The organism is Streptomyces sp. NPDC085931, assembly GCF_044540565.1.
GTDB lineage: Bacteria > Actinomycetota > Actinomycetes > Streptomycetales > Streptomycetaceae > Streptomyces.
Map to the genome: position 1 here is coordinate 56,630 of NZ_JBITSK010000005.1, position 457,206 is coordinate 513,835.

Annotated in this window: 397 protein-coding genes, 8 tRNA genes, 7 pseudogenes and 3 riboswitches (2 of these 415 only partly in view); of the genes and pseudogenes, 260 read left to right on the plus strand and 152 right to left on the minus strand. The window is 71.9% G+C overall.

Translation table 11 applies throughout. From position 1 onward, the window contains the following. The 3 genes from ACIGAN_RS11440 to nudC all read left to right on the plus strand — a co-directional run. A protein-coding gene (locus tag ACIGAN_RS11440; RefSeq protein WP_399856873.1) for a UvrD-helicase domain-containing protein crosses the window boundary here: on the plus strand, positions 1-3,226 show its 3' portion. It extends 503 nt beyond the left edge of the window; the window shows 3,226 of its 3,729 coding nt (coding positions 504-3,729); its start codon lies off the left edge, out of view; it ends in the stop codon at positions 3,224-3,226. A 10-nt stretch (positions 3,227-3,236) separates the two neighbouring features. Further along, positions 3,237-4,646, plus strand: a complete 1,410-nt coding sequence (locus ACIGAN_RS11445; protein WP_399856875.1) for a dipeptidase — start codon at positions 3,237-3,239, stop codon at positions 4,644-4,646. Positions 4,647-4,802: 156 nt separating this feature from the next. Further along, positions 4,803-5,747 carry an NAD(+) diphosphatase gene (nudC, locus tag ACIGAN_RS11450; protein WP_365738832.1) on the plus strand — a complete coding sequence of 315 codons (945 nt, stop codon included), beginning with the start codon at positions 4,803-4,805 and terminating at the stop codon, positions 5,745-5,747. 139 nt (positions 5,748-5,886) lie between these two features. Here the strand turns inward: nudC and ACIGAN_RS11455 are convergent, their stop codons facing one another. Beyond that, a complete protein-coding gene (locus tag ACIGAN_RS11455) occupies positions 5,887-6,129 on the minus strand; it encodes a mycoredoxin (RefSeq protein WP_399856877.1) in 243 nt (80 codons plus the stop codon). A 183-nt stretch (positions 6,130-6,312) separates the two neighbouring features. Between ACIGAN_RS11455 and ACIGAN_RS11460 the strand changes: the two genes are divergently transcribed. From ACIGAN_RS11460 to ACIGAN_RS11475, 4 genes are all read left to right on the plus strand, one after another. Beyond that, positions 6,313-8,508 (plus strand): ATP-dependent DNA helicase UvrD2, encoded by a 2,196-nt coding sequence (locus ACIGAN_RS11460; RefSeq protein WP_399856879.1) that lies wholly within the window; start codon positions 6,313-6,315, stop codon positions 8,506-8,508. A 164-nt stretch (positions 8,509-8,672) separates the two neighbouring features. Beyond that, the gene (locus ACIGAN_RS11465) at positions 8,673-8,999 is read left to right on the plus strand and encodes a hypothetical protein (RefSeq protein ID WP_311679526.1); all 327 of its coding nucleotides are present in this window, start codon (positions 8,673-8,675) and stop codon (positions 8,997-8,999) included. Positions 9,000-9,167: 168 nt separating this feature from the next. Beyond that, positions 9,168-9,536 (plus strand): WhiB family transcriptional regulator, encoded by a 369-nt coding sequence (locus ACIGAN_RS11470; protein ID WP_351358429.1) that lies wholly within the window; start codon positions 9,168-9,170, stop codon positions 9,534-9,536. Continuing rightward, a complete protein-coding gene (locus tag ACIGAN_RS11475) occupies positions 9,533-9,856 on the plus strand; it encodes a hypothetical protein (protein ID WP_365087684.1) in 324 nt (107 codons plus the stop codon). The genes ACIGAN_RS11470 and ACIGAN_RS11475 overlap by 4 nt, the downstream gene beginning before the upstream one ends. Positions 9,857-10,051: 195 nt before the next feature. Here the strand turns inward: ACIGAN_RS11475 and ACIGAN_RS11480 are convergent, their stop codons facing one another. Together ACIGAN_RS11480 and ACIGAN_RS11485 are read right to left on the minus strand one after the other, a co-directional pair. Continuing rightward, the gene (locus ACIGAN_RS11480) at positions 10,052-11,422 is read right to left on the minus strand and encodes an ABC1 kinase family protein (protein WP_399856881.1); all 1,371 of its coding nucleotides are present in this window, start codon (positions 11,420-11,422) and stop codon (positions 10,052-10,054) included. Continuing rightward, a complete protein-coding gene (locus ACIGAN_RS11485; protein WP_399856883.1) occupies positions 11,415-12,629 on the minus strand; it encodes a TOMM precursor leader peptide-binding protein in 1,215 nt (404 codons plus the stop codon). Before ACIGAN_RS11485 ends, ACIGAN_RS11480 begins: the two co-directional genes overlap by 8 nt. Positions 12,630-12,980: 351 nt before the next feature. Here ACIGAN_RS11485 and ACIGAN_RS11490 point away from each other — a divergent pair, with 351 nt between their 5' ends. The 4 genes from ACIGAN_RS11490 to ACIGAN_RS11505 all read left to right on the plus strand — a co-directional run bounded on the left by ACIGAN_RS11490 (position 12,981) and on the right by ACIGAN_RS11505 (position 16,992). Then, positions 12,981-13,592: a M48 metallopeptidase family protein gene (locus ACIGAN_RS11490; RefSeq protein WP_365738825.1), complete on the plus strand. Its 612-nt coding sequence runs from the start codon at positions 12,981-12,983 to the stop codon at positions 13,590-13,592. A gap of 138 nt (positions 13,593-13,730) precedes the next feature. Further along, positions 13,731-15,527 (plus strand): TerD family protein, encoded by a 1,797-nt coding sequence (locus ACIGAN_RS11495; protein WP_399856885.1) that lies wholly within the window; start codon positions 13,731-13,733, stop codon positions 15,525-15,527. A gap of 11 nt (positions 15,528-15,538) precedes the next feature. Further along, positions 15,539-16,219: an AIM24 family protein gene (locus ACIGAN_RS11500; RefSeq protein WP_365087679.1), complete on the plus strand. Its 681-nt coding sequence runs from the start codon at positions 15,539-15,541 to the stop codon at positions 16,217-16,219. Between the two features lie 17 nt (positions 16,220-16,236). Further along, complete coding sequence (locus ACIGAN_RS11505) at positions 16,237-16,992, plus strand: AIM24 family protein (RefSeq protein ID WP_365087678.1); 756 nt, start codon at positions 16,237-16,239, stop codon at positions 16,990-16,992. 131 nt (positions 16,993-17,123) lie between these two features. Here ACIGAN_RS11505 and ACIGAN_RS11510 read toward each other — a convergent pair whose 3' ends face one another. After that, a complete protein-coding gene (locus ACIGAN_RS11510) occupies positions 17,124-17,651 on the minus strand; it encodes an NUDIX hydrolase (protein ID WP_399856887.1) in 528 nt (175 codons plus the stop codon). Further along, positions 17,648-19,099 (minus strand): zinc-dependent metalloprotease, encoded by a 1,452-nt coding sequence (locus tag ACIGAN_RS11515; protein ID WP_399856889.1) that lies wholly within the window; start codon positions 19,097-19,099, stop codon positions 17,648-17,650. The genes ACIGAN_RS11510 and ACIGAN_RS11515 overlap by 4 nt, the downstream gene beginning before the upstream one ends. Before the next feature lie 192 nt (positions 19,100-19,291). Here ACIGAN_RS11515 and ACIGAN_RS11520 point away from each other — a divergent pair, with 192 nt between their 5' ends. From ACIGAN_RS11520 to ACIGAN_RS11535, 4 genes are all read left to right on the plus strand, one after another. Continuing rightward, on the plus strand, positions 19,292-20,413 hold the full coding sequence (locus ACIGAN_RS11520) for an SDR family oxidoreductase (protein ID WP_365738817.1): 1,122 nt from the start codon (positions 19,292-19,294) through the stop codon (positions 20,411-20,413). 129 nt (positions 20,414-20,542) lie between these two features. Beyond that, positions 20,543-21,004, plus strand: a complete 462-nt coding sequence (locus ACIGAN_RS11525; RefSeq protein ID WP_094057152.1) for a molybdenum cofactor biosynthesis protein MoaE — start codon at positions 20,543-20,545, stop codon at positions 21,002-21,004. A 116-nt stretch (positions 21,005-21,120) separates the two neighbouring features. After that, on the plus strand, positions 21,121-21,285 hold the full coding sequence (locus ACIGAN_RS11530; protein WP_365087675.1) for a hypothetical protein: 165 nt from the start codon (positions 21,121-21,123) through the stop codon (positions 21,283-21,285). 101 nt (positions 21,286-21,386) lie between these two features. Continuing rightward, the gene (locus ACIGAN_RS11535) at positions 21,387-22,478 is read left to right on the plus strand and encodes a YlbL family protein (protein ID WP_365087674.1); all 1,092 of its coding nucleotides are present in this window, start codon (positions 21,387-21,389) and stop codon (positions 22,476-22,478) included. 134 nt (positions 22,479-22,612) lie between these two features. Here ACIGAN_RS11535 and ACIGAN_RS11540 read toward each other — a convergent pair whose 3' ends face one another. Beyond that, a complete protein-coding gene (locus ACIGAN_RS11540) occupies positions 22,613-23,155 on the minus strand; it encodes a PPA1309 family protein (RefSeq protein WP_365087673.1) in 543 nt (180 codons plus the stop codon). 163 nt (positions 23,156-23,318) lie between these two features. On the opposite strand from ACIGAN_RS11540, the gene ACIGAN_RS11545 reads away from it, so the two are divergent. The 4 genes from ACIGAN_RS11545 (at position 23,319) to ACIGAN_RS11560 (ending at position 29,313) form a co-directional block, all read left to right on the plus strand. Beyond that, positions 23,319-26,261 (plus strand): UPF0182 family membrane protein, encoded by a 2,943-nt coding sequence (locus ACIGAN_RS11545; RefSeq protein WP_365087709.1) that lies wholly within the window; start codon positions 23,319-23,321, stop codon positions 26,259-26,261. 56 nt (positions 26,262-26,317) lie between these two features. After that, positions 26,318-26,391 (plus strand) — tRNA-Met (locus ACIGAN_RS11550). A 234-nt stretch (positions 26,392-26,625) separates the two neighbouring features. Next, positions 26,626-28,449, plus strand: coding sequence for a tetratricopeptide repeat protein (locus tag ACIGAN_RS11555; RefSeq protein ID WP_399856891.1), 1,824 nt, complete (start codon positions 26,626-26,628; stop codon positions 28,447-28,449). 790 nt (positions 28,450-29,239) lie between these two features. Beyond that, a tRNA-Met gene (locus ACIGAN_RS11560) sits at positions 29,240-29,313 on the plus strand. Positions 29,314-29,437: 124 nt separating this feature from the next. Here the strand turns inward: ACIGAN_RS11560 and ACIGAN_RS11565 are convergent. Continuing rightward, on the minus strand, positions 29,438-29,854 hold the full coding sequence (locus tag ACIGAN_RS11565) for a Fur family transcriptional regulator (RefSeq protein WP_309095379.1): 417 nt from the start codon (positions 29,852-29,854) through the stop codon (positions 29,438-29,440). Positions 29,855-29,999: 145 nt separating this feature from the next. Between ACIGAN_RS11565 and ACIGAN_RS11570 the strand changes: the two genes are divergently transcribed. Further along, positions 30,000-31,451 (plus strand): catalase, encoded by a 1,452-nt coding sequence (locus tag ACIGAN_RS11570; protein WP_365087671.1) that lies wholly within the window; start codon positions 30,000-30,002, stop codon positions 31,449-31,451. An 85-nt stretch (positions 31,452-31,536) separates the two neighbouring features. Here the strand turns inward: ACIGAN_RS11570 and ACIGAN_RS11575 are convergent, their stop codons facing one another. Both ACIGAN_RS11575 and hisN read right to left on the minus strand, forming a co-directional pair. Beyond that, entirely contained in the window at positions 31,537-31,929 is a 393-nt protein-coding gene (locus tag ACIGAN_RS11575; protein ID WP_365087670.1) for a CBS domain-containing protein, read from the minus strand. A 110-nt stretch (positions 31,930-32,039) separates the two neighbouring features. Then, the gene (gene hisN, locus ACIGAN_RS11580; RefSeq protein ID WP_365087669.1) at positions 32,040-32,840 is read right to left on the minus strand and encodes a histidinol-phosphatase; all 801 of its coding nucleotides are present in this window, start codon (positions 32,838-32,840) and stop codon (positions 32,040-32,042) included. Positions 32,841-33,067: 227 nt separating this feature from the next. Here hisN and ACIGAN_RS11585 point away from each other — a divergent pair, with 227 nt between their 5' ends. After that, a complete protein-coding gene (locus ACIGAN_RS11585; RefSeq protein WP_365738811.1) occupies positions 33,068-33,676 on the plus strand; it encodes a TetR/AcrR family transcriptional regulator in 609 nt (202 codons plus the stop codon). Between the two features lie 7 nt (positions 33,677-33,683). Here ACIGAN_RS11585 and ACIGAN_RS11590 read toward each other — a convergent pair whose 3' ends face one another. From ACIGAN_RS11590 to ACIGAN_RS11605, 4 genes are all read right to left on the minus strand, one after another. After that, a complete protein-coding gene (locus tag ACIGAN_RS11590; RefSeq protein ID WP_030232322.1) occupies positions 33,684-34,007 on the minus strand; it encodes a DMT family transporter in 324 nt (107 codons plus the stop codon). Positions 34,008-34,126: 119 nt separating this feature from the next. Next, positions 34,127-35,137, minus strand: coding sequence for a ribosome small subunit-dependent GTPase A (gene rsgA / locus ACIGAN_RS11595; protein WP_365087667.1), 1,011 nt, complete (start codon positions 35,135-35,137; stop codon positions 34,127-34,129). 17 nt (positions 35,138-35,154) lie between these two features. After that, the gene (gene aroA, locus ACIGAN_RS11600; protein WP_365087666.1) at positions 35,155-36,471 is read right to left on the minus strand and encodes a 3-phosphoshikimate 1-carboxyvinyltransferase; all 1,317 of its coding nucleotides are present in this window, start codon (positions 36,469-36,471) and stop codon (positions 35,155-35,157) included. A 72-nt stretch (positions 36,472-36,543) separates the two neighbouring features. Next, on the minus strand, positions 36,544-37,266 hold the full coding sequence (locus tag ACIGAN_RS11605; protein ID WP_365087665.1) for a M50 family metallopeptidase: 723 nt from the start codon (positions 37,264-37,266) through the stop codon (positions 36,544-36,546). A gap of 50 nt (positions 37,267-37,316) precedes the next feature. On the opposite strand from ACIGAN_RS11605, the gene ACIGAN_RS11610 reads away from it, so the two are divergent. From ACIGAN_RS11610 to ACIGAN_RS11655, 10 genes are all read left to right on the plus strand, one after another. Further along, the gene (locus tag ACIGAN_RS11610; protein WP_365087664.1) at positions 37,317-38,132 is read left to right on the plus strand and encodes an SOS response-associated peptidase; all 816 of its coding nucleotides are present in this window, start codon (positions 37,317-37,319) and stop codon (positions 38,130-38,132) included. 1 nt (position 38,133) lies between these two features. Then, the gene (locus ACIGAN_RS11615; protein WP_399856896.1) at positions 38,134-38,799 is read left to right on the plus strand and encodes an alpha/beta hydrolase family protein; all 666 of its coding nucleotides are present in this window, start codon (positions 38,134-38,136) and stop codon (positions 38,797-38,799) included. A gap of 256 nt (positions 38,800-39,055) precedes the next feature. Continuing rightward, positions 39,056-39,742: an RNA polymerase sigma factor SigR gene (gene sigR, locus ACIGAN_RS11620; RefSeq protein WP_309095368.1), complete on the plus strand. Its 687-nt coding sequence runs from the start codon at positions 39,056-39,058 to the stop codon at positions 39,740-39,742. Next, positions 39,739-40,050, plus strand: coding sequence for a mycothiol system anti-sigma-R factor (gene rsrA, locus ACIGAN_RS11625; RefSeq protein WP_365087662.1), 312 nt, complete (start codon positions 39,739-39,741; stop codon positions 40,048-40,050). Before sigR ends, rsrA begins: the two co-directional genes overlap by 4 nt. A gap of 120 nt (positions 40,051-40,170) precedes the next feature. Further along, positions 40,171-41,652, plus strand: coding sequence for an HD-GYP domain-containing protein (locus ACIGAN_RS11630; protein WP_399856898.1), 1,482 nt, complete (start codon positions 40,171-40,173; stop codon positions 41,650-41,652). Continuing rightward, positions 41,649-42,896: an HD-GYP domain-containing protein gene (locus ACIGAN_RS11635; protein ID WP_399856900.1), complete on the plus strand. Its 1,248-nt coding sequence runs from the start codon at positions 41,649-41,651 to the stop codon at positions 42,894-42,896. Before ACIGAN_RS11630 ends, ACIGAN_RS11635 begins: the two co-directional genes overlap by 4 nt. 117 nt (positions 42,897-43,013) lie before the next feature. Next, on the plus strand, positions 43,014-43,994 hold the full coding sequence (locus ACIGAN_RS11640) for a tetratricopeptide repeat protein (RefSeq protein WP_365087659.1): 981 nt from the start codon (positions 43,014-43,016) through the stop codon (positions 43,992-43,994). A gap of 131 nt (positions 43,995-44,125) precedes the next feature. Next, complete coding sequence (gene def / locus ACIGAN_RS11645) at positions 44,126-44,776, plus strand: peptide deformylase (protein WP_365087658.1); 651 nt, start codon at positions 44,126-44,128, stop codon at positions 44,774-44,776. Positions 44,777-45,070: 294 nt separating this feature from the next. Next, complete coding sequence (cyc1, locus tag ACIGAN_RS11650; protein WP_399856902.1) at positions 45,071-46,156, plus strand: epi-isozizaene synthase; 1,086 nt, start codon at positions 45,071-45,073, stop codon at positions 46,154-46,156. Continuing rightward, positions 46,153-47,523, plus strand: coding sequence for a bifunctional albaflavenone monooxygenase/terpene synthase (locus tag ACIGAN_RS11655; protein WP_399856904.1), 1,371 nt, complete (start codon positions 46,153-46,155; stop codon positions 47,521-47,523). Before cyc1 ends, ACIGAN_RS11655 begins: the two co-directional genes overlap by 4 nt. A 12-nt stretch (positions 47,524-47,535) precedes the next feature. Here the strand turns inward: ACIGAN_RS11655 and ACIGAN_RS11660 are convergent, their stop codons facing one another. Then, positions 47,536-48,498, minus strand: coding sequence for a GlxA family transcriptional regulator (locus tag ACIGAN_RS11660; RefSeq protein WP_365738795.1), 963 nt, complete (start codon positions 48,496-48,498; stop codon positions 47,536-47,538). Between the two features lie 93 nt (positions 48,499-48,591). Between ACIGAN_RS11660 and ACIGAN_RS11665 the strand changes: the two genes are divergently transcribed. Next, positions 48,592-48,834: a hypothetical protein gene (locus tag ACIGAN_RS11665; protein ID WP_365738793.1), complete on the plus strand. Its 243-nt coding sequence runs from the start codon at positions 48,592-48,594 to the stop codon at positions 48,832-48,834. Here ACIGAN_RS11665 and ACIGAN_RS11670 read toward each other — a convergent pair. The 5 genes from ACIGAN_RS11670 to ACIGAN_RS11690 form a co-directional block, all read right to left on the minus strand. Then, the gene (locus ACIGAN_RS11670) at positions 48,747-49,754 is read right to left on the minus strand and encodes a ribonucleotide-diphosphate reductase subunit beta (protein WP_399856907.1); all 1,008 of its coding nucleotides are present in this window, start codon (positions 49,752-49,754) and stop codon (positions 48,747-48,749) included. The genes ACIGAN_RS11665 and ACIGAN_RS11670 overlap by 88 nt on opposite strands. After that, entirely contained in the window at positions 49,754-52,117 is a 2,364-nt protein-coding gene (locus tag ACIGAN_RS11675; RefSeq protein ID WP_399856909.1) for a ribonucleoside-diphosphate reductase subunit alpha, read from the minus strand. Before ACIGAN_RS11675 ends, ACIGAN_RS11670 begins: the two co-directional genes overlap by 1 nt. 121 nt (positions 52,118-52,238) lie before the next feature. Beyond that, positions 52,239-52,409, minus strand: a riboswitch (cobalamin riboswitch). 185 nt (positions 52,410-52,594) lie between these two features. Then, positions 52,595-54,223: a monocarboxylate uptake permease MctP gene (gene mctP / locus ACIGAN_RS11680; RefSeq protein WP_365738788.1), complete on the minus strand. Its 1,629-nt coding sequence runs from the start codon at positions 54,221-54,223 to the stop codon at positions 52,595-52,597. After that, a complete protein-coding gene (locus ACIGAN_RS11685) occupies positions 54,220-54,486 on the minus strand; it encodes a DUF3311 domain-containing protein (protein ID WP_365087651.1) in 267 nt (88 codons plus the stop codon). The genes mctP and ACIGAN_RS11685 overlap by 4 nt, the downstream gene beginning before the upstream one ends. A 145-nt stretch (positions 54,487-54,631) precedes the next feature. Beyond that, complete coding sequence (locus tag ACIGAN_RS11690) at positions 54,632-55,396, minus strand: GntR family transcriptional regulator (RefSeq protein ID WP_309097218.1); 765 nt, start codon at positions 55,394-55,396, stop codon at positions 54,632-54,634. A gap of 312 nt (positions 55,397-55,708) precedes the next feature. Here ACIGAN_RS11690 and ACIGAN_RS11695 point away from each other — a divergent pair, with 312 nt between their 5' ends. From ACIGAN_RS11695 to ACIGAN_RS11720, 6 genes are all read left to right on the plus strand, one after another. Further along, positions 55,709-56,989, plus strand: a complete 1,281-nt coding sequence (locus ACIGAN_RS11695; protein WP_365087650.1) for an extracellular solute-binding protein — start codon at positions 55,709-55,711, stop codon at positions 56,987-56,989. 69 nt (positions 56,990-57,058) lie between these two features. After that, entirely contained in the window at positions 57,059-58,048 is a 990-nt protein-coding gene (locus ACIGAN_RS11700; RefSeq protein WP_399856912.1) for a carbohydrate ABC transporter permease, read from the plus strand. Further along, a complete protein-coding gene (locus ACIGAN_RS11705) occupies positions 58,045-58,884 on the plus strand; it encodes a carbohydrate ABC transporter permease (protein WP_399856914.1) in 840 nt (279 codons plus the stop codon). The genes ACIGAN_RS11700 and ACIGAN_RS11705 overlap by 4 nt, the downstream gene beginning before the upstream one ends. A 9-nt stretch (positions 58,885-58,893) precedes the next feature. Further along, a complete protein-coding gene (locus ACIGAN_RS11710) occupies positions 58,894-60,432 on the plus strand; it encodes a glycoside hydrolase family 3 protein (RefSeq protein ID WP_399856916.1) in 1,539 nt (512 codons plus the stop codon). Between the two features lie 57 nt (positions 60,433-60,489). After that, complete coding sequence (locus tag ACIGAN_RS11715) at positions 60,490-60,738, plus strand: helix-turn-helix transcriptional regulator (protein ID WP_309097223.1); 249 nt, start codon at positions 60,490-60,492, stop codon at positions 60,736-60,738. Next, positions 60,735-61,280 (plus strand): hypothetical protein, encoded by a 546-nt coding sequence (locus ACIGAN_RS11720; RefSeq protein ID WP_399856918.1) that lies wholly within the window; start codon positions 60,735-60,737, stop codon positions 61,278-61,280. Before ACIGAN_RS11715 ends, ACIGAN_RS11720 begins: the two co-directional genes overlap by 4 nt. Positions 61,281-61,432: 152 nt before the next feature. On the opposite strand, the gene nagB is transcribed toward ACIGAN_RS11720, so the two are convergent. Together nagB and ACIGAN_RS11730 are read right to left on the minus strand one after the other, a co-directional pair. Then, a complete protein-coding gene (nagB, locus tag ACIGAN_RS11725) occupies positions 61,433-62,218 on the minus strand; it encodes a glucosamine-6-phosphate deaminase (RefSeq protein ID WP_365738781.1) in 786 nt (261 codons plus the stop codon). 554 nt (positions 62,219-62,772) lie between these two features. Further along, a complete protein-coding gene (locus tag ACIGAN_RS11730; RefSeq protein ID WP_399856920.1) occupies positions 62,773-63,525 on the minus strand; it encodes an SDR family oxidoreductase in 753 nt (250 codons plus the stop codon). A gap of 95 nt (positions 63,526-63,620) precedes the next feature. On the opposite strand from ACIGAN_RS11730, the gene ACIGAN_RS11735 reads away from it, so the two are divergent. Continuing rightward, on the plus strand, positions 63,621-64,271 hold the full coding sequence (locus ACIGAN_RS11735) for a TetR/AcrR family transcriptional regulator (RefSeq protein ID WP_365738775.1): 651 nt from the start codon (positions 63,621-63,623) through the stop codon (positions 64,269-64,271). Between the two features lie 369 nt (positions 64,272-64,640). After that, on the plus strand, positions 64,641-66,107 hold the full coding sequence (locus ACIGAN_RS11740; RefSeq protein WP_311680478.1) for a sensor histidine kinase: 1,467 nt from the start codon (positions 64,641-64,643) through the stop codon (positions 66,105-66,107). A 328-nt stretch (positions 66,108-66,435) separates the two neighbouring features. Here the strand turns inward: ACIGAN_RS11740 and ACIGAN_RS11745 are convergent, their stop codons facing one another. Together ACIGAN_RS11745 and ACIGAN_RS11750 are read right to left on the minus strand one after the other, a co-directional pair. Then, complete coding sequence (locus ACIGAN_RS11745) at positions 66,436-66,693, minus strand: WhiB family transcriptional regulator (RefSeq protein WP_003992873.1); 258 nt, start codon at positions 66,691-66,693, stop codon at positions 66,436-66,438. 319 nt (positions 66,694-67,012) lie between these two features. Further along, positions 67,013-67,981: a diacylglycerol/lipid kinase family protein gene (locus ACIGAN_RS11750; RefSeq protein ID WP_365087641.1), complete on the minus strand. Its 969-nt coding sequence runs from the start codon at positions 67,979-67,981 to the stop codon at positions 67,013-67,015. Positions 67,982-68,096: 115 nt separating this feature from the next. Between ACIGAN_RS11750 and ACIGAN_RS11755 the strand changes: the two genes are divergently transcribed. Further along, positions 68,097-68,546: a hypothetical protein gene (locus ACIGAN_RS11755; RefSeq protein WP_399856922.1), complete on the plus strand. Its 450-nt coding sequence runs from the start codon at positions 68,097-68,099 to the stop codon at positions 68,544-68,546. Positions 68,547-68,582: 36 nt separating this feature from the next. On the opposite strand, the gene ACIGAN_RS11760 is transcribed toward ACIGAN_RS11755, so the two are convergent. The 3 genes from ACIGAN_RS11760 to ACIGAN_RS11770 all read right to left on the minus strand — a co-directional run bounded on the left by ACIGAN_RS11760 (position 68,583) and on the right by ACIGAN_RS11770 (position 70,684). Then, positions 68,583-69,719, minus strand: a complete 1,137-nt coding sequence (locus tag ACIGAN_RS11760; protein ID WP_399856924.1) for an RNA polymerase sigma factor SigF — start codon at positions 69,717-69,719, stop codon at positions 68,583-68,585. Positions 69,720-69,736: 17 nt separating this feature from the next. After that, positions 69,737-70,150: a hypothetical protein gene (locus ACIGAN_RS11765; protein ID WP_003992877.1), complete on the minus strand. Its 414-nt coding sequence runs from the start codon at positions 70,148-70,150 to the stop codon at positions 69,737-69,739. Between the two features lie 273 nt (positions 70,151-70,423). Beyond that, a complete protein-coding gene (locus ACIGAN_RS11770; protein WP_309098150.1) occupies positions 70,424-70,684 on the minus strand; it encodes a UBP-type zinc finger domain-containing protein in 261 nt (86 codons plus the stop codon). Between the two features lie 62 nt (positions 70,685-70,746). Between ACIGAN_RS11770 and ACIGAN_RS11775 the strand changes: the two genes are divergently transcribed. Beyond that, entirely contained in the window at positions 70,747-72,345 is a 1,599-nt protein-coding gene (locus ACIGAN_RS11775) for a Na+/H+ antiporter (protein WP_399856926.1), read from the plus strand. Between the two features lie 67 nt (positions 72,346-72,412). On the opposite strand, the gene ACIGAN_RS11780 is transcribed toward ACIGAN_RS11775, so the two are convergent. Beyond that, positions 72,413-73,324 (minus strand): 1-aminocyclopropane-1-carboxylate deaminase/D-cysteine desulfhydrase, encoded by a 912-nt coding sequence (locus tag ACIGAN_RS11780; protein WP_365738768.1) that lies wholly within the window; start codon positions 73,322-73,324, stop codon positions 72,413-72,415. Positions 73,325-73,472: 148 nt separating this feature from the next. Further along, positions 73,473-73,880, minus strand: a pseudogene (locus ACIGAN_RS11785) (DUF6010 family protein); the annotation flags it as partial. A gap of 313 nt (positions 73,881-74,193) precedes the next feature. Here ACIGAN_RS11785 and ACIGAN_RS11790 point away from each other — a divergent pair. The 5 genes from ACIGAN_RS11790 (at position 74,194) to ACIGAN_RS11810 (ending at position 79,425) form a co-directional block, all read left to right on the plus strand. Further along, complete coding sequence (locus ACIGAN_RS11790; protein WP_399856928.1) at positions 74,194-75,600, plus strand: family 2B encapsulin nanocompartment shell protein; 1,407 nt, start codon at positions 74,194-74,196, stop codon at positions 75,598-75,600. A 111-nt stretch (positions 75,601-75,711) separates the two neighbouring features. Next, positions 75,712-76,878: a family 2 encapsulin nanocompartment cargo protein polyprenyl transferase gene (locus tag ACIGAN_RS11795; protein ID WP_399856930.1), complete on the plus strand. Its 1,167-nt coding sequence runs from the start codon at positions 75,712-75,714 to the stop codon at positions 76,876-76,878. Between the two features lie 498 nt (positions 76,879-77,376). Then, positions 77,377-78,006, plus strand: coding sequence for a GNAT family N-acetyltransferase (locus ACIGAN_RS11800; protein WP_399856932.1), 630 nt, complete (start codon positions 77,377-77,379; stop codon positions 78,004-78,006). 168 nt (positions 78,007-78,174) lie between these two features. Continuing rightward, entirely contained in the window at positions 78,175-78,759 is a 585-nt protein-coding gene (locus tag ACIGAN_RS11805; protein ID WP_399856934.1) for a dihydrofolate reductase family protein, read from the plus strand. Between the two features lie 441 nt (positions 78,760-79,200). Next, positions 79,201-79,425: a hypothetical protein gene (locus ACIGAN_RS11810; RefSeq protein ID WP_399856936.1), complete on the plus strand. Its 225-nt coding sequence runs from the start codon at positions 79,201-79,203 to the stop codon at positions 79,423-79,425. 59 nt (positions 79,426-79,484) lie between these two features. On the opposite strand, the gene ACIGAN_RS11815 is transcribed toward ACIGAN_RS11810, so the two are convergent. Further along, a complete protein-coding gene (locus ACIGAN_RS11815) occupies positions 79,485-80,219 on the minus strand; it encodes a VOC family protein (protein ID WP_399856938.1) in 735 nt (244 codons plus the stop codon). Positions 80,220-80,323: 104 nt separating this feature from the next. On the opposite strand from ACIGAN_RS11815, the gene ACIGAN_RS11820 reads away from it, so the two are divergent. Further along, positions 80,324-81,478, plus strand: coding sequence for an anion permease (locus ACIGAN_RS11820; RefSeq protein WP_399856940.1), 1,155 nt, complete (start codon positions 80,324-80,326; stop codon positions 81,476-81,478). 98 nt (positions 81,479-81,576) lie between these two features. Here ACIGAN_RS11820 and sodN read toward each other — a convergent pair whose 3' ends face one another. Continuing rightward, positions 81,577-81,972 carry a superoxide dismutase, Ni gene (gene sodN, locus ACIGAN_RS11825; protein WP_004983535.1) on the minus strand — a complete coding sequence of 132 codons (396 nt, stop codon included), beginning with the start codon at positions 81,970-81,972 and terminating at the stop codon, positions 81,577-81,579. Positions 81,973-82,196: 224 nt separating this feature from the next. Here sodN and ACIGAN_RS11830 point away from each other — a divergent pair. Next, positions 82,197-82,370: pseudogene (locus ACIGAN_RS11830) on the plus strand (S24 family peptidase); the annotation flags it as partial. A 65-nt stretch (positions 82,371-82,435) separates the two neighbouring features. Here the strand turns inward: ACIGAN_RS11830 and ACIGAN_RS11835 are convergent. After that, positions 82,436-83,095: a CGNR zinc finger domain-containing protein gene (locus tag ACIGAN_RS11835; RefSeq protein ID WP_399856942.1), complete on the minus strand. Its 660-nt coding sequence runs from the start codon at positions 83,093-83,095 to the stop codon at positions 82,436-82,438. Positions 83,096-83,184: 89 nt separating this feature from the next. Here ACIGAN_RS11835 and ACIGAN_RS11840 point away from each other — a divergent pair, with 89 nt between their 5' ends. Further along, positions 83,185-83,955 (plus strand): class I SAM-dependent methyltransferase, encoded by a 771-nt coding sequence (locus ACIGAN_RS11840; protein ID WP_399856944.1) that lies wholly within the window; start codon positions 83,185-83,187, stop codon positions 83,953-83,955. A 65-nt stretch (positions 83,956-84,020) separates the two neighbouring features. Here the strand turns inward: ACIGAN_RS11840 and ACIGAN_RS11845 are convergent, their stop codons facing one another. The 3 genes from ACIGAN_RS11845 to ACIGAN_RS11855 are packed head-to-tail and all read right to left on the minus strand — an operon-like array spanning position 84,021 to position 86,709. Further along, complete coding sequence (locus ACIGAN_RS11845) at positions 84,021-84,782, minus strand: amino acid ABC transporter ATP-binding protein (protein WP_399856946.1); 762 nt, start codon at positions 84,780-84,782, stop codon at positions 84,021-84,023. Continuing rightward, on the minus strand, positions 84,779-85,720 hold the full coding sequence (locus ACIGAN_RS11850; RefSeq protein ID WP_399856948.1) for an amino acid ABC transporter permease: 942 nt from the start codon (positions 85,718-85,720) through the stop codon (positions 84,779-84,781). Before ACIGAN_RS11850 ends, ACIGAN_RS11845 begins: the two co-directional genes overlap by 4 nt. Before the next feature lie 32 nt (positions 85,721-85,752). Further along, positions 85,753-86,709: an ABC transporter substrate-binding protein gene (locus ACIGAN_RS11855; RefSeq protein ID WP_365738749.1), complete on the minus strand. Its 957-nt coding sequence runs from the start codon at positions 86,707-86,709 to the stop codon at positions 85,753-85,755. A gap of 625 nt (positions 86,710-87,334) precedes the next feature. Between ACIGAN_RS11855 and ACIGAN_RS11860 the strand changes: the two genes are divergently transcribed. From ACIGAN_RS11860 to ACIGAN_RS11875, 4 genes are all read left to right on the plus strand, one after another. Then, positions 87,335-88,567, plus strand: a complete 1,233-nt coding sequence (locus tag ACIGAN_RS11860) for an NAD(P)-dependent malic enzyme (RefSeq protein WP_365087624.1) — start codon at positions 87,335-87,337, stop codon at positions 88,565-88,567. A 257-nt stretch (positions 88,568-88,824) separates the two neighbouring features. Continuing rightward, a complete protein-coding gene (locus ACIGAN_RS11865) occupies positions 88,825-89,790 on the plus strand; it encodes a zinc-binding dehydrogenase (protein WP_365738745.1) in 966 nt (321 codons plus the stop codon). A 104-nt stretch (positions 89,791-89,894) separates the two neighbouring features. Further along, entirely contained in the window at positions 89,895-90,104 is a 210-nt protein-coding gene (locus ACIGAN_RS11870; RefSeq protein WP_003992902.1) for an HTH domain-containing protein, read from the plus strand. Next, the gene (locus ACIGAN_RS11875) at positions 90,104-90,676 is read left to right on the plus strand and encodes a Clp protease N-terminal domain-containing protein (RefSeq protein ID WP_365087622.1); all 573 of its coding nucleotides are present in this window, start codon (positions 90,104-90,106) and stop codon (positions 90,674-90,676) included. Before ACIGAN_RS11870 ends, ACIGAN_RS11875 begins: the two co-directional genes overlap by 1 nt. 10 nt (positions 90,677-90,686) lie before the next feature. Here the strand turns inward: ACIGAN_RS11875 and ACIGAN_RS11880 are convergent, their stop codons facing one another. Both ACIGAN_RS11880 and ACIGAN_RS11885 read right to left on the minus strand, forming a co-directional pair. Then, a complete protein-coding gene (locus ACIGAN_RS11880; protein ID WP_399856951.1) occupies positions 90,687-91,751 on the minus strand; it encodes a PadR family transcriptional regulator in 1,065 nt (354 codons plus the stop codon). 1 nt (position 91,752) lies between these two features. Beyond that, complete coding sequence (locus ACIGAN_RS11885) at positions 91,753-92,721, minus strand: DUF4097 family beta strand repeat-containing protein (RefSeq protein WP_399856953.1); 969 nt, start codon at positions 92,719-92,721, stop codon at positions 91,753-91,755. Between the two features lie 146 nt (positions 92,722-92,867). Here ACIGAN_RS11885 and ACIGAN_RS11890 point away from each other — a divergent pair, with 146 nt between their 5' ends. After that, entirely contained in the window at positions 92,868-93,710 is an 843-nt protein-coding gene (locus ACIGAN_RS11890; RefSeq protein WP_399856955.1) for a hypothetical protein, read from the plus strand. 373 nt (positions 93,711-94,083) lie between these two features. On the opposite strand, the gene ACIGAN_RS11895 is transcribed toward ACIGAN_RS11890, so the two are convergent. From ACIGAN_RS11895 to ACIGAN_RS11915, 5 genes are all read right to left on the minus strand, one after another. Then, positions 94,084-94,263, minus strand: coding sequence for a DUF6104 family protein (locus ACIGAN_RS11895; RefSeq protein WP_003992906.1), 180 nt, complete (start codon positions 94,261-94,263; stop codon positions 94,084-94,086). Between the two features lie 74 nt (positions 94,264-94,337). Further along, positions 94,338-98,174: a multifunctional oxoglutarate decarboxylase/oxoglutarate dehydrogenase thiamine pyrophosphate-binding subunit/dihydrolipoyllysine-residue succinyltransferase subunit gene (locus ACIGAN_RS11900; RefSeq protein WP_399856957.1), complete on the minus strand. Its 3,837-nt coding sequence runs from the start codon at positions 98,172-98,174 to the stop codon at positions 94,338-94,340. A gap of 281 nt (positions 98,175-98,455) precedes the next feature. Beyond that, positions 98,456-99,568, minus strand: coding sequence for a HAMP domain-containing sensor histidine kinase (locus ACIGAN_RS11905; protein ID WP_094055972.1), 1,113 nt, complete (start codon positions 99,566-99,568; stop codon positions 98,456-98,458). Beyond that, on the minus strand, positions 99,565-100,305 hold the full coding sequence (locus ACIGAN_RS11910; protein WP_309097915.1) for a response regulator transcription factor: 741 nt from the start codon (positions 100,303-100,305) through the stop codon (positions 99,565-99,567). The genes ACIGAN_RS11905 and ACIGAN_RS11910 overlap by 4 nt, the downstream gene beginning before the upstream one ends. A gap of 135 nt (positions 100,306-100,440) precedes the next feature. Next, positions 100,441-101,118 carry a spermidine synthase gene (locus ACIGAN_RS11915; protein WP_399856959.1) on the minus strand — a complete coding sequence of 226 codons (678 nt, stop codon included), beginning with the start codon at positions 101,116-101,118 and terminating at the stop codon, positions 100,441-100,443. Positions 101,119-101,291: 173 nt separating this feature from the next. Here ACIGAN_RS11915 and ACIGAN_RS11920 point away from each other — a divergent pair, with 173 nt between their 5' ends. Continuing rightward, positions 101,292-102,128 (plus strand): rhomboid-like protein, encoded by an 837-nt coding sequence (locus ACIGAN_RS11920; protein ID WP_399857228.1) that lies wholly within the window; start codon positions 101,292-101,294, stop codon positions 102,126-102,128. 1,283 nt (positions 102,129-103,411) lie between these two features. Here the strand turns inward: ACIGAN_RS11920 and ACIGAN_RS11925 are convergent. Continuing rightward, a complete protein-coding gene (locus ACIGAN_RS11925; RefSeq protein WP_399856961.1) occupies positions 103,412-104,071 on the minus strand; it encodes a GNAT family N-acetyltransferase in 660 nt (219 codons plus the stop codon). 173 nt (positions 104,072-104,244) lie between these two features. Here ACIGAN_RS11925 and lon point away from each other — a divergent pair, with 173 nt between their 5' ends. Continuing rightward, complete coding sequence (lon, locus tag ACIGAN_RS11930; RefSeq protein WP_365087614.1) at positions 104,245-106,659, plus strand: endopeptidase La; 2,415 nt, start codon at positions 104,245-104,247, stop codon at positions 106,657-106,659. A 164-nt stretch (positions 106,660-106,823) separates the two neighbouring features. Further along, positions 106,824-107,303, plus strand: a complete 480-nt coding sequence (locus tag ACIGAN_RS11935; RefSeq protein ID WP_365087613.1) for a MarR family winged helix-turn-helix transcriptional regulator — start codon at positions 106,824-106,826, stop codon at positions 107,301-107,303. A 35-nt stretch (positions 107,304-107,338) separates the two neighbouring features. Here the strand turns inward: ACIGAN_RS11935 and ACIGAN_RS11940 are convergent, their stop codons facing one another. After that, positions 107,339-108,124: a protein phosphatase 2C domain-containing protein gene (locus ACIGAN_RS11940; protein WP_365738729.1), complete on the minus strand. Its 786-nt coding sequence runs from the start codon at positions 108,122-108,124 to the stop codon at positions 107,339-107,341. A gap of 356 nt (positions 108,125-108,480) precedes the next feature. Between ACIGAN_RS11940 and ACIGAN_RS11945 the strand changes: the two genes are divergently transcribed. Genes ACIGAN_RS11945 through ACIGAN_RS11965 form a run of 5 tightly spaced genes read left to right on the plus strand, consistent with a single transcriptional unit; the run spans position 108,481 to position 114,164 of the window. Continuing rightward, positions 108,481-111,321, plus strand: coding sequence for a nitrate- and nitrite sensing domain-containing protein (locus ACIGAN_RS11945; RefSeq protein WP_399856964.1), 2,841 nt, complete (start codon positions 108,481-108,483; stop codon positions 111,319-111,321). Continuing rightward, complete coding sequence (locus ACIGAN_RS11950) at positions 111,318-111,842, plus strand: roadblock/LC7 domain-containing protein (protein WP_365087610.1); 525 nt, start codon at positions 111,318-111,320, stop codon at positions 111,840-111,842. Before ACIGAN_RS11945 ends, ACIGAN_RS11950 begins: the two co-directional genes overlap by 4 nt. Next, positions 111,839-112,261, plus strand: a complete 423-nt coding sequence (locus ACIGAN_RS11955; RefSeq protein WP_309097786.1) for a DUF742 domain-containing protein — start codon at positions 111,839-111,841, stop codon at positions 112,259-112,261. The genes ACIGAN_RS11950 and ACIGAN_RS11955 overlap by 4 nt, the downstream gene beginning before the upstream one ends. Beyond that, on the plus strand, positions 112,242-112,889 hold the full coding sequence (locus ACIGAN_RS11960) for a GTP-binding protein (RefSeq protein WP_365087609.1): 648 nt from the start codon (positions 112,242-112,244) through the stop codon (positions 112,887-112,889). Before ACIGAN_RS11955 ends, ACIGAN_RS11960 begins: the two co-directional genes overlap by 20 nt. Positions 112,890-112,901: 12 nt before the next feature. Beyond that, on the plus strand, positions 112,902-114,164 hold the full coding sequence (locus ACIGAN_RS11965) for a styrene monooxygenase/indole monooxygenase family protein (protein WP_365738724.1): 1,263 nt from the start codon (positions 112,902-112,904) through the stop codon (positions 114,162-114,164). On the opposite strand, the gene ACIGAN_RS11970 is transcribed toward ACIGAN_RS11965, so the two are convergent. The 10 genes and pseudogenes from ACIGAN_RS11970 to ACIGAN_RS12015 form a co-directional block, all read right to left on the minus strand. Then, positions 114,161-115,324, minus strand: a complete 1,164-nt coding sequence (locus ACIGAN_RS11970) for a C40 family peptidase (RefSeq protein WP_399856967.1) — start codon at positions 115,322-115,324, stop codon at positions 114,161-114,163. The two genes, ACIGAN_RS11965 and ACIGAN_RS11970, sit on opposite strands and share 4 nt — an antisense overlap. A 106-nt stretch (positions 115,325-115,430) precedes the next feature. Further along, complete coding sequence (locus ACIGAN_RS11975; RefSeq protein WP_365087606.1) at positions 115,431-115,730, minus strand: hypothetical protein; 300 nt, start codon at positions 115,728-115,730, stop codon at positions 115,431-115,433. Between the two features lie 10 nt (positions 115,731-115,740). Then, complete coding sequence (locus tag ACIGAN_RS11980; protein ID WP_399856969.1) at positions 115,741-116,397, minus strand: TetR/AcrR family transcriptional regulator; 657 nt, start codon at positions 116,395-116,397, stop codon at positions 115,741-115,743. Between the two features lie 242 nt (positions 116,398-116,639). Beyond that, positions 116,640-117,578, minus strand: a complete 939-nt coding sequence (locus ACIGAN_RS11985; protein ID WP_365087604.1) for an AurF N-oxygenase family protein — start codon at positions 117,576-117,578, stop codon at positions 116,640-116,642. 154 nt (positions 117,579-117,732) lie between these two features. Next, positions 117,733-119,211 (minus strand): penicillin-binding transpeptidase domain-containing protein, encoded by a 1,479-nt coding sequence (locus tag ACIGAN_RS11990; RefSeq protein WP_399856971.1) that lies wholly within the window; start codon positions 119,209-119,211, stop codon positions 117,733-117,735. Next, positions 119,208-120,572: an FtsW/RodA/SpoVE family cell cycle protein gene (locus ACIGAN_RS11995; protein ID WP_365087602.1), complete on the minus strand. Its 1,365-nt coding sequence runs from the start codon at positions 120,570-120,572 to the stop codon at positions 119,208-119,210. The genes ACIGAN_RS11990 and ACIGAN_RS11995 overlap by 4 nt, the downstream gene beginning before the upstream one ends. 52 nt (positions 120,573-120,624) lie before the next feature. Next, positions 120,625-121,029: an SH3 domain-containing protein gene (locus ACIGAN_RS12000; protein WP_399856973.1), complete on the minus strand. Its 405-nt coding sequence runs from the start codon at positions 121,027-121,029 to the stop codon at positions 120,625-120,627. 110 nt (positions 121,030-121,139) lie between these two features. Continuing rightward, positions 121,140-121,808, minus strand: a pseudogene (locus tag ACIGAN_RS12005) (ATP-binding protein); the annotation flags it as partial. A gap of 233 nt (positions 121,809-122,041) precedes the next feature. Further along, positions 122,042-122,674, minus strand: a pseudogene (locus tag ACIGAN_RS12010) (two-component sensor histidine kinase); the annotation flags it as partial. Next, positions 122,671-123,498 carry a hypothetical protein gene (locus tag ACIGAN_RS12015; RefSeq protein WP_399856975.1) on the minus strand — a complete coding sequence of 276 codons (828 nt, stop codon included), beginning with the start codon at positions 123,496-123,498 and terminating at the stop codon, positions 122,671-122,673. The pseudogene ACIGAN_RS12010 and the gene ACIGAN_RS12015, both read right to left, overlap by 4 nt. Positions 123,499-123,993: 495 nt before the next feature. Here ACIGAN_RS12015 and ACIGAN_RS12020 point away from each other — a divergent pair, with 495 nt between their 5' ends. Next, on the plus strand, positions 123,994-124,797 hold the full coding sequence (locus ACIGAN_RS12020) for a nuclease-related domain-containing protein (RefSeq protein WP_365087599.1): 804 nt from the start codon (positions 123,994-123,996) through the stop codon (positions 124,795-124,797). A gap of 181 nt (positions 124,798-124,978) precedes the next feature. Here ACIGAN_RS12020 and ligD read toward each other — a convergent pair whose 3' ends face one another. Beyond that, complete coding sequence (ligD, locus tag ACIGAN_RS12025) at positions 124,979-125,860, minus strand: non-homologous end-joining DNA ligase (RefSeq protein WP_365738707.1); 882 nt, start codon at positions 125,858-125,860, stop codon at positions 124,979-124,981. A 54-nt stretch (positions 125,861-125,914) separates the two neighbouring features. Between ligD and ACIGAN_RS12030 the strand changes: the two genes are divergently transcribed. Beyond that, positions 125,915-126,958, plus strand: coding sequence for a non-homologous end joining protein Ku (locus tag ACIGAN_RS12030; protein ID WP_365087706.1), 1,044 nt, complete (start codon positions 125,915-125,917; stop codon positions 126,956-126,958). Positions 126,959-127,006: 48 nt separating this feature from the next. Then, the gene (locus tag ACIGAN_RS12035) at positions 127,007-127,870 is read left to right on the plus strand and encodes an MBL fold metallo-hydrolase (RefSeq protein ID WP_365738705.1); all 864 of its coding nucleotides are present in this window, start codon (positions 127,007-127,009) and stop codon (positions 127,868-127,870) included. Between the two features lie 11 nt (positions 127,871-127,881). Here the strand turns inward: ACIGAN_RS12035 and ACIGAN_RS12040 are convergent, their stop codons facing one another. From ACIGAN_RS12040 to ACIGAN_RS12065, 6 genes are all read right to left on the minus strand, one after another. Beyond that, positions 127,882-128,364: an Asp23/Gls24 family envelope stress response protein gene (locus ACIGAN_RS12040; protein WP_365738703.1), complete on the minus strand. Its 483-nt coding sequence runs from the start codon at positions 128,362-128,364 to the stop codon at positions 127,882-127,884. A gap of 264 nt (positions 128,365-128,628) precedes the next feature. Beyond that, on the minus strand, positions 128,629-129,225 hold the full coding sequence (locus tag ACIGAN_RS12045; protein ID WP_399856978.1) for a hypothetical protein: 597 nt from the start codon (positions 129,223-129,225) through the stop codon (positions 128,629-128,631). A gap of 781 nt (positions 129,226-130,006) precedes the next feature. Then, positions 130,007-130,825, minus strand: a complete 819-nt coding sequence (locus ACIGAN_RS12050; protein WP_399856980.1) for a hypothetical protein — start codon at positions 130,823-130,825, stop codon at positions 130,007-130,009. Then, positions 130,822-132,123: a DNA cytosine methyltransferase gene (locus ACIGAN_RS12055; RefSeq protein WP_399856982.1), complete on the minus strand. Its 1,302-nt coding sequence runs from the start codon at positions 132,121-132,123 to the stop codon at positions 130,822-130,824. Before ACIGAN_RS12055 ends, ACIGAN_RS12050 begins: the two co-directional genes overlap by 4 nt. A gap of 219 nt (positions 132,124-132,342) precedes the next feature. After that, the gene (locus ACIGAN_RS12060; protein WP_399856984.1) at positions 132,343-132,906 is read right to left on the minus strand and encodes a GNAT family N-acetyltransferase; all 564 of its coding nucleotides are present in this window, start codon (positions 132,904-132,906) and stop codon (positions 132,343-132,345) included. Between the two features lie 142 nt (positions 132,907-133,048). After that, entirely contained in the window at positions 133,049-133,522 is a 474-nt protein-coding gene (locus ACIGAN_RS12065) for a very short patch repair endonuclease (protein WP_399856986.1), read from the minus strand. Positions 133,523-133,935: 413 nt separating this feature from the next. Here ACIGAN_RS12065 and ACIGAN_RS12070 point away from each other — a divergent pair. From ACIGAN_RS12070 to ACIGAN_RS12085, 4 genes and pseudogenes are all read left to right on the plus strand, one after another. Next, positions 133,936-134,886: pseudogene (locus ACIGAN_RS12070) on the plus strand (replication initiator); the annotation flags it as partial. Next, entirely contained in the window at positions 134,862-135,056 is a 195-nt protein-coding gene (locus ACIGAN_RS12075) for a helix-turn-helix transcriptional regulator (protein WP_361118168.1), read from the plus strand. The pseudogene ACIGAN_RS12070 and the gene ACIGAN_RS12075, both read left to right, overlap by 25 nt. Further along, positions 135,053-136,426: a tyrosine-type recombinase/integrase gene (locus ACIGAN_RS12080; RefSeq protein ID WP_399856988.1), complete on the plus strand. Its 1,374-nt coding sequence runs from the start codon at positions 135,053-135,055 to the stop codon at positions 136,424-136,426. Before ACIGAN_RS12075 ends, ACIGAN_RS12080 begins: the two co-directional genes overlap by 4 nt. Before the next feature lie 73 nt (positions 136,427-136,499). Then, positions 136,500-137,386, plus strand: a pseudogene (locus tag ACIGAN_RS12085) (nuclease-related domain-containing protein). A 219-nt stretch (positions 137,387-137,605) separates the two neighbouring features. Here ACIGAN_RS12085 and ACIGAN_RS12090 read toward each other — a convergent pair. Next, positions 137,606-137,677, minus strand: a tRNA-Arg gene (locus tag ACIGAN_RS12090). Between the two features lie 166 nt (positions 137,678-137,843). On the opposite strand from ACIGAN_RS12090, the pseudogene ACIGAN_RS12095 reads away from it, so the two are divergent. From ACIGAN_RS12095 to ACIGAN_RS12220, 26 genes and pseudogenes are all read left to right on the plus strand, one after another. After that, positions 137,844-138,222: pseudogene (locus tag ACIGAN_RS12095) on the plus strand (response regulator); the annotation flags it as partial. 508 nt (positions 138,223-138,730) lie between these two features. After that, positions 138,731-139,960 carry an ArgS-related anticodon-binding protein NrtL gene (gene nrtL, locus ACIGAN_RS12100; protein ID WP_399856990.1) on the plus strand — a complete coding sequence of 410 codons (1,230 nt, stop codon included), beginning with the start codon at positions 138,731-138,733 and terminating at the stop codon, positions 139,958-139,960. A gap of 25 nt (positions 139,961-139,985) precedes the next feature. After that, positions 139,986-141,377, plus strand: a complete 1,392-nt coding sequence (gene lysA, locus ACIGAN_RS12105; protein WP_365738668.1) for a diaminopimelate decarboxylase — start codon at positions 139,986-139,988, stop codon at positions 141,375-141,377. A 147-nt stretch (positions 141,378-141,524) separates the two neighbouring features. After that, positions 141,525-142,817 (plus strand): homoserine dehydrogenase, encoded by a 1,293-nt coding sequence (locus tag ACIGAN_RS12110; RefSeq protein WP_365087543.1) that lies wholly within the window; start codon positions 141,525-141,527, stop codon positions 142,815-142,817. A 6-nt stretch (positions 142,818-142,823) separates the two neighbouring features. Continuing rightward, complete coding sequence (gene thrC, locus ACIGAN_RS12115) at positions 142,824-143,882, plus strand: threonine synthase (protein ID WP_365738666.1); 1,059 nt, start codon at positions 142,824-142,826, stop codon at positions 143,880-143,882. A gap of 362 nt (positions 143,883-144,244) precedes the next feature. Further along, positions 144,245-145,174: a homoserine kinase gene (thrB, locus tag ACIGAN_RS12120; RefSeq protein ID WP_365738664.1), complete on the plus strand. Its 930-nt coding sequence runs from the start codon at positions 144,245-144,247 to the stop codon at positions 145,172-145,174. A 402-nt stretch (positions 145,175-145,576) separates the two neighbouring features. Continuing rightward, positions 145,577-147,610, plus strand: coding sequence for a transcription termination factor Rho (gene rho, locus ACIGAN_RS12125; RefSeq protein WP_399856993.1), 2,034 nt, complete (start codon positions 145,577-145,579; stop codon positions 147,608-147,610). A 125-nt stretch (positions 147,611-147,735) separates the two neighbouring features. Beyond that, positions 147,736-149,547: a trypsin-like serine protease gene (locus tag ACIGAN_RS12130; RefSeq protein ID WP_365738905.1), complete on the plus strand. Its 1,812-nt coding sequence runs from the start codon at positions 147,736-147,738 to the stop codon at positions 149,545-149,547. 208 nt (positions 149,548-149,755) lie between these two features. Next, the gene (locus tag ACIGAN_RS12135) at positions 149,756-150,892 is read left to right on the plus strand and encodes an LCP family protein (RefSeq protein WP_399856995.1); all 1,137 of its coding nucleotides are present in this window, start codon (positions 149,756-149,758) and stop codon (positions 150,890-150,892) included. Positions 150,893-151,087: 195 nt separating this feature from the next. Then, a complete protein-coding gene (gene rpmE, locus ACIGAN_RS12140; RefSeq protein WP_365087534.1) occupies positions 151,088-151,309 on the plus strand; it encodes a 50S ribosomal protein L31 in 222 nt (73 codons plus the stop codon). A gap of 108 nt (positions 151,310-151,417) precedes the next feature. Next, positions 151,418-152,494 (plus strand): peptide chain release factor 1, encoded by a 1,077-nt coding sequence (prfA, locus tag ACIGAN_RS12145; RefSeq protein WP_365087532.1) that lies wholly within the window; start codon positions 151,418-151,420, stop codon positions 152,492-152,494. Positions 152,495-152,523: 29 nt separating this feature from the next. Continuing rightward, a complete protein-coding gene (gene prmC, locus ACIGAN_RS12150) occupies positions 152,524-153,369 on the plus strand; it encodes a peptide chain release factor N(5)-glutamine methyltransferase (RefSeq protein WP_309097140.1) in 846 nt (281 codons plus the stop codon). An 88-nt stretch (positions 153,370-153,457) separates the two neighbouring features. Then, positions 153,458-154,105 (plus strand): L-threonylcarbamoyladenylate synthase, encoded by a 648-nt coding sequence (locus ACIGAN_RS12155; protein ID WP_365087529.1) that lies wholly within the window; start codon positions 153,458-153,460, stop codon positions 154,103-154,105. Further along, positions 154,102-154,779, plus strand: coding sequence for an arsenate reductase/protein-tyrosine-phosphatase family protein (locus tag ACIGAN_RS12160; protein ID WP_365087527.1), 678 nt, complete (start codon positions 154,102-154,104; stop codon positions 154,777-154,779). The genes ACIGAN_RS12155 and ACIGAN_RS12160 overlap by 4 nt, the downstream gene beginning before the upstream one ends. Before the next feature lie 68 nt (positions 154,780-154,847). Beyond that, positions 154,848-156,086: a serine hydroxymethyltransferase gene (gene glyA, locus ACIGAN_RS12165; RefSeq protein WP_365087525.1), complete on the plus strand. Its 1,239-nt coding sequence runs from the start codon at positions 154,848-154,850 to the stop codon at positions 156,084-156,086. Positions 156,087-156,214: 128 nt separating this feature from the next. Continuing rightward, on the plus strand, positions 156,215-157,561 hold the full coding sequence (locus ACIGAN_RS12170; RefSeq protein ID WP_399856999.1) for an MraY family glycosyltransferase: 1,347 nt from the start codon (positions 156,215-156,217) through the stop codon (positions 157,559-157,561). A 297-nt stretch (positions 157,562-157,858) separates the two neighbouring features. Further along, positions 157,859-158,296: a hypothetical protein gene (locus ACIGAN_RS12175; protein ID WP_365087521.1), complete on the plus strand. Its 438-nt coding sequence runs from the start codon at positions 157,859-157,861 to the stop codon at positions 158,294-158,296. Between the two features lie 273 nt (positions 158,297-158,569). Continuing rightward, on the plus strand, positions 158,570-159,337 hold the full coding sequence (atpB, locus tag ACIGAN_RS12180; RefSeq protein ID WP_094055975.1) for a F0F1 ATP synthase subunit A: 768 nt from the start codon (positions 158,570-158,572) through the stop codon (positions 159,335-159,337). Between the two features lie 78 nt (positions 159,338-159,415). Then, positions 159,416-159,652, plus strand: coding sequence for an ATP synthase subunit C (locus ACIGAN_RS12185; RefSeq protein ID WP_010040161.1), 237 nt, complete (start codon positions 159,416-159,418; stop codon positions 159,650-159,652). 39 nt (positions 159,653-159,691) lie between these two features. Next, the gene (locus ACIGAN_RS12190; protein WP_031117488.1) at positions 159,692-160,240 is read left to right on the plus strand and encodes a F0F1 ATP synthase subunit B; all 549 of its coding nucleotides are present in this window, start codon (positions 159,692-159,694) and stop codon (positions 160,238-160,240) included. Then, positions 160,237-161,052, plus strand: a complete 816-nt coding sequence (locus tag ACIGAN_RS12195) for a F0F1 ATP synthase subunit delta (RefSeq protein WP_365087518.1) — start codon at positions 160,237-160,239, stop codon at positions 161,050-161,052. Before ACIGAN_RS12190 ends, ACIGAN_RS12195 begins: the two co-directional genes overlap by 4 nt. Positions 161,053-161,176: 124 nt before the next feature. Continuing rightward, positions 161,177-162,766 (plus strand): F0F1 ATP synthase subunit alpha, encoded by a 1,590-nt coding sequence (gene atpA / locus ACIGAN_RS12200; RefSeq protein WP_365087516.1) that lies wholly within the window; start codon positions 161,177-161,179, stop codon positions 162,764-162,766. A 20-nt stretch (positions 162,767-162,786) separates the two neighbouring features. After that, positions 162,787-163,701 (plus strand): F0F1 ATP synthase subunit gamma, encoded by a 915-nt coding sequence (locus ACIGAN_RS12205; protein WP_365087514.1) that lies wholly within the window; start codon positions 162,787-162,789, stop codon positions 163,699-163,701. A 3-nt stretch (positions 163,702-163,704) separates the two neighbouring features. Then, positions 163,705-165,153 carry a F0F1 ATP synthase subunit beta gene (atpD, locus tag ACIGAN_RS12210; RefSeq protein ID WP_365087512.1) on the plus strand — a complete coding sequence of 483 codons (1,449 nt, stop codon included), beginning with the start codon at positions 163,705-163,707 and terminating at the stop codon, positions 165,151-165,153. A gap of 131 nt (positions 165,154-165,284) precedes the next feature. Next, positions 165,285-165,662, plus strand: a complete 378-nt coding sequence (locus ACIGAN_RS12215) for a F0F1 ATP synthase subunit epsilon (RefSeq protein ID WP_399857003.1) — start codon at positions 165,285-165,287, stop codon at positions 165,660-165,662. Positions 165,663-165,791: 129 nt separating this feature from the next. Continuing rightward, positions 165,792-166,238, plus strand: a complete 447-nt coding sequence (locus ACIGAN_RS12220; RefSeq protein ID WP_365087510.1) for a DUF2550 domain-containing protein — start codon at positions 165,792-165,794, stop codon at positions 166,236-166,238. Between the two features lie 101 nt (positions 166,239-166,339). Here ACIGAN_RS12220 and ACIGAN_RS12225 read toward each other — a convergent pair whose 3' ends face one another. The 3 genes from ACIGAN_RS12225 to ACIGAN_RS12235 all read right to left on the minus strand — a co-directional run bounded on the left by ACIGAN_RS12225 (position 166,340) and on the right by ACIGAN_RS12235 (position 170,144). Beyond that, positions 166,340-168,166, minus strand: coding sequence for a glycoside hydrolase family 18 chitinase (locus ACIGAN_RS12225; protein WP_365738649.1), 1,827 nt, complete (start codon positions 168,164-168,166; stop codon positions 166,340-166,342). Positions 168,167-168,300: 134 nt separating this feature from the next. Beyond that, entirely contained in the window at positions 168,301-168,942 is a 642-nt protein-coding gene (locus tag ACIGAN_RS12230; protein ID WP_399857005.1) for a response regulator, read from the minus strand. After that, positions 168,939-170,144: a sensor histidine kinase gene (locus tag ACIGAN_RS12235; RefSeq protein WP_399857007.1), complete on the minus strand. Its 1,206-nt coding sequence runs from the start codon at positions 170,142-170,144 to the stop codon at positions 168,939-168,941. Before ACIGAN_RS12235 ends, ACIGAN_RS12230 begins: the two co-directional genes overlap by 4 nt. 152 nt (positions 170,145-170,296) lie before the next feature. Here ACIGAN_RS12235 and ACIGAN_RS12240 point away from each other — a divergent pair, with 152 nt between their 5' ends. Next, positions 170,297-170,878 carry a hypothetical protein gene (locus tag ACIGAN_RS12240; RefSeq protein ID WP_399857009.1) on the plus strand — a complete coding sequence of 194 codons (582 nt, stop codon included), beginning with the start codon at positions 170,297-170,299 and terminating at the stop codon, positions 170,876-170,878. A gap of 39 nt (positions 170,879-170,917) precedes the next feature. Here ACIGAN_RS12240 and ACIGAN_RS12245 read toward each other — a convergent pair whose 3' ends face one another. Genes ACIGAN_RS12245 through ACIGAN_RS12255 form a run of 3 tightly spaced genes read right to left on the minus strand, consistent with a single transcriptional unit; the run spans position 170,918 to position 173,046 of the window. Continuing rightward, positions 170,918-171,490 (minus strand): cob(I)yrinic acid a,c-diamide adenosyltransferase, encoded by a 573-nt coding sequence (locus ACIGAN_RS12245; RefSeq protein ID WP_399857011.1) that lies wholly within the window; start codon positions 171,488-171,490, stop codon positions 170,918-170,920. A 13-nt stretch (positions 171,491-171,503) separates the two neighbouring features. Next, on the minus strand, positions 171,504-172,253 hold the full coding sequence (locus ACIGAN_RS12250) for an ABC transporter permease (protein WP_365745160.1): 750 nt from the start codon (positions 172,251-172,253) through the stop codon (positions 171,504-171,506). Between the two features lie 10 nt (positions 172,254-172,263). Beyond that, a complete protein-coding gene (locus ACIGAN_RS12255; protein ID WP_399857013.1) occupies positions 172,264-173,046 on the minus strand; it encodes an ABC transporter ATP-binding protein in 783 nt (260 codons plus the stop codon). Between the two features lie 81 nt (positions 173,047-173,127). Between ACIGAN_RS12255 and ACIGAN_RS12260 the strand changes: the two genes are divergently transcribed. The 4 genes from ACIGAN_RS12260 to ACIGAN_RS12275 all read left to right on the plus strand — a co-directional run bounded on the left by ACIGAN_RS12260 (position 173,128) and on the right by ACIGAN_RS12275 (position 177,989). Beyond that, entirely contained in the window at positions 173,128-173,769 is a 642-nt protein-coding gene (locus ACIGAN_RS12260; RefSeq protein WP_365087494.1) for a TetR/AcrR family transcriptional regulator, read from the plus strand. Between the two features lie 126 nt (positions 173,770-173,895). Further along, the gene (locus ACIGAN_RS12265; RefSeq protein WP_365087492.1) at positions 173,896-174,744 is read left to right on the plus strand and encodes a 3-hydroxyacyl-CoA dehydrogenase family protein; all 849 of its coding nucleotides are present in this window, start codon (positions 173,896-173,898) and stop codon (positions 174,742-174,744) included. A gap of 150 nt (positions 174,745-174,894) precedes the next feature. Beyond that, entirely contained in the window at positions 174,895-175,218 is a 324-nt protein-coding gene (locus ACIGAN_RS12270) for an STAS domain-containing protein (RefSeq protein WP_003993003.1), read from the plus strand. Positions 175,219-175,484: 266 nt separating this feature from the next. Further along, a complete protein-coding gene (locus ACIGAN_RS12275) occupies positions 175,485-177,989 on the plus strand; it encodes an ATP-binding protein (RefSeq protein WP_399857016.1) in 2,505 nt (834 codons plus the stop codon). A 66-nt stretch (positions 177,990-178,055) separates the two neighbouring features. Here ACIGAN_RS12275 and nucS read toward each other — a convergent pair whose 3' ends face one another. Beyond that, positions 178,056-178,727, minus strand: coding sequence for an endonuclease NucS (gene nucS, locus ACIGAN_RS12280; protein WP_365099908.1), 672 nt, complete (start codon positions 178,725-178,727; stop codon positions 178,056-178,058). 252 nt (positions 178,728-178,979) lie between these two features. Between nucS and ACIGAN_RS12285 the strand changes: the two genes are divergently transcribed. Then, positions 178,980-179,372, plus strand: a complete 393-nt coding sequence (locus ACIGAN_RS12285) for an SCO5389 family protein (protein ID WP_311679350.1) — start codon at positions 178,980-178,982, stop codon at positions 179,370-179,372. 84 nt (positions 179,373-179,456) lie between these two features. On the opposite strand, the gene ACIGAN_RS12290 is transcribed toward ACIGAN_RS12285, so the two are convergent. Further along, the gene (locus tag ACIGAN_RS12290; protein WP_399857018.1) at positions 179,457-180,485 is read right to left on the minus strand and encodes an LLM class flavin-dependent oxidoreductase; all 1,029 of its coding nucleotides are present in this window, start codon (positions 180,483-180,485) and stop codon (positions 179,457-179,459) included. 284 nt (positions 180,486-180,769) lie between these two features. On the opposite strand from ACIGAN_RS12290, the gene ACIGAN_RS12295 reads away from it, so the two are divergent. Then, positions 180,770-181,099 (plus strand): ATP/GTP-binding protein, encoded by a 330-nt coding sequence (locus ACIGAN_RS12295; protein ID WP_365745172.1) that lies wholly within the window; start codon positions 180,770-180,772, stop codon positions 181,097-181,099. A gap of 6 nt (positions 181,100-181,105) precedes the next feature. Here the strand turns inward: ACIGAN_RS12295 and ACIGAN_RS12300 are convergent, their stop codons facing one another. From ACIGAN_RS12300 to mce, 7 genes are all read right to left on the minus strand, one after another. Beyond that, the gene (locus ACIGAN_RS12300) at positions 181,106-181,978 is read right to left on the minus strand and encodes an ABC transporter permease subunit (protein ID WP_365745174.1); all 873 of its coding nucleotides are present in this window, start codon (positions 181,976-181,978) and stop codon (positions 181,106-181,108) included. Continuing rightward, positions 181,975-183,378, minus strand: coding sequence for an ABC transporter ATP-binding protein (locus ACIGAN_RS12305; protein WP_399857021.1), 1,404 nt, complete (start codon positions 183,376-183,378; stop codon positions 181,975-181,977). The genes ACIGAN_RS12300 and ACIGAN_RS12305 overlap by 4 nt, the downstream gene beginning before the upstream one ends. 121 nt (positions 183,379-183,499) lie before the next feature. After that, positions 183,500-184,270 (minus strand): ABC transporter permease, encoded by a 771-nt coding sequence (locus ACIGAN_RS12310; RefSeq protein ID WP_399857023.1) that lies wholly within the window; start codon positions 184,268-184,270, stop codon positions 183,500-183,502. A gap of 2 nt (positions 184,271-184,272) precedes the next feature. Next, entirely contained in the window at positions 184,273-185,241 is a 969-nt protein-coding gene (locus ACIGAN_RS12315) for an ABC transporter ATP-binding protein (protein WP_399857025.1), read from the minus strand. An 86-nt stretch (positions 185,242-185,327) separates the two neighbouring features. Continuing rightward, the gene (locus tag ACIGAN_RS12320; protein WP_309094258.1) at positions 185,328-186,263 is read right to left on the minus strand and encodes a cellulose-binding protein; all 936 of its coding nucleotides are present in this window, start codon (positions 186,261-186,263) and stop codon (positions 185,328-185,330) included. 184 nt (positions 186,264-186,447) lie between these two features. Then, positions 186,448-190,395, minus strand: coding sequence for a polarized growth protein Scy (gene scy / locus ACIGAN_RS12325; RefSeq protein WP_399857027.1), 3,948 nt, complete (start codon positions 190,393-190,395; stop codon positions 186,448-186,450). Between the two features lie 232 nt (positions 190,396-190,627). Then, positions 190,628-191,068: a methylmalonyl-CoA epimerase gene (mce, locus tag ACIGAN_RS12330; protein WP_094055890.1), complete on the minus strand. Its 441-nt coding sequence runs from the start codon at positions 191,066-191,068 to the stop codon at positions 190,628-190,630. 148 nt (positions 191,069-191,216) lie between these two features. Between mce and ACIGAN_RS12335 the strand changes: the two genes are divergently transcribed. Together ACIGAN_RS12335 and meaB are read left to right on the plus strand one after the other, a co-directional pair. Beyond that, positions 191,217-192,416: an acetyl-CoA C-acetyltransferase gene (locus ACIGAN_RS12335; protein ID WP_309094255.1), complete on the plus strand. Its 1,200-nt coding sequence runs from the start codon at positions 191,217-191,219 to the stop codon at positions 192,414-192,416. Positions 192,417-192,455: 39 nt separating this feature from the next. After that, complete coding sequence (gene meaB, locus ACIGAN_RS12340) at positions 192,456-193,412, plus strand: methylmalonyl Co-A mutase-associated GTPase MeaB (protein ID WP_365097685.1); 957 nt, start codon at positions 192,456-192,458, stop codon at positions 193,410-193,412. Positions 193,413-193,699: 287 nt separating this feature from the next. Here the strand turns inward: meaB and ACIGAN_RS12345 are convergent, their stop codons facing one another. Beyond that, on the minus strand, positions 193,700-194,353 hold the full coding sequence (locus ACIGAN_RS12345; protein ID WP_399857030.1) for a PepSY domain-containing protein: 654 nt from the start codon (positions 194,351-194,353) through the stop codon (positions 193,700-193,702). 116 nt (positions 194,354-194,469) lie between these two features. Between ACIGAN_RS12345 and ACIGAN_RS12350 the strand changes: the two genes are divergently transcribed. Together ACIGAN_RS12350 and ACIGAN_RS12355 are read left to right on the plus strand one after the other, a co-directional pair. Then, the gene (locus tag ACIGAN_RS12350; RefSeq protein WP_365097689.1) at positions 194,470-195,138 is read left to right on the plus strand and encodes a response regulator transcription factor; all 669 of its coding nucleotides are present in this window, start codon (positions 194,470-194,472) and stop codon (positions 195,136-195,138) included. Continuing rightward, on the plus strand, positions 195,135-196,535 hold the full coding sequence (locus ACIGAN_RS12355; protein WP_365097691.1) for a sensor histidine kinase: 1,401 nt from the start codon (positions 195,135-195,137) through the stop codon (positions 196,533-196,535). The genes ACIGAN_RS12350 and ACIGAN_RS12355 overlap by 4 nt, the downstream gene beginning before the upstream one ends. Before the next feature lie 10 nt (positions 196,536-196,545). Here the strand turns inward: ACIGAN_RS12355 and ACIGAN_RS12360 are convergent, their stop codons facing one another. The 4 genes from ACIGAN_RS12360 to ACIGAN_RS12375 form a co-directional block, all read right to left on the minus strand. Next, positions 196,546-197,022, minus strand: coding sequence for a MarR family winged helix-turn-helix transcriptional regulator (locus ACIGAN_RS12360; RefSeq protein WP_351364635.1), 477 nt, complete (start codon positions 197,020-197,022; stop codon positions 196,546-196,548). 116 nt (positions 197,023-197,138) lie between these two features. Then, positions 197,139-197,939 carry an AIM24 family protein gene (locus ACIGAN_RS12365; protein WP_365097692.1) on the minus strand — a complete coding sequence of 267 codons (801 nt, stop codon included), beginning with the start codon at positions 197,937-197,939 and terminating at the stop codon, positions 197,139-197,141. Next, a complete protein-coding gene (locus ACIGAN_RS12370) occupies positions 197,936-198,586 on the minus strand; it encodes an AIM24 family protein (RefSeq protein WP_365097693.1) in 651 nt (216 codons plus the stop codon). The genes ACIGAN_RS12365 and ACIGAN_RS12370 overlap by 4 nt, the downstream gene beginning before the upstream one ends. Position 198,587: 1 nt before the next feature. After that, positions 198,588-199,220 carry an AIM24 family protein gene (locus tag ACIGAN_RS12375; RefSeq protein WP_094055881.1) on the minus strand — a complete coding sequence of 211 codons (633 nt, stop codon included), beginning with the start codon at positions 199,218-199,220 and terminating at the stop codon, positions 198,588-198,590. A 168-nt stretch (positions 199,221-199,388) separates the two neighbouring features. Between ACIGAN_RS12375 and ACIGAN_RS12380 the strand changes: the two genes are divergently transcribed. From ACIGAN_RS12380 to ACIGAN_RS12395, 4 genes are all read left to right on the plus strand, one after another. After that, the gene (locus ACIGAN_RS12380; protein ID WP_365097694.1) at positions 199,389-199,733 is read left to right on the plus strand and encodes a DUF3817 domain-containing protein; all 345 of its coding nucleotides are present in this window, start codon (positions 199,389-199,391) and stop codon (positions 199,731-199,733) included. Continuing rightward, positions 199,730-200,023: an MTH1187 family thiamine-binding protein gene (locus tag ACIGAN_RS12385; protein WP_399857034.1), complete on the plus strand. Its 294-nt coding sequence runs from the start codon at positions 199,730-199,732 to the stop codon at positions 200,021-200,023. Before ACIGAN_RS12380 ends, ACIGAN_RS12385 begins: the two co-directional genes overlap by 4 nt. Positions 200,024-200,255: 232 nt before the next feature. Beyond that, complete coding sequence (locus ACIGAN_RS12390; RefSeq protein ID WP_399857036.1) at positions 200,256-202,091, plus strand: glycosyltransferase family 2 protein; 1,836 nt, start codon at positions 200,256-200,258, stop codon at positions 202,089-202,091. 3 nt (positions 202,092-202,094) lie between these two features. After that, positions 202,095-204,050, plus strand: a complete 1,956-nt coding sequence (locus ACIGAN_RS12395; RefSeq protein ID WP_399857038.1) for a galactose oxidase-like domain-containing protein — start codon at positions 202,095-202,097, stop codon at positions 204,048-204,050. 9 nt (positions 204,051-204,059) lie between these two features. Here the strand turns inward: ACIGAN_RS12395 and ACIGAN_RS12400 are convergent, their stop codons facing one another. Next, a complete protein-coding gene (locus tag ACIGAN_RS12400) occupies positions 204,060-205,049 on the minus strand; it encodes a glycoside hydrolase family 6 protein (RefSeq protein WP_399857040.1) in 990 nt (329 codons plus the stop codon). Positions 205,050-205,216: 167 nt separating this feature from the next. On the opposite strand from ACIGAN_RS12400, the gene ACIGAN_RS12405 reads away from it, so the two are divergent. The 3 genes from ACIGAN_RS12405 (at position 205,217) to ACIGAN_RS12415 (ending at position 207,884) form a co-directional block, all read left to right on the plus strand. Next, on the plus strand, positions 205,217-205,726 hold the full coding sequence (locus tag ACIGAN_RS12405; RefSeq protein WP_365097701.1) for a MarR family winged helix-turn-helix transcriptional regulator: 510 nt from the start codon (positions 205,217-205,219) through the stop codon (positions 205,724-205,726). 43 nt (positions 205,727-205,769) lie between these two features. Beyond that, entirely contained in the window at positions 205,770-206,108 is a 339-nt protein-coding gene (locus tag ACIGAN_RS12410) for a DUF3817 domain-containing protein (RefSeq protein ID WP_365097703.1), read from the plus strand. A 75-nt stretch (positions 206,109-206,183) separates the two neighbouring features. Further along, complete coding sequence (locus ACIGAN_RS12415; protein ID WP_365097705.1) at positions 206,184-207,884, plus strand: acyl-CoA mutase large subunit family protein; 1,701 nt, start codon at positions 206,184-206,186, stop codon at positions 207,882-207,884. A 25-nt stretch (positions 207,885-207,909) separates the two neighbouring features. Here the strand turns inward: ACIGAN_RS12415 and ACIGAN_RS12420 are convergent, their stop codons facing one another. Further along, positions 207,910-211,203 (minus strand): NACHT domain-containing protein, encoded by a 3,294-nt coding sequence (locus ACIGAN_RS12420; protein ID WP_399857043.1) that lies wholly within the window; start codon positions 211,201-211,203, stop codon positions 207,910-207,912. Between the two features lie 72 nt (positions 211,204-211,275). On the opposite strand from ACIGAN_RS12420, the gene ACIGAN_RS12425 reads away from it, so the two are divergent. Further along, the gene (locus tag ACIGAN_RS12425) at positions 211,276-211,653 is read left to right on the plus strand and encodes a hypothetical protein (RefSeq protein WP_365735898.1); all 378 of its coding nucleotides are present in this window, start codon (positions 211,276-211,278) and stop codon (positions 211,651-211,653) included. A gap of 36 nt (positions 211,654-211,689) precedes the next feature. On the opposite strand, the gene ACIGAN_RS12430 is transcribed toward ACIGAN_RS12425, so the two are convergent. Continuing rightward, entirely contained in the window at positions 211,690-212,325 is a 636-nt protein-coding gene (locus ACIGAN_RS12430; protein ID WP_365735896.1) for a TetR/AcrR family transcriptional regulator, read from the minus strand. 235 nt (positions 212,326-212,560) lie between these two features. On the opposite strand from ACIGAN_RS12430, the gene ACIGAN_RS12435 reads away from it, so the two are divergent. From ACIGAN_RS12435 to ACIGAN_RS12450, 4 genes are all read left to right on the plus strand, one after another. Next, complete coding sequence (locus ACIGAN_RS12435; RefSeq protein WP_399857046.1) at positions 212,561-213,532, plus strand: tetratricopeptide repeat protein; 972 nt, start codon at positions 212,561-212,563, stop codon at positions 213,530-213,532. A 621-nt stretch (positions 213,533-214,153) separates the two neighbouring features. Continuing rightward, the gene (locus tag ACIGAN_RS12440; RefSeq protein ID WP_311679326.1) at positions 214,154-214,786 is read left to right on the plus strand and encodes a DUF6230 family protein; all 633 of its coding nucleotides are present in this window, start codon (positions 214,154-214,156) and stop codon (positions 214,784-214,786) included. 118 nt (positions 214,787-214,904) lie between these two features. Continuing rightward, complete coding sequence (locus ACIGAN_RS12445) at positions 214,905-215,468, plus strand: DUF6114 domain-containing protein (protein ID WP_365097709.1); 564 nt, start codon at positions 214,905-214,907, stop codon at positions 215,466-215,468. Then, positions 215,458-216,849, plus strand: coding sequence for a hypothetical protein (locus ACIGAN_RS12450; RefSeq protein WP_399857049.1), 1,392 nt, complete (start codon positions 215,458-215,460; stop codon positions 216,847-216,849). Before ACIGAN_RS12445 ends, ACIGAN_RS12450 begins: the two co-directional genes overlap by 11 nt. 104 nt (positions 216,850-216,953) lie before the next feature. On the opposite strand, the gene pyk is transcribed toward ACIGAN_RS12450, so the two are convergent. The 3 genes from pyk to pta all read right to left on the minus strand — a co-directional run bounded on the left by pyk (position 216,954) and on the right by pta (position 221,754). Then, positions 216,954-218,378 carry a pyruvate kinase gene (gene pyk, locus ACIGAN_RS12455; protein WP_365097713.1) on the minus strand — a complete coding sequence of 475 codons (1,425 nt, stop codon included), beginning with the start codon at positions 218,376-218,378 and terminating at the stop codon, positions 216,954-216,956. A 74-nt stretch (positions 218,379-218,452) separates the two neighbouring features. Continuing rightward, positions 218,453-219,667, minus strand: coding sequence for an acetate kinase (locus tag ACIGAN_RS12460; protein ID WP_365735888.1), 1,215 nt, complete (start codon positions 219,665-219,667; stop codon positions 218,453-218,455). Then, entirely contained in the window at positions 219,664-221,754 is a 2,091-nt protein-coding gene (gene pta, locus ACIGAN_RS12465) for a phosphate acetyltransferase (protein WP_365097717.1), read from the minus strand. The genes ACIGAN_RS12460 and pta overlap by 4 nt, the downstream gene beginning before the upstream one ends. Positions 221,755-221,974: 220 nt before the next feature. Here pta and ACIGAN_RS12470 point away from each other — a divergent pair, with 220 nt between their 5' ends. Continuing rightward, on the plus strand, positions 221,975-223,000 hold the full coding sequence (locus ACIGAN_RS12470) for an ATP-dependent 6-phosphofructokinase (RefSeq protein WP_365735884.1): 1,026 nt from the start codon (positions 221,975-221,977) through the stop codon (positions 222,998-223,000). Here the strand turns inward: ACIGAN_RS12470 and ACIGAN_RS12475 are convergent. Then, entirely contained in the window at positions 222,997-223,734 is a 738-nt protein-coding gene (locus ACIGAN_RS12475) for a helix-turn-helix domain-containing protein (RefSeq protein WP_399857052.1), read from the minus strand. The two genes, ACIGAN_RS12470 and ACIGAN_RS12475, sit on opposite strands and share 4 nt — an antisense overlap. A 491-nt stretch (positions 223,735-224,225) precedes the next feature. On the opposite strand from ACIGAN_RS12475, the gene ACIGAN_RS12480 reads away from it, so the two are divergent. Together ACIGAN_RS12480 and ACIGAN_RS12485 are read left to right on the plus strand one after the other, a co-directional pair. After that, complete coding sequence (locus ACIGAN_RS12480; RefSeq protein WP_399857054.1) at positions 224,226-225,563, plus strand: gluconate:H+ symporter; 1,338 nt, start codon at positions 224,226-224,228, stop codon at positions 225,561-225,563. Positions 225,564-225,594: 31 nt separating this feature from the next. Further along, positions 225,595-226,932 carry an enolase C-terminal domain-like protein gene (locus ACIGAN_RS12485; RefSeq protein ID WP_399857056.1) on the plus strand — a complete coding sequence of 446 codons (1,338 nt, stop codon included), beginning with the start codon at positions 225,595-225,597 and terminating at the stop codon, positions 226,930-226,932. Positions 226,933-226,957: 25 nt separating this feature from the next. Here the strand turns inward: ACIGAN_RS12485 and ACIGAN_RS12490 are convergent, their stop codons facing one another. The 5 genes from ACIGAN_RS12490 to ACIGAN_RS12510 all read right to left on the minus strand — a co-directional run bounded on the left by ACIGAN_RS12490 (position 226,958) and on the right by ACIGAN_RS12510 (position 232,661). Next, positions 226,958-227,794 (minus strand): carbohydrate ABC transporter permease, encoded by an 837-nt coding sequence (locus ACIGAN_RS12490; RefSeq protein ID WP_365097727.1) that lies wholly within the window; start codon positions 227,792-227,794, stop codon positions 226,958-226,960. 5 nt (positions 227,795-227,799) lie between these two features. After that, positions 227,800-228,720, minus strand: a complete 921-nt coding sequence (locus ACIGAN_RS12495; protein ID WP_399857058.1) for a carbohydrate ABC transporter permease — start codon at positions 228,718-228,720, stop codon at positions 227,800-227,802. A 16-nt stretch (positions 228,721-228,736) separates the two neighbouring features. Next, positions 228,737-230,104, minus strand: coding sequence for an extracellular solute-binding protein (locus tag ACIGAN_RS12500; protein WP_399857060.1), 1,368 nt, complete (start codon positions 230,102-230,104; stop codon positions 228,737-228,739). Positions 230,105-230,223: 119 nt separating this feature from the next. Next, positions 230,224-230,922 carry a response regulator gene (locus ACIGAN_RS12505; protein WP_365097733.1) on the minus strand — a complete coding sequence of 233 codons (699 nt, stop codon included), beginning with the start codon at positions 230,920-230,922 and terminating at the stop codon, positions 230,224-230,226. Then, positions 230,919-232,661 (minus strand): sensor histidine kinase, encoded by a 1,743-nt coding sequence (locus ACIGAN_RS12510; protein WP_399857062.1) that lies wholly within the window; start codon positions 232,659-232,661, stop codon positions 230,919-230,921. Before ACIGAN_RS12510 ends, ACIGAN_RS12505 begins: the two co-directional genes overlap by 4 nt. 198 nt (positions 232,662-232,859) lie before the next feature. On the opposite strand from ACIGAN_RS12510, the gene ACIGAN_RS12515 reads away from it, so the two are divergent. Next, positions 232,860-234,254, plus strand: a complete 1,395-nt coding sequence (locus ACIGAN_RS12515) for a cation:dicarboxylate symporter family transporter (RefSeq protein ID WP_365735874.1) — start codon at positions 232,860-232,862, stop codon at positions 234,252-234,254. Between the two features lie 92 nt (positions 234,255-234,346). Here ACIGAN_RS12515 and ACIGAN_RS12520 read toward each other — a convergent pair whose 3' ends face one another. After that, positions 234,347-234,964, minus strand: a complete 618-nt coding sequence (locus ACIGAN_RS12520; RefSeq protein WP_399857064.1) for a TetR/AcrR family transcriptional regulator — start codon at positions 234,962-234,964, stop codon at positions 234,347-234,349. A 107-nt stretch (positions 234,965-235,071) separates the two neighbouring features. Between ACIGAN_RS12520 and ACIGAN_RS12525 the strand changes: the two genes are divergently transcribed. From ACIGAN_RS12525 to ACIGAN_RS12540, 4 genes are all read left to right on the plus strand, one after another. After that, the gene (locus ACIGAN_RS12525) at positions 235,072-236,745 is read left to right on the plus strand and encodes an MFS transporter (protein ID WP_399857066.1); all 1,674 of its coding nucleotides are present in this window, start codon (positions 235,072-235,074) and stop codon (positions 236,743-236,745) included. Positions 236,746-236,787: 42 nt separating this feature from the next. Beyond that, positions 236,788-237,201, plus strand: coding sequence for a MerR family transcriptional regulator (locus tag ACIGAN_RS12530; RefSeq protein ID WP_399857068.1), 414 nt, complete (start codon positions 236,788-236,790; stop codon positions 237,199-237,201). Next, a complete protein-coding gene (locus tag ACIGAN_RS12535; protein ID WP_365097744.1) occupies positions 237,195-237,512 on the plus strand; it encodes a thioredoxin family protein in 318 nt (105 codons plus the stop codon). Before ACIGAN_RS12530 ends, ACIGAN_RS12535 begins: the two co-directional genes overlap by 7 nt. A 173-nt stretch (positions 237,513-237,685) precedes the next feature. After that, positions 237,686-239,917, plus strand: coding sequence for a HelD family protein (locus tag ACIGAN_RS12540; RefSeq protein ID WP_399857070.1), 2,232 nt, complete (start codon positions 237,686-237,688; stop codon positions 239,915-239,917). Between the two features lie 16 nt (positions 239,918-239,933). On the opposite strand, the gene ACIGAN_RS12545 is transcribed toward ACIGAN_RS12540, so the two are convergent. From ACIGAN_RS12545 to ACIGAN_RS12575, 7 genes are all read right to left on the minus strand, one after another. After that, positions 239,934-240,344 carry a hypothetical protein gene (locus ACIGAN_RS12545; RefSeq protein ID WP_365735863.1) on the minus strand — a complete coding sequence of 137 codons (411 nt, stop codon included), beginning with the start codon at positions 240,342-240,344 and terminating at the stop codon, positions 239,934-239,936. Beyond that, on the minus strand, positions 240,341-240,811 hold the full coding sequence (locus ACIGAN_RS12550) for a hypothetical protein (protein ID WP_399857072.1): 471 nt from the start codon (positions 240,809-240,811) through the stop codon (positions 240,341-240,343). Before ACIGAN_RS12550 ends, ACIGAN_RS12545 begins: the two co-directional genes overlap by 4 nt. A 125-nt stretch (positions 240,812-240,936) precedes the next feature. Further along, complete coding sequence (gene glgB / locus ACIGAN_RS12555) at positions 240,937-243,852, minus strand: 1,4-alpha-glucan branching enzyme (protein ID WP_399857074.1); 2,916 nt, start codon at positions 243,850-243,852, stop codon at positions 240,937-240,939. Positions 243,853-243,882: 30 nt separating this feature from the next. After that, positions 243,883-245,325: a maltokinase N-terminal cap-like domain-containing protein gene (locus ACIGAN_RS12560; protein ID WP_365097752.1), complete on the minus strand. Its 1,443-nt coding sequence runs from the start codon at positions 245,323-245,325 to the stop codon at positions 243,883-243,885. Positions 245,326-245,517: 192 nt separating this feature from the next. Then, positions 245,518-247,218 (minus strand): maltose alpha-D-glucosyltransferase, encoded by a 1,701-nt coding sequence (treS, locus tag ACIGAN_RS12565; protein ID WP_399857076.1) that lies wholly within the window; start codon positions 247,216-247,218, stop codon positions 245,518-245,520. Then, positions 247,215-249,338 carry an alpha-1,4-glucan--maltose-1-phosphate maltosyltransferase gene (locus ACIGAN_RS12570; RefSeq protein ID WP_399857078.1) on the minus strand — a complete coding sequence of 708 codons (2,124 nt, stop codon included), beginning with the start codon at positions 249,336-249,338 and terminating at the stop codon, positions 247,215-247,217. Before ACIGAN_RS12570 ends, treS begins: the two co-directional genes overlap by 4 nt. A gap of 215 nt (positions 249,339-249,553) precedes the next feature. Then, complete coding sequence (locus ACIGAN_RS12575; protein WP_399857080.1) at positions 249,554-250,756, minus strand: S8 family peptidase; 1,203 nt, start codon at positions 250,754-250,756, stop codon at positions 249,554-249,556. A gap of 275 nt (positions 250,757-251,031) precedes the next feature. Here ACIGAN_RS12575 and ACIGAN_RS12580 point away from each other — a divergent pair, with 275 nt between their 5' ends. Beyond that, positions 251,032-253,650, plus strand: a complete 2,619-nt coding sequence (locus ACIGAN_RS12580; RefSeq protein WP_365735855.1) for a glycosyltransferase family 1 protein — start codon at positions 251,032-251,034, stop codon at positions 253,648-253,650. A 6-nt stretch (positions 253,651-253,656) separates the two neighbouring features. Here ACIGAN_RS12580 and ACIGAN_RS12585 read toward each other — a convergent pair whose 3' ends face one another. The 6 genes from ACIGAN_RS12585 to glgX all read right to left on the minus strand — a co-directional run bounded on the left by ACIGAN_RS12585 (position 253,657) and on the right by glgX (position 264,471). Beyond that, complete coding sequence (locus tag ACIGAN_RS12585; protein ID WP_365096605.1) at positions 253,657-254,178, minus strand: DUF1990 family protein; 522 nt, start codon at positions 254,176-254,178, stop codon at positions 253,657-253,659. A 68-nt stretch (positions 254,179-254,246) separates the two neighbouring features. Then, positions 254,247-255,890, minus strand: coding sequence for a M4 family metallopeptidase (locus ACIGAN_RS12590; RefSeq protein WP_399857230.1), 1,644 nt, complete (start codon positions 255,888-255,890; stop codon positions 254,247-254,249). Positions 255,891-256,098: 208 nt separating this feature from the next. Further along, a complete protein-coding gene (locus ACIGAN_RS12595) occupies positions 256,099-258,159 on the minus strand; it encodes a M4 family metallopeptidase (protein ID WP_399857082.1) in 2,061 nt (686 codons plus the stop codon). 283 nt (positions 258,160-258,442) lie between these two features. Beyond that, complete coding sequence (locus ACIGAN_RS12600) at positions 258,443-260,293, minus strand: ABC transporter ATP-binding protein (RefSeq protein ID WP_399857084.1); 1,851 nt, start codon at positions 260,291-260,293, stop codon at positions 258,443-258,445. Further along, a complete protein-coding gene (locus tag ACIGAN_RS12605; protein ID WP_399857086.1) occupies positions 260,290-262,083 on the minus strand; it encodes an ABC transporter ATP-binding protein in 1,794 nt (597 codons plus the stop codon). Before ACIGAN_RS12605 ends, ACIGAN_RS12600 begins: the two co-directional genes overlap by 4 nt. A gap of 135 nt (positions 262,084-262,218) precedes the next feature. Further along, positions 262,219-264,471: a glycogen debranching protein GlgX gene (gene glgX / locus ACIGAN_RS12610; RefSeq protein ID WP_399857088.1), complete on the minus strand. Its 2,253-nt coding sequence runs from the start codon at positions 264,469-264,471 to the stop codon at positions 262,219-262,221. 189 nt (positions 264,472-264,660) lie between these two features. On the opposite strand from glgX, the gene ACIGAN_RS12615 reads away from it, so the two are divergent. The 8 genes from ACIGAN_RS12615 to ACIGAN_RS12650 all read left to right on the plus strand — a co-directional run bounded on the left by ACIGAN_RS12615 (position 264,661) and on the right by ACIGAN_RS12650 (position 272,311). Further along, positions 264,661-265,905, plus strand: a complete 1,245-nt coding sequence (locus ACIGAN_RS12615; protein WP_399857090.1) for a L,D-transpeptidase — start codon at positions 264,661-264,663, stop codon at positions 265,903-265,905. Between the two features lie 156 nt (positions 265,906-266,061). Beyond that, positions 266,062-267,294 (plus strand): L,D-transpeptidase, encoded by a 1,233-nt coding sequence (locus ACIGAN_RS12620; RefSeq protein ID WP_399857092.1) that lies wholly within the window; start codon positions 266,062-266,064, stop codon positions 267,292-267,294. An 81-nt stretch (positions 267,295-267,375) separates the two neighbouring features. Continuing rightward, on the plus strand, positions 267,376-268,143 hold the full coding sequence (locus ACIGAN_RS12625; protein WP_365096585.1) for an enoyl-CoA hydratase/isomerase family protein: 768 nt from the start codon (positions 267,376-267,378) through the stop codon (positions 268,141-268,143). A gap of 168 nt (positions 268,144-268,311) precedes the next feature. Continuing rightward, positions 268,312-268,920, plus strand: coding sequence for an ATP-binding protein (locus ACIGAN_RS12630; protein ID WP_399857232.1), 609 nt, complete (start codon positions 268,312-268,314; stop codon positions 268,918-268,920). 141 nt (positions 268,921-269,061) lie between these two features. Then, a complete protein-coding gene (locus tag ACIGAN_RS12635; protein ID WP_399857094.1) occupies positions 269,062-270,237 on the plus strand; it encodes a YncE family protein in 1,176 nt (391 codons plus the stop codon). Positions 270,238-270,313: 76 nt separating this feature from the next. Continuing rightward, positions 270,314-271,228 (plus strand): helix-turn-helix domain-containing protein, encoded by a 915-nt coding sequence (locus ACIGAN_RS12640; protein ID WP_399857096.1) that lies wholly within the window; start codon positions 270,314-270,316, stop codon positions 271,226-271,228. 47 nt (positions 271,229-271,275) lie between these two features. Then, a complete protein-coding gene (locus ACIGAN_RS12645; RefSeq protein ID WP_309094424.1) occupies positions 271,276-271,488 on the plus strand; it encodes an EF-hand domain-containing protein in 213 nt (70 codons plus the stop codon). Positions 271,489-271,648: 160 nt separating this feature from the next. Then, entirely contained in the window at positions 271,649-272,311 is a 663-nt protein-coding gene (locus ACIGAN_RS12650; RefSeq protein ID WP_365735837.1) for an NADPH-dependent F420 reductase, read from the plus strand. Between the two features lie 197 nt (positions 272,312-272,508). On the opposite strand, the gene ACIGAN_RS12655 is transcribed toward ACIGAN_RS12650, so the two are convergent. From ACIGAN_RS12655 to gcvT, 6 genes are all read right to left on the minus strand, one after another. After that, positions 272,509-273,066: a glycoside hydrolase family 25 protein gene (locus ACIGAN_RS12655; protein WP_365096572.1), complete on the minus strand. Its 558-nt coding sequence runs from the start codon at positions 273,064-273,066 to the stop codon at positions 272,509-272,511. Positions 273,067-273,151: 85 nt separating this feature from the next. Beyond that, a complete protein-coding gene (locus ACIGAN_RS12660; protein ID WP_399857099.1) occupies positions 273,152-274,558 on the minus strand; it encodes an MFS transporter in 1,407 nt (468 codons plus the stop codon). Between the two features lie 103 nt (positions 274,559-274,661). After that, positions 274,662-276,029 carry an L-serine ammonia-lyase gene (locus ACIGAN_RS12665; RefSeq protein ID WP_365735833.1) on the minus strand — a complete coding sequence of 456 codons (1,368 nt, stop codon included), beginning with the start codon at positions 276,027-276,029 and terminating at the stop codon, positions 274,662-274,664. Positions 276,030-276,137: 108 nt separating this feature from the next. Beyond that, positions 276,138-277,400 carry a serine hydroxymethyltransferase gene (glyA, locus tag ACIGAN_RS12670; RefSeq protein ID WP_399857101.1) on the minus strand — a complete coding sequence of 421 codons (1,263 nt, stop codon included), beginning with the start codon at positions 277,398-277,400 and terminating at the stop codon, positions 276,138-276,140. A gap of 14 nt (positions 277,401-277,414) precedes the next feature. After that, positions 277,415-277,792, minus strand: a complete 378-nt coding sequence (gene gcvH, locus ACIGAN_RS12675) for a glycine cleavage system protein GcvH (RefSeq protein ID WP_086562694.1) — start codon at positions 277,790-277,792, stop codon at positions 277,415-277,417. Positions 277,793-277,906: 114 nt separating this feature from the next. Next, positions 277,907-279,028 carry a glycine cleavage system aminomethyltransferase GcvT gene (gene gcvT, locus ACIGAN_RS12680; RefSeq protein WP_399857103.1) on the minus strand — a complete coding sequence of 374 codons (1,122 nt, stop codon included), beginning with the start codon at positions 279,026-279,028 and terminating at the stop codon, positions 277,907-277,909. A gap of 155 nt (positions 279,029-279,183) precedes the next feature. After that, a riboswitch (glycine riboswitch) is annotated at positions 279,184-279,283 on the minus strand. 224 nt (positions 279,284-279,507) lie between these two features. Between gcvT and ACIGAN_RS12685 the strand changes: the two genes are divergently transcribed. The 9 genes from ACIGAN_RS12685 to ACIGAN_RS12725 all read left to right on the plus strand — a co-directional run bounded on the left by ACIGAN_RS12685 (position 279,508) and on the right by ACIGAN_RS12725 (position 290,183). After that, the gene (locus ACIGAN_RS12685; protein WP_365096559.1) at positions 279,508-280,164 is read left to right on the plus strand and encodes an AAA family ATPase; all 657 of its coding nucleotides are present in this window, start codon (positions 279,508-279,510) and stop codon (positions 280,162-280,164) included. Between the two features lie 1,080 nt (positions 280,165-281,244). After that, on the plus strand, positions 281,245-282,033 hold the full coding sequence (locus tag ACIGAN_RS12690) for an enhanced serine sensitivity protein SseB (protein ID WP_365096556.1): 789 nt from the start codon (positions 281,245-281,247) through the stop codon (positions 282,031-282,033). A gap of 126 nt (positions 282,034-282,159) precedes the next feature. After that, positions 282,160-282,960: an enhanced serine sensitivity protein SseB C-terminal domain-containing protein gene (locus ACIGAN_RS12695; protein WP_365096553.1), complete on the plus strand. Its 801-nt coding sequence runs from the start codon at positions 282,160-282,162 to the stop codon at positions 282,958-282,960. 342 nt (positions 282,961-283,302) lie between these two features. Further along, complete coding sequence (locus ACIGAN_RS12700) at positions 283,303-284,301, plus strand: ABC transporter permease (protein WP_365735826.1); 999 nt, start codon at positions 283,303-283,305, stop codon at positions 284,299-284,301. 8 nt (positions 284,302-284,309) lie between these two features. Then, on the plus strand, positions 284,310-286,076 hold the full coding sequence (locus ACIGAN_RS12705; RefSeq protein WP_365096548.1) for an ABC transporter substrate-binding protein: 1,767 nt from the start codon (positions 284,310-284,312) through the stop codon (positions 286,074-286,076). Positions 286,077-286,218: 142 nt separating this feature from the next. After that, complete coding sequence (locus tag ACIGAN_RS12710; RefSeq protein ID WP_365096545.1) at positions 286,219-287,229, plus strand: ABC transporter permease; 1,011 nt, start codon at positions 286,219-286,221, stop codon at positions 287,227-287,229. Next, positions 287,226-288,308 (plus strand): ABC transporter ATP-binding protein, encoded by a 1,083-nt coding sequence (locus ACIGAN_RS12715; protein WP_365096542.1) that lies wholly within the window; start codon positions 287,226-287,228, stop codon positions 288,306-288,308. The genes ACIGAN_RS12710 and ACIGAN_RS12715 overlap by 4 nt, the downstream gene beginning before the upstream one ends. Beyond that, positions 288,305-289,444 (plus strand): ABC transporter ATP-binding protein, encoded by a 1,140-nt coding sequence (locus ACIGAN_RS12720; protein WP_399857107.1) that lies wholly within the window; start codon positions 288,305-288,307, stop codon positions 289,442-289,444. Before ACIGAN_RS12715 ends, ACIGAN_RS12720 begins: the two co-directional genes overlap by 4 nt. 64 nt (positions 289,445-289,508) lie before the next feature. Beyond that, positions 289,509-290,183, plus strand: a complete 675-nt coding sequence (locus ACIGAN_RS12725) for a trimeric intracellular cation channel family protein (protein ID WP_094056288.1) — start codon at positions 289,509-289,511, stop codon at positions 290,181-290,183. Here ACIGAN_RS12725 and ACIGAN_RS12730 read toward each other — a convergent pair. Continuing rightward, positions 290,074-291,309, minus strand: coding sequence for an alpha/beta hydrolase (locus tag ACIGAN_RS12730; protein WP_399857109.1), 1,236 nt, complete (start codon positions 291,307-291,309; stop codon positions 290,074-290,076). The two genes, ACIGAN_RS12725 and ACIGAN_RS12730, sit on opposite strands and share 110 nt — an antisense overlap. Before the next feature lie 143 nt (positions 291,310-291,452). Between ACIGAN_RS12730 and ACIGAN_RS12735 the strand changes: the two genes are divergently transcribed. Beyond that, positions 291,453-292,313: a thioesterase family protein gene (locus ACIGAN_RS12735; RefSeq protein ID WP_399857111.1), complete on the plus strand. Its 861-nt coding sequence runs from the start codon at positions 291,453-291,455 to the stop codon at positions 292,311-292,313. A 163-nt stretch (positions 292,314-292,476) separates the two neighbouring features. On the opposite strand, the gene ACIGAN_RS12740 is transcribed toward ACIGAN_RS12735, so the two are convergent. Beyond that, positions 292,477-293,115: a TetR family transcriptional regulator gene (locus tag ACIGAN_RS12740; RefSeq protein WP_399857113.1), complete on the minus strand. Its 639-nt coding sequence runs from the start codon at positions 293,113-293,115 to the stop codon at positions 292,477-292,479. Positions 293,116-293,232: 117 nt separating this feature from the next. Between ACIGAN_RS12740 and ACIGAN_RS12745 the strand changes: the two genes are divergently transcribed. The 3 genes from ACIGAN_RS12745 (at position 293,233) to ACIGAN_RS12755 (ending at position 295,007) form a co-directional block, all read left to right on the plus strand. Next, the gene (locus ACIGAN_RS12745; protein ID WP_365096529.1) at positions 293,233-293,397 is read left to right on the plus strand and encodes a hypothetical protein; all 165 of its coding nucleotides are present in this window, start codon (positions 293,233-293,235) and stop codon (positions 293,395-293,397) included. A 33-nt stretch (positions 293,398-293,430) separates the two neighbouring features. Beyond that, positions 293,431-293,697 (plus strand): DUF4190 domain-containing protein, encoded by a 267-nt coding sequence (locus ACIGAN_RS12750; protein WP_365735815.1) that lies wholly within the window; start codon positions 293,431-293,433, stop codon positions 293,695-293,697. A 140-nt stretch (positions 293,698-293,837) separates the two neighbouring features. Further along, on the plus strand, positions 293,838-295,007 hold the full coding sequence (locus ACIGAN_RS12755; protein ID WP_365735814.1) for a cysteine desulfurase family protein: 1,170 nt from the start codon (positions 293,838-293,840) through the stop codon (positions 295,005-295,007). Positions 295,008-295,100: 93 nt separating this feature from the next. Here ACIGAN_RS12755 and ACIGAN_RS12760 read toward each other — a convergent pair whose 3' ends face one another. Next, complete coding sequence (locus ACIGAN_RS12760) at positions 295,101-295,766, minus strand: N-acetylmuramoyl-L-alanine amidase (RefSeq protein WP_399857116.1); 666 nt, start codon at positions 295,764-295,766, stop codon at positions 295,101-295,103. 60 nt (positions 295,767-295,826) lie between these two features. On the opposite strand from ACIGAN_RS12760, the gene mnmA reads away from it, so the two are divergent. After that, the gene (gene mnmA, locus ACIGAN_RS12765) at positions 295,827-296,957 is read left to right on the plus strand and encodes a tRNA 2-thiouridine(34) synthase MnmA (RefSeq protein WP_399857118.1); all 1,131 of its coding nucleotides are present in this window, start codon (positions 295,827-295,829) and stop codon (positions 296,955-296,957) included. Positions 296,958-297,018: 61 nt separating this feature from the next. Here mnmA and ACIGAN_RS12770 read toward each other — a convergent pair whose 3' ends face one another. Together ACIGAN_RS12770 and ACIGAN_RS12775 are read right to left on the minus strand one after the other, a co-directional pair. Further along, positions 297,019-297,801, minus strand: a complete 783-nt coding sequence (locus ACIGAN_RS12770) for an alpha/beta fold hydrolase (RefSeq protein ID WP_365735809.1) — start codon at positions 297,799-297,801, stop codon at positions 297,019-297,021. Positions 297,802-297,862: 61 nt separating this feature from the next. Next, positions 297,863-298,186 carry a DUF427 domain-containing protein gene (locus ACIGAN_RS12775; RefSeq protein ID WP_399857120.1) on the minus strand — a complete coding sequence of 108 codons (324 nt, stop codon included), beginning with the start codon at positions 298,184-298,186 and terminating at the stop codon, positions 297,863-297,865. 80 nt (positions 298,187-298,266) lie between these two features. Here ACIGAN_RS12775 and ACIGAN_RS12780 point away from each other — a divergent pair, with 80 nt between their 5' ends. The 6 genes from ACIGAN_RS12780 to ACIGAN_RS12805 all read left to right on the plus strand — a co-directional run bounded on the left by ACIGAN_RS12780 (position 298,267) and on the right by ACIGAN_RS12805 (position 306,143). Then, positions 298,267-299,070, plus strand: a complete 804-nt coding sequence (locus ACIGAN_RS12780) for a class I SAM-dependent DNA methyltransferase (protein ID WP_365735805.1) — start codon at positions 298,267-298,269, stop codon at positions 299,068-299,070. Beyond that, positions 299,067-299,606: an LOG family protein gene (locus tag ACIGAN_RS12785; protein ID WP_399857122.1), complete on the plus strand. Its 540-nt coding sequence runs from the start codon at positions 299,067-299,069 to the stop codon at positions 299,604-299,606. The genes ACIGAN_RS12780 and ACIGAN_RS12785 overlap by 4 nt, the downstream gene beginning before the upstream one ends. A 26-nt stretch (positions 299,607-299,632) precedes the next feature. Then, the gene (locus tag ACIGAN_RS12790; RefSeq protein ID WP_365096503.1) at positions 299,633-300,322 is read left to right on the plus strand and encodes an SDR family oxidoreductase; all 690 of its coding nucleotides are present in this window, start codon (positions 299,633-299,635) and stop codon (positions 300,320-300,322) included. Positions 300,323-300,372: 50 nt separating this feature from the next. Beyond that, positions 300,373-301,380, plus strand: coding sequence for a methionine synthase (locus tag ACIGAN_RS12795; RefSeq protein WP_365735801.1), 1,008 nt, complete (start codon positions 300,373-300,375; stop codon positions 301,378-301,380). A 15-nt stretch (positions 301,381-301,395) separates the two neighbouring features. Then, a complete protein-coding gene (gene ligA, locus ACIGAN_RS12800) occupies positions 301,396-303,591 on the plus strand; it encodes an NAD-dependent DNA ligase LigA (RefSeq protein WP_399857124.1) in 2,196 nt (731 codons plus the stop codon). 257 nt (positions 303,592-303,848) lie between these two features. Then, positions 303,849-306,143, plus strand: coding sequence for a putative bifunctional diguanylate cyclase/phosphodiesterase (locus ACIGAN_RS12805; RefSeq protein ID WP_399857126.1), 2,295 nt, complete (start codon positions 303,849-303,851; stop codon positions 306,141-306,143). A 74-nt stretch (positions 306,144-306,217) separates the two neighbouring features. Here ACIGAN_RS12805 and ACIGAN_RS12810 read toward each other — a convergent pair whose 3' ends face one another. Continuing rightward, a complete protein-coding gene (locus ACIGAN_RS12810; protein ID WP_365735795.1) occupies positions 306,218-306,805 on the minus strand; it encodes a TetR/AcrR family transcriptional regulator in 588 nt (195 codons plus the stop codon). Positions 306,806-306,889: 84 nt separating this feature from the next. Between ACIGAN_RS12810 and ACIGAN_RS12815 the strand changes: the two genes are divergently transcribed. The 5 genes from ACIGAN_RS12815 to gatB all read left to right on the plus strand — a co-directional run bounded on the left by ACIGAN_RS12815 (position 306,890) and on the right by gatB (position 310,935). Further along, a complete protein-coding gene (locus ACIGAN_RS12815) occupies positions 306,890-307,261 on the plus strand; it encodes a DUF4267 domain-containing protein (RefSeq protein WP_365096489.1) in 372 nt (123 codons plus the stop codon). 114 nt (positions 307,262-307,375) lie between these two features. Next, complete coding sequence (gene gatC / locus ACIGAN_RS12820; RefSeq protein WP_031117542.1) at positions 307,376-307,672, plus strand: Asp-tRNA(Asn)/Glu-tRNA(Gln) amidotransferase subunit GatC; 297 nt, start codon at positions 307,376-307,378, stop codon at positions 307,670-307,672. A gap of 4 nt (positions 307,673-307,676) precedes the next feature. Then, complete coding sequence (gene gatA / locus ACIGAN_RS12825; protein WP_399857128.1) at positions 307,677-309,170, plus strand: Asp-tRNA(Asn)/Glu-tRNA(Gln) amidotransferase subunit GatA; 1,494 nt, start codon at positions 307,677-307,679, stop codon at positions 309,168-309,170. Next, complete coding sequence (locus tag ACIGAN_RS12830) at positions 309,167-309,406, plus strand: hypothetical protein (RefSeq protein WP_030851407.1); 240 nt, start codon at positions 309,167-309,169, stop codon at positions 309,404-309,406. The genes gatA and ACIGAN_RS12830 overlap by 4 nt, the downstream gene beginning before the upstream one ends. Positions 309,407-309,420: 14 nt before the next feature. Continuing rightward, positions 309,421-310,935 carry an Asp-tRNA(Asn)/Glu-tRNA(Gln) amidotransferase subunit GatB gene (gene gatB / locus ACIGAN_RS12835; protein WP_365735789.1) on the plus strand — a complete coding sequence of 505 codons (1,515 nt, stop codon included), beginning with the start codon at positions 309,421-309,423 and terminating at the stop codon, positions 310,933-310,935. Positions 310,936-310,995: 60 nt separating this feature from the next. Here the strand turns inward: gatB and ACIGAN_RS12840 are convergent, their stop codons facing one another. Further along, on the minus strand, positions 310,996-311,799 hold the full coding sequence (locus ACIGAN_RS12840; RefSeq protein ID WP_399857131.1) for an SAM-dependent methyltransferase: 804 nt from the start codon (positions 311,797-311,799) through the stop codon (positions 310,996-310,998). A 188-nt stretch (positions 311,800-311,987) separates the two neighbouring features. Between ACIGAN_RS12840 and ACIGAN_RS12845 the strand changes: the two genes are divergently transcribed. The 7 genes from ACIGAN_RS12845 to ACIGAN_RS12875 all read left to right on the plus strand — a co-directional run bounded on the left by ACIGAN_RS12845 (position 311,988) and on the right by ACIGAN_RS12875 (position 320,013). Further along, positions 311,988-312,401 (plus strand): hypothetical protein, encoded by a 414-nt coding sequence (locus ACIGAN_RS12845; RefSeq protein WP_399857133.1) that lies wholly within the window; start codon positions 311,988-311,990, stop codon positions 312,399-312,401. 157 nt (positions 312,402-312,558) lie between these two features. After that, on the plus strand, positions 312,559-314,805 hold the full coding sequence (locus tag ACIGAN_RS12850; RefSeq protein ID WP_365735783.1) for an MMPL family transporter: 2,247 nt from the start codon (positions 312,559-312,561) through the stop codon (positions 314,803-314,805). Next, a complete protein-coding gene (locus ACIGAN_RS12855; RefSeq protein WP_365735781.1) occupies positions 314,783-315,355 on the plus strand; it encodes a GNAT family N-acetyltransferase in 573 nt (190 codons plus the stop codon). The genes ACIGAN_RS12850 and ACIGAN_RS12855 overlap by 23 nt, the downstream gene beginning before the upstream one ends. A gap of 35 nt (positions 315,356-315,390) precedes the next feature. Further along, a complete protein-coding gene (locus ACIGAN_RS12860) occupies positions 315,391-315,921 on the plus strand; it encodes a hypothetical protein (protein ID WP_399857136.1) in 531 nt (176 codons plus the stop codon). 197 nt (positions 315,922-316,118) lie between these two features. After that, positions 316,119-316,292: a hypothetical protein gene (locus tag ACIGAN_RS12865; RefSeq protein ID WP_365096470.1), complete on the plus strand. Its 174-nt coding sequence runs from the start codon at positions 316,119-316,121 to the stop codon at positions 316,290-316,292. 440 nt (positions 316,293-316,732) lie between these two features. Next, positions 316,733-319,777 carry a helix-turn-helix transcriptional regulator gene (locus ACIGAN_RS12870; protein WP_399857234.1) on the plus strand — a complete coding sequence of 1,015 codons (3,045 nt, stop codon included), beginning with the start codon at positions 316,733-316,735 and terminating at the stop codon, positions 319,775-319,777. Between the two features lie 59 nt (positions 319,778-319,836). Next, a complete protein-coding gene (locus ACIGAN_RS12875) occupies positions 319,837-320,013 on the plus strand; it encodes a DUF6191 domain-containing protein (RefSeq protein WP_399857236.1) in 177 nt (58 codons plus the stop codon). Positions 320,014-320,042: 29 nt separating this feature from the next. Here ACIGAN_RS12875 and ACIGAN_RS12880 read toward each other — a convergent pair whose 3' ends face one another. Beyond that, the gene (locus ACIGAN_RS12880) at positions 320,043-321,215 is read right to left on the minus strand and encodes a PQQ-dependent sugar dehydrogenase (RefSeq protein WP_365098104.1); all 1,173 of its coding nucleotides are present in this window, start codon (positions 321,213-321,215) and stop codon (positions 320,043-320,045) included. 113 nt (positions 321,216-321,328) lie between these two features. Then, on the minus strand, positions 321,329-322,327 hold the full coding sequence (locus ACIGAN_RS12885) for an aldo/keto reductase (protein ID WP_365098106.1): 999 nt from the start codon (positions 322,325-322,327) through the stop codon (positions 321,329-321,331). Positions 322,328-322,405: 78 nt separating this feature from the next. Between ACIGAN_RS12885 and ACIGAN_RS12890 the strand changes: the two genes are divergently transcribed. The 6 genes from ACIGAN_RS12890 to serA all read left to right on the plus strand — a co-directional run bounded on the left by ACIGAN_RS12890 (position 322,406) and on the right by serA (position 332,369). Beyond that, complete coding sequence (locus tag ACIGAN_RS12890; protein WP_365098108.1) at positions 322,406-323,356, plus strand: 2-hydroxyacid dehydrogenase; 951 nt, start codon at positions 322,406-322,408, stop codon at positions 323,354-323,356. Positions 323,357-323,790: 434 nt separating this feature from the next. After that, a complete protein-coding gene (locus ACIGAN_RS12895; RefSeq protein ID WP_399857139.1) occupies positions 323,791-326,805 on the plus strand; it encodes a putative bifunctional diguanylate cyclase/phosphodiesterase in 3,015 nt (1,004 codons plus the stop codon). Between the two features lie 230 nt (positions 326,806-327,035). Next, positions 327,036-328,880: an acetolactate synthase large subunit gene (locus ACIGAN_RS12900; protein ID WP_399857141.1), complete on the plus strand. Its 1,845-nt coding sequence runs from the start codon at positions 327,036-327,038 to the stop codon at positions 328,878-328,880. 35 nt (positions 328,881-328,915) lie between these two features. After that, on the plus strand, positions 328,916-329,440 hold the full coding sequence (gene ilvN, locus ACIGAN_RS12905; RefSeq protein WP_010048631.1) for an acetolactate synthase small subunit: 525 nt from the start codon (positions 328,916-328,918) through the stop codon (positions 329,438-329,440). Positions 329,441-329,561: 121 nt separating this feature from the next. Beyond that, positions 329,562-330,560: a ketol-acid reductoisomerase gene (gene ilvC / locus ACIGAN_RS12910; RefSeq protein WP_365098114.1), complete on the plus strand. Its 999-nt coding sequence runs from the start codon at positions 329,562-329,564 to the stop codon at positions 330,558-330,560. Between the two features lie 219 nt (positions 330,561-330,779). Further along, positions 330,780-332,369, plus strand: a complete 1,590-nt coding sequence (gene serA, locus ACIGAN_RS12915; RefSeq protein WP_365098116.1) for a phosphoglycerate dehydrogenase — start codon at positions 330,780-330,782, stop codon at positions 332,367-332,369. A 38-nt stretch (positions 332,370-332,407) separates the two neighbouring features. Here the strand turns inward: serA and ACIGAN_RS12920 are convergent, their stop codons facing one another. Next, positions 332,408-333,964: an MFS transporter gene (locus tag ACIGAN_RS12920; RefSeq protein WP_399857144.1), complete on the minus strand. Its 1,557-nt coding sequence runs from the start codon at positions 333,962-333,964 to the stop codon at positions 332,408-332,410. A gap of 86 nt (positions 333,965-334,050) precedes the next feature. Between ACIGAN_RS12920 and ACIGAN_RS12925 the strand changes: the two genes are divergently transcribed. Further along, on the plus strand, positions 334,051-334,632 hold the full coding sequence (locus tag ACIGAN_RS12925) for a TetR/AcrR family transcriptional regulator (protein WP_365735769.1): 582 nt from the start codon (positions 334,051-334,053) through the stop codon (positions 334,630-334,632). Between the two features lie 70 nt (positions 334,633-334,702). On the opposite strand, the gene ACIGAN_RS12930 is transcribed toward ACIGAN_RS12925, so the two are convergent. Both ACIGAN_RS12930 and ACIGAN_RS12935 read right to left on the minus strand, forming a co-directional pair. After that, a complete protein-coding gene (locus ACIGAN_RS12930; protein WP_399857146.1) occupies positions 334,703-336,004 on the minus strand; it encodes a vanadium-dependent haloperoxidase in 1,302 nt (433 codons plus the stop codon). A 102-nt stretch (positions 336,005-336,106) separates the two neighbouring features. Then, on the minus strand, positions 336,107-337,570 hold the full coding sequence (locus ACIGAN_RS12935; protein ID WP_399857238.1) for a PucR family transcriptional regulator: 1,464 nt from the start codon (positions 337,568-337,570) through the stop codon (positions 336,107-336,109). A gap of 173 nt (positions 337,571-337,743) precedes the next feature. Between ACIGAN_RS12935 and ACIGAN_RS12940 the strand changes: the two genes are divergently transcribed. From ACIGAN_RS12940 to ACIGAN_RS12955, 4 genes are all read left to right on the plus strand, one after another. Then, entirely contained in the window at positions 337,744-338,670 is a 927-nt protein-coding gene (locus ACIGAN_RS12940) for a proline dehydrogenase family protein (protein WP_365735763.1), read from the plus strand. 37 nt (positions 338,671-338,707) lie between these two features. Next, complete coding sequence (pruA, locus tag ACIGAN_RS12945; protein WP_365098127.1) at positions 338,708-340,339, plus strand: L-glutamate gamma-semialdehyde dehydrogenase; 1,632 nt, start codon at positions 338,708-338,710, stop codon at positions 340,337-340,339. A 300-nt stretch (positions 340,340-340,639) separates the two neighbouring features. Beyond that, positions 340,640-341,173 carry a GNAT family N-acetyltransferase gene (locus ACIGAN_RS12950; protein WP_365744310.1) on the plus strand — a complete coding sequence of 178 codons (534 nt, stop codon included), beginning with the start codon at positions 340,640-340,642 and terminating at the stop codon, positions 341,171-341,173. A 248-nt stretch (positions 341,174-341,421) separates the two neighbouring features. Next, positions 341,422-341,553: a hypothetical protein gene (locus ACIGAN_RS12955; RefSeq protein WP_365098131.1), complete on the plus strand. Its 132-nt coding sequence runs from the start codon at positions 341,422-341,424 to the stop codon at positions 341,551-341,553. A gap of 82 nt (positions 341,554-341,635) precedes the next feature. On the opposite strand, the gene ACIGAN_RS12960 is transcribed toward ACIGAN_RS12955, so the two are convergent. Then, positions 341,636-343,213 (minus strand): purple acid phosphatase family protein, encoded by a 1,578-nt coding sequence (locus tag ACIGAN_RS12960; RefSeq protein WP_399857149.1) that lies wholly within the window; start codon positions 343,211-343,213, stop codon positions 341,636-341,638. Positions 343,214-343,356: 143 nt separating this feature from the next. On the opposite strand from ACIGAN_RS12960, the gene ACIGAN_RS12965 reads away from it, so the two are divergent. Together ACIGAN_RS12965 and ACIGAN_RS12970 are read left to right on the plus strand one after the other, a co-directional pair. Continuing rightward, on the plus strand, positions 343,357-344,400 hold the full coding sequence (locus ACIGAN_RS12965; protein WP_399857151.1) for a 3-isopropylmalate dehydrogenase: 1,044 nt from the start codon (positions 343,357-343,359) through the stop codon (positions 344,398-344,400). A gap of 243 nt (positions 344,401-344,643) precedes the next feature. Continuing rightward, positions 344,644-345,732 carry a branched-chain amino acid aminotransferase gene (locus ACIGAN_RS12970; protein ID WP_399857153.1) on the plus strand — a complete coding sequence of 363 codons (1,089 nt, stop codon included), beginning with the start codon at positions 344,644-344,646 and terminating at the stop codon, positions 345,730-345,732. A 352-nt stretch (positions 345,733-346,084) separates the two neighbouring features. On the opposite strand, the gene ACIGAN_RS12975 is transcribed toward ACIGAN_RS12970, so the two are convergent. Continuing rightward, the gene (locus tag ACIGAN_RS12975) at positions 346,085-347,539 is read right to left on the minus strand and encodes a cytosine permease (RefSeq protein ID WP_399857155.1); all 1,455 of its coding nucleotides are present in this window, start codon (positions 347,537-347,539) and stop codon (positions 346,085-346,087) included. Positions 347,540-347,654: 115 nt separating this feature from the next. Here ACIGAN_RS12975 and ureA point away from each other — a divergent pair, with 115 nt between their 5' ends. The 5 genes from ureA (at position 347,655) to cimA (ending at position 353,931) form a co-directional block, all read left to right on the plus strand. Then, on the plus strand, positions 347,655-348,359 hold the full coding sequence (ureA, locus tag ACIGAN_RS12980) for an urease subunit gamma (protein WP_365744302.1): 705 nt from the start codon (positions 347,655-347,657) through the stop codon (positions 348,357-348,359). Beyond that, on the plus strand, positions 348,356-350,068 hold the full coding sequence (locus ACIGAN_RS12985; protein ID WP_399857158.1) for an urease subunit alpha: 1,713 nt from the start codon (positions 348,356-348,358) through the stop codon (positions 350,066-350,068). The genes ureA and ACIGAN_RS12985 overlap by 4 nt, the downstream gene beginning before the upstream one ends. 8 nt (positions 350,069-350,076) lie before the next feature. Beyond that, positions 350,077-351,123 carry an agmatine/peptidylarginine deiminase gene (locus tag ACIGAN_RS12990; protein WP_399857160.1) on the plus strand — a complete coding sequence of 349 codons (1,047 nt, stop codon included), beginning with the start codon at positions 350,077-350,079 and terminating at the stop codon, positions 351,121-351,123. 296 nt (positions 351,124-351,419) lie between these two features. Then, positions 351,420-351,965, plus strand: a complete 546-nt coding sequence (locus ACIGAN_RS12995) for a TetR/AcrR family transcriptional regulator (RefSeq protein WP_365098173.1) — start codon at positions 351,420-351,422, stop codon at positions 351,963-351,965. A 361-nt stretch (positions 351,966-352,326) separates the two neighbouring features. Then, entirely contained in the window at positions 352,327-353,931 is a 1,605-nt protein-coding gene (gene cimA, locus ACIGAN_RS13000) for a citramalate synthase (RefSeq protein WP_365744298.1), read from the plus strand. Positions 353,932-353,992: 61 nt separating this feature from the next. Here cimA and ACIGAN_RS13005 read toward each other — a convergent pair whose 3' ends face one another. Next, positions 353,993-354,652 (minus strand): SLATT domain-containing protein, encoded by a 660-nt coding sequence (locus ACIGAN_RS13005; RefSeq protein ID WP_365098148.1) that lies wholly within the window; start codon positions 354,650-354,652, stop codon positions 353,993-353,995. Between the two features lie 183 nt (positions 354,653-354,835). Between ACIGAN_RS13005 and ACIGAN_RS13010 the strand changes: the two genes are divergently transcribed. Beyond that, positions 354,836-356,179 (plus strand): hypothetical protein, encoded by a 1,344-nt coding sequence (locus tag ACIGAN_RS13010; RefSeq protein WP_399857162.1) that lies wholly within the window; start codon positions 354,836-354,838, stop codon positions 356,177-356,179. A gap of 42 nt (positions 356,180-356,221) precedes the next feature. Here the strand turns inward: ACIGAN_RS13010 and ACIGAN_RS13015 are convergent, their stop codons facing one another. Next, positions 356,222-357,382, minus strand: a complete 1,161-nt coding sequence (locus ACIGAN_RS13015; RefSeq protein WP_399857164.1) for a Cmx/CmrA family chloramphenicol efflux MFS transporter — start codon at positions 357,380-357,382, stop codon at positions 356,222-356,224. 166 nt (positions 357,383-357,548) lie between these two features. After that, positions 357,549-358,487 carry a DMT family transporter gene (locus tag ACIGAN_RS13020; RefSeq protein WP_399857166.1) on the minus strand — a complete coding sequence of 313 codons (939 nt, stop codon included), beginning with the start codon at positions 358,485-358,487 and terminating at the stop codon, positions 357,549-357,551. Between the two features lie 78 nt (positions 358,488-358,565). Here ACIGAN_RS13020 and ACIGAN_RS13025 point away from each other — a divergent pair, with 78 nt between their 5' ends. Together ACIGAN_RS13025 and ACIGAN_RS13030 are read left to right on the plus strand one after the other, a co-directional pair. Further along, complete coding sequence (locus ACIGAN_RS13025; protein WP_365744290.1) at positions 358,566-359,150, plus strand: TetR/AcrR family transcriptional regulator; 585 nt, start codon at positions 358,566-358,568, stop codon at positions 359,148-359,150. Positions 359,151-359,189: 39 nt separating this feature from the next. Further along, entirely contained in the window at positions 359,190-359,771 is a 582-nt protein-coding gene (locus ACIGAN_RS13030; RefSeq protein ID WP_399857168.1) for a YdeI family protein, read from the plus strand. A gap of 86 nt (positions 359,772-359,857) precedes the next feature. On the opposite strand, the gene ACIGAN_RS13035 is transcribed toward ACIGAN_RS13030, so the two are convergent. Next, a complete protein-coding gene (locus ACIGAN_RS13035; RefSeq protein WP_399857170.1) occupies positions 359,858-360,643 on the minus strand; it encodes a S1 family peptidase in 786 nt (261 codons plus the stop codon). A 218-nt stretch (positions 360,644-360,861) separates the two neighbouring features. Next, positions 360,862-361,467, minus strand: a complete 606-nt coding sequence (locus tag ACIGAN_RS13040; RefSeq protein ID WP_365098159.1) for a YceI family protein — start codon at positions 361,465-361,467, stop codon at positions 360,862-360,864. A 351-nt stretch (positions 361,468-361,818) separates the two neighbouring features. Here ACIGAN_RS13040 and ACIGAN_RS13045 point away from each other — a divergent pair, with 351 nt between their 5' ends. From ACIGAN_RS13045 to ACIGAN_RS13060, 4 genes are all read left to right on the plus strand, one after another. Continuing rightward, entirely contained in the window at positions 361,819-362,658 is an 840-nt protein-coding gene (locus ACIGAN_RS13045; RefSeq protein WP_365744284.1) for an SDR family NAD(P)-dependent oxidoreductase, read from the plus strand. Positions 362,659-362,797: 139 nt separating this feature from the next. After that, positions 362,798-365,167, plus strand: a complete 2,370-nt coding sequence (locus tag ACIGAN_RS13050; RefSeq protein ID WP_399857171.1) for a polysaccharide lyase 8 family protein — start codon at positions 362,798-362,800, stop codon at positions 365,165-365,167. Between the two features lie 154 nt (positions 365,168-365,321). Then, positions 365,322-366,905, plus strand: coding sequence for an acyl-CoA carboxylase subunit beta (locus tag ACIGAN_RS13055; RefSeq protein WP_365744280.1), 1,584 nt, complete (start codon positions 365,322-365,324; stop codon positions 366,903-366,905). A 35-nt stretch (positions 366,906-366,940) separates the two neighbouring features. Next, complete coding sequence (locus tag ACIGAN_RS13060) at positions 366,941-367,135, plus strand: acyl-CoA carboxylase subunit epsilon (protein ID WP_184988591.1); 195 nt, start codon at positions 366,941-366,943, stop codon at positions 367,133-367,135. A 149-nt stretch (positions 367,136-367,284) separates the two neighbouring features. Here the strand turns inward: ACIGAN_RS13060 and ACIGAN_RS13065 are convergent, their stop codons facing one another. The 8 genes from ACIGAN_RS13065 to ACIGAN_RS13100 form a co-directional block, all read right to left on the minus strand. Continuing rightward, entirely contained in the window at positions 367,285-367,866 is a 582-nt protein-coding gene (locus ACIGAN_RS13065; protein ID WP_014675207.1) for a GTP-binding protein, read from the minus strand. After that, entirely contained in the window at positions 367,847-368,428 is a 582-nt protein-coding gene (locus tag ACIGAN_RS13070; protein ID WP_365098167.1) for a DUF742 domain-containing protein, read from the minus strand. The genes ACIGAN_RS13065 and ACIGAN_RS13070 overlap by 20 nt, the downstream gene beginning before the upstream one ends. 94 nt (positions 368,429-368,522) lie before the next feature. Next, complete coding sequence (locus ACIGAN_RS13075; protein ID WP_004983065.1) at positions 368,523-368,936, minus strand: roadblock/LC7 domain-containing protein; 414 nt, start codon at positions 368,934-368,936, stop codon at positions 368,523-368,525. Between the two features lie 10 nt (positions 368,937-368,946). After that, positions 368,947-372,276, minus strand: a complete 3,330-nt coding sequence (locus ACIGAN_RS13080; protein ID WP_399857172.1) for a sensor histidine kinase — start codon at positions 372,274-372,276, stop codon at positions 368,947-368,949. Between the two features lie 377 nt (positions 372,277-372,653). Continuing rightward, on the minus strand, positions 372,654-373,229 hold the full coding sequence (locus ACIGAN_RS13085) for a GTP-binding protein (RefSeq protein WP_020271455.1): 576 nt from the start codon (positions 373,227-373,229) through the stop codon (positions 372,654-372,656). Next, the gene (locus ACIGAN_RS13090) at positions 373,210-373,605 is read right to left on the minus strand and encodes a DUF742 domain-containing protein (protein WP_031121441.1); all 396 of its coding nucleotides are present in this window, start codon (positions 373,603-373,605) and stop codon (positions 373,210-373,212) included. Before ACIGAN_RS13090 ends, ACIGAN_RS13085 begins: the two co-directional genes overlap by 20 nt. A 112-nt stretch (positions 373,606-373,717) precedes the next feature. Beyond that, positions 373,718-374,131 carry a roadblock/LC7 domain-containing protein gene (locus tag ACIGAN_RS13095; RefSeq protein ID WP_005479910.1) on the minus strand — a complete coding sequence of 138 codons (414 nt, stop codon included), beginning with the start codon at positions 374,129-374,131 and terminating at the stop codon, positions 373,718-373,720. Positions 374,132-374,140: 9 nt separating this feature from the next. Beyond that, positions 374,141-377,962 carry a sensor histidine kinase gene (locus ACIGAN_RS13100; RefSeq protein ID WP_399857173.1) on the minus strand — a complete coding sequence of 1,274 codons (3,822 nt, stop codon included), beginning with the start codon at positions 377,960-377,962 and terminating at the stop codon, positions 374,141-374,143. A 604-nt stretch (positions 377,963-378,566) separates the two neighbouring features. On the opposite strand from ACIGAN_RS13100, the gene ACIGAN_RS13105 reads away from it, so the two are divergent. The 10 genes from ACIGAN_RS13105 to ACIGAN_RS13150 all read left to right on the plus strand — a co-directional run bounded on the left by ACIGAN_RS13105 (position 378,567) and on the right by ACIGAN_RS13150 (position 384,910). Further along, the gene (locus ACIGAN_RS13105) at positions 378,567-378,758 is read left to right on the plus strand and encodes a hypothetical protein (RefSeq protein ID WP_365094506.1); all 192 of its coding nucleotides are present in this window, start codon (positions 378,567-378,569) and stop codon (positions 378,756-378,758) included. Between the two features lie 173 nt (positions 378,759-378,931). Beyond that, positions 378,932-379,708 (plus strand): fumarylacetoacetate hydrolase family protein, encoded by a 777-nt coding sequence (locus tag ACIGAN_RS13110; RefSeq protein WP_365094490.1) that lies wholly within the window; start codon positions 378,932-378,934, stop codon positions 379,706-379,708. Beyond that, the gene (gene gltX / locus ACIGAN_RS13115) at positions 379,701-381,185 is read left to right on the plus strand and encodes a glutamate--tRNA ligase (RefSeq protein ID WP_399857174.1); all 1,485 of its coding nucleotides are present in this window, start codon (positions 379,701-379,703) and stop codon (positions 381,183-381,185) included. The genes ACIGAN_RS13110 and gltX overlap by 8 nt, the downstream gene beginning before the upstream one ends. 170 nt (positions 381,186-381,355) lie before the next feature. Continuing rightward, entirely contained in the window at positions 381,356-383,569 is a 2,214-nt protein-coding gene (locus tag ACIGAN_RS13120; protein ID WP_399857175.1) for a hypothetical protein, read from the plus strand. A 29-nt stretch (positions 383,570-383,598) separates the two neighbouring features. After that, positions 383,599-384,330: an HAD family hydrolase gene (locus ACIGAN_RS13125; RefSeq protein WP_365094481.1), complete on the plus strand. Its 732-nt coding sequence runs from the start codon at positions 383,599-383,601 to the stop codon at positions 384,328-384,330. A 90-nt stretch (positions 384,331-384,420) separates the two neighbouring features. After that, a tRNA-Gln gene (locus ACIGAN_RS13130) sits at positions 384,421-384,492 on the plus strand. Between the two features lie 40 nt (positions 384,493-384,532). Continuing rightward, positions 384,533-384,605: transfer RNA gene (locus ACIGAN_RS13135), tRNA-Glu, on the plus strand. A 39-nt stretch (positions 384,606-384,644) separates the two neighbouring features. Continuing rightward, positions 384,645-384,717 (plus strand) — tRNA-Glu (locus ACIGAN_RS13140). A gap of 20 nt (positions 384,718-384,737) precedes the next feature. Further along, a tRNA-Gln gene (locus ACIGAN_RS13145) sits at positions 384,738-384,809 on the plus strand. 28 nt (positions 384,810-384,837) lie between these two features. Continuing rightward, a tRNA-Glu gene (locus tag ACIGAN_RS13150) sits at positions 384,838-384,910 on the plus strand. A 178-nt stretch (positions 384,911-385,088) separates the two neighbouring features. On the opposite strand, the gene ndgR is transcribed toward ACIGAN_RS13150, so the two are convergent. Then, a complete protein-coding gene (ndgR, locus tag ACIGAN_RS13155; RefSeq protein WP_094055732.1) occupies positions 385,089-385,802 on the minus strand; it encodes an IclR family transcriptional regulator NdgR in 714 nt (237 codons plus the stop codon). 194 nt (positions 385,803-385,996) lie between these two features. Here ndgR and leuC point away from each other — a divergent pair, with 194 nt between their 5' ends. The 4 genes from leuC (at position 385,997) to ACIGAN_RS13175 (ending at position 389,319) form a co-directional block, all read left to right on the plus strand. Next, entirely contained in the window at positions 385,997-387,427 is a 1,431-nt protein-coding gene (gene leuC / locus ACIGAN_RS13160; protein WP_365094478.1) for a 3-isopropylmalate dehydratase large subunit, read from the plus strand. A 6-nt stretch (positions 387,428-387,433) separates the two neighbouring features. Then, positions 387,434-388,027, plus strand: coding sequence for a 3-isopropylmalate dehydratase small subunit (leuD, locus tag ACIGAN_RS13165; RefSeq protein ID WP_365094475.1), 594 nt, complete (start codon positions 387,434-387,436; stop codon positions 388,025-388,027). Between the two features lie 277 nt (positions 388,028-388,304). Continuing rightward, on the plus strand, positions 388,305-388,535 hold the full coding sequence (locus ACIGAN_RS13170; protein ID WP_094055842.1) for a hypothetical protein: 231 nt from the start codon (positions 388,305-388,307) through the stop codon (positions 388,533-388,535). A gap of 136 nt (positions 388,536-388,671) precedes the next feature. Then, positions 388,672-389,319, plus strand: a complete 648-nt coding sequence (locus ACIGAN_RS13175) for an HU family DNA-binding protein (RefSeq protein WP_365094472.1) — start codon at positions 388,672-388,674, stop codon at positions 389,317-389,319. 81 nt (positions 389,320-389,400) lie between these two features. Here ACIGAN_RS13175 and ACIGAN_RS13180 read toward each other — a convergent pair whose 3' ends face one another. Together ACIGAN_RS13180 and cofC are read right to left on the minus strand one after the other, a co-directional pair. Then, complete coding sequence (locus tag ACIGAN_RS13180) at positions 389,401-389,604, minus strand: hypothetical protein (protein ID WP_365094470.1); 204 nt, start codon at positions 389,602-389,604, stop codon at positions 389,401-389,403. A 9-nt stretch (positions 389,605-389,613) separates the two neighbouring features. Continuing rightward, a complete protein-coding gene (cofC, locus tag ACIGAN_RS13185) occupies positions 389,614-390,252 on the minus strand; it encodes a 2-phospho-L-lactate guanylyltransferase (RefSeq protein ID WP_365094468.1) in 639 nt (212 codons plus the stop codon). Between the two features lie 157 nt (positions 390,253-390,409). Here cofC and ACIGAN_RS13190 point away from each other — a divergent pair, with 157 nt between their 5' ends. From ACIGAN_RS13190 to ACIGAN_RS13200, 3 genes are read left to right on the plus strand one after another with little or no spacing between them, the layout of a single operon-like run. Next, on the plus strand, positions 390,410-391,231 hold the full coding sequence (locus tag ACIGAN_RS13190) for a lysophospholipid acyltransferase family protein (RefSeq protein WP_365739341.1): 822 nt from the start codon (positions 390,410-390,412) through the stop codon (positions 391,229-391,231). Beyond that, entirely contained in the window at positions 391,228-392,238 is a 1,011-nt protein-coding gene (locus ACIGAN_RS13195; protein ID WP_365739339.1) for an NAD(P)H-dependent glycerol-3-phosphate dehydrogenase, read from the plus strand. Before ACIGAN_RS13190 ends, ACIGAN_RS13195 begins: the two co-directional genes overlap by 4 nt. Before the next feature lie 59 nt (positions 392,239-392,297). Beyond that, positions 392,298-393,455 (plus strand): D-alanine--D-alanine ligase family protein, encoded by a 1,158-nt coding sequence (locus ACIGAN_RS13200; RefSeq protein WP_399857176.1) that lies wholly within the window; start codon positions 392,298-392,300, stop codon positions 393,453-393,455. 22 nt (positions 393,456-393,477) lie between these two features. Here ACIGAN_RS13200 and ACIGAN_RS13205 read toward each other — a convergent pair whose 3' ends face one another. Then, the gene (locus ACIGAN_RS13205; protein ID WP_365094456.1) at positions 393,478-393,993 is read right to left on the minus strand and encodes a DUF3515 domain-containing protein; all 516 of its coding nucleotides are present in this window, start codon (positions 393,991-393,993) and stop codon (positions 393,478-393,480) included. A gap of 20 nt (positions 393,994-394,013) precedes the next feature. Continuing rightward, positions 394,014-394,247 (minus strand): Lrp/AsnC family transcriptional regulator, encoded by a 234-nt coding sequence (locus tag ACIGAN_RS13210; protein WP_003997603.1) that lies wholly within the window; start codon positions 394,245-394,247, stop codon positions 394,014-394,016. Between the two features lie 206 nt (positions 394,248-394,453). Between ACIGAN_RS13210 and ACIGAN_RS13215 the strand changes: the two genes are divergently transcribed. Continuing rightward, positions 394,454-395,419 carry a thiamine-phosphate kinase gene (locus ACIGAN_RS13215; RefSeq protein WP_309095148.1) on the plus strand — a complete coding sequence of 322 codons (966 nt, stop codon included), beginning with the start codon at positions 394,454-394,456 and terminating at the stop codon, positions 395,417-395,419. After that, positions 395,416-396,207, plus strand: coding sequence for a bifunctional hydroxymethylpyrimidine kinase/phosphomethylpyrimidine kinase (thiD, locus tag ACIGAN_RS13220; RefSeq protein ID WP_365739334.1), 792 nt, complete (start codon positions 395,416-395,418; stop codon positions 396,205-396,207). Before ACIGAN_RS13215 ends, thiD begins: the two co-directional genes overlap by 4 nt. Positions 396,208-396,341: 134 nt before the next feature. On the opposite strand, the gene rpmB is transcribed toward thiD, so the two are convergent. Continuing rightward, complete coding sequence (gene rpmB / locus ACIGAN_RS13225; RefSeq protein ID WP_003993230.1) at positions 396,342-396,527, minus strand: 50S ribosomal protein L28; 186 nt, start codon at positions 396,525-396,527, stop codon at positions 396,342-396,344. A 262-nt stretch (positions 396,528-396,789) separates the two neighbouring features. Here rpmB and ACIGAN_RS13230 point away from each other — a divergent pair, with 262 nt between their 5' ends. Beyond that, entirely contained in the window at positions 396,790-398,838 is a 2,049-nt protein-coding gene (locus tag ACIGAN_RS13230; protein ID WP_399857177.1) for a DAK2 domain-containing protein, read from the plus strand. Between the two features lie 98 nt (positions 398,839-398,936). Here the strand turns inward: ACIGAN_RS13230 and ACIGAN_RS13235 are convergent, their stop codons facing one another. Beyond that, the gene (locus tag ACIGAN_RS13235) at positions 398,937-402,026 is read right to left on the minus strand and encodes a tetratricopeptide repeat protein (protein WP_399857178.1); all 3,090 of its coding nucleotides are present in this window, start codon (positions 402,024-402,026) and stop codon (positions 398,937-398,939) included. A gap of 269 nt (positions 402,027-402,295) precedes the next feature. Here ACIGAN_RS13235 and ACIGAN_RS13240 point away from each other — a divergent pair, with 269 nt between their 5' ends. From ACIGAN_RS13240 to mutM, 8 genes are all read left to right on the plus strand, one after another. Next, the gene (locus tag ACIGAN_RS13240; RefSeq protein ID WP_399857179.1) at positions 402,296-405,553 is read left to right on the plus strand and encodes a helicase-related protein; all 3,258 of its coding nucleotides are present in this window, start codon (positions 402,296-402,298) and stop codon (positions 405,551-405,553) included. Between the two features lie 87 nt (positions 405,554-405,640). After that, a complete protein-coding gene (rsmD, locus tag ACIGAN_RS13245) occupies positions 405,641-406,228 on the plus strand; it encodes a 16S rRNA (guanine(966)-N(2))-methyltransferase RsmD (protein ID WP_399857181.1) in 588 nt (195 codons plus the stop codon). Positions 406,229-406,254: 26 nt separating this feature from the next. Next, the gene (coaD, locus tag ACIGAN_RS13250; RefSeq protein WP_365094503.1) at positions 406,255-406,734 is read left to right on the plus strand and encodes a pantetheine-phosphate adenylyltransferase; all 480 of its coding nucleotides are present in this window, start codon (positions 406,255-406,257) and stop codon (positions 406,732-406,734) included. Between the two features lie 121 nt (positions 406,735-406,855). Next, entirely contained in the window at positions 406,856-407,908 is a 1,053-nt protein-coding gene (locus ACIGAN_RS13255) for a cell division initiation protein (protein WP_399857183.1), read from the plus strand. A gap of 128 nt (positions 407,909-408,036) precedes the next feature. Further along, positions 408,037-408,681: a YceD family protein gene (locus ACIGAN_RS13260; protein WP_365094435.1), complete on the plus strand. Its 645-nt coding sequence runs from the start codon at positions 408,037-408,039 to the stop codon at positions 408,679-408,681. Positions 408,682-408,683: 2 nt separating this feature from the next. Then, positions 408,684-408,857, plus strand: coding sequence for a 50S ribosomal protein L32 (gene rpmF, locus ACIGAN_RS13265; protein ID WP_007493396.1), 174 nt, complete (start codon positions 408,684-408,686; stop codon positions 408,855-408,857). A 7-nt stretch (positions 408,858-408,864) separates the two neighbouring features. After that, a complete protein-coding gene (rnc, locus tag ACIGAN_RS13270; protein WP_365739323.1) occupies positions 408,865-409,719 on the plus strand; it encodes a ribonuclease III in 855 nt (284 codons plus the stop codon). A gap of 117 nt (positions 409,720-409,836) precedes the next feature. After that, on the plus strand, positions 409,837-410,697 hold the full coding sequence (gene mutM / locus ACIGAN_RS13275; RefSeq protein WP_365739321.1) for a bifunctional DNA-formamidopyrimidine glycosylase/DNA-(apurinic or apyrimidinic site) lyase: 861 nt from the start codon (positions 409,837-409,839) through the stop codon (positions 410,695-410,697). On the opposite strand, the gene ACIGAN_RS13280 is transcribed toward mutM, so the two are convergent. Continuing rightward, positions 410,670-411,074, minus strand: coding sequence for a winged helix-turn-helix transcriptional regulator (locus ACIGAN_RS13280; protein ID WP_351366039.1), 405 nt, complete (start codon positions 411,072-411,074; stop codon positions 410,670-410,672). The two genes, mutM and ACIGAN_RS13280, sit on opposite strands and share 28 nt — an antisense overlap. 107 nt (positions 411,075-411,181) lie before the next feature. Between ACIGAN_RS13280 and ACIGAN_RS13285 the strand changes: the two genes are divergently transcribed. Then, positions 411,182-411,766: a flavodoxin family protein gene (locus ACIGAN_RS13285; RefSeq protein ID WP_365739319.1), complete on the plus strand. Its 585-nt coding sequence runs from the start codon at positions 411,182-411,184 to the stop codon at positions 411,764-411,766. Between the two features lie 108 nt (positions 411,767-411,874). Here ACIGAN_RS13285 and ACIGAN_RS13290 read toward each other — a convergent pair whose 3' ends face one another. Further along, the gene (locus tag ACIGAN_RS13290; RefSeq protein ID WP_399857187.1) at positions 411,875-413,074 is read right to left on the minus strand and encodes a CAP domain-containing protein; all 1,200 of its coding nucleotides are present in this window, start codon (positions 413,072-413,074) and stop codon (positions 411,875-411,877) included. Positions 413,075-413,235: 161 nt separating this feature from the next. Here ACIGAN_RS13290 and ACIGAN_RS13295 point away from each other — a divergent pair, with 161 nt between their 5' ends. The 5 genes from ACIGAN_RS13295 (at position 413,236) to ftsY (ending at position 421,044) form a co-directional block, all read left to right on the plus strand. After that, positions 413,236-413,517 carry an acylphosphatase gene (locus ACIGAN_RS13295; protein ID WP_311685402.1) on the plus strand — a complete coding sequence of 94 codons (282 nt, stop codon included), beginning with the start codon at positions 413,236-413,238 and terminating at the stop codon, positions 413,515-413,517. A gap of 378 nt (positions 413,518-413,895) precedes the next feature. Then, complete coding sequence (locus ACIGAN_RS13300) at positions 413,896-414,099, plus strand: hypothetical protein (RefSeq protein WP_003993245.1); 204 nt, start codon at positions 413,896-413,898, stop codon at positions 414,097-414,099. A 212-nt stretch (positions 414,100-414,311) separates the two neighbouring features. Continuing rightward, positions 414,312-417,890 carry a chromosome segregation protein SMC gene (smc, locus tag ACIGAN_RS13305; RefSeq protein ID WP_399857189.1) on the plus strand — a complete coding sequence of 1,193 codons (3,579 nt, stop codon included), beginning with the start codon at positions 414,312-414,314 and terminating at the stop codon, positions 417,888-417,890. A 223-nt stretch (positions 417,891-418,113) separates the two neighbouring features. Beyond that, complete coding sequence (locus ACIGAN_RS13310) at positions 418,114-419,532, plus strand: sugar porter family MFS transporter (RefSeq protein WP_309097682.1); 1,419 nt, start codon at positions 418,114-418,116, stop codon at positions 419,530-419,532. Positions 419,533-419,844: 312 nt separating this feature from the next. Then, the gene (gene ftsY / locus ACIGAN_RS13315) at positions 419,845-421,044 is read left to right on the plus strand and encodes a signal recognition particle-docking protein FtsY (RefSeq protein ID WP_365739307.1); all 1,200 of its coding nucleotides are present in this window, start codon (positions 419,845-419,847) and stop codon (positions 421,042-421,044) included. Between the two features lie 109 nt (positions 421,045-421,153). On the opposite strand, the gene ACIGAN_RS13320 is transcribed toward ftsY, so the two are convergent. Further along, positions 421,154-421,819 carry a bifunctional DNA primase/polymerase gene (locus ACIGAN_RS13320; RefSeq protein WP_365094410.1) on the minus strand — a complete coding sequence of 222 codons (666 nt, stop codon included), beginning with the start codon at positions 421,817-421,819 and terminating at the stop codon, positions 421,154-421,156. A gap of 445 nt (positions 421,820-422,264) precedes the next feature. On the opposite strand from ACIGAN_RS13320, the gene ACIGAN_RS13325 reads away from it, so the two are divergent. The 5 genes from ACIGAN_RS13325 to ffh all read left to right on the plus strand — a co-directional run bounded on the left by ACIGAN_RS13325 (position 422,265) and on the right by ffh (position 429,895). After that, complete coding sequence (locus ACIGAN_RS13325; RefSeq protein WP_365739305.1) at positions 422,265-423,761, plus strand: transcriptional repressor NsdA; 1,497 nt, start codon at positions 422,265-422,267, stop codon at positions 423,759-423,761. A gap of 351 nt (positions 423,762-424,112) precedes the next feature. Next, complete coding sequence (locus tag ACIGAN_RS13330; RefSeq protein WP_365094405.1) at positions 424,113-425,456, plus strand: ammonium transporter; 1,344 nt, start codon at positions 424,113-424,115, stop codon at positions 425,454-425,456. Further along, a complete protein-coding gene (locus ACIGAN_RS13335; protein ID WP_030231663.1) occupies positions 425,453-425,791 on the plus strand; it encodes a P-II family nitrogen regulator in 339 nt (112 codons plus the stop codon). Before ACIGAN_RS13330 ends, ACIGAN_RS13335 begins: the two co-directional genes overlap by 4 nt. Positions 425,792-425,819: 28 nt before the next feature. Then, positions 425,820-428,267, plus strand: a complete 2,448-nt coding sequence (locus ACIGAN_RS13340; RefSeq protein ID WP_399857192.1) for a [protein-PII] uridylyltransferase — start codon at positions 425,820-425,822, stop codon at positions 428,265-428,267. 83 nt (positions 428,268-428,350) lie between these two features. Continuing rightward, positions 428,351-429,895 (plus strand): signal recognition particle protein, encoded by a 1,545-nt coding sequence (ffh, locus tag ACIGAN_RS13345; RefSeq protein WP_365094399.1) that lies wholly within the window; start codon positions 428,351-428,353, stop codon positions 429,893-429,895. 75 nt (positions 429,896-429,970) lie between these two features. Here the strand turns inward: ffh and ACIGAN_RS13350 are convergent, their stop codons facing one another. Beyond that, positions 429,971-430,825: a methyltransferase domain-containing protein gene (locus ACIGAN_RS13350; RefSeq protein ID WP_399857195.1), complete on the minus strand. Its 855-nt coding sequence runs from the start codon at positions 430,823-430,825 to the stop codon at positions 429,971-429,973. Positions 430,826-431,023: 198 nt separating this feature from the next. On the opposite strand from ACIGAN_RS13350, the gene proS reads away from it, so the two are divergent. The 18 genes from proS to ACIGAN_RS13440 all read left to right on the plus strand — a co-directional run bounded on the left by proS (position 431,024) and on the right by ACIGAN_RS13440 (position 445,693). Continuing rightward, positions 431,024-432,439: a proline--tRNA ligase gene (gene proS / locus ACIGAN_RS13355; RefSeq protein WP_399857197.1), complete on the plus strand. Its 1,416-nt coding sequence runs from the start codon at positions 431,024-431,026 to the stop codon at positions 432,437-432,439. Positions 432,440-432,708: 269 nt separating this feature from the next. Then, positions 432,709-433,311 (plus strand): hypothetical protein, encoded by a 603-nt coding sequence (locus ACIGAN_RS13360; RefSeq protein WP_094055768.1) that lies wholly within the window; start codon positions 432,709-432,711, stop codon positions 433,309-433,311. 287 nt (positions 433,312-433,598) lie between these two features. Continuing rightward, positions 433,599-434,018: a 30S ribosomal protein S16 gene (gene rpsP, locus ACIGAN_RS13365; protein ID WP_365094391.1), complete on the plus strand. Its 420-nt coding sequence runs from the start codon at positions 433,599-433,601 to the stop codon at positions 434,016-434,018. A 2-nt stretch (positions 434,019-434,020) separates the two neighbouring features. Next, on the plus strand, positions 434,021-434,260 hold the full coding sequence (locus ACIGAN_RS13370) for an RNA-binding protein (RefSeq protein ID WP_003973401.1): 240 nt from the start codon (positions 434,021-434,023) through the stop codon (positions 434,258-434,260). An 85-nt stretch (positions 434,261-434,345) separates the two neighbouring features. Further along, positions 434,346-434,888, plus strand: coding sequence for a ribosome maturation factor RimM (gene rimM, locus ACIGAN_RS13375; RefSeq protein ID WP_365739295.1), 543 nt, complete (start codon positions 434,346-434,348; stop codon positions 434,886-434,888). Beyond that, positions 434,888-435,721 (plus strand): tRNA (guanosine(37)-N1)-methyltransferase TrmD, encoded by an 834-nt coding sequence (gene trmD, locus ACIGAN_RS13380; protein ID WP_399857199.1) that lies wholly within the window; start codon positions 434,888-434,890, stop codon positions 435,719-435,721. Before rimM ends, trmD begins: the two co-directional genes overlap by 1 nt. A 136-nt stretch (positions 435,722-435,857) precedes the next feature. Then, positions 435,858-436,208, plus strand: coding sequence for a 50S ribosomal protein L19 (gene rplS, locus ACIGAN_RS13385; RefSeq protein WP_030852073.1), 351 nt, complete (start codon positions 435,858-435,860; stop codon positions 436,206-436,208). A gap of 45 nt (positions 436,209-436,253) precedes the next feature. Next, entirely contained in the window at positions 436,254-436,982 is a 729-nt protein-coding gene (lepB, locus tag ACIGAN_RS13390) for a signal peptidase I (RefSeq protein ID WP_399857201.1), read from the plus strand. Continuing rightward, positions 436,975-438,066, plus strand: a complete 1,092-nt coding sequence (lepB, locus tag ACIGAN_RS13395; protein WP_365739290.1) for a signal peptidase I — start codon at positions 436,975-436,977, stop codon at positions 438,064-438,066. Before lepB (ACIGAN_RS13390) ends, lepB (ACIGAN_RS13395) begins: the two co-directional genes overlap by 8 nt. Beyond that, a complete protein-coding gene (lepB, locus tag ACIGAN_RS13400) occupies positions 437,954-438,916 on the plus strand; it encodes a signal peptidase I (protein ID WP_365739288.1) in 963 nt (320 codons plus the stop codon). The genes lepB (ACIGAN_RS13395) and lepB (ACIGAN_RS13400) overlap by 113 nt, the downstream gene beginning before the upstream one ends. A 90-nt stretch (positions 438,917-439,006) precedes the next feature. After that, complete coding sequence (lepB, locus tag ACIGAN_RS13405; protein ID WP_399857204.1) at positions 439,007-439,786, plus strand: signal peptidase I; 780 nt, start codon at positions 439,007-439,009, stop codon at positions 439,784-439,786. Beyond that, on the plus strand, positions 439,776-440,300 hold the full coding sequence (locus tag ACIGAN_RS13410) for an NUDIX hydrolase (protein ID WP_365094372.1): 525 nt from the start codon (positions 439,776-439,778) through the stop codon (positions 440,298-440,300). Before lepB (ACIGAN_RS13405) ends, ACIGAN_RS13410 begins: the two co-directional genes overlap by 11 nt. A 56-nt stretch (positions 440,301-440,356) precedes the next feature. Next, positions 440,357-440,665 (plus strand): DUF2469 domain-containing protein, encoded by a 309-nt coding sequence (locus ACIGAN_RS13415; RefSeq protein WP_003993268.1) that lies wholly within the window; start codon positions 440,357-440,359, stop codon positions 440,663-440,665. Positions 440,666-440,749: 84 nt separating this feature from the next. Then, positions 440,750-441,142 (plus strand): YraN family protein, encoded by a 393-nt coding sequence (locus ACIGAN_RS13420; RefSeq protein ID WP_365094369.1) that lies wholly within the window; start codon positions 440,750-440,752, stop codon positions 441,140-441,142. Continuing rightward, positions 441,142-442,767: a YifB family Mg chelatase-like AAA ATPase gene (locus tag ACIGAN_RS13425; protein WP_399857206.1), complete on the plus strand. Its 1,626-nt coding sequence runs from the start codon at positions 441,142-441,144 to the stop codon at positions 442,765-442,767. Before ACIGAN_RS13420 ends, ACIGAN_RS13425 begins: the two co-directional genes overlap by 1 nt. After that, positions 442,764-443,924, plus strand: a complete 1,161-nt coding sequence (dprA, locus tag ACIGAN_RS13430; RefSeq protein ID WP_399857208.1) for a DNA-processing protein DprA — start codon at positions 442,764-442,766, stop codon at positions 443,922-443,924. The genes ACIGAN_RS13425 and dprA overlap by 4 nt, the downstream gene beginning before the upstream one ends. A 272-nt stretch (positions 443,925-444,196) precedes the next feature. Continuing rightward, a complete protein-coding gene (whiG, locus tag ACIGAN_RS13435; protein ID WP_365739280.1) occupies positions 444,197-445,039 on the plus strand; it encodes an RNA polymerase sigma factor WhiG in 843 nt (280 codons plus the stop codon). Between the two features lie 96 nt (positions 445,040-445,135). Next, entirely contained in the window at positions 445,136-445,693 is a 558-nt protein-coding gene (locus tag ACIGAN_RS13440) for a TetR/AcrR family transcriptional regulator (protein WP_309097633.1), read from the plus strand. A 125-nt stretch (positions 445,694-445,818) separates the two neighbouring features. Here the strand turns inward: ACIGAN_RS13440 and ACIGAN_RS13445 are convergent, their stop codons facing one another. Further along, a complete protein-coding gene (locus ACIGAN_RS13445) occupies positions 445,819-446,469 on the minus strand; it encodes a peptidoglycan DD-metalloendopeptidase family protein (protein WP_399857210.1) in 651 nt (216 codons plus the stop codon). Between the two features lie 273 nt (positions 446,470-446,742). Between ACIGAN_RS13445 and rpsB the strand changes: the two genes are divergently transcribed. The 10 genes from rpsB to ACIGAN_RS13495 form a co-directional block, all read left to right on the plus strand. Continuing rightward, positions 446,743-447,651 (plus strand): 30S ribosomal protein S2, encoded by a 909-nt coding sequence (rpsB, locus tag ACIGAN_RS13450; protein WP_365094360.1) that lies wholly within the window; start codon positions 446,743-446,745, stop codon positions 447,649-447,651. A 176-nt stretch (positions 447,652-447,827) separates the two neighbouring features. Then, entirely contained in the window at positions 447,828-448,664 is an 837-nt protein-coding gene (tsf, locus tag ACIGAN_RS13455) for a translation elongation factor Ts (protein WP_365094358.1), read from the plus strand. 184 nt (positions 448,665-448,848) lie between these two features. Further along, positions 448,849-449,607, plus strand: a complete 759-nt coding sequence (gene pyrH / locus ACIGAN_RS13460) for a UMP kinase (RefSeq protein WP_003993277.1) — start codon at positions 448,849-448,851, stop codon at positions 449,605-449,607. A 165-nt stretch (positions 449,608-449,772) separates the two neighbouring features. After that, positions 449,773-450,330 carry a ribosome recycling factor gene (gene frr, locus ACIGAN_RS13465; protein WP_006136598.1) on the plus strand — a complete coding sequence of 186 codons (558 nt, stop codon included), beginning with the start codon at positions 449,773-449,775 and terminating at the stop codon, positions 450,328-450,330. Further along, positions 450,330-451,553 (plus strand): phosphatidate cytidylyltransferase, encoded by a 1,224-nt coding sequence (locus ACIGAN_RS13470; protein WP_399857213.1) that lies wholly within the window; start codon positions 450,330-450,332, stop codon positions 451,551-451,553. Before frr ends, ACIGAN_RS13470 begins: the two co-directional genes overlap by 1 nt. 135 nt (positions 451,554-451,688) lie before the next feature. Continuing rightward, positions 451,689-452,795, plus strand: coding sequence for a 23S rRNA (adenine(2503)-C(2))-methyltransferase RlmN (gene rlmN / locus ACIGAN_RS13475; RefSeq protein ID WP_365094352.1), 1,107 nt, complete (start codon positions 451,689-451,691; stop codon positions 452,793-452,795). Positions 452,796-452,819: 24 nt separating this feature from the next. Beyond that, positions 452,820-452,925, plus strand: a riboswitch (TPP riboswitch). A 124-nt stretch (positions 452,926-453,049) separates the two neighbouring features. Then, positions 453,050-454,087 (plus strand): thiamine ABC transporter substrate-binding protein, encoded by a 1,038-nt coding sequence (locus tag ACIGAN_RS13480; protein WP_399857241.1) that lies wholly within the window; start codon positions 453,050-453,052, stop codon positions 454,085-454,087. Then, positions 454,063-455,727, plus strand: a complete 1,665-nt coding sequence (locus ACIGAN_RS13485; protein ID WP_365739269.1) for an ABC transporter permease — start codon at positions 454,063-454,065, stop codon at positions 455,725-455,727. The genes ACIGAN_RS13480 and ACIGAN_RS13485 overlap by 25 nt, the downstream gene beginning before the upstream one ends. Next, on the plus strand, positions 455,727-456,746 hold the full coding sequence (locus tag ACIGAN_RS13490) for an ABC transporter ATP-binding protein (protein ID WP_399857216.1): 1,020 nt from the start codon (positions 455,727-455,729) through the stop codon (positions 456,744-456,746). The genes ACIGAN_RS13485 and ACIGAN_RS13490 overlap by 1 nt, the downstream gene beginning before the upstream one ends. Before the next feature lie 24 nt (positions 456,747-456,770). Beyond that, on the plus strand, positions 456,771-457,206 hold the 5' portion of the coding sequence (locus tag ACIGAN_RS13495) for a maleylpyruvate isomerase family mycothiol-dependent enzyme (RefSeq protein WP_399857218.1). It continues 362 nt past the right edge of the window; 436 of the gene's 798 nt are visible here — the first part of the coding sequence; its start codon is at positions 456,771-456,773; its stop codon lies off the right edge, out of view.

The following is a 457,206-nucleotide window of genomic DNA, read 5'->3' on the forward strand; positions in this document are numbered from 1 at the left end:
CGACCTCCTCGCCCTGGACGCCGAGCTCTCCGAGCACCTCGTACGCCCCGAGGCGCTGCGCGCGTACGACGCCGAGCTGCTGCTGTCGCTGCGGGGCGCCAAGCTCACCAACGCCGATCTGCGCAAGGTGCCCGAGGCCGCCGCCGCGCGCCGGGAGCTGGCCGAGCTGGTCACCCGGTACCGGGCCGCCAAACGCGAGCGGGACCTGCTCGACTTCGGCGACCAGATCGCCCTGTCGGCCCGGCTCGCGCAGATCCCCGAGGTGGGCCGCCTCCTGCGCGACGAGTTCCGGGTGGTCCTCCTCGACGAGTACCAGGACACCTCGGTCGCCCAACGCGTCCTCCTCGCGGGCCTGTTCGGCGAGGGCACCGGTCACCCCGTCACCGCGGTCGGCGATCCCTGCCAGGCCATCTACGGGTGGCGTGGCGCCTCCGTCGCCAACCTCGACGACTTCCCCGAGCACTTCGCCCACGCCGACGGCCGCCCCGCGACCCGGCAGGCGCTCAGCGAGAACCGCCGCAGCGGCGGCCGCCTCCTGGACCTCGCCAACGGCCTCGCCGAGCCCCTGCGCGCCCTGCACGCGGGCGTGGAGGCGCTGCGCCCGGCCCCCGGCGCCGAACGCGACGGCGTGGTCCGCTGCGCCCTGCTGGACACCCACGCCGAGGAGATCGACTGGGCCGCCGACTCCATCGCCCACCTCGTCCGCACCGGGACGGCACCCGGCGAGATCGCCGTCCTGTGCCGCACGGCGACCGACTTCGCCGAGATCCAGGGCGCCCTCGTCGCCCGGGACGTCCCGGTCGAGGTCGTCGGCCTCTCCGGACTGCTCCACCTGCCCGAGATCGCCGACCTGGTCGCCGTCTGCGAGGTCCTCCAGGACCCCGGTGCCAACGCCTCCCTGGTGCGCCTGCTGACCGGGCCGCGCTGGCGCATCGGCCCCCGTGACCTCGCCCTGCTGGGGCGGCGCGCCCGGCTCCTCGTGTCCCACGCGCGTGTGGAGGGCGACGACGACCCGGACCGGCGCCTCGCCGAGGCCGTCGAGGGGGTCGATCCCGCCGAGGTGATCTCGCTCGCGGACGCCCTCGACACGTTCCTGGAGACACCCCTGGACGGCCACGGGGACGACGACGGACTGCCCTTCTCGCCCGACGCGCGCGTGCGCTTCGCCCGGCTCGCCACCGAGCTGCGCGAACTGCGCCGCTCCCTGGCCGACCCGCTGATGGACGTCCTGCACCGGGTCCTGGCTGTCACCGGTCTGGAGGTCGAGCTGTCGGCGTCCCCGCACGCCCTGGCAGCCCGCCGCCGCGAGACCCTGTCCAACTTCCTGGACGTCGCCGCCTCCTTCGCCGCCGGTGACAACGAGGCCAGCCTGCTCGCCTTCCTCGGCTTCCTGCGCACCGCCGCCCAGTACGAGAAGGGACTCGACAACGCCCTCCCCGGGGGCGAGAACACCGTCAAGGTGCTCACCGCCCACAAGTCCAAGGGCCTGGAATGGGACGTCGTGGTCGTCCCCGGCCTGGTCACCGGCACCTTCCCCAGCAGCCAGGGCCGCGAGAAGTGGATCTCCCAGGGCAAGGTCCTGCCGCACGCGCTGCGCGGCGACGCCGACACGCTGCCCGACGTGCCCTCCTGGGACGCCCGGGGCCTCAAGGCCTTCCACGAGGCCATGAAGGACCACCAGCACACCGAGGAGCTCCGCCTCGGCTACGTCACCTTCACCCGCCCCCGGTCCCTCCTCCTGGGGTCCGGCCACTGGTGGGGCCCCACCCAGAAGAAGCGGCGCGGCCCGTCCGCGTTCCTCCAGGCCCTCTACGAGCACTGCGCGGCCGGCTACGGCGAGATCGAGGCCTGGGCGGACGAACCCGCCGAGGACGAGGAGAACCCGGCACTGCACCGGGCCACCGCCGACCAGGTGTGGCCCCTGCCCCTGGACGAGGCGGCCCTGGCCCGCCGCCGCGCCGCCGCCGAGACCGTCCTGGCCCACCTGGACGACCTCGCCTCCCGGGACGCAGCCCACCCCGCCGCCGTGCACGACCCGGACGCCCTCGACGACCCGGAATGGCCCCCACCACCGGAGGACGAGGAGCCCCTGTACGAGGAGCCCCTGTACGGCGAACCTGACCCGTACGGCGAAGCCGATCCGTACGCGTACGCCGACCCGGACACGTACGCCGACCCGGACCCGAACGCCGAAGCCGATTCGCACGCCGACCCCGGTCCGTACGGCGAAGCCGACCCACACGGTGAACCGGACCCGTTCGACGCGACGGACCCGTTCGACGCGGCGGACCTGACCGACGAGGCAGACCCGTCCGCCGAGGCGCAGCCGCCCTACGAGCACCCTTCGCCCGACCCCGAGGAGGCCTCCGGCGAGCCCTCGGCGCCCCGTCACGCCCGGTCCGCCCGGCCCGCGGACCGCCGCCCCACCGTCCCCCACCAGGCGGCCCCACCGCAGCGCCCGCACCCCGGCGGCCGCCCCCGCCTCACCCCCGAGGAGGCCCGTACCGTCGCCTCCTGGGACCGTGACCTCGACGCCCTCACCGGCGAGCTGCTGCGCGCCCGCGACAGCGTCACGGACGTGCCACTCCCCGCGTCGCTCACCGCGTCCCAGCTGCTGCACCTGGCCGCCGACCCGGACGGCTTCGCGCGGGAACTGGCCCGCCCCATGCCCCGCCCGCCCCAGCCCGCCGCACGCCGCGGCACCCGCTTCCACGCCTGGGTCGAGGCCCGCTTCGAGGAACTCACCCTGCCGCTGCTGGAACCGGAGGAGCTGCCCGGCAGCGAGGCCGAGATCGCCGACGAACGGGACCTGCAGCTCCTCAAGGACGCCTTCGAACGCACCGAGTACGCGCACCGCACGCCCTACCGTGTGGAAGCGCCCTTCCAGCTCACGCTCGCCGGCCGCGTCGTACGGGGCCGTATCGACGCCGTCTACAAGGAGGGCGACGGCGACGCGGCGACGTACGAGATCGTCGACTGGAAGACCAGCCGCTCCCGCACCGCCGACCCGCTCCAGCTCGCCGTCTACCGCCTCGCCTGGGCCGAGCAGCAGGGCGTGCCCCCGGAGTCGGTCACGGCGGCCTTCCTGTACGTGCGCACCGGAGAAGTGGTGCGCCCGCCGGCACTGCCCGACCGTGCGGCCCTGGAGCGGCTGCTGCTGGAGGAGCCGCCGGGGGACCGGCTCGGTGAGGAACCGCACTCCGAGGACGTCGGTGCGGGCCGATAGGCTCGTGACCATGAGCCAGACCCCGGACAGCGTCGTCCGTACGTACATCCAGCGGCACCGCGCCGCCTTCCTCGACGACCTCGCCGAGTGGCTGCGCATCCCGTCGGTGTCGGCCCAGCCCGGCCACGCGCCCGACGTACGACGCAGCGCCGACTGGCTCGCCGCCAAGCTGACCGAGACCGGCTTCCCGACGGCCGAGGTCTGGCAGACCCCGGGCGCGCCCGCCGTCTATGCGGAGTGGCCCAGCGACGACCCGCAGGCGCCCACCGTGCTGGTCTACGGCCACCACGACGTGCAGCCCGCCGCACGGGAGGACGGCTGGGACAGCGAGCCCTTCGAGCCCGAGATCCGCGGGAATCGCCTCTACGCGCGCGGGGCGGCCGACGACAAGGGCCAGGTCTTCTTCCACACGCTCGGGCTCCGTGCCCACCTCGCCGCCACCGGCCGCACCACGCCCGCCGTGCACCTCAAACTGCTCGTCGAGGGCGAGGAGGAGTCCGGCTCGCCGCACTTCCGGGCTCTGGTCGAGCAGCACGCCGAGCGGCTCGCCGCGGACGCCGTGATCGTCTCCGACACCGGCATGTGGTCCGAGGACACCCCCACCGTGTGCACGGGCATGCGCGGTCTCGCCGAGTGCGAGATACGCCTGTACGGCCCCGACCAGGACATCCACTCCGGTTCCTTCGGCGGCGCGGTGCCCAACCCGGCGACGGTCGCCGCCCGCCTGGTCGCCGCGCTGCACGACGAGCACGCGCGCGTGGCGATCCCCGGCTTCTACGACGGCGTCGTCGAGCTGACCGACGGCGAGCGCGCCCTCTTCGCCGAACTGCCCTTCGACGAGCGGCAGTGGCTGCGCGCGGCCAGGTCGCACGCCACGCACGGCGAGGCCGGCTACACCACCCTGGAACGCGTCTGGGCCCGCCCGACCGCCGAGGTCAACGGCATCGGCGGCGGCTACCAGGGCCCCGGCAGCAAGACCGTCGTCCCGTCCTCCGCCATGGTGAAGCTGTCCTTCCGGCTGGTGGCGGGCCAGGACCCCGCTCACGTCGAGAAGGCGGTCCGCGCCTGGGCCGAGCAGCAGGTGCCCGCCGGGATCCGCTGCGAGATCACGTTCAGCGGGGCCACGCGCCCGTGCCTGACGCCGCTCGACCACCCGGCGCTGCAGTCGGTCGTCCGCGCCATGGAGCGGGCCTTCGGCAAGCCCGTGCGCTACACACGCGAGGGCGGCTCCGGCCCCGCGGCCGACCTCCAGGACGTCCTCGGCGCCCCGGTGCTCTTCCTCGGGATCTCCGTCCCCTCCGACGGCTGGCACGCACCGAACGAGAAAGTCGAACTCGACCTGCTCCTCAAAGGCGTCGAGACCACCGCCTACCTGTGGGGTGACCTCGCCGAGCACTGGAGCGCGCGTCACGCGCCCTGAGCCCAGGCAGCCGCCCGGACCGGCCACGCGCGCGGGGCACACTGGAAGAACCCGCCCCGCACCGCACGAGCCCGCCGGAACCGGTCGTCTCCCGCCGCACATCCCGCCGAACAGCCGCCGAACCCAACCGTTCCACCGGGGGAGTTGGAAGCACCCGTGACCACCTGGACCGACCACAACGCCGACCGACCCATCTCGCTCACCGCCCCGAGCGGCATCGACCGGGCCGCGCACCACCGGCTCGACGAGGCCTGGCTCGCGGCGGCGTGGAGCCACCCCTCCACGCGCTGCTTCGTGGTCTCCGGCGGCCAGGTCCTCATCGACGAGACGGCGGACGGGCGCACCGAGATCGTCATGACCCCCTCCTTCGAAGCCCCCCTCACCGAGGCACACCGCTACTTCCTCGGCATCGACGAGGACGGCGTCAGCTACTTCGCCCTCCAGAAGGACGCCCTGCCCGGCCGCATGGACCAGTCCGCGCGCCCGGCGGGTCTGCGCGAGGCGGGGCTGCTGCTGTCGGCGCGCGACGTGGGCCTGATGGTGCACGCGGTCGGCCTGGAGAACTGGCAGCGCACCCACCGCTTCTGCTCGCGCTGCGGAGAGCGCACCGTGATCGCCGCGGCCGGCCACATCCGCCGCTGCCCCGCCTGCGGCGCCGAGCACTACCCGCGCACCGACCCGGCCGTGATCATGGCCGTGACCGACGAGGACGACCGCCTGCTGCTCGGCCGCCAGGTGCACTGGCCCGAGGGCCGCTTCTCGACGCTCGCCGGATTCGTCGAGCCCGGCGAGTCCATCGAGCAGTCGGTCCGCCGCGAGGTCCACGAGGAGGTCGGCATCACCGTCGGGCAGGTCGAGTACGTCGCGAGCCAGCCCTGGCCGTTCCCGTCCAGCCTGATGCTGGGCTTCCTGGCCCGGGCCACCACGACCGAGATCGAGGTCGACGGCGACGAGATCCACGAGGCCCGCTGGTTCTCCCGCGACGAACTGCGCGCCGCCTTCGAGTCCGGCGAGGTGCTCCCGCCCTACGGCATCTCGATCGCGGCCCGCCTGATCGAGCTCTGGTACGGCAAGCCCCTCCCGACCCGCACCGTCGCCTGACGAAACCGGACCGCGCGGCCGACTCCTGAACCGTGGGAAGACGGCCCTCGAACCACGGGAAGACGGCCCGCGAACCACGAGAAGGCGGCCCCCCGAGCACACACACTCGGGGGGCCGCCTTCCCGTACTCACACGGCGACTAGGCGCCGATCTTCTGCTTCACCTGAGCCAGCGACGGGTTGGTGAGGGTGGAGCCGTCCGGGAACAGAACGGTGGGAACCGTCTGGTTGCCGTTGTTCGCCTTCTCCACGAACGCGGCGGACTCCGGGTCCTGCTCGATGTTGACCTCGTTGTACGCGATGCCCTCGCGGTCCATCTGGCTCTTCAGCCGGCGGCAGTAGCCGCACCACGTAGTGCTGTACATCGTCACAGTGCCCGGCATGTCTCTCGTGCTCCTTCGGTGGCTCGGGGACGGGTTCGCAGTCCGTGGAACGTATGTGAAACGTCCACCATTCCCGGGTCCCCGGTCCCACCGGACGTGACGCCTGCCGCATTGGTACGACTATCGGCAGGTGCCTGTGGACAACCGGCACAGCCGTCTCGCCCGACCTGGCAGCATGGCTGTGTGACAGCAGCAACGCACTCCACCCTGTTCCCGCAGGTACCGGACTCGGCCGACGCGGTGCTCGAAGGGCTCGACCCCGAGCAGCGCGAAGTGGCCACCGCCCTGCACGGTCCGGTGTGCGTCCTGGCGGGCGCGGGCACGGGCAAGACCCGGGCGATCACCCACCGCATCGCCTACGGGGTACGCGCCGGCATCCTCCAGCCGTCCAGCGTGCTCGCCGTCACGTTCACCAACCGCGCCGCCGGGGAGATGCGCGGCCGGCTCCGCCAGCTCGGCGCCGCGGGCGTCCAGGCGCGCACGTTCCACTCGGCCGCGCTGCGCCAGCTCCAGTACTTCTGGCCGAAGGCCATCGGCGGCTCCATGCCCCGGCTTGTCGACCGCAAGATCCAGCTCGTCGCCGACGCGGCCGCCGCCTGCCGCGTCCGGCTCGACCGCGGCGAGCTGCGGGACGTCACCGCGGAGATCGAATGGTCCAAGGTCACCCAGACCGTCCCCGCCGACTACGCGCCCGCCGCCGCCAAGGCCGGCCGCGAGGCCCCCCGGGACCCGGCCGAGATCGCCCAGCTCTACGCCGCCTACGAGGACATCAAGCGCGAGCGCTCCGTCATCGACTTCGAGGACGTGCTCCTGCTGACCGTCGCCGTCCTCCAGGACCGGCACGACATCGCCGAACAGGTCCGCGCCCAGTACCAGCACTTCGTGGTCGACGAGTACCAGGACGTCAGCCCGCTCCAGCAGCGCCTGCTGGAGCTGTGGCTGGGCGAGCGGGACGACCTGTGCGTCGTCGGCGACGCCAGCCAGACGATCTACTCGTTCACCGGGGCGACCCCCGACCACCTGCTGGACTTCCGCACGCGCCACCCGGGAGCCACCGTCGTCAAGCTGGTCCGCGACTACCGCTCCACCCCGCAGGTCGTCCATCTCGCCAACGGCCTGCTCGCCCAGGCGAAGGGCCGGGCCGCCGACCACCGCCTGGAGCTGGTCTCCCAGCGCCCCGCGGGTCCGGAGCCGGTCTACACCGAGTACACCGACGAGCCGGCCGAGGCGGAGGGCGCGGCCCGCCGCATCCGCGAACTGATGGACGCGGGCGTCCCGGCCTCCGAGATCGCCGTCCTGTTCCGCACGAACGCCCAGTCCGAGACCTACGAGCAGGCCCTCGCCGACGCCGGGGTGCCGTACCAGCTGCGCGGCGCCGAGCGCTTCTTCGACCGCCCCGAGGTGCGCAAGGCCGGCGTCGCCCTGCGCGGCGCGGCCCGCTTCGGCGGCAACGACTCCCTCCTGGACGACGCCGTCGACCTGCCCTCCCAGGTGCGGGCCGTGCTGTCGGGCGAGGGCTGGACGCCGCAGCCCCCGGCCGGCTCCGGCGCCGTACGGGAGCGCTGGGAGTCCCTGGCCGCCCTGGTGAACCTCGCCCAGGACTTCGCCGCCGCCAAGCCGGGAGCCACCCTCGCCGACCTCGTCGCCGAACTCGACGAGCGGGCGAACGCCCAGCACGCCCCCACCGTGCAGGGCGTCACCCTCGCCTCCCTGCACTCGGCCAAGGGCCTGGAGTGGGACGTCGTGTTCCTCGTCGGCGTCGCCGAGGGAATGATGCCGATCACCTACGCCAGGACCGACGAGCAGATCGAGGAGGAGCGCCGTCTGCTGTACGTCGGCGTCACCCGCGCGCGCGAGCGCCTCCATCTGTCCTGGGCCCTCTCCCGCTCACCCGGTGGCCGCCCCAGCCGCCGCCCCAGCCGTTTCCTCGACGGCCTGCGTCCCGGCTCGACGGCCACCACCGGCCGCGCGTCCGCGGGCGGCGTGGGCGGAATCGAGCGCGGCATCCCCGGAACCAGGGGCTCCGCCCCGAGACGGGTCCCGCGCACCCCGGCCCGCTGCCGCGTCTGCGGCCGCACGCTGACCGACGCGGGCGAGATGAAGCTGATGCGCTGCGACGACTGCCCCTCCGACATGAACGAGGCCCTCTACGAGCGGCTCCGCGAGTGGCGCGCCGACCAGGCACACAGGAGCGGCCAGCCCGCCTTTTGCGTGTTCACCGACCGGACGCTGATGGCGATCGCCGAGACCGCCCCGGACGACGAACACCAGCTGGCGCGCATCCCCGGCGTCGGCATGCGCAAGCTCACCCGCTACGGAGCCGACGTTCTGGCCATCTGCGCAGGCCAGTACCCCGCGGCGGACACGGATCAGGACTGACACGAACTCGTCGGAAAAATAGTTTGCGCATGCCCCAGCAATCCCCATAGGTTCTTAGCCACGAGAGCAGCGGCCTTCTCGGAGGCCCTGATTCCGTGTTGTACTTGCATATCCGTCGGACTGGTTCATCCAGTCCCCCGAGACGCCGAGAGGAGGCGAGCCCAGTGATCAGCATCATCAGCAGCTCCATCAGCACCGTGAAAATGACCGATCGCTCGGCCGTCTCCACGTGCATGCTCGGCGTTTCGAACCTGGGCACCGGTCTGTCCGGCATTCGTGCCGTCCGTCCGGCGTCCTCCTCCGTTGCTCCCGCGGGCCTTCCCGTCCGTGAGCGCAATGAGCGACCGACCAAGGCACTGGAAGCAGCAGTAGCGGCACAGGCGCAGGCCTATGCCTTTACGGCGACCGGTGCCGGATTCCGGAAGCAGACGACGCAGCACCACCTGATGTGGGCCTTCCGTGGGCCAGAACCCTGGAGTGATCCAGCCTGATTCGATCAGGCCGGCGCCTTCAGGGCCGCGGAACCCCATCCGGGATCCGCGGCCCTTCTGTTTGTCCCCGACCAGGGACGACGGACCGAAGGACCTCGGGACAACAAAAGAACCCGGTACCAGCCGCCCCCGGCCAACAGGCCGGACGAACAGACGAGGAAGACGACCGTGCAACTCGAAGCGCACGCACCGTCCGTTCCGCCTTCGGAAACGATCCCCAAGCCCGGCTCCACGGAGGACTCCACCTTGACCCCGCTCACCGCGCTCACCGCGCTCGACGACGCCATCGAGAACCTCGGCGTACCCGTCCCGTGCCGCTCCTACGACCCGGAGGTCTTCTTCGCCGAGTCGCCCGCGGACGTCGAGTACGCCAAGTCCCTCTGCCGCACCTGCCCGCTGATCGAGGCCTGCCTCGCCGGCGCCAAGGAGCGGCGTGAGCCCTGGGGCGTCTGGGGTGGCGAGCTGTTCGTCCAGGGTGTCGTCGTCGCCCGGAAGCGGCCGCGTGGCCGCCCGCGCAAGAACCCGGTCACAGCATGAACACCGCCGGAACGATCGACCGTCCCCTCACGCACGACCCCCAGAAGCAGGCCCCGATGAAGCCGTCCCCCGACGAGCCCGCAGGCTCCGCGACCCAAGACTTCACCACGAACGGCGCGATGGACTCGCGTCAGAACAGGACTCGACAGATGCAACTCATCCCAGAAGCCATGGCTCGTGCGCATATGCGCGAGCGACTGGACGAGGCGGAGCGGGACCGCCGGGCCGTGCGCCTGGTGACCGCCCGCCGGATGCAGCGCAGGGCGGAGCGCGCCTCGCGGCGCGCCCGCCGGGCGCTCGCCATGGCGGTCATGCAGTAACCGACCCCATCTGAAGCGTCTGCCTCCCCACCGGAGGCCGTGCTTTCCCCGCGGGGGCCGGTCCGTGCCGAACGGACCGGCCCCCGCGGCGCGTCACAGCCGAGCTCCCGGGACAACCTCAGGTCGATCGAGGGGCGCCTGGACTCCGACCGGTGGTGAGACGCGGGGCCCGGACCCCGCCTCGCGGGGCCCGGGTCACGCCTCCGCGACCGCCTCCCCGCCGTCCGCCGGGTCCTCCGGCACGAAGCCCGGCAGCCACTCTTCCAGCTCCTCGCGCAGCCGCACCGTCGCCCCCAGCTGGCACAGCACCCCGATGGTGCTCAGCGTCACCCGGTGGATCAGCAGATACGACGGGGGCAGATTGAGCTGCTTGCCCAGCTGGTAGGCGGGGGAGCGGGGGTCGGCGACGCGAGCCGCCTGACTGCGCATCCAGCCGCGCGTGAACGTGAACTCCTCGACCTGGGCCGGTTCGATGATCGGCAGGAGATAGTCCATGACGGCGTCGGGGTCCAGCTCTATGGTCTCCTTGACGAAACCCTCCGCGCACAGGAGCTCATAGACCGCCTCGGCCTCGCCGTCGAGGGTCATGCGCAGGGACTCGCCGATGGTGGCCGGCAGACCACCCGGAAGCCGGTCGACCGTGCCGAAGTCCAGGACGCCGAGGCGCCAGTCGTCCTCTCCGTCCGGACCGCCGGGCAGCAGACGGAAGTTGCCCGGGTGCGGATCGGCGTGGAGCAGGCCGGTGCGGGCCGGGCCGGAGAACAGGAAACGGGCCAGCAGCTGGCCGGCTCGGTCGCGCTGTTCCGGGGTGCCGTCCGAGATGATCTCCGACAGGGGGATGCCGTCGATCCACTCGGTGATCAGCACCTGCTCCGACTGGTGGACCACGTGCGGCACGAGGACGTCCGGGTCGTCGGTGAACTCGTCCGCGTGCGCCTGCTGGGCCTGGGCCTCCAGGCCGTAGTCGAGCTCCTCCGAGACGCGGTCCTTCAGCTCGGCGATCAACGGCTTGATGTCCATGCCGGGGATCAGCGGGCCGAGCAGACGGGAGAAGCGGCTCAGCTGGTTCAGGTCGGACAGCAGCGCCTCGCCCGCGCCGGGGTACTGCACCTTGACGGCCACCTCACGGCCGTCGTGCCACACCGCCCGGTGGACCTGGCCGATCGAGGCGGCCGCGGAGGGCTTGTCCTCGAACTCCGAGAACAGCTCCTGCCAGCCCTCGCCGAGCCGCTCCTCCAGCACCCCGTGCACCGTGCGCGTGGGCATCGGCGGCGCGGCCTCCTGGAGCTTCGTCAGCGCGGCCCGGTAGGGGCCGGCCACCTCCTCGGGCAGGGCGGACTCGAAGACGGACAAGGCCTGGCCGAACTTCATGGCGCCGCCCTTGAGCTCGCCGAGCACCTTGAACAGCTGCTCGGCCGTGCGCTGCTGGAGCTCGCGGCCGACGAGTTCGGCCGACTCGCCGACGATCCGCTTGCCGAATCCCCAGGTCGCCCGCCCGGCGATGCCGAGCGGGAGCGCGGCGAGCTTGGCGGTCCGGGTGACCGCCTTCCGGGGAAGATCAGACATGCGCCCTCCAAGTCCCAGCCGGCCGCTCCGCTGCTGCCTCACGGCACTGCGCCGACGGCCGTTGCACCGCCATTGTCGCGTGTGATGCCCCGTCCTCCGAGGGGTGCTCCCCATTTCCTCTCTCCGCGGCCCCGCAGGGGCATGCGGAATGGGCCCATACCGGCCGGGCGTGCCAGTGGAGCGCGGGGAGCGAGACCTCCCAGCGCGCGCCGGTGCTCGACGGGACCCGGCCGTCCAGGAAGGCCAGCGCGTGCGCGGCGGCCAGCCCGGCCACCGTCGTCGCCAGCGCCAGGTCGCAGGGCCGGACCTGACGCTGCCTGCCCGAGCGCCACTGGGCGATCAACCGCGGCCAGGCCGGGTCCCGGTCGGTGCGGTCCTCGTGCAGACACCCCGCGCAGCCCGTCTCCCCCGGCAGCACGAAGGGGCCGACCACGCCGGTGCCCTCCACGACACCGGCGTACAGATGGGGCGTCCCGGCGGCCATCAGGGGTTCGGCGCTGGACGGGTCGGGCGTGTGCACCGCGACATCGTCCCGTGGGGCGAGGATCACCAGGGAGAGGCCCGGGTCCGCTCCGTCCGGGCACGGCGGGACCTCGGCGCGGCGGGGCGGCCGGTCCGCAGCGGCCTGCCGTACGGCCCGGCGGGCCGACTCGTCCCTGCGGTCGCCGACGGCCTGCGCCGGATGGCCACCCGGGGCGACGTCCCACGGCTCCACCCGGCCGCCGTCACGGACCTCGACCTCGCCCACGCCGGCCCCGGCCAGCAGCGCGGCCAGAAGGGCACCCACCCGGCCCGCGCCTCTGACCTGGACGCGCTGCGAGCGGCGGGCGGCCAGCCGTCCGAGCGCCTCGCCCGGTTCCGAGGTGGTGAGGGACAGCGAGGCGAGGTCGGGCCGGAGCCGGTCGAGGACCTCCTTCTTCTTCCGCAGCGTGTCGGCGGCGGGGCCGCCGCCCCGGGCGTCGTCGAGGAGCCCGGCCCGCGACAGCCGCCGCACCAGCCCGTCGACATGGCCGTCCGGCAGATCCATCCGGCGTCCCTCCTCGCGCAGCAGCTCCATTCCCCGCGTGCCGTTGAGCAGGTCGAGGAAGCTGCCCGTCGCCGTGTCCATCGGCCCGAGGGTCAGGGCGTGCGCCGGGGTCATGCCGAACTGCACGGTATTGAGGTCGCGCCAGCCGCGCCGCAGCGCGGGCTTCACCATCGGATGCATCACAGATCCCCCGTATGTCACAGAACGTCCCCGTGCGCCGAGAGGGAGCAGGGGTGTGGGCCGAGCCGGACCCGGTCGCAGGCACCGCCGTCGCACGACATCGCCTCACAGGACACTGCGGTCCCCAGGACCCCGCGCGAACCCTGGTGCGGGGCCCGGTTCCCGTCACGAAGGGGAGCCCGCCCCTCGCTGCGCCGACGGGATCCAGCATGCCCAACCCCGCCGCCCGCCGCCGAAAGTTGTCCACAGGCACGGGGATTCGTCGTACAAATCCGGCGGCCGGTGAGAGGAGGGGGCATCGAACCGTCCCGGAGTCGGGACTTCCCCGTGTGCAGCGGGTAACGTCGGGGCGTGCCCGCCGACCCACTGCACAGCGCCGGAAAACCACAGCGCAGCACGACGAGCCAGCCGCCGAGCGGCTCGGGGGCGAGCGCGATCGAGGTCCGCAGGAGTCCCCGCCGACGCAGGACGGTCTCCGCGTACCGCGAGGGCGATCGCACCGTGGTGCTCATCCCCGCCCGCATGTCCGCGGCGGAGGAGCAGCGCTGGGTGAACGTCATGCTCGCCAAGCTGGCCGCCCAGGAGAGCAGGCGGGCCCTCGGGGACGCCGAGCTGTCCGAGCGGGCCCGGCGGCTCTCGGAGCAGTACTTCGACGGCCGGGCCCGGCCGGCCTCGGTGCGCTGGGTGACCAACCAGAACACCCGCTGGGGGTCCTGCACCCCGTCCGACGGCAGCATCCGTCTGTCACACCGCCTGCAGGGCATGCCCGAGTACGTCGTCGACTACGTCCTCCTCCACGAACTGGCCCACCTCCTCGTCCCCGGACACGGGCCCGGCTTCTGGCGGCTGCTGGAGGCCTACCCGAGGACGGAGCGGGCCCGGGGCTATCTCGAGGGCGTGGTCGCCGCCGAGCGGCTGCCTCACGTGCCCGGGGCGCGCGGGGAGAGCCCGCGGGGTGAGTGACCGCTTTGCGTGAGCGAGCAGCCGATACGGCTCGGCGCGCGTTCTGTACCGGCTCTGTACCGACGTCTTCCGATGTCCGGATTTGCCGTTAGCCTGGCGCGACGCACTCACGTTCTGGATGGGGGACGGTCGTTACGCATGGCCAGGGAATTCCAACGCGGCCACAAGGCCAGGATCAGTGACCTCACCGCGGGCACGGATCTGTACGTAGGCGTGCAGATCTCGGGCCCCGGTCTGAGCTTCGACATCAGCTGCTTCGGCCTCGACGCCGACGAACGGCTCTCGGACGACCGGTACTTCGTCTTCTTCAACCAGCCGAAGTCCCCCGAGGAGGCCATCCAGCTCCTGGGTGCCCAGGCGGGCGACACGGAGTCCTTCCGCGTCACGCTCGACCGGATCCCCCCGCAGATCCAGAAGCTGTCCTTCACGGCGACGATCGACGGTGCCGGGCAGATGTCGCAGATCGGCCCCGGGTACATCCGGATCGTCGCGGGCGGCGAGGAGGTGGCCCGCTACTCCTTCAGCGGTTCGGAGTTCTCCACCGAGCGGGCTGTGATGCTGGGCGACTTCTACCTCAAGGACGTGTGGCGGTTCGCCGCCGTCGGGCAGGGCTTCGACGGCGGTCTGGACGCGCTGCTGAAGAACTTCGGCGGCGAGGTGGCCGAGGAGGAGGCGCCCGCGCCCGCTCCGCAGCAGGCTCAGGGCGGTGCCGCCCCGGGCTTCGCCCCGCCCGCCTTCGCGGCCCCCGCCGCCCCGGCCCCTGCACCCGCCCCGGCGCCTCCGACCGCGCCCGCCCCAGCTCCCGGGCCCGCCGCGCAGGGCTTCGCGCCCCCGCCCGGTGCCACTCCGTCCGGAGCCGTCCCGCCCGGTGCTACTCCTCCGCCGGCCCCGGCGCCCGCGTCCCAGGTGCACGCCGCGCCGACCATCGTCGCGCCCATGCACACCCCGCCCGCCGGTTCCCCGGTCCCGCCCCCGGCTCCCGCGCCGCCGCCCGGCTACGGCCAGCCGGGCCAGCAGCCGCCCCAGCCGCCGCAGTACGGCCAGGCCCCGGGCCAGACGGCCCCGCCGCCCCCCGGCTACGGCCAGCCGCAGGTACCCCAGGCCCCCGCCCCGCCGCCGGGTTACGGCCAGCCCACCCCGCCGCCCGGCTACGGCCAGCAGCCGCCGTTCGGCCAGGCGCCCTACGGAGCCCCCCAGCACGGCGTTCCCCAGCCCGGATTCCCCCCGCACGGGGTGCCGCCGCAGGGCGTCCCGCAGACCGGTGCCGGGCAGGGCCCCGGCGTGGCCGCCGCGCTCCAGCAGTTCAAGGAGACCCCGACCGGGCAGCGCTGGACGCAGCAGAACAAGAAGCTCGTCCGGGTCGACCTCGGCATCGGTGGACAGCCCGTGCTGGCCCGCCAGGGCAGCATGGTGCTCTACCAGGGCAAGGTCGACTTCAGCTACAAGGGCGCGGGCTTCGCCGGCCGGATCGTGGGCAACGCGACCGGCCAGGAGATGCAGCTGATGCGCTGTACCGGCCAGGGGCAGGTGTTCCTCGCCGAGAACTCGACCATGCTGCACCCGATCGAGCTCCAGGGCGACGGCATCTGCGTCTCCGCCGAGAACGTCCTCGCGTTCGACGAGAGCCTCCAGTACGAGGTCCGCCGCATCGAGGGCCACGGCATCCCCGGCGGCGCGCTGTTCACCATGCAGTTCCAGGGCACCGGCACGATCGTCGTGAAGACGCACGGCACCCCCGTGGTGCTGCCCGTCACGCCCACCACGTTCGCCGACTGCAACGCCGTGGTCGCCTGGTCGGCCGCCGCCCAGGTCGTCGTCTCCAGCCAGGTGCGCATGCGCCGCAACGCCTACCCCGGCGACACCGGCGAGAGCGTCAACCTCCAGTTCCGGGGCGCACCCGGCAACTTCATCGTCGTCCAGCCGTACGAGGTCTGAGGGAGCCCGTCATGACACAGCAGCTCGCGGGCCACGCCCCCGCACCCGTCACCGCCCGCATGGAGAACCACGGCAACCACATGCTGAAGGTCGCCATGCAGACCGGCAACGACCTCCTCGCGCGCGTGGGGTCGATGGTCGCCTACGAAGGGTTCGTCCAGTACGAGCCCAACCCGCCGGCCGTGCGCCAGATCGCCAAGGACTGGCTGACCGGCGAGGGCGCGCCCCTGATGAAGTGCTCCGGCGACGGTCTGCTCTACCTCGCCGACTACGGGGCGAACGTCGTCGTGATCAACCTCAACGGCGACGGCATCTCCGTCAACGCCACCAACCTGCTCGCCTTCGACGCCCACCTCACCTGGGGCGTGGAGCGGGTCAAGGGCCTGGCCAAGTTCGCCGGCCAGGGCCTGTGGAACACGCGGATCTCCGGGCAGGGCTGGGTCGCGCTGACCTCCCGGGGCAAGCCCATCGTCGTCGACTGCGGAGGCGGCGAGGACGAGACGTACGTCGACCCGGACGCGCTCGTCGCCTGGTCCCCGAACCTCAAGGTGAAGGGCAAGCGCAGCTTCCGGGCGCAGTCGCTGATCGGCCGCGGCAGCGGCGAGGCCTACCAGATGGCCTTCTCCGGTCAGGGCATCGTCGTCGTCCAGCCCAGCGAGGACAGCACCGACCGCCTCCGGTTCCGGGGCTGAGGGGGAGCCAGAACGTCATGCAGAGCCCGATTTTCGCTTACAACGAGCAGCAGACCCAGGAACGCTGGAGTCTGCAGAACAAGCAGATGCTGCGCGTCGCCCTGGAGGGTCACGACGACGTCCTGGCCCGCAAGGGCACCATGGTCGCCTACCAGGGCCTCGTCGAGTTCGACGCCGAGTTCCAGAGCAACCAGCAGTCACGCGCGCGTGCGCAGACCGGTGAGGGCCTCGACCTGATGCGCTGCCACGGGCAGGGCACGGTCTACCTCGCCAATCTCAAGCAGCACGTCCACGTCATGGACGTGGACCAGGACGGCCTCACCGTCGACAGCAGCTACGTGCTGGCGATGGACTCCTCCCTGCACCACGAGGTCATCGCCGTGGACAGCCTCTACGGCATCTCCGGCTCGGGGAAGTACCAGCTCAACATCTCCGGCCGGGGCAAGGTCGCGCTGATGACCTCGGGCATGCCGCTGCTGCTGCAGGTGACGCCCGACAAGTACGTCAACTGCGACGCCGACGCGATCGTCGCCTGGTCGACCGGCCTGCGCGTGCAGATGCAGGCCCAGACGCACTCCTCCGGGGTGTGGCGGCGCCGCGGCAACACCGGCGAGGGCTGGGAGCTGAGCTTCATGGGCACCGGCTTCGCGCTGGTCCAGCCCAGCGAGCTGCTGCCGCCGCAGAACGCCCAGATCGGCTCGGGCCTCGCCGCGCAGTACGGCATGGGCCAGCAGGGGGCGCGGGGGCAGAACCAGGGGAACGTCTGGAGCTGAGTGCTCCTGGTTGGGCCGATCGGGTGCGGGAGCCCGCGGATCGGTGTCGGCCGCGGGCCGGTCGTGCCTGGTCGCGCGGTTCCCCGTGCCCCTGAGGGGGCGGCCGGCTTCGCGGCCGCCCCCTCACCGGCTCACTCCGCGAGCCTCGCGCGTGCCGACTCCAGCAGCCGTACCACCGAGTCGTCCGCCACGTCCGCCACCTCGGCGTAGGGGAACCAGCGCACGTCGAGCGACTCGTCGCTGACCGCGTGCGCGGCGCCGGCGGGTGCCACGACGGCGTACTGGACGTCCAGATGCCAGTGGCACGGCGCCGGGATCGGGTGCCGGTCCAGGCGGACCGGGCCGCCCGGCAGCAGCGTCAGCCCCGAGACGCCGGACTCCTCCGTCGCCTCGCGCAGGGCCGCTGCCGCCAGCGTGGCGTCGCCGGGCTCGCAGTGGCCGCCCATCTGCAGCCACATCCTCAGCTTGCGGTGCAGGGTGAGCAGCACCCGGCCGCCCGCCGGGTCGATCACCAGGGCGCTCGCCGTGATGTGACCCGCCCGGCAGGCCTTCCAGAGGCCGTCCGGGTGGTCGGCCAGGTGGTCGAGGTAGAGCCGGCGCAGCTCGGGCTGGTCCTCGTAGTCCTTGAGCACGAGGACCGCGTCGTCGTACAGGCTCACCCGGCGTCGTCGCCCTTGCCCTTGTCCTCGCCCTCGTCCTTCTTGCGCAGGTCGGGCTGGTCCGCCGCCTCGCCGAGCATCTTGTCCAGCTCGGAGAAGTCGATCTGCTCGCGGTGCACGAAGCCGTCCGGGTCGTCCAGGTCGGTCGCCGTCGGCAGCATGTCCGGGTGGTGCCACAGGGCGTCCCGGCCGTCGACGCCGCGCGCGTCCGTGAGCGAGGCCCACAGCCGGGAGGCGTCCCGCAGCCGGCGCGGGCGCAGCTCCAGCCCGATCAGCGTGGCGAACGTCTGCTCGGCCGGGCCGCCCGAGGCACGGCGGCGGCGCAGCGTCTCGCGCAGCGCGTCCGCCGACCCCAGCCGGGGCTTCGCGGCCGCGTGGACCACCGCGTCCACCCAGCCCTCGACGAGCGCCAGAGCGGTCTCCAGACGGGCCAGGGCGGCCTTCTGCTCGGGCGTGTCCTCGGGCTGGAACATGCCCTGCTGGAGCGCTTCCTGCAGCTGCTCGGGATTCTGCGGGTCGAACTGGCCGACCACGTCCTCCAGCTTGGCCGTGTCGACCTTGATGCCGCGGGCGTAGCCGTCGACCGCGCCGAACAGGTGCGAGCGCAGCCACGGCACGTGCGCGAAGAGGCGCTGGTGGGCCGCCTCGCGCAGGGCGAGGTACAGCCGCACCTCCTCCTGGGGGACGCTCAGGTCCTTGCCGAACGTCTCGATGTTCACCGGCAGCAGCGCGGCCTTGCCGGCCGGGCCGAGCGGCAGGCCGATGTCCGACGAGCCGACGACCTCGCCCGCGAGCACGCCGACGGCCTGCCCGATCTGCGTGCCGAACATGGCGCCGCCCATCGAGCGCATCATGCCGATCAGCGGGCCGGCCATGGCCTGCATCTCCTCCGGCAGGACGTCGCCCATGGCGGTGCCGACGCGCTCGGCGACCGGGTCGACCAGCTCCTTCCAGGCGGGCAGGGTCGCCTCGACCCACTCCGCGCGGCTCCAGGCCACGGCGGAGCCGGCGCCGGACGGCAGGGACGTGGCGTTGTCGAGCCACAGGTCCGCCAGGCGGACGGCCTCCTCGACGGCCCGGCGCTCGGCGGGGCCGACGCTGGTGTCCTTGGTGCCGTCGGGGGAGCCCTGGGAGACCGTCTGGCGGGCGATCTGCTTGGCCATGTCCCAGTTCACCGGGCCGCCCTCGTAGGAGAGCATCTGGCCCAGCTGCTGGAACGCGGCGCCCAGGTCGTTGGGGTTCAGAGAGCCGAACATGGCTGCGAACGGATTGTCCGCACCGGGGCCACCGGGGCCGCCGCCAAAGCCTCCGGCTCCGGGCAGGCCGCCGAAGCCGAACGGGTTGGCCGGTCCCTGACCACCACCGCTCTGCTGGTCCTTCTTCTTGCCCTCGTCGCCGTCGTCCGGCTCCTCCGGCGGAAGGCCGAATCCGAATGGGGTGTCACTCACGGGATTCCTCGGCTGGTAAGGCCGCCGGTTCTTTCCGGCGGCACGGCTGCCCGACAACACCACCCAGCGTAGACACCCGGGGCGGATCGGGCCTCGGTGCTTCGCCGACTGACGGCCTGCGGCAGGATGGATGCCACCTGGTACGCACGCGTCGCTCGCGCTCGTACTGAAGACAACCGCTGGAGACGCCCGGTGAGTTCCCCAGATCCGCAGGTTCGCGCAGCGCGAAACCAGTCAACCCGTTCCGCGAGTCCCGCGGGGCGCGGCCCCGTCGTCGCGGTCACCGGCGCCGCGTACGGCGTCGGCGCGCTGCTGACCGAGCAGCTCGCGGCGTCCGACGAGGTCAGACAGGTGCTGGCCATCGACGAACGGCGGGGCGAGTGCGCCGCCGCGCAGTGGCACATCCTCGACGTACGGGATCCGGCCATCGCCGACAAGCTGCGCGGCGCCGACGTCGTGGTGCACCTGGCGCTGGACCTCGACCTGGAGACCGACGCGGCCGCCCGAACGGCCTACAACGTACGGGGGACGCAGACCGTGCTGACCGCGGCCGCGGCGGCCGGAGTGCACCGGGTCGTGCTGTGCACCTCGTCGATGGTCTACGGGGCGCTGCCGGACAACGAGCTGCCGCTGTCGGAGGACGCGGAACTGCGCGCCACCGCGGAGGCCACGGGCGTCGGCGACCTGCTGGAGATCGAGCGGCTGGCACGGCGGGCACCCCGTGCCCACCCCGGACTGAACGTCACCGTGGTGCGGCCGGCCGTCCTGGTCGGCGGCACCGACACGGCCCTGACCAGGTACTTCGAGTCGCCCCGGCTGCTGGTCGTCGCCGGGTCGCGGCCCGCGTGGCAGTTCTGCCACGTCGAGGACCTGTGCAGCGCGCTGGAGTACGCCGTCCTGGAGAAGGTCGACGGGGAACTCGCCGTCGGGTGCGACGGGTGGCTGGAGCAGGAGGAGGTCGAGGAGCTCAGCGGGATCCGCCGGATGGAGCTGCCGTCGGCGGTCGCCCTGGGGGCGGCGGCACGGCTGCACCGGATCGGCCTCACGCCCTCCCCGGCGGGAGACCTGGCCTACACGATGTACCCCTGGGTGGTGAGCGGCAGCCGGCTGCACGAGGCCGGGTGGCGGCCGCGGTACACCAACGAGGAGGTCCTCGCGGAACTCCTGGAGGAGGTCTCCGGCCGGCACACGGTCGCGGGACGGCGCCTGGGCCGCAAGGACGCGACGGCCGCGGGCGCCGCGGGCGCGACGGTCGCGCTGCTGGGCGCGGCGGCGGTGGTGCGACGGGCCCGGAAGGCACGCCGCCGGATCTGAGGAACGCGCCTGCGGCGATCCGGGGGACGGCCCGGCGGCAGGACCCTGTAGGAGACTCCAACCTCCACGCGTGCGTGCCGGTCGATAGCTCTATTTCGTGCTGTCCGTCCCGTGCGGCACGATGGGGCCATGGCATCCACGAGCGATCACCCCGGTGAGCGGGCCGCGCAGGACCCCGTCAAGCTGATCGGGATCCGGGACACGCCCCTGTCCGTGGACGAGGTGTTCCGCGCCGTCGGCGACGACGCCTCCGGCGGCACCGCCCTCTTCGTGGGCACCGTGCGCAACCACGACGGCGGCGCCGACGTGGCGGAGCTGGGCTATTCGTGCCACCCCAGCGCGGAGGCCGAGATGCGGCGGATCGCCGAGAAGGTGGCCGCCGAGTTCCCCGTGCGGGCGCTGGCGGCCGTGCACCGCGTGGGTGACCTGCGGATCGGGGACCTCGCCGTGGTCGTCGCCGTCTCCTGCCCCCATCGCGGTGAGGCCTTCGAGGCCTGCCGCAAGCTCATCGACGACCTCAAGCACGAGGTGCCCATCTGGAAGCACCAGCGGTTCTCCGACGGCACCGAGGAGTGGGTCGGCGCCTGCTGATCCGGCAAGGCGAATTCCGGTTGCGTAACCGCACCCCCGGCGTGAGCGTTGTCACTGCGGATGGTTAATCTGCTGATCAGTCAGTTCGCGGACGCTCGATGGGGTTGGAGGTCGGCATGGCGGCGCTCGCCTGGTTGCTGATTCCGCTTGTGGCTGCGATCGGCGCCGGTCTGTGGGGAAGTTGGGCCAACCGGACCCGCAAGATCCGTGGCGACGGCCCGGAACTCGTCGGTTACGCCCGCTTCCGCGAGGCCATGGAGAAGCCCCGGCCGGGTGCCTGACGGTCGGAAAGCAGCAGGTCACAAGCGTCTTCACGCCCAGGGCCGCCCCGTACGGGCGGCCCTGACGGTGCGCTGACAGGACCGTCCCGTACTGTCGAGTCATGCCACGCCGCACTGCGACGATGCTCGCCTCCACCCTGATGCTGATCGCGCTTCTGTGCGCGGGAGTGTTCATCCCCGTGCCGTACTCGGAGATGTCCCCGGGGCCGACGGTGAACACGCTCGGCGATCACGACGGCGAGCCGGTGCTGCAGATCTCGGGGCGCAAGACGTACGCGACGACCGGCCACCTGAACATGACCACGGTGCGGGTGACGAGCGCCGACTACCGGATGAACCTGGTCGAGGCCGTCTACGGCTGGCTCGCGCACGACAACAAGGTCGTGCCGCACGAGACGCTCTACCCGGACGGCAAGACCGAGGAGCAGTCCACCCAGGAGAACGCCGAGGAGTTCAGTCAGTCCCAGGAGAGCGCCAAGGTCGCCGCCCTGAGGGAGCTGGATGTCCCGGTGAAGTCGTGGGTGATCGTCTCCACGGTCGTCAAGGGATCCCCGGCCGAGAACAAGCTGCACGCCGGAGACGTGATCAAGGCCGTCGACGGCACGGCGGTCAAGCAGCCGGCCGATGTCGCGAAGCTGGTCACGAAGCACAAGCCCGGCCAGGACGTCCGCTTCACGATCGTGCCCGCCAAGGAACAGGCCGCCGCCGAGAAGGAGAAGCGGACGCCGACCAGGACCGAGGACATCACGATCACCACCACGACGTCCGACGACGCGGGGGAGAAGCGCGCCATCGTCGGCATCTCCGCCGGGACCGACCACACGTTCCCGTTCACCATCGACATCAAGCTGGCCGACGTCGGCGGACCGAGCGCCGGTCTGATGTTCGCGCTCGGCATCTACGACAAGCTCACACCGGGCAGCCTGACGGGCGGCAGGTTCGTGGCCGGCACCGGCACGATCGACGACCAGGGCAAGGTCGGCCCGATCGGCGGCATCGAGATGAAGACCGTCGGCGCGCGGGCGAAGGGCGCCCGGTACTTCCTGACGCCCGCCGACAACTGCGCGGCCGCCGCCAAGGACACCCCGGAAGGCCTCACCCTCGTCAAGGTCGACACCATCCAGGACGCCCTCGGCGCTCTGAAGGACATCCGCGGCGGCGACACCGCGGACCTTCCGCGGTGCGGTAAGTAGCCGGAGAGGGGCCCGGCGGTCCGGGCCCCGAAGCCCGCGGGCGAGGGCCTGTCGTTCGGATCACGCACCAGACCGCGCTCCCCGTCGCTGAACAGGACCGTCACTTTCCTGCGACCTGATCCAAACGGCGGGCCCTAGTCCTCGAACGTCGCGGACAGCGCCTCCGCCAGGCCCGGCACCAGGTCGGATCCGGTCAGCACCTCGGTCGGCGAGTCCTTCTCGCGCAGCCGCAGGGCCGAGTCGCGGGAGCCGTCGCGCAGCACCCCGACCGTCATCCGGACCTCCTGGCGGTCCGGGTGCTCCGCCACCCACTTCGTCAGCGCCGCCCCGCTCAGGTCCTTCGGGACCTGGGCCTCGGCGGACGGGGGCAGCATCAGGCGCTCCACGGCGAGGGCGCAGCCGGCCACCGCGTCGGGCCAGGCGATGGTGGCGAGGAACTCGTCGAGCGGCTTGCCCGTTGGCACCTCGTCCTGCTCGATCGGGGTGAGGCCGGAGTTCTCCGGCTCCTCGCCCAGACCGAGCCGGTCCGCGAGCGAGGGCTGCTCGGCTCGCAGCCGTGCGGTGTCGACGAGGGCGAAAAGGCGGGCCGGCTGGTCCCAGCCGAGGCCGGAGACGTACTCGTCGATCTCGAGCACGGCCCGGGTGAGCGGGTTCGCAGCCATGGGAGTGTTGGACATGGTCACAATCCTCTCTCGTTCCTGGCCGGAATCGGGAACCGAGTAAACGGTGAGTAAGTTGCATAGGTGGGGGCCCACGATCACGGGGGCCGCGGACGGCCCGTGAAGACGCGGGCCCGACGAATCAACAGCGAACTTCGAGGTGCGCACCTTGGCTTTCCAGATGCCGGACCGCGGCGGAGGCCCGACAGGGCCGCGGATGAGAGTGGGCCGCCCGTCCCGGCGTGTCCGGACCCTGCTCATGACGCTGGGCGTCCTGGCCGTCCTCGGCATGGCGTTCACCATGTTCGCGGGGTTTTGGACGGACTGGCTCTGGTACCGGTCGGTGAACTACTCGTCGGTCTTCACCACGACCCTGTGGACCAAGATCGGACTCTTCTTCGTCTTCGGCCTGCTGATGGCCGTCGCGGTCGGCGTCAACATCTGGCTGGCGCACCGGCTGCGGCCGCCGCTGAGCGCCATGTCGATGGAGCAGCAGAACCTCGACCGGTACCGCATGAGCATCGCGCCCTACAAGAAGTGGCTGCTCTTCGGGATCACCGCCCTGGTGGGCCTGATCGCCGGCGCCTCCGCGTCCGGCCAGTGGCGCACCTGGCTGATGTGGGTCAACGGCGTGTCCTTCGGGCAGAAGGACCCCCAGTTCCAGCTGGACGTCTCCTTCTACGCCTTCGACCTGCCCTGGTACCGGTTCCTGCTCGGCTTCGGCTTCGCCGCCGCGATCCTCTCCGTGATCGCCGCCGCGCTCACCCACTACCTCTACGGCGGGCTGCGCGTCACCAGCCCCGGCGCGCGCGCCACGGCCGCGGCCACCGGGCACCTGTCCGTGCTCATCGGGATCTTCGTGGCCCTGAAGGCGGTCGCCTACTGGCTCGACCGGTACGGGCTCGCGGTGAAGTCCAGTGACTTCCGGGCGACCGACAACTGGACCGGTCTGCGGTACGTCGACGCCAATGCCTACCTGCCGGCGAAGACGATCCTGTTCTGCATCGCCGTCATCTGCGCCCTGCTGTTCTTCGCCACCCTGTGGCGGCGCACGTGGCAGCTGCCGGTGATCGGCTTCGGCCTGATGGTGCTCTCCGCCATCCTCATCGGCGGGCTGTACCCGGCGATCGTGCAGAAGTTCCAGGTCCAGCCGAACGAGCAGGCCAAGGAGGCGCCGTACGTCGAGAAGAACCTCGAGGCGACGCGCAAGGCCTACGGCATCGACGGCACCAAGGTCACCGACTACACGGGCACGAGCACGACCGAGGACAAGACCAAGCTCCGCGACGACGTCGACGCCACGGCGAGCATCCGGATCATGGACCCGAACATCGTCTCGCCGACCTTCCAGCAGCTCCAGCAGATCAGGAACTACTACGCGTTCCCGAACAACCTGGACGTCGACCGCTACGCCAAGGACGGCAAGGAGCAGGACACGGTCATCGGCCTGCGCGAGCTGAACCTGGCGGGCATCCCGAAGAAGAACTGGATCAACAACCACTTCCGGTACACCCACGGGTTCGGCGTGGTCGCCGCCGAGGGCACCAGCGCCGACGCCCAGGGCCGCCCGAACTTCACGGAGTCCGACCTGCCCTCCGAGGGCCAGCTCGGCACGTACGAGCAGCGGATCTACTACGGCGAGAAGACCGACACGTACTCGATCGTCGGCGGCCCCCAGAAGGAGATCGACTACTCCGACGACAACGGAGAGAAGACCACCAGCTACAAGGGCGACAGCGGGGTCAACCTCTCCAACCCGGTCAACCGGGCCGCGTACGCGGTGGCGTTCGGCGAGCCGCAGATCCTCTACTCCGGCGCCATCGGCGACGGTTCGCGGATCCTGTACAACCGCACGCCCAAGGAGCGCGTCGAGGCGGTCGCCCCGTGGCTGACCATCGACGGCGACGCCTACCCGGCGGTCGTGGACGGCCGGATCCAGTGGATCGTCGACGCCTACACGACGACGAACGGCTACCCGTACTCCTCGCGCACGACCCTCGGTGACACGACCGCCGACTCGCTGACCGCCGCCAACGACAACCGCGCGGTGGTGGCCCAGCAGAACCAGGTCAACTACATCCGCAACTCGGTGAAGGCGACCGTCGACGCGTACACCGGCGAGGTCAAGCTCTTCCAGTGGGACACGAAGGACCCGGTCCTCAAGACCTGGATGAAGGCCTTCCCGGACACGGTGGAGCCCAAGAGCGACATCTCCAAGTCGCTGATGGACCACCTGCGCTACCCCCAGGACCTGTTCAAGGTCCAGCGGGAGCTGCTCACGCGCTACCACGTGAAGGACGCGACGACGTTCCTCAGCGGCAGCGAGGTGTGGCAGGTGCCGGACGACCCGACGAACCGGTCGGGCAACGCGGTGCCGCCGTACTACCTGAGCATGAGGATGCCCGACCAGAAGGCGCAGGCGTTCTCCCTGACGACGACCTTCACGCCCAACGGCCGGGACAACCTCAGCGCGTTCATGGCGGTCGACGCCGAGGCCGGCACAGCCGACTACGGCAAGATCAGAATCCTGAAACTGCCCACGAACACCACGGTGAACGGACCCAAGCAGGTCCAGAGCCAGTTCAACTCCCAAGAGGACATCGCCGAGTCCATCAGGCTCCTGAGAGGCGGCGACTCCGAAGTCGAGTACGGCAACCTGCTGACGGTGCCGCTGGACGGCGGCCTGCTCTACGTGGAGCCGGTCTACGTCCGCGGTGGCGGACTGAAGTACCCGCTGCTGCGCAAGGTGCTGGTCACCTACGGAGGCCAGACCGCCTTCGAGAACACGCTCGACGAGGCCCTCAACAAGGTCTTCGGAGCGGAGGGGCCGGCTCCCGAGCCGCCGGACGAGGGTGGTGACACGCCGCCACCGCCGACGTCCGAGAACCCGACGGTCCAACAGGCCCTGGAGGACGCCCAGAAGGCGTTCGACGCCGGCCAGGAGGCCCTGAAGGAGAACGACTGGGAGGCGTACGGCCGCGCGCAGAAGGACCTGGAGGACGCGCTGCAGCGGGCTGAGGACGCGCAGGCCGAGGCGAGCCGCGGCGGCGCGGGAGCCGGGGGCGGCGAGAGCAAGCCCAGCGGCAAGCCCAGCGGCAGTCCGAGTCCCAAGCCGAGCAGTTAGGCCCTGGCCTGGTGAAATGCCCGTCCCGCGCCGTGATACGGTGGTGAACACAACGGCGCGGGGTGGAGCAGCTCGGTAGCTCGCTGGGCTCATAACCCAGAGGTCGCAGGTTCAAATCCTGTCCCCGCTACTGAAGTCGCGATGTCCGAGTGACGGAGCGGCCACGAAGGCCCGGATTCCACACAGGAATCCGGGCCTTCGTGATGTGTGAACGCATGTATGGGCGCAGGCTGCGGCCGCGCCGCCGTGGGGAGTTGGGCGTTCTGTGTTTGACTTGTCGTTCTGTGGGCATGTCGACAAAACGCTGTAGTGACCTCACTGGCTGCGGTATACCAGGTGTACCCAGGTTGCAGGTGGTGCGACGATGGACGTTATGGGGGACAAGGCAACTCTGTTCGAGACAGGGCGTTTTGTGCAGCCTTCCAGCCGGGAGGACACCGAGACCCCGGACGAGACCGGGGAACTCGCCGACGAGGCGGCCGAAGAGCTGCGTCAGCGGCTCGCCGCGGAGGCCGGCGACGTCGAGGCGATGAGTGTCCTCGGGGCCATGCTGCTGCGCCGTGGCGATCTCGACGGTGCCGAACCCCATCTGCGGGCCGCCACCGCCGCGGGCGACCGGGCCGCGGCCAACAACCTGGGCGTCCTGCTCCACCAGCGCGGCTACGCCGACGAGGCGGCCGGCTGGTGGCGTATCGCCGCCGTCGCGGGATCGGCCGCGGCCGCGCACGCCCTCGGCCGGCACCACCGCGAGCGCGGCGACGAGCCCGCCGCCGAGTACTGGCTGCGCCAGTCCGCCGAACAGGGCCACACCCTCGGCGCGTACGCCCTCGCCGACCTGCTGGAGCACCGCGGGGACGCCGCGGCCGAGCAGTGGATGCGTGTGGCGGCCGAACGCGGGCACCGCGAGGCCGCGTACCGGCTGGCGAGGGCCCTGGACCGGAGGACGGCGCGGGAGGCCGACGGCGACAACGGTCTCCGGGCTGCCGAGGAAGCCGAGCAGTGGTACCGGCAGGCCGCCGCGCGCGGGCACCGCCGGGCCGCCCTGCACCTCGGGTCGATCCTGGAACGGCGCGGCGAGCTCAAGGAGGCCGGGCGCTGGTACCTGACGTCCGCCAAGGACGGCGAGGCGCGGGCCGCCTGCGCGCTGGGGTTCCTGCTGCGTGACGCGGGCGACACGGAGAACGCCGCCGTGTGGTGGCTGCGGGCCGCGCAGGACGGGGACGGCAACGCGGCCAACGCGCTGGGCGCGCTGCACGCGGAGCGGGGCGAGACCCAGACCGCCGAGCGGTGGTACCGGGCCGCGATGGACGCGGGTGACGTGAACGGCGCGTACAACCTCGGGCTGCTCTGCGCCGAGCAGGGGCGCACCGCGCAGGCCGAGCAGTGGTACCGGCGCGCGGCCTACGCCGGGCACCGGGAGGCCGCCAACGCGCTGGCGATCCTGCTGCTGCAGGGCGGGGACGAGACGGGCGCGGAGCCGTGGTTCTCCAAGGCCGCGGAGGCGGGGAGCGTGGACGCCGCGTTCAACCTGGGCATCCTGCACGCCGGGCGGGGCGAGGACGAGGCCGCGCTGCGCTGGTACGAGCGCGCCGCCGCCGCCGGGCACACCGAGGCGGCGCTGCAGGTCGGCATCGCGCGGCTGCGGGACGGGGACGAACTGGAGGCCGAGCGGCACCTGCGGTGTGCGGCCGGGGGCGGCAGCGCCGAGGCCGCGTACCGGCTGGCGACGGTGCTCGACGCGCGCCGGCCGCCGGAGCCGGCGCACGAACTCGGCGAGCCCGTGCACCGGCGCAGCGAGTGCGAGGAGTGGTACGAGCGGGCGGCGTCCCAGGGGCATCGGCGGGCGCAGGTCCGGGTCGGCATGCTCGCGGCGGCCCGGGGGGACGTCGTCGAGGCTGCCCGGTGGTACCGGGAGGCGGCCGAGGCCGGGTCGCGCAACGGCGCGTTCAATCTCGGGCTGCTGCTGGCGCGGGAGGGGAGCGAGCCGGAGGCGGCCGTGTGGTGGACACGGGCGGCCGACGCCGGGCACGGACGGGCGGCGTTGCGGCTGGCCCTGGTCTACGCGCGTCGGGGCGAGCTGGCGGAAGGGCAGCGCTGGGCCGACCGGGCCGTGTCGCTGGGCCCCGGGTCGGTGGCGGAACGAGCGGCTCGCCTGCGGGACGCACTCCGGCAGGAGCTGTCGGCGTGAGGCGAACCGCCGACGCGCGCCACGCCCGACGCCCGTCCCGGAGCTGAGAAGCGTCTGGAATGCCGGGCGCCTCGGCGTCGTCAGCGGGGGGCGCCCCAGTACGGTCGCCGGGTGGCTCGCAGGGCTGCGGGGTGGCTCGGCGCGTCTGTCGGGTGACTCGGCGCGTCTGCGAGGTGGCCCCGCCTGCGGGCGGGTGCCCTCGGCACGGTCGCGAGGTGGGTCGGCGAGGCGGCGAGCGCGGGGTCGCTCGGCACGGCTGCGGGCGCCTCGGGGCGGTCGGCGGATGGCTCGGCATGGCCGCGGGGTAGGTCGGCGTGCCGCGGCCGCCTCGGTACGGCCGTGAGGTGGCTCGGCATGACGGCGGGCGTCTCGCGGCGCGGCCGTGCGACGCATCGGCCTGGCCGCGAGCGCCTCGGTACGGCCGCGTGCGCCCGCACGGCCGCGCGGTGGCCCGTCCGGAAGGCGTGGGCTGCTGCTCCGAGACGAGCGCTCACCGAGGCCGGCACCTTCACCAGCAACGGGCACCTCCACCACCCACCGGCACCTCCACCACCCACCGGCACCTCCATCAGCGCACGGCGCGTCCAGCGTGGCCGGCCTCACCCGGGGGGCCGGTGTTGCGCACGAGCGGTCGGTGTGGGGCGGACGGGCAGGCGTTCGTCCTGCGGTGGGGAGGCCGCCCCAGGGCGAGCGGGGGGGCACGGTCAGGGTCCTGGAGTCCTGGTTGGGCGCGGCGGTGGGAAGGGATTTGCATCTGCCCTCGTCATTGACGTAACGTTGCATTTACCGACGCGGGGTGGAGCAGCTCGGTAGCTCGCTGGGCTCATAACCCAGAGGTCGCAGGTTCAAATCCTGTCCCCGCTACTGAAGGCCGAGGGCCGGAATCCGAAAGGGTTCCGGCCCTCGGTGTTTCCCAGGGCCCCAGCGGCCCGCCTGGACAGCGGAAAGCCCCGGCGCCAGCGGTGCCGGGGCTTTCGCGTGGGCCGGGCTAGGCGGCCGCGCAGTTCGGGCAGACGCCGCGGTACGTCACCTCGACGTCCGAGACCGTGAAGCCGAAGCGCTCGGAGTCGGGAAGGTCCGCCAGGGGGTTGCCGACCGGGTGGACGTCGCGGATCGCGCCGCACTGGGCGCAGACCAGGTGGTGGTGCGGCCGGTGGGCGTTCGGGTCGTACCGCTTGGCGCGCTGGTCCGTGGAGACCTCCAGCACCTCGCCGAGGGTCACCAGCTCACCGAGCGTGTTGTAGACGGTCGCCCGGGAGATCTCGGGCAGCTTGGCGACGGCCCGGGCATGGACCTCGTCGGCCGTCAGGTGGACGTGTTCGCCGTCGAGGACCTCGGCCACGACGCGCCGCTGCGCGGTCATCCGCCATCCGCGTCCGCGCAGGCGTTCCAGAAGGTCACTCATGGCCACAAGCCTAACAGCTAAGGGGACCAGGTCCCGAACAGGTGTGAGATTAGAGTCTCACTTGCTTTAGACAATGTCTATTGTAGGATCGAGAACGGCTTTGGCCAAGGGACAGGTTTGGCCAGGAATGGTGCAGGAGGCGCACGTGACGCAGGGACCGCTTACGACGGAGGCCGGAGCCCCGGTAGCCGACAACCAGAACAGCGAGACCGCGGGCGTCGGCGGCCCCGTCCTCGTCCAGGACCAGCTCCTGCTGGAGAAGCTCGCCCACTTCAACCGCGAGCGGATCCCGGAGCGCGTGGTCCACGCACGCGGTGCCGGCGCCTACGGCACCTTCACGGTGACCGCCGACGTCACGCCCTACACTCGCGCGGCCTTCCTCTCCGAGGTGGGCAAGCAGACCGAGGTCTTCCTGCGCTTCTCGACGGTGGCCGGCAACCTGGGCGCGGCGGACGCGGTGCGCGACCCGCGCGGCTTCGCGCTGAAGTTCTACACCGAGGAGGGCAACTACGACCTCGTCGGCAACAACACCCCGGTGTTCTTCATCAAGGACGCCATCAAGTTCCCCGACTTCATCCACACCCAGAAGCGCGACCCGTACACCGGCTCGACCGAGGCGGACAACGTCTGGGACTTCTGGAGCCTGTCGCCCGAGTCAACGCACCAGGTGACCTGGCTGTTCGGCGACCGGGGCATCCCGGCCTCCTACCGCCACATGGACGGTTTCGGCTCCCACACCTTCCAGTGGAGCAACGCGGCCGGCGAGGCCTTCTGGGTGAAGTACCACTTCAAGACCGACCAGGGCATCAAGAACCTGACCAGCGCGGAGGCCGCCCGGCTCGCCGGTGAGGACCCCGACTCGCACCAGCGCGACCTGCGCGAGGCGATCGAGCGCGGCGAGTACCCGAGCTGGACCGTCGGCGTGCAGATCATGCCCGTCGCCGAGGCGGCGACGTACCGGTTCAACCCGTTCGACCTGACCAAGGTCTGGCCGCACGCGGACTACCCGGTCGTCGAGATCGGCAAGCTGGAGCTCAACCGCAACCCGGAGAACATCTTCGCCGAGGTCGAGCAGTCGATCTTCAGCCCCGCCCACTTCGTGCCGGGCATCGGCCCGTCCCCGGACAAGATGCTCCAGGGCCGCCTCTTCGCCTACGGCGACGCCCACCGCTACCGCGTCGGCATCAACGCCGACCACCTGCCGGTGAACCGCCCGCACGCCACCGTGGCGCGCACCCACTCCCGGGACGGGCACCTCTACGACGGCCGTCACGGGGGAGCGAAGAACTACGAGCCGAACAGCTTCGGCGGCCCGTTCCAGACGGACCGTCCGCTCTGGTCCGCCGTCGCCGTGAGCGGCGCCACCGGCAACCACGAGGCGCCCGTGCACGCCGAGGACGACGACTTCGTCCAGGCGGGCAACCTCTACCGGCTGATGTCGGAGGACGAGAAGGAGCGCCTGATCGCCAACCTGGCGGGCTTCATCGCCAAGGTCTCGCGCGACGACATCGTCGAGCGCGCGATCGACAACTTCCGTCGGGCTGACGGAGACTACGGCAAGCGGCTGGAGGCCGCGGTCCAGGCCCTGCGCGGCTGAACTCCAGCACTGGACCGCTTGCGGTAGGCACTGGACGGGCCGGATTCCCCTCGGGGGTCCGGCCCGTCCGTGTGCCCGGGTGCGGTCAGGCGGGCACCTGCTGACGCGCCGGTGCCCAGCAGCGGATGATGTCGCGGACCGAGACGACGCCGGCGGGTTCGTCGCGGTCCAGCACGATGAGATGGCGGAAGCCGCCGTGCGCCATGGCGCCGGCCGCCTCCTGAAGGGTCCAGGTCGGCGCGGCGAAGACGACGTCGTCGGTGGTGTGGGCGTGGGCGCGCTCGGTGTCCGGGTCCTGGCCCCGGCCCACGGAGTTGAGGATGTCGCGTTCGGTGAGGATGCCGATGCCGCCGGCGTCCGGGTCGAGGACGATGGCCGCGCCGACCTTGCGGGCGGACATCAGTGCGGCGGCCTGGCGCAGCGTGTGGGTCGGGCCGATGGTCAGGACGACGGTGCTCATGGCGTCACGGACGAGCATGGATGGAGCCACCTCCTGGGGGTCTCCCCGCCTTTGTTCCACTTTTCACAAGTTCACAAGTGGGGGGACTCTCAGAGTGGCAGGCAAAGGGAGGGTCAACAAGAGGGCGTTCAGTACCGCTGGTCGAGGTACCCGAGCAACTCGTCGTGCAACAGGCCGTTCGACGCGGCCGCGTTGCCGCTGTGCGGGCCCGGGCGGGCGTCCAGGCCCGTGAAGGTGCCGCCGGCCTCGGTGACGATGATCGCGTTCGCGGCCATGTCCCACAGGGACAGCTCCGGCTCGGCGCACATGTCGATCGAGCCCTCGGCGACCATCATGTACGGCCAGAAGTCGCCGTACGCGCGCGTGCGCCACACCGCGCGGGTCAGGTCCAGGAAGCCGTCCAGGCGGCCCTGCTCCTCCCAGCCGCTGAGCGACGAGTACGCGAACGAGGCGTCGGAGAGCCGGGAGACGCGGGAGACGTGCAGCCGGGAGGCCTTGGTGAGGGAGCGGCCGCTGAAGGCGCCGTGGCCCTTCGCGGCCCACCAGCGGCGCCCCAGCGCGGGGGCGGAGACGACCCCGACGACCGGCTCGAAGCCGCCCTCGCCGGCCTCCATGAGGGAGATGAGCGTGGCCCAGACGGGGACGCCGCGGACGTAGTTCTTGGTGCCGTCGATCGGGTCGATCACCCAGCGGCGCGGGCCGGTGCCCTCCACGCCGTACTCCTCGCCGAGGATCGCGTCCCGCGGCCGGGCACGCTGGAGCTGGCCGCGGATGAGCTCCTCGGCGGCCTTGTCCGCCTCGCTCACCGGTGTCATGTCCGGTTTGGTCTCGACCTTGAGGTCGAGGGCCTTGAACCGGTCCGTCGTCGCGGCGTCCGCGGCGTCCGCGAGGACGTGAGCGAGACGCAGGTCGTCGAGGTAGTCGGGCATGTGACGAACCTATCTGCCGAGGTGGGGGTGGGGCCACCGGGGGTTGGTGAGGACCGGGCCGTGGTCGGATGGCGTGCCGGTGGGGAGGCCCGGCGGCACGGCCCGGAACGTCTCAACACCCCGCGCTGCACGGCCGAAACGCGCCCCCGCGCGCGCTCGCGAACCCTTGACAGTGCTTCCACGCGCGTCAAACCTGGGCGCAGAGCCGCTCGCCCCAAGGGGAGGCGATGATGCCTGCAGCGCGGGAATCTCTGCTGGACGCCGCTTTCGCGGCGCTGGCGCGCCGGCCGTGGTCCGCCGTGCGGATGGTGGACGTGGCCGCGGCGGCCGGAGTGTCCCGGCAGACGCTGTACAACGAGTTCGGCAGCAAGGACGGCCTCGCCCGGGCGCTCGTGCGCAGGGAGGCCGACGGTTATCTCGCCGGCGTCGACCGCGCGCTCGCCGCCCACAGCGACCCGCGCGACCGGCTCACCGCCACCGCCGAGTGGCTCACCGCCGCGGCCCGGGACAACGCCCTCGTGCGCGCCATGCTCACCGGCTGCTGGAGCGAACGCCTGCCGTCGCCGGCCCTGTCGGCCGCCCCGTCAGGCTCCGCCGTGCCGGCCCAGCGCCGGGCCGACGGCCCCCTGCCCTCGCCCGGCGACTTCGTCGCCCTCGTGCGCGACCGCGCCGTGACCGTCCTGGCCGGGCCCGGCACGCCCAGGTCCGACACGGCCGACCTGGCCCGCTCCTGTGAACTCGCCGTCCGGCTGGCCCTGTCGTGCGTGGCCGCGCCGCCCGGCGAGGGCGGAGTCGCCGACCTGGTCCGCAGCGCCCTGCACCGGCAGGCCGGCTGACAGGGCGTCAGTGCGCCGAGCCCGACAACTGCAGCCCGATCACACCGATGATGACCAGGCTGATCGACACGATCTTCAGCGTCGACACCAGGTCACCCAGGAACACCATGCCGTAGATGGCCGTCCCCGCCGCCCCGATGCCCGTCCACACGGCATAGGCGGGCCCCACGTCGAGCTTCTTCAGCGACAGGGTGAGCAGACCGAAACTGCCGAGCGCGAAGACGCAGAACGCGACCGTCGGCCACAGCCGTGTGAAGCCGTGCGACAGCTTCAGGCAGACGGCGAAACCGGTCTCGAGCAACCCGGCCACGATGACCAGCAGCCACGCCATGTGTCGTCCTCCCGTAACCCACGTTCAGTGACCGCTTCGTCTCGTTTTGTCGAGCCTTGCATCCGGCTTGGTGCGATTATGCACTTACCGTCCGCACGGCAGGACAAACAACGCGGAGGTCAGTCGCCTTCCGTGCGTTCCCGGGCGGCCAGCAGCCGGCGCAGCGAGTACAGCCGCGCCGGATCCGCGTGCCCCTCGGCGACCCAGGCGTCCAGCGCGCAGTCCGGCTCGTCGTGACTGCACGCGCGCGGACAGCCCTCGGTGCCCGGCTCCAGGTCGGGGAAGGCGTGGATGACCCGGGAGGGGTCCACGTGGTTGAGCCCGAACGACCGCACGCCGGGGGTGTCGATGACCCAGCCGTCGCCGCCGGCCAGCGGCAGCGCCAGCGCCGAGGTGGTGGTGTGCCGGCCCCGGCCCGTCACCGCGTTCACATGCCCGGTCGAACGCCGCCGCTCCTCCGGCACCAGCGCGTTGACCAGGGTCGTCTTGCCGACCCCCGAGTGCCCGACGAACGCCGTGATCCTGCCGTCGAGCTGCTCGCGCACCCGGGCGACGGCGGCTCCGCTCTCCAGTTCCGCGCGGCTGGTGACGACGTACGGGATGTCGAGGTCGCCGTAGAGCTCCAGCAGCTTCTCGGGCGGGGCGAGGTCCGACTTGGTCAGCACCAGCAGTGGTTCCAGGCCGCCGTCGTAGGCCGCGACCAGGCAGCGGTCGATCAGGCGGGGGCGGGGCTCCGGGTCGGCCAGGGCCGTGACGACGGCCAGCTGGTCGGCGTTGGCGACGACCACGCGCTCGTAGGGATCGTCGTCGTCGGCCGTGCGGCGCAGTACGGACGTGCGCTCCTCGATGCGCACGATCCTCGCCAGCGTGTCCTTCTTCCCGGACATGTCGCCCACGAGGGCGACCCGGTCGCCGACGACCGCGGCCTTGCGGCCCAGTTCGCGGGCCTTCATCGCCATGACCACCCGGTCCCCGACCAGGCAGGTCAGGCGGCCCCGGTCGACGGTGAGGACGAGGCCCTCGGCGGCGTCCTCGTGCTTGGGCCGGATGTTCGTCCGGGGCCGGGTGTTCCGGCGTCCCGGACGGGTGCGGATGTCGTCCTCGTCGGTGTGCTTGCCGTAGCGGCGCATGACCTGGTCCCCGCGTCCTACGCCCCGAGCATCCCGGTCCACAGGTCGGGGAAGTCGGGCAGGGTCTTGGCCGTCGTCGCCACGTTCTCGATCTGCACGCCCTCCACGGCCAGGCCGATGATCGCGCCGGCCGTGGCCATGCGGTGGTCGTCGTAGGTGTGGAAGATTCCGCCGTGCAGCCGGCGCGGGCGGATGTGCAGGCCGTCGGCCGTCTCCGTCACGTCACCGCCGAGCTCGTTGATCTCCTTGGTCAGCGCCGCCAGCCGGTCCGTCTCGTGCAGGCGCAGGTGGGCCACGCCGCGCAGGGTCGACGGGGAGTCGGCCAGGGCAGCGACGGCGGCGATGCCCGGCGTCAGCTCGCCGACCTCGCTCAGGTCCACGTCGATGCCGTGGATCGAACCGGAGCCGTGGAACACCAGGCCGTAGTCGGTCAGTTCGCAGGAACCGCCCATCTCCGTGAAGATCTCGCGCAGCCGGTCACCGGGCTGGGTGGTGCGGGCCGGCCAGTCCGGGATGACGACCTTGCCGCCGGTGACCAGGGCCGCCGCCAGGAACGGCTGGGCGTTGGACAGGTCCGGCTCGATCACCAGGTCCCGGCCGAGCAGGGCGCCCGGCGTGACCCGCCAGACGTTCGGCTCGCCGCCCGACTCGGGGGTGTCCACCTGGGCGCCGACCGCGCGCAGCATGTCCACGGTCATCCGGATGTGCGGCAGGGAGGGCAGCGTGTCGCCGGTGTGGCGGACCTCGACGCCCTGGTTGAAGCGCGGGCCGGACAGCAGCAGGGCGCTGACGAACTGCGAGGAGCTGGACGCGTCGATCGAGACCGGGCCGCCGTCCAGGGCACCGCCGCCGTGCACGGTCAGCGGCAGCGCGCCGCGGCCGTCGTCGTCGATCCGGGCGCCGAGCTGGCGCAGCGCGTCGATGACGCCGTTCAGGGGGCGCTCGTAGGAGCGGGGGTCGCCGTCGAAGCGGACGGGGCCGTCGGCGAGCGCGGCGACGGGCGGCAGGAACCGCATCACCGTGCCGGCGTTGCCGACGTCGACCGTGGCCGGGCCGCGCAGGCCCGTGGGCAGCACCCGCCACGCCTCGCCGGTGCCGTCCGGGCCGACGCCCTCCTCGATCTCGATCCCCATCGCGCGCAGCGCGCCGGCCATCAGCAGTGTGTCGCGGGAGCGCAGCGGGCGGCGCAGCCAGCCCGGCTCGGAGGCGAGGGCGGCGAGGACGAGGGCGCGGTTGGTGACCGACTTGGACCCGGGCACGTGGACCGTCGCGTCGACGGCTCCGCTCGCGTGCGGGGCGGGCCAGAGGGCGGTGTCTGCGGTGTTCGGGACCATGCCTTTACTTTATAAGCAGGCGGTGGTCCGGGGGCCGCCCCGTCGCGCCGCTCGCGCCCGGCCTGCGCGGGCTCACAGCTCCAGCAGCCAGCGCCCTCCGCCGATCAGCGAGCACAGCGACACGGCGTGGAACAGGAAGAACCACAGGCCCGCCGGTACGTGGGTGAGACGGGACAGCTGGTCCGCGTCCGAGTCGCCCGCCCCGCCCCGGGACCGCTTCGCCTGGAGTTCGAAGGCCGGTCGCACCCCGCCCACCAGCAGGAACCACACCACCACGTACGCGAACGCCGCCTGGATCTGCGGTCCGGCCAGCCAGGACACCACCACGAACAGGCCGCCGGTGACCAGCATCGTGAGGGCGCCGTAGGCGTTGCGGATCATCACCAGCATGGCGAGCAGCAGGGCCGTGGCCAGCCACAGCAGGAGCGTGATGCGGCCGGCGCCGAGCAGGGCCGCGCCGCCGAGACCCAGCAGCGGAGGGGCGGTGTAGCCGGCGGCGGCCGTGAGGATCATGCCGATGCCGTGCGGCTTGCCGCGGCTGACGGTCAGGCCGCTGGTGTCGGAGTGCAGCCGTATGCCCGTCAGGGTGCGGCCGGTGAGCAGGGCCACCAGCCCGTGGCCGCCCTCGTGCGCGATGGTGATGGCGTTGCGGGAGATGCGCCACAGACCGTGCGGGATCACCACGGCGAGCGCGACGCCCAGGGCCGCGACCACCACCCACAGGTCGGGGTCGGGCTGCGTGCCGGAGACCTCGCCCCAGAGGGAGGCGAGCGAGGCGGTTGCGGTGCTGTCCATGTGCGGCGTCGGCTCCTCGTGGGCGGATGGAATCTGGCAGTGTGGCACGTATGTGCGGACGGTATGCAGCGAGTCGTAGGCCAGAGGATCTCGCGGGAATCTTCGAGATCGAGAAGTGGGAGCCCGAGGAGACCCTCGAACCGGACTACAACGTGGCCCCCACCAAGGAGGTCTACGCCGTCCTCGACCGCCCTGTGAAAGACGCGGACGACCCGCGGCCGGTTCGGCAGCTGCGCACGCTCAAGTGGGGACTCGTGCCCTCCTGGTCGAAGACGCCCGAGGGCGGTGCCCGGATGATCAACGCCCGCGCGGAGACCGTCCACGAGAAGCCGTCCTACCGCCGCGCCTTCACCTCCCGGCGCTGCATCCTGCCCGCCGACGGCTACTACGAGTGGGTCACCGGCACGCAGGAGCGCGAGCTGGAGGTCGAGGGGAAGAAGAAGCGGCCCCGCAAGCAGCCCTACTTCGTGACCCCGGCGGACGGGTCGGTCTTCGCGATGGCCGGGCTGTACGAGTTCTGGCGGGACAGGACGCTGCCGGACGACCACCCGCAGGCCTGGTGGGTCACCTGCTCCGTCATCACCACCGAGGCCGAGACCAGCCCGCTCGCGGTGGCCCCGGCCGAGGGCCCCCGGGCGCTCGCCGACATCCACCCCCGGATGCCGCTGATGCTGACGCCGGACCGCTGGGACGCCTGGCTGGACCCGTCCCGCACCGACGCCGACGGCCTGCGCGAGCTGCTCGCCCCGCCGCCGGCCGGGCTGATGCGCGCCTACCCCGTCAGCACGGCCGTCAGCAACGTCCGCAACAACGGGCCGGAGCTGCTGAAGGAACTGGAAGGACCGGAAGAGGGCACACTTTTCTGACGTGACCCATGCGAACGACGGGACCGACGCGGCCCGTGAGACGACCGAGACCGTCGAGACCGAGGCCGGGACCGCCCGCATCACCTGGCACCCGGCGAGGAAGCCCCGGCTGGTGCTCGCCGTCGGCCACGGCGCGGGCGGCGGTATCGAGGCCCGCGACCTCGCGGCCCTGGCCGATGCCCTGCCCGCCCACGGTGTGACCGTGGCCCGGGTGGAGCAGCCCTGGCGGGTGGCCGGGAAGAAGCTCGCGCCCGCGCCCAGGACCCTGGACACCGGCTGGCGCGGCGTCTGGCCCGCGCTGACGGCGCCCGGGCTGCCGGTGATCTCCGGCGGCCGCAGCGCCGGGGCCCGGGTCGCCTGCCGGACCGCCGCCGAACTGGGCGCCCACGCCGTGCTCGCCCTGAGCTTCCCGCTCCACCCGCCCGGCAAGCCGGAGAAGTCCCGGGCCGGGGAACTGCTCGGCTCCGGCGTGCCCACCCTGGTCGTGCAGGGCGGGAACGACCCGTTCGGCAGACCGGCGGAATTCCCTGAGGGCGCCTACGAACTCGTGGAGGTCCCCTACGCGGATCACGGCTTCGCCGTGCCGAAACGTGCGGAGATCTCGCAGGAGGAGGCCGTGGCGGTCGTCACGGACGCCGTGGCCGGGTGGGCCGGGTCACTCGGGTGAGGCCCCGGGAATGCCGGGGCGGTGGTCACTGTTGTGCGGGACGTACGTGCTGGGGACCAGCACCGACGCCGTAGGAGAGGAAGTCCGCCGCATGGGTTCGACCTTCTGCCCGAGCCGCAGCAGCCGTGCCGACCTGGAGTGGACGGTGCTGCACGCGGCCAGGACCGCCCCGATTCGGGCGGCGGGCGGACCGGATCGTCGTCTATCCTCCGATTCGGGTGAGACCGGTTTCGGTTTCACGAGAACACTGGAGGAGGTGGGTCCGGTCACTGGGACCGACGCAGGGACCGACAACGGCCAGGCGGAGCAGCCCGAGGGCCAGGGCGGCACGAGCACGGAGACCGCGACCGAGCGCAGCGCGCGCTTCGAGCGGGACGCGCTCGAGTTCCTCGACCAGATGTACTCGGCCGCGCTGCGCATGACGCGCAACCCGGCCGACGCCGAGGACCTGGTGCAGGAGACGTACGCCAAGGCGTACGCGTCCTTCCACCAGTTCCGCGAGGGCACCAACCTCAAGGCGTGGCTGTACCGGATCCTCACCAACACCTTTATCAACTCGTACCGCAAGAAGCAGCGGGAACCGCAGCGCTCGGCGGCCGAGGAGATCGAGGACTGGCAGCTCGCCCGCGCCGAGTCGCACATGTCGACGGGCTTGCGCTCCGCGGAGTCGCAGGCGCTCGACCACCTGCCCGACTCGGACGTGAAGGAAGCGCTCCAGGCGATTCCCGAGGAGTTCCGCATCGCCGTCTACCTGGCGGATGTCGAGGGCTTTGCCTACAAGGAGATCGCCGACATCATGGGGACACCCATCGGAACGGTGATGTCCCGGCTGCACCGCGGCCGCCGTCAGCTGCGCGGCATGCTGGAGGACTACGCCCGTGAGCGGGGGATGGTTCCGGCCGGCGCCGGAGAGTCGAACGAAGCGAAAGGCTCGGGGTCATGAGCTGCGGAGAGCCGCACGAGACGGATTGCAGCGAAATCCTCGATCATCTCTACGAGTTCCTCGACCGTGAGATGCCGGACTCGGACTGCGTGAAGTTCGAGCACCACTTCGAGGAGTGCTCGCCGTGCCTGGAGAAGTACGGCCTGGAGCAGGCCGTGAAGAAGCTCGTCAAGCGCTGCTGCGGGCATGACGACGTCCCCGGGGACCTGCGCGCCAAGGTCATGGGGCGGATCGACCTCATCCGCTCCGGCCAGGCGGTCCCCGAGCAGGACGTCGCGGCCTCGCCGGCCACGCCGCAGGAGTCCTGAACCCGGTTCCGGGACTCGAACGCATCACTCGAACGTGCTAATCCGCGGGTCATCGGCCCGTGGAGCCCCCTTCCGCCGTCCTAGGCTCCGGGCCTGACGGACAGGGCCGGGGAGGGGCGCATGGAAGCGGTACCGGCACGGACACGCGTGTATGTCGGCTGTGTCGTGGTCGCCGCGCTCCTCTGCCTGCTGCCGCTGCCGGGCGTGCGCGCGCCCTGGTGGGCGGTGGCGCTGCTGGCCGCGCTGTACGCCGGCTGCGAGCGCGTCGCCCGGTCCCGGTTCGTGGGGCTCTCCCACCCGGCCGGGACCTTCTACCCCGTACTCCTCGCCGGCGCGTTCCTGCTGCCCGCGCCGGCCGCCGCCCTGGTGGCCGTGCCCGGCGCGCTGCTCTCGTACGCGCAGCGGCCGGTGGCGCTGCGGCGGCTGTGGCGGGCCGCCCAGCTCGTCCTCGGCGTGTGGGCGGCGGCCCGGGTGCACTGGCTGCTCGGCGGACGGGACGCGGTCGTCGCGGGGGACGTCCCCTACGCGCTCGGTCCGGCCGCGGCGGCCGTGCTGACGTTCTGCCTGGTGCTGGCGGTACTGGACGGCGGCATCCTGGCCGTGGCCGAGCGGGTGCCGGTACGGCGGGCCTGGCGCGGTCTGGTGGCGCGCTCGCTCGCGCCGATCGCCGTGCACGGGCTGGCCGGGCTGATGATGGCCGTGCTGTGGCGCAGCCCGTACGGGCCCGTGGCCGCGCTGCTCGTGCTGCTGCCGATGTGCGTCTCGTGGTGGGCGTTCGCCCAGTACCACCGGGAACGGGCGGCCCACCAGGCGACCATCCGGGCACTGGTGCAGGCCGTCGACATCAAGGACGGCTACACGCGCGGGCACAGTGAACGCGTCGGGCAGGCGTCCATGATGATCGCGCGCGAGCTGGGCATGGACGACGAGCGCGTCGAAGTGCTCCGCTTCGCCGGGATCCTGCACGACGTGGGCAAGCTGGGCGTGCCCACGCGGCTGCTCCGCAAGAACGGGCCGCTCACGCCGGAGGAGCGGCGGGTGATCGAGCTGCACCCCGAGTACGGGCACGAGATGGTGCGCGGCATCGGCTTCCTCGGGGAGGCCCGGGCCGCCGTGCTGCACCACCACGAGCGGCTGGACGGCAGCGGGTACCCGTACGGGCTGGTGGGCCGTCAGATCCCGGAGTCCGCGCGGGTGGTGGCGGTCGCGGACGCCTTCGACGCCATGACCTCCACCCGCTGCTACAGCAGGGCCCGGCCCGTGCCGGTGGCCCTGGCGGAGCTGGAGAGGTGTGCGGGCAGCCAGTTCGACCCGGTGATGGTCACGGCCCTGGTCGGCGCGGTGGAGCGGGCGGGCTGGCGCCCGGCGGTGACCGCGGACGACACGGACGGCCCGGGCGACCGGGGTGACCGGGGTGACCAGGGGGGACACGGCAGCCGGGAGGACCGAGGCGGTCAGACCGGGCCGGGCACTCAGGCCGGGCAGGACGGGCAGGGCACTCAGGCCGGGCAGGGTGCTCGGGGCGGGCAAGGGCGGGGTGAGGTTCCGGGGGTGCCCGCGCCCGGGGCGCCCGTCGGTGGGCAGCCGAGGTCGCGCCGATGAACGGCCACCGGCCGCCCCCGCTCCTCACCCTCGTCCACACCTGTGCCGCCGTCCTCGCCGCCGGCTCCCTCGCCGTCACCCTCTACAGCGGGCTGGAGGAACGCCGGGTCGCCCTCGCCTTCGGCGTCCTCGTCACCGTCGGCGAGCTCACCCGGCGCAACGACGCCCGGGTCAGGGAGCCGGCACCGCTCGGCGCCGCGGCGGCTCTGTCGTACGGGCTGCTCGGGGAGGCCGGCGGGCGGGCCACACACCACGGGCCGGCCCAGGTCGTCGCCGTCGTGCTGGCCGCCTCGCTGCTCGGCAGCGTGCCGCACGTCGCCCGCGGGCAGGGGCCCACACTCGACCACCTGGCGCGCCGCGTGCTCACCGTCGGCTTCGTCGCCGTGTGCTTCCAGCCCCCGTACAACCGCGGCATGTTCGACGACTGGGGCGGCCCGGCCTACGCGCTGCTGCTCCTCGCGCTGCTGTCCCTGACCGCGCTGTGCGACGCCGTGCTCGCCGCCGCCCTGGCGCACGCGCGGACCGGCTGGCCGTTCGGGCCGGTGCTGCGGGACGAGCTGCGGGCGGTGCGCGGCATCGGCTCCGCCGTCATCGCCACCGGGGCGGTGATGGCGCTGGCGGTCGCCGTCGTGGGGCTGTGGGCGCTGCCCGTCTTCTCCGTGCCGCTGCTGCTCGCCCAGATGTCCTTCCGCCGCTACGCCGCCGTCCGGGCGACCTACCGGCAGACCATCGCCTCCCTCGCCCGGGCCACCGAGGTCGCCGGGTACACCCCGGCCGGGCACGCCCGCCGGGTCGCCGCGCTCAGTCTGGCCGTCGGGCGCGATCTGGGCCTGACCGAGCCGGAGCTGGCCGTGCTGGAGTACGCGGCCCTGATGCACGACATCGGCCAGCTGAGCCTCGTCGACCCCGTGCCGGCGGGTGCCACCGCCGCCCTGCCCGCCGCGGAACAGCGCCGGATCGCGCTCCTGGGCGGGGCGGTGGTCCGGCAGACGGGGGTCGACGAGGCCGTCGCCGTGGTCGTGGAGCGGCAGGCCGACCCGTACGCGGAGCAGCCGCTCGCGGCCCGGATCGTCCGGGCCGTGAACGCGTACGAGGAGAAGTCCCGGGAAGGCGGCCCGGGCGGGCCGCTGACGGCGCTGGAGGAACTCCGGCTCGCCACCGCCGGCCAGTACGCGCCGGACGTGGTGGAATCACTGGCCCGGGTACTGGCAAGGAGCAGTCTGACGCTGCCCGTGGCTGGGTAACCCATGGGTAATGAGCGCCCCCGAGGCCGTACGTGGTTGGATGCGAAGGAGAAGGTGTCCGGGGGCTCGAAACACAGCTACGGCCAGCCCACAGCACGGAACTGGCAGGCGGGAATCGTGAGGATCTTCGGCAAGGGACGGCATCGGCCCTCCGCCTCCTGGCGGCAGGCCACGGACCGGGCATTCACCCTCATCGGCGACGGCCGGTACGAGGACGCGGGCGCACTGCTGACACGTGCCGCCGATCTGGAGCCCTGGCTGTCCGAGTCCTGGTTCAACCTCGCCCTGCTGCACAAGTTCCGGCACGACTGGGAGCAGGCCCGGGCCGCCGGCCTGCGGGCGGTGGCCCTGCTGGACCGGGACGCCGGGGCGCCCGACTGGTGGAACGTCGGCATCGCCGCGACCGCCCTGCAGGACTGGCCGCTGGCCCGCCGCGCCTGGCAGGCCTACGGGCTGCGGGTGCCGGGGGCGGCGAACGACTCCGGGGAGCCCGTCGGCATGGACCTCGGCAGCGCGGCCGTACGGCTGTCGCCGGAGGGCGAGGCCGAGGTCGTGTGGGGACGCCGGCTGGACCCCGCGCGGATGGAGGTGCTGTCCATTCCGCTGCCGTCGTCGGGCCGGCGCTGGGGCGAGGTCGTCCTGCACGACGGCGTGCCGCACGGGGAGCGCACCACGGCCGCCGGGCACACCTACCCGGTGTTCGACGAGATCGAGCTGTGGGCGCCGTCGCCGGTGCCGACGTGGGTGGTGCTGCTGGAGGCGGCGACCGAGGCGGACCGGGACGCGCTGGAGCAGCTGGCCGCGGACGCGGGCTTCGCCGCGGAGGACTGGTCCTCCTCGGTGCGGCTGCTGTGCCGGATGTGCTCGGAGTCGCGGATGCCGTCCGACGAGGGCGACGGGGAGCACCTGGACCCGCACGACCACAGCGAGCCGGGGCATCCCGGGCCGCTGGGGCACCGGACGGACGGGCAGCTGTGGGTGCCCGAGCGGGAGTGCGGGCTGGCCGCGCCGGCCTCGCTCGTCCGGGGGTTGCTGGACGGGTGGGTGGCCGACAGTCCGGATTCCCGCGACTGGCGGGACCTGGAAGAGGTGTGTTAGCGCCGTTGCCGGGTGCGGCCGCGCCACGGGGGGGCTCACGCGGTTCCCCGCGCCCCTGAAAGCAGGGCGTTTCACCCGCGTACCCTGTATCAGCATCCCTTGGATTTGTTCAGGAAGGCGTACGAGACGTCATGGCTCAGCAGGACACCGATCAGCAGCACGAGGGCGTGCTCCCCGTCGACGACGAGGGGTACGTGATCGACACGGAGGACTGCGAGGAGCGCGAGGCGGCCTGGCGTGAGCGGGGAACCTCGCGGCCGATCACGGTCGTCGGCAACCCGGTGCTGCACAAGGAGTGCAAGGACGTCACCGAGTTCGGCGAGGAGCTGCAGCAGCTCGTCGCGGACATGTTCGCCAGCCAGCGCACCGCCGAGGGCGTGGGCCTGGCCGCCAACCAGATCGGCGTCGACGCGAAGGTCTTCGTCTACGACTGCCCCGACGACGAGGGCGTCCGGCACACCGGGGTCGTCTGCAACCCCAAGCTCGTCGAACTGCCCGCCGACAAGCGCCGGCTGGACGACAGCAACGAGGGCTGCCTGTCGGTGCCGACCGCGTACGCGCCGCTCGCCCGGCCCGACTACGCCGAGGTGACCGGGCAGGACGAGCGGGGCAACCCGATCAAGGTGCGCGGCACCGGATACTTCGCTCGGTGTTTGCAGCACGAGACCGACCACCTCTACGGCTACCTGTACATCGACCGGCTCTCCAAGCGCGAGCGCAAGGACGCGCTGCGGCAGATGGCCGAGAACGAGCCCCGCTACCCCGTCGTGGCCAACGACTGACACCACTCACGCACCAGGCGAACGGCGTCTGTCCGGGTTCCCCACCCCGAACAGGCGCCGTTCGCCTGTGCCGTTCGTCTGTCCGTCGCACGTTCGATCGCTTCCGCTCTCCTGTGATCCCGCACCAGTCACCCAGCGGGAGGATCCCGGCACTGTGGGGTAGTGAATGAAGCAAATACGTTCCCAGAACGGTCAGTTGTAGTGCTGAATGGGGTGAGCGGGGTATGCAACGGCGCACGCCCGGCACGAAGGGAGGGGCGCCCGCGCCGACTGGCGGCTGAGAGGGGTTAGTTCGTGCATGCTTTGTCACACGGCACCACATCGACACCGACCACCATCGCAGTTCCACCGTCGCTCTCTCTCCCTGTGATCGAGGCGGCGTTTCCCCGGCAACTCCACCCGTATTGGCCGAAGTGCCAGGAGAAGACGCGGGCATGGCTGCTCGAAAAGCGGCTCATGCCCGCCGAGAAGGTGGCGGAATATGCCGACGGCCTGTGCTACACGGACCTCATGGCGGGGTACTACATCGGCGCCCCCGACGAGGTGATGCAGGCCATCGCGGACTACAGCGCCTGGTTCTTCGTCTGGGACGACCGGCACGACCGCGACATCGTGCACGGGCGCCCGCTCGCCTGGCGGAGGCTGCGGGACCGGTTGCACACCGCGCTCGACGCCCCCGGGGAGCACCTGCACCACGAGGACCCACTGGTCGCCGGGTTCGCGGACAGCGTGCTGCGGCTGTACGGGTTCCTGCCGCAGACGTGGAACCTCCGCTTCGCCCGGCACTTCCACGCGGTGATCGAGGCCTACGACCGGGAGTTCCACAATCGCACGCACGGCATCGTGCCGACGGTCGAGGAATATCTCCGGCTGCGCCGGCTCACATTCGCCCACTGGATCTGGACGGATCTGCTGGAGCCGACCGCGGGGTGCGAACTCCCCGACGCCGTGCGGAAACACCCGGCCTTTCGGCGGGCCGCGCTGCTCAGTCAGGAATTCGCCGCCTGGTACAACGACCTCTGTTCGCTTCCGAAGGAGATAGCGGGCGACGAGGTGCACAATCTCGGAATCAGTCTCATCACCCATGAGGGGCTCACACTGGAACAGGCGGTGGTGGAAGTCCGCCGCCGGGTCGAGGAATGCATCACGGAATTCCTGGACGTCGAGCAGGAGGCCTTGCGGTTCGCCGACGCCCTCGCCGACGGCACCGTCCGCGGAAAAGAACTGAGCGCCGCCGTGCGCGTCTGCCTGAGCGATATGCGGAACTGGTTCAGTTCCGTCTACTGGTTCCACCACGAGTCCGGCCGGTACATGGTCGACAGCTGGGACGACCGGTCCACGCCCCCGTACGTCAACAACGAAGCGGCAGGTGAGAAATGACCGTCGAGTCTGTGAAGCCTGAAGCGCCCCTGGCTGCGGAGCTGCGCGAGCCGCCCCGGGCCGGCGGCGCGGTCCCCGTCCTCGGGCACGGCTGGAAGCTGGCGCGCGACCCGCTGGCGTTCATGTCCCGGCTGCGCGACCACGGCGAGGTGGTCCGGCTGAAGCTGGGCCCGAAGACGGTCTACGCCGTGACCACCCCGGCCCTCACGGGCGCGCTGGCGCTGAGCAACGACTTCATCATCGCCGGACCGCTGTGGGAGTCCCTGGAGGGCCTGCTCGGCAAGGAGGGCGTGGCCACGGCCAACGGCCCGCGCCACCGCCGCCAGCGGCGCACCATCCAGCCCGCCTTCCGGCTCGACGCCATCCCCGCCTACGGGCCCATCATGGAGGAGGAGGCCCATGCGCTCACCGAGCGCTGGCAGCCCGGCGAGACCGTGGACTGCACCTCCGAGTCCTTCCGGGTGGCCGTGCGCATCGCGGCCCGCTGCCTGCTGCGCGGCGACTTCATGGACGAGCGGGCGGAGCGGCTGTGCGTCGCCCTGGCCACCGTCTTCCGCGGGATGTACCGGCGGATGGTGGTCCCGCTCGGACCGCTCTACAACCTTCCGCTCCCGGCCAACCGCGAATTCAACCGGGCTCTGGCCGATTTGCATCTCCTGGTCGACGAGATCGTCGCCGAGCGCCGTGCAAGCGGTCAAAAGCCGGACGATTTGCTGACGGCATTGCTGGAGGCGAAGGACGAGAATGGCGACCCCATCGGGGAACAGGAGATCCACGATCAGGTCGTAGCGATCCTCACCCCGGGCAGCGAAACCGTGGCGTCCACGATCATGTGGTTGCTGCATATGCTCGCGGAACACCCTGAACACGCCGACCGGGTACGAGACGAAGTGCAAGCCGTCACCGGTGGGAGGCCGGTGGCATTCGCCGACGTCCGTGAGCTCAGGCACACCAACAATGTCGTGGTCGAGTCCATGCGTTTGAGTCCGGCGGTGTGGATTCTCACGCGCCGGGCGGTACGGGACACGGAACTCGGCGGATACCGCATTCCGGCCGGAGCGGACATCGTCTACAGTCCGTACGCCATCCAGCGCGACGCCAAGTCGTACGAGCGGAATCTGGAGTTCGACCCGGACCGCTGGCTGCCGGAGCGGGCCAAGGCGATCCCGAAGCACGCGATGAGCCCGTTCAGCACGGGCAACCGCAAGTGCCCGAGCGACCATTTCTCGATGGCACAGCTGACGCTGATCACGGCGGCGCTGGCCACCAAGTACCGCTTCGAGCAGGTGGCGGGCTCGAACGACAGCACACGCGTCGGCATCACGCTGCGGCCGCACGACCTGCGGGTGCGGCCGGTGGCGAGGTGAGGCCTTCCGTCCTCAGGCCGCCTCGGTGCCCCTGAAGGTGCGCCGGTAGGCGTTCGGCGTGGTCCCGACCGCCCGGACGAAGTGGTGGCGCAGCGTGGCCGCGTTGCCGAACCCCGTCCGGCCGGCGATCGCGTCCATCGTCTCGTCCGTCGCCTCCAGCAGCCGCTGGGCCAGCAGCACCCGCTGGCGCAGCACCCAGCGGTAGGGAGTCGTACCCGTCTCCTGCTGGAAGCGGCGGGCGAACGTGCGCGGGGACATGTGGGCGTGGGCGGCGAGCTGCTCGACGGTCACCTCCTCGTCGAGGTGGCGCTCCATCCACGCCAGCACCTCGCCGATCGTGTCGGCCTCCGGGTGCGGCAGCGGGCGCTCGATGTACTGGGCCTGGCCGCCGTCGCGATGCGGCGGCACCACCATCCGCCGGGCGATCTTGTTGGCGACCTCGGAGCCCTGCTCCTTGCGGACCAGGTGGAGGCAGGCGTCGATGCCGGCGGCGGTGCCCGCGGAGGTGATCACCGGGTCCTCGTCGACGTAGAGCACGTCCGGCTCGACGGCCACCCGCGGGTAGCGCAGGGCCAGCTCGCGGGCGTGCTTCCAGTGCACCGTGCAGCGCCGGTCGTCCAGCAGGCCGGCAGCGGCCAGCACGAAGACGCCGGAGCAGACGCTGAGCACCCGGGCGCCGCGGTCCACGGCGCGGCGCAGGGCGTCCAGCAGCTCCGGCGGGAAGGTGCGCGTGGAGTAGCCGTCCCCGGCCGGGACGGCGATGAGGTCGGCCGTCTCCAGCCGCTCCAGGCCGTGCTCGACCTGGAGTGACAAGCCCGAGGCCATGCGCAGGGCGGGGCCCTCGGCCGAGGCGACGGCGAAGTCGTACACCGGCAGGCCGTCGTCGCTGCGGTCGGTGCCGAAGACCTCGCACACCACGCCGAGTTCGAAGGGGGTCACACCGTCGAGCAGGGCGACGGCCACGTTCTGCAGCATGCGTCCAGTGTGCCGCACCGTTGGCAGTAATTCGAGGGTCTGCGGCAGTACTGCCACTGACGGTAAGGACCATTCGGAGCGACAGTGGTGTCCATGGACACGAACCAGACTCAGACACTCATCGCCATGGTCTTCGTACTCGGGACGCTGGTCCTCCTGGTCCTCCCGTCCGTGCTCGGCCTGATGCACGACAGGCGCATCGACCGGCAGATCCGGGAGGCCCAGGAGGCCCGCGGGGACGCTCCGGCTCAGAAGTCCTCGTCCAGGTCGACGGTGCCCTCCACCGCCACCTGGTACGCGGAGGGCCGCCGCTCGAAGAAGTTGGTCAGCTCCTGAACCCCCTGCAGCTCCATGAAGGAGAAGGGGTTCTCCGAGCCGTACACCGGAGCGAAGCCCAGGCGGGTCAGCCGCTGGTCGGCGACGCACTCCAGGTACTGCCGCATCGACTCGGTGTTCATGCCCGGCAGGCCGTCACCGCACAGGTCGCGCGCGAACTGCAGCTCGGCCTCGACGGCCTCCCGGAGCATGTCCGTCACCTCCTGCCGGAGCCGGTCGTCGAACAGCTCCGGCTCCTCCTTGCGGACGGTGTCGACCACGTCGAACGCGAACGACATGTGCATCGTCTCGTCGCGGAACACCCAGTTGGTGCCGGTGGCCAGGCCGTGCAGCAGGCCGCGGCTGCGGAACCAGTAGACGTAGGCGAAGGCGCCGTAGAAGAACAGGCCCTCGATGCAGGCCGCGAAGCAGATCAGGTTGAGCAGGAAGCGGCGGCGGTCCGCCTGTGACTCCAGCCGGTCCAGCTTCTCGACCGAGTCCATCCACCTGAAGCAGAACTCCGCCTTCTCGCGGATGGACGGGATGTTCTCCACCGCCGCGAAGGCCGCCGCCCGGTCCTCCGGGTCGGGCAGGTAGGTGTCGAGCAGCGTCAGGTAGAACTGGACGTGCACGGCCTCCTCGAAGAGCTGACGGCTCAGATAGAGCCGCGCCTCGGGGGAGTTGATGTGCTTGTACAGCGTCAGCACCAGGTTGTTCGCGACGATCGAGTCGCCCGTCGCGAAGAACGCCACCAGCCGGCCGATGAGGTGCTGCTCCTCGGGGGAGAGCCTGCCGAGGTCGGCGACGTCCGAGTGGAGGTCGACCTCCTCCACGGTCCAGGTGTTCTTGATGGCGTCCCGGTAGCGCTCGTAGAAGTCCGGGTAGCGCATCGGGCGCAGCGTCAGCTCGAAGCCGGGGTCGAGAAGGTTCTGGGTGCTCATTACTGGCAGGCCTCGCAGGACTCGGGGTTTTCCAGGGAGCAGGCGACCGCTTCGGGGTCCGGGGTGGCCTGCACGGGGACGGTGGCGCGGGCGGCGCGGGCGATCCGGGTCGCCGGGCGCGAGCGCAGGTAGTACGTGGTCTTCAGCCCGGACTTCCAGGCGTAGGCGTACATCGAGGAGAGCTTTCCGATGGTCGGCGTCTCCAGGAAGAGGTTCAGGGACTGGGACTGGTCCAGGAAGGGGGTCCTGGCCGCCGCCATGTCGATCAGGCCGCGCTGCGGGATCTCCCAGGCCGTGCGGTAGAGCGCGCGGACGTCCTCGGGGATCCAGGCGAAGTCCTGCACCGAGCCGTTGGCCTCGCGCAGGGCCTCGCGGGTGCGGGCGTCCCACACGCCGAGCCGCTTCAGCTCCTCCACCAGGTAGGAGTTGACCTGGAGGAACTCGCCCGAGAGCGTCTCGCGCTTGAACAGGTTGGACACCTGCGGCTCGATGCACTCGTAGACGCCCGCGATGGAGGCGATGGTGGCCGTGGGCGCGATGGCCAGGAGCAGCGCGTTGCGCAGGCCGGTCGTGGCGATCCGCTCGCGCAGGGCCGCCCAGCGCTCCGGCCAGGTCAGCTCCACGTCGTAGTGGTCGGGGTGCAGCACGCCCCGGGCCGTGCGGGTCTTCTCCCACGCGGGCAGCGGGCCGCTGCGCTCGGCCAGGTCGGCGGAGGCCTCGTAGGCGGCGAGCATGATCCGCTCGGCGATCCGGGTGGACAGGGCCTTCGCCTCGGGCGAGTCGAAGGGCAGGCGCAGCTGGAAGAAGACGTCCTGCAGGCCCATCGCGCCGAGGCCGACCGGGCGCCAGCGGGCGTTGGAGCGGCCCGCCTGCTCGGTCGGGTAGAAGTTGATGTCGACGACCCGGTCGAGGAACGTCACGGCCGTGCGGACGGTCGCGTCCAGCCGCTCCCAGTCGATGTCCCCGTCGGCCACGAACGCGCCGAGGTTGACCGAGCCCAGGTTGCAGACTGCCGTCTCCCCGTCGCTGGTGACCTCCAGGATCTCCGTGCAGAGGTTGGAGGAGTGCACCACGTGGCCCGGCTCGGCGGTCTGGTTGGCGGTGCGGTTGGCGGCGTCCTTGAAGGTCATCCAGCCGTTGCCGGTCTGCGCCAGGGTGCGCATCATCCGGCCGTACAGCTCGCGCGCGGGCAGCGTCTTGCGCGCCAGGCCCTTCGCCTCGGCGGCCCGGTAGGCGGCGTCGAACTCCTCGCCCCACAGGTCCACCAGCTCGGGCACGTCCGCGGGGGAGAACAGCGACCACTGCGCGTCGGCGTTCACCCGCCGCATGAACTCGTCCGGCACCCAGTGCGCCAGGTTCAGGTTGTGCGTACGGCGGGCGTCCTCGCCGGTGTTGTCGCGCAGCTCCAGGAACTCCTCGATGTCGGAGTGCCACGTCTCCAGGTAGACCGCGGCGGCGCCCTTGCGGCGGCCGCCCTGGTTCACCGCGGCGACCGAGGCGTCGAGGGTCTTCAGGAACGGCACGATCCCGTTGGAGTGGCCGTTGGTGCCGCGGATCAGCGAACCCCGGGCCCGGACGCGGGAGTAGGCGATGCCGATGCCGCCGGCGTGCTTCGACAGGCGGGCGACCTGGTGGTAGCGGTCGTAGATGGAGTCCAGCTCGTCCTTGGGGGAGTCGAGGAGGTAGCAGGACGACATCTGGGGGTGCCGGGTGCCGGAGTTGAAGAGCGTGGGGGAGGAGGGGAGGTAGTCGAGGCGGCTCATCAGCCGGTAGAGCGCCGCGACCTCGTCCACCGCCCGTGCGGTGTCGTCCTCGGCGAGGCCGCTCGCCACGCGCAGCATGAAGTGCTGGGGCGTCTCGATCACCTTGCGGGTGATGGGGTGGCGCAGCAGGTAGCGGCTGTGCAGCGTGCGCAGGCCGAAGTAGCCGAAGCGGTCGTCGGCGGCGGTGTCGATCAGGGCGTCCAGCCGGGCCGCGTGGAGCCGGACGAAGTCGGCGGTGCGGTCGGCGATGAGCCCCTCGCGGTGGCCGACGGCGACCGACTCCGTGAAGGACGTGACGCCCTGGGAGGCGGCCTCGGCGCGGATGGAGACGGTCAGCAGCCGGGCGGCCAGCCGGGAGTAGGCGGGGTCCTCGGAGATGAGACCGGCGGCCGCCTCGGTCGCCAGCTCGCGCAACTCCGTCTCGTCCGCCCGCGCGGACCGGCCGCGCAGGGCGGCGGCGGCGACCCGGCCCGGGTCGGCGTCGGGGAGGTCGGCGGTCAGCTCGGTGAGGGTCCGCAACAGGGCGGCACCGGAGGCGTCGTGCGCTTCTTCCGCGGTTTCGTCGGCGGCTGAGACCGGATCGGCTGGCGCGATGGTCACGTGGGGCTCTCCCTCGCTCGGCACGGGGCCTCGTCGAGGGCAGGGGGCAGCACACGAGCGCACGCGGCGTCGCGTCCACCGGCCCATTCCACGAGGCCCGGACGTCAGGCACACCGGCCGGGTGGCCGGGTGCGCCGTCGGCAGGTCCTCGGACTGACGCCCATGCGCCTATAAGGGCATGGGTACACCGTTGCGGGACAGTTCCGGATTCGCACCGGATTCCCCTGCGGCGACAGCGAGCATGAGCATACATCTTGTGCCGGGTTCGGAGACCACCCCCAGATGTTGTGTCGCACTGGTTTCAGAGGGTCAGCCGGCGGGTGTGCAGAGTGATCTTCACCGCGATCTTCACCGGGCGTGGCACCGGCGCCGGGCGAGGGACCGCGGGCGAACGACGGCGGGCCGCCGCGAGGTGTCTCACGGCGGCCCGCTGCGGGTCGTTCGTCGTGCGGGGCGCGGTGCCGGGCGCCCCGGAGGTCAGTGCGAGGAACCGGCCGTGGCCGGCGGCAGCTCCACCTGCACCCCCGGGTCGCCCGCGTCCGCCGTGTAGTCCTCCGGCTTGGTCTCGTCGATGCCGTCGGGGGCCTTCAGGGCCTTGAGGACGAACGTCAGGACCACCGTCACCACCACGTTCAGCACGAACGCCGTGAGGCCGATGTAGCCGATCTCGCCGATGCCGGGGATCTCCTTGGAGGACCCGCCGAAGTGCTTCTGCGTGGGCGAGGCGACGCCGTACGCGGCGACCGTGCCGTAGACCATGCCGACCGCCCAGCCCGCGAGCAGCGCCCAGCGGTGGAACCAGCGGGTGAACAGGCCGCCGACCAGGGCCGGGAAGGTCTGCAGGATCCAGATGCCGCCCAGCAGCTGGAAGTTGATGGCGACCGTCTTGTCCATGGTGAGGACGAAGGCCAGCGCGCCCACCTTCACCAGCAGGGACACCAGCTTGGAGACCTTGGTCTCCTGCTCGGGCGTCGCGTCCGGCTTGATGAAGTCCTTGTAGATGTTGCGCGTGAAGAGGTTCGCGGCCGCGATGGACATGATGGCCGCCGGCACCAGCGCGCCGATGCCGATCGCCGCGAACGCCACGCCCGCGAACCAGTCCGGGAACATCGTCTCGAACAGCTGCGGAATCGCCAGCTGCCCGTTCTGCACCTTGATGCCGGCCGCGATCGCCATGAACCCGAGCAGCGCCAGCAGACCCAGCATCAGCGAGTACAGCGGCAGGATCGTGGTGTTGCGGCGGATCACCTCACGGCTCTTGGAGGACAGCGTCGCCGTGATGGAGTGCGGGTACATGAACAGCGCCAGGGCGGAGCCCAGCGCCAGCGTGGCGTACGTCCACTGGCCCGTCTCCGGCGGCGTCAGCGCACCGCGCGGCGCACCCGTCGCCGGGTTGGTCTGGCTGAACGCGTCGCCCGCCTTGGCGAAGATGTCGTCGAAACCGCCCAGCTTGATCGGGATGTAGATGATCGCCACCGCGATGACGATGTAGATCAGCGTGTCCTTCACGAACGCGATCAGCGCGGGCGCCCGCAGACCCGACGAGTACGTGTAGGCCGCCAGCACGCCGAAGGCGATCAGCAGCGGCAGGTCCTTGATGAACCAGTTGGTGTCCTCGCCGCCGCCGACGCCCATCACGTCCAGCACGGCCTGGATGCCGACCAGCTGGAGCGCGATGTACGGCATCGTCGCCAGGATGCCGGTCAGCGCCACGGCCAGGGACAGCCCCTTGGAGCCGAAGCGGCCGCGCACAAAGTCGGAGGTCGTCACGTAGCCGTGCTTGTGGGAGACCGACCACAGGCGCGGCAGGAACGTGAAGATCAGCGGGTAGACCAGGATCGTGTAGGGCACCGCGAAGAAGCCCGCCGCGCCCGCCGCGTAGATCGCCGCCGGCACGGCCACGAAGGTGTACGCCGTGTACAGGTCACCGCCGAGCAGGAACCAGGTGATCCAGGTGCCGAACGAGCGGCCGCCGAGGCCCCACTCGTCCAGGCTGTGCTCGTTCTCGGCCTTACGCCAGCGCGCGGCCAGGAAGCCCATGACCGTGACGGCCAGGAAGAAGAAGATGAAGACGGCGAGTGCGACGCCGTTCACGCCGTCCTTCACTGCGACGCACCGCCCTTCGAGGCCGAGCGGGCGCGCTGGTCACGCTGCCACAGCTTGAAGGCGATCATGGTCAGCGCCGTGGAGATCAGCACCCACGCCATCTGGTACCAGTAGAAGAACGGGATGCCGATGAAGGCCGGGTCGGTCTTGGCGTACGACCCGACCCACAGCATGGCAACGAAGGGCGCTATGAGACAGACGGCGATGACGACGCGCGTCGGCGTCACCACCGGCCCTCTGCTGACTTCCGGGGCTTGCGACATCAGGCGGCTCCGTCCCCTCAAGTGATCACCTGGGCAATGCGCAGGCAATCTAGGTCAGGGTGTGCCGGGAGCGGAACCCCTCGTCCGCAATGCGGTACCCAAAAGAAACCGGAGGCCGCGGCGGGCCGGTCGCGCCGCCGGCCGGCTACTCCTGGGGCCGCTTCAGCCGGGCCACGAACTTGTACCGGTCGCCCCGGTAGACCGACCGCACCCACTCCACCGGCTGGCCGTCGCGGTCCAGCGAGTGCCGGGAGAGCATCAGCATCGGCAGGCCGACGTCCGTGCCGAGCAGGCCCGCCTCGCGCGGGGTGGCCAGGGACGTCTCGATGGTCTCCTCGGCCTCGGCGAGATGGACGTCGTAGACCTCGGCGAGCGCGGTGTAGAGCGACGTGTACTTCACCAGGGACCGGCGCAGGGCGGGGAAGCGCTTCGCGCTGAGGTGGGTGGTCTCGATGGCCATGGGCTCACCGTTGGCCATGCGCAGGCGCTCGATGCGCAGCACGCGTCCGCCCGGCGTGATGTCGAGCAGCCCGGCGAGCCGGTCGTCGGCGGTGATGTAGCCGATGTCGAGCAGCTGTGAGGTCGGCTCCAGGCCCTGGGCGCGCATGTCCTCGGTGTAGGAGGTCAGTTGCAGGGCCTGCGAGACCTTCGGCTTGGCGACGAAGGTGCCCTTGCCCTGGATGCGTTCCAGCCGGCCCTCGACGACCAGTTCCTGCAGCGCCTGGCGCACGGTCGTGCGGGAGGTGTCGAACTCCGCCGCGAGGGTGCGCTCGGGCGGGACGGGCGTGCCGGGCGCCTGGGTCTCCGTCATGTCGAGCAGGTGCTTCTTCAGGCGGTAGTACTTGGGCACACGTGCGGTACGGACGGGCACCCCGTTCTCGTTCTCCGCACTGCTGACGTCGGTGCTCATGCTCCGCCTTCCCGGCTCGGTCCGCCGACACGATCTCACTTGTATACCGTCGGTGACTTGTTTGGTCTAGTCCACCACTCCCAGTGGTCTACCTGAAGTATGGCGGGTGCAGCCGCCTTTTCGCTGGCTTCTTACTTAAAGGTTCCTGCATATGTAGGTCGCATAACGGCTGGTCAGAGCCTTCTCGCGACCCTTGACAGGGTGGTGGGCCTGGGTCAAGCTCCCCGTACTGGTCTACACCAATGGTCCAGGCCCGGCCCCACGTTCACTGCGGGGAGCCAGGGGGGTTGTGGGATCCCTGAGGAGGGTGGCGTGAAGCGCAAGCTGACAGCCGCGATCGGTATCGCGGGCATGATGGTCTCCATCGCGGCGTGCGGCGGCGAGGGCGACGGGGGCTCGGACAAGGGCGCGGACGCCAAGGAGCTGACCGTCTGGCTCACCGTCGACGCCCAGAACAACTGGCCTGAGCTGGTGAAGGCCGCCGACGCCGCGGTGAAGAAGAAGCACCCGGGCCTGAAGATCAACCACGAGTACTACGGCTGGCCCGACAAGAACGCCAAGCTCGACGCCGTCCTCGCCACGGACAAGGTCCCCGACGTGGTCGAGATGGGCAACACCGAGATGCTCGGCTACATGGTCAAGGGCGCCTTCGCCCCCCTCGACCAGGGCAAGTTCGACAACTCCGACGCCTGGCTGGACGGCCTCAAGGCCTCGGTGACCTACGAGGGCAAGACCTACGGCGTCCCCTACTACGCCGGCGGCCGCGTCGCCAACTGGCGCAAGGACATCGCCGCCTCGGTCGGCGTGAAGACGGCTCCGAAGACGTACAAGGAGCTGACCGACGCCCTGGACAAGATCCAGAAGAAGCAGGGCGACAAGTTCAACGCCTGGTACCAGCCCACCCGCGACTGGTACGCGGCCATGTCCTTCGTCTACGACGCCGGCGGCGCCATCGCCACCGAGTCGGGCGGCCAGTGGAAGGCCACGCTCTCCTCGCCCGAGTCCCTCAAGGGCCTCAAGGAGTTCAAGAACGTCGTCGACAAGTACATGCACGGCGACAAGACCAAGGACGAGTCCGACCGTTACATCGTCTACGGCCAGGGCAAGTCCGCCATGATCTTCGCGGCCGCCTGGGAGGGCGCGACCGCCGAGGACCCGAAGAACGACAAGACCGGCAAGCTCAAGGGCAACCTCGAGAACTTCGTCATGCCCGGCCCGTCCGGCAAGAACATGCCCGTCTTCCTGGGCGGTTCCGACCTCGCCGTGCCGGTGAAGTCCGACGCGCAGGACCTGGCCGCCGAGTGGATCAACGCCTTCGCCGGCTCCTCCGGGCAGAAGGGCCTGATGGCCAAGGGCAACCTGCCCAACAACAAGACGGACCTCGCGACGCTGAAGAACGACCCGAAGACGGCCGTCCCGGCCACCGCGGCCGAGGCCAACTGGTTCGTCCCGATGGCCCCCGGCTGGGGCCAGGTCGAGAAGGCGCAGATCCTGCAGACCATGCTGCAGAGCATCGGCACCGGCAAGAAGTCCGTCGAGGCCGCCGCCAAGGAGGCGGACGCCGCGATCGACAAGGTCATCAACACCAAGTGACCTACGGGCGGGGCTCCCACGCGGAGCCCCGCCGTCGTCAGGACCTGAGGGACCGCCAAGGAGCGCGCGATGAGTGCCGCAGACACCACCACCCCCGCCAAGGTGCCGCCACCGCGGCAGGTACCGATGCCGCCCCCCGCCGCCCGGCGGCCCCGCGGGCAGCGCGCCTCGAGCGGTGCCGCCGCCCCCTGGCTGCTGCTCGCGCCCTGCCTGCTGATCCTGGCCCTGGTCATGGGCTATCCGCTGGCCCGCCTGGTCACCCTGTCCTTCCAGAAGTTCGGGCAGTCCCAGCTCTGGGGCTTCCAGCCGGCCGAGAACGTCGGCTTCGACAACTTCGCCAAGGTGCTCGGCGACGGTGAGTTCTGGGCCGTCGTGCTGCGCACGGTCGTCTTCGCCGGCGGGGCCGTCGTCCTCACCATGGTGATCGGCATGGCGCTCGCCCTGCTGCTCCAGCGCGTCTCGGGCTGGCTGAAGATACTGATCAACATCGTGCTGGTGGCCAGCTGGGGCATGCCCGTCATCGTGGCCACCACGGTCTTCAAGTGGCTCTTCGACTCGGACTACGGCGTCTTCAACGCCCTGCTCAGCAAGCTGCCCGGCGTCGACATGATCGGTCACAACTGGTTCGCGAGCGGCCCCGAGGGCCTGGCCGTGATCATGCTGCTGGTGGTGTGGGGGGCCGTGCCGTTCGTGGTCATCACGCTCAGCGCGGGCCTGACCCAGGTCCCGAAGGAACTGGAGGAGGCGGCCCGCCTCGACGGCGCCGGCTCCTGGGGCGTCTTCCGCTACGTCACCCTGCCCGTCCTCAAGCCGATCATCGTGATGCTCACGACCCTGTCGGTCATCTGGGACATGGGCGTCTTCCCCCAGGTGTTCGTCATGCGCAACGGCCACCCCGAACCGGAGTTCCAGGTCCTCAACACCTACTCCTACGACCGTGCCTTCGTGGTCAACGACTACGCCCAGGGCTCGGCCATCGCGCTGATCACCGTCCTGCTGCTGCTCGGCGTGGTCGCCGTCTACATGCGGCAGATGCTGAAGATCGGAGAGGTCGAATGAGCAGCACCCTGACCGGCCGCCGGGCGCCGAAGCTGTGGTGGAACCTCCTCGGGCTCCTCGTCTTCGTCACCGCCGGCTTCCCGCTCTACTGGATGCTCAACACGGCGTTCAAGCCCGCCAAGGACGCCATCGACCCGGACCCGAGCCTGCTGCCGACCGGCATCACCTTCGACAACTTCGGGCGGGCGCTGGACATCGCCGACTTCTGGGGCCCGGTGGGCCGCAGCATGTCGGTGTCGCTGGCGGTGGTCGTCGTCGGCATGGCCGTCGGGCTGCTGGCCGCGCTCGCCATCTCCCGGTTCGCCTTCCGCGGCCGGAAGATCGTCATCGTCGGCATCCTCGCGGTCCAGATGGTGCCGCTGGTCGCCATGATCATCCCGGTCTTCCTGCTCCTGAACGACCTGGGCCAGTACGACCGGCTCACCGGCCTCATCATCACCTACCTGACCTTCGTCCTGCCCTTCACGGTCTGGACGCTGCGCGGCTTCATCGTCAACATCCCCAAGGAGCTGGAGGAGGCCGCCATGGTCGACGGCTGCTCCCGCACCAGCGCCTTCCTGCGGGTCGTCTTCCCGCTGCTGGCCCCCGGCATGGTCGCCACCTCGGTCTACGCCTTCATCCAGGCCTGGAACGAGTACCTCTACGCCCTGATGCTCCTCAGCCAGAAGAACCAGACCGCGACCGTCTGGCTCGGCAACTTCACCACCAAGCACGGCACCGAATACGCCCCGATGATGGCCGGAGCCACGATGATGGCCGTGCCGATCGTCGCCCTCTTCCTCCTCGTCCAGCGCAAGATGGCCGCGGGCCTGACCGCGGGCGCCGTGAAGGGATGACCTCACCCGATGACGACACTCGCCAGCGCCACCGACACGCTCACCCGCGACGCCCTGACCGTCCTGCAGCCCGGCTTCACCGGGACCACCGCCCCCGACTGGCTGCTGCGCCGGCTCGGTGAGGGACTCGCCTCCGTCGGGCTCTTCGGGCGCAACATCGCCTCACCCGACCAGCTGGCCGCGCTGACCGCCCAGCTGCGGGCCGAGCGCGACGACGTCCTCGTCGCCATCGACGAGGAGGGCGGCGACGTCACCCGCCTGGAGGTGCGGTCCGGCTCGTCCTTCCCGGGCAACCACGCCCTCGGCGCGGTCGACGACGTGGAGCTGACCCACCAGGTCGCCCACGAACTGGGCCGCCGCCTCGCCGCCTGCGGTGTCAACCTCAACTGGGCCCCCTCCGCGGACGTCAACTCCGACCCCCGCAACCCGGTCATCGGCGTGCGCTCCTTCGGCGCCGACACCGCCCTGGCCGCCCGGCACACCGCCGCCTACGTCACCGGCCTGCAGTCCGCCGGGGTCGCCGCCTGCACCAAGCACTTCCCGGGCCACGGCGACACCGCCGTCGACTCCCACCACGCCCTGCCCCGCATCGACGTCTCAGCCGAGGTGCTGGCCGAACGCGAGCTGGCGCCGTTCCGCGCCGCCATCGCCGCCGGCACCAGGGCCGTCATGAGCGCCCACATCCTGGTCCCGGCGCTCGACCCCGACCACCCGGCCACCCTCTCCCGCCGCATCCTGACCGGCCTGCTGCGCGGCGAACTCGGCTACGACGGCCTGATCGTCACCGACGGCATGGAGATGCGCGCCATCGCCGGCACCTACGGCATCGAACGCGGCAGCGTCCTCGCCGTCGCCGCCGGAGCCGACGCGATCTGCGTGGGCGGCGGCCTGGCCGACGACGCGACCGTGCTCCGGCTGCGGGACGCCTTGGTCGCCGCCGTCCGCACCGGCGAACTCCCCGAGGAACGCCTCGCCGACGCGGCCGGCCGCGTCCGGTCCCTGGCCCGCTGGACGGGCACGGCCGGCCGCGCGGCCGAGGACCCCCACGGCAGCGAGATCGGCCTGCGCGCCGCCCGCCGCGCCCTGACCGTGACACCCGCCCCGGGCCTGGGCAGCCCCGAGGCCTTCGAACCCCTCACTGAACCTCCCTACGTCGCCGCCCTCACCCCCGTCGCCAACATCGCCGTTGGCGACGAGACCCCCTGGGGCGTCGCCGCCGAACTGACCCACCTCCTGCCCGGCACCGTGACCGGCAGCTTCTCCGCCGGGGACGGCACGGAGAGCGAGGCCGGACGCAACGCCGGCCGGGCGGCCCTGCAGGCGGCCGGTCCGCGCCGCATCGTCGCCGTCGTCCGCGACGAACACCGCCACCCCTGGATGACCTCCGCGCTCGACGCCCTGCTGGCCGCCCGCCCCGACACGATCGTCGTGGAGATGGGAGTCCCGCAGGCCGCCCCGCGCGGCGCCCTGCACATCGCCACCCACGGCGCCGCCCGCGTCTGCGGCCGTGCCGCGGCCGAGGTGATCGCAGGAGTCACGGGCAGCTGACGTCCCGATCGGTGAACCTGGTTGTAAGCCTGCGATCTGATGTAGTACTTCTTATACATGAGCGAGCAGGTGCACAACAGGCTGGCCATGGTGCGCGCCGAACGGAAGGTGTCGCGCCAGAGCCTGGCCGAGGCGGTGGGAGCCCACTACCAGACCATCGGCTACATCGAGCGGGGGCAGTACAACCCGAGCCTCGACCTGGCACTGAAGATCTCCAGGTTCTTCGGACTGCCGGTCGAGGCCCTGTTCTCCCTCGAACCGTTCCGGCCGCTCACGGACGAGGTCTACGGGAGGAACCAGCCATGACGACGACACGCCTGACCCGCTACGACCGGACCATGCTGCGGCTGATGAACGACCGCCGCGGCGCGGCCTGGTACGCCACGGCGGCCCGTCGCCGGCTGGCCGTCGCCATCCACGTCACGCTCACACTGGCCATCGGCGCCCTGATGACCCACCTGTTCCTCGCCGAGGACGAACCGCTGTGGACCATTGCCGTGATGGCGGTGCTGCTGCTCCCCTGGATGGTCGCGACCGGCCTGATCAACGGCGCCACCCGGGGCCTGCTGGAGCTGCGCGCCCACGTCCTGGACGAACGGCAGTCGGCCGAACGCAGCCGTGTCCTGGCCCGGGCCCACCGCGTGACGACCCTGCTGCTGGCCGCGGCGGCGGTCACGCTGCTGATCACGGGCGGCGTCGCCGGTGACGCCCCGCGGGCCTACGCGGCGCCCCTGCTCATCGCCGTCCTCGTCACCCACTGGGTGATGCCCCTGTGGGTGGCCGGCTGGCTGGCCGAGGACGACCCGGCCGACGACGACGTCCTGGCGGCCGGGGGCCTGCAGGGCTAGCGCCCGCCGTTCGCATCGGGTCGCAGGGTGGAGTCGGTGCTGTTCGGCGCCGGTGAGCGCCGGTGAGCGCCGACGAGCGTCGGCGACCGACGGCAACCCCGCGGAGGTGCGTGCCGGACCGCTCGTCCGCGGAGCGATCCGGACGTCAGGCCCTAGATGCCCTGCCAGTCGGGCTTGTTGGCGTACGTGTGCCGGAAGTAGTCCGCCAGCTTCAGCTTCGACGCGGCGGCCTCGTCGACGACGACGGTCGCGTGCGGGTGGAGCTGGAGCGCGGACGCCGGGCACACCGCCGCGACCGGCCCCTCCACCGTCGCCGCCACCGCGTCCGCCTTGCCCTCGCCGGTGGCGAGCAGCACCAGGTGCCGCGCCTCCAGGATGGTGCCGATGCCCTGCGTGATCACGTGGTGCGGCACCTGGTCGATGTCGCCGTCGAAGAAGCGGGCGTTGTCGATCCGGGTCTGCTCGGTCAGCGTCTTGATCCGGGTCCGCGACGCCAGCGACGAGCACGGCTCGTTGAACCCTATGTGCCCGTCGGTCCCGATCCCGAGCAGCTGCAGATCCACACCGCCGGCGTCCGCGAGGGCCTTGTCGTACGCCTCGCACGCGCCCTGCACGTCCTGGGCGGTGCCGTCCGGCCCCGTGAACTGGTCCATCCCGATGCCGAGCGGCTCCAGCACTTCACGCCGCAGCACCGACCGGTACGACTCCGGATGGTCGGCGGGCAGCCCCACGTATTCGTCGAGCTGGGCGATCCGTGCCCGTCCGACGTCCACGGCACCGGAACGCACCTTGGCCGCCAGCGCCTCGTACACCGGCAGCGGCGTCGAGCCCGTGGCCACGCCGAGCAGGGCGTCGGGCTTGCGCCGGAGCAATTGCGCCATGGCCTCGGCGATGAGCTCGCCACCCGCCTTCGCGTCCGGAACGATGACAACTTCCACGCTGGGCCTGCCGATCTGAGAGGGATGCTCGACTGGGACGGGACCCGGGAGGGGTCGTGTGGTTTAGACCAATCTAACAGAGCTGGGGCGCCTGTCCCAGGGTGCCGGACACCGCTCCCCGGCGGGCGGCAGCGCCGTGCCGACCGGGTCTCCGACGGGTGAACAGCACGCGTCCGGCGTGGGCGTTCCGCGGCCCGGGGGAGTGGAGCGGGAGCTGCCTCCGACACCCCCGGGCGGACCCGCCCGGACCGCCGCCGCCCCACGGACACCTCCGGTGATCCCCTCGGGCGCCCACCCCGGCCCACACCCACGAGGTCGCCATCGCCCGCTGCCAGGGCCCGGACGCGCCGCGCGCCCTGGTGGAGGTGAAGGTGAAGGTGGTGGTGAAGGTGGTGACGGAGACGTGGTGAGGGGGGCGGGGCGCGGGCCGGGGGGAAACAGTGCTGTGTACTGCGGGCCGGGGATACGGCTCTGCGTGCGGGCGGCCCGCGTCCCGAGAGGTGATCCGGTGCACGCCCTCGGGGACCGGGTGCCGCGAGGCCGGCGTGGCCGGGCTAGGTCAGCGACCCCCCGGTCACATCCACCCAGCTCCCCGTCACCCACCGGCCTCCGTCCGAGACCAGGAACGCCACCACGTCGGCGACCTCGGCGGGCCGGCCCACTCCGCCCAGCGCCGATATCGCCGCGGCCTTCGCCCAGCCGTCCTCGCTGCCGTGCAGCAGCTCGGCCGTGTTGTCCGTGTCGATGATGCCCGGCGCCACCGAGTTCACCGTGATGCCCCGGGCTCCCAGCACCTTGGACAGATCGCGGGAGAGGACGTCCAGCGCGCCCTTCGTCATCGCGTACGCCACGTTGTCCGGCATCACCGCCGTGCGGGCCAGCCCGGACGAGATGTTGACCACCCGGCCGCCGTCCCGCAGGCGCGACATGCCGTGCTTGAGAATGAAGAACGGGGCCTTCACGTTCACCGCGAAGACGTCCTCGAACTCGCGCTCCTCCAGCTGTCCGACGGGGCGCGTGCTGCCGATGGCCGCGTTGTTCACCAGGATGTCGAGCCCGTCCGCGTGCCGGTCGAACTCCTCCCACAGTGCCTCGGCGTCGCCGGCCACGCCCAGCTCGACGCCGAGGGGGAAGGCCGAGCCGCCCGCCGCCTCGATCGCGGCGACCGTCTCCTTCGCCGCGGTCTCGTTCCGCCCGTAGTGCACCGCGACCCGGGCGCCGTCCTGCCCGAGCCGCTCGGCGATCCCTCGTCCGATGCCCCTGCTCGCCCCCGTGACCAGTGCCGTCCTGCCGGTGAGCACACCCATGACGGGCCCCCTCGCATTTCTCTAGCGGTCGCTACAGAAATGACCGTACAACGGCCCGGCGTCATTTCTCTAGTGCCCGCTATAAAATGCACTCCATGGTGAACGACGACGGAACCGCCCGCACCCGCGGCGCAACCGCGCCCAGACCCCGCGGGCGCCCTCGCTCCTTCGACCGTGAGACGGCCCTGGAGAAGGCTCTCCTGGCCTTCTGGGAACACGGCTACGAGGCCACGTCCGTCTCCGACCTCACCCGGGTCATGGACATCGGCGCACCCAGCCTCTACGCGGCCTTCGGGGACAAGCGGTCCCTCTTCGACGAGGTCGTCCGCGTCTACGGCACCCGCTACGGCTCGTTCACCGACCGCGCCCTCGCGGAGGAGCCCACCGCCCGGGCCGCCGTGGCCCGCACGCTGCGCGAGGCCGCCACCGCGTACACCGAGCCGGGTCACCCGCACGGCTGCCTCGTCGTGCACGCCGCCGCCAACTGCTCCACGCCCGAGGTCGAGCAGTCGCTGCGGGACCGCCGCAACGCCAACATCGCCGCCTTCGAGAGCCGGATCAGGGCCGACGTCGCCGCCGGCGTACTGCCCCCGGACACCGACGCCGCCGCGCTGGCCCGGCACACCGGCGCGATGATCCAGGGCATGTCGCAACAGGCGCGGGACGGGGCGAGCCGGGAGGAACTGGAGGCCGTGGCGGAAATTGCCATGTCCATCTGGCCCCGCACAGGAACCCACACGGGTTAGGCTGCGTGGTGGACGCTCGCGCGTCCGGCGAGTCACGGAATTGACAATGACGAACAGCCTCCCACGCATGGACACCCCCGAGTGGTCTAGTCCACAATGCGTGATGAGAGCGCGTACCTCACGCGCACCAGACCTCCGTCTTCCCCGCACAGGAAGACGGACCGAGGAACCGAGGCTCTCTGCCCTGACTGCCCCGGCTCCTCATCCTTCGGCCGACCGGGACCGCACACCCCACGGCCGATACTGCTCCGGGCTGCGGTGCCGGGAGGGTTGAGGGTCCCTCTCAGGCGCCGCGGCCCGCGGGTGTTTCCGGGGTCCGGGTATTTCAGAGCCGTACAAACGCCCGGGTACGCTCGCCACGTGCCCTCCATGAACGAACTCGTACGCCAGCACACCGCCCTCGACGACACCGACCTCGAGTGGCTGCACCTGCTGGTCTCGGAGTGGCAGCTGCTCTCCGACCTCTCCTTCGCCGACCTGGTGCTGTGGGTTCCCACCAGCGACGGCACCCGGTACGTCTCGGTCGCCCAGATGCGGCCCAACACCGGCCCGACCTCGTACCAGGACGACATGGTCGGCCACCTCGTCCCGCGAGGCCGCCGTCCGATGCTGGACGCCGCCCTCGACGAGGGCCGCATCGTGCGCGAGGGCGACCCCGAGTGGCGCGAGGAGGTCCCCGTCCGGGTCGAGTCGATCCCCGTGCGGCGGGAGGGCCGGGTCCTCGGGGTCATCGCGCGCAACACCAACCTCCTGACGGTGCGCACCCCGAGCCGGCTGGAGCTCACCTATCTGCAGAGCGCCTCCGACCTGGCACAGATGATCGCCGCCGGTTCCTTCCCGTTCGCGAACCAGCAGCTCGACATGGACGCCTCGCCCCGCGTGGGCGACGGCCTCATCCGGCTCGACGCCGACGGCCTCGTCCAGTACGCCTCCCCGAACGCCCTGTCCGCCTACCACCGGCTCGGCCTCGCCTCCGACCTCGTCGGACAGCACCTCGGCAGGACCACGGCCGAACTCGCCCCGACCCGCGGCCCGGTGGACGAGGCACTGGCCAAGGTCGCCAGCGGCTGGGCGCCGCGCGAGTTCGAGATCGAGGCTCACGACGGGGTCATCCAGTTCCGTGCGATCCCCCTCAAGCCCAAGGGCACCCGCATCGGTTCGCTGGTGCTGCTCCGGGACGTCACCGAACTGCGCCGCCGCGAGCGTGAGTTGATCACGAAGGACGCGACGATCCGGGAGATCCACCACCGGGTCAAGAACAACCTCCAGACGGTGGCGGCCCTGCTGCGCCTCCAGGCCCGGCGCATCGAGTCCGACCGCGGACGCGAAGCTCTGGAGGAGGCGGTGCGACGGGTCGGGTCGATTGCGATCGTGCACGAGACCCTCTCCCAGAACCTGGACGAGCGCGTGGAGTTCGACGACATCGCCGACCGGGTGCTGGCGATGGTCGCGGAGATCTCCCCGGGCAAGGTCGCGGGCCGGCGCACCGGACGCTTCGGCATCCTCGACGCCGAGGTCGCGACCCCGCTGTCGATGGTGCTGACCGAGGTCCTGCAGAACGCGCTGGAGCACGGCTTCCGTGAAGGCGACACCGGCACCGTGGAGGTCTCGGCGGTCCGGGGCGGCACGACGAAGGAGGCCCGGCTGCTCGTCACCGTCCAGGACGACGGCGTCGGACTGCCGGAGGGATTCGATCCGCACACCGCCGGCAACCTCGGCCTGCAGATCGTCCGGACCCTGGTCGAGGGCGAGTTGGGCGGCACCTTCGACATGGTCCCGGCCCCGGAGCGCGGCACCCGCGTGATCCTGGACATCCCGGTGCGCGCGCAGAAGTGAAGTAGTGCTTCTCCCTGGCATCCCGGTGCGCACGCAGAAGTAGTGCTGCTCCCTGACATCCCGGTGTCCACGTGGAAGCGACATCCCGGTGTCCACGAGGAAGCAGCGCTTTCGCGGGGCGCGGGGCACGCGGCCCGCACCCGGGGACGCGCTCAGGCGAAGGCGCCGTGCGAAAGCAATGAGCCCCGGGCCATCAAGTGGCCCGGGGCTAAAGCTCGTTGCTGCTTAACTAAGCGCATCGGGGGAACTGCGCGCTGCGGCTCGGGGGCGGGAGATGCGTGCTCGCTGCACGCGCCGCCAAGCTCAGGCTGTCAGCAGGGGTGGGGTGTCAGGCGGAGGCCTGACGGGCCCGGTTGCGGGCGGCGCGGCGCTTCATGGCGCGGCGCTCGTCCTCGCTGAGACCACCCCAGACGCCGGAGTCCTGGCCGGACTCGAGCGCCCACTGCAGACACTGCTCGATCACCGGGCAGCGACGGCAGACGGCCTTGGCTTCCTCGATCTGCAGCAGCGCAGGACCGGTGTTGCCGATGGGGAAGAAGAGCTCGGGGTCTTCCTCGCGGCAAACGGCGTTGTGACGCCAGTCCATGGCTGCTACCTCTCCTTGGTATTACGTGCAGGTGCTTGTGAATGTGAACGCTTTCACGAATCCCTCAACAAGTGAAGGGCCGACCGCCAGGTTCCCTGGCGTGGGTCCTGTGAGTTGAAGAGGGGTTCTGGTGATCAGTGGAGGCCGGTGTTGCGGGCCGTCCCGATCGCCACGTAGAGACTCGCAAACCTCAGCGGCGGATACAACCCCTTCTGGAAAGTTTTTTTTGATTCTTCGGTGTCGACTAGGTCACAGCCGTACTTCCATGGGGTGGATCCTGGCCTAAACGTTCGAGTGAAAGGACTTTAGCCAGTTCTGCTCACACAATCACACGCAGTGCACGGCGTACGCCTGTGAACGTCACGCTGGTGCGCAGCCCCAGGTGGTCACCGTCCATCTGGAGGGGGAGCGGCACCTTCGAATGCAAGGTGAACTCGGTCAAGTCGTGCAGGGAGGTGGCGTGCTTGCCCTGGGGTCCGCGGTCCGGGGACGAAGTGAGCAACTGGGTGCCATACCGGGCAACCGCGGCGGTCGACAGGCGGCTGAGAGCGAAGACGTCGAGGCCGGTATCGAACGAGGCCTTAGGTGCCGCGTAGATCGGACGATTCCCCAAAAACGTCCACGGGGAAGTGTTCGAGACTATGGACAGCACCAGATCGGTCACCGGCTCCGCGCCGTCCCGTTCCAGGGTGATCGTCCCGTTCCGGCGGTTGGGCTCGCCGAAGAGCTGACGCACCACCTGGCGCACGTAAAGAGCGTGTGTGGATTTCCGGCCGCGCTCGCGGTGCTGCTCCACCCGGCCCACCACGCCGGCGTCGAAGCCGAGACCCGCGTTGAAGGTGAACCAGCGGGAGGGCACCGACTCGTCCTCCGTGCCCGGTGTGCCGGAGGTCAGGCCCAGCCCGACGGTGCGCTCGCTGCCGTCGCGCAGGGCGTCCAGCAGGGCGCCGGTGGCCTCCACGGCGTCGTTCGGCAGGCCGAGGGCGCGGGCGAAGACGTTGGTGGAGCCGCCGGGGACCACGGCCAGGCCGGGCAGGTGCCCCGGGGCGGGGCCGGCGTGCAGCAGGCCGTTGACCACCTCGTTGACCGTGCCGTCGCCGCCGAGGGCCACCACCAGGTCGATGTCGTCGCTGTCCGCCGCCTGCCGGCCCAGGTCGCGCGCGTGGCCGCGGTACTCGGTGGTGACCGCCTCGAGCTTCATCTCGCTGGCGAGCGCGTGGATCAGTACGTCGCGAGTGCGCGCGCTCGTAGTGGTTGCCGCCGGATTGACCACGAGAAGTGCACGCATGACTGGCAGCGTACCTACTGGGGGGTACCGGGCCCAGACCGAGGTGGGGATCGGGTAAGAGAGCGGGGGTGAACCTCACCACGGGGGGCGCACGCGCGAGGGCTACCCTTCAGGGGTGAGCAGTGAGCAGACCTCCACCACCTCCGAGACCACCGGCCCCCGCCCGCGGCGCGTGACCTACGCCGCGCTGCTGGCCGCCCTGGAAGGGCTCGCGCTGGTCGTCGGCGGGGTCTGGATCCTCGTTCTCGGCTTCACGGGCCACCCGGACGACCGGCAGCAGGCCGTCACCGGGGGCATCACGCTGATCGCGCTCGCGCTGCTGCCGCTGCTGGCCGCGCGCGGGCTGCTCGCCCTGCGCAGCTGGAGCCGCGGCCCGGCCGTCATCACCCAGCTCATGGCGCTGCCGGTGGCCTACAACCTGCTCCAGGCCGACAGCGTGGCCATCCCCGGCGGGATCGCCCTCGCCGTGGTCGCCGTCGCCTCGCTCGTCCTGCTGATCAACCCCGAGACGACCCGGGCCCTCGGGATCCGCGGGCCCGGCAACGCCGGCGGTACGGAGAAGTAGGCGGGACGGAGGGGAGGCCGGACGGCCCCGCGGCCGTCACTCCTCGACGAGGAGCTTCTCCCGCAGCTGCGCCAGCGTGCGCGCCAGCAGCCGGGAGACGTGCATCTGCGAGATGCCGACCTCCTGGGCGATCTGCGACTGGGTCATGTTGCCGAAGAACCGCAGCAGCAGGATCCGCTTCTCGCGCGGCGGGAGGTCCTCCAGCAGCGGCTTGAGCGACTCCCGGTACTCCACGCCCTCCAGCGCCTCGTCCTCGGCGCCGAGGGTGTCGGCGACCGCCGGGGACTCGTCGTCGGTGTCGGGAACGTCCAGGGACAGCGTGGAGTAGGCGTTGGCGGACTCCAGGCCCTCCAGGACCTCCTCCTCGGAGATCGCCAGTTTCTCGGCCAGCTCGTGGACCGTGGGGGAGCGGCCGTGCAGCTGCGACAGCTCGGCCGTCGCCGTGGTCAGCGACAGCCGCAGCTCCTGCAGCCGGCGCGGCACCCGCACCGCCCAGCCCTTGTCCCGGAAGTGCCGCTTGATCTCGCCGACGACCGTCGGGGTCGCGTACGTGGAGAACTCCACACCGCGGTCCGGGTCGAAGCGGTCGACCGACTTGATGAGACCGATCGTGGCGACCTGGGTCAGATCGTCCAGCGGCTCGCCGCGGTTGCGGAAGCGGCGCGCGAGGTGCTCGACGAGCGGCAGGTGCATGCGGACCAGCTGGTTGCGCAGCTCCGCGTACTCCGGACTGCCGCTGTCCAGCGTGCGCAGTTTGAGGAACATCTCGCGCGCGCCGCTGCGGTCCGGGGCACCGTGCTGCGCGCCGTGCGCGCGCTGTGCGCTCGGCGCCTCCTCCTCGGAATGTCGCTCGTGCTCGCTCATCGTCCCGCCCGTCGCCCTTCCCCGAGCCCTCGCCTCCTCCGCCCCGCTCGCCTCTCCGCGAGTGGGGGGAACCCCCTGGGCCGGGGAGGTGGTGGTCCCCCCGCCCGGAGGCGCGCTCCGCACGGCACCGTCCCGGCCGTGCCGCCCGCCGCCCGGGAGGACGGCTCCCGCGGAGTCGTCCTCGGGATGCGGGCGGGCCTGCTCGGGGATGCCGTCGATGCCCGCCGCCATGCGCCGGGCTCCGGCCGGACCGCTCACGCCCGTGCCCTCGGCCGGCAGCTCTCGTGTGCCGCGCTCTTCGTCCCGCACCGGCCCGTCCTCGCTCCTCACGCCGGCCCGGGTCCCGCGCCGCGCTGTTTGTAGAGGCTGATCGAAACGGTTTTGTCCTTGTCCACGGCGGAGGAGACCTTGCCCGCGAGGGCGGACAGGACGGTCCAGGCGAAGGTGTCCCGCGAGGGGGCATGGCCATCCGTGGTCGGTGCCGAGACGGTGACCTCGAGCGAGTCGTCGACGAGGCGGAAGACACAACTGAGCACCGAGCCGGGCACGGCCTGCTGGAGCAGGATCGCGCAGGCCTCGTCCACCGCGATGCGCAGGTCCTCGATCTCGTCGAGGGTGAAGTCCAAACGGGCCGCGAGACCGGCCGTGGCCGTACGCAGCACCGACAGGTAGGCACCCGCGGCCGGCAGCCGGACTTCCACGAAGTCCTGCGTCGCGGGCTCGCCTGCGATCTGGGACACCCTCACCTCCATGGTGGTACAAGCGTTTCAGGGCCGAGGGTCGCCCCCCGGGGTAACGCGATACGTGGTTCAGCGGTGACGCTATCGCGCTCTCGACGGTCCTGTCCCCGGGACCCCGACCCCTGTCGTCACTCACAGTAAACCTGTGGACACGCTCCGTGTCTAGGGGTCGGGCGGGCCCAAATGGGAAGAGCGCGCGCCGGATTGACGTACCCAGACGTCAGACGCTCGAACCGTCCTGGTGGGACCGTCCTGCGCCGCGGTGGTGGCGCCTCACACGAGGACATGGTCGACGAAGCACCAGCGCCAGGTCTCCCCGGGTTCGTGCGTCCGCATGACGGGATGACCGGACTCCTTGTGATGCGCCGCCGCGTGCCGCCCGGGCGAGGAGTCGCAGCAGCCGACGTGACCGCAGCTGAGGCACAGCCGCAGCTGCACCGGATCCGTGCCGTCCGCCAGGCACTCCGGACACGTCTCGCTGAGCGGGCCGGGTTCGGGGTGCGGCAGCGCGTCGGCGTGCGTGCACTGTTTCATGATTGCCAGGTTACGACGGTCGAGCGGAAGACCGCGCAGGAAAAAGAGGGCGGGCGAGAACCATGGACGTGATGCCACTGCTGGTGCTGGTGGCGGGCAGCGCCGCGATCGCTGCGGTCGCGCGGCGCACCCCGGTGCCGGCCCCGCTGCTGCTGGTCGCGGCCGGACTGGCGGTCAGCTACGTCCCCGGTGTGCCCGACTACACCCTCGACCCGCACATCGTCCTGCCGCTCATCCTGCCCCCGCTGCTGCACACGGCCGCCACCGACAGCTCGTACCTCGACCTGCGGGCGCAACTGCGGCCGGTCGCGATGCTGTCCGTCGGGTACGTGCTGTTCGCGACCTTCGCGGTCGGCTGGGCCCTGTACGTGATCGTGCCGGGCATGCCGCTGACCGCGGCCCTGGTCTTCGGCGCCGTCGTGGCACCGCCGGACGCGGTCGCGGCGACCGCGGTGGCCCGCCGGGTCGGGCTGCCGTCGCGGATCACCACGATCCTGCAGGGTGAGTCCCTGCTGAACGACGCCACCGCGATCACCGCCTACCGGGTGGCCCTGGCCGCCGCCGTCGGGGAGGGCGCCACCTGGGCCGGGGGCATCGGCGAGTTCCTGGTCGCCGCGATCGGCGGCGTCGTGGTCGGACTGGTGCTGATGGCGCCGATCCACTGGCTGCGCACCCACGTGAAGGAAGCGCTGCCGCAGAACACGCTCTCCCTGCTGATCCCGTTCGTCGCCTACGCCGTCGCCGAGCAGGTGCACGCCTCCGGTGTCCTCGCCGTCGTCGTGGTCGCGCTCTACCTGGGACACCGCGCGTGGGAGGTCGACTTCGCCACACGCCTGCAGGAGGAGGCGGTGTGGAAGATGGTCGCCTTCGTCCTGGAGTCCTCGGTGTTCGCGCTGATCGGACTGCAACTGCCGGTGGTGCTCCGCGGCCTCGGCGAGTACGAGGGCGTCGAGGCCGCCTGGTACGCCGTCGCCGTCTTCCTGGTGGTCGTCGCCGCCCGGTTCGTGTGGGTGTATCCGGCGACCTTCCTGCCACGGCTGATGTCGGCGCGCATCCGGGAGCGGGAGGGGGAGCTGACCTGGAAGGGGCCGTTCGTCATCGCCTGGGCCGGCATGCGGGGCGTGGTCTCGCTGGCGATCGCCTTCTCGATCCCGCTCACCCTGCACGACGGAGAGGAACCGTTCCCGCAGCGCAACCTGATCCTCTTCCTGACCTTCACGACCGTCATCGGCACCCTGGTCGTGCAGGGCCTGACCCTGCCCCCGCTGATCCGTCTGCTCAAGTTCCCCGGGCGGGACGCGCAGGCCGAGACGCTCGCCGAGGCCAACGCCCAGGCGCAGGCGTCCCGGGCCGCCGAGCGACGCCTGGACGAACTCCTCTCCGACGAGCGCAACGCCCTGCCCGCCCCGCTCGCCGACCGGCTGCGCACCGTCCTGGAACGCCGCCGCAACGCCGTCTGGGAGCGGCTCGGGCAGGCCAACCCGGTCACCGGGGAGTCCGTCGACGACACCTACCGGCGTCTGTCACGGGAGATGATCAGCGCCGAGCGCGAGGTGTTCGTCAGGCTCCGGGACGGCCGCTACATCGACGACGAGATGCTGCGCACGCTGCTGCGCCGGCTGGACCTGGAGGAGGCGGCGGCCTTCCGGGAGGCGACGTAGCGGCGTCCCCGGGCCTCCGCAGCCCCGGAGAGCCGCCCCGGCGCCGGGGCGGAGGGCGGTCGCGCCGTCAGGGAAAGGGGCGGCCCGTGATCACCGCCGCCACCGTCGTCCCGCGCGGGAAGGCGCCCTCGCCGGCCAGGGTGACGAGCGCGTACAACAGCTTGGCGACATACAGGCGTTCGACGGGCACGCCGTGACGCTGCTCGAAGTCCGCGGCGAAGGCGTCGAGCTGCGCGGGCACGCGCGCGTAGCCGCCGAAATGGAAGCGGTCGTCCATCTCCCAGGCGCCCCGCCGGCCGCCGAATGCCTCCCGCTGCAGGGCCTCCGTGTCGGCGGCCAGGAAACCGCCCTTGAGGACCGGCACGCCCAGCGCGCGCTGTCCGGGGCCGAGACCGGCGGCCAGCCCGGCCAGCGTGCCGCCCGTGCCGCAGGCCACGGCGACGACGTCGGCCAGGCCGCGCAGTTCCGCGCCGAGTTCCCGGCAGCCCCGGACCGCCGCGGCGTTGCTGCCGCCCTCGGGGACGACGTACGCGTCCTCGGCGTCCGCCGCCCGCAGGAGCGCGGCCAGGACCGGCGCCTCGGACTTGCGGCGGTAGGCCGCCCGGTCGGCGAAGTGCAGCCGCATGCCGTCGGCGGCGCACCGGGCCAGCGAGGGGTTGAGGGGCCGGCCGGCCAGCTCGTCGCCGCGTACGACGCCGACGGTGGGGACGCCGAGCAGGCGGCCCGCCGCGGCCGTGGCGCGCAGGTGGTTGGACCAGGCACCGCCGAAGGTGACGACGGTACGGCCGCCCGCCGCCGCCAGGTTGGGCGCCAGCTTGCGCCACTTGTTGCCGGTCAGCTCCGGGTGGATCAGATCGTCCCGCTTGAGCAGCAGCCGCACGCCCCGGCGCTCGAACCGGCCGTCGGCGACCTCCTGCACCGGCGAGGGCAACCGGGGGCGCAGACCGGCGAGGCTGCCGGGGGTGTCGGGGCTGGTCACCGGGCCATTGTCACCCGGTGGCGGAAGGGGCGGCACCGGTCGTCCCGCTGCCGCCCTCGTCGGCGGAGCGTCCGGCCGGGGACCCGTGCGGGCCGAGGACCACCGACGCGCTTCCCGGGAAGCCGTGGTCCGCACCGGTCGTCGCGCCGGGCGGCGACGCCCCGGCTCCGCGCCGGTCGCGCACCCACGCCACGAGTGACGGTCCGCCCCGCAGGCACCACAGCGCGATCACGGGGTCGCAGATCGCGCAGCCCAGCGAGGAGGTGTGGGCGAACGGGATGATCGGGTTGCCCTTGATGTGGTGCACGACGTCCCACACCGTGTGCAGCAGCCAGCCGACGCCGATCCACGTCCACGACTCCAGGCCGCGGAACGCCACGTAGGTCAGGAGCGCGGTGAAGGCGAACTCCCAGCCGCCCAGGCCGCCGCCGCTGAGGTACGCGGCGCCGGCACCGGCGACCATGACCGCGTTCAGGCGCCGCCGGTGCGGTTCGCGGACCAGGGACATCACCAGGGCGTAGAGGAGGCCGATGCCGATCGGCGCGACGTACTGCATGGCGGGGCCGTTTCTGCGGGCGGAAAGGGAACGGATCATCACGCTAGAACCGGCCCGGCCCGCCTCCCAGAGGAACGGCCGTCAGGTTTCCACGGATTGTCGCCAGCCGCCCGCGGCCCCGGGCCGTCCGGCTCTGTGCAGCGGTCTGTTCGAACACGCTCGCAGGGAAACGCGCGCCTCATGCCCAGCAGTATGAAGATCCATTCCCGCTCTTTCGGGTAATACCACCGCTGCGCTCCGTGAGGAAGGCTGGAGGGGCACATCGATGCCCGAGGCAAGTGGGCGTCGGTCACAACCGGGAGGGCAGTTCTCTATGTCGGTAGGCGAAGAGGTCCGCACGGAGCAGACCAAGCCGCAGCAGAGTCTCGGCACGGCGGCCGCGCGGAACCTGGCCACCACGACCAAGTCCGTGCCGCAGATGCAGGAGATCAGCTCCCGCTGGCTGCTGCGGATGCTGCCGTGGGTCGACATCCAGGGTGGTACGTACCGGGTGAACCGGCGGCTGACGTTCGCCGTGGGCGACGGTCGGCTGACGTTCGTCAAGACCGGCGACCGTGTCGAGATCATCCCCGCGGAGCTGGGCGAACTGCCGGCGCTCCGCTCCTACGAGGACGAGGAGGTGCTGTTCGAGATCGCCCGCCGCTGCGAGCAGCGCGAGATCCCGGCGGGTGAGGTGATCGTCCCCTTCGGCAGCCCGTCCGACGAGGTGTACCTGCTGGCGCACGGCCGCGTCGAGAAGGTCGGCACGGGCCCCTACGGCGACGACGAGTCCCTCGGAGTCCTCGCCGACGGCGCCTACTTCGGCGACGACGCGCTGCTGAACGAGGACGCCATCTGGGAGTACACGGCCCGCGCGCTCACCGCGTGCACCGTCCTGGTGCTGCCCCGGCGGGAGTTCGCCCAGATCGCCGAGCGCTCGGACACGCTGCGCGAACACCTCCAGCACATCCGCTCGATCCCCTCGCAGCGCTCCAACAAGTACGGCGAGAAGGAGATCGACCTTGCTTCCGGCCACTCCGGCGAGCCGGACATCCCGCACACGTTCGTCGACTACGAGGCCAGGCCCCGCGAGTACGAACTGAGCGTCGCCCAGACCGTGCTGCGCATCCACACGCGCGTGGCCGACCTGTACAACCAGCCCATGAACCAGACCGAGCAGCAGCTCCGGCTGACGGTCGAGGCGCTGAAGGAGCGCCAGGAGCACGAGCTGATCAACAACCGCGACTTCGGACTCCTGCACAACTGCGAGTACGACCAGCGGATCCAGCCGCACGACGGCGTGCCCAGCCCGGACGACCTGGACGAGTTGCTCAGCCGGCGCCGCGGCACCAAGCTCCTGCTCGCCCACCCGCGCGCGATCGCCGCGTTCGGCCGTGAGCTCAACAAGCGGGGACTCGTCCCGGAGACCATCGACATGGCCGGGAACCGCATCCCCACCTGGCGCGGCGTGCCGATCTTCCCGTGCAACAAGATCCCGGTGACGGAAGCGCGCACGACGTCGATCATCGCCATGCGTACCGGCGAGAGCGACCAGGGCGTCATCGGCCTCCGGGCCTCCGGCATCCCGGACGAGATCGAGCCCAGCCTGTCGGTGCGCTTCATGGGCATCAACGAACAGGCCATCATCAAGTACCTGGTCACGGCCTATTACTCGGCAGCGGTGCTGGTACCGGACGCGCTCGGTGTCCTGGAGAACGTCGAGATCGGCCGCTGGCGGTGACGCCTGCGGCAGGCCGGCCGTGTCCCGCCCCGGCGGGACGGGTACACCCTGGGGGTACGCGCCCGGCGGCGGGCCAGGCGCCACCGTCCGTTCCTTCTCCGAGGCGGTCCCATGGGTGAGTCCCTCACGGAGTGCAGGACGGGGCCGACGCTGCCCGCCCCCGGTGGGCAGCACGGTGCCGAGCCCCGGCCGGCGCCCGGAGCAGCGGAGAAACGGGGGCCCGCCGGGACCCGGCAGGACGGCCCGGGACCGGCCGAGGGGCAGGAGGCGATCATGCTCCTGGAGCGGGCCCGGGCGGAGGTCGACCCGGTGCTGCGGGCCGCGCTCGACTCGCTGCCCGGGCCGATGCGCCGGGTCGCGCGCTACCACTTCGGCTGGGAGCGGGCGGACGGCACACCGGCCGAGGGCGGCTCGGGCAAGGCGATCCGCCCCGCGCTCGTCCTCACCGCGGCGGCCGCCCTGGGGGGACCCGAGGCGAGGGGGCGGGCGGTCCGGGCGGCGGCCGCGGTGGAACTGGTCCACAACTTCACGCTGTTGCACGACGACGTGATGGACCGCGACGCCACCCGCCGGCACCGGCCCACCGCGTGGAGCGTGTTCGGTGACGCCGACGCGATCCTCGCCGGGGACGCCCTGCAGGCGCTGGCTCTGCGGCTGCTCGCCGAGGACCCGCATCCGGCGTCGCGGGCGGCCGCCGTCCGGCTCACGGACTGCGTGATCGAACTGTGCGCGGGGCAGCACGCGGACACGGCCCTGGAGCGGCGCGTCCCGGCCGAGGTCGCGCTCGACGAGGTGCTCGCCATGGCGGAGGCCAAGACGGGCGCCCTGCTGGGCAGCGCCTGCGCGATCGGCGCGCTGTACGCGGGTGCCGGGGAGGCGGACGTGGCCGCGCTGGACGCCTTCGGCCGGGAGGCCGGGCTGGCCTTCCAGCTCATCGACGACGTCATCGGCATATGGGGCGACCCGGGCCGCACCGGCAAGCCCGTCGGCGCGGACCTGGCCGCCCGCAAGAAGTCCCTGCCGGTGGTCGCGGCGTTCGTCTCCGGCACGCCCGAGGCCGCCGAGCTCGCCGACCTGTACGCCCGACCCACCGAGGAGGAGGATCTGGACCACATCGCCCTGACCGTGGAGCGCGCGGGCGGCCGTGACTGGGCCCAGGACCAGGCGGCCGACCGGATGGCCCGGGCGATGCAGCAACTGGCGCACGCGGTACCGGATCCGGAGGCGGCGGGAGGCCTGCTGGCCCTCGCCGAGTTCGTGACCCGACGCACCGGGTGACGGCCGACACGGCCGGAGGCCGGTCGTTCTGAAACCGACAGCGCACTGGGACCGACAGCACTGGTAACCGACACGAACGACCGGAGGCCGCCGGTACCGGGGCGCCGGCATCGGGGCCACCGATATCGAAGGCCGGCACGCACCACCGCAGGCCGGTCGGACAGCACCTGACGGGCCCTCGGGTGACCGAAGGCCCACGTCGCGTTCCCTTCGGCCGGCGACCGAAGGGCAGAGCCCCGGGGCACCGGGGCCGTGCGGATCCTGACACCGCACGGCACCGGACCCCGGCCGGCGGGTCCCGCACTTCCCCACGGTGTGCGGGGCCCGCCCCTCACTCGTGTCACGCACCTCTCTTTGGACGTGCGTTCGACACGTTTCCGCCAAGGTCCGGTCCGATCCTCCGCCCCGGCCCCCGGCCGCCCTACGATCAACGCCCGTCGGAGCGGTGACACCACCGGTGCCCGGCACCACTGGTCGGCGCAGGCGAAGGGGCGGGACATGGGCGTGGCGATCCGGACGGCGGGCGTGGCGGACCGGGAGCTGATCGTCCGGCTCCTGGACGAGGCCTTCCAGGACGACCCCGTGAGCGGCTGGGTCTTCCCCGGGACCGCCGAGCGCCGGGCCAAGCACCCCGGGCTCATGGCCGCCTTCACCGACATCGTGCTCGCGTCCGGCCGTGTCGACGTCACCGAGGACGGCTCGGCCTGCGCGCTGTGGCTCTCCATGCCGGCCGAGGACGGCCGCGGCGGGGACGGCGCCGCCGACGCCGGTGAGGACGAGGGACCGGCCCAGGTGCGGCAGGCCGTCGACCCGGACAACGCGCGCATCGAGCAGATCGGCCGGCTCACGGCGGCGATCCATCCCTCCGGGCGGGCGCACGAGTACCTGTGGATGATCGGCGTGGCCCCCGGCCGCCAAGGCGAAGGACTCGGCACCGCGCTCATCGGGTCGGTCCTCGACCGCTGCGACCGCGAGGGGCTGCCCGCCTATCTGGAGGCGAGCAACGCCCGCAGTTGCAAGCTGTACGAACGTCTCGGCTTCGAGCAGGCAGGCCCCGTCCTTGAGCTTCCCGACGGCCCGGTGATGTGGCCGATGTGGCGCGAGCCCCGTACGACGAGGACCGCCTAGCCCTCCCCGGAGCACTGCGACACCCCTCCACCCCGGGTGGCCGGACCGCTTCACCGACCATGCGGAGGCCTCTCTGCCACTTACACGGGCACGCATATTCTCTTGCAGCCACTACAGCGGGAGTACTACAACTGGAGTTGTAACATGCGGCCTACGAAATGAGACCTCTTGCGAAAGCTCACGTACTTCATCGCCTGCTCGCTCGACGGCTTCATCGGGGACCCGGACGGTGACGCGACGGCGATGATGCGGCTCCTCGACGAGGAGTTCCTCGCCTACCTGCGGGACGAATATCCCGAGACCGTGGCCACCCACGGCCGCCGGGCCCTCGGCTTCGACGACCTGCCGAACAAGCGGTTCGACACGATCATCCAGGGCCGGGGCAGCTACGAGCTGGCCCTGAAGGAGGGCATCACCAGCCCGTACGCCCACCTGCGCGAGTACGTCGCCTCCGGCACGCTGACGCAGTCGCCCGACCCGAACGTCGAGATCATCTCGGCCGACCTGACCGGGAAAGTCCGGGAACTGAAGGCGGAGGAGAGCGAGTTCGGCATCTACCTCTGCGGCGGCGCCAAGGTCGCCGGCGCGCTCTTCGACGAGATCGACGAGCTGATCATCAAGTCCTATCCGTTGGTGTACGGCCGGGGCATGCCCATGTTCGAGTCGGGGTTCGCGGTCTCCGAGTTCGGCCTGGAGTCGGTGCGCGCGTTCGGCAACGGCGTGGTGGTGCGCACGTACGGCAGGAAGCGCTGAGCCCCGTACCGGCCTACCCTGAAGGCATGGGCAGCGAGGAACACGTCTGTCCCACCTGTGGACAGCCAGTGGAAACAGTCGTCCGGCGCCACAAGACGCTGGGCACATGGGTTCCGAGGTGGGTCGCGGGCCCGTGCCGCAACCCCGAGTGCGGGGCCTACGACGCGGAGAGCGCGGAAGCCGGCCACCCGGGTGAGGGCGCCCGGCCGCCGGGGCCCGCCGAGGCGGCCCGGCCGGCCGAGGGCTCCGCCCCCGCGGTGGCCCCGGGCCCGGTGAAGAGCCCGCCGGAAATGGCCCCCCGGGAGACCGTCACGGAGAATCCCTGAGCGGCCAGGCTCGGACGGACCGGCCGGCGGGCGGCCGCCACCACACCTTCCGCTCCTTCCGCGAGCAGGGAATCTCCCCGCGCGGGACGTCTCGTCGAGGGACTAGCGTGCAGGCATGGGCATGACGGGGGAGCGACGTCGCAGGGTGTGGCGATGGGCCGTGACCGTGTGGGCGCTGGTCGTGGTCGTCGCGGGCGGGCTGACGCTGTGGGCGCAGGACTCGACGGAGCCGCAGGGGCCGTACGTCCGGGAGCGGACGGATCCCGACGAGCCGGAACTGCCGCCCTGCCCCGTGCCCGAGGTGGGCGAGAGGGCGTGCATGTACGTGGAGGGGAGCTAGGGCCTGGCTGACCATTCGCGCCTGCCCTCTGGGCGACGGCGGGAACGGTCAGACAGACCCTAGGCCCGCGGCCGGCCGGTCTCCGGGTCCCGGGAGGTCAGGCAGTACGTGCCGCCCGCCGGGTCGCGCATCACCGTCCAGCCGGGGAAGCCGGCCACGAATGCGGCCCCGAGGCCCTCGTGCCACGCCCGGGTGGCCCCGACGTCCGCGCAGGCGAGGTCGAGATGGGCGGAGGCCGGGCGTTCCGTGCCGAGGCGTTGCAGGAGCAGGCGGACCGGCAGCCCTCGCGGCGGCTCGACCACATGGAACTCGGGGAGGGCGCCCGGCCGCGACTCCCAGCCGGACAGCAGCGCGCTCCAGAAGGCGACTTCGGCGGAGTACGCCGACGGCGGCACATCGACGCACACCTGGTCGAGTCGGCTGCCCCGCACCACCCCCGGCCGGGACGACTGCCCGCGCCAGGGGTCCGCGCAGAACAACTGCCCGCCCGGCGAGCGCAGCACGACGAGCGTGTCGAGGTCCTGGACCACGCGTGCCCCGAGCCGCACCGCCGCCGCGGCGAACTCCCGTACGTCGTCCACACAGAAGTCCAGGTGCGCCCCGCCCGGGCTCGTCCCGACCGCCTGGGCCTTCACGCAGGCGTCGGCGCCGTCCGGGAGCAGCGTGACGAACTCGGCGTGCTCACCGCGCGGTTCGGAGAGCCGGGTGGCGGTCACCGCCGTCCAGAAGTCGCAGGCGGCGCCGAAGGCCGCGCGGGGCCGGTCGGCGAAGGCGTACGTCCAGCGGATGCTCATGGCCGTGATCGTAGAGGGCACGCGCCACCGCCACCTGCGTGAACCTTGAGCAGCCTGCGCCCCGCCGTTCCCCGCCCCCGGCCCGGGCTTGTTTGCATGCAGCAATGGACCACATCACGTTCCTCGTGGCCGTCGTCATCGTCACGGCGCTCGCCTTCGACTTCACCAACGGATTCCACGACACGGCGAACGCGATGGCCACGTCCATCGCCACGGGCGCGCTCGCGCCCCGTACTGCGGTCCTGATCAGCGGTGTCCTCAACGTCGTCGGTGCCTTCCTGTCCACCGAGGTCGCCAGGACGATCTCCGGCGGCATCGTGGACGACACCCTCGTCACCCCCGGGATGATCTTCGCGGGGCTCGTCGGGGCGATTCTGTGGAATCTGCTGACCTGGCTCCTCGGGCTGCCCTCCAGCTCCTCGCACGCCTTGTTCGGCGGGCTGATCGGAGCCGTCTGGGCGGGGGCGGGCAGCCACGGGATCCACTTCGCCAAGGTCGTCGAGAAGGTGCTGCTCCCGGCGGTGGCCTCCCCGGTGGTGGCCGGGGTCGCCGCGCTGCTGGCCACCTGGCTCGCCTACCGGCTCACAGGCCGCGCCCGCGAGGAGTCCGTGCGCAAGGGCTTCCGGATCGGGCAGGTCGCCTCCGCCTCCCTCGTCTCCCTCGCCCACGGCACCAACGACGCGCAGAAGACCATGGGTGTCATCACCCTCACGCTGATCGCGACCGGAGCGCTCGGCCCCGACGCGGGCCCGCCCCTGTGGGTGGTCGCCTCCGCGGCCCTCGCGATCGGCCTCGGCACCTACCTCGGTGGCTGGCGGATCATCCGCACCATGGGCAAGGGTCTCACCGAGATCCAGTCGCCGCAGGGCTTCGCCGCGGAGACCGCCTCCACGACCGTGATCCTGACCTCCGCCCACCTGGGCTTCGCGCTGTCCACCACCCAGGTCGCCTCGGGCAGCATCCTCGGCGCGGGGCTCGGCCGCAGGCTCGCGGAGGTCCGCTGGGGCGTCGCGGGCCGGATGGTGGTCGCCTGGGTGGTCACTCTGCCCGCCGCCGCGCTGGTGGGGGGCCTGGCCGCCGCGGTGGTCCGCAGCGGCGGTGACCTCGGCACGGCGGTCGTCGCCCTGGTCGGCGCCGCCCTCGCCGCAGGCATGGTGGTGCTCTCGCGCCGCAACCCGGTGCACGCGCACAACGTCAACGACGGTCATGAGGTGAGCCTGCGCGCCGAACCGCCGGCCAAGGTCCGCACGGCCGCCTGAACGACCGGCACCCGCACGGCGAAAGGGCCCGGCCGGCAGCCGCACGACGAAGGGGCCCGGCCGGATCGGCGGCCGGGCCCCTTCGGCGTACGAGGCGATCAGGCCTTCTTGGTCTCCCAGAAGATCTTGTCGATCTGGGCGATGTAGTCCAGCGCCTTCTGGCCGGTGGCCGGGTCCGTCGACGCCTTGGCGGCCGAGAGGGCCTTCAGGGTGTCGTTGACCAGTTGGTGCAGCTCCGGGTACTTCTCGAAGTGCGGGGGCTTGAAGTAGTCGCTCCAGAGCACCGAGACGTGGTGCTTCGCGAGCTCGGCGCGCTGCTCCTTGATGACGGTGGCGCGGGCCTGGAAGTGCGGGTCGTCGTTTCCGGCCATCTTCTCCTGGACGGCCTTGACCGACTCCGCCTCGATGCGGGCCTGGGCGGGGTCGTAGACACCGCAGGGAAGGTCGCAGTGCGCGCTGACCTTGACCTTGGGTGCAAACAGGCGGGAAAGCATGGAGCATTCCTTCCTCGTGATCGTCTTCTCACAGGGGACATTACTCCGTGGGGGAGGGGTTTTCGCGAGTGCCCCCTAGGGCTTAGGACAAAAGTCCGGGGTCAGACTGAGACTGGTGGAGGAAAGAACCGGGGAGGTGCCGGGTGATGCCGGAGCTGTCGCAGGAGTCCGAGCGGGGGAGGCCGGCCGCGCCCTTCGGGGTGGCCGAGGTGACCGGGCCGTCCATGGTGCCCACGCTGTACCACGGGGACCGGCTCCTCGTGCACTACGGCGCCCGGATCAGGCCCGGTGACGTGGTCGTGCTGCGGCATCCCTTCCAGCAGGACCTGCTCGTGGTGAAACGGGCCGCCCAGCGGCGCGAGAACGGCTGGTGGGTGCTCGGCGACAACACCTACGCCGGCGGCGACAGCACCGACTACGGCGTCGTCCCCGACGAGTTGGTGCTGGGGCGGGTCCGGTTCCGCTACCGGCCGCTCAGGCCCGGCCGGCGCTCGCCCTGGGCGCTGCTCGGCTGGGCGCTGTCGGCCGCCAGGCCCGTCTTCCCGGGCAGGTCGGGCCGGGCCGCCTCCAGGCGTTTGCGGGCCCGGTAGGCCGCCACGTTGGCGCGGGTCGCGCAGCGGTCGGAGCAGTAGCGCCGGGAGCGGTTGGTCGAGGTGTCCAGATAGGCGTTGCGGCAGGGCGGGGCCTCGCACAGGCCGAGGCGGTCCACGCCGTACTCGGTCAGGTGGAAGGCCAGGCCCATCGCGGCGATCGCCGCGTAGCCGGCGGTGGCGTTGGACGGGTGGTCCGCCAGGTGCATGTGCCACAGCGGGCGGCCGTCGTCGTCGCGGAAGTCGTGGCCGGAGATCTGCGGGCTGACCGGGAACTCCAGCAGCAGCGAGTTCAGCAGGTCCACGGCGAGCTGCTCGTCGCCGCTGTCGGCCGCCTCGAAGACCGCGCGCAGCCGGGCCCGCACCGAGCGGAACCGGGTCACGTCCGCGTCGGTGGCACGGCGCGCGGCCGACTGCTGGCCGCCGAACAGATCGCGCACGGCCCCCACCGAGGTCAGGGTGTCCGTGCCCCGGGCCGGCTCCTCGGTGTTCACGAGGCGCACGGCGTAGTCCGAGTAATAGGCCAGTTCCACTTGTAGTCCTTACGGAGGGGCTTTATGGTCGTGAGTGCGCGCTGGTAACAGCTGATCGTGTATCCAGGGTATTACGACGGAGGGGCTCGATGACGGACGCGGACACCACCACGGCCACCACCGACTGGCAGGCCTGGCAGGCGAGCTGGGACCGCCAGCAGGAGTGGTACATGCCCGACCGCGAGGAGCGGTTCCGCATCATGCTCGACATGGTGGAGGCCGTCGTGGGCACCGCCCCGCGCGTCCTCGACCTCGCCTGCGGCACGGGCAGCATCACCGCCCGGCTGCTCGCCCGGTTCCCGGACGCCACGAGCACCGGCGTCGACCTCGACCCGGCGCTCCTCGCCATCGCGGAGGGCACCTTCGCCGGCGACGACCGGGTCACCCTGGTCACCGCCGACCTCAAGGACCCCGACTGGCCGGCGCGGCTGCCGCACGATGCGTACGACGCCGTCCTGACCGCGACGGCCCTGCACTGGCTGCACCGGGAACCTCTCGCGGAGCTCTACGGCCGCCTCGCCGGACTCGTCCGCGACGGCGGGGTCTTCATGAACGCGGACCACATGATCGACGAGACGACACCCAGGATCAACGCCGCCGAGCGCGCGCAGCGCCACGCCCGCATGGAACAGGCCAGGCAGTCCGGCGTCCTCGGCTGGACCGAGTGGTGGCAGCTCGCCGCGAAGGACCCGGCCCTCGCCGGACCGACGGCCCGCCGCAACGAGATCTACGGCGACCACGCCGAGGGGGACGCTCCGTCGGTGCAGTGGCACGCGCGCGTGCTGCGCGAGAAGGGGTTCGGCGAGGTCAGGCCGGTGTGGTGCTCGCCCTCGGACACCCTGCTGCTCGCCATGAAGTAGCCGCGCGGGGCAGAGCGAAGGGGGCGGCACGGAGATTCCGTACCGCCCCCTCGCCGTGGCCGCCCTCAGAGCACCTTGGACAGGAACGACTTCGTCCGCTCGTGCTGCGGGTTGGTCAGCACCTCGCGCGGGTGGCCGGATTCGACCACCACGCCGCCGTCCATGAAGACCAGGCTGTCGCCCACCTCGCGGGCGAAGCCCATCTCGTGGGTGACGACGACCATCGTCATGCCGGACTCGGCGAGGTCGCGCATGACGTCCAGGACGTCACCCACCAGCTCCGGGTCCAGCGCCGACGTCGGCTCGTCGAACAGCATCAGCTTCGGGTCCATCGCCAGCGCCCGCGCGATGGCGACGCGCTGCTGCTGGCCGCCGGAGAGCTGGGAGGGGTAGTTGCCCGCCTTGTCGGCCAGGCCCACCCGGTCCAGCAGCTCCAGCGCGCGCTGCCGCGCCTGGCCCTTGTTGACGCCCTTGACCTGGACCGGTGCCTCCATGACGTTCTCGACGGCCGTCATGTGCGGGAACAGGTTGAAGCGCTGGAAGACCATGCCGATGTCCCGGCGCTTCAGGGCGACCTCGCTGTCCTTCAGCTCGTAGAGCTTGTCGCCCTTCTGCTTGTAGCCGACCAGCTCGCCGTCGACGTACAGACGGCCGGCGCTGATCTTCTCCAGGTGGTTGATGCACCTCAGGAACGTCGACTTGCCGGAGCCGGAGGGGCCGATGAGGCAGAACACCTCGCCGGACTTCACCTCCAGGTCGATGCCCTTGAGCACCTCGACCGCGCCGAAGGACTTGTGGACGCCCTCGGCCTTCACCATGGCGGTCATGCCTTGCCTCCCGTCGGCTTCGAGCGGCTGGACAGGGACAGCACGTTCGCCTTGATCTTCTGGAACGGCGTGGCCGGGAGCGACCGGCTCGAACCACGCGCGTAGTACCGCTCCAGGTAGTACTGGCCGACGCTGAAGACCGAGGTCAGCAGCAGGTACCAGGCCGCCGCCAGGAACAGCATCTCGGCCGGGGCGCCGGAGGTCTGGCCGATGTCCTGGGCGGCGCGGAGCAGTTCGGGGTACTGGACGACCGAGACCAGCGAGGTCGTCTTCAGCATGTTGATGACCTCGTTGCCCGTCGGCGGCACGATCACGCGCATCGCCTGCGGGATCACGATCCGGCGCAGCGTCTTGGAGTGGCTCATGCCGAGCGCGTGCGACGCCTCGGTCTGGCCCTCGTCGACCGACAGCAGACCGGCACGGCAGATCTCCGCCATGTACGCCGCCTCGTTCAGGCCGAGGCCCAGCAGCGCCGTCAGGAACGGGGTCATGAAGTCCGACCACTCGTCCTTGTAGAACGGCCCGAGGTTGATGTACTCGAAGACCAGGCCCAGGTTGAACCAGACGATCAGCTGGACCAGGACCGGGGTGCCGCGGAAGAACCAGATGTAGAACCAGGCGATCGAGGAGGTCACCGGGTTCTTCGACAGGCGCATCACGGCGAGCAGGACGCCGCCGATGATGCCGATCGCCATGGACAGCACCGTCAGCAGGAGCGTTTTGCCCACGCCGTCGACGATGCGGTCGTCGAAGAAGTAGTCCGGGATCGCGTCCCAGTTGATCTTGCCCTGGGCGAACGCGTAGACGACGCCGCCCAGCAGGGCGAGGGCGGCGACGGCCGAGATGTACCGCCCGTAGTGCCGGACCGGGATGGCCTTGATGGCCTCCGGCCCGGCCGGGGGCGTGTCGCCCGCCGTCTTGTCGATGTCAACAGTCACGGGTGTTGCCTTTCAGTGCCGCTGCGTCGCGGTCACTTGCCGCCGTTGATCGTGGCCTCGTCGACGGAGCCGTCCGTGACGCCCCACTTCTTCAGGATCTTCTCGTACTCGCCGTTCTTGATGATGGCGTCGAGCGCGGCCTTGAGGGCGTCCCGCAGCTCCGTCTGGTTCTTGGCGACCGCGATGCCGTACGGAGCGGCCTCGACCTGCTCGCCGACCAGCTGGAAGTCCTTGCCGCCGCCGGAGGTCTTCACGGCGTACGCGGCGACCGGGAAGTCGGACGAGCCGGCGTCGGCGCCGCCCGCGCGCAGGCGGGTCTGGGCCTGCTGGTCGTTGTCGAAGGGCTCGATGGCGATCTTCTTGCCGGACGGGCACTTCTTCGACTCGGCCTTGGCGAGGTCCTCGGAGACCGTGCCTCGCTGCAGCACGATCTTCTTGCCGCACAGGTCGGACCAGGTCTTGATGCCCTGGTCGTCGCCCTTCTTGGTGTAGATCGACACACCGGCGGTGAAGTAGTCCACGAAGTCGACGCCCTCGCCGACCTTCTTGCCGGTGTCGGAGTCGATGCCCTCCTGGCGGTCCTTGGTGTCGGTCATCGCGGACATGGCGATGTCGTACCGCTTGGAGCGCAGACCGGTGATCAGCGTGTCGAAGGTGCCGTTCTCGAACTGGAAGTCGACACCGAGCTGCTTGCCCATGGCGGCGGCGATGTCCGGGTCGATGCCGACGACCTTGCCGGAGCTGTCCTTGAACTCGACCGGGGCGTAGGCGATGTCCGAACCGACCTTGATGACGCCCTTGTCGCGGATCGCCTTGGGCAGCTTGTCGGCGAGCGGGGCGGAGGCCGTAGCGGTGTCGCTGTCCGAGCCGTTGTCCTTGGTCTGGTCACCGCATCCGGTGAGCATCAGCGCGCCTGCGACCGCGATCGCACCGACCGCTGCTAGCCGGGAGCGGGCGGCGGTCGTACGACGGGTGGAGCTTGCGGTCATGGTGGGTTCCTCCGGCGGATGGGTGGAGTTGCCGATGGGGCTCAGCGCTGCCGATGGGCTCGGCAGTGCCGTGGCCTGCCGACGGGGTCGGCAGCGCCGTGGGTCGACGAGAACACACGTCTTCGAGTGTCGCGACCTCGTGTGATTACGGCATCTTGCCATTCGGACTGCGCCATTCTGGGGGCCAGCCATGTCAAAATCGGATAACGGGCGACCCCCGAACCGCACCACTCCGGTACATCACGGCCGGACCTTCTGTGGGAATGCCTCCTTCCGGCCGGAAGATCTTCGGCATATCCCGGGATTTCGACATGGAGGCCGCGGGCTTCACCACCGCTTGAGTGGTTCTCGATGGTTTGTCCAGCCCTTGCCCCGATTTTGGACGAAGAGTCAGGGCGCCGGTATGTGACCTTGGCGTTATGGACTCGTCCTCGGTGCCTTCCGTCCGGTAAGAAGGGTCTTTACACCCCTCATCCGGGGCTCAGGGCGCGTGTGCGGCGCGCCCGTCGCGCACGCGCCCGTACGTATCACGTACAGAGCACGACCACGGCCGTGCGCGGTCCCGCCCACCCCTCACCAGGAGTGGCCACCCTCAAACCAATGAAGATTTAAGGGGTAAAACGAAGTGGCAGCGGAGATCGTCAATCCTCGCAGCGAGAGCAAGACCGGTGATGCGGGCAACGAGGGCAGTGCGGAGCCCCTCGACTCGTTCGATCCGGCGTTCGCGTTGCACCGCGGCGGCAAAATGGCCGTGCAGGCCACGGTGCCGGTCCGTGACAAGGACGACCTGTCCCTGGCGTACACGCCCGGCGTCGCGAAGGTGTGCAGCGCGATCGCGGAGCAGCCGGAGCTGGTGCACGACTACACGTGGAAGTCCTCGGTCGTCGCCGTCGTGACGGACGGTACGGCCGTGCTGGGGCTCGGAGACATCGGGCCCGAGGCCTCCCTCCCGGTGATGGAGGGCAAGGCCATCCTGTTCAAGCAGTTCGGCGGTGTGGACGCGGTCCCGATCGCGCTGAACTGCACGGACGTCGACGAGATCGTCGAGACGGTGGTGCGGCTCGCGCCCTCGTTCGGCGGGGTCAACCTGGAGGACATCTCGGCGCCGCGGTGCTTCGAGATCGAGCGGAAGCTGCAGGAGCGGCTGGACATCCCGGTCTTCCACGACGACCAGCACGGCACGGCCGTCGTGACGCTGGCCGCCCTGCGGAACGCGGCGCGGCTGAGCGGACGGGCCGTGGGCGACCTGCGGGCGGTCATCTCCGGCGCCGGCGCGGCCGGTGTCGCCATCGCGAAGATGCTGGTCGAGGCCGGGATCGGGGATGTCGCGGTGGCCGACCGCAAGGGTGTCGTGTCGGCGGACCGGGACGACCTCACCGACGTGAAGCGCGAGCTGGCCGGGTTCACGAACAAGGCCGGGCTCACCGGGTCGCTGGAGTCGGCGCTCGCCGGGGCCGACGTGTTCATCGGGGTGTCCGGCGGGACGGTGCCCGAGTCCGCGGTCGCGTCGATGGCCGAGGGCGCGTTCGTCTTCGCCATGGCCAACCCGAACCCCGAGGTGCATCCCGAGATCGCGCACCGGTACGCGGCCGTGGTCGCCACCGGGCGGTCGGACTTCCCGAACCAGATCAACAACGTGCTGGCGTTCCCCGGGATCTTCGCGGGGGCGCTGCAGGTGCGGGCCTCCCGGATCACCGAGGGGATGAAGCTGGCCGCCGCGGAGGCGCTGGCGGCCGTGGTCGGGGACGACCTCGCGGCCGACTACGTCATCCCGTCGCCGTTCGACGAGCGGGTGGCGCCGGCGGTGACGGCGGCGGTCGCCGCGGCGGCGCGGGCCGAGGGTGTGGCCCGCCGCTGATCCGGCCGACCGAGTGACGAGGTGACCCCGCCCGTCCGGGCGGGGTCATTTCTTTGCCGGGGATCGGCTGTTCGGGTGGTGCGGGGGTGCGGACGGATCCCGGACGCTGCCGCAGGCGCGCGCGGCGGCACCCCCGCCCCCGCCGGGTTGCGGGTCCCGCCCCCGCCGCAGCAGGGGCGTGCCGGTTCTGGCAAGAGGGTGTGTCTCACAGGCCCGTACGGTTCCGTCGCCCCGGTGGGGAACCTATCGTCAAGGTCATGTTCGCTGTCTACGCCGCCCGAATCGACCGCGACCAGCCGCTGTCCGGCCTGGAGTCGGGAGAGCGCCCGGCTCCCGAGGGCCGCCCCGGCTGGAGCACCGTCACCGTCAAGGCCGCCTCCCTCAACCACCACGACCTCTGGTCCCTGCGCGGCGTCGGCCTCGCGGAGGACAAGCTGCCGATGATCCTCGGCTGCGACGCCGCCGGTGTCGACGAGGACGGCAACGAGGTCGTCCTGCACTCCGTCATCGGACAGAGCGGGCACGGGGTCGGCCCGAAGGAACCCCGTTCCATCCTCACCGAGCGCTACCAGGGGACCTTCGCCGAGCAGGTCTCCGTGCCGACCTGGAACATCCTGCCCAAGCCGAAGGAGCTCTCCTTCGAGGAGGCCGCCTGTCTGCCGACGGCCTGGCTGACCGCCTACCGGATGCTGTTCACGAACGCCGGTGTCCGGCCCGGCGACTCCGTGCTCGTGCAGGGCGCCGGCGGCGGGGTCGCCACGGCCGCCATCGTGCTCGGCAAGGCGGCCGGGCTGCGGGTCTTCGCCACCAGCCGGGACGAGGCCAAGCGCAAGCGGGCCGTGGAGCTGGGGGCCGTGGAGGCGCTGGAGGCCGGGGCGCGCCTGCCGCACCGGGTGGACGCCGTCATCGAGACCGTGGGGGCCGCGACCTGGTCGCATTCCGTGAAGTCGCTGAAGCCCGGCGGCACCCTGGTCATCTCCGGTGCCACCAGCGGCGACCGGCCCTCGCACGCCGAGCTGACCCGCATCTTCTTCCTGGAGCTCAAGGTCGTCGGCTCCACGATGGGGACCAAGGACGAGCTGGAGGACCTGCTGGCGTTCTGCGCGGCCACCGGCGTGCGGCCCGTCATCGACGACGTGCTGCCCCTGGACCGTGCGCGTGAGGGCTTCGAACGGCTCGCCGCCGGTGAGCAGTTCGGGAAGATCGTGCTGACGAATCCCTGAGCGCGCGGCGCGAGGTGCCTCGACGGCCGGTCCGGAGACGGGCCGGCCGTTCTGCATGTCAACCCCGGTTGACGGATGCCCTGCTGTCAACCTATGTTGACAGCATGACCGAAGCAACCGATCTGGCCGAGCGCGCCGGTGACCGTGATCCGCGGGTCGGCCTGCGGGCCGTGGCCGCGCTGCGCCGGCTGCTGGAGCAGCTGGAAGCCGTGCAGGTGCGCAACGCGCGCAATCAGGGCTGGTCGTGGCAGGAGATCGCCACCGAACTCGGGGTGAGCAGGCAGGCCGTGCACAAGAAGTACGGGAGGCATTGATGTTCGAGCGGTTCACGAAGGACGCCCGGGACGTGGTGAAGAGCGCCTTCGCCCACGTCGACGGGGCTGGTGGCGGGCAGTGCGTGGAGGCCGAGCATCTGCTGCTGGCCCTGCTCGACCGGGAGGGCAGTCGGGGGTCGTTCGCGCTCGCCGCCCTGGGGCTCGGACCGGAGGGGCGGGAGCCGGTGCGTGAGGCACTGCGGGAGGCGCGCAGGAGGGCCGGGCTGTCCCGGGCGGAGAGCGACGCGCTCGCCGGGCTGGGCATCGATGTGGCGGAGATCGTCGCCCGGGTGGAGGAGGTGCACGGCGTCGGCGCGATGTCCGGCGACCGCGCGGACAAGCGCTGGTGGTCCGGGCGGCCCTCCTTCGGACGCTCCGCCAAGGACGTGCTGGAGAGGTCGCTGCGCGCGGCCCTCGCCCAGCGGGACCGGCACATCGGTGACGAGCACCTGCTGCTGGCCCTGACCATGCGCCCGGGCGTGCCGGCCGAGGTCCTCGCCGATCACGGGGTGACGTACGCGTCGCTGGTGCGCGTGCTGTACGGGGGTGGCGGCGAGGCCAAGGCCGGCTGAGCGCGGCCGGTCACTTCTTCGGTGTGCGCAGGAGCGCTCCTATGTGGGCCGCGGCCGTCGACAGATGACGGCGGGCGTCGCGCAGCTGGTCGGGGGTGACGCCGTGGTCGCGGGCCGCGTCGCGGATGTCGTCCCGGAAGCGGTCGAGGAGACGGTCCAGGTCGCGGGCGGGGTCGCCGGTGGACTCCGTGGCGTCCTCGTGGGCCCAGGCCGGTTCGTAGGAGGCCGGGAAGTCCTCGGCGGGTCGGGAACCCTCCGCGGGTGCGCCCGGTTTGCCGGTGCCGGTGCCGGCGCCGGTCCAGTCGAAGCCGAAGTCCTTGCCGTAGTCCTTGCCGAACTCGCCGACCTCCTTGACCAGTTCGCTGAGGCCCTCGCGCAGACCGGTCGGCCAGTCGCCGCGGGTGAAGTGGTCCTGCACCTGTTCCTGGACGCGGCGGGCGATGCGCTGCACCTGCTCCTGCGCCTGGGCGCGGGCCTGCTCCTGGGCCTCCTTCGCCTGGCGGCGGGCGCGCTGGGCGTCCTCCCGGGCGCGGCGGCTCTCGTCCTTGGCGCGGCGGGCCTGCTCCTTCCACTCCTGCCGGGCGCGTCGCATCTCCTCCTTGGCGATGCGCCAGGCGTCCTTGTCGCCGTACTGCGCGAAGTCGCCGAAGGGGCTCTCGGCGCCGCCGGCGCGGCCGCCGTTGTCCCGCCGGGCCTCGGTCGCGGCGGCGCGCATCTCGCGGCGCAGGTCGCCCGCCGCTCCGCGCACGTCCGCCTGGATCTCGGCGGCCAGCTCGGCGACGGACTCCCGGATCTCCAGCTCCAGGTCGGCCAGCTCGCCGCTGCGGTCGGCCAGCTCGGCCCGGCCCGCGTCCGTGATCGAGTAGACCTTGCGGCCGCCCTCGGTGGTGTGCGTGACCAGACCCTCGGCCTCCAGCTTGGCCAGACGGGGGTAGACGGTGCCCGCCGACGGTGCGTACAGCCCCTGGAAGCGCTCCTCCAGGAGGCGGATCACCTCGTAGCCGTGGCGAGGGGCCTCGTCCAGCAGCTTCAGCAGGTAGAGGCGGAGGCGGCCGTGGGCGAAGACGGGGGGCATGTCAGAGCACCTTCTTGTCGGTCGTGCCGTCGGCCGGGGCGGTGGCGGTGCCGTCGCCCGGGCCGGAGACGGAATTGTCTCCCGAGTCGCCCCCGGGGTGGCGCGCCGGGGCCGCCGGAGGACTGTCGGTGCCGGGATGCGCGTCCTGTGGCGCGGGGTCGTCGTCCCGGGCCGGGCGGCGCAGTAGGGCGATCGAGCCGCTGACCGTCGTGGCCCGCAGGGTGCCGGTGCCCGCGCCGAGGCGGCCGGTGATCTTGTGGGCGCCCCACTGGCCGTGCACCCGGAGGTCGTCGAAGGCGTTGGAGACGGCTCCGCTCGCCGTGTTGGCCTCGACCTCGGCGTCCGCCCGGTGCGGCAGCCGGATCGCGATCTCGCCGGAGACGCTGGTCAGCTTCACGTCCGTCGGGCCGTCCGGGGCGAGGTCGACGATCATGGAGCCGCTCACCGAGTCGGCCCGTACCGAGCGGCCGGCGCCCTCGACCACGGTGAGGTCGCCGGAGACCGAGTTGAACCGCAGGTCGCCCGTGACGTCCTGGGCCTCCAGGCTGCCGGAGACCGTGTCGGCCCGGACCGGGCCGGACAGGCCCACCAGGGTCGTGTCGCCGGTGACGCCCTTGACCACCGTCGGGCTCTCGATGCCGGAGACGACGGCCGCCGCGCCGACGACCCCCAGCTCCACGCGCGTGGCCGCCGGGACGGCCAGGGAGACCACCGCGCTGCGGCGCCAGCCCTTGCGGTCCAGCCAGGACAGGAAGCCCTTCCAGGGCAGGTCCTCGTAGGCCACCGTCAGGGTGCCGCCCTGCCGGGTCACCACCAGGGGTGGGCCCTCGATCTCGGAGATCTCCAGGCGGGCGGAACCTTCGTCCGTGCCCACCACGTTCACCGTTCCGTTGACCAGGCGTACGTGGAGATCGCTCACGGGCTCGTCGAAGGTGAGCTTGCTCGGTTCCGTGACGGACCACTCGGACATCGTGAGACCTTCCGACCCGACGCGCCATATCGCGTCTACTGAAATTCACGATATATCGTGGACGGGGAAAGTCAAGACACCCGTTCTGAGGACGGGGTAGCGTACATAAGTGCTCAAAGATGAGTGATTCGCCCTAGCGTGTGAGCATGCCGACGGAAGCTGCGTCCACCGGTCCCGCGCCAGGAGCGCTGCTGTTGTGCCGGGCGGTGCCGGGGGCCGTCGCCCCCGTCGCCCGACTGCTGCGCGAGCCGATGCGGCTGACCCGGGCGGGCGACGACTGGAGCGTCCTCGTCCCCGAGGGCCGGCCCTGGCGGGACGGGACCGAGCCCGTCGACCGTGTGGTCACCGGCTGGGCCACCGCCCTGGCCGTGGGCGCGCCCTGGCCCGTCCTCGCCCTGTGGTGGGACGCCGACCACGCGGGCTTCTCCCTCGCCTACGGCTTCCGCCGCCCGGTCGGGTTCGTCTGGCTCGCGAGCGGCGTCCCGGCGGGGGAGGACGAGGCGATGCGCACGTTCGCCGCGCGCGTGGGGCTCGATCCCGTACTGGACCTGCAGGCCCTCGAACAGCTGACGAAGCCCGACGCGGCCGCCGACGCGCCCGCCCGGCTGCGCGGCCTGCTGGCGGTCCTCGCGCGCGTGGGCGTTCTGATGCCGCCGGGGCTCGCTCCCGGCGTCCCCGCCGACCGGCTCCGCGAAGCCGCCGCCGTGCTGCCGGACAGCCTGCCCGTCGAGTGGCCCGGCCTGCGCGAGGCGGTGGTGGAGGGCGGCACGGTCGAGCACAGCCGTCTCGGCCCCTGGCTGCCGTGGGCGGGCGGCCCGAGGGCCCGCGCGCTGGCCCTCGCCCAGGTGGCTGCGGGCGTACCCCTGCTGGCCTGGGGGCTACGGCTACGGCTGCGCGGTGGCGGCTGGGGCTGGACCGCGGCCGGGGCACTGCTCATGGCACACGGCGCGCTGGGCCTGGCCTACGACCTCACGCACCCGCGCGACTGACACCCGCCCGGTGGGCGGGCGGGGCGGGCGCCGGATGCGGGCGCCGGGTGCGGGGCAGTCGATCCGTCCGCCACGAGAACGCGGCGAGCAGGGCCGTCAGCGCGGAAGCACGGCACCGGGTACGGGGCCCTCGTGGAGCGCGCGGGTCCAGCCGTGCAGCGGCGGCTCGGCCGGGGCGGGGCCTGGCGAGCCTGGTGGTGGCCGTTCGGCCACCGATGCCCGACCCCGGATGCGGGGGGCGCGGCGCCGCGCCCGGCGGCTCGGCCGGGGCGGGGCCTGGCGCATCCGGTTGCGGTCGTTCGGCCAGGGCGCGTCCGTCTGGCGTGTCCGGGGGCGGCCCGCCCCTGTCGTCCGTCGGTCCCCGCGCGGTCCGCTACTCGTCGTCCTCGTCGTCCAGCCGGGCCAGCCACGTCGCCAGGCGCTCCACCGGCACCTCGAAGTCGGGGTTGAGATCGACGAACGTGCGCAGCTGCTCGGCGAGCCACTCGAAGGTGACCTCCTCCTCGCCGCGCCGCTTCTCCAGTTCCTCGATGCCACGGTCCGTGAAGTACATGGCTCAAGGATATGCGGCCGGGCCGCACCCCCCGGCGGGGATGCGGCCCGGTGACGTGCGACGGGATGCGGGACCTACGCCTCGAACACCTCACGCACCAGCTGCTCCTGCTCGGCCTGGTGCCGCTTCGCGGAACCCACCGCCGGGGACGAGCTGTGCGGGCGCGAGATGCGGCGCAGGCGCTCGCCGTGCGGGACGTCCGCGCCGACCGCCAGGTCCAGGTGGTCGATCAGGTTGAGCGCGATGAACGGCCAGGCACCCTGGTTCGCCGGCTCCTCCTGGGCCCACAGGTACTTCTCGGCGTTCGGGTACTTCTTGATCTCCGCCTGGAGCTCGGCACCCGGCAGCGGGTACAGCCGCTCGATGCGGATGATCGCCGTGTCCGTCACGCCGCGCTTCTGCCGCTCGGCGTCCAGGTCGTAGTAGACCTTGCCGGCGCAGAAGACGACCTTCTTGACCGCGGCCGGGTCGACCGACGCGTCGCCGATGACCGGCCGGAACTGCCCGGTCGTGAACTCCTCCGCCTTCGATGCCGCCGCCTTCAGGCGCAGCATCGACTTCGGCGTGAAGACCACCAGCGGCTTGTGGTGCGGGTTGTGCACCTGCCACCGCAGGAGGTGGAAGTAGTTCGACGGCGACGTCGGCATGGCGACCGTCATGTTGTTCTGGGCGCACATCTGCAGGAAGCGCTCCGGGCGGGCCGAGGAGTGGTCCGGGCCCTGGCCCTCGTAGCCGTGCGGCAGGAGCAGCACGACACCGGAGGTCTGGGCCCACTTCTGCTCGGCCGACGAGATGAACTCGTCCACCACCGTCTGCGCGCCGTTGACGAAGTCGCCGAACTGCGCCTCCCACATCACGAGCGCCTCGGGGCGGGCCAGCGAGTAGCCGTACTCGAAGCCCATCGCCGCGTACTCGGACAGCAGGGAGTTGTAGACGTTCAGCCGCGCCTGGTCCTCGGAGAGGTACTGCAGCGGCGTGTACTCCTCGCCCGTGCTGCGGTCGATGATGACCGCGTGGCGCTGGCCGAACGTACCGCGCTGCGAGTCCTGGCCCGCCAGGCGGACCGGGACGCCCTCCAGCAGGAGGGAGCCGATCGCGAGGGTCTCGCCCATGCCCCAGTCGATGGTGCCGTCCTCGACCATCGACGCCCGGCGCTGCAGCTGCGGCAGCAGACGCGGGTGGACGGTGACGTGGTCGGGGATGTTGACCTGGGACTCGGCGATCCGCTTGACGACCTCCGTGGTCACCGCGGTGTTCACGGCGACCGGGAACTCGGCCTGCGGGTCGGACGTCTCCACGATGTTCGGCTGCGAGGTGGCCTCGCGGACCTCCGTGAAGACCTTCTCCAGCTGGCCCTGGTAGTCCTGCAGCGCCTGCTCGGCCTCTTCCAGGGTGATGTCGCCGCGACCGATCAGGGACTCGGTGTACAGCTTGCGCACCGAGCGCTTCTTGTCGATCAGGTCGTACATCAGCGGCTGCGTGAAGGCCGGGTTGTCCGACTCGTTGTGACCGCGGCGGCGGTAGCAGATGAGGTCGATCACCACGTCCTTGTTGAACGCCTGGCGGAACTCGAAGGCCAGCCGGGCCACACGGACCACGGCCTCCGGGTCGTCGCCGTTCACGTGGAAGATCGGGGCCTCGATCATGCGGGCCACGTCCGTCGCGTACATGGAGGAACGCGAGGACTCGGGGGCCGCGGTGAAGCCGACCTGGTTGTTGATGACGATGTGGACCGTGCCGCCGGTGCGGTAGCCGCGCAGCTGCGACATGTTCAGGGTCTCGGCCACCACGCCCTGGCCCGCGAAGGCCGCGTCGCCGTGGATCGCCACGGGCAGGACCGTGAAGTCCGTGCCGCCCTTGCCGATGATGTCCTGCTTGGCGCGGGAGACGCCCTCCAGGACCGGGTCGACGGCTTCGAGGTGCGACGGGTTCGCGACCAGGGAGACCTTGATCTGCTCGCCGTCGAGGCCCGTGAAGGTGCCCTCGGCGCCCAGGTGGTACTTCACGTCGCCGGAGCCGTGCATCGACTTCGGGTCGAGGTTGCCCTCGAACTCGCGGAAGATCTGCGCGTACGACTTGCCGACGATGTTGGCGAGGACGTTCAGGCGGCCGCGGTGGGCCATGCCGATGACGACCTCGTCCAGACGGGACTCGGCGGCCGAGTCCAGCACCGCGTCCAGCAGCGGGATGACGGACTCGCCGCCCTCCAGGGAGAAGCGCTTCTGGCCGACGTACTTGGTCTGCAGGAACGTCTCGAACGCCTCGGCCGCGTTCAGCCGGCGCAGGATGCGCAGCTGCTCCTCGCGCTCCGGCTTGGAGTGCGGGCGCTCCACCCGGTCCTGGATCCACTTGCGCTGCTTGGGGTCCTGGATGTGCATGAACTCGATGCCGGTGGTGCGGCAGTACGAGTCGCGCAGGACGCCGAGGATGTCGCGCAGCTTCATCATCGACTTGCCGGCGAAGCCGCCGACGGCGAACTCGCGCTCCAGGTCCCAGAGCGTGAGGCCGTGCTCGGTGATGTCCAGGTCGGGGTGCTTGCGCTGCTGGTACTCCAGCGGGTCGGTGTCGGCCATGACGTGGCCCCGGACCCGGTAGGAGTGGATCAGCTCGAAGACGCGGGCGGCCTTGGTGACGTCGTCGTCGTGGCTGGCGTCGATGTCCTTGAGCCAGCGGACCGGCTCGTAGGGGATGCGCAGCGCCTCGAAGATGTCGTCGTAGAAGCCGTTCTCGCCGAGGAGCAGGTTCGCGACCTGGCGCAGGAACTCGCCGGAGGCGGCGCCCTGGATGACCCGGTGGTCGTAGGTCGACGTGAGCGTCATGACCTTCGAGATGCCGAGCTTGTTCAGGGTGTCCTGGCTGGTGCCCTGGAACTCCGCCGGGTAGTCCATGGAGCCGACGCCCATGATCACGGACTGGCCGGGCATCAGGCGCGGCACCGAGTGGACCGTGCCCAGGCCGCCGGGGTTGGTCAGGGAGACCGTGACACCGGTGAAGTCGTCCATCGTCAGCTTGCCGTCGCGGGCGCGGCGGACGATGTCCTCGTAGGCCTGCCAGAACTCGAAGAAGTTCAGCGTCTCGGCCTTCTTGATCGCCGCGACGACGAGCTGGCGGTCGCCGTTCGGCTTGACCAGGTCGATGGCGAGACCGAGGTTGATGTGGTCCGGCTTGACCAGGGTGGGCTTGCCGTCGACCTTCGCGAACGAGTAGTTCATCGCCGGCATGGCCTTGATCGCCTGGACCATGGCGTAGCCGATGAGGTGCGTGAAGGAGATCTTCCCGCCGCGCGCCCGCTTGAGGTGGTTGTTGATGACGATGCGGTTGTCGAACAGCAGCTTCACCGGGACCGCGCGCACGGACGTGGCCGTGGGCAGCTCCAGGGAGGCGTCCATGTTCTTCGCGACCGCGGCGGCGGGGCCGCGCAGCACGACCTGCTCGGGGCCGGAGGGGGCCTCGGCGGCGGGCTCGGCCTTCTTCGCGGGAGCGGCCGGCTTCGCGGGGGCCGGGGCGGCCTTCGCGGGAGCGGCGGCCTGGGCCGGGGCCTGCGCGGCGGGCTTCGCCTCGGCCGGAGCCGGAGCCGGAGCCGATGCCTTGGCCTGAGCCGGGGCCTGCGCGGCGGCGGGCTTCTCGGCCGCCGGGGCGGAGGCCTGGGCCGGAGCGGCGGGCTGAGCGGTGGTGGTCCCCGCGGCCCCCGTGGCCGCGGTACCCGACGGGGCCGGGGCGCCCGCGGCGCCCGGCTTGTAGTCGGCGAAGAAGTCCCACCAGGCTCGGTCTACCGAATTCGGGTCCTGGAGGTACTGCTGATAGATCTCGTCGACGAGCCACTCGTTGGCACCGAACGACGCGGCGGGGTTCTTGCCCGCTTGGTCGGTGTCGGTCGAGATGCTCGAGTTACTGGGGGACTGTGGCGACACGGCGGCAACCGCCCTCTTCCGCTTCACAAGATGATGGACAGCGGGAATCAAGGCTACGCCTCCCCGAGCGGGAAGGTCAGGTCGGGCCCGTTCAACGTCGCGCAAGTCACATCTTGCCGTGTGTTTCGGCGCTTGAAATGGCGGGAAACAAGCGTGGTTCCGCTTAAAGAGGGAAGGGGAGGGCGGGGCCTGACACGCCGGTGGCGCGGGCCTGTGCCTGATCACACGTGTCCGTCAGCGCGGATGCCCGTGGATCTTGTGGCTCCGCTTCGAACTTTACGTCAACTTGGCACAGATGGAAGTCCCGGAAGAGTGACAAGAATCCGGCAACCCCGCTCGGATTCGGCCACTCCGATCCGTCCGCCGTGCAGATCCACCGCCCAGCGGGCGATCGCCAGGCCCAGACCCGTGCCGCCGTCGCTGCCCGGCCCCTGCGGCCGCTTGGCACTGCCGCGGTTGAACCGCTCGAAGACGCGGTGCCACTCGGACTTGGGAATACCGGGTCCCTCGTCCAGCACCTCCAGCTCCAGCGACTCCGGCAGCGCGCCGCGCCGCGCCTTGACCGTCACCCGGCCGTGCGGCGGGCTGTGCTTGACCGCGTTGTCGATGAGATTGGCCACGACCTGGTGGATGCGCTCGGGGTCGGCGTGCGCGGTCAACTCCGGCGGGTGCACGTCGAGGTGGAGGTGCACGTCCGTGCGCGTGTGACTGCCCGAGCCGGTGGCGATGCCCGCGCGCACCGAGGCGACCATGTTGGCCTCCTTCAGCACGCCCGACAGATACGGCCACACCTCGAACCGCCGCTTCTTCAGCGGGACGACGCCGTTGTCGAGCCGGGACAGGTCCAGCAGCGTCTCCACCAGCCGGCCCAGGCGCTCGGTCTGCTTCAGCGCCGTGCGCATGGTCTCCGGGTCGGCCTGGGTGACGCCGTCGACGATGTTCTCCAGCACGGCGCGCAGCCCGGCGATGGGGGTGCGCAGCTCGTGCGAGACGTTCGCCACCAGCTCCTTGCGCTGGCGGTCCTGGGCCTCCAGCTCGTCGGCCATGGCGTTGATCGTCACGGCCAGGTCGCCCAGCTCGTCACGGCGGTTCTCCCGCGTGCGGCGGGTGTAGTCGCCCTGCGAGATGGAGCGCGCCACGGCCGTCATCTCGTCCAGCGGCGCGGTGAGCGAGTGGGCCACGAACTGCGTGATGAGCAGAGTGGCGATCATCGAGAAGACCGTGATGAAGCGCAGCTCCGTCTTCGTGTGCACCGCGATCACCGACAGGCCCGTGGTGATCAGCACCGAGATGACGACCAGTGCGCCCAGCTTGGTCTTGATCGAGAACGGGCTCACCTTTCCCCAGGGTTCCGGCTCCCCGGGGTTTCTCCGTGCAGCCGGCCCGCCGCTCATGGCGTCGGGGTCTCCAGGGCGTAGCCCACACCGTGCACGGTGCGGATCCGCTCCGCGCCGATCTTCCGGCGCAGCGCCTTGATGTGGCTGTCGACCGTGCGCGTGCCGGAGGCGTCCGCCCAGTCCCAGACCTCGGCGAGCAGCTGCTCACGCGAGAGGACCGCGCGGGGGGTGTTCGCCAGGCACACCAGCAGGTCGAACTCGGTGGGCGTGAGGTGGACGTCCTCGCTGCGCACCCGGACCCGGCGCTGCGCGTGGTCGATCTCCAGTTCGCCCAGGCGCAGGATGCCGCTGCGCGGCGTCGCGGCGGCCAGCGCGGCCCGCTCCACGCGGCGCAGCAGCACGTGCACGCGCGCCGCCAGCTCCCGCATCGAGAACGGCTTGGTCATGTAGTCGTCGGCGCCGACGCCGAGACCGACCAGCATGTCGGTCTCGTCGTCGCGCGCGGTGAGCATCAGCACCGGCACCGGGCGGGCGGCCTGCACACGACGGCAGACCTCCAGACCGTCGAAGCCGGGCAGCATGATGTCGAGGATCAGCAGGTCCGGCTGCCACGCCTCCGCGGTGTCCACGGCGGCCGGACCGTCACCCGCGGTTTGCACGAGGAATCCCTCGGCTCGCAGGCGGGTCGCGATGGCGTCGACGATCGTGGCGTCGTCCTCGACGACGAGCACCCGGCGCTGCGCGCCCGGGGTAGCCGTCGCCGAACCGTTGTGGGAGGTCTGTGTCTGCTCCATCGCCCGCCCCTGGGGTGTGCTTTCCGGAATCAGTGGGGTGATTCCTTCTGACTGGCCATGCCTGCGCATCGTTGCGATTGACGCTTGAATGATCGGCGTCAGAGGAGCAGCGTACGGGCAGGCAGCACGCCTTTGCTATCCAGGGCGGACGGCGAGGTGCACCACGTCGGGAACGCCCCGGGCAACCGGGATCTCTTCGGTACGCACCTGTTGGAACCCGGCATTCCACAAGGTTTCTTCGAATTCCGCAGACGGCTGGGCGGACCACACCGCGAGGACCCCGCCGGGCCTCAACACCCGTGCGCAGCCTGCCAGTCCGGCTTCGCCGTAGAGCTGCGCGTTGCCTTCCGTCACGGTCCAGCCGGGGCCGTTGTCGATGTCGAGGCACAGGGCGTCGTACGTGTCGGATGTCTCATTGACGTAGGCGACGAGATCGGCTTCGACGATTTCGGTGCGGGGGTCGGCGAGGGCCTCGGCGGAGATCGCGGAGAGCGGGCCGTCGCGGTGCCATTCGACGATCGCGGGCTCGCGTTCCACCACCGCGATGCGTCCCCAGCGCGGCTCCGCCGCGGCGTGTGCCAGCGAGAAGCCGACGCCGAGTCCGCCGATCAGCACGTCGGGGCGCTCCCGGCCGGGCAGGGCGTCCAGGGCCGCGTCGACGAGCCGGCGCTCCGAGCGGCCGTCGGAGGTGTCCATCAGGAAACAGCCGTTGGCGATGATCTCCAGCCGGTCACCGTGCCGCCGCAGCACGACCTCGCCGTGCGGGCCGTCGCGCCGGTCCAGGACGTCAGGCGTGTCGTATGAGGTGGGCATCGGCTCATCCTGGCAGGTCCCGGTCGCCGTGGGCGCGGGATTATCGGCAGGACGCCGGGGGAAGCCGCGAGGTGGGCGGGCGTCGACCGACGGGTGGCGCCCGTCACGGACAGCGGGACGGGAGCGGGCGAAGGCCGGGACCGAGGGAAGGAGCGCCCTCTGTGGAACGCACCATGCCGCCCGACGGGACGGGCCCCCTCGCGCCGGCCGTCGCGCCGGGGCCGCCGACCGGCGTGACGGCTGTGACCCTGCCCGAGGGTGTGCTGCCGTCGGAGGGCGGGCCGCTGCCGGCCGGTGCCCCGGGGCAGCGCGGCCCGTGCGGCATCGCGAGCCGGGGCCGGCGGAAGTCCGGTCCCGGGCCGGCGCCCCGGCGCCGGGTGCCGCGTCCCTGGCGGCTGCTGCCCACGCCCACCGGAACACCGTTCACCTTCACGTACGCGGTCCTCCTCTGCGCCACCTCACTGATCTACGCGCACGCCGACCCCGCCGTGGTGCACGCCCTGCTCCAGGGCTCCAGCACGGACGTGGCCCATCTGGTGCGCACGCCGGAACTCGTGCTGGTCGGCAGTGCGCTGTGGGTCGCGGGCGGGGTGGCCTCGCCGTTCGCGATCGGGTTCGTGCTGGTGCTGACCGCCCTGGAACGGCGGATCGGGGGGCTGCGCACGGCCGGGGTCTTCCTGCTCGGGCACGTCCTCGCCACCCTGGCGACCGAGGTCCCGGTGGGCCTCGCGGTGCTGGCCGGGCACCTTCCCGACTCCTCCTTGCACCGCCTCGACTACGGCGTCAGCTTCGGCGTCGCCGCGGGCGCCGGTGCGCTGGCCGGGCTGCTCCCGCCGTGGCTGCGCGTGCCGCTGCTGGCCGCCTCCGGCGCAATGATCCTCCAGGACCTGCTCGCCTTCACCGATCCGCTGACGAACTGGGGGCACCTGATCGCCCTGACCATCGGAATCGCGACCTGGCCGCTGGTACGGCACTGGCACACGATGCGCGGGGCTCCGTCCGCGGGGTGACGACGGGCCGGGGCCGGCCGCGCGGTGGTGCGGTGGGCCGCTGCGGGGCCGACGAGGTGGGCGCGCTCGCCGACGGGCTGGAGGCCGAGGGACGGCGAGGTTGGGGTGCGGGACCTCGGGTCTTGAGACATGGCTGATCGTCGAGGACGCCGGGGCGGACGCGGTGCCCGACGGGCGTCAGGCATGCGCGATGACCGAGGTCCGCGAGTGCCGGCGCGCCGGCCGATCGGCCTTGGAGGCGGGTGAGGGAGCCGAGGAACGCCGAGACGGGTTCACGGGCCACGGGCCTTGAGGCGTGCCCGGTCGTTGAGGGGGGCGGACGCCTAAGGCCGGCGGGCGTCAGGGTTGGCGGGTCGGCCCACGGACGCCGGGGCTGGTGTGGAGGTCGACGGGCGTCAGCGCCGGCGCGCCGGCCGATGGGCGTTGGAGCGGGTGAGGGAGCCGAGGGACGCCGAGACGGGTTCACGGGCCACGGGCGTCGAGGCGTGCGCGGTCGTTGGGGGGGGCGGACACCTAGGCCGGGGTGGAGGCGGGCGGACGCCACGGTCGGCGGGTCGGCCCCACGGACGCCGGTGCCGGTGCCGGTGGGGAGAACGACGGGCGTCAGGCCATGGGTCGGCCCACGGACGCCGAGGCCGGTGTGGAGATCGGCGGGCGTCCGGGCCGCGGGTCGGCCCACGGGCGCCCGGGGGCCGGTGTGGAGGCCGACGGGCGCCAGGGCGCCAGGGCCGCGGGTCGGCGGACGGACGCCGAGGCCCGGTGTGGAGGCCGACGGGCGTCAGGGTTGGTGGGTCGGCCGATGGGCCTTGGAGCGGGCGAGAGAGCCGAGGAACGCCGAGACGGGTTCACGGGCCACGGGCGTTGACGCGCGCGGTCGTCGATGGAGGGCAGACGCCTAGGTCCGCGTGTAGGCCGGCGGACGCTACGGTCGGCGGGTCGGCCGACGGTCGCCCAAGGCCGGTGTGGAGGCCTACGGGCGTCGGGGCCGACGGGTGCCGAGTCCAGTGTGCAAGCCGACGGGCGTCAGGGCCACGGGTCGGCCGACGGACGCCGAGGCCGGTGTGCAAAGCCGACGGGCGCCAGGGCCATGGGTCGGCGGACGGACGCCGGGGCCGGTGTGGAGGCCGACGGGCGTCAGGGTCGGTGCGTCGGGCGGCGGCCGACGTCGAGGCGCGTCCGCCCGGCGCTGACAGGCGTCGACGCGGTCGCGCGGGCTCTCGCGAGCCCGCCGCCGCTGCTGTGCGCGGCGAACTCGCGCATGGCCCTGCGTGCTCGCAGGGCGCTCAGCGCTGCGTGGAAGCCGGGCCGTCGTGTCGCGCGCTCGTCAGGACCGCCCTCACCTCCCAGCCCAGTGACTCGTACAGGCCGCGGCCCGCCGGTGTGCCGGCCAGGACGCCGGTGCGTGCTCCCTGCCGGGCGGCGGCGCACTGCAGCGTCCGCATGACGAGGCTGCCCAGGCCCTTGCGGCGATGGTGCGGGGCCGTCTCGATCTGGTCGGCGACGGCGGTGTCGCCCATGGGGGTGATCTGGCCGCGCGCCGCCAGGGAGCCGTCCGGGGCGGCCACCATCAGCCGGAGCACGCCGCCCCGTGACCACGTGCGCAGCCGGTAGCCGTCGGGCACGTCCGGAGCGCCGTCCGCCGTCAGCGGGACCGTCATGAGGCAGCCGGGCTCGGGGTCGATCCACCAGCTGTCGTCCAGCCAGCCCGCGACCACCGACGGATCGCGGAAGGCCTTCAGCCACACGCCGGCCCCGGTCACCGCGCCGGCCACCTTGCGCACGGTCGTCTCGTCGAGGTCCTCGCCCGTCGCGCCGAACACGTGCCGGGTGACGTGTCCGTACAGCCCCATGTCGATCGTCCAGCCCCACGGCTCGGGCACGGGCGGAGCCGCCCCGCGCGACACGACCCACCCGTCCACCCATGCCCGCACGGTCTCGTCCACGCCGCTCCTGTAATTCACGAACTCGGCCATCGCCTATTACTGGGTTGACCCTATGCGGCCCCTTCCCCAGCGCGTCACCGGTGATCGCTGACAGCGAACACGGGTCGGGGAACAACCGGCCGCCCCCGAGCATTGAGTCGGCATAGCTCAACTTGACTGCCGAAGGGGAGATCATGGCTTCGACGTCCACACCGCTCACCCTGCCCGTGCTGCCGCTCGACGGCGAAGTCGTGCTGCCCGGGATGGTGGTCCCGCTGGACCTGAGCGACTCCGAGGTCCGTGCCGCGGTGGAGGCCGCACAGGCCGCTGCCCGCACAACGCCCGGAAAGCCCCGGGTACTCCTGGTGCCACGCATCGACGGCACGTACGCGAACACCGGTGTCCTCGGCACCGTCGAGCAGGTCGGCCGGCTGGCCGACGGCGACCCGGGCGCGCTGATCCGCGGCCGGGGGCGGGTGAGGATCGGTGCGGGGACCACGGGCCCCGGCGCGGCCCTGTGGGTCGAGGGCACCAGCGTCGACGAGACCGTGCCGGATCCGCTGCCCGGCCAGGTCGCCGAACTGGTCAAGGAGTACAAGGCCCTCGCCACCGCCTGGCTGCGCAAGCGCGGCGCCTGGCAGGTCGTCGACCGGGTCCAGGCCATCGACGACGTCTCGGCGCTGGCCGACAACTCCGGCTACTCGCCGTTCCTGACCACCGACCAGAAGGTCGAACTGCTGGAGACCACCGACCCGGTGGCCCGGCTCAAGCTCGCCACGCAGCAGCTGCGCGACCACCTCGCCGAGCAGGACGTGGCCGAGACCATCGCCAAGGACGTCCAGGAGGGCGTCGACAAGCAGCAGCGCGAGTTCCTGCTGCGGCGTCAGCTCGAAGCCGTCCGCAAGGAGCTGCGCGAGCTCAACGGCGAGCAGGAGGGCGAGGAGTCCGACGACTACCGCGCCCGCGTGGAGGCCGCCGACCTGCCCGAGAAGGTCCGCGAGGCCGCCCTGAAGGAGGTCGACAAGCTGGAGCGCTCCTCCGACCAGTCGCCCGAGGGCTCCTGGATCCGCACCTGGCTCGACACGGTGCTGGAGATGCCGTGGAACGAGCGCACCGAGGACGCCTACGACATCCAGGGCGCCAAGGCGGTCCTGGACGCCGAGCACGCCGGTCTGGAGGACGTCAAGGAGCGCATCACCGAGTACCTGGCGGTGCGCAAGCGGCGCAACGACCGGGGACTGGGCGTGGTCGGCGGGCGGCGCGGCGGTGCCGTGCTCGCGCTGGTCGGGCCGCCCGGCGTCGGCAAGACCTCCCTGGGCGAGTCCGTCGCCCACGCGATGGGCCGCAAGTTCGTCCGCGTCGCCCTCGGCGGCGTCCGCGACGAGGCCGAGATCCGCGGCCACCGGCGCACCTACGTCGGTGCCCTGCCCGGCCGGATCGTCCGGGCCGTCAAGGAGGCCGGTTCGATGAACCCGGTCGTCCTGCTCGACGAGATCGACAAGGTCGGCTCGGACTTCCGGGGCGACCCGGCCGCCGCCCTGCTCGAAGTGCTCGACCCGGCGCAGAACCACACCTTCCGCGACCACTACCTGGAGGTCGAGCTCGACCTCTCGGACGTCGTCTTCCTCGCCACCGCCAACGTCCTGGAGGCGATCCCGGAGGCCCTGGCCGACCGGATGGAGATCGTCCGCCTGGACGGCTACACCGAGGACGAGAAGATCGTCATCGCCCGGGACCACCTGCTCCCGCGCCAGCTGGAGCGGGCCGGGCTCGACAAGGACGAGGTGACCATCGACGAGGGCGCGCTGCGCAAGCTCGCCGGCGAGTACACCCGCGAGGCGGGCGTGCGCACCCTGGAGCGGTCGATCGCCCGGCTGCTGCGCAAGGTCGCGGCCCAGCACGAACTGGGCGAGCGGGAGCTGCCCTTCACCGTCACCGACGCGCACCTGCGGGACCTGATCGGCCGGCCGCACCACGTACCCGAGTCCGCCCAGGACCCGGCCGAGCGCCGGACGTCCGTGCCGGGCGTGGCCACCGGACTCGCGGTGACCGGGGCGGGCGGGGACGTCCTCTACGTCGAGGCGTCGCTGGCCGACCCGGAGACCGGCGCGGCCGGGCTGACCCTGACCGGTCAGCTGGGCGACGTGATGAAGGAGTCCGCGCAGATCGCGCTGAGCTTCCTGCGCTCCCACGGCGCCGAGCTCGAACTGCCGGTGGGCGACCTGAAGGACCGGGGCGTGCACATCCACTTCCCGGCGGGCGCGGTCCCCAAGGACGGCCCGAGCGCCGGCATCACGATGACCACGGCCCTGGCGTCCCTGCTGTCCGGCCGGCTGGTCCGCACGGACGTGGCGATGACCGGTGAGGTCTCGCTCACCGGGCGGGTCCTGCCGATCGGCGGTGTGAAGCAGAAGCTGCTCGCCGCGCACCGGGCCGGTGTCACCACGGTGATCATCCCCAAGCGCAACGAGCCCGACCTGGACGACGTCCCGGCGGAGGTGCTGGACAAGCTCGACGTCCACGCCGTCACCGACGTCCGCCAGGTCCTGGAACTGGCGCTCGCGCCCGCGACGAACAGCGCGGCGCCGGAGGTTCCGGTCGCGGCGTGACGGACGCGGCTGGGTGGGCCCGGGTTCCCGTGTGGGGGCCCGGGCCTTCACCGTGTGGGGAGCATGTGGACACGGACGCCCTGACCTGGGAATACTTGCCGGGCTGCGGCGCCGACGGCGGCCGGAGGACAATCCCAGTAGCGACGACCTAGGCGGGGACTGACGTGCACGAGGGCGGCAACGACGACGGACACCGGACCGGAAGCGGTGTGGACCGGCCCGCCTTCCTCGCGCTGGAGCGGGAACTGACCGTGCTGCTGCGGCGGGCCCGGGCCAGCCAGGGCGAGATGGCCCGCGAGGTCCACCCCGACCTGGAGTCCTCCGCCTACGGCCTGCTGGTCCGGCTGGACGAGAGCGGCCGGCAGCGGGCCACCGAACTCGCCGCCTACATCGGCGTCGGCAAGGCGACGATGTCCCGCCAGCTGCGCGCCCTGGAGGAGCTCGGCCTGGTCGCCCGCGAGCCCGACCCGGCCGACGGCCGCGCCTGGCTGGTCGCCCTCACACCGGAAGGCCGGGACCGGGTCCGCCGGGTCCGCGAGGCCCGCCGCGCCCGATACGCCGGGCGCCTGGCCGACTGGGAGACGAGCGAGGTCACGGAGCTGGCCCGGCTGCTGCACCAGCTCAACCGGGGCATGGAGAAGTAGCGGCCCTCCGCGGGGGGCTCTGACGGTCGGTGCCCTCAGAACTCGACGTAGACGACCGTCGCGTCGTCGTGCCGCTTGCTCCGGCCCGGGAACGCCCCGGCGGAGTCCGCCCGTTCCAGCGTCCGCACCCGGTCCACCAGCGCCTGCGGTCCCTCCTTGCGCACCACGTGGAAGCAGTCCGTCCAGTCGCCCTCCCCGAACCGCTCCACCCAGCGGGTCGCCCCGTCCGTCAGGGCGGCCAGGGCGCGCACCTCCGGGCGGGGCAGGGTTCCGGCCACGGCCAGCCCCGCCACCGAGGGATCGGCCGCCGCGGTGAAGAAACCGCCCTCCTGGTTCCGCAGCGTCGCGTCCACCACCGCGTCCGAGACCAGCGCCGACCGGGGCAGCAGGGCCAGCCGGTCGTCCAGGACGGGCGTCACCACGCCGTCCGGGGACTCCAGGAGCAGGGCCGAGTCCGACAGGACGAGGTACTCCACCGCGTCCGGGTCCCAGCGGGCCACGACCACCGTGGCCTGAGGGGTGCGGGGGTGAGAAAGGTCACAGGTTGAAGCGTGTGCCGCGGCGGTACGCGCGATGGCGCGGGACAAGGCCTCGACCAGGGGAACATCCGGGAGTGAAACGGTCAGTTCGGTCAGGGCGCCGCCGAGGCGCGCGGTGAACCAGGGGACGGAATGCAGACACCCCGTCCCGGCCTTCGGCGGCGTCACGCCGTCCAGGACGACGAGCGAACCGCCCTGTCCTGAAGCCGGTAGCCCGACAGCGGCGAAGTCCTCGTTGGGGCGGTCGGCGTCTCCGGGCTCCGAGGCGAGTTCAGTACGCATCCGGCCAGTCTGCACGAGCCCTTCACAAGGTCCGCAAAAGGCTGGCAACGGTCGCCGTACCGGCGTACCCGCGCAGGTCAGACGCCTGGTTTGGGACGGAAAGATGTGGTCCGGGAAGACGCGGTGGCGAATACTGCCACCGCCCGCTCCCGGCGTCCAACCGGCGTGCCGCGCACGGCTCCTGCAAGAGCCGGTGGAACTTGCCCCTCAACTCCCCTCCGAGGTTCACTCCTTCGGGTGGCGGGTCAGGTGATGCGCGTGCGCTGCCCACCGGCGCTGGGAGGGTCGGGAAGTGTACCGGGAGTACGCACCAGTTGACGGAGCGTCATCCGGCCCCAAGGGTTCACGAGTCAGGAATGCGAGCACCGGTGCAGAAGACGCGGCCTCGTCGCACAGGCAAGCAGACGGCCCCCGTTCAGGGCGCTGAGCCGACACCCCCCACCGGCAAGGGCCGCCCCACACACGTCCGCAACCGGCTGATCGTCGCGGTGGCCGTGGTCGCCGCGGCCATCGCCGGAGCCGGCACCCCCTCGGTGCTGGCCGCCTCCGCGGAACTCCACGACTCCCAGGAGCTGGTGACGCTCGCGGAGCAGACGCAGGACGCCCTCGCCCTCGCGCACTCCCTCGCCGACGAGCGCGACGACGTCACCGCCTACATCGCGGCCGGCCGCCCCAAGTCCAAGGCGCCCTCCGAGCAGCACAGCGAACGCGTCGACCGGCAGGTCGAGGAGTTGCGCGCCGACACCGACGCGCCCGCCGCGCTCCGCTCGGGCCTCGACGGCATAGCGGCCGTACGGCGAGCGGCGCTCACCGGCAAGAGCAGTGCTCTCGAAGCGCACCAGGCGTACTCCGCCGCCATCACCGAACTCCACCGGCTCGCCGAGCAGCTGGCCCAGCAGTCGCCGCCCCGCGCGGGCGCCGGCGGCCACGCGCTGGCCGAGCTGGACTCCGCCGTCCAGCAGGCCGCCGCGGCCCGGGGACTGCTGCTCGCCGCGCTCACCGTGCCGCGCGGCACCGAGACGGTCATCGACCCCGTCACCGGACTGCCGACCGAGTCCGCCACGTCCACCGGCGCCGACGCCCGGCAGCGCGACGCCCTGAGCGCCGCCGCCCAGCAGGCCCGGCTGCGCTCCGACGCGGCGCTGGCCGACTTCCGGGCCACCGCCCCCAAGGCGGCCCGCACCTCGTTCGACAGCACGGTGACCGGCACCGAGGTCAACTCCGCCGAGAAGTACCTCGCCACCCTCACCGACCAGCCGTCGCTCTCCGGCAGCGAGCTGTCCACCAGCACCAAGCGGCTGGACGCGGCCCTGTCCGCCCGGGTCGACCTGATGCGCGGCGTCGAGTCCGCCCTCTACGACCGCCGCACCAAGGACCTGGAGGCCCTGCGCGACGACGACGTCACCGCGCTGGAGATCCGCATCGCGATCCTGGGCGCCCTGATGCTGCTCGCCGTCGGTGTCGCCACCGGCATGGCCCGCAGCCTCACCCGCCCGCTCGCCGTCCTGCGCCTGGGCTCCAAGCGCCTCGCCGAGGCCGAGGACCCGGCGGCCGAGGAACCCGTGAAGTTCACCGGCCGCAACGACGAGTTCGCCCAGGTCGTCCGCTCCGTGAACGCCCTGCACGCCCACGCGGCCGCCCTCACCGAGCGGATCGCCACGCTGGAGTCCGACCGCAAGCACCTCGTCGGGCAGCGCCAGAAGATGGCCGACGCCCGGGAGGAACTGCGCGGCCAGCTCGCCGAGTCCGCGGCCCAGCTGGAGCGGCTGCGCACGGCCATCGGCGGCACGTTCGTCAACCTCGCCCTGCGCACCCTCGGGCTGGTCGAGCGGCAACTGGCCGTCATCGAGAACCTGGAGGAGCGCGAGCAGGACCCGGACCGGCTCGCCACGCTGTTCAAGCTCGACCACTTCGCGACCGTCATGCGCCGGCACAGCGAGAACCTCCTGGTCCTCGCCGGCACCGAGCACGTCCAGCACGCCGCCGGGCCGGTGCCGCTGGTCGACGTCGTGCGCGCTGCGGTCAGCGAGATCGAGCGGTACGAACGGGTCCGGATCGCCGCGCTGCCGCCGCACGCGCACATCGCCGGGTTCGCCGCCGACGACCTCTCCCACCTGCTGGCCGAACTCATGGAGAACGCCACCTCGTTCTCCCCGCCCGACCTGCCCGTGGAGATCTCCGGCTGGCTGCTGGAGAACGGTGAGGTGATGCTCTCCGTCCAGGACGAGGGCATCGGGATGACCGAGGACCGGCTGGAGCGGCTGAACTCCCGCCTGTCCGACTTCGACCCGGAGGCGCCCTACGACCAGGAGGGCGAGGACGGCCTCGGCCTCGGCCTGTACGTCGTCGCCCGCCTCGCGCACCGCCACGGTGTGCGCGTCCAGCTGCGCGAGCAGAAGCAGGGCGGGGTCGCGGCGGTCGTCGTCCTGCCCCGGACCCTGCTGGCGGCGGCCCCGCCCGCGGCCGTCCCGGCCTCCGGACCGCCGTCCGGCACCGCCCACTCCTTCTCCCTGCCCGGCGCCGACGCGGAGGCCAACTCCAACGTCCTGCACGGCCGCACCAGTGGCCAGGACCCGCTGGTCGCCCTGGCCGAGAAGGCCGTACGGCGGCAGGAGGCCGGCGCCGGCGCGACCGCCGCCGAGGACTCCGAACCGGCCGGGCACCCGGAACCGGCCGGGCCGGCGGCCGGCACCGCACCCGCGGATGAGGCGGCGGCACCGGCCGAGTCACCGGCCGAGACCACCATGGAACTGCTGGCTCCCGTACCGCAGGAGGAACCGGAGCCGACGCAGCACGACAGCGCGGCCGACGACGGCGGAACCACTCCGCACGAGCCGGCCCCGCACGCTCACGAGACCCGCACGGGGGGTGCGGGCGGGAGCGAACACGCCGGAGCGCAAGCCGAGGCGGAGGCCGACGCCGAACACGAACGCGTCACCGACAAGGGCCTGCCCAAGCGCACGCCCAGGATCACCGCCCCGGCCGCCGCCCCACGCCAGCGCAGCGGCTCCGTCGACGCCGAAGCCCTGCGCCGCCGCCTCGGCGGCTTCCGCCAGGGCGCCCAGGCCGGCTACCGCGAGGTCGAGGCGGAGATCGCCGAGCAGACGGCCTCGCACCGGCGGCCGGCCACCGGCACATCTGGACCAGCTGATTCCGAAGAAGCCACGGGGGGCACAGTCGAGGAGGCAAGCAGTTGACCGCGCCCAGTACCTTCGGACTGATCGGACTGAGCAGTGAGGCCCGCAACCTGCACTGGCTGCTGACCAACCTCGTCGAGGAGGTGCCCGGCATCCTCTCGGTGGCGGTCGTCTCCTCCGACGGACTGCTCCTGCTGTCCTCCGACGCGGACCGCAACAAGGAGGCCCGCGAGGCCCGGCAGACCCGCGAGGGCCGCTCCGCCGGCCCGCGCGGCTCCGCCGCCGACCTCGCCACCATCGTCTCCGGCATCGGCAGCCTCACCATCGGCGCCGCCAAGCTGATGGACTACGGCGGGGTCAAGCACACCATGATCGCCATGGAGGAGGGCAGCCTGTTCGTGATGTCGATCAGCGACGGCTCGCTGCTCGGCGTGCACGGCTCGGCGGACTGCGACATGAGCGTCGTGGCCTACCACATGGCCCTGTTCGTCGGCCGGGCCGGTCACGTGCTGACGCCCGAACTCCGCAGCGAGCTCCGCAAATCCCTGGAGGAGTCCCAGACGACGGGGAGTGCCCGATGAGCAGCAAGCCCAAGCAGCACCTCCCGGTCCGCGGCGGTGACCGCAAACCCGCCCGGGTCCGCCCCTACTCGCTCACCGGCGGCCGGACCCGCTTCGGCCACGTCCTCCTCGTGGAGACGTTCGTGGCCAGCACGGCGGCGCTGGACGCCCCGGAGGAGCGCAAGGAACTGACGAACGGCAACCTCTCCAGCCGCGTGATGCCGGAGCTGCGGGCCATCGTCGAACTGTGCCGCCGGATGCGTACGGTGGCCGAGATCGCCGCGCTGCTGAAGATGCCGCTCGGCGTGGTCCGCGTGCTCCTCAGCGATCTCGCGGACCAGGGAAAGATCCGTGTGTACGGAACGGGGACCGGCCACGGCACGGGCCGCCCGGACCGCGCTCTGCTGGAAAGGGTGCTGAGTGGACTCCGTCGTCTCTGACGCCGCTCACGGCGTCGCTGCTTCCTCCCCGCTCGCCCAGCCCGACGCGGGCCTGCGCGCCTGGGAGACGGACCGCACCCGGGCCCCCATAGCCACGAAGATCGTGGTGGCGGGCGGTTTCGGCGTGGGCAAGACCACCCTCGTCACCTCCGCCTCGGAGATCACGCCCCTGCAGACCGAGGCGCTGATGACCGAGGCGAGCGAGGCCACCGACGACCTCACCGCCACGCCGGACAAGACCTCCACCACCGTCGCCATGGACTTCGGGCGCATCACGCTCGACGACGACCTGGTGCTCTACCTGTTCGGCACTCCGGGCCAGCAGCGGTTCTGGTTCATGTGGGACGACATCGTGCGCGGCGCGATCGGCGCGGTCGTGCTGGCCGACACCCGCCGCCTGAAGGACTGCTTCCCGGTCCTGGACTACTTCGAGAGCTCCGGGCTGCCGTACGTGGTCGCGGTCAACCACTTCGACGGGGCCGAGCTGTTCGAGCCGGAGGATGTGCGGGAGGCCTTGACCATCCCGCAACACATACCTGTCATGATCATGGACGCGCGTCGCCGGATCTCCGTGATCGAGACCCTCCTGGCCCTCGTCGGCCACGCGCTGGACGAAACCCCCGAGTAGAGGACAGCCCGCATGCGGAAGATACTCGTCGTCGGAGCCGGCCAGTCCGGTCTCCAGATCGCCCTCGGCCTCCAGTCGCAGGGGTACGAGGTCACCCTGATGTCGAACCGGACGGCGGACGAGATCCGCACCGGCCGGGTCATGTCGACGCAGTGCATGTTCCACACGGCCCTGCAGCACGAGCGCGACCTCCAGCTGAACTTCTGGGAGTCCCAGGCCCCGAAGATCGAAGGACTCGGCGTCTCGGTCGCCGCCCCCGGCTCCTGGGCCGAGGGCCCCGCCGCCCGCGCCATCGACTGGCTGGGCCGCCTCGACGGGTACGCGCAGTCGATCGACCAGCGCGTGAAGATGGCCGGCTGGATGGAGACCTTCGCCCAGCGCGGCGGGCAGCTCGTCATCCACGGCGCGGCCGTCGGCGACCTCGACTACTTCTCCCGCACCTACGACCTGGTGCTGGTCGCCGCCGGCAAGGGCGAACTGGTGCAGATGTTCGCCCGCGACCCGGAGCGCTCCCCGTACAGCGAGCCGCAGCGCGCGCTGGCCGTGGCGTACGTCCACGGCCTCGGCCCGCGCCCGGAGCACCCGGACACCGAGGCGGTGCGCTGCAACCTCGTGCCGGGCGTCGGCGAGCTGTTCGTCATGCCGTGCCTGACCACCTCCGGCCGGGCCGACATCCTCTTCTGGGAGGGCATACCCGGCGGCCCGCTCGACGTCTTCGCCGGCGTCAAGGACCCCGCGGAGCACCTCTCCCTGACCCTGGAACTCATGGAGCGGTACGTCCCCTGGGAGTACGCGCGGGCCACCAAGGTCGAACTGACCGACGCCGGCGGCACCCTGGCCGGGCGCTACGCCCCCACCGTCCGCAACCCCATCGGCCGGCTCCCGAGCGGCGGTCTGGTGCTCGGCGTCGCCGACGTGGTCGTGGCCAACGACCCCATCACCGGGCAGGGCTCCAACTCGGCGTCCAAGTGCGCCGCCGCCTACCTCGCCTCGATCGTCGAGCACGGCGACAAGCCGTTCGACGAGGAGTGGATGCGGGCCACCTTCGACCGCTACTGGGACACCGCCCAGCACGTCACCAAGTGGACCAACGCGATGCTCGCGCCGCCGCCCGAGCACATCCTGAACCTCATCGGCGCCGCCGGGGAGATCCAGCCGGTCGCCGACCGCTTCGCCAACGGCTTCAACAACCCCGCGGACTTCGAGAACTTCTTCTACGACCCGGAGAAGACCCAGGCCTACCTGGTCGAGGCCTCCGGCGCGGGCGCCGCCTAGTCCGCGTCGTCCCGGGAGTCCCCGTCACCCTCGTAGCCCTCGTCCGACCCGTCCGTCGCGCCCTCGGGAAGCTCCGGCGGCTCGAAGCGCCGCAGGGGCTTCCCGTCCGGGTCCGGGCGGACGGCGCCCAGGACGGGGTTGGCCGCGATCGGTGACACCTTCACCTTCGCGCCCGGCCGGGGCGCCTGGACGACCTGGCCGTCGCCGAGGTACAGCGCCACGTGCGTGGCCTCCTCGAAGTACACGACCAGATCGCCCGGGCGCAGCTCGTCCAGCCCGATCCGCTCCAGCCGCCTCCACTGCTCCTGGCTGGTGCGCGGGATCGGGATGCCAGCCGCGGCCCACGCCTGCGAGGTCAGGCCCGAGCAGTCGAACGACTCCGGGCCCTCCGCGCCCCACTCGTACGGCTTGCCGAGCTGCCGTACGGCGTAGCGCACGGCCCGGCCGCCCGCCGCGGTCGGCCTGCGGACGGTGTGGGTGCTGCCGGGGGCGCCGAGCGCGCCGGAGGCCATGAACCGCTGCTGCGCCTTCGCCACGCCGTCCTCCTCCAGCTCGGCGACGGCGCTGAGCTGGTCGTCGTCGAGGGAGGCGAGCAGTTCCTCCACGTCGTGCAGCCGTCCGCGCACCGTGTCGCGTTCCTTCTTGCGCCGCTCGGTGAGGGCGAGCTGCTCGTCGAGTGCCTTGCGGGCCTTGCGGGCGAGGTCCCGGGCCTTGCGCTCGCTGCCGGTCAGCCGGCCGAGGGTGCCGGCCCGCTCCCGTGCGATCCGGCCGATCACCCGGCCCTGGTCCACCGCGCGCTCCGGGTCGCGGGCCAGCAGCAGGCGGACGTAGGGGGAGAGGGCGGTGCTGCTCTGGTACTGCTGCCGGGCCAGGCGGCCGGCCGCGCCCCGGCTGTCGTGCAGGGAGAGCCGGGCCCGGGCGAGCGCGCGCTCCAGCCGGTCGGTCTCGGCGCGCTGCCTCCTCAGCTTCTCCTCGGTCGCGTTGTACGCCTCGGTGGCCCGCTCGGCCTGGCGGTACAGCCGCTGAAGGTCGGTCAGGAGCCGTGCGACGGAGGGCTGTTCCGCGTCCGGCTCGGGCGCGGCCGCGGCGGGCAGGGGCGTGAGGGCCGTGCCGGCGGCCGCCGCCGCGACGCAGACCAGTCGCGCAAGGGTTCCTGACATGCCGTCACCTCCGGTGCGGGGGCGGCCCTGTGCCGCCGGACACCGTGAGGATCAGGCGTGTGCGCGGGGTGCGCGCGGTGAGTGTGCGCGGTTCGGCGCAACGACGTCACCCGTCGGCGTCGTCCCGCTTGCCGGGCGGCGTGGCGTCTGGCTTCGACCACGGCCAGTTCAGCCGGCGCGCCGGGGCGCCCTCCGGGTCGTAGGCGTACTTCCAGCGGTTGGTCAGGCCGACCCTGCCCGGTCCGCGGGGCACGCGCCGGTAGACCAGCACGGTGGGCGGTCCGCCGTCCGGGTCCGGGACGGGGATGCGGTACGTCTTGGGCGGGTGGCCGGTGATGCCGAGCAGGACGGGCAGGACCCTGCCGTCCATGGGGCCGCCCTCGAAGGGGGTGTCTTCGCTCTTCACGGGATCAGTGTCAGACATCCTCGGCGAGGGCCAGGACCAGGGCGTCCGTCTGCGGGTCGCGGCGGGCCGTCACCGTCAGCATGGCCACGAACTGCTCGACCAGCCAGTCGCGGAGCTCCGGTGCCGGGGGGGCCTTGTCCTCGTCCAGCCAGATCAGCGACGACGCCTCGACGGCCGTGATCCACATGCGGATGGTCATGCGCAGGCGGGGGCCGGGGTCGGTGACGCCCAGGTGGCTGAGGATGTGCTCGGCCGCGACGCGGCGGACGCCGTCGACGATGGCGGTGGTCCGCGAGGTCTCCACGACGCTGCCGCCCTGGAGGAGGGCGCTGAAGCCGGCGTCGTGCTCGTCGACGAAGGCGAGGTAGCGGTCGAGGGCGCGGGACAGGCGGGGGAGCAGGGGGCCCTCGCGGGGTTCGTCGAAGCAGTGCTGGAGCTCGTCGGCGGCGGAGCGGAGCGCGGCCTCGTAGAGCTGCTGCTTGCCGCCGGGGAAGTACCGGTACACCAGGGGTCGGGAGACGCCGGCCGCCTCGGCCACGTCGTCGAGGGAGACCTCCTCCGGCGCGCGGTGCGCGAAGAGGCCCAGTGCGGCGGTGAGCAACTGGCTGCGGCGCTCCTCGACGCTGAGTCGCCGGTAGGCGGGGGTGGGGGCGGCGGCTGGTGTCATGCTCCGCAGCGTAATCGGGGGGCCGGGGGGCTGCGTAGCGGTGGGCCGGGGCCTGCGGCGCGGGTGGCCGGTTCGGGGCGGGTGGCCGGTTCGGGGCGGGTGCCCCCCGCCCGAGGCGGGGCTTGTGGGTGATGCGCCAGACGGTGAGGGGGGGGGGTCGGTGCCGCGTCGGAGGGTGTCCGTCCTCGGAACGGCGCGATGGAGTTGCGTGCCCACTGACTGTCCGATGCGCTCCGGCGGCCCTACGCCAGCAGGCCCGACGACTTCCACAGGCGGCGGCCCACGCCCCGCAGGACGCCGATGTCGTCGAGGAAGTCCGTGAGCCGCTTGGCGCCGGTCTGCATGACCTCGCGGCGGTGGCCGCTGGCCTTGACCTGGGCGAGTGCCTCGCGCTTGTCGAGGCCCACGTTCGTGTAGACCTCCGGGTTCACGAACGCCACCGAGAAGACCCGGGCGAACTCGCCCGAGGTGATGCGGGTGAACTCCTGGGACCACTTGGGGGCCGTCACCATCTGGCGGCGCAGCTCCTCGCGGGCGTAGCGGACGTGGCGGGCCTCCTCCACCACGTGGATGCGGGTGACGCCGCGGATCAGGGTCTGGACCCGCTCGTCCGGAAAGGTCAGGCGCTGCATCCAGTCGAGGACCTCCTCACCCAGCAGGGTCGCCGTGAAGGAACCCGGGGTGGTGGAGATGGTCTTGAACAGCCGGCCCAGCTGCTGGTGGACGCGGCCGACCGGGTACCAGGGCGTGCCGCCGTGGGTGATCAGCCGGGCGAACATCTTGGAGTGCCGGCACTCGTCCTCGATCTCGGTGAGGGCGTACCGGACGTGCGCGCTGGTCGCCGCCTTGTCGTAGATGTGGCGGACCAGCAGCTGCATGAGGATGATCTCGAACCAGATGCCGAGGGAGGCGAGGGCGGCCGCCTCGTGCTGGGACAGGAGGATGCGCTGCTCCTCGCCCATGCGCTTCCAGAGCGGGGTGTCGTAGAGGGACACCAGCTCAGGGGGCCAGAACCACTTGCCCTCCTCGAAGGGCGCGTCCCAGTCCAGTTCCTTGTCCGGGTCGAAGGAGTGCTTGGCGGAGGAGTCGAGCAGCCGCTGGGCCACCTGCTCCCGGTCCTTCAGCAGGCCCAGGGCGTCGCGCAGGCCGTCGAGCGCGTCGGCTTCCGTCAGGGTCGTCATCGCTGCCCACCTCGTTGTGCACACGTCACCGTCGCCCTTTATGAGACTGCCTGTCAGCAAGCCCGTCAATCCCTTGCGCGCGACTTGTTGCGGTCGATCCGTACGACCTGCCGAACCCACCGGACGAGGCGGTGCCCCTCGCCGGGACGCCGGGTCAGGAACCGGGCGCGCGGTCCCGTGACTTCAGCACCGCCTCCATCACCGCCCGCGCGATCGGCGCCGCGTCGCCGCCGCCGCTGATGTCCCGGCGCTCCTCCTCCGCGTCCTCCACGACGACCGCGACCGCCACGCTCGGCGTCAGCTCCCGGGCGCCCTGCGCCCACGAGATGAACCAGGCGTACGGCATCCCCGAGTTGCCGAGGCCGTGCTGGGCGGTGCCGGTCTTGCCCCCGACCCTCGCCCCGCGGATCGCGGCCCGGCGGCCGGTGCCCTCCTCCACGACCTCCCGCATCAGGGCGCGCAGCCGCACCGCCGTCGAGGGGTACATCGCCTGGCGCACCCCGCGCGGACCGGCGGTCGACAGGACGCTCCCGCCCGGCCGGGTCGTGCGCTCCACCAGATAGGGCTCGCGCACCTGGCCGCCGTTGGCCACGGCCGCCGCGACCATCGCCATCTGCAGGGGCGTGGCACGGGTGTTGTACTGCCCGATCGACGACAGGGCCAGCTGCGCCCGGTCGAGCGTGGTGTCGAAGGTGGAGCGGGCCACCGGGAAGGGGATCGCCAGTTCGCCGTTGTTGAAGCCGAAGGCGCGGGTCGTGGCCGTCATGTCCCGCAGGCCCACCTCCACACCGAGCTTGGCGAACACCGTGTTGCAGGAGAGCGTGAACGCCTTGCGCACGGAGGCGTCCGCACAGCCCCGGGACGCGTTCCTCAACCGGGTCCGCGTCCCGGGCAGGGGGTACGGGTCGGGGGAGTCGGTCGGCGCGTCGAGGTCCGAGACCACCCCGGCGTCCAAGGCGGCGGCCGCGGTGACGACCTTGAAGGTGGAGCCGGGCGGATACGTCTGCCGCACCGCCCGGTTGAGCATCGGCCGGTCCTCGTCCGCGGTGAGCCGCGCCCACGCCCTGGCCGCCGCCGACCCGTTCCCCGACAGCGGCTGGGGGTCGTAGGAGGGCGCGGAGACCAGGGCCAGGATCCGGCCGGTCGCCGGTTCCACGGCCGCCACCGCGCCCTTGAGTCCCGCCAGCCCTTTGAACGCCGCCCGTTGCGCGGCCGGATCGAGGGTCGTCACGACATGACCGCCGGAGCTGCGCGCCCGGGTGAAGTCGTTCCACAGCGGGAACGGCGCGAGCATCGGGTCCGACCCGGACAGCACCCCGTCCTGGGCGTCCTCCAGCAGCGTCGTCCCGTACAGCTGGGAGGCGAAGCCGGTGACCGGGGCGTACAACGGGCCGTCGGCGTAGGTGCGTTCGTAGCGCAGATGCTCGCGGGTGTCCCTCGAGCCGGTGACGGGCCGGCCGCCGACCAGGATGTCGCCGCGCGGCCGCTCGTAACGGGCGATGTCCTCACGCCGGTTGGCCGGATTGCGGTCGTACTCCGGGGCCTGGAACACCTGGACCCGGGCGGCGTTCACCAGCAGGGCCACCAGCAGCAGGGCGCAGAAGAAGCCGGCGTGCCGGATGTGCCGGGTCACCGGGGGACCTGCCCGTCGTGACCGCGCCGGGCCGAGTCGCTCACCCGCAGCAGCAGCGCCACGATCGCCCAGTTGGTGACCACCGACGAGCCGCCCTGCGCCAGGAACGGCATCGCCATGCCGGTCAGCGGGATCAGCCCGGTCACCCCGCCCGCGATCACGAACACCTGGAGCGCCACCAGCGAGGCGAGCCCGACGGCGAGCAGCCGGCCGAACGGTTCGCGCAGCGCCAGACCCGCCCGGAAGCCGCGCTCCACCAGCAGGCCGTAGAGCAGGATGACGGCGGACAGACCGGCCAGGCCCAGTTCCTCGCCCGCCGTGGCCAGGATGAAGTCGGACTTCACCGCGAAGCCGATCAGGACGGAGTGGCCGAGGCCGAGGCCCGTGCCGAGCAGACCGCCCTCCGCGAAGGCGAACAACGACTGCGCGAGCTGGTTGGCGCCCTCGCCCGCCTCGATCGACGCGAACGGGTGCAGCCACGTCTCGATCCTGCCGTGCACGTGCGGCTCCAGCCGGCCGACCGCGACCGCGCCCAGCGCCGCGAGCAGCAGCCCCACGGCGATCCAGCCCGTGCGGCCGGTGGCCACGTAGAGCAGGACCACGAACAGGCCGAAGAAGAGCAGTGAGGTGCCGAGGTCGCGCTCCAGGACCAGCACGCCCACGCTCACCAGCCAGACGGCGACGATCGGGCCGAGGACCCGGCCGGTGGGCAGTTGCAGCCGCCAGACGCGGCGGCCGGTGTAGGCCAGCGCGTTGCGGTTCGCGGCCAGGTACGCGGCGAAGAACACCGCCAGCAGCACCTTCGCGAACTCGCCCGGCTGGATGGAGAACCCGGCGACCCGGATCCAGATGCGCGCCCCGTTCACCGCCGGGAACAGGATCGGCAGGGTGAGCAGCACCAGCGCGGCGACGACACAGACGTAGGTGTAGCGCTGGAGGACCCGGTGGTCGCGCAGGAGCAGCACGACCAGGATGAACAGGGCCACGCCCAGCGTCGACCACACCAGCTGCGCCGGTGCCGCCCGGTCGCCGGGGGTCTCCAGGTCGAGCCGGTAGATGAGCACCAGGCCGAGGCCGTTGAGCAGCACGCCGATGGGCAGCAGCAGCGGATCGGCGTACGGGGCCCGCAGGCGCACCGCCAGATGCGCCAGCAGCGCGAGCACGCCGAGCCCGGCGCCGTAGCCGGCGGCACCGGGCGGAAGCGCCCCGTGCCGGGCGAGGCCCACGGCGCAGTAGCCGTACACGGACAGCAGTACGGCCAGGACGATCAGGGCGAGTTCGACGCCCCGGCGCCGGGGGAGGCGGCGGACGGCGGGCGCGGGCGGGTCCGCCGTCGCCACGGTGATTCCGGCCTTGCTCATGTCCGGAACCTACCCAAACAGTGCGTCTTGTGTGCCTTTGGATGACGGAGTGTCAGCACCAGCGTGGCGCGGGACCGATGTTGTCGATGTAGCGGGCCGCGCCCCAGGCCCAGGTGCCGTCGGTGAGGAGGTACCAGAGCGGGTTGCCCTTCACGGACTCGCCGCCGGTCTTGCAGAAGATCGAGACGACCTCGCCCTTGTGGGCGTACCGGATGATCTGCGAACCGCGGTTCGGGGCGCTGCGCAGCGCCAGCGTGTTCGCCGTGACGACGCCCTTGTAGAGGTGCTTGCCGTGGTGGCCGTGGTGATCGCCGCCGGTGGGGTCGTAGTGGTGGTTGCCGCCGTTGCCGCCGGTCGCGTCCCAGTCGTCGTGCGCGGCGGCGGCGGGCGTGACGGCGGCCGCGGCGGCGAGGAAGACCGCGGCGGTGACTATGCAGAGGCGGGAGCGCAGGGACATGGGACTACCTCCATGTGGGGGCGAAGGTGCTGAAGCTGACTATTCGCCACATTAGGAGCGGCCCGCCCGGGGCGCCCCTCACAGTGGGCCGAAGGAGGCGCGGCCCGGGCTCAGTCCACCGGCAGTTCGAGCGTCGCCACCGCCCCGCCGTCCGGGGCGTTCGCGAACTCCAGCCGCGCCCCCAGCACCTCCGCCTGCCCCAGCGCGATGGTCAGGCCCAGCCCGTGCCCCCGGGCGCCCCCCTCCGTGCGGAACCGCTGCGGCCCGTGCGCCACCAGGTACTCGGGGAAGCCGTCCCCGTGGTCCCTGACGGTGACCACCGGGCCGTCCACGGTCAGCACCACCGGGCCCCGCCCATGCTTGTGCGCGTTCGCCACCAGGTTCCCCAGCACCCGCTCCAGCCGCCGCCGGTCCGTCTCCACGGCCACGTCCCGTACGACGACGACCTCCGTGCCGCTCCCCGCCGCGCGCACCACCCGCTCGGCCAGCGGCCCCAGTCGCTCGGTGTCCAGCTCCAGCCGCTCCCGCCCGGTGTCCAGCCGGGAGATCTCCAGCAGGTCCTCGGTGAGGGTGCGCAGGGCCGCCACCCGGTCGCGCACCAGCTCCGTCGGCCGGCCCGGGGGCAGCAGCTCGGCCGCCGCGTGCAGGCCGGTCAGCGGGGTGCGCAGCTCGTGCGCGACGTCCGCCGTGAACCGCTGCTCGGCGAGCAGCTTGCTCTGCAGCGACGACGCCATGGAGTCCAGCGCGGCGGCGACCGCGGCGACCTCGTCCTGCGGCCGGTCCCGGACGCGCGGCCGCACGGGGTCGCTCGACCGGGCGGGGTTCTTCGACCGCGCCGGGTTCTTCGACCGGGCGGGGTTCGTCCGCCGGGCGGGGGTTTCCGGCCGGGGGGTGGCTTCCGGCTCGGCGGGGATTTTCTGCCGGGCGGAGGCTTCCGGCTCGGCGGTGGCTTCCGGCCGGGCGAGTTCGTGAGGCCTCGGGGGCTGTCAGGCCTCGGAGGGCTGTCCGGTCGGGACGGGTCCGGGGAACGCGCGTGGCCGCTCGGCCCCGGACGGGGACCGGAACGTGGACGGGGACGGGGACGGGTGCGGGGGTCGTTGACGCGTGCGTCCAGGTCGCCCGCGCTGATCCGCCGGGCCACCAGCGCCGTGGCGTGCAACCGCCGGGTCACCCGCGTCACCGCGAACGCGCCGACCAGCAGCGTCGCCCCGATCGCCAGCCCCGACGACCACAGGATCGCCCGGTCCAGTCCGTCGATGGTGCGCGCCTGCTGGGAGTAGTCGACCGCCACCGCCAGGGCCCGGCCGCCGTCCACCGGCCCCGCCGCCCACATCACGGGCCGCCCCTCCAGGTCCGCGACCATCGTGCCCCGGTCGCCGTCGGCCGCCAGCTCCCGCAGGGAAGCGGGCAGCCCCGGCGGATCCACCCCGGCACCCCGCCGCAGCGCGTCCCCGGCCTCGTACCGCTCGGTCGCCTGCGCCAGCCGTTGCAGCGCCTGCTGGCGGGCCTGGCCGACGGTCTGGTTCGTCACCTGCACGTGCACCAGGACGCCGAGCAGGGCGGCGAGCGCACAGCACATCACCGTGATGAAGACGGCGGCCTTCACGGCGAGCGTCCCCGACCACCGGGGCAGCACGGCTCTCATCCGCCGCTCGCGGGAGGCGACACCGACGGCGAGGACGGGGTGGGGGAGGGGGCGGACGGCGAGCCGGAGGAACGGGCCGACGGCGGGGCCGACGGGTGCCGGGAGTGTCCTCGAGGTCCCGTGCGCAGCATCTCGTCGTGGGTGAGGAGCATGGCCCGCTGGTCCCGGTCCCAGGTCCACTGCAGGCGGTACTCGTAGCCGGCGACCTCCGACGGCGACCGGATGACCAGCGAACGCCCCGCCAGCTCGACGCCGCTGAGCGCGTCCTCCCACGCCATCACCTGCATGAGCCGGTCCTCGTCGACGGTGTAGACCCGCACGGCCGTGGTCTGGCCGGGCAGCAGCCGGAAGCCCAGCGTCAGGTCCTCGTGCCCGTCGCCGGTCAGGTCCCGGTAGTACGGCCTCAGCACGGGGCACTTCCCGTGCCCCGGGCCCTCGGCGCAGTCGGCCATCCGGCGGTCGGTCTCGCGGTAGGGCGCCTTGTCGCCGGCGTAGTCGCCGGGGTTCGCGTCGATCTCGGCCCGGACGATCCCGACCGGGTCCACCCGGCGGATGTCGCCGTCGGCGGGGACGTCGACCCCCTTGACCGGCTCGGTGTTCACCTCGCCGATCTCGAAGGCCGGACTGGACGCCGGGGTCAGTTCCGGCCACAGCCGCGCGGGGCCGACCGCCGTCGGGGTGGACCCCGCGCCCTCCAGCCCGCCGGCGTCCCCGCAGCCCACGGCGGCCGCCAGGACCAGCACCCCGGCGACGGCCCGGCGCACGACCCGGCCGAAGCGGCGTTCAGACGGGCCGGGGCGGCTTCCGGGGCGGCTGCGGGGCACTGCACTCCTACGGTTCACGGTTCCTCACGCGGCGCGGACACGACCACCGGCCGCGTACACCTTATTCGTGGGGAAGTCCCATTTGCGCGCGAGGGCGGCCGTCTGCCGCGCTCCCCGGCCGGCCCCCGCGACGGCCGGCCCGTGGGCCGCGGCCCACGGGCACTCGACGAACCGGTCGTCGTGCACCGCCCGGGGCGAACGGCGGGCGGCCCGGGACCAGTCGGATCGCCCCTCGCCGCGGCAGCACCGCCGCACCAGCGGGTGGGGGACGACCGGCCGGAGCGGCGGTGGTCGCTGAACCGGCGCCGCGGGCCTGCCGCAGGCGCGCCACGATGCCTGCCTGCCCACCCCCACCGCCGGAGGCCTCACCCGGCACCGACCAGGCACGGCACCCTCCCGGCGGCCGGGCCGCCGCCGGTCCGACTCCTCGGCGCGGTCTCCGGCTTCTTGCACCGGCAGCACCCCGCCTGTTCCCATGGTCGGGGGTGATGCCGCATGAACGGACTGCGCGTCGTACCGACCTGGCGGCACGGCCGCGAGCGCCTGTACGTCTGCCTCGCGGACGGCAGGAACATCGCCTGGTACGACCGTGACGCGGCCCGGGTCAATCTGCTCGGCGCGGACCGCGAGGACGACGTCATGACTGCCCTGGGCCCCTTCATCACCGGCCCGGTGACGGTCGGACCGCCACCCGTGCCCACACCGGCCGAACTGGCCCGCCTCGCCCTCCACCCCGACGACGACCTGGCACCCAACCGCCCGGGCGAGGCCCTGCTCGTCGCCCTCGACCGAGACCCCGGCCCGGCCCGCAGGCTGCGACCCGACCCGCGCCGCCGCGCCCTGGAGGCCGAGCAGACGGTCGGGGAGGCCCTGGACCGGCTGGACGGCGCGGGCTGGCACGCCCTGCACTCGGTGCCGCTGCCCGGCGGCGACCGCGTCCACCATCTGCTGATCGGCCCCGGCGGGCTGTTCGCGCTGCACACGCTCCACGCCCGCCGCCACCGCGTGACCGTCGCCGATCCCCTGGTCACCATGGGCCGCCGCGACCCCCACCCCCTCCTGCGCGCCGTCCGCGCCACCGCCGACCGGGCGTCCTACGCCCTGACGGCCGAGGTCCGCCCGGTCCTCGTCCTGGTGGACCCGGTGTCCGTGGCCGTCCCCACACCGCCCCGCGAGGTCCGCGTCCTGACCGACACACAGCTGGACACCCTGTCCCGCCAGGGAGGCGTCCTGAAGCCGGCGGACGTCGAGGCCCTGCACGCGATGGCCCGCGACCGGAACACCTGGGAAAGGGTCTGAACGGGCCCCGGGCCGGGATTCCGTCGCCCGAGGCGCCAAGGCTCTGAACCGGTCCAGAGTTGGACGCGCCAAGGCTCTGAACCGGTCCACAGTTGGACGCGCCAAGGGTCTGAACAGGTCAGGCCCGGGCCCCCATCGCCCGACGCACGCCCGAGCCGGCCTGCACCACACCCCCCATGGGCTACGGCAACTCCCCGGCCCGCCGCCGGTCGAGCAGCGGCGCCAGCAGATCCCCGAAGTCCTGCACCCTCGGCGCGATGTCCCGGGCGTGGAAGTCCAGCCGGCCCGGCGCCCGGCACTCCTCGATCTCCGCCCAGGTCACCGGCGCCGAGACGGTCGGCTCCGCCCGGGCCCGCAGGGTGTAGGGCGTCGCCGTGGTCTTGCGGGCGGCGTTCTGGCTCCAGTCGACGAAGACCTTCCCCGGGCGCAGGCTCCTGGTCATCCGGTGCAGCGCCAGCCGCGGCATGGCCTTCTCCGCCTCCACGGCCAGTGCCTTGGCGTACTCGGACACCCGCTCGGAGGAGGCCCCGCGCACGGCGGCGAGCAGATGCAGCCCCTTGGAGCCGGAGGTCTTGCCGTACGCCTCGATGCCGTCCCGCGCCAGCCGCTCCCGCAGCCACAGCGCGACCTCGCAGCACTGCACCACGGTCGCCGGCGCCCCCGGATCGAGGTCGAAGACGATCCGGTCGGCCTCGTCCGGCGTGCCGACCAGCCACTGGTGGGTGTGGAACTCGGCCACGAGGTTGGCCGCCCACATCAGGCTCGGCAGATCCTGCACCAGCACCATCCGCGACGGCCCCTCCACCCGCGGCACCTCGGCGGTCATGACCCACTCGGGCGTACCCGGCGGCACGTTCTTCGTGAAGAAGACCTGCCCGTCCGGCCCGTCCGGATACCGCAGGAAGGACACCGCCCGGTCCCGCAGATGCGGCAGCAGGACCTCGGCGACGGTCGCGTAGTAGTGCAGCACCTCGCCCTTGGTGAAGCCGCCGGCGGGATAGAGCACCTTGTCCAGATTGCTGAGCGCGAGCCGTCGCCCCTCCACCACTGTGATAGGCGCCATACGATAAGAATCCCACGCAAACCGTGACAAACACTCCCGAGCGTGACCGGAAGGGTGCTGCACGTGAGATCCATCTGGAACGGCGCCATCTCGTTCGGCCTGGTCAGCATTCCGATCAAACTGGTGAACGCCACCGAGAGCCACTCGATCTCCTTCCGCCAGATCCACACCGAGGACGGCGGCCGCATCCGGTACCGCAAATTCTGCGAACTGGAGGACCGCGAGGTCACCCAGGGCGAGATCGGCAAGGGGTACGAGGACGCGGACGGCTCGATCATCCCGATCACCGAGGAGGACCTGTCCAGCCTGCCCCTCCCCACCGCCAAGACGATCGAGATCGTCGCCTTCGTGCCGGCCGACCGGATCGACCCCCTCCAGATGGACGCCGCGTACTACCTCCAGGCGAGCGGCGCCCCGGCGGCGAAGCCCTACACCCTGCTGCGGGAGGCGCTCAAGCGCAGCAACAAGGTGGCGATCGCCAAGTTCGCCCTGCGCGGCCGGGAGCGGCTGGGCATGCTCCGGGTGGTCGGCGACGCGATCGCGATGCACGGCCTGCTCTGGCCCGACGAGGTCCGAGCCCCCGAGGGCGTCGCCCCCGACACCGACGTCACGGTCCGCGACAAGGAGCTGGACCTCGCCGACGCGCTGATGGACACCCTCGGCGAGGTCGACCTGGAGGACCTGCACGACGAGTACCGCGAGGCGGTGGAGGAGGTCATCGCCGCGAAGGTCGCCGGCGAGGCCCCGCCGCAGGCACCCGAACCCGCGGCCGGCGGCAAGGTCCTGGACCTGATGGCGGCCCTGGAGAACAGCGTCCGCGCGGCCCGCGAGTCCCGCGGCGAGGAGGCCGGGGACCACGCCGAGGTCAAGCCGCTGCCGCGCAAGACCTCCCGTGCGGCCCCCAAGCAGGCGGGCGGGAAGAAGTCGACGTCGACGGCGAAGAAGACGGCCGCCAAGAAGACGGCGGCCTCGTCGAAGAAGTCGACGGCCAAGTCGGCCCAGGGCGCGAAGAAGACGGCGGCCAAGAGCACGGCGGCCAAGAGCACGGCCAAGAAGACACCGGCGAAGAAGTCGACGTCCCGCAAGCGCTCGGCCTGAGGGCCGCCGGACGGGTACCCGGCCCTGCGGGGGAGACGGGAGAGCACCATGCACGCCACCCACACCGAGGGCGACACGACCGGCGACACCGTCGACGTCCACTTCGTCGGCAACGCGACGGTGCTGCTGACCTACGGCCCGCTCACCCTGCTCACCGACCCGAACTTCCTCCACCGGGGCCAGTACGCCTACCTCGGGTACGGCCTGCTGAGCCGCCGCCTCACCGAACCGGCCCTGGACGTGCACGAACTGCCCCGTCTCGACGGGATCGTGCTGTCCCACCTGCACGGCGACCACTGGGACCGCCGGGCCCGCCGCCACCTGGACCACACGGTGCCGATCCTGACCACTCCGCACGCGGCCCGCCGCCTGAGGGTCCTGCACGGCTTCCGGCGTACGGCGGGCCTGCGCACCTGGGGGTCCCTCACCCTCGTCCGCGACGGAGCCCAGGTCACTGTCACCGCCCTGCCCGGCCGCCACGCCGGCCACCCGGCGCTGCGCGCGCTGCTGCCGCCGGTCATGGGCAGCATGCTGGAGTTCGGTCCCACCGGCGGCCCACCCCGCCTGCGCCTCTACCTCTCCGGCGACACCCTCCTGCACGACGGCCTCGACGAGATCACCCGGCACTTCCCCGCCGCCGACCTGGCCGTCCTCCACCTGGGCGGCACCACGCTCCCCGGCGGCTTCGTCGTCACCATGGACGGCGCCCAGGGCGCGGAACTGGCCCGCCGCCTGCGCCCCCGCCTGATCCTGCCGGTCCACTACGGCGACTACACGGTGATGCGCTCCCCGCTGTCCGCGTTCCTGGCCGAGGCCGACCGGCTCGGCCTCGGCGACCGCGTCGTCCACTGCGCGCACGGGCAACGCGCCCGCATCACCGGCGCGCCCGGGGCGGTACCGACGGTGTCCTGACGCGACGGCCCTCAGGCCACGCGCCTGCCCTCCTGCCCGCCCCCGGACTCCTCGCCCTCGTCATCCGGCTCATCGGGCAGATGCACGTCGCCGACGGCGATGTTGACCTCCACGACCTCCAGTCCCGTCATCCGCTCCACGGCGCTGATGACGTTGTTCCGGATGTCGGCGGCGGTGTCGGCGATGGCGGCGCCGTACTCGACGACCACGTCCAGATCGACGGCGGCCTGCCGCTCGCCGACCTCCACCTTCACGCCCCGCGTGACCCCACTGCCGGAGCCGGTGCCCGGCACCCGCTGCCGCACGGCCCCGATGGCCCGGGTCATCCCCCCACCCAGGTGATGCACCTCCGGAACCTCCCGTGCGGCCATCCCGGCGATCTTCGCGACGACCGGATCGGCGATGCTCGTACTGCCCCGGGTCCCGGGAGCACCCATGTGCCCCTGCGCTGCCGAGGCCCCGTCCTGCTGCCTGCGCTGAGTGGTCTCCGTCATGACCGTCACCTCGATGGGGGTGAGGGGTGAGGGTGTCGTTCCTCTCCACCGTAGAACACGGGAACGTATGGGGCGAAACAACCGCAGCGCTTCCGATGCCGCTGCTCACCGCACGGTCCGTGCCGACTGGGGGAGTGGAGTCCGCAAGTGAGTCCGCGAGGACACGACGCGACGGTTCGGACCGTCGAGATGGCCCGACAGGTTGACAACTCGCCCGGTAGGGCAGCTGCGTTGATGGTCAAGGGCAAGCGGCCTGCGCGGGTGCTAGTTGCGCAAGGTGAGCGTCACGTCGGCCTTGTCGTCGGGCTGCCCCTCGCTCCAGTTCTGCACATGTACATTCCTGGAAACGCTTGCCCCGGGAAAAATAATCATGTTCGCGAAGGCTGACGTGCCATCCAGATCGCCGGTGTTCTCGCTGGCCCCCTCGTAGAATTTGACGAGGCCCTCGGTGACGCGAATGACACCGTTCGGATCGATGTTGAGTCGGTAGTGCACTTCGACCCTTATCTCTCCGCCACACCGGGATGCCAGTCGGATCTTGTTGGAGAAGCCGCTCTTGACTACGCGGGGAGTGAGCGAGAAGCCGCGGTTGCAGATCGTGTTCGAGCCGACCGTCTCGTAATCCATGATCCGCATGCTGACGTTTCCGGTTACCGTGCGCTCGGCGGCCCGTGCGTCCGTCGCCAGGGCGGGGACTGCTATGGCCGCTGCCACGGGAATGACGAGTGCCCGCCGGAGTGTGGAGCGATGGGAGCCAGGGCGCATGCCTTTTACCTTCATGGTGACCTCCATCCATGCGTGCACAAGGCTGAAACCCCTTCGGTCAACTCTCCCCTGCTTCCAAGCTACGTCCGAGGTCACCCGTCCGCATTCTGAACCGACGCTTCAACTCTGGTTAGTTGAACGGTCAGTTGCCACCTCGCGGTCGTGCCCCTGGCGACCTTCGACCGCATCCCGCACTCCCGGCCGCTGGCGGCCGCGAGTAGCGATGCCTCACGACGGCTGATGAGATACGCCCGGGCGTCGGCACCGGAGCGTGCGCAGAGCCATCCACGCCGGGCACGGGCTCCGGGGGGCGCAACCTGGGTGCTGCCTGTCCCGGTGGAGAGCTGGCGCCGCCGGAATGAGAAACGAGAGAGCGGGAGCCAGTTCCACTGGCTCCCGCTCTCTCATGTCGGCACGCGCCCTGGTCAGCGGCTGATCTGCGCTGCCTGATCGGCGAGTGCCCCCGGCAGGATTCGAACCTGCGCACACGGCTCCGGAGGCCGTTTGGAGCGCATACGTCTTCCCTGGTCAGGCCGCTCCGTCAAGGCTCGATGTGCAGAGCCGTCCACGACTGGTCCAGAAGTCCAAACGGGAGCCGCTGATCAGGTGAACTCGGAGAAGCCTGTGCGAGGCTTGGCGGACACGATCTCTCCTCGACGTTTCATGGCGAGGGCGCCACAGCCCACGCAGCGGTACCACTTAGCAAATTCGACAATACTTTCACCCATACCCACGAGTGAGAGGGTACCGTGACACTCCGGACATCCTTCTGCGATTAGCTCAGCGTGTTCGATATCGTCACGCCATAGAAGGCCGCAATCTGGGCAATCAAAGCGAACGCCAGATCGCCAGATGCGCTTCTTCTTCTCGCCAGGGCTCATTTGTTTCGACTGCTCCCAGACATGCGCTCGTAGAGTGCGCGGTCCTCAGGTGTGACTGCTGCCGCTGACACCAACTTGTAGTGCTGTTCTTGCAGAACAACGATTTCATCGTCCTGTAGGGCGAGCTCGAATAGTGCGATTACCTCGTTGTCCATAAATTGAGCGGCAATTGGGCGCGCTACAAGATCGGGGAACTTGGCGGCGCAAACTGCAAGATCTTGCTCGGCTTGTGTCACGCCCAGTTCGTCTTTACCGCCCTTGGCCTGTACAGGTAGGACGTACTGTGCCCCATGACGGTCAACGGCGACATAGATCTCATCGACCTCCACCTGGCCGATTGTCGGAGCCGTGGTCCTGAGGTGATTCTGTAGGGAGTATGCAGCGACCCCTAGGAATACATCAATGAGACGGTTGTAGCGCACAAGAGCGAGTAGGGCCTGCTCGTCGCCGAGTGCACTAGAGCGAATGATTTCTGGTGTTGCATCGGGAACTTTGGTAACGACCAGATCAGTGCGGGGTAGAACACGAGCTGCGGCGCCTACAGCGACGAATGCATACTTAGCCCTCCCTGTCCCTCGGATTATCCAATGCTTTCCCTTTGGTGCCTTATCGGCAATTGAGGGGGGCATGGATGCCCTGTAGCGCTGAGAATAGACGACGTCACCAAGGTTCTTAGGGAGATCGACACCAAGCTCCTGCGCCCCCTGCTCCAGCGCTGAGCGTTCCCAATGGACCTCAGTGTCCCCCTCGGAATAGTGGTGAAAGAATACCCACTCGATGAGGGCTTGGTAACGGGTGAGCTTTGCCTCACTCATGAAGGGTTAACAGCCTTCCTATCCCGTTGCGGAATTACTCGTTCGGTAAGTCCAAAGTAATTATGGGCGTCAGTGGCATTGAAGCGCAGCAGCTTAGGGTCGCCGGGTACGACTTCTACTCCAGGTTGAGGCGTGAGGCCATCGGCTCGCAGCACCGCTGCCCCAACTGCTCGCCCGAGGTGGGCCGGCACACTGTTGCCGATTTCGCGGAACCCGTTCCACTTAGTGACATGGAACCGAAACCAGTCAGGGTACCCGTGAAGGCGGGCAGCTTCGCGGACGGTTAGCACGCGAGGCAAATACGGATGAATAGGGCGAGGGGCGGTGTAAGCTCCGCGGTCTGAATTGGTTCCCGCGCGGAGAGTGTTACATACACCTTCAGGATGTAGACGGAGGAAGCGAGAGATAGGCTCGCTAGTTCCGGGTGCTGTCGCGGTAAATCTGTCAATTGACTTAGCGGTATGCACCGTTCGCATCGACGAAGTTAGAAGATCGGGATCGAAAATGCGAACATGCGAGTGGTCGTCTGGCTCGCGGATCAACCCTCGGAGTGCTGCAGAATAATCAGACGGTTGGCCATAGGTGGCAATAGTCTGATCATCATGCAGCAGGGCTTCGTAGGAGTCGGCGTCCGGAAGGTCGCAAAGGGCATCACGCACGCTCGGGCCTAGTGGCAGCTTGGCTGCCGACGGCAAGCTTCCATTGATTCTTCGTGGCGTGAAGCGTGGTGCCGGATAGGAAGGAAGGGGAACGTCGTGCCGGGCCCCAATGAGAACTAGGCGCTTGCGTGACTGAGGCGTCCCAAATTCTGCCGCCTGGAGCACCTTGTACGGTAGGAGTACCTGATACTTGGCTTTCCCCATCACATCCACGACCTCGTCAAGAAGCTGGCGATGGTTACCAGAAGTGAGGCCGGAAACGTTCTCCATGATGAAGTAGCGGGGCTGTAGTTCGATGACGATTCGCGCGAACTCCGCAAGTAGGGCGTTCCTCGGGTCGTCGAGGGCGCGCTTACCCATCATCGAAAAGCCTTGACAGGGGGGTCCGCCAGCGACAACGTGGATTTCCTGGTCGCCAATTCCCGAGCGCTGTCGGATCTCAGCTCCCGTCATGGTGGATGCGTCGCGGCAGAACGTAGTCGAGTAGGGGTAGTTGTACTCGTGTACAGCCGCGTGGATTGGGTCGTACTCAACCGACGCTGCGATGTCGAAGCCAGCCTGCTCAAGGCCAAGGGACAGCCCGCCAGCGCCGGCGAACAGGTCCACGGCGAGTGGGCGACGACTGTCGATCATTTTCATGGGAGTACACCTTAAGGCAAGCGAGGCTGGGGGAGGGAGCGGACCCGCAAGCTCGAGCGACCAGGGGCCCATGACCTGGATGGGGCAACGTCATGTATCCCCGTCACGGCCGTAGGCGCGCATCAGGGCAGGTGCCGAGTAAGAGAGCAGGGTCGCAAAGCCAAATGCGGACTCTGAATGATGAGACGGGTGTTTTGGGCCACGTTTCGGTTCGCGGCGTCACGCTCCGGGCCAGGGGCCGGGCGTCGCCACCTCAGGCTCCAGTTCCATCTTCGTGTCGAACAGCCGGAACCCGCGGCGCTGGTAGTTGTCCATGGCGAACTCGCCGTCCTTACTGCATGTGCGCAGCCATACCCGCTTCGTCGGCGGCTGGGCGGGCCACCGCTCGGCCAGGTCCCAGGCGCGGGCCGCGCCGTACGAGAGCAGGTGGCCGCCTATGCGGCGGCCGCGAAAGGCGGGGATCAGGCCGAAGTAGACGATCTCGACCATGCCCTCGTCCTGCGCCTCCAGCTCCACGTACCCGGCGGGGGTGCCGTGGTCGTGGGCCACCCAGGTCTCGACACCGGGACGGTCGAGGTACTTCCGCCACCGTGCGTAGCTCCACCCGAGCCGGTCCGTCCAGCGGATGTCGCCGCCGACCGAGGCGTACAGGAACCGGCTGAACTCGGGGGAGGGGACCTCGGCGCGGACGATTCGGACGTCGCCCTCGGGGGCGGTGGCCGGCAGGAGGTCGGCCGGTGAGGTCTGTTCCAGGGACCAGGTGGTGACGGTGACGCTGCTCATGCGGGCCAGGAAACCATCCCACCGGCCCGCCTGTCGATCAACCAGGTCACTCCGCTCGGGCGCCCGCCTCGTTTCAGGGACTGGTTGAGGGCCGTCAGGGGCACTGCAAACAGCATGCGGTCGGAGAGGGACGCCGTCCAGCTTACTTGGCTTCGGAGTGGAAGGTTCCCCCTTTACCTAGCGCATAAAAGGTCAATCGATCTGCAACGATTTCCTTTAGTTTTCTGGCGGCTATTTCAAGATCTTCGTGCTCCCATATTCGGATAACGAGCCAACCTGCTTCCCTGAGGCGTCGGTTAGTGTCCTCGTCCCTCTCTTTATTGCGAGCGATCTTCTCGGTCCAGTAGGTGACATTGCTTTTAGAATGTGTGTAATGCGTTGGACAGCCGTGCCAGAAGCAGCCGTCCACGAAGACGGCCACTTTAGTGCGTGTAAATACCATGTCCGCCGTCCTGGGTAGCTCTGGAAGGGGCCGCGTAGACACGCGATAGCGAAGTCCCAGTCTGTGTGCGGCTCGCCTTAAGGCGAGTTCTGGGCGCGTGTCTCGACTTCGATTTCCTTGCATGCTGGCACGAGTGCGACTGCTGGTAGCCCATGAATTTGTAGAGGGATCCATGGCTTTGATTGTACCCAATGGGCCATTTCTAGCCTGAGGTAGAAGGCAGGTATAGAAGTCAGCGCGCGGCCCCGCACCGCTGTGAGCTGTCCGGCTCCGTACGTGTGCTCCTTGCAGTTGCTGTGACGATCAAGATGCAGAGTACGTGCTGGCGCGGTGGATGTAACGGATTGAGTACCACGCGGTCGGTGGAGCGGCTTTGGGCTGGAGCTGCTTTGGTGCGAGTGATCATGGCCCCGTAAGGTTCCGGCGCGTCGGGCAGTCTGTGGACCTGCCCGGTAAAGCACGACGTTGGGGTCATGATCTTCGAGGCTCGCACCAAAGTGGCTGCGTAAAGCCGTGGAGCCGACCGCCCCAGTCACGACATACCCTTTTTCTGGCATCAGGCGGCTGGTTGCTGTGCGCGTGGCACGTCCAGCGGGCGGCCCTGTCGCTGCGGTGTCCGGCACGACGGCACAGCCCCGGCCCTCGGCACGCCCTTCGACCCGGACGCATACGACTACGAAGCGGCCGTGCTCTGGAACGCACACGCCGGAGCCCTCTGGCGGCGCTTCTCGATCTACCTGCGCCGTGAGATCGCCAAGCGCGCCGGACTCACCCAACGCGCGTTTCGGCATCACGCGCGCGTCTCCTTCGCCAAGGTCGCCGAGTACCAGAAGCGGGGCGCCGTCCACTTCCACGCAGTCATCCGCCTCGACGGCCCGGAGGGCGGCGACAGGGCCCCTCCGGCCTGGGCGTCCGCCGAGCTGCTGACCGACGCGATCCATGCCGCCGTCACCGCCACCAGAGTCAACGGACCAGACGTCGACGGCCGCGCCCACACCTTCACCTTCGGCCGCCAACTCGACCTACGCACCATCCGCTCCGCCGACTTCGACGGCGGCCAAGAGCTGACCCAACGGGCCGTAGCCGCGTAAATCGCCAAGTACGCCACCAAAGGCGCCGAGACAGCGACCGGCACCCTGGACCGGCCGATCCGCTTCCTTGCCGAACTGGCACAGGCCCGGATCACCGACCACGCCCGCCGCATGATCCGAACCGCCTGGACCCTCGGCGCACGCAAGGACCTCGAACACCTCCGCTTACGCGCCTGGGCCCACATGCTCGGATTCCGAGGTCACTTTTCCACCGCGTCCCGCCGCTACTCCACCACCCTCGGCGCCCTCCGCGACGCCCGCGCCGAATGGCGCCGTGCGCAAGCCGCGACGGCCGCACCCCAGGACGGCGAAACCACTCTCGTCCTCGCCCACTGGGTCTTTGCCGGAACCGGCCTCAACACCGGTGAGCAATGGCTGGCCGCATCCCTCGAACCCGCCCTCGGAACGGAAGGAGAACCGACATGGACGCCCGTCACGACGAGCTGATGACCGTTCGCCAAGTCCTGGATGAGCTGGGCGGGGTCTCCCGTCGGACGTTCTACCGCTGGCGAGAGCTGGGGTACGGGCCGGCCGCATTCAAGCTGCCCAACGGAGAGCTGCGGGTTTGGCGGAGTGACTTCAACACATGGCTGCGACAGCTGGAGGAGGCGGCGTGAAGTCTCTCGATGTGAAGGTCTGGGGAGTCCGTAAGCGGGACATGAAAACGCCCTCGTACGGTGTCCGCTGGTCCGTCGCGGGCAATGTGTTCTCGGAGTCATTCCGCACCAAGGCGCTTGCCGACCACTACCGCACGAAGCTCATGCGTGCGATGCGTGAGGGCGAGGAGTTCGACACTGTGTCGGGGCTTCCGGCCTCCATGGAAGAGAAGAAGTCGGCCGTGTCGTGGTACGCCTTCGCTCTCAGGTACCTCGCCATGAAATGGCCTCATTCCGCCCCCAACACACGGGACGGCATCAACGAAGCCCTCACCAGCGTGACGCTGGAACTCCTCGACGAACGCGCCGGACGACCGTCCGACGAGGAAATCCGCAGAGCGCTGCGCAACTGGGCTTTCGTGCTTTCAGGGCCCGAAGACCGGGAAGTCCCGGACGACGTGCGGAACGTTCTCCAATGGGTGTCCAAGGCATCCCGACCGCTCGCCGATCTCGCAGAAGCGGCCACGGCTCGCACGGTCCTCGACTCGCTGAAGCTCAAGCTCGACGGCACGGCGGCAGCGGCGGAGACCGTGCGGCGCAAGCGTCGGACGCTCGTCAACGCCGCGAACTACGCCGTCGACCTGGGGGAGCTGCGGGAGAACCCCATAACGGCTGTCCGCTGGCAGAAGTCGAAGGTGTCCAACCAGGTCGACCCGCGGGTGGTCGCCAACCCGGAGCAGGCACGGAACCTCCTGGCGGCGGTTTCCTACGTGGGTGGGTACCGGCGTGCCCGTGGTCGCCGCCTCGTGGGCCTGTTCGCCGCCATGTACTTCGGTGGCTTACGGCTGGCAGAAGCGGTCGGCCTCGTCGAGACGGACCTGAACCTTCCCGGGCAGGGCTGGGGATCGGCGCTGCTCCACCGGACCCGTCCGTCCGTCGGCAAGCAGTGGACCGACTCGGGGGAGACTCATGACGACCGCGGGCTGAAGAACCGGCCGACCGAGGACGTCAGGAGGGTGCCCATCCCGCCTCACCTCGTCGCCGTGCTCCGCGAGCACCTGGCCACCTTCGGCACAGCGGACGACGGGCGGCTGTTCTTCAGCGAGAAGGGTTCGATCGTCCCGTCCTCGACCTACTACCGCGTGTGGCAGGAGGCCCGGCTCCTCGCGCTTCCGCCGGCCGTCGCAGCCTCGCCGCTCGCGAGTAGGCCGTACGACCTCCGGCACTTGGCGCTGTCGACGTGGCTCAATGCCGGTGTCGACCCGACAGAGGTGGCCGAGCGCGCCGGCAACAGTGTCGAGGTCCTGCTGACTCGCTACGCGAAGTGCCTCGACGGACGGCAGGACGTCGCCAACCGGCGTATCGAGGACCTGCTTCGCGAATACGAGTGACGCGCGCTGCACTCCGCCGAGGCCCCGGGCATCTTGTCCGGGGCCTCTCTCGTTTTGCGCCCGACCTGCTGCGATGCTTCGAGTCGAGATCAGACGAGGAGGGCTCGTGGAGCTGAAGGTCACGCGCTGGAAGCGGTACGGACTTGATCGCCTGTACGCGAACCTGCCGGATGGCACTGCTATCGGCTGGGTAGACGTGAGGACGGGGGACATCACGGTCTTGGTCGCCGAGTATCGCGACGACGTGATCGCCGTGTTGACACACCACTTACGGGACAGTCCTGACCCGGCCTTGCCACAGAAGGGGCCTGGAGCCGAAGCCCGCCCGATGCTGCCCCCTCTGACGCCGGCAGACGACCTGTCCACCAACCGTCCCGGTGAATCCCTCCGTGTTCTGCTCACCGAGTCCGGCCCAGGCCTCATCGAGCGAGTCGTCTCATTACTGCTGCGGCGCCCCACTGAGTGGGACTCGTGGCGCAAGGGTCTGGCGGGGGAGAGGAGAGTGGGATCCGAGCTGAACCGCTTGGCGCGTCGCGGGTGGCGGGTACTGCATTCATCCCGCTCGCCAACAATGTGGACGTCGATCATTTGCTGATCAGGCCTGGCGGAGTGTTCAGCATCAATACGAAGCACCACCACAACAAGGCCGTATGGGTCGGCGACGACGCTGTGAAAGTCGATCACGGAAAGCCGGCACCCTACGCACGTAAGAGCCGAGCGGAGGCCAAGCGAGTCGTCCGGGTGCTTGAGCACTACTGCGACTTTTCCGTGCCGGTCGAGCCAGTGCTTGTCTTTGTCGGCGTCACCGACCTTAAGGTGGTTGCCACGCAACTCGATGTCCGGGTGTACCAGGAGCGCCAAGTCTCGGCTCTGGCCCCGCTCTCAGGGGTGCTGACCACCGAGCAGGTAGAGCAGGTCTACAGCGTCGCTCGCCATCGCCAGGCCTGGAGCAAGGCTTGAGCCCGTGCTCCGCAGCGTGGTGCCGGGCGGTCCCCTCGCTACTGCGGGCTCCCGTCCTTTTGCGGACGTCACCTGCGGCGATGCCTCAAGATCCCGTCCACGCCTCGTCCACAGACCCCGACATACGGCCGCTCCGGGCTGCACAGGCCTGCACATACGCGAAGACCCCGCTCTCAGCGTTTCCGCTGGTGACGGGGTCTTTAGGCACCTCACAAGGGGTGCCCCCGGCAGGATTCGAACCTGCGCACACGGCTCCGGAGGCCGTTGCTCTATCCCCTGAGCTACGGGGGCGTGTCGGGCGGGAGCTGTTTGCTCGCGGCGACGGGTAGAACACTACCAGCTCCCTCGGGGTGGTCATGAACGGGTTTCCGCTGCCGGGGCGGGGTGTGGTCGCTCGTGCGGGGTGGAAGTGGGGAAAACCCGGACGCGATGGCCGGGGGCGACCTACTCTCGAGTTGTGCCAGGCGCGTGGGGCCGGGTGCTTGTTGTGGACGACAACAAGGTCATCCGGCAGCTGATCAGGGTCAACCTCGAGCTGGAGGGGCTGGAGGTCGTGACCGCGGCCGATGGTGCCGAGTGTCTTGATGTCGTTCATCAGGTGCGGCCCGACGCCGTGACGCTCGACGTGGCCATGCCGCGGCTCGACGGGCTGAGGACCGCCTCCCGGTTGCGCGCCGATCCGCGCACCCGGGACGTGCCCCTCGCCATCGTCAGCGCCTGTACGCAGTACGAGGTCGAGGCCGGACTCGACGTCGGCGTCGACGCCTTCCTCGCCAAGCCCTTCGAGCCTGCCGAACTGGTCGCCATGGTGCGGCAGTTGGTCGAGCGGGCGCGAAGCCAGAGGTTGAGCGACGGGCAGAGTAACGAGCAGAGCCGTGGTCGCATGCGGAGCCGTGGGCGGCAGAGTGGTGAAGGTTCCGCCGCCGCCGACGCCGGCGATGGCACCGGCCCTGGGCTCCTCAACCACGACGGCATCAACCATGACGGCATCAACCATGACGGCATCGGCCATGACGGACTCCGTCATGAAGGACTCCGTCATGAGGGACTCCGTCATGACGGCGTCGACCGCCACAACCTTCCCGGCGCCGACGCCCTCACCCGCGGCGGCCCGGAGCGCGACGTCCTCGATCGTGACGCCCCCGCCCACACCCCTCTCACCCCCGGCACCACCCCGGCCGTCGATCAGCCGGCCGTGTCGTAGAGGCAGGCCGCCGCGACATCGTCATACGCCCCTCTACGCAGGCCTCCCGGGCCTGGACGGGTGGACTCCGTGTCCACATCCCGGACCGTGCGCCAAACCGGCTCGCCTACCCACCCCCCTCCTCCCATACGCTGGTGCCCGTGACCCCCGTCGAGCTCTCCCGCACCGTGCTGCACGCCGTGCGCCGTGCTGTCGACGCCGGGGAGCTGAGCGTGACCGTGCCGGAGCGGGCCGTGGTCACGCCGCCCGGGCCCGGAGGGTGCGGTGACTTCGCCACCAACATCGCCCTGCAGCTGGCCCGCGCGGCGGGGCAGCCGCCGCGGCGCGTCGCCGAGATCCTCCGCGCGCGCCTGCTCGACGAGCACCGCGTCGCCGACGTCGTCGTCACCGGGCCCGGCTTCCTCAACCTCCGCCTGGAGGGCACCGCCTCCGCCGACCTCGTCGGGGAGATCCTGCGCCGTGGGCGGCGGTACGGCCACGGCGTGGGGTCAGGGTCCAGCGGGACGCTCGTCCTGCTCCGGTGCCCGGCCGAGGTCCGTGCCGTGGTGGTCGCCGACGCCATCGCCCGGGTGCGGCGCAGCCAGGGCGACCTCGTCCGTGTGCAGTACGACGGGCCGCCCCCGGTGGAGTGGACGTCGGAGCTGGGCGTCGGCGCCGCCGACCCGCACGAGCCCCGGCCCCGGTCCCGCACCGACGGTGGCGACGTCCACGTCAACGTCCACGTCAACGTCGACCTCGACCTGACCGTGCGCCCCGTGCCCGCCCCCGCCGACCCCCTGCCCCTCGGCCGGGTCGCCGCCCGCTGGGCCCTGCTGTACCCGGCCGCGCACGACCGGCCCCGGATCACCCGTGAGCACCTGGTGCAGCGGGAGACCAACCCCCTCTTCCGCGTCCGGTACGCCCACGCCCGCACCCGGGCCCTGCTGCGCAACGCCGCCGACCTCGGCTTCCACCCCGAGCCCGGCCCCGTACGCCCGATGTCCGGCCCCGAACACGCAACCTCCGGCGCCGGACAATCGGCCACCAGCCCCGTACCCGCAGCCACCAGCCCCGTACGCCGGACCCCCACCCCCGCACCCCCGGCCCCCACCCCCACCCCCGCCCACGAAACGGACGTCACCCCCCTGCTCGCCCTGCTCGGTGACCACCCCCGGGTTCTCGGTGCCGCCCAGGACGCCCCCGACCGCCTAGCGCGGCATCTCGTCGCCGTCGCCGACGCCACGCTGCCCCTGCTCCCGGCCGTGCTGCCGCTCGGGGAGGAGAAACCCTCGGCCGCCCACCGTGCCCGGCTCGCTCTCGCCGAAGCCGCCGGGACGGTGCTGGCCGGCGGCCTGTCCCTGCTCGGCATCGACGCACCCGAACACCTCTGAGAGCCAAGAAGAGGCACACGAGACCATGAGCCGTTCCGCACACCCCGCCGGGCCCCGTCACGCCGATGTCCTGCCCGAGGGCCACTACTCCGCCCCGCCCGCCGACCTCAACGCGCTCGACCCGAAGGTGTGGGCCGAGACCGTCACCCGCGACGCGGACGGTGTGGTCACCGTCGGCGGGATCCCCGTGACGCGGCTCGCGGAGGAGATCGGGACCCCGGCGTACGTCCTGGACGAGGCCGACTTCCGGGCCCGGGCCCGCGCCTGGCGCACCGCCTTCGGGACCGGCGCCGACGTGTTCTACGCCGGCAAGGCGTTCCTGTCCCGGGCCGTCGTGCGCTGGCTGCACGAGGAAGGGCTGAACGTCGACGTCTGCTCCGGCGGCGAGCTGGCCACCGCGCTCTCCGCCGGCATGCCCGCCGAGCGCATCGCCTTCCACGGCAACAACAAGTCCGTCGACGAGATCACCCGGGCCGTCGAGGCCGGTGTGGGCCACATCGTGCTGGACTCCTTCCAGGAGATCGTGCGCGTCGCCCACATCGCTGAGGGTCTGGGCCGGCGGCAGAAGGTGCTCATCCGGATCACCGTCGGCGTCGAGGCGCACACGCACGAGTTCATCGCCACGGCGCACGAGGACCAGAAGTTCGGCATCCCGCTGGCCGGCGGGCAGGCCGCCGAGGCCGTACGGCGGGCGCTGCAGCTGGACGGGCTGGAACTCGTCGGCATCCACAGCCACATCGGCTCGCAGATCTTCGACATGTCCGGCTTCGAGGTCGCCGCCCACCGGGTGGTCGGGCTGCTGAAGGACATCCGCGACGAGCACGGTGTCGAGCTGCCCGAGATCGACCTCGGCGGCGGGCTCGGCATCGCCTACACCAGCGACGACGACCCCCGCGAGCCGCACGAGATCGCCAAGGCGCTCACCGAGATCGTCACCCGGGAGTGCGAGGCCGCCAGGCTGCGCACCCCGCGCATCTCGGTCGAGCCGGGGCGGGCCATCGTCGGGCCGACCGCGTTCACGCTCTACGAGGTCGGCACCATCAAGCCCCTCGACGGGCTGCGCACCTACGTCTCCGTCGACGGCGGCATGTCGGACAACATCCGCACCGCGCTGTACGACGCCGAGTACAGCGTCGCCCTGGTCTCGCGCACCTCCGACGCCGAGCCGATGCTCGCCCGGGTCGTCGGCAAGCACTGCGAGAGCGGGGACATCGTGGTCAGGGACGCGTTCCTGCCGGCCGACCTGGCACCGGGTGACCTGGTCGCCGTGCCCGCGACGGGCGCCTACTGCCGGTCCATGGCCAGCAACTACAACCATGTGCTGCGGCCGCCGGTGGTCGCCGTGCGCGACGGGGAGGCGCGGGTGATCGTCCGACGTGAGACGGAGGAGGACCTGCTGCGCCTGGACGTCGGCTGAGCCTGTCCACCACGGGGTGGAAGATCTCCTGTCTTCCACCCCCGTGAAAATGAAATAGACGTCTCACGATCCGGACCGAGGGCAGAAAGTCCCGTTCGGTGGGTGAGACTGGTTGCACCGTAGACGGTAAAGAGGAAACGAGGTCGGATGATGCGTACGCGTCCGCTGAAGGTGGCGCTGCTGGGCTGTGGAGTGGTCGGCTCAGAGGTGGCGCGCATCATGACGACGCACGCCGACGACCTCACGGCCCGGATCGGGGCCCCGGTGGAGCTGGCCGGTGTTGCCGTCCGCCGCCCCGACCGCGTACGCGAGGGCATCGACCCCGCGCTCATCACCACGGACGCCACCGCCCTCGTCAAACGCGGCGACATCGACGTGGTGGTGGAGGTGATCGGCGGCATCGAGCCGGCCCGCTCCCTGATCACCGCCGCCTTCGAGCACGGCGCCTCCGTCGTCTCCGCCAACAAGGCGCTGCTCGCCCAGGACGGCGCCGCGCTGCACGCCGCCGCCGGGGAACACGGCAAGGACCTCTACTACGAGGCCGCCGTCGCCGGTGCCATCCCGCTGATCCGGCCGCTGCGCGAGTCCCTCGCCGGAGACAAGATCAACCGGGTGATGGGCATCGTCAACGGCACCACCAACTTCATCCTCGACAAGATGGACTCCACCGGCGCCGGGTACCAGGAGGCCCTCGACGAGGCCACCGCCCTGGGCTACGCCGAGGCCGACCCGACCGCCGACGTCGAGGGCTTCGACGCCGCCGCGAAGGCCGCCATCCTCGCCGGCATCGCCTTCCACACGCGCGTGCGCCTCGACGACGTCTACCGCGAGGGCATGACCGAGGTCACCGCCGCCGACTTCGCCTCCGCGAAGGAGATGGGCTGCACCATCAAGCTCCTGGCCATCTGCGAGCGGGCCGCGGACGGGGCGTCGGTCACCGCGCGCGTCCACCCGGCGATGATCCCGCTCAGCCATCCGCTGGCCTCCGTGCGCGGCGCCTACAACGCCGTGTTCGTCGAGTCCGACGCGGCCGGGCAGCTCATGTTCTACGGCCCCGGAGCGGGCGGTTCCCCCACGGCCTCCGCCGTGCTTGGCGACCTCGTCGCCGTCTGCCGCAACCGCATCGGCGGCGCGACCGGACCGGGCGAGTCCGCGTACGCCGCGCTCCCCGTGTCCCCGATGGGCGACGTCGTCACGCGCTACCACATCAGCCTCGACGTGGCCGACAAACCGGGTGTTCTCGCCCAGGTCGCGACCGTCTTCGCGGAGCACGGCGTCTCGATCGACACGGTTCGCCAGCAGGGGAAGGACGGCGAGGCGTCCCTCGTCGTCGTCACGCACCGCGCGTCCGACGCCGCCCTCACCGGGACCGTCGAGGCGTTGCGCAAGCTCGACACCGTGCGTGGTGTCGCCAGCATCATGCGGGTTGAAGGAGAGTAACCAGCAATGACCCACCAGTGGCGCGGAATCATCGAGGAGTACCGGGACCGGCTGCCGGTATCCGACAGCACGCCGGTCGTGACGCTCCGCGAGGGCGGCACGCCTCTCGTGCCCGCGCAGGTGCTCTCCGAGCGCACGGGCTGCGAGGTCCACCTCAAGGTGGAGGGCGCGAACCCCACCGGTTCCTTCAAGGACCGCGGCATGACCATGGCCATCACGCGGGCCAAGGAGGAGGGCGCCCAGGCCGTCATCTGCGCCTCCACCGGCAACACCTCGGCCTCCGCCGCCGCGTACGCCGTACGGGCCGGGATGGTCTGCGCCGTGCTCGTGCCGCAGGGCAAGATCGCGCTCGGCAAGATGGGCCAGGCGCTCGTCCACGGCGCGAAGATCCTCCAGGTCGACGGCAACTTCGACGACTGCCTCACGCTCGCGCGCGGCCTCAGCGACAACTACCCGGTGGCCCTGGTCAACTCGGTCAACCCGGTGCGCATCGAGGGCCAGAAGACGGCCGCCTTCGAGATCGTGGACATGCTCGGCGACGCGCCCGACATCCACGTCCTGCCGGTGGGCAACGCGGGCAACATCACGGCCTATTGGAAGGGCTACACGGAGTACGCCGCCGACGGCGTGGCCTCCGGCAAGCCCCGCATGTGGGGCTTCCAGGCCTCCGGCAGCGCCCCGATCGTGCGCGGCGAGGTCGTCAAGGACCCGTCGACCATCGCCACCGCCATCCGCATCGGCAACCCGGCCTCCTGGAACTACGCGCTCGCCGCGCGCGACGAGTCGGGCGGTTTCATCGACGAGGTGACGGACCGTGAGATCCTGCGCGCCTACCGGCTGTTGGCCTCCCAGGAGGGCGTCTTCGTCGAGCCGGCGTCCGCCGCGTCCGTCGCCGGTCTGCTGAAGGCCGCCGAGCAGGGCAAGGTCGACCCCGGGCAGCGCATCGTCTGCACCGTCACCGGCAACGGGCTGAAGGACCCCGACTGGGCCGTCGCCGGCGCGCCGCAGCCGGTCACCGTTCCCGTCGACGCGGCGGCCGCGGCGGAGCGCCTGGGTCTCGCCTGACGGCGCTCGAACCGGGTCTGACGTGCGCCGACGCATCGAGCGCCGGTGTCACGCCGGACACGTCCGGGCGTAAGACGGCGCCGGGCCGGGGAGATTCCCTACGGGGGGTGCACAGGGGGCTTACGACACGCATCGTGCGCCTCCTGTGCGCCCTATGTCGCCACAGAACCTTCCTTCGATAGGCTGTACTGAACCCGCCCGCCGCATATGCCCCCGCATGGAGCGCGGTGCCGCGCCGTCTCCGCGGCCGGGACAGCGGCCGGCCCCACCGGTCGGCAGCGGCCCCCCGGGTTCCGGTACGCCATCGAATGTCCATCGAACGTCATTCGACAATCACGCAGCTCAAGGAGAGTCATCGAGCGATGGCCGGTCCAGCGTTCCGCGCCGCCGCCGTCCGGGTGCGCGTCCCCGCCACCAGCGCCAATCTCGGCCCGGGCTTCGACGCCCTCGGCCTCGCGCTGGGCTTGTACGACGACGTGGTCGTCCGGGTGGCCGACTCCGGGCTGCACATCGACATCGCGGGTGAGGGCAGCGAGACGCTCCCGCGCGACGAGCGGCACCTCCTCGTGCGGTCCCTGCGCACCGCCTTCGACCTGCTGGGCGGGCAGCCGCGCGGCCTGGAGATCGTCTGCGCCAACCGCATCCCGCACGGCCGGGGCCTGGGCTCCTCCTCAGCCGCCATCTGCGCCGGGATCGTCGCCGCCCGGGCCGTGACCATAGGCGCCGAGGCAAAGCTCGACGACACGGCGCTGCTCGAACTCGCCACGGAGATCGAGGGCCACCCCGACAACGTCGCCGCGTGTCTGCTGGGCGGCTTCACCCTGTCCTGGCTGGAGGGCGGCGCCGCCCGCGCGATCAGGATGGACCCGGCCGATTCCATCGTTCCGGTGGTTTTCGTACCCGCGAAGCCGGTTCTCACCGAGACGGCACGCGGCCTGCTCCCGCGCTCCGTCCCCCACGTCGACGCCGCCGCCAACGCGGGCCGGGCCGCCCTGCTCGTCGAGGCCCTGACCCGGCGCCCCGAACTGCTGCTGCCCGCCACCGAGGACCGCCTGCACCAGGAGTACCGCGCCCCGGCCATGCCGGAGAGCGCGGCACTGGTGGAGCGGCTGCGCGGCGACGGCATCCCCGCGGTCATCTCCGGTGCCGGGCCCACGGTCATGGCGCTGGCCGACGCGGGCACCGCCGACAAGGTCGAGGCCCTGGCGGGCGCGGACTGGGCCGCCAACCGGCTGAGCCTGGACGCACATGGCGCGAGCGTGCTGCCGCTGGCGACCGCCGGTGACATCTGAAAGCGCGCGATTGCCGGATTTCGAGAGGGGGAATGTTTGTTGGATCCGGTAGTGTTAACCTCAAGTCTGCACCCGACCCCACCATGGCGAGGTGCCTCGTGTCCCCGTCCGGGACAGACATTCTTCCGGGAGCCCCCCAAGCCGCACTGTGTTCCGTACGTCGGACCGTACGCCGTACGAGGACACTGAGCGGGGCGCAGGGCACGCTCCGGAACCGGTGCGACCACGCCGCGTGACACTGACACTGGGTGCCACGGCTCATGGAAGCGCCATCACCAGATTCCTCCGCCGCTTAGGCGGACCACCGCCCCGGCACGGTTCACACCACACGGACCGAAGCCGGACAGCACAACCGGTCGCCGAGCCAGACAGGCCGACGTCCGCTCCAGGGAAGGACCCTTCGTGAGCGACACCACCGATCTGATGGGCGCACGTGTCGAGGAGACCGCTGCCGCGCCCGCCACGGACGCCTCCGCGCCTGCCACCGGTGCCGGCTCCCGGCGGCGCCGCGGTACCGGCCTCGAGGGCATGGTGCTGGCCGAGCTGCAGCAGGTCGCATCCGGCCTCGGCATCAGGGGCACCGCGCGTATGCGCAAGAGCCAGCTGATCGAGGTCATCAAGGAGGCGCAGGCGTCCGGCGGCGCCGCTCCGGCCCCGAAGGCCGACGCCCCCGCCGAGACCAAGCCCAAGCGCCGCGCCACCTCGCGGACCCGTACGGGCGACAACGGTGAGAAGGCCGAGAAGAAGGCGGACGCGCAGGAGGCCCCCGAGGCCCCCGCGGAGAAGGCCGAGAAGGCCACCGCCCAGCAGCAGATCGAGATCCCCGGCCAGCCGGCGTCCGACGACGCTCCCTCCGAGCGCCGCCGTCGCCGCGCCACCGCCGATGCCGGATCCCCCGGTTCCGCTCCGGAGACGGTCGCCGCCGAGGCGAAGAACGAGGCCAGGGCCGAGACGCCGGCCGCGCAGCAGCCGCAGAACAACAGCAACAACGACGCCAAGTCCGACGCCGACGGCGGCGAGGGCCGCCGCCGCGACCGCCGCGACCGGGACCGGGACCGCGGGCGTGACCGCGACCGCCGCGGCGGCAAGGGCGACGACCAGCAGGGCGGCCGTCAGGACCGCGGCCAGCAGCAGAACCAGCAGGGCGGCGGCCGCCAGGACCGCGGCCAGCAGCGGGCCGACGAGGACGGGGACGACTTCGAGGGCGGCCGGCGCGGCCGTCGCGGCCGCTACCGCGACCGCCGGGGCCGTCGCGGCCGCGACGACATGGCCACCGAGCCGCAGATCAACGAGGACGACGTCCTGATCCCCGTCGCGGGCATCCTGGACATCCTCGACAACTACGCGTTCATCCGCACCTCCGGCTACCTGCCCGGCCCGAACGACGTGTACGTCTCCCTCGCCCAGGTCCGCAAGAACGGCCTGCGCAAGGGCGACCACATCACCGGTGCGGTCCGCCAGCCGAAGGAAGGCGAGCGGCGCGAGAAGTTCAACGCGCTGGTGCGCCTGGACTCCGTCAACGGCATGGCGCCCGAACACGGCCGCGGCCGCCCGGAGTTCAACAAGCTCACCCCGCTGTACCCGCAGGACCGCCTCCGCCTGGAGACGGACCCGGGCGTGCTGACGACCCGCATCATCGACCTCGTCTCGCCCATCGGCAAGGGCCAGCGCGGTCTGATCGTGGCCCCGCCGAAGACCGGCAAGACCATGATCATGCAGGCGATCGCCAACGCGATCACGCACAACAACCCCGAGTGCCACCTGATGGTCGTCCTCGTCGACGAGCGTCCGGAAGAGGTCACCGACATGCAGCGGTCGGTCAAGGGCGAGGTCATCTCCTCGACCTTCGACCGCCCGGCCGAGGACCACACCACGGTCGCCGAGCTGGCCATCGAGCGTGCCAAGCGCCTCGTCGAGCTGGGCCACGACGTGGTCGTGCTGCTCGACTCGATCACGCGTCTGGGCCGTGCGTACAACCTCGCCGCCCCGGCCTCCGGCCGCATCCTGTCCGGTGGTGTCGACTCGACCGCGCTGTACCCGCCGAAGCGGTTCTTCGGCGCGGCCCGCAACATCGAGGACGGCGGCTCGCTGACCATCCTCGCCACCGCCCTGGTGGACACCGGGTCCCGCATGGACGAGGTGATCTTCGAGGAGTTCAAGGGCACCGGCAACATGGAGCTCAAGCTCGACCGGAAGCTGGCCGACAAGCGCATCTTCCCGGCGGTGGACGTCGACGCGTCCGGCACCCGCAAGGAGGAGATCCTGCTCGGCGGCGAGGAACTGGGCATCGTGTGGAAGCTGCGCCGGGTGCTGCACGCGCTCGACTCGCAGCAGGCGATCGAGTTGCTCCTGGACAAGATGAAGCAGACGAAGTCGAACGCCGAGTTCCTGCTGCAGATCCAGAAGACCACCCCGGCGCCGGGCAACGGCGACTGAGGCACGGACTCCCGCGACAGGGCCGCTCCCGGTACGGGGGCGGCCCTTCGTGCTGTTCCCGTGCCGGTAGGATCACGCTCTCTTCGAACTTGTGATCCCGAGGGGGGACATACGTGGGTACATCCATGCCCGGGGGCGGTCGGCACAGACGCCGGATACGCATCGCCCTGCCCGTCGCGGCGGCCGGTGTGGCGGCCGCGGTGGCCGCGGCGCTGCTGACGACGTCCGCCGGGGCGGCCACCCCGCTGCCGCAGCCCGCCGTCAAGCCCGCCGTGGCCGGTTCGCCGTCCCTCGCCGAGCTGGAGAAGCGCGTCGCCGGCGCCATGGCCGGCGACGACACGGCCGGCAGGACGGGCAAGGCCTCGCTCAGCGCGGGCACCGGCACCAGCAGCACCGGCACCAGCAGCATCGACCCGAAGATCATCGGTGGCAGCCAGACCACCATCACCTCGGCGCCGTGGATGGCCCAGCTCCACTACTACGACGACCGCGGCACCTCCAGCACCGGCGACGACATCGGCTTCTTCTGCGGCGGCGCCGTCGTCGCGCCGACGAAGATCCTCACCGCCGCGCACTGCGTCAAGGGCTACGACTGGCACGGCAACGGCGCCATCGTCACCGGCACCGCCCAGCTGCCCTCGCAGGACGGCACCGACCTGCACGGCGGCACCGTCACCGGCGTCTGGCGCCAGTGGAGCCACCCGTCGTACAGCGCGACGACCATCGACAACGACATCGCGGTCCTCACCCTGCCCGTCCCGGTCAAGGCGACGCCGATCCGCATGACGACGTCCGGCGACACCGCCTCGTACGCGACCGGCACCAGCGCCAAGGTCTACGGCTGGGGCCGCACCAGCTCCACCAGCGACGACATCTCCGAGACGCTGAAGACGGCCACGCTGCCCATCCAGTCCGACGCGACCTGCTCCGCCGCGTACGGCGCGGACTTCGTCAAGGGCCACATGGTCTGCGCGGGCAAGCCCGCCAGCGGCAGCGACTCCGGCACCACCACCGCCTGCAACGGCGACTCCGGCGGCCCCCTGGTCGTCAACAACCGCATCGTCGGCGTCGTGTCCTGGGGCGTGACCGACTGCGTCGCCAAGGGCGCCTACAGCGTCTTCAGCAAGGTCAGCACCTACGTCGGCGCCGCCTACCCGCGGGTCGACGACACCAACATCAACGGCGACCACCGGGCCGACGTGTGGGTGCGCAACGCCTCCACCAGGACCGGCTACTCCAAGAACTCCAACGGCACCACCCTCGCCGCCCGCGAGTCCTGGGGCGACTGGGACGGCGTCAACGTCGTCCTGCAGACCGACCTCGACCGCGACGGCTACCAGGACCTCGTCTACCGGGTCAGCTCCACCGGCGACGTCTACTGGACCCACTACGTCATCTCCAGCGGCACCTGGTCCACCAAGCAGATCGCCGACAACTGGAAGACCCGCACCCGCATCATCACCCCCGGTGACGTCACCGGCGACTACCTGCCCGACCTGCTCTCGGTCGACTCGGCGGGCGCGATGTGGATCTACCCCGGCAAGGGCAACGGCACCTTCGCGCCGCGCGTGAAGGTCGGCACCGGCTGGAACCAGTACAACTCCGTCCGCGGCAAGGGCGACTTCACCGGTGACGGGAAGACCGACCTGATCGCCCGCAGCAAGACCGGCGGCACGATCTACCTCTACAAGGGCACCGGCAAGTCCGGCACCGGGGCGTTCTCCGCCCGGGTCAAGGTGCGCACCTGGAGCAGCACCACGTACAACGCCTTCGACGCCGTCGGTGACATGACCGGCGACGGCAAGGCCGACTTCCTGACCCGCACCCCCGGCGGCACGCTCTACCTGTACGCCGGCACCGGCAAGGCGACCAGCGAGATCTTCGCCACAAGGAAGTCCGTCGCCACCGACTTCAAGCAGTACGACATCTTCGGCTGAAACAGCAGGTGAGCCGGTTCCCTCCGGCACCACCCGCCACACACTGTGCCCACCGCCCCACGCGGTGGGCACAGTCCGTTGTGCAACCCTTTCCCGAGTTTCCCCGTCTGACCAGGCGGAGCGACGATGGTGCGAGGAAGGGTTCCGACCGGCCCACGCCTGGCGCTGACCGCAGGGGGTGACCGACCGTAGACGAGCTGAGGAGCACATGTCCGCCGAGAGCACGCCGGATCCGGGGATACCGGGCGAGACCGGCACCAAGGCGCCGCGTCACCGCGGCAAGGGGCGCCGCCGCGCCCCCCGCACGCGCCACAAGGGCCTGATCGTCACGGCGTGGACCGCCGCGGGCATCGTCGTCCTGGGCGGCGCCGGCGTGGGCTACGTGTACGTCAAGCTCAACGGCAACCTCAAGAGCGTCGACATCGACCAGGCCCTGGGCACCGACCGCCCCGAGGCGGCCGACGACGGCTCGCAGAACATCCTGGTCCTCGGCTCGGACACCCGCTCCGGCAGCAACAGGAAGCTCGGCGGCGGCACCGACGACGGCAGCGCCCGCTCCGACACGGCGATGATCGTCCACCTCTACAAGGGCCACAAGAAGGCCAGCGTGGTCTCGATCCCGCGCGACACCCTCATCGACCGGCCCGCCTGCACGGACACCGAGGGCGACGAGCACCCCGCCGCGCAGAACGCGATGTTCAACTCCGCGTACTCCACCGGCGGCGCCGCCTGCGCCGTGAAGACCGTCGAGTCCATCACCGACCTGCGCATGGACCACTACCTGGAGGTCGACTTCGCCGGCTTCCAGAAGCTCATCGACGACCTCGGCGGCGTCGAGATCACCACGACCAGGAGCATCGACGACCCCGACAGCCACCTGAAGCTGAAGGCCGGCACGCACCGGCTCGACGGCGAGCAGGCCCTCGGCCTGGTCCGCACCCGGCACGGCGTCGGCGACGGCTCCGATCTCGGCCGCATCCAGCTGCAGCAGGCCTTCATCAAGGCCCTGGTCAACCAGGTCAAGGACATCGGCGTCTTCACCAACCCGAAGAAGCTGCTCGACCTCGCGGAGACCGCGACCAAGACGGTCACCACCGACTCCGACCTCGGCTCGGTCAACAAGCTCGCCGCCTTCGCGAGCGGCCTGCGGGGCATCAGCCCCGCCCACATGCACATGGTCACGATGCCGGTCGTCTACGACCCGGCCGACCCCAACCGCGTCCTGCTCCAGAAGAAGAAGGCCGACCAGATCTGGCAGGCCCTGGCGAACGACCGGCCGATCCCGAAGAGCGCGACGAAGGACACGGCCACCGGCGAGGCCAAGGGCGTGGTCAGCGCCCCGTGAGGGGCGCGGGGCCGTGCCGATGTGCGGCTCCGCCGCGGGGCGCGACAAGCCCCGCCGGCCCGCGGGGAACAAACCACGGCTCCCCCCGGTTTTGGGGGATGGCCCCAGTCCTGGCAGACTGGTACGTCGGCTCCGGTTCACGCTTCCGCATCCCGCGGCGGCGACCCGGCGCCCTCCCGAAACCTAGGAGACACCTTGAAGCGCGACATCCACCCCGAGTACGTCGAGACGCAGGTCAGCTGCACCTGCGGCGCGTCGTTCACCACGCGCAGCACCATCCAGTCCGGCACCATCCGGGCGGACGTGTGCTCCGAGTGCCACCCGTTCTACACGGGCAAGCAGAAGATCCTCGACACCGGTGGCCGTGTGGCCCGCTTCGAGGCCCGCTTCGGCAAGGCCGCCGGCTCCAAGAAGTAGCGAGCCCCATTTCGCCGGTCCACGGCAGCGTCCCCACCGAGGGGCGCGCCGGGACCGGCGTTTTTGGTCGCCGCCCCTTCACCCCCGTCCGTACACAGGAGCCCCAAGATGTTCGAGGCCGTCGAGGAACTCGTCGCCGAGCACGCCGACCTGGAGAAGAAGCTCGCCGACCCGTCGGTCCACGCCGACCAGGCCAACGCGCGCAAGCTGAACAAGCGGTACGCCGAGCTGACCCCGATCGTCGCGACGTACCGCTCCTGGAAGCAGACGGGCGACGACATCGAGACCGCGCGGGAGTTCGCCGCCGACGATCCCGATTTCGTGGCCGAGGTCAAGGAGCTGGAGAAGCAGCGGGACGAGCTGACGGAGAAGCTGCGCCTCCTCCTCGTCCCGCGCGACCCCAGCGACGACAAGGACGTCATCCTGGAGATCAAGGCGGGCGCGGGCGGTGACGAGTCCGCGCTGTTCGCCGGTGACCTGCTGCGCATGTACCTGCGCTACGCCGAGCGCGTCGGCTGGAAGACCGAGATCATCGACGCCACCGAGTCCGAGCTGGGCGGCTACAAGGACGTCCAGGTCGCCGTGAAGACCAAGGGCGGCCAGGGCGCCACCGAGCCCGGGCAGGGCGTGTGGGCCCGGCTGAAGTACGAGGGCGGGGTGCACCGCGTGCAGCGCGTGCCCGCGACCGAGTCCCAGGGCCGCATCCACACCTCCGCCGCCGGCGTGCTCGTCACGCCCGAGGCGGAGGAGGTCGACGTCGAGATCAACCCCAACGACCTGCGCATCGACGTCTACCGGTCCTCCGGACCCGGCGGGCAGTCCGTCAACACCACCGACTCCGCCGTGCGCATCACGCACATCCCGACCGGAGTCGTCGCCTCCTGCCAGAACGAGAAGAGCCAGCTGCAGAACAAGGAGCAGGCACTGCGTATCCTGCGCTCCAGGCTGCTCGCAGCAGCGCAGGAAGAAGCGGAGAGGAACGCCGCCGACGCCCGCCGCAGCCAGGTCCGCACCGTCGACCGCTCCGAGAAGATCCGCACGTACAACTTCCCGGAGAACCGCATCTCGGACCACCGCGTCGGCTTCAAGGCGTACAACCTGGACCAGGTCCTGGACGGCGACCTCGACGCGGTGATCCAGGCCTGCGTCGACGCGGACTCGGCGGCGAAGCTGGCGGCTGCGTAAGGCACGAACGAGCACACCGGAGGACTTGCGTGAATCTGCTGCTCGCGGAGGTGGCCCAGGCCACCCAGCGGCTCGCCGACGCCGGCGTGCCCTCGCCGCGTACCGACGCGGAGGAGCTGGCCGCGTTCGTGCACGGCGTCAAGCGCGGCGAGCTGCACACCGTCAAGGACTCCGACTTCGACGCCCGGTACTGGGAGGTCATCGCCCGCCGCGAGGCCCGCGAGCCGCTCCAGCACATCACCGGGCGCGCCTACTTCCGGTACCTGGAACTCCAGGTCGGCCCCGGGGTGTTCGTGCCGCGGCCCGAGACCGAGTCCGTGGTCGGCTGGGCCATAGACGCCGTCCGGGCCATGGACGTCGTCGAGCCGTGCATCGTCGATCTGTGCACCGGCTCCGGCGCCATCGCGCTCGCCCTCGCCCAGGAGGTCCCGCGCTCGCGCGTGCACGCCGTGGAGCTGTCCGAGGACGCCCTGAAGTGGACGCGCAAGAACGTGGAGGGGTCCAGGGTCGAGCTGCGCCAGGGCGACGCCCTGACGGCCTTCCCGGACCTCGACGGCCAGGTCGACCTGGTCATCTCCAACCCGCCCTACATCCCGCTCACGGAGTGGGAGTACGTCGCCCCCGAGGCCCGGGACTACGACCCCGGCCTGGCCCTGTTCTCCGGCGAGGACGGCCTGGACCTCATCCGCGGCCTGGAGCGGACCGCGCACCGGCTGCTGCGTCCCGGCGGCGTGGTGGTCGTGGAGCACGCCGACACCCAGGGCGGCCAGGTGCCGTGGATCTTCGCCGAGGACCGCGGCTGGACCGACGCGGCCGACCACCCGGACCTGAACAACCGCCCCCGCTTCGCCACGGCCCGCAAGGCGCTGCCGTGAGCACCCCGGACATCCCGCGGTCCGCGCGCATGCCGCGGACGTCGCGGACTTCATCCCAGCAGCACGTGTACGAGGAGGCCAGCTAAAGATGGCACGGCGATACGACACCAACGACGCGACCGACCGAGTGACCGGTCTGCGTGAGGCAGCGTCCGCCGTCCGCCGTGGCGAACTCGTGGTGCTGCCGACGGACACGGTGTACGGCATCGGCGCCGACGCGTTCTCCGCGGAGGCGGTCTCCGATCTGCTCCAGGCCAAGGGCCGGGGCCGCAACATGCCCACCCCCGTCCTCATCGGCTCCCCGAACACGCTGCACGGGCTCGTCACGGACTTCTCCGAGCTGGCCTGGGAGCTGGTCGACGCCTTCTGGCCGGGCGCCCTGACCCTCGTGGCCAGGCACCAGCCGTCCCTGCAGTGGGACCTGGGGGACACCCGGGGCACCGTCGCCGTGCGCATGCCGCTGCACCCCGTCGCCATCGAACTGCTCACCGAGGTCGGCCCCATGGCCGTGTCCTCCGCCAACCTCACCGGCCACCCGGCGCCGGAGAACTGCGACGCGGCGCAGGAGATGCTCGGCGACTCCGTCTCCGTCTACCTCGACGGCGGGCCCACCCCCGGCAACGTGCCCTCGTCGATCGTCGACGTGACCCGGGAGGTGCCGCTGCTGCTGCGCGCCGGCGCGCTCTCGGCGGACGAGCTGAGGAAGGTCGTACCCGACCTCGAGGTGGCGAATTGACGGCCCCTGAGGGGCGTGGCATAGGCAACGGGGAGAGCGCGGCGGAGATCACGACGACCTTCGTGGGACTTCCGCGCGACAGCTTCCGCATCCTCCACGTCAGCACCGGCAACGTGTGCCGCTCGCCCATCACCGAGCGGCTGACCCGCCATTTCGTGCAGGAGCGGCTGGGCATCCTGGGCGGCGGCCTCATCGTGGAGAGCGCCGGCACCTGGGGCCACGAGGGCGCGCCCATGGAGGCCCACGCGGAGACGGTCCTGGCCGACTTCGGCGCGGACGCCTCCGGCTTCACCGGGCGCGAACTCCTCGACGAGCACGTGATCCGCGCCGACCTGGTGCTGACCGCCACCCGGGACCACCGCGCGCAGGTCATCTCCATGGGCCACTCGGCGGGCCTGCGGACCTTCACGCTCAAGGAGTTCACCCGCCTGGTCAAGGCGATCGACCCGGCGACCCTGCCGCCCCTGGAGGAGGGCGTGGTCGTCCGCGCGCGTGCCCTGGTGCGCGCCGCGGCGGCTCTACGCGGGTGGCTGCTCGCGCCGAACGCCGAGGCGGACGAGGTCTACGACCCGTACGGCGCGCCCCTGACGTTCTTCCGGTCCATCGGGGACGAGATACACCAGGCCCTCGACCCGGTCGTCACGGCCCTCACCGGCGTCCCCGCACGGACGTAACGACCGAGCGCCCCGGGGGCCCCGGGCCTACATTGGTCGTACGTCACCGTCGACGCCCGGAGCCCACCATGACGGTCACCCCTGCCATCGAGGCCGACGTCCTGCGCCGCCAGGACCCCGAGCTCGCCGACGTCCTGCTCGGCGAGCGTCAGCGGCAGGCGACGACCCTGCAGCTGATCGCGGCCGAGAACTTCAGCTCCCCGGCCGTGCTGGCCGCCCTCGGCTCACCGCTGGCCAACAAGTACGCCGAGGGCTATCCGGGAGCACGGCACCACGGGGGCTGCGAGATCGTGGACGTCGCCGAGCGCCTCGCCGTCGACCGGGCCAAGGCCCTGTTCGGCGCCGACCACGCCAACGTCCAGTCCCACTCGGGCTCTTCGGCCGTGCTGGCCGCCTACGCCGCCCTGCTGCGCCCCGGGGACACCGTCCTCGCCCTGGGCCTGCCGCACGGCGGACACCTCACGCACGGCTCCCCGGCGAACTTCTCCGGCCGCTGGTTCGACTTCGTCGGCTACGGCGTGGAGGCGGAGTCCGGGCTCGTCGACCACGAGCAGGTGCGCGCCCTGGCCCGCACGCGCCGGCCCAAGGCGATCGTGTGCGGCTCGATCGCCTACCCGCGCCACTTCGACTACGCCTTCTTCCGCGAGGTCGCCGACGAGGTGGGCGCCTACCTCGTCGCGGACGCCGCGCACCCGATGGGGCTGGTGGCCGGGGGAGCGGCGCCCAGCCCGGTGCCGTACGCGGACATCGTCTGCGCGACGACCCACAAGGTGCTGCGCGGCCCGCGCGGCGGCCTGATCCTGTGCCGGGCGGAACTGGCCGAGCGGGTGGACCGGGCCGTGTTCCCCTTCACCCAGGGCGGCGCCCAGATGCACACCATCGCCGCCAAGGCCGTCGCGTTCGGCGAGGCGGCAACACCGGCGTTCGCCGCGTACGCCCATCAGGTGGTGGCGAATGCGCGGGTCCTGGCGGCCCGGCTGGCCGCCGAGGGACTGGCCGTCACCACCGGCGGCACGGACACCCATCTGATCACCGCCGACCCGGCCCCGCTCGGCGTCGACGGACGCACCGCCCGGGGCCGTCTGGCCGCCGCCGGAATGGTCCTGGACTGCTGCGCCCTGCCGCACGGCGACGCCCGGGGCCTGCGCCTGGGGACGGCCGCGATCACCACACAGGGCATGGGCGAGGCGGAGGCGGCCCGGATCGCGAAGCTGCTCGCGGGGGTGCTGCGGGGTGTGACGGACCCGGCGAGAGCCCGTGAAGAAGTGCGGGAGCTGACCGGTGCATTTCCGCCCTATCCCCGCTGAGCCGGGATGAGCGCACCGGGCGCACAGCCACTCGTGCAACCATCGTCGCTACCCGGAAGTCCCCACCCATATGCGCGCATCGCTAGGGTGTGGAGCTGAGATGGCCAGCGAGACCTGTGGGGAAGCCCGTGCGTGAATACCTGCTGACGCTCTGCATCACGGCCGCGGTGACGTATCTGCTGACAGGGCCGGTACGGAAGTTCGCGATCGTGGCGGGGGCGATGCCGGAGATCCGGGCACGTGACGTGCACCGGGAACCCACTCCGCGGCTCGGCGGTATCGCGATGTTCTTCGGCCTGTGCGCGGGCCTGCTGGTGGCCGACCACCTGACCAACCTCAACCAGGTCTTCGAGACGTCGAACGAGCCGCGGGCGCTGCTGTCCGGGGCCGCGCTGATCTGGCTGATCGGTGTGCTGGACGACAAGTTCGAGATCGACGCCCTGATCAAGCTGGGCGGCCAGATGATCGCCGCGGGCGTGATGGTCGTGCAGGGCCTGACGATCCTGTGGCTGCCGATCCCGGGCGTCGGCTCGGTGGCGCTGACCCAGTGGCAGGGCACGCTGCTGACGGTGGCCCTGGTCGTCATCACCATCAACGCCGTCAACTTCGTCGACGGCCTGGACGGCCTGGCGGCCGGCATGGTCTGCATCGCCGCCACCGCGTTCTTCCTGTACGCCTACCGCATCTGGTACTCGTACGGCGTCGAGGCCGCCGCCCCGGCCACGCTGTTCTCGGCGATCCTGATGGGCATGTGCCTGGGCTTCCTGCCGCACAACATGCACCCGGCGCGGATCTTCATGGGCGACTCGGGCTCGATGCTGATCGGCCTGGTCCTGGCGGCCGGCGCGATCTCCGTCACCGGCCAGGTCGACCCGGACGCGCTCAACCTGTACGTCGGGTCCGAGAAGGAGGCCGTGCACCAGACGGTCCCCGTCTACATCCCGCTGCTGCTGCCGCTGACGATCATCGCGGTGCCGGCCGCCGACCTGATCCTGGCGATCGTGCGCCGCACCTGGCGCGGCCAGTCGCCGTTCGCCGCCGACCGCGGGCATCTGCACCACCGGCTGCTGGAGATCGGCCACTCGCACAGCCGCGCGGTGCTGATCATGTACTTCTGGTCCGCGCTCATCGCCTTCGGCGCGCTCGCCTACTCGGTCAACTCGGCGTCCATGTGGATCGTGCTCGGCGTGGTGTTCCTCAGCGCCATCGGCCTGGTCCTGCTCCTGCTGCCGCGGTTCACGCCACGCACCCCGCGCTGGATGGAGCGGTTCGTGCCGCCGCGCTACCGGCGCCGCGGGGCGGTCACCGCCCTCGCGCCGGAGGTCTCGGCCCCGGCCTCCGCCGCGGAGCAGCCGGTGCCGTCCGGAGCCGAGAGCCGCACCCCGGTGGCGTCGGGTGTCGCGGGGGTCAACGGTGCGACCGCGGTGGGCGCCCGCTCACGCCTGGCCGATCGGCGCAAGGCCGGGACAAGGTAAGAATCTGACGAGAGCATTGCCAAGTCGTGGGGTGGTGATGGGGGTGCGAAGCGCCCCAATACCAGACATCTCGGCGATGTTCTCGCTCAGACGCGCAGGTTCACTCTCATGTGTGATGGTGCGCACACCTTCAGGTAAAGACTGCATCAAATAGTTTGTGATACGGTTCACGAGAACCCCCGGATAGAGCCGCAGGACCGCAGTGCGACGGTCCAGCGGTGTGAGGTCTCCACTCAGCCCGGGACTACGCTCGTCCATGACGACACCCCTGCCCCCTGCGAAAGCGGAGTTGCCGCCATGCCGTCCCATGACGCCCGGAACCTTCTGCAGTGCGCTGTGCCCACGGCCGCTGCCGGTGTGGTCGCGGCCGCCGTCAGTGGCGTGGTGGCCGGAGGCAAGGGTGCCGTCGGCGCCGCAGTCGGCGCACTGCTGGCCATCCTCTTCATGGGGGTCGGTCTGTACGTCCTGCAGTGGACGGCAAAAACGCTCCCGCAGTTGTTCCAGGCCATGGGGCTGATGCTCTATGTCGCCCAGCTGCTGCTTCTGCTGATCTTCGTCGCCCTCTTCAAGGACACCTCTCTCTTCAACGCGAAGGCGTTCGCCATCGGGCTCGTCGTCGCGACCGTCGTGTGGATGGCTGCGCAGGCCCGTGCGCACATGAAGGCCAAGATCTTCTACATCGACCCGGACTCCGAGAAGAGCGAGAAGCCCGAGAAGACCGGGTCGTCGTCGTGACGAGTAGGGGCGCGATAAAGGGCAGTACGAACTCCTGCTATCGTCCGGTGCCAACTGCGGCATCGCGGGCGCGGGCATCTGAGCTGACGCCTGCTCGAACGCGAGGCTCGATGCCCCCCAGCCGCCCTCACATCCGTAACACCAGTCCGGTGCCGATCCGCGGCTGCGCGCCGCGCCGACACAACGAGGTTGCCGTACCTATGCGTCACACCGAAGGAGCCCGCGGTGAGTGCTGACCAGACCCAGCTCGCCTTCGACTGGAGCTGTCGGATCATGTCCGACGGGTGTGGTTTTCCGGCACCGGGCCTGCACTCGTTCCTCTTCAAGCCGATCGCCACGGTCGGGGGGTACGAGTTCAACAAGGTGATGCTGCTCGCCATCATCACCACCATCCTCGTCATCGGCTTCTTCTGGGCGGCCTTCGGCAAGGCCAAGGTGGTGCCCGGCAAGCTGCAGATGGTCGGTGAGGCCGGCTACGACTTCGTCCGCCGCGGCATCGTCTACGAGACTCTCGGCAAGAAGGAGGGCGAGAAGTACGTCCCCCTGATGGTCTCGCTGTTCTTCTTCATCTGGATCATGAACATCTGGTCCGTGATCCCGCTGGCGCAGTTCCCGGTGTCGTCGGTCATCGCCTACCCGGCCGTCCTCGCCGCGGTCGTCTACGTGACCTGGGTCTCGCTGACCTTCAAGCGGCACGGCTTCGTCGGGTTCTTCAAGAACATCACCGGCTACGACAAGTCGCTCGGCCCGGTGCTGCCGCTCGTGATGATCATCGAGTTCTTCTCGAACCTGCTCGTCCGGCCGTTCACCCACGCCGTCCGACTGTTCGCGAACATGTTCGCCGGTCACCTGATGCTGGTCATGTTCACCGTCGCCTCCTGGTACCTGCTCAACAGCTGGATGATCCCGGCGGCCGGTATCTCCTTCGTGATGACGATGGCCATGATCGTCTTCGAGCTTTTCGTGCAGGCCGTCCAGGCGTACGTCTTCGTGCTCCTCGCCTGCACGTACATCCAGGGCGCTCTGGCCGAGCACCACTGAGCCCCTCCGCCCCCGCAAGTCCCAAGAACGTCCGGTGGCCAACCCCCGCCGGTCCGTGAAAGAGAAGGAAGATTCAGCATGGCTGCCACTGAGACCCTCGCCGCTGTCTCCGGTTCGCTCGGCTCCATCGGCTATGGCCTCTCCGCCATCGGCCCCGGCATCGGCGTCGGCATCATCTTCGGCAACGGCACCCAGGCCCTGGCCCGTCAGCCCGAGGCCGCCGGCCTGATCCGCGCCAACCAGATCCTGGGCTTCGCCTTCTGTGAGGCGCTCGCCCTCATCGGCATCGTTATGCCGTTCGTGTTCGGTCAGTAATCACCTGCTCACCGACACGTTTCGACGAAAGGCACTGATGTGATCGCCAACCTGGTGCAGCTGGCGGCCGAGGAAGAGCAGAACCCGCTCGTTCCTCCGGGCCCCGAGCTGCTCGTCGGCACCATCGCCTTCGCCATCGTGTTCTTCTTCTTCTGGAAGAAGCTGCTTCCGAACATCAACAAGGTTCTGGAGGAGCGCCGCGCGGCGATCGAAGGCGGTATCGAGGAGGCCGAGACCATGAAGGTCGAGGCCCAGAGCGTCCTTGAGCAGTACAAGGCACAGCTCGCCGAGGCCCGGCACGAGGCCGCGCGTCTGCGCCAGGAGGCGCAGGAGCAGGGTGCCGCCCTCATCGCCGAGATGCGGGCCGAGGGCCAGCGGCAGCGCGAGGAGATCGTCGCCGCCGGTCACGCCCAGATCGAGGCCGACCGCAAGGCCGCCGCGTCCGCGCTGCGCCAGGACGTGGGCAAGCTCGCCACCGACCTGGCGGGCAAGCTCGTCGGCGAGTCCCTCGAGGACCACGCCCGCCAGAGCCGCGTGATCGACCGGTTCCTCGACGAGCTCGAGGAGAAGGCCGAGGCCGGCCGATGAACGGAGCGAGCCGCGAGGCCCTGGCAGCCGCACGTGAGCGTCTCGACGCGCTGACGGACTCCACGTCCGTCGACGCGGGGTCGCTCGCCGGTGAGCTGGCCGCCGTCACCGCGCTGCTCGACCGCGAGGTGTCGCTGCGTCGGGTCCTCACCGACCCGGCGCAGTCCGGCGAGGCCAAGGCCGGGCTGGCCCAGCGCCTGCTCGGCACCCAGGTCAGCGGCCCGGCCGCGGACCTGGTGGCCGGCATGGTGCGCTCCCGCTGGTCGCAGTCGCGCGACCTGGTGGACGCGCTGGAGCAGCTGGCCGACACCGCCGACCTCACCGCCGCGCAGCGGGCCGGCAAGCTCGACGACGTCGAGGACGAGCTGTTCCGGTTCGGCCGGATCGTCTCCGGCAGCACCGAGCTGCGCGCCGCGCTGACCGACCGCAAGGCCACCACCTCCGCCAAGAGCGCGCTGCTGCGCAGCCTGCTGGGCGGCAGGGCGCAGGCGGCCACCGAGCGTCTGGTGACGCGCCTTGTGACCGCGCCGCGGGGACGTAGCCTGGAGTCGGGACTGGAGTCCCTGTCCAAGCTCGCCGCCGACCGGCGGAACCGCATGGTCGCCACCGTGACCTCGGCGGTGCCGCTGAGCGACGCGCAGAAGCAGCGCCTGGGCGCCGCCCTGGCGAAGCTCTACGGCCGCGCGATGCACCTCAACCTGGACGTGGACCCCGAGGTCCTCGGCGGGATCCGGGTGCAGGTCGGCGACGAGGTGATCAACGGCTCCCTCGCGGACCGCATCGAGGACGCCAGCCGCCGGCTCGCCGGCTGAGCAGCAACTCAATAGGCACAACGTACTTACGACGGCCCTGGTTGGGCCGTGCAGAAGAATCCTGGGGGTCGCCCCCAGACCCCCTAAGAAACTTCGGGCCCAACAAGGAGAGCAGGGAACCCAGATGGCGGAGCTCACGATCCGGCCGGAGGAGATCCGGGACGCGCTGGAGAACTTCGTCCAGGCGTACAAGCCGGACGCGGCCTCGCGCGAGGAGGTCGGTACGGTCACCTTTGCCGGCGACGGCATCGCGAAGGTGGAGGGCCTGCCCTCGACCATGGCCAACGAGCTGCTGAAGTTCGAGGACGGCACCCTCGGCCTCGCCCTCAACCTCGAGGAGCGCGAGATCGGTGCCATCGTCCTCGGCGAGTTCAGCGGCGTCGAGGAGGGACAGCCGGTCTCCCGCACCGGTGAGGTTCTCTCCGTCGCGGTGGGCGAGGGCTACCTCGGCCGCGTGGTGGACCCCCTCGGCAACCCGATCGACGGCCTCGGCGAGATCGAGACCGAAGACCGTCGCGCCCTGGAGCTGCAGGCCCCGGGCGTCATGGTCCGCAAGTCGGTGCACGAGCCGATGGAGACGGGCTACAAGGCCGTCGACGCGATGACCCCGATCGGCCGCGGCCAGCGCCAGCTGATCATCGGTGACCGCCAGACCGGCAAGACCGCCCTGGCCGTCGACACGATCATCAACCAGCGCGACAACTGGCGCACGGGCGACCCGAACAAGCAGGTCCGCTGCATCTACGTCGCCATCGGCCAGAAGGGCTCCACCATCGCCGGCGTGCGCGGCGCTCTGGAGGAGGCCGGCGCGCTGGAGTACACGACCATCGTCGCCGCCCCGGCGTCCGACCCGGCCGGCTTCAAGTACCTGGCGCCGTACACCGGTTCGGCCATCGGCCAGCACTGGATGTACCAGGGCAAGCACGTCCTGATCATCTTCGACGACCTGTCGAAGCAGGCCGACGCCTACCGCGCCGTGTCGCTGCTGCTGCGCCGCCCACCGGGCCGCGAGGCCTACCCGGGTGACGTCTTCTACCTGCACTCCCGTCTGCTGGAGCGCTGCGCCAAGCTCTCCGACGAGATGGGCGCCGGTTCGATGACCGGTCTGCCGATCGTCGAGACCAAGGCCAACGACGTCTCGGCGTTCATCCCGACCAACGTCATCTCCATCACCGACGGCCAGTGCTTCCTGGAGTCGGACCTGTTCAACGCCGGTCAGCGCCCCGCGCTGAACGTCGGTATCTCCGTCTCCCGAGTCGGTGGTTCCGCGCAGCACAAGGCGATGAAGCAGGTCTCTGGCCGCCTGCGCGTGGACCTCGCCCAGTTCCGTGAGCTGGAGGCGTTCGCCGCCTTCGGTTCCGACCTGGACGCCGCGTCGAAGGCGCAGCTGGAGCGCGGTCAGCGCATGGTCGAGCTGCTGAAGCAGCCGCAGTACCAGCCGATGGCCACCGAGGACCAGGTCGTCTCCGTCTGGGCCGGCACCACCGGCAAGATGGACGACGTCCCCGTCGCCGACATCCGCCGCTTCGAGAAGGAGCTGCTGGAGTACCTGCACCGCAAGGAGCAGGGCCTGATGACCTCCATCCGTGAGGGCGGCAAGATGTCCGACGACACCCTGCAGGCCGTCGCCGACGCCATCGCGGAGTTCAAGAAGCAGTTCGAGACCTCCGACGGCAAGCTGCTCGGCGAGGACGCCCCGGCTGCCGGCAAGTGACGACGGAAGGGACCTGACTCATGGGAGCCCAGCTCCGGGTCTACAAGCGTCGCATCCGATCCGTCACCGCGACCAAGAAGATCACCAAGGCGATGGAGATGATCGCCGCCTCGCGCGTCGTCAAGGCGCAGCGCAAGGTGGCGGCCTCCACCCCGTACGCGACCGAGCTCACCCGGGCGGTCACGGCGGTCGCCACCGGTAGCAACACCAAGCACCCGCTGACGACCGAGCCGGAGAACCCGACCCGCGCCGCGGTCCTGCTCCTCACGAGCGACCGCGGTCTGGCCGGCGCCTTCAACTCCAACGCCATCAAGGCCGCGGAGAAGCTCACGGCGAAGCTGGAGGCCGAGGGCAAGGAGGTCGTCAACTTCATCGTCGGCCGCCGTGGTGTCGCCCACTACAACTTCCGCGAGCGCAAGATCGCGGAGTCGTTCACGGGCTTCACCGACGACCCGTCGTACGCGGACGCCAAGAAGGTCGCGGCACCGCTGATCGAGGCCATCGAGACGGAGACGGCCGAGGGCGGCGTGGACGAGCTCCACATCGTCTACACCGAGTTCGTGTCGATGATGACGCAGACGGCGATCGAGGCGCGGCTGCTGCCGCTCAGCCTCGACGAGGTCGAGGCGGAGGCCAAGCCCAAGGGCGAGATCCTCCCGCTGTTCGACTTCGAGCCCTCGGCGGAGGACGTCCTGGACGCCCTGCTGCCGCGTTACGTGGAGAGCCGCATCTACAACGCGCTGCTCCAGTCGGCCGCCTCCAAGCACGCCGCCACGCGGCGCGCGATGAAGTCGGCCACCGACAACGCCGGCGAGCTCATCGAGACGCTCACCCGGCTTGCCAACCAGGCCCGCCAGGCCGAAATCACCCAGGAAATCAGCGAGATCGTCGGTGGCGCCAGTGCCCTGGCCGACGCGACCGCGGGGAGTGACTGACAAATGACCACCACTGTTGAGCCGACCGCTCCTGCTGGCGTGGCCACTGGCCGCGTCGCGCGGGTCATCGGCCCGGTCGTCGACGTGGAGTTCCCCGTCGACGCGATGCCGGAGATCTACAACGCCCTGCACGTCGAGGTCGCCGACCCGGCGCTGGCGGGCGAGAAGAAGACGCTGACCCTGGAGGTCGCCCAGCACCTGGGTGACGGCCTGGTCCGCGCCATCTCCATGCAGCCCACCGACGGCCTGGTCCGCCAGGCCCCGGTCGTCGACACCGGCGAGGGCATCACCGTCCCGGTCGGCGACTTCACCAAGGGCAAGGTGTTCAACACCCTCGGCGAGGTGCTGAACAGCGACGAGGTCCACACGGGCGAGCGCTGGTCCATCCACCGCAAGGCCCCCGCGTTCGACCAGCTCGAGTCGAAGACCGAGATGTTCGAGACGGGCCTGAAGGTCGTCGACCTGCTCACCCCGTACGTCAAGGGCGGCAAGATCGGTCTGTTCGGTGGTGCCGGTGTCGGCAAGACCGTGCTGATCCAGGAAATGATCATGCGTGTCGCCAACCTCCACGAGGGCGTCTCCGTCTTCGCGGGCGTCGGTGAGCGCACCCGTGAGGGCAACGACCTCATCGCGGAGATGGAAGAGTCCGGCGTTCTGGACAAGACCGCCCTGGTCTTCGGCCAGATGGACGAGCCCCCGGGCACCCGTCTGCGCGTGGCCCTGGCCGGCCTGACGATGGCGGAGTACTTCCGCGACGTCCAGAAGCAGGACGTGCTGTTCTTCATCGACAACATCTTCCGCTTCACCCAGGCCGGTTCCGAGGTGTCGACCCTGCTCGGCCGTATGCCCTCCGCGGTGGGCTACCAGCCGAACCTGGCCGACGAGATGGGCATCCTCCAGGAGCGCATCACCTCGACCCGTGGTCACTCGATCACCTCGATGCAGGCGATCTACGTCCCCGCGGACGACCTGACCGACCCGGCCCCGGCCACCACCTTCGCCCACCTCGACGCGACGACGGTGCTCTCCCGTCCGATCTCCGAGAAGGGCATCTACCCGGCCGTGGACCCGCTGGACTCGACGTCCCGCATCCTCGACCCGCGGTACATCTCGGCGGACCACTACAACGCCGCGATGCGCGTGAAGAACATCCTGCAGAAGTACAAGGACCTGCAGGACATCATCGCGATCCTCGGTATCGACGAGCTCGGCGAGGAGGACAAGCTCGTCGTCCACCGTGCCCGTCGCGTGGAGCGCTTCCTGTCCCAGAACACCCACGCCGCCAAGCAGTTCACCGGCGTGGACGGTTCGGACGTGCCGCTGGACGAGTCGATCGCCGCGTTCAACGCGATCTGCGACGGCGAGTACGACCACTTCCCGGAGCAGGCGTTCTTCATGTGCGGTGGTCTCGAGGACCTGAAGAAGAACGCGAAGGAGCTGGGCGTCTCCTGAGCCTCGTGCTCGTGTGAGAGCCGTGTGCTCACGGCGGAGGGGGCGGGGAACGTCCCGCCCCCTTCGTCACGCCCCTTAGACTTGTAACCAACACCCGGCACTCCCGCCGGGTGGTGACCCGAGGAGCCACCTTGGCTGCTGAGCTGCACGTCGCGCTGGTCGCGGCCGACCGTGAGGTCTGGTCCGGCCAGGCCACCCTGGTCGTCGCGCGCACCACGTCCGGCGACATCGGCGTCATGCCCGGTCACCAGCCGCTGCTCGGTGTGCTGGAGTCGGGCCCGGTGACCATCCGCACGAGCGACCGCGGGACGGTCGTCGCCGCGGTGCACGGCGGATTCATCTCGTTCGCCGACGACAAGCTGTCGCTGCTGGCGGAGGTCGCCGAGCTGTCGGACGAGATCGACGTCCAGCGCGCGGAGCGGGAACTGGAGCGCGCGAAGGCGGAGGACGACGCGGAGGCCCAGCGCCGCGCGGACGTCCGGCTGCGGGCTGCGACGGCGGCGCGCTGATCCCGCCCGCCGTGTGAAGACGTCACTCAGCCGCGGCTGGGTACCGGAGAGATCCGGACCCGGCCGCGGCTGAGGCGGATGTGGGTGTTTTTACGTTCCGTTACCTAGGAGACGAGGAGGTCGGTGTCGATGGTCCTCGCTCTGACTGTGTGCGGAATCGTGGTGGGCCTCGTGGTGGTGGCCCTGTTCGTCTTCGGTCTGCGCCGCCGGCTGATCCAGCGTTCGGGCGGCACGTTCGACGCCAGCCTGCGCTGGGACGTCGCGGAGCAGGGCGATGCCAGCGGCAAGGGCTGGGCGTACGGGGTGGCCCGGTACAACGGTGACCGCGTCGAGTGGTTCCGCGTCTTCTCGTACTCGCCGCGGCCGCGCCGCGTGCTGGAGCGGTCCGCGATCGAGGTGGCCGGGCGCCGGGTCCCGGAGGGCGAGGAGGAGCTGGCGCTCCTCTCCGACCATGTGATCCTGGCCTGTCTGCACCGGGGCACGCGTCTGGAGCTCGCGATGAGCGAAGACGCGCTGACCGGTTTCCTCGCGTGGCTCGAGGCAGCCCCGCCCGGACAGCGGGTGAACGTGGCGTAGCCACGTTCACCCGCTGGGTGGGGGTCCCCCCGGACGAAGTCCGGGGGGAGCGTCAATGTCGCCTAGGGCCTGTGGCCCTTGGAACTTTTCTTTGAAGCGGTCTACTTCAGACCGCTGTCGATCGCGGTCGCCAGTTCTCCGTTCGCGGTGTCACCGCTGAACTCCCAGAAGAACGCGCCGCCCAGGCCCTGGTTCTTGGCCCAGCTCATCTTGCCCGCGATGGTCGCCGGGGTGTCGTACGACCACCAGTTGCTGCCGCAGTGGGCGTACGCCGTGCCGGCGATGGTGCCGGTGGCCGGGCAGGAGTTCTTCAGGATCTTGTAGTCCTCGATGCCGGCCTCGTAGGTGCCGGGAGCCGCGCCGGTCGCCGAGCCGCCCGGGGCGGACTGGGTGACGCCGGTCCAGCCGCGGCCGTAGAAGCCGATGCCGAGCAGCAGCTTCTTGGCGGGGACGCCCTTGGCCTTGAGCTTGGCGATGGCGTCGGCCGAGTTGAAGCCGTCCTGCGGGATGCCCGGGTACGAGGTGAGCGGGGAGTGCGGGGCGGTCGGGCCGTCCTTGTCGAAGGCGCCGAAGTAGTCGTAGGTCATCACGTTGTACCAGTCGAGGTACTGGGCGGCACCGCCGTAGTCGGCCGCGTCGATCTTGCCGCCGGAGGAGCCGTCGGCGGTGATGGCCGCGGTGACCAGATAGTCGGGACCGAACTCGTTGCGCAGGGCCTGGGAGAGGGTCTTGAAGGCCGCCGGACCGGACGTGTCACAGGTCAGGCCGCAGGCGTTGGGGTACTCCCAGTCGATGTCGATGCCGTCGAAGACGTCGGCCCAGCGCGGGTCCTCCACGACGGCCTTGCAGGACTTGGCGAACGCGGCGGCGTTCTGCGCGGCCTGGCCGAAGCCGCCGGAGTAGGTCCAGCCGCCGAAGGAGTACAGCACCTTGATGTGCGGGTACTTGGCCTTCAGCTGGCGCAGCTGGTTGAAGTTGCCGCGCAGCGGCTGGTCCCACGTGTCGGCGGTGCCGCTGACGGACTGGTCGGCGGTGTACGCCTTGTCGTAGGCGGCGTAGGTGTCGTCGACGGTGCACTGACCGTTCTTGACGTTGCCGAACGCGTAGTTGATGTGGGTGATCTTCGACGCGGTGCCCGACGTCACGAGGTTCTTGACGTGGTAGTTGCGGCCGTAGACGCCCCACTCGGTGAAGTAGCCGAGCTTGACCTTGTCGCCGGTGGGCGGGGGCTCGGTGGTGCCGCCGGTGGTGCGGACGCGGACGGAGCCGCTGACCGGGCCGGTCTGGTCGGCGGTGTCCCGCGCCTGCACGGAGTAGGAGTAGTCCGTGCCCTTGGTCAGGCCGGTGTCCGTGTACGAGGTGCTCGTCACGGTGGCGACCTTGGCGCCGTCGCGCAGGACGTCGTAGTTCTTGACGCCCTTGTCGTCGGTGGCGGCGGACCAGCTCAGCTTCACCGAGGTGTCGGTGATGCCGGAGGCGGTCGGGGTGCCGGGGGCGCTCGGCGCGCTGTCGCCGGGCTCGGTGGTGCCGCCGTCGCAGCTGCCGCCGTTGAGCTTGCAGTTGGCGGGGGAGCCGGAGCCGGAGCCGTTGAAGCCGAACGTGATGGAGGCCCCGGGGGCGAGGGTGCCGTTCCAGGACTTGTTCTTCGCGGTCCAGTGGGTGCCGGAGGAGGTGACGTCGGCGTCCCACGCGGAGGTGACGGAGGTACCGGAGGGGAAGTCCCACTCGACGGTCCAGGAGCTGAGGGTGGTGGTGCCGGTGTTCTTCACCGTCCACTTGCCCTCGAAGCCGGAGCCCCAGTCCTGGGTCTTGGCGTAGGTCGCGGTGGCGGACGTCGCTGCCTGGGCCGGGCTCGCCAGGCCGACGAGGCCGGCGAAGGGGAGCAACAGGGTCGCGAACCCTGCCGCGGCTCTGTGTCTGAAGCGCATGCTGCGCCTCCCTTGATGGAGTTGTGGGGGGCGTGACTGAGCCTCACGCCACACATGGTGCGGTGAGAATAGAAAGGTCTGGACCACCGGTCAATAGGTCTGGACCACCCCGGACCGCTGTGCCCGGCGCCGGATCAGATCCCCAACTCCTGCGCGAGCACCGCCGCTTGCACCCGGCTGCGCAGCTCCAGCTTCGCCAGCAGACGGCTGACGTGCGTCTTCACCGTCGCTTCCGCCATGTCGAGGCGCTCGGCGATGCCCGCGTTGGACAGCCCCTCGCCCAGGCAGGACAGCACCTCGCGCTCACGGCGGGTCAGCCGCTCCAGCACCGCCGGGTCGGCCGCGGGCTCCCGGGCCGGCTTCGCGGCGAACTCCGCGATCAGCCGCCGGGTGACCGCCGGGGCGATCAGCCCCTCCCCGCGCGCCACCGTCCGCACCGCCTCCAGCAGGTCCTTGGCCTCGGTGTTCTTCAGCAGGAACCCGGACGCGCCCGCGCGCAGTGCCCCGAAGACGTACGCGTCCAAGTCGAAGGTGGTCAGCACCAGCACGTCCGCGAGCCCTTCGGCGACGACCTGCCGGGTGGCCGACACCCCGTCCAGCCGGGGCATCTGAACGTCCATCAGCACCAGGTCGGGCCGCAGCTCGCGGGCCAGCGCCACCGCCTGCTCGCCGTCCGATGCCTCGCCGGCCACCTCGATGTCGGGCGCGCTGCGCAGGATGAGGACCAGGCCTGCGCGGACGGCCGACTGGTCCTCGGCGACCAGGACGCGGATCATGCGGTGTCTCCTTCGGCGGTGTCGCTGACGGGCAGGGTGGCGCGGACGGCCCAGATCCTGCCGTCCGGCGAGTCCTCTGGGCCGGCCTCGAAGGTGCCGTCCAGCAGTGCGGCCCGCTCGCGCATGCCGACCAGACCGGCGCCCGAGCCGGGGGCCGTGGGCCCGTCGCGGTCGCCGTAGGGGCTGGTCACCGCCACCGTCAGGACCCCGTCGCAGCGGGCGAGGGACACGGCGACCCGGCCGGCGCCGGCGTGCTTGAGGGCGTTGGTGAGCGACTCCTGGACGATGCGGTAGGCGGCCAGCTCCACCGGCGCGGGGACCGCGCCCCGGGCCGCTTCGAGGTCCGCGTCGAGGGTGACGTCGAGGCCGTTGGTGCGGGCGTTGTCCACCAGGGCGCCCAGGCCGTCGAGGGTGGGGGCGGCGACCGGTTCGGTGTCGCCGCTGGAGTCGCGCAGGATCCCGATGAGTCGCCGCATCTCCGCGAGCCCCTCGACGCTGTTCTCGCGGATGACCACCAGCGCCTCCTGCGAGGTCCTGGGGTCCTGGAGGGAGAGGGCGGCCGTGGAGTGGATGGCGATCGCCGAGAGGTGGTTGGCGACCATGTCGTGCAGTTCGCGGGCCATCCGGGCCCGTTCGGCCGTGACGGCCTGGGCGCGGTCCATCTCGGCGAGCAGCGCGGTCTGTTCGGCGCGCAGCCGGGCCGCCTCGGCGGCGTCGCGGTGGTTGCGGACGATCAGGCCGGTGGCGGCTGGCCCGAAGCTGACCAGACCGGTGAGCACGCCGATGAGCAGCGCCTCGGGCTCGCGCCAGACCGCGAAGGGCACCACGGTCCCGGCCACCGTGAGCAGCCCGGTGATCCGCGGGATGCGGTGCGCCGTGGCGGGCGGCCCGTACAGGACGGCCGCGTACATCAGGTCGGTGTACATCAGGATCGTGACCAGGTTGCCCTGGGTGACGAGGTCCAGCACCAGCGCGGGCGTGCCGATCAGCAGGGCGGCGCGGGGCGCGCTGCGGCGCAGCAGCTCGCAGCCCGCCATCACCACCAGCGGCAGCAGCAGGGGCCAGCGCCCGGGCAGGAGCACGTACGGCTCGGTCGCCGAGCGGGTGGCCAGGCCAACGGCCCACAGGAGCAGCCCGCCGAGCAGACCGCCCAGCGCGACGTGGACGTCGAAGCGGCGGAGGCGGGGGAGTCGTACGGCCATGGCACCATCCAACACGCCCGCCGCGCCCGGCGCCTGCTCCCCGCGAAGGGTCCTGGGCTGCATCTTTCGATGTACCGGGGGTTCGTCACTCGCGACGACGATTCCGGCCGCGCCGCCCGGGAGCCTGGAGGGGTGACCGAGAGGAGCGAACCGTGATCGTCGCCTTGATCGCCGCCTGTGAGATCGGCTTCTGGGTGCTGCTGGCGGCCGGACTGGCCTTCCGCTACGTGCTGCGCATGCCGCGGACGGGGCTGGCGCTGCTGCTGTGCGAGCCGCTGCTGGAGGTCGTCCTCCTGGTCGCCACCGCGCTGGACCTGAAGAGCGGCGCGGAGCCCGACTGGACCCACGGGCTGGCCGCGCTGTACATCGGCTACACCGTCGGCCACGGCCACCGCACCGTGAAGTGGCTCGACGGGCACGCGGCCCACCGCTTCGGCGGGGCGCCGCCGCCGCGGAAGCCGCCGCAGTACGGCATGGCCCGGGCCCGGCACGAGGGCCGGGTCTGGATGGGCACGGTGCTGGGCGCCGCCGTCGCGACCGCGCTCCTGCAGCTCGCCATCTGGTACGTGGACGACCCGAGCCGCGTGACCTCCCTGGAGAGCTGGCGGCACGTGGCCTGGCGTGCGGCCGGGATCCACGGACTGGTCGCGCTGAGCTATCTGGTCTGGCCGCGCAAGGCCCCCGCGGGTGAGCCGGAGTCGGTCACCGATCCGAAAGAAAGGCTCCACCGCTGAGCACCGCCGACGGCCTCGGGCTCACCGCGCGAGCAGGCCCTAGCGCTCCCCGCCGGGGACCCACAGCACGTCTCCGGTCTCCTTGTTCGCGGTCCTCGCCAGGATGAACAGGAGGTCGGAGAGGCGGTTGAGGTAGGTCGCCGTGAGGGGGTTCATCGTGTCGGCGTGGGCCTCCAGGGCCGCCCAGGTCGAGCGTTCCGCGCGGCGGACCACCGTGCAGGCCTGGTGCAGCAGGGCCGCGCCCGCCGTACCGCCCGGGAGGATGAAGGAGCGGAGCTTGTCCAGCCGCTCGTTGAAGCGGTCGCAGTCCGCCTCCAGCCGGTCGATGTAGAACTGCTCGACCCGCAGCGGCGGGTACTCCGGGTTCTCCACGACCGGCGTCGACAGGTCCGCACCCACGTCGAACAGGTCGTTCTGCACGCGGGTGAGGACCTGCACGACCTCCTCGTCCAGGCCGCCCAGCGCGATCGCCGTGCCGATCACGGCGTTCGCCTCGTTGGCGTCGGCGTACGCCGAGATCCGCAGGTCCGTTTTGGCGACCCGGCTCATGTCGCCGAGGGCGGTCGTGCCCTGGTCACCGGTCCTGGTGTAGATGCGCGTCAGATTGACCATGCGGCCAGCGTAGTTACGCCCCGGCCGATCGGAACACGCGTGTGCCCACCGTCACGGACAGCACGGTCAGGCCGACGGCCACCAGGACCCCGTAGAGCATGTCGGCCGTGGCGTAACTGCCGACGTAGGCGTCGCGCACCGCGTCCACCAGATAGCGGAACGGCATCAGGTGCGACAGGACGTCCAGCCATGCCGGGCCCAGGGACATCGGCAGCATCAGGCCGGACAGCAGCATCGAGGGCATCGTCAGCGCGTTCACCGCCGGGCCGAACCCCTGCGGGGTGCTCAGCCGCATCGCCAGCGCGTACGACAGCGCGGACAGCGACACGGTGAGCAGCGCGACGAAGCCGAAGCCGATCAGCACGCCGGCGAGCGGCGCCCGCAGGCCCATCGCCACCGCCGCCAGCACCAGCAGCACCGCCTGGAAGACGAAGACGGTGGCTTCCCGCAGCACCCGTCCGAGCAGCAGGGCCAGCCGGCTGACCGGGGTCACCCGCATCCGCTCGACCACCCCCTGCCCCTTCTCCAGGATGATCGTGAAGCCCGCGAACGAGGCCCCGAACAACCCCAGTTGGAGCAGCAGCCCGGGGACCAGCACCTGCCAGGAGCTGCCCGGCTCACCGAGCGGCAGCCCGGTCAGCAGCGGACCGAAGAACAGCAGGTACAGCAGCGGCATCAGCACGCCGAAGAGGAGCGCGAAGCGCGAGCGCAGGGACTGGCGGAGATAGCGGCCGTAGACGAGGGCCGTGTCGTGGAGCAGCATCGGTGACCTCCTAGACGGCGACGGGGGCGGTGTCGGCGGGCGTGGCGCTGCGGCCGGTGACGGCGAGGAACGTGTCGTGCAGCGAGGCGTCGAGCGAGCCGCCGTAGCGCAGCTTCAGCGCGCTCGGGGTGCCCTCGGCGGCGACCACGCCCCGGTCGACGATCACCAGCCGGTCGGAGAGGGCGTCGGCCTCGTCGAGGTAGTGGGTGGTCAGGAACACGGTCGTGCCGTGCTCGTCGCGCAGCCGCCGCACCAGGTCCCACAGGCCGGCGCGGCTGCCCGGGTCGAGCCCGGTCGTCGGCTCGTCCAGGAACAGCACCTTCGGGCGGTGGGTGAGCGCCATCGCGATGTCCAGCCGCCGCCGCTGGCCGCCGGACAGCGCGCCGCACCTGCGGTCGAGCAGTTCGGCCAGGCCCAGCTCACCGGCCAGTTCCCCGGCGCGCTCGGCGGCCCGCCCGCGGCTCAGCCGGTACAGACGCCCCTGGGTGATCAGCTCCTCGCGCACGCTGATCTGCGGATCGACGCCGCCGGACTGGGCCACGTAACCGCAGACCCGGCGCACTCCCGCCGGGTCGGTCGCCAGGTCGTGGCCCGCGACGGTGGCGGCGCCGCCGGTCGGCTCCAGCAGGGTGGTCAGCATCCGCAGGGTCGTCGTCTTGCCGGCGCCGTTCGGGCCGAGGAAGCCGAGGATCTCGCCCTCGCGGACGGTCAGATCGATGCCGCGCACGGCCTCGACGGGGCCGCGCCTGGTGTGGAAGGTACGGGCCAGACCGGCCGTACTGATGATTGCCATGCCGCCCAGAAAAACAGAGTCTCTTAAATTTTGCAATGCCCCCAAGATTTGGCAGTCCCCAAGGAAGGCTAGGATGCGGGCATGGCTGAGGGGCTCAGGGAACGGAAGAAGCGCGAGACCAGGCAGCGCATCTCCGACATCGCCACCGGGCTGTTCCTGGAGCGTGGGTTCATGAGCGTGACCATGGCGGACGTGGCGGAGGCGGCCGACGTCTCCGTGAACACCGTCTACAACTACTTCCCGGCGAAGGAGGACCTCTTCTTCGACCGCTCCGAGGGGGTCGTCGACCGCCTCTCCCGCTGGGTGCGCGGCCGCGACACCGGGGAGTCGGCCGCCCGGGCGGTGCTGCGGGAACTGCGCGCCGAGGTCGAGGCCGTCTCCCCCCGGCTGGGTCTCATCGAGGGCTACGACCGCTTCATGCGGTGCATCGAGGAGGCGCCCCCGCTCCGCTCCCGGCTGTGGCGCATCCAGCAGGAGGTCCAGGAGAACCTGGAGGCGACCCTGCGCGAGGAGACCCGCGCCGCCGCCGGCGACCCGCTGCCGGGGCTGATCGCCGGTCAGATCTGCTGGGTCCACGGCACCCTCTTCGCCTCGATCGGCCGTGAGATGGCCCGGGGGCGCAATCCGGGCGAAGTGTCCCGGGAGATGCTCGGACTCCTCGACGACATCGAGGGCCTGTTGAGCGAGCAGGTGCTCAACTACGCCGTCCGTGGCGCGGAATGACCCTCGCCGGTGTGATGTCCGTCATGTGAGACGTGACGCGCATTACTTACTGGTCACACGGGCCCTCACGACCGCTAGTGTCCGCCGGAGAGGCAGACACAAGCAGCGCGTCAGGGGAGTCGCACAGTGGCACGGAAGCTCGCCGTCATCGGAGCCGGCCTCATGGGATCCGGCATCGCCCAGGTCTCCGCACAGGCGGGCTGGGACGTCGTCCTGCGTGACGTCACCGACGAGGCGCTGACGCGGGGCACCGACGGCATCAAGGCGTCGTACGACAAGTTCGTCGCCAAGGGCAGGCTGGAGGCGCACGACGCCGACGCCGCGCTCGCCCGCATCACCGCGACCACCGACCTGGACGCCGCGGCCGACGCGGACGTCGTCGTCGAGGCCGTGTTCGAGAAGCTGGAAGTCAAGCACGAGATCTTCCGCGCGCTCGACAAGATCGTGAAGGACGAGGCGATCCTCGCCTCCAACACCTCCGCCATCCCGATCACCAAGATCGCGGCCGCGACGGAGCGTCCCGAGCGGGTCGTCGGCACGCACTTCTTCTCGCCGGTGCCGATGATGCAGCTGTGCGAACTCGTCCGCGGCCACAAGACCAGCGACGAAACCCTCGCCACCGCCCGCGCGTTCGCCGAGTCGGTCGGCAAGACCTGCATCGTCGTCAACCGCGACGTCGCCGGGTTCGTGACGACCCGTCTCATCTGCGCGCTGGTGGTCGAGGCCGCGAAGCTGCAGGAGTCCGGAGTGGCCAGCGCCGAGGACATCGACCTGGCCTGCAAGCTGGGCTTCGGCCACGCCATGGGACCGCTGGCCACGGCGGACCTGACGGGCGTCGACATCCTGCTGCACGCCACGGACAACATCTACACCGAGTCCCAGGACGAGAAGTTCGCGGCTCCCGAGTCGATGCGCCGGATGGTTGACGCCGGTGACATCGGACGCAAGAGCGGGCAGGGCTTCTACAAGCACTGAAACCGCACATGCCCCGGGGGCATCACACCCCCGGGTGAATTCGGTCTCGGTTCGCTTACAGGAAGCAACCTCTGACTCCTCCACACAGTCAGAGGTTGCATCACCCAAAACCAGAACGCGGAGCACGATTCGCACGCACGGGGAGCGCATATGCACATCAGGGGCGACCACGCCGAGCTGGTCGTCGGGGGCCGCCTCGACGTCCGGAGCGCGGCGGACGCCCGTACGGTCCTGCACTCGGCCGTCGACGACGGCGTCGGCGACCTCGTGCTCGACCTGTCCGAACTGGACTCCTGGGACGCCACCGGCCTGGGCGTGATCATGGGTGCCCACCGGCGGGCCGGCCGCTGCGGCCGGCGCCTGGTGCTGCGCGGGGTACCGCCGCAGATGCAGCGCCTGCTGGTGGCCACCCGCCTGCACCGGATCCTGGCGATCGAGGGGGGCATCGGGGTGGAGACACTGCCCCGCGTGTGACCCCGCGTACGGGTGTGAACCGGGCGACCGGGGAGACCCGGACGGACGTCGTCGAACCGTGCGACGCGCACAATCCTCACGAGACCGTGACGTTACGGACGGCGCGGTACCCCGGACTGTCGTAGATACTGTGCGAAGGTTTAAGGTTCGGCTGCCCGCTGCCTTGTCACCCTTCGAGCGGGCCCGGACCAGAAGCGACAGCGCGGTGTGCAGCAAGGCCGGGAGGGGCTTTCACAGCACACACCCGCTTTTGGGGGGCTTGACCTATGGACCCGAACACCCGGGGACCCGAGGAGTACGGCCACGAAGGCGACGGCCAGGGGCCGCGCCAGCGCCCGCCCCGGGAATCCCTCACACCCGACTTCGCACAGCACGCGCCCGCGCTCGCCCGCACGGTGCAGCTCGTCTCCGGCGACTTCCTGCTGACGGTCAACCCCGTCGACGGCAGCGAGATAGAAGTCTGCCCGCCCGCCGAACGGCCCGCCCGGCCCGTGAAGCTCACCGCGGCCGAGCGCGCCGAGGCCGAGCGCGCGGCCCGCCCGCCCGCCCCGGCCGGCCCCGCACAGCCCGCCCTGCCGCTGCTCGCCCGGCAGGACGAGCGCGAGCAGCTGGTGCGCCTGCTCGCCCGCGGCCGCTCCGTCCGCCTCACCGGCCCGGCCGGCTCCGGCCGCACGCGGCTGCTCGACCTCGTCGCGGAGGACTGCGCGGACCTCGCCCCCGACGGGGTGGTCCGCCTCAACGGCTTCGGCCGCGGCTCGGCGGACCTGCTGTACGACCTGTTCCACGCCGTGTACAGCGCCCCCCTGCACCGCCCGGACCGGGACGAACTGCTCACCCACCTCGGGGAGATCGGCGCCGTCGTCGTCCTGGACGACCTGCAGTTCGGCGGAGCCGCGCTCGACGAGCTGCTGGACGCCACCCCCGAGTGCGCCTTCCTGCTCGGCGCCACCCCGGACGTGCCCGCCCCGTCCGCCGCGGCCGCGATCGAGGAGGTCGTCCTCGGCGGCCTGGAGCGGGCGGACGGACTCGATCTGCTGGAGCACGCCGTCGGCCGGCCCCTCACCGAGGAGGAGTCCAACTGGGCGGGCGACCTCTGGTTCGAGTCCGAGGGCCTGCCGCTGCGCTTCGTCCAGGCCGGTGCCCTGCTGCGGCAGCGCGACCGGCTGCGCGCCGGCGCCGGCGCCGTCGACGAGTTCGGCGTCTTCGAGGACGCCCCGCCGGCCGACGCCGCGGACGCCTACGACCTGGGGGACGACGTACCGCTGCCCTCGCTGGGCGAGGCCGCCGCGCCCGCGCCGCTGCTCGCCTCCCGGCTGAGCGCCTCCGCGCGGGCCACCCTGCGCTTCGCCGTCGCCCTCGACGGCGAGATCCCGCACCAGGCGCATCTGCCCGCCCTCGTCGGCGACACCCACGCGGACGCCGCCCTCGGCGAACTGGCCTCCTGCGGACTGGTCTCCGCGGTCGGCTCCCGCTACCGGCTCGCCGCGGGCGTCCCCGCCCAGCTGGAGGCCGCCGGGTACGCCGACGAGGCCGAGGCCCGGGCCCGCAGCGCCGCCCAGCACTACTCCTGGTGGGCCGGGCACCCCTCGGTCACCCCCGAGCGCGTGTGCGCCGAGGCGGACGCGCTCCTCGCCGCCCTCACCGTGCTCGGGCCGCTCACCACCCCGGCCGCCGAGGGCGAGGAGAGCGCGGCCGTGCACCTGGCCCGCACCGCCGCGCCCGCGTTCGCCGCCGGACTGCACTGGAGCGCCTGGGAGCGGACCCTGCGGGCCGGCGCCGAGGCCGCCCGGTCGGCCGGAGAGGTGGCCGAGGAGGCCTACTTCCACCACGAGCTCGGCGTCCTCGCCCTGTGCGGCGGCAGCCTCGACCGGGCCCGCAGCGAGCTGGAGGCCTCCATCGGCCTGCGCGGCGCCCTGTCCGACAAGCGCGGCACGGTCGCGGGCCGGCGTGCCCTCGCCCTGGTCGCCGACCGCGCGGGCACGCCGATCGCGCTGGGGCCCACCGCGGCCGAGGAGGTGCCCGACGCCCGGTACGAGGAGTCGGCGTCGCCCTCCGCCGGCGTTCCGGCCGCCTTCCCGACGCTCCAGCCGCCCACGACCCCGGCCCTGGTCACCCACCGCAGTGCGCCCGCGCCCTCGCGCAAGGCCCGGGGCGGGCTCAAGGGACTGGCCCGGCGCAACCTCGTGGCCGCCGGCGCGGGTGCCCTGCTCGTCGCCGTGCTCGGCACGGTCGTGACGCTCGGCGCCACCTCCGACAACGAGCCGAACACGCCGTCCGACCAGGTCGGCGTCAACCCCTCGGCCAGCCAGGGCGCGGGTGACGGCAGCCTGGGCGCCGACCCCGCGGCCAACGAAGGCGACAGCGGCCCCGGCGCACCCACCAGCCGCCCGACCGACCCGGGCCCGGACGGCACCCTCGGCACGTCCGACGATCCGACCCCGACCGGCTCCCCGAGCGGCTCGGCGGACCCCAGCGGCTCCGCCTCGCCGTCGGATTCGCCGTCGTCCTCCAGGCCCCCGTCCTCGTCCAGGCCGCCGTCCTCGTCGAAGCCGCCGACGACGTCCAAGCCGCCGACGACGTCCAAGCCGCCCACGTCGGAGCCGCCGACCTCCGAGCCGCCCACGTCGGAGCCCCCGACCTCCGACCCGCCGTCCTCGCCGTCCACGTCGGACTCGGCGAGCGGCCCGGCCTCCAGCGCCCCCGCCAGCACCTCGGCGAGCGCGCCGGAGAGCGGCCCGGGGGCGCCGAGCGGCTCCCCGTCGGTGATCTGACGCCTCGGCACACGAACGGGGCCGGGTCCGCGCGGCGGACCCGGCCCCGTTCGTCGTGGACGGCGGTCAGAACAGGCGCAGCTTGTCGTCCTCGATGCCGCGCAGGGCGTCGTAGTCGAGGACCTGGCAGCCGATGCCCCGGTCGGTCGCGAGGACGCGGGCCTGGGGCTTGATCTCCTGGGCCGCGAAGATGCCGCGGACCGGGGCGAGACGGGGATCGCGGTTGAGCAGCTCCAGATAGCGCGTCAGCTGCTCCACGCCGTCGATCTCGCCGCGCCGCTTGATCTCCACCGCGACGGTCTTCCCGTCGGCGTCCCGGCACAGGATGTCCACCGGGCCGATGGCCGTCGGGTACTCGCGGCGGATGAGCGTGTAGCCCTCGCCGAGTGTCTCGATGCGGTCGGCGAGCAGCTCCTGCAGGTGCGCTTCCACGCCGTCCTTGATCAGGCCCGGATCGACGCCCAGTTCGTGCGAGGAGTCGTGGAGGACTTCCTCCATCGTGATGATGAGCTTCTCGCCCGCCTTGTTGATGACGGTCCAGACGCCCTCATCCTCGCCGGTGCCCTCCTTCAGCGTGCAGGGCGGCGACATCCAGTTCAGGGGCTTGTAGGCCCGGTCGTCGGCGTGGATCGAGACGCTGCCGTCCGCCTTCACCAGGATCAGGCGCGGGGCCGAGGGAAGGTGGGCGGTGAGCCGCCCGGCGTAGTCCACGGAGCAGCGGGCAATGACGAGACGCATGGTCGGCAACGCTACTCGACGGGCGTGGGTCCACGCGATTCGCCCTGGAAAACACGTGTTCGGTAATGGCCGATTGTGTGCACGGTGTGCTCAGTGGGAGTGTCTCATCTGCGCATTTTCCTGGTGCCGCCCCCAGCCGTTGCTTACCGTATGAACGGGAGGTCGCGGTGCGTGTACGCAGCGTGTCCGGTATCGCGCTCTCCCTCATCTGTCAGGCAACCCCTGCTCCTTGGGGGTGCGAGAGGAGAACTCATGTCGCTCGACGTCTCACCGGCCCTACTCGAACAGGCCGAGCGAGGCGAGGTCGACGAAGCGGAATTCGTCGACTGCGTCCGGACCTCCCTGCCCTATGCGTGGGAGATGATCAGCTCCCTGGTGGCCCAGCTGAAGGTGGACGGCGGCGCTTTCGCCGACAACCAGACGCCCCCGCCGGACGAGCAGGCACGCGGTCAGCTGCTGCGTGCACTTGCGAGTGACGCGATACGCGGCGCGCTGCAACGGCACTTCGGTGTTCGCCTGGCCTTCCAGAACTGCCACCGGGTGGCCGTGTTCCCGCTTGACTCCTCGGTCGACGAGACGCTGACCCGCTTCACCTCGGTCCGCAGTCAGGTGCTGAACCAGTCGCCCGAGTTCCGGGACTGCTGACGCGGCGCCGCTTGCTTGCCGCTCCGTACGCGGGAGGTGCAGTTCTGTACCGGAGCGGCAAGCCCCCAGGAAGTCACCGCCCGCTCAGACCAGTTGGGGGAGCACCTCGGCCCCCAGCCGCCGTACGTTCTCCTCGGTCGCCGCCAGGTCCCCGGAGCCCTCGACGAGCAGCGCGAAGCGGGAGATGCCGGTCCGCTCGCTGGTCGCCGCCAGCCGGTCGGCGCACAGCCGCGGCGTACCCACCGGGTGCAGCCCGCAGAGCAGTTCGGTGTACGCCAGCGGGTCGCGCATCCGGCGCGTGCGCCCGTCGACCGTGACATGCGCCTGAAGGCCCTGCTTCAGCCAGCCCGGCATCGCCTTCAGCAGCGTCTCCGCCGCGTCGGCCCTGCGGTCCGCGATCTGGCAGACACCGGCCGAGACATGGGACGCGCCGTGGATCTCCTCGGCCGGCCGCCCGGACGCCCGCGCGTGCTGCCGCCACAGGGCGACCATCTCCGCCTTCTCCTCGTCCCCCACGTGCATCCCGAGGAGCATCGACAGCCCGCGCTCGGCCGCCAGCCGCACGCTCGCCGGGGACGTGCACGCCACGACCAGCTCGGGGCCCGCCACCTCGGTGAGCGCCTCCGACGGCCGGGGCACCACCGGGACTTCACGGAAGCGGAAGCGCTCCCCGTCGGCCGCCACGGACGGCTCGCGCAGCCACCGCCGCAGGACGTCCAGGGACTCGGGGAACCCCTTCTCGTAGGCCTCCAGGCCCGCGCCGAACACCTCCAGGTCGACCCACGGGCCGCCGCGCCCGACACCGAGCGTGAAACGGCCGCCGCTCGTGTGGTGCAGCAGCGCCGCCTGCTCGCCGAGGGCCACGGGGTGGACGGTGGGCAGCACGCTGACCGCCGTACCGACCCGGATGCGGCGGGTGCGGCCCAGCAGGAAGGCGGCCAGGGTGATCGCCGACGGGCATGTGCCGTACGGCACGAAGTGGTGCTCGGCCAGCCAGACCGTGTCGAGCCCGGCCTCCTCGGCCACCTCGGCCGAGCGGACCGCGCGGTGCAGCGCCTCTCCCTCGCCCTGACCGGGGAACTGGGCTGCCAACACGAAACTTCCAACGCGCATTGCTTTCCTGCTTCCTTGGCTCCGACACGGAGCTCCCCCACAGGGCATAACCGTCTGACACGTGCCGAGGACACGGCCGGTCGGGGCATTTTGCGGATTGTCTGCAGAATGCGGCGCTCCGCGAGGAATCCCGGGGGAGAGCCGGGCCGGTCCCCGCGGGCGGGCCCGGGGAGCCCGCCTCGCCCGGGAGGGACTTGTGGGGATTGGTGCCTGTACGCGTACCCCGCCCAGCGCCGCGTAGGCTGGACACGGCCCGCTTCCTGTATAGCCCCGAGAGGTGTCCCGTGTCCCCGCGTCGCAACCGACCCAAGGGCGCCGGATCGTCCGGCCGGACTTTTGAGGACGACAGCGGCCGCTACGGCGGCTGGCAGTCCTCGGAGCCCTGGCGGGGCGAGAACTGGAGCGTGCGGCACGTGGCCGGCGCCAGCGCGCAGGGCAAGTCGTACCGCTGCCCCGGCTGCGACCAGATGATCCCCGACGGGGTGCCGCACGTGGTGGCCTGGGCCGAGCACGCGGGCGTCGACGACAGACGGCACTGGCACAAGGCCTGCTGGAACGCGCGGGACCGCCGCACCCCGGGGGTGCAGCGGTCCCGTAACGCGCCGAGGTTCTGAGCCGGCTCAGACGTCCCGCTTCTCCAGCAGCGCGAAGGCGGCGGCGAAGGCGACGGCCGTGACGCCGAGCATGATCCACAGCGGGTCCCAGCCGGACGGGCCGGACGTGCTGAGGGAGTTGGCGTAGAAGACGCTGAGCTGGTTCGGGATCGAGTACTCGAACAGCGCGTCCCGCACGCCCTGCAGCGACTCCGAGAACATGAACAGCGCGATCACCAGGGGGGCCAGGACGGCGCCGATCATGATGGTGATCGCGCCCGCCGAGTGCCGGATGATGGAGCCGACGGCCAGCGAGAGCAGGCCCAGCAGCGCGATGTAGGCGGCGATGCCGACCGTGGCCTTCAGCCACTCGCCGCCCGAGGGGGACCTGGCGCCGTCGCCCTCCAGCATCGCCACGTGCAGGACGGCCACGAGGGACGTCGACACCAGCGTCACGACGAACGCGACCAGGAAGAACACCACGGCCTTGGCCGCCAGCACCCGGCCGCGGCTCGGGCAGGCGACCATCGTGGTGCGGATCATGCCCGTGCCGTACTCCGAGGCCGTGGTCAGCACGCCCAGCGTGATGATGCACATGCTGCCCAGCAGCAGCCCGAAGAAGCCCAGGCCGAGCGGGCTCTCGCCGCCCAGGGCCGGGTCGGACTCGGCCACCACGACGCCGGTCAGCGTGCCGATGCCGAGGACGAGCAGGACGAACACGCCGAGCGTCCACAGGGTGGAGCGCACCGACCGGATCTTCGTCCACTCGGACGCGATGGCGTTCCCCAGGTGCGTGCGCACGACCGGGATCGGCGAGGTGTAGCCGGACGGGAACGAGGTGCCGGGCGCCGCCTGCCAGGCGGGCGCGGCCTGCGGCATCTGGGGCTGGGGGCTGCTCATCGGGCGTCCTCGGGCTTGGTCAGGTCGGCGGTCGGGGCGGCGGGGGCGGACGGGGCGGCGGCCGGCTGGGGCGCGGGCGCCTCGGGCGCCGCGGGCTCCTGCGGTGCGGACGCGGCGCCGGCGGCGGGGGCCTGCCCCGCGGGGGCCTGCGGCGCGGGCTGCGCGGGCGCGGCGGCCGGCCGGTCGGCCCCGCCCTGCGCGGCTGGCCGCGGGGCGCCCTGGGGCGCGTTCTGCGGCGCCGGGGGCGTCTGGGGCGCGGGCTGGGCGTAGGGGTTGGGGCCGCCCGGCCCGGAGGGGCCCTGGGCGGCGCCGTACGGTCCCGCCGGGGCCGGACCGGGCGCGCCCTGCGGCGGCATCGGGAACGGCTGCCCGCCCTGCTGGGGCGGCGGCGGGGCGTACCAGCCGGGCTGGCCCTGGCCGGGCACCGGCATCGGCGGCTGCACACCGGGCGGCAGCGGCTGCTGCAGGCCTTCCTTCTGGTCGATGGTGGAGCGGTAGTCGACCGCGCCCTGCGTCATCCGCATGTACGCCTCCTCCAGCGAGGCCTGGTGCGGCGACAGCTCCCACAGCCGGACGTCGGCGTCGTGCGCGATGTCGCTGATGCGCGGCAGCGGCAGGCCCGTGACGCGCAGCGCGCCGTCCAGCTCCGGCAGCACGTGCCCGCCCGCCTCGGTGAGCGCCGACGACAGCTTCTCCCGCTGCTGCGGCTCGGAGTCCGGCGTGCGCACCCGCGCGAAGTCCGCGGAGTTCGCCGAGATGAAGTCCGTGACGCTCATGTCGGCGAGCAGCTGGCCGCGCCCGATGACGATGAGGTGGTCGGCGGTCAGGGCCATTTCGCTCATCAGGTGGGAGGAGACGAAGACCGTCCGGCCCTCCGCGGCGAGCGCCTTCATCAGGTTCCGCACCCACAGGATGCCCTCGGGGTCGAGACCGTTGACCGGCTCGTCGAACAGCAGCACCTGCGGGTCGCCGAGCAGCGCCGCGGCGATGCCGAGCCGCTGCCCCATGCCGAGCGAGAAGCCCTTGGACCGCCGCTTGGCCACGTCCTGCAGACCGACCACCCCGAGCACCTCGTCCACCCGCCGGGCCGGGATGCCCGACAGCTGGGCCAGGGAGAGCAGGTGGTTGCGGGCGGAGCGGCCGCCGTGCACGGCCTTGGCGTCCAGCAGGGCACCGACCTGGCGGGCGGCGTTGGGCAGCTTGCGGTACGGATAACCGCCGATCGTCACCCGCCCGGCCGTCGGGTTGTCCAGGCCGAGGATCATCCGCATCGTCGTCGACTTGCCCGAACCGTTCGGCCCGAGGAAGCCCGTGACGGCGCCCGGCCGCACCTGGAAGGAAAGGTTGTACACAGCGGTCTTGTCGCCGTAGCGCTTCGTCAGGCCGACTGCTTCGATCATGCTCCGCACCCATCGCAAGGTTCAGGACAGCGGGGCACACGCCCCCGTAAGGGTTAGGAGGATATCGAGGCGCTGACGGTTCCACCCAAGAGCAGGTAAAAGACCGGGCGAGCGCGTCTCCCTAGGCGTCCCGCTTCTTCAGCAGTACGTAGCCGCCGACGAGCGCCGCGAGCACCCACAGCCCCATGATCCCCAGGCCGCCCCACGGCCCGTACGGGGTGTCGTCGTCGAGGGGCGGGACCACCTGCATGATCCTGCTGCCGGCCTGGTCGGGCAGGAACCGGCCGACCTTCTTCGTGGCGTCGACGTTGCCCAGGATGTTGGAGATGAGGAAGAAGAACGGCATCAGGATGCCCAGCGACAGCATCGGCGAGCGCAGCATCGCGGCGACACCCATGGAGAACATCGCGATCAGCGTCATGTAGAGGCCGCCGCCGAGCACCGCCCGCAGCACCCCCGGGTCGCCGATCTCCGCCCGGTGCTCGCCCAGCATCGCCTGCCCCAGGAAGAAGGCGGCGAAGCTGGTGACCAGCCCGACCAGCAGCGCCAGCGCCGTGGCGACCGCGATCTTGCTGAACAGGAAGGAGCCGCGCTGCGGCACGGCGGCCAGCGAGGTGCGGATCATGCCCGTGCTGTACTCGTTGGAGACGACCAGCACCCCGAACACGATCATCGCGAGCTGGCCGAGACTCATCCCCGCGAAGCTGATGAACGTCGCATCGAACTCCGCCCGGTCCTGCGCGTTCATCGAGTCGAACTCGTTCTTCGACAGGGCCGAGATCAGCATGCCGAGCGCGACCGTCACGACCACCACCAGCGACAGGGTCCACACTGTGGACGCCACCGACCGGATCTTGGTCCACTCCGACCGTACGACCTGGGTCACCGCCATGCTCAGCCCCTCTTCCAGCCGTCGCCCCACTGCTGCTGCTGCGGTGGTGGCGGCCCGGCGCTCGTCCCGCTGTGGGCGTGGTACTCCACCGACTCCGCCGTCAGCCGCATGAACGCCTCCTCCAGCGAGGCCTGTTGCGGGCTCAGCTCGTGCAGCGTGATCCCGTGCCGCGCCGCCAGCTCGCCGATGTGCTCGGCCTTGTCGCCGTCCACCTCCAGCACGCCCTCCGCGCTCTCCACGACGGCCACCCCCGCCTGGTGCAGCACATCCAGCAGCCGCTCCCGCTGCGGGCTGCGCACCCGGACGTACGAGCGCGAGTTGCGCGCGATGAAGTCGGCCATGGAGGTGTCCGCCAGCAGCCGCCCCTGCCCGATGACGACCAGGTGATCGGCCGTCAGGGCCATCTCGCTCATCAGGTGGGAGGAGACGAACACGGTCCGGCCCTGCGCGGCCAGCGACTTCATCAGCGTGCGGATCCAGTGGATGCCCTCGGGGTCCAGGCCGTTGACCGGCTCGTCGAACATCAGGATCCGCGGGTCGCCGAGCAGCGCGGCCGCGATGCCCAGCCGCTGCCCCATGCCCATGGAGAAGCCCTTGGTCTTCTTCTTCGCGACCGCCGTCAGCCCGACCGTCTCCAGCACCTCGCCCACCCGGCGGCGCGGGATGCCGTTGCTCTGCGCCAGGCACAGCAGGTGGTTGTAGGCGCTGCGCCCGCCGTGCCAGGCCTTGGCCTCCAGCAGGGCGCCGATGTACGTCAGCGGGTCCTTGAGCTGGTGGTAGCGCTTGCCGTCGATGCGGACGTCGCCGGCGGTCGGGTGGTCGAGACCCAGGATCATCCGCATGGTCGTGGACTTGCCCGCGCCGTTCGGCCCGAGGAAGCCGGTGACGATGCCCGGTCTGACGGTGAAGGACAGGTTGTTGACCGCCACCTTCTCGCCGTACCGCTTGGTCAGCCCCGCCAGCTCAATCATGCCCGCCACGCTAGAACGGGACAAAGCCCTCTGCCACCCGAGCGGCAGAGGGCTTTGCGGAGGTTCAGACTCCGTATGCCGGGCTGTTACCGGGACTGCTGGGCCGGCACCCCGCGGGAGATCGGCTCGTCCTCGGTCGGCGTGCCGGCGGCGGCCACCGCGGCGCCGGTGAGCGTCGCGAGCATCTCGCGGACGTTCGTCAGCTGCGCGTTGATGCTGTCGCGGCGGTTGGTGAGGGCGGCCAGCTCGCGCTCGGATTCCGAACGGATGCGGTCGGCCTTGGCGTTGGCGTCGGCCACGATGTCCTCGGCCTGGCGCTGGGCCGTCTCCACCGTCTGGCGGGCGCGGCGCTCGGCGTCCGTGCGGAGCTTCTCGGCCTCCAGGCGCAGCTGCTCGGCGCGGTGCTCGATCTCGGCGAGGCGCTTCTCGGCCTTGGCCTGCCGGGAGGCCAGGTCGCGCTCGGACTGCTCGCGGCGCTTGGCGAGGTTCGTCTCGAAGTCGGCGGCGGCCTGCGCGGCCTTGGCGCGGGTCTCCTCGAAGAGGGCGTCCGCCTCCTCGCGCTTGGACTGCGCGTCCTTCTGCGCCTCGGCCCGCAGCTGCGCGGCGTCACTCTTGGCCTTCTCGACGATCCGCAGGCCCTCGTCCTCGGCCTTCGCCTTGCGCTCCGCGGAGTACGACTCGGCGTCGTTGCGCACCTGCTGGGCCGCCGACTCGGCGAGCTCGCGGTGCTGCTCCGCCGCGCGCCGGGCCTCCTCGCGCAGGTCCTTCGCCTCTTCCTCGGCGAGGCGGAGGATCTTCTCCACGCGCGCGCCGAGACCCGCGTACGACGGCTCGGCGTCGGTGATCTGGGCCTGGGCGTTCTGCGTCTCGAGGTGGAGCTCTTCGATGCGCTTTTCCAGAGCGGTGATGCGGGCGAGAGCGCTGTCACGGTCGGAGACGAGCTTGGAGATACGTTCGTCCACCTGAGCGCGGTCGTACCCACGCCGCACAAGCTCGAAGCCGTAGGGGGAAGTGTCGCTCATGGGGTTCCTGTCGAATGAGACCGGTGAGGTGATAGGTGGAATCCTAGGGGCCGAAACGGTGTGTCATCGAGCGGATGCGCGTTTGATCTGGAAAATGACACCCCTTTTGGGTGGCTGACCGTCGGACTGCTTGCCAAAGTCTTGGTCAAAGCCCCTCAGTCCACACCGGATTCGCCCCACTTCGCTAGCTTTCCGAGCCCTTGCCACCCGATCGGGGTGCGCCGACCGTCGCGCCCGCCTTGACCCCGCCGTCCTTGGCGGCGGGCGGGGCCTCGAAGGACTCCAACGCCTCCAGCACGTCCTGGACACGGGAGATCTCGGCGTTGATGTCCTCGCGGCGCCGGACCAGGACCTCCAGCTCGCGCTTGCCCTCCTCGACCGTGCGCTTGGCCTCGCGGATCGCCTCGGCCTTCAGCTCCTCGGCCTCCCGGACGAGCGTGTTCTTCTTCTGCTCGGCCTCCTTGAGGAGCCCTTCCGCCTTCTTCACCGCGGCGATGCGGACCTTGCCCGCCTCCGAGTTGGCCTCCGAGACGATCTCCTTGGCCTTCGCCTGCGCCTTGGCGAGCTGCTCCTCGGCCGCCTTGACCAGCGCGTCGCAGCGGTCGCCCGCCGTCTTCATCGCCTCGGCCGACTCCCGGCGGGCCCGCTCGTGCAGCTCCTCGATCTCTGCGGTGATGCGGTCGCGCAGCTCCTCGGCGCGCTCCCTTATCTGCGTGGCGTCCCGGCGCGCACCGACCAGCAGCTCGTCCGCGTCCGTACGGGCCTTCTCCACCAGGGAGTTGCCCTCGACCGTCGCCTCGGAGACGATCCGGTCGGCCTCCGTACGGGCCGCGCCCACCATCGTGTCGGCCTGCGCCTCGGCCTCCGCGGTGGTCTTGTGCGCCTGCTGCTGCGCCTCGGTGAGCAGCTTGTCCGCCTCGGCCGTGGTCTCCGTGATGAGCTTGTCGACCTGCTCGGCCGCCTCCGAACGCCGCTTGTTGGCGTCCTTGCGGGCCTCGTCCAGGGTGCGGTCGGCCTCCTCGCGCGCAGTGGCGACGAGCCGCTCCGCCTCCGCCTGAGCGTCGGCCTTGACGCGCTCGGCCTCGGAGCGGACCCGCTCCGCGTGCTGCTGCGCCGAACCGACCGTCTCGGCGGCCTCGGCCCGCAGCCGCTCCGCCTCGCCGGTGGCCTCCCCGACCAGCTGGTCGGCCGTGGCGACCGACTCCGCCCGCAGCCGCTCGGCCTCCGCGGCCGCCTCGGAGCGGACGCGCTCGGCCTCGGAGAGGGCCTCCGTGCGGACCCGCTCGGCCTCGGTGACCGTCTCCATCCGCAGCCGGTCGGTCTCCTGGACCGTCTCGGTGGTGAGCCGCTCCGCCTCGCTGCGCGCCTCCGTGATCAGGGCGTCCGCCTGCGCCGCCGCGTCCGACCGGATGCGGTTGGCGTCCTCGCGGGCGTCCGCCCGGGTGCGCGAGGCGCTCTGCTCGGCCTCGGCGATCGTGTCCGACGCCTCCGTGCGCACCCGCTGAGCGTGCTCGGCGACCTCGGTGCGGATCCGCTCCGCCTCCGCGATCGCCTCGGACATCGTCCGCTCGGCGAGCGCCTTGGCCGCCTCGGACTCCTCGTGGGCCTCGCGGCGCAGCCGGCCCGCGTCCTCGCTCGCCCGCTCGCGCTCGGCGTAGGCGTCGGAGCGTACCCGGTCCGCCTCCTCCTGCGCCTCCCTGCGCGTACGGTCCGCCGCGTGCTCGGCGGCGGAGCGCAGCCCGGCGATCTCCTCCTGCGCCTGCTCGTGCAGCCCGGCGACGGAGTCCCGGACCTGCTGCGCGTGCTGCTCGGCCGCCGACACCGTCTCCGTGGCGCGCCGGTCGGCCTCCTCGACCAGCCGGACGGCCTCGGTCTGCGCCTCCTCCACGCGCTTGCGCGCCGAGGCCAGCAGCTCCTCGCTCTGCTCCCGGGCCCGCTCGCGCTCCTGGTCGGCCTCCTGCCGGGCGCTGCCCAGGACCTCCTCGGCCTCGCGGCGGCGCCGGTTGGCCTCCTCCTGCGCGGCGGCCAGCGTCTCGGAGGCCTCCGTGGCGAGGCGCTCGGCGGCGGCCTGGGCCTCCGCGCGCATCCGGTCGGCGCTCTCCTGCGCCTCCGACCTCAGCCGCTCGGCCTCGGCCGCGGCCTCCGAGCGCAGCCGGACGGCGACGGCCTCGCCCTCGGCCCGCGCCGCGGACGCGTCCGACGCGGCCTCGTCGCGCAGCCGCTCGGCCTCGGCCTCGGCCTGCTGCTGGAGCGTGCGGATCCGCTCGGCGGCCTCGGCGCGCAGCCGCTCGTTCTCCTCGGCGGCCTCGCGGCGGATCCGCGCGGCCTCCTCCCGGGCGTCCGACAGCGCCTGCTCGGCCGCCGTCAGCCGCTCCTCCGCCTCCGCCTGGAGGCGCCGCAGCTCCTCGGCGGCCTCCGCGCGCCGGGCCTCCACGGCCCGCTCGGTCTCCTCGTGCAGCTCGCGCGCCGCGCGCTCGGCCTCCGCCTTGAGGGCCTCGGCCTGCTCGACGACCTCCTCGCGGTGCCGCTCGGCCTCCTGCCGGGTGCGCTGGAGGGTCTCCTCGGCCTGCCGGCGCAGCGTGGTCGCCCGCTCGATGGCCTCGGTGCGGACCTTCTCGCTGTCCGTCTGGGCCGTCGTGCGCAGCTCGTCCGCGTCCGCCTTGGCCTTGGCGAGCAGCTCCTCGGCGGACTTCGCCGCCTCCTCGATCTGCGCCACGGCCTCCTTGCGGGCCTCGGCGCGGATCTTCTCGCCCTCCTCGACGGCGTCCGCCCGCAGCTGCTCGGCCTCGCCGCGCAGCCGGCGGGCCTCCTCCTGCAGCTCGACCGTCTTGGCGCGGTACTCCTTGGTGTCGTCCTTCGCCGCGCCCTTGAGCTGCTCGGCGATGTCGTGCGCCTCGGCGCGCAGCCGGTCCGCCTCGGCCTCGGCCTCCTTGCGGATCCGCTCGGCCTCCTCGGCGGCGGCCTTGGTGGTCTTCTTGGCGTCCTCCGACGCCTTGTTGAGGACCTCCTCGGCCGTCCGGGCCGCCTTGGACAGCTGGGTCGCGGTCTCCTCGGCGGTGAGCGTGCGGGCCTTCTCGGCGGCCTCGGCGACGATCTTCTCGGCCTCGGCGCGGGCGTCCGCGACGATCTGCTCGGCCTCGGACTTGGTGCTCTCGGCCTCCTTCGTGGCCTCCTCGACCAGCCGGGCGACCTGCTCCTTGGCCGTGCGCGTACGCGTCTCGTTGGCGGCCTCGGCGCTCGCCAATGCCTTGGCGGCGGCCTCCTTGGCCTCGGCGACCAGCTTCTCCGACTCGGCCTGCGCCTTGCGCAGCGCCTCCTCGGCCTCGGCCATCCGCTGCTCGGCGGCCCTGCTCAGCTCCTGGGCGCGGCGGCGCGCCGACTCGGACTCCGAGACGGTGGACGTGCGCAGCTGCTCGGCGTGGTCGGTGGCCTCCTGGGCCTGCGTGGAGGCGGCGTTCAGCAGCCGTTCGGCGTCCGTGCGGGCGCGCCGCAGGATCTGCTCGGCCTCGGCCCGCGCCTCCTCGGCCGCGTTCGTCAGCCGCTGCCGGGCCTCGGTGGCCAGCCGCTCGGCCTCCGCGCGGGCGGTGGCCAGGGCCTGCTCGGCCTCGGCCCGGGACTCCTCCAGCAGCCGGCGCGCCTGCTGCTCGGTGCGGGCGCGCAGCTGCTCGGCCCACGCCACGTTCTCGTTGACGTGCGACTCGACCGTCTGGCGGCGCTCGGCCAGCTCCTGGTCCAGCTGCTGGCGGCGGGTCACCGCCTCCTGGTGCAGCTCCGCCTGGAGGCGCGCCGCCTGCTCGGCGTGCTCCTGGAGGATCCGCTGGGTCTGGGCCCGGGCCTCGCTCAGCTCGCGGTCGGCGTCCGCGCGGATCTGGTCGGCCTGCATCTGCGCGTTGCGCAGCAACTGCTCGGCCTGCCAGCCGATGTCGCCGCCGTCGAAGGAGGGCCGGGACATGATGGTGCGCCGCGCCTCGTGCAGCTTGGCGCGCAGCACCTCGACCTGGTAGCCGAGGTCCTCGGCGTGCTGGATCGCCTTTTCCCGTTCGGTCTTCAGCCGCTTCATCTCGGCTTCGAACCGAGAGAGGTGGTCGACGTCAGCCGCCGGCTCTCGCTCCTGGCTCTCGTAGCCCCGCACTGCGCGGTCCCATCCGTCCCCTGGTCGCAACTCTTTCCGAACGAGCTCCGTCCATCCGCCGAACGGGGCCCCCGGGGAATGGTGTCAGATCATCGGCGGAGCAGAGGCTGCTGCCCCGGCGCTCGTCCCCCGAAACCCGGACCCCGGTGGTCCTGCCGTCGCACGGCGGGACCGCGGTCACCCTGGCTGAGCGGCGACCGCACCCAACCCTACCGGCCCCTATGTACGAGGGTCAGTGCTCAGGTGACTCAACAGGCGCCGAAGTGACCAGTTCTGTCAGTACGCCATGACAGTCCTTGGGGTGCAGGAAGGTGATCCGTGACCCCATGGAACCGCGTCGGGGCTCTTCGTACAGCACGCGGACGCCCTTGTCGCGGATGTCCGCGGACTCCGCGTCCACGTCCGCCGTGCCGAAGGCGATGTGGTGGACGCCCTCGCCGTTCTTCGCCAGCCACTTCGCGACCGTGGAGTCCTCGCGGGTCGGTTCGAGAAGCTGCAGGTAGGAGGCGCCGCCGTCGGACGTCTCGTTGATCTTGAGCATGGCCTCGCGCACGCCCTGCTCCTCGTTGACCTCGGAGTGGAACACCTCGAAGCCGTAGGTGGCACGGTAGAACTCGACGGTCTTGTCGAGGTCGAAACAGGCGATTCCGATGTGGTCGATTCGCGTCAGCATGAGTTCAGTGCAGCGCCCCCGGGGTGGTTACGCAACGTGCGCGCGATCACACCGACAGCCCGATGACGGCACGGAGTGCCACTCAGTACATTCGAAGTAAACCCTCGTTCACTCCTCGGCTGTGCAGCCGGTAAGGGGATCGCAGCTCATGTCTTCTGCAACGACCAGCTCGGTCATCGTCTCGGGCGCGCGTACGCCCATGGGACGGCTGCTGGGCTCCCTGAAGTCCTTCTCCGGAGCCGACCTCGGCGGCTTCGCGATCAAGGCCGCCCTCGACCGTGCGGGGATCGGCGGCGACCAGGTGCAGTACGTGATCATGGGCCAGGTGCTCCAGGCCGGGGCCGGGCAGATCCCGGCACGCCAGGCCGCGGTCAAGGCCGGCATCCCGATGAACGTCCCGGCGCTGACCATCAACAAGGTCTGCCTGTCCGGCCTCGACGCGATCGCCCTCGCCGACCAGCTCATCCGCGCGGGCGAGTTCGACGTGATCGTCGCCGGCGGCCAGGAGTCCATGACCAACGCCCCGCACCTGCTGCCCAAGTCCCGCGAGGGCTTCAAGTACGGCGCGGTCCAGATGCTCGACGCCATGGCCCACGACGGTCTGACCGACTCCTTCGAGGGCATCGCCATGGGCGAGTCGACGGAGAAGCACAACACGCGCCTGGGCATCGGCCGGGCCGAGCAGGACGAGATCGCCGCGCTGTCGCACCAGCGGGCCGCCGCCGCGCAGAAGAACGGCCTGTTCGAGGCCGAGATCACGCCCGTGGAGATCCCGCAGCGCAAGGGCGACCCGGTGCTGTTCAGCAAGGACGAGGGCATTCGCGGCGACACCACCGCGGAGTCGCTCGGCAAGCTGCGGCCGGCGTTCTCCAAGGACGGCACGATCACGGCCGGTTCCGCCTCGCAGATCTCCGACGGCGCCGCCGCCGTGGTCGTGATGAGTAAGGCCAAGGCGCAGGAGCTCGGCCTGGAGTGGATCGCCGAGATCGGGGCGCACGGGAACGTGGCCGGGCCGGACAACTCGCTGCAGTCGCAGCCGTCCAACGCGATCCGGCACGCGCTGAAGAAGGAGGGGCTGGAGGTCTCCGACCTCGACCTCATCGAGATCAACGAGGCGTTCGCGGCGGTGGCCGTGCAGTCCATGAAGGACCTCGGCGTGTCCACCGAAAAGGTGAATGTCAACGGTGGTGCCATTGCCCTGGGTCACCCGATCGGGATGTCCGGTGCGCGGCTCGTGCTGCATCTGGCGCTGGAGCTGAAGCGGCGGGGCGGTGGCGTCGGCGCGGCCGCGCTGTGCGGTGGCGGCGGTCAGGGTGACGCGCTGATCGTCCGGGTACCGAAGGCCTGACCGGCGGTCCACTGATCGCCTTGTGAGAACGGAGCTGTGATGCAGGACGTCTCCACGCTGGTGGCCCAGGCCAGACAGGGGCGGCCGCGGGCCGTCGCCCGGCTGATCTCGCTGGTGGAGGGGGCGTCCCCGCAGCTGCGTGAGGTCATGGCGGCGCTGGCGCCGCTGACCGGCGGGGCGTACGTGGTGGGGCTGACCGGGTCGCCCGGGGTCGGCAAGTCGACGTCGACCTCGGCGCTGGTCACCGCCTACCGCAAGCAGGGCAAGCGGGTCGGCGTGCTCGCCGTCGACCCGTCGTCCCCGTTCTCCGGCGGCGCGCTGCTCGGGGACCGGGTGCGGATGTCGGAGCACGCGTCCGACCCGGGCGTGTACATCCGCTCGATGGCCACGCGCGGGCACCTGGGCGGGCTGGCCTGGGCCGCTCCCCAGGCGATCCGGGTGCTGGACGCGGCCGGCTGCGACGTGATCCTCGTCGAGACGGTGGGGGTCGGGCAGTCCGAGGTGGAGATCGCCTCGCAGGCCGACACGTCCGTGGTGCTGCTGGCGCCGGGAATGGGGGACGGGATCCAGGCGGCCAAGGCCGGGATCCTGGAGATCGGGGACGTGTACGTCGTCAACAAGGCGGACCGGGACGGGGCCGACGCGACGGCCCGCGAGCTGAACCACATGCTGGGGCTGGGGGAGGCGCGGGGGCCGGGCGACTGGCGTCCCCCGATCGTGAAGACCGTCGCCGCGCGGGGCGAGGGCGTGGACGAGGTCGTCGAGGCGCTGGAGAAGCACCGGGCCTGGATGGAGGAGCGGGGCGTCCTGGCGGAGCGGCGGACGTCCCGGGCGTCGCGCGAGGTCGAGACGATCGCGGTGACGGCGCTGCGGGAGCGGATCGGGGACCTGCACGGGGACCGGCGCCTGGGTGCGCTGGCGGAGCGGATCGTGGCGGGGGAGCTGGATCCGTATCGGGCGGCTGACGAACTGGTGGCGGGGTTGACGCAGGGCTGAGGGCGGGCGGTGCCTGCGGCGGCCCGTGACTGCCGGGTGGGGTGCGCGTTCTTCGCCGCTCGCCGGTGGGGGGTCGGGGCCGCGCCGGGGGGTGTCCGTCCTCGGAACGGCGCGATGGGGTGAGACACCGACTCACTGGTGTTGACGCGCCAACCGCTGCGGGCGGACACCCCCCGACTCGTCCCCTTCCGTAGTACGGCGGGTGCGGGTCCGCCCGCTGCGCCGGGTTGCGCGACGCCCCGGCGTCAGCACGGACGCCGGGGCGGTTGAGACCTGGCAGTTGGAGGTCAGTCCTGGTCGTCGTCCTGGGCATCGGTACGGTCCGCCGTGACCTTGCCCGACGTCAGGTCGATCGTCCAGTCCTGCTCGGCGCCGCCGGACGTACGGGTCTCGGCCTCCCAGGACTTGTCCTTGCCGTCCTCGTCGAGGCCGACGGAGGTCACCACGCCCTTGCCGGCCGCGGCCTTCGCGGCCTCCTCGGCCGTCACCGAGGCCCCCTTCAGCGCCGCCCGCACCTGCGCCGTGTCGTCCTCGTCGTCGGCGTGCGAGCCGAGCACCTTCCCGTTCGACGGGTCGACGCTCACGCTGCGCCAGGTGTCGCCGGACAGGACGTCGACCTTCCAGACCACCTTGCCGCCGTCGTCCTCGTCGTCCAGCTCGGCGGAGACGGCCGTACCCGAGGTGTGCTTCAGCGCGGAGGCGATCGCCTCGGGCGCGGTGACGTCGGCGGAGGCGACCCGTTCGGCGTCGTCCTGGTCGTCCTGGTCGTCCTGGTCGTCCCGGTCGTCCTGGTCGTCCCGGGCGTCGTCGCCCGTCAGCCGGGTGTCGGCCGCCTGCCGCGCCGGACGCTCGTCGTCTCCCGTGGTCGCGAGGGCCGTGGCCGTACCGCCTCCGATCAGCGCGGCGGCGGTCACAGCGGCGATCACGATGTTGCGCTTCATGCGGGTTCCTCCCGAGTCGTTTCGTTTTCGATGTCTTCGACTCTGGCGGACGGAGGCTGAGTGGAACCTGAAGGCCCCTGAAGGGATCTTCAGGTTCCCTTTGCGACTCTTGACTCATGCGCCTGTTGATCGTGGAGGACGAGAAGCGGCTGGCTCTGTCGCTGGCCAGGGGCCTGACGGCCGAGGGGTACGCCGTGGACGTCGTCCACGACGGGCGGGAGGGGCTGCACCGGGCCTCGGAGGGTACGTACGACCTGGTCGTCCTGGACATCATGCTGCCCGGGCTCAACGGCTACCGGGTCTGCGCCGCCCTGCGCGCCGCCGGGCACGAGGTGCCGATCTTGATGCTGACCGCCAAGGACGGCGAGTACGACGAGGCCGAGGGCCTCGACACGGGCGCGGACGACTACCTGACCAAGCCGTTCTCGTACGTCGTGCTCGTCGCCCGGGTCAAGGCCCTGCTGCGGCGGCGCGGGCAGGGGGCGGGGGCCTCGCCGGTGCATGTGCACGGGGACCTGAAGGTGGACACCGCGGCCCGCCGGGTGTTCCTCGGCGAGGAGGAGATCACCCTGACGGCCAAGGAGTTCTCCGTGCTGGAGCAGCTCGTGCTGCGGGCCGGCGAGGTGGTGTCCAAGTCCGAGATCCTGGAGCACGTCTGGGACTTCGCGTACGAGGGCGATCCGAACATCGTCGAGGTGTACGTCAGCACCCTGCGGCGCAAGCTGCGGCCGGGGCTGATCCGGACCGTGCGCGGCGCCGGGTACCGGCTGGAGACCTCGCCGTGAGGCGGCTGTTCGGGTCCGTCCGGGCGCGGGCCACACTCGGTGCCACGCTGGTCGTCGCGGTGGCCCTGGTCGCGGCCGGCGCCGCCGTGCTGCTGTCCCTGCGGTCCAACCTGATGGGCGAGGCCGGCACCCAGGCGGAGCGCTCCGCGCGGGCCGTCGCCTCGGAACTCGCGGCCGGGACGCCGTACGACAAGCTCTCGGGGCTGGACGGGGACATCGGGCCGGTGCAGGTCCTCGACGAGGACGGGCGGCTGGTCGCGGTCAGCGAGGACCTGGAGCGGATCAGCGGCACGGACAGCGACCGGGTCCGGGCGCAGCGGACCGCGGCGCCGGGCGGGGACGAGGACGACTCCGGCGACGAGAGCCTGGAACCCGGCGAGATCTCCGGCGAGAGCGTCTTCCGCAACGGGTCGGCGACGGTCGACGGGGACACGGAGGACTACCGGTTCGCCGCCGTGGAGGTGGAGACATCCGACCGGGGACACCTCACGGTCTTCGCCGGTGCGCCGCTGGCCGCCGAGCACGGGGCCGTGCGGACCGCGCTGACCGTGATGCTGATCGGCTTCCCGCTGCTGCTCGGCGTCGTCGCGGGCGTGACCTGGCTGGTCACCCGGCGGGCCCTGCGGCCGGTGGAGGGCATCCGGCGCGAGATGGCCGCGATCACCCGGTCGGAGGACCTCGCCCGGCGCGTGCCGGAGCCGGACACGCACGACGAGATCGCGCGGCTCGCCAGCACCACCAACGAGACGCTGGCGGCGCTGGAGACGTCCGTGGAGCGGCAGCGGCGGTTCGTGGCGGACGCCTCCCACGAGCTGCGCAGCCCGATCGCCTCGCTGCGCACCCAGCTGGAGGTGGCCGCCGCCCATCCCGAGCTGCTGGACCTCGACGGGGCGGTGGAGGACACCGTCCGGCTGCAGCGGCTCGCCGCCGACCTGCTGCTGCTGGCCCGGCTGGACGCGGGGGAGCGTCCCAACGACACACGGGTCGACCTCGCCGGGCTCGCCCGGGAGGAGGCCGAGGGGCGGACCGGGGTGACCGTGGCGGCGGAACCGGTCGAGGTGGCCGGGTCGCGGGGGCAGCTCGGGCGGGTGCTCGCCAACCTGCTGGACAACGCCCAGCGGCACGCCCGGTCGGCCGTGACGGTGAGCGTGCGGCGGGAGGGCGACCGCGCCGTGGTCGGGGTGGCCGACGACGGGGACGGGGTGCCGGAGGCCGACCGGGAGCGGATCTTCGAACGGTTCGTCCGGCTGGACGCCGCCCGCAGCCGCGACGACGGCGGTGCCGGGCTGGGGCTCGCCATCGCCCGGGACGTCGCCGTACGGCACGGCGGCACGCTCACGGCCGGGCAGGGGCCCGCAGGCGGAGCCCTGTTCGAACTCCGCCTGCCGCTCGTCTAGCGGACCGCGGTCACGGGCGTCCGCGCTGGCCGCGCAGGTGCTCCGCGATGGGCTTGAGGGCCTTGTCGAGCTCCGTCAGGGCCTCGGGGGACAGCAGGTCGATGAAGTGCCTGCGCACGGACGCCACGTGGTGCGGCGCGACCTTCTGCATCGTCGCCATGCCGTGGTCGGTGAGGACCGCGTAGAGGCCCCGGCGGTCCGACTCGCAGTTCTCGCGCCGGACCAGGTTCGCGTTCTCCATGCGCGTGATCTGGTGCGAGAGGCGGCTCTTGGACTGGAGGGTGGCGGAGGCGAGGTCGCTCATCCGCATCCGCAGATCCTCGGACTCGGAGAGATTCACCAGGATCTCGTAGTCGTTCATCGTCAGGCCGAACGGCTGCAGGTCCTTCTCGAGCTGGTACGTCAACAGCCTGTTGACCTCCAGGTGGGTGCGCCAAGCGCACTGCTCCGCATCGGTCAGCCAGCGGGTGGCCGTCTCGGTCTCCATGAATGAAGTCTACCTAAAAGGTTGAAAGGCGAACTAGTGAGGGGTGGCGTGTGACGGCGCACACCTGGCGAACAACAGTGCGCAGGCGTTCGATGTCACACTCCGCAGACTACCGCTCACAGCCCGAAGCGACGCTGGAGGTCCCCCAGCTGTCCGGGAAGACGCGGTACCCCGGACTGGCCCGGCTGAGGTGCGGACGGTCCGCCTCCGGGCACCCCCGCCTGCTGCGGGACGGCCCCCGTGGCCTGCTCGGCCATCAGGGTCTCGGACGACTGGAGCAGGACCGTGCCGGCGCCGACGAACTCGAACTGGTGCTCCTCGCCGGAGGCCCCGCCCAGGCCCGTCAGCGCACGTAGACCGCCCATCACGCCGGTCATGTACCCGTGGTCGTAGTGGTGGCAGGGCGAGGGGCAGTCGGCCCAGCCGACCAGGGCCTGCGGGTCGACCCGGATCGGGGGCTCCATGAAGACCACCGGGCCGTTCGACGCCGCCACGAACTTTCCGGTTCCGATGAGGGTCAGGAAACCGGGCACGATCGACTGCTTCAGCGACAGAGTTGGCTGAAAAGCAAGCAAGTTGCCCGAGCGAATGGTCAGGTTGCCGTCTTCGAGGTCGTACGAATTGACGTCGAAGGCCCGGTCGGCGAGGAGCATCTTGCCCGAGCCCTCCGCCACGACCCAGTCGCTCGCGTGCAGTGGCGAATGGAACGAGGTACGGACCAGACGGTCCAGCCGGCCGTGTCCCACACCGTTGAAGTCGATCGAGCCGTAGTAGGCGATCATCTTCCCCTTCTGCAGGAACCACTGGCCGCCCTTGAGCTCCACGCAGAAGGTGTAGGGGTTGACGTTGTCGTCGGGCGGCAGGGTCGCCGGGTCGAAGACCGCGGGGCCGGCGCCCGGGGTTCCGTAGGTGCTCACAGCTTCTCCTCCGACGCCTGGACGTACACCGCACCGCTGCCGCTGAGCTCCAGCTGGAACGCCTCGCCCGAGCCGCGGCCCACCATGTCCCGCCAGCCCAGGGCCGTGGACAGCTTGTTGCGGACCTCGCCGTGGTGGGCGACGTAGGCCTGCGGGTCCACGTGCACCGGGCGCTGCGGGGTGATCGGGATCTCGATCACGCCGCCGTGCGCCATGACGGCGACGGCCCCCTGTCCCTGCAGTGTGGTCGTGAACAGCCCCTGCCCGCTGACCTGTCCGCGCACCATCCCCATGACGCCGCCCTGCGAGCCCAGGAACATCGTGCCCTGCCGGAGCGTGCCCTCGAAGGCCAGCAGCCGGTCCGCCTCGACGTACAGGGTGTCGCCGGTCAGCCGGATCACCTGGATGTGGTGCCCGCCGTGCCCGAACAGGACCGTGCCGCTGCCCTCGACGGTCATCAGGGGCGTGTCCTCGTCCGCGACCCGGCGGCCGATCATCGACATGATCCCGCCCTGGCCGCCCGCCGTGTTGGGCGTGAAGGACACCTCGCCCCGGTAGGCGAGCATCGCGCCGCGCTGGCTGAACAGCCGCTGGCCGGGCGTCACCGTCGCCTCGATCATCTTCGCGTTGATCTCCCGGAAGGCCATCTCACACGTCTCCCGCGATCGTGTTCCGCTCGCTCGGCTGCACGTACACCAGGCCGTCCCCCTCGAACCGCATCTGGAAGGCCTCGCCGCCGCCCTCCCCGAGCAGCGTGCGGAACGTCACACCGGACTGGAAGGACTGCCGCAGGTTCCCCTGGTGCGCCACGTACGCCCCCGGGTCCACGGTCAGCGGGTACTGCGGGCTGACGCGCAGCACCACGGCCGGGCCGTCCGACATGATCGCCGCCTGGCCGTGGCCCTCGACGGTCGTGGTGAACAGCCCGTTGCCCTGCGAGGCCCCGCGCAGGCCGGTGAACTCGGTCCCCGTGCGCAGCCCGCCGTCGGTCGCGAGCAGATTGCTCGACTCGACGTAGAGCTTGTCGCCCTGGAGGCCGACCAGGTTGATCTCGGAGGCGCGGTCGGCGAACCAGCAGGTCCCCCGCCCCTTCACCTCCATCAGCGTCATCTGCTCGCCGGTGAGCCGCCGGGTCACCATCCCCCGTATGCCCTCGCCGCCGCCGCTGAGCTTCTTGAAGGCCATCTCGCCGTCGTACGCGACCATCGAGCCGTTCTTCGCCTTGACGGCGTCTCCGGTCATGTCGACGGCGAGCACCTTGCTGCCTTGAAGTCGGAACATCGCCACATACGGGAAGGTAGCCGCAGGCCGGGCCCCACCGACAGGTCCCCAGGGTGGAGAACGACCCTGAGCGCACCCCTACGGACCGGGGTCCCGGGCGGTTTGCCACAATGGGCGGGACGCTTGTGCGTGCGTTCACAAACCGTTCTCTCCCACCGAAGGTGACCCGTGGACCTCAAGACCGCCACCGCCCTCCGCCGCCTCCGCCTGGTCTCGGCCCCCGAGGCGATCTCGTTCCTCCTCCTGCTGGTCTGCTCGGTGCTGAAGCGGACCACCGACTTCAACGCCGTGCCGGTGATGGGGGCGGTGCACGGCGCGCTGTTCGTGCTGTACGTGATCTTCTGGGCGGACGCGTGGAACCGGGCGAAGTGGCCGCTGCAGACGGCCGCGGTGTACTTCGTGCTCTCGGTGCTGCCGGCCGGCGGGTTCTTCGCCGAGCGCAGGCTGCGGCGCGAGGCCGAGGACGCGGTCATCGCGTCCCGGGCGCGCAACGAGGGCGTGGTGAACGCATGATCGTCGCCTTCTCCGTGACGCCGCTGGGCGTCGGCGAGGACGTGGGGGAGTACGTCGCCGACGCGGTGCGGGTGGTGCGGGAGTCCGGGCTGCCGAACCGGACGGACGCGATGTTCACGTCCGTCGAGGGCGAGTGGAACGAGGTGATGGACGTGGTCCGCCGCGCGGTCGCCGCGGTGGAGCGGCGCGCTCCGCGGGTCTCCCTCGTGCTGAAGGCGGACATCCGCCCCGGTGTGACGGACGGCCTCACGTCCAAGGTGGAGACGGTGGAGCGGCATCTCGCGGAGTAGCCCCACCGCGTCCCGACGCGAAGCGAACCCCGGTTCCTCGGAGAGCCGGGGTTTTCGCGTGCCTGCCACCGGGTGGTGGCGGCCCGCGGCTGAACCGACCGGCGCCCGCACCCGCCCTCCCGGCACCCCACCCGCCTGGACGCCCCCAGTTCGACACTGCCCCAAAGGTCCACTTTCGTAGGGGTATCGGGGTATTGCGCTTCGATCAGGTCTCAACCATCTGGAGGGCGCTGTGCGGCCGGAGGGCTACGACTACGACTCCCACAGCCGACTCGCCGGACCGCTCACGGAGCCGTCCGGTGAGGCGTACCGGGTGCAGTACGCCTCGCTCCTCGCCCGCGAGCCCCGCCGAATACGAGCCGTCCTGCTGATGTGCCTCGCCCCGCTGCTGACCGGCGCCCTGCTGGTCTACCTCGTCTGGCCCACCCACTGGGTGGAACGCGAGGGCGGCGAACGCTGGCTCGTCGGCCTCGACGTCACCATGCTCGTCTCGATCGGCCTGATCGAACTGTTCATGCTCGTCAACGTCGCCTCGGTCGCCCACGCCACGATGGTCGCCCGCGACCCCGTCCCCGTGGTCCCCGAGCCCGGCACCCGCGTCGCCTTCCTCACCACCTACGTCCCGGGCAAGGAACCCCTCTCCATGGTCCGCGCGACCCTGGAGGGCGCCGTCCGCATCACCCACACCGGCCCGCTCGACGTCTGGCTCCTCGACGAGGGCGACGACGACGACGTCAAGGCCCTGTGCGCGGAGCTGGGCGTCCGGCACTTCTCCCGGCTCGGCGTCCCCGAGTGGAACCGCTCCGAGGGCGTCCACAAGGCCCGCACCAAGCACGGGAACTACAACGCCTGGATCGCCATGCACGGCGACGCCTACGACTTCTTCGCGTCCGTCGACACCGACCACGTGCCGCTCCCGAACTTCCTGGAGCGGATGATGGGCTACTTCCGCGACCCGGACGTCGCCTTCGTCGTCGGACCGCAGGTGTACGGCAACTACCACAACCCGGTCACCAAGGCCGCCGAGTCCCAGCAGTTCCTCTTCCACGCCCTGATCCAGCGCGCCGGCAACCGCTACCGCGCCCCCATGTTCGTCGGCACCAACAACGTCGTACGGATCTCCACCGTCAAGCAGATCGGCGGCCTGTACGACTCCATCACCGAGGACATGGCCACCGGCTTCGAGATCCACCGCCACCGCAACCCGGCCACCGGCCACCACTGGCGCTCCGTCTACACCCCGGACGTGCTCGCCGTCGGTGAGGGCCCCGCCTCCTGGACCGACTTCTTCACCCAGCAGATGCGCTGGTCGCGCGGGACCTACGAGACGCTCCTGAAGCAGTACTGGAAGGCGCCCTTCAGCATGCCCCCGGGCCGCCTGCTGTCCTACACGCTGATGCTCGTCTACTACCCGATGACGGCCGTGAACTGGCTGCTGGGCATCCTCAGCTGCGTGCTGTTCCTCTGGTTCGGCGCCTCCGGCACCCAGGTCTCCGCCTCGGTGTGGATGATGCTGTACAGCGACGCCGCCGCCCTGCAGGTCGGCCTGTACCTGTGGAACCGCCGGCACAACGTCTCGCCGCACGAACCGGAGGGCTCCGGCGGCCTGGCCGGCATGGCGATGTCGGCCCTGTCCGCGCCGATCTACCTCAAGTCCCTGGGCGAGGCCGTGCTGCGCCGCCCCAGCCGCTTCGTGGTCACGCCCAAGGGCGGCGACGCCAGCCCGGACCGGCCGGCCACCTTCCGGATCCACCTGTTCTGGGCCGCCCTGCTGGCCACGTCCCTGGCCGCCTCGATCGCCCTGGACCACACCCACGCCGCGATGCGCACCTGGGCCGTCCTCGCCCTGGCCATCTCCCTGGCCCCGGCCGGGGTGTGGGCCGTGACCCTCCTCAAGGAGTACCGCCGGCTGCACCCGCGGCCCGTGCGGGCACCGCAGTCCGCGCAGGCGCCCGCCGCCACCCCCACGCACGCGCGCGTGCCCGAATCCAAGGAGCCCGCCCCGGCGCTGGCCACCGTGTCCCCGGCGGCGGCCCCCGCGACCGGCACCACGACAGGAGGCAACTAGCCCATGGCGTACCAGCCCTCGCAGAAGACCAAGAAGACCGTCCTGGGCATCGGCGGCATCGCGGTCCTGGCGGGCCTGAACGCCCCGGCCGCACTCGACTTCGCCTCCACGCAGTACCACGAGTACAAGATCGCCCAGCCCGGCTACAAGGCGAAGTACGGCTCCTGGGACCAGGTCGCCATCCCCGAGGAGTACCGCACCAACGCCATCCACGCCGCCCTGCTGCACACCGGCAAGGTGCTGATCGTCGCCGGGTCGGGCAACGAGCAGCGCAAGTTCGACAAGGGCGAGTTCGACACCGTCCTGTGGGACCCGGAGAAGAACACCTTCAAGAAGGTCCCCACCCCGGAGGACTTCTTCTGCGCCGGGCACGCCCAACTGCCCGACGGGCGGCTGCTGGTGGCCGGGGGCACCGCGCGCTACGAACTGCTGGACGGCGAGGTGACCCGGGCCGGCGGCGGCATGCGCGTGAAGAACGAGAGCCCCGACAAGGCCGTGTTCCTGAAGAAGGGCACCCGCTTCCGCTCCCCGGCGGGCGTCGAGTACGTCACCCGGTTCGACGTCACCGTCCCCAAGGCCAAGCGCAGCTTCAAGGTGACGTACAACAGCCGCGGGGTGATGCAGCCCTGGAAGACCAAGGTCACCGCCAGCGAGGCCCGCGTCTTCGTGGAAGCCGTCAAGAAGGGCGAGCGGTCGGTCACCGAGAAGCAGGCCCAGTACGCGGTCGTCGGCCTGAAGGGCCGGGCCGCCGAGAACGTCTACGGCCTGTCGGAGAAGATCACCCTCGACAAGCAGGACTTCCAGGGCATCCGCGCCGCCTACGAGTTCGACCCGAAGGCCGAGAAGTACGTCCCGGTCGACCCGATGGACAAGGCCCGGTGGTACCCGACGCTCGTCGGCCTGGACGACGGCCGGGTCCTCGCGGTGTCCGGCCTGGACGACGTCGGCATGATCGACCCGGGCGACAACGAGATCTACGACCCGGAGACCAAGAAGTGGTCGCCCGGCCCCAAGCGCTACTTCCCGACGTACCCGGCCCTGTTCCTCACCAAGGGCGGCAAGCTGTTCTACTCGGCCTCCAACGCCGGGTACGGGCCCGCCGACCAGGGGCGCGAGCCGGGGCTGTGGGACCTGGAGACCAACACCTTCAAGAAGGTGCCCGGTCTGAAGGACCTCGACCAGACCGAGACCTCGGCCTCCGTGCTGCTGCCCCCGGCGCAGGACCAGAAGGTGATGATCCTCGGCGGAGGCGGCGTCGGCGAGTCGCGCAAGTCCACCCCGCGCACGGCCGTCGTCGACCTGAAGAAGGACAATCCGGCCTTCGAGACGGGGCCCGACCTCCCGCAGGGCACCCGCTACCTGAACAGCGTCATCATGCCGGACGACACCGTCTTCACGTCCAACGGATCGAAGGACTACCGCGGGCGCAGCGCCAGCAACATCCTCCGGGCGCAGTTCTACGACCCGAAGGCCAACGCCTTCCGCGAGGCCGCCGCGCCCAAGGTGGGCCGCAACTACCACTCCGAGGCGCTGCTGCTGCCCGACGGCCGGATCGCCACCTTCGGCTCCGACCCCCTCTTCGACGACCAGCAGAACACCAAGCTGGGCCACTTCGAGCAGCGCATGGAGGTCTTCACCCCGCCCGCGCTGCACAAGAACGCCCGCACCCGCCCGGTGCTGAAGGAGGGTCCGCGGACGCTGGACGACAACCACCGCATCACGTTCCCCACGGACCACCCGGAGCGGGTGGCCGCGGCCCGGCTGATGCGGCCCAGCGCGGTCACGCACACCACGGACGTCGAACAGCGCTCCATCGAGCTGGACATCACCAGGAAGGGCGACGCGGTGACCTTCGGCGTGCCGCGCGACCCGGCCCTCGTGCCGCCCGGCTGGTACATGCTGTTCGTGACGGACGCCGAGGGCACGCCCTCCAAGGCCAAGTGGGTGCACGTGGAGTGAGCGGGCGGGTCAGCCCTTGGCGTTGCGCGCCAGCTCCAGGGCGTACTCGGGCCACCAGCGCCCGGCGGCCGGCCCGCCCTCGCAGGTCCCGTCCGACTCGCCGGGCCGCTTGATCCACAGGTAGGCGTCGACGACGGGCCGGCCGGTGGCGGTGGTGGGCGGGGTGCCGAGCGCCCTGCCCGGCGGGTTGCACCAGACACCGGGCAGGGGGCCGTTGCCGTTGCGGCTGGTGTCGACGACGAAGTGCTTGCCGCCGAGGGCCTCGGCGAGCCGGCCGCCGTACTCGGTGGTGACCTCGTCGGTCTGGAAGTTGGAGACGTTCAGGGCGAAGCCGTCGGCCCGTTCGATCCCGGCCCGCTTCAGCGGCTCGACCAGCTTCTGCGACTCCCGGATCCAGTCCGCGTTGCCCGCGTCCAGGTAGACCTTGGTGTTCGGCTGCTGCTTCAGCCGGGCGATGGCCTCGCCGAGCAGCTGCTCGCGCTCGGCGTGGTACTCGCCGGGGGTGCAGCCGTCCACGACGTGCGCGACCGCGTCGGGCTCCAGGACGACCAGCGCGTCGGCCTCGCCGAGGGCGTCCGCGAACTTCCCGATCCACTCCCGGTAGGCGTTCGCGTCCGCCGCCCCGCCCGCCGAGTGCTGGCCGCAGTCCCGGTGCGGGATGTTGTACGCGACGAAGACCGCCGTCTTGCCCTCCCGGCCCGCGGCCGAGGCCGCCGCCCGGACCGCCGGCGCCGGGTCGAGCTCACCGGCCGGCCACAGCGCGACCGGCTGGTTGGCGATCCGCTTGATCAGCGTCGCGTCCTGCTCCCGGCCCTGCCGCTGCCAGAGCCGGGCCTGCCGGGCGGCGGGGCTGTCCGGGTCCACCCAGAACGGGGAGGCCGCGTAACCGGCCTGCGTGGTGTCGACGTCGGTGGCGTCCTCGTCGCGGTCCGCGGACGTGCAGCCCGCGGCGAGACCGAGCACCGCGAGGGCCGCGAGGGCGTGGATCAGCCGAGTCATGCCGCTCCCTGGAGGATGGTGACGGTGGGTGACGAATGGAAGGCAATCGTGACACACCGGTAGGAATCGCAACGGAAAGGACATGACCCGCCGCACCCCCGGAGGCGGCCGGACCGAAGGGCGAGACAGGGCTGACCACCATGTGACCGGCCGGTAAGGTCTGGACCGTGCCGAAGCCGCTCAGTCTCTCCTTCGACCCGATCGCGCGCGCCGACGAACGCTGGAAGCAGCGCTGGGGAAACGTGCCGTCCATGGCCGCGATCACCTCGATCATGCGCGCCCAGCAGATCCTCCTGGCCGAGGTCGACGCGGTGGTCAAGCCGTACGGGCTGACGTTCGCGCGCTACGAGGCGCTGGTGCTGCTCACCTTCTCCAAGTCGGGCGAGCTGCCGATGTCCAAGATCGGCGAGCGGCTCATGGTCCACCCCACCTCCGTGACCAACACCGTGGACCGCCTCGTGCGGTCCGGCCTGGTCGCCAAGCGGCCCAACCCGAACGACGGCCGGGGCACCCTCGCCAGCATCACCGACAAGGGCCGCGAGGTCGTCGAGTCGGCCACCCGCGACCTGATGGCGATGGACTTCGGGCTCGGGGTGTACGACGCCGAGGAGTGCGCGGAGATCTTCGCGATGCTGCGCCCGCTGCGGGTCGCCGCGGGGGACTTCCAGGAGCAGTGACCCGGGGCAAGATCCCCCGGAACGGGTGGTTACGCTCGACGGCATGAAAAAGAGCGTGCTGACCCGCTACCGCGTGATGGCCTACGTCACCGGCGTGCTGCTGGTCCTGCTGACCCTGGGCATGATCGGCAAGTATGTGCTCGACCTGGACGGCGCGGCCGACTTCACGCGCGTCGTCAGCATCGCGCACGGCTGGCTCTACGTCGTGTACCTGGTCTTCGCCTTCGACCTGGGCTCCAAGGCGAAGTGGCCGGTCGCCAAGCAGCTGTGGGTGCTGCTCGCCGGCACCATCCCCACGGCCGCCTTCTTCGTGGAGCGCCGGATCAGCCGCGAGCTGGGCGACCGGGTCGCGCAGGACGCGCCCGCGCCCGTCAAGGCGTAACCGCACCGCCGTACGGAGCAACGTACGGCGGTCTGCCATCGACATTTACTAGGACGTCCTAGTAAATTCGAGGGTATGGACGCTCACGCCATAGAGGAAGGCCGCCGTCGCTGGCAGGCCCGCTACGACGCCGCGCGCAAGCGCGAGGCCGACTTCACGACGCTCTCCGGCGATGCCGTGGAGCCGGTGTACGGCCCCCGGCCCGGGGACACGTACGAGGGCTTCGAACGGATCGGCTGGCCGGGGGAGTACCCCTTCACCCGCGGCCTGTACGCGACCGGCTACCGGGGGCGGACGTGGACGATCCGGCAGTTCGCCGGGTTCGGCAACGCCGAGCAGACCAACGAGCGCTACAAGATGATCCTCCGCAACGGCGGGGGCGGGCTCTCGGTCGCCTTCGACATGCCGACCCTGATGGGCCGCGACTCCGACGACCCCCGCTCGCTGGGCGAGGTGGGGCACTGCGGCGTGGCCATCGACTCGGCCGCCGACATGGAGGTCCTGTTCAAGGACATCCCGCTCGGTGACGTCACGACGTCCATGACCATCAGCGGCCCGGCCGTCCCGGTCTTCTGCATGTACCTGGTCGCCGCCGAGCGGCAGGGCGTGGACCCGTCCGTGCTGAACGGCACGCTCCAGACGGACATCTTCAAGGAGTACATCGCGCAGAAGGAGTGGCTCTTCCAGCCCGAGCCGCACCTGCGGCTCATCGGCGACCTGATGGAGCACTGCGCGGCCGGCATCCCCGCCTACAAGCCGCTGTCCGTCTCCGGCTACCACATCCGCGAGGCCGGGGCGACGGCCGCGCAGGAGCTGGCCTACACCCTCGCGGACGGCTTCGGGTACGTGGAGCTGGGCCTCTCGCGCGGCCTGGACGTCGACGTCTTCGCCCCCGGCCTGTCCTTCTTCTTCGACGCGCACGTCGACTTCTTCGAGGAGATCGCCAAGTTCCGCGCGGCGCGCCGCATCTGGGCCCGCTGGATGCGGGACGTCTACGGCGCGAAGTCCGACAAGGCCCAGTGGCTGCGCTTCCACACGCAGACCGCCGGCGTCTCCCTCACCGCGCAGCAGCCCTACAACAACGTCGTACGCACGGCCGTGGAGGCCCTGGCGGCCGTGCTCGGCGGGACGAACTCGCTGCACACCAACGCGCTCGACGAGACCCTCGCCCTGCCGAGCGAGCAGGCCGCCGAGATCGCGCTGCGCACGCAGCAGGTGCTGATGGAGGAGACCGGCGTCGCCAACGTCGCCGACCCGCTGGGCGGTTCCTGGTACGTCGAGCAGCTGACCGACCGGATCGAGGCCGACGCCGAGAAGATCTTCGAGCAGATCAGGGAGCGCGGCCTGCGGGCGCACCCCGACGGGCGGCACCCGATCGGCCCGATCACCTCCGGCATCCTGCGCGGCATCGAGGACGGCTGGTTCACCGGCGAGATCGCCGAGTCGGCGTTCCGGTACCAGCAGGCGCTGGAGAAGGGCGACAAGAAGGTCGTCGGCGTGAACGTCCACACCGGCTCGGTCACCGGCGACCTGGAGATCCTGCGGGTCAGCCACGAGGTGGAGCGCGAGCAGGTGCGCGTCCTGGCCGAGCGGAAGGCGGCCCGCGACGACGCGGCGGTGCGTTCCGCGCTGGACGCGATGCTCGCCGCCGCGCGCGACGGCTCCAACATGATCGGGCCGATGCTCGACGCGGTGCGCGCCGAGGCCACGCTCGGCGAGATCTGCGGGGTCCTGCGGGACGAGTGGGGGGTCTACACGGAGCCGGCCGGTTTCTGAAGCCGTCCCCCGTCGCTCCTCGGGTTCAGCGCCTGCACCCGAGGAGCATGCCGCTGCGGGGCTCGCCGTAGGCGATGCCCGACAGGTCGTACACGTCGGACGCGGGCTCCTGGCACCAGACCGTGTTCAGCCTGCCGGTGACCTGGACCGTCCCGGCGTGCTGCACCCACACCGAGTTCTCGTGCCCGTAGACGTACAGCCCGTCACAGGACCCGGTGAGGGTCAGGGCCACGTCGTCGGCGTAGACCTCCACCGCCCCGCCACGGCAGTGGTGGGTCCGCCGGCCGCCGTCGGTGTCGATCCGCAGCTCCGTCGGCACCGGCGACGTGTCGGGCGACTCGGTCGGGGTCGGGCTCGGAGCGGGGCTCTGCGTCGGATCCGGGGGCGGAGGGTTCTGCTCGTTCGGGTCCTCGGCGGACGCCTCGCACCAAGGCGTCGACGAGGCGTCGGCCGGGGGCCTGTCGTCGGAGATCCCCAGTCCGCGCAGGGCGGCGGCGGCCTGGGCGAGGGCGACGGTGTCCGTCGTCGAGCGGCAGATCGGCCGGTGATCCCCGACCTGCGCCACGACGACGACGTTCTCCACCCGGATCAGGGCGTACGACGGGGTGCCGGGGCCGGACACGGCGGCCTCCTGGCCGAGTCCGCGGACGTCCCGCTCCGCTCCCCACTCCTCCCGCAGAAGATCGAACATCTCCGACGCCACCTCCACGGCGCTGCGGGAGGTCCTGGGGCGCGCGACTTCGACGAAGACGTTGAGGAAGTAGGAACCGACGTAGCTGTTGTCCGGAACCGGGAACCAGCTCGACGCGTCCAGCAGCGGCGCCGAGGCGGCGTCCGTCTCACCTTCCCAGGTGCACGAGTACCGGTCCTTGTCGGCATACTCGTTCTTCGTCTGCCGGTAGCCCTTCGGCACCTGCAGCAACGGGCAGCCCAGCTCCTCCCCCTCGTACGGCCCCGGCGCACCCGGTGTGAGACTCGCGCCGAGCAGGATCAGCAGGGCGGCGGGAACCGCGGACAGGTTGACCGGCAGGGGAGGGAGGGGAAGGCGCCGGGGCGGGGCCGGCTCGGGCGCGGGGCCACCGGCGAGGCGCTCTTGGAGCCGGGCGTGGCGGAACTCGTACACACCGCCGGCCTGGCGCAGGACACCCCGGTCGTGGGCGTCCTCCAGGAACGCGCCGAGCGCCCAGGGCAGCCGGCCGGTGGTGGCGAGGGCGATCCGCGTGGTCGTGAATGCCCACCACGCCGACGCGGCGAGCCCGAGCAGGGCGAGCGCGACCAGGGAGCCGGCCGCGGCGACCGTCCAGATGAGCGGGCCGACCGCGGCGTGACCGCCGGTGCGGTTCCACGCGGTCACCACCAGCAGCGGACCGAGGGCCGTCCAGGCGAGGAGCCAGGAGCGGACGGCGGCCGGTCCCTCGCCGCGCAGCGCGTGGACGGGGGCCAGGAGCAGGACCGAGGTGCGGTCCGAGCGCAGCAGCTGCCAGGGGCTGCCGGCCTCGGTGACGTCGACGGCGTGGTCGACGAAGGCGCGTGCCGCGAACAGCAGCAGGAGGGCGGCGAGCACGGCGGGAGGGATATGCAGGGGGAGTCCGATGGGCAGGACCACGGCCGCGGCGATCGCACCCTGTCCGAAGAACGCCCGCCACCGCCCGCGCACGGCGACCCGGCGTGGCGCGATCCCGCTGTCCGGGGTGCCGAAGGGCCTGGTCAGCAGCGCGGCCAGGCACGCCGTGGCCTGAACGCCGAGGACGTACGGCGGGGGCGGTTGCTGGGGCCGGGGCGGCTGCCCCAGGACCAGCCAGCCGGTGACGCCGAGGGTGAGGACGAGGGCCAGGACCTCCAGCGCCGCGCGGGCCGCTTCGGGGACACCCGGAGTCAGACGCCACCAGGTGATCTCGCGCAGTCCCAGGCGCTGGAGGCGCTGGGCGAGGGTGGTCAGCCACGCCCGGGCATGGGCGGCGGTCCACTCGGGGCCGGGCTTCCCCGTGGCCGGGTCGGGACCCGGACCACGGCGGTAGACGGCGGCGACGAACTGGTCGAGGAGGTGGTGCTCGACGGCGTCCCGGTCGGGAAAGGCGTCCTCCCGCAGCAGTTCGGACGGGAAGGCGCCGGTCTCGCTGTAGGCGGCGCGGGCGAGGGCGACCATCAGCGGGGTGGACAGAACCTCGCCGAGGAGGGCGCCCCGGGCGCCGGGAGCGTTCAGCACCTCCCTCCAGGAAGAGCCGTCGTCGCCGTTCCGGCGGGCAGGGTCGACCGTCCGGGGCAGAAACTCCCTCAGATCCTCCGCCGCGAGCGGTGCCAGCTCAACCACCTCGGCGGGCCGCAGCGACGCGCCACCCCCGGCGACGGCCTTCCGGTATTCCTCGCGACGGCTGGTCAGCACCACGGGCCCGGTGCGCCCGCCCTGCCGTTCATTGAGCGCCTCGATGAGCCGGGGGCGCGCAGCGGCGGGCAGCTCGTCGAGGCCGTCGAGGACCGGGAGGAGCCGGCCCGTGCGGTACAGCTTGACCGCTGTGTCGGGATCCCCCAGATCGGCGAGCCGGGGACAGGCCCGCACGATGCGGGTCGCGACCCACTCCTCGAAGGGGGTCGCAGGGTTCCAGGAGGCCAGAGGCAACAGAACCGCCACCGGCGCCCCGGGATTCTCGTTCCTGCGGTGGGCGAGATGGGCCAGCACGAACCGCGCGGCCAGTACCGACTTGCCGGCCCCGGGACCGCCGAGCACCACCAGCCGCCGCGACGGGGCCGCCTCGAAAGCGTCCCGGATGCGTTCGAAACTCCCGTGCGGCTCCCGAAGGCCGGTACGCGGACCAGGCGGAGGTTCCCGGAGCGAGGGGTCGACCCGGTGCCAGCGCACCGGCAAGGGTGCCGGGTCGTACAGCAGCCGGGCCTGCTCCTCACGCTCCCAGGCGGCCTCGGTCGTCGCCGCGAGCAGCGCGGCGGCCGAGTTCAGCCGGTACTCCTCGTCGAGGGCGCGGTAGCCCCGCCATCTGCGTCTGGCCCGTCGCAGCTGAAGGACGGCACCGGCCAGGCAGAGCAGCGCGCCCCCGGCCAGCAGCCAGGTGATCACTGGCTGCCGCTGGGAGCCCAGCCGGTCCAGCGCCTGCCAGCCGAGCAGTCCGGTGGTCCCGAACAGTGCGAAGGCGAGGGCGTAGCCGGTCACCACGGGCCAGGCGTTGACGCCGCTGCCCGGAAAGACGAGATGGCCCACGATCGTCCGTGCCTGCACGACGACCTGGGCGTTGCCGCTGTAGACGTTCTGCGATGCCGGCTGCCGATTCCCCAACTCGTCCGGCTGCCCGTTCGGTTCAGCCGTCATACGCACCTCGTAAGACCATCGTGCGGCACCATACCCATCAGGGCACGTTTCGCGAACAACTGGAGGACCGGCGTGGAACCCATCACGGCAGGACTGCTCTTGGCCCTGGCCTCGGGGACGGCCGGTGCGGCCGGGGAACAGATGTGGGCGTCCCTGCGCGAGCTGGTCGTCCGAAGGGGCTCACGTTCCGGCGAGGAGGAGCCGGCGGTGCCCGCGGACCCTCCGCGCAGCGAGGAACGGGCCGGGCAGCTCGCCGAGCTGCTCAACGAACGCGCCCGGCAGGACCCCGACTTCGCCGACGCGCTGGAGATCTGGCGGCGACGGGCCGGCGCGCAGGTCGCCTCCCGGTCCGGGGACGTCACCAACACCATCACGGGCGGTTCTCAGGGAACGGTGATCCAGGGCCGGGACTTCCACGGCGGCTTCACCATCGGCGGCGGCTCCTCCTGAGCCAGGCCGCACCGCACACCCGGATGCGGGCATGGCTCAGCCGGCCGCCGGGCGCGCGGACTGCGCCGCCAGTCCCCGGAGCAGCACCTGGGTGAAGCCGTGGACCCACTCCTCGTCCACCGGCTCGCCGCTCACCAGAGTGCGGTGGACCACCGCGCCCGCCACCATGTCGAAGATCAGGTCCACCGTCCGGGCGGCCGCCCCGGGGTCCGGTTCCGGCGGGAGTTCGCCTCTCGCCTGGGCCCGGGCGCGGCCCTGGAGGACCAGGCGCTTCTGCCGGTCGACGACCGAGGCGCGGACGCGTTCGCGCAGGGCCTCGTCGCGGGTGGCCTCCGCCACCACCGCCATCAGGCCGCTCTTGGCCTCGGGCAGGGCCAGGATCGCGGCGAACTGCGCGACCACGCCCTCGATGTCCGCCGCCAGGGAGCCGCGGTCGGGCAGTTCCAGCGCGTCGAAGAGTTCGGCGACCGCGTCGACGACCAGTTCGTTCTTGCCCGCCCAGCGGCGGTAGAGCGTCGTCTTCGCGACCCCGGCCCGGGTCGCGACGTCTCCCAGCGTCAGCTTGGACCAGCCCAGGTCCACGAGCGCCTCCCGCGTGGCGGCCAGGATCGCGGCGTCCGCCGCGGCGCTGCGCGGGCGCCCGGTGCGGCTGGCTGGGCTGCGGCTGTGCATGTCCCGACGATAAACCGGCGGTTCCCGTGCGGCGCCGTGAGGGAGATCACCGGGGCGGGGTGTCCCCGGGGTGCGGCATGGCATTACGCTACGACTCGTAGCGAAAGCCTGTGCGGGACGTGTACGGGCCTCGCGCACCCGGCGCGGGCGGGGACCCGGCGCCGAACGACGACCGGCCGGCCTTGCTTTCACACCGTTTTTCACACGCGCGCGCAGTACGGGGGAGGATAGACGCATGCAGCCACGGAACATGTCCATGAGCGGAGTCGTCGACCTCGCCGCGGTGAAGGCGGCCCAGGAGGCCAAGGCGAAGGCGGAGCAGGCGCGCGCCCAAGCAGCCCGTGAGGGCGGGGCGGGGGCGATCTCCCCGGCCGATCTCGTCATCGACGTCGACGAGGCGGGGTTCGAGCGGGACGTCCTGCAGCGGTCCGCCGAGGTCCCGGTCGTCATCGACTTCTGGGCCGAGTGGTGTCAGCCCTGCAAGCAGCTGAGCCCGGTCCTGGAGCGGCTGGCCGTCGAGTACAACGGCCGCATCCTGCTCGCCAAGATCGACGTCGACGCCAACCAGATGCTGATGCAGCAGTTCGGCATCCAGGGGATCCCCGCGGTCTTCGCGGTCGTCGCGGGGCAGGCGCTGCCGCTCTTCCAGGGCGCCGCGGGCGAGGAGCAGATCCGGCAGACCCTGGACCAGCTGGTGCAGGTCGCCGAGCAGCGCTTCGGCCTGACCGGCCTCACCGTCGACCCCGACGCCGAGCCCGGCGCCCGCACGGCCCCGGAGCGGCCGGCCGGCCCGCACGACGGGCTCCTCGAAGCCGCCGTGCAGGCGCTGGACTCGGGGGACCTGGGCGGTGCCGTCCAGGCGTACAGGAACGTGCTGGCCGAGGACCCGGGCAACGAGGAGGCCAAACTGGGCCTCGCGCAGGCCGAGTTGCTCCAGCGCGTGCGGGGCGTCGACCCGCAGACGGTGCGCCGGGAGGCGGCCGAGAAGCCGGCCGACGTGCAGGCGCAGATCGCCGCCGCCGACCTGGATCTGGTGGGCGGCCATGTCGAGGACGCCTTCGGCCGGCTCATCGAGACCGTGCAGCGCACGGTGGGTGACGACCGGGACACCGTGCGCATGCGGCTGCTGGAGCTGTTCGAGGTGGTCGGACCCGAGGACCCCCGGGTGATCGCGGCTCGCCGGGCCCTGGCGCGCGCCCTGTTCTGACCAGTCGTTAAACGCGCGGGCCGGTGAGGCCCGCGTGAAAAGTTCACTCCGGACGTGTCACCGCGGCCGCGCTTTGCCAAAACTTGGCAAACGCGGCCGCTGTTACTGCGAGTAAGTCGCAGGCGTTGATCTGTCGGATTCTGTCCAGCGATCAACAGCTTTGTACCGCCCCTTCGGGCCACCCTGAGTCGCCGACCGAGACCGATGGGTCGTTGTTCGGTTATCCGGCCGTTACTAGCGAGTAACGAACCCCCTTGTGCGGGCGGCGAGAATGCACCACGATCGGCCACGCTCGGTCCAATCCCGTACCCCGGCAGCCGGTTGGGTCGCGGGACGTCCTGGGTCCCCACCGAGCAGAGCCGGCGGCAGTGGCGCCGGCTCTTGGACAGGGGGGTCTTCGCCCGTCCGGCGAAGCCTGTCCAGCAGGGTTGTGCGTGATGCGTGTCAGGCGCGACCAGTGGTTGTCGCTCGGGGGTGATCGCCGGTGATTCGGGCGCAGTTGCGCCGCCGAGTGCAGGCGCTCTCCTTCCCGAGGACGTAGCACTTCTCCCATCCCTGCCCGGCTGAGCCGCGACTCGGGGCGAGCCAGGACAGGAGATGTACGTCCGAGAAGGAGGAAATATGGAGTCCCAGGTGCGTGGCGGGACCAGATGGAAGCGGTTCGCTGTGGTCATGGTGCCCAGCGTCGCCGCCACGGCTGCGATAGGTGTCGCCCTCGCGCAGGGCGCTCTCGCCGCGTCGTTCAGCGTCTCCGGCCAGTCGTTCAAGGTCACGACCGACCAGCTCGTCGGTGAGGGCTTCTCGCAGTACGGCGCCCTCGACGAGGGATACACGCTCGACGGCAAGAAGTCGGTTCACCCGGTCGCGGTCTCGTCGTTCAAGTCGGCGACGATCAAGAACCTGTGCCAGTCGGTCGTCACCCCGAACATTCCGGTGCTCGGGAACGTCAGCCTGATCCTGCGTGCGGGTCAGGGTGCCAAGCCGGTCGAGGCGCAGAACCTCTACATCGACGTCGCCGACCTCAGCGCGGACGCGACGTTCGAGAACATCGACATCGGTGTGGCCGCCAAGGACGCCAACAAGGGTCCGGCCATGAGGAAGGGCGAGACGGCGAACCCGTACGGCTTCGCCCAGCAGGCGGACCGGGCCACCCTGACCGACGTGAAGCAGACGGCGTGGGCGACCACCGCCGGAACCTTCAAGCTCAGCGGCCTGAAGATGTCGCTGTCGACGGGTGTCAAGGAGTGCTACTAAGCACTCGATGACGGGCGGGGGAGCCGGTGGCGCCCCCGCCCGTCCACCTTCCGGCCGCGCCTTCACGCGCGGCCCACATCACCACCACAGCAACGCCGTACCAGGGAGCTGTTTTTCCATGAGCGCCGAGACTCCTGCCGCAGGCGGCCAGTTCACTCTCCGGAGGCAGCAGTTCCGCGCCTGGCGGGGTACGCGGCCGTTCTGGGCCGGGCTGTTCGTCCTGCTCAGCGGACTGCCCATCGCCTACTTCCCGTACGCCAACCTCCAGATCGGTCACCTGACGCTGGCGATGGCGACCACCGCGGGTGCCGGGTCCCTGATCATCGGTGTGCTGCTCGTCGTACTGGGCGTCAGCCTCTGGTTCCAGAAGCACGTCCGCGTCTTCGCGGGAGTCGCGGCCATCCTGCTGGCGCTGGTGTCCATCCCGGTGTCCAACCTCGGCGGCTTCCTCATCGGCTTCCTGCTCGCCCTCGTGGGCGGCGCGATGGCCGTGGCCTGGGCGCCGGGCGCACCGCCCGCCGGGCAGCCCGCCACCCACGCCGCCGAGGGCACGGGCGGGGCTCCCGGGGCGACCGGCCTCGACACCACGGTGATCAAGCCCGTGGACGGCCCGGACGCGCCGAACGATCTGTCAGGAACGAACCCGGCCAACGGGGCGAACGGGAGGCACAGTGCCGGCTGACGAGGTGACCCACGGGACTGATGTGGAGGCGTCCCGTGTGAGATCCGGGCCGCGCCACGCGGCACCCAAGAAGCCGCTGTTCACCAGGTTCAACAGGCCGGCCGGCAAGGCGATAGCCATGGCGGCGATGCCGACGGCGGTGCTCATGGGGATGGGCTTCACGTCGACGCTCGCGCTCGCCGACAGCAACAACCCGGCGGCGCCGACGGCCAAGAGCCTGACGGTGGACGAGTACAAGGACTGCGTGGCGGCCCTGGAGGACGAGGGGAAGACCGCCGAGGACGACGCCTCGGCCTCGCCCACGCCGTCCCCCTCGGCCAGTGACGGCGCGACGGACGACCAGGACGACCACAGCGGCACGGCCCCGCAGCCGTCGCCCTCCACCGGCACGGGCGGTACGGGCGGCACGGACGACAGCGAGGGCGGCTCCTCTTCGCCGGATTCAGGTTCCGACGACGAGGACGAGCCCGCGCCCGCCCCGGCCCCCAGCAAGCCCGCCACGGGCGGCGACGACGCGACGGCCACGCCGTCCCCCTCGCCGTCCGGGAAGGACGGCGGCCTGCTGGAGGGCATCGGCGACGCCATCGGCGACATCGGCGACATCCTGGGCGGCGGCGGCAAGGCGGAGGCGAGCCCGAGCCCGACCCCGTCCGCCACGGCGTCCGAGACGGCCGGCAAGCCCGCCGAGGACGCCGCCGCCCCCGCCCCGGAGGCGACCGGAAAGGCCACCGGCCCGGCCGGGGACACCGCCGGCAAGACCGTGGAGGACAGCGCCGGGACGGCCGGCCGGCCCGCCGGGACCGCCGGGGGCGCCGCCAAGGCCGTGGAGAAGGCGGCCGAGGAGAAGGGGCCCGAGGCCACCGCCTCGCCCAGCCCGACCCCCAGCGCGAGCGCCACCACGGACCCCGACGACTGCCCGGCCGCCACCGACGCCGAGGGCGGCGTCGACAACACGGTGCCGCTGCCCGACGACCCCTGGTACCTCAACGCCAGCTCGCTGACGCTCAAGGGCGCCGACTACAAGGGCGTCGTCGAGGTGCGCACCGCGGGCGGCTCGGTCAAGAAGGTGCTGAAGTACGTCATCTCCGGCGGCACCGACATCGGCGACCTCCACCAGACGGTCAAGGACAAGCAGTCCGGCAAGACCTACCACGTGCAGGCGGCCAAGGGCTCGACGTCCACGATCCGCGACGGCGACACCGTGATGTACACCGAGAGCATCTCGGGCAACCTGCTCGGGCTGATCCCGATCACGTTCGACCCGGAGCACCCGCCGCCGCTGAACATCCCGCTGATCTACTTCACCAACGTGAAGGTGACCCAGGCGGGCCAGTTCGGCGGGACCCTGCACGTGCCGGGACTGCACAACTACATCGACTGAGCGCCCACAGAGCCCGTTCGGGAGCCGCACACACCGAGGGCGCCCCCTGGAATCCAGGGGGCGCCCTCGGCGTCGTGCACGGCCCCGCGGGGGCCTGCGCCGGATCAGCTCTCGGAGCCCAGGTGGTGGACCCGCACCATGTTGGTGGTGCCGGGGACGCCGGGCGGCGAACCGGCCGTGATCACCACGATGTCGCCCGTGTTGAAGCGGTTGAGCTTGACCAGCTCCTGGTCCACCAGGTCGACCATCTCGTCGGTGCTGTTCACGAACGGCACCACGTACGGCTCCACGCCCCAGCTCAGCGCCATCTGGTTGCGGGTGCCCTCGTCGGTGGTGAAGGCGATGATCGGCTGCTGCGCGCGGTAGCGGGACAGCCGGCGGGCGGTGTCGCCGGACTGCGTGAAGGCCACCAGGCCGCGGCCGCCCAGGAAGTCGGCGATCTCGCAGGCCGCGCGGGCCACCGAACCGCCCTGCGTGCGCGGCTTCTTGCCCGGCACGAGCGGCTGCAGGCCCTTGGACATCAGCTCCTGCTCGGCCACGGTGACGATCTTCGACATCGTCTTGACGGTCTCGATCGGGTACGCGCCCACGCTCGACTCGGCGGACAGCATGACCGCGTCGGCCCCGTCCAGGATCGCGTTGGCCACGTCGGAGGCCTCGGCGCGGGTCGGACGGGAGTTGGTGATCATCGACTCCATCATCTGGGTCGCCACGATCACCGGCTTGGCGTTGCGCCGGCACAGCTCGATCAGGCGCTTCTGCACCATGGGGACCTTCTCGAGCGGGTACTCGACGGCGAGGTCACCGCGGGCGACCATCACACCGTCGAACGCCATCACGACGTCCTCCATGTTCTGCACCGCCTGCGGCTTCTCCACCTTGGCGATGACCGGGACGCGGCGGCCCTCCTCGTCCATGATGCGGTGCACGTCCTGGACGTCCTTGGCGTCGCGGACGAAGGACAGCGCGACCAGGTCGCAGCCCATGCGGAGCGCGAAGCGGAGGTCCTCGACGTCCTTCTCGGACAGGGCGGGCACGTTGACGGCCGCGCCGGGCAGGTTGATGCCCTTGTGGTCGGAGATGACGCCGCCCTCGATGACGATCGTCTTCACCTTCGGGCCCTCGACCTCGGTGACCTTCAGCTCGACGTTGCCGTCGTTGATGAGCACCTGGTCGCCCTTGTTGACGTCGCCGGGCAGACCCTTGTAGGTCGTCCCGCAGATCGTCTTGTCGCCCGGGACGTCCTCGGTGGTGATGGTGAACTCGTCACCGCGCACCAGCTCCACGGGGCCCTCGGCGAAGGTCTCCAGCCGGATCTTCGGGCCCTGCAGGTCGGCGAGGACACCGATGGCCCGGCCGGTCTCCTTGGCGGCGGCCCGGACCCGGTCGTACCGGCCCTGGTGCTCGGCGTGCGTGCCGTGGCTGAAGTTGAAGCGGGCCACGTTCATGCCGGCTTCGATCAACGCGACAAGCTGATCGTGGGAGTCGACCGCGGGGCCGAGAGTACAGACGATTTTCGAACGGCGCATGGGGGCGATCCTATCGGTTTGTTTCCCAGCGGAATATTCCGTCTGGCGGAAAATACAAAAGGGCGGGATGCCGCTCAGGTGTGATTCCCCGAACCATTTACCAGCGCGTAGGTCTGTGTCGCGATCTCCAATTCCTCGTCGGTGGGGACCACCGCCACCGCCACCCGGGCGCCCTCGGGTGAGATGAGCCGCGCCTCGTCGCCGCGCACGGCGTTGCGCTCGCCGTCCACCGCGATGCCCAGCTCCTCCAGGCCCGCCAGGGCGGCCTGGCGCACCGGAGCCGCGTTCTCGCCCACACCGGCGGTGAAGGCGATCGCGTCCACCCGCCCGAGCACGGCGTAATAGGCGCCGATGTACTTCTTCAGCCGGTGAATGTAGATGTCGAACGCCAGCTCCGCCCGCTCGTCGCCCGCGTCCACGCGGCGGCGGATCTCCCTCATGTCGTTGTCGCCGCACAGACCGATCAGACCGCTCTTCTTGTTGAGAAGAGTGTCGATCTCGTCGGCGGACATTCCCCCAACACGCATCAAATGGAAGATGACGGCCGGGTCCATGTCACCGGAGCGCGTACCCATCACGAGCCCCTCCAAAGGCGTCAGGCCCATGGAGGTGTCCACGCAGCGGCCGCCCCGCACCGCCGAGGCCGACGCCCCGTTGCCCAGGTGCAGCACGATCACGTTCACCTCGGACGGGTCCTTGCCCAGCAGTTCCGCCGTGGCCCGGGAGACGTAGGCGTGGGAGGTGCCGTGGAAGCCGTAGCGGCGGATGCGGTGCGCGTCGGCCGTCTCGACGTCGATCGCGTAGCGCGCGGCCGACTCCGGCATCGTCGTGTGGAAGGCGGTGTCGAAGACGGCGACCTGCGGCAGGTCGGGCCGCAGCGCCTGCGCGGTGCGGATGCCGGTGAGGTTGGCCGGGTTGTGCAGCGGGGCCACCGGGATGAGCCGCTCGATCTCGGCGAGCACCCGCTCGTCGATCACGGTCGGCTCGGTGAAGGACCTGCCGCCGTGCACCACGCGGTGGCCGATCGCGGCCAGCTCCGGGGAGTCCAGGCCGAGGCCGTCCCTGGCGAGTTCCTCGGCCACGGCCTTCAGGGCGGCGTCGTGATCGGCGATCGCCCCGCCGCGCTCCCGGCTCTCGCCGCCGGCCGGGGTGTGCTTCAGCCGGGAGGTCCGCTCGCCGATGCGCTCGACCAGGCCCACCGCGAGCCGGCCGCTGTCCCGCATGTCCAGCAGCTGGTACTTGAGGGACGAGGAACCGGAGTTGAGGACGAGGACACGGGTGGGGCTCACTGGGCTGCCGCCTTCTCGCTCGGGGTCTGGGCCTGGATCGCCGTGATGGCGACGGTGTTGACGATGTCCTGGACCAGGGCGCCCCGGGACAGGTCGTTGACCGGCTTGCGCAGGCCCTGCAGCACCGGCCCGACGGCGATCGCGCCGGCCGAGCGCTGCACGGCCTTGTAGGTGTTGTTGCCGGTGTTCAGGTCGGGGAAGATCAGCACGCTCGCCTGGCCGGCGACCTCGGAGCCGGGCAGCTTGGTCGCCGCGACCGACGGCTCCACGGCGGCGTCGTACTGGATCGGCCCCTCGATCCTCAGGTCGGGCCGGCGCGCGCGGACCAGCTCGGTGGCCTCGCGCACCTTGTCCACGTCGGCGCCCGAGCCGGAGGTGCCGGTCGAGTACGACAGCATCGCGATCCGCGGCTCCACCCCGAACTGCGCGGCCGTGGCCGCCGACTGGACGGCGATGTCGGCGAGCTGCTCGGCGTCCGGGTCCGGGTTGACCGCGCAGTCGCCGTAGACGAGCACCTTGTCGGCCAGGCACATGAAGAACACGGACGAGACGATGTCCGCGTCCGGCTTGGTCTTGATGATCTCGAAGGCCGGGCGGATGGTCGCGGCCGTGGAGTGCACCGAGCCCGACACCATGCCGTCGGCGAGGCCCTCCTGGACCATCAGCGTGCCGAAGTAGTTCACGTCCGAGACGACGTCGTAGGCCAGCTCCACCGTGACGCCCCGGTGGGCGCGCAGGGCCGCGTACTTCTCGGCGAAGCCGTCCCGCAGCGCGGAGGTGGCCGGGTCGATCAGCTGCGTCTCGCCCAGGTCCACGCCGAGGTCGGCGGCCTTCTTGCGGATCTGGTCGACCGGGCCGAGCAGGGTCAGCTCGCACACGCCGCGGCGCAGCAGCACCTCGGCGGCGTGCAGCACGCGCTCCTCGGTGCCCTCGGGCAGCACCACCCGGCGCAGGTCGCTGCGGGCCTGCTCCAGCAGCTTGTGCTCGAACATCATCGGGGTGACGCGGTCGCTGCTGGGCGCGGAGACGCGGCGCGCGAGGTCGCCGGTGTCGGCGTAGCGCTCGAACAGGCCCAGGGCCCGCTCCGCCTTGCGCGGGGTGGCCGCGTTGAGCTTGCCCTCCAAGGAGAACAACTGCTCGGCGGTGGGGAAGCTGTTGCCGGTCACCGACAGCACCGGAGTGCCGGGCGCGAGGCGGTCGGCGAGGGTGAGGATGTCCTGGCCGGGCACCTCGTTCAGGGTGAGCAGGACACCGGCGATCGGCGGGGTGCCGGCGCTGTGCGCGGCGAGGGCGCCCACGACCAGGTCGGCCCGGTCGCCCGGGGTGACGACGAGGCAGCCCGGAGTCAGGGCGCCCAGGAAGTTCGGCAGCATCGCGCCGCCGAAGACGAAGCCGAGCACGTCCCGGGCGAGCCCGGAGTCGTCGCCGAGCACCACCGTGGCGCCGAGGGCGTGACTGATCTGCGAGACCGTCGGAGCGGACAGGGCCGGCTCGTCGGGCAGCACGTAACAGGGCACCGGGAGCCGGGAGTCGAGCTGGCGGGCGATCTCGTCGCGGTCCTCGCGGGCGACCCGGTTGGCGACCATGGCCAGGACGTCGCAGCCGAGGGTGTCGTAGGCGCGGTAGGCGTTGCGCGTCTCGGCGAGCACGGCCTCCACGGGCTGCTTGCGGCCGCCGACGACCGGGAGCACGGACGCGCCGAACTCGTTCGCCAGCCGGGCGTTGAGCGACAGCTCGTCCGGGAGCTGGGTGTCGGCGTAGTCGGTGCCGAGGACCAGGACGACGTCGAAGTCGCGGGCGACCCGGTGGAAGCGGTCGACGAGGGTGGACACCAGCTCGTCCGTGCCGGCCTCGGCCTGGAGGGCGGACGCCTCGTGGTAGTCCATGCCGTACACGGTCGCCGGGTCCTGGGCGAGCCGGTAGCGGGCGCGCAGCAGCTCGAAGAGGCGGTCCGGCCCGTCGTGGACCAGGGGGCGGAAGACGCCCACCCGGTCGACCTGGCGGGTGAGGAGTTCCATGACCCCCAGTTCGACGACCTGGCGGCCGTCACCGCGGTCGATGCCGGTCACGTACACGCTGCGGGTCACGCGAGCTCTCCGTTTCGTTCCGAGTGGGGGTGTGCGTCTGGCCACCGTCTGTCCAGCCGGGGGCACAAAAATCGCCCACCGAGGTGAGCAGAACCCTCTTGACAATACCTCTGCCGCTATATAAGGCGCCCGTCAGACCGGGGTGCCGCAGCGGGCTGTGGAGCGTGAAAGAATCGGCAGTGGCTCACCGGTGTCAACAGCGAGCAGGAGACACAGCACGATGCGTATCGGAGTTCTCACCGCAGGCGGCGACTGCCCCGGCCTGAACGCCGTGATCCGGTCGGTCGTGCACCGGGCGGTCGACAACTACGGCGACGAGGTCATCGGGTTCGAGGACGGCTACGCCGGGCTCCTCGACGGGCGCTACCGCACCCTCGACCTGAACGCGGTCAGCGGCATCCTCGCCCGCGGCGGCACGATCCTCGGCTCGTCCCGGCTGGAGCGCGACCGGCTGCGCGAGGCGTGCGAGAACGCCTCCGACATGATCCACGAGTTCGGCATCGACGCGCTCATCCCGATCGGCGGCGAGGGCACGCTGACGGCCGCCCGCATGCTGTCCGACGCTGGGCTGCCCGTCGTGGGCGTGCCCAAGACGATCGACAACGACATCTCCTCCACGGACCGCACCTTCGGCTTCGACACCGCGGTCGGCGTCGCCACCGAGGCGATGGACCGCCTGAAGACCACCGCCGAGTCCCACCAGCGGGTGATGGTCGTGGAGGTCATGGGCCGGCACGCGGGCTGGATCGCGCTGGAGTCCGGTATGGCCGCCGGCGCGCACGGCATCTGCCTGCCGGAGCGCCCGTTCGACCCGGCCGACCTGGTGAAGATGGTCGAGGAGCGCTTCTCCCGCGGCAAGAAGTTCGCCGTCATCTGCGTCGCCGAGGGCGCCCACCCGGCCGACGGCACCATGGACTACGGCAAGGGCGCCATAGACAAGTTCGGCCACGAGCGCTTCCAGGGCATCGGCACGGCCCTCGCGCACGAGCTGGAGCGGCGCCTGGGCAAGGAGGCCAAGCCGGTCATCCTCGGCCACGTCCAGCGCGGCGGTGTGCCGACCGCCTACGACCGGGTGCTCGCCACGCGGTTCGGCTGGCACGCGGTGGAGGCCGCGCACCAGGGCCGGTTCGGCCACATGACCGCGCTGCGCGGGACGGACATCGTGATGGTGCCGCTCGCCGAGGCCGTGACCGAGCTGAAGACCGTGCCCAAGGACCGCATGGACGAGGCCGAGTCGGTCTTCTAGCCACCCTCCCGGCCGTCGTCCCGCAGCTTCGCCCAGAAGTGCTCGACGATCCGGTCGAGGAAGTCCTGGCCGGCGCCGCCCGCGTCACCGGCGCCGCCGCCCCAGCTCAGGGTGGCGGCCATGTGCCCCTGGTAGTCCTCGTGCAGGCTCCGCAGGGCTGCCTCCAGGAACCGCCGGTCCAGGGGGACGAGCCGGGCCACCGGGCGTACGTAGGCCTGCCAGCGGGTGGTGACCGCGCTGCGCAGCAGGTCGCCCAGGCGTGCGTCGCGGCCGGTGACGGTGACGAAGTCGGGCAGGCCGAGGCCCAGCAGCTCGGCCAGCGCGGCGGACTGGCGCTCGGTGCCGCGCCAGCTGTCGGTCTCCTCCATGCGCAGATACGCGTGGACGTCGTGCCCGACCGCCCGGGCCACGTCCTCGGGGGCGAGGCAGCGGGCGATGCGGTGTTCGCGCAGGGTGCGCGGTCTGCCGATGAGCTCGGCGGGTGAGCACCACAGCACGCCCGCGAGGGCGGTGAGTTCGGAGCCGGACGGGGCCGTGATCCCGCGCTCCCAGGCGATGACGTGGTCCGGGGAGATGTGCGGGTGCCCGTACGAGACGCGCATGCCGTGGGCGACGTGCTCGGGGGCCATGCCGAGGGCCGCGCGCAGCCGGCGCGCGGCGGGGGCGTTGAAGGGCGGAGTCGTCGTGGGGGAGGGCTCGCTCGGGCGGGGTGAAGGTCGGCGCACGGGCCACAAGCTAGGGCCGCCGGACTGCGGCGACTACGGTCTGTTCGGCCAGGATCACGGATTGTAGGAAGCTACGGCTACCGGTGGGTTCACCGGCACCGGGGTCCGCCTGTCCGAGGGACGGGTGTGCGGGCGCGGGACGCGCCCCGAGCGGCGACCGGGACGGGCGGCGGCCGTGCCTCCGGTGAACGGCAAGCTCAACGGGCATATTCGCGTTCCTGATCCCCCGTGTCGCGCAGTGGTGGGCGCGGTCCGGGCGGCCTCGGCGCCGTCCGCCCGGGCGGGAGCCGGCGTCGCGTGCGCCTCGGTCGCCGGCCCGGCGGGGCCGGAGCCCGGACGAACGTGCGGCGTGATTCATGCGGTCCGCCGCGGACGGACCTCCCGTGTGATTCGTGATCGCCGGGCCATTGACCCACGCCGTTCACCCACTTAGCCTCCATCTGCATACGTAGACGTCGTCTGCATACAGAGATGGGTCACCGGTTCAAAGGGGAACTGCCTTGCCTCTGCTCGTCGTCGGGATCAGCGTCCTGATCCTGCTGCTCCTCATGACCAGACTGCGGCTGAACGGCTTCGCCGCCCTGCTGCTGGTGGCGGTCGGGGTCGCGCTCGTGCAGGGCATCCCCGTGGCGACCGTCCCGGACGTCCTCTCCGAGGGCATCGGGGACCAGATCGGCGACACCATGCTGACCATCGGGCTCGGCGCCATGGTCGGCCGCGTGATGGGGGACTCCGGAGCCGCGCAGCGCATAGCCGGCAGGCTCCTGGACGCCTTCGGGCCGCGCTGGGTCCAGGTGGCCATGGTCGTCACGGCCATGCTGATCGGCGTCACCATGTTCTACGAGGTCGCGTTCATCATCATCGTGCCGATCGCGTTCACGCTGGTCCGGGTCACCGGGGCCAAGCTGCTGTGGGTCGGGCTGCCCATGTCCATCGCCCTGTCCACCATGCACAGCTTCCTGCCGCCGCACCCCGGGCCCACCGCCGTCGCCGCGACCTTCCACGCCTCCGTCGGACTCACCCTGTTCTACGGCCTGTTCATCGCCGTCCCCGCCGGGGCGCTCATCGCCCTGACCTGGCCGCGCCTGCCGTTCGTCGCGCGGCTGACGCCGTCCATCCCCAAGGGCCTGGTCAGCGAGCGGGAGTTCACCGAGGAGGAGATGCCCGGGCTCGGCTGGTCGCTGTGCGTGGCGCTGTTCCCGGTGGTGCTGATCGTGGCCGCCGCCGTGACCGACATGACCACCTCCGGGGAGAGCCCGCTCCTGCACACCGTCGCCTTCGCCGGTTCGGCGCCGATCGCGCTGCTGCTGACGCTGTGCCTGGCGGTCTGGGCGTTCGGGCCGCGGATCGGGCGCAGCCTCGGCGACGTCGGGGCGTCCTGCACGTCGGCGGCCCAGGCGATGGCGATGATCCTGCTGGTGATCGGCGCGGGCGGGGCCTTCAAGAACGTCCTGGTCGAAGGCGGGATCTCCGGCTACATCAAGGACGTCACCGACGGCTGGCCGGTCTCGCCGATCGTCCTCGCCTGGCTCGTCGCGGTCATCCTGCGCGTCGCGCTCGGCTCGGCCACGGTCGCCGTCGTCACCGCGTCCGGGGTGGCGCTGCCCCTGCTCGCCGGCGGCGGGGTCCACCCTGAGGTCATGGTGCTGGCCGTGGCCTGCGGCTCCATCGCGTTCTCCCATGTGAACGACCCGGGCTTCTGGCTGTTCAAGGAGTACTTCAACCTCTCCGTCGTCGAGGCGATCAAGGTGCGCACGTCCTACACGACCGTGCTGGCCGTGCTCGGGCTCGGCGGGGTCCTGGTGGCCGAGGCGGTCCTCGACGTCCTCGGTCCGTGAGTCATTTCCGTCGCCGCAGAAAGGGCACTTGATGAGCATCGGGCAGCAGCCGACCGTGACGGCGTTCGCCGTCTACCCCGTCGCCGGCCGGGACAGCATGGAGCTGAACCTCTCCGGCGCGCACGGTCCGTACTTCACCCGCAACGTGGTCGTCCTCACCGACTCCGAGGGGCGGACCGGGCTCGGGGAGGTGCCCGGCGGGGAAGGGATCACCCGGACCCTGCGGGACGCCGAGCCGCTGGTCGTCGGGGCGAAGGTCGGGGACTACAAGCGCGTGCTGCGGGAGATCGGGGAGCGGTTCGCCGGCCGGGACGCGGGCGGGCGCGGTGCGCAGACCTTCGACCAGCGGACCACCGTGCACACCGTCACCGCGGTCGAGTCGGCCCTGCTGGACCTGCTCGGACAGCACCTCGACGTGCCGGTCGCGGCGCTGCTCGGGGACGGGCGGCAACGGGACTCCGTGCGGGTGCTGGGCTACCTGTTCTACGTGGGCGACGCCGACCGGACCGACCTGGAGTACGTGCGCGAGCCCGGCTCCCCGGTCGAGTGGTACCGGGTGCGGCACGAGGAGGCGCTGTCGCCGGAGGCGATCGTGCGGCAGGCCGAGGCGGCCCACGCGCGGTACGGGTTCCGGGACTTCAAGCTCAAGGGCGGTGTGCTGGAGGGGGCCGAGGAGGTCGCGGCGGTGCGGGCGCTGAAGCGGCGGTTCCCGCAGGCCCGGGTGACGCTGGACCCGAACGGGGCGTGGTCGCTGCGGGAGGCGGTCGAGTTGTGCCGGCCGCTGGTGGGGACGCTGGCGTACGCCGAGGACCCGTGCGGGGCGGAAGAGGGGTACTCGGGGCGGGAGGTGCTCGCGGAGTTCCGCCGGGCGACCGGGCTGCCGACGGCGACCAACATGATCGCGACGGACTGGCGGCAGCTGGCGCACGCGCTGGCCCTGCAGTCGGTGTCCATCCCGCTGGCCGATCCGCACTTCTGGACGATGCAGGGGTCGGTGCGGGTGGCGCAGTTGTGCCAGGCCATGGGGCTGACGTGGGGATGCCACTCCAACAACCACTTCGACATCTCGCTGGCGATGGTGACGCACTGCGGGGCGGCGGCGCCGGGGGAGTACAACGCGCTGGACACGCACTGGATCTGGCAGGAAGGGCTGGAGCGGCTGACGGTCGACCCGCCGCGGATCGTGGACGGGGAGATCGCGGTGCCCCGCGTGCCGGGCCTGGGCGTCACGCTCGACCGGGACCGGCTGCTGGCGGCGCACGAGCTGTACCGGGAGAAGGCGCTGGGCGCGCGGGACGACGCGGTGGCGATGCGGTACCTCGTACCGGGGTGGTCGTTCGACCCGAAGCGCCCTTGTCTGGTGCGGTAGCACGCCGGCCGGTGGCCTGCGTCCCTCAGCCCTTCACCGCGCCTCCCAGGGCGAAGCCCGCGCCCAGGCGCCGGGCGATCAGGACGTACAGGAGGATCACCGGGGTGGAGTAGACGAGGGAGAACGCGGCGAGCTGGCCGTACGCCACCATGCCCCGGTTGCCGAAGAAGTCGTTGATGCTGACCGAGGCCGGCATCTGGTCGGGGGTGAGCAGGAGCATGAAGGGGACGAAGAAGTTGCCCCACATCATGACGAAGGAGAAGACCGTCACCACGGCCACGCCCGGGCCCATCAGGGGCAGCACGATGCGGGCGAGGGACTGGAAGGAGGAGGCGCCGTCCGTCCAGGCCGCCTCCTCCAGCTCCTTCGGGACGCCGTCCATGAAGTTCTTCATCAGCCAGATGGCGAACGGCAGTTGGGAGGCGGTGAAGAAGAGGATCGTGCCCTGCATGGTGTCGATCAGGTCGACCCGCACGAAGAGCGCGTAGACCGGGACCATGATCGCGGTGATGGGCAGGCTGGTGGCGAACAGGATCGTCAGCAGGAACGGCCGGTTGAAGCGGGAGCGGAAGCGGGACAGGGGATAGGCGGCCAGGGCCGCGCAGACCACGGTCAGCAGCGTCGCGCCGCCGCACAGGATCAGGCTGTTGAGCAGGGGGGTGAAGGTGATCTCGGGGGTCAGGACGGCGTCGAAGTTGTCCAGGGTCAGGCCGTCGGGCGCCTTCACCCGCAGGCCGGCGTGCGGATCGAGGGCGGAGAGGACCACCCAGGCCAGGGGCAGCACGAACGCGGCGGCGACCACCAGCAAACCGGCGTCCGCGGCCAGGCGGCGGGTGGTGCGGCGGGAGGCGAGGGAAGCCATGCGGGTCAGACCTCCGTCCGCAGCAGGCGCAGGTAGAGCAGGGAGAACAGGGAGCCGACCAGCAGCAGGAGCAGGGCGACCGCCGTGCCGTAGCCGATCAGGCTGTTCTGGAAAGCCTGTTCGTACATGAACAGCGGCAGCGTCTGGCTCCGGCCGCCCGGACCGCCCCGCGTCATCACCCAGATCAGGCCGAACACCGAGAGGGTCTGCAGGGTGTTGAGCATCAGGTTCGTGCCGATGGAGCGGCGGATCATGGGCAGCGTGATGTGCCACATGCGGCGCCGGCCGCCCGCTCCGTCGACCTCGGCGGCCTCGGTGATCTCGCGCGGGATCTCGTTCAGCGCGGCCGAGTAGACCAGCATCGAGAAGGCCGTGCCCCGCCAGACGTTGGCGAAGGACACCGCCAGGATGGGCAGGGTGTACAGCCAGTTCTGGGACGGCAGGTGCAGCCAGTCCAGGACGGCGTTCAGGGTGCCCTCGCGGCGGAAGAAGGCGTACAGCAGGAAGCCCGCCACCACCTCCGGCAGGACCCACGCTGTGACCACGATGCCGCCGGTCAGGGTGCGCACCGGCTTCGACGCGCGCCGCATCAGCGCGGCGAGCGCCAGACCGAGGGTGTTCTGCCCGATCAGCGACGACAGGACCGTGAACACCAGCGTCAGCCACACGGCGTTGAGGAACGCCTCGTCCCCGAAGGCCCGGGTGAAGTTCTCGAAGCCGACGAACGACTCCTCGGCCTGGCCGGTGAGCTGGAGGTCGGTGAAGGCGATCCAGACGCAGTACGCGATCGGGCCGGCCAGGAAGAGGAGCAGCAGGACGACCGCGGGGGCCAGGGGCAGGGCCCGCACCGGCAGGCGGGGGCCGTGTGCCGGGCGGGTGGCCTCGGGTGCCTTGGCGAGCGGCGGGCGGGGTGCGGTGGCGGTCATGCGGGCCGGCCCCCGCTCACCGCTCCACCACCTGGTTGTCCGTCGCGTCCCTCAGGGCGTCCGTGTAGGCGCTCGTCGCCTCGTCCACCGACGCGTCGCCCGTGGTGACGCTCTCCATCGCCTCCTGGATGGCCGTGGAGACCTTCGGGTAGGCCGGATAGGCGGGGCGGTAGTGCGTCGAGGCCACCAGGTCGGTGAAGAACTCGATGCCGGGCTGCGCGTCGACGTACGCCGGGTCCTCGGCGACGTCCTCGCGCACCGCGATGCCCGAGTTGGCGATGTACCACTTCTGCGCGTTGGCCTTGGTCTGCATCGTCTTGATGAACTCGAACGCGAGGTCCGGGTTGCCGGCCTTGGCGGGGATGGACCAGGTCCAGCCGCCGGACATGCTCACCTTGCCGGGTGCCTGGCCGTGCTGGGTCGGCATGGCGGCCAGGCCCAGTTCCTTCGACCATCCGGGCCATTCGTGGCCGCTGCCGGGCAGCCAGTCCTGCGGCAGCCAGGAGCCGTCGAGGGCGATGCCGAGCCTGCCCTGCGGGAGCCACTCGCCGCGCACCCGTGTCCCGACGTTCGGGTCGAGCGCGTCGGAGACGTCCGGCCCGAGCTTCTCCCGGTAGACCGTCTCGACGAAGGCGAGCGCGTCCTCGAAGCCCTGCCCGCCGGCGACCCACTTCTTGCTCGCCTTGTCGTACAGCGGGTCCGTGGAGCCGTCGTTGGTGCCGTAGAGGAGCATCTCGAAGGTCTGCATGGTGGCGGCCTCGCCGACCGGCTTGCCCGTGTAGACGTTGAGGGGGATGACGCCGGGGACCTTCTTCTTGACGGCGCGGGCGGCGGCGAGGACGTCGTCCCAGGTCTTCGGCTGCCAGTCGGCGGGCAGGCCGGCCTTGGCGAAGACGTCCTTGTCGAACCACAGGCCGCGGGTGTCGGTGCCGTCGGGGACGCCGTAGGTCTTGCCGTCCTCGCCCCGGGCCGCCGCCTTCGCCGTGTCGATGAACCGGTTCCAGTCGGGCCACTTGGCGAGGTAGGCGTCGAGGGGCTTCAGATACCCGCTGGTGATGTCCGAGTTGATGAGGAACGTGTCCTCGTAGACCAGGTCGGGGGCGGTCTTGGGGGAGCGGAGCATCTGCTGGAGCTTGGTGTAGTACTCCGAGTCCGGGGCCTTGATCGGGACCAGTTCGACCTTCTTGCCCGGGTGGGCCTTCTCGAACTGCCTCTTGATGTCCGCGAGATAGGTGTCCATCACCTTCACGGAGTTGTCCGTGGACTGCTTGAAGGAGACCTTCACGGTGTCCGGGTCGCTGCCGGATCCCCCACCGCACGCGGTGAGGGCCGTGGCGGCGAGGAGCAGGGCGGCGAGGGGGGTGAGGGCGGCGGTGGGGCGCACGGGCACGACCTCCTGCGGGCGCACTTCGTTGTGGCCGGGTGGCTGCGTCGTGAACCTAGGTTGAGTGCTCCGGTCAGGTCAACGGGTGTGCGGGGGTTTGATCTGCGGCTGATGGGCCGTCACGGGCCGGTGACCCAGCGGTACTGCAACTCCGGCCGCCCGACCGTGCCGTACTGCGGGCGGCGGGCCGCGCGGCCCGCGTCGACCAGGTGCTCCAGGTAACGGCGGGCCGTGATGCGGGAGATGCCCACCGTCTCGGCGACGCCCGCGGCCGTCAGGCCCTCCGCGCTGTCGCGCAGGGCGAGGGTCACGCGCTCCAGGGTCGGCGCGCTCAGGCCCTTGGGCAGGGCGGCCGGGCCCGGGGCGCGCAGGGCGGCGAGCGCCCGGTCCACCTCGTCCTGTCCGCTGGCCTCGCCGACCGCCGCGTGGAACTCCGCGTACCGCACCAGCCGGTCGCGCAGGGTCGCGAAGGTGAACGGCTTCAGCACGTACTGCACCACGCCGAGCGAGACACCCTCGCGCACGACGGCCAGGTCGCGGGCCGAGGTCACCGCTATCACGTCGGCGTGGTGCCCGGCCGCGCGCAGGGAGCGGGCCAGGTGCAGCCCGTGCACGTCGGGCAGGTGCAGATCGAGCAGGAGCAGGTCGACGGGGGTGCGCTCCAGGACCCGGCGGGCCTCCGCGCCGGTGTGCGCCTTGCCCACGGCCACGAAGCCGGGCACCCGGCCGACGTACAGGACGTGCGCGTCGGCGGCCACCGGGTCGTCCTCCACGACCAGGACGCGGATGTCCTTGCCTGTCGTCGGGTCGCTCGTCATGCGTCGCCTCCCCTGGCCTTGGACGTCGGGCCCCGGGAGGCCCCGGGCGCCGGCCCCGCGGGCAGCGGGAGCGCGGCGGCCGGGTCCGCCGGTGCCGAGCCGCCCCCGGCGGGTCCGCCGGGCGTCGCGGACGCCGCCCGGCTCAGCGGCAGCCGTACCTCGAACTGTGCCCCGCCCCCGTCGGCGCCCGTCACCGACAGGGTCCCGCCGTGCCGGTGCGCCGCCTGCCGGACCAGCGCCAGGCCCAGCCCCCGGCCGCCCGGACCGGCCGGCTTGGTCGTGAAGCCCCGCTGGAAGACGGCCTCGGCGTGCTCGGGATCCACGCCCGGCCCCGTGTCCGACACCCGCAGCACCAGCTCCGCAGGGCCGCCGGCGGTCTCGGTGTACGCGGCCACCGTCACCCGGGCCCGCACGCTGCCCTGCGCCGCGTCCACGGCGTTGTCGATCAGGTTGCCCAGGATGGTCACCAGGTCACGGGCCGGCAGGGACTCGGGCAGCAGTCCGTCGTCGAGGTTGCTGTCCTCCGACACCACCAGTTCCACGCCCCGTTCGTTCGCCTGGGCGGTCTTGCCCAGCAGCAGGGCCGCCAGCACCGGCTCGCTCACCGCGGCCACCACCTGGTCGGTGAGCGCCTGGGCCAGCTCCAGCTCGGCCGTCGCGAACTCCACGGCTTCCTCCGCCCGGCCCAGCTCGATCAGCGAGACGACCGTGTGCAGCCGGTTCGCCGCCTCGTGCGCCTGCGAGCGCAGCGCCTGGGTGAAGCCCCGCTCGGAGTCCAACTCGCCCATGAGCGACTGGAGTTCGGTGACATCGCGCAGGGTCACGACGGTACCGCGCCGCTCCCCGCCCGACACCGGCGAGGTGTTGATCACCAGGACCCGGGAGGCCGTGAGGTGCACCTCGTCCACCCGGGGCTCCGAGGCCAGCAGCGCGCCGGTCAGCGGGGCGGGCAGCCCCAGCTGCGCCACCGACCTGCCCACCACGTCCCCGGCCACGCCGAGCAGCTCCCGCCCTCCGTCGTTGATCAACGCCACACGGTACTGCCCGTCCAGCATCAGCAGCCCCTCGCGCACCGCGTGCAGGGCGGCCTGGTGGTAGTCGTGCATCCGGCTCAGCTCGGCCGCGTTCATCCCGTGGGTGTGGCGGCGCAGCCGGGCGTTGATGACGTACGTGCCGACCGCGCCCAGCACCAGCGCGCCGGCCGCGACACCGAGCAGGGCCGTGAGCTGCTCCTGGACCCGCTGGGTGATCTCCTCGACCCGGATGCCGGCGCTGACCAGGCCGACCACCCGCGAGCCGTCCCGGATCGGGGTGACCGCCCGGACCGACGGGCCGAGCGTGCCGGTGTAGGTTTCGGTGAAGGTCTGGCCGCGCAGCGCCTTGTCGGTGTGGCCCTGGAAGGTCTGGCCGATCTGCCGCGGGTCGGGATGCGTCCAGCGGATGCCCCGCGGATCCATGATCGTGACGAAGTCGACCTCGGTGTCCCGCATCACCCGCAGCGCGTACGGCTGCAGCTCGGCCGTCGGGTCGGGGGTGCGGATCGCCGCGAGCACGGACGGGGAGTCGGCGACCGACCGCGCCACCGCCCTGGCCTGGCGCGCCGCGGCCTCCTCGGCCTGGCTGCGGTCGCTGACGTAGGTGAACAGCGCGTATCCGGCCACGACGACCGCTATCAGCACGGCCTGCATGGCGAAGAGCTGGCCCGCCAGGCTGCGGGGTCGGGGGACGGTGAGGCGCATGCCGTCAGTCTGCCTGGTGGCCGATTGTGAACTAAATGAACGGAAGGGTGACCGCGCTCACAGCGCACGACATAGTCACGGCATTCCCCATAGCGCAGCTCCGGGAGCCCCGCTCCCCGCTTCGCGCAGTTCCCCGGAGATTTCCCGGACGTGAGCCGCACGCCGGTGATGCCGACGACGTCGTCAAGGAGGGCCGCCGTGACCAGCGCAGCCGATACGGCACCTGCCGCACCCAAGGCCAAGCGAGACCGCACGCACTATCTCTACATCGCGGTGATCATCGCCGTCGCCGCCGGTATCGCGGTGGGGCTGGCCGCACCGGACTTCGCGGTCGAGCTGAAGCCCATCGGCACGGGCTTCGTGAACCTGATCAAGATGATGATCTCGCCGATCATCTTCTGCACGATCGTGCTGGGCATCGGCTCCGTGCGCAAAGCCGCCAAGGTGGGCGCCGTCGGCGGTATCGCCCTCGGCTACTTCATGGTGATGTCGCTGGTCGCGCTGAGCATCGGCCTGGTCGTCGGCAACATCCTGGAGCCGGGCACGGGCCTCGCGGTCACCGACGCGGTCAAGGACGCCGGGCACGCGCAGGTCGACGCCGAGGCCAAGGACACCACCGAGTTCCTGCTCGGCATCATCCCGACCACGATCGTCTCCGCCTTCACCAACGAGTCGGTGCTGCAGACCCTGCTGATCGCGCTGCTCGCCGGTTTCGCGCTGCAGGGCATGGGCGCGGCCGGCCAGCCCATCCTGCGCGGCATCGAGCACATCCAGCGGCTCGTCTTCCGCATCCTCGCCATGGTGATGTGGGCCGCCCCGATCGGTGCCTTCGGCGCCATCGCCGCCGTCACCGGCTCGGCCGGCCTGGACGCGCTCAAGAGCCTCGCCGTGCTGATGCTCGGCTTCTACGTGACCTGCTTCCTCTTCGTCTTCATCGTGCTCGGCATCCTGCTGCGCGTGATCTCCGGCCTGAACATCCTCACGCTGTTCAAGTACCTCGGCCGTGAGTTCCTGCTGATCCTGTCCACCTCCTCGTCCGAGTCCGCGCTGCCGCGGCTCATCGCGAAGATGGAGCACCTCGGCGTCAGCAAGCCGGTGGTCGGCATCACCGTCCCGACCGGCTACTCCTTCAACCTCGACGGCACCATGATCTACATGACCATGGCCTCGCTGTTCATCGCCGACGCCATGGGCACCCCGATGTCCGTCGGCGAGCAGATCCCGCTGCTGCTGTTCCTGCTGGTCGCCTCCAAGGGTGCCGCCGGTGTCACCGGCGCCGGCCTCGCGACCCTGGCCGGCGGTCTGCAGTCGCACAAGCCGGCCCTGGTGGACGGCATCGGCCTCATCGTCGGCATCGACCGCTTCATGAGCGAGGCCCGCGCCCTGACCAACTTCGCCGGCAACGCCGTGGCCACCGTGCTGATCGGCACCTGGACGAAGGAGATCGACCGGGAGCGGGTGGACCAGGTCCTCGCCGGCCGGCTGCCCTTCGACGAGAAGACGCTGCTGGACGACGGCCACGGCGCCCCGGCCGGCGACGACCACGCCGAGGTGCCCGAGCCGGGCGGCGAGAAGGAGCTGGCCAAGGCCTGACGGCCGCGCCGCCCCGCCCCAGGACTCCGGGCGGCTGGGTGTCCCCCCGTCGCTCAGCCGCCCGGTCCCCTCTCGCCGCCCCAGCGGAAGAATCAGTCGTTCAGCCCCGCCACCAGCTCGGTGGCGGTCGAGGCGGGCACGCCCGCCGCGGTCAGGATGGTGACCGCGGCGCAGCGGCCCGCCTCTTCGGCTGCCACCAGCCCGTCGTTCACCGCCTCCATCAGCGCCACCAGCATCTGCTCGTGCACGTACGCCAGGGCCGGGGCGGGCAGCGGTGAGCTGAAGACGCCCTCGTCGAGGCCGCGCCGCAGCATGCCGGCGGCGGTCTCCCGGACGGGGGCGAGCCGCTCCCTGATGCCCTGCATGGTCACCGTGCGCTGGGCGAGCGCGATCAGCAGCCGGTAGCGGTCGGCGATCTCCCACACGGCCAGCACCGAGCGGGCCACGGCCTCGGCCGGTTCCCGCACGCCCTCGCGGCCCGCCGCGTGCGCGGCCGCGAGGGCCTCCACGGCCTCGTCGACGAGGGTGCTGATGAGCGCCTCGCGGTTGGGGAAGTGCCCGTAGACCGTGCGGCGGACGACGCCCGCCGCGCGGGCGATCTGGTCCATGGACGCGTCGGGGTCCCGCAGCAGCTCGGCGAGGGCGACGTCGAGGATGCGGCGGCGGTTGGCGTCGGCGCGGCTGGTGGTGCCCGTGGTCATGGACGTCATTGTGCCCCTCCGGCGGCAAGTTGCACAGTGCTGTGCAACGGCGTAGATTGCACAGCGTTGTGTAAATGCACAGCCATGTGCAAATCAGCGAGGAAGGCACCCCTGCCATGCGACTCGTCCTGACCGAACCGGCCGAGAGGACGGACCGCCCCTACCCGCGCCGCTGGTGGGCGCTGGTCGTGCTCTGCCTGAGCCTGCTGATCATCGTGATGGCGAACACCGCCCTCACCGTGGCCGCGCCGGCCATGACCGAGGATCTGGGCCTGTCCAGCGCCGACCTGCAGTGGGTCATCGACGGCTACACCGTCCCGTACGCGGCGCTGATGCTGCTGCTCGGCGCGATCGGCGACAAGTACAGCCGCCGGGGCGCGCTCGTGCTCGGGCTCCTGGTGTTCGGCGGCGGGGCCGTCTTCGGCTACCTCGCCGGCAGCGCCACGGCCGTCATCGCCGCGCGTGCCGTGATGGGCGCCGGCGCCGCGATGATCATGCCCGCCACGCTGTCCCTGCTCGCCGCGACCTTCCCGCGGGCGGAGCGCGCCCGGGCCATCACCCTGTGGACCGCCACGGCCGGACTGGCCATCGCGGCCGGGCCGCTGGTCGCCGGGGCGCTGCTGGAGCACCACGGCTGGTCGTCGACGTTCCTGATCAACGTCCCCGTGGCCGTGCTGGCACTGATCGGCGCGTTCGTCCTGGTCCCGCCGTCCAGGGCCGCCGGCCGCGGGCGCATCGACTACGGCGGCGGGCTGCTGTCCGTGGTGTGGATCGCCGCGCTGGTCTACATGATCATCGAGGGGCCGCACTTCGGCTGGGGCGCCAAGGCGATCACGGCCGCGGTCGTGGCGGGTGCCGGGCTCGTCGCCTTCGTGGTGTGGGAACTGCGCCATCCGCGGCCGCTGCTGGACGTGCGCCGTTTCGCCGACCGGCGCTTCGCGGGCTCCAACCTCGCCGTCGCGCTGTTCTTCCTGGCCGTCTTCGGGGCCTTCTACTACCTGACGCAGCACCTGCAGTTCGTCCTCGGCTACGACGCCCTGGACACCGGTGTGCGGATGCTGCCGCTGGCGGGTGCCGTGTTCGTCGGCGCGGCCCTCACCGGGTACCTCACCCCCCGGGTCGGCATGAAGTGGACCGTCACGGCCGGGATGGTCGGCGGTACGGCGGCCCTGGCCCTGCTCACCCGGATCGACTCCGGTTCGGCGTACGGCGACTTCGTCGCGCCCCTGGTCGTCCTCGGCCTCGCGATCGGGCTGGCGCTCTCGCCCTGCACGGACGCGATCATGGGGGCGTTCCCCGAGTCGGAACTCGGCGTCGGCGGCGCGGTGAACGACACGTCGCTGGAACTGGGCGGCTCGCTCGGCATCGCCATCCTCGGCTCGCTGCTGGCCACGTCGTACTCCGGCCGGCTCTCCGACGCCACGGCCGGCAGCAGGCTGCCCGCGTCCTCGCTGGAGACCGCCCAGGACTCCGTCGGCGCCGGATACGCCGTGGCGCAGGGCATCGGCGACAAGGCGCGGCACCTCGCCGAGCAGGCCGCACGGGCCGGGGACCCGCAGCAGGCCGGACAGCTCAAGGCCCAGGCCGAGCAACTGGCGGGCGGCGCACGGCGGATGGCCGACGCGGTGGGTTCCTCCTTCGCCGACGCGGTGGCGCACACGAGCCTGGTCGGAGCCGCGGTCCTGGGCATCGGCACGGTGGTGGTGGCACTGCTGCTGCCGGGGAGCGGGAAGCCGGAGGCGGAGCCCGCCGCCGAGGAGCGGGGGCCGGAGAACGCGGGGGCGCGCTGAGGTGTTGCCTTGACCTCGGCGTCAAGGATTACGTTCGGTGCCATGCGAATCGGCGAGCTGGCCGCACGCGCCGGGACCACGACGCGGACGCTGCGGTATTACGAGGCGCGGGGACTGCTGCCCGCGCGGCGCGCGGGCAACGGCTACCGGACCTACGACGAGGACGATCTGCGGCTGCTGACGCAGATCCGCACGCTGCAGGACTTCGGGTTCGACCTGGAGGAGACACGGCCCTTCGTGGAGTGCCTGCGCGCCGGGCACCCGGAGGGCGACTCCTGCCCGGCGTCCCTCGCCGTCTACCGGCGCAAGCTGGGCGAACTCGACGCACTGATCGGCCAGTTGAGCGCCGTGCGGGACACCGTCGCGCGACAGCTGGCGCGGGCCGAGCTGGCCGCCGAGGCCGAGGCTCCGGGCGGTCCGGAGCCCCGCTGCGAACTGGGGAGGCACCCATGGTGACCGACGTGACGGACGCGGACTTCGAGGCCGAGGTGATCGGCGCCGACCGGCCGGTCCTGGTGGAGTTCACCGCCGACTGGTGCCCGCCCTGCCGCCAGATGGCGCCGGTGCTCACGGCCCTCGCCGCCGAGGAGGGCGACCGGCTGAAGGTCGTACAGCTGAACGTGGACCGCAATCCGCTGACCACCAACGCCTACAAGGTGCTGTCCATGCCGACGTTCCTGGTGTTCCGCGACGGCGAGCCCGTGAAGTCCATGGTCGGCGCGCGGGCCAAGCGGCGGCTGCTCCAGGAGTTGTCCGACGTGCTGTGAGGCACCCGGTCCCGGAGAACGGAAAAGCCCCCGAGCAATGGTGCTCGGGGGCTTTTCTCGCGTATATTGATTCATTCGTGACTTCACATGGATGAGGTCGCGAAGAAGTTCAGTGAGCACAGTATATCCGGGCGGGAGCGGAATTGTCAAACACCGAATTTCCGGACGATGAATTGCGGCAGGAACAGGAATTCATCGACGGGTTGTACGCGCGCGTGGACGCGCTGCGCGGCGACGCCGAGACCTCCGTTGCGGACGCGCTCGCGCAGGGCAACACACCCCAGCAGGCCCGCCTGGAGCGGGACATCCTCGTGGCCGAGCGCTCCGGGCTGCTCGCCGCGCTGAACGCGGTCGACGGGTCCCTGTGCTTCGGCCGGATCGACCTCACCTCGGGCGTCACCCACCACATCGGCCGCATCGGCCTGCGCACCGACGACGCCGAGCGCACGCCCGTCCTGATCGACTGGCGCGCCGACGTCGCCCGCCCCTTCTACCTGGCCACCGGCCACACCCCGATGGGCCTCAGGCGCCGGCGGCACATCGCCACCGAGGGCCGCCGGGTCACCGGCCTGCACGACGAGATCCTCGACCTCGGCGACCGGACCCGCACCGGCCACGAGGACCCCACGGGCGACGCCGTGCTGTTGGCCGCCCTGAACTCGGCGCGCACCGGCCGCATGAGCGACATCGTGCGGACCATCCAGGCCGACCAGGACCGCATCATCCGCGCCCCGCACCGCGGCGTCCTGGTCGTGGAGGGCGGCCCGGGCACCGGCAAGACGGCCGTCGCCCTGCACCGCGCCGCCTACCTGCTCTACGAGCACCGCGAGCTGCTCGCCAAGCGGGCCGTGCTGATCGTCGGCCCCAACCCGGCGTTCCTCGGCTACATCGGCGAGGTGCTGCCCTCCCTCGGCGAGACCGGCGTGCTCCTGGCGACCGTCGGCGAGCTGTACCCCGGCGTGAGGGCCACCGCCACCGATGCGCCCGAGGCGGCCGCCGTGAAGGGCCGCGCCGGCATGGCCGACGTGCTCGCCGAGGTCGTCCGCAGCCGGCAGGCGCTGCCCGACCCGGTCATCGCCATCGAGCACGACCGCGAGGTCCTGATGCTCGACGACGGCCTGGTCAACGTCGCCCGCGAGCGCACCCGGGCCACCAAGCTGCCGCACAACGCCGCCCGCGAGCACTTCGAGGGCCACATCCTCAACACCCTCACCGAGCTGTACGCCGAACGCATCGGCACCGACCCGTTCGACGGGTCCAGCCTGCTCGACCCCAGCGACATCACGCAGATCCGCGACGACCTCGCCGAGAACCCCGAAGTCTGGGCCGCCATCGACCAGTTGTGGCCGGTGCTGACCCCGCAGCGGCTCGTCGCGGACTTCCTCGCGGCGCCCGAGGAGTTCCTGTCCGCCGAGGACGCCGACGCCGTGCGCCGCCCGGTGACCCGGCACTGGACCGTGGCGGACGTGCCGCTGCTCGACGAGGCCGCCGAACTGCTCGGTGAGGACGACCGGCTGGCCCGGGAGCGCGCCGAGCGGGAGCGGGAGCGGCAGATCGCCTACGCGCAGGGCGTGCTGGACGTGTCGTACGCGTCCCGGACCTACGAGTTCGAGGACAAGGAGGAGGACGACCCCGAGAGCTCCGAGGTGCTCTCCGCGCACGACATCATCGACGCCGAGCGGTTCGCCGAGCGGCACGAGGAGGACGACCACCGCAGCGCCGCCGAGCGGGCCGCCGCCGACCGCACCTGGGCGTTCGGGCACATCATCGTCGACGAGGCGCAGGAGCTGTCGCCGATGGCGTGGCGGCTGCTGATGCGGCGCAGCCCGACCCGTTCGATCACCCTGGTCGGGGACCCGGCGCAGACCGCTGAGGCGGCCGGGGTCGGCTCCTGGGAGGCCATCCTCGCCCCGTACGTGGAGGACCGCTGGGAGCACACCCGGCTGGGCGTCAACTACCGCACCCCGGCCGAGATCATGGACGTCGCGGCGGCCGTGGTCCGCGCCGAGAACCCGCAGTTCGAGCCGCCCGGCTCAGTCCGCTCCACGGGCGTACGGCCCTGGGCCCGGGCCACCGACGACCTGCCCGGCGCCGTCGCCAAGGCGGTCGGGGAACTCACCCCGGCCGAGGGACGGCTCGCGGTGATCGCGCCGCGCGACCTCCACCGCTCCCTCGCGGCGCGGCTGGACGGCGTCACGGCGGGCGCCGAGCCCGACCTCACCCGGACGGTCGTCCTGCTCGACCCGCGCCAGGCCAAGGGCCTGGAGTTCGACTCGGTCCTCGTGGTGGAGCCCGGCCGGTACGGCACCAGCGACCTGTACGTGGCCCTGACCCGGGCCACCCAGCGGCTCGGCGTGCTGCACACCGGGGCGCTGCCCGCGCCCCTGGCGGAGGCGCTCGGGTAGCCCCCGCCGAACGCCCTCACACCAGCAGCGACTTCGGATCGCGCAGGGCGTGCCACAACCCGGCGCCGAGGGGCACGACCGTCAGGGCGAAGAAGACCCAGAACAGGAACGCGGCCCCGGGCGCGAGGTCGTGGACGGTGCCGTCCTCCCACACGCAGTAGGCGCGTGGGGGGAAGGCGGTGGAGACGCCCGAGACCGCGCCGCTGCCGATGACGCCCTCCCGCAGGGGCTCACGCGGGCAGGGGGCGGTCTCGGGGAACAGGAACGGATCGTCCGCGGTCATGATGAATGCCCAGGTGACGGCCGCGAGCGGCGCCGCCCAGAACACCGCGGTCCGTACCCACAGCGGCAGCAGCGGATGTGTCAGCAGTCCGCGCAGCGCGACCCAGGCGACCACCAGCCCGGCGAAGACCGGCAGCAGAGTCATGGGGCGGCGGCCGCCCCGCGGGCCCGCAGCTCGCTCGCGTAGCCGGCGCCGATGGCGAGCAGGGCGGCGGACAGGGCGAGCACCGCCGTCGCCCCGTTCATCCACCCGTAGTACGGGTCACTGGCGTAGACGGAGCCGTCGTCCCGGACGCAGTCGAACCGCAGCGGCAGGTACGAGGACCGGTGGTGGCTCAGGCCTTCGATCGTGGCCGGGGCGAAACCGTCGCGGCAGGCCGGGGCCGGGACCGAGTTGGCTCCGTCGCCGAAGGCGGACTCCGAGTCCAGCACGGAGAAGAGGCCGAGGGAGTACACGGCTGCGGCCGCCCACGCCGCGGCGGCCGCCGCCCGGCGCATCAGCTGCACGGACCACGGCTCGGGCCGCCCGGGCAACGCCATGGCGAGGGCCCCCGCGGCGGCGACGAGCGCGGCGACGGCACAGACCGCCGCGAGACCGAGACCCACCAGCACGGGCCTCAGCGCTTTCCGGACCGGCGGGGGAGTGGGGTGGCACGCATGGGGCCACCCCACCACTCCCGGAGGGGACGGGCTGTGACGGAGGCCACTCCTCCGGTCACACTCCTGTCACAGGGCGCCTACGCCGGGCGCAGCCAGACCGTCGCCAGCGGTGGCAGGGTCAGGCGGATGCTGGCCGGACGCCCGTGCCACGGCTGCGCCTCGGGCTTGACCGGGTCGGGATGGGTGACGTCGCTGCCGCCGTAGCGGGCCGCGTCGGTGTTGACCGCCTCGTGCCAGGCCGGGACGTCCTCCGGCACGCCCAGGCGGTAGTCGGGGCGGACCACCGGCGCGAAGTTCGACACCGCCAGCAGCGGATTGCCCTCCGGGTCCAGCCGCAGGAACGCGAGCACGTTGTCGTCGGCCGCGTCACCGGTGATCCACTCGAAACCGGCCGGGTCCGTGTCCAGCCGCCACAGCGCGGGGGTGGCGCGGTAGACGTCGTTGAGGTCGCGGACCAGGTCGCGCACGCCCCGGTGCTCGGCCTCCGCCCCGTAGCCCGGGTCCAGCAGCCACCAGTCGGGGCCGTGCACCTCGGACCACTCGGCTCCCTGCGCGAACTCCTGTCCCATGAACAGCAGTTGTTTGCCCGGGTGGGCCCACATGTAGCCCAGGTAGGAACGGACCCCGGCGCGCTGCTGCCACCAGTCGCCCGGCATCTTCGACACCAGCGAGCCCTTGCCGTGCACGACCTCGTCGTGGGAGATCGGCAGCACGTAGTTCTCGCTGTAGGCGTACACCATGGAGAAGGTCATCTCCCCGTGGTGGTACTTGCGGTACACCGGCTCGTGGCTCATGTACTGCAACGTGTCGTGCATCCAGCCCATGTTCCACTTCAGCCCGAACCCGAGCCCGCCGAAGCCGCTCGGGCCCTTGTGGTGGGTGGCCCGTGTGACGCCGTCCCAGGCGGTGGACTCCTCCGCGATCGTGACCACGCCGGGCACCCTGCGGTACACCGTCGCGTTCATCTCCTGCAGGAACGCCACCGCGTCCAGGTTCTCCCGGCCGCCGTGCTCGTTCGGCGTCCACTGCCCCGGCTCGCGCGAGTAGTCGAGGTAGAGCATCGAGGCGACCGCGTCCACGCGCAGCCCGTCGATGTGGAACTCCTCGCACCAGTACACGGCGTTGGCGACGAGGAAGTTGCGCACCTCGTTGCGCCCGAAGTCGAACTCCAGGGTGCCCCAGTCGGGGTGCGCGGCCCGCAGCGGATCCGCGTGCTCGTACAGCGGGCGGCCGTCGAACTCGGCCAGCGCCCAGTCGTCACGCGGGAAGTGCGCCGGCACCCAGTCCATGATCACGCCGATGCCGGCCTGGTGCAGCCGGTCCACCAGGTACCGGAAGTCGTCCGGCGTGCCCAGCCGGGCCGTCGGCGCGTAGAAGCCGGTGACCTGGTAGCCCCAGGAGCCGCCGAAGGGGTGCTCGGCCACGGGCATCAGCTCGACGTGCGTGAAGCCCAGGTTCTTCACGTAGCCGGGGAGCTGCTCAGCCAGCTGACGGTAGGTCAGCCCCGGGCGCCAGGACGGCAGATGGACCTCGTAGACCGAGAAGGGCGCCTCGTGCGCCGGGGCCTCGGCACGCCGGGCGAGCCACTCGGCGTCGCCCCACTCGTACCGGGAGGACGTGATGACCGACGAGGTCGCGGGCGGCACCTCCGTGCGGCGGGCCATCGGGTCGGCGCGCATCGTCTTCGAACCGTCGGGCCGGGTGATCTCGAACTTGTACAGCTCGCCCTCGCCGACGTCCGGCAGGAACAGCTCCCACACGCCGGACGAGCCCAGCGAGCGCATGGCGTGCCCGGTGCCGTCCCAGAAGTTGAAGGTGCCGGCCACCCGCACGCCGCGCGCGTTCGGCGCCCACACCGCGAAGCGGGTGCCGGTCACGCCCTGGTGGGTCATCGGGTGCGCGCCCAGCGCCGTCCACAGCTCCTCGTGCCGGCCCTCGCCGATCAGGTGCAGGTCGAGGTCGCCGAGCGTGGGCAGGAAGCGGTAGGCGTCCTCGGTGTCCAGCAGCGTGCCCTCGTACTGCACGAGCAGCCGGTACTCCGGAACCTCCCGCAGCGGCAGCAACCCGGAGAAGAAGCCCTCCCCGTCGGCGTGCAGTTCCGCCCGCACCTCCCCGGCGACGACGGTCACCGACAGCGCGTAGGGCCTGAACGCCCGGAAGGCGATGCCGCCGGGCACGGGGTGGGCGCCGAGCACGGTGTGCGGGTCGTGGTGCGTGCCGTTCAGCAGCCGCTCGCGGTCACCGGCGTCCACGGCGGGCGAGACCGCGACCTCCATCTCCGGCGGCAGGAGCTGGGCCGGGGCGGCCTGCGCGGCGGCGCCCTTGCGCGGGGCGGCCTTCCCCGCCGTCGCCTTCTTCACGGGACTCTTCTTCACCGGGCTCTTCTTCACCGGGCTCTTCTTCGCGACGGCCTTCTTCGCGACCGCCTCGACCACCGGGCTCTTCCCGGCGGCGGCCTCGGTGCCGGAGGGCTCGGCGGCAGCGGCCTGCGCGGCAGCGGCCTTGGCGGCGGTGGTCCTGCCGGCGGCGACCTTCGTCGGAGCGGCCTGGCCGGCCGATGCCTTGGTCGCGGCGGCCTTCACGGTGGCCGCTTTCTTCGCGGCGGCCTTCGTGGCGCCCGTCTTGCCAGCGGTCGCCTTCACCGCGGCGGCCTTCCTGGTCGTCGCCTTCTTCGCGGCCGCCTTCTTGACCGAGGTTTCCTGGACGGGCGTGTCCTGGACCGGCGTCTGCGGCACCGGTGTCTCGCCGGCCGCCGCCTTCTTCGCGGTGGCCTTCTTCGCCGTGGCCTTCGTGGTCTTCGTGGTCTTCGCCGGGGCCGTCTTCTTGGCGGCAGCCTTCTTCGCGGTGGCCGTCGCCTTCTTGGCCGCCGCCTGTTTCGGCACCGCCGTCTTCTTCGCGGCGCTCTTCTTCTGCGCGGCCGTGGGCTGCTCGGGGATCTTCTCCCCGGCCGTCCCCTTGGGACGCGGACCGCTGGATTCAGGGCGGGGGGTCACGGGCGGAGCCTCCTGGGCGAAGGGGGTCTGTCAGGTCAGGTGGCCGGACGAGGCGAGCCGGTCTACGGCGGCCAGCGGCACCGGCAGCCAGTCGGGGCGGTGCCGGGCCTCGTAGACCACCTCGTAGATCGCCTTGTCCGTCTCGTAGGCGCGCAGCAGCACCGGGTCGGTGCGCGGATCGCGGCCGGAGGCCTCCGCGTAGCCGGAGCAGTACGCGGAACGGCAGGTCTCGGCCCAGTCCGGCTGGGGCGGGTCGGCCGAGCGCGCCGCGTAGTCGAAGGAGCGCAACATCCCGGCGACGTCCCGCACGGTCGGCTGCGGCATGCGCCGCTCGGCCAGCGGCCGGGCCGGCTCACCCTCGAAGTCGATCAGTTTCCACTCGCCGGCGGGCGAGCGCAGGCACTGCCCGAGGTGCAGGTCCCCGTGCACGCGCTGCGCGGTCCAGGTGCGGCCCTCGGCGGCCAGATCACCCAGCGCCGTGAACGCCGACCGCAGGCCGCCGGCGTACGGCCGCAGCGCGGGCACCGCCTGGACGGCCGCGTCCAGCCGCTCGATCATGCCGTCCACCATGAGCCGGAGCTGGGCATGACCGAGCGTGACCGTCGGCAGCGCACGGGCCAGCGCGGTGTGCACCTCGGCGGTGGCCCGCCCCAGCGCCCGCGCCTCCGCGGCGAAGTCCTCGCCCTTGGCCAGCTCGCGCAGCGCCAGCTCCCAGCCGTCGGAGGCGCCCTGCACGAACGGCTGCAGCACGCCCAGCACATACGGCTGGCCGGCCAGGTCCACCGGTCCCGTCGCCACGACCGGGTCCGCGGCGGGGTCGACGTCCGCCACCATCCAGGCCGTCGGCGCGGGGACACGCGGGCAGCCCTCGCGGGCCAGGGCCAGCGGCAGCTCCAGATCCGGGTTGACCCCGGGCACGATCCGCCGCAGCAGCTTCAGGATGAACGTATCTCCGTAGATGATCGACGAGTTGGACTGCTCCGCGGTCACCACGCGCGGGACCAGCCCGGACCGGATGTCCTGGCCGGGGTCCCGGTCGAAGCGGAGCGCGCCGATCCGGGCCCGGGTGCGCAGCGCCTCCAGGAGCAGCTCGGCGGGCCTGGTGTCGTGCAGGGCGTCGTAGACCGTCCGGCCGGCCAGCGGGCCCGACGGCACATGTCCGATGAGCGCGGGCGCCAGCCGAGGCGGCAGCGCCTCGCGCACGCCTATGAGCAGTTGGTAGCAGTCACCGGGGTGCCCGGGCGCCCCGTGGGACGGCACGAGCGGCTGGTGGGCGCGGACGAGCAGGTGGTACAGCCCGAGCTTGGCCGAGGGTGGCAGCAGCTCGGTGGCCTCGACGAGCGTGAACCCGGTGACCGGCCGCCCCTTGCCCGCGAACCAGCGCTGTCGCGGCAGCCATTCCCGCAGCAGTGGGTCGAGGGAGGCAAGAAGGCCGGGCGGGGTGGTGACGGTGCGTGTGACGGCTTCCGACATGACGTCGCGTCCTTTCACCCAGTTCTGGTGCGCCTCCGGACACCTGCGGAGGGCCCCGGACGGCGCTCCTCCGGCTCACGCGGGTGGGCGGGGTGTTACTGATGCGTGCCCCGGGCGGGGCGGAGGAAACGCCCCGCCGGGGGAGTTTGCGCCCTGCCCCGCGCATCGGGCCTGATCAGGCCGGAACCGGCCTCATACGGCGTCCTTGCGGAGCCGGAACCAGTAGAAGCCGTGACCCGCCAGCGTCAGCAGGTACGGCAGCTCGCCGATCGCCGGGAAGCGCACCCCGCCGAACAGCTCCACCGGGTGCCGGCCCTCGAAGGCGCTCAGATCCAGCTCCGTGGGCTGTGCGAAGCGTGAGAAGTTGTTCACGCACAGCACCAGGTCGTCCTCGTACTCGCGCAGGAACGCCAGCACCGCCGGGTTGCTCGACGGCAACTCCGTGTACGAGCCGAGTCCGAAGGCGGGATTCTGCTTGCGGATCTCGATCATGCGGCGGGTCCAGTGCAGCAGCGACGACGGCGACGCCATGGACGCCTCGACGTTGGTGACCTGGTAGCCGTAGACCGGGTCCATGATCGTGGGCAGGAACAGCCGCCCCGGGTCGGACGAGGAGAAGCCCGCGTTGCGGTCGGGCGTCCACTGCATCGGCGTGCGCACCGCGTCCCGGTCGCCGAGCCAGATGTTGTCGCCCATGCCGATCTCGTCGCCGTAGTACAGGATCGGCGAGCCGGGCAGGGACAGCAGCAGGGCCGTGAACAGCTCGATCTGGTTGCGGTCGTTGTCCAGCAGCGGAGCGAGCCTGCGGCGGATGCCGATGTTGGCGCGCATCCGCGGGTCCTTGGCGTACTCGGCCCACATGTAGTCGCGCTCTTCGTCGGTGACCATCTCGAGCGTCAGCTCGTCGTGGTTGCGCAGGAAGATGCCCCACTGGCAGCCCGCGGGAATGGCCGGGGTCTTGGCGAGGATCTCGGAGACCGGGTAGCGGGACTCGCGCCGGACGGCCATGAAGATGCGCGGCATGACCGGGAAGTGGAACGCCATGTGGCACTCGTCGCCGCCGGCGGCGTAGTCCCCGAAGTAGTCCACGACGTCCTCGGGCCACTGGTTGGCCTCGGCCAGCAGCACCGTGTCCGGGTACTGCGCGTCGATCTCCTTGCGCACCCGCTTGAGGAAGTCGTGCGTGGCCGGGAGGTTCTCGCAGTTGGTGCCCTCCTCCTGGTAGAGGTACGGCACCGCGTCCAGCCGGAACCCGTCGATGCCCAGGTCCAGCCAGAACTTCAGCGCGGAGATCATCTCCTCCTGCACGGCCGGGTTCTCGTAGTTGAGGTCCGGCTGGTGGGAGAAGAAACGATGCCAGTAGTACTGCTTGCGGACCGGGTCGTAGGTCCAGTTGGAGGCCTCGGTGTCGACGAAGATGATCCGCGCGTCCTGGAACTGCTTGTCGTCGTCCGCCCACACGTAGTAGTCGCCGTAGGGCCCGTCGGGGTCCTTTCTCGACTCCTGGAACCAGGGGTGCTGGTCGCTGGTGTGGTTCATGACGAAGTCGATGATCACGCGCATGCCGCGCTGGTGGGCGGCGTCGACGAACTCCACGAAGTCGGCGAGGTCGCCGAACTCGGGCAGTACGGCCGTGTAGTCGGAGACGTCGTAGCCGCCGTCGCGCAGCGGCGACTTGAAGAAGGGCGGCAGCCACAGGCAGTCGACGCCGAGCCACTGCAGGTAGTCGAGTTTGGCGGTCAGTCCCTTCAGGTCACCGACGCCGTCGCCGTTGCTGTCCTGGAAGGAACGGACGAGTACCTCGTAGAAGACGGCGCGCTTGAACCACTCCGGGTCGCGGTCCCTGGCGGGTGTGTCCTCGAAGGTGTCCTGAACGGGTTCGTTGACGATCATGTTGTGGGTGACCCTCCGATCTGCGGGTGGGACGGTCGCAGAACCGAGAAGACGTGCGCGGGACGGTGGCCCGGTTCGAGGCGCACATAGTTGGCCCTGCCCCAGTGGTAGGTCTCGCCGGTGAGCTCGTCGCGCACCGGAACCGACTCGTGCCAGTCCAGGCCGAGTTGCGGCATGTCCAACGAGACCGTGGCCTCCTGGGTGTGGTGGGGGTCGAGGTTGGCGACCACCAGAACCGTGTTCGAACCCTTCCGCTTCGAGTAGACGATCACCGCGTCCTGGTCCGCGTGGTGGAAGTGGAGGTCGCGCAGTTGCTGGAGGGCCGGGTTCTCCCGCCGGACGGCGTTGAGCCGGGTGAGCAGGGGGGTGATGGTGCGTCCCTCGCGTTCGGCGGTGTCCCAGTCGCGGGGGCGGAGCTGGTACTTCTCGGAGTCGAGGTATTCCTCGCTGCCGTCGCGCAGCGGGGTGTTCTCGCACAGTTCGTAGCCGCTGTAGATGCCCCAGGAGGGGGAGAGGGTGGCGGCGAGGACGGCGCGGACCTCGAAGGCGGGCCGGCCGCCGTGCTGGAGGTAGGCGTGCAGGATGTCGGGGGTGTTGGGGAAGAAGTTGGGCCGCATGTAGCTCGCGGCCTCGCCCGACAGTTCCGTGAGGTATTCGGTGAGTTCTTCCTTGGTGTTGCGCCAGGTGAAGTAGGTGTAGGACTGCTGGAAGCCGATCTGGGCCAGGGTGTGCATCATCGCCGGGCGGGTGAACGCCTCGGCCAGGAAGATCACGTCGGGGTCGGTGCGGTTGATGTCCGCGATGACCCGCTCCCAGAACACGACCGGTTTGGTGTGGGGGTTGTCCACCCGGAAGATGCGCACCCCGCAGTCCATCCAGTGCCGCAGCACCCGGCAGGTCTCGGCGACCAGGCCGTCCATGTCCGCGTCGAAGGCGATGGGGTAGATGTCCTGGTACTTCTTGGGCGGGTTCTCCGCGTAGGCGATGGTGCCGTCGGGGCGGTGGTGGAACCACTCGGGGTGCTTGTGCACCCAGGGGTGGTCCGGGGAGCACTGCAGCGCGAAGTCCAGCGCGATCTCCAGGCCCAGGCCGCGCGCCTGCTCCACGAACCAGGTGAAGTCCTCCAGCGTGCCCAGGGCGGGGTGGACGGCGTCGTGCCCGCCCTCGGGCGAGCCGATCGCCCACGGCACCCCCACATCGTCCGGGCCGGGGGAGAGGGTGTTGTTCTTCCCCTTGCGGAAGGTGGTGCCGATGGGGTGGATCGGCGGCAGGTACACCACGTCGAAGCCCATCGCGGCGATCGCCGGCAGCCGCCGGGCGGCGGTGCGGAAGGTGCCGTGCGGCTGCTCGGGGGTGCCCTCGGAACGCGGGAAGAACTCGTACCACGACCCGTACAGCGCCCGTTCCCGCTCCACCAGCAGCGGCAACGGCTCACTGCTGGTGACCAGGTCCCGCAGCGGATGCCGGTGCAGCACCGCGTCCACCTCCGGCGTCAACGCCGCCGCCAGCCGGGACGCGGCCGGGCGGGTCTCGTCCCGCAGGGCGTCGACGGCGGCCAGGATCACGGCCCGCAGGCCCTCCTCCTCGGGCACGCCGGCCGCCGCCCGCTCGTACAGGCGCGCGCCCTCCTCCAAGACGACGTCCGTGTCCAGGCCCGCCGGGATCTTGATCCGCGCGTGGTGGCGCCAGGTGCTCACCGGGTCGCCCCAGGCCTCCACGGCGAACGTCCACAGGCCCGGCTCCCCGGCCGTGACCGTGGCGCCCCACCGGTCCGTGCCGGGCGCCAGCTCCCGCATCGGCGTCCACGGGCCGGGGCGGCCCTCGGGGTCCCTCAGGACGACGTTGGCGGCGACCGCGTCGTGCCCCTCCCGGAACACCGTCGCCGAGATCTCAAAGGTCTCCCCGGTCACGGCCTTGGCCGGGCGGCGCCCGTGCTGGACGACCGGGCGGACGTCGAGGACGGGTATGCGCCCGACGGCGGTCGTCCCGTCCCCCGGGGGTGGCTGCGGGACGGGTGGGCCGGTGTCGGCCGGGCGCGCGGGGCGTGCCGCGCCGCCTGGTGGGCGCGCCCCGGTGGTGCGGTGGTCGGGGAGTGCTGACGAGTGGTGCTTGGCGGGCATGACCGCTCCTGTCCGCGTCAACGTGGGTGGGCGGAGGTGTATGGGGAGGTGGGTCCTGCGTGGTGCTCCTGAGAGGGGTACCCGCAGGAGCCTTCCCACCCTATTCGGGTGGGCAATCCGGCACTTTGTTAACTACTCACGCGTATGTCGACACACAAGACCGGCCTCGTCCGCGGCGGACGAGGCCGGTCCTTGCGCGCGTCTGCTGCTTCCGCCTACCCCCGCGGCACCCGCAGTAACGTGTCCGGTGAACCGATTCCCCGGCCGGACACCCTCCCGGCCGCCGCGGCGGTGGTCAGAGCCGCGCTGACCTGCGCCGGAGTCGCCTTCGGGTGGGCGGAGAGATACAGCGCGGCGGCGCCCGCGGCATGCGGGGAGGCCATCGAGGTACCCGAGAAGGCTGCCCGCGCGGTGTCGCTCGCGGCGGTCGCGGACGTGATGGCGACGCCCGGGGCGAACAGATCGAGGGCCGGGCCGTGGTTGGAGAAGGCCGGTTTTGCATCCCTGCGGTCGGTCGCCCCGACCGTGATCGCCTGCCTGACGCCCGCCGGGGAGTACAGCTCCGCCGGCCTGCCGTCGTTGCCCGCGGCGACCGTGTACGTGACGCCGGAGGCGATCGAGGCGCGCACGGCCGCGTCCAGCCGGTCGTTGCGCGGCCCGCCCAGGCTGAGGTTGGCGACCGCCGGCTTCCTCGCGTGCCGGGTGACCCACTCGATCCCGGCGATCACCCGGGCCGTGGTGCCCCCGCCCCGTGCGTCGAGGACGCGCACGGAGACGACCCGGGCCTTCGCGGCGACGCCGTACGCGGCACCGGCGACCGTGCCGGCGACGTGCGTGCCGTGGCCGCTCGCGTCCGAGGCGACCGGGTCGTCCCCGACGAAGTCCCAGCCGTGGCGCGCCCGGCCGCCGAAGTCCCGGTGCGTGGTGCGCACGCCGGTGTCGATCACGTAGACCGTCACCCCGGCACCCGCCGGCGCGGGCGAGGTGTAGGTCCCGTCCAGCGGCAGCGCCGGCTGGTCGATCCGGTCCAGCCCCCAGGAGGGCGGTCTCACCCGGGCGCCCTCCAGCCGCACGCGGGTGTCCTGCACGACCGAGGCGACCCGGGGGTCGGCGGCCAGCCGCCGCGCCCGTCGCTCGTCGGCCCGGACCGCCCAGCCGTTCAGGACCGTGCCGTAGGTGTGGCTGATCTCCACCCCGTACGTCGCGGCCAGGTCCCTTCCGGCCGCGGACCCGGCCCGTGTGCCCTCCTCCAGGGTCACCAGGTAACTGCCGTGCACGGAGCCGGGTGCGCCGGCGCCGAGTATCCGCCCCTCCGGTACGGCGTGCGCGGGCAGGGCGGTGGCCGAAAACGCGAGGGCGCAGAGCGCCGCGGCCAGACCCCCCGTTCCGCGCAGACGCCGCTGTCGCGTCCGTGCCATGGTCCGAGTTCCCCTCCTCGACTCGGCGTACGGCTGCCGCGCGGGGGCCGCGTGCGGCCGGCGCGGGCCGGTACGCCAGGGGCAGCCTCTCGTGGCGGGTGAAACACCACAAGGACGCCTGTGGGGGCGGAATCGGCCATATCCGCGGACGGGCCTGTTCAGGCCGATCGGGGGCACGGTGGCGGAGCGTCCGCGAGGGCGGCACCCTCGCCGGTACTGTCGTAGGAGACGTCGTTGAAGCCCTGCAGCATCCACAACGCGCCGAGGTGGAACCCGTGAAGGCGATCCGTCGATTCACCGTCCGACCCGTGCTCCCCGAACCCCTCCGGCCGCTCAGCGATCTGGCGCGCAACCTGCGCTGGTCCTGGCACGCGGAGACCCGTGACCTGTTCCAGGCCGTCGACCCCGAGCGGTGGGCCGCCTCGGGCGGCGACCCGGTCCGGCTGCTGGGCAGCGTGCCGCCCACGCGGCTCGCCGAGCTGTCCGAGGACCGCCGTTTCCTGCGCCGCCTCGCCGCGGTCGCGGGCGACCTGAACGACTACATGACCGGCGACCGCTGGTACCAGGCCCAGCCCGAGGACCTGCCGGCCGCCATCGCCTACTTCTCACCCGAGTTCGGCATCACGGCCGCCCTGCCGCAGTACTCCGGCGGCCTGGGCATCCTCGCCGGCGACCACCTGAAGGCGGCCAGCGACCTCGGCGTCCCGCTGATCGGCGTCGGCCTGCTCTACCGGCACGGCTACTTCCGCCAGACCCTCTCCCGGGACGGCTGGCAGCAGGAGCACTACCCGGTCCTGGACCCCAACGAGCTGCCGGTCGCCCAGCTGGAGGAGCCCGACGGCACACCCGCCCAGGTCGCCCTCGCGCTGCCCGGCGGCAAGCAGCTGCACGCCCGGATCTGGCTGGCGCAGGTCGGCCGCGTGCCGCTGCTGATGCTGGACTCCGACGTCGAGGAGAACGACCTCGGCGAGCGCGGCGTCACCGACCGGCTCTACGGCGGCGGCAGCGAGCACCGGCTCCTCCAGGAGATGCTCCTCGGCATAGGAGGGGTCCGGGCGGTGCGCACGTACTGCCGGCTGACCGGGCACCCCGCGCCCGAGGTGTTCCACACCAACGAGGGGCACGCCGGCTTCCTCGGCCTGGAGCGCATCGCCGAACTGTGCGCCGACGGCCTGGACTTCGACTCGGCGCTGGAGGCGGTCCGCGCGGGCACGGTCTTCACCACCCACACCCCCGTCCCGGCCGGCATCGACCGCTTCGACCGCGAGCTGGTCGCCCGCCACTTCGGGCCCGACGCCGAACTGCCCCGCATCGACGTCGACCGCGTCCTGCGGCTCGGCATGGAGACCTACCCCGGCGGCGAGCCCAACCTGTTCAACATGGCCGTGATGGGCCTGCGCCTGGCCCAGCGCGCCAACGGCGTCTCCCTGCTGCACGGCAACGTCAGCCGCGAGATGTTCTCCGGCCTGTGGCCGGGCTTCGACCCGGACGAGGTGCCGATCACCTCCGTGACCAACGGGGTGCACGCCCCCACCTGGGTCGCCCCCGAGGTGTTCCGGCTCGGCGCCCGGCAGATCGGCGTGCAGCGCGCCGAGGACGCCCTGACGCTCGGCGGCTCGGAGCGCTGGGACTCCGTGACGGACATCCCCGACCAGGACATCTGGGATTTGCGGCGGAGCCTGCGCGAACAGCTCGTCGAGGAGGTGCGCGAGCGGCTGCGGGCCTCCTGGCGGCAGCGCGGCGCCGGCACGGCCGAACTGGGCTGGATCGACGGCGTGCTCGACCCGGACGTCCTCACCATCGGCTTCGCCCGGCGCGTCCCGTCGTACAAGCGGCTGACGCTGATGCTGCGCGACCGCGACCGGCTGATGGAGCTGCTGCTGCACCCCGAGCGGCCGATCCAGATCGTCGTCGCGGGCAAGGCGCACCCGGCGGACGACGGCGGCAAGCGGCTGGTGCAGGAGCTGGTGCGCTTCGCGGACGACCCGCGGGTGCGCCACCGGATCGTGTTCCTGCCCGACTACGGCATGGGGATGGCGCAGAAGCTCTACCCCGGCTGTGACATCTGGCTGAACAACCCGCTGCGCCCCCTGGAGGCGTGCGGCACGTCCGGCATGAAGGCGGCGCTCAACGGCTGCCTCAACCTGTCCGTCCTGGACGGCTGGTGGGACGAGTGGTTCCAGCCGGACTTCGGCTGGGCGATCCCCACGGCCGACGGCGCGGGGACCGACCCGGACCACCGCGACGACATAGAGGCCGCGGCGCTGTACGACCTGCTGGAGCAGCGGGTGACGCCCCGCTTCTACGAGCGCGGGCGGAGCGGGCTGCCCGACCGGTGGATCGAGATGGTCCGGCACACGCTGAGTTCCCTCGGGCCGAAGGTGCTGGCCGGGCGGATGGTCCGGGAGTACGTCGAGCGGCTCTACACGCCGGCGGCGCTCGCCCACCGCGCCATGGACCCGGACGCGGCCCGGGACCTCGCGGAGTGGAAGGGCCGGGTGCGGGCCGCGTGGCCGGGCGTCACGGTCGACCATGTGGAGACCTCCGCCGCCGAGGCGCTGGCGGAGCTCGGTACGACGCTGGGGCTGCGCGTGCGGGTCGGTCTGGGCGCGCTCGGGCCGGACGACGTGGAGGTGCAGGTCGTCTCGGGGCGGGTGGACGAGGAGGACCGGATCGGGGACGCGACGATCGTCCCCCTGAAGCCGGTGGGCGCCGCCGAGCAGGACGGGCAGTGGGTCTACGAGGGGCCGTTGTCGCTGGATCGCACCGGACCCTTCGGGTACACGGTGCGGATCCTCCCCGCGCATCGGCTGCTGGCGTCGAGCGCGGAGCTGGGCCTGGTCGCCGGTCCCTCCGAGGAACTGGTGGCGGCCGGGGGGCTGTTGATGCGCTGAGCGGGCTCAGGGCGGCGTGGCACCCTGGGCGGCGAGGGCGCGCAGGACCGTGCCGCACCTGCGCGCGTAGGCGTGCTGGAAGCCCCGGGTCGCCGGGCCGCCCGCCTTCGCGTACCACTTGGCGGCCCGGCTGAAGGCGTTCACCGTCAGCCAGACCGTGCCGTCACCGGTGCGGTCGACCACGAAGGACTCCTCGCCGCTCTCCGGGTGGCCCGGCAGGGTGCCGTACGCCCAGCCGGCGCGGCGGGGTTCCTCCAGCGTCCACACCACACGGCAGGGGGCCTTGATCATGCCGGCCAGGGTGACGGTGACGTCGACGCCGGGGGCGGCCCGGTCGGCGGTCGCGTCGACGCCCACGCCCATGGCCCGGTGCATCTCCCAGGTGAGGACGGCTTCCGACGCCCGGCGGAAGACGTCCTCACCCTCGCCGAGACGGGTACGGACGTGCAGGGGGCGAAAGCCCGGCGGGCAGAAACCCGGCTCGCGGGTGGCGCCGACCTCGGCGTAGGTGAAGTCCTCCGAAGACATGGTCACCAAGAGTAGGGCGGTACCCGGACCCGCCTTCGGTCCGGGTACCGCCCAGGGGCGTGGACCGGTCAGCCGACGTTGACGGCGGACCAGGCGGCCGCGACCGCCTTGTACTCGGCGCTGGACGCGCCGTACAGCGCCGAGGCCGCGTTCAGGGTGGCCGTCCGGGCCTGCGCGTACTTGGTCGTCGACGTCATGTACGTCGTCAGCGCCTTGTACCAGATCTGCAGCGCCTTGGTGCGGCCGATGCCGGTGACCGTGGAGCCGTTGGAGGTGGGCGAGTTGTAGGCCACGCCGTTGATCGTCTTCGCGCCGCTGCCCTCGCTCAGCAGGTAGAAGAAGTGGTTGGCGGGGCCGGAGGAGTAGTGGACGTCCACGCCGCCGAGGCCGGAGGACCAGTAGTCCTTGGAGGCGCCGTCCTTGCTGGGTTTGTCCATGTAGCGCAGCGGCGTGCCGTCGCCGTTGATGTCGATCTCCTCGCCGATGAGGTAGTCACCGACGTCGGACGAGTTGTTGGCGAAGAACTCCGCGCCCGCGCCGAAGATGTCGGACGTCGCCTCGTTCAGGCCGCCGGACTCGCCGCTGTAGTTGAGGCCGGCCGTGGCCGAGGTCAGGCCGTGGCTCATCTCGTGGGCGGCCACGTCGAGCGAGGTCAGCGGGTTGGCGTTGCCCGAGCCGTCGCCGTAGGTCATGCAGAAGCAGCTGTCGGACCAGAAGGCGTTGACGTAGTTGTTGCCGTAGTGGACGCGCGAGTAGGCCGCCTTGCCGTCGTTGCGGATGCCGCTGCGGCCGAAGGCGCTCTTGTAGAAGTCCCAGGTGACTTGGGCGCCGTAGTGGGCGTCGGCGGCGGCGGTCTCCAGGTTGGACGGGCTGCCGTTGCCCCAGACGTCGTCGGCGCCGGAGAAGAGGGTGCCGGTGCCGGAGGTGCCGCGGTTGAGGTTGTACGTCCTGTGGCCGCCGCGGGTGCCGTCCGTGAGGTTGTAGGAGGTGCCCGACTTGGTGGTGGAGAGAGTCACCGTGCCGCTGTACGTGGTGTTGCCGGTGCCGGTCTCGATGGCCTGGTGCTCGTAGAGCTTCTCGCCGGTGGCGGCGTCGGTGACGACGTGCAGCTCGTTGGGCGTGCCGTCCTCCTGGAGGCCGCCGACGACCGTCTCGTAGGCGAGGACGGGCTTGCCGTCGGCCGCCCAGATCACCTTGCGGGGAGCGGAGTCCGCCTCGGTCTTCTCCGAGCCGGCCGCCTTGGCGAGGGTCACGGCCTGCTGCTCCGCCTTGGCGGCGGGCACGGCCGGTTTGAGCGAGGCCACCTTGATCGCGGCCTTCGTCGCTCTGGTGACGCCCTGCGTCCGGCCGGACTTGGACTCGTGCACGACGAGGTCGCCGCCGAGGACCGGCAGGCCGGCGTAGGTGCGCTCGTAGCGGGTGTGGACGGTGCCGTCGGCGTCCTTGACGACGTCCTTGACGACCAGTTCCTCCTGCGCGCCGAGGCCGATCTCACCGGCGGTGGCGGCGGCGTCCGCCTGCTGCTCACGGATGAGCGCGGTGCGGGCGGGCGCCGTGAGGAGGACGGGGGCGGCGGCGAGGACCGGCTTGTCCTGCGCGTCGGCGGCGGCACTGCTGCCGGAGGCCAGGCCGGTGGTGAGCAGGGCGCCGGCGGCGACCGCGGTGGCGATGGCCAGCGTGGTGCGCCGGTGACGCGCGTAGTGGGGGGTGATCACACGAGCTCCTAGGTGTGGGGAACTGCTGGGTGCTGTGCGGCGGGTGGGGGAAGAGTGGCACTCCGGACGCGTACATGTCAGGAGTGCCACATGATGTTGGCCGGAAATCGACGGCGAGATGTGCGTCCGGAGCGGGAGAAACGGGCGCCGCCCCGGGGGATTCGAACCCACCGGGGCGACGCCCTGACTCGGGACCGTCCGGGGCTTACGGGAAGGTGAGCTTCCAGCTGTTGATGTAGCCGGTGTCGGCCGCCGCGTTGTCCTGGACCCGCAGCTGCCAGACGCCGTTGGCCACCTCGGAGGAGGCGTTCACCGTGTAGGTGGTGTTCAGGTTGTCCGCGCTGCCGCCGGTGCCGTACCCCTTCAGCGTGTACGCCGTGCCGTCGGGGGCGACCAACTGCACCTGGAGGTCACCGATGTAGGTGTGGACGATGTCCACGGCGACCTGGAGGTCGGACGGCGCGTTGCCGGTCCGGCCGGTGACGGTGACGGACGAGGTGACCGCCGCGCCGCGGTCCGGGATCGCCACGTCGGCGGTGTTCTCGAAGGACGTGCCCCCGCCGCCTCCGCCGCCCGAGCGGGCGCCGACGTTCACGCCCGCCCACGCGTCCTGGACCGCCTTGTACTCGGCGCTGTCGGTGCCGTAGAGCTCACCGGTGGCCGCGAGGGTGCCGGTGCGGGCGCCCGCGTAGTTGGTGGTCGAGGTGAACTTGGTGGTCAGCGCGCGGAACCAGATCTTCTCCGCCTTGTCGCGGCCGATGCCGGTGACCGGCAGGCCGTCCGAGGTGGGCGAGTCGTAGGTGACACCGTTGATGGTCTTGGTGCCGCTGCCCTCGCTCAGCAGGTAGAAGAAGTGGTTCGCCGGGCCCGAGGAGTAGTGCACGTCGATCGAGCCGAGGCCCGAGTACCAGGCGTCCTTGGAGGCGCCGTCCTTGCTGGGCTTGTCCATGTAGCGCAGCGGCGTGCCGTCGCCGTTGATGTCGATCTCCTCGCCGATGAGGTAGTCACCGACGTCGGAGGAGTTCTTGGCGAAGAACTCCACGGTCGAGCCGAAGATGTCGCTGGTCGCCTCGTTCAGGCCGCCGGACTCGCCGCTGTAGTTCAGCCCGGCCGTGTTCGAGGTGAGCCCGTGGGTCATCTCGTGCGCGGCCACGTCGATCGACGTCAGCGGGTTGGCGTTGCCCGAGCCGTCGCCGTAGGTCATGCAGAAGCAGCTGTCCGACCAGAAGGCGTTGACGTAGTTGTTGCCGTAGTGCACGCGCGAGTACGCGCCGACGCCGTCGCCGCGGATGCCGGAGCGCCCGTGCACGTTCTTGTAGTAGTCCCACGTCAGGGCGGCCCCGTAGTGGGCGTCGGCGCCCGCGGACTCCAGGTTGGACGGGCTGCCGTTGCCCCACACGTCGTCCGGGCCGGAGAAGAGGGTGCCGGTGCCGGAGGTGCCGCGGTTGAGGTTGTACGTCCTGTGGTTGCCGCGGGCGCCGTCGGTGAGGTTGTACGCCGACCCGGACTGGGTGGTGGTGAGGTCGACCGTGCCGGAGTACACCGTGTTGCCGGTGCCGGTCTCGATGGCCTCCCACGCGTACAGCTTCGCGCCCGTGGTGGCGTCGGTGATCACGTGCAGTTCCTGCGGCGTGCCGTCGTGCTGGAAGCCGCCGACGACCGTCTCGTAGGCCACGACCGGCTTGCCGCTCGCGGCCCAGATCACCTTGCGCGGCTCGCGGTTGATGCCGGGGCTCTTGGCCTCCTCGGCCTTCCCGGCGGCCAGGGCCTGCTGCCGGGCCTTCGCGGCGGGCACCGCCGTCTTCGTCGTGGCCGGCTCGACGGCGGCGCGGGTGGCCTTCACGACGGCGGCGGTGTCGTCCGCCTTCGTGCTCTTCACGACCAGGTCGCCGCCGAGCACCGGCAGACCGTCGTAGGTGCGCTCGTAGCGGGTGTGCACGGTGCCGTCCCGGTCCTTCAGGACGTCCCGCACGACCAGCTTCTCCTTGGCGCCCAGGCCCAGGTCCTTCGCGGTCCGGGCCTTGTCGGCGTCGGCCTCGCGGATCAGCGCGGCGCGCTGGGCCGGGGTGAGCTTCACCGACTCCGCGCCGGGGATCGCCTTGCTCGCGGCCCGCGGTGCCTTCTCCGGGGCTGCGACGGCGGTGCCGCTCTGCACGGCCGCGGCGATCAGCGCGGCGACGCCGGCGAGGGCCACGGCCGCGGTGCGGCGGGGGGTGTGGGGAGTGCGTCTGTGGGAGGTGCCTCTGCCGGAGGAACTGCTACTCAACACGGACTCCTTCTGCGGGACCGGGGATCGCCCGGCCTGGGGAGGTGGAGGTGTTGCTGTGGGGTTGCTGTGGAGCAGTCGTGGGAAGCGTGGCAGGGGACCGCGCTTTCTGTCAGGAGCGCGTCAATACAATGGCCGGATTCGGTTCGTTGACCGGAAGTTCATGTTCGGTATACGGACGCGTAAGGGACGGCTGCCGTGAGGCGCGGCTGCTGTGAGGTGCGGCTGCTGTGAGGGGCGGCTGCCGTGAGGCCGGCGGCTCCGGCCTCACGGCGTGCGGCGGCTACGCCAGACTGTCCCGCCACGCCCGGTGCAGTTCCGCGAAGCGGCCCGTGCCCGCGATGAGTTCGGCCGGTTCGCCGTCCTCGACGATCCGGCCGCCCTCCATCACCAGCACCCGGTCCGCGATCTCCACCGTCGACAGCCGGTGCGCGATGACCACCGCCGTACGGCCCTTCAGCACCGTCGCCATGGCCCGCTGCACGGCGCGCTCGCCCGGGACGTCCAGCGAGCTGGTCGCCTCGTCGAGGATCAGCACCGCCGGGTCGGCCAGCAACGCCCGCGCGAACGCCACCAGTTGGCGCTGCCCGGCCGAGATGCGGCCGCCCCGCTTGCGGACGTCGGTGTCGTAGCCGTCGGGCAGGGCGCTGATGAAGTCGTGCGCGCCGATCTCCTTGGCCGCCCGCTCGATCTCCGCGCGGGTCGCGTCCGGCCGGCCGATCGCGATGTTGTCGGCGACCGTGCCCGAGAACAAAAACGCCTCCTGCGTCACCATCACCACCCCGCGCCGCAGTTCGGGCACGGCCAGGTCGCGCAGGTCGACGCCGTCGAGCAGCACCCGCCCCGCGGACGGGTCGTAGAACCGGGCCAGCAGCTTGGCCAGCGTCGACTTGCCGGCGCCCGTGGAGCCGACGACCGCGACCGTCTGCCCGGCCGGGAGCGTCAGGTCGAAGCGGGGCAGCACCTCGCCGCCCGTGCGGTAGCCGAAGCCGACGCCGTCGAAGACGACCTCGCGGCCCGGGTGCGCGCTTCGCAGCGGCGGGAGCGTCCGGGGCTTGTCGGGCTCCGGCACGGACGGCGTCTGGGCGAGCAGCCCGGCGATCTTCTCCAGGGAGGCCGCCGCCGACTGGTAGGAGTTGAGGAACATGCCGAGCCGGTCGATGGGGTCGTACAGCCGGCGCAGGTACAGCACGGCCGCCGCCAGCACACCGAGCGCCAGGGTGCCGTCCGCGACCCGGTGGGCGGCCCACAGCACGATCGCCGCCACCGCCGTGTTGGCGATCAGCCGCGAGCCGGTCACATAGCGGGCCATCTCCAGCAGCGCGTCGCCGTTGGTCCGCTCGTGCCGCTGGTTCAGCCGGCCGAAGTCGGCGTCGTTGGCGGCCTCGCGCCGGAAGGCGCGCACCGGCCGGATGCCGTTCATCGTCTCGACGAACTTCACGATCACCGCGGCGATCGCGGTGGACCGCGCCCGGTACACCCGTCCCGCCCGCCGCTGGTAGAGCCGCACGAGCGCGTACAGCGGCACCAGGGACGCCACCGCCACACCCCCGAGGCCGAGATCGAGCCAGAGCAGCATCGCCGAGATGTAGACGAACGACAGCACGACCGTCACGAGCTCCTGCAGCCCCTCGTCGAGCAGCTCGCGCAGCGACTCCACGTCCGTCGTGGAGCGGGAGATGAGCCGGCCCGAGGTGTAGCGCTCGTGGAAGTCGACGCTGAGCGCCTGGGCGTGGCGGAAGATCCGGCCGCGCAGGTCCAGCAGCACGTCCTGGTTGACGCGGGCCGCCGCCGCGATGAACGCCCACTGCAGCGCGCCCGCGGCCAGCGCACACCCCAGATAACCGGCCCCCACCGCGATCAGCGGCCCGTGGTCCCCCGCCCGGAACGCCGGTACGGCACGGTCGATGGCGTACGCCACGAGCAGCGGGCCCGCCTGCACCACCGCCTGCTGGAGCAGCAGCAGGAGCGTCGTGACCGTGACCCGGGCCTTCATGGGCGCGAGCAGGGAGCGCAGCAGGGCCGCGGTCGCGCCCGGGGCAGTGGGCAGGAGGTCCCGGTCGAAGGGGTCACCGGGTGCGGGGCCGCGGTCGTCGGGCTTGCCGCCGGCCGGTGCCGTGGTGGCCGCCGTCATCGGGCCTCCTCCTGTTCCCCCATGTCCGCTCCGGACATCAGGTGCGCGTACTCGGCGTTGCCGCGCAGCAGTTCGTGGTGGGTGCCGACGGCGGCGATCCGGCCGCCGGACAGCAGGGCGACCCGGTCGGCCAGCAGCACCGTGGACGGGCGGTGCGCCACGATCAGGGCGGTGGTGTCGGCGAGCACCCGCCGCAGGGCGGCCTCCACGGCCGCCTCCGTGTGCACGTCCAGCGCCGACAGCGGGTCGTCGAGGACGAGGAACTCCGGCCGCCCCACGACCGCCCGGGCCAGGGCGAGACGCTGCCGCTGGCCGCCGGAGAGGCTGAGCCCCTGCTCGCCGACCTGGGTGCCGGTCCCCTGCGGCAGGGCGTGCACGAAGCCGGCCTGGGCGACGGCCAGGGCGCGCTCCAGGGCGGCCGGGTCCGCCGTGTCCCCGGCCCCCATGAGGACGTTGTCGCCGACCGAGGCGGAGAAGAGCGTGGGCTCCTCGAAGGCGACGGCGACCTTGGCGCGCAGGGTCTCGCGGGGCAGGGCGGTGATGTCGACGCCGTCGAGGGTGATGCGGCCCGAGGTCACCTCGTACAGACGCGGGACGAGCGCGGTGAGCGTCGTCTTGCCGCTGCCGGTGGCGCCGACCAGGGCCATGGACTCGCCGGGGCGGATGTGCAGGTCGATGTGGTGCAGGACGGGAGGGGAGCCGGGCGGCGCGTCGGGGTAGCGGAAGGTGACGTCGTGGAAGCGCAGCCCCCGGTCGTCCGGGTCGGCCGGGGCCGCCCCCGGCACCGGATCCGTCTCCTCGGCCGGCTCGTCCATCACCTCGAAGAACCGCTCGGTCGCGGTGGCCGCCTCCTGGGTCATCGCCAGCAGGAAGCCGATCGACTCCACCGGCCAGCGCAGCGCCAGCGCCGTCGACAGGAAGGCCACCAGCGTGCCCGCCGACAGCGCGCCGTCGGCGACCTGGACGACCCCGACCACCAGCGCGGCGCCGATCGCCACCTCCGGCAGCGTCACGATGACGCCCCAGATCGTCGCCAGCAGGCGGGCCTTGCGCAGTTCCGTGCCGCGCAGCCGCTGCGACAGCTCGCGGAAGGCCCGCGCCTGGCTGCGGTGGCGGCCGAAGCCCTTGATGATGCGGATGCCGAGCACGCTCTCCTCGACGACCGTCGTCAGATCGCCCACCTGGTCCTGGGCGCGGCGGGCCGCGGTGGCATAGCGCTTCTCGAAGACCACGCAGGTGACCAGCAAAGGCACGGCGGGCCCGAGGACGACCAGCCCCAGGCTCCAGTCCTGCACCAGCATGATGACCACGCCGACGATGATCGTCACGCCGTTGACCAGCAGGAACGTCAGCGGGAACGCGAGGAACATGCGCAGCAGCATCAGATCCGTCGTCCCCCGGGACAGCAGCTGCCCGGAGGCCCAGCGGTCGTGGAAGGCCACCGGCAGCCGCTGCAGGTGCCGGTACAGCGCCGCCCGCATGGAGGCCTCGACACGGGACAGCGGACGCGCCACCAGCCAGCGCCGCAGCCCGAACAGCAGGGCCTCCGCGAAGCCGAGCAGCAGCAGGTACAGCGCCCCCAGCCACACCCCGGCCGGGTCCCGGCCGGCGATCGGCCCGTCCACCATCCACTTCAGCACGAGCGGGATCACCAGGCCCACGCACGAGGCGAGTATCGCCACGAACGCGGCGGTGAACAGCCGCGCCCGCACGGGCCGGACATACGGCCACAGGCGCAGCAGTGTACGCACGACGGAACGGTCCTGGGCGGGTGCGGGTGTCGTGGCCATCAGCAGCGAGCCTACGGTTCGCCACTGACACTTCCCACCGGGTTTTTCGCCCGACCCGCCTCGGCCGTTGGTCCTACGACCTGCGGCTCTCCGCCCCTTCCACCCGAACGGCGGACCCCGCCCGGCAAGGCCGCCTCAGCCCGCCACCCGCAGCAGCAGCACCGCCCGCGCCGGGACCGTGATCTCCGTCCCGGCCGGATGCTCCACCCCCGGTGCCTCCCCCTGCTCCTCCAGGCTCGTGTCGACGACGACCTCGTAGCGCTCCGCCCACGGCGGGCCCGGCAGCACGAAGCGCACCGGGCCCTCGCCCGCGTGCAGGACCGCCAGGAAGCTGTCGTCGAGGATCTGCCGCCCGTGCTCGTCCCGGCCGGGGATGTCCCGGCCGGAGAGGTACATGCCCAGCGTGGCCGCGGGCGCGTACCAGTCCTGCTCGGTCATCTCCGTGCCCCGCGAGGTGAACCAGGCCAGATCGCGCAGCCCGTCGGCGGTCTGCGCCCGGCCCGAGAAGAAGGCGCGGCGGCGCAGCACCGGATGCCGGTGGCGCAGCGCGATCAGCCGCGAGGTCAGCGCGCACAGCTCCCGCCAGCCGGGGTCCTCCAGCAGCTCCCAGTCCACCCAGCTGATCTCGTTGTCCTGGCAGTAGGCGTTGTTGTTGCCGCGCTGCGTGCGGCCCAGTTCGTCGCCCGCGACCAGCATGGGCACCCCCGTGGACAGCAGCAGGGTGGTGAGCAGGTTGCGCAGCTGGCGGCGGCGCAGCGCCAGGATCTCCTCGTCGTCGGTCTCGCCCTCGACGCCGCAGTTCCAGGCCCGGTTGTCGTCCGTGCCGTCCCGGTTGCCCTCGCCGTTGGCCTCGTTGTGCTTGCGCTCGTAGGACACCAGGTCGCGCAGGGTGAAACCGTCGTGCGCGGTGATGAAGTTGACCGACGCGTACGGCCGGCGCCCGCCCCAGGCGTACAGGTCGCTGGAGCCCGACAGGCGGTAGCCCATCTCGCGCACGTCCGGCAGCGCGTGCCGCCAGAAGTCCCGCACGGCGTTGCGGTACCGGTCGTTCCACTCCGTCCACAGCGGCGGGAACGCCCCCACCTGGTAGCCGCCGGAGCCCACGTCCCACGGCTCGGCGATCAGCTTCACCCGGCGCAGCACCGGGTCCTGGGCGATCACCGCGAGGAACGGGGAGAGCATGTCCACGTCGTGCATGGAGCGGGCCAGCGCCGCCGCCAGGTCGAAGCGGAAGCCGTCGACGCCCATCTCGGTGACCCAGTAGCGCAGCGAGTCCGTGATCAGGCGCAGCACATGCGGCTGGACCACGTGCAGGGTGTTGCCGCAGCCGGTGTAGTCGGCGTAGCGGCGGGCGTCGTCCTGGAGGCGGTAGTAGCCGCGGTTGTCGATGCCCTTCAGGGACAGCGTCGGGCCCAGTTCGCCCGCCTCGGCGGTGTGGTTGTAGACCACGTCGAGGATGACCTCGATGCCGGCCGCGTGCAGGGCGCGCACCATGCGCTTGAACTCCCCGACCTGCTGCCCGCGCGTGCCGGAGGCGGCGTAGGCCGCGTGCGGCGCGAAATAGCCGATGGAGTTGTAGCCCCAGTAGTTGCGCAGGCTCCTGCGCAGCAGGTGGTCCTCGTGCGCGAACTGGTGCACCGGCAGCAGCTCCACCGCCGTCACCCCCAGCCTCACCAGGTGCTCCACCGCCGCCGGGTGCGCGAGGCCGGCGTAGGTGCCGCGCAGCTCCTCGGGGATGCCCGGGTGCAACCGGGTGAAGCCCTTGACGTGCAGCTCGTAGATCACCGAGTCGGCCCACGGGGTCTTCGGGCGCCGGTCGTCGGACCAGTCGTCGTCATCGTGGACGACGACGCCCTTGGGCACGTACGGCGCCGAGTCCCGGTCGTCGCGCACGGTGTCGGCGACGTGCTGCTGGGGCCAGTCGCGGACGTGCCCGTACACCTCCGGCGGCAGCCCGAAGTCGCCGTCGACGGCCCGTGCGTACGGGTCGAGCAGCAGCTTCGCCGGGTTCCAGCGGGCGCCCGTCCAGGGGTCCCAGCGGCCCTGCACCCGGTAGCCGTAGCGCTGCCCGGGCAGCACGCCCGGCACGAAACCGTGCCAGATCCCGTGGGTCAGCTCGGCGAGCCGGACCCGCGACTCCTTGCCCGCCTCGTCGAAGAGGCACAGCTCGACTCCCTCGGCCCCGCCCGCCCACACGGCGAAATTGGTCCCGGCCACCCCGTCCGGGCCGGCCCGGAACCGGGCGCCCAGCGGGGTCGGCGCGCCCGGCCGGGCGGGCACGACGGGCGGCGGCGCGGCCCGCCGCGTGCCGTTCACGGCGGCGGCCTGGCGCCCGTTCCCGGTGGCCTGATGACCGGCCACCGCCTCCTGCTCGGCTGCGCTGGACACCTGTCAGCCTCCCGCGGCTCGTGGAACGACGGGGGACAGAAGGGGTGCGGCCCTGTGCTGCGGCCCGGGTCGCGGCCCCCCTGCGCGTCGTCCTCCTCACTGTTCTGCCCAGAGCATGGGTCGCACTCACGTTTCCCCGGGGGCGGGCATGGTCGTTTCCCGGGGACGCGACCGGTCGTTGGGCACCTCGTGAGGCACGTACAAGGGCGCGCGCGGCGCGCGAGGGCCGCGCTGGCCGCCGTAGTGACATGGGCAGGGCTCCTCGCCGGGGCCACCGGCTGCACCTCGGACGACGGCGGCGGTATCGCCGGGGTGTTCGGCGCGCCCCCGGTGCCCGAGGACGTCATCGAGGTCTCGCCCGGCGACGGCACCCGGGGCGTGCGCCCCGGGGAGGACCTGCGGGTGCGCGTGCCCGACGGCCGGCTGGAGTCGGTGAGGGTCGTCCGCTCGCAGGACGCGCAGGAGACCCCCGTGCCCGGGCACATCCTGGCCGACGGCCTGACCTGGGAACCCGAGGAGAAGCGGCTCGCGCTCGGCGCCAGGTACACGGTCGACGCCGTGGCCGTGGACGGCGACGGACGCCGCTCGGCCCGGCGCACCACCTTCACCACGTACGTCCCGAAGGAGCGTTTCATCGGCTACGTCACGCCGGAGCACCGCGCCACGGTGGGCACCGGCATGATCGTCTCGCTGCAGTTCAGCCGGCGGATCGCCGACCGGGCGGCCGTCGAGCGCGCGGTGCGGGTCACCGCCCGCCCGGCCGTCGAGATCCGCCCGCACTGGTTCGGCCGGACCCGGCTCGACTTCCGCCCCCAGCACTACTGGAAACCCGGCACGAAGGTCACCGTCGCGCTGCGCCTGCGGGACGTCAAGGGCGGCCCCGGCCTCTACGGCCTGCAGGACAAGAGATTCTCCTTCACCGTCGGCCGCAGCCAGATCTCGGTGGTCGACGCCGCCCGGCACTCCATGGAGGTGCGGCGCGACGGCGAACCGCTCGCCACCGTGCCGGTCACCGCCGGGGCCCCGAGGACCACCACGTACAACGGCAAGATGGTGGTGACCGAGATGCTGGAGGTCACCCGCATGAACGGCGCCACGGTCGGCTTCAAGAAGCGGAACGGCAAGGGCGAGTACGACATCCCCGACGTCCCGCACGCCATGCGCCTGACCGACTCGGGCACCTTCCTGCACGGCAACTACTGGGCCCACCGCAGCGTCTTCGGCCGCACCAACGTCAGCCACGGCTGCATCGGGCTGCGCGATGTCAAGGGCGGCGGCTCGGACACCCCGGCCGGCTGGTTCTTCGACCGCAGCCTGGTCGGGGACGTCGTCGAGGTGGTCAACAGCAATGACAAAACGGTCGCTCCCGACAACGGGCTCGGGGGCTGGAATATGGGCTGGAATGCGTGGAAGGCGGGCAGTGCGGTGAAGTAACCGGACAGGGGGGCGCGTTGACCCGGCCGCCGTTGGGACCGAACAGTGACATTCGCGGGCCGCCGGGGCCGCTCACTTGGTGGTTACTATTCGCCGGTGCGCGGGGGACACGCGCCGGGGAGCGGGCCTGACCAGGTCCGGGGAGGGGAGAACCACTTGAACGTGCGACCGATATCGGGGGCGTCGGTTGGACGCGGGACCGGCAGGCTCGCGCTCGCCGTCGGCGCGCTGCTGTTCGCCGTGACGGCGTGCGGCGGCGGGGACGGCGGCTCCGGTTCCGGCGCGGACGGCGGCAAGGGCAAGGGCGCGGACACCGCGCAGAGCAAGCAGTCCGAGGCCGTCGTCAGCATCACGCCGAAGGACGGGGCCAAGTCCGTCGAGACCAGCGGGGCACTGAAGGTCACCGCGGCCAAGGGCAAGCTCTCGGAGGTCGTCGTCAAGGACGCCGAGGGCAGGCGGATCGACGGGAAGATGTCCGGCGACGGCGCCACCTGGACGCCGTCCACCCACCTGGCCGGTGCCACCAAGTACACCGTCCACGCGGTCGCCAAGGACTCCGAGGGCCGCACCGCCGCGGAGGACGCCGGCTTCACGACGCTGACGCCGAAGAACACCTTCATCGGCACCTTCACGCCCGAGGACGGCTCCAAGGTCGGCGTCGGCATGCCGTTCTCCCTCCGCTTCTCCCGGGGCATCACCAGCCCGGAGGCCGTCGAGAACGCCATCCGCATCAAGACCGAGCCGGCCGTCGACGTCGAGGGCCACTGGTTCGGCAACGACCGGCTCGACTTCCGCCCCGAGAAGTACTGGAAGCCCGGCACCAAGGTCACCGTCGACCTCAACCTCGACGGCGTCGAGGGCCGCCCCGGCGTCTACGGCGAGCAGGACAAGAAGGTCGAGTTCACCATCGGCCGCAACCAGGTCTCGGTCGTCGACGCCAAGAAGCTGACCATGAAGGTCACGCGGGACGGCAAGGTCGTCAAGACCATCCCCGTCACCACCGGCAAGCCCGGCATGGAGACCTGGAACGGCCAGATGGTCATCAGCGAGATGCTCACGGTCACCCGGATGAACGGCGAGACCGTCGGCTACGGCGGCGAGTACGACATCAAGGACGTCCCGCACGCCGTCCGCCTCACCACCTCCGGCACGTTCCTGCACGGCAACTACTGGGCGAGCGGAGCCTTCGGCAACTACAACGCCAGCCACGGCTGCATCGGCCTGCGCGACGTGCGCGGCGGCTGGGACAAGAAGGTGCCGGCCGCGTGGTTCTTCGACAACTCCATGGTCGGCGACGTGGTCGTCGTCAAGAACTCCGAGGACCGGACCGTCGACCCGGACAACGGGCTCAACGGCTGGAACATGTCGTGGGAGAAGTGGAAGAAGTAGCACCCCTCGACTGACGGCAGGGCCCCGGTGTGACCGACCGCACCGGGGCCCCGTCCGTTAATCCCCGTTAACCTGCTGCCCATGACCGTCTCTCTCGAAGTCGCTGAAGGCGTCGGCACGCTCCGGCTGGACCGACCGCCCATGAACGCGCTGGACATCGCCACGCAGGACCGGCTGAAGGAACTCGCCGAGGAGGCCACGCGCCGCGACGACGTGCGGGCCGTGGTGGTCTACGGCGGCGAGAAGGTGTTCGCGGCCGGCGCCGACATCAAGGAGATGCAGGCGATGGACCACGCGGCGATGGTGCTGCGCGCCCGCGCCCTGCAGGACTCCTTCACGGCGGTGGCCCGCATCCCCAAGCCGGTCGTCGCGGCCGTGACGGGCTACGCCCTGGGCGGCGGCTGCGAGCTCGCGCTCTGCGCGGACTACCGCATCGCCGGCGAGAACGCCAAGCTCGGCCAGCCGGAGATCCTGCTCGGCCTGATCCCCGGCGCCGGCGGCACCCAGCGCCTGGCCCGCCTGGTCGGTCCCTCCAAGGCCAAGGACCTCATCTTCACGGGCCGGATGGTCACGGCCGGCGAGGCCGAGGAGATCGGCCTGGTCGACCGGGTCGTGCCCGCCGACGAGGTCTACGCGCAGGCGCACGCCTGGGCCGCGCGGCTGGCCAAGGGCCCGGCCCTCGCGCTGCGCGCCGCGAAGGAGTCGATCGACGCGGGCCTGGAGACGGACCTCGACACCGGTCTCGCGATCGAACGGAACTGGTTCGCCGGCCTGTTCGCCACCGAGGACCGCGAGCGCGGGATGCGCAGCTTCGTGGAGGAAGGGCCGGGCAAGGCGAAGTTCCTCTGAACATCCCCCGAGGGGGTTGCAATTGACACCGTGTCTGATCCGGGTCCCTCGATGGGGCGGTTTATGGCAGCCTTAAGGCAACCTTAAGCATGCTCGGTCGAGGGAGGCCGCCGATTGCTCCGGAACGGTCCGTTCCAGCAGGTCAGCCCGGGTGCGGACCAGGCCGAAGTGCCGTTGGCATATGACGGAGGACCGTCGGCCCGGGGTCCGTCCCCCGGGGCGCATTCACCGGGAACGGCCACGGCGGACGGCCCGGACGGCCATGATGGGGGCATGGCGGGGCTGGAGGGTAGGGAACAGCCGCGGGGGCACGCTCATGCGGCCGCGGCGCGCTGGTCGCCGGCCGTCGAGGACGAACACGCGCTGAAGGCGCTGGAGTTGTACGGCAACCCGGCGGAGGCAGAGGTTCCACTGCCGTCCCGCCCCGAGTCCGCGGCCACCGCCAGGCGGCTCACCCAGGTCGTCGTCCTGCGGCACTGGGGGCTCACGCCCAGGACCACGGAGGACGCGGTGCTCCTGGTCTCCGAACTGGTCGGCAACGCCGTGCGCCACACCGGCGCCCGTGTCTTCGGGCTCCGTCTGCACCGGCGGCGCGGCTGGATCCGCGTCGAGGTGCGCGATCCCTCCCGCGGGCTGCCGTGCCTGATGCCGGTGCAGGAGATGGACGTCAGCGGCCGGGGGCTGTTCCTGGTCGACAAGCTGGCCGACCGCTGGGGGGTCGACCTGCTGCCCCGCGGCAAGACCACCTGGTTCGAGATGCGGGTCGCCGACCGCTGAGCGGGCCGGGGCAGCGGGCCCGCGCGGCACGGCCCACCCGGTCCCCGGGGCTCGGCCCACCCGGTCCCCGCGGCTCGGCCCACCCGGCCGCCGGTCGGGCGAATAGCCCGTTTCCGGGAACACCGCCCCTTAAATGGGGGAATGCACCGTCACCTCGTCAAGACCGCCCTGGTCACAGGCGCCGCCCTCGCCGTCCTCGCCGCCTGCGGCACGGACGGGGAGCAGGCCTCCGAGGCGCGCGGCACCAAGGCCGCCGTGCCCGCCCCGCCCGAGAAGAAGCCCGTCGAGGGCCTGCCCGGCATGCCGCCGGTCCTCGACCCGCAGGACGTGTACGCGGCCGACCGGCCGAACAAGCTGTCCCCGGTGGTCAAGGACTTCCCGTCCCGGGTCTACGTCCCCAACACCGAGTCCGACACCGTCTCCGTCATCGACCCGAAGACGTACGAGATCGTCCGGACGATCCGCGTGGGCCGGCAGCCCCAGCACGTGGTGCCCTCCTGGGACCTGAAGACGCTCTGGGTCAACAACAACCGCGGCCACACCCTCACCCCGATCGACCCGAAGACCGGCAGGGCGGGCAAGGAGGTCGAGGTCCACGACCCCTACAACCTCTACTTCACGCCCCACGGCAAGTACGCCGTCGTCATGGCCTCCCTCGACCGCGAGCTGGTCTTCCGCGACCCGCACACCATGGCGGTCGAGAAGACCGTCCCGGTCTCCTGCTACGGCGTCAACCACGCCGACTTCTCCCTCGACGGCCGCTACTTCATCGTCTCCTGCGAGTTCAGCGGCGAACTGCTCAAGGTCGACACCGAGAAGATGGAGGTCGTCGGACAGCAGCGGCTGCCGTTCGAAGGCGCCATGCCGCAGGACGTGAAGATCTCACCCGACGGCAAGAGGTTCTACATCGCCGACATGATGGCCCACGGCATGTGGGTCCTGGACGGCGACCGCTTCACCGAGCCCACCCTGCTGCCCACCGGCAAGGGCTGCCACGGCCTCTACGTCAGCCGCGACTCCCGCGAGATGTACGTGTCCAACCGCGGCGAGGGCACGATCTCCGTCTTCGACTTCACGCGCGACCAGCTCACCAAGAAGTGGCGGCTGCCCGACGGCGGCAGCCCCGACATGGGCGGCGTCTCCGCCGACGGCAAGGTGCTGTGGCTCTCCGGCCGCTACGACGCCGAGGTGTACGCCATCGACACCCGCACCGGCGCCCAGCTCGCCCGCATCCCCGTCGGCAGCGGCCCGCACGGCCTCGCGGTCTACCCGCAGCCCGGCCGCTACTCGCTCGGCCACACGGGCGTCTTCCGCTGACGCCCGTCCGCCGTCCGCGAGGCGGCCGGGACCGCCGCTTGAGTCTCCGGCCGCTGGAGGGTCCAGACTCGCGCACATGACCGACGACGGCACCGCACTGCTCACCATCGGCGCCCTGGCCCGGGCCACCGGACTGACCGTCCGCACCATCCGCTACTGGTCCGACGAGGGCGCCCTGCCCCCGGTGGCCCGGTCGGAGGGCGGATACCGGCTGTACGACGCCGCCTCGGTGGCCCGCCTCGAGCTGATCCGGACGCTGCGCGAGCTCGGCCTGGGCCTCGCGGACGTCCGCCGGGTGCTGGCCGGCGAGGCGACGGTGGCGCAGGTCGCGGCCGCCCACGTCGTCGCACTGGACGCGCGGATCCGGTCGCTGAAGGTCACCCGAGCGGTGCTGTCGACGGTCGCCCAGCGCGGTTCCGGAGCGGAGGAGATGACCTTGATGAACAAGCTGGCACGGCTGTCGGCGGCCGAACGGCGGCGCATCCTGGAGGAGTTCGTGGACGAGATCTTCCACGGGCTGGACACGGCCGACCCGCTGATCCGCGAACGCATGCGGCACACCGCCGCCGACCTGCCCGAGGAACCGACGCCCGAACAGGTCGACGCCTGGCTGGAACTGGCCGAACTGCTGCAGGACCCCGGCTTCAGGGCCGAGATGCGCGGGGTCGCCGAGTCCAACGCGGCCGACCGCGGCCCGGACGCGCCCGCCGGGGCGTCCCTGCGGTTCTCCCGGCGGCTGGTGCGGCTGGGAGCCGAGGCCCGCGAGCGGGGCCTCGCCCCCGACTCGCCGGAGGCCGGCCGGATGCTGGACGACCTCCTGGGCCAGGCCGACCCCGCCGCCGTACTCGACCGGCTGCGTGCGCACGCCACCCACCGGATCGCCCGTTACCGGGAGTTGCTCGCCGTCGTGAAGGGCGCCGGGCCCGGGGTGGCCCGCCGGGAGGAGTTCGCCTGGGTGGCCGCCGCACTGGAAGCCCGTGCGGGCGGTTAATCTGACCTGCGTCAGCACGACGTACAGCACGAGACGAGGGGCGACCGGTGGCGGACATCGAGGAAGCACGCAAGCAGTTCGAGCGGATCGATACGGACGGTGACGGACTCATCACCGCTGCCGAGTTCAAGACCGCCCTGGCCCGGTCGGGTGACTGGAACGTGACCGAGTCGGTCGCCGAGGTCGTGATCAAGAGCCGCGACCTGGACGGCGACAAGAAGCTGAGCTTCGACGAGTTCTGGGGCTACCTGAACAAGTAGGCCGCCCGTACGCGCGAACGAAGGGGCCCGGTCCGTGTCCGCACGGACCGGGCCCCTTCGTCCTTCCCGCGTGCGGCGAGGAATAGCGCTCCCGCCCTGGGGGTTGACCCCGGGCACAAGGATCCGCGAGGCGCTATCCACCCCCCGGAAGGGCGAGGACATGAAGATCGGCATCATCGGAGCGGGCAACATCGGCGGCAACCTGACCCGGCGGCTCACCGCCCTGGGCCACGAGGTGTCCGTCGCCAACTCCCGCGGCCCGCACACCCTCACCGCCCTGGCGGAGGAGACCGGCGCGACGCCCGTACCGGTCGGGGAGGCCGCGCGGGGCGCCGAGATCGTCGTGGTGACCATCCCCCTGAAGGCCGTCCCGGACCTGCCGTCCGGCGTGCTCGACGGCGCGGCGGAGGGCGTCGCGGTCATCGACACCGGCAACTACTACCCGCAGCAGCGCGACGGCCGGATCGCCGGGATCGAGGACGAGGGCCTCACCGAGAGCCGCTGGACGGAACGGCAGCTGGGCCACCCCGTGATCAAGGCCTTCAACGGCACCTACGCCCAGGACATCCTGGACCGCCACCGCCCGGCCGGCGACCCCGGCCGTCTGGCCCTCCCGGTGGCCGGCGACGACGAGGCGGCCAAGGGGAAGGTGCGCGCGCTGATCGAGGAACTCGGCTTCGACACGGTCGACGCGGGCGGCCTCGACGACTCCTGGCGCCAGCAGCCCGGCACCCCCGTCTACGGCCTGCGCGGCGGGATCCAGGAGGTCACGAAGGCCCTGTCGGAGGCGTCCCCGGAGCGCACGGCGGACTTCCGCGGCTAGGGCCTGTCGTTTGGATCAGGTCGCAGGAACGTGACGGTGCTGTTCAGCGCCGGGGAGCGTGGTCTGGTGCGTGCAGCTGCAAGGTGGAGGAGGAAGTCGACGCGGAGCGTCGGCGACCGACGACAACGCCGCAGATGTGCGTGCCGGACCACGCGTCTGCGACGTGATCCAAACGACAGGCCCTCGGCCGGGGGAGGTCAGGCGCTCGTGGCCCACGTGCGCAGTGCCGCCCTGGTCCCGAAGTCGGCGACGTTCTTGTCCAGCGGGTCGTCGGTGTACTGGTGGAAGCGCCACTTCGCCTTGATGCGGGGCTTGCCCGCGGTGACGTAGTCGGCTATCCACAGCCCGTCGCCGGCATAGGAGGTCGTGTCCACGTTGAGCCAGAAGTTCCGGTTGCAGTAGAGCACCACCCGGTTGTCCGGGCGGAGTTCCTTGAGCTTGCGCAGGAACCGGTCCTTCTCCGCGTTGCTCGCGTGGGTGCCGTCGCCGGTCGTCTCCCAGTCGACGGCGAGGATGTCGCCCGCCCGGTCCGGTGCCTTGCCGAGGAAGTACTCGGCCTGGGCGGTGAGGTTGCCGGGCCACAGGAAGTGGTAGAAGCCGACGACCAGCCCGGCGTCCCGCGCCCGCTCGGTCTGGGCGGCCAGCTTGGGGTTCACGTAGGACCGCCCCTCCGTCGCCTTCACGAAGACGAAGGAGAGGCCGTCGGTGTCGTAGGAGGAGGACTGGTAGGAACTCACGTCGATACCGCGCAGCATGGAGGGCTCCCTGAAGTGCTGGTGGGGGAGGGGGAGTCGGTGTCCACCACCATGGCACGGGCTGCTGCGGGCCGATGCGGAAACGTCAGCTTTCGCGGGGCGCGGTGACGGCGGGGGCCGGGTCGCCGGCGGGGGCCGCCTCGCCCTCGTCCAGGGAGACGTGCCTGGTCTCCTTGCCGAGGAGCAGCGCGATCAGCGTCAGCAGGGCCATCGCCGAGAGGTAGAGACCCACCAGCCGGGGCGAGCCGTCCCCGGCCTCCCACAGCGCCACGGCGATGAACGGGGCGACCGCCGCCCCCAGGATCGAGCTGACGTTGTACGAGATGCCGGAGCCGGTGTAGCGCACGCTGGTCGGGAACAGCTCGGGCAGCAGCGCGCCCATGGGGCCGAACGTCAGGCCCATCAGGGTGAAGCCGAGCACGAGCCACAGCACCACGCCGAAGGTGCCCAGACCGATCAGCGGCGCCCAGACCAGGCCGAAGACCACGATCGCCGAGGTGGTCAGGATCAGCGTGGTGCGCCGTCCGTACCGGTCGGCGAGCGGGCCGGAGACCAGGGTGAAGGCGGCGAAGAACAGCACGCCGAAGATCAGCATCAGGACGAAGGTGGTGTAGCCGTACCCCAGTCCGGGCACGGCGGCGTCCTTCGCGGCGCGTCCGTAGCTGAGCGAGAACGTGGTCATCAGGTAGAAGAGCACATAGGTCGCCAGCATGATGAAGGTGCCCAGGACCAGCTGCCTGCCGTGGTCGCGCACCACGGTGGCCAGCGGCAGCCGCCGCACCCCGCCCGCCGCGCGGGTCCTGGTGAACACCTCCGACTCGACGAGGCGGGAGCGCACCCACAGGCCGATGGCGACCATCACCGCCGAGAACAGGAACGGCACGCGCCAGCCCCACACGAGGAAGGCGTCCGAGGGCTGCGAGGGATCGGCGCCGGCCGCGGAGGGCAGCAGCGCGCCCATGGCCAGGAACAGGCCGTTGCCGATGACGAACCCCAGCGGGGCGCCCAGCTGCGGGAAGGTGCCGTACAGGGCGCGCTTGCCGCTGGGGGCGTTCTCGGTGGCGACCAGGGCGGCGCCGCTCCACTCCCCGCCGAGCGCGAAGCCCTGCGCGAGCCGCATCAGCACCAGCAGCGCGGTGGCCACCCAGCCGGCCTGGGCGTAGGTGGGCAGGACGCCGATCAGGAACGTGGCGATGCCCATGGTCAGCAGGGAGACGACGAGCGTCTTCTTGCGGCCGAGCCGGTCACCGAGGTGCCCGAAGACCACCGCGCCGACGGGGCGGGCGACCATGGCGGCGCCGAAGACCGCGAAGGACGACAGCAGCGCGGTGGTCGGGTCGCTGTCCGGGAAGAACAGCTCGGGGAAGACGAGCACCGCGGCGGTCGCGTAGATGTAGAAGTCGTAGAACTCGATCGTCGTGCCGACGAGGCTGGCGACGAGGACGCGCGACCGCGGGTTGACGGGCGTCGGGGCTGGACCGGTGGCTGGCATCGCTGGGTCTTTCACGCGTGAAACATGGCTGCCGCCACCATGCCAGCCATCTTGTTTCGCGGTACAGCCATCTCGCGATGTGGGACGTCGGCCCGCACGGCCGTCAGCACTCGATGATGTTCACCGCGAGCCCGCCGCGGGCGGTCTCCTTGTATTTCACGGACATGTCCGCGCCCGTGTCCTTCATCGTCTTGATGACCTTGTCCAGGGACACCTTGTGGGAGCCGTCGCCGCGCATCGCCATGCGGGCGGCGGTGACGGCCTTGACCGCCGCCATGCCGTTGCGCTCGATGCACGGGATCTGGACCAGGCCGCCGACCGGGTCGCAGGTCAGGCCCAGGTTGTGTTCCATGCCGATCTCGGCCGCGTTCTCCACCTGCTCCGGGGACCCGCCGAGGACCTCGGCCAGTGCGCCCGCCGCCATGGAGCAGGCGGAGCCCACCTCGCCCTGGCAGCCGACCTCGGCGCCGGAGATGGAGGCGTTCTCCTTGAACAGCATGCCGATCGCGCCCGCGGCGAGCAGGAAGCGGACCACGCCCTCCTCGTCGGCGCCCGGCACGAAATTCATGTAGTAGTGCAGGACCGCCGGGATGATGCCGGCCGCGCCGTTGGTCGGGGCGGTGACGACCCGGCCCCCGGCCGCGTTCTCCTCGTTCACGGCCATGGCGTAGAGGGTGATCCACTCCATCGCCAGGGCCTGCGGGTCGCCCTCGGAGCGGAGCTTGCGCGCGGTGTTGGCGGCCCGCCGGCGCACCTTCAGACCGCCCGGCAGGATGCCCTCGCGGGACATGCCGCGCGCCACGCAGGACTGCATCACGCGCCAGATCTCCAGCAGGCCCGCGCGGATCTCCTCCTCGGTCCGCCAGGCCCGCTCGTTCTCCAGCATCAGCGCCGAGATGGACAGGCCGGTCTCCCGGGCCATGCGCAGCAGCTCGTCGCCCGTGCGGAAGGGGTACTTCAGGACGGTGTCGTCGAGCTTGATGCGGTCCGCGCCGACCGCGTCCTCGTCGACGACGAAGCCGCCGCCGACCGAGTAGTAGGTCTTGGTCAGCAGCTCAGCGCCCGAGGCGTCGTACGCCCACAGCGTCATGCCGTTCGCGTGGTACGGCAGGGCCTTGCGGCGGTGCAGGACCATGTCGTCGTCGAAGGAGAACGCGATCTCGTGCTCGCCGAGCAGGTTCAGCCGGCCGCCGGCCTTGATCGCCTCCACCCGCTCGTCGGCCGTCTCCACGTCCACCGTGCGCGGCGAGTCGCCCTCCAGGCCGAGCAGCACCGCCTTGGGCGTGCCGTGGCCGTGGCCGGTGGCGCCGAGCGAGCCGTACAGCTCCGCCCGGACCGAGGCGACGGACCCCAGAAGCTCCTCGTTGCGCAGCCGCCGGACGAACAGGCCGGCCGCGCGCATCGGGCCGACGGTGTGGGAGCTGGACGGGCCGATGCCGATCGAGAACAGGTCGAAGACCGAGATGGCCACGGGGGGAACTCCTGACTACGGGGGTGGTGCCAAGGGGGCGGGTGCCGCGCCCGCTTGTGGCCGGCGCGGCGCCCGAAAGGTTTCTTCGCGACGGGTGGCCGTCGCTCGTTACGGGTTCAGACCCGGGTACAGCGGGTGCCGGCCGGCCAGGGCCTTCACCCGGGTCCTGAGGGCCTCCGCGTCGTACGACGGCTTCAGCGCCTCGGCGATGACGTCCGCGACCTCGGCGAAGTCCTCCGCCTGGAATCCGCGGGTGGCCAGGGCCGGGGTGCCGATCCGCAGACCGGACGTCACCATCGGCGGACGCGGGTCGTTGGGGATCGCGTTGCGGTTGACGGTGATGCCGATCTCGTGGAGCCGGTCCTCGGCCTGCTGCCCGTCCAGCTCGGACTCGCGCAGGTCGACCAGGACCAGGTGCACGTCCGTGCCGCCGGACAGCACGTCCACGCCCACGGCCCGGACGTCGTCCTTCACCAGACGCTCGGCCAGGATGCGGGCACCCTCCAGCGTACGGCGCTGGCGCTCCTTGAAGTCCTCCGAGGCGGCGACCTTGAAGGCGACGGCCTTGGCGGCGATCACATGCTCCAGCGGACCACCCTGCTGACCGGGGAAGACAGCGGAGTTGATCTTCTTGGCCAGTTCGGCCGTGGAGAGGATCACACCGCCGCGCGGGCCGCCGAGGGTCTTGTGGGTCGTGGTGGTGACCACGTGCGCGTGCGGCACCGGGTTGGGGTGCAGCCCGGCCGCCACGAGACCGGCGAAGTGGGCCATGTCGACCATCAGGTACGCGCCGACCTCGTCCGCGATCCGGCGGAACCCGGCGAAGTCCAGCTGCCGCGGGTAGGCGGACCAGCCGGCCACGATCAGCTTCGGCCTGGACTCCTTGGCCAGCCGCTCGACCTCGGCCATGTCGACCCGGCCGTCCTCGCCCACGTGGTAGGCGACGACGTCGTAGAGCTTGCCGGAGAAGTTGATCTTCATGCCGTGGGTCAGGTGACCGCCGTGGGCGAGGTTCAGGCCCATGATCGTGTCGCCCGGCTTGAGCAGCGCGAACATCGCGGCCGCGTTGGCCTGGGCGCCCGAGTGCGGCTGCACGTTGGCGTGCTCGGCGCCGAACAGCTCCTTGACCCGGTCGATCGCGATCTGCTCGACCACGTCGACGTGCTCGCAGCCGCCGTAGTAACGGCGGCCCGGGTAGCCCTCGGCGTACTTGTTGGTGAGGACCGAGCCCTGCGCCTCCATGACCGCGACCGGGGCGAAGTTCTCCGAGGCGATCATCTCCAGCGTGGACTGCTGGCGGTGCAGCTCGGCGTCGACCGCGGCGGCGACGGCCGGGTCGAGCTCGTGCAGGGGTGTGTTCAGGACGGACATACGGCTACGACTCCTCAGCCGGCGGAGAACGCGGTGTACTCGTCGGCGGAGAGCAGGTCGCCCGGCTCGTCCGTGACCCGCACCTTGAACAGCCAGCCGCCCTCGAAGGGGGCCGAGTTCACCAGCGACGGGTCGTTCACGACGTCCTCGTTGACCTCGGTGACCTCACCGGAGACCGGGGAGTACAGGTCGGACACCGACTTGGTCGACTCCAGCTCGCCGCAGGTCTCGCCCGCGGACACCGTGTCACCGACCTCGGGGAGCTGGACGAAGACCACGTCGCCGAGCGCGTTGGCCGCGTGCTCCGTGATGCCGACCGTCGACACGCCGTCCTCGGCGGCCGACAGCCACTCGTGCTCCTTGCTGTAGCGCAGCTGCTGGGGGTTGCTCATGGCCTGAATTCTCCTGTACGCGCGGGAGTGCTGGTGAAGGGGGACCGCTGGTGAGCGGGGTGAGGGGGCGTGAGGGGCCGGGCCCGGGGCCCTGCGGCGCCCGTGGCCCAGTGTCTACTTCTGGCGCTTGTAGAAGGGCAGCGCCACGACCTCGTACGGCTCGTGACTGCCCCGGATGTCCACGCCCACGCCGGGCGTGCCGGGCGCGGCGTGTGCGGCGTCCACGTAGGCCATGGCGATCGGCTTGCCCAGGGTGGGGGAGGGGGCGCCGGAGGTGACCTCGCCGATCACCTCGCCGCCGGCGACGACGGCGTACCCGGCGCGCGGGACGCGGCGGCCCTCGGCGACCAGGCCGACCAGCACGCGCGGCGGGTTCTGCTCGGCCCGGGCGGCGGCCTCGCGCAGGGCCTCGCGGCCCACGAAGTCGCCCTCCTTGTCGAACTTCACCACGCGGCCGAGACCGGCGTCGAACGGCGTCAGGGAGGTGGTCAGCTCGTGCCCGTACAGCGGCATGCCGGCTTCCAGGCGCAGCGTGTCGCGGCAGGACAGCCCGCACGGGACCAGTCCGGCGCCCTCGCCGGCCTTGGTCAGCGCCTGCCACAGCTCCACGGCGTGCTCCGGCTTCACGAACAGCTCGAAGCCGTCCTCGCCCGTGTAACCGGTGCGGGCGATCAGGGCCGGGACCCCGGCGACCGTGCCGGGCAGGCCGGCGTAGTACTTCAGCCCGTCGAGGTCGGCGTCGGTGAGGGAGGCCAGGATGCCGGGGGACTCGGGGCCCTGCACGGCGATCAGCGCGTAGGCGTCCCGGTCGTCGCGCACCTCGGCGTCGAAGCCGGCGGCCCGCTCGGTCAGCGCGTCCAGCACGACCTGGGCGTTGGAGGCGTTGGCGACGACCATGTACTCCGTCTCGCCCAGCCGGTAGACGATCAGGTCGTCGAGGATGCCGCCGTCGGCCCGGCAGATCATCGTGTAGCGGGCGCGGCCCGGCTTCACACCGCCGATGTTGCCCACCAGGGCGTAGTCGAGCAGGGCGGCGGCCTGCGGACCGGTGACGGTGATCTCACCCATGTGGGAGAGGTCGAACAGCCCGGCCCGTGTGCGCACGGCGGTGTGCTCGTCGCGCTCGGAGCCGTAGCGCAGGGGCATGTCCCAGCCGGCGAAGTCGGTCATCGTCGCGCCGAGCGAGCGATGCAGGGCATCGAGCGCGGTGTGACGGAGTTGTCCTGTACTGCTCACGGTCGGTCGTCTCCCAAGGCAATGACGGCGAGGTCGTTCCTCCCCATCTGTCATCGGAACCTGAGAGGTTCGCCATGACCGCGCTGGTCCATGGCTTGCACCTTGGGTGGAGCCGGCCTGCCGGGGGCAGGGGAGGGCCCGCTTTTCAGATGTGCCTCGCCCGCGCGGTAACGGTGCCTGAGAGATTCAAGGGAGGGACTTGCTCCTTCGGCGCCCCAGCGTCAGCGGTGCTGGGAACTCTCCCGCGCGGATTCAAACGGCCGGTATGCAGTTGGCGCGCACATCATTGCACGCATCCTTCGGGCGCGGCAGGGGGACCTTTCACAGGGAGTGCGCGAGTCCCGAGCGCCGCCGGACCGGCGACCTGTAGCAGCCCTGTTGCAGGAAGAGCACGGAAATGAGAGGTCTGCGGCATTACCTTCTCTTTACACTCGGCGGGGATGGGACTCCGTACCTGGCCCCAGGGGAGGACGATCACGGTGAACAGGACCAGGGCGTACGCCACGACCACGGGCATCGCGCTGCCCGAGCAGCCGGCCGTTCCGGCCCGGGCGGTCCGCGGCCCGGCGCCGGTCGTCCGCGATCTGCGCGACCGCCCCGGCCCGCACGCGCTGCTGTTCGGTCCCCGGGACATCGTCGTGGTCACGGGCCTGCCCGGCAGCGGCAAGTCCACGCTCATGCGGCGCACGGTCCCCGGCCGGCGCGTCGACTCCCAGGACACCCGCGACCGCTGGGAGCGCCGCATGCCGGGCTTCCTGCCGTACGCGGTCTACCGGCCGCTGGTCCGGCTCGCCCACTACGCCGGGCTGCGGCGCGCGCTGCGCTCGGGCGAGGGCCTGGTGGTGCACGACTGCGGCACGCAGGCGTGGGTCCGCCGCTGGCTCGCCCGCGAGGCCCGCCGCCGGGGCGGCGCCCTGCACCTGCTCCTCCTCGACGTCACCCCCGAGCAGGCCCTGGCCGGCCAGCGCGACCGCGGCCGCGGCGTCTCGCGCTACGCGTTCCTGCGCCACCGCGCGGCCACCACCCGCCTGCTGCGCTCCGTGGCCCAGGGCGACCTCCCCTCCGGCTGCGGCTCGGCCGTCCTCGCCGACCGGGCCACGGCGAACGCGCTCCGCCGCATCGGCTTCACGGGGTGACGGCCGGCACCGGCCGAGCGCCCGGGACGGCCGCGACACACGGAGAACGGCACGACGACCACGAGCCGGCTGGGCCGGAGGCGACCCCCGAAACCCCACCGAACGGCTCCGCCGGCCACCGGCTGAGCCCGACGGACCGACCCGCCGGGGCGCCGCGGCCGGACCGCGGGCCGACGCCGCGCCGCGGGCGGACCTGCCGGTCGAAGGCCCCGCGCTCGCGTGCCGGGGACGGACCTGCTGGCCGGTGGTCCCGCGCCGCGGACTAACCCGTGGGCCGACGGCCCCGCGTGACGGACTGACCTGCTGGCCGCTCCTGGGCCGGGATGGACCTGCTGGCCGAGGGCCCCGTGCCGCGGACGAACCCGTGGGCCGATGGCACCCGTGTGGCGGACTGGCCCGCCGGCTGCTCCCGCGCCGGGGATGGACCTGCTGGGCGATGGCCCCCCGGCGGGGCCTCACCCGTCGGCGGACGGCCCCGTGTGGCGGACTGGCCTGCCGGCCGCTCGCGTGCCGGGGACGGACCTGTCGGTCGAAGGTCCCGCGCCGTGACCTCACCCGTCGGCGGACGGCCCCGTGTGGCGGACTGGCCCGCCGGCCGCTCCCGTGCCGGGGACGGTACCTCCGGGCCGACGCCCCCGTGCCGCGGAAGAACCCGTCGGCCGACGGGCCCGTGCGGCGAATTGACCACCGGCCTCTCCGCGCCGGGGACGGACGGACCTGCCGGCCGAAACCCCCGCGCCCCGGACTCACCCGTCGGCCGACACCCCCGCACCACGGCGGCGTGACGCCCACCCCCCCCCGGTGCGGACAGCCCGCCGGGTGGCCGCTCGGTGGAACGGCCCGGGGCCGGGAGGCGGGGTGTGGGGCGGCGTCCGGCCCCTGGTCGAGGACGGCCGCCGGTCGGCGGACGGTCGTAACTCGGCGGACGGTCGGACGGTCGCAGCTCGGCGGGCGGTCGGAGCTCGGTGGCGGGCCGGTCGGTCCGTGGGCGGGTGGCCGGTCGGCATGATCCGGTCACTCGTGGCGTCCGAGCCGTTAGCCTTTTCGCCTCAGCAGTGGTTTCAGGCAGGCGGTAGGCAGATGGACTTCCCGGCGGACTTCTCCGCGGACTTCCCGGCGCAGACGCAGACCCACCCGCACGGTGGCTGGCCCGGCAACGAGCTGGAGGAGGTGCTCTCGGCGGCGCTCGGCGCCGGCCCCGCGGCGGGCGGGCGGATCGTCGAGGTGCTCGGCCGGAGTTTCGTCTGGGTCCCGCTCCCCAACGGCGGCGGCCCGCACAGCGGCCCGCTCGACCTGCCCGCCGTCGAGATCGACGGCCAGGCGTTCGTGCCGGTGTTCAGCTCGGAGGAGCAGTTCCGCCTGGGCGCGGGGCCGCACATGGCGTACACCATCGCGCCCGCCGTGGAGTTCGCCCGCGGCCTCCCCCCGCACGCGGGGATCGTCGTCAACCCCGGCGGCGTGGTCGGCATACCCCTGCCGCCCCCCGCCGTCGCCGACCTGTGCCGGGCCGGCCGGACCCCGCTGGACGGCCCCGCGAGCGGCGGCCGGGTCCGCCTGTTCGAGCCCGACTGGCAGGACGACCCGGTGGACTTCCTGGCCGCCGCCTCCGCCGAGTTCGAGGCGATCGGTGTCGTGCTCACCGCCCGCCGCTGCCTCGCCGCGATCGAGACGGCCGACCCGGTGATGTTCGTGGGCGTCGAACTCTCCCAGTGGGAGGGCGACCTGCGGGCCCTGCCGCTGGAGGCCCTGACCCGGGCCGTCACCGCGGCGCCTGCGCCCTGGCCCGTCAACCTCGTCCTGCTCGACGTGGCGGAGGACCCGGTGGGCCACTGGATGAAGGACCGGGTCCGGCCCTTCTACCAGCGGTAGGGCGGCCGGCCCGGACGCGCGGCGGACCACGCGCGGATCCGCACGCGCCGCACGAGGCAAGTCCCGAGCCGGTGGGCGGGCTTAAGCTAGGTCACGGTCGAGGCGTTGTACGAAGGGGCGGTAAAGGTGAGCGCGAGCGGCACGGCCGCGGCCGGACAGGTCGAGCACATGCTGCGCCAGGTCACGCCCGGGCGCTACGACGCCTACGAGGCACTCCTGCGCGCGCTCGCCACCCCGCACACCGGCCAGATCTGGATGCTCCTGTGGCACGGCCAGGCCGGCTCCCCGGACGCCCAGTACGGAAACATGGAGGTCGACGGCTACGGCTACGCGCCCTGCGTGACCTCCGCGCAGGAGCTGTCGGCCAGCGGCTGGAACCGCTCCTACGAGGTGGTCGACGGCGTCGACGTGGCCCGCGCCCTCTACCCCGACCACTACGGCCTCTGGCTCAACCCGCACGCCCCGGGCGGCGGCGTCGGCATCCCCTGGCTCGACCTGCGCAGAATCGCCACGGGCCTGGACCGCCAGCCCGCCGGACCGCTGCGGCTGTCCGAACCCGCCATCGAGGTCCCGCAGTTCTACGCCCTGCTCGCGCAGAACGCCCACCGCACCCCGGCCGTCCGCGCGCTGCGCCGCGCCTGGGTGCAGCCCGCGCTCGGCGCGCCGTACCTCGCCATCGGACTGGAGGTGTACGACACCTCGCCGCCGGCCGTGGACTCCGTGCGCGCGATGATGCAGCAGTCCCTCGGCGCCGTCCCGGACGGACTGCCCGTCTCCACCGTCGCGATGTCCGACGAACACGACCCGGTCGCCATGTGGCTGCGGGCGAACGCCCGCCCCTTCTACGACCGCGAGGCCCACGCCACGGCCCCCGTCCAGGCCCCCGCGTCCGGCTACGGATACCCGCCCGCCCAGGGCAGGTTCTGAGCCGTCCGGCACCCCTGCCGAGGCCGGTTTCCCACCCCCGCGCGAAGACGAGGAAAGTTCAGCTCTTCGCGCGTAGATAAGGGTGAGATGCTCAGGTACGTCCTAAAATGCCCCTAGCTCGACGCGTCCGACCCCTGTTACCCGTCGTCCGGATAACGGAACCCCCCAGACAGCATCACGTTTACGCATCCTTTCACCGCCAAGTCTGGCAACTGATCGCCAAAGCGTTGAAGACTCCCGGCAAGACACGGGCCGGCAGGTCGCGTGTACGAGACAAACAAAACCGCTACAGCGGCAGCCAGGGGCTAGGCGATCGCCGGCCCGAGAGGGGTCAATCGCACCGTGACCGCACCGATCGAGACCACCGGGGCGGAAGCCGGAGCACAGCCCGAGGCCGTGCTCTCCGGGGTCAAGAAGAGCCAGATCGAGGGGCGCTCGCTCACCCAGATCGCCTGGATGCGCTTCAAGCGGGACAAGGTGGCGATGGCCGGCGGCGTCATCGTCGTCCTGCTCGTGCTGATGGCGGTGTTCTCCAAGCCGATCCAGTGGATCTTCGACCTCGATCCCAACAAGTTCAACCAGGACCTGATCGACCCCGCGCTGCTCGCCCCCAAGGGCGGCTGGGGCGGCATGAGTTGGGACCACCCGCTCGGCGTGGACCCGCAGTACGGCCGCGACATGCTCGCCCGCATCATCGACGGCTCCTGGGTCTCCCTGCTGGTCGCCGGCGGCGCCACGCTGCTGTCCGTGTGCATCGGCACCGTGCTCGGTGTGATCGCCGGCTACTACGGCGGCTGGGTCGACAGCGTCATCAGCCGGCTGATGGACACCTTCCTGGCGTTCCCGCTGCTGCTGTTCGCCATCTCGATCTCCGCCTCCGTGCAGGACGGGTTCTTCGGTCTCGACGGCCTGTCCCTGCGCATCTGCGTGCTGATCTTCGTGATCGGCTTCTTCAGCTGGCCGTACATCGGCCGCATCGTGCGGGCGCAGACCATGACCCTGCGCAAGCGGGAGTTCATCGAGGCCTCCACGAGCCTCGGGGCGCGCGGCCCGTACATCCTGTTCCGGGAGCTCCTCCCGAACCTCGTCGCGCCGATCCTCGTCTACTCGACGCTGATCATCCCGACGAACATCCTGTTCGAGGCCGCGCTGAGCTTCCTCGGCGTCGGTATCGCTCCGCCGCAGGCCTCCTGGGGAGGCATGCTCAGCAACGCTGTGGATCTCTACACGGCTGATCCGCAGTACATGTTCGTGCCCGGACTGGCGATCTTCATCACCGTCCTGGCCTTCAACCTGCTGGGTGACGGGCTGCGTGACGCCCTCGACCCTCGCAGCAAGTGATCCATCGAATGAGGGGGCTTCCTCAGGTGAAGACGAGAAGGGTGACCGCCGGCGTTGCGTCGGTCCTGGCACTGTCGCTGGGTGCTGCCGCGTGCGGCGGCGGCGGTGACGACAACGACGGGGGAGGCAGCGGCAAGAAGGACGCCGCGCTGAACTCGATCGTCAACGCGTCGGACAAGAAGGGAGGGACGGTCACGTACGAGCACTCGGACGTGCCGGACTCCCTCGACCCGGGCAACACGTACTACGGCTGGGTGCAGAACTTCTCCCGCCTCTACGGCCGGACGCTCACCACGTTCAAGCCGGCGGCGGGCAAGGAAGGCCTGGAGGTCGTGCCGGACCTCGCCGAGTCCCTCGGCAAGTCCAGCCCGGACGCCAAGACCTGGACGTACAAGCTGCGTACCGGAGTGAAGTTCCAGGACGGCACCCCGGTGACGTCCAAGGACGTCAAGTACGCCATCGAGCGCTCCAACTTCGCGCCCGAGGCGCTGTCCAACGGCCCGACGTACTTCAAGGCCTACCTGGAGGGCGGCGACAAGTACAAGGGTCCCTACAAGGACAAGTCGGCCGACGGCATCAAGTCCATCGAGACGCCGGACGACCGCACGATCGTCTTCAAGCTGAAGCAGCCCTTCGCCGACTTCGACTACCTGGCGACGTTCTCGCAGACGGCGCCCGTGCCGAAGGCGAAGGACACCGGCGCGAAGTACGTGCAGGCGATCCAGTCCTCCGGCCCGTACCAGTTCCAGTCCTACGAGGAGGGCCGCGGCGCCACCCTCGTGCGCAACAAGCAGTGGGACCCGAAGACGGACCCGATCCGCAAGGCCCTGCCGGACAAGATCACGATCAAGTTCAAGGTCAACCCGGTCACGGTCGACAACAACCTGATCTCCGACAAGATCACGGCTGACGCGGCCGGCACCGGTGTGCAGCCGCAGACCCAGCCCAAGGTCCTGCGCGGCAAGCTCGCCAACCAGACGGACGGCTCCTACGCGGGCGCCACGCAGTACATCGCGCTCAACGTCAACGTGAAGCCGTTCGACAACGAGCACTGCCGCAAGGCCGTCCAGTGGGGTCTGGACAAGCAGTCCGTCCTGGACGCGATGGGCGGTTCGCCGAAGGGCGACGTGGCGACCACGCTGCTGCCGCCGTCGGTCAACGGCTACACCAAGTTCGACACCTACGCGACCGACGGTCACAAGGGTGACGTCGCCAAGGCCAAGGCCGAGCTGAAGGCCTGCGGCCAGCCGAACGGCTTCAACACGATCCTCACGGCCCGCTCGGACCGGCCCGCCGAGGTCGCGGCCGCCACGGCCGTCCAGGCGTCGCTGAAGAAGATCGGCATCAACATCGAGATCAAGCAGTTCCCCTCCGGCAAGTACTTCTCCAACTTCGCCGGTGTCCCGTCCTACGTCCACGAGAACAAGCTCGGCATGCTCTCGATGGCGTGGGGTGCCGACTGGCCGACCGGCTACGGCTTCCTCGACCAGATCATCAACGGTGCCGCCATCAAGCCCTCCGGCGGCAACAACCTGATGGAGCTGGACGACCCGAAGATCAACAAGGCCCTGACGGACGCGATCGCCAACACCGACGACGCCGCCCGCACCAAGGCCTGGGGCGACATCGACAAGATGGTCCTCGACAACGCCTCGGTCGTCCCGCTGATCTACCGCAAGAACCTGCTGCTGCGGCCCACGTCCGCGACCAACGTCACGGTCACGCAGGCCTACCTCGGCATGTACGACTACCTGCTGATGAGCTCCGCGAAGTAAGTCAGCAGGCCGGATCCTTTCGAAAGGCAGGTGAAGGCACCGGGTGGGCGCGGGGGGCCCCCCCCCCCCCCCCCCCCCCCGCCGGGCCCCCGGGGGGGGGGGCGCCCCCCCCCCCCCGCCCCCCACCCGGGGCCGTACAGCTGTGGCTGCGTACATCCTCCGACGCGTCATGGGCGCGGTGCTGTTGCTGCTGGTGGTCAGCGCAGTCACCTTCGCCATCTTCTTCCTGGTGCCCCGTCTCGGGGGCCAGACGGCCGACCAGTTGGCCACCCAGTACGTCGGCAAGGACGCGAACCCCGAGTCCGTCGCCGCGATCAAGAAGAACCTGGGACTGGATCAGCCCGTCTACGAGCAGTTCTGGAACTTCGTCAAGGGCCTCGTGGCGGGTGCCGACTACCGGTTCGGTCCCGAGGCGACGCACTGCAGCGCACCCTGCTTCGGGTACTCCTTCAAGAGCCACATCGAGGTGTGGCCGCAGTTGGAGCAGCGGATCCCGGTCTCCTTCTCGCTGGCCGTCGGCGCGGCGGTGATCTGGGTGATCTCCGGTGTGACGACCGGTGTCATCTCGGCCCTGCGCAAGGGCCGGCCCATCGACCGCATCTCCATGTTCATCGCGCTCGCCGGCGTCTCGCTGCCGATCTTCTTCACCGGCCAGATCCTGCTCGCGCTGTTCGTCTACGAGATCCCCGTCTGGGACAGCATCGACTACGTCCCCTTCACCCAGAACCCCGCCGAATGGGCCTGGCATCTGATGCTGCCCTGGATCAGCCTCGCCTTCCTCTTCTCCGCGCTCTACGCCCGGCTCACCCGGGCGGGCATGCTGGAGACGATGAGCGAGGACTACATCAGAACGGCCAGGGCCAAGGGTCTGAAGGAGACCACGGTCGTGACCAAGCACGGCCTGCGCTCCGCGCTCACCCCGATCGTCACCATCTTCGGCATGGACTTCGGCACCCTCGTCGGCACCGCGGTGCTCACCGAGACCGTGTTCTCCCTCCAGGGCATCGGCGCCTACTCGGTCCAGGCCATCAAGGACAACGACCTGCCCATCGTGATGGGCGTGACCCTGGTCGCCGCGTTCTTCATCGTCTTCTGCAACTTGATCGTCGACCTGGTGTACGCCGCCATCGACCCCCGGGTGAGGTACTCGTGAGCAAGCTCGACAAAGCCGCGCTCGGCGAACCGGACACCACCGCCCCGTCCGTCCCGGACGACGTGTTCCTGTCCGTCCGCGATCTGCGCATCCACTTCGACACCGACGACGGCCTGGTCAAGTCCGTCGACGGCGTCAGCTTCGACGTGCGCAAGGGCAAGACCCTGGGCATCGTGGGCGAGTCCGGCTCCGGCAAGTCCGTCACCTCCCTCGGTGTGATGGGCCTGCACCGCTCGGCGCGCGCCCACGTCTCCGGCGAGGTCTGGCTGGACGGCCAGGAGCTGATCGCGGCCGACCCCGACGACGTACGGCGGCTGCGGGGCCGGAAGATGGCCATGATCTTCCAGGACCCGCTGTCGGCGATGCACCCCTACTACACGGTGGGGCAGCAGATCGTCGAGGCATACCGCGTCCACCACGACGTCAGCAAGAAGGTCGCCAAGCAGCGCGCGATCGAGATGCTCGACCGGGTCGGCATCCCCGAGCCCGCCAAGCGCGTGGACGGCTACCCGCACGAGTTCTCCGGCGGCATGCGCCAGCGGGCCATGATCGCCATGGCCCTGGTGAACAACCCCGAGCTGCTCATCGCGGACGAGCCGACCACCGCGCTGGACGTGACCGTGCAGGCGCAGATCCTGGACCTGATCCACGATCTGCAGAAGGAGTTCGGCTCCGCGGTCATCATGATCACCCACGACCTGGGCGTGGTCGCCGAGATGGCCGACGACCTGCTGGTCATGTACGGCGGCCGGTGCGTGGAGCGCGGTCCCGCCGAGGACGTCTTCTCCGCTCCCCGCCACCCCTACACCTGGGGCCTGCTCGGCTCGATGCCGCGGCTGGACCGCGAGGAGACCGACCGGCTCATCCCGATCAAGGGCGCGCCGCCCTCCCTGATCAACCTCCCGTCCGGCTGCGCCTTCCACCCGCGCTGCCCGTACGCGGACATCCCGAAGGACAACGTCACCCGCACGGTCCGCCCCGAGCTGACCGAGGTCGGCGGCTCGCACTGGGCCGCCTGCCACTTGAGCCAGGAGCAGCGGGAGCGTATCTGGACCGAAGAGATTGCGCCGAAGCTGTGAGCGACGACAAAACGGTGAGCGAACCGGACACCAGCGGCAGCACCCTCACCCAGGACACCACCGCCGACGGCGAGATCCTGCTGAAGGTGACCGGCCTGCAGAAGCACTTCCCGATCCGCAAGGGCCTGCTCCAGCGGCAGACCGGCGCGGTCCGGGCCGTCGACGGCATCGACTTCGAGGTCCGCAAGGGCGAGACGCTCGGCGTCGTCGGCGAGTCGGGCTGCGGCAAGTCCACCATGGGCCGGCTGATCACCCGGCTGCTCGAACCGACTGGCGGCACGGTCGAGTTCGAGGGCAAGGACATCACGCACCTGAAGACCGGCGAGCTGCGCCCCATGCGCCGCGACGTCCAGATGATCTTCCAGGACCCGTACTCCTCGCTGAACCCCCGGCACACGATCGGCACGATCGTCGGCGCCCCCTTCCGGCTCCAGGGCGTCCAGCCCGAGGGCGGCGTGAAGAAGGAGGTCCAGCGGCTGCTGTCGGTGGTCGGCCTCAACCCCGAGCACTACAACCGCTATCCGCACGAGTTCTCCGGCGGTCAGCGCCAGCGCATCGGCATCGCCCGCGCGCTCGCGCTCAACCCCAAGCTCGTGGTGGCCGACGAGCCGGTCTCCGCGCTGGACGTGTCGATCCAGGCCCAGGTGGTGAACCTGCTGGACGACCTCCAGCAGGAACTCGGCCTGACGTACGTGATCATCGCGCACGACCTGTCGGTGGTCCGGCACGTGTCCGACCGGATCGCGGTGATGTACCTGGGCAAGATCGTCGAGCTGGCCGACCGCGACAAGCTCTACAAGTCGCCGATGCACCCGTACTCCAAGGCCCTGCTGTCGGCCGTGCCGATCCCGGACCCCAAGCGCCGGGGCGTCAAGAGCGAGCGGATCCTGCTCAAGGGCGACGTGCCCTCGCCGATCGCCCCGCCGAGCGGCTGCCGCTTCCACACCCGGTGCTGGAAGGCCACGCAGATCTGCAAGACGACCGAGCCGCCGCTGGTGGAGCTGCGGGCCGGGCAGCGCGTCGCCTGCCACCACCCGGAGAACTTCGAGGACCAGCAGCCGCAGGACACCGAGCTGCTGTCCTCGGCCAAGGAGGCCGCCGCGGCGAACGGCGCCACCGCCCCCGTGGCGAAGTGACTCCGCCCGAGCCCCCGCCCTCGCACATCAGGGCGGGGGCTCACCCGTGGGGGAAAATGCACGGGTGCTCCAGCAACTGTTCAGTCCGTCCGTCCAGCACACGCTCGACCTGATCGGCATCTTCGTCTTCGCGATCTCCGGCGCCCTGCTGGCCGTGCGCAAGAACTTCGACGTGTTCGGCATGGCCGTCCTCGCCGAGGTGACCGCGCTGGGCGGCGGGCTCTTCCGCGACCTGGTCATCGGGGCCGTGCCGCCCGCCGCGTTCACGGACCTGGGGTACTTCCTCACCCCGCTGCTCGCCACGCTCCTGGTGTTCTTCCTGCACCCGCAGGTGGAACGCATCCAGGTCGCCGTGAACGTCTTCGACGCGGCCGGCCTCGGCCTATTCTGCGTCGCCGGCACGATCAAGGCGTACGAGTACGGGCTCGGCCTGACCGCCTCGGCCGGCCTGGGCCTGACCACCGCGGTCGGCGGCGGTGTGCTGCGGGACGTCCTCGCCAACGAGGTGCCCTCCCTGCTGCGCTGGGACCGCGACCTGTACGCGGTCCCGGCGATCGTCGGCTCCGCCCTGGTCGCCCTGTGCATCCGCTACGACGCCCTGAACCCGTTCACCAGCGCCCTCGCGGTGATCACGGCCTTCGTGCTGCGCCTGCTGGCGATGCGGTTCCACTGGCGAGCTCCGCGGGCCTGGCACCGGCGGTCGACGGTGAGCGAGGAGGAGCAGCCCGTCCTGCCGTGACGGGCCAGGAGCCCGTCTGCTGCGTCAGCCAGGCGAAGGCCGGCACGATCTGCGGCCGCCACAGCGCCATGGTGTGCCCGCCGGCGCTCTTCGGGATGTACACCACGTGCACGGTGGTCGGGGCCTTCGCGATCCGCTCCAGGGCCACGCCCGCCTCGTAGCCGTCCTGCGGCTGGCCGGAGAGGTAGAGCGCGATCCGCGGCGGGACGGGGGCCCGGCGCAGCAGCAGGCGGGGGTTGTTCGCGTCGCGCAGCGCGGGGGTCCGCGCGGCGAGCGAGTCGCGCTCGCCGATGGGGTCGTTGTAGCCGGACAGGCTCACGGCGGCCCGGTAGCGGTCGGGGTGGGCGACGGCGAGCTTGGCCGCGCAGTGCGCCCCGGCCGAGTAGCCGGCGACGGACCAGCCCTCGGGGGCGGGCCGGGCGCGGAAGTTGTCCATGACCATTCTCGGCACGTCGAGACTCAGCCAGCTGTCGGCGTTGACCGTGCCCGGCACGTTGGCGCAGCCGGTGTCCACTCCGGCCAGCAGGTTGGTGCGGGGCGCGACCAGGATGAAGGGGGCGATGCGGCCGTCGCGCATCAAGGGCTCCAGCTGCTCGTGCGCGTGCAGCGGGCCGAACCAGGCCTTGGCCGAGCCGGGGTAGCCGGGCAGCAGCTCCACGACGGGGAACCGGTGGTGCCGGTAGGCGGGGTCGTCGTACTGGGGCGGGAGCCAGACGTACACCTCGGCGTTCACGCCGGACACCCGTCCCTCGAGCCGGGTGACCCGCACTCCGCCGGCCGCGCGCATCCCCGGTCCGGCGGCGGGTTCGAAGCTCTGCCGGACCGGGGGCAGCCGCCGCAGGGCGATACCGCCGGTGCCGTCGGCGCCCAGGTCCGGCGCCCGTTCCACGTGGTCACCGGTGCCGAGCAGGTCGGCCCAGTCGTCGTAGAGGCCGTTGGCGTTGTTGACCAGGGTGAAGACCAGTGCCACGGCCGTCCCCTGGGCGAACAGGAGCATCAGCGTCCGGGCCGCCGCCCGCAGGAGGCGGGGGCCGCGGACCCGTGACCAGAGGGTCAGCGGCAGCGCGAGGGCCACGACGGAGAGCACGATCAGCGCGCTGAGGAACGGGGTCCCGGTGAGGCTCATGCCCCTACAGAGGGCGCAACCGGCCGCGGGGTTGACCGGACGAGTCGGGCACTTACCAAGAAGTTGCCCATGTCTCACCCGGTCCGCGCGCCGGACGGACAGCAAAGCTACCGCTTAGTAGTCACTTCTTGTACTGTTCAGCCATGCCTGAAACAGCCTCCGCACCGGCCGTCCGGGCCACGATCGGCGACAGCGAGTTCGACCGCGACACCGCGCTCACCCGCCGCGCGCCCGGCGTCTACGACATCGACCTCTCCGCCGGCTGGACGATCATCAGCGCCGTCAACGGCGGCTACCTGCTGGCCGTCCTCGGCCGGGCGCTCGCGGACGCCCTGCCGCACGCCGACCCGTTCACGATCTCGGCGCACTACCTGACCGCGTCCCAGCCCGGCCCGGCGGTCGTCCGCACGGACGTCGTCCGCACCGGCCGCACCCTGTCCACCGGCCAGGCCTCGCTGTTCCAGTACGACGACGAGGGCCGCGAGGTCGAACGCATCCGCGTCCTCGCCTCCTACGGCGACCTGGACGCCCTGCCTGACGACGTCCGCACCACGGCCCGGCCGCCCGCGATTCCGCCGATGGAGCACTGCTTCGGCCCCGAGGACGGGCCGGCTCCGGTGGAGGGCAGCTCGGCCATCACCGACCGGCTGATGCTCAGGCTCGACCCGTCGACGCTGGGCTGGGCCCTCGGCCGGCCCTCCGGCAAGGGCGAGATGCGGGCCTGGTTCGGCCTCAAGGACGGCCGCGACCCCGACCCGCTCTCCCTGCTGCTCGCGGTGGACGCGCTGCCGCCGACCGCCTTCGAACTCGGCCTGAAGGGCTGGGTGCCGACCGTCGAGCTGACCGTGCACGTGCGGTGCCGTCCGGCGCCGGGCCCGCTGCGCGTGTCGATCACCACGCGCAACCTCGCCGGCGGCTTCCTGGAGGAGGACGCGGAGGTGTGGGACAGCGCGGACCGGCTGGTGGTCCAGTCCCGCCAGCTGGCCCGCGTCCGGCTCGGCTGAGCGGCTCGGCTGACCGGCTCGGCTGACCGGCTCGGCTGCGACGGGTCGGTCGCGGGGCGGCCCGCGCGGAGGGGTCCCGCCGGTGCGCGGTGGGGCCGGAAGACGTCAGGGGCGGTGCGCTCGGGCATGAGCGCACCGCCCCTCGGGTGTCGTGGGGTACGGCTCAGTCCAGCCAGTGGTGACGCCCGAGGCCGATCAGCCGCAGCTGACGGGTCGCCACCCGGGCGACCTCCCGCCGCCGCTCCTCGCGTGCCTCCGGCGGCCCTTCCAGCGCCTCCAGGAAGAGCGACGCCGTGATCAGCATCTGGTCGACGTACAGGTGCGCCAGCATCAGCAGGTCGTCCTCGCTCCAGCCCCGCGACACCGGGTCCTTGGCCAGCTCGTCCCTGACCTCCCCGGCGAACCGGGACAGTTGGTCCCGTATGGCCTCCCGCACCGGCTGGACTCCGCCGTGCCGTTCCCGTGCGATGAAGCGGACGTGTGCGGGGTACCCGTCGACGTGACGGGCGATCAACTCGATGGCGCGCGCGATGCGTTCCTCCTGGTCACCCGTGCCGGACACCGTCGTCCGGATCATCGGGTGAAGGCTGCCCAGCGCCTCCTCGACCAGGGCCACGCCCAGGTCCGCCGTGGAGCGGAAGTGGCGGTAGAAGGCGGTCGGGGCGACACCGACGGCGCGGGTGACCTCGCGCAGCCCGAGGCTGCTCAGGCTCTGCTCCTCCAGCAGCCCCAGGGCCGCGTCCAGGAGTGCCTGCCGGGTCTTCTGCTTCTGGGCCTGCCGGATGCCGAGGGTGTGACTCATACCATGCAGTTAACAACTGTTCTCTGGAATTGAAAAGTCATGAGAGCCGCTAGACTGGGAAGTCAGTGAACAACTGTAACTACAACCGTTCACCAGAACTTCTGGGGGCTGTTTCCCATGCTGTTCATCGTCGCCGCACTCCTGCTGCTGGGGTTCATGCTGGGCACCGTGGCCCACGCGCCGCTCGGCTTCTCCCTCGTCACCGGCGCCGTCATCGCCGTCTGGCTCGGCGTCTTCGCGCTGCGCGAGCGCAACCGCCGCCGCCATCCGCAGGCCCACTGACCACCGCACCTTCCGACCCGGGAGTCGATCACCATGCAGCTCACCGCTCCGGCCTCGCGCCGCACCGGCATCCGCGACACCGACGGCATGGCCGTCGCGTCCTTCGTCCTCGGCCTGCTCGGCCTGCTGGTCCTCAACGTCTTCCTCGGCCCGATCGCCATCGTGCTGGCGAGCGTCGCCCTGTGGCGCGGCACCGAGCGCCGCGGCCGCGCCCTGCTCGGTCTGGGCCTGGGCGTCGCCGACCTGCTGGTCCTGGCCGCCTTCGTGCAGTCCGACAGCACGCTCTCCTGGAGCTTGTGAGCCGCCGTCGGCCGACCACGCGCCGGTGAGCCGCGGCCGGGCCCGGGGACGACGGGCCGCCGCAGCGCCGTCCGGCCGTTCGCCTTCGGCCGGCCTTGATCCCGGGTCCGCCCGAGGGGAGCCGTAGAATCGGGCTCACCATGGCTTACCTCGACCACGCCGCGACCACCCCGATGCTCCCGGAGGCGGTTGAGGCGTTCACCGCCCAGCTGGGTGCCACCGGCAACGCGTCCTCCCTCCACGCATCCGGCCGGCAGGCCCGCCGCACCGTCGAGGAGGCCCGCGAGACCCTCGCCGAAGCCCTCGGCGCACGCCCCAGCGAGGTCGTCTTCACCTCGGGCGGCACGGAGGCCGACAACCTCGCCGTCAAGGGCCTGTACTGGTCACGCCGCGACGCCGACCCGGCCCGCACCCGCGTCCTCGCCAGCCCCGTCGAGCACCACGCGGTCCTCGACGCCGTGCACTGGCTCGGCGAACACGAGGGCGCCACCATCGAGTACCTGCCGGTCGACGCCCACGGCCGGGTCCACCCGGACACCCTGCGCGAGGCCATCGCCCGCAACCCCGGCGACGTGGCCCTCGCCACCGTCATGTGGGCGAACAACGAGATCGGGACGATCCTGCCGATCCGTGAACTGGCCGACGTCGCCGCCGAGTTCGGGGTTCCGCTGCATTCGGACGCGGTTCAGGCCTTCGGCCAGGTCCCCGTGGACTTCAGCGCATCCGGCCTCGCCGCGATGACCGTCTCCGGCCACAAGATCGGCGGCCCCTACGGCATCGGCGCGCTGCTCCTCGGCCGCGAGTACACCCCCGTGCCCGTCCTGCACGGCGGCGGCCAGGAGCGGCACGTGCGCTCCGGCACCCTGGACGTGCCCGCCATCGCCTCCTTCGCCGTCGCCGGGCGGCTGGCCGCCGAGCAGCGCGAGTGGTTCGCCCGGGAGATCGGCGCCCTGCGCGACGCCCTGGTGGCCGCCGTCCGCTCGGCCGTGCCCGACGCGATCCTCGGCGGCGACCCGGATCCCGGGGGGCGCCTTCCGGCCAACGCGCACTTCACCTTCCCCGGCTGCGAGGGCGACTCCCTGCTGCTCCTGCTCGACGCCCAGGGCATCGAGTGCTCCACCGGCTCCGCGTGCACCGCCGGCGTCGCCCAGCCCAGCCACGTCCTCCTCGCCACCGGTACCGACCCCGACCTGGCCCGCGGCACCCTGCGCTTCTCCCTCGGCCACACCTCCACCGAGGCCGACATCGAGGCCCTGGCCAAGGCCATCGGCCCGGCCGTGGAACGGGCCCGGGCGGCGGGGCTGACGTAACGCCCGGCGCGTACGCACCCGGGCGCGCGGCGGTCCGCGTGCGCCCCTGCCGGGGGCCGGGCCCGGGCGGGGAGACCGGCCGGCGGGGGCCGGTCAGGCGGGCGTCGTACGGGCCCGGCGCACCAGCCGCAGGTACTTGTCCCAGTCCCAGTGCGGCCCCGGGTCCGTGTGGTCCGTGCCCGGGACCTCCACGTGGCCGATGATGTGCTCGCGGTCCACGGGGATGCCGTACCGCGCGCATATCCGGGCGGTCAGCCGCGCCGAGGCCTCGTACATCTCGTCCGTGAGGTCCTGCGGGCGGTCCACGAAGCCCTCGTGCTCGATGCCCACACTGCGCTCGTTGTAGTCGCGGTTGCCCGCGTGGTACGCCACGTCCAGCTCGCGGATCATCTGCGTCACGTGCCCGTCCTGGCGGACGATGTAGTGCGTGGCCGCCTGGTGCCCCGGGTCCCGGAAGGCCTTCACCGCGCTGTCGAAGCTGCCCTGCGTGACATGGACGATCACCATGTCTATGCCGAAGTCGTCGGGCCGGTCCGCACGCCGCCAGTTCGCCTCCGAGGCCGCCACCCAGCGCGCCCCCGCGAAGTCGACCTCGCCCTCCGTGCGCGGCTTCTCCACGCCCGGGGTGCGCCACCACAGCCGCGCCAGCTCGTCCCGGGCCAGCACGGCCGTGCCCGCCGCGGCCGCCGCACCGCCGATCAGCAACGCGCGGCGCCCGACCTTCCGGTCGCCGTCCCTCGATGCCTTCCGCTCTCCCATGTGATCGTCAACGGATACCCGCCGGTCCTGGTTCCCGCGCCCCCTTACCCTGGAGGGGTTATGACTGACACCCCGCAGCGCCCCCGCCCCCTCCGCGTCCTGGCCGCCATGTCCGGCGGCGTCGACTCCGCCGTCGCCGCCGCCCGCGCGGCCGAGGCGGGCCACGACGTGACCGGCGTCCACCTCGCGCTCTCCGCCAACCCGCAGTCCTTCCGCACGGGCGCGCGGGGCTGCTGCACCATCGAGGACTCACGCGACGCCCGCCGCGCCGCCGACGTCATCGGCATCCCGTTCTACGTGTGGGACCTCGCCGACCGCTTCCGCGAGGACGTCGTGGAGGACTTCGTCGCCGAGTACGAGGCCGGCCGCACGCCCAACCCCTGCCTGCGCTGCAACGAGAAGATCAAGTTCGCCGCGCTGCTCGACAAGGCCCTCGCGCTCGGCTTCGACGCGGTCTGCACGGGCCACTACGCCAAGGTGATCGTCCGCGAGGACGGCACCCGCGAACTGCACCGCGCCTCCGACCTGGCCAAGGACCAGTCGTACGTCCTCGGCGTGCTCGACGACCGGCAGCTCGCCCACGCGCTGTTCCCGCTCGGCGACACGGTCACCACCAAGGACGAGATCCGCGCCGAGGCCGAGCGCCGGGGCCTGGCGGTCGCCAAGAAGCCCGACTCCCACGACATCTGCTTCATCGCCGACGGCGACACCCAGGGCTTCCTGGCGCAGCGCCTGGGCAAGGCCGAGGGCGACATCGTCGACGAGTCCGGCGCGAAGCTCGGCACGCACGAGGGCGCGTACGGCTTCACCATCGGCCAGCGCAAGGGCCTGCGCATCGGCACCCCGGCCCCCGACGGCAAGCCGCGCTACGTGCTCGACATCTCCCCGGTCACCAACACGGTCACCGTCGGCCCCGCCGCCGCGCTGGACGTCACCGCCCTGACCGCGATCAGGCCGCGCTGGTGCGGCGCGGCCCCCACCGGCCCCGGCACGTACACGGCCCAGCTGCGCGCCCACGGCGGCGAGACCGAGGTGACCGCCGAGGTCGTCGACGGCTCCCTGGAGGTCTCCTTCGCCGAGCCGGTCCGCGGCGTCGCCCCCGGCCAGGCGATCGTCCTGTACGACGGCACGCGCGTGGTGGGCTCGGCGACGATCGCGTCGACCGTGCGGGCGACGGCGGGCGTCGCCTGACCCCGGCCCCGCCCCCGCCCGAAAGCGGCTCCACGCGCGCGTGGAGCCGTACACGGGCCGCTCAGCCCCGGCTGAAGAACTCCGTCAGCACCGGCGCCAGCACGTTCGGCTCCACCATGTGCGTCTGCCCCTGCAGCGTGCGGTACGACCCGTCCGGGACGCAGTCCGCGATGGCCCGGGCCGCCTCGCGCAGCCAGGCCGGGCTCGCGTCGCCCGCCACCGCCAGGGCCGGCACACCGACCGAGGCCAGCCGCTCCCGGGGGACCCGGCCGTCCCCCATGACGGCGTCGTCGTAGGCGAGGCTCGGGGCGAGCGTCTCCATGCCCGCCCACATGGGGGACTGACGGGCGCTGCGGATCACGCTCTCGGCCAGGCCGGTCAGCCGCAGGAACAGCTCCACCGCGTCCCCGCGCCGCCCCTCGCCGAGCGCCTCCGTCAGCTCCCGGGTGTACTCCGCGCGCTCCTTCGCGCCCTCCTCCGACATCGCGAACGGCGTCTCGTACACGGCCACGCGCCGCACCGGCAGCCCGCTCGCCGCCGCCTCCAGGGCGAGCGCGCCACCGGAGGAGATGCCGTACAGCAACGCCTCGCCGCCCACCGCCTCGATCACCGCCGCCAGGTCCTCGATCTCCCGCTCCACCGCGTAGGGCGCGGTGTCGCCGCTGGCACCGCGGCCCCTGCGGTCGTAGACGACGGCCTGGAAGCGCTCCGACAGCGACACGGCCAGGGGCGCCAGCGTGCCGCCCGTCGACATCGCGCCGCTCACCAGGACGACCGCGGGGCCCCGGCCGGTGCTCTCGTAGGCGATGCGGGTGCCGTCGCGCGAAAACGTCTTCTTGTCCATGCCTGTCGAGACTGCCGCACGGCACGGTGTTCCTGGGTGAGGCGGGCCGTGCGTCAGCCGATCACGTGACGTCCACGTCGTAGAAGCACAGGTGGTCCTTGATCCCGGCGACGTCCGGCTTGGGGTCCGGATACGCCCAGACGAGGTCGGCCGCCCCCGGCAGCGACCAGTAGGACGCGGTGCCCTTGAAGGGGCAGTACGTCCGCGTGCCGGACGGGGTCAGCAGGTCGAGGCGCACGTCCTCCGGCGGGATGTAGTACCGGTCGGGACAGCCCGTCTCGCGCAGCAGCAGCGACCGGTCGCTCTCCGCGAGGACCTGCCCGTCGCGCACCACGCGCACGTGCCGCTCGCTCCGTTCGACGGTGATGCGGTGCCCTGTCGTCACGATCGCCCTCCTCGGGTAGCCGGCTCCTGCGATACAGCGCAGTCTGAAGCCGAGTTCTTCCCCCGCCGCAGGAGGCCCCGATGCGCGCCACGGAACCGGCCAGGAACCGCAGCAGCCTGGTCCACCAGCTCCGGTACGCCCTGCGCCACCCGGAACGGGTGCCCGCGCACGCCCGGCGGCTCCTGCGGGACGCCCTGCTGCGGCTGCGCCACCGCGACCACATCGCCTACTACCGGGCCGTGATGGCCTCGGACGCGGCGCGCAGCGCGGAGGCGGCGGTGGGGCACAGCCCCTCGCGCGAGGCGTGGACGCGGATCGGGCGCATGCAGTTCGAGTACCTGCTGGGACACGGTCTGCGGCCGCACCACCGCATGCTGGACATCGGCTGCGGCAACCTGCGGGCCGGCCGGCTGTTCATCGACCACCTCGACACCGGCCACTACTACGGCATCGACATCTCGCCGCACATCCTGCTCGCCGCCCAGGACACCCTCGTCGCCGACAAGCTCCAGGCCAAGCTGCCGTACCTCGCCCTCGCCGACGACCTGACCTTCGACTTCCTGCCCGACGCGCATTTCGACGTCGTGCACGCGCACAGCGTCTTCTCGCACTCGCCGCTGCCCGTCATCGAGGAGTGCTTCGCGCACGTGGGGCGGATCCTCGCGCCCGGCGGGTTCTTCGACTTCACCTTCGATCGCACCGAGGGCGAGGAGCACCAGGTGCTGCACGAGGACTTCTACTACCGGACGCGGACCCTGACCGACCTCGCCGCGCGGCACGGCCTGGCCGCCCGGTTCATGGACGACTGGGAGCGGCTGCCGCACCGCCAGTCCAAAATGCGCCTCACCGCGGCCCCCGACCGGGCCCGTACGGTGGGTCCATGAACATCTGTGTCTTCCTCTCCGCCGCCGACCTCGACGAGCGCTACACCCGCCCCGCGCGGGAGTTCGCCGAACTGCTCGGCAAGGGCGGCCACACCCTCGTGTGGGGCGGCTCCGACGTCGGCCTGATGAAGGTCGTCGCCGACGGCGTGCAGGAGGCGGGCGGCCGGCTCGCCGGTGTCTCCGTGCGGTTCCTCGCCGCCAAGGCCCGCCCGGGCGTCGACGAGATGGTCATCGCCGAGGACCTCGCCGAGCGCAAGCGGCTCCTGCTGGAGAAGGCCGACGCGGTGGTCGTCATGGTCGGCGGCACGGGCACGCTCGACGAGGCGACGGAGATCCTGGAACTGAAGAAGCACGGGCACACCGACAAGCCGGTGGTCCTGCTCAACACCGCGGGCTTCTACGACGGCCTCAAGGAGCAGTTCCGCCGCATGGAGGACGAGGGCTTCCTGCCCCGCCCGCTGGCGGACCTGGTGTTCTTCGCGGAGGAGCCGGTCGGGGCGCTGGCCTACCTGGAGGAGAGCCGGGGCATCGCCTGAACGGCCCTGATGCGAGCATGGCGGGCATGGCTACTCATGTGATCACCGGGGCCGGATCCGGCATCGGCGCGGCCGTGGCCCGCCGTCTGCACGCGCGCGGGGACGACCTCGTGCTGCACGCGCGCGACGCCGCCCGCGCCAAGGAGCTGGCGGCCGGCTTCCCCGGCGCCAGGACCCTGGTCGGCGACCTGGCGGATCCCGACAAGCTCTCCTGGGCCTTCTCCCACCAGTCCCTGCCCGACCGGGTGGACTCGCTGCTGCACATCGCCGGGGTCGTCGACCTCGGCCCGGTCGGCGAGCTCACCCCGAAGACCTGGCGCCACCAGCTCAACGTCAACCTCGTCGCCCCCGCCGAGCTGACCCGCCACTTCCTGCCCCAGCTGCGCGCCGCCCGCGGCCACGTGCTCTTCGTCAACTCCGGCGCCGGCCTCAACGCCCACGCCGACTGGTCCGCCTACGCCGCCTCCAAGCACGGCCTGAAGGCCCTCGCCGACGCGCTGCGCCACGAGGAGCACGGCAACGGGGTACGGGTCACCTCGGTCTACCCCGGCCGCACGGCCTCCCCCATGCAGGCCAAGGTCCACCAGCAGGAGGGCAAGGAGTACGACGCCTCGCAGTGGATCGACCCCGAGTCGGTGGCCACGACGATCCTGATGGCCCTGGACCTGCCGCGCGACGCCGAGGTCAACGACCTGACGGTGCGGCCGGGCGCCTGACGGTGCGGCCGGGCGCCTGACCCCGGCGGCCGGTTCACTAGGCTGTTGCGGTGAGCGAAAACAGCCAGTTCAGGTTCGGTGCGGCCACCGGTGTCGGCTCCCTGCCCGGAGGTGACGCCCGGGAGGCCGCCAGGACCGCCACCGGATCCTTCGAGGACTTCCCCTTCCTGCCCGAACTGCCCGCCCGGGGCCCGGGCGCGGACATGATCGGCCGGACCGCCGGGATGCTCGTCGAGCTGTACGCGCGCGTGGAGCCCAGCGGCTGGCGGCTCGGCGACCGGCCCGGGCGGGACACCAGGCGGGCCCGCTCCTGGCTCGGCGAGGACCTCGACGCGCTGGAGGAGTTCACGCAGGAGTATCAGGGGCCGCTGAAGGTCCAGGCCGTCGGCCCCTGGACCCTCGCCGCCGGCCTGGAGCTGCGCAACGGCGAGGCGGCCCTGTCCGACGCCGGTGCCTGCCGCGACCTGGCCGCCTCCCTCGCCGAGGGACTGCGCCAGCACCTCGCCGAGGTGCGGCGGCGCGTCCCGGGCGCGCAGCTCGTGCTCCAGCTCGACGAGCCGTCCCTCACCGCCGTGCTGCGCGGCCGGGTGAAGACCGCCAGCGGTTACCGCACCCACCGGGCCGTCGACCGGCAGATCGCCGAGCAGACGCTGCGCGACCTGGTCGGAACGCATCCCGACGGCCCGGTCGTCGTCCACTCCTGCGCCCCGGACGTCCCGTTCGCCCTGCTGCGGCGGGCGGGGGCGGCGGCCGTCTCGTTCGACTTCTCCCTGCTCACCGAGCGTGACGACGAGGCGATCGGTGAGGCGGTGGAGGGCGGCACCCGCCTCTTCGCCGGTGTCGTCCCGTCCGCGGAGGGCCCATTGTCAGACCCTGCCGGTAGCGTCATGGGTGTCAGGACGCTGTGGCGCAGGCTGGGGCTGTCTCCGGGGCTTCTCGCGGAGGCGGTCACGCTCACCCCGGCGTGCGGACTCGCGGGGGTCTCCCCGGGGTACGCGCGCCAGGCTCTCGCCCACTGTGTCAGGGCGGCGAGATCCCTCGCGGACAACCCAGAGTAACGGGAGGACGACACGGTGGCCGGCGACAAGCAAGCGGAGACGACGACGGTGCCCGCCGAGGCACGGGAGAAGCACGCGCGCCTCGCGGAGCAGATCGAGGAGCACCGCTTCCGCTACTACGTGAAGGACGCTCCGGTCGTCAGCGACGCGGAGTTCGACCAGTTGCTGCGGTCCCTGGAGGCGCTGGAGGAGGAGCACCCGGAGCTGCGCACGCCGGACTCACCGACCCAGAAGGTCTCCGGGTCCTACGAGACGGAGTTCACGGCGGTCGCCCACCGCGAGCGCATGCTCTCGCTGGACAACACGTTCAACGACGACGACCTCGCCGCCTGGTTCGAACGCATCGCCCGTGAACTGGGCGAGCAGGACTACCACTTCCTGTGCGAGCTGAAGGTCGACGGCCTCGCCGTGAACCTCACCTACGAGCGCGGCCGCCTCACGCGCGCGGCGACCCGCGGCGACGGCCGCACCGGCGAGGACATCACACCGAACGTGCGCACGATCGCGGAGATCCCCGACCGCCTCAAGGGCGACGCCGTCCCCGACCTGGTGGAGATCCGCGGCGAGGTCTACTTCCCGATGGAGAAGTTCCAGGAGCTCAACGCCCGGCTGGTGGAGGCCGGCGACAAGCCCTTCGCCAACCCGCGCAACGCGGCCGCCGGTTCCCTGCGCCAGAAGGACCCCCGTGTCACCGCCACCCGCCCCCTGCACATGGTGGTCCACGGCATCGGCGCCCTGGAGGGCTTCACCGGCCTGACCCGCCTCTCCCAGGCCTACGACCTGCTCAAGACCTGGGGGCTGCCCACCTCCCGGCACAACAGGGTGGTCGACGGCCTGGACGGCGTGCGGGAGTTCATCGCCCACTTCGGCGAGAACCGCCACTCCGTGGAGCACGAGATCGACGGGGCGGTCGTCAAGCTCGACGAGATCCCCCTCCAGGGCCGCCTCGGCTCCACCTCGCGCGCCCCGCGCTGGGCCATCGCGTACAAGTACGCCCCGGAGGAGGTCAACACCAAGCTCGTGAACATCCGCGTGGGCGTGGGCCGTACGGGCCGGGTCACCCCGTACGCCCAGGTCGAGCCGGTCACGGTCGCCGGCTCCGAGGTCGAGTTCGCCACGCTGCACAACCAGGACGTGGTCAAGGCCAAGGGCGTCCTCATCGGGGACACGGTGGTGCTGCGCAAGGCCGGTGACGTCATCCCGGAGATCCTCGGCCCCGTCGCCGACCTGCGCGACGGCAGCGAGCGCGAGTTCGTCATGCCGAGCGAGTGCCCCGAGTGCGGCACGCCGCTGCGGCCGATGAAGGAGGGCGACGTCGACCTGCGCTGCCCCAACGCCCGTACGTGCCCGGCTCAGTTGCGCGAGCGCCTGTTCTACCTCGCCGGGCGCAAGGCGCTGGACATCGAGCACTTCGGCTATGTCGCCGCGGCCGCCCTCACGGCCCCGCTGGAGCCGCAGACCCCGCCGCTGGCGGACGAGGGCGACCTGTTCGACCTCACCGTCGAACAGCTGCTGCCCATCAAGGCGTACGTCCTCGACCAGGACAGCGGCCTGCCCAAGCGCGACCCGAAGACCGGCGAGGAGAAGGTCGCGACGGTTTTCGCCAACCAGCAGGGCGAGCCCCGCAAGAACGCGCTCGCCATGCTGGAGAACATCGCCGCGGCCAAGGAGCGCCCCCTGGCCCGTATCCTCACCAGCCTGTCGATCCGTCACGTCGGGCCGGTCGCGGCCGAGGCCCTGGCCCGCGAGTTCCGCTCGATCGAGCGGATCGAGCAGGCCACGGAGGAGGAGCTGGCGGGCACCGAGGGCGTCGGGCCGATCATCGCCGCCTCCCTCAAGCAGTGGTTCGCCGAGGACTGGCACCGCGACATCATCCGCAAGTGGAAGGCCGCGGGCGTCCGCATGGAGGCGGAGAGCACCGGCGAGGACGAGGGGCCGCGCCCGCTCGAAGGCCTCACGGTCGTCGTGACGGGCACCCTCGAACACTTCACGCGGGACGGCGCCAAGGAGGCCCTGCAGAGCCGCGGGGCGAAGGTGACCGGCTCCGTTTCGAAGAAGACGTCGTTCGTCGTCGTCGGGGACAGCCCCGGATCGAAGTACGACAAGGCGATGCAGCTGAAGGTTCCGGTTCTGAACGAGGACGGCTTCGGGGTCCTGCTGGAACAGGGGCCCGAAGCGGCGGCCGAAGTCGCCCTTTCGTCCGAGGAGTAGCGGTTGAAGGCCACCCGTTCGGCGCATACCAGATGCATACGGGTGGCCGGGGCGCATTCGGGCAACCGCCGGCGACCGCTGCCCGTGGAAGCCTTCTGCGGCCTAGTGTTGAGATGTGCGCCTGCCGTGCCCAGCTGCGGTCGGGGCATCTTCGTGCTCGCGCGGAGTGCGGGGAAGGGTTTTCCGACGCGGGCCGTTGAGTTTGTCGGGCACCGGGCCGCGGGGCGTGGGCACCGCCGGCTGTGAGAGGGACGGGAATGGAACCGACCGAGAGCGCCGTGCCGGGCTCACGGCTGCGCCGTGTGGCGGTCGCGTGGCGCGCAGTCCGTGGGGCCGGCCGGCCGGCGCATCCGGGCGCTCAGGCGCGCGCCGTCGGACAGTACACCGCGGACGGACGGACCGCGGACGGACGTGCCGCCGCCGGGCGCGGTGCCGCGGACGGCCGCGGCACCGCGCAGCCCGCCGGCGAGCGCCCCCCGGCCCAGCACGGCACCGGCCCGGAGGCGGACACCGAACGGCACCCGTCCTGGCCCGCCCTGCCCGCGGCGATCGTCGCGGCCGCCGGGTTCGTCCTGGGCGCCGGCTTCTACCGCGCCTTCACCGGCGGGCACGCCCTGTTCCCGTCGGGTACCACCGGCTGGGCGCTGGCCCTGCTGACCGGCGTCATCGTCGGCCACCTCGTCATGCTCGGCCGCTCCCGCTGGTGGGGCGGCACCGGCTCGGGCGCCGCCCTCACCCTCGCCGTGCTGCTGCTGTACGGCTGGCTCCCGGCCGGGCTGGTCAGCCTCACGGTCGTCGTGCTGGTCGGCATCGCCCGCCGCAACCGCTGGCGCCAGGGAGTGCTGCACGGGGCCGTCGACCTCCTGGGGATCGGCGCCGGCGCCCTGGTGCTGGCCGCCTTCGGCACCGTGCCGTCCGTCGAGTCCCCCACGGACCCCGGCGCCTGGACGCTCGCCACCGCCCCCGAGGTGGCCCTGGTCGCCGTCGCCTACCTGGCCGTCACCCGCGTCCTGCTCTGGTATCTGCACGCCCCGCGCCCCGGCCTGCCCACCGCCGCCCGCACCGCCCTGGTCAGGCAGGGCCTGGTCGCGATCGCGCTGCTGGGCATCGCGCCGCTGGTGTGCGTGGTGGCCGTGGCCAAGCCGATCCTGCTGCCGCTGTTCTCCATCCCCCTGATCGCCCTGGACTCCACCCTGTGGATAGCCCGGGCCCGGGCCGAGGAGCAGCTGCGCGACCCGCTCACCGGGCTGCCCAACCGCCAGTGGCTGCTGGAGCGCATCTGGACCGCGCTGGACGACGCCGAGCGGATCGACGCCCGCGCCGCCCTGATGCTGATCGACCTCGACCGGTTCCGGTCGGTCAACGACACCCTCGGTCATCTGGCCGGCGACCGGCTGCTGCTGCAGATCGCGGACCGGCTGCGGGTGGCGCTGCCGCGCGGGGCGGAGGCCGCGCGGCTCGGCGGGGACGAGTTCGCCGTCTTACTGCCGGTCGCCGACTCCACGACGTCCGCGACCCGCATCGCACGCCAGCTGGTCACCGCGCTCAGCTCCCCCCTCGACCTCGACGGCCTCACCCTCGTCCTGGAGGCCAGCGCCGGGGTCGCCGTCTTCCCCGACCACGCCCTGGACGCCGAGGGACTGCTGCGCCGGGCGGACGTGGCGATGTACCAGGCCAAGCGGGACCGCACCGGCGTCGAGGTGTACGAGTCCAAGCGCGACTCCAACACCCCCGACCGGCTAGGTCTGCTGGGCGATCTGCGCCGGGCGCTCGACGCCCACGAGGTGCACTTGCACTACCAGCCCAAGGTCCGCTTCGACGGGCAGGTCGCGGGCCTGGAGGCCCTGGTCCGCTGGGTGCACCCGGAGCGGGGCAAGGTGCCGCCGGACGAGTTCATAGCGATCGCCGAGTCCTCGGGCCTGATGCCCCACCTCACCGAGTACGTCCTGGAGACCGCGCTCGGCCAGGTCGCCCGCTGGCGCGCCCAGGGCCTGTTCGTGCCGGTCGCGGTGAACGTCTCCCCGCGTGACGTGCACACCCCCGGCTTCGCCGGCTCGGTCGCCGCCCGGCTGGCCCGGCACGGCGTGCCCGCGGGAGCGCTCCAACTGGAGATAACCGAACACGTCCTGCTGGAGGACCCGCAGCGTGCCGCCGACACCCTCAACGGCCTGACCGGGCACGGCGTGAAGATGTCCCTGGACGACTTCGGCACCGGCTACTCCTCCCTGGTGCATCTGCGCCGGCTCCCCGTCAGCGAGCTGAAGATCGACCGCTCTTTCGTGGCCCGGCTCGCGCTCGACCACGAGGACGCGGAGATCGTGCGCTGCACGGTCGACCTCGCGCACTCCCTCGGGCTGCTCGTCGTCGCCGAGGGCGTCGAGGACGACGAGACCTGGGAGCGCCTGCGCGACCTGGGCTGCGACGCCGTCCAGGGCTGGCTGGTCGCCGCCGCGATGCCGCCCGACGAGACCACGGCCTGGCTGCGGGCCCGGGGACCGCGGGGCTGGCAGCGGCCGCGCGCCGCGCTGCCCGCGGCGACGGCCGACGAGTGACCCGCCCGCTCCCGCGCCGCCCCTGAGGCCCGGAGGGTCCGGAGGGCTTTCCGGGGGATGAGGCGCGGGGTTCCTCAGTCCGTGCCCGGTGGCACGAAGTGGCCGATCAGCAGGGCCAGCCGTCGCTCGTGGGCCTCCTCGGGCAGCCGGCCGCTGCGCATCAGGGTCACCAGGCCGTGCAGCCCGGCCCAGTACGTCTCCGTCAGCAGGGCCGTGTCCTCGCCGTCGGCCGCGATCGGCCGGACGGCCAGCAGCAGTTGCTCGAAGGCGTCCTGAAGGGGTGCGGGGGCCTCGGGCGTGGCGAACGGCAGGTCCACCGCGAGCGTGAACATCGCGTCGTAGAGGGCGGGCCGCCGCCGGGCGAAGGAGGTGTACGCGGCGCCCACCGCCGCCAGCGCCTCGCGGGGGCTCCCGGCGGCCGTGCGCGCGGCCCGGAGTTCGACGGCCATGTCCGCGCAGCCCTGCACGGCGACCGCCGCCATGATCGCCCCCTTGCCCTTGAAGTGGCTGTAGAGGACCGGCTGGCTGTACTCGATCTCGTCGGCGAGCCGGCGCGTGGTCACCGCGTCCCAGCCCTCGGCCTCGGCCAGTTCCCGCGCGGCCGTCACGATCAGCCGCTCGCGTTCGGCTCGTTCGCGCTCGCGGCGCGTCTGGATCGTCATGCCGGGATCCTAGCACCGCTAGCGTTCCTGTCGATGCTCTGTTAGCGTCGCTCACATCCCTAGCGCTGCTAGCAAGGAGAGAACATGACCGTCACCGCCTACACCCTGGCCGTCGGGCTCAACCTGTTCTGCCTGTTCCTGGGCTACCGCTTCCTGTTCCGGCCCGCCGCCTCCGCCGCCGGTTACGGCGTCCCGGCCGACCCCCGCGGGGACGCCGGCGCCTACCTCACGATCAAGGGCCTGCGCGACGGCACCCTCGGCCTGGTCGGCCTGGCGCTGCTCGCCTTCGCCGGAGCCCGCGCCGAGGCCTGGTTCCTGCTCGCCGTCGCGCTCGTGCCGCTCGGCGACACCCTGATCGTGCTGCGGCACGGCGGCGCGAAAGCGGTGGCCTTCGGGATCCACTTCGCCACCGCGGTCGTCGTCCTGATCGGTGCGGGACTGCTCTTCGCGCTCTGAGGGCCGCCGTCCCGAGCCCGCCCCGCGCGAACCCGGCAAACCGTTTCACGGGCACGGCCCGCCGCCCCATAGGATTGGGCCACACCACATTCACTCACCCCAGAGGATCGCTGCATGCCTGGCATCACGCGCGAGGAGGTCGCCCACCTCGCCCGGCTGGCGCGTCTGGAGCTGAAGCCCGAAGAGCTCGACCACTTCGCGGGACAGCTGGACGACATCATCGGCGCGGTCGCCCGCGTCAGCGAGGTCGCCGACCAAGACGTACCGCCGACCTCGCACCCGCTCCCGCTGACGAACGTCATGCGCCCGGACGAGGTCCGTCCCTCGCTCACCCCCGAGCAGGCGCTCTCCGGCGCCCCGGCCCAGGAGCAGCAGCGTTTCAAGGTGCCGCAGATCCTGGGGGAGGACTAAGACCGTGACGGACATCATCAAGCTCACCGCCGCCGAGACCGCCGCGAAGATCGCCTCCGGCGAGCTCACGGCCGTCGAGGTCACCGAGGCCCACCTCGCCCGCATCGAGGCCGTCGACGAGAAGGTGCACGCCTTCCTGCACGTCGACCGCGAGGGCGCCCTCGCCCAGGCCCGTGCCGTCGACGCGAAGCGGGAGCGCGGCGAGAAGCTCGGTCCCCTCGCCGGCGTCCCCCTCGCGCTGAAGGACATCTTCACCACCGAGGGCATCCCGACCACCGTCGGCTCCAAGATCCTCGAAGGCTGGATCCCGCCGTACGACGCGACGCTCACCAAGCGGCTGAAGGCCGCCGACGTCGTCATCCTCGGCAAGACCAACATGGACGAGTTCGCCATGGGGTCCTCCACCGAGAACAGCGCCTACGGCCCCACCGGCAACCCCTGGGACCTGACCAAGATCCCCGGCGGCTCCGGCGGCGGCTCCTCCGCCGCGCTGGCCGCGTACATGGCGCCCCTGGCCATCGGCACCGACACCGGCGGCTCGATCCGCCAGCCCGCGGCCGTCACCGGCACGGTCGGCGTGAAGCCGACCTACGGCGCGGTCTCCCGCTACGGCATGGTCGCCTTCTCGTCCTCCCTGGACCAGGGCGGCCCCTGCGCCCGCACGGTGCTGGACGCGGCCCTGCTGCACGAGGTCATCGCCGGGCACGACCCGATGGACTCCACCTCCATCGACGCCCCGGTCCCGCCGGTCGTCGAGGCCGCCCGCAACGGCAGCGTCGAGGGCATGCGCGTCGGCGTCGTCAGGCAGTTCCGCGGCGAGGGCTACCAGGCCGGCGTCATCCAGCGGTTCGACGAGTCCGTCGCGCTGCTCAAGGAGCTGGGCGCGGAGATCGTCGAGCTGGACTGCCCCTCCTTCGACCTGGCGCTGTCGGCGTACTACCTCATCGCGCCCTCCGAGTGCTCCTCCAACCTCGCCCGCTTCGACGGCCTGCGCTACGGCCTGCGGACCGGCGACGACGGCACGCACTCCGCCGAGGAGGTCACCTCCCTCACCCGTGAGGCGGGCTTCGGCCCCGAGGTCAAGCGCCGCATCATGCTCGGCACGTACGCGCTCAGCTCCGGCTACTACGACGCGTACTACGGCAGCGCCCAGAAGGTCCGCACGCTCATCAAGCAGGACTTCGACAGGGCGTTCGAGCAGGTCGACGTGATCGTCTCCCCGACGACCCCGACCACCGCCTTCGCGATCGGCGAGCGCGCCGACGACCCGATGGCGATGTACCTCGCCGACCTGTGCACCATCCCGACCAACCTGGCGGGCAACGCGGCCATGTCACTGCCGTGCGGCCTCGCCCCGGAGGACAACCTCCCGGTCGGTCTGCAGATCATCGCCCCCGTCATGAAGGACGACCGCCTGTACAAGGTGGGCGCCGCCGTCGAGGCCGCCTTCGTGGAAAAGTGGGGCCACCCGCTGATCGAGGAGGCTCCGTCGCTGTGAGCGCACTGTCCAAGGCCAAGGGCTTCAAGAAGTCCAAGTCCGGTCTGTACATCTCGATGGCCACGTCGGCGTTCGGCGCCGTCGGTGTCTACAAGCAGATCAAGAAGGCCCGCGGAGACAACGACACGCTGCGGCTGCTCGACGCCGTCGTGACCGGCGCCGCGGTCGTCACCAACCTGGCCATTCTCTATCGCGAGCTGAAGCAGCTGGGCGACGACGACGTTCTGCTGGGCTGAGAGGGAAGTTCACCGTGACCACCACGACCGACCTGGTGTCGTACGAGGACGCACTCGCGTCGTACGACCCCGTCATGGGCCTCGAGGTCCATGTCGAACTCGGCACCAAGACCAAGATGTTCTGCGGCTGCTCGACCGCCCTCGGCCAGGAAGCCAACACGCAGACCTGCCCGGTCTGCCTCGGCCTGCCCGGCGCGCTCCCGGTCGTCAACGCGACCGGCGTCGAGTCCGCCATCAAGATCGGCCTCGCGCTGAACTGCGAGATCGCCGAGTGGTGCCGCTTCGCCCGGAAGAACTACTTCTATCCGGACATGCCGAAGAACTTCCAGACCTCCCAGTACGACGAGCCGATCGCCTTCGACGGCTACCTCGACGTGCAGCTGGAGGACGGCGAGACCTTCCGCGTGGAGATCGAGCGCGCCCACATGGAGGAGGACACCGGCAAGTCGACGCACGTCGGCGGCGCCACCGGCCGTATCCACGGCGCGTCCCACTCCCTGCTGGACTACAACCGCGCCGGCATCCCGCTCATCGAGATCGTCACCAAGCCGATCGAGGGCGCCGGCGAGCGGGCCCCCGAGGTCGCGCGGGCCTACGTCCGTGAGCTGCGCGAGGTCATCCGCGCGCTGGGTGTCTCCGAGGCCCGCATGGAGATGGGCCAGATGCGCTGCGACGTGAACCTGTCGCTGCGCCCGCACGGCACCGAGAAGTTCGGCACGCGTTCGGAGACGAAGAACGTCAACTCGCTGCGGTCCGTGGAGCGCGCGGCCCGCTTCGAGATCCAGCGGCACGCGGCCGTGCTCTCCTCCGGCGGCACGATCGTGCAGGAGACCCGCCACTTCCACGAGGACACGGGGTCGACGACCTCGGGCCGCGTGAAGGAGGAGGCCGAGGACTACCGGTACTTCCCGGAGCCGGACCTGGTGCCGGTCGCCCCGTCCCGCGAGTGGGTCGAGGAGATCCGGGCCTCCCTGCCCGAGCTGCCGCTGGTCCGCCGCAACCGGCTCCGCGAGGAGTGGGGCATCTCCGGCACCGACATGCAGGCGATCCTCAACGCCGGCGCGCTGGAGCCGATCGTCGCCACGATCGAGGCCGGGGCCGACGCGGCGTCCGCCCGCAAGTGGTGGATGGGCGAGCTGGCCCGCAGCGCCAACGAGTCGGGCAAGGCGCTCGACGAACTGGCGATCACCCCGGCGCAGGTGGCCCGCGTCACCGAGCTGGTGGCCAAGGGCGACCTGAACGACAAGCTGGCCCGCCAGGTCATCGAGGGCGTCCTCGCGGGCGAGGGCACCCCGGACGAGGTCGTCGACCAGCGCGGTCTGAAGGTCGTCTCGGACGAGGGCGCGCTGACGGCGGCCGTCGACGAGGCGATCGCCGGCAACCCGGGTGTCGCGGACAAGATCCGCGGGGGCAAGGTGGCCGCGGCCGGCGCCCTGGTCGGCGCGGTCATGAAGGCGACCCGGGGCCAGGCCGACGCGGCGCGCGTCAAGGAGCTGATCCTGGAGAAGCTGGGCGTCAGCGAGGGCTGAGCCCGCGCGGACGCGACACAGGGGGGATGCGCCGGCCCGGCGCATCCCCCCTGTCACGTCCTACGGGCGGCGCCCCACGATCCGGGCGAAGCCCAGCGTGCGGCCCTGGTCGAGGCGGAGCATCTCGGCCGAGCGGCCGGCCATCTCGACGTGCCACGGGTCCGTGTGCTCATCGGCGACGACCTCGCACCAGCGCAGCCAGTCGCGCCAGCCGTCCTGGAGCCAGTCCGCCGTCTCCACCTCCACGGCCCCGCTGCGGGTCCAGTGGCGGCGCCACCAGGCGGCCGTGTGGAAGCACCAGAACGCGGGCTCCCAGTAGGGCGTCAGGTGCTGCGGCGGCTCGACGCCGTCGATCTCCTCGCGCAGCGCCGGTACGACGACGCCGATCCGCCCGCCGGGCCTCAGCAGCCGCGTCAGCTCGGGCAGGTACAGGTCGTCGGTGCCGAAGTACTGGTAGGCGTCGACGGAGACGATCGCGTCGAAGCTGTGCGCGCCGAACGGCAGGGCGTGCGCCTCGGCGAGCACGGGCAGGACGCGGTCGGCCACGCCCGCCTCGGCGATGCGCCCGGCGTTCTCGTCGGGCTTGATCCACAGGTCGGCTGCGGTGACCCGGACGTCGTACTCCCTGGCCAGGAAGATCGACGTCATGGCGCGTCCGCAGCCCAGGTCGAGCACGTGCGAGCCGGGGCTCAGGGTGTCGAGCCCCAGGGCCGGGGCCAGCCACTCCAGCAGCCACAGCGCGTGCGGGCCCATCTGGTTGTCGACGGTCCAGCGGGCGTCGTAGCCGTTGCTGCGCGGGTAGCCGGGGTGGCTCACCCGGTCAGCGAGGGGGTCGTTCGGGGTCCGGGAAGTGATGTCCGGCATCGGTGAACGGGCTCCTTGAGTCCTTGACGAGGAAAGGGGATGGGTCGGAGCTCGGTCGGACCGTCACACAATGCACCTGCTTCGGCCGGGCGGCGGGGCGCCGCTGGGCGTTCCTCGGACCCGCGGACGCTAACAGCGGCCGCCTGCCCCCCGCACCCGGTTTCGGACGACGCGCTACCGTCTCGGCCATGAGTGGACGTGCTGATTCCGACACCGACCCGGAGACAGCGGGCCCGGAGACGGCCGTCGAGCAGGACGAGCCCGCGGAGCTGCCGGAGCAGGACGAGCCCGCGGAACTGCCCGAACAGGACGACCCCGCGGAGCTGCCCGGACAGGACGACGCCGGGTTCCGGCCGGAGGACGCCCGCCGGGCGCGCTGGACCGCCGCCGGCACCGGTGCCGCCCTGACCCTGGCGGGGCTGGCCGCCGCCGTGCTCCGCCTCGCCCGCTCGGCACCGGCCCTCGTCCCCGCCGCGTACGCCACGGGCGCCGCCGTGTGCGCGGCCGCCGCCGTCCTGGGCGCCCGGGGCCGCACCCGGCGGGCGCTGTGGCTGCTGGTCGGCGGGGCCATGGTCATGGCGGTGGGGGACCAGATCGACTGACCGCGGCCGCTGTGAACAAGCCCACGAAACAGACAAATGATCTCGTTCGCCTGTAAGAGTGTCCTTGCATTGCTCATGCGTTCTTTGCGGGCCGTTCAGTTCAGGGACGACTGTTCCCGGTCAAAGATCCACAAAAGTAACTCTGGGAGCACGTTTCGTGGCAGCCCTCGCGCGCTGGTGTGTCCGACGCCGTCTGGTCACCGTTCTGCTGTGGCTCCTCGCCTTCGCGGGGGTCGCCGCGGGCGCCGCCGTCGCCGGCACCACGTACTCGAACGACTACCAGGTCCCCGGCACCGAGTCCGGCCGCGCCACCGAACTGCTGCACGAGGGCTTCCCGCAGCTCGGCGGCGACAGCGACACCGTCGTCTGGCACACCGCGTCCGGCAGCGTCCGCGCCGCCGACGTCGAGCAGACGATGACCCGCACCCTGGACCGCATCGAGAACCTCCCCGGCGTGGCCTCGGTCGCCGGCCCCTACGACGGGCCGGGCACCGGCCGGATCAGCGCGGACGGCCGCACCGCGTACGCCACGGTCACCTTCGACGAGCAGGCCCAGGACATCGACGAGGGCGAGGCGCGGGCCGTCGTCGCCGCCGCCGAGAGCGCCCGGGCCGACGGGCTCCAGGTGGAGCTGGGCGGCAGCGCCGTCGCGCTCACCCAGTCCTCCGGCGGGCACGTCGCGGAGATCGTCGGCGTGCTCGTCGCCGCCGTCGTGCTGTTCCTGGCCTTCGGCTCGCTCGCCGCCTCGCTGCTGCCCATCGCCACCGCCCTGGTCGGCGTCGGCACCGCCTACGCCGGGATCGTGCTGCTCGGGCACGCCATGACCGTCGCCGACTTCGCCCCCATGCTCGGCATGCTGATCGGGCTCGGCGTCGGCATCGACTACGCGCTGTTCATCGTCACCCGGCACCGGCGCGGCCTGAAGCGCGGTCTGTCCGTCACCGAGGCCGCCACGAACGCCGTCGCGACCACGGGGCGCGCGGTCGTCTTCGCGGGTGCCACCGTTTGCATCGCCCTGCTGGGCATGCTGATCCTGCGGCTGGGCTTCCTCAACGGCGTCGCGATAGCGGCGAGCCTGACCGTGATCCTCACCGTCGCGGCGTCGGTGACCCTGCTGCCCGCCCTGCTGTCCCTCATCGGCATGCGCGCCCTCAGCCGCCGCGAGCGCCGCCGCCTGGCGGAACACGGGCCCCAGCCCGAACTGCCCACCGGGTTCGCCGCCCGCTGGTCGGCGTTCGTCGAGCGCCACCCCAAGCTGCTCGGGGCGGTCGCGCTGGTCGTCATGGCCGTCCTGGCGCTGCCCACGCTCTCCCTCCACCTGGGCACCTCCGACCAGGGCAACGACCCGAGGACCGCCACCACCCGGCAGGCCTACGACCTGCTCGCCGACGGCTTCGGCCCCGGCGTCAACGGCCCGCTCACCCTCGTCACCGAGGTCGACGGAGCCGGCGACCGGCTCGCCCTGGACAACCTCGACGCCACCCTGCGCGCCACCGACGGCGTCGCCTCGGTCACCCCGGCGACCTTCGGCTCCGGCGGCCGCACCGCCTACCTCACCGTCGTGCCCGACTCCTCCCCGCAGTCGAAGCGGACCAGCGACCTCGTGGACCGGCTGCGCGAGGAGGTGCTGCCGCGCGCCGAGTCGGGCACCTCGCTCGACGTGCAGGTGGGCGGCATGACGGCCGGCTACGACGACTTCGCCGACGTCATCGTCGCCAAGCTGCCCGTCTTCGTCGGGGTCGTGATCGGCCTGGGCTGTCTGCTGCTGTTGCTGGCCTTCCGGTCGATCGGCATCCCGCTGAAGGCCGCCGCGATGAACGTCGCCGCCGTGGCCTCCGCCTTCGGCGTGGTCGTCGCGATCTTCCAGTGGGGCTGGGGCAGCGAACTGCTCGGCCTCGGCAGCGCGGGGCCCGTCGAGCCCTTCCTGCCGGTGATCATGGTGTCGGTGCTGTTCGGCCTGTCCATGGACTACCAGGTCTTCCTGGTGAGCCGGATGTACGAGGAGTGGCTGGAGACCGGCGACAACCGGCGGGCCGTGCGCGTCGGCCTCGCCGAGACCAGCCGGGTGATCAACTCGGCGGCGGTCATCATGATCTCCGTCTTCCTGGCCTTCGTGCTCAGCGGGGACCGCGTGATCGCCATGTTCGGCATCGCCCTGGCCGCCGCCGTCGCCCTGGACGCCTTCGTGCTGCGCACGCTGCTCGTGCCCGCCCTGATGCACCTGCTCGGCGGCGCCAACTGGTGGCTGCCGCGCTGGCTCGACCGGCGCATGCCGCGCATCAGCATCGAGCCGCCCGAGACGCGGGCCACCCATGAGAGGCTGGCCGCCGCGACGGACGCCGAGGTGGCGGACGTCCTGGCGGAGGAGGAGCGGCAGCGGGATGTACGCGATATCCCTGGGTGACGACGCCGAACTGCGCCCCCTGGAGCCCTGGCACGCCGGGGAGTTCCTGGCGCACCTGGAGCGGGGGCGGGAGTTCATCGGCCGGTACATCCCGTTCGGCACGACCGAGACGGACCTGCCGTCCGCCCGCGCGAAGCTCCGGCTCTACGCCGACATGCGGGCCGCCGACACCGGCTCGCTGCACGGGCTGTGGCTGGACGGGACACTCGTCGGCGGTGTGCTGTTCCTCAACTTCGACGCGGCGAACGGCACCTGCGAGGTCGGCTGCTGGCTGGAGCCCGCCGGAACCGGCCGGGGCCTGGTCACCCGCGCGATGCGGGTGCTGATCGACTGGGCCGTCGAGCAGCGCGGCATCCACCGCGTCGAATGGGTCGCCGCCTCGGGCAACCGGCCCAGCCTGAACGTGGCGCGGCGACTCGGCATGACCCGCGACGGCGTGCGCCGGGCGGCCCACCACTACGGTGGCGTACGGCACGATCTCGAAGTCTGGTCGGTGCTGGCGCCCGAATGGCGCGCGGCACGCACGCGTGCCGGTCACGACGATCATTAAGAGACTTCTCAGACAGCGACCCTACGGTGCGAGACATGGCAACGAACGCAGTGGACGAGACCGAGGCCACCGAGGCCACGACCGACGAGAAGGCGGTGGACATCACCGAGTCCGAGTCCGACGAGGTGACCGGGTCCGAGGCCCCGGCCCCCGTGACCAAGGAGGACGGTTCCCAGGGCGTCGGTCAGGGCGCGGGTGCCGTGGTCTCCGCCGCCCTGGGCGTCGTCTCGCTCACCGGCAGCTGGGTCGGCACGGTGGCCTCCGCCCGCCGCAACCTGATCGGGCAGCTGGAGACCGCGCAGAACGCGAGCGTGGCCAAGCAGATCCAGGCGGTCTACGGCGATGCCTGGCAGACCACGGCCCTGTGGGGCGGCCTGTTCGCGCTGACCGCGCTGGTCGTCGGTGTCGTGGTGCTCGCCCGGCCCGCGTTCGGCACGCCCGGCCGGGTCCAGGCCCCGTGGATCAAGTCGGTCGCCTGGGCAGGCGTCGCGCTCGGCGTCGTCGGCCTGCTCCTGGCCGTCCTCAAGTACACCGACGTGCTGCTCGGGCTGCCGTCCGCGAGCTGACCCGGCCGCGGCTCCGAGGGGTCTTGGGCGCTCCGTAAGCACCTTACGGAGCGCCTAAGACCCCTCACGCGTGTCTAAGGCCCCGCCGGCCTGCCAAGATGCGGAACTCTCCCGATGTGGCCGCCCCGCCTGGGAGACGAAGGTGGAGACATCACGGAGGAACCCCTCCGGGACCGGTCTCTCACCGAGGACACGTCATGTACGAGTACGAACTCCAGCAGCTGCGCACCGCCGACCTCATCCGCCGGGCCGAGCACGAGCGCCGCGTCCGCGAGGCCGACCGCGCCCGCCGCGCAGCCCGCCACGACTCCGCGGAGCACGAGAGCCATACCCGCCGCTTCCGCCGGCTCCGTTCACTCCACCTCGCGTGAACGGGCACCGGGAAGCGGCCGCCGGCAGACCGCGGCCTACGGCCACGACCCCGGCGTCCACCCCGGCCATGGGTCTGGCGCGCGGCGCGGGCCCCACGGCCGGGTCGACGCCCGGTGCGGGCGCGACGCCCGCCCCGGGCGCTGGGCCCGGGGCGGCTGCGGCGCCCGTGCCCGCTGCGGCGCCCGTGCCCGCCGCGAGGCGCGCGCCCGCTGCGGCAGCCGCGGCTCTCAGGGTGTCTGCGCCGGGTGCGGTGCCTGTGCCCGTCGCGGCGGCCGCGCCCACCGGGGGAGCCGCGGCGGGCGGCGGGGCGCCCGCTACGGCCCCTTCGGCCGCTACGGCTCCTTCGGCCGCCACGGCGGGCCTCGCCGCCGGGGTGGGGGACGGGCTCGGCCCGGGGGGTGCCGGGAAAACCGGTGCCGGGGTGCCGGACTCGCGTGCGATGCTCGGGGCCGTGGAGACCAGGTCCGTCAGCCCCGTGTTCGTCGGCCGCGCCGAGGAGTTGGGCGCGTTGCACGACGCACTCGTCCGCTGCCGCGAGGGAGAACCGCAGGCCCTGCTCATCGGCGGGGAGGCCGGTGTCGGCAAGACCCGGCTGGTCGAGGAGTTCACCGGCGCCGCCCGCCGCCGCGGCGCGGTCGTCGCGCTCGGCGGCTGCGTCGAGATCGGCGCCGACGGACTGCCCTTCGCCCCCTTCTCCACCGCCCTGCGCGCACTGCGCCGCGCCCTGCCCGACGAACTGGCCGCCGCGGCCGCCGGCCAGGAGGAGGAACTGGCCCGGCTCCTGCCCGAGCTGGGCGACTCCGGCTCCGGCCGGCACGACGAGGACGGCCTCGCCCGCCTGTTCGAGCTCACCGCACGTCTGCTGGAGCGTGTCTCCGCCGAGCACACCGTCGTCCTCGCCCTGGAGGACCTGCACTGGTCGGACGCCTCCACCCGGCACCTGCTCTCCTATCTCCTGCGCACCCTGCGCACCGGCCGCCTCGTCGTCCTGGCCACCTACCGTTCCGACGACATCCACCGCCGCCACCCGCTGCGCCCCCTGCTCGCCGAACTCGACCGGCTGCGCACCGTCCGCCGCCTGGAACTCGCCCGCTTCACCCGCGACGAGGTCTCCCTCCAGGTCGCCGGCATCCTCGCCCACGAACCCGACCCGGACCAGGTCGACGCGATCTTCGCCCGCTCCGACGGCAACGCCTTCTTCGTCGAGGAACTCGCCGTCGCCGCCCACGAGGGCTGCCGCACGGGCCTGACGGACTCGCTGCGCGATCTGCTGCTCGTCCGCGTGGAGGGACTGCCCGAGTCCGCCCAGCAGGTCGCCCGGATCGTCGCCGAGGGCGGCTCCACCGTCGAGTACCGGCTGCTCGCCGCCGTCGCCCGGCTCGCCGAGGACGAGCTGATCGAGGCGCTGCGGGCCGCCGTGAACGCCGGCATCCTCACCCCCGCGCCCGGCGGCGACGGCTACCGCTTCCGCCACTCCCTGGTCCGCGAGGCCGTCAGCGACGACCTGCTCCCCGGTGAACGCTCCCGGCTCAACCGGCGCTACGCCGAAGCCCTGGAGTCCGACCCCACCCTGGTCCCCGCCGACCAGCGGGCCACCCGCCTGGCCAGCTACTGGTACCACGCCCACGACCCGGCCAAGGCCCTGCCCGCCGTCCTGGACGCCGCCGTCGAGGCCCGGCGCCGCCACGCCTACTCCGAGCAACTGCGGCTGCTGGAACGCGCGATGGAGCTGTGGGACTCCGCCCCTCACACCGTGCGCGCGACCCTGCGCCCGGTCGACTACACGGAGGCGTATCCACCCAGCGGACACGACCCGGGCACCACCCCGCTGAGCCACCTCGACCTGCTGGCCGAGGCGGCCGTGGCCGGACGGCTCGGCGGCGAGCGGGAACGCGCCCTGAAGATCACCAAGCGGGCGCTGCGTCTCCTCGACGACACCGGCGACCCCCAGCGCGCCGCCTGGTTCTGGATCCAGCGCTCCCGGCTGGTGCAGGGGCTCGCCCGCGGCGACGGCTGGAAGGAGATCGCCACCGCACAGGACCTGGTGCGCGGGCTGCCGCCCTCCGAGGTGCACGCCGAGGTGCTCGCCACCGCCGCCCACTGGTCGATGCTGCACGAACCCGGCCCCGACGCACTGACGGCGGCCGAGCGGGCCGTGGAGTACGCGCGCATGGTGGGCGCCGACGCCATCGAGTCCAACGCCCGGCTCACCCTCGGCGGGCTCATGGTGGACGCCGGCCAGATCGAGGCCGGGCTGGCGCACATGTACGAGGTGAAGGACGAGGTGGCGGCCCGCGGCCTGGCGCCGATCGTGGGCCGCAGCCATGTCAACCTGCCCTCCGCCCTCGAGGGCGTCGGCCGGTCGGAGGAGGCCGTCGCCATCCTGCGCGAGGGCCTGCGGCTCACCGCCGAGCTGGGCCTGCGGGACCCCGAGGGCTGGGTCTGGGGCAACCTCGCCGAGTCGCTCGTCTCCCTCGGCCGCTGGGACGAGGCCGCCGAGGCCGCCGTCAACGCCCAGCGGCGCGGGCGGACGGCCGGGCCGCACGGCGCGGGCGCCAACATCCTGGCGTTCCTCGCGCTCGCCCGCGGCCGGGTGCCCGAGGCGGCCCGGCACCTCGCCGAGAGCCGCGCCTCCTACGGCCCCCACGATCCGATGCCGCAGCACGACCTGCCGATCTCCGGTCTGACCATCGGGGTCGCCGCCGCCGAGGGCCGCCTGCCCGACGCCCGCGCCGAACTGCTCCGCACCCTGCGGTCCGGCTTCCCGCCCGGCACCCAGCGCTACGCCTGGCCGCTGCTGCTCCAGGCGGCCACGGCCGAGGCCGACACCCGCGCGCTGCCCGCCGCACACGAGGGCCGCCGGGAGGTCCTGGACCGGCTCTTCGACACGGTCAAGCGCCTCACCACGAACGCCCCCGTCTGGCTGGCCCACGAGCGGTGGGTCCGCGCCGAACTGCAGCGCGCCGCCGGCCGCTGCGCCCCGGACGTCTGGTCGGAGGTGGTCACCGCCTTCGAACCCCTCGGACGCCCCTACGACCTCGCCCGCGTACGCCTGCGCCTGGCCGAGTCGCTGCTCACGGAAGGCGGCGAGGACGAGCGCGACCGGGCCACGGAGCTGCTCCGCCTCGCCGACACCGTCGCCCGCCACCTGGACGCCCGGCCCCTCGCCGAGGCCGCCGCCTCCCTCGCCCGGCGCGCCCGCCTCGCCCTGACCCCCGTGAGCGAACCGGCCCGGGCCGCCGTCGACCCGGCCGGGACCCTCGGCCTGACCAGCCGGGAACGGGACGTGCTGCGCCTGGTCGCCGCCGGCCACACCAACCGCCGGATCGCCCAGGAGCTGTTCATCTCCCCGAAGACGGCGAGCGTCCACGTCTCCAACATCCTCGCCAAGCTCGGCGTCTCCGGCCGGGGCGAGGCGGCCGCGGTCGCGCACCGGCTGGGTCTGTTCCCGGCCGAATCCCTCACGTCCGGGCCGGCCGGCTGAGGCATACGCTGGAGGGGACGTCGCGAGCGTCGCGGCCCAGGGAGGCTCCGTTGTTCAACATGTTCGAGGAACTGTTCTCGCCCGGCCGCAAGCACACCCGCGACGAGCAGAAGCGCCTGGAGCTGACCCGCGAGGACGTCGGCGACGCCGACCCCGGACGCGGCCCGATAGACCTGGCGTCCGGCAAGGTCGTCGTTCGCCCGCCGGCGGATCCCGAGGACGACGGGGAGGACTAGGAACTCCCGGGGTCCTCGGAATCCCCCGCCTACTTCACGCGCACTTCCAGGATCCGGTCGTCGCCGTCCTTCGCGGCGCCCCGGCCGTCCGTGTTGCTGGTCACCAGCCACAGCCGGTCGCCGCCCGCCGCGACGACCGTGCGCAGCCGGCCGTACTCGCCCTCCAGGAACGCCTGCGGCTCGGCCGAGGCCGCCGTGCCGTTGAGCGGGATGCGCCACAGCCGCTTGCCGCGCAGGCCCGCCATCCACACCGAGCCCTCGGCGTAGGCGATGCCGCTGGGGGAGGCCTCGGCCGTGCTCCACTGGTCGACGGGGTTCTGGAACGCCGAGTCGCCGGACTTCCCCTCCGCCTCCGGCCAGCCGTAGTTGCCGCCCGGCTTGATCGCGTTGAGCTCGTCCCAGGTGTCCTGCCCGAACTCCGAGGCGAACAGCCGCTGCGCGGTGTCCCAGGCCAGGCCCTGCACGTTGCGGTGGCCGTACGAGTAGACCGGTGAGCCGGAGAACGGGTTGCCGGGGGCCGGCTCGCCCTCCGGGGTCAGCCGCAGGATCTTGCCGCCCGTGGAGTCCCGGTCCTGGGACAGGCCGGTGTCGCCGCTCTCGCCCGTGCCGACGTACAGCATCTTGTCGGGGCCGAAGGCGATCCGGCCGCCGTTGTGGATGAAGCCCTTGGGGATGCCCCGGAAGACCGTGTCGGGCGCGCCGAGCTGCCGGCCGGCGGGCTTGGCGTCGTCGTAGAGCATGCGGACGACGCGGTTGTCGCCGGCCGAGGTGAAGTAGGCGTAGACCATGCGGTCCGAGGCGAAGTCGGGGGAGAGGGCGATGCCGAGCAGGCCGCCCTCGCCGGCCGCCGAGACCCCGGGCACCTCGCCGAGTTCGGTCTTCTCGCCGGTCCTGTCGTCGACCCGGACGATCGTCCCCTCGTCGCGGGAGGAGACGAGCAGGCCGCCGCCCGGCAGCGGGGCCAGGCCCCAGGGGGAGTCCAGGCCCTCGGCGACGGTGCGGACCACGGTGACCGAACCCCGGGCGGGGGGCGTCTCCCCGGCGGCCTGGCGCGGCGGTGCGGACGAGTCCGGTGCCGTGCGGCTCGGGGAGGCGCTCCTGCCGGCGCCGGACGTTCCCCCGTCGTCGGAGGAGCAGCCGGCGGTCAGCAGGAGCGCGGCGGCGGCCAACACGGCCGGAACGGCTCGACGTTGCACGATCATGGTCCCTTCGACGCGGCGGGGTTCTCCCTGTCATACACCGCTCGCGCCTCCCAGGTTCCCGATCACGCAACGCCCAACCGCGAACAGGGGGTTCGCCCCTCACGCCCCTCGGTTCAGTCCCACGACCCCTGGGCCGGCGGCAGCCGCGCGACCTCCCCGAGGTCCTCGGGACCCAGCCGCAGGGCCGCGGCGGCCGCGTTCTCCGCCACCCAGCGCTCCTGCTTCGTCCCCGGGACCGGGATCACGTGCCGGCCCTGGGCGAGCACCCACGCCAGGGCGACCTGGCCGGGTGTGACGCCCTCTCCGTGCCGGCGGGCCACGCGGCGCAGGCCCGCCACGATCGGCTGGTTCGCGGCCATCATCTCGGCCGTGAAGCGCGGGTGCCGGGCGCGCAGGTCGTCCGCCTCGAAGCCCGCCCCGGGCCGCAGCCGGCCGGTCAGGAAGCCGTTGCCCAGCGGCATCGCGGCGAGGAAGCCCACGCCCCGGGTCTCGCACCAGGGCAGCAGCGCCTCGAGGGCCTCCGGCGACCACACCGACAGTTCCGCCTCCACCGCGGTCACCGGGAAGACCTGCTGCACCCGCTCCAGCTGCCGGATCGTCGCGTCGTGCAGCCGGGCCCCGCCCCTGCGCGAGGACCGGGCGCCCACCGCGCACAGCCCCAGCGCCCGCACCTTCCCGGCCTGGACGAGTTCCGCCATCGCGCCCCAGGTCTCCTCGACGGGCACCTCGGGGTCGGCCCGGTGCAACTGGTAGAGATCGATGACGTCGGTCTGCAGCCGCCGCAGCGAGGCGTCGCAGGCCCGCTTCACGTATCCGGGGCGGCCGTTGGCGACGATGTGCTGGTCGCCCACGAGCAGCCCGACCTTCGTCGACACGAAGGCGTCCGACCGCCGCTCCTTCAACGCCCGCCCCACCAGCAGCTCGTTGGTGAAGGGGCCGTACATGTCGGCCGTGTCCAGCAGGGACGCGCCCAGGTCCAGCGCCCGGTGCACCGCCCTGAGCGACTCCTCGCCGCGCTGCCGCGAGGTGCCGTAGGCCCAGCTCATCGGCATGCACCCGAGTCCGACGGCCCCCACCGCGAGTGCGCCCGCGCCGATCGTCCTGCGCTCCACCTGGTCGTGACCCTCCCTGTTCCGGCCACCCCAACCTAACCTCTGCCGTGGCGCGCTCCTGACATAGCCTTCCGGAGCATGACTGCTGACGTGTGGCTGCCCATCCCGCCGGACGAGATCGAAGGGCTCCCCGAGGGGCCGGAGTACCGCTTCTGGAACGGCGCGGACGACTATCCCGCCGACCCGGCCGACTGCGCCTTCTACGTCGTCCCCTACATGAAGCCCAGCCCGCTGTGCGTACGTCCCCTGGCGCGGATGAGCCAGGTGGAGGTCGTCCAGACCCTCTCCGCCGGGATCGACCACGTCGAGCCGGGCCTGGGGCGGCTGCGTCCGGGGGTGCGGCTGTGCAACGCGCGCGGCGTCCACGAGGCCAGCACCGCCGAGCTCACCCTGGCGCTGATCCTGGCCTCGCTGCGCGGCATCCCCGACTTCGTGCGCGCCCAGGAACGGGGGGAGTGGCTCGGCGGCTTCCGGCCCGCGCTCGCGGACAAGAGCGTGCTCGTCGTGGGATACGGATCGATCGGTTCCGCCATTGAGGACCGGCTCGTTCCGTTCGAGCCCGCGCGGGTGGCGCGCGTCGCGCGCTCCGAGCGCACCACGGCGCGCGGGCCGGTGCACCCGCTCACCGAACTCCCCGCGCTGCTCCCCGAGGCGGACGTCGTGATCCTGTCCACCCCGCTCACGGAGAGCACCCGCGGCCTGGCCGGAGCCGACTTCCTGGCCCGGATGAAGGACGGTGCGCTGCTGGTCAACGTGGCCCGCGGCCCCGTCGTGGACACCAAGGCCCTGCTCGCCGAACTGGAGAGCGGCCGCATCACCGCCGCCCTGGACGTCACCGACCCCGAGCCCCTGCCGCGCGAGCATCCCCTGTGGCGTGCGCCGGGGGTACTGATCAGCCCGCATGCCGGCGGTCCCACCTCCGCGTTCCTGCCGCGCGCCAAGCGGCTCCTGGTGGACCAGTTGAACCGTCATGTGAACCGGGAGCCGCTGCGCAACGTGATTCTGACGACGGGTGCACCCACCGGCTGACCGACCTTCGAGTACCGTCCGCAATCCTCCGGGCGCGGTGGGTACTCATATATCTGTTGATCGTCACGGAGCGTAGAGAACCTATGTCCCTGAGTGACGAGACTGGTGTATCGTCCCGACAGGGGCTGCGCCGGGGACCGTTCGGCGCCGGGGACGGACACGTCAGGACTGTGAGGGGGGCGACAGGCGATGCACGGCCTTTGGACGAGCGATCCGACGGGGCGGGGCTGCCGGCGGCGACCCTGGCGGACGGCCGCGGGCAGACGCGGCCGGCCCGCCGATCACCGCGGCCACCACACCCGGCACAGCGACCACCACACCGGTCACACCGATCTCGGCCCTCACCGCCGCGGGCCCGGCAGCCGCAGGAGGCAGGCCCAGCCGGCCCACCGGCGCCCGCGGGACCCGGGAGCGACGCGGACCGGGAGGGTCCGGTGAGCGCGCCCCCGACCACCACGCTGGACGGAGCGCTGCGGGCACAGCCTCCGGCCCCGAGCGCGCAGCTGCCCCGCACGCCGGCCCCCGCACGCCGGCCCGGCCTGGCCCTCCAACTCGTCCTCGCCCTGACCTGCGCCGGCTACGCCGTCGGCGCCGCGTTCGGCTGGGGCTCGCGCCACCTGGCCCTGATCATGGGCGACTTCGGGCTGAGCGCCGCGGCGGCCACCGCCTCCGTGTCGTGCTTCCTCTACGCCCGCAGCCGCCGCACCCGCTTTCGATCCGCCTGGCTGCTGTTCGGCCTCTCCTCGGCCATGGCGTCCCTGGGCAACCTGGTCTGGGGGTGGTACGAGGTGGTCCTGGACCTGCCCGTGCCCAGCCCCAGCTACGCCGACCTGTTCTTCCTGTGCTTCGCGCCGCCCGCGATCGTCGGGCTGCTGGTCCTCGCCAAACGGCCGGTGACCAAGGCCGGCTGGGTCTGCCTGGGGCTCGACGCCTGGCTCATCGGCGGCTCGTTGCTGACCCTGGCCTGGAGCCTCGCCCTCGCCCAGGCCGCCAAGTCCGAGGGCCCCGACGTGGCGCACACCGCGCTGTCGCTGGCGTACCCGCTGCTGGACATCGCGCTGGTCAGCATGGTGCTCGCGCTGCACTTCCGGCGGTCCGCGGTGAACCGCTCGGCGGTCAACACCGCCATCGGCGCGCTCGCCCTGACCGTCATGTGCGACGCGCTGTTCACCTCACCGCTGATGCACCACGACTACCGCTCCGGCCAGTTGCTCGACGCGGGCTGGTTCGCGGGCTCCCTGCTCCTGGCGTACGCCCCCTGGGCCGCGCCGCGCGGGGCCGACGGCGACCGGCACGGCCCGGAGCGGCACGGCGGCGCGGGGCACACCCGCGTCGTGCACGAGCACGTGCCCGGCCAGCGCAGCGGACCCCACCACCCCCCGGCCCTGCCCGGCGGGGAGTTCGGCCGCTACCCGGCCGCCCGGCCCATCGCCGGCTCGCTCGCCGCGCTCACGCCGTACCTCGCGGCCGCCGTGTGCACCCTGGGGATCCTCTACAACGTCCTCAACGGCCGCAGCGTCGACCGCGTGGTCCTGCTGACCGGGGGCACGGTCGTGCTCGCGCTCGTCGTGCGCCAGGGCATCATGCTGCTCGACAACATCACCCTCACGCAGGAACTGGCGCAGAAGGAGAACCACTTCCGCTCCCTGGTCCAGGGCTCCAGCGACGTCATCATGATCGCCGCCCCCAGCGGTGTCCTCAGATACGTCTCCCCGGCCGCCGCCGGCGTCTACGGCCGCCCGGCGGAGGAACTGGTCGGCACGGAACTGGCCCATCTCATCCACCCGGAGGACCTCGGCTGCGTCGTGCACGAGGTGCGCAGGTTCCTCGCCGCCAACCCGGTCGAGGAGCCCACCACGCGCATCGAGTGCCGCTTCCGGTCGGGTGACGGGGGCTGGCTGAACGTCGAGTCGACGGTCAACCGCCATCACGGCGGCCTCATCTTCAACAGCAGGGACGTGACCGAACGGGTCCGGCTGCAGGCCCAGTTGCAGCACAACGCCGAACACGACCCGCTCACGGACCTGCCCAACCGCGCCCTGTTCACCCGGCGCGTGCAGCACGCGCTGTCGGGCCGCCGCGCCTCCGACCGGGGCCTGGCCCTGCGGAACACGGCGGTGCTCTTCATCGACCTCGACGGCTTCAAGGCCGTCAACGACACCATCGGCCACCAGGCCGGGGACGAACTGCTCGTCCAGGCCGCCCGCAGACTGCAGGAATCGGTCCGCCAGGGCGACACCGCCGCACGGCTCGGCGGCGACGAGTTCGCGGCCCTGATCGTCGGCGACAACACCCGCGACCGTCAGGCCCGGGAGCGGCACATCCTGGAGCTCGCCGACCGCCTCAGGACGACCCTGTCCCAGCCCTACCTCATCGACGGCAACGATGTCCGCGTCAACGCCTCCATCGGCGTGGCCTTCGCGGAGGCCGGCCTCGGCGCGGGCGAGCTGCTGCGCAACGCGGACCTGGCGATGTACCGCGCCAAGGCCGGCGGCAAGGGCCGCGTCGAGCTGTACAGGCCGCAGATGCAGCAGGACGTCGTCCGCAAGGCGGAGCTGGCCACCCGGCTGCGGGCCGCGCTGCACGACGGCGAGTTCGCCCTGCTGCACCAGCCGGTGGTGTGCCTGGAGGACGGCCGGATCACCTCGGTGTCCGCGCAGGCGCGCTGGCGCTCCTCCCAGGGGGTGCTCTTCACCCCGGCGGAGTTCCTGCGCGTGGCCGAGGACAGCGACAAGACCGCCGAGCTGGGCCGCTGGGTGATCGAGGAGGCCGTCGAGCAGGCCGCCGAGCGGCACGCGACCGGGCTGTCCGTGCCGGTCGTCGTCCGGATGAGCGCCCGCCGGCTGCTGGACAAGTCCCTGCCGCTCGGCACGATCGAAGGGCTGCTCACCCGGCACGGCCTGCCGTCCGGATCGCTGGTCATCGAGCTGGCCGACGCCGACCCGCGCGTCCCGCTGGACGAGCTGGAGCGGCGCCTGAGCGCCCTGCGGCGGGTCGGCGTACGGATCGCGCTCGACGGCTTCGGCAGCGGCTGTGCGGCGATCACGGCCCTGCGCAGGCTGCCCGTCGACATCCTCAAGCTCGACCGCGGTCTGGTCGAGGGCGTCGTCGAGTCCGCCCGCCTGCACAAGATCACCGGCGGGCTGCTGCGCATCGCCGGTGACCTCGGACTGCAGTCCGTGGCCGAGGGGGTCGACCTGCCCGAGCAGGTCGTCGCCCTGCGCGCGATGGGCTGCACCCACGCGCAGGGCATGGCGTTCTCCGGGCCGCTGGACGAGTACCGGCTGCACCGGGCGCTCGCGGGCGGCCACTACCCGCTGCCGCACGCACCGGCCGAACCGGCCCTCGCGGGCGGCGCCGGGCGGGTGTACAGCACGAACGTGTCCGCCGTCATCGGAGGCGGCACGGCCCTCCGTTCACATAATGAGACTCCCGTCCCACCCACTTGACAGTGAGTGCGTGCCGGGGGGAGGGTCTGTGCCATGCGCACCCGAATTCTCGTACTTGGAAAGCGCGTCGGCTGACGCTGAGCCTCGACCGCTCAGCTGACCCACCCGGCGCGCTCCCCTCGCTTGCCTTACGGCACGAGGGGTTTTTTGTTGCACAGGCGCCCTCCGTGCAGCAGTTGAAAACCGCACAAACCTCGCAAAAACCCTCAGCGTCTGAGAAGAGATTGCCGATGACCGAGCAGGCCACCGGGGCCCACCACCCGCAGCCCCGGCCCCGATCCGGAGGACACTCCGCCCCCGAGCAGGTGACGGGCGCGCAGTCCCTCATCCGCTCTCTCGAGGAGGTCGGCGCCGACACGGTATTCGGCATCCCCGGCGGTGCGATCCTCCCGGCCTACGACCCGCTGATGGACTCCACCAGGGTGCGCCACGTCCTGGTCCGCCACGAGCAGGGCGCCGGACACGCCGCCACCGGCTACGCGCAGGCCACCGGCAAGGTCGGCGTCTGCATGGCCACCTCGGGCCCCGGCGCCACCAACCTGGTCACCCCGATCGCCGACGCGCACATGGACTCCGTGCCGCTGGTCGCGATCACCGGCCAGGTGGCCTCCAAGGCGATCGGCACGGACGCCTTCCAGGAGGCGGACATCGTCGGCATCACCATGCCGATCACCAAGCACAACTTCCTGGTCACCAAGGCGGAGGACATCCCGCGGATCATCGCGCAGGCCTTCCACATCGCCTCCACCGGCCGCCCGGGCCCGGTCCTGGTCGACATCGCCAAGGACGCCCTCCAGGCGAAGACGACCTTCTCCTGGCCGCCCGTCATGGACCTGCCCGGCTACCGCCCGGTGACCAAGCCGCACGCCAAGCAGATCCGCGAGGCCGCCAAGCTGATCACCCAGGCCCGCCGGCCCGTGCTCTACGTCGGCGGCGGCGTGCTCAAGGCCAAGGCCACCGCCGAGCTGAAGGTCCTCGCCGAGTTGACCGGCGCGCCCGTCACCACCACGCTGATGGCGCTCGGCGCGTTCCCCGACCAGCACCCCCAGCACCTGGGCATGCCCGGCATGCACGGCTCGGTGGCCGCCGTCACCGCGCTGCAGAAGGCCGACCTGATCGTCGCCCTCGGCGCCCGCTTCGACGACCGGGTCACCGGCAAGCTGGACAGCTTCGCGCCCTTCGCCAAGATCGTCCACGCGGACATCGACCCGGCCGAGATCGGCAAGAACCGCGCCGCCGACGTCCCGATCGTCGGCGACGCCCGCGAGGTCATCGCCGACCTGATCCAGGCCGTGCAGAAGGAGCACAGCGAGGGCCACCAGGGCGACTACGGCATGTGGTGGAACGACCTGAACCGCTGGCGCGAGACCTACCCGCTCGGCTACGACCAGCCCGGCGACGGCTCGCTCTCCCCGCAGGCGGTCATCCAGCGCATCGGGCAACTGGCCCCCGAGGGCACGATCTTCGCGGCCGGCGTCGGCCAGCACCAGATGTGGGCCGCCCACTTCATCGAGTACGACAAGCCCGGCACCTGGCTCAACTCCGGCGGCGCCGGAACGATGGGCTACGCCGTCCCGGCCGCCATGGGCGCCAAGGCCGGGGCCCCCGAGCGGGCCGTGTGGGCCATCGACGGCGACGGCTGCTTCCAGATGACCAACCAGGAGCTCACCACCTGCGCCCTGAACAACATCCCGATCAAGGTCGCCGTCATCAACAACGGCGCCCTCGGGATGGTCCGCCAGTGGCAGACCCTCTTCTACAACCAGCGGTACTCCAACACGGTCCTGCACTCCGGCCCGGACGACGTCAACCCGCAGGCCCGCGGCACCCGCGTCCCGGACTTCGTGAAGCTGTCGGAGGCCATGGGCTGCCACGCCATCCGCTGCGAGTCCCCGGACGACCTCGACAAGGTCATCGAGGAGGCGAACGCCATCAACGACCGCCCCGTCGTCGTCGACTTCATCGTCCACGAGGACGCCATGGTCTGGCCGATGGTCGCCGCCGGCACCTCCAACGACGAGATCATGGCCGCCCGGGACGTCCGACCCGACTTCGGCGACAACGAGGACGACTGAGAGCCGTCCAGGACTTCAAGCAGAGGAAGCAGACCATGTCCAAGCACACGCTCTCCGTCCTGGTGGAGAACACCCCCGGCATCCTGGCCCGGATCGCCGCCCTGTTCTCCCGCCGCGGCTTCAACATCGACTCGCTCGCCGTCGGTGTCACCGAGCACCCCGACATCTCCCGCATCACCATCGTCGTCGGCGTGGAGGACCTGCCGCTGGAGCAGGTCACCAAGCAGCTCAACAAGCTCGTCAACGTGCTGAAGATCGTCGAGCTGGAGCCGTCCCAGGCCGTCCAGCGGGAACTCGTCCTGGTGAAGGTGCGCGCCGACAACGAGACGCGCTCCCAGATCGTCGAGATCGTCCAGCTGTTCCGCGCCAAGACCGTCGACGTCTCCCCGGAGGCCGTCACCATCGAGGCCACCGGATCCGGCGAGAAGCTCTCCGCGATGCTCAAGATGCTGGAGCCGTACGGCATCAAGGAACTCGTCCAGTCCGGCACGATCGCGATCGGCCGCGGGGCCCGTTCGATCACGGACCGGTCGCTGCGCGCCCTCGACCGGTCGGCGTAGGACGCCGGGCGGGCGGTCGGCACGCCGTCGGCCGCCCGTATTCCGAGACCCTCAGACTTCCCTTCCGCCCCCCGTCATACGGTGGGACGCAACACCTGCACTCCCGAGGAGAGAACCCAAAGTGGCCGAGCTGTTCTACGACGCCGACGCCGACCTGTCCATCATCCAGGGCCGCAAGGTCGCGGTCATCGGGTACGGCAGCCAGGGCCACGCCCACGCGCTGTCCCTGCGTGACTCGGGTGTCGACGTCCGCGTCGGTCTGCACGAGGGCTCCACGTCCAAGGCCAAGGCCGAGGAGCAGGGCCTGCGCGTGGTGAGCCCGTCGGAGGCCGCCGCCGAGGCCGACGTCATCATGATCCTGGTCCCGGACCCGATCCAGGCGCAGGTCTACGAGGAGCACATCGCCCCGAACCTGAACGACGGCGACGCGCTGTTCTTCGGCCACGGCCTGAACATCCGCTACGGCTTCATCAAGCCCCCGGCCGGCGTGGACGTCTGCATGGTCGCCCCGAAGGGCCCGGGCCACCTGGTGCGCCGCCAGTACGAGGAGGGCCGCGGCGTTCCCTGCATCGCCGCCGTCGAGCAGGACGCCACGGGCAACGGCTTCCAGCTGGCCCTGTCCTACGCCAAGGGCATCGGCGGCACCCGCGCCGGCGTCATCAAGACCACCTTCACCGAGGAGACCGAGACCGACCTGTTCGGTGAGCAGGCCGTCCTGTGCGGTGGTACCGCCGCGCTGGTCAAGGCGGGCTTCGAGACGCTGACCGAGGCCGGCTACCAGCCGGAGATCGCCTACTTCGAGTGCCTGCACGAGCTGAAGCTGATCGTCGACCTCATGTACGAGGGCGGCCTGGAGAAGATGCGCTGGTCGATCTCCGAGACCGCCGAGTGGGGCGACTACGTCACCGGCCCGCGCATCATCACCGACGCCACCAAGGCCGAGATGAAGAAGGTCCTCGCCGAGATCCAGGACGGCACGTTCGCCAAGAACTGGATGGACGAGTACCACGGCGGTCTGAAGAAGTACAACGAGTACAAGAAGCAGGACTCCGAGCACCTGCTGGAGACCACCGGCAAGGAGCTGCGCAAGCTCATGAGCTGGGTGAACGAAGAGGCGTGAGCCCCAGGGCCCGGCCGCGGCACCGACGCCGCGGCCGGGCCCTTTCCCGTCCGGGTGATCCTTCCGCCGAGGCGCGGAACGCCCCCCGCCGCACCACTACACTGCTGCTGTATACGCGTCAGGCCCACAGCGTCGTGCGTCTTCCACGCGGCAAGCACCCCTCCACCGCCTGCGGCCGTCGGGACGGCCGTCCGCAGCACTGGACTTGTGAGGACTCACGTGAGCTCGAAACCCGTCGTACTCATCGCTGAAGAGCTGTCGCCCGCCACCGTCGACGCCCTGGGCCCGGACTTCGAGATCCGGCACTGCAACGGCGCGGACCGAGCCGAGCTGCTCCCCGCCATCGCCGACGTGGACGCGATTCTGATCCGTTCGGCCACCAAGGTCGACGCCGAGGCGATCGCCGCCGCGAAGAAGCTGAAGGTCGTCGCACGAGCCGGCGTCGGCCTGGACAACGTGGACGTCTCCGCCGCCACCAAGGCCGGCGTGATGGTCGTCAACGCCCCCACCTCCAACATCGTGACCGCCGCCGAGCTGGCCTGCGGTCTGCTCCTGGCCACCGCCCGCAACATCCCGCAGGCCAACGCCGCGCTCAAGAACGGCGAGTGGAAGCGCAGCAAGTACACGGGTGTCGAGCTGGCCGAGAAGACCCTCGGTGTCGTCGGCCTCGGCCGCATCGGCGCGCTCGTCGCGCAGCGCATGTCCGCCTTCGGCATGAAGGTCGTCGCCTACGACCCCTACGTGCAGCCCGCGCGGGCCGCGCAGATGGGCGTGAAGGTGCTGTCGCTGGACGAGCTGCTGGAGGTCTCCGACTTCATCACCGTCCACCTCCCCAAGACGCCCGAGACCCTCGGTCTGATCGGCGACGAGGCGCTGCGCAAGGTCAAGCCGAGCGTGCGCATCGTCAACGCCGCGCGCGGCGGGATCGTCGACGAGGAGGCGCTGTACTCGGCGCTGAAGGAGGGCCGGGTCGCCGGCGCCGGTCTCGACGTCTACGCGAAGGAGCCGTGCACGGACTCCCCGCTGTTCGAGTTCGACCAGGTCGTGGCCACCCCGCACCTCGGCGCCTCCACGGACGAGGCGCAGGAGAAGGCCGGTATCGCCGTCGCCCGCTCGGTGCGCCTGGCCCTCGCCGGTGAGCTGGTGCCGGACGCGGTGAACGTGCAGGGCGGTGTCATCGCCGAGGACGTCAAGCCGGGTCTGCCGCTGGCCGAGCGCCTGGGCCGGATCTTCACGGCGCTCGCCGGTGAGGTCGCGGTCCGCCTGGACGTCGAGGTCTACGGCGAGATCACCCAGCACGACGTGAAGGTGCTGGAGCTGTCCGCCCTCAAGGGTGTCTTCGAGGACGTCGTCGACGAGACGGTGTCGTACGTGAACGCCCCGCTGTTCGCCCAGGAGCGCGGGGTCGAGGTGCGGCTGACCACCAGCTCCGAGGCGAGCGAGCACCGCAACGTGGTCACGGTGCGCGGCACCCTCGCCGACGGCGAGGAGGTGTCGGTCTCCGGCACGCTGGCCGGCCCCAAGCATCTGCAGAAGATCGTCGCCGTCGGGGACTACGACGTGGACCTCGCGCTCGCCGACCACATGGCGGTGCTGCGCTACGAGGACCGCCCGGGTGTCGTCGGCACGGTCGGCCGCATCCTCGGTGAGGCCGGCATCAACATCGCCGGGATGCAGGTTTCGCGTGCCGTCGCCGGCGGCGAGGCGCTGGCCGTCCTCACCGTCGACGACACGGTCACCCCCTCGGTGCTGGCCGAGGTGGCCGCCGAGATCGGTGCCACGTCCGCCCGCTCGGTGAACCTGGCCTGACCTGCCCGGGGGGCATGCCCCCGGGCACCGCTCGTCCCTCAGACGCCGGACCGGCTGAGTCGCTCAGCCGGTCCGGCGTGCTGTGTGCCCGGCTCCCGGAAGCCGGGGATCCGCCGGAGGGTGAGCGCCGCGTACACCGCCGCGCCCAGCAGCACCGCCGCCCCCGCGAGCGCCGCCCCGTTCATCCCGCTGGTGAAGGCCTCCCGGGCCGTCGCCGCCAGGGCGTCCCCCGCGCGCCCCGGCAACTGCTCGGCCACGGCCAGCGCGCCGCCCAGCGTCTCGTGGGCGGGGGCCGGGGCGGAGCCGGGCATCTCGTGGCGGTAGACCGCCGTGCCGATCGAGCCCAGGACGGCCATGCCCAGGGCGCCGCCGAACTCCGCGCCGGTCTCCATCAGGGACGACGCCGTCGCCGCCCGCTCCACCGGGGCCGCGCCCATGGCCAGCTCCATGACCTGGGTCATCACCATCACGATGCCGAAGGCCAGCACGGCGCAGGCGGTCAGTACCAGCGCCATCGAGTGCGGCCCGGCGAGGGCCAGCAGGACGTAACCGCAGGCCGAGACCAGGAAGCCTCCCGTGACGACCGCGATCCGGGACAGGCCCTTGCGCACCAGCAGGGCCGTGACCGGGGCCGCCAGTCCGATCGGCACGGACGGGAGCAGGGCCCACAGCGAGGCCTCCAGGGCGCTCTTGCCGAGCACCGACTGGATGTACTGGGTGGTGAAGAAGGCCGAGCCCATCATCGCGAACAGCGAGAGCAGGTTCAGCACGACGGCGGGCCCGAGGCCCCGGCCGCGGAAGAGGGCCGGCGGGATCATGGGCGAGGCCGAGGTGCGCTGGCGGTGGACGAACAGGGCCGCGAAGAGCAGGCCGACGGTGATCGAGACGACGTACCGCACGTTCCAGCCCTCGGAGGCGATCTCCTTCAGGCCGTAGATCACCGGGAGTACCGCCGCCATGGACAGCGGCACGCTCAGCCCGTCGAAGCGGCCCGGGGAGGGGGTGCGCGACTCGGGGAGCAGGACGGGGCCGAGGACCAGCAGCAGGGCCATCGCCGGCAGGTTGACCAGGAAGACCGAGCCCCACCAGAACCACTGCACGAGCACGCCGCTCATCACCGAGCCGAGCGCGACGCCGCCGGTCATCACGCCGGACCACAGGGCGATGGCCTTGGCGCGCTGCTCGGGGTCGGTGAACATCGTGCGGACCAGCGCCAGGGTGGAGGGCATCAGGGTCGCGCCGCCGATGCCCAGGAGCGCGCGGGCCGCGATCAGGGCCTCGGCGCTGTGGGCGTACGCCGCGGCCAGGGAAGCGGCTCCGAAGGCGGCCGCGCCGATCAGCAGGAGCCTTCGCCGGCCGACGCGGTCGCCGAGCGCGCCCATCGTCATCAGCAGGCCGGCCAGGACGAAGGCGTAGATGTCGAAGATCCACAGCTGCTGGGTGCCGGAGGGCTCCAGGTCGGCGCTGATCTCCGGGACCGCGAAGTACAGGACCGAGACGTCCATCGAGACCAGGAGCAGCGGCAGCATCAGCACGCCCAGCGCGGTCCATTCGCGGCGGCCGGCGCGGGTGGGAGGGGACGGGTTCGTCGTCATGGGCAGGACTGTACGAGCGTCTTAGACGCTTGTCTAGTACGCCTGTATAAGACGGTCGTCTGGATGCGGGAGTAGGCTGGCGGGCCATGGGACACCGTGAGGATCTGCTGGAAGGCGCCCAGCGCTGCCTGCTGGCCAAGGGCTTCCTGCGCACCACCGCGCGCGACATCGTCAAGGAGTCGGGGACCAACCTGGCGTCCATCGGCTACCACTACGGCTCGAAGGACGCGCTGCTGGCGCAGGCGTACATCGAGATGGTGGAGGGGATGTCCGCCGCCTTCGAGGGCGGCGGTGAGCTGCGGGGCGAGCCCGGCTCGCTGGAACGGTTCGCCGAGGTGTGGACGAACATCATCGCGACCATGCGGGAGCCCGGCTCGCTGTGGCGGCTCAGCATGGAGATCGTGGCCATGGGGGACCAGCTCCCGGAGGTCCGGGAACATCTCGCGCGGGCCCAGCGGGAGGGGGCGCGCGGCATCGTCACCCTCTTCCACGGCGGGCGGGAGGACGACGTGCCGGAGGAGCGGGTGGACACCCTCGGGTACTTCTACCTGACGCTGATGATGGGCCTGATGGCGCAGTGGACGTTCGACCCGAAGAGCGCGCCCGAGGCCGGCCGGCTCGCCGAAGGGCTGCGCCAGGTCATCGAGGCGGCGGGGGGCGGGGACTGAGCGAACCGTCGCGGGCGGAGCACCGCGCGGGCCGTGCGGCAGGCCGGGCCGCGGTCGGACGGGCGATGGGTCAGGGGAGCGGGCGGAAGTACCTCCGCAGCGCCCAGTCGGCGAGCCGGTGGCCCGTGGCGGCGCCCACCTCGTCGGCCGTCCGGGTGTGGATCCCGCCCCAGACGCGGGCGTCGACCACGTCCCGTACGTACGCATCGGCGTGGCGGTAGTGGCGGGTCGCGCCGGTGGTGGCCGAGCGGATGCGCAGGTCGACGCGGGGGGTGCCGAGGATCCCGGTCAGCATGCGCATCAGCGCGCCGCCCATGGTGGCGTGGCCGCTGAGATAGTCGGGGTGGGACGGGGTGGTGAGCAGCGGTTCCCAGTGGCGGTGCGGCCGGGTCGCCGGATTGCCGTCGGTGTCCGCCTCGCGCAGGGCGGTGACGGGCCGCCAGGTGCCGTAGTGCAGCTTGGCGTCCCAGGCGGTGATCACGGCGTCCGCCTGGGCCGTGTTGGCCGCCGCGTACAGGCGGGCCGTCTCGGCGATGCCGAAGCCGTGCCGGACGGCGTGGTCGCCCAGGGCTCCTTGCAGGTCCAGGGCGACGAAGTACCGTGCCGTGTCCGTCTGCCGGGGCGTGCGGTGCGATCCGGTCCGGCACCCGTAGGCCGCGAGCTCCTGGAGGTCCCGCGCGTACCGGGCGGAGCGGAGCGGGGGCGGCGGGCCCGGGCGGAAACGGCCGGGGGAGTCCAGCAGCAGGGGCCGCATCCTGCCGAGCCAGGCACCGGCGAAGGGCTCGTATCCCGGCGGGGTGGGCCGCCAGACGCCGGGCCGCGGGTGCGCCGGGAAGGACACCGGCGCACCGCGGCCGTCGTCGCGGCGCAGCTCGATGACATGGGAGGCGGCGCGGCGGCCGAACGCCACGCCCTCGTCCTCGGCCCTGCCGTCGGGGATCGTCGCGAGGGTGCCGGTCAGGGCGTCGTCCAGCCGCTCCGCCGCGGCGGGGAAGTGGTGGCGCAGCATCCGGTGCGCCGCCGCGGCGGCGGCCGCGGCGGAGGAGGCCGTGCGGGGCGCCCGCCCGTCCCAGCGGTAGGGCGCGAAACGGCCCTCGACGCCGACGACCGCGTTGTAGACGGCGGTGGAGACGTACGCCTGCCAGACGAACGTCTCGGCCGGGCCCGGGCGGGCTTCGGCGTCGATGACGGCGTCCGCCGTGCGCATCCAGTCGACGACCACCGCGGCGCCGCGCTCGTCCCGGTGGGCGTCCGGGCCCTCGGGGCCGGGCCGGGCGCTCGCACGGGGGAGCGGCAGCGTGAGCGCCAGCACCCCGCAGGCCAGCCCCGCCAGCACCGTTCGGGACGCAGACCAGGCTCGTCGGTTCCGCACGTGAGTTCCTCCCAGCCGATGGCACACCGGGAGAACCGTGACCGCGCGGGGTGTGCGACGACACGGGTCCGTCCCGTGAACCGCCCGTTCGGGCGGCGGGTTTCACCCGTACGACCCTGTGCCCTCGATGCCCTCGCCGGGCGAGAGCCGGGCTCCCTTCAGCGCCATGTGCAGCAGCAGCCGGTCCTCGCCGTCGTCGAGGTCCAGCCCGGTCAGCTTCTCGATCCGGGACAGGCGGTAGTACAGGGTCTGGCGGTGGACGCCCAGTTCTGCGGCGGCCCGGGCGGCCTGCCCGGCGCAGTCGAGGTAGACCTCGGCGGTGCGGGCGAGTTCCCGGTGGGCGGGGAAGAGCAGCGTGCGCACCGCCGGGTCCCGGGCCACCTCCGGCGGCACCGCCGTGAGCAGCCGGAACGGCCCGATCGCCGTCCACTCGGCGACCGGCCCCAGCCGGGGCTCCGCGAGCGCGGCACGGGCCGCCGCCGACGCCTCCCGCCAGGCGGTGCCCAGCCCGGCGAGCCCCGACCCGGCGGTGGCCACACCGGCGGCCGGCCAGGCCCCGGGATGCGAAGCGGCCGGGCTCGAAGGGGCGGTACTGAAAGCGGTAGGGCTCGAAGCGGCGGGCCTCGAAGCGGCCGGGCTCGAAGGGGCGGCGCTGGAAGCGGCGGGGCTCGAAGCGGCGGGGTTCAGGGCCATGTCCCTCGCAGACGCGGGCTTGCGGGCCGCCGGGCCGGGGGACCCGCCCGGCGCGCCGGTCCCGGCGGGACGCGCCGGGTCGCCCGGGCCGCTGCCGCCCCGGGCCCGTTCCAGCAGGCGGTTCGCCGCCGTCGTCGCCGGGGTCAGGACGTCCGCCGAGCGCAGCCGGACCAGGAGCGCCACGCACTGGGCCGACGGCCCCCACGGCAGTGTGCACAGCGCCACCGCGCCCGGCATCGTGCGCACCGACGGCGCGTCGTCGGGGTCGGCCGAGGGCCAGGGCGCGACGCACACCATGGTGTGCGGGGCGTCCGCCCGGGGACCGAGCGCCGTGCGCAGCTCGGCGACGGCCATGTCGCGCTGCCAGTCCCGCTCCGCGGTGAGCACCGCTCTCAGCTCGCGGCTGAGGTCGGCGCCGTGCTGGGCCTCGTCGGCGAGCAGCGCGCCGATCCGGGCCGTCACCGCCATGGCGGCCGACAGCTGCCGCTCGCTCGGGCCGGGATCGTCGTCCAGCAGCCACACGTAACCGTGGACCACGCCCCGGTGGCGGACGGGCAGACAGATCCGGCCGCGGTAGACGCCCGCCTCCGGGGTCGGGGGGATACGGACCGGGCCCGTCGCGCGGGTGATGCCGAAGCCCTCGAACCAGGCCCGGACCGCCGCGGTCGAGCGGCGGGTGAGGATCGAGCGGGTGCGCACCGGGTCCAGGGCCGAGGGATCGAGGTCGCCCTCGCTGTCGTACGCGCCGAAGGCGATCAGCTCGAAGTCGCGGTTCTCCAGCGTCGCGGGCGCGCCGAGCAGCTCCGAGATCTCGTCGACCAGCTCCTGGTAGTCACCCCTGTGTTCCGGCGTCACCCGGGCATTGTCCCCCACCACCGGGGCGCCTTCATACAGTTGTCTGAGATCTGCGGCACGGATGCGTGACAGCTGTCGATGGCCGACGATCGGAGGGATCCTTAGGTTTCACGGTGGTTCTCCGTGCCGTACCCGAGGCGTCGTCCGCCCGGGGTACGGCCCTCACGTTGCCTGTGCTCTGGAGGTGCCCCGTGCTGGGTCCCGTGATTCTCGCCGCGTCTCGCAGCGACCGGATGCGACGCCTGATCTCGGCGGCCCCGGTGACCAAGCAGGTCGTCGACCGCTTCATCCCCGGCGAGGACGTCGACGACATCGTCCCCGTCGTCCGGGACCTCGCCGGGCAGGGCCTGGAGCTCACGATGGACGTCGTCGGCGAGGACATCACCAGCCCGGAGCAGGCCGCCGCCGCCCGGGACGCCTACCTGGAGCTGATCGACCGCCTCAAGCCGCTGGAACTCGGCACCCGCGCCGAGATGTCCGTGAAGCTGTCGATGTTCGGCCAGGCCCTCACCGGCGGCCACGAGCTGGCCCTGAAGAACGTCCGGCCGGTCGTCGAGGCCGCCGCCGGGATCGGCACCACGGTCACCCTGGACGCCGAGGACCACACCACCCTCGACTCGATGTTCGCCATCCACGAGGAGCTGCGGAAGGACTTCCCGCAGACCGGCTGCGTCATCCAGGCGTACCTCTTCCGCACCGAGGACGACGCCCGCCGCCTCGCCGCGAGCGGCAGCCGGGTCCGCCTGGTCAAGGGCGCCTACAAGGAGCCCGCCTCGGTCGCGTACCAGGACAAGCACGAGATCGACCGGGCCTACGTGCGGATCCTGCGGACGCTGATGGACGGCGAGGGGTACCCGATGATCGGGTCCCACGACCCGCGCCTGATCGCCATCGCCCAGGAGCTGGCCCACCGGGCCGGACGCAAGCCCGGCGACTACGAGTTCCAGATGCTCTACGGCATCCGCGCCGAGGAGCACCTCCGGCTGGCCGCCGAGGGCCACCGCATGCGCGTCTACACCGCGTACGGCACCGACTGGTACGGCTACTTCATGCGCCGCCTGGCGGAGAAGCCGGCCAACCTGCGCTTCTTCGCCCGGAGCATGCTCACCAAGGGCTGAGACCGAACCGCCGCTCAGTTAAGGAGTTACGGAAAACATGGACGCTGTGACCCAGGTCCCCACCCCCGTCAACGAGCCGGTGCACGGCTACGCCCCCGGCTCGCCCGAGCGGGCCCGGCTGGAGGCCAAGCTGAAGGAACTGGCCGACAACCCGATCGACCTGCCCTGCACCATCGGCGGCGAGAAGCGGATGGGCGGCGGCGAGGCTTTCCAGGTCGTCCAGCCGCACAACCACAAGGCCGTGCTCGGCACCTACCGCAACGCCACGCAGGCGGACGCCCAGGACGCCATCGACGCGGCCCTGGCCGCGGCGCCCGCCTGGCGCGCGCTGTCCTTCGACGACCGCGCGGCGATCATCCTGCGCGCCGCCGAGCTGCTGGCCGGCCCCTGGCGCGAGACCCTCGCCGCCTCCACCATGCTCGGCCAGTCCAAGACCGCCCAGCAGGCCGAGATCGACACGCCCTGCGAGCTGGTCGACTTCTGGCGCTTCAACGTCTCCTACGCCCGCAGGCTGCTCGCCGAGCAGCCCCCGGCCAACGCCCCGGGCGTGTGGAACCGGCTGGACCACCGTCCGCTGGAGGGCTTCGTCTACGCGATCACGCCCTTCAACTTCACCGCCATCGCGGGCAACCTGCCGACCGCCCCGGCCCTCATGGGCAACGTGGTCGTGTGGAAGCCGTCCCCGACGCAGACCCACGCCGCCGTGCTGCTGATGCAGCTGCTGGAGGAGGCCGGCCTGCCCAAGGGCGTCATCAACCTGGTCACCGGCGACGGCATCGAGGTCTCCAAGGTCGCCCTGGAGCACCCGGAGCTGGCCGGCATCCACTTCACCGGCTCGACCAAGACCTTCCAGTACCTGTGGAAGACGGTCGGCAACAACATCGAGAAGTACCGCACCTACCCGCGGCTGGTCGGCGAGACCGGTGGCAAGGACTTCCTCGTCGCCCACCCGTCGGCCGACCCGGCGGTGCTGAAGACCGCGCTGACCCGCGGTGCCTTCGAGTACCAGGGTCAGAAGTGCAGCGCCACCTCCCGGGCGTACATCCCCGCCTCGATCTGGAACTCCGGCTTCAAGGAGGAGTTCGCGGCCGAGGTCGACGGCATCAAGATGGGTGACGTCACCGACCTGTCGAACTTCATCGGCGCCGTCATCGACGAGCGCGCCTTCGCCAAGAACAAGGCCGCCATCGACCGGGCCCGGGAGGACGCCTCCTGCACGATCGTCGCGGGCGGCACCTACGACGACTCCGAGGGATGGTTCGTCCGCCCGACCGTCATCGAGTGCACCGACCCGGACAACGAGGTCTTCCGCACCGAGTACTTCGGCCCGATCCTCGCCGTGTACGTCTACGAGGACGACCGGTACGACGAGATGCTGACCCAGATGGAAGCCGTCTCGGACTACGCCCTGACCGGCTCGGTCATCGCGAACGACCGCGCGGCCGCCGCCTACACGGCGGACAAGCTGCGCTACGCGGCCGGCAACTTCTACATCAACGACAAGTCCACCGGCGCCGTCGTCGGCCAGCAGCCCTTCGGCGGCGGCCGCGCCTCCGGCACCAACGACAAGGCCGGTGCCCCGCAGAACCTGATGCGCTGGACCCTGACCCGCGCCATCAAGGAGACGCTGGTCCCGCCGACCGACTACACCTACCCGCACATGGGCTGAGACGCGCACGCACCGGCCGGGCGGGGCCCCGGGGGCCCGCCCCCCCGCGGGGGCCCCCCCCCCCCCCCCCCGCGGCCCCCCCCCCCCCCCGCCCCGCCGGGGGGGGGGGGGGGGCCCCCCCGCCGCCCCCCCCCCCCCACCCCGGGCGCGGGGCCCCCCCCCCCCCCCCCCCCCCCCCCCCCGGGGGGCCGCCCCCCCCCCCCCCGGGGGGGGGGCCCCGGGGGCCCCCCCCCCGCCGGCGTGTCCCCTGACGCCGGCGCCCGTGCACCCGGACGCCGGCGTCCTTCGCATACTGGGGCGATGACCACCCGAGTGCGCACCGACCACACCGCCCGGCTCACCCCGGCGGAACTCTCCGCCGTACGCGCCCTGTTGCACGACGCCTTCGAGGGCGACTTCGGCGACGACGACTGGGACCACACCCTGGGCGGCATGCACGCCCTGGTGCACGACGGGCACGGACTGGCCGCGCACGGGGCGGTCGTCATGCGCCGCGCCCGCCACCGGGGGCGCTGGCTGCGCGTCGGCTACGTGGAGGGGGTCGCCGTACGCCGCGACGTGCGGCGGCGCGGACTCGGCGGCGCGGTCATGGGCGCCCTGGAGGAGATCGTCCTGCGCGCCTACGACGTCGGCGCCCTGTCCGCCAGCGACGACGGTGCCGCGCTGTACACGGCCCGCGGCTGGCGCACCTGGCCCGGGCGGATCCACGCCCTCGGTCCGGACGGCGCCGTCCGCCTGCCGGACGAGGAGGGCAGCACCCACCTGTGGCCCGCCCTCGCCGCCGACCCCGGGGAGGAACTGCTCTTCGACTGGCGCGACGGGGATGTGCTCTGAGCATCACCGCAGGTCAGCGCGGGGTGGCCCGGTCCGCCGTCTCAGATAGTAGGAAGTCCGAGTAATTGTGGAGACAGACGCTCGTGCCTCCCTTAGCTTTGTAGGAGCCGAACGTCTCGCTCGACCCAGCGAATGGCGGTCGTGAGCCGGTCCCCGTGCAGGCAATCCCTGCGGCACCGCTCCCCGCCCCATCCGGCGTCTCGAAACCCTCCCCTCGCACTGTGTGCTGTCGAAGGAGCCGATGTCCCATGCCCGAGACGACCGTCCGCCGCCGAGTCCGTCACGTTTCCCGCACGACCGAGTCCGACCGGAAGAACGCCGCCGCCGCGCTGCAGCGCGCCCTCGACCGCAGGGACAACGGCGGATCCACCGGCCACTGAGCCGCCACCGAGCCGCCCTTGAGCCGCCACTGAGCCGCAGCACGACCGGGAGCCGCGCCCGGCCGGGGTGCGGCGCGGGGCCTCATGCCCCGCGCCGCACCTCGAAGTGGTCGATCCGCTCACCGTTCGACGCCAGCGCCGACACCCTCAGCCTCGGCGCGGCGCCGCTCACCGCCTCCACCGAGAGGAACGAGAAGCCCCGGTAGCGCACCCGCGACCACGCGGCCGACTCCGCCTTCGCCTCCCGCGACCTCGTCCAGCGGAACGTCTCCACCGGCTCGTGCTCGGCGGTGTTGCCCTCGTAGCTCTCCTTCACCCCGCCCGGGAAGCCGTACAGCTCCTTGCCGCCGCCGCCCGCGGTGACGTAGACGATCCCGTCCCGCCGCGGGTCGGTCGTGCCGCCGACCGGCACCGGCCTGCCCACCTCGCCGCCCCGGATGGCGTCGGTCCGCTCGTAGACGTGGTTGTGCCCGTTGACGACCAGGTCCACCTCGTAGCGGGCGAACAGCGGCAGCCACGCGGCGCGCACCCCGCCGTCGGAGGCGTGCGTGGACGTCGAGTACGCGCAGTGGTGGAAGAAGACGACGATGAAGTCGACCTCCGGCGCCGCCCGCAACGCGCCGAGCGTGCGCTGCAGCCACCGCGTCTGCCTCCCCTCCGTGTAGCCGAAGTTGGCGGGGATCTCGTACGACACGTCGTTCGCGTCGAGCGCGACCACCCCGACGTTGCCGTACGTGAAGGAGTACACGCCCGGTGCCGTCCGTGCGTCGAAGCCGCTCTCCGGCAGGGAGAAACGGGCGAGTTGACCGCCGTAGCCGTCCGGGGAGTACCAGGCCTCCATGTCGTGGTTGCCGGTCGTCACCATCCACGGCACCGACCGGGCCACCGGCTCGGTCTGCGCCAGGAACCGGTCCCACTGGGTCGCGTCGAAGACGTCCGACTCCTTGCCCTTGCCGGTCGGATCGGCGTAGCAGATGTCCCCGGCGTGGAGGTGGAAGGCGGGCCTCTGGCGCAGCAGCGTGCGGTCGTTGAGCGCCGCGTCCTCGCCGACGCCCTGGTCGCCGAAGGCGGTGAAGACGAACCGCTCGGGCGGGCTCACGGGCGCCGTGCGGAAGGACGTGACGGTGGACCGGTGCCGGGGTGACGCCGGGTCGAAGCCCTCGTGGCCGACGCCGTAGTAGTACGTCGTGCCCGGGCGCAGGCCGTCCAGCGCCGCGTGCAGGTAGTACTGCTCGACCGCCGGCCGCACGCCCTTCAGCCCCGGCGTGTGCAGGTCGCGCAGCTCGGCCTCGACCTTGGGGCCGAGGTCGTCGGGGCGCAGACCCACCCGGACGTACGGCTCGCGCACCGCGAGCGGCACCTGCCAGGAGATCCGCATCTGCGTCCTGGGGTCGGCGCCGAAGGCGAGGTGCCGGCCGAACGGCGTGATGAGGGAGCCGGGCGCCTTCGACGTGCTCGGCGCGGGACGTCCCGACGCCGTGGCACCGCCCTGCCCGGTGCGCGGACCGGAGCCGCAGCCGGTCAGCAGCCCGCTCGCCACCGCACCCGCGGTCACCAGCGTGCGCCGCCGCGACAGCCGCGTCCGCAGGTACTCGTGCTGTTCCGCCATGCTCATCCGGCCGGCGAGCTCGGGCGGGATGCCGAAGTGGGGGATCTCCATGGCCAGTGAACTTCCCAGCGGAGGCCGACGGCCGCAACACATCCGGGTGAACGGCGGGCGACGGCCGCGTGCCCTCACCCGGGCGGGTGTCCGCATCACGGACACCTCGTGTCATCCCATGGGACGAGGAGTAGGGTGCCCGCATGTCTCGCAGCATCGATCTCGCAGTGATCCCCGGTGACGGCATCGGCCAGGAGGTCGTGGCCGAAGGCCTGAAGGTCCTCTCCGCCGTCCTTCCGCAGGATGTGAAGCTGGAGACCAAGGAGTACGACTTCGGCGCCCGGCGCTACCACGCCACCGGTGAGACCCTCACCGACGCCGACCTCGACGCTCTGAAGCAGCACGACGCCATCCTGCTCGGCGCGATCGGCGACCCGTCCGTGCCGTCCGGCGTCCTGGAGCGCGGCTTCCTGCTCAAGCTCCGCTTCGCCTTCGACCACCACGTCAACCTGCGCCCCTCGAAGCTGCTGCCGGGCGTGGACACGCCCCTCAAGGGCGAGCCGGCCATCGACTTCGTCGTGGTCCGCGAGGGCACCGAGGGCCCGTACACCGGCAACGGCGGCACGATCCGCAAGGGCACCGAGCACGAGGTCGCCACCGAGGTCTCCGTCAACACGGCCTTCGGTGTCGAGCGCGTGGTCCGCGACGCCTTCGCGCGTGCCCAGGCCCGCCCGCGCAAGAAGCTGGCGCTGATCCACAAGAACAACGTGCTGACCTTCGCGGGCCACCTGTGGACGAACATCTTCAACAAGGTGGCCGCGGAGTTCCCCGAGGTCACCACCGAGTACATGCACGTCGACGCGGCGACCATCTACCTGGTCACGCAGCCCGAGCGGTTCGACGTCATCGTCACCGACAACCTCTTCGGCGACATCGTCACCGACCTCGCCGCGGCCGTCTCCGGCGGCATCGGCGTGGCGGCCTCCGGCAACATCAACCCGTCCGGAGAGTTCCCGTCCATGTTCGAGCCCGTGCACGGCTCGGCCCCGGACATCGCCGGCCAGGGCAAGGCCGACCCGACCGCCACCGTGCTGTCCGTCGCCCTGCTGCTGCGCCACCTCGGCTACGAGGCCGAGGCCGCCCGCATCGAGGAGGCGGTCGCCGCCGACCTCGGCGAGCGGGCCGGCAAGCCCGCCCGTTCCACCTCGGAGATCGGCGACGCGCTCGCCGTACGCGTAGCCGGCTGACCCGCCGCTGCTTTTCCGCAAGCCGCCGGGTCGCATCCGCGCCCGGCGGCTTCCGCATGTTCCCGCCGGGTGCCACCATCGACCACCGGGCCGGATTCACCCCGTTCCTTCCGCCTCCGCCCCCGGGCGATAATCGAACACGAGGCCGCGGAATGAGGGAATGCTCGGACGTCCTAGCACTGGTCCTCACCAGAGCGGTACCGAGCGCGGCCCGTCACTACAACCGGTGAAGGACATCAACCCATGACGACGCCCACGATCGAGCTCAAGCCCTCCGCCAACCCGCTCTCCGCCGCCGAGCGGGAGGCGATCCTGGCCAACCCCGGGTTCGGCCGCCACTTCACCGACCACATGGTGACGATCAAGTGGACGGAGGGCCGCGGCTGGCACGACGGGCAGCTCGTGCCGTACGCGCCGATCTCCCTGGACCCGGCCACCACGGTCCTGCACTACGCGCAGGAGATCTTCGAGGGGCTGAAGGCCTACCGCCGCCCCGACGGCTCGGTCGCGACGTTCCGGCCGGAGAAGAACGCCGAGCGCTTCCAGCGGTCGGCGCGGCGGCTGGCGATGCCGGAGCTTCCGGTGGAGACGTTCATCGAGGCGTGCGACGCGCTGGTCGGGCAGGACAAGGCGTGGGTGCCGGCCCACGGTGGCGAGGAGTCCCTCTACCTGCGGCCGTTCATGATCGCGACCGAGGTCGGGCTGGGGGTGAAGCCGGCCAACGAGTACCTGTTCCTGGTGATCGCCTCGCCGGCCGGCGCCTACTTCCCCGGCGGCGTGAAGCCGGTGTCCATCTGGGTCTCCGAGGACCGGGTGCGGGCCGTCCCGGGCGGCATGGGCGACGCGAAGACCGGCGGCAACTACGCGGCGTCCCTGCTGGCGCAGGCCGAGGCCGCGGCGAAGGGCTGCGACCAGGTCTGCTATCTCGACGCGGTGAAGCACACCTGGGTCGAGGAGCTCGGGGGCATGAACCTGTACTTCGTGTACGGGAACAAGATCGTCACGCCGTCCCTGACCGGCTCGATCCTGGAGGGCGTCACCCGCGACTCCCTGCTCACCGTCGCCCGCGACCTCGGCTACGAGGCGGAGGAGGGCCGGATCTCGGTCGAGCAGTGGCAGCGGGACTCGGAGAACGGGTCGCTGACCGAGGTGTTCGCCTGCGGTACGGCCGCGGTGATCACGCCGGTCGGGACGGTCAAGCGGGCCGGGGGCGAGTGGAAGCAGGGCGGGGGAGAGCCGGGCGAGGTCACGCTGCGGCTGCGGCAGGCGCTGCTGGACATCCAGCGGGGCACGGCCGAGGACAAGCACGGCTGGATGCACCCGCTGGGCTAGCCCCCTCCCGGACCCGGGGGCTCCGCCCCGGGTCCCCGGCCCCCCGCGCCCACCACCCGAACCGGCGGACAGGAAGCCGGATCCGCCTCACGGACCCCCGGCTTCCTGCCTGCGACTTGCGGCCCGGCTTCCCACCTCCGGTCTGGGCCCCGGCCTCCGGCCCGGTCTGTGGCCTGCGGGTGGGCTCCGGCCCGGTATGGGGCCTGCGGGTGGGCTCCGGCCCCCACTCACCCACCGCCCGCATCGACCGGACAGGAAGCCGGACCCGCCTCACGGACCCCCGGCTGGTTGCCTCCGGCCCGCGGCCCCGGCCTCCGACCTGGTCCCGGCCCTCCGTCCCGCCCGCGCCGCATCAACGCGCCGCGTTCCGCGTGCCCGTCGCGTCGGCCGGTTGCGCGGCCGTCCCCCGCGCCCCGGGTTCCCTCCGTGCGGAGCCCGGGGCCGACAGCAGGTACGCCGCTGCGCCCACCAGTCCCGACAGCAGGAAGCTGACGTCCACCCCGCCCGTGAGGGCCAGCAGGGGGCCCTGGTACGACGGCAGGGACACCGCCAGGACGCCTGTCGTCGCGCCGGCCGCCCAGGAGAGGGCCGCCGGGACGTGCCAGCCCGCGCGGTACCAGTAGACGCCGCCCCGCGCCCGGCGGTTGAAGACCTGCAGGGCGTCCGCGTCGTAGACCCCGCCGCAGCGGGCGAAGCCGATGAGGGTGATGACCGCCCACGGTGTGCCGATCGCCGTCAGGAGCAGCACGAAGGACGTCATGGCGCCCTGCGCGGTCGAGTAGTGGTGCCCGGCGAAGACGGCGGCCGTGGCCACGACCGCGACCGTGTACGTCGCCGTCGCCCGGGACGCGCGCGGCAGGATGGCGTCCAGGTCCAGGCCCATCGAGTACAGCATCAGACCGGCGTTGCCGGCCGAGCCGGCCGAGGCCGCGAGCAGCAGCGGCACCAGGTACCAGGCGGGGGCCGCCGCCACCAGCGGGCCCGCGTAGTCGAGGGCGGCCCGGGCCGCGAACGCCGTGAACGTGCCGAACAGCTGCGGCACCAGCAGGCCCAGCAGCAGGCCCAGCCAGGTCGCGTGCAGCACCCGGCGCGAGGAGTGGCGGGCCGGTGAGATGTAGCGGGTGTAGTCCCCGAGCAGGGTGATGAAGGCGACCGGTCCGGACAGCCCGGCCGCGACGGCCGCGAGCAGCCACGTCGGCCAGAACCCGCCGAGCAGGTAGCCGCCGGCCTCCGGCAGCGCGGCCGTCGTGAAGCCGGGCGCGTAGGCGAGCACCCCGAGCGCCAGCAGGGCCGTCATGCCGAACGCCAGGGCCCGGGACATCGCCAGCAGCACCCGGTAGCCGTAGACCGCGCCCGCGACGGTGGCCGCCGCGAGCACCCCGTAGACGATCCCGTAGGACAGGCCGCTCTGCGGCAGTCCGGCCAGGCGGCCCAGTACGGCCACCATCACGTCGCCGCCGATCCACACGGTCAGCGCGGTGTAGCCGAGGGCCAGCAGCAGCCCGACCACCGAGCCGACCAGCCGGCCCCGGACCCCGAAGTGGGCGCCGGAGGACGTCGACAGGTTGGTGCCGGTGCGCAGCGAGACCAGGGCGAGCGGCGCGGTGAACACCACGCCCGCCACCGTGCCCGCCAGCACCGCGCTCACCGACGACCACCAGTCCAGGCCGAAGGACGGCGGCAGCCAGCCGAAGACGATCACGCCCAGGCAGAGGTTGGAGCCGAGCAGGATCGAGACGAGATCGCGTGGCCCGCTGGTGCGTTCCTCCTCGGGGACGGTGTCGACTCCGCGCTGTTCGATCGGCATGCTGGTCTCCCTCGGTTAGAGCGACGTTCAATGTGATGTGCGCGATGCTCCGCCGTCAACCTTCCGGAGGCAGGAAATTCATGTTTAGAGTGATGCTCTAAATGGAGGGAGTGACATGCGGCTGACCCCGACCGAACGCGACCGGCTGCTGCTCTTCGGCGCCGCCGAGCTGGCCCGCGCCCGCAGAGCCAGGGGGCTGAGACTGAACGTCCCCGAGGCGACCGCGCTCATCGCCGACACCGTGTGCGAGGCCGCCCGGGACGGCCGACGGCTCGCGGAGGCCGTCGAGGCCGCCCGGTCCGTCCTCGGGCCCGGCGACGTGCTGCCCGGCGTCGCCGACGTCGTCACCGAGGTCCACGTCGAGGCGGTCTTCGACGACGGCTCGCGGCTCGCCGTCGTCTCCGACCCCATCGGCGGCGGTTCGGGGCCGGACGCGCCGGGCGCGCTGCTGCCCGGCCCGGACCACGCCGAGCCGGAGCCGGAGGTACGGCTGACGGTCGTCAACACCGCCACCGTGCCGGTCTCCGTCACCTCCCACTTCCACTTCTTCGAGGCCAACCCGCGCCTGGACTTCGCCCGCGAGCGCGCCTACGGCATGCGGCTCGCCGTGCCCGCCGGCTCCTCCGTGCGGTTCGGGCCCGGGCAGAGCGCCGAGGTCGGGCTGGTGCCGATCGGGGGCGACCGGATCGCGATCGGCTTCGCCGGGCTGGTCGACGGGCCGCTGGACGCCCCGGGCGCCCGCGAGGAGGCGCTGCGCCGCGCCGCCGCCTGCGGCTACCTCGGCGTCCCGGGCACAACCGGGCAGGAGGACCGGCGATGAGCCGCCCGGGAGGACACCCGGCACAGGCCCGCCGGCTCACCCCGCACGAGTACGCCGCCACCCACGGCCCCCGCGCCGGCGACCGCGTCCGCCTCGGCGACTCGGGGCTGGTCGTCCGGGTCGAGTCGGACTCCCAGCGCCACGGCGACGAGTTCCTCGCCGGGTTCGGCAAGACCGCCCGGGACGGACTGCACCTCAAGGCCGCCGCCGTCCGGGACACCTGCGACGTCGTGATCAGCAACGTCGTGGTGATCGACGCCGTGCAGGGCATCCGCAAGGTGTCCCTCGGCATCCGCGAGGGCCGCATCCACGCCATCGGACGGGCCGGGAACCCCGACACCCTCGACGGCGTCGACGTCGCCGTCGGCACGGGCACCTCGATCGTCTCCGGCGAAGGGCTCATCGCCACCGCGGGAGCCGTCGACACCCACGTCCACCTGCTGTCGCCGCGCGTCATGGAGGCCTCGCTCGCCTCCGGCGTGACCACGATCATCGGGCAGGAGTTCGGGCCCGTGTGGGGCGTCGGCGTCAACTCGCCCTGGGCCCTCCGGCACGCGTTCGGCGCCTTCGACGCCTGGCCCGTCAACATCGGCTTCCTCGGCCGCGGTTCGTCCTCCCACGAGGCTCCGCTGATCGAGGCCCTCGCCGAGGGCGGCGCCAGCGGCTTCAAGGTGCACGAGGACATGGGCGCCCACGCCAGGGCGCTGGACACCGCCCTGCGGGTCGCCGAGGAGCACGACGTCCAAGTCGCCCTGCACAGCGACGGCCTGAACGAGTGCCTCTCCGTGGAGGACACCCTGCGCGTGCTGGAGGGGCGGACCGTCCACGCCTTCCACATCGAGGGCTGCGGCGGCGGGCACGTCCCCGACGTCCTGAAGATGGCCGGTGTGCCGAACGTCATCGGCTCCTCCACCAACCCGACCCTGCCCTTCGGCCGGGACGCCGTCGCCGAGCACTACGGCATGATCGTCTCCGTCCACGACCTCAAGACCGACCTGCCCGGCGACGCCGCCCTGGCCCGCGACCGCATCCGCGCCGGGACCATGGGCGCCGAGGACGTCCTGCACGACCTGGGCGCCATCGGCATCACCTCCTCGGACGCGCAGGGCATGGGCCGCGCGGGCGAGACGGTCCGCCGCACCTTCGCGATGGCCGGGAAGATGAAGGCCGAGCTGGGCGACCCCGGCGTCGGCCACGACAACGAGCGCGTCCTGCGCTACATCGCCAAGCTGACCATCAACCCGGCCCTCGCGCACGGCCTGGCGCACGAGGTCGGCTCGCTGGAGGTGGGCAAGCTCGCCGACATCGTGCTGTGGCGCCCGGAGTACTTCGGCGCCAAGCCGCAGCTGGTGCTCAAGGCCGGCTTCCCCGCCTACGGCGTGACCGGCGACCCGAACGCGGCCACCGACACCTGCGAACCCCTCGTCCTCGGACCGCAGTTCGGCGCGCACGGGGCGACCCCGGCGGAGATCTCGGTGGCGTTCGTCGCGCAGGCCGCCGCCGACCAGGGGCACGACCTGCTGCCCACCCGCCGCCGCCGGGTCGCCGTGCGCGGCACGCGCGGCATCGGCCCGGCCGACCTGCGCCTGAACTCCCGCACCGGGGCCGTGGACGTCGACCAGCGCACGGGTCTGGTCACGCTCGACGGCGAGCCGCTGCGCTCGGCGCCGGCCGAGTCCGTCTCCCTCAACCGTCTCTACTTCCTCTGAGGTCAACGATGTCCGCAGCCGCCGACGGCTTCCGCATGCCCGCCGAGTGGGCCCCGCACGAGCGCACCTGGATGGCCTGGCCGTCCCCCAACCCCACCTTCGGCGACCCCGGCGAACTCGCCGCCGCCCGCGCGGCCTGGGCGTCCGTCGCCCGCGCGGTGCGCCGCTTCGAGCCGGTGACGGTGGTGTGCGGGCCGGGGCAGGCCGCCGAGGCCGCCGCGCTGCTCGGGCCGGACGTCGACACCGTCGAACGGGACCTCGACGACGCCTGGATGCGCGACATCGGCCCCACCTTCCTGATCGACGGGCGCGGTGGACTGGCCGCCGTCGACTGGACGTTCAACGGCTGGGGCGCCCAGCAGTGGGCCCGCTGGGACCGCGACGCGAAGATCGGCGCGCAGGTCGCGGACCTCGCGGGGGCCCGGACCTACGCCTCGGCTCTCGTCAACGAGGGCGGGGGGATCCACGTGGACGGCGAGGGCACGGTCCTGCTCACCGAGACCGTCCAGCTCGGGCCGGAGCGCAACCCGGGGTGGACCCGCGAGCAGGTCGAGGCCGAGATCCACGCGCAGCTCGGCACGCGCAAGGCGATCTGGCTGCCGCGCGGCCTGACCGGCGACTATCCGCCGCACGGCTTCGGCACCCTCGGCCACGTCGACATCGTCGCGGCGTTCGCCCGCCCTGGTGTCGTCGTCGCGCACTCCCAGCCGGATCCCGCCCACCCCGACCACGAGGTGACCCGCGAGGTGATCGGCCTGCTGAAGGCGGAGACGGACGCCCGGGGCCGGCGCCTGGAGGTCGTGGAGGTGCCCGCCCCGACCGTGCTGGAGGCCGACGGCCACTGGGCCGACTACTCGTACATCAACCACTACCTCTGCAACGGCGGCGTGGTGCTCTGCGCGTTCGACGACCCGCGCGACGAGATCGCCGCGGGCATCTTCCGCCGCCTCTTCCCCGAGCGGACCGTGACCCTGGTCGACGCCCGGACGATCTTCGCCGGCGGTGGCGGCATCCACTGCATCACGCAGCAGCAGCCGAGGGCGGCCGTCAGGTAGAACGTACGGGTGAACGAAACGCCGCGCCGCGCGTCCCGTGGCCCCCGCCCCCCGGAACCGTCCGGGCTTCCGGCGGGGCCCGGCCCCGGCCCCCGTGAACACCCCACCGCCGCCCGCCCCGCCGCGCTGCGGCACACCCCCCGCGCGACCTCCCGGGAGGCGGGCGCCGCCGGTGGGGTCGCCGCCGGCGGTCCGGCGGCCAACGGGCCGGAGGCGGTGGCGGGCCGGTGAGTTCCGCTGCCGCGCCTCGTCGGCGTACCCCGGCCCCGCCGCGCGAGGACGTGCTCGCGGCCGCCATGGCGATGATCGCCGAACGCGGGCTGGAGAAGCTGACCATGGCCGCGCTCGGGCGCGAGGTCGGCATGAGCAGCGGTCATCTGCTCTACTACTTCGGCTCCAAGGACGAACTGCTGCTGCGCACCCTGGAGTGGAGCGAGGGCAGGCTCGGCGCCGAGCGGGCCCGCCTGCTGGCCCGGGCCGCCCCCGCGCGCGAGCGACTGGACGCCTACGTCGGCCTGTACGTCCCCGACGGCCACCGCGACCCGCACTGGACCCTGTGGCTGGAGGTCTGGAACCGCTCGCAGGGCGCCGGCGACGACGCCCGCGACCGGCAGGCCGCCATCGAGGGCGCCTGGCACCGCGACCTGGTCGCCCTGCTCGCCGAGGGCATCTCCCGGGGCGAGTTCCGGCGCGTCGACCCGGACCGCTTCGCCGCCCGGCTGCGCGCCCTGCTGGACGGCCTCTCCATCCACGTGGCGATCGGCCTGCGCGGCACCGACCGGCCGCACGTCCTGCGCCACGTACGCGAATTCCTCGACGACGGCCTTCTCGCGGACGCCTGAACACCCGCCCGGGTCGCACTAGGAACGACGGATCGGTCCCCGGAGTCCGCCACACGAGGTGACCGACCGCATCCTGAGACACCTGTGAGCGAGGCGCGGGGGTTGTGCCAGACTGCCCCCGTGCTCTCGTTCGCCATGATTATTGGCAGCAGGCGCGCCGGTCCGCAGTGACCGCCACGTACGACCACGTACGGGTGGACACCGTCGTCCTCGACCCGCGCGCAGACCTCTCGCACCCGCGAGGGGTTTTTCGCATTTCTGGCCCACCCACAGCCGGAGGCGAGAGCGCGAGGGAGTATGAGGGCGGTGGAGCCGGTCATTCCGGTACGACCGAGATCCCATCCTCAGGAGCCTTGACACCATGACCGCTACCAGCGAGCTCGACGATTCGTTCCACGTCTTCGACACCACCCTGCGCGACGGCGCCCAGCGGGAGGGCATCAACCTCACCGTCGCGGACAAGCTCGCCATCGCACGGCACCTGGACGACTTCGGCGTGGGCTTCATCGAGGGCGGCTGGCCCGGCGCGAACCCCCGTGACACCGAGTTCTTCGCCCGCGCCCAGGAGGAGATCCGCTTCCGCCACGCCCAGCTGGTCGCGTTCGGCTCCACCCGCCGCGCCGGCACCACAGCAGCCGAGGACCCACAGGTCAGAGCACTGCTGGAGTCCGGCGCCCCGGTGATCACGCTGGTCGCCAAGTCGCACGACCGCCATGTCGAACTCGCGCTGCGCACCACCCTCGACGAGAACCTGGAGATGGTCCGCGACACGGTTCGCCACCTGAAGGCGCAGGGCCGCCGGGTCTTCGTCGACTGCGAGCACTTCTTCGACGGCTACCGCGCCAACCCGGAGTACGCCAAGACGGTCGTACGCACCGCCTCCGAGGCCGGCGCCGACGTCGTCGTCCTGTGCGACACCAACGGCGGCTTCCTGCCCGCGCAGGTCCAGGCGGTCGTCGCGACGGTCCTGGCGGACACCGGCGCCCGGCTCGGCATCCACGCCCAGGACGACACGGGCTGCGCGGTGGCCAACACCCTGGCCGCCGTCGACGCCGGGGCCACGCACGTGCAGTGCACGGCCAACGGCTACGGCGAGCGCGTCGGCAACGCCAACCTCTTCCCGGTCGTGGCGGCCCTGGAGCTGAAGTACGGCAGGAAGGTCCTGCCCGACGGGCACCTGCGCGAGATGACCCGCATCTCGCACGCCATCGCCGAGGTCGTCAACCTCACGCCCTCCACGCACCAGCCCTACGTGGGCCTGTCCGCCTTCGCCCACAAGGCCGGACTGCACGCCTCGGCCATCAAGGTCGACCCGGACCTGTACCAGCACATCGACCCCGAGCAGGTCGGCAACACCATGCGGATGCTGGTCTCCGACATGGCCGGGCGCGCCTCCATCGAGCTCAAGGGCAAGGAGCTCGGCATCGACCTCGGCGGTGACCGCGAGCTGGTCGGCCGGGTCGTCGAGCGGGTCAAGGAACGCGAACTCAGGGGCTACACCTACGAGGCCGCCGACGCCAGTTTCGAGATCCTGCTGCGCACCGAGGTGCAGGGCAGGCCGCTGCGCTACTTCGAGGTCGAGTCCTGGCGGGCCATCGTCGAGGACCGGCCCGACGGGTCCCACGCCAACGAGGCGACCGTCAAGCTGTGGGCCAAGGGCGAGCGCATCGTCGCCACCGCCGAGGGCAACGGCCCGGTCAACGCCCTGGACCGGGCCCTGCGCGTCGGGCTGGAGAAGATCTACCCGCAGCTCGCCAAGCTGGAGCTGGTGGACTACAAGGTCCGCATCCTCGAAGGCAAGCACGGCACCAACTCGACGACCCGCGTGCTGATCGCCACCTCCGACGGCTCGGGCGAGTGGTCGACGGTGGGCGTCGCCGACAACGTCATCGCGGCGAGCTGGCAGGCCCTGGAGGACGCGTACACGTACGGCCTGCTGCGGGCGGGCGTGGAACCGGTGCAGTAACCGGGACCGCACCGCGGGCCCGGCCGGTCCCCCCGGGGGACCGGCCGGGCCCCGGGCGGCGTCACATCGCCGTGTCGCGGGAGCGGGGCCCGGGCAGGTCGCCGTTCCTGTCCCGGCCCGGCGCGCGGTCGAGACGGAACAGGCCCGCCGCGTGCGGGCGCTGGCCGGCGGCGTGGGACGTGGAGCGGGTCAGCTCCTCGACGCCGTCGGCCAGGTAGCCGACCCACGCCGTGCCCTCGTCCTCGATGATCCGCTGGGCCTCCGTCCGCAGCCGCTCGATCACCGCGAGCAGCGCGGCCTGCTCCTTGTCGCTGGGGGAGTCGGTGGTGCGCAGATACGCCTGCGCCCAGTCGGACTGCGCCTTCTTCAGCAGCTGCTGCAGCGCCAGTTCCGTGCGGATGTAGCGGGTCCAGGAGGCGGAGAAGCCGAAGATCCGGTCGAACAGGACGCAGCCCGCCCCGCCGGCCAGGAACACGAAGCCCCACTCGGGCTGCACGGCGGTGGGCGCCGCGGCGTGCACCAGCGGCGTGAGCGTGCCGACGATGCCCAGCAGCGCGGCCAGCGCCCGCAGCGACCGGGACCACATCGCCGGCCCCCGGCGCCGGGCCAGGTACCAGCCGATCGCCGAGGTCACCTCGGCCTCGGCGTGCCGGAACAGGTCCCACAGCAGGTCGGCGCGCGTCCGCGACCGGTCCAGCTCGGCGAGTGCGGACACCGTCATGTCCGCGGCTCTGCGTCGTGTGAACACGCCCCTCTTCCCGCCCCTTCTGCTGCGACCGCTCGGCCGGACCGGCCGGACCGGCCCACGGCAGTGGGCCAGGAGGCATCGTAGGCGCAGCCGCGCCCCGAAATCCGTGGCCTCACGGATATCCGTTTCTGTACCGATTCAGGTAGCTTCGAACATATGAAGGCCGCACTGGTGCGCACCGTCGTACGCCTGCTGATCGTGCCGTTCGCCGCCGCACTGGCGGTGCTGCTGGCCGGTGCGCCGGGTGCGCACGCGGCCACCGACCTGACCAAGGTCGCCCAGGAACTGCGGGAGAACCCGGTGTACTTCGATCCGGCCGCCCGCGACCAGCTGGCGGAGTCGGACGCGCGGGCGCTCGCCGACAAGATCAGGGACGCCGACAAGCCCGTCTTCGTGGCGGTCCTCCCGGCCGGCTACCCCACGCAGGACCTCTTCCGGAACCTGCGCACCGAGACCGGTGTGACCGGCCTGTACGGCGTCCGTCTCGGTGACGCGTTCGACGCCCGCGCCGACAGCGCGGTGATGAGCCGCCAGGGCGTGTCCAACCTGGTCACGGCCGTACGGGGCGCGGGTGACGCCAAGGCCCAGCTGAACGACTTCGTCGACGACGCCCTGCGCAACGTGGGCGGCTCGGCGCCGAGCAGCTGGAGCGACGGCTCGGGCGGTGACGTGCCGGTCGGCGGGCTGATCACGGTCGGCGCCCTGGTCGCGGCCGGCGGCGCGGGCGCCTACGCGGTGGTCCGGCGCAACCGGCGCCGCCACGAGGAGGAGCAGCGGGCCGCGCTGGAGAAGCTGCGGGTGGTCGTCGACGAGGACATCACCGCGTTCGGCGAGGAACTCGACCGCCTCGACTTCCACCCCGGCGAGCCCGGCGCCGACGAAGCGATGCGCGGCGACTACGCCCGCGCGCTGGACGCCTACGAGCAGGCGAAGTCCCTGATGGCCGCGGCGGTGCGGCCGGAGGACGTCAAGGCCGTCACCGAGGCCGTGGAGGACGGCCGGTTCTCCCTGGCGCGACTCGCCGCCCGCCGCGAGGGCAGGCCGCTCCCGGAGCGCCGCCCGCCCTGCTTCTTCGACCCCCGGCACGGCCCGTCGGTCACCGACGCGACCTGGACACCGCCGGGCGGCGCCGCCCGCGAGGTCCCGGTCTGCGCGGCCGACCGCACGCGGCTGGCCGAGGGCCGCGACCCGGTGATCCGCGAGGTCGACACGGACTACGGCCGCCGCCCGTACTGGGAGGCCGGCCCGGCCTACGGCCCCTGGGCCGGCGGCTACTTCGGCGGCGGCCTGCTGCCCGGCCTCCTGGTCGGCACCATGCTCGGCGGCATGATGGCCGGCCCCGCCTACGGGGCCGACTACGGCTCCGGCTACGGCGACTTCGGCGGCTACGAGGGCGGCGACGTCTCGGGCGCGGACTTCAGCGGCGGCGACTTCGGAGGAGGCTTCGGCGGCGGCGGCGACTTCGGCGGCGGGGGAGGGGACTTCGGCGGCGGCTTCTGACCGCACCCCCACCCCGGCGCAGCGGCCGCCACCGGCAAGGGCTCACTGTCGGGTCGCGGCCCTCTCCCGCCCGCGCCGCGTCGCCGCCGCCACGCCGCCCGCCAGTGCGATCAGGACCGCGCTGACCCACACCGGCGACCGGTAGCCGTGGCCCGCGTCGATCGCCGCCCCGCCCGCCCACGGGCCCAGCGCGGCGCCCACGTTGAACGCCGCCGTGGCGAAACCGCCGGCCAGCGTGGGTGCCTGCGGGGCCGCGTAGAGGGCCTGGGAGATCAGGGTGGAGCCGACGCCGAAGGACAGCGCGCCCTGGACGAAGACGAGCGCGAGCGCCGCCGCCGGGTGCCCGGCTCCGAGGGCCAGCAGGCACCAGCCCAGGCACAGCGCGACGCCCCCGCCGGCCAGCACCGGGACCGGACGCCGGTCGGCGTACCGTCCCGCGACGGTCACCCCCACGAACGAGCCGGCCCCGAACAGCGCGAGGACCCCGGGAACCCAGCCGCCGCCCAGCCCCGTCTCCTCGGTGACCAGCGGCGCGAGATAGGTGAAGGTGCAGAACGTCGCGCCGTTGACGAGGGCGCCCAGCAGCAGCGTGCCCAGCAACCGGGGGCGGCGCAGCGACCGCAGCTCACCCCGCAGCGCGGGCGGCGCACCGCCCGCCGCACCGCCCGGCACGGACCGCGCCACCGCCACCAGCGCCGGCAGCGACACCAGCGCCACGGCCCAGAACGCCGCACGCCATCCCCACAGTTCGCCCAGCGCGGCCCCGGCGGGCACCCCGGCCACGCAGGCCAGTGTCACCCCGCCCAGCAGCATGGACGTCGCCCGCCCTTTGGCGTCCGGCGGGACCATCCCCACGGCGGCCACGAGAGCGACGGCGAGGAACCCGGCGTTGGCGAGCGCGCCCACCACCCGGGTGACGAGCAGGACCTCGAAACTGCCGGTGAGCGCACCGGCGACATGGACGGCGAGGAAGACGACGAGGAACGCCAGCAGCGCACCCCGCCGCGGCCAGCGCCGCGCGAGCCCCGCCACCAGCGGCGCCCCGAGGACCATCCCCGCGGCGAACGCGGAGGTCAGCGCCCCCGCCGCGGGAACGGACACCCCCAGATCCCGCGCGATGTCCGGCACCAGCCCGGACAGCATGAACTCGGACGTGCCTTGCGCGAACACGGCAAGGCCCAGCAGAAGAAGAGCGAACGGCATGAGAAGACTCCGCACCCGGAGGCCGACGACGGACAGGACACGTCGGACGGCACACCGGCAGCGGAGCGAGCGGGCGCCTCAGCGGCCCGGCATCGACGTCACGAGCAGCCACCGGAGTGCCGGTGGCCACGGTCTGGACGCCTCGGGGCTGGACATGCCCCGCAGGTTAGGCGCGACCGGCCGGCCGGCTCCACCGGTTTTCCGACGGCTCGCCCCGGGCCGCCGTCACCGCCGGTCCCCCGCGCCCGCCGCCGCGGTGCACGAGCACGACGGCGGCGAGGCAGACGGCCAGCCCGAGGGCGGTCTGCACGCCGAACGGCTCCCCGAACATCAGCGCGCCCCACACGGCCGTCACCGGCGCCATCAGGAACATCAGCGTGTTGACCTTGGTGACCCCGGAGCGCCGCAGGATGAGCCAGTACAGCCCGTAGCCGCCGAACGTGGACAGTCCCACCAGCCAGGCCACCGCGACCCAGAACCCGGTCTCGGCCGGCGGCGCCGCGACCCCGGTGCCCAGCGCGAGCACGCTGAACAGGACGGCGCTGGTGGCGCAGTGGACGGTCAGCGACACCGAGGGAGCCACCCGCGAGCGGGACCGGCTCTCCAGGAACGTGGCCGCGACCAGGGACAGCATGCCGAGCAGCGGGACGGCGTACGCCCACCGGGCCACGCCGGTGCCGGCCGCCGCGTCGGCCAGGGTGACCACGGCGACGCCGCTCAGCCCCAGGCCCAGGCCGATCCACTGCCGGCCCGAGACGTACTGCCCGAGCAGCGGACCCGCCAGGGCCCCGGCGACCAGCGGCTGCACCCCGTCGATCAGGGCGGTCGTGCCGCTGGAGACGCCCAGCTGGATCGCGTAGTAGACGCTGAGCAGATAGCCGCTCTGCGACAGCACGCCGATCACGGCCTGCCGGGTGACGTCCCGGGCGGTGAGCCCGCGCCAGGCCGGCCGCATCAGGGCGGCGACGGCGACGAGGACGACGGCCAGCGGCAGGAACCGCCACATCAGGATCGTGAGCGCGGAGGCGCTGCCCGCGCCGAGCTTGGCGCCGATGAAGCCGGAGCTCCAGCACAGGACGAAGGCGAGGGAGAAGAGGATGTTCACGACATCACGACCAGTACGCGAGTAGACAGATCGGTATACCTTCGCCTCTCACTATACAGATCGGTATACTCGGATGCCATGGGCACCTCCGCGCAGACCCCGCACCGGATCGTGATGACCCCCGCCGCCCGCCGCGCCCTGGACGCCGCCGCCCGGCTGTTCTACGAGCGCGGCATCCACGCGGTCGGGGTCGACCTCATCGCCGCCGAGGCCGGGGTGACGAAGAAGACGCTCTACGACCGGTTCGGCTCCAAGGAGCAGATCGTCGTGGAGTACCTGGCCGACCGCGACGAGCGCTGGCGGGCCTTCCTCGCCGCGCACCTGGACGCGGCCGGGCCCGATCCGCGCGCGCGGATCCTGGCCGTCTTCGACGCCACGGGCGCCTGGGCCGCGGACCTCAGCCCCAAGGGGTGCAGCATGGTCAACGCCCACGCGGAGATCAGCGACCCCGCCCACCCGGCCCATCCGGTCATCACCGGGCAGAAGCAGTGGATGCTCGACCTGTTCACGCGCCTCGTGGCGGACATCGCCCCGGACCGGGCCGGCGAGCTGGCCCGGGCGCTGATGCTGCTGCACGAGGGCGCCCTGGTCGCGCACGGCCTCGGCATCTTCCCGGACGCCGCCGCGGCGGCACGCGAACAGGCCCGCGCCCTCCTCCCGTAGCGGACGGCATCCGTCCCGCCGGCCTCCTACGGTGGTGTCATGACCGCCGCCCACGACACCGGCCCCCTCGCCTTCGCGACCGCGGCCGAGCTGGACTCCTGGCTCGCCGCGCACCCGGCCCCGCACCCCGGGCTGTGGGTCCGGGTCGCGAAGAAGGACTCGGGCATCGCCTCCGTCGGCGCGGCCGAGGTCAACGACGTGGCGCTGTGCCACGGCTGGATCACCAGGCAGCGCAAGGGGCTCGACGCCTCGCACTACCTCCAGCGGATCACCCCGCGGCGTCCCGGCAGCCTCTGGTCCCTGGTCAACGTCCGGCGGGTCGGCGAACTGGCCGCCGAGGGCCGTATGCGTCCGGGCGGGCTCGCGGAGGTGGCGGCCGCGCGGGCGGACGGACGCTGGGAGGCGGCGTACGCGTCGCAGCAGGAGGCCGAGGTCCCCGCCGAGCTGGCGGCGGCGCTGGAGCGGCACCCGCAGGCCGCGGCGGCCTTCCGGGCCCTGGGCCGCACGGACCGCTATCTGGCGATGCTCGGCGTCCTGCGCGCCCGGACGGCGAGGGCGCGGGAGGCCCAGGTGGCGGCGGCCGTCGCCAGGTTGGAGTCCTCCGGCGAGCCGCGCGACTGAGCCCCTCCGGGTCCGGCGGCTGCCGGCCACCACCACGCACCGGACGGCCCGGCACCCCGTCGGTGCCGGGCCCCGTGCGCGGTGGGTCAGAGGGTGGACGCCGCCGAGGCGATCGCCGAGGCGAAGGTCGAGACCTCCGTGTAGACCCCGGGCGCCTCGGGCCGGGCGCAGCCCTCGCCCCAGCTGACGATGCCGACCTGGATCCAGGCGCCGGCGTCGTCCTTGCGGAACATCGGGCCGCCGGAGTCGCCCTGGCAGGTGTCCACGCCGCCCGCGTCGAAGCCGGCGCAGATCTCCTCGCTCGCGACCAGGCCGCTGTAGAGACCGCCGTAGGCCTTGCACGCGGCGTCGCTGACGAACGGCACGGTCGCCTTCAGCAGGTACCGCTGCTGCGCGCCGCCCTCGCGGTTGGCTCCCCAGCCGGCGACGGTGAAGTCGCCGGTGTTGTACTGCGTGGTGGTGGCGATCTTCAGGGTCGGCAGGTTGATGGGCTGGGCGAGCTTGATCAGCGCCCAGTCCTTGCCGGTGCCGTTGTAGCCGGGGGCGCGCAGCACCTTGGTGGAGCGGACCTGGACGCGGCCGCTGGTGGACTGCAGGTCGACGACCCCCGCGGTGGCGGTGATGCTCGTGTTGTTGCCGGAGCTGCCCACGCAGTGCGCGGCCGTGAGCACGATCTGCTGGGTGTAGAGCGCGCCGCCGCAGCCCATCGAGAGCCGGACCATGAACGGGAACTCGCCCTGCGCGGCGCGGGTTCCGCCGACGACGGGCGAGGGGGCGGCCTGCGCGGAGGAGACGGGCTGGAGGCTGGCGATCGCGAGGGCGGCGGCGCCGAGGACCGCGCATCTCTTGAGAGCGGTGAGGAGTCTCTTCAACGTGATGCCTTCCGTGGGGGGTTGACCGGGGAGGTGTGCAACCGAAGCATCATTTGACGAGCGCATGACAGCAATGCAGCAAAAAAGAACGTCCATGTGCTGGCATGGACTGGTCAAAATTCTGCTGCTGGATTATGGGAACGCCGGTGGTTCTCGCACAAGGGGCGCGATCCGGCCAGGCCGGCCCGGCGGGGGTTCGCCGGGCCGGTGCCGCCGGTTCACGCGTTCCGGATCGCCGAGATGTCGAAGCTGAGCTTGATCTTGTCGGAGACCAGCACGCCACCGGTCTCCAGCGCGGCGTTCCAGGTCAGTCCCCACTCGGAGCGCAGGATCTGCGCCTTGCCCTCGAAGCCGACGCGCTCGTTGCCGAAGGGGTCCTTCGCGGCGCCGTTGAACTCCAGGTCGATGGTGAGCGGGCGGGTCGTGCCGAGGATGGTCAGGTCGCCGGTGATGCGGTAGTCGTCACCGCCGAGCGCCTCGGCCTTGGTGGAGCGGAACGTCATGGTCGGGAACTCGTCGGCCTTGAAGAAGTCCGCGCTCTTGAGGTGCCCGTCGCGGTCGGCGTTGCCCGTCTCGATGCTGTCCATCACGACGTCGAGCGAGGCCGTGGAGCGCGAGGGGTCGGTGCCGTCGAGGTGGAGCGTGCCGGTGAAGTCCTGGAAGCTGCCCTTGACGTTGGTGACCATGGCGTGGCGGGCGACGAACCCGATCGTCGAGTGCGCGGGGTCGATCGTGTAGTCGCCGGTCAGGGCGGCGAGCTCCGGGGTGACGGCGGTGCCCGTGGCCGTGGCGGTCTCGGTGTCGTTGCGGCTGAAGATGCTCATGGGGTGCCTCCTGCGGCTGATGTTGAATGTTGAACTACTCAACGCGACCCACCGTAGACCTATTCCGTTCAAGGTTCAACATCTTCGCGGGGTGTGTTCGCGTCGGATCTCCGCGCGCCCGCCCGCGCCGGGTTCCGCCGCCTGGCGGCACCGGGCCGCCCCCTACGGGTGGATCCGCCCTGTCCGGGTGAGCGGCGCCGCGGCGCGCCCTCCGCCCGGGTGGCGGGGCCGTCGGCCGGCCGGCGGGTACCGCCGGGGCGACGAGGTGCGGTGGCGGGGCCGCGGAAGTCGGGGTTCCGTAGCAAAGGACCGTAGGGAGACAGACGAGGCACAGCGCAGGGGAGACGACTCGTGACACTCACCGGCTCCGGCCCGGCCTACGACCCGCCGGCCGACGCCCGCCCACGCCGTGCAGGCGCTCCCGTCCCCGCCCGGACGCGGGTGTACGGGCCGGAACGGGGCCTCGACCGGCGCGTGGCCCTGGTCACCGGCGCCTCCTCGGACATCGGGGCGGCCACGGCACGGCGCTTCGCCCTGGACGGCTGGCAGCTCCTGCTCAGCGGGCGCGACCGGTACCGCCTGGAACGGGCCGCCGCCGGGACCTCGGCCGTCGTCCTGCCCGCCGACCTCGCCGCCCCGGACGGACCGCGCCTGCTCGCCCGCTCCGCGCTGCACACGACCGGCCGGATCGACGTCCTGGTCGCCGGGGCCGCCATCGGCTGGACGGGGCCCTTCGCCGCCATGCCGCACACCGACATCGACCGGGTGCTCACCCTGGACCTCAACGCCACGCTCCACCTCGTGCGCGAGGTCCTGCCCACCATGATCGCGGCCGGGCGGGGCCGCGTGGTGCTGCTCGGCGCGCTCGCGGACCGCTCGGGCGTACGGCAGGAAGCGGTGTACTGCGCCGCCCGGGCCGGCCTCGCCGCCTTCGCCGGGGCACTGCGCCGGGAACTGCGCGGCACGGGCGTCGGCGTGACCCTCATCGTCCCGGGCCCTGCCGACCCGGACCCCCGCACCCGCCGGACCGGGCCCGCGCCCGGCACCGGCCGCCTCACCCCCGGCGACGTCGCCGCCACGATCTTCGACGCCGTCCGCCGCCACCGCGACGAACCCCACCTGCCCCCGCCACCCCGCCCCCGCGCCCCGGGCCCGGCCCTGTACCGCCGCCTCCGGAGCCGCCGGACCTGACCGTCCCTCCACCCGGCGGCGCAGGCACCCCGGGCCCCGGGCCCCGCCCCCCGGGTTCCGCCCCCCGGGTTCCGCCACCCCGGTGACTCCGGCCGGATCCTCCGTTCAGGTGACCGGCCGCCCGTGGTAGGGCAGGGGCATGACTCCGCAGCGCCGAGTGTTCCTCCGGCCGGCGGGCAGGGCCGCCGGCCCGGCCCGCCCGAGCCGCCGTGCCCTGCTGCTGGCCGCCGCGGCCCTGGCGGCGACCGGGGGCGCCACACCCGCCGCCCGCGTCGCGGAACCGGACGGCGACCCCTACGACACCTTGCGCAGGCGCTGGCTCACCCTCGCGCTCGGCACGGGGTACGACCCGGCCGCGGAGCCGTACGCCTCCCGGCTCGCCCGGACCGGCGCGCTCGCCCGGGAACTGCGGGCGACCATGGCCCCGACGGCGGACTCCCTCTGGGCCGGTCACCCCTTCGACCCGCCGGCCGGCATCACCCGCAGCTACAACCGCCTGTGGACCATGGCCCAGGCCTACGTCCAGCAGGGCACCGGCGCGACCGGCGACCCGGACCTCCTCGCCGGCGTCCTGAGCGGCCTCGACCACCTCTCCGCCACCGTCTACCACCCCGCCACCAGCCCCTACGGCAACTGGTGGGAGTGGCAGATCGGCAGCCCTCGCCCGCTCCTGGACCTGACGGCCGCCCTGTACGACCGGCTGGGCGGCGCCCGTGTCGAGGCCGCCTGCGCCGCCGTCGACCACTTCGTCCCGGACTCCGCCCTCGGCGACTACTCCGGCACCTCCACCGGCGCCAACCGCGTCGACCTGTGCCGCTCCGTCGCCCTGCGCGGCATCCTCGGCCGCGCCCCCGCCAAGATCGCCCTGGCCCGCGACGCGCTCTCCCCGGTCTTCCCGTACGTCACCCGCGGCGACGGCCTCTACGCCGACGGCTCCTTCGTCCAGCACACCTGGGTCGCCTACTCGGGCACCTACGGGCAGGTCATGCTCGACGGCCTGGGCCGGCTGTTCGCGCTCCTCGCCGGGTCCGACTGGGAGGTCACCGACCCGAACCGGCAGATCGTCCTCGACAGCGTGGAACGCGCCTACGCGCCGCTCATCCTCGACGGCCTGGTCATGGACAGCGTCAACGGCCGCGCCATCAGCCGGGGCCGCCTCGCCTCCGACGACCGCGGCGTCCTGCGCTCCGACCACTTCCACGGCGGACAGCTCATCGCCGCCCTCGCCCTCCTCGCCGAGGGCGCGAGCCCGCAGGAGCGCGACCGCTGGCACGCCCGCATCAAGGGCTGGATCGAACGCGACACCGTCGCACCGCTCCTGACGGCCCCCCAGTTCGGCGTCGCCACCCTCGCCCGGCTGCACGCCATCGCCGCCGCACCCGTCCCGGCCGCCCCCGAACCCACCGGCCACCACCTCTTCGCCGCCATGGACCGCGCCGTCCACCGCCGCCCCGGCTTCACCGTGAACATCGCCATGGCCAGCGACCGCATCGCCCACTACGAGTGCGGCAACGGCGAGAACCCGCGCGGCTGGCACACCGGCGCCGGCATGGTCAGCTGGTGGTCCGGCGCGAGCGACCAGTACACGGACTGGTACTGGCCGACCGTCGACTGGTACCGGCTGCCCGGCACCACCGTCTCCACCCGGCGGCTGGCCGACCGGGAGGGCGGTGAGTGGGGCGCGGCCCGCCCGGACGCCCGCTGGGTCGGCGGCACCACCGACGGCACCCACGCGGCGCTCGGCCAGCACCTCAAGGGCCTCGGCTCCACCCTCCAGGCCCGCAAGTCCTGGTTCTGCGCCGCGGACGCGGTGATCTGCCTCGGCGCCGGCATCACCTGCTCCGACGGCGTCCCCGTCGAGACGATCGTCGACAACCGCAACCTCGGCGTGCACGGCACCCAGCGCCTCACCCGGGGTCCCGGCTGGGCCCACCTGGAGGGCCACGGCGGCTGGCTGCTGCTCGACGGCGAGCCGAGGACGCTGCGCGAGGACCGCACCGGCGCCTGGTCCGACATCAACACCGGCTCCACCACCGAACGCCGCACCCGCCGCTGGCAGACCCTCTGGCTCGACCACGGCACCGACCCGGCCGACGCGGCCTACGCCTACGTCCTGATGCCCGGGGCGTCCCGCCGGACGGTCGCGCGCCGTGCCGCCGACCACCGCTGGCTGTCGGTCCTCGCCAACGACGCCGCCCGGCAGGCCGTGGCGGTGCCCTCCCTCGGCCTGACGGCCGCGAACTTCTGGCGCCCCGGCACGGCGGGCCCCCTCACCGCCTCCGCCGGAGCGAGCGTGCTGACCGTCCGCACCGGCCGTACCGCTACCCTCTGCGTCAGCGAGCCGCCCCGCACGGGCGAGGTCCTGGAGATCACCTGGGACCGCCCGGTCCGCCGGGTCCTGCGCGCGGACGAGAGCGTCGAGGTCCTCGCCACGGGCCGCCGGCTGCGGCTGCGCATCACCCCGGGAACGGCCTGCGCCACCCATCGGTGTGACGTGACACTCCTCTGAGCCGCTTGTGCGACCCCTACAAGCCGCACGCCCTCTGAGCAGTCGAAAGGGCTGCACCGCGGCATGGTTCTGTTCGGTGGTACCAGGAAAACACGCCGGAGACTGTGAGGAGTCGACGGCCCGCTTTTCTTGGTCGGCTTCGTAAGGTCGCTACATGACCGTTTTGGATGAGGCGCCGGGTGAGCCGACCGACGCGCGTGGACGCGTGGCCGAACTGCACGAGATCCGTGCGCAGGCGGTGGCCGGACCGAGCGAGAAGGCGACCGAGGCGCAGCACGCCAAGGGCAAGCTGACCGCGCGTGAGCGCATCGACCTCCTCCTCGACCCGGGCAGCTTCCGCGAGGTCGAGCAACTGCGCCGGCACCGGGCCACGGGCTTCGGCCTGGAGACCAAGAAGCCGTACACCGACGGTGTGATCACCGGCTGGGGCACGGTGGAGGGCCGCACGGTCTTCGTCTACGCCCACGACTTCCGCATCTTCGGCGGCGCGCTGGGCGAGGCCCACGCCACGAAGATCCACAAGATCATGGACATGGCCATCGCGGCCGGTGCGCCGCTGGTCTCCCTCAACGACGGCGCGGGCGCCCGCATCCAGGAAGGCGTCTCGGCCCTCGCCGGCTACGGCGGCATCTTCCAGCGCAACACCAAGGCCTCGGGCGTCATCCCGCAGATCAGCGTCATGCTCGGCCCGTGCGCGGGCGGCGCCGCCTACAGCCCGGCCCTCACCGACTTCGTCTTCATGGTCCGCGAGACCTCGCAGATGTTCATCACCGGCCCGGACGTCGTCAAGGCGGTCACCGGCGAGGAGATCACCCAGAACGGCCTGGGCGGCGCCGACGTCCACGCCGAGACCAGCGGTGTCTGCCACTTCGCCTACGACGACGAGGAGACCTGCATCGCGGAGGTCCGCTACCTCCTGTCGCTGCTGCCGCAGAACAACCGCGAGAACCCGCCCCGCGCCGAGGCCTCCGACCCCGTCGACCGCCGCTCGGACGTCCTGCTGGACCTGGTCCCGGCGGACGGCAACCGGCCCTACGACATGACCAAGGTCATCGAGGAGATCGTCGACGACGGCGAGTACCTCGAGGTCCACGAGCGCTGGGCCCGCAACATCATCTGCGCGCTGGGCCGGATGGACGGCCAGGTCGTCGGCATCATCGCCAACCAGCCGCAGGTCCTGGCCGGTGTCCTGGACATCGAGGCCTCCGAGAAGGCGGCCCGTTTCGTGCAGATGTGCGACGCCTTCAACATCCCGATCATCACCCTTCTGGACGTCCCCGGCTTCCTGCCCGGCGTCGACCAGGAGCACGGTGGCATCATCCGCCACGGCGCGAAGCTGCTGTACGCCTACTGCAACGCGACCGTGCCGAGGATCTCGCTGATCCTGCGCAAGGCCTACGGAGGTGCGTACATCGTCATGGACAGCCAGTCCATCGGTGCCGACCTCACCTACGCCTGGCCGACCAACGAGATCGCGGTCATGGGCGCGGAAGGCGCGGCCAACGTCATCTTCCGCCGCCAGATCGCCGAGGCCGAGGACCCCGAGGCCATGCGCGCGCGCATGGTCAAGGAGTACAAGTCCGAGCTCATGCACCCCTACTACGCGGCCGAGCGCGGCCTGGTCGACGACGTCATCGACCCCGCCGAGACCCGCGAGGTGCTCATCACGTCCCTCGCGATGCTCCAGACCAAGCACGCGGACCTGCCGTCCCGCAAGCACGGCAACCCGCCGCAGTAACCCTGCGGACATCTCAGCCACGGAGACTGACACCCATGGACACGCCTGACATCCGCGTCGAGAAGGGCCACGCCGAGCCCGAGGAGGTCGCCGCCATCACGGCGATCCTCCTGGCCCGTGCGGCCGCCCGCCCCACGGACCCCACCCCGGCCCACCGAGGCCGCGTCAAGGCCGGCTGGCGCCGCCTGGAACGCGAGCCGGGCTTCCGCGCCCCGCACAGCTGGCGCTGAGCACAGAACCAACAAGCAGGCCCCTCACAGAGGGGCCTGCTTTTTTGGGGGCGCGGGGAACTGCGCGACAAGCCCCCACCGAACCGCACCCGGCAACGCAACAGCCCCCGGCAGCACACCGGCCGCCGGGGGCTGTCCCACCGTCCGTATCAGCGCAGACGCGCCATCAGGGCATGCTCCACCAGCGTGATCAGCGCCGACTTCGCATCGGCCCGGTGCCGGGCGTCGGTGGTGATGATCGGAGTGTCCGGACCGATCTGCAGCGCCTCCCGGACCTCGTCCGGGGTGTACGGCTGCTGGCCGTCGAAGCCGTTGAGGGCGATGACGAACGGCAGGCCGCTGTTCTCGAAGTAGTCGACGGCGGGGAAGCAGTCGGCGAGCCTCCGCGTGTCGACCAGCACGATCGCGCCGATCGCGCCGCGCACCAGGTCGTCCCACATGAACCAGAAGCGGTCCTGACCGGGCGTACCGAAGAGGTACAGGATCAGGTCCTGGTCCAGGGTGATGCGGCCGAAGTCCATGGCCACCGTGGTGGTGGTCTTGTCCCCGGTGTGGGTGAGGTCGTCGATCCCCGCGGAAGCGGACGTCATGACGGCCTCTGTGCGCAGCGGATTGATCTCCGAGACGGCGCCGACGAACGTGGTCTTGCCCACGCCGAAGCCGCCAGCCACCACGATCTTCGCGGACGTGGTGGAGCGGGAAGGCCCTCCGCTAGAGCTTGCGAAGTCCACTGAGCACCCTTTCGAGCAGTGTCACGTCTGGCTGGCCGCCGGCGCTCTCGTCGCCGCCGGGCTGATGGATGGCGACCAGTCCCGCCTCCGCCAAGTCGGCGACGAGGATCCTGGCCACGCCGAGAGGGATCGTGAGGAGCGCCGAGATCTCGGCGACCGACTTGATCTCCCGGCAGAGGTTGCAGATCCGCTGATGCTCGGGCAGCTGGCCCTGCATCTGGTGCGGCTGCGCGGTGGTGTGCACCAGCGCCTCGATGGCGAGCTGGTACCGCGGGCGGGTCCGGCCACCGGTCATGGCGTACGGACGCACCAGCGGATTGTGCTGGTTCGACGCCCCACCGGGCGCCGGCTCGGGGGTGCGGCGCTGCGGCTGCACGGGCTGGATGCGCGGGGCCGGCGGCTGGTCGTACGGCGACGGGCCGGGGCCCTGTGGCGCGTACGGCTGCCGGTGGCTCGGTGCGGAGGGAAAGTTGTAACGGTTCGGGTTCTGACCACCGTCGCCCTGACCCTGGGCAGGGCCGTACGACCAGTTGCCTGACGAACCGCCTGGGGGTGTTGCCACTTTCTCCTCCTCCGACTGTGCCTGGCACCCATCGCTGTGGAGCCGCGTCCCGAAACCTTACGGCCACGGGACGCCAAAACGCACCGTCCGTCGATTAGTTGAGCAGGCTCCCCTGGAGCTCCGCACGAAGGTCCGGGGTGAGGACCGTCCCCGCCCGGTCCACCAGCAGGGCCATCTCGTACCCGATGAGGCCGATGTCCGCCTCGGGGTGGGCGAGAACCGCCAGCGACGATCCGTCGGAGATGGACATGATGAAGAGGAATCCCCGCTCCATCTCCACAACCGTCTGATTCACGCTGCCGCCCTCGAAAATCCGGGAGGCGCCTGCCGTCAGAGACGTCAGACCGGAGGCGACGGCCGCGAGCTGGTCGGCGCGGTCGCGGGGAAAGCCTTCGGACATCGCCAGAAGGAGTCCGTCGGCGGAGACCACCACCGTGTGGGACACCCCCGGGGTGTTGTCCACGAAGTTGGTGATCAACCAGTTCAGGTTCTGTGCCGCCTGGCTCATCGGGCTCACACTAACGCTCCTGGTTGTAGGTGCTGTCAGGACCGAAGCCCTGGCCGTTCGTTTCACTGCCTGCGCTGCGTCCGCGTTGGACACCCCGGCGCAGGTTGCTCAGCCTGCCCCGGACGTCCTCCGGGGCGCGGGAGACCTGTGGGCCTCCCTGGGGAGTGCTCTCGGCGGACCCCTCGATCAGGTTGGCCTTGGGAACCCGCCTCGGCAGGCCGGAGGAGGTGACCCCGCCCGCCTTGGGCTTCCGGAGCTGCGAGGCCTGCTGCCACCGCTCGTCGTTGGCCGAGCGCCAGTCGCTGTCGCCGTTGCTCTCCTGCGTGGAGGCCGGCGGCTCCTGGCTCGCGTGCCGTGCGCCACCCGTGCCGTTCGTACCGCCGGCGGTGGCTCCGCGGCGGGGAAGCCCGGCGTCGGTCAGCGCGTGGGCGGCGGAGGGGGCCGGTCCCGGACGCTCGAAGCCTACGCGGTCCTGCTCACTCGCGTCAGCGGCCTGCGCAGATTCCGTTTCCTGGGCCTGAGAAGGGTACTGGTTCGGGTAGCCGTTCTGGTAGCCGTCCTGCTGCGGCCAGTCGTCCTGGTGGCGCCGCTGCTCGAACGCCGGGAAGCTGTCGGGCACACCCGCGCCCTGCCCCGCGGACTCCTCCTGGGCCGGCTCCGCATAGGCGGGGTCCGGGTAGCCGCCGTTCGCCGGGAAGGTGTCGTTGTGCGGCAGGCCGCCGTTCGGCGCGTAGTACTGCTCGTCGTACGCCGCCCGCTGCGGCTCCTCGTACGACGTCTGCCGCTGCTCCTCGTACGGCGCCTGCGGCTGCTCCCCGTACGGCGCCTGCTGCTCCTCGTAGGCCTGCCGGCCGTCGTAGGAGGCGGGCTGCTGCTCCGGGTAGCCGGTCTGGCCCGTGTCGTAGTTCTGCCCGTAGCCCTGCTGCCCGGTGAACTCGTCCTGGTAGGCGGGCGCCTCGGCCTGCTCCTGGGCGTTCCGGCCGGGCAGGGCGGGCTGCTCGCCCTGGGACTGGGCCTCCAGGGCCGCCCGGCGCTCCTCGCGCATCAGGGAGCGGCCGACGGGGTCCAGCTCGCGTATGTCGTCGGGGACGTCGGAGTAGCGACTGTCGTCGAAGCCGAGCTCCGCGGCGGTGCGCATGGGCTGGCCGAAGTTCTCGCCGCCGTAGTTCTGCTCCGGGATGATCTGGGAGACCGTGAACTCGTCGCGGTCCACGTGCTGCTCGCCGCCGCCGCCGTGCGTGATCGCGTCCGGCAGCATGACCAGCGAGGTGGTGCCGGCCTGCTCGCCCGAGGGGCGCAGCTGGACGCGGATGCCGTGCCGGTCGGACAGCCGGCCGACCACGAACAGGCCCATGCGCTGCGAGATCGCGGCGTCCACGGTCGGCGGGTTGGCCAGCTTGTGGTTGATGTCCGCGAAGTCCTCGGCGGTCAGGCCGATGCCCTTGTCGTGGATCTCGATCATCACGCGGCCGTCGGGCAGCCGGGTCGCGGTGACGCGGACCTTGGTCTGCGGGGAGGAGAACGTGGTGGCGTTCTCCAGCAGCTCGGCGAGCAGGTGCACGAGGTCGGTCACGGCCCGGCCGTGGATCTCGGCCTCCGGCACGCCCGACAGCTCGATGCGCTCGTACTGCTCCACCTCGGAGGAGGCGGCGCGCAGCACGTCGATCAGCGGCACCGGCTGGTCCCAGCGGCGGCCGGGCTCCTCGCCGGCGAGGACGAGGAGGTTCTCGCCGTTGCGGCGCATACGGGTCGCCAGGTGGTCCAGCTTGAAGAGGTTCTCCAGCTGGTCCGGGTCGGCCTCGTTGTTCTCCAGGTCGGTGATCAGGGTCAGCTGGCCCTCGATCAGCGACTGGTTGCGGCGCGACAGGTTGGTGAAGATCGCGTTGATGTTGCCCCGCAGCAGGGCCTGCTCGGCGGCGAGCCGGACCGCCTCGCGGTGGACCTGGTCGAAGGCGCGGGCGACCTCGCCGATCTCGTCCGTGGTGGTGATCGGGATGGCCTGGACGCGGGTGTCCACCCGGCCCGGGTCGGTGCGCGAGAGCTGGTCGACCAGCATCGGCAGACGCTGCTCGGCGATGCCGAAGGCGGCGTTGCGCAGCTGGCGCATCGAGCGGCTCATCTGGCGGGCGACCGCACCGGCCAGGATGAACGCCAGGAGCAGGGCGACGACGACGGCGGCACCGGTGATGTAGGCGTCGCGCTGGGCGCTGTCGGCGATGTCGGACGCTTCGCTCACGGCCTTGTCGGCCAGGTCCGTCTCGATCTTCTCGTACGCGTTGAACTTGAGCGTGTTGACCGCCCACCAGTTCTCGGCGGTGATGCCCTTCTCGGCGAGGGCGGCGCGGGCGCTCGGGTCGGTGCTCTGCAGCGTCGCGACGGCCGAGATCATCGTGGTCGGGTTGGCCGGCGGGGCGACGTAGTCGGGGTTCTTGGCCTTGGCCTCGCGGGCCATCGCGGCGCCGTCGGCCCTGAGCTTGGCCTCGGCCTCCTTGAGCTTGGCCGCGTCCTGCTCGGTGCCACCGCCGATGTACTCCTGCACGGCGATGCGCTCGAGGTAGGCGTACGAGGACAGGGCGACGCGCTGGCTGGCCAGGTTGCCGTCGTCGGGGCCCGGCTTGATCAGGATGTGCATGCCGATCGAGCGCTGCAGCGACAGGGCCGCCTTGGTGAGCTCGATGGCGTACACGGTCCGGCCGTAGCTGGTGATGTTGCCGGTGCCGAGGCCGAGTTCGTTGGCGAACTCGGTCAGCGGGTGGGCCACCTCGACGTAGCCCTCTTCGGTCTGGACGCCCTTGAGCTTGGAGGTGTAGGCGACCTGGCGCAGGGTCTGCAGCTTGGGCTCGGCCTCGCGGAACAGTTTCAGCCGGCGCTCCAGGCCGGGCTTGGACGGCATGTTCTGGGCGGCGGCGTCGAAGGCGTCGGCGGCCTGGTCGGTGGCCTTGCGGACCTGGGTGACGGTCGCCTTGTCCTGGGCGGTCTGGGCGCTGCCCTTCAGCAGGGGGGCGGCCGAGGCGTCCCGCTCGTTGTAGAGGGCGTTGGCGTACAGCAGCGAGGCGCGGACCAGACGCGCGGTGTTCTCGGCGTCCTCGGCCTCCTGCCAGGTGTCGATCGAGCTCTTCACCTGGAAGCCGCCCATGACGAGGCCGACCAGCACGGGTATGAGCAGGATCGCGTTCAGCCGGGTCGCCACGCGCCAGTTCCGCGGGGAGAGACGGCCACCGCTTCGAGTGGGCGCGGCCGTCGGCTCCGCACCGGGCACGGGGGCGGGCGCCGCTGTGCGCGGCGGCGGGGTGAAGTTGCCCCGGGCCGACGGCTCGGGACTGTTCTTGCTTCGCCTCACTCGACCAACAACCTCTCGGCGGTCGGCACCAACCATGTGCCGCAGTGTCTCAGAGCCCCATCACGTCCTCGTCGGACGAGTACGTCATTGACTATTGGGCAGTTCAGGCATTCCAGCACGACGACCTGCGCTCTTCCAAACAGTCGAGGGCAGGGATTCAGGGGGGTGTAAGCCCCAGATAAAACGGTCATAAAGAGCGAGCCCCGCCAAAAGGCGGGGCGTTCGTGCGCACAGCGAGACGGGATGTGCGCGACGCGTGGCCGTACCACCCCAGTTCTCTGCCGAAACGTTATGAACACCGTGGCCGACCGTGTCAAAGGACACAGTCGGCTCCGGTGTATCTACGACAACTGCCGTACGACGCCTCAGAATTGGTGCTACCTCAGCCGGGCCATCAGGGCGTGTTCCACCAGCGTGATCAGGGCACTCTTCGCATCGGCCCGGTGCCGGGCGTCGGTGGTGATGATCGGAGTGTCCGGACCGATCTGCAGCGCCTCGCGCACCTCATCGGGCGTGTAGGGCTGCTGGCCGTCGAAGCCGTTGAGGGCGATGACGAACGGCAGGCCGCTGTTCTCGAAGTAGTCCACCGCCGGGAAGCAGTCCGCCAGGCGCCGGGTGTCCACGAGCACCACCGCGCCGATCGCACCGCGCACCAGGTCGTCCCACATGAACCAGAAGCGGTCCTGGCCGGGCGTACCGAACAGGTACAGGATCAGGTCCTGGTCCAGGGTGATGCGGCCGAAGTCCATGGCCACCGTGGTGGTGGTCTTGTCCCCGGTGTGGGTGAGGTCGTCGATCCCCGCGCTGGCCGAGGTCATCACGGCCTCGGTGCGCAGCGGGTTGATCTCCGAGACGGCGCCCACGAACGTGGTCTTGCCCACGCCGAAGCCGCCCGCCACCACGATCTTCGCGCTGGTGGTGGAACGACCCGCGTCAGAGCTTGCGAAGTCCACTGAGCACCCTTTCGAGCAGTGTCACGTCCGGCGCACCGGTGGCCTCGTCGCCGCCCGGCTGGTGGATCGCGACGAGACCGGCCTCCGCGAGGTCGGCGACCAGGATGCGCGCCACACCCAGCGGCATGTTGAGCAGGGCGGAGACCTCGGCCACCGACTTGACCTCACGGCACAGGTGGCAGATCCGCTGGTGCTCCGGGAGCAGGCCCATGAGCGCGGCGGGGTCCGCGGTCGTACTGATCAGTGCCTCGATGGCGAGCTGATAGCGCGGCCGGGTCCGGCCGCCGGTCATGGCGTACGGCCGTACCAGCGGCTGATCGCCCTCGTCCTCGTACGGCTCCGCGTACGGATCATGAGAGGCGGTGGGCGGGGTCATGGGTCCTCCGGGCGGGACAGCAAGTCGGTCAGATCAAGCCGTCTGACGAGGCCTGTGTGGGGTGTGTGGCGGCCGGACGGTGATGTGGTGAGACGGGTGGTGCCGGGGCCGATCAGTGGAGCAGACTGCCTTGGAGCTCGGCGCGCAGGTCCGGGGTGAGGACCGCGCCCGCGCGGTCGACCAGGAGCGCCATCTCGTAGCCGACGAGGCCGATGTCGCACTCCGGGTGCGCCAGGACGGCCAGGGACGAACCGTCCGAGACGGACATGAGGAAGAGGAATCCCCGCTCCATCTCGACGACGGTCTGCGCCACGTCACCGCCCTCGAAGATGCGGGAGGCGCCCGCCGTCAGGGACGTCAGCCCCGAGGCGACGGCCGCGAGCTGATCCGCGCGGTCGCGCGGGAAGCCCTCCGACATCGCCAGGAGGAGGCCGTCGGCGGACACGACGACGGTGTGGGACACCCCTGGGGTGTTGTCCACGAAGTTGGTGATCAACCAGTTGAGGTTCTGTGCCGCCTGGCTCATCGGACTCAACTAACGCTCCTGCTGGTGAGTGGGCCGTGGGAAGCTGCCGGTCTGGGTGGAACCGGCCTGACGACCCTGTGCGATACCCCGACGGAGATTGGTCAGCCGGCCGCGCACGTCATCGGGGGCGCGCGAGACCTGCGGACCGCTCTGGTGCGGTTGCTGCTGAGCCGTGCCCGGGACCAGGTTCGCCCGGGGCACCCGGCGAGGCAGGCCGGAGGTGGTGACCCCGCCTGCGGCGGGCTGACGGACGCGCTCGGCCTGGCGGACGAGGTCGTCGTTGGGCGAGGTGCGCCAGCCGGTCGACACCGACCGCTGCGGGCCGGCCGGTCCCTGCGGCTGCTGCGGAGCGGCCGGAGCAGAGCCGTTGCCCTGCGCCTGCTGCTCCTGCTGCCCGTGGAACCAGTTGGTCTCCAGCGTGTCGTACAGCGGCGTGCGCCCGTCGCCCGGGCCGGTCGCCGGCGGCAGCGCCTCGGGCTCCTGCCGGACGGGCCGGGGCTGCGGCGCCGGCGGACGCGGGGCCGCGAAGCCGGAGTCGCCGTTGACCTGCGGCCGCTCGAACCGGCCCGTGCCCGCCGGGTCGGCCGGGGTGGCCGGACCGGGCAGCGGGGGACGGCCGGCGCCGTTGCCCTGCCGCTGCGCGGGGTACTGGCCGGTCGCGTCCTGGCGGGGCGCCGGGTACGCACCGGTGGAGCCGTCGTCCTGACGGGGCGCCGGGTACTGGCCGGTCGAGCCGTTGTCGTAGGACTGCGGAGCCTGCTGCGGTGCCGGGTACTGGCCGGTCGAGCCGTTGTCGTAGGCCTGCGGGGCCTGCTGCGGGAACTGGCCCGTCGCGGCAGCCGCCTCGCGGCGGCCGGCCGGGGCGCCGAAGACGTCCGGCCGGACGAACTGGCCCGAGTTCGGGTCGTACTGGCCCGAGTTGGCGTCGTACTGGCCCTGGTGCTGCGGGCCGCCGAAGTCGGCCGGGCCCTGACGCTCGTCGTCGCGCGGCACGGCCGGCATCTCCGCCGTCGAGCCGGGGCCCTGACGGTCGTCGACGCGGGGCAGCGCGGCCGTCCGGGAGACGTCCGGCTCCTCGTGACCGCGGGGGGTGTCCAGCGAGGCGCGCGGCACCTGCGGCTGCGCGTTCTCGTCGCTCCAGCTCGGCACGCGCGGCTGCGGGTCGCCGCCGGGCAGCTCGGGCCGCGCGCCACCGCGCGGCGGCAGCTGCGGCCGACGGCCCTTGCCCCGCTCGGCGTTGCCGCCCTGCTGCGACCGGCCCCGGCCGCCGCCGAAGGCGTCCTGCGCACCGCCGGCGCCCGCGGCCTGCAGGCCCTGCGGAGCACCCGGCGCCTGGCCGAACCCGGCACCGGCGGGCGCCGGACGGCCCTGCGCGGGCGGGCCCTGCTCGAACATCGAGGTGCCCGGGCCCTGCGGTCCGCGCGCCGCGCCCTGACCGGCCGGACGGCCACCGTCGCCGTCGCGTCCGGGCAGCGCGGCCCGCGGGCCCTGGCCGGCACCGAGCCGGCCGCCACCGGGCGCGCCGCCGCCGAAGGCACCGCCGGCGAGGGCGCCGCCGTTCTGACCGGCGCCGGCGGCCCGCCGGGCCGCCGCCGCACCGGCCGCGGCCTGCGCGGCGGCCGGGCCGCCACCGCCGACCGGCGGCTGGCCGCCCTGCTTGGGCTGGGGCTTCTTGCCGCCCTGGGCGACGTCGACGGGCAGCATGACCAGCGCGGTCGTACCGCCGGAGTCGGACGGGCGGAGCTGGATGCGGATGCCGTGCCGCTGGGACAGCCGGCCGACCACGAACAGACCCATGCGGCGGGAGACGGAGACGTCCACCGTCGGGGGAGAGGCGAGCCGCTCGTTGATCGCCGCGAGGTCCTCGGGGGACAGGCCGATACCGGTGTCGTGGATCTCGATCAGCACCCGGCCGTCGGGCAGGGCGTGACCGGTGACCTTGACCTTGGTCTGCGGCGAGGAGAACGAGGTCGCGTTCTCCAGCAGCTCGGCGAGCAGGTGCACGAGGTCGTTGACGACCCGGCCGGCCACTTCGGTGGTCGGCACGGAGGCCAGCTCGATGCGCTCGTACTGCTCCACCTCGGAGGCGGCGGCGCGGAGCACGTCGACCAGCGGGACCGGGCGGGTCCAGCGCCGGCCGGGCTCCTCACCGGCGAGGACGAGGAGGTTCTCACCGTTACGGCGCATGCGCGTGGCGAGGTGGTCGAGCTTGAACAGCGAGGACAGCTGGTCCGGGTCGGCCTCGCGGGACTCCAGCTCGGAGATGAGCGACAGCTGGCGCTGGATGAGGCCCTGGGAGCGGCGCGAGAGGTTGGTGAACATCGCGTTGACGTTGCCCCGCAGCAGGGCCTGCTCGGCGGCGAGGCGGACCGCCTCGCGGTGCACGTCGTCGAAGGCCGCGGCCACCCGGCCGATCTCGTCCCGGGAGTGCACACCGACCGACTCCACGGACGTGTCGACGTCCTGCGGGTCGGACTCGGACAGCTGCTTGACCAGCTCGGGCAGACGGTCGGAGGCGACCCTGGTCGCGGTCTCCTCCAGCCGGCGCAGCGAGCGGATCATGGACCGGGCCACCACGAAGGCGCCGACGAGCGAGACACCGAGCACGATCAGGATCAGCGCACCGGAGATGATCGCGTCGCGCTCGGTGGCGCTGCGCAGCTCGCGGGCCTTCTGTTCCATCTCCTCGAGCAGGGTGTGCTCGATGTTCTTCATCTGCTGGATCTTGGTGGAGCTGTCGTCCAGCCAGTCGCGGTAGGACCGCTTGTCCTGCTGGGCGAGACCGCTCGCGGAGATCAGGGCGCGGCCGGCGTAGGTGTCGGTGGCCTTGATCGTGGAGTTGCCGCCGTCCTCGATCGGCTTCAGCAGCTCGGCGGCGGCGTCCTCGCCGTAGATGCTCTTGAAGCTGCGGATCTCGGAGTTCTGGCTCTCCAGGGCGGACTGGGCGTAGAGCCGGTCGTTCGGGGAGAGCTTGCCGGTCGTGGTGTTGCTGGCCGGCAGGGCCGCGGCGAGGGCCGCGCGCTGGATCGAGGAGTACTCCTTGGCGGAGGAGAACGCCGCGAGCGCACGCGTGCGCTGGATCATGTCCGGGTTGCTGGTCGCCTCGGCCATGTCCTGGGAGAGGTCGATCAGGTTCTCGATCAGGCGGTGGTACGCCTCGATCGTCTGCGTGGAGTTGCCCTCGGAGGCGTAGGCGCCCTTGCGGATCTGGGCCAGGTCGCCGAGTTCGCCGGCGATCTGGATGAGGTACTCGCGGACGCCCTTGAGGTTGCCGTCCTTGCTCGCGCTGTCGATCTCCTCGGACGAGTCGAGGAAGTTGTTCATCGCGCGGTCGGTCTTCTCGCGCAGCCCCTTGACCGTGAAGTCGGTGGCCTTGCCGCCGTGCGCGAGCGGGCCCGCCGACTGGTCGCGCTCCTCCTGGAGGGCGGCCGACAGCTCGGTGGCCTGCTTGGTCATGTCCGTCAGCAGCTTCATGTTGTCGAGCTGCTGGATGTCGTCCATGGACTGGTTGATACGCAGGGCGCCCAGCGAGGTGGCCGCGACCACCGGGAGCGCGAGCAGCGACACCAGTCGGGTGGAGATGCGCCAGTTGCGCAGGGCTATTCGCGGGCCGGGGCCGGTCGGGCCGGCCGGCGGCTTCAGGGCCGGGGCCGGGCTCGCGGACCCCGAGGGGGCCGACGGGCCGGGACGCCCGGGGCGCTCACCGCCGTCACCGGCCGGGCCCGGGTTCTGGGCGTGCTGGGGCGAGGGGCCGCCATTGATGGGGCCAGTCCCGCCGTGCGGCTCCGGCTCCGCCGAAGCGTTGCCATCCCTCTTGAAACGTCCCTGCACTAGCGTCGCAACCTCTGGACCAGGCACCCCGTCGTGTGAACGGCGGAGCACGGTGTCGGCGTTCTGGGGACGCCCTGAGTACGCCCCCGTGGTGGTCGTGAGTGACCGGCGCTGGTTCCCCCTTCTGGCCGCCGCTCGGCGCGTCTGTGCGCCCCCTGTGCGCCGGCTCGATACCCGCGGCGGTCCGTGGCATTCCAGCACAGCACAGGATCTCCAACAAGGCTCGTAGGCCAGGCCGTGACATAGGTGACACCACGTGAGGGCCGGATCACCGGTCGTAGAAAGGGAGTTCGCTCATATCGGTCATATGCCCGCGAGTCGCCGAGCGGCGCCAGGTGTCCCAGTCGCCATGATCAGGAGCGGAATGATGGCTTCAGAGACTCAATGTCCGCTTCGTCGCATCGGGGTGGGAGTCCGGAATGACCGATTCGACCCATGATTCGTGAGGAAACTCACACGCTGATCGCGACCCCTCCGCCGTGAGGCCGGGAATCCCATGTTTAGCCTGACGCTTTACAGGGATGCCAAAACCGACAACTCGCGCCCCGGCGGGGGGTCCTAGCCCCCCCCGCGGCGCCCGTCACAGGACAGGGTCACGTAAACAGTGAAGACGACGACGATGTTCCACAAGATCGCCAACCCGCGGCGCACGACGCTGGCGCACCTCGACCGCGCCGACGAACTGCAGACGCCGGAACAGCCGGAGCACCGCGTCGAACTGCCCACCCAGACCGCCAACCCCAAGCGCACCGTCCTCATGGAGATCCCCGTCGCGGCCGCCACGACCGCGGAGTGACACCAGGACGTACGCGTACCGGCCGCGGAATGCTCACCGCGGCCGCGGACGGACCCCGAGGGGCGCCCCCGGCGACGGGGACGCCCCTCGTGCGTGCGCACGGCGGGGACACCTCCCCGCGTTAGCCTGGAGCGTCAGACTCCAGCCGCTTCAGTCAAGGGGCCAAGCATCCCGTGCGCATCGCCAGATTCTCCATCGACGGGAACGTCGCCTTCGGCGCCATCGAGGGCGAGAAGCAGGACGAACTCGTCCTGGACATCATCAAGGGCATCCCGTTCGCGGACTTCGAGCTCTCCGGGACGAAGGTGCCGGTCGGCAAGGTGAGGCTGCTGCCGCCGGTGCTGCCCAACAAGGTCGTGGCCTTCGGCCGCAACTACGCGGAGCACGCGCGCGAGCTGGGCAACGAGGTGCCCGACGCCCCCTTCGCCTTCTTCAAGCCGTCCACCTCGGTGATCGGCCCCGGCGACGAGATCCAGTACCCCTCCTTCTCCGAGGAGCTGCACCACGAGGCCGAGCTGGCCGTGGTCATCGGCCGGATGTGCCGCGAGGTCCCGCGCGAACGGGTCAAGGACGTCATCTTCGGCTACACCTGCGCCAACGACATCACCGCCCGCGACGTCCAGAAGCGCGAGAAGCAGTGGGCCCGGGCCAAGGGCTTCGACAGCTCCTGCCCGCTCGGCCCCTGGGTGGAGACCGACCTCGACCCCTCGGACCTGACCATCCAGCTCACGGTCAACGGGCAGCAGCGCCAGCTCGGCCGCACCAGCGAGATGATCCACTCCGTCGAGGACCTGATCGTCAACATCTCCGAGGCCATGACGCTGCTCCCCGGCGACGTGATCCTCACGGGCACCCCGGCTGGGGTCGGCCCCCTGAACGTCGGCGACGAGGTCGCCGTCACCATCGAAGGCATCGGCACTCTCACCAACAAGGTTGTCAAGCGTGGCTAGCGCATCCGCCCCAGCAGTCCGTGTCCGTTTCTGCCCGTCGCCCACCGGTAACCCCCATGTGGGCCTGGTGCGCACCGCCCTGTTCAACTGGGCGTTCGCCAAGCACCACGGCGGCACCCTGGTCTTCCGCATCGAGGACACCGACGCGGCCCGCGACTCCGAGGAGTCCTACACCCAGCTGCTGGACTCGATGCGCTGGCTGGGCTTCGACTGGGACGAGGGCCCCGAGGTCGGCGGCCCGCACGCGCCGTACCGCCAGTCGCAGCGCATGGACCTGTACAAGGACGTCGCCGCCAAGCTGCTGGACGCCGGCCACGCCTACCACTGCTACTGCTCCCAGGAGGAGCTGGACACCCGCCGCGAGGCCGCCCGCGCCGCCGGCAGGCCGTCCGGCTACGACGGCCACTGCCGCGAGCTGACCGACGCGCAGGTCGAGGAGTACAAGGCCCAGGGCCGCGAGCCGATCGTCCGCTTCCGGATGCCCGACGAGACGATCACCTTCACCGACCTCGTCCGCGGCGAGCTGACCTTCACCCCGGAGAACGTCCCGGACTACGGCATCGTCCGCGCCAACGGCGCCCCGCTGTACACCCTGGTCAACCCGGTCGACGACGCCCTGATGGAGATCACCCACGTCCTGCGCGGCGAGGACCTGCTCTCCTCCACCCCCCGCCAGATCGCCCTGTACAAGGCGCTGATCGAGCTGGGCATCGCCCAGGACATCCCGCGGTTCGGCCACCTGCCGTACGTGATGGGCGAGGGCAACAAGAAGCTGTCCAAGCGCGACCCGCAGTCCAGCCTGAACCTCTACCGGGAGCGCGGCTTCCTCCCCGAGGGCCTGCTCAACTACCTCTCGCTGCTCGGCTGGTCCCTCTCCGCCGACCAGGACGTCTTCACCATCGACGAGATGATCGCCGCGTTCGACGTCTCCGACGTGAACCCGAACCCGGCGCGCTTCGACCTCAAGAAGTGCGAGGCGATCAACGGCGACCACATCCGCATGCTGGACGTGAAGGACTTCACCGAGCGCTGCCGCCCGTGGCTGCAGGCGCCGTTCGCGCCCTGGGCCCCCGAGGACTTCGACGAGGCCAAGTGGCAGGCGGTCGCCCCGCACGCGCAGACCCGCCTCAAGGTGCTCTCCGAGATCACCGACAACGTCGACTTCCTGTTCCTGCCGGAGCCGGTGGAGGACGAGGCCAGCTGGAACAAGGCCATGAAGGAGGGCTCGGACGCCCTGCTGCGCACGGCCCGCGAGAAGCTCGAGGCGGCCGACTGGACCTCCGCCGAGTCGCTCAAGGAGGCCGTCCTGGCCGCCGGTGAGGCCCACGGCCTCAAGCTCGGCAAGGCCCAGGCCCCGGTCCGGGTCGCCGTCACCGGCCGCACGGTCGGCCTGCCGCTCTTCGAGTCCCTGGAGGTCCTGGGCAAGGAGACGACCCTGGCCCGGATCGACGCGGCGCTGGCGAAGCTGGCCGCGTAACGACACGGTTCCCCCGAGGGCGGCGTCCGGTTCGGGCGCCGCCCTCGCCGTGTCCGCCCAGCCGTCACCCGGAGTTCACCCCTCCGGCCAACTCCCGTCCGCGACGGGGGCGTTGGATGCCTCCTGTGCACACGGTGCGCGTGTGTGCCCTGGTACCGGGGAAAGGGAACATGAGCCGTTCACGAAGACTCGTCCACACGGTCGTCGGCGGGGTGGTGGCCCTGTCCTGCACCGCGCTGACCCCGCCCGCGCAGGCGGCGCCGGCGGCCGACGCGCCGGCCGGCACGGTGCGCCTGGTCACCGAGCGGCGCGTGACCGTCGACTACCCGTGGGCCGGTGCGTCCGGCTTCCGGTACCGGCCGGGGACCACCTCGGTCACCACGGTGGACTACCCGGACGCGACCCCGCCCGCCCACGCCGGCCCGGACGACCCGGCCAGCGGCACCGACGTCATGGCCACGCGTGACGGTCAGCAGGTCGTGCAGCGGCACCGCTCCACCGGCGTGACCGCCACCGTCACCATCCCCTCCGACCAGGCCTACCGGGCCGCCGTCGGCTGGAGCGTGCTGACCACGGACGGCTCCGGCGCCCTGCACGTGCTGCGCGGCGCCGACGGCTCCCGCACCGAGGACATCCCGGTCACCGGTGTCCCCGCGGGCGCCCGGCCCGTCTCCTACCGCACCGGCGGCTCGGCCGCCCGCCTGGCCGTCGTGTACGTGCTGGACGGCAGGACGTCCGTGGGCCTGGTCGACCTGGCCGACGGCGCCTTCCGCACCTACGTCACCAGCGACGAGGCCGCCCCGCAGCTCGCCTACAACGACCGCTGGCTGGTCGCCGACTGGAAGGCGGTCCGGGTGGACGCCGAACCCGGCACCGCGCCCACCGCCCTTACCCGGACCGGCGAGCAGCTGGAGGCGGTCGTGGGCGACCAGCTCCTGCTCGGCAACCCGATGTTCGTGGTGGGCGGCACCGAGGCCGCGCTGACCTCCCGCTCCCTCGTCACGGGCGCCACCGCCACCGTGCTCAGGTCGTCCTTCGGCGGGATCGGCCCTACCCTGGACGGCGGCGCCCTGGCCACCGCCGGTCCCTCCAGCCTCGACTGGAACATCCACCGCATCACCCTCGACGGCAACGGAGGCCTCACCACCACCGAGGTCGCCCAGGTGCCCGCCGCCGCGACCGCGGTCCAGGGCCTGGCCGCCGCCGGCGGCGAGTTGCTCCTGCACGGGGCGACCCCGGGCGGCTCGCTCCGCCACAGCGGTTTCCAGCTGGACGCCACCGGCCGCCCCACCGGCCCGCAGACCCCGCGCAGCCCGGGCCTGAGCGCCCCCACCTGCCTCGGCGGCGACGCCGCCTGCCCCCAGCTGGAGGCCCTCGGGGACGGCCGGGTCAGCCATCTGCACACCGGCGCGAGCGGCGAGGAGTCCGTGGTGACCACCGGCCTCGACACCACCACCCTCCTCGACGCGCCCACGGACGGCGACTCCGGCGGCCGCATCGCCGGCGGAACCGGCCGCTACGTGCTCTACAACGGCGGCTCCGGCAAGCAGCGGGTCCTCGACTTCCCGAGCGGCGCCACGAACGGCACGACCGTCCTCACCCGCGACCGCACCGCCGCCGCGGTCTGGGGACAGACGCTGTGGACCCCGGGCACCGCCCAGGGCACCGCTACGGGCCGCAACCTCAAGACCGGCACGACCACCACCGTCACCACCGGCGCCCCCTGCACCCCCACCGACCTCCAGGCCGTCAACACCTGGCTCTACTGGACCTGCGGCGGCACCGCCGGCGTCCTCGACCGCGCCACCGGCCGGAAGGTCACGGTCCCGGCCGACCACGGCCCGGCCCGCCTCGCCGACGGCTTCCTGCTCCGCGAGAACCGCACCACCCACGAGCTGCTGCTCACCGACTTCCACACCGGCACGGCCACCACCCGCACCCTGGTCAGGCTCCCGGCCACGGACCAGAACACCGGCGGCAGCAACGGCCGCTGGGCCGTCGACCGCTTCGGCGGCCACATCGCCCACCTCGACGGCACGTACGGCGAGGTGTCGATCGTCCCCAGCGGCGTCCCCGCCTCCCCCCTCGCGCAGATGGAGGCGCAGGTCCCCTCGCCGTCCGTGATCGGCAGGTCGTTCCCCTGGTCACCGGTGTGGCAGCTGAACAAGCCGTCCACCTGGACCCTGACCCTCGCCGACGCCTCCGGCACGGTCGTGCGCACCCTGACCGGCGCCTCCACGGCAGCCGCCGTACGCCCCGCCTGGGACGGCACCACCGACACCGGCCGCCCCACGGGCGGCACCTGCACCTGGAAGCTCACCGCCCACCCGCGCGACGACCGGGGACCGGACCTCACGCTCTCCGGCACCCTGACCCTGGGCTGAGTGCGCACCGCCGTGGGTACGGTCGGACCATGAGCATCCACGCCGTGGTCTGGGACGTCGACGACACCCTCTTCGACTACACCACCGCCGACCGCCTCGGCATGCGCGCGCACCTGACGGCCGAGGGCCTGCTCGACGACCGCGAGACCGTCGAGCAGGCCCTCGCCCGCTGGCGCGAGGTCACCGACCGGCACTGGGCCCGGTTCGCGGCCGGCGAGACCACCTGGGAGGCCCAGTGCCGCGACCGCGTACGGGTCTTCCTGGACCGCGACCTCACCGACACCGAGGCCGACGCCTGGTACCGGCGGTACATCGCCCACTACGAGGCGGCCTGGGCCCTCTTCCCGGACGTCCTGCCCGTCCTCGACGCGCTCGCCGCCAGCCACCGGCACGCGGTGCTCTCCAACTCCAGCCTCCGGGTCCAGGACCGCAAGCTGCGCACCCTCGGCGTCCACGACCGCTTCGAGACGATCCTGTGCGCGGCGGAGCTGGGCATCTCCAAGCCGGAGGCCGGCGCGTTCCTCGCCGCCTGCGACGCCCTCGGCCTGCCGCCCCGCCAGGTCGCCTACGTCGGCGACCACCCGGAGATCGACGGCCGGGGCGCGGCCGAGGCCGGGATGCTGTCGGTGTGGATCGACCGCGGCGGCCGGTACGCCACGATCGACCCGCCCGTCGGCCCGCACCGCATCGCCTCCCTCGCCGAACTGCCGTCCCTGCTGGGCGGGGATACTCGTTTTGGAGCCCCGTCCACCTTCGGGTAATGTTCTTCCTGCGCCGCGGGAAGCGGGCCGGAAGGCCGGAAGCCCAGGCGCACAGCTAGAACGAGATCCCCTCAGGGGCTTGCGTTCCAGTGGCCTATGGTGTAATTGGCAGCACGACTGATTCTGGTTCAGTTAGTCTTGGTTCGAGTCCAGGTAGGCCAGCTCGCAGAGCTCATCTGCGCCAGCGGATTCCGATCCGCAAGCCCCCGTTGTGTAGCGGCCTAGCACGCTGCCCTCTCAAGGCAGTAGCGCCGGTTCGAATCCGGTCGGGGGTACTGGTTCCGGAGGATCGACGATCATCCGGAGCTGCTAGGGCCCCCGTTGTGTAGCGGCCTAGCACGCCGCCCTCTCAAGGCGGTAGCGCCGGTTCGAATCCGGTCGGGGGTACTGACTGGTCTAAACCACATTGGTCTATGGTGTAATTGGCAGCACGACTGATTCTGGTTCAGTTAGTCTTGGTTCGAGTCCAGGTAGACCAGCTCGGACCTGCGGAAACGCAGTGTCCACGCCCCCGTTGTGTAGCGGCCTAGCACGCCGCCCTCTCAAGGCGGTAGCGCCGGTTCGAATCCGGTCGGGGGTACATCGTGAAAGGCCCTCCACTTCGGTGGAGGGCCTTTTCGTGTGCGCCGCCTCAGGGGCGCGGGGGAGTGCGCGCTCAGCCGCGGACGGGCCGCAGTCGACGACGGACCCGCCACCGGCACGGCACCGACTCGGGGAAGACCTGCCGCGGCGTCGAGGCCGGCCTTCCCCGCATCCGCTCAGCCGCGCCGCAGCGCCTCGGACAGGCGCCCCGCCGCGTCGATCACGGCCTGCGCGTGCATCCGGCCCGGGTGCCGGGTCAGCCGCTCGATGGGCCCGGAGACGGACACCGCCGCCACCACCCGGTTCGACGGCCCCCGCACCGGCGCGGACACGGACGCGACGCCCGGCTCCCGCTCGCCGATCGACTGGGCCCAGCCGCGCCGCCGTACGCCCGACAGGGCCGTCGCCGTGAACCGGGCCCCCTGCAGGCCGCGGTGCAGCCGCTCCGGCTCCTCCCAGGCCAGCAGGATCTGCGCCGAGGAGCCGGCCTTCATCGTGAGCGTCGAACCGACCGGGACCGTGTCCCGCAGTCCGGACAGCCGCTCCGCCGCGGCGACGCAGATGCGCATGTCGCCCTGGCGGCGGTAGAGCTGCGCGCTCTCGCCCGTGACATCGCGCAGATGCGTGAGCACCGGGCCGGCGGTGGCGAGGAGACGGTCCTCACCCGCGGCCGCGGCCAGCTCGGCCAGGCGGGGGCCGAGAATGAAACGGCCCTGCATGTCCCGCGCCACCATGCGGTGGTGCTCCAGGGCCACGGCCAGGCGGTGAGCCGTGGGTCGTGCCAGTCCGGTGGCGCCGACCAGGCCCGCGAGGGTGGCCGGACCGGACTCCAGAGCGCTCAGGACGAGGGCCGCCTTGTCCAGAACGCCGACGCCGCTACTGTTGTCCATGCAACGATACTCGCGTCTCACTCTGTGAAACGCAAGTTCAAATTTCTCCGGAACCCGCCACCCTGGAATCACGAAGTCACAACGGCCCGTGACGTAAGGGCCTGGTGGTGTGTGCCCGGTATCAGGGGAACGGGCACCGCCTCTCAAGATCTCTAGTTGGGTCGGCGGATGGCCGTCGGCCGGAGGGAACAGCGATGGGTAGGACACTCGCGGAGAAAGTCTGGGACGACCATGTCGTCCGCCGCGCGGAGGGCGAGCCCGACCTTCTCTTCATCGATCTGCACCTGCTGCACGAGGTGACCAGCCCGCAGGCCTTCGACGGTCTCCGCAAGAGCGGCCGCCCCGTGCGGCGCCTCGACCTCACCATCGCCACCGAGGACCACAACACCCCCACCCTCGACATCGACAAGCCCATCGCCGACCCCGTCTCGCGGGTCCAGCTGGAGACGCTGCGCAAGAACGCCGCCGAGTTCGGGGTGCGGCTGCACCCGCTGGGCGACGTCGAGCAGGGCGTCGTGCACGTCGTCGGCCCGCAGCTGGGCCTGACCCAGCCCGGCATGACCGTCGTCTGCGGCGACTCCCACACCTCCACGCACGGCGCCTTCGGCGCGCTGGCCTTCGGCATCGGCACCTCCCAGGTGGAGCACGTGCTGGCCACCCAGACCCTGCCCATGGCCCGCCCGAAGACCATGGCCATCACGGTCGACGGCGAACTGCCCGAGGGCGTCACCGCCAAGGACCTGATCCTGGCGATCATCGCGAAGATCGGCACCGGCGGCGGCCAGGGCTACGTCCTGGAGTACCGCGGCTCCGCCATCGAGAAGCTCTCGATGGAGGCCCGCATGACCATCTGCAACATGTCGATCGAGGCCGGCGCCCGCGCGGGCATGATCGCCCCGGACGAGACCACGTTCGCGTACCTCAAGGGCCGTCCGCACGCCCCCGAGGGGGAGGACTGGGACGCGGCCGTCGCGTACTGGAAGACGCTGAGGACGGACGAGGACGCCGAGTTCGACGCCGAGGTCGTCATCGACGCCGCCGCGCTGTCGCCGTTCGTCACCTGGGGCACCAACCCCGGGCAGGGCGCACCGCTTTCGGCGTCCGTCCCCGATCCCGCTTCGTACGAAGACGCATCGGAGCGCCACGCCGCCGAAAGGGCCCTGGAGTACATGGGGTTGGAGGCCGGCCAGCCGCTGCGTTCCATCAAGGTGGACACCGTCTTCGTAGGCTCGTGCACCAACGGCCGCATCGAGGACCTGCGCGCCGCCGCCGAGCTGCTCAAGGGCCGCAAAGTCGCCGACGGCGTACGGATGCTGGTCGTCCCGGGCTCCGCCCGGGTCGGTCTGCAGGCCGTCTCCGAGGGGCTGGACGTCGTCTTCAAGGAGGCCGGCGCCGAGTGGCGGCACGCGGGCTGCTCGATGTGCCTGGGCATGAACCCCGACCAGCTGGCGCCGGGGGAGCGTTCCGCGTCCACCTCCAACCGCAACTTCGAGGGACGGCAGGGCAAGGGCGGCCGTACGCACCTGGTGTCGCCGCAGGTCGCGGCGGCCACCGCCGTCCTGGGCCACCTGGCCTCCCCGGCCGACCTGGCCGACGCCGACGTCCGCACGCCCGCTGGAGTCTGATCAGTCATGGAAGCATTCACCACCCACACCGGCCGGGCCGTCCCGCTGCGCCGCAGCAACGTCGACACCGACCAGATCATCCCCGCCCACTGGCTCAAGAAGGTCACGCGCGACGGATTCGAGGACGGGCTGTTCGAGGCCTGGCGCAAGGACGCGTCCTTCGTGCTCAACCAGCCCGAGCGGCAGGGCGCGACCGTGCTGGTCGCGGGCCCCGACTTCGGCACCGGCTCCTCCCGCGAGCACGCCGTCTGGGCGCTGCAGAACTACGGCTTCAAGGCCGTGATCTCCTCCCGCTTCGCCGACATCTTCCGCGGCAACTCGCTCAAGAACGGCCTCCTCACGGTCGTCCTGGAGCAGAAGATCGTGGACGCGCTGTGGGAACTCACCGAGCGGGACCCGCAGACCGAGGTCACCGTCGACCTGGTCGCCCGCGAGGTGCGCGCCGAGGGCATCACCGCCTCCTTCGAGCTGGACGAGAACTCCCGCTGGCGGCTGCTGAACGGCCTCGACGACATCTCGATCACCCTGCAGAACGAGGCGGACATCGCCGCGTACGAGGCGAAGCGCCCGTCGTTCAAGCCGCGGACCCTCCCGGTCTGATCCGGAACACGGTCCACCGCCCCTGAGCAAGGCGACTTTCGGCCACCGCAACACCCCCGCCGTACCCCCGATCAGCCCGATCGGGGGTACGGCCGTTTCTGCACTCGAACGGCCCTGTCCGCCCCCGGTTCGGCAGTCAACTGGCCACGTTATGGCAGTGGTTGTCGGGGTAGGCGAGTGGTGCAGCCGTGACTTCCGGGTGTGCCCGGAAGGCCTTTTGAGGCGGCAGTTGTCCCCTGCGCAGGCGACAACTCGCCCCAGATGGCACAATCTGTGCATGGAACACGACGGCCAACTCGAGCTCTATACGGCAGTCGCGGACCAACTCAAGGAAGCGCACGCAAGGGTGCGCGCACTGCAAGTCCCGGAGGGCGTACGGATGGCGCTGACCCGGAAGCTGCTGGTCATTACGGCCGCGGCCAAGCACGATCTCGCCGACGCGGCAAGGCGGCTGGAGCGGTTCACCGCGGACCTCGACGAGGGGCGTATCCCCGACGAGGAACGCTGAACCCGCCGATACCGCCGGGCTCGTTGCGGCACAAGGGTGATAAGCCCGTTTCGTGTTTGATTTGCGGTATATATCTGCCTAACGTGCGAAAAAGCTTGAACACTTTCGTTCTGGCGATGTCTCCGAAGGGGAAGACGTGAACAAGGCGCAGCTCGTAGAAGCGATTGCCGACAAGATGGGCGGCCGCCAGCAGGCCGCCGACGCTGTCGACCATGTACTGGACGCCATCGTCCGCGCGGTGGTCGCGGGTGACCGGGTCTCGGTCACCGGCTTCGGTTCCTTCGAGAAGGTCGACCGTCCGGCCCGCTACGCCCGTAACCCCCAGACGGGCGAGCGGGTTCGGGTCAAGAAGACCTCCGTTCCGCGTTTCCGCGCGGGTCAGGGCTTCAAGGACCTGGTCAGCGGCTCGAAGAAGCTCCCGAAGGGTGACATCGCCGTCAAGAAGGCCCCCAAGGGCAGCCTGTCCGGCCCGCCCCCCACCATCGCCAAGTCCGCGGGCAAGAAGGCCGCGGCGAAGAAGACGGCGGGTGCGGCGAAGACCACCACGGCGCGCAAGACGGCCGCGAAGAAGGCCACCACCACGAAGACGGCGGCCGCGAAGAAGACCACGGCGAAGAAGGCGCCCGCCAAGAAGACGACGACGGCGTCCAAGACCACGGCGGCCAAGAAGACCACCGCCAAGAAGTCGTCCCCCGCGAAGAAGGCGACCGCCACGAAGGCGCCCGCCAAGAAGTCGACGGCGCGCAAGACCACCGCCAAGAAGACCACCGCCCGCAAGAAGTAGGGGCGCCTGGGTACTCACGCGACGGGCCGGACTCCCTGACGGAGTCCGGCCCGCGGCGTGTTCAGGAAGTGGCCGGGGTGCTCAGAGGGTCTGCAGGGTCACCAGAGTGATGCGCGGGGCGTCCCCGGAGCCCTCCACCTCGATCCGCACCCGCTGCCCGGGGCGCAACAGCAGCAGGCCGCCCGCGTCGAACGCCGCCGCGTCGAAGGGCACCGGCGTGCCGTCGTCCAGGAGGACCTGCCCGCTGCGGCTGTCGGGGTCGTAGGTGTACGCGGTCGCCTGCATGCCCGCAGCCTACTGCCCGGGGATCAGCAACCGCGCGGCGGCCGCGGCCGTATGAGGGCCCACGCCGAGGGCGAGCGCGCTGCGCAGGTCGTCGCCGGTGTCCACGTCCTGGCGTACGGAATCCACGGCGGTCAGGGTCAGTTCCGCGGCGCCCGAGGCGCGGTGCCGGGCCCGGGAATCGGCGCCGAAGGCGGGGTGCAATGCGCGGCCCGGGGCGGCGGCCAGCAACGTCGTGCCGATTGCGGCCGCATCCGGCAGAAATGCGCGCGGGAATTCCGCGGCGGCCTCCAGTACCCGGGACAATTCCCGCGGGCGCAATGCCGGCAGATCGGCGTTGAGCGCGGCCACCGGGCTCGCGGGACGGGCGGCGCGCACGATGGCCGCCGCGTGCGCGAGTGCCGCGTTGAGACCACGGCCCGGTTCGTCGGCGATGATCGCGGCGCCGAGCGCGGCCAGCTCGCGGCCCGCCCGGGCGTCGTCCGTGACGACTGCCACATCCCGCACCGCCGGACAGGCCAGGACGGCCGCCACCGTGTCCTGGGCGAAGGCCAGCGCCAGGTCCGGCCGCAGCCCGTCGTCGGCGGTGTCCGCCAGCCTGCTCTTGGCCTGGGCCAGCGGCTTCAGGGGTACGACCAACGTCCACTGCACGGGGGTTCCGTCCTCCTCTTGTCGCGGTCATTGTCACCCGGGGCCTGAGGCGGGCGGCGTGCCGGGGCGTACGGTGTTCTCGACAGACCGGCGGGCTGGGGCGACACTTGTGCGGCCCCCGTGGCCGCCGTTTCAGGCCCTAGAGGAAGGTGTCCGCGTGCCCCGCCGCAGAATCGGGTTCTGGTACCGCTTCGCCGCGGTGATCTGCAAACCGCCGCTGGTGGTACTGCTCAGGCGGGATTGGCGCGGAATGGAGCACATTCCGGCTGAGGGTGGATTTATCACCGCGGTGAACCACAATTCGCACATCGACCCCTTCGCTTACGCGCACTTTCAGTACAACACCGGGCGCGTCCCGCGATTCCTCGCGAAGAGCGGGCTTTTCAAGAAGGGATTCGTCGGAGCCGCGATGCGCGGTACCGGGCAGATCCCCGTCTACCGCGAGAGCACGGACGCGCTCAGCGCCTTCCGGGCCGCCATCGACGCCGTGAACCGCGGGGAATGCGTCGCCTTCTATCCGGAGGGCACCCTCACCCGTGACCCGGACGGCTGGCCCATGACGGGCAAGACCGGGGCGGCCCGCGTCGCGCTGCAGACCAAGTGCCCGGTGATCCCCGTGGCCCAGTGGGGCTGCAACGAACTGCTGCCGCCGTACGCGAAGAAGCCGCACCTGCTGCCGCGCAAGACGCACCGCGTCCTGGCCGGGCCGCCGGTCGACCTCTCGCGGTTCTACGACCGGGAGATGACCGCGGACCTGCTCAAGGAGGCCACGGAGGTCATCATGGCCGCCATCACCGCGCAGCTGGAGGAGATCCGCGGCGAGAAGGCGCCCGAGACGCCCTACGACCCGCGCCGGGAGCGGATCGAGCAGCGGCGGCGCACGCAGGCGCAGACCAAGCGGGGCGGGCAGGAGCCGGGGCGGCCGGTGCGGTCGGCACCGTCGGCGCCGTCGGCGCAGGAAGAAGGGCTGGGGACGTGAGCAAGCCGGTCAAGGCGGCGGTGCTGAGCGCCGGTTCGTGGGGCACGGCCTTCGGGATGGTGCTCGCGGACGCGGGGTGCGAGGTCACCCTCTGGGGGCGCCGCCCGGAACTCGTGGAGGCGATCAACTCCACGCGGACCAATCCCGACTACGTCCCGGGCGTCGAGCTCCCGGAACGCGTGCGGGCCACCACGGACCCCGCCGAGGCCGCTGCCGACGCCGACTTCACGGTCCTGTCGGTCCCCTCGCAGACCCTGCGCGGCAACCTCGCCGAGTGGACCCCGCTGCTCGCTCCGCACACGGTCCTCGTGTCGCTGATGAAGGGCGTCGAGCTCGGCTCCGCGATGCGGATGAGCGAGGTCATCGACGACGTCGCCAAGGTCGGCCCGGACCGGATCGCCGTGGTCACCGGGCCCAACCTGGCCCGCGAGATCGCCGCGCGGATGCCGGCCGCGGCCGTGGTCGCCTGCACCGACGAGGCCGTCGCCCAGCGGCTCCAGGCCGCCTGCCACACGCCCTACTTCCGCCCGTACACCAACACGGACGTGGTGGGTTGCGAACTCGGCGGAGCCGTGAAGAACGTCATCGGGCTCGCCGTCGGCATCGCGGACGGCATGGGGCTCGGCGACAACGCCAAGGGCTCGCTGATCACCCGCGGTCTCGCCGAGACCACCCGGCTCGGCATGGCGCTCGGCGCCGACCCGCTGACCTTCTCCGGACTCGCGGGCCTGGGCGACCTGGTGGCGACCTGCTCCTCGCCGCTGTCGCGCAACCACACCTTCGGCACCAACCTCGGCAAGGGCATGACCCTGCAGGAGACCATCGCGGTCACCAAGCAGACCGCCGAGGGCGTCAAGTCCTGCGAGTCGGTACTGGACCTGGCCCGCAGGCACGGCGTCGACATGCCGATCACCGAGACGGTCGTCGGCATCGTGCACGAGGGCAAGCCTCCGGTGGTCGCCCTCAAGGAGCTGATGTCGCGCAGCGCGAAGCCCGAACGACGCTGAGCGACGCGACGCCGGCGGCGCTGTCTCCGGGCCCTACCACCGGGTACTCTCAACGCGATATGAGCACCGAGAACCTCCCCCAGAGCCCCGAGCAGCCGCCTCGCAAGCCGCGTGTGGCCGTCGTGTTCGGCGGGCGCAGCTCCGAACACGGGATCTCCGTGGTCACCGCGGGCGCCGTCCTCAAGGCCATCGACCGGACGAAGTACGACGTCCTCCCGATCGGCATCACCCAGGACGGCCGTTGGGCGCTCACGGCGGACGAGCCGGAGCGGATGGCGATCGTCGACCGGCGCCCGCCGAGCGTCGACGCGCTCGCCGAGACGGCCGAGGGCGCGGTGATCCTCCCGGTCGACCCCGCCGACCGCGAAGTCGTCTACAGCGAGCCGGGATCGGTGCCCAAGGCGCTCGGCGAGGTCGACGTGGTCTTCCCGGTGCTGCACGGCCCGTACGGCGAGGACGGCACGCTCCAGGGCCTCCTGGAGTTGTCCGGCGTGCCGTACGTGGGGTCGGGTGTGCTCGCCTCGGCCGTGGGCCAGGACAAGGAGTACATGAAGCGGGTGTTCACCTCCTTCGGGCTGAAGGTGGGCCCGTACGTGGTGGTCCGGCCCCGCGAGTGGCAGCAGGACGAGGCGGCCGCCCGCAAGAAGATCATCGACTTCGCCGGCGAGCACGGCTGGCCGCTGTTCGTGAAGCCGTCCCGCGCCGGTTCGTCGATCGGCATCACCAAGGTCGACGACCTCTCCGGCCTGGACGAGGCGATCGCCGAGGCGCAGCGCCACGACCCCAAGATCCTGGTGGAGGCGGCCCTGCGCGGCCGCGAGATCGAGTGCGGCGTCCTGGAGTTCGAGGACGGCCCCCGGGCCTCCGTGCCCGCGGAGATCCCCCCGCCCCAGGCGCAGGCGTACTACGACTTCGAGGCCAAGTACATCGACTCCACGCCGGGGATCGTGCCGGCGCCGCTGACGCCCGAGGAGACGGCCGAGGTGCAGCGGCTCGCGGTCGACGCGTTCGAGGCGGCCTCCTGCGAGGGCCTGGTGCGCGCGGACTTCTTCCTCACCGAGGACGGCGAGTTCGTCATCAACGAGATCAACACCATGCCCGGCTTCACGCCGATCTCGATGTACCCGCAGATGTGGCAGGCGAGCGGGGTGAGCTACCCGGAGCTGATCGACCGGCTGGTGCAGGCGGCGCTGCGGCGCTCGACGGGTCTGCGCTGAGGCCGCCCGGCGGGCGGCGTGATCAGGAGGCGATCCCCGCGGGGATCGCCTTTTTCACGGCCGGGGCCAGATCGATGAGGACACCGGAACCGTCCACGCCCTCCGGCACGTCGACCTCCACGTAGGCCTTGCGGTTGGCGGTCGTGAACCGGTGTCCGTCGCCCTGCTTCTCCATCAGCCAGTCCACCCCGTTCACACCGCCGGCGACGGCGTCCGCGTCCCGCCCTTCGGCCACCTTCGGATCGACCATCTTCGGCGGCTGCGGCACACCGCAGCGAAGTATGATCGCCGGGCTGCCCCAGCCGGCCGTCAGCGCCGACGCGGGCTCGGGATCCGCACGGCGCTCACCGTCCACCTTCGCGGGCAGTACCTTGTCCAGGTTCCGGCACAGTTCCGTGACCCCGGCGTCCGGACTGGGAACCGCCGCCGACGCGCTGTCGTCTGCTGAGGAGCAGCCCGCGGCAGTGATCAACAGCGCGAGAGCGGGCAGGCGGATCACGCGAAGGACACGAGGGTGCCGGCGACGGAAAGAGTTCACCGGCACAGGGTAGACGGGGGCTACAGATGGACGACCGGGCAGGTCAGGGTGCGGGTGATGCCGTCCACCTGCTGGACCTTGGCGACCACCATGCGACCGAGGTCGTCGACGGTGTCGGCCTGGGCCCGCACGATCACGTCGTACGGTCCTGTGACGTCCTCGGCCTGGATGACCCCAGGGATCTTGCTGATCGTCTCGGCGACGGTCGACGCCTTGCCGACCTCCGTCTGGATCAGGATGTACGCCTGTACCACGGAACCTCCAGGGCGGCCACGAGGATCATGTGGGGAAAAGGAACGCCACGGTATCGCGTCGCCGCTCGCCGCGGGGAGACCTGCGGGCACCGGGTCTTGCGCGCCGGGGCGCAGGTCCGGCAGAACATGACGGTCACCTCGACCGTAGCGAGGACCGAGATGCCCCGCGACCGGGCACGGACAGGGACAGAAGGGGAGAAAGGGCAATGAAGGGCACTGTTGGTGAGCTCGGTGAGTTCGGGCTCATCAGGGAGCTCACCTCCCGTCTGACCACCACCCCGGCGGTCCGGGTCGGCCCCGGCGACGACGCCGCCGTGGTGGCCGCCCCCGACCGCAGGGTCGTGGCGAGCACGGACATCCTGGTGGAGGGCCGGCACTTCCGCCGCGACTGGTCGACGGCCTACGACGTGGGCCGCAAGGCCGCCGCGCAGAACCTCGCCGACATCGCCGCCATGGGCGCCGTGCCGACCGCGCTGCTGCTCGGCCTGGTCGTCCCGGCCGAGTTGCCGGTGACGTGGCCGAGCGAGCTGATGGACGGCCTGCGCGACGAGTGCCAGGTGGCGGGTGCCGCCGTGGTCGGCGGGGACGTCGTACGCGGCGACTCGATCATGGTGTCGATCACCGCGCTGGGCGATCTGCGCAACCAGGAGCCGGTGACGCGGGCCGGCGCGCAGCCCGGCGACCTCGTCGCCGTGACGGGCTGGCTGGGCTGGTCCGCGGCCGGGTACGCGGTGCTGTCCCGGGGGTTCCGTTCGCCGCGGGCGTTCGTGGAGGCCCACCGCAGGCCCGAGCCGCCGTACCACGCCGGGCCGGCCGCCGCCGGGCTCGGGGCGACCGCCATGTGCGACGTGAGCGACGGGCTGATCGCCGACCTGGGCCACATCGCCGAGGCCAGCAAGGTGCGCATCGACATCCGCTCCCAGGCGATCGACATCCCCTCCCAGATGAACGACATCGGGCAGGCCGTCGGGGTCGACCCGATGCAGTGGGTGCTCACCGGGGGAGAGGACCACGCGATCGTGGCGACCTTCCCGCCGGACGTGAAGCTGCCCGCCCGCTGGAAGGTCATCGGCGAGGTCCTCAACCCCTCGGCGCTGCCCCAGGTGACGGTCGACGGGGCGCCGTGGACCAGCAAGGGCGGCTGGGACCACTTCGGGGACGTGGAGCCGTGATCCCCACCGTCCTCACGGTCGCCGGCTCCGACTCCGGGGGCGGCGCGGGTATCCAGGCCGACCTGAAGACCATGCTCGCGCTCGGCGTCCACGGCATGAGCGTGGTCACCGCCGTGACCGCGCAGAACTCGCTCGGGGTGCAGGGCGCCTGGGAGCTGCCCGTGGCGGCCGTGCGGGCCCAGTACCGCAGCGTCGTGGACGACATCGGCGTCCGGGCGGTCAAGACCGGCATGCTGGCCTCGGCCGAACTGGTCGAGGCGGTCGCCGAGTTGATCGCCGCGACGGACGCCCCGGCGGTCGTCGACCCGGTCGGCGTCTCCAAGCACGGCGACTCCCTGCTCGCCGCCTCCGCGCTGGACTCGGTGCGTACGAAGCTGCTGCCGGCGGCGACGGTCGCCACGCCCAACCTCGACGAGGTGGCCCAGCTGACGGGCGTGCGCGTCGAGTCGGAGGGGGAGATGCGGCGGGCCGCTGCGGCCGTGCTCGGCTACGGGCCGCGCTGGGCGCTGATCAAGGGCGGTCATCTCGCGGGGGACGCCGTGGACCTGCTCACGGACGGCTCCGAGGAGCACTGGCTGCGCGCGCCCCGGCATGACAACCGCCACACCCACGGCACCGGCTGCACGCTCGCCTCCGCGATCGCCGCGCGGCTGGCGTGGGGCGACTCGGTGCCGGAGGCGGTGGCGGCGGCCAAGGAGTACGTCACGGGGGCCGTCGCGGCCGGGTTCGCGCTCGGCGGGGGCATCGGGCCGGTGGACCACGGCTGGCGGTTCCGCGAGGGCTCGTGACCGCCGGCTCAGCCCGCAGGCACGCCAAAGAGCCGGTCCACCTGAGATGGACCGGCTCTACAGCGAACCAGCAGTGGCCGCGCGCGTGCGGGTCCCCCCTGCTCGAGCGGAGTCGAGAGCTCGGGGGATGAGTGTCAGCGCGAGACCTTGCCGGCCTTGATGCACGAGGTGCAAGCGTTCACGCGCTTCGGCGTCCCGCCCACCACGGTACGCACACGCTGGATGTTCGGGTTCCAGCGGCGGGACGTACGGCGGTGCGAGTGCGAGATGTTGTTGCCGAAGCCCGGCCCCTTGCCGCAGACGTCGCAGTTGGCAGCCACGGGTCACTCCAAAGACTTCAGATGCACTTACGGTTGATCCCGGCATGCCGGGATCCAGATCCTGTGGCTCCAGGAGCCGGCGAGATCTGAGTGGCGCTGCCAGGGGGAAAGCCCGATCGGATCGGGCAACCGGAGCAGCATACAACGGCTGCACCCGTACAAGAAAACTAGCACGGCAGCTGGCCGGGCCTGCGCCCTCTTCCGGCGGGGACCGCCCCACCGTCTACGCTGCCAGCCACGTCCAGCAGCTCAGGGAGGCGCGGTGGCGCAGGTGCCGCAGACATTCTTCGATGCTCTCGCGGTGCGCACCTGGTGCGGTCTCGCGCTCGAGACACTGGGGCGGGCGCGTGAGGAGATCGACGCGATCAACGTCTACCCGGTGGCGGACGGCGACACCGGCACGAACCTGTACCTGACCGTGGAATCCGCGGTCGCGGCCGTCGAGGCGGTGTTCGCGGGGCACGCGGCGGGCTCGCCGGGCGCCGGTGACTCCGCTCCCCAAGGGCCGACCCTGGCCGACGCGGCCCGGGCGATGGCGCACGGGGCGCTGATCGGCGCCCGCGGCAACTCCGGCACGATCCTCGCCCAGCTGCTGCGCGGCATGGCCCAGGTGCTGGCCGACGACGCGAGCGCGCACGCCGACGGCCGATGCCTGCGCCTGGCCCTGCGGCACGCGGCCGACTCCGCCCGCCAGGCCGTGGCGCGTCCCGTCGAGGGCACGGTCCTGACGGTCGCCTCGGCCGCGGCGGACGCCGCGGGCGGCGCCGAGGGCGACTGCGGGAGTGTGGCCCGGGCCGCGTACGAGGGAGCCCGGCGGGCTCTCGCCGCGACCCCGGATCTGCTGCCCGTGCTGGACCGCGCGGGCGTGGTCGACGCGGGCGGGCGGGGGCTGGTGGCGGTCCTCGGGGCGCTGGTGGAGACGTTCACGGGGGAGCGGCCGCGTGGACCGGCGGCGGTGAGCGGGGGGCGGGTGCCGGAGGCCCGCGGCGACGGGGGGTGGGTGCCGGAGGCCTGCGGGGACGAGGAACGGCTGGCCGAGGCATGCGGGGACGGGGTGCGGGCCGGGAGGCGGCAGGGGGTGGCGCCCGCGGGTGCGCAGGATGGGCTGGGGGGTGGGGCGCCCGGCGGTTCGTCCGAGACGTCGTCGGGTGAGGTGCCCGATGCCGCGTCGGGGAGGTTGCCGGGTGCGGTGCCCGGTGGTTCGTCGGGGGCGCCGTCGGGCGAGGTGCCCGCCTCGGTGTCGGTGGAGTCGCCGTGCGGTGGGCCGGGTCGGACGGAAGAGGCGGCGGAGGCGGTGCACGCGCGCGTGGAGCCGCCCGGTGACGCCGTACCGGTCTGCGCGGACCCCGACGAGGGCGCGGGCCCCGCCACCGGGTCCGACCGGGACGGCCCCGCCTTCGAGGTGATCTACCTCCTGGAGGCCGAGGACGCGGCCGTCGCGCGGCTGCGGCGGCGGCTCGACGCCCTCGGGGACTCCCTGGTCGTGGTCGGCGGGGACGGACTGTGGAACGTCCACGTCCATGTCGACGACGCGGGCGCCGCCGTCGAGGCCGGGATCGAGGCCGGGCGGCCGTACCGGATCCGGATCACGCACTTCGGCGCCGGTGACGTGCACACCACGGGCGCCGAGCGCGCGCCTCGGGAGCGTGCGCAGCGCGCCGTCGTCGCGGTCGTGCCCGGTGAGGGACTGGCCGGGCTGTACGCCGAGGCCGGCGCGACCACCGTGCTCGCCCGCCCCGGGGAGCCGCCCGCGAGCGGCGAGCTGGTCCAGGCCGTGCGGCGGGCCCACGCGCGCGAGGTCGTGCTGCTGCCGAACGACGCCGAGCTGCGCCACACCGCGGCGGCGGCGGCCGAGCAGGTCCGCACGGAGGGCGTCCGCGTCGCCCTCATCCCGACCCGCTCGGCGATCCAGGGCATCGCGGCGCTGGCCGTGCACGAGCCGGAGCGCCGCTTCGACGAGGACGTCGTGTCGATGACCTCGGCTGCCGGAGCCACCCGCTACGCCGAGGTCACCGTGGCCGAGGCCCGGTCCTGGACGATGGCCGGCATCTGCCAGGCCGGTGACGTCCTCGGCCTGATCGACGGTGACGTGGCCGTCATCGGCTCGGACGTCACCGCCACCGCCGAGGCCGTCCTGGACCGGATGCTCGCGGCCGGGGGCGAGATGGTCACGCTGGTCCTCGGCGACGACGTCCCCGACGCCGTCGGCGAGCGTCTGGAGGGCAGGGTCCGCGAGGGCTACCTCGCCGTCGACACGGTCGTGTACCGGGGCGGACGGCAGGGCGCCCTGCTCCTCATCGGCGTCGAGTAGGCCCGGGAGGGGCGGGCGCCGGGCGGGTGGGTCCCGGTCCTCCGCCGTTCGTCAGCCTCGCTCTTCCGCCGTTCGTCAGTCCCCTCCTCCGCCGTTCGTCAGTCCCGGTCCTCTGCCATCGGTGAGTCCCGGTCCTCCGCCACCGGTGAGTCCCGGTCCTCCGCCGCGACGCGGAGCAGGTGCTCGGCCTCCGCCCGACGGGCCCGGACGGCCTCGCCGGCCGTGTCGTCGGCAGCGTCGCCGGCCGGCTCCGCACGGCCCGTGCCCCCGGCGTCCGTTCCGCCATGAGACCCGTACGCCGCCAGCACCGCACGCGCGCGTGCCCGCGCCTCGGTGCGGTGGCCCAGCTCGATCTCCAGCCACCCCGCGGTCAGTTCGGCGGCGGTGCGGCTGTGCAGGGCGCCGTCCCCGAGGGAGGCGAACACCTCGGCCGACCGCAGCAGCCGGGCCAGCGCCTCCTCCAACAGGGGCGGCGCATCGGCGCCGCCCTCGGCTGCGGACCGGGCCAGCAGGTCGCCGAACTGGCGGTGGGTGTGGCCGAGTTCCTCGACGAATTCCTGCCGCGACTCCTCGTCGGCCGCCGCGTCCCGCGCGGTCTCGCACTCCCGGAGCGCCTCCGCCATGAGCCGGCGAGCCGCCGCCGTACCGTCCTGCGTGCGCAACGCCAGCCAGGCGCGGGCACGCAGGGAGCGGACCAGGCCCTGCGGGTCGCCCACGGCCCGCCACAGGTCGCCCGCGCGCGTGTAGGCACGCTCCGCCTCGGCGGCCAGCCCCGCCTCCCCGAGGGACTCCCCGGCCAGGTGCGCGAGGGTCGCGTGGTCCTGCTGCTCGGGCCAGGTGCGGGCGATCTCGGCGGCCTGCAGGCGCCGTTCGGCGGCCGCGCGGTGCTCGCCGAGTTCGCTCAGGCAGTCGCCCAGCCACCACATCGTCTGCACGACCGCCCCGTCGCCGTGCGTCTCGGCGCTCAGGTCGGGCAGCGCCGACTCCAGCACCTCCGCCGCCTCGGCCCACCGCCCCTGCCGCAGCAGGAACCCGCCGAGCTGCTGCCGCGCCCACGCGCCCAGGGTGGCGCTCTCGCCCGCCTCGTCGGCCCAGTGCGCGGCCTCCAAGGCGTGTTGCGCGGCCTCCACGACCTCGTCCCGGCCGCCGAGGAGCTCGGCGAGCTGGAGGTGCAGCTGGGCCCGCCCGGGCGCCTCCAGCTGCGCTCCGCCGTGCTCCAGGGCCGCCCGCACCGCCCGTTCCGCCTCGGCCATGTCGCCGAGGTGGTGCGCGAGGGACGCCAGCCGGGCCTCGTACTCGACGGCGATCCAGGGCAGGCCCGCCGCGACGAACGCCGCCGCGCCCCGCGCGAACAGCTCCACCGCCGCCGCCAGGTCTCCCCGCAGCCCCGCCAGCTCGGCGAGCATGGCCTGCGCCTCGGCGGCCCGGGCGGCCAGCCGCACGTCCTGACCGGTGCGCCCGTCGACGAGCGCCAGCACCTCGCGCACGGCGGTCTCGGCCGCGCCGTGCACCGCCTCCGCCCCGGGCCCTTCCGCCCCGGGCCCTTCCGCCCCGGGCCCTTCCGCCCCGGGCCCCTCCGTCGCGGACCCTTCATCCGCGGGCCCTTCCGCCGCGTGCGCCCGGCGCAGCAGGACCCGGGCCCGGCCCATCAGCACGGCCGCCGTCTGCCGCAGGCCCGTGCCGCCGTCGGCGTACAGCGCGAGGACCTCCTCGTACGGTCCCTGCACGGCCGCGACCGCCGAGGCGATGTCGCCCCCCAGGGCACGTACGTACGCCGCACGCGTGCGTGCCGCGAGGGCCTCGCCGGGGTCGCCGGCCTCCGCGTACAGCCCGGCGGCCCGTTCGAAGAGCGCGGCACCGGCCGGGCCGAGGCCCATCGCCTCGTGGTCGGCGATCTCGGCCCGGTCGCGCGGGTCCAGCTCCACGCCCTCCGCCGCCCGGGCGACCGCCGCCCAGGCCTCCACGGCATGCGGTCGCAGGTGGTCCGACAGCCGCCGTGCCTCGGCCAGCAGGGCGGGCAGGTCCGGCTGCGCGGCGACGGGGGCCGGGACCGGCGGGGGCGCCGGGACCGGCCCGGCCGACCGCACGCCCAGCGGCAGCCGATCGGCCGGCGGCTTCCGCGCCATACGCGCGCGGGTCCGCTCGCCGACGTGGGCCGTGCCGTTGCGCTCGTCGAAGCGGGCCGCCAGCGCGAGGGCCTCGGCACGCGCGTGTGCGGCGAGTTCCCGGGCGGTCCACTCCCGGCCGGCCGGGCCCGGCACCCGCCGGTCGCCGAGGCCCAGCCCGGTGAGGCGGTCCATGAGCAGCGTCACCACGCTCAGGAAGTCCAGCCTGCTCTGCGGCTGCCCGTCGTCCGTGAAGTACGCCGGCCGCTCCGCGAGCAGTTCCAGCCCGCGCGCCTCGTTGCCGGTCAGCGCGCAGAACTCCACGTGCTCCGCGTAGGCGCCGCGCATGCTCTCCATGGCCCGGACGAGCCGGACGCCCCGCAGATGGTTGGCCCGGGCCTCCTCGCCGCGGCCCAGCCGCAGCAGCGGCAGCAGGGAGGACGCCAGAACCGTGTGCGGCTCGTGGGCGCAGGCGTACCGGCCCTCCAGGACCGGCCGCCACAGCTCCAGGGCCTCCTCGTCCCGGCCCAGCTCGGCCTGCCACCAGCCCCGCGTGTGCAGCTCGCAGGCGTGGCAGTCGGACATGGCGTCCCGGTCGGCGGCCAGCCACGCGGCGTACGCCCGCTCCGCGCGCGCCACGTCCCCGACATGCGCGGCCACGCTGTGCTCGGCGCTGCGCACGGCCCTCTCGGAGTACCCGGCGAGCCGGTAGCGGCGCTCCATCTCGCCGAGCCATCCCTCGATCGACGCGAGCGGGACGTCCGGCTGGTCGAGCATGCCGGACGACACCCACTTGAAGACCCAGTGCAGGGAGTGCGCCTCGAACTCGTCGAAGTCCTCGGGTCGTTCGTCCCACAGGCGCAGCAGCCGCGCGAAGGGGACGAACATCTTCCCCTTCTCGGAGCTGTAGTTGCAGACCTTCACCTGGTGGCCGAGCGCCTCGATCACGGCGAGCGGCTCGTCCAGCTGCTCGGCCGCCGCCAGCAGTTCCTCCGCGCGCGCGTTGCGGGCCGGTCCCTCCGGTCGCCCGGCGTTCTCCGCCATCGCCTCGCGCAGCGCGCCGAGGTCCGTGATGCCGCTCATGCCTGACCGTCCTCGCTGTGTGTGGCCCACTCCGGCAGACCGGTGAACGCATGGTCGAGCAGCGCCGAGTCGGCGCGCCTGAGCGGCCGCAGCGCCCTCAGCAGCGCCTGCCCGCACGGCGAGGGCGGCCCCGAAGGAGCGGTGACCGCGAAAGAGGGCCGGGAGCGCGTCATCCTAAGCCCCCAAACAACCGCCTGACCAGCGATTTCCGGGATCTTTACGGCGATCCGGCCGGGGCCTGGAGGCCATTGTCAGTGGCGTGGTGTGCAATGGATCTCGTGCCCGCACTGGAAGAACCGCTGCAACAGCCACTGAAGTCGGTGCTCGGCCCCGCCACCGCGAAGGTGATGGCCGAGCACCTCGGCCTGCACACCGTGGGCGACCTGCTCCACCACTACCCGCGCAGATACGAGGAGCGCGGGCAGCTCACCCACCTCGCCGACCTCCCGATGGACGAGCACGTCACGGTGGTCGCCCAGGTCGCCGACGCCCGGCTGCACACCTTCGCCTCCGCCAGGGCCCCGCGCGGCAAGGGCCAGCGCCTGGAGGTCACGATCACCGACGGCAGCGGCCGCGTCCAGCTGGTCTTCTTCGGCAACGGCGTGCACAAGCCCCACAAGGAGTTGCTGCCGGGCACCCGCGCGATGTTCGCGGGCAAGGTCTCCGTCTTCAACCGCCGCCTGCAACTGGCCCATCCGGCCTACGAGTTGCTGCGCGGCGACCCCGACGAGCCCGGGGCGTCCGTGGAGACCTGGGCGGGCGCCCTGATCCCGATCTACCCGGCGACCGCCAAGCTGGAGTCCTGGAAGATCGGCAAGGCGCTCCAGACCGTCCTGCCCACGGCCCAGGAGGCCGTCGACCCGCTCCCGGAGAGCCTGCGCCGGGGCCGCGGCCTGATCCCGCTGCCCGAGGCCCTCCTGAAGATCCACCGTCCGCACACCAGGGCGGACATCGAGGACGCCCGCTCCCGCCTCAAGTGGGACGAGGCCTTCGTCCTCCAGGTCGCCCTCGCCCGCCGCCGCCACGCGGACGCCCAACTCCCCGCCGTCCCCCGGGAACCGGCCCCCGACGGGCTCCTCACGGCCTTCGACGCCCGTCTGCCCTTCACGCTCACCGAAGGCCAGCAGCGCGTCTCCCGCGAGATCTTCGCCGACCTGGCCACGGACCACCCGATGCACCGGCTGCTGCAGGGGGAGGTCGGCTCGGGCAAGGCCCAGCCTCTCGACGCGCTGGTGCTCACGCCCACCGGCTTCCGCTCGATGGGGGACCTGCGGGTGGGCGACGAGGTGGTGGTGCCGGACGGGGAGGTCGCCCCGGTCGACGGGGTCTTTCCGCAGGGCGAGCGCGATGTGTGGCGCTTGGTCCTGTCGGACGGGAGTTCCGTCGAGTGCGACGACGAGCATCTCTGGATCGTCGGCGCGAGCCGCGACGGGCACGGTGATCAGGCTCCCCAGGTCATGACAACCCGGGAGATCCGTGGCGACTTGTACACGGCCGACGGTTCCCCGAAGTGGTACGTCCCGCCGGCGAAGCCGGTCGATCTCGGCGGCGACGCCGGGCTGCCTCTCGACCCGTATCTGATCGGGGTGCTGTTGGGGGACGGCTCGTTCCGCCACGATCTCCGTCTCGCCACCGTCGACGACGAGATCCGTGACGCGGTGGCGGCGGCGGTGGCGCCCGACTGCCGGCTGGTACCGGTGAAGGGCTCACGCGGTGATCATACGATCCAGTGCGAGCAGGATGCCGGAGGCGTGCGCAACCCGGTGATCCAGGTCCTGCGCGAACTGGACCTCTGGGGACGGACGTCCCACGACACGTTCGTCCCCGAAGTCTTCAAGAACGCTCCGGTCAAGGACCGTCTCGCCGTGCTGCAGGGACTTCTGGACACCGCCGGCGCTGTCCGGGCCGACGGCACGGGTGTCTCCCTCCGCTCGGCTTCGCGCCGGCTCGCGGAGGACGTCGCCTGGCTCGTACGGTCGCTGGGCGGCCGGGCGCGAGTACTGCCGGAGCAGGCCGCGTACGACGTGCGGGTCTCCCTGCCGGACGAGTACGTCCCGTTCCGGATCACGCGCAAAGCGGAACAGGTCCGTCCGAGCCCGGGGTGCACGTTCCGGCGCGGCATCCGGGCGGTCGAGTACGTGGGGCGGAAGCCCGTGCAGTGCATCAGCGTCGCTCACCCGAGCCATGCCTACGTCACCGACAACTTCACGGTCACGCACAACACCATGGTCGCCCTGCGCGCCATGCTCGCCGTCGTCGACTCCGGCGGCCAGGCGGCGATGCTCGCGCCCACCGAAGTCCTCGCCCAGCAGCACCACCGCTCGATCGTCGAGATGATGGGCGAGCTGGCCGAGGGCGGCATGCTGGGCGGTGCCGAGCAGGCCACCAAGGTCGTGCTGCTCACCGGCTCCATGGGCGCGGCGGCCCGGCGGCACGCCCTGCTCGACCTCGCCACCGGCGAGGCCGGCATCGTCATCGGCACGCACGCGCTGATCGAGGACAAGGTGCAGTTCCACGACCTGGGCCTGGTCGTCGTCGACGAGCAGCACCGCTTCGGCGTCGAGCAGCGCGACGCCCTGCGCGGCAAGGGCAAGCAACCCCCGCACCTGCTCGTCATGACCGCCACGCCCATCCCGCGCACGGTCGCCATGACGGTCTTCGGCGACCTGGAGACCTCCGTCCTCGACCAGCTGCCGGCCGGCCGCTCCCCGATCGCCAGCCATGTCGTCCCGGCCGCCGACAAGCCCCACTTCCTGGCCCGGGCCTGGGAGCGGGTGCGCGAGGAGGTCTCCAACGGCCACCAGGCGTACGTGGTCTGCCCCCGCATCGGCGACGAGGAGGACGACCCGAAGAAGGCCGGAAAGCCCGGCAGGGGCAAGTCCGCGGAGTCCCCGGAGGACGCCGCCGATAAGCGCCCGCCGCTCGCCGTCCTGGACGTGGCCGACCAGCTCGCCAAGGGCCCCCTGAAGGGCCTGCGTGTCGAGGTCCTGCACGGCCGCATGCACCCGGACGACAAGGACGCCGTCATGCGCCGCTTCGCCGCCGGCGACACCGACGTCCTGGTCGCCACGACGGTCATCGAGGTCGGCGTGAACGTCCCCAACGCCACCGCCATGGTGATCATGGACGCGGACCGCTTCGGCGTCTCCCAGCTCCACCAGCTCCGCGGCCGCGTGGGCCGCGGCTCGGCCCCCGGCCTGTGCCTGCTGGTGACCGAGATGCCCGAGGCCAGCGCCGCCCGCCAGCGGCTGAACGCCGTGGCCGGCACGCTCGACGGCTTCGAACTCTCCCGCATCGACCTCGAACAGCGCCGCGAGGGCGACGTCCTCGGCCAGGCCCAGTCGGGCGCCCGCACGAGCCTGAGGATGCTCGCGGTCATCGAGGACGAGGAGATCATCGCGGAGGCCAGACAGGAGGCGACGGCTGTCGTCGCCGAGGACCCGGAGCTGACCCGCCTGCCCGCCCTGCGGACGGCGCTGGACGCCCTCCTGGACGAGGAGAGGGAGCAGTACCTGGAGAAGGGGTGAGGACGACTGACCCTCCTTCAGGGGCGCGGGGAACCGCGCGACCGGCCAGACTGATACCGGAAAGCCGCCCACGACCAAGGACCACAGATGACCCGCGTGATCGCCGGCACAGCCGGCGGACGTCGACTCGCCGTACCCCCCGGCACCGGCACCCGTCCCACCTCCGACCGCGCGCGCGAAGGCCTCTTCTCCACCTGGCAGTCCCTCCTCGGCGGCCCGCTGGACGGCGAGCGCGTCCTCGACCTCTACGCGGGATCGGGAGCCGTCGGCCTGGAGGCCCTCTCCCGGGGCGCGGGCCACACCCTCCTGGTCGAGGCCGACGCCCGAGCCGCCCGGGTCGTCCGCGAGAACGTGAAGAACCTCGGCCTGCCCGGCGCCGAGGTCAGAGCGGGCAAAGCGGAACAGATCATCCGTACCGCACCCGCCGGCGACCCGTACGACCTCGTCTTCCTCGACCCTCCGTACGCCGTCACGGACGACGATCTTCGGGAGATACTGCTCACACTCCGCTCGGAGGGCTGGCTCGCCGGGGAAGCCCTCGTCACCGTGGAGCGCAGCACCAGAGGCGGCGAATTCCGGTGGCCCGGGGGTTTCGAGCCCCTGCGGTCCCGTCGTTACGGCGAGGGAACGTTTTGGTACGGTCGCGCCGCCTCTACGTGCGAAGACGCACGATGACCGGACCGGAGAGCGAGGGATCACAAGTGCGCCGTGCCGTCTGTCCCGGGTCGTTCGACCCGATCACCAACGGACACCTCGACATCATCTCCCGCGCCTCCAGGCTGTACGACGAGGTCTACGTCGCGGTGATGATCAACAAGGCCAAGAAGGGCCTGTTCGAGATCGACGAGCGGATCGACCTGATCCGCCGGGTCACCGCCGAGTACGGCAACGTCCGCGTGGAGGCCTTCCACGGCCTGCTCGTCGACTTCTGCAAGCAGCGCGACATCCCCGCCATCGTCAAGGGCCTGCGCGCGGTCAGCGACTTCGACTACGAGCTGCAGATGGCCCAGATGAACAACGGCCTGTCCGGCGTGGAGACCCTCTTCATCCCCACCAACCCCACCTACAGCTTCCTGTCGTCCTCCCTGGTCAAGGAGGTCGCGACCTGGGGCGGCGACGTCTCCCACCTGGTGCCCGCCGAAGTGCTGCGGGCCCTCGGCGAGCGGCTGCGGAAGGACTGACCGGGCCCCGGGCACGCCCCGGGCACCTGACCGCCCGTCACCCGGTGTCCACCGGGTGCCCCGTGGCCGTACAGTCGTCCCGTCCGTCTCCAACGCATCTGTAGAGAGTGGCGAGCACACGGTGGACGTGCAGAAGAAGCTCGACGAGATCGTCACCACGGTCTCCGGCGCCCGGTCCATGCCCATGTCGGCCTCGTGCGTGGTCAACCGCGCCGAGCTGCTCGCGATGCTGGAGGAGCTGCGGGCGGCGCTGCCCGACTCCCTCGCCCAGGCCCAGGAGCTGATCGGCGGCCGCGAGCAGATGGTCGAGCAGGCCCGCCAGGAGGCCCAGCGGATCATCGAGAGCGCCCACGCCGAGCGCGGCTCGCTCATCTCCGACACCGAGATCGCCCGCCGCTCCCAGGCCGAGGCCGACCGGATCCTCAGCGAGGCCCGCAAGGAGGCCGAGGAGATCCGCGCCGAGGCCGACGAGTACGTCGACTCCAAGCTCGCCAACTTCGAGGTCGTGCTCACCAAGACCCTCGGCTCGGTCGGCCGCGGCCGCGAGAAGCTCCTCGGCACCGGCCCCGGCACCGACGAGCAGGGCTACCAGGACGAGGACGCCCCCGAGCGCAGCCACGACCCGCAGACCCAGCGCCGTACCGCCGACGAGTACGTCGACGCCAAGCTCGGCGCCTTCGAGGCGGTCCTCGCCAAGACCCTGGAGGCCGTCGGACGCGGCCGGCAGAAGCTGCACGGCCGGATCGCCACCGACGACCTCGGCGCCCTCGCCGACGACACCAGCACGGTCCAGCACTCCAGCGACGCCGACTACCTCGCCGGCCTCGCCGCCCTGCCGGAGGAGCCCCCGGCCGAGCGGCCCGCGCCGCAGGAGGACTACGCCCAGGCCCAGCCGGCGTACGGCTACCAGCAGCAGCCCGACACCTACAGCGGCTATCCGCAGCAGGCCTACGCGGCCCAGCCGGACCCGTACGGCTACCAGCAGGCCGACCCCTACGCCTACCCGGGCTACGACGCCCAGCAGGCCGCCTACGACCCGAACCAGGCGCAGCAGGGACACCAGGGCCACCAGGGCGGGCAGGGGTACGCCCTCGACGAGACCAGCCTCTTCGACACCAGCATGATCAGCGCCGAGCAGCTGCGGGCCTACGAGCAGGGCCGCGGCCAGGGCTGAGCACCGGATTGGGCCGACAGCGAAAGGTCCAGTATCCTGGCTCTTCGGTCGCGCATACGTCCGCGATCACTGCTGCCCGGGAACACCGCGGGTCAGCGTCCCTCTGAGCTCGAAGATCGAAAGCAGGAATGGCTCTGAACGCCCGCCTCGACCACCGCAACCCCCTCGTGTTCGACACACACGAGCTGGGTCGGCGGCCCGGTGCGCTGCAGCGCCTGACCCGTACGGTCGACGCTCCCCAGGACCTCGGTATCAAGGGAGTCATCGGAGTGCCGGAAGGCGCCCCGGTGGAGCTGGAGCTCCGTCTGGAGTCGGTCATGGAAGGGGTGCTCGTCACAGGCACCGCCCGTGCCACGGCCGAGGGGGAGTGCGTAAGGTGTCTGGAGCCGCTGGAGCAGCAGCTCGAAGCGGACTTCCAGGAGATGTTCTCGTACCCTGACGCCGACGACCGGGGCCGCGTGATCGCGGAACCGGGCGACGACGCCGAGGACGACGAGGACAGGCTCTTCCTCGAGGACGGCCTGTTCGACCTCGAGCCCGTGCTGCGTGACGCGGTGGTGCTCGCACTGCCGATGCAGCCGGTGTGCCAGGAAGACTGCCCTGGTCTGTGCGCCGAGTGCGGCGCACGGCTGGCGGACGACCCGGACCACCACCATGACGCCGTCGACATCCGTTGGGCGGCACTGCAGGGACTCGCCGGTTCACTCGAACCGGGCGATAAGGACGAGATCAGCGGCGCCGAAGCGGGCGTCGACGAGAAGCAGGAGAAGTAGCCGTGGCTGTTCCGAAGCGGAAGATGTCGCGCAGCAACACGCGCCACCGCCGGTCGCAGTGGAAGGCTGCGGTCCCCACCCTGGTTGCGTGCGAGCGCTGCCACGAGCCCAAGCTGCAGCACATCGCGTGCCCGTCGTGCGGCACCTACAACAAGCGCCAGGTCCTCGAGGTCTGAGCGGCTGGTGAGAGGCACTGTGTCCACGCCTAAGAACAAGTCTTCCCGCGTGAGCGGGAGTGCTCCGGCGGACAACCAGGCCTCGTCCCACACGCTTCTGGAAGGGCGGCTCGGCTACAAGGTCGAGTCCGCCCTTCTGGTGCGCGCACTGACCCACCGGTCGTACGCATACGAGAACGGCGGTCTGCCGACCAACGAGCGCCTGGAGTTCCTCGGGGACTCCGTCCTCGGCCTCGTGGTCACGGACACGCTGTACCGCACCCACCCCGACCTGCCGGAGGGCCAGCTGGCCAAGCTCCGGGCCGCGGTGGTGAACTCGCGTGCGCTCGCCGAGGTGGGCCGCGGGCTCGACCTGGGTTCCTTCATCCGGCTCGGCCGCGGTGAAGAGGGCACGGGCGGGCGGGACAAGGCGTCCATCCTCGCCGACACCCTGGAAGCGGTGATCGGCGCGGTCTACCTCGACCAGGGACTGGACTCGGCGGCGGAGCTGGTGCACCGCCTGTTCGACCCCCTGATCGAGAAATCCTCCAACCTCGGAGCCGGCCTGGACTGGAAGACCAGTCTCCAGGAGCTCACCGCGACCGAAGGACTCGGTGTCCCCGAGTACCTGGTCACGGAGACCGGCCCCGACCACGAGAAGACCTTCACTGCTGCCGCCCGCGTCGGAGGCGTCTCGTACGGCACCGGCACCGGCCGCAGCAAGAAGGAGGCGGAGCAGCAGGCCGCCGAGTCCGCCTGGCGGTCCATCCGGGCCGCCGCGGACGAGCGCGCCAAGGCGGCCGAGGACGCCGAGGCGACGCAGACGGCAGCCGCCCAGGCCGCCCACACGGCAGCCGTCGACGGCAGCACCGTCGACGGCTGAGGAAGCCGGCCGGCCCGCACCGGGCGTCCGGCCACAGCACAGCACAGCGCACCCGAGCGCCCGCCCCTGCCCGGGGCGGGCGCTCGGGTCGTCCGCAGGTTCGTGACGGGGGATCCCATGCCCGAGTTGCCCGAGGTCGAGGTCGTACGGCGCGGTCTTGAGCGGTGGGTCGCCCACCGGACCGTCGCCGAGGCCGAGGTGCTGCACCCGCGCGCGGTGCGCCGTCACCTCGCGGGTCCCGACGACTTCGCGCACCGCCTCAAGGGCCACCGCATCGGCGTCCCGAGCCGCCGCGGCAAGTACCTGTGGCTTCCCCTGGAGGACACGGACCAGTCGGTCCTGGCGCACCTCGGCATGAGCGGCCAGCTGCTGGTCCAGCCGCACACGGCCCCGGACGAGAAGCACCTGCGCATCCGGGTCCGCTTCACCGACGCCCTGGACACCGAACTCCGCTTCGTCGACCAGCGCACCTTCGGCGGCCTGTCGCTGCACGAGAACACCCCCGAAGGGCTGCCCGACGTCATCGCGCACATCGCCCGGGACCCGCTCGACCCGCTCTTCGACGACGAGGCCTTCCACCAGGCGCTGCGCCGCAAGCGGACCACGATCAAGCGGGCCCTGCTCGACCAGTCGCTGATCAGCGGCGTCGGCAACATCTACGCGGACGAGGCGCTGTGGCGCTCCCGCATCCACTACGAGCGCCCGACCGCGACCTTCACCCGCCCGCGCACGCTGCTGCTCCTCGGACACGTGCGGGACGTGATGAACGCGGCCCTGGCGGTGGGCGGCACCAGCTTCGACAGCCTGTACGTCAACGTCAACGGCGAGTCGGGCTACTTCGACCGGTCCCTCGACGCGTACGGGCGCGAGGGCCTGCCGTGCCGGCGCTGCGGCACGCCGATGCGGCGGCGGCCCTGGATGAACCGGTCGAGCTACTTCTGCCCGACGTGTCAGCGGGCGCCGCGGGTCTCGTCGTAGCGCTCGCGGGCGGCGAGCACGTCGTCCATCCGCCCTTCCACGAAGTGGATGAGGCTCAGCAGCCGCTCGGCGACCCCGCGCCCGAGCGGCGTCAGCTCGTAGTCCACCCGGGGCGGGTTGGTGGGCTGCGCCTCGCGGTGCACCAGGCCGTCGCGCTCCAGGGCGTGCAGCGTCTGGGACAGCATCTTCTCGCTCACCCCGTCGACGCGGCGGCGCAGCTCGTTGAAGCGCAGCGGGCCCTCGTGCAGGGCGCCGAGCGTCAGCCCGCCCCAGCGGCCCGTGACGTGCTCGAGCGTGCCGCGCGAGGGACAGGCCTTGGCGAACACGTTGTACGGGAGGTCGTCCAGCCCCTCCGTGCGCTCCTGGGTGGTGGTCATGCGACCAGCGTACGGCAGCGCAGCGCTAACCAACAGGTTGCACTTACTAGAAGTTAGTGCTTTCCTTTGGTCACCGTCAGCGACCTGCCTCTTTCTGGAGTAGCCACGTGACCACCCCTGTCGTCTCCCTCGCCTACCACTCGGGCTTCGGCCATACCGCCGTCCTCGCCGAGGCCGTCCGTGCCGGCGCCGTCGAGGCGGGTGCCGAGGTGCACCTGATCGACGTCGGCCGGATCACCGAGGAGCAGTGGGCGATCCTCGACCGCTCGGACGCCATCGTCTTCGGATCGCCGACCTACATGGGCACCGCGTCCGGCGCCTTCCACGTCTTCGCGGAGGCCACCTCGAAGCGCTGGGCCACCCAGGCCTGGAAGGACAAGCTGGCCGCGGGCTTCACCAACTCCGCCTCCAAGAGCGGCGACAAGCTGCACACCCTGCAGTACTTCCAGATCCTCGCCGCCCAGCTCGGCATGCACTGGGTCAACCTGGGACTGCTCCCGGGCTGGAACAGCAGCACCGGCTCCGAGCACGACCTGAACCGCCTCGGCGTCTTCGCGGGCGCCGCGGCCCAGACCAACGCCGACGAGGGCCCGGAGGCCGTGCACAAGGCCGACATCGCCACGGCCGAGCAGCTGGGCCGCCGCGTGACGGAGACGGCCCGGGTCTTCCTCAGGGGCCTGGCCGCCGCGTGAGCCGTGCGCCGACGCGGTGAGCGGTGATCAGCGGGCACCGCGGAGGGCCGAAGGGGAGTGAAGGGGGAGTGAGGCGCAGCCCGGGCCGGTCCGCCGGGCCGCGGATCCTCAGTAGCCGAAGTTCTGCGTCCACCAAGGGCCGCCGGAGCCCAGTTCGACGCCGACGCCCAGGGTCTTGAAGTCGCAGTTCAGGATGTTGGCGCGGTGGCCGGGGCTGTTCATCCAGGCGTCCATCACGGCCGCGGCGTCGGCCTGGCCGCGGGCTATGTTCTCGCCGCCGAGGTTGGATATGCCGGCCTTCTCGGCCCGGTCCCACGGCGTCCGGCCGTCCGGGTCGGTGTGGTCGAAGAAGCCCCGCGCGGCCATGTCCTCGCTGTAGCTCTGGGCGAGGTCGGTCAGCGCGCTGTTCGCGGCGACCGGGCTGCAGCCCACCTTGGCCCGCTCCTGGTTCACCAGGGACAGCACCTGGGCCGCGGCCGCGGACTCCCCGGAGAGGGCGGCGGAGGCGTCGGGCTTGCGCGGTGCCTGCGTCGCCGTACGGGAGGGCGTGTCGTCCGGCTTCTCGCTCGGGGTGGCGGCCGGCTTCTTCTTCTCCGGCGCCTTCTCCGGCGTCTTGTCGGCCTTCTCCGGCGTCTTCGTCGGGGCGGCCGACGACTTCGAGGCGGAGGGCGAGGGCGAGGCGGAGCGCTCGGCGTCCCGGCTGGTGGGGGAGTCGTCCCGGCTCTCCGCGCTGCCGGACGTGCCGCCCTGCTCGGCCGGGAGGTTCGTCGGGGTGTCGCCGGCCTGGACGTTGTCGGTGCCGCTGCCGCCGCCGAGCTGGTAGTTCTCCAGCCCGGGCACGGCGCCCGTGGCGACGGCGACCGTGCCGAGCGCGACGGCGGCGGAGACGCCGAGCAGCCCGGTGCGCATCGGGCGGGCGGCCTTCTTCCGGCGGCGGTGCGCGCCCGCGCGGCGGGCCCCGGCGTCGGGGCTGAAGCCGTCGGAACCGAACCCGTCGGAACCGAAGCCGTCGGAACCGAACCCGTCGGAACGGAAGCCGCCGGAACCGTAGCCGTCGGTACCGAAGCCGTCGCTCGCGAAGGCGGTCGTCTCCGTGAAGCGGTCACCGGCCGCGGGGGCCTCCACCTCGAACAGATAGGCCTCGCTCTTGGCGTAGGTCTCCGCGTACGCCTCCGGGTTCAGATAGGGCGCGATCCCCATCATCGGGGCGTCGTCCGCGGTGGAGTACAGCGGGTCGTGGCCCTCCGCGAAGTCGTCGGCGCGGCCCGTGGCGGCGCGGCCGGCGGCGGAGCGTCGGTGGCGTCCCATGTCCTGGCCTTCCTCGTCCTGGCGGTCGACTCGTCCTCGAGATCAACACCAAACTCACTAGATCGTGTGAGTTTCATATGAGATTCGTTGAGGGGGGACGGTACCGCATGACGCAAGGGGAGGAAGTGCCCGGAGGGAGATCGGGCGGTTAGGTTGCCGTCATGAGCGAGGATGTGCGACTGGTCGCCTGGGTGCGAGGACGTGTCCAAGGTGTGGGTTTCCGCTGGTTCACGCGGGCCAAGGCCCTGGAGATCGGCGGCCTGAGTGGTTTTGCTCTCAATTTGGGCGACGGACGGGTCCAGGTCGTCGCCGAGGGCGCGCGCGAGGGTTGTCAAGGCCTGCTGGAGTGGCTCCGCAGTGACGACACGCCCGGCCGCGTGGACGGCGTCACCGAGATCTGGGACACACCCCGCGGCGGCTATGAGGGCTTCGCCATCCGCTGATCCGGCACCGGGCGGCCGCCCCCCGGCCGCCCGCGGTGGAGGTCCCGGGAACCGCCCCGGACGGAAACTCGCTGGTGATTGCCGAGAACCGCTTGCCTTGGCAGGCCGCAGACGCAAGGATGATCGCCACGCCCCGAGGGCCCGCTGAAGCCGCCGCGCCGCCGTTGAAGGCCGTGTGCGCCACGGTCGCCCGCCAATACGGGGCGTGATCGTGTTGACCGTCAAACTTTTTGGTGAGACGCTGAAAGCACCCCGCGCACCTTAGCTGTTTGGCATGGCTGAACGGCAGCACAACTGAAGGCCCTGCCAAGCCGCGGGTGCGAATCCCTCACGACCCAACCGCATCGGTCGGTCACTCATTGTGGAGGACCATCCATCATGGCAAAGGCGCTTCTCGGTTACGTCGGCGGCTCCGACCCTCGACTCCTCGCCGAGATGCGACGGCTCCAGCAGCGCGTCCAGGACCTGGAATCCGAGCTCGTACGGATCCAGGCGGAGAACGAGGCGCTGACGGCTGCCGCTTCTCACGACAGGATCATGGAGAGCGTTGACGCACACCAGGCGGAGCCTGCGCTCACCTGATCACTGCACCGCTCCACATCGGCACAGCAGTGGTGGGGAAGCCCGTAACAACCGCTGAGTTGTCAGAAGTGCAAGGGACGCCACCGGCGTCCCTTCTTTCTTTCCCCCGCGCATCCTTTCACTGTCTTCAACGTCTGGTCTGCCCTGCGTGTTCAGCGGCGAAACCGCGGGTTCATGGAGTGAGACGAACCCGGGCGGTAGAGTCCGGCGGCGTGCACCTCAAGGCCCTGACCCTCCGCGGGTTCAAGTCGTTCGCCTCGGCGACCACCCTCCGGTTCGAGCCGGGGATCACGTGCGTCGTCGGACCGAACGGCTCGGGCAAGTCCAACGTCGTCGACGCCCTCAGCTGGGTCATGGGGGAGCAGGGCGCCAAGTCGCTGCGCGGCGGCAAGATGGAGGACGTCATCTTCGCCGGCACCACCGGCCGTCCGCCCCTGGGCCGCGCCGAGGTGTCCCTGACCATCGACAACTCCGACGGGGCCCTGCCCATCGAGTACGCCGAGGTCACCATCACGCGGATCATGTTCCGCAACGGCGGCAGCGAGTACCAGATCAACGGCGACACCTGCCGGCTCCTCGACATCCAGGAACTGCTCTCCGACTCCGGCATCGGCCGCGAGATGCACGTCATCGTCGGGCAGGGCCAGCTCGACTCCGTGCTGCACGCCGACCCCATGGGCCGCCGCGCCTTCATCGAGGAGGCGGCCGGCGTCCTCAAGCACCGCAAGCGCAAGGAGAAGGCGCTGCGCAAGCTGGACGCGATGCAGGCCAACCTCGCGCGCGTGCAGGACCTCACCGACGAGCTGCGCCGCCAGCTCAAGCCGCTGGGCCGCCAGGCCGCCGTCGCGCGCCGGGCGGCCGTCATCCAGGCCGATCTGCGCGACGCCCGGCTGCGTCTGCTCGCCGACGATCTCGTCCGGCTCCGGGAAGCCCTGCAGGCCGAGGTCGCCGACGAGGCCGCGCTCAAGGAGCGCAAGGAGGCCGCCGAGCAGGAGCTGCGCAGGGCGCACCAGCGCGAGGCCCAGCTGGAGGACGAGGTCCGGCGGCTCACGCCCCGCCTGCAGCGGGCCCAGCAGACCTGGTACGAGCTCTCCCAGCTCGCCGAGCGGGTGCGCGGCACGATCTCGCTGGCCGACGCGCGCGTGAAGAGCGCCACCTCCGCGCCCCCCGAGGAGCGGCGCGGGCGCGACCCCGAGGACATGGAGCGCGAGGCCGCCCGCATCCGCGAGCAGGAGGCCGAACTGGAGGCGGCCCTGGAAGCCGCCGAGCGCGCCCTGGAGGACACGGTCGCCCACCGGGCCGAGCTGGAGCGCGAGCTGGCCCAGGAGGAGCGGCGCCTGAAGGACGCCGCCCGGGCCATCGCCGAACGGCGCGAGGGCCTGGCCCGGCTCAGCGGCCAGGTCAACGCCGCCCGCTCCCGCGCGGCCTCCGCCCAGGCCGAGATCGAACGCCTGGCCGCCGCCCGCGACGAGGCGCAGGAACGTGCCGTCGCCGCGCAGGAGGAGTACGAGGCCCTCCAGGCCGAGGTCGACGGCCTCGACGCCGGCGACGCCGAACTCGCCGAGCGGCACGAGGCGGCCAAGGAGCGCCTGGCCGAGGCCGAGACCGCGCTCACGGCGGCACGCGAGGCCACCACGGCGGCGGAACGCCGGCGCGCCGCCACCCAGGCCCGCCACGAGGCCCTGGCGCTCGGCCTGCGCCGCAAGGACGGCACCGGCACCCTGCTCGCGGCCAAGGACCGCCTCTTGGGTGTGCTCGGCCCGGCGGCGGAACTCCTGACGGTGGCCCAGGGCCACGAGGCCGCCCTGGCCGCGGCGTTCGGGGCGGCGGCGGACGCCGTCGCGGTCACGTCCCCGGCAGCCGCGGCCGACGCGATCCGACTCCTGCGCAAACAGGACGGTGGCAGGGCCACCCTGCTGCTGGCGGGAGATGACGCCCTCAGGGGCGAGGAGAACCGCGCGACCGGCCACGACAGTGCCGCCGACGCCCGCCACACCTGGGCCGCTGACCTGGTCCGCGGTCCCGCGGACCTCATGCCCGCCGTCAGGCGGCTCCTCCACGGCATCGTCGTGGTCGGCACCCTCGAAGACGCGGAAAGCCTCGTCTACGCCCACCCGGACCTCACCGCCGTCACCGCCGAAGGCGATCTGCTCGGCGCCCACTTCGCCCACGGCGGCTCCGCCGGCGCCCCCAGCCTCCTCGAGGTGCAGGCCTCGGTCGACGAGGCCGCGGCCGAACTCGAGGAGCTGGCCGTCCGCTGCGAGGAGCTGACCGAGGCCCAGCACGCGGCCGCCCGGCGCCGCACCGAGTGCGCCGCGCTGGTGGAGGAGCTGGGGGAACGGCGCCGGGCCGCCGACCGGGAGAAGTCCGCCGTCGCCCAGCAGCTCGGGCGCCTGGCGGGGCAGGCGCGCGGCGCCACCGGAGAGGCGGAACGCGCCACCGCGGCGGCGGCCCGCGCCCAGGACGCCCTGGACAAGGCGCTGCTGGAGGTCGAGGAACTCGCCGAGCGGCTCGCCGTCGCCGAGGAGATGCCGATCGAGGAGGAGCCCGACACCTCCGTGCGGGACCGGCTCGCCGCCGACGGTGCCAACGCCCGGCAGACCGAGATGGAGGCCCGCCTGCAGGTCCGTACCCACGAGGAGCGGGTCAAGGGCCTCGCCGGCCGGGCCGACTCCCTCGACCGGGCCGCCCGCGCGGAACGCGAGGCACGCGCGCGTGCCGAACAGCGCCGGGCCCGGCTGCGGCACGAGGCGGCGGTCGCGCAGGCCGTCGGCTCGGGTGCCCGGCAGCTCCTCGCGCACGTCGAGGTCTCGCTCGCCCGCGCCGAGGCGGAGCGCACCGCCGCCGAGGCCGCCAAGGCCCGCCGCGAGCAGGAACTCGCCCGCGCCCGCACCGAGGGACGCGACCTGAAGGCCGAACTCGACAAGCTGACGGATTCGGTCCACCGCGGCGAGGTACTCGGCGCCGAGAAGCGGCTGCGCATCGAGCAGCTGGAGACCAAGGCGCTGGAGGAGCTGGGTGTCGAACCGGCCGGGCTCGTCGCGGAGTACGGTCCGCACCAGCTCGTGCCGCCCTCGCCCCCCGCCGAGGGCGAGGAGCTGCCGGAGGACCCCGAGCACCCGCGCAACCGGCCCAGGCCGTTCGTCCGCGCCGAGCAGGAGAAGCGCCTCAAGGCGGCCGAGCGTGCCTATCAGCAGCTCGGCAAGGTGAACCCGCTCGCGCTGGAGGAGTTCGCGGCGCTGGAGGAGCGCCACCAGTTCCTCAGCGAGCAGCTGGAGGACCTGAAGAAGACCCGCGCCGACCTGCTCCAGGTCGTCAAGGAGGTCGACGAGCGCGTCGAGCAGGTCTTCACCGAGGCCTACCGGGACACCGCCCGGGAGTTCGAGGGCGTCTTCAGCCGGCTCTTCCCCGGTGGTGAGGGACGGCTGGTGCTGACCGATCCCGACAACATGCTCACCACGGGCGTGGACGTCGAGGCCCGTCCGCCGGGCAAGAAGGTCAAGCGGCTGTCGCTGCTGTCCGGTGGGGAGCGGTCGCTGACGGCCGTGGCGCTGCTGGTGTCGATCTTCAAGGCGCGGCCCAGCCCGTTCTACGTCATGGACGAGGTCGAGGCGGCCCTCGACGACACCAACCTCCAGCGGCTCATCCGGATCATGCAGGAGCTGCAGGAGGCCTCGCAGCTGATCGTGATCACACACCAGAAGCGCACGATGGAGGTCGCCGACGCGCTGTACGGCGTCTCCATGCAGGGCGACGGTGTGTCGAAGGTCATCTCACAGCGCCTCCGCTAGATGGGTGTGCTCTACACCTGTCTCACCTGGGATGCTCCATGGCTTCAATTATTGAACACATCCCTGACACACTCCTGCCTCAGATTCACAGCATCCGAGCTATTGACTTCGAAACTTGAAGGCATAGTCTCGGCAACGTTCCTTTTACCTTCAGGTACCTTCAGGTGGCACCTCGAAGGGCTGACCCCCTCCGGCAGCGTTGCCGGTGGCCCGAGGAGTACACGTGACCAGCACAGCGCAGGCACCCAAGTCAGGAGCCGGGACGGCTCACCCCGATCATCTCGGGCACGTCATCTTCATCGCGGCGGCGGCCGCGATGGGCGGATTCCTGTTCGGCTACGACAGCTCCGTGATCAACGGCGCCGTCGAGGCCATCCGTGACCGCTACGACGTCGGCTCCGCGGCCCTGGCCCAGGTCATCGCCATCGCCCTGATCGGCTGCGCCATCGGCGCCGCGACCGCCGGACGCATAGCCGACCGCATCGGCCGCATCCGGTGCATGCAGATCGCCGCCGCGCTCTTCACCGTCAGCGCCGTCGGCTCCGCGCTCCCCTTCGCCCTGTGGGACCTCGCCTTCTGGCGCGTCGTCGGCGGCTTCGCCATCGGCATGGCCTCCGTGATCGGCCCGGCCTACATCGCCGAGGTCGCCCCGCCCGCCTACCGCGGCCGGCTCGGCTCCTTCCAGCAGGCCGCCATCGTCATCGGCATCGCCGTGTCGCAGCTGGTCAACTGGGGTCTGCTCAACGCCGCAGACGGCGACCAGCGCGGCAAGCTGATGGGCCTGGAGGCCTGGCAGGTCATGCTCGGCGTCATGGTCGTCCCGGCCGTCCTGTACGGCCTGCTCTCCTTCGCCATCCCCGAGTCCCCGCGCTTCCTCATCTCCGTCGGCAAGCACGAGCGCGCCCGGCAGATCCTCGCCGAGGTCGAGGGCAAGGACGTCGACCTGGACGCCCGTGTCGCCGAGATCGAGGGCGCCATGAAGAGCGAGCACCGCTCCAGCTTCAAGGACCTGCTCGGCGGCAGCTTCTTCTTCAAGCCGATCGTCTGGATCGGCATCGGCCTGTCGGTCTTCCAGCAGTTCGTCGGCATCAACGTCGCGTTCTACTACTCCTCGACGCTGTGGCAGTCGGTCGGTGTCGACCCGACGGACTCGTTCTTCTACTCCTTCACCACGTCGATCATCAACATCGTCGGCACCGTCATCGCGATGATCTTCGTCGACCGGGTCGGCCGCAAGCCGCTGGCGATCATCGGTTCGATCGGCATGGTCGTCGGCCTCGCGCTGGAGGCCTGGGCGTTCTCCCACCACCTGGTCGACGGCAAGCTGCCCGCCGCGCAGGGCTGGATCGCCCTGATCGCCGCGCACGTCTTCGTCCTCTTCTTCGCCCTGTCCTGGGGCGTGGTCGTCTGGGTCATGCTCGGCGAGATGTTCCCCAACCGGATCCGCGCCGCCGCCCTGGGTGTGGCCGCCGCCGCGCAGTGGATCGCCAACTGGGCCATCACCGCGAGCTTCCCGTCGCTGGCCGACTGGAACCTGTCCGTGACGTACGTGATCTACACGGCCTTCGCCGCGCTCTCCATCCCGTTCGTCCTGAAGTTCGTCACCGAGACCAAGGGCAAGTCCCTGGAGGAGATGGGCTGAGCCCGTCCCGCGCACTCGGGGAGGAGGGCCAAAGTCCCCGCTGCCCCTCTCCCCGTGACCCGCCGCCGCCCCGGTTCGGCCACTGCCCGAGCCGGGGCGGCGGTCCGTCTTCCCCTGCGCGGCCCGGCAGCACCTGCTCGCTGAACGGCTGCCGTGACGGGCAGGGCGGCGGCTCCCCGCGCCGGGCGGGAGCCGAGGGCGCCGGCTGACGACGCGTCAGGCATTCGGGGGTGGGGAGATCCGGCGGCGTCGGCCGTTCGGGGCGGTGCGAGCGGGGTGGCCGGGGGTCCCATGACTGATACTGGACGCGTTATGGACATCGTCATCCTTGCTGTAGTCATCGCCGTGGTCGTGCTCGGCGCGCTCGGCGGGCTCATCGTCGGCAGCCGGCGCAAGAAGCAGCTGCCGCCGCCCCCGCCCGCGGCGCCCGACATCACCGCCCCACCGGCCGAGCCGCACGTCGGCGACGAGGCCGAGACGCCGCGGGAGGAACCGCGGCGCACGATAGAGGAGGTGGATCTCCCGGACGGCTCGGCTCCGGTCGTCGTCGAGGAGCCGCCCGCCGAGGCTCCCGGGATCGAGATCCCGGAGCCCACCGCGGGCCGCCTGGTCCGGCTGCGGGCCCGTCTGTCCCGCTCGCAGAACGCCCTGGGCCAGGGCCTGCTGACCCTGCTGTCCCGCGAGCACCTCGACGAGGACACCTGGGAGGAGATCGAGGACACGCTGCTCACCGCCGACGTCGGCGTGCAGCCCACCCAGGAACTGGTGGAGCGGCTGCGCGAGCGCGTGCGGGTGCTCGGCACCCGCACCCCCGAGGAACTGCGCACCCTGCTCCGCGAGGAACTGCTCACCCTGGTCGGCCGCGACATGGACCGCGCGGTCAAGACCGAACCGGAGGACCGCAAGCCGGGCATCGTGATGGTCGTCGGCGTCAACGGCACCGGCAAGACCACCACCACCGGCAAGCTCGCCCGCGTCCTGGTCGCCGACGGCCAGAGCGTGGTGCTCGGCGCCGCCGACACCTTCCGGGCCGCCGCCGCCGACCAGCTCCAGACCTGGGGCGAGCGCGTCGGTGCCCACACCGTGCGCGGACCGGAGGGCGGCGACCCGGCCTCCGTGGCCTTCGACGCGGTCAAGGAGGGCAAGGAGATGGGCGCGAACGTCGTGCTCATCGACACCGCCGGCCGGCTGCACACCAAGACCGGCCTGATGGACGAGCTCGGCAAGGTCAAGCGGGTCGTCGAGAAGCACGCCCCGGTCGACGAGGTGCTGCTCGTCCTCGACGCCACCACCGGCCAGAACGGCCTCGTCCAGGCCCGGGTCTTCTCCGAGGTCGTGAACATCACCGGCATCGTGCTCACCAAGCTGGACGGCACGGCCAAGGGCGGCATCGTGGTCGCGGTCCAGCGCGAGCTGGGCGTCCCGGTCAAGCTCATCGGGCTCGGAGAGGGCGCGGACGACCTCGCGCCGTTCGAGCCGGAGGCGTTCGTTGACGCCCTTATCGGGGAGTGAGCCCGGCACCCGCCGCGGCACGACCTGCGAAGAACCGTATGCGCGCGAGAAGCGCCCGCCCCCGAGGTGCAGTCGGGGACGGGCGCTTCGCTCTGTGTCCTGGCCGCGGCTACGCCCGGGAGCGGTGGGCCACGTACGCCAGCGTGCCCAGCACCAGGCGGGCCTCCGGTGGCCGGGAGGCCGAGTCCAGGGCGGGGGAGCGCAGCCAGCGGACCGGGCCGAGACCGCCGCGGTCCGAGGGCGGTGCCGTGATGTGCGTGCCGGGGCCGAGGCCGCGCAGGTCGAGCGCGTCCGGGTCGTCCCAGCCCATGCGGTAGAGCAGCCCGGGCAGGTCGGCGGCGGCGCCGGGGGCGACGAGGAACTGGGCGCGGCCGTCCGGGGTGGCGGCGACCGGGCCGACGGGCAGGCCCATGCGCTCCAGCCGGGCCAGGGCGCGGCACCCGGCCGGCTCGGCCACCTCGATGACGTCGAAGGCCCGGCCGACCGGCAGCATGACCGAGGCGCCCGGGAACTCGCCCCACGCCTCCGTCACGTCGTCGAGCGTCGCCCCGGCGGGGATCACCGCGGCGAAGTCCAGCGGATGCGCGCCCGGAGCCGGGCAGTCGCGGCGGCCGCAGGAGCACGCGCCCGCCGACGCGCGGGCCCCCGGCACCACGTCCCAGCCCCACAGCCCGGTGTACTCCGCCACGGCCGTGCCGTCCGATGAGCGGCTGCGGCGGCGCGAGCCGGACCGGATGTCGCGCATGCCCCGGCTGATGCCGATCGTGAAGCCCATACCCCCTCCAACGGGTCCGGCGCACCGGTGGTTACGCAGCGGACGCGATACGTGACTCTCCGTTTCCGGCTTCCCGGTGGCGGACGGTTCACTCCGCGCCAGGAAGGTCCCAGGGTGGTGTGCCCGACGACGCGCGCCCCTGAGTGCATCGCTGCACCCGCTCCTGGGTGTGCTGTGTCAAGTGAATCGCGCGTAGCCGTACGTGAGTTCATTCGAAGGGGTGGCGAATGGTGGCGTTTGCGTGTGAGCCGTGGCTGGACGGGTGATCGTAGGATTACTTTGTGTGCACGAGGCCTGGGGGCACATGCACACGCGGGTATGCCGGAGGCAAGTCGCCTTTCCGTTCGAAGGGTGACAAGGACCGGACGGACGGCCGTACGAACCGGCATGCTGATAGGGCTTGGCGCACTCGGCGACAAGTGGTCTCAGGGATGGGGGCGTTCCAGTGAGCGGCAACGGCGGAAGCGCGACGAACGCTGCACACGCGACGCCCACTGACAAGCGCCCCAACGAGCTGCTCACCTCCTGGTTCGTGCGCAGCGGCTGGTCCAAGGGCGAGCTGGCCCGGCAGGTCAACCGCAGAGCCCGCCAGCTCGGCGCCAACCACATCTCCACGGACACCTCCCGGGTGCGCCGCTGGCTCGACGGCGAGAACCCGCGCGAGCCGATCCCGAGGATCCTCTCCGAGCTGTTCTCGGAGCGCTTCGGCGTCGTCGTCTCCGTCGAGGACCTGGGGCTGCGCACCGCGCGCCAGTCACCCTCCGCGACCGGCGTCGACCTGCCGTGGACGGGCCCGCAGACGGTGGCCCTGCTCAGCGAGTTCTCGCGCAGCGACCTGATGCTGGCGCGGCGCGGCTTCCTCGGGAGCTCGCTGGTCCTGTCCGCGGGCCCGGCCCTCATCGAGCCCATGCAGCGCTGGCTCGTGCCCTCGCCCCCGGGCCCGCGGTCCGAGCCCGAGCCGGCGGCCGCCGCGGGCCGCTCCCGCGGCCGGCTGTCGAAGCCGGAGCTGGACCTGCTGGAGTCCACGACGGTGATGTTCCGCCAGTGGGACGCCCAGTGCGGCGGCGGGCTGCGCCGCAAGGCCGTCGTCGGCCAGCTGCACGAGGTGACCGACCTGCTCCAGGAACCCCAGCCGGAGGCCACCACCCGGCGCCTGTTCAAGGTCGCCGCCGAGCTCGCCGAGCTGGCCGGCTGGATGTCGTACGACATCGGGCTGCAGCCGACCGCGCAGAAGTACTTCGTGCTCGCGCTGCACGCGGCCAAGGAGGCAGGTGACCGGCCCCTCGGCTCGTACGTGCTGTCCAGCATGAGCCGCCAGATGATCCACCTCGGCCGGCCCGAGGACGCGCTGGAGCTGATCCACCTCGCGCAGTACGGCAGCCGGGACTGCGCGAGCCCGCGCACCCAGTCGATGCTGTATGCGATGGAGGCCCGGGCCTACGCCAACATGGGCCAGCCCGGCAAGTGCAAGCGGGCGGTGCGGATGGCCGAGGACACCTTCGCCGAGGCCGACGAGTGGGACGAGCCCGACCCCGACTGGATCCGCTTCTTCTCCGAGGCCGAGCTCTTCGGGGAGAACTCCCACTCCTTCCGCGACCTGGCCTACGTCGCCGGCCGCAGCCCCACCTACGCCTCGCTGGCCGAGCCCTTGATGAAGCGGGCCGTGGAGCTGTTCGCCGAGGACGACGAGCACCAGCGGTCGTATGCGCTGAACCTGATCGGCATGGCCACCGTGCACCTCCTGCAGCGCGAGCCCGAGCAGAGCACGGTCTTCGCCGCCGAGGCCATGCAGGTCGCCAAGAAGGTCCGCTCCGAGCGCGTCAACACCCGGATCCGCAAGACCGTCGACACCGCCGCACGCGACTTCGGCGACCTCGGCGAGGTCGTCGACCTGACCGAGCGGCTCGCCGCCGAACTGCCCGAGACCGCCGAGGCGGTCTGACCCGCCTCACAGACCCCCGAACCCCGGCCGCGGCCGGCCCTCCCGAACTGCCCGACTCGGCTCCCCCAGCCAGGTCATCGGAAGGCCGACCGCGGCCGGCCTGTGTGCCCGCCCTGTGTGCCCGCAAGGCCACGCGCGGCGAAGGTTGCGCCACGATAACGATCGGCGCAGCCGCTCTCCGGCAGTTCATCGACGCGTAACACAGCACGCGCCTTCGTCACGGTCGCGAAACAACGAGGGGCCTCCACCGAAACCGCGCTGCGCCAATCTCGTGGCGCATAACCGGCCCACCCCCTCACTCCGCTCCAGGCTTCGCCCGCACGGGGCCGTACCAACGACGAGGAGACGCCGATGGCACCAGCCATCACCCTTGCCGCAGAAGCGCCCAAGCTGTCTGCCGCCAACACAGGGTTCATGCTCATCTGTTCCGCCCTGGTGATGCTCATGACCCCGGGCCTGGCCTTCTTCTACGGAGGCATGGTCCGCGTCAAGAGCACCCTGAACATGCTGATGATGAGCTTCATCAGCCTCGGGATCGTCACCGTCCTGTGGGTGCTGTACGGCTTCTCCATGGCGTTCGGCACCGACTCCGGCAGCCTCATCGGCTGGAACTCCGACTGGGTGGGCCTGGGCAACATCGGCCTGACCGAGCTGTGGGACGGCTACACCATCCCGGTGTTCGTCTTCCTGGTCTTCCAGCTGATGTTCGCGATCATCACCCCGGCCCTGATCAGCGGCGCCCTCGCGGACCGCGTGAAGTTCAGCGCCTGGGCCCTGTTCATCACCCTGTGGGCCACCGTCGTCTACTTCCCGGTCGCGCACTGGGTCTGGGGCGCCGGCGGCTGGGCCTTCGAGCTCGGCGTCATCGACTTCGCCGGCGGTACGGCCGTGCACATCAACGCCGGTGCCGCCGCGCTCGGCGTGATCCTGGTCATCGGCAAGCGCGTCGGCTTCAAGAAGGACCCGATGCGCCCGCACAGCCTGCCGCTGGTCATGCTCGGTGCCGGTCTGCTGTGGTTCGGCTGGTTCGGCTTCAACGCCGGCTCCTGGCTCGGCAACGACGACGGCGTGGGCGCGCTGATGTTCGTCAACACGCAGATCGCCACCGCCGCCGCCATGCTGGCCTGGCTCGCCTACGAGAAGATCCGCCACGGCGCGTTCACCACGCTGGGCGCCGCCTCCGGCGCGGTCGCGGGCCTGGTCGCCATCACCCCCGCCGGTGGCGCGGTCACCCCGCTGGGCGCGATCGCCGTCGGCGCCATCGCCGGTGTCCTGTGCGCCATGGCCGTCGGCCTGAAGTACAAGTTCGGCTACGACGACTCGCTCGACGTCGTCGGCGTCCACCTGGTCGGCGGTGTCGTCGGCTCCCTGCTGATCGGCTTCTTCGCCAGCGGCAAGGGCCAGTCCGAGGTCGAGGGCCTCTTCTACGGCGGCGGCCTGACCCAGTTCTGGAAGCAGTGCGCCGGTGTCTTCGCGGTCCTCGCCTACTCTCTGATCGTCTCCGCCATCCTCGCCTTCATCCTCGACCGGACCATCGGCATGCGGGTCACCGAGGACGACGAGATCGCCGGCATCGACCAGGCCGAGCACGCCGAGACCGCATACGACTTCAGCGGCGCCGGTGGCGGTGCCGCCAAGACCGCCGCCGTCGCGGCCGCCGTGGCCGGAGCCCAGAGCAAGAAGGTGGACGCATGAAGCTCATCACCGCCGTCGTCAAGCCGCACCGGCTCGACGAGATCAAGGAGGCCCTGCAGGCCTTCGGAGTACACGGACTGACGGTCACCGAGGCCAGCGGCTACGGTCGGCAGCGGGGCCACACCGAGGTCTACCGGGGCGCCGAGTACACCGTCGACCTCGTCCCCAAGATCCGCATCGAGGTGCTGGTCGAGGACGACGACGCCGAGCAGCTGATCGACGTCGTGGTCAAGGCGGCCCGCACCGGCAAGATCGGTGACGGCAAGGTCTGGTCCATCCCGGTCGAGACGGCCGTACGGGTCCGCACCGGCGAGCGCGGCCCCGACGCGCTCTGAGGCAGGAAAACAGAACAGGAGTCGCCGGGTGACGGGTACGGACGTGCGCAACGAAGCAGAGGACTCGGGACCCGGCGGCTACGCGGCGGCCCGGCTGCGCCTCCTCACCGAGGAGACGCGGTCCGGGCCGCCGCGCCGTGCGGCCCTGGCCGAACTGACGGACGACTGGCTCGCGGGCCTGTTCACCGCGGGCGCCGGGGACCTGCGCGGCGCCTCCCTGGTCGCCGTCGGCGGCTACGGACGCGGCGAGCTGTCCCCGCGCAGCGACCTCGACCTGCTCCTGCTGCACGACGGCGGCGACACCAAGGCCGTCGCCGCCCTCGCCGACCGGCTCTGGTACCCCGTCTGGGACCTCGGCCTGGACCTCGACCACTCCGTGCGCACCCCCGCCGAGGCCCGCAGGACCGCCGGCGAGGACCTCAAGGTGCAGCTCGGCCTGCTGGACGCCCGGCACATCGCCGGCGACCTCGGCCTCACCGCGTCCCTGCGCACCGCCGTCCTCGCCGACTGGCGCAACCAGGCACCCAAGCGCCTGCCCGAACTGCAGGAACTGTGCGCCGAACGCGCCGAACGGCAGGGCGAGCTGCAGTACCTGCTGGAGCCCGACCTGAAGGAGGCCCGCGGCGGACTGCGCGACGCCACCGCGCTGCGCGCCGTCGCCGCCTCCTGGCTCGCCGACGCCCCGCGCGAGGGCCTCGCCGACGCCCGGCGCCGCCTCCTCGACGTCCGGGACGCCCTGCACCTGGCCACCGGACGCGCCACCGACCGGCTCGCCCTCCAGGAGCAGGACCAGGTGGCCGCCGAGCTCGGCCTGCTCGACGCGGACACCCTGCTGCGGCAGGTGTACGAGGCCGCGCGGCTCGTGTCGTACGCCAGCGACGTCACCTGGCGCGAGGTGGGGCGGGTACTGCGGTCGCGGGCCGTGCGGCCCCGGCTGCGCGCCATGCTCGGCGGCGGGAAACCCGCCGCCGAGCGCTCCCCGCTGGCCGAGGGCGTCGTGGAGCAGGACGGCGAGGTGGTGCTCGCCCGCGCGGCCCGCCCCGAGCGCGACCCGGTCCTGCCGCTGCGCGCCGCGGCCGCCGCCGCCCAGGCCGGACTCCCCCTTTCCCTGCACGCCGTGCGGCGCCTGGCGGCCACCGTGCGCCCGCTGCCCACGCCCTGGCCCGCCGAGGCACGCGAACAGCTCGTCACCCTGCTCGGCTCCGGCCGCCCCACCGTGGAGGTCTGGGAGGCGCTGGAGGCCGAGGGGCTGATCACCCGGCTGCTGCCCGACTGGGAGCGGGTCCGCTGCCGCCCGCAGCGCAACGCCGTGCACCTGTGGACCGTCGACCGGCACCTCATCGAGACGGCCGTGCGCGCCTCCGCGTTCACCCGCCGGGTCAGCCGGCCCGACCTGCTGCTGGTCGCCGCGCTGCTGCACGACATCGGCAAGGGCTGGCCCGGGGACCACTCGGTGGCCGGCGAGATCATCGCCAAGGACGTCGCCGCCCGCATCGGCTTCGACCGCGACGACGTGAGCGTCGTCGCCACCCTCGTCCGCCACCACCTGCTCCTCGTCGAGACCGCCACCCGGCGCGACCTGGACGACCCCGCCACCGTGCGCGCGGTCGCCGCGGCCGTCGGCTCCCCGGGCACCCTGGAGCTGCTGCACGCGCTCACCGAGGCCGACGCCCTGGCCACCGGCCCGGCCGCCTGGTCGTCCTGGCGGGCTGCTCTCGTCACCGACCTGGTCGACCGGGTCTCGGCCGTGCTCGCCGGGGACGCCCCGGCCGACCCCGAGGACGCCGCCCCCACCGCCGAACAGGAGCGGCTGGCCCTGGAGGCCGCCGCGACCGGCAGCCCGGTCCTCGCCCTGCGGGCCCAGACCGAGCCGCCCGCCGGGCAGGAGCCGTCCGGCGACCCCGAGCCGCTCGGCGTGGAGCTGCTCATCGCCGTCCCCGACCAGCCGGGGGTGCTGCCCGCGGTGGCCGGTGTCCTCGCCGTGCACCGGCTGACCGTACGGACCGCCGAGCTGCGGTCGCTGGACCTCCCCGACGGGGTCGACGGGTCCGTGCTGCTGCTGGCCTGGCGGGTCGCCGCCGAGTACGGCTCGCTGCCGCAGGCCGCCCGGCTGCGCGCGGACCTGGTCCGGGCCCTGGACGGCTCGCTGGACATCGCCGCGCGCCTCGCCGAGCGGGACGCGGCCTATCCGCGCCGCCGGGGCGTGGTCGCGCCCCCGCCGAGGGTGTCGGTCCACCCGGCCGCCTCCCGGCTGGCCACGGTCATCGAGGTCCGCTCCCAGGACGCCCCGGGCCTGCTGTTCCGCATCGGCCGCGCCCTGGAGGACGCGAGCGTGCGGGTGCGCAGCGCCCACGTCTCGACCCTGGGCGCCAACGCCGTCGACGCCTTCTACGTGACCGGACCCGAGGGCGCGCCGCTGCCCGGTGACGAGGCCGAGTCGGTGGCGCGGAAGCTGGAGGAGACACTGCGGGGGTGAGGCCGACCCGGCGACTTGTCACGCCGGGATACCCTGGAGGGCGATTCCCCAGACCGTCTCCGACCCCGAGGACCGCGAGCGCCGTGTTCGATACTCTTTCCGATCGCCTCTCAGCGACCTTCAAGAACCTGCGCGGCAAGGGACGGCTCTCCGAGGCGGACATCGACGCCACGGCGCGCGAGATCCGCATCGCGCTGCTCGAGGCGGACGTGGCGCTCCCGGTCGTCCGGGCGTTCATCAAGAACGTCAAGGAGCGCGCCCTCGGCGCCGAGGTCTCCCGCGCGCTCAACCCGGCCCAGCAGGTCCTGAAGATCGTCAACGAGGAACTGGTCACCATCCTCGGCGGCGAGACCCGGCGCCTGCGCTTCGCCAAGCAGCCGCCCACCGTGATCATGCTGGCGGGTCTGCAGGGTGCCGGTAAGACCACCCTGGCGGGCAAGCTCGGCCGCTGGCTGAAGGAGCAGGGCCACTCGCCGCTGCTCGTCGCCTGCGACCTGCAGCGCCCCAACGCCGTGAACCAGCTCAGCGTGGTCGCCGAGCGCGCCGGTGTCGCGGTCTACGCCCCGGAGCCGGGCAACGGCGTGGGCGACCCGGTCAAGGTGGCCAAGGACTCCATCGACTTCGCCAAGTCCAAGGTCCACGACATCGTGATCGTGGACACCGCCGGCCGGCTCGGCATCGACCAGGAGATGATGCGGCAGGCCGCGGACATCCGCGACGCCGTCTCCCCGGACGAGATCCTGTTCGTCGTCGACGCGATGATCGGCCAGGACGCGGTCAACACCGCCGAGGCATTCCGCGACGGCGTCGGCTTCGACGGCGTGGTGCTCTCCAAGCTCGACGGCGACGCCCGCGGTGGTGCCGCCCTGTCGATCCGGCAGATCACCGGCAAGCCGATCATGTTCGCCTCCAACGGCGAGAAGCTCGACGACTTCGACGCCTTCCACCCGGACCGGATGGCCTCCCGCATCCTCGACATGGGTGACCTGCTCACCCTGATCGAGCAGGCGGAGAAGACGTTCAGCCAGGAAGAGGCCGAGAAGATGGCCTCCAAGCTGGCGTCCAAGAAGGGCCAGGACTTCACCCTGGACGACTTCCTGGCCCAGATGGAGCAGGTCCGCAAGATGGGCTCCATCTCCAAGCTGCTCGGCATGCTGCCGGGCATGGGCCAGATGAAGGACCAGATCCAGAACCTCGACGAGCGGGACGTCGACCGCACGGCCGCCATCATCAAGTCGATGACCCCGGCCGAGCGCCAGGACCCGACGATCATCAACGGCTCGCGCCGCGCCCGCATCGCCCGGGGTTCCGGCGTCGAGGTCAGCGCCGTGAAGAACCTGGTCGAGCGGTTCTTCGAGGCGCGCAAGATGATGTCCCGCATGGCCCAGGGCGGCATGCCGGGGATGCCCGGGATGCCGGGCATGGGCGGCGGCCCCGGCCGGGCGAAGAAGAAGCAGAAGCAGGCCAAGGGCAAGCAGCGCTCCGGCAACCCGATGAAGCGCAAGCAGCAGGAGCAGGAGGCCGCCGCCCGCCGCGCGGCCGCCGCCGAGGGCGGCGGCGCCTTCGGCCTGCCCCAGCAGGGCAAGGACTTCGAACTCCCCGACGAGTTCAAGAAGTTCATGGGCTGACGACCCGTCCCGTACGACACCGAGGGCGCCTCTTCCCGGAAGAGGCGCCCTCTCGGTCGTGTCAGGCGCCGCGCGTCACGGCGTCCGGGCGATCAGGTACCGGAACACGTTCGGCATCCACACCGTGCCGTCCCGGCGCTGGTGCGGATGCAGGGCCTCGGTCAGCTCCTTGTCCACCTGCACCTGGTCCGTCTCCCGCATCGCCGCGTCGAACAGACCCGTCGACTTCAGGCCGCGTACCGCGCTGTCCACGTCGGCGTAACCGAAGGGGCAGGCCACCCGGCCCGAGCCGTCCGGCCTGAGCCCGGCCCGCCGGGCGACGTCCTCCAGGTCGTCGCGCAGCGCGGGGCGCCAGCTGCCCGAGGTGCGCAGCGGTTCCGTCAGCTTCGAGGCCACCCGCAGCACGGACGTCGTGGCGCACCGCTCCGGCGGACCCCAGCCGGCCAGCACCACGGCCGCCCCACGCTCGGCGAGCGGTGTCGCCTCCGCGAGCAGCCCGCCCAGCCCCTCCGAGTCGCCCGCCAGGCACCCGATCGGCTCGAAGGCCGTCACCAGGGTGTAGGCGGCGGCGCCCGGCTCCGCGGTGTCCCCGGGCGAGCCGTCCACCAGCCGGGTGTCCGGACGCGAGCCGGCGCCGGACGCCCCGGGCAGCAGCCGCTCGCGCGCGAGCGCCACTCTTTCGGGGGATGCGTCGACACCGGTGACCGCCGCTCCCCGGGCGGCGGCCATCAGCAGGGCGAGTCCGGAACCGCAGCCGAGGCCGAGCAGCCGCGTGGCGGGACCCACGTCCAGTCGCTCGTAGACGGCCTCGTAGAGCGGCACGAGCATCCGCTCCTGGATCTCGGACCAGTCACGCGCGCGTGCACGCAGATCCACGCGGGGTGCGGCCCCCGCGTGAGGCAGGTGCTGCCGCACGAGCGTAGGTGTCATAAGTAAGCGCCCCAATCCGCCGAGAGTTGCCTCTTGCCGCTTCCATGGCCCCCGTGACAGTGCGCTCGCACTACCCCCGTATGCCAGGAAACTCCCCCTCCGACCCGTCGTCCAGTGGAATGCGGCAGGGCTTGTGAGATGTCATGTGCCGGTGGCGAGATTTCACATTCCGGCAACCTCGGCCCGTACCATCGCGCCATGGCCAAGGCACCCGTACTCACGCCCCGCGCGGAGGACTTCCCGCGCTGGTACCAGGACCTGATCACCAAGGCGGAGCTCGCCGACAACGGGCCGGTGCGCGGCACCATGGTCATCCGACCGTACGGGTACGGGCTGTGGGAGCGGATGCAGGCGGAGATGGACGCCCGCATCAAGGCCACCGGCACCCAGAACGCGTACTTCCCGCTGCTGATCCCGCAGTCGTACCTCACGAGGGAAGCCGACCACGTCGAGGGCTTCGCGCCCGAACTGGCCGTGGTCACGCACGGCGGCGGCAAGGAGCTGGAGGAGCCCGCGGTGGTCCGCCCCACCTCGGAGATGATCGTCAACGAGTACTTCTCCAAGTGGGTGCAGAGCTACCGCGACCTGCCGCTGCTCATCAACCAGTGGGCGAACGTCGTGCGGTGGGAGCTGCGGCCCCGCCTGTTCCTGCGCACGACCGAGTTCCTCTGGCAGGAGGGCCACACCGCGCACGCCACGTACGAGGAGGCCCGCGACTTCGCCGCGCGCATCCACCGGCAGGTCTACGAGGACTTCATGGTGAACGTCCTCGCGATGGACGTCGTCCCCGGCCGCAAGACGGCCAGGGAGCGTTTCGCGGGGGCCGTCAACACCCTCACGCTGGAAGGCATGATGGGCGACGGCAAGGCCCTGCAGATGGCCACGAGCCATGAACTGGGCCAGAACTTCGCCAAGGCGTTCCAGACGCGCTACCTGTCGAAGGACGGCAGCCAGGAGCTGGTCTGGCAGACCTCCTGGGGCTCCACCACGCGCATGATCGGCGCCCTGGTGATGATGCACGGCGACGACGACGGCCTGCGCGTGCCGCCCCGGCTGGCGCAGATCCAGGCCGTCGTGCTCGCGATCAAGGGCGACGAGCCGGTTCTGGCCAAGGTCCGCGAGGTCGGCGAGCGGCTGCGGGCGGCCGGGGTGCGCGTGCACGTCGACGACCGCACCGACACCCCCTTCGGCCGGCGTGCCGTCGACTGGGAGCTGAAGGGCGGGCCCGTGCGCATCGAGATCGGCCCGCGCGACCTGGAGAACGGCACCGCGATGCTGGCCCGCCGCATCCCCGGGGGCAAGGCGCCGGTCTCGCTGGACGACCTGGCCCAGCTGCTCCCGAAGGTCCTGGAGGAGGACCAGGAGCTGCTGCTGACGCAGTCCCGCGAGCGCCGCCAGTCCCGGACGGCCGACGTGACGACGATCGAGGAGGCCGTCGAGGCGGCCACGTCCGGCGGCTGGGCGCGCATCCCGTGGGCGGTCCTCGGCGAGGAGGGCGAGGCGGCGCTCGCCGAGCACGCGGTGACCGTGCGGTGTCTGGTCGCCGAGGACGGGTCGGTGCCCGACGACGGTGACGCACCCGGTAACGTCGCGGTCGTCGCACGCGCTTACTGAAGCGCGACGCAGCGGCCGCGGGGGACCCAAGGCGACCGAAACGCCTCTTGCGTCCTCGCGGACCCCACGCTCCCCGGCGCGCGGACATCTCCTACGCGCCGGGGCGTACGCGTTGCTACGCACCACCTTGTGGTGAGCTGCGAGGCTTCTCCACAGATCAGCGCACGCGCCCTCGTCGGGACGCATCAGAGGCAACTGACGGGTACGTGCAAATTATTTGGGATGGCCCGGAATCGGAACACCGGGGCACCCCGGCTCGTTGTCATTACGTGAGCACGACACAGACACCACCTGTTCTCGCCGCAGAGCTGGCACAGGCGTGGGCCGACATTCAGCGGTACCACCCCGAGCTGCCCGACCTTGCCGCGCCAGAGTCCCTGATCGGGGAGTCGTCGTCCGCGTGCGGTCACGAGCTCTCCTTCGAGCGACTGCTCCATGAGGCAGTCCATGGCATCGCCGCCGCCCGCGGCGTCCGCGACACCTCCCGTGCCGGCCGCTACCACAACCGCAGATTCCTCGCCATCGCCGAGGAGCTGGGCCTGGACCACCCCGAGGAACCGCACCCCAGCAGCGGCTTCTCCCTGGTCACGCTCACGCCCGAGGCGAAGCGCCGCTACCGCCCGACGATGGAGCGCCTCCAGCGCGCCCTCAAGGCCCACACCGCCGCGACCTCCTCCGACACCTCCCGCACCTTCCGGGGCCCGGCCGCCCGCCACGGCTCCTCGGGCGGCGGCGTGCGCGTCAAGGCGGTCTGCGACTGCGGGCGCAACGTCCGCGTGGTCCCCTCGGTCCTCGCCCAGGCCCCCATCGTCTGCGGCGGCTGCGGCAAGCCGTTCCGCATCCCCGAGGTCGTGGGAGCGGTCGCGAGCTGACGTCGCGCACCGGCATCTCGTGGCTGCCGGTCGAGACGGACCGCCGGAACGGGCCGGCACCCGGCGTACCCCACCTCCGCGCCGGGTGCCCCTTCGGCATGCCCGGGCGCGGCGCACCCGCGGCCGGAGCGACCCACGGCGTGTGGCACAATGGCTAGCTGTACTCGACAGCCGCACAGGAACCCTCTCGCCTCCGGCTGACGCGTCCATCGGGCACTCGGGTACCGCAACCCCACGCGGCTTCCTCGCCGTGCCCAACCACGTCAAATCCAGGAGAACCCACTCCCGTGGCAGTCAAGATCAAGCTGAAGCGTCTGGGCAAGATCCGTTCGCCTCACTACCGCATCGTCGTCGCCGACTCCCGCACCCGTCGTGACGGCCGTGCGATCGAGGAGATCGGCAAGTACCACCCGACGTACAACCCGTCGGTGATCGAGGTCGACGCGGACCGTGTCGCGTACTGGCTGGGTGTCGGCGCGCAGCCGACCGAGCCCGTCCTCGCCATCCTGAAGAAGACCGGCGACTGGCAGAAGTTCAAGGGCGAGCCGGCTCCGGCCCCGCTCCTGACGCAGCCCGAGAAGGCCGCGCGCCCGTCGTTCGAGGCTCTCGGCGGTGACGACGAGGGCAAGGGTGAGGCCATCACCCAGAAGAAGAAGGCTGAGAAGAAGGACGACGCCGCCGCTGAGTCCGCTTCGACCGAGGCCTGAGCATGCTCGAGGAGGCTCTCGAGCACCTCGTGAAGGGCATCGTCGACAACCCTGACGATGTGCAGGTCGCCTCGCGCAACCTGCGCCGCGGGCGGGTGCTCGAGGTCCGGGTCCACCCGGACGACCTCGGCAAGGTGATCGGCCGCAACGGCCGCACCGCACGCGCCCTGCGCACCGTCGTGGGCGCCATCGGCGGTCGCGGTGTCCGCGTCGACCTCGTCGACGTGGACCACGTCCGCTGACGCTTTCGCAGCAGCACCGGCTCGGGCCGGGGAGGGCCACAGGGCCGTCCCCGGCCCGCAGTCGTATGACAGGAGAATGGACAACGTGCAGCTGGTAGTCGCACGGATCGGCCGTGCCCATGGCATCAAGGGTGAGGTCACCGTCGAGGTACGGACCGACGAGCCGGAGCTGAGGCTCGCCCCCGGTTGCGTGCTCGCCACCGAACCCGCCTCCGCGGGACCCCTCACCATCGAGACGGGCCGCGTCCACAGCGGCCGCCTCCTGCTGCGCTTCGAGGGCGTCCGCGACCGCACCGCCGCCGAGGCCCTGCGCAACACCCTCCTGATCGCGGAGGTCGACCCGGAGGAACTGCCCGAGGGCGAGGACGAGTACTACGACCACCAGCTCGTCGACCTCGACGTGGTCACCGCGGACGGCACCGAGGTCGGGCGGATCACGGAGATCTCGCACCTGCCCACCCAGGACCTGTTCATCGTGGAGCGGCCCGACGGCAGCGAGGTGATGATCCCCTTCGTCGAGGAGATCGTCGCCGAGATCGACCTGGAGGAGCAGAAGGCCGTCATCACCCCGCCCCCGGGCCTGATCGACGACCGCGCCGAGATCGCCTCCGGCCGGGACGAGTCCTGATGCGCCTCGACGTCGTCACGATCTTCCCCGAGTACCTGGAACCGCTGAACGTCTCCCTCGTCGGCAAGGCACGCGCGCGAGGACAGCTCGACGTCCACGTCCACGACCTGCGGTCCTGGACCTACGACCGGCACAACACCGTCGACGACACCCCCTACGGCGGCGGCCCCGGCATGGTCATGAAGACCGGGCCCTGGGGAGACGCCCTGGACTCCGTCCTCGCCGACGGCTACGAGGCCGGCTCCGGCGAGCCCGTCCTCATCGTGCCCACCCCCAGCGGCCGCCCCTTCACCCAGGAACTCGCCGTCCACCTCTCCGAGCGCCCCTGGCTGATCTTCACGCCGGCCCGCTACGAGGGCATCGACCGCCGCGTCGTCGACGAGTACGCGACCCGCATGCCGGTCTACGAGGTCTCCATCGGCGACTACGTCCTGGCCGGCGGCGAGGCGGCCGTGCTGGTCGTCACGGAGGCCGTGGCGCGGCTGCTGCCGGGCGTCCTGGGCAACGCCGAGTCCCACCGGGACGACTCCTTCGCGCCCGGCGCCATGGCCAACCTGCTCGAAGGGCCCGTCTACACCAAGCCGCCCGAGTGGCGCGGCCGGGACATTCCCGACGTGCTGCTCAGCGGGCACCACGGGAAGATCGCCCGCTGGCGCCGGGACGAGGCCCTCAGGCGCACCACCGCGAACCGGCCCGACCTCATCGAGCGGTGCGACCCCAAGGCCTTCGACAAGAAGGACCGGGAGATGCTCTCCATCCTGGGCTGGGCGCCGGACCCGGCGGGGGAGCCGTACGGCCGATTTTGGCGCAGGACCGAGGGCATGGAAGAATAGCGAGCTGTTGTGCGTCCGTCCGGCGTGCGCCCCTGCCACAGGGGGAGACGACGCCCGCCCCGACCCGCGCGACCCTGATCCCGAAACACCTAGTTTCCGTTGATGACCTGTGGCATCAGCGAGGAAAGCAGACGAAATGTCTCACCTGCTCGACACCGTCGACTCCGCGTCGCTGCGCAGCGACGTCCCCGCCTTCCGTCCGGGCGACACGGTCAACGTGCACGTCCGCGTCATCGAGGGCAACCGCTCCCGTGTGCAGCAGTTCAAGGGCGTCGTGATCCGCCGCCAGGGCTCCGGCGTGCGCGAGACCTTCACGGTCCGCAAGGTCTCCTTCTCCGTCGGCGTCGAGCGCACCTTCCCGGTGCACACCCCGATCGTGGAGAAGATCGAGCTCGTCACCAAGGGTGACGTCCGCCGCGCCAAGCTGTACTACCTGCGCGAGCTGCGCGGCAAGGCCGCGAAGATCAAGGAGAAGCGCGAGAACTGAGCGCTCTCCGGGGTTCACATCGGAGCCGGATAGCATCTGGCTCCGATGGACACCGAAGCACAGCACACGGAGCGCGACCGCTCCTCCCGCCCTTCCGGCTCCGGGGACACCACCCCGGACTCCGCGGGGCCGGAGGGACGGTCGCGTTTCGCGTTGGTGTCGCGTGCCGGCTCCTGGCTGCCGGGCGGCCGGATCACTCTCACCGCCCTGACCTGCCTGCTGTTCCTGCTGTTCCTCAGCACGTTCGTCCTGCGGCCGTTCCAGATCCGCAGCGGATCGATGGAGCGGGGATTGAGGATCGGGGACCGGGTTCTCGTAAATAAGTTGGCGTACCGTTTCGGTGCCGCGCCGCAGCGGGGAGACATCGTCGTGTTCGACGGCACCGGGTACTTCGGGCCCGCGGACTACGTCAAACGCGTGGTCGGCGTGGCCGGAGACCACGTCGTCTGCTGCGACGAGGAGGGGAGGATCCAGGTGAACGGCCGGCCGGTCGACGAGTCGGGCTTCCTGTACCCCGGGGACAGCCCGTCCGCGGTGCCCTTCGACGTCGTCGTGCCCGACGGCAGGCTCTTCCTCCTCGGCGACCACCGCAGCGACTCCAGCGACTCCCGCGACCACCTCGGCTCGCCCGGCGGCGGCATGGTCCCCGTCGGCGTGGTGATCGGCCGCGCCGACGCGATCGTCTGGCCCTTCGCGCACGCGACCCGGCTGCACCGCCCCGGCGCCTACGCGCGCGTGCCCGCCCCCGCCGGGAAGGCGGGCGCCCATGGGTAACCGCGGCAAACCGCGCGGGGTCCCGGCCGGCCCGGCGGACAACCTGCTGCCCACCGGCGCCCGGCGCGCCGCCGGCTCCTCCGGCGGCCGTACGCGCGCCGAGCGGCGCAAGCTCCAGAAGAAGGTCAAGCGGCGCCGCAGGCGCGGTGCCGTCAAGGAGATACCCCTCCTCGTCGGCGTCGCCGTGCTGATAGCCCTCGTGCTGAAGACCTTCCTCGTCCAGGCCTTCGTCATTCCGTCGGGCTCCATGGAGCAGACGATCCGGATCGGCGACCGCGTCCTGGTCGACAAGCTCACCCCGTGGTTCGGCTCCGAGCCGCAGCGCGGGGACGTCGTCGTGTTCAAGGACCCCGGCGGCTGGCTCCAGGACGAGCAGCCCACGGCCAAGAAGGACGACCCGGTCGTCATCAAGCAGATCAAGGAAGGGCTCACCTTCATCGGCCTGCTGCCGTCGGAGAACGAGAAGGACCTCATCAAGCGGGTCGTCGGCGTCGGCGGCGACCGCGTCAAGTGCTGTGACGCGCAAGGGCGCGTGACCGTCAACGGCGTCCCGCTGAACGAGGACTACCTGTACCCGGGCGCCGCCCCGTCGGACACGCCGTTCGACATCACCGTCCCGCAGGGGCGCCTGTGGGTGATGGGCGACCACCGCAACAACTCCGCGGACTCGCGCGCCCACCAGGACACCGACTACGGCGGCACCGTCTCCGAGGACGAGGTCGTCGGCCGCGCCATGGTCATCGCCTGGCCCCTGGGCCACTGGACCACCCTGGAGGAGCCGAACACCTACGCCTCGGTGTCCGACTCGGGCACCGGGTCGACCGCTGCCCCCCGGCTGTCGCATAGGGTTGCCTCCGACGATTCGAACGAAGCGATCCAGCTCCCGACCCCTGCGGAACTCCCGCTCGTTATGGGAGTGGTGGGCCTGCGCCGTGTGTGGGGCAGGCGGCGGCACAGAGTGAGGAGTTGGCGTGGGGGATGTGGCGGTCGGCGCACGGTCCGGACACGACGGCGAGGAGCACCGCGGGCGTCCCGCGGAATCCGCCGTCCCGGCCGCGGACAGCGCCGTGACCTCCGGGAGTGACTCCGGGGCAGCCGAGGGCGACAGGGTGACGGACGAGCACAGCACGGCCGAGGGCCAGGGACCGGGCGGTACAGCCCGGACGGCGAAGAAACCGCGCTCCTTCTGGAAGGAGCTGCCCATCCTGATCGGTATCGCGCTGGTGCTGGCGCTGCTGATCAAGACGTTCCTGGTGCAGGCGTTCTCCATCCCCTCCGACTCGATGCAGAACACCCTCCAGCAGGGCGACCGCGTCCTCGTCGACAAGCTCACCCCGTGGTTCGGCTCCGAGCCCGAGCGCGGCGAGGTCGTCGTCTTCCACGACCCCGACAACTGGCTGGCGGGCGAGCCCACCACGGACCCGAACGCCCTGCAGACCTTCCTCAGCTGGATCGGCCTCATGCCGTCGGTGGAGGAGAAGGACCTCATCAAGCGCGTCGTCGGCGTCGGCGGCGACACCGTCGAGTGCAAGAACACCGGCCCGCTGACGGTCAACGGCAAGGCGCTGAACGAGACGTCGTACGTCTACCCCGGCAACACGCCGTGCAGCGTCGACGACCAGGGCGGCCAGTTCAAGGTGAAGGTCCCCGAGGGCTACATCTGGGTCATGGGCGACCACCGGCAGAACTCCCGGGACTCCCGCTACAACCAGTCCGACAAGAACCACGGCATGGTCCCCGTGAAGGACGTCGTCGGGCGGGCCATCGTCGTCGCCTGGCCGGTCAACCGCTGGGCCAACCTGCCGGTGCCCGACACCTTCGACCAGCCCGGCCTGAACGCCCAGCCGGCCGCCGCCGGCCTCCCGGTGGCGCCGCAGGGCCTGGCGCTGGCCGGGGTGGTTCCGGTGGTGTGGTGGCGCCGCCGCAAGCCGTAGCGGGCGCCGGCCGCGCCGGTCCCGGCCGGGAGGGCGGGATTCCATCCGTCTGCTGACCCCGGCCGGTACCCCCGGGTAGGGTGCGGACCCATGGGTGGCGAGAGCATGACGCACACGGCCCCGCGCGGCGGCGGCCCCGGCACGGGCCCGGTGGGCAGCCGGACCGGACAGCGGTTGTCCGGGCTGGCCGTCGCACTGGGCCTGGTGCTTTTCCTCGGGGGCTTCGCCTGGGGCGCGGTGGTGTACCGGCCGTACACCGTGCCGACCAGCTCGATGACGCCGACGATCGACGCGGGCGACCGCATCCTGGCGCAGCGGGTCGACGGCGGTGCCGTGCGCCGCGGTGACGTCGTCGTCTTCAAGGACGCCACCTGGGCCAACGCGCCCATGGTCAAGCGCGTGGTCGCCGTCGGCGGTGACACGGTCTCCTGCTGCCAGGACGGCAAGCTGCGGGTCAACGGCAAGGAGATCGACGAGACCTACCTGCCCGCGGGCACACCGGCGGAGATGAGCAACTTCCCGACCGTGACCGTCCCCGAGGGCCGCCTGTTCCTGCTCGGCGACGAGCGCGGCAACTCCGTGGACTCCACCGCCCACCTCACCGACGCCGCCGGCGGCACGGTGTCCCGCTCCGCCGTGGACGCGCGCGTGGACGCCGTCGTCTGGCCCATGAAGGGCATGCTGGAGCGCCCCACCGGCTTCGAGCCGCTCGGCGCTCTCTCCTCACCCGGCCCCCTGCGGACGATCACCCTCCTGGTCATCGCCGGCGCCGTGCTCGTCCTGGGCGGGGGCGCCTACGGGCCCATCGCCAAGCGGACGGGAGCGGCCCGGGCCCGCCGGACGAGCGCGGAGCCCGCGGGTGTCCGCTGAGGCCGTGCCGGCGGGCCGGGACACCTACGAGGGCGGACTGCGCAAGGTCGCCCGGGTGGTGCTGCTCGACCCGCTGGACCGCATCCTGCTGCTGCACGGGCACGAGCCGGACGATCCGTCCGACGACTGGTGGTTCACCCCCGGCGGCGGTGTGGAGGGCGACGAGACCCGTGAACAGGCAGCCCTGCGGGAACTCGCCGAGGAGACAGGGATCACCGAGGTCGAACTCGGCCCGGTGCTGTGGCGGCGCAGGTGCTCCTTCCCGTTCGCGGGCCGACGCTGGGACCAGGACGAGTGGTACTACCTGGCCCGCACGGACCGGACGGAGATCGCCGCCGCCGGGCTGACCGAACTGGAACGGCGCAGCGTCGCCGGAGCGCGCTGGTGGACGTGTCCGGAACTGAGCCGGGCACATGAGACGGTGTATCCGACCAGGCTCGCCGGGCTGCTGCGCACGCTGCTCGACGAGGGTCCTCCGGCCAGGCCCGTGACCCTTGACGCGGAAATCGTCTAGGGGCTGACGGGACTGGCGCACAATGGGGGGATCGCACGGCTGAAGGGGAACATGCCATGAGCGCCGAGGACCTCGAGAAGTACGAGACCGAGATGGAGCTGAAGCTCTACCGGGAGTACCGCGATGTCGTCGGTCTGTTCAAATACGTGATCGAGACCGAGCGGCGCTTCTACCTCACCAACGACTACGAGATGCAGGTGCACTCCGTCCAGGGTGAGGTGTTCTTCGAGGTGTCCATGGCGGACGCCTGGGTCTGGGACATGTACCGGCCGGCCCGCTTCGTGAAGCAGGTCCGGGTGCTCACGTTCAAGGACGTGAACATCGAGGAGCTGAACAAGAGCGATCTGGAGCTGCCCTCCGGGTGACTCCGTCCGGTCACCCGGAGGGGTGACGAGGTTGTCCACAACGGCTGAGGTGTCCACCAAGATCCACCGGGTGGGCGCGGCTGCGTGATCGTTGGCGCCGGAGGTGGTGCCGAGATGAACGCACGCAGTGCGATGGGCAGGTACGGAGAGACCCTGGCGGCCCGGCGGCTGGCGGAGACCGGGCTGACGGTCGTGGAGCGCAACTGGCGCTCCGGCCGCGCCGGGGAGATCGACATCGTGGCCCGGGACGGGGACGTCCTGGTCGTCTGCGAGGTGAAGACCCGCCGGGAAGGTCCCTTCGAGCATCCGCTGGCGGCCGTGACCCCGCAGAAGGCGGAGCGGCTGCGGGACCTCGCCGAGCGCTGGATCCAGACCCACGGCGGCGCGCCGCCCGGCGGGGTCCGCATCGACGTGGTCGGGGTGCTGCTGCCGGCCCGCGGCGCGGCCGTCGTCGAACATGTGCGGGGGGTGGCCTGATGGCATTCGCCCGTACGTGTTCGGTGGCGCTGGTGGGCGTCGAGGGCGTGGTCGTCGAGGTCCAGGCCGACCTCGAACCGGGTGTGGCGGCGTTCACGCTGGTGGGGCTGCCCGACAAGAGCCTGACCGAGAGCCGCGACCGGGTGCGCGCCGCGGTCGTCAACTCGGGCGCGGCCTGGCCGCAGAAGAAACTCACGGTGGGGCTGAGCCCCGCCTCGGTCCCGAAGTCGGGCAGTGGTTTCGACCTGGCCGTCGCGGCGGCCGTCCTCGGCGCGGCGGAGCGCATCGACCCCCGGGTCCTGGCCGACATCGTGATGATCGGCGAACTGGGCCTGGACGGGCGGGTGCGGCCGGTCCGGGGCGTCCTGCCGGCGGTGCTGGCGGCGGCGGACGCGGGGTATGAGCAGGTGGTGGTGCCGGAGTGTGCCGCCGCCGAGGCGTCGCTGGTGCCCGGCGTCTCGGTGCTGGGCGTCCGCAGCCTGCGGCAGCTGATCGCCATCCTGGCCGACGAACCCGTACCCGACGAGGAACCCGACGCACTGGGCCGCCCCGACCCGCTCCTGGCCGGCCTGCGGATGCCGGGCACCGGCGCGGCCACCGGCATGCACAGCGTGGGAGCCGCCCAGCACGACCACCATCACGACCTCGCGGACGTCGTCGGCCAGACCTCGGCGCGCACGGCGGTGGAGGTGGCCGCGGCCGGCGGGCACCACCTCTTCCTGGAGGGGCCGCCCGGGGCGGGCAAGACGATGCTCGCCGAGCGGCTGCCGACGATCCTGCCCCGGCTCGGCCGGCAGGAGTCGCTGGAGGTCACGGCGGTCCACTCGGTGGCGGGTCTGCTGCCCCCGGGCAAGCCGCTCATCGACGTCGCCCCCTACTGCGCCCCCCACCACTCGGCCACCATGCAGGCGCTCGTCGGCGGCGGCCCGGGCATCGCGCGGCCCGGCGCGGTCTCCTTGTCGCACCGCGGCGTGCTGTTCCTGGACGAAACGCCCGAGTTCAGCAGTCAGGCGCTGGACGCGCTGCGCCAGCCGCTGGAGGCCGGGCACGTCGTGATCGCGCGCAGCGCGGGCGTCGTGCGCTTCCCGGCGAAGTTCCTCATGGTGCTGGCGGCCAACCCCTGTCCGTGCGGCCGGTTCTCGCTGCGGGACGACCTGTGCGAGTGCCCGCCCTCGGCGATCCGCCGCTACCAGGCCAGGCTCTCGGGCCCGCTGCTCGACCGGGTCGACCTGCGCGTCGAGGTGGACCGTGTCACACGCACGGAGCTGACCGCCTGCGGTGCCCGCGGTGAGTCCACGGCGACGGTCGCCGACCGGGTCCGCGCCGCCCGGGACCGGGCCACGGAGCGCCTGGCCGGCACCCCCTGGCGCACGAACAGCGAGGTGCCCGGGCGGGAGCTGCGCAGCCGCTGGTACGCCGTGCCCGGCGCGATGGACGAGGCGGAGCGGAACCTGGAGCGGGGCGTCCTGACCGCCCGGGGCCTCGACCGCGTCCTGCGCGTGGCCTGGACCGTCGCCGACCTGGTGGGCCACGACCGGCCCGACGCGACGGATGTCGCCCTGGCGCTGCAACTGCGCACCGGAGTGCCCCGGGGCGTACCCATGGCGATCGGGGCGCTGACGTGAGCGCCCACGACGAACCGGACGGCGACCTGCTCGACCGGATCTTCCTCACCCGGGTCATCGAGCCCGGCGACGAGGCCGGTGGGCGGTGGGTGCGGGAGTTCGGGGCCGGGGAAGTCGTACGGCGGCTCCAGGAGGGCGGGGCGGCCCTGCCGGGCGTCAGCGGGAAGCGGTGGGCCGGACTCCTGGCCCGGGCCGCCGTCGCCCGGCCGCGCCAGGATCTCGCCGTCGCCCGCGACGCCGGGGTGCGGTTCGTGTGCCCCGGCGGCACGGAATGGCCGGCGCAGCTCGACGACCTCGGGGACGCCCGGCCCCTCGGGCTCTGGGTCCGGGGGCGGGCCGCCCTGCGGATGTGGGCGCTGAAGTCCGTCGCCGTCGTCGGCGCCCGGGCCTGCACCGAGTACGGGGCCCACATGGCGGCCACCCTCGCCGCCGGCCTCGCCGAGCAGGGCTGGGTCGTGGTCTCCGGCGGCGCCTACGGTGTCGACGGCGCCGCCCACCGCGGAGCGCTCGGCGCGGGCGGCGCCACCGTCGCCGTCCTCGCCTGCGGCGTCGACCGGCCCTATCCCCGGGGGCACACCCAGCTGATCGGCAGGATCGCCGAACAGGGACTGGTGATCGGCGAGCTGCCGCCCGGCGACCATCCGACCCCCAGCCGGTTCATCCTGCGCAACCGCGTGATCGCGGCCCTCACCCGGGGCACCGTGGTCGTCGAGGCCGCCCACCGCAGCGGCTCCCTCGTCACGGCCCGGGCGGCCCAGCGGCTCGGCCGGCACACCATGGGCGTCCCGGGCCCCGCCACCAGCGCCCTGTCGGCCGGGGTGCACGAGCTGCTGCGCGGCGAGGCCACCCTGGTCACCGACGCCGCCGACGTCGTGGAGCTGGTCGGCGACATCGGGCAGCTGGCACCGGACCGGCGCGGCCCCGTCCTGCCCCGGGACCTGCTGGAACCGGCCACCCGGCAGGTGCTCGCCGCACTGCCGGGGCGCGGGGCCGCCCGGCCGGACGAGATCGCGCGCCGTGCGCAGACCGCGCGGGACGACGCGATCGCGAGACTGTACGAACTCCGAGCACTCGGTTACGTCGAACGACACGGCGACGGCTGGAAGTTGACACGCCAGGCGGTGACGTCGGTCCGCGGTGCTCCCGGACCGGGCTGACCGCCCCGGTTCGGCCGTCCGGGGGAACGCCCACAGCCCTTGGAAATGCGCCGAGTTGGGCTTCTCGGGTGATCACACCGAGCGAGGGCGGCGACCCGGCGAGGCGCCTCGCGGAACGTATCTGCGCCCGCTTCGACCTCCCTCCTTCGCGCACCGCGACGCCGCAGTCACGCTACGCTCACGAGGATCCCGACACGGACAGGCAACTCGACATCAGACAGACAGCTCACCTCGGCAGCACCACTCCGCAGCAGAACGGCACAAGGCGACGAATGCCCCAGCACACCTCCGGGTCCGACCGGGCGGCGATCCCCCCAGCCGCCCGTGACGGTGGCAGCGTGCGGCCGCCCGCTCCCTCGACGCTCGACGAGCTGTGGCGGTCGTACAAGGCGACGGGGGACGAGCGGCTGCGGGAGCAGCTGATCCTGCACTACTCGCCGCTCGTGAAGTACGTCGCGGGACGCGTCAGCGTGGGCCTGCCGTCCAACGTGGAGCAGGCGGACTTCGTCTCCTCGGGAGTGTTCGGGCTGATCGACGCGATCGAGAAGTTCGACCTCGACCGGGAGATCAAGTTCGAGACGTACGCGATCACGCGCATCCGCGGGGCGATGATCGACGAGCTGCGCGCGCTGGACTGGATCCCCCGCTCGGTGCGGCAGAAGGCGCGCAACGTGGAGCGGGCGTACGCCACGCTGGAGGCGCGGTTGCGGCGGACGCCGACGGAGAGCGAGGTGGCCGCCGAGATGGGCATCGCGGTGGAGGACCTGCACGCGGTGTTCAGCCAGTTGTCGCTGGCCAACGTGGTCGCCCTGGAGGAGCTGCTGCACGGCGGGGCCGACGGCGGCGACGGGCTCAGCGTCATGGACACGCTGGAGGACACCGCCGCCGACAACCCCGTGGAGGTGGCCGAGGACCGGGAGCTGCGGAGGTTTCTGGCGCGGGCGATCAACACGCTGCCCGACCGGGAGAAGACGGTGGTCACGCTCTACTACTACGAGGGCCTCACCCTGGCCGAGATCGGCAACGTGCTGGGTGTGACCGAGAGCCGGGTCAGCCAGATCCACACCAAGTCCGTCCTGCAGCTGAGAGCCAAACTGGCCGGTTTTGGTCGCTGACCCGGCAGGCCGGCGCGGGGGTCCGGCGAGAGCCACTCCCGTCGGGCCGGGCGCGTCCGTAGAGTGGATGACGTGCCAAGGATTCGAGCGGCCTCCGTGGCCGAGCACCGGTCGATGCAGCGAGCCGCCCTGCTGGACGCGGCTCGTTCCTTGTTGTCCGAGGGCGGTACGGAGGCGCTGACCTTCCCGGCCCTCGCCGAGCGGACGGGCCTCGCGCGGTCGAGCGTCTACGAGTACTTCCGGTCACGGGCGGCCGTGGTCGAGGAGCTGTGCGAGGTCGACTTCCCGGTCTGGGCGGCGGAGGTGTCGGCCGCCATGGAGCGGGCGGAGACACCCGAGGCCAAGGTCGAGGCGTACGTGCGGCAGCAGCTGGAGCTGGTCGGGGACCGGCGGCACCGGGCCGTGGTCGCGATCTCGGCGAGTGAGCTCGACGCGGGCGCGCGCGAGAAGATCCGGGCCGCGCACGGCGGGCTGGTCGCGATGATCGTCGAGGCACTCGCGGAACTGGGACACGAGCAGCCGCGGCTCGCGGCGATGCTGGTGCAGGGCGTGGTGGACGCGGCGGTGCGCAGGATCGAGCTGGGGGCGGCCGAGGAGCCCGGGGCGATCACGGAGGCCGCCGTGTCGATGGCCCTGCGGGGCGTACGGGGCTGAGCCCCGCCTGACCTGTGCCGGGTGGCGCCCGGTCAGCGGGTGGCGCCCGGTCAGCGGCAGACGGCCCGGCCGTGCCGACGGGCCCGGGCGGCGGCGGAAGGCCGGTGCACCGGGGACGCTCGCCGTCACGCGAACACCGGCAGCAGCCGCGACGGGCCCCGGTGCAGCAGCCAGGGCGGCAGCAGGTCCAGCGGGTTCACATAGGTCCCGCCCCTGCGCAGTCCCCAGTGCACGCACGGGGACGTGCAGTGCGAGCCGCCCGCTGCCACCGTGCCGATCACCTCGCCCGGTTCCACCTCCTCGCCCTCCTCGACGGACGCCGTGACCGGCTCGTACGTCGTGCGCAGCGGGGGGTCGCCGGTGCCGGAGAGCTCCACCGAGACCACGCCCTTGCCCGCCACCCGGCCCGCGAAGGCCACCCGCCCCGCCGCCACCGCCAGCACCGGCGTCCCGGGCGCCGCCGCCAGATCCACTCCCCGGTGGCCCGGCCCGTAGACCGTCGCCGGCGGTTCCCAGCCGCGCAGCACCGGGGGCCGCAGACCGACCGGCCAGGAGCGCCCCACCGCCGGGACGGTGACGTCCGCGGCCGGCGCGGTGACGGCCGAGGCCGGCGCGGTGGCGGCCCAGGCCGGCCGGACGGCCGCGGGCAGGGGCGGCGGCGGTGCCGGCCGGACGGCCGCGAACAAGGGCGGCGGCGGTGCCAGGAGGACGGCCGTCGTCAGGGTCAGCAGCAGGACCAGGCGCGTGATCACGCGCACACATCGCTTCGCTCGCATGGGCAAAGCGTCCCGAAAGCCCGCCGTCGCCGCCCGGGCCTGTGGACCGGCGCCCGGTTGTGGACAACGGCGTCACCCGGGACCTCCCGGGTCCCGTACACTTCTGGTGGCGACCCGGGCCACCGGGTCGACTTCGCACGCCCCGATACGAGCTTCGGCAACGGGCCGTATCAGCGCCCCTCGGTCCCCAGTGGCACGGCGCGCAGTGGGCGTCAGGCGCGGAAGCCGTCCGGCATCCGCGGCACAACCGAGAACATTCAAGGAGTTACGGCCATGGCCGTCGTCACGATGCGGGAGCTGCTGGAGAGCGGCGTCCACTTCGGTCACCAGACCCGTCGTTGGAACCCGAAGATGAAGCGGTTCATCTTCACGGAGCGCAACGGCATCTACATCATCGACCTGCTCCAGTCGCTGTCGTACATCGACCGCGCCTACGAGTTCGTCAAGGAGACCGTCGCCCACGGCGGCACGGTCATGTTCGTCGGCACCAAGAAGCAGGCGCAGGAGGCCATCGCCGAGCAGGCCACCCGCGTCGGCATGCCCTACGTCAACCAGCGCTGGCTGGGCGGCATGCTCACCAACTTCTCGACCGTCTACAAGCGCCTGCAGCGCCTGAAGGAGCTCGAGCAGATCGACTTCGAGGACGTCGCGTCCTCCGGTCTGACCAAGAAGGAGCTGCTGGTCCTCTCCCGCGAGAAGGCCAAGCTGGAGAAGACCCTCGGCGGTATCCGCGAGATGCAGAAGGTGCCCAGCGCCGTCTGGATCGTGGACACCAAGAAGGAGCACATCGCCGTTGGTGAGGCCCGGAAGCTGAACATCCCGGTGGTCGCGATCCTCGACACCAACTGCGACCCCGACGAGGTCGACTACAAGATCCCGGGCAACGACGACGCGATCCGCTCCGTCACCCTGCTCACCCGCGTCATCGCCGACGCCGTCGCCGAGGGCCTCATCGCCCGCAGCGGTGTCGCCACCGAGGGCAAGGGCGAGAAGGCCGCCGGCGAGCCGCTGGCCGAGTGGGAGCGCGACCTGCTCGAGGGCGAGAAGAAGGCCGACGAGGCCGCCCCCGCCGCCGAGGCTGCCCCGGCCGCCGAGGCTGCTCCGGCCGCTGACGCCGCTCCGGCCGCCGAGGCCGAGAAGCCGGCCGAGGACGAGAAGCCGGCCGAGGCCGAGCAGGCCTGACCCGTCAGTCCGCGTTGACGGCGGGAGCGGCACTCCATCACCAGGCGCCTTCGGCGCGATGAAGTCCGCTCCCGCCGTTCACCCGTAGGTCGGCGGAAGGACAGCGCCCCCGGGCTCCATGGGGGTGCATCCCGCAGATCTTCGATCTTCCGACTTCGAGAAAGATTCACAGACTCATGGCGAACTACACCGCCGCCGACGTCAAGAAGCTCCGCGAGCTCACGGGCGCCGGCATGATGGACTGCAAGAAGGCGCTGGACGAGGCCGAGGGCAACGTCGAGAAGGCCGTCGAGGCGCTCCGGATCAAGGGCCAGAAGGGCGTCGCCAAGCGCGAGGGCCGCTCCGCCGAGAACGGCGCCGTGGTCTCGGTCATCGCCGACGACAACTCCTCCGGCGTCCTCGTCGAGCTGAAGTGCGAGACGGACTTCGTCGCCAAGGGCGAGAAGTTCCAGAGCGTCGCCAACCAGATCGCCCAGCACGTCGCCAAGACCTCCCCGGCCGACCTGGAGGCCCTGCTCGCCTCCGAGATCGAGGCCGGCAAGACCGTCCAGGCGTTCGTCGACGAGGCCAACGCCAACCTGGGCGAGAAGATCGTCCTGGACCGCTTCGCGCAGTTCGCCGACGGCTACGTCACGGCGTACATGCACCGCACGATGCCCGACCTGCCCCCGCAGATCGGTGTCCTCGTCGAGCTGGACAAGCCGAACGCGGAGATCGCCAAGGGCGTCGCCCAGCACATCGCCGCCTTCGCGCCGAAGTACCTCTCCAAGGAGGACGTGCCGGCCGAGGTCGTCGAGTCCGAGCGCCGCGTCGCCGAGGAGACCACCCGCGCCGAGGGCAAGCCCGAGGCCGCCCTGCCGAAGATCGTCGAGGGTCGCCTCAACGGCTTCTTCAAGGACGCCACGCTGCTCGGCCAGCCGTACGCGCTCGACAACAAGAAGTCCGTCCAGAAGGTCCTGGACGAGGCCGGTGTCACCCTGAAGCGCTTCACGCGCATCAAGGTCGGCATCTGAGTCCGTACCGCGATCGACGCGCGGCCCCGATAGGGTCGACAGCAGTCGTCCGCGTACGCCGTCACAGGGGTGACGGACGACAGCAGATCTGACGAGGAGGCCATTGCCGTATGGGATGCGAAACACGCCCCACCGGCAATGGCCTTCTTCGTATGTGCACCACGTGAAAGAGGCGGGATCCCCCATGACCACCAAGGCCCAGAAGAGCGACGACGGCAAAGTACGCGGCCGGTTTCTGCTGAAGCTGTCCGGAGAGGCCTTCTCCGGCGGTGGCGGCCTGGGCGTCGACCCCGACGTGGTGCACAAGATCGCCCGCGAGATCGCGGCCGTCGTGCGTGACGGCGCGCAGATCGCGGTCGTCATCGGCGGCGGCAACTTCTTCCGCGGCGCCGAACTGCAGCAGCGCGGCATGGACCGGGCCCGCTCCGACTACATGGGCATGCTCGGCACGGTCATGAACTGCCTCGCCCTGCAGGACTTCCTGGAGAAGGTCGGCGTGGACTGCCGTGTGCAGACCGCCATCACCATGGGCCAGGTCGCCGAGCCGTACATCCCGCTGCGCGCCGTGCGCCACCTGGAGAAGGGCCGTGTGGTGATCTTCGGCGCCGGTATGGGCATGCCCTACTTCTCCACCGACACCACCGCCGCCCAGCGCGCCCTGGAGATCGACGCCGAGGCGCTGCTGATGGGCAAGAACGGCGTGGACGGGGTCTACGACTCCGACCCGAAGACCAACCCGGACGCCGTGAAGTTCGACCACCTCGGCTACGGCGAGGTCATCACCCGCGACCTGAAGGTCGCCGACGCCACGGCCGTGACGCTGTGCCGCGACAACAAGCTCCCGATCGTGGTCTTCGAGCTGCTCGCGGAGGGCAACATCGCCCGCGCCGTCAAGGGTGAGAAGATCGGCACGCTGGTGGGGGACCCCGGCAGCCGGGACTGAGACACCGGAACAACCCCGTCCGGGGGACGGACGGGACGGAGCCGGGCCGGGGGATGGACAATGTCCTACCGGTCGGGAACCGTGCCAGAAGAAGACGCGACGCAGCCGGCCGCCGCCCCACATGGAACCGCAGCCGGGCCTACTCAAGACACGCAGGAGCAAGTGGTGATCGAAGAGACCCTCCTCGAGGCCGAGGAGAAGATGGAGAAGGCCGTCGTGGTCGCCAAGGAGGACTTCGCCGCGATCCGCACCGGCCGTGCGCACCCGGCGATGTTCAACAAGATCGTGGCCGACTACTACGGCGCGCCGACGCCGATCAACCAGCTGGCCTCGTTCTCCGTGCCCGAGCCGCGCATGGCCGTGGTGACGCCGTTCGACAAGAGCGCGCTGCGCAACATCGAGCAGGCCATCCGCGACTCCGACCTGGGCGTCAACCCGAGCAACGACGGCAACATCATCCGGGTGGTGTTCCCCGAGCTGACCGAGGAGCGCCGCCGCGAGTACATCAAGGTCGCCAAGGGCAAGGGCGAGGACGCGAAGATCTCGATCCGCTCCGTGCGCCGCAAGGCCAAGGAAGCGATCGACAAGCTGATCAAGGACGGCGAGGTCGGCGAGGACGAGGGCCGCCGTGCGGAGAAGGAGCTCGACGACACCACCGCGAAGTACGTCGCGCAGGTGGACGAGCTCCTGAAGCACAAGGAAGCAGAGCTCCTCGAGGTCTGATGAACGACTCTTCCTGGGGGGCGCCGCCACAGGCCGGGTACTGGGGGCCCACCGACCAAGGGCACGGCCCCGGACCCGCGCCGGGCCCGGGCCACGGGCCCACGACGGGCCACGGGCCCGTGCCGGCTCATGGGCCCGTTCAGGGCCATGGGCCGGTACAGAGTCACGGGCCCGTGCAGAGTCACGGCCACGGACACGTCCGAGGGGCCGTCCCGGCGGGTCCCGCATACGATGCGCGGGAGGCGCCTCACACTCGCCCCATGCCCATCGTGCCCGACCTGGCCGCACACGGCGGAAACCAGGATGACGACCGGAGGACCGCCACGCCGGGTGGCCCCCCGGTCCGCAACGAGACGAACCCGGAGCCCATGCCCGACGCCTCACAGCCGGCCCCCAAGCCGCAGAAGAAGAGCGCGGGTCGCGACCTCAGTGCCGCGATAGGGGTGGGCGTCGGGCTCGGCGCGGTGATCGTCGCCTCGCTGTTCATCGTCAAGGCTGTCTTCGTCGGGGTCGTCGCGGTCGCCGTGGTAGTGGGCCTGTGGGAGCTGACCAAGCGGCTGGACGAACGCAAGGGCATCCGGGCGCCGCTCGTGCCGCTCGCGCTCGGCGGTGCCGCGATGGTCGTCGCCGGCTACGTCCGGGGTGCCGAGGGCGCGTGGGTGGCCATGGCGCTGACGGCCCTGGCCGTGCTCGTCTGGCGCATGACGGAACCGCCCGAGAACTACCTCCGGGACGTCACGGCGGGCGTCTTCGCGGCGTTTTACGTGCCGTTCCTGGCGACGTTCGTCGCGATGATGCTGACCGCGGACGACGGGCCGCAGCGGGTGCTCACCTTCCTGCTGCTCACCGTCGTCAGCGACACCGGGGCCTACGCCGTCGGCTGGCGCTTCGGCCGGACCAAGCTCGCGCCGCGCATCAGCCCCGGCAAGACCCGCGAGGGCCTGGCCGGCGCGGTGTCCTTCGCCATGGTCGTGGGCGCGCTGTGCATGCAGTTCCTCATCGACGACGGCGCCTGGTGGCAGGGTCTGGTCCTCGGCCTCGCGGTCGCGGTCAGCGCGACGCTCGGCGACCTCGGCGAGTCCATGATCAAGCGGGACCTCGGCATCAAGGACATGGGCACGCTGCTGCCGGGCCACGGCGGCATCATGGACCGGCTCGACTCGCTGCTGCCGACCGCTCCGGTCGTCTGGCTGCTGCTGGTCCTCTTCGTCGGCTCCGGCTGAACGGAACCGATCCCTGGAGCGAGCCTCCGTCCGGTGCCGGGCGGGGGCTCGCCGCCGTTGTACTCACCGCAGGTGACCACCCCCACCCCGCTCCCGCCAGGGCACCCGGCGTCGATCTGCCACACTGGAAGGGTTATGCCTGCACCCGGAGAACTCACTTTCGTTGCCCCGCGCGGAGCCAAGAAGCCGCCGCGGCATCTTGCCGATCTCACTCCTGCCGAGCGCAAGGAGGCCGTTGCCGCTGTCGGGGAGAAGCCGTTTCGTGCCAAGCAGCTCTCGCAGCACTACTTCGCGCGGTACGCGCATGATCCGGAGCAGTGGACCGACATCCCCGCCGGGTCCCGGGAGCGGCTGCGCGAAGCGCTGCTGCCCGAGCTGATGACCGTCGTGCGGCATCTGTCGACCGACGAGGGCACCACGCGCAAGACGTTGTGGCGGCTGTTCGACGGGACGCTCGTCGAGTCCGTGCTGATGCGCTACCCGGACCGGGTGACCATGTGCATCAGTTCCCAGGCCGGGTGCGGGATGAACTGCCCGTTCTGTGCGACGGGGCAGGCGGGACTGGACCGGAACCTGTCCACCGCCGAGATCGTGCACCAGATCGTGGACGGGATGCGCGCCCTGCGGGACGGGGAGGTCCCCGGCGGTCCGGCGCGGCTGAGCAACATCGTGTTCATGGGCATGGGCGAGCCCCTCGCGAACTACAACCGGGTCGTCGGCGCCATCCGGCGGCTCACCGACCCCGAGCCCGACGGGCTGGGGCTCTCGCAGCGCGGGATCACCGTGTCGACGGTCGGGCTCGTCCCGGCCATCCACCGGTTCGCCGACGAGGGCTTCAAGTGCCGCCTGGCCATCTCGCTGCACGCCCCGGACGACGAGCTGCGCGACACCCTCGTACCCGTGAACACGCGGTGGAAGGTGCGCGAGGTGCTGGACGCCGGTTTCGAGTACAGCGCCAGGTCCGGGCGCCGGCTGTCCATCGAGTACGCGCTGATCCGGGACATCAACGACCAGGCCTGGCGCGGGGACCGGCTCGGCCGGATGCTCAAGGGCCGGCCCGTGCACGTCAACCTCATCCCGCTGAACCCGACGCCCGGGTCGAAGTGGACGGCCTCCCGGCCGGAGGACGAGAAGGCGTTCGTGGAGGCCATCGCCGCGCACGGTGTGCCGGTGACGATCCGGGACACCCGTGGTCAGGAGATCGACGGGGCGTGTGGTCAGCTCGCCGCCACCGAACGGTAGTCTGACCGTCGTAAGAACATCTGCATATTCCGACAGGGGAGCGCCACAGCGCTGAGAGTGCGGCACCAGCCGCAGACCCTCCGAACCTGGCCCAGGTCATTCTGGGTAGGGAGATCGGTCGCCACTCGAGCTGTTGCGCCCTGCCCGGGACGGCGGAAGTCCCGGGCAGGGCCGCGTCTTCTCCTGGTCACTCCAGGAGGAATCCAGTGAGCATCAACGCGAAGCGCCTGACGGCCGCGGTCGTCGGGCTGGGCATGGCCGGCACGCTCGCCGCGTGCGGGTCGTCCGACGGCGGTCAGGGGTCCGGCGACTCCAAGACCGTGACGCTGGTCAGCCACGACTCGTGGGCCGCGTCCAAGGGCGTCATCGCCGCCTTCGAGAAGCAGTCCGGCTACCGGGTCCGCGTCCTGAAGGACGGCGACGCCGGGCAGGCCGTCAACAAGGCCATCCTCACCAAGGACAACCCGCAGGGCGACGTCTTCTTCGGCGTCGACAACACCCTGCTCTCCCGCGCCCTCGACAACGGCCTCTTCCAGCCGTACGAGGCGAAGGGCTCGGAGCGGATCAAGGCCGAGTACCGGGTCGACCAGGGCAAGCACCGCGTCACGCCCGTCGACACCGGCGACATCTGCGTCAACTACGACAAGAAGTACTTCGCCGACCGGGACCTGCGGCCGCCGCGCAGCTTCGACGACCTGGTCAAGCCCGCCTACAAGAACCTGCTGGTCACCGAGAACGCCTCCTCGTCCTCGCCCGGACTGGGCTTCCTGCTCGGCACCGCCGCACGGTACGGCGACGACGGCTGGGCGGACTACTGGAAGAAGCTCAAGGCCAACGGCGTGAAGGTCGTCGACGGCTGGGAGCAGGCCTACAACGAGGAGTTCTCCGGCTCGGCCGGCGGCAAGAAGGCGGGGGGCGACCGGCCGCTCGTCGTGTCGTACGCCTCCTCGCCGCCCGCCGAGGTCGTCTTCGCCGACCCGAAGCCCGGCACCGCCCCGACCGGGGTCGCCGAGGGCACCTGCTTCCGGCAGGTCGAGTACGCCGGGCTGCTGAGCAACGCCGGGAACGCCGAGGGCGGCAAGGCCTTCCTCGACTTCCTGATCGGCAAGCGGTTCCAGGAGGACATGCCGCTCAACATGTTCGTCTACCCGGTGACCGAGGACGCCCGGGTGCCGGCGGAGTTCACGGAACACGGGCCCCAGGCGAAGGACCCGGAGACCATGGACCCGGCGAAGATCGCCGACCGGCGTGACCCGTGGGTCAAGTCGTGGACCTCGCTCGTTCTGAAGTGACCGCCCGGACGCGGGGCGCGGCGGCGCGGCTCGGTCTGCTGGCCGTGCCCGTCGCGTTCTTCGCGGTCTTCTTCGCCTACCCCGTCGCCGCGATCGTCGCGCGCGGTCTGAAGGCCGACGGGGCCTGGCACCCCGGGCGCATCGGGGAGGTGCTGGCGCAGTCCGACGTCCGGCACGTGCTGTGGTTCACCACCTGGCAGGCGCTGGTCTCCACGGCGCTCACGCTGCTGATCGCGCTCCCCGGCGCGTACGTCTTCGCGCGCCTGTCGTTCCCGGGCAAGCAGGTGCTGCGGGCGGTGGTGACCGTGCCGTTCGTCCTGCCCACGGTCGTCGTCGGTACGGCGTTCCTGGCACTGGTCGGGCGCGGGGGGCTGCTCGACGAGCTGTGGGGCGTACGGCTGGACACCACCGTGTGGGCGATCCTGTTCGCGCACGTCTTCTTCAACTACGCGGTCGTCGTGCGGACGGTCGGCGGGCTGTGGGCGCAGCTCGACCCGCGGCAGGAGGAGGCCGCGCGGATGCTCGGCGCGTCCCGTGCGCAGGCCTGGCGGCGGGTCACCCTGCCGGCGCTCGCCCCGGCCGTGGCCGCCGCCGCGCTGATGGTCTTCCTGTTCACGTTCACCTCCTTCGGCGTCGTCCAGATCCTCGGCGGGCCCACCTTCTCCACCCTGGAGGTGGAGATCTACCGGCAGACCTCCGAGATCTTCGACCTGTCCACGGCGGCCGTGCTGACGCTGATCCAGTTCGCGGCGGTGGGGGCGATCCTCGCGCTGCACGCCTGGACCGTGCGGCGGCGGGAGACCGCGCTGCGGCTGGTGGACCCGTCCGTGACCGCGCGCAGGCCGCGCGGCGCCGGGCAGTGGGCCCTGCTGGGCGGGGTCCTCGTCACCGTCGTGCTGCTGCTCCTGCTGCCGCTCGCCGTGCTGGTCCAGCGGTCCCTGGACGCGCCCGGACTCGGCTACTACCGGGCGCTGACCCGCGAGGACGGGGGAGTGTTCCTCGTCCCGCCGATCGAGGCGATCGGCAACTCCCTGTCGTACGCCCTCGCCGCCACGCTCATCGCCGTGGTGGTCGGCGGACTGGCCGCCGTCGCGCTCACCCGCCGGGACGCCGGGCGGTTCGTGCGCGGCTTCGACGCGCTGCTGATGCTGCCGCTCGGGGTGTCCGCGGTGACCGTCGGTTTCGGTTTCCTGATCGCCCTGGACGAACCGCCGCTGGACCTGCGGTCCTCCTGGATCCTGGTGCCGCTCGCGCAGGCGCTGGTCGGGGTGCCGTTCGTGGTGCGGACCATGCTTCCGGTGCTGCGGGCGGTGGACACGCGGCTGCGGGAGGCGGCCGCGGTGCTCGGGGCCTCGCCCTGGCGGGTGTGGCGGGAGGTGGACCTGCCGCTGGTACGGCGGGCGCTGCTGATCGCGGCCGGGTTCGCCTTCGCGGTGTCGCTGGGGGAGTTCGGCGCGACGGTGTTCATCGCGCGGCCCGACAACCCGACGCTGCCGGTGGCCGTGGCCCGGCTGCTGGGGCGGCCCGGGGACCTCAACTACGGGCAGGCGATGGCCCTGTCGACGATTCTGATGGTGGTGTGCGCGGTGGCCCTGCTGGTGCTGGAGAGGCTGCGCACGGACCGGACGGGGGAGTTCTGATGCTGCTGAGCCTCACGGGGGCGACGGTCCGCTTCGGCGGGCGGGCCGTGCTGGACGCCGTCGATCTGGCGGTCGCCGAGCACGAGATCGTGTGTGTGCTGGGGCCGAGCGGCAGCGGCAAGTCGACCCTGTTGCGGGCCGTGGCCGGGCTGCAGCCGCTGGACTCGGGGCGGATCACGCTCGACGGCCGGGACCAGGCGGGCGTGCCCGCGCACCGGCGGGGCGTGGGGCTGATGTTCCAGGACCACCAGCTGTTCCCGCAGCGCGACGTGGGAGGCAACGTCGCCTTCGGGCTGCGGATGCACGGGGCGTCCAAGCGGCGGCAGGCCGAACGCGTACGGGAGTTGCTGGACCTGGTGGGGCTGCCGGGTGCCGGGAACCGGGCCGTCGCCGCCCTGTCCGGCGGGGAGCAGCAGCGGGTCGCCCTCGCCCGGGCCCTGGCGCCGAGTCCGCGGCTGCTGATGCTGGACGAGCCGCTGGGCCAGCTCGACCGGTCGCTGCGGGAGCGGCTGGTGGTCGAACTGAAGGAACTGTTCGGCCGGTTGGGCACCACCGTGCTCGCCGTCACGCACGACCAGGGCGAGGCCTTCGCGCTCGCCGACCGGGTCGTGGTGATGCGGGACGGGCGGATCGCCCAGTCCGGCACGCCTCTCGAGGTGTGGCAGCGGCCCGCCGACGCGTTCGTGGCCCGCTTCCTCGGCTTCGAGAACGTCGTCGAGGCGACCGTCGGTGCGGGGGCGGCGGACACGCCCTGGGGCAAGGTGCCGGTGCCCGAGGGCGCACCGCAGGGCACGCGGACGCTGCTGGTGCGGCCCGCCGGGGTGCGCCTGGTGCCCGTCGGCGCCGGCCTGCCCTGCACGGTGGCCGCGCGCACGTTCCGCGGCACCCATGTCGCCGTCCACCTCCAGCCCGTGGACGCCCCCCGCCTGGAGGCGGCGTGCGCGCTGCGGGCGGCGCCCGAGGTGGGGGACGAGGTCGGGGTGGAGTTCGACGCCGCCGAAATCGTGGTGCTCGACTGACCGGCGACGGCCTAGGGTGCGGGGATGACTCAGCTCGCGCACGACCGCTACTGCGACGAAATCGCCCACCAGATGGGTCTGTTGAGGTCGGTGGTGACCTCCGGGGCCGAGCTGTCCGGCACCGTGCCCACCTGCCCGGACTGGTCGCTGGAGGATCTGGTCCGGCACCTGGGCGGTGCCCTGCGCTGGGTGGAGGTCATCGTGCGGACCCGGGCCGGGGAGGAGGTGCCCGAGGAGCAAGTGCCGGGCTTCGCCGGGCCGGAGGCGCGGGGTGACGCCGCCGCACTGGACGCGTGGCTGGCCGAGAGCGGCGAGCGGGTCGTCGCGGCCCTGCGGGAGGCCGGGCCGGACACCGAAGTGTGGGGCTGGGCGGGCGTCCTGAACGCCGGGTTCTGGGCCCGCCGGGTGACGCACGAGATCACCGTGCACCGCGCGGACGCCGCGCTCGCCGCCGGGCTGC

Bases quoted from the DNA above. Each gene is read 5' to 3' on its own strand.
- ACIGAN_RS11445 (WP_399856875.1), top strand. From the start codon at position 3,237: ATGAGCCAGACCCCGGACAGCGTCGTCCGTACGTACATCCAGCGGCAC.
- ACIGAN_RS11455 (WP_399856877.1), bottom strand. From the start codon at position 6,129: ATGCCGGGCACTGTGACGATGTACAGCACTACGTGGTGCGGCTACTGC.
- ACIGAN_RS11475 (WP_365087684.1), top strand. From the start codon at position 9,533: ATGAACACCGCCGGAACGATCGACCGTCCCCTCACGCACGACCCCCAG.
- ACIGAN_RS11480 (WP_399856881.1), bottom strand. From the start codon at position 11,422: ATGTCTGATCTTCCCCGGAAGGCGGTCACCCGGACCGCCAAGCTCGCC.
- ACIGAN_RS11485 (WP_399856883.1), bottom strand. From the start codon at position 12,629: ATGCATCCGATGGTGAAGCCCGCGCTGCGGCGCGGCTGGCGCGACCTC.
- ACIGAN_RS11495 (WP_399856885.1), top strand. From the start codon at position 13,731: ATGGCCAGGGAATTCCAACGCGGCCACAAGGCCAGGATCAGTGACCTC.
- ACIGAN_RS11500 (WP_365087679.1), top strand. From the start codon at position 15,539: ATGACACAGCAGCTCGCGGGCCACGCCCCCGCACCCGTCACCGCCCGC.
- ACIGAN_RS11505 (WP_365087678.1), top strand. From the start codon at position 16,237: ATGCAGAGCCCGATTTTCGCTTACAACGAGCAGCAGACCCAGGAACGC.
- ACIGAN_RS11525 (WP_094057152.1), top strand. From the start codon at position 20,543: ATGGCATCCACGAGCGATCACCCCGGTGAGCGGGCCGCGCAGGACCCC.
- ACIGAN_RS11530 (WP_365087675.1), top strand. From the start codon at position 21,121: ATGGCGGCGCTCGCCTGGTTGCTGATTCCGCTTGTGGCTGCGATCGGC.
- ACIGAN_RS11535 (WP_365087674.1), top strand. From the start codon at position 21,387: ATGCCACGCCGCACTGCGACGATGCTCGCCTCCACCCTGATGCTGATC.
- ACIGAN_RS11540 (WP_365087673.1), bottom strand. From the start codon at position 23,155: ATGTCCAACACTCCCATGGCTGCGAACCCGCTCACCCGGGCCGTGCTC.
- ACIGAN_RS11545 (WP_365087709.1), top strand. From the start codon at position 23,319: ATGCCGGACCGCGGCGGAGGCCCGACAGGGCCGCGGATGAGAGTGGGC.
- ACIGAN_RS11555 (WP_399856891.1), top strand. From the start codon at position 26,626: ATGGACGTTATGGGGGACAAGGCAACTCTGTTCGAGACAGGGCGTTTT.
- ACIGAN_RS11565 (WP_309095379.1), bottom strand. From the start codon at position 29,854: ATGAGTGACCTTCTGGAACGCCTGCGCGGACGCGGATGGCGGATGACC.
- ACIGAN_RS11575 (WP_365087670.1), bottom strand. From the start codon at position 31,929: ATGCTCGTCCGTGACGCCATGAGCACCGTCGTCCTGACCATCGGCCCG.
- hisN (WP_365087669.1), bottom strand. From the start codon at position 32,840: ATGCCCGACTACCTCGACGACCTGCGTCTCGCTCACGTCCTCGCGGAC.
- ACIGAN_RS11585 (WP_365738811.1), top strand. From the start codon at position 33,068: ATGATGCCTGCAGCGCGGGAATCTCTGCTGGACGCCGCTTTCGCGGCG.
- ACIGAN_RS11590 (WP_030232322.1), bottom strand. From the start codon at position 34,007: ATGGCGTGGCTGCTGGTCATCGTGGCCGGGTTGCTCGAGACCGGTTTC.
- rsgA (WP_365087667.1), bottom strand. From the start codon at position 35,137: ATGCGCCGCTACGGCAAGCACACCGACGAGGACGACATCCGCACCCGT.
- aroA (WP_365087666.1), bottom strand. From the start codon at position 36,471: ATGGTCCCGAACACCGCAGACACCGCCCTCTGGCCCGCCCCGCACGCG.
- ACIGAN_RS11605 (WP_365087665.1), bottom strand. From the start codon at position 37,266: ATGGACAGCACCGCAACCGCCTCGCTCGCCTCCCTCTGGGGCGAGGTC.
- ACIGAN_RS11610 (WP_365087664.1), top strand. From the start codon at position 37,317: ATGTGCGGACGGTATGCAGCGAGTCGTAGGCCAGAGGATCTCGCGGGA.
- rsrA (WP_365087662.1), top strand. From the start codon at position 39,739: ATGAGCTGCGGAGAGCCGCACGAGACGGATTGCAGCGAAATCCTCGAT.
- ACIGAN_RS11630 (WP_399856898.1), top strand. From the start codon at position 40,171: ATGGAAGCGGTACCGGCACGGACACGCGTGTATGTCGGCTGTGTCGTG.
- ACIGAN_RS11635 (WP_399856900.1), top strand. From the start codon at position 41,649: ATGAACGGCCACCGGCCGCCCCCGCTCCTCACCCTCGTCCACACCTGT.
- def (WP_365087658.1), top strand. From the start codon at position 44,126: ATGGCTCAGCAGGACACCGATCAGCAGCACGAGGGCGTGCTCCCCGTC.
- ACIGAN_RS11655 (WP_399856904.1), top strand. From the start codon at position 46,153: ATGACCGTCGAGTCTGTGAAGCCTGAAGCGCCCCTGGCTGCGGAGCTG.
- ACIGAN_RS11660 (WP_365738795.1), bottom strand. From the start codon at position 48,498: ATGCTGCAGAACGTGGCCGTCGCCCTGCTCGACGGTGTGACCCCCTTC.
- ACIGAN_RS11665 (WP_365738793.1), top strand. From the start codon at position 48,592: ATGGACACGAACCAGACTCAGACACTCATCGCCATGGTCTTCGTACTC.
- ACIGAN_RS11670 (WP_399856907.1), bottom strand. From the start codon at position 49,754: ATGAGCACCCAGAACCTTCTCGACCCCGGCTTCGAGCTGACGCTGCGC.
- ACIGAN_RS11685 (WP_365087651.1), bottom strand. From the start codon at position 54,486: ATGTCGCAAGCCCCGGAAGTCAGCAGAGGGCCGGTGGTGACGCCGACG.
- ACIGAN_RS11690 (WP_309097218.1), bottom strand. From the start codon at position 55,396: ATGAGCACCGACGTCAGCAGTGCGGAGAACGAGAACGGGGTGCCCGTC.
- ACIGAN_RS11700 (WP_399856912.1), top strand. From the start codon at position 57,059: ATGAGTGCCGCAGACACCACCACCCCCGCCAAGGTGCCGCCACCGCGG.
- ACIGAN_RS11705 (WP_399856914.1), top strand. From the start codon at position 58,045: ATGAGCAGCACCCTGACCGGCCGCCGGGCGCCGAAGCTGTGGTGGAAC.
- ACIGAN_RS11710 (WP_399856916.1), top strand. From the start codon at position 58,894: ATGACGACACTCGCCAGCGCCACCGACACGCTCACCCGCGACGCCCTG.
- ACIGAN_RS11715 (WP_309097223.1), top strand. From the start codon at position 60,490: ATGAGCGAGCAGGTGCACAACAGGCTGGCCATGGTGCGCGCCGAACGG.
- ACIGAN_RS11720 (WP_399856918.1), top strand. From the start codon at position 60,735: ATGACGACGACACGCCTGACCCGCTACGACCGGACCATGCTGCGGCTG.
- ACIGAN_RS11730 (WP_399856920.1), bottom strand. From the start codon at position 63,525: ATGGGTGTGCTCACCGGCAGGACGGCACTGGTCACGGGGGCGAGCAGG.
- ACIGAN_RS11735 (WP_365738775.1), top strand. From the start codon at position 63,621: ATGGTGAACGACGACGGAACCGCCCGCACCCGCGGCGCAACCGCGCCC.
- ACIGAN_RS11740 (WP_311680478.1), top strand. From the start codon at position 64,641: ATGAACGAACTCGTACGCCAGCACACCGCCCTCGACGACACCGACCTC.
- ACIGAN_RS11745 (WP_003992873.1), bottom strand. From the start codon at position 66,693: ATGGACTGGCGTCACAACGCCGTTTGCCGCGAGGAAGACCCCGAGCTC.
- ACIGAN_RS11750 (WP_365087641.1), bottom strand. From the start codon at position 67,981: ATGCGTGCACTTCTCGTGGTCAATCCGGCGGCAACCACTACGAGCGCG.
- ACIGAN_RS11770 (WP_309098150.1), bottom strand. From the start codon at position 70,684: ATGAAACAGTGCACGCACGCCGACGCGCTGCCGCACCCCGAACCCGGC.
- ACIGAN_RS11775 (WP_399856926.1), top strand. From the start codon at position 70,747: ATGGACGTGATGCCACTGCTGGTGCTGGTGGCGGGCAGCGCCGCGATC.
- ACIGAN_RS11790 (WP_399856928.1), top strand. From the start codon at position 74,194: ATGTCGGTAGGCGAAGAGGTCCGCACGGAGCAGACCAAGCCGCAGCAG.
- ACIGAN_RS11795 (WP_399856930.1), top strand. From the start codon at position 75,712: ATGGGTGAGTCCCTCACGGAGTGCAGGACGGGGCCGACGCTGCCCGCC.
- ACIGAN_RS11800 (WP_399856932.1), top strand. From the start codon at position 77,377: ATGGGCGTGGCGATCCGGACGGCGGGCGTGGCGGACCGGGAGCTGATC.
- ACIGAN_RS11810 (WP_399856936.1), top strand. From the start codon at position 79,201: ATGGGCATGACGGGGGAGCGACGTCGCAGGGTGTGGCGATGGGCCGTG.
- ACIGAN_RS11815 (WP_399856938.1), bottom strand. From the start codon at position 80,219: ATGAGCATCCGCTGGACGTACGCCTTCGCCGACCGGCCCCGCGCGGCC.
- ACIGAN_RS11820 (WP_399856940.1), top strand. From the start codon at position 80,324: ATGGACCACATCACGTTCCTCGTGGCCGTCGTCATCGTCACGGCGCTC.
- sodN (WP_004983535.1), bottom strand. From the start codon at position 81,972: ATGCTTTCCCGCCTGTTTGCACCCAAGGTCAAGGTCAGCGCGCACTGC.
- ACIGAN_RS11840 (WP_399856944.1), top strand. From the start codon at position 83,185: ATGACGGACGCGGACACCACCACGGCCACCACCGACTGGCAGGCCTGG.
- ACIGAN_RS11845 (WP_399856946.1), bottom strand. From the start codon at position 84,782: ATGACCGCCATGGTGAAGGCCGAGGGCGTCCACAAGTCCTTCGGCGCG.
- ACIGAN_RS11855 (WP_365738749.1), bottom strand. From the start codon at position 86,709: ATGACCGCAAGCTCCACCCGTCGTACGACCGCCGCCCGCTCCCGGCTA.
- ACIGAN_RS11865 (WP_365738745.1), top strand. From the start codon at position 88,825: ATGTTCGCTGTCTACGCCGCCCGAATCGACCGCGACCAGCCGCTGTCC.
- ACIGAN_RS11870 (WP_003992902.1), top strand. From the start codon at position 89,895: ATGACCGAAGCAACCGATCTGGCCGAGCGCGCCGGTGACCGTGATCCG.
- ACIGAN_RS11875 (WP_365087622.1), top strand. From the start codon at position 90,104: ATGTTCGAGCGGTTCACGAAGGACGCCCGGGACGTGGTGAAGAGCGCC.
- ACIGAN_RS11880 (WP_399856951.1), bottom strand. From the start codon at position 91,751: ATGCCCCCCGTCTTCGCCCACGGCCGCCTCCGCCTCTACCTGCTGAAG.
- ACIGAN_RS11885 (WP_399856953.1), bottom strand. From the start codon at position 92,721: ATGTCCGAGTGGTCCGTCACGGAACCGAGCAAGCTCACCTTCGACGAG.
- ACIGAN_RS11890 (WP_399856955.1), top strand. From the start codon at position 92,868: ATGCCGACGGAAGCTGCGTCCACCGGTCCCGCGCCAGGAGCGCTGCTG.
- ACIGAN_RS11895 (WP_003992906.1), bottom strand. From the start codon at position 94,263: ATGTACTTCACGGACCGTGGCATCGAGGAACTGGAGAAGCGGCGCGGC.
- ACIGAN_RS11905 (WP_094055972.1), bottom strand. From the start codon at position 99,568: ATGAGCGGCGGGCCGGCTGCACGGAGAAACCCCGGGGAGCCGGAACCC.
- ACIGAN_RS11910 (WP_309097915.1), bottom strand. From the start codon at position 100,305: ATGGAGCAGACACAGACCTCCCACAACGGTTCGGCGACGGCTACCCCG.
- ACIGAN_RS11915 (WP_399856959.1), bottom strand. From the start codon at position 101,118: ATGCCCACCTCATACGACACGCCTGACGTCCTGGACCGGCGCGACGGC.
- ACIGAN_RS11920 (WP_399857228.1), top strand. From the start codon at position 101,292: ATGCCGCCCGACGGGACGGGCCCCCTCGCGCCGGCCGTCGCGCCGGGG.
- lon (WP_365087614.1), top strand. From the start codon at position 104,245: ATGGCTTCGACGTCCACACCGCTCACCCTGCCCGTGCTGCCGCTCGAC.
- ACIGAN_RS11940 (WP_365738729.1), bottom strand. From the start codon at position 108,124: ATGCGTACTGAACTCGCCTCGGAGCCCGGAGACGCCGACCGCCCCAAC.
- ACIGAN_RS11945 (WP_399856964.1), top strand. From the start codon at position 108,481: ATGCGAGCACCGGTGCAGAAGACGCGGCCTCGTCGCACAGGCAAGCAG.
- ACIGAN_RS11955 (WP_309097786.1), top strand. From the start codon at position 111,839: ATGAGCAGCAAGCCCAAGCAGCACCTCCCGGTCCGCGGCGGTGACCGC.
- ACIGAN_RS11965 (WP_365738724.1), top strand. From the start codon at position 112,902: ATGCGGAAGATACTCGTCGTCGGAGCCGGCCAGTCCGGTCTCCAGATC.
- ACIGAN_RS11970 (WP_399856967.1), bottom strand. From the start codon at position 115,324: ATGTCAGGAACCCTTGCGCGACTGGTCTGCGTCGCGGCGGCGGCCGCC.
- ACIGAN_RS11980 (WP_399856969.1), bottom strand. From the start codon at position 116,397: ATGACACCAGCCGCCGCCCCCACCCCCGCCTACCGGCGACTCAGCGTC.
- ACIGAN_RS11985 (WP_365087604.1), bottom strand. From the start codon at position 117,578: ATGACGACCCTGACGGAAGCCGACGCGCTCGACGGCCTGCGCGACGCC.
- ACIGAN_RS11995 (WP_365087602.1), bottom strand. From the start codon at position 120,572: ATGAGCAAGGCCGGAATCACCGTGGCGACGGCGGACCCGCCCGCGCCC.
- ACIGAN_RS12000 (WP_399856973.1), bottom strand. From the start codon at position 121,029: ATGTCCCTGCGCTCCCGCCTCTGCATAGTCACCGCCGCGGTCTTCCTC.
- ACIGAN_RS12020 (WP_365087599.1), top strand. From the start codon at position 123,994: ATGAACGGACTGCGCGTCGTACCGACCTGGCGGCACGGCCGCGAGCGC.
- ligD (WP_365738707.1), bottom strand. From the start codon at position 125,860: ATGGCGCCTATCACAGTGGTGGAGGGGCGACGGCTCGCGCTCAGCAAT.
- ACIGAN_RS12035 (WP_365738705.1), top strand. From the start codon at position 127,007: ATGCACGCCACCCACACCGAGGGCGACACGACCGGCGACACCGTCGAC.
- ACIGAN_RS12040 (WP_365738703.1), bottom strand. From the start codon at position 128,364: ATGACGGAGACCACTCAGCGCAGGCAGCAGGACGGGGCCTCGGCAGCG.
- ACIGAN_RS12050 (WP_399856980.1), bottom strand. From the start codon at position 130,825: ATGAGTGAGGCAAAGCTCACCCGTTACCAAGCCCTCATCGAGTGGGTA.
- ACIGAN_RS12055 (WP_399856982.1), bottom strand. From the start codon at position 132,123: ATGAAAATGATCGACAGTCGTCGCCCACTCGCCGTGGACCTGTTCGCC.
- ACIGAN_RS12060 (WP_399856984.1), bottom strand. From the start codon at position 132,906: ATGAGCAGCGTCACCGTCACCACCTGGTCCCTGGAACAGACCTCACCG.
- ACIGAN_RS12065 (WP_399856986.1), bottom strand. From the start codon at position 133,522: ATGGATCCCTCTACAAATTCATGGGCTACCAGCAGTCGCACTCGTGCC.
- ACIGAN_RS12075 (WP_361118168.1), top strand. From the start codon at position 134,862: ATGGACGCCCGTCACGACGAGCTGATGACCGTTCGCCAAGTCCTGGAT.
- lysA (WP_365738668.1), top strand. From the start codon at position 139,986: ATGAGCCGTTCCGCACACCCCGCCGGGCCCCGTCACGCCGATGTCCTG.
- ACIGAN_RS12110 (WP_365087543.1), top strand. From the start codon at position 141,525: ATGATGCGTACGCGTCCGCTGAAGGTGGCGCTGCTGGGCTGTGGAGTG.
- thrC (WP_365738666.1), top strand. From the start codon at position 142,824: ATGACCCACCAGTGGCGCGGAATCATCGAGGAGTACCGGGACCGGCTG.
- thrB (WP_365738664.1), top strand. From the start codon at position 144,245: ATGGCCGGTCCAGCGTTCCGCGCCGCCGCCGTCCGGGTGCGCGTCCCC.
- ACIGAN_RS12130 (WP_365738905.1), top strand. From the start codon at position 147,736: ATGCCCGGGGGCGGTCGGCACAGACGCCGGATACGCATCGCCCTGCCC.
- ACIGAN_RS12135 (WP_399856995.1), top strand. From the start codon at position 149,756: ATGTCCGCCGAGAGCACGCCGGATCCGGGGATACCGGGCGAGACCGGC.
- prfA (WP_365087532.1), top strand. From the start codon at position 151,418: ATGTTCGAGGCCGTCGAGGAACTCGTCGCCGAGCACGCCGACCTGGAG.
- ACIGAN_RS12155 (WP_365087529.1), top strand. From the start codon at position 153,458: ATGGCACGGCGATACGACACCAACGACGCGACCGACCGAGTGACCGGT.
- glyA (WP_365087525.1), top strand. From the start codon at position 154,848: ATGACGGTCACCCCTGCCATCGAGGCCGACGTCCTGCGCCGCCAGGAC.
- ACIGAN_RS12175 (WP_365087521.1), top strand. From the start codon at position 157,859: ATGCCGTCCCATGACGCCCGGAACCTTCTGCAGTGCGCTGTGCCCACG.
- atpB (WP_094055975.1), top strand. From the start codon at position 158,570: ATGTCCGACGGGTGTGGTTTTCCGGCACCGGGCCTGCACTCGTTCCTC.
- ACIGAN_RS12185 (WP_010040161.1), top strand. From the start codon at position 159,416: ATGGCTGCCACTGAGACCCTCGCCGCTGTCTCCGGTTCGCTCGGCTCC.
- ACIGAN_RS12195 (WP_365087518.1), top strand. From the start codon at position 160,237: ATGAACGGAGCGAGCCGCGAGGCCCTGGCAGCCGCACGTGAGCGTCTC.
- atpA (WP_365087516.1), top strand. From the start codon at position 161,177: ATGGCGGAGCTCACGATCCGGCCGGAGGAGATCCGGGACGCGCTGGAG.
- ACIGAN_RS12205 (WP_365087514.1), top strand. From the start codon at position 162,787: ATGGGAGCCCAGCTCCGGGTCTACAAGCGTCGCATCCGATCCGTCACC.
- atpD (WP_365087512.1), top strand. From the start codon at position 163,705: ATGACCACCACTGTTGAGCCGACCGCTCCTGCTGGCGTGGCCACTGGC.
- ACIGAN_RS12220 (WP_365087510.1), top strand. From the start codon at position 165,792: ATGGTCCTCGCTCTGACTGTGTGCGGAATCGTGGTGGGCCTCGTGGTG.
- ACIGAN_RS12225 (WP_365738649.1), bottom strand. From the start codon at position 168,166: ATGCGCTTCAGACACAGAGCCGCGGCAGGGTTCGCGACCCTGTTGCTC.
- ACIGAN_RS12230 (WP_399857005.1), bottom strand. From the start codon at position 168,942: ATGATCCGCGTCCTGGTCGCCGAGGACCAGTCGGCCGTCCGCGCAGGC.
- ACIGAN_RS12235 (WP_399857007.1), bottom strand. From the start codon at position 170,144: ATGGCCGTACGACTCCCCCGCCTCCGCCGCTTCGACGTCCACGTCGCG.
- ACIGAN_RS12245 (WP_399857011.1), bottom strand. From the start codon at position 171,490: ATGGTCAATCTGACGCGCATCTACACCAGGACCGGTGACCAGGGCACG.
- ACIGAN_RS12250 (WP_365745160.1), bottom strand. From the start codon at position 172,253: ATGCTGCTCCACGACACGGCCCTCGTCTACGGCCGCTATCTCCGCCAG.
- ACIGAN_RS12255 (WP_399857013.1), bottom strand. From the start codon at position 173,046: ATGGCAATCATCAGTACGGCCGGTCTGGCCCGTACCTTCCACACCAGG.
- ACIGAN_RS12260 (WP_365087494.1), top strand. From the start codon at position 173,128: ATGGCTGAGGGGCTCAGGGAACGGAAGAAGCGCGAGACCAGGCAGCGC.
- ACIGAN_RS12270 (WP_003993003.1), top strand. From the start codon at position 174,895: ATGCACATCAGGGGCGACCACGCCGAGCTGGTCGTCGGGGGCCGCCTC.
- ACIGAN_RS12275 (WP_399857016.1), top strand. From the start codon at position 175,485: ATGGACCCGAACACCCGGGGACCCGAGGAGTACGGCCACGAAGGCGAC.
- nucS (WP_365099908.1), bottom strand. From the start codon at position 178,727: ATGCGTCTCGTCATTGCCCGCTGCTCCGTGGACTACGCCGGGCGGCTC.
- ACIGAN_RS12285 (WP_311679350.1), top strand. From the start codon at position 178,980: ATGTCGCTCGACGTCTCACCGGCCCTACTCGAACAGGCCGAGCGAGGC.
- ACIGAN_RS12290 (WP_399857018.1), bottom strand. From the start codon at position 180,485: ATGCGCGTTGGAAGTTTCGTGTTGGCAGCCCAGTTCCCCGGTCAGGGC.
- ACIGAN_RS12300 (WP_365745174.1), bottom strand. From the start codon at position 181,978: ATGAGCAGCCCCCAGCCCCAGATGCCGCAGGCCGCGCCCGCCTGGCAG.
- ACIGAN_RS12305 (WP_399857021.1), bottom strand. From the start codon at position 183,378: ATGATCGAAGCAGTCGGCCTGACGAAGCGCTACGGCGACAAGACCGCT.
- ACIGAN_RS12310 (WP_399857023.1), bottom strand. From the start codon at position 184,270: ATGGCGGTGACCCAGGTCGTACGGTCGGAGTGGACCAAGATCCGGTCG.
- ACIGAN_RS12315 (WP_399857025.1), bottom strand. From the start codon at position 185,241: ATGATTGAGCTGGCGGGGCTGACCAAGCGGTACGGCGAGAAGGTGGCG.
- ACIGAN_RS12320 (WP_309094258.1), bottom strand. From the start codon at position 186,263: ATGAGCGACACTTCCCCCTACGGCTTCGAGCTTGTGCGGCGTGGGTAC.
- mce (WP_094055890.1), bottom strand. From the start codon at position 191,068: ATGCTGACGCGAATCGACCACATCGGAATCGCCTGTTTCGACCTCGAC.
- ACIGAN_RS12335 (WP_309094255.1), top strand. From the start codon at position 191,217: ATGTCTTCTGCAACGACCAGCTCGGTCATCGTCTCGGGCGCGCGTACG.
- meaB (WP_365097685.1), top strand. From the start codon at position 192,456: ATGCAGGACGTCTCCACGCTGGTGGCCCAGGCCAGACAGGGGCGGCCG.
- ACIGAN_RS12345 (WP_399857030.1), bottom strand. From the start codon at position 194,353: ATGAAGCGCAACATCGTGATCGCCGCTGTGACCGCCGCCGCGCTGATC.
- ACIGAN_RS12350 (WP_365097689.1), top strand. From the start codon at position 194,470: ATGCGCCTGTTGATCGTGGAGGACGAGAAGCGGCTGGCTCTGTCGCTG.
- ACIGAN_RS12360 (WP_351364635.1), bottom strand. From the start codon at position 197,022: ATGGAGACCGAGACGGCCACCCGCTGGCTGACCGATGCGGAGCAGTGC.
- ACIGAN_RS12370 (WP_365097693.1), bottom strand. From the start codon at position 198,586: ATGGCCTTCCGGGAGATCAACGCGAAGATGATCGAGGCGACGGTGACG.
- ACIGAN_RS12375 (WP_094055881.1), bottom strand. From the start codon at position 199,220: ATGTTCCGACTTCAAGGCAGCAAGGTGCTCGCCGTCGACATGACCGGA.
- ACIGAN_RS12385 (WP_399857034.1), top strand. From the start codon at position 199,730: ATGATCGTCGCCTTCTCCGTGACGCCGCTGGGCGTCGGCGAGGACGTG.
- ACIGAN_RS12395 (WP_399857038.1), top strand. From the start codon at position 202,095: ATGGCGTACCAGCCCTCGCAGAAGACCAAGAAGACCGTCCTGGGCATC.
- ACIGAN_RS12400 (WP_399857040.1), bottom strand. From the start codon at position 205,049: ATGACTCGGCTGATCCACGCCCTCGCGGCCCTCGCGGTGCTCGGTCTC.
- ACIGAN_RS12410 (WP_365097703.1), top strand. From the start codon at position 205,770: ATGAAAAAGAGCGTGCTGACCCGCTACCGCGTGATGGCCTACGTCACC.
- ACIGAN_RS12415 (WP_365097705.1), top strand. From the start codon at position 206,184: ATGGACGCTCACGCCATAGAGGAAGGCCGCCGTCGCTGGCAGGCCCGC.
- ACIGAN_RS12420 (WP_399857043.1), bottom strand. From the start codon at position 211,203: ATGACGGCTGAACCGAACGGGCAGCCGGACGAGTTGGGGAATCGGCAG.
- ACIGAN_RS12430 (WP_365735896.1), bottom strand. From the start codon at position 212,325: ATGCACAGCCGCAGCCCAGCCAGCCGCACCGGGCGCCCGCGCAGCGCC.
- ACIGAN_RS12435 (WP_399857046.1), top strand. From the start codon at position 212,561: ATGCAGCCACGGAACATGTCCATGAGCGGAGTCGTCGACCTCGCCGCG.
- ACIGAN_RS12440 (WP_311679326.1), top strand. From the start codon at position 214,154: ATGGAGTCCCAGGTGCGTGGCGGGACCAGATGGAAGCGGTTCGCTGTG.
- ACIGAN_RS12445 (WP_365097709.1), top strand. From the start codon at position 214,905: ATGAGCGCCGAGACTCCTGCCGCAGGCGGCCAGTTCACTCTCCGGAGG.
- pyk (WP_365097713.1), bottom strand. From the start codon at position 218,378: ATGCGCCGTTCGAAAATCGTCTGTACTCTCGGCCCCGCGGTCGACTCC.
- ACIGAN_RS12470 (WP_365735884.1), top strand. From the start codon at position 221,975: ATGCGTATCGGAGTTCTCACCGCAGGCGGCGACTGCCCCGGCCTGAAC.
- ACIGAN_RS12485 (WP_399857056.1), top strand. From the start codon at position 225,595: ATGAGCATCGGGCAGCAGCCGACCGTGACGGCGTTCGCCGTCTACCCC.
- ACIGAN_RS12490 (WP_365097727.1), bottom strand. From the start codon at position 227,794: ATGGCTTCCCTCGCCTCCCGCCGCACCACCCGCCGCCTGGCCGCGGAC.
- ACIGAN_RS12495 (WP_399857058.1), bottom strand. From the start codon at position 228,720: ATGACCGCCACCGCACCCCGCCCGCCGCTCGCCAAGGCACCCGAGGCC.
- ACIGAN_RS12505 (WP_365097733.1), bottom strand. From the start codon at position 230,922: ATGACGAGCGACCCGACGACAGGCAAGGACATCCGCGTCCTGGTCGTG.
- ACIGAN_RS12510 (WP_399857062.1), bottom strand. From the start codon at position 232,661: ATGCGCCTCACCGTCCCCCGACCCCGCAGCCTGGCGGGCCAGCTCTTC.
- ACIGAN_RS12520 (WP_399857064.1), bottom strand. From the start codon at position 234,964: ATGACGTCCATGACCACGGGCACCACCAGCCGCGCCGACGCCAACCGC.
- ACIGAN_RS12525 (WP_399857066.1), top strand. From the start codon at position 235,072: ATGCGACTCGTCCTGACCGAACCGGCCGAGAGGACGGACCGCCCCTAC.
- ACIGAN_RS12530 (WP_399857068.1), top strand. From the start codon at position 236,788: ATGCGAATCGGCGAGCTGGCCGCACGCGCCGGGACCACGACGCGGACG.
- ACIGAN_RS12535 (WP_365097744.1), top strand. From the start codon at position 237,195: ATGGTGACCGACGTGACGGACGCGGACTTCGAGGCCGAGGTGATCGGC.
- ACIGAN_RS12545 (WP_365735863.1), bottom strand. From the start codon at position 240,344: ATGACTCTGCTGCCGGTCTTCGCCGGGCTGGTGGTCGCCTGGGTCGCG.
- ACIGAN_RS12560 (WP_365097752.1), bottom strand. From the start codon at position 245,325: ATGTCGGAAGCCGTCACACGCACCGTCACCACCCCGCCCGGCCTTCTT.
- treS (WP_399857076.1), bottom strand. From the start codon at position 247,218: ATGATCGTCAACGAACCCGTTCAGGACACCTTCGAGGACACACCCGCC.
- ACIGAN_RS12570 (WP_399857078.1), bottom strand. From the start codon at position 249,338: ATGCCCGCCAAGCACCACTCGTCAGCACTCCCCGACCACCGCACCACC.
- ACIGAN_RS12575 (WP_399857080.1), bottom strand. From the start codon at position 250,756: ATGGCACGGACGCGACAGCGGCGTCTGCGCGGAACGGGGGGTCTGGCC.
- ACIGAN_RS12585 (WP_365096605.1), bottom strand. From the start codon at position 254,178: ATGTCTTCGGAGGACTTCACCTACGCCGAGGTCGGCGCCACCCGCGAG.
- ACIGAN_RS12600 (WP_399857084.1), bottom strand. From the start codon at position 260,293: ATGACGGCGGCCACCACGGCACCGGCCGGCGGCAAGCCCGACGACCGC.
- ACIGAN_RS12605 (WP_399857086.1), bottom strand. From the start codon at position 262,083: ATGGCCACGACACCCGCACCCGCCCAGGACCGTTCCGTCGTGCGTACA.
- ACIGAN_RS12625 (WP_365096585.1), top strand. From the start codon at position 267,376: ATGACCGTCTCTCTCGAAGTCGCTGAAGGCGTCGGCACGCTCCGGCTG.
- ACIGAN_RS12635 (WP_399857094.1), top strand. From the start codon at position 269,062: ATGCACCGTCACCTCGTCAAGACCGCCCTGGTCACAGGCGCCGCCCTC.
- ACIGAN_RS12640 (WP_399857096.1), top strand. From the start codon at position 270,314: ATGACCGACGACGGCACCGCACTGCTCACCATCGGCGCCCTGGCCCGG.
- ACIGAN_RS12650 (WP_365735837.1), top strand. From the start codon at position 271,649: ATGAAGATCGGCATCATCGGAGCGGGCAACATCGGCGGCAACCTGACC.
- ACIGAN_RS12655 (WP_365096572.1), bottom strand. From the start codon at position 273,066: ATGCTGCGCGGTATCGACGTGAGTTCCTACCAGTCCTCCTCCTACGAC.
- ACIGAN_RS12660 (WP_399857099.1), bottom strand. From the start codon at position 274,558: ATGCCAGCCACCGGTCCAGCCCCGACGCCCGTCAACCCGCGGTCGCGC.
- glyA (WP_399857101.1), bottom strand. From the start codon at position 277,400: ATGTCCGTCCTGAACACACCCCTGCACGAGCTCGACCCGGCCGTCGCC.
- gcvH (WP_086562694.1), bottom strand. From the start codon at position 277,792: ATGAGCAACCCCCAGCAGCTGCGCTACAGCAAGGAGCACGAGTGGCTG.
- ACIGAN_RS12690 (WP_365096556.1), top strand. From the start codon at position 281,245: ATGGACTTCCCGGCGGACTTCTCCGCGGACTTCCCGGCGCAGACGCAG.
- ACIGAN_RS12705 (WP_365096548.1), top strand. From the start codon at position 284,310: ATGAGGGGGCTTCCTCAGGTGAAGACGAGAAGGGTGACCGCCGGCGTT.
- ACIGAN_RS12730 (WP_399857109.1), bottom strand. From the start codon at position 291,309: ATGAGCCTCACCGGGACCCCGTTCCTCAGCGCGCTGATCGTGCTCTCC.
- ACIGAN_RS12735 (WP_399857111.1), top strand. From the start codon at position 291,453: ATGCCTGAAACAGCCTCCGCACCGGCCGTCCGGGCCACGATCGGCGAC.
- ACIGAN_RS12740 (WP_399857113.1), bottom strand. From the start codon at position 293,115: ATGAGTCACACCCTCGGCATCCGGCAGGCCCAGAAGCAGAAGACCCGG.
- ACIGAN_RS12745 (WP_365096529.1), top strand. From the start codon at position 293,233: ATGCTGTTCATCGTCGCCGCACTCCTGCTGCTGGGGTTCATGCTGGGC.
- ACIGAN_RS12750 (WP_365735815.1), top strand. From the start codon at position 293,431: ATGCAGCTCACCGCTCCGGCCTCGCGCCGCACCGGCATCCGCGACACC.
- ACIGAN_RS12755 (WP_365735814.1), top strand. From the start codon at position 293,838: ATGGCTTACCTCGACCACGCCGCGACCACCCCGATGCTCCCGGAGGCG.
- ACIGAN_RS12760 (WP_399857116.1), bottom strand. From the start codon at position 295,766: ATGGGAGAGCGGAAGGCATCGAGGGACGGCGACCGGAAGGTCGGGCGC.
- mnmA (WP_399857118.1), top strand. From the start codon at position 295,827: ATGACTGACACCCCGCAGCGCCCCCGCCCCCTCCGCGTCCTGGCCGCC.
- ACIGAN_RS12770 (WP_365735809.1), bottom strand. From the start codon at position 297,801: ATGGACAAGAAGACGTTTTCGCGCGACGGCACCCGCATCGCCTACGAG.
- ACIGAN_RS12780 (WP_365735805.1), top strand. From the start codon at position 298,267: ATGCGCGCCACGGAACCGGCCAGGAACCGCAGCAGCCTGGTCCACCAG.
- ACIGAN_RS12785 (WP_399857122.1), top strand. From the start codon at position 299,067: ATGAACATCTGTGTCTTCCTCTCCGCCGCCGACCTCGACGAGCGCTAC.
- ACIGAN_RS12790 (WP_365096503.1), top strand. From the start codon at position 299,633: ATGGCTACTCATGTGATCACCGGGGCCGGATCCGGCATCGGCGCGGCC.
- ACIGAN_RS12805 (WP_399857126.1), top strand. From the start codon at position 303,849: ATGGAACCGACCGAGAGCGCCGTGCCGGGCTCACGGCTGCGCCGTGTG.
- ACIGAN_RS12810 (WP_365735795.1), bottom strand. From the start codon at position 306,805: ATGACGATCCAGACGCGCCGCGAGCGCGAACGAGCCGAACGCGAGCGG.
- ACIGAN_RS12815 (WP_365096489.1), top strand. From the start codon at position 306,890: ATGACCGTCACCGCCTACACCCTGGCCGTCGGGCTCAACCTGTTCTGC.
- gatC (WP_031117542.1), top strand. From the start codon at position 307,376: ATGCCTGGCATCACGCGCGAGGAGGTCGCCCACCTCGCCCGGCTGGCG.
- ACIGAN_RS12840 (WP_399857131.1), bottom strand. From the start codon at position 311,799: ATGCCGGACATCACTTCCCGGACCCCGAACGACCCCCTCGCTGACCGG.
- ACIGAN_RS12845 (WP_399857133.1), top strand. From the start codon at position 311,988: ATGAGTGGACGTGCTGATTCCGACACCGACCCGGAGACAGCGGGCCCG.
- ACIGAN_RS12855 (WP_365735781.1), top strand. From the start codon at position 314,783: ATGTACGCGATATCCCTGGGTGACGACGCCGAACTGCGCCCCCTGGAG.
- ACIGAN_RS12860 (WP_399857136.1), top strand. From the start codon at position 315,391: ATGGCAACGAACGCAGTGGACGAGACCGAGGCCACCGAGGCCACGACC.
- ACIGAN_RS12865 (WP_365096470.1), top strand. From the start codon at position 316,119: ATGTACGAGTACGAACTCCAGCAGCTGCGCACCGCCGACCTCATCCGC.
- ACIGAN_RS12870 (WP_399857234.1), top strand. From the start codon at position 316,733: ATGCTCGGGGCCGTGGAGACCAGGTCCGTCAGCCCCGTGTTCGTCGGC.
- ACIGAN_RS12875 (WP_399857236.1), top strand. From the start codon at position 319,837: ATGTTCGAGGAACTGTTCTCGCCCGGCCGCAAGCACACCCGCGACGAG.
- ACIGAN_RS12880 (WP_365098104.1), bottom strand. From the start codon at position 321,215: ATGATCGTGCAACGTCGAGCCGTTCCGGCCGTGTTGGCCGCCGCCGCG.
- ACIGAN_RS12890 (WP_365098108.1), top strand. From the start codon at position 322,406: ATGACTGCTGACGTGTGGCTGCCCATCCCGCCGGACGAGATCGAAGGG.
- ACIGAN_RS12900 (WP_399857141.1), top strand. From the start codon at position 327,036: ATGACCGAGCAGGCCACCGGGGCCCACCACCCGCAGCCCCGGCCCCGA.
- ilvN (WP_010048631.1), top strand. From the start codon at position 328,916: ATGTCCAAGCACACGCTCTCCGTCCTGGTGGAGAACACCCCCGGCATC.
- ACIGAN_RS12920 (WP_399857144.1), bottom strand. From the start codon at position 333,964: ATGACGACGAACCCGTCCCCTCCCACCCGCGCCGGCCGCCGCGAATGG.
- ACIGAN_RS12925 (WP_365735769.1), top strand. From the start codon at position 334,051: ATGGGACACCGTGAGGATCTGCTGGAAGGCGCCCAGCGCTGCCTGCTG.
- pruA (WP_365098127.1), top strand. From the start codon at position 338,708: ATGGACGCTGTGACCCAGGTCCCCACCCCCGTCAACGAGCCGGTGCAC.
- ACIGAN_RS12950 (WP_365744310.1), top strand. From the start codon at position 340,640: ATGACCACCCGAGTGCGCACCGACCACACCGCCCGGCTCACCCCGGCG.
- ACIGAN_RS12955 (WP_365098131.1), top strand. From the start codon at position 341,422: ATGCCCGAGACGACCGTCCGCCGCCGAGTCCGTCACGTTTCCCGCACG.
- ACIGAN_RS12960 (WP_399857149.1), bottom strand. From the start codon at position 343,213: ATGGAGATCCCCCACTTCGGCATCCCGCCCGAGCTCGCCGGCCGGATG.
- ACIGAN_RS12965 (WP_399857151.1), top strand. From the start codon at position 343,357: ATGTCTCGCAGCATCGATCTCGCAGTGATCCCCGGTGACGGCATCGGC.
- ACIGAN_RS12970 (WP_399857153.1), top strand. From the start codon at position 344,644: ATGACGACGCCCACGATCGAGCTCAAGCCCTCCGCCAACCCGCTCTCC.
- ACIGAN_RS12975 (WP_399857155.1), bottom strand. From the start codon at position 347,539: ATGCCGATCGAACAGCGCGGAGTCGACACCGTCCCCGAGGAGGAACGC.
- ureA (WP_365744302.1), top strand. From the start codon at position 347,655: ATGCGGCTGACCCCGACCGAACGCGACCGGCTGCTGCTCTTCGGCGCC.
- ACIGAN_RS12985 (WP_399857158.1), top strand. From the start codon at position 348,356: ATGAGCCGCCCGGGAGGACACCCGGCACAGGCCCGCCGGCTCACCCCG.
- ACIGAN_RS12990 (WP_399857160.1), top strand. From the start codon at position 350,077: ATGTCCGCAGCCGCCGACGGCTTCCGCATGCCCGCCGAGTGGGCCCCG.
- ACIGAN_RS12995 (WP_365098173.1), top strand. From the start codon at position 351,420: ATGGCGATGATCGCCGAACGCGGGCTGGAGAAGCTGACCATGGCCGCG.
- cimA (WP_365744298.1), top strand. From the start codon at position 352,327: ATGACCGCTACCAGCGAGCTCGACGATTCGTTCCACGTCTTCGACACC.
- ACIGAN_RS13005 (WP_365098148.1), bottom strand. From the start codon at position 354,652: ATGACGGTGTCCGCACTCGCCGAGCTGGACCGGTCGCGGACGCGCGCC.
- ACIGAN_RS13010 (WP_399857162.1), top strand. From the start codon at position 354,836: ATGAAGGCCGCACTGGTGCGCACCGTCGTACGCCTGCTGATCGTGCCG.
- ACIGAN_RS13015 (WP_399857164.1), bottom strand. From the start codon at position 357,382: ATGCCGTTCGCTCTTCTTCTGCTGGGCCTTGCCGTGTTCGCGCAAGGC.
- ACIGAN_RS13025 (WP_365744290.1), top strand. From the start codon at position 358,566: ATGGGCACCTCCGCGCAGACCCCGCACCGGATCGTGATGACCCCCGCC.
- ACIGAN_RS13030 (WP_399857168.1), top strand. From the start codon at position 359,190: ATGACCGCCGCCCACGACACCGGCCCCCTCGCCTTCGCGACCGCGGCC.
- ACIGAN_RS13040 (WP_365098159.1), bottom strand. From the start codon at position 361,467: ATGAGCATCTTCAGCCGCAACGACACCGAGACCGCCACGGCCACGGGC.
- ACIGAN_RS13050 (WP_399857171.1), top strand. From the start codon at position 362,798: ATGACTCCGCAGCGCCGAGTGTTCCTCCGGCCGGCGGGCAGGGCCGCC.
- ACIGAN_RS13055 (WP_365744280.1), top strand. From the start codon at position 365,322: ATGACCGTTTTGGATGAGGCGCCGGGTGAGCCGACCGACGCGCGTGGA.
- ACIGAN_RS13060 (WP_184988591.1), top strand. From the start codon at position 366,941: ATGGACACGCCTGACATCCGCGTCGAGAAGGGCCACGCCGAGCCCGAG.
- ACIGAN_RS13075 (WP_004983065.1), bottom strand. From the start codon at position 368,936: ATGAGCCAGGCGGCACAGAACCTGAACTGGTTGATCACCAACTTCGTG.
- ACIGAN_RS13090 (WP_031121441.1), bottom strand. From the start codon at position 373,605: ATGACCCCGCCCACCGCCTCTCATGATCCGTACGCGGAGCCGTACGAG.
- ACIGAN_RS13095 (WP_005479910.1), bottom strand. From the start codon at position 374,131: ATGAGCCAGGCGGCACAGAACCTCAACTGGTTGATCACCAACTTCGTG.
- ACIGAN_RS13120 (WP_399857175.1), top strand. From the start codon at position 381,356: ATGAGCCGTTCACGAAGACTCGTCCACACGGTCGTCGGCGGGGTGGTG.
- ACIGAN_RS13125 (WP_365094481.1), top strand. From the start codon at position 383,599: ATGAGCATCCACGCCGTGGTCTGGGACGTCGACGACACCCTCTTCGAC.
- ndgR (WP_094055732.1), bottom strand. From the start codon at position 385,802: ATGGACAACAGTAGCGGCGTCGGCGTTCTGGACAAGGCGGCCCTCGTC.
- leuC (WP_365094478.1), top strand. From the start codon at position 385,997: ATGGGTAGGACACTCGCGGAGAAAGTCTGGGACGACCATGTCGTCCGC.
- leuD (WP_365094475.1), top strand. From the start codon at position 387,434: ATGGAAGCATTCACCACCCACACCGGCCGGGCCGTCCCGCTGCGCCGC.
- ACIGAN_RS13170 (WP_094055842.1), top strand. From the start codon at position 388,305: ATGGAACACGACGGCCAACTCGAGCTCTATACGGCAGTCGCGGACCAA.
- ACIGAN_RS13180 (WP_365094470.1), bottom strand. From the start codon at position 389,604: ATGCAGGCGACCGCGTACACCTACGACCCCGACAGCCGCAGCGGGCAG.
- ACIGAN_RS13200 (WP_399857176.1), top strand. From the start codon at position 392,298: ATGAGCACCGAGAACCTCCCCCAGAGCCCCGAGCAGCCGCCTCGCAAG.
- ACIGAN_RS13215 (WP_309095148.1), top strand. From the start codon at position 394,454: ATGAAGGGCACTGTTGGTGAGCTCGGTGAGTTCGGGCTCATCAGGGAG.
- ACIGAN_RS13235 (WP_399857178.1), bottom strand. From the start codon at position 402,026: ATGAGCGGCATCACGGACCTCGGCGCGCTGCGCGAGGCGATGGCGGAG.
- ACIGAN_RS13240 (WP_399857179.1), top strand. From the start codon at position 402,296: ATGGATCTCGTGCCCGCACTGGAAGAACCGCTGCAACAGCCACTGAAG.
- rsmD (WP_399857181.1), top strand. From the start codon at position 405,641: ATGACCCGCGTGATCGCCGGCACAGCCGGCGGACGTCGACTCGCCGTA.
- ACIGAN_RS13260 (WP_365094435.1), top strand. From the start codon at position 408,037: ATGGCTCTGAACGCCCGCCTCGACCACCGCAACCCCCTCGTGTTCGAC.
- mutM (WP_365739321.1), top strand. From the start codon at position 409,837: ATGCCCGAGTTGCCCGAGGTCGAGGTCGTACGGCGCGGTCTTGAGCGG.
- ACIGAN_RS13280 (WP_351366039.1), bottom strand. From the start codon at position 411,074: ATGACCACCACCCAGGAGCGCACGGAGGGGCTGGACGACCTCCCGTAC.
- ACIGAN_RS13290 (WP_399857187.1), bottom strand. From the start codon at position 413,074: ATGGGACGCCACCGACGCTCCGCCGCCGGCCGCGCCGCCACGGGCCGC.
- ACIGAN_RS13295 (WP_311685402.1), top strand. From the start codon at position 413,236: ATGAGCGAGGATGTGCGACTGGTCGCCTGGGTGCGAGGACGTGTCCAA.
- ACIGAN_RS13300 (WP_003993245.1), top strand. From the start codon at position 413,896: ATGGCAAAGGCGCTTCTCGGTTACGTCGGCGGCTCCGACCCTCGACTC.
- ftsY (WP_365739307.1), top strand. From the start codon at position 419,845: ATGGACATCGTCATCCTTGCTGTAGTCATCGCCGTGGTCGTGCTCGGC.
- ACIGAN_RS13320 (WP_365094410.1), bottom strand. From the start codon at position 421,819: ATGGGCTTCACGATCGGCATCAGCCGGGGCATGCGCGACATCCGGTCC.
- ACIGAN_RS13330 (WP_365094405.1), top strand. From the start codon at position 424,113: ATGGCACCAGCCATCACCCTTGCCGCAGAAGCGCCCAAGCTGTCTGCC.
- ACIGAN_RS13335 (WP_030231663.1), top strand. From the start codon at position 425,453: ATGAAGCTCATCACCGCCGTCGTCAAGCCGCACCGGCTCGACGAGATC.
- ACIGAN_RS13350 (WP_399857195.1), bottom strand. From the start codon at position 430,825: ATGACACCTACGCTCGTGCGGCAGCACCTGCCTCACGCGGGGGCCGCA.
- proS (WP_399857197.1), top strand. From the start codon at position 431,024: ATGGCCAAGGCACCCGTACTCACGCCCCGCGCGGAGGACTTCCCGCGC.
- ACIGAN_RS13370 (WP_003973401.1), top strand. From the start codon at position 434,021: ATGCTCGAGGAGGCTCTCGAGCACCTCGTGAAGGGCATCGTCGACAAC.
- trmD (WP_399857199.1), top strand. From the start codon at position 434,888: ATGCGCCTCGACGTCGTCACGATCTTCCCCGAGTACCTGGAACCGCTG.
- rplS (WP_030852073.1), top strand. From the start codon at position 435,858: ATGTCTCACCTGCTCGACACCGTCGACTCCGCGTCGCTGCGCAGCGAC.
- lepB (WP_399857201.1), top strand. From the start codon at position 436,254: ATGGACACCGAAGCACAGCACACGGAGCGCGACCGCTCCTCCCGCCCT.
- lepB (WP_365739290.1), top strand. From the start codon at position 436,975: ATGGGTAACCGCGGCAAACCGCGCGGGGTCCCGGCCGGCCCGGCGGAC.
- lepB (WP_399857204.1), top strand. From the start codon at position 439,007: ATGGGTGGCGAGAGCATGACGCACACGGCCCCGCGCGGCGGCGGCCCC.
- ACIGAN_RS13415 (WP_003993268.1), top strand. From the start codon at position 440,357: ATGAGCGCCGAGGACCTCGAGAAGTACGAGACCGAGATGGAGCTGAAG.
- ACIGAN_RS13425 (WP_399857206.1), top strand. From the start codon at position 441,142: ATGGCATTCGCCCGTACGTGTTCGGTGGCGCTGGTGGGCGTCGAGGGC.
- whiG (WP_365739280.1), top strand. From the start codon at position 444,197: ATGCCCCAGCACACCTCCGGGTCCGACCGGGCGGCGATCCCCCCAGCC.
- ACIGAN_RS13445 (WP_399857210.1), bottom strand. From the start codon at position 446,469: ATGCGAGCGAAGCGATGTGTGCGCGTGATCACGCGCCTGGTCCTGCTG.
- rpsB (WP_365094360.1), top strand. From the start codon at position 446,743: ATGGCCGTCGTCACGATGCGGGAGCTGCTGGAGAGCGGCGTCCACTTC.
- tsf (WP_365094358.1), top strand. From the start codon at position 447,828: ATGGCGAACTACACCGCCGCCGACGTCAAGAAGCTCCGCGAGCTCACG.
- pyrH (WP_003993277.1), top strand. From the start codon at position 448,849: ATGACCACCAAGGCCCAGAAGAGCGACGACGGCAAAGTACGCGGCCGG.
- ACIGAN_RS13470 (WP_399857213.1), top strand. From the start codon at position 450,330: ATGAACGACTCTTCCTGGGGGGCGCCGCCACAGGCCGGGTACTGGGGG.
- rlmN (WP_365094352.1), top strand. From the start codon at position 451,689: ATGCCTGCACCCGGAGAACTCACTTTCGTTGCCCCGCGCGGAGCCAAG.
- ACIGAN_RS13480 (WP_399857241.1), top strand. From the start codon at position 453,050: ATGGCCGGCACGCTCGCCGCGTGCGGGTCGTCCGACGGCGGTCAGGGG.
- ACIGAN_RS13490 (WP_399857216.1), top strand. From the start codon at position 455,727: ATGCTGCTGAGCCTCACGGGGGCGACGGTCCGCTTCGGCGGGCGGGCC.